Genomic DNA, 461,373 nt, shown 5'->3' on the forward strand with positions numbered 1-461,373 from the left:
TAATAAAAATGTTTGGATTATCCTAAGTGGTGAATTTATTGCTGGCTTAGGTTTATGGCTTGGTATACTAGGTAACCTTGAATTTATGCAGCAGCATATTCCTTCTGACTTTATGAAATCTGTCATTATGTTTATTGGCTTATTGGCTGGAGTTCTTGTTGGTCCAATGGCGGGCCGGGTAATTGATCAATATGAAAAAAAGAAAATACTTCTCTACGCTGGGTTCGGCCGTGTCGTAAGTGTTATTTTTATGTTCCTGGCTATTCAATATGAAAGTATCTCTTTTATGATTGCCTTTATGATCGCCATTCAAATTTCGGCGGCTTTTTATTTTCCAGCATTACAATCTGTCATTCCCCTTATCGTCCGAGAGCATGAACTATTACAAATGAATGGTGTCCATATGAACATCGGAACAATCGCTCGTATTGCTGGTACTTCATTAGGTGGTGTCCTTCTTGTAGTAATGAGTTTACAGTATATGTACGCTTTCTCAATGGCTGCATACGCACTATTATTTTTATCTACTTTTTTACTAAAATTTGAAGACCAAAAACCAAACACATCTAACAAGCAAACATCTAAAGACAACAGTTTTATGGAAGTATTCCGTATTTTAAAAGGGATTCCTATCGCATTTCGTGCACTTATTTTAAGTATCATTCCCCTTTTATTCATTGGCGGTTTTAATCTAATGGTTATTAATATTAGCGAAATGCAGCATGATCCAACGATTAAAGGATTTATTTATACAATTGAAGGTATAGCCTTTATGCTTGGGGCTTTCGTAATTAAACGTTTATCAGATTATGTTTCACCTGAAAAATTGCTGTATATCTTCGCATTCTGTACTGCTTTTGCTCATCTTTCGTTATTTTTCAGTGATGTAAAGTGGATGGCACTCGTATCTTTCGGTATGTTTGGGTTTAGTGTCGGTTGTTTCTTCCCTGTTATGGCGACAATATTCCAAACAAAAATCAAAAAAAGCTATCATGGACGTCTTTTCTCATTCCGCAATATGTTTGAACGAGTGATGTTCCAAATCGTATTACTTGGAACTGGTTTTTTCTTAGATACAATTGGATTACAATATATGGTACTAATTTTCGGTGTCATTTCATTGTTCATTATATTCCTATCCCTAACAGGGCAAAAGCAAGTAGATAAGCAGTCTTCACAATCTGCAAACATGTAACAGCCATCTCTTTAATAGAGATGGCTGTTTTCAAATGATTACTAAGTTCTTTCCTAATAAACAGCCTCACTTTATCTTATTAATTCACCCTTATCACCTGTTTTAACATTTGCAGCATTGGCCTCATCCGTGTCAATATGCATATCTAGTGCGTATGAGTCTCTCACTCTTATTAATACTTGCTGAAAAATAAGTGCTCTTTCTCCTTCAACTTTCACATTTACATATTGACCATCTTGTACGCCAAACTGTTCAGCATCTTTCGTTGTCATATGTATATGCCGTTCCGCAATGATAGCACCTTTTTCAATTTCAATTGCTCCTTTTGGACCGATGACCGTTATCCCAGGAGTCCCATTAATATTGCCAGACGAACGGATTGGAGCATCAATGCCAAGATGACGTGCATCTGTTTTAGAAATCTCAACTTGCGTAAACTTACGTACCGGTCCGAGAATACGCACTTTTTGAATTTCTGATTTTTCGGTCTTGATTGTAACTGTTTCTGATGCTGCAAATTCTCCCGGTTGTGAAAGTTCTTTCGCAACCGTTAGCTCGTATCCATCTCCAAAAAGTGTTTCTAAATCTTCTTTTGTCACATGGATGTGCCGATTCGATACGCCAATCGGAACCTGTTTCATCTTAAGCACTCCTTTACCACTTCATAAAATTCATACTTTTTTAGCATTCCCTCTCTTTAATCATTTACACAATAATGTTTACACTTATATATGACAATTGAAAAAGACAATATACAAAGTAATTGATTGAAAACATAGTTTTATATTCTCGGTAAAAAGTGGTAAGATATAAATATGTGTTTTCAGAATAATAAAAGAATAAAAACACTACAAAAAATGAAAACACAGTTGTTTAGGAGGGGTTTTTTATGAATTACACGTTAGCAGCACGAATGAAAGCATTTCAATCTTCTATATTTAGTGAATTAGCAGCCTATAAAAAAGAAAAAATTGCAGCAGGTCACGAAATGATTGATTTAAGTATCGGTAATCCTGACATGCCTCCTGCTGATTTTGTAAGAGAAGCCTTAGTACATACAGCAAGTGGAAAAGAAAACTATGGATATACGTTAACAGGGATTCAAGATTTTCACGAAGCAGTAACTGAATATTATAACAACAATCACGATGTTATATTAGATGCGAACCGTGAAGTTTTATTATTAATGGGGTCTCAGGATGGACTCGTTCATTTACCAATGGTATTCGCAGATCCAGGAGATCTCATATTAGTCCCTGATCCTGGGTATACAGCGTATGAAACTGGGATTCAAATGGCAGGTGCTGAATCTTATTTCATGCCTTTAAAAAAAGAAAATGACTTTCTACCTGATTTACAGGCGATTCCTCAAGAAATCGCTGATCAAGCAAAAATGATGATATTAAACTTCCCTGGAAATCCAGTTCCAGCGATGGCACATGAAGATTTCTTCAAAGAGGTCATCTCTTTTGCGAAACAACATAACATCATCGTTGTTCACGATTTCGCATATGCAGAATTTTATTATGATGGTAAAAAACCAATTAGCTTCTTGTCTGTTCCAGGCGCAAAAGAAGTTGGTGTTGAGATTAATTCTTTATCCAAAAGCTATAGCTTAGCCGGGAGCCGCATTGGTTATATGATTGGAAATGAAGAAATTGTAGGAGCATTAACACAATTTAAATCAAACACAGATTATGGCGTGTTCTTACCCATTCAAAAAGCAGCAGCCGTTGCCCTACGTCACGGTGCTGAATCTTGCGAGAAAAATCGTACTATCTATCAAGAACGAAGAGACACTTTAGTTGATGGCTTCGCTTCTTTCGGTTGGTATGTTGAAAAGCCAGCTGGTAGTATGTTCATTTGGGCTGAAATTCCAAAGGGATGGACTTCATTAGACTTCGCTTATGCGTTAATGGACCATGCGAATGTTGTTGTGACACCTGGTCATGCCTTTGGACCACATGGTGAAGGATTTGTTCGTATTGCACTTGTCCAAGATAAAAAAGTGCTACAACAAGTTGTTGAAAACATCAAAAATAGCGGTATATTCTCTCAGGAAGAAGCAGTTGCTTCAGTCAGAAATTAATTACACCTCCTCTGCTTATGTTTTAGCAGGGGATTATTTTATATAAATACAAATTAAAAAACCGACATAAGCCCCTTATTTTTAGGTGGGAGAGAGCATCCGGTCATGCATAGAAGCGGTCAGATCCTTTTCCTGCCCAGACATAGTGAAAACAAAGAGAGAAAACGAGTGCAGGTCACCTTTTGTTATCCATAGCCACGGCTATATGTCGAAAAATCAATCCTCTCTATTATATATTGGAGTAGTTTCATAATTGCCGTATTCGTAACTGGTTTGGTTTATTTTTTATCTGATTACACATTATTCAATCGTTTACAATGGTGGCAGCCTTTTCTCATTGGTCTTGCAGTTTTCTCAGCAGGTGCTCTTACTGAAAAAATGAATTCTCCTATGTGGCTAATTATTGTGATCCCTTTTCCAATTGGAATCACTTTGTTGCTTTCTTTTCTTGAGTGGGATGGTATACTTTGGCTATCTACATACGGATTAACACTCATCTATTATATTATTTTTCATATTTTCTTAAGTTACTCGTTCAAATTTGATTCACTTATTCCTGCTTGGAAATTACATGCTTAATTTTAATTAGGAGGTTCACATGAACACAACAAATATTAAAGATACACTTCCCCATCGATATCCTTTTTTAATGATTGATGGAATCACAGATATTGAAGATGGAAAATCAGTAAAAGGTTATAAACACATCACAACTAATGAATGGTTCATCAATGAATTTCAAAAAACAATGCCTCACATATTAATCGTTGAAGCACTTGCACAGCTTGGAGCCTTTGTTGGTAGCAATGAATCAACTAGTTTAGGCTTTCTATCTTCCATAGATGGTGTAGAATTTGTAGGAGATGCTAATCCTGGCGATCGATTAGATTTATATTATGAAATTGTGCGGAACAAACGTGGTTTTATCCTTGGCAAAGGTCATGCTTCTGTGAATGGACAAACAATCGTCAAAATAGAAAAACTTTTAGTTTATATGGCTGAAGGTTCAAGCTAATGTAGGATACTTGTATATGAAAAAACGGTATCTTATTATATTGGCAATCCCTTTATCTATATGGTTATATATGGAGCTACACCGTACACCTGAATTAGCAATTCGTACTTCTATCTTTTTTTCTGGTCATCCTATTGTAGCCTTTCAAGGAAAAGTCGAGAAAATGTATGATGTAAATGGTGAATTGCTTCAATCTCGTACAGGTGATATTTATTATTCTATTCCTATTTTCGAAGCGCACGGTACTGGAATTGTAGTTGCCTCTGCTTCTGTAAAAAAAGATAGAAACCTGTATAAAGTAAAATATGGAAACCCATAATTAGATACACAAAATAAAACCTCCTTCTATATAAAAAGAAGGAGGTTTTTCAATTAAGTAATTGTATTACTTTTCCAGAACATACGTGTCCCCGGAAACATCCATGAGAAATGGACTTACCTCTCCAACAGAGTACATATACAATTCATGCATCGCACGTGTACAAGCTGTATAAAACAGTTTCCGTTCACTTTCTCTACCATATTGTTTCTTTGAAGCATTATAGATGATAACCGCGTCAAACTCTACCCCTTTCGCTAAATAGGAAGGGATAATCAGAATACCTGTATCAAACGAACTAGTTTCTTTTTTTATAAGACGTACCTGTAAAGTTTGTTGTAAAATATGAAAGGCTCTTTCGCTTTCTTCTGCTGTTTTACAAATCACCGCAATTGTTTGATGACCTTCCTCTTTTAATTGTTGAATCTGGTCTACAATCTTGTTATGGAGTTCCACTTCCCCTTGTACTTCCGTTATAGTTGGCTGTTTTCCCTCTCGCTCAAAAGGCTCAATCTCACCACCATCTGTGATTAGTTGCTTCGTAAATTCAATAATTTGTTTTGTAGAACGATAACTCCGTGTAAGAATAATCCTTTCACTTTGTTCTTCTCCGTGTAGCGTACATAATTGTGAAAATTCATTTTCCGCCGCATGCGCATATATCGTTTGGTTAAAATCACCTAGTATCGTCATTTTGCTATGTGGAAATAAGCGCTTAAAAAATGCATATTGAAATGCAGAATAATCCTGTGCTTCGTCAATAAATATATGTTGAACAGATGTATTCCTTTGCAATTCTTCCAATTGATCTTTCATATATAAATAAGGCGTTGCATCTTCATAAGGCATTTGAAAATGTTGAATTTTTTCTACTGTTTCTTTACATACCTCTGACCAGCCCCGTAGTAATTTGCTATTTTCTATAAACCGCTCAGCGAACTGTGGGTCTTTAAATAACTGTAAATAAAGTGCTGGTGTATTCATAAATTGCAGCCTCTTCACATATTTTCGAAGTGGTTTAAAACGTTCTTTTACAACAATCGCTGCTAGCATGTTTTGTTCTTGCTCAAAATCATCAAATGTACCGTCAGAATATCGTCCCTTTTGCTGTAATTTTTGATAAACCTTTGCATATGTTTCTTTATCAAGAAGCTGTATTTCTTCTTCTACCCACAGTTCTTTACGTTCTAATTTCTCTTGTTTTCTTAATTCTTTTAATAGCCATTCAGAAATTAACTTCATTCGATTGGGAATACGTATCGCAGCATCAAAATCATAAAATTGTTCTTTGATTTGCTCCTGGGAAATTACCACTTTCCCCCGAAATTTTATATCTTTAAACAGCATGCCCTCCTGTTTTAAGTAAGCCACATAATGATCTACCACTTGAATAAAAGCCGCACTTGCTTTGTAGCGAATACCTTTTAAACGTGTGTTATATCCTTGTTCTTCCATTCTTGTCAGTATATACTCCATTTGCGTAAACGGATCTTCTAATTCGAATTTCCTATCAATATGACTCTCCAAATATTCTTGGAATGTTGTTTGTTTCATATTATCTTCTCCAAGTTCTGGTAATACAGTGGAAACATAACTATTAAACATGGCGTTAGGTGAAAAAAGAACGATTTGATCGGCATGTAGTGTATCTCGGTAACGATATAACAAATAAGCGACACGCTGCAATGCAGCAGAAGTTTTCCCACTCCCGGCTGCCCCTTGCACAACAAGTAAACGACTCTTTTCGTTACGAATAATTTGATTTTGTTCTTTTTGAATGGTAGAAACAATGCTTTTCATTTGCGTATTCGCATTGTTTCCTAACACCTCTTGTAACAGGGTATCCCCAATTGTAACGCCTGTATCAAACATACTTTTAATCTCACCATTTCGAATAACATACTGTCTTTTTAATGTCATTTCTCCTGAAATCGTCTCATTTGGTGCCTTATAATTCGCTCGCCCTACTGAATAATCATAGTACAAGCTAGATATAGGAGCTCGCCAGTCATAAACAAGAAATTGTTCTGTACTTTCATCATAAAAAGAGTGAATACCAAGATAAATGGAATCCTCACTTTTTTCACCGTCTTCTAAAAAATTAATTCTTCCGAAATATGGTGATTGCTTTAGTCTTTTTAATCTTGTAACTTGATTGTGAGCATGACGATGATTTCGTTCTCGTTCTGATAATAATTCCGCCTGTTGCTTTATGCTTGCTGCAGTTTCAGTAGCCTCTTCAGCATTATCAAAATTTACTGTCACATCATCCCAAAAGTGTTTTCGAATCTGGACAACATCCGCTTTTCCTGCACTTATATTTTGTTCAAGTGTATCAATATGCCGTTCAATTTTCCCGACAACTTCTTCTACTCGGTGTTGTTCCTTTTGCCATTCTTGCCCTGTCTTCTCCATATCGCCACTCCTTATCACCGTAAATTCATCCTGATCCTCAATATTTTGAGGCAATAGCTTAGAAAAACAACTTCACTGAAAGAAGTTTTTCATTATATGACCAAAAGTTTGACAAACATAATAATCATTTGTTATAATAAATATAGGTAATTATTGAATAAAAACCAAAATTTAACTAATGGTCATTTTTTCATTGTATCACATATACATTTTCCAAATCAACAAAAAGGAGATACCATTTGGTATCTCCTTTTATGCTTCCAATTCAACTTCAAATTCTATAATTGATTCACCGTTTTCTCCAATTCGTTCGACACTAATCTTTTCAACTTTATAAGAAAATTTAGTGGTTAAACTAGGAATTTTCACAGTCGCTATTTTATCAGCATTTCTTCCCACTGTGACATGTGGAATATACGGAATATTTTCTCGCAAATAATCAGCTAAAAAACCACGGTATAACCTATCATGAAGTTCTTCAATTTTTTCTTTTCCTTTTTCAACAAGTAAATATAGGCACTCTTCTTCGTTTGTAACATTTTCAGCAATCGTAATTGATATTGGTTTGAGTCCATCTACACTTTCAATTATATGTTGTTTTAGTTCACCATTAGAAAATGTTCCCTCAAAAGGAAATACAAGTGTGATATGCGGAGAAATTAAGCCAAATAATGGATCGTGTCGTTTTCTTATTTCCTCTATTTCATTTACTTGGTCCCCAGCCAAAAAAATCAAAATCGTTCTCAACGCCCTCATTCCTCTCTACCCTACCTATTCACTTATAATAAAAAACACCAAATCCATTTCCTTTAACACCGTAATTCATTTAAACCACTTGAAATACTTTTCTAAATTTCATATAACGAGTAATTATATTCGGCATAAGGATATATGCCGTTAAACAATTTTAAACGTTGATATAACAATAAACATTCACCTTTTTATATTTTGTTGGTACAGATAAAAACTGATATAAAAAGAAATACATGTGGGCAAATTGTGGGGGACACAATGTCGTGTCATAGTCATTCTCCTTTTTTCCTCTTTGATAGCTTGTAAATCCGCTTTCCATTGTTTTAACAAATCCTTCTCATTATGCATTGATTCCCCTTAGATGAAATTAAATACTAAAGAAATAAATTCTATATTTTTATATAATAACCAACTTTTTCTATTCACTCAAATGTCCATTTTGTTCAATAAAAAAAGAACACTGTAAAGTGCCCTAAGTTTCTGAGTATAAAATATGTGACAATGCCTTGCCCATTCGAATGGCGCAACATAGAAGAGCTTTATAGCGGAATATATAGAGCTCTTGGAAAAGGAATAAGTTGGTTGGCATTGACTCGATATTCCAATATTGTATGTTTAGAAATTCCTTATGTGCAATGAGAAAGAGCACCTTATCCAATAGGTACTCTTTCGTGAAGGAGAGTGTGCGAAACAGGCGACTACTGCTTGTCCACTCCAATCCCTCCTTATACCGCTAATTCATCAACATATCGTAAGTAATCAACTGGCGCCCTTTCCGTCTGATCTACCAGGTATCCGTAAATATCAAAGTCTGCTCTTGGTATCGACTTCTTCCCTTTCAGCTGCAGTGACATTCTTATATAAGACTGAATAACCGATAACGGAACTAAGAACACTGTCTGGTCTTTGCTAAACTCAATAAGGAAGAAACACACAGCTCCCATCTTGTCCGCTTTCTCCAGGTAATCCAGTTGATGCTGTGCGATGTTACTTAAATCAAATCGTGTATCACTCTGTGTTGACTTCGCTTCAAACGCTACTGCTTTACCTCTATACACACCATCGTAATCTACTGTGCTTTTAGACTCATAAAAACCATTTAGAACTCTACTGCCCGCGCTCTTTAACACCTTCACAGGAGTCGGATGCTTGTTTATAAGCGCCACTCCCTAACGTTGGTACATTTCATTCGATAGATTGATAAGTCTTTCGAAATGCATTCCTCGATTACCTAAGCCCATTGTTATTCCTCACTCTCTTTTAAAAGGATTATTTTGTTAAGTTTTTTATACTTCAGGATTTTCATAGGTGTTACTTATTACACAAATCTTGTAATAAAAACCATCACGCTTCATCATCAATTTATTGTAAACATATAAGTCTTTCAACTTCATGCCCTCTAAGATTTTCATTACATTAATCAATAAAAACAACTATGATACAAGCACAGTCACACATAGAAGAAGCGAATATAGTAATAACATAACCAAACTGTTCAAATTCTAAATTTATTATAAAAAGGAGAATGTAAAATATGAGCGAACAATGTCCGATTAATGTACCGTGTCAGGTTACTGGACAAACTCAAACGCCATTAGCTGATGTAGCTGCAACACCAATCGTTACACCAGCTGCACTGATTAAAATACCAGTTGTTTTAGCTGAGAGAACGATTCAAATTGTTGTAGAATCGAATATTTCATTGGAGCCTGCAGCAGTTGAGATTAAACGTGTGTTAAAAAATGTATTTTTAACACAATGTAAGTTAGTTCCTGTAGCTTTCACTCCAGTAGCAGGTACGAATTTCCGACGCGTAACAAGAGCGAAGTTATTTGTAGAAGGATTTATTCGTAAAAATATTGAATATGCTGCGGATGAGTGTAATGGAGCATTGCAGGATAGAATTGCTAATGTTCCGTTTAATGGATTTGCAGATTTGACAGCAGGCGATTTTCTAACAGAACCACTATTTGCAGCTTCTTCAGACACTACTTCTCACTTTATTAATCCTAAAAATGGTGACTTACCTCGATTAGATAAGTACTTCTTTGAAAATACGGTATTTTATAATGAACAACCGTATTGTGAACTAATTAGTGCTAATTTCTTTGAACTTGATTTTTCACCATGCCCTACAGCTTTAAATGAGCCGTTCGATACACTTCGTGAAAAAATCGTACTAGACCTTACTTTGAAAGTTTTGCAAATACAACAAGTGGAAGTTGGTTCTGGTACAACCAATAATTGTTAGAAACGTAGATTCTGGCGCAAAAAGAGTCCGAGTCAATTAGAATTCAATTTTTAAATAATCCCTAACTCGGAAAAAGAACCGCACATCCTGCTTGAATTTGTTTTTCTTGATTTTTCATCCGGACACATAACGCTTTGTAGTTTTTCAGCTCTTTCACCACAAGTCTACGCATCTCTTTTTCATCGATGTCTTCAAAGAATGACAATTGGCACATACGATACGATTCCCTCCTGCATAAAATTCCAAATCCTGTCCATACTATAGATAGGCTGTGATAGCTTGAGTTTACGAGTTACCTCCAATTTTCTTTCTCCCTTTCCCTGGGGCCGAGCAGTTAGCTTTTGCTAGCTGCTCTTTTATTTAAAACAAAGTGAAATAGTTATATCATTTACCGCTAGCTGCTTCTTATATCGTTTTGTTAGATTTTCTATTTGAACTGCAATTGTCATTCTTTCCCCTCCTTTGTAATCATTTGAATCATATCCATAAGCTCTTCCTTAGAAATTTCCTCAGAATAGAGAAGCATCAAACCTTTTCTAAAGGCTAGATGCTTCTCTATTAGTAGACTTAATCCCTACCGTTATGAAGAAACTTCAGAAATACACTACATATGTTCGGTGAATCCTTCATCTTTTACCTCCATATAAGAGGTATAGAATTGTAAAAAGGTATTTTAAAATTATACAAAAAAAGAGGATTTAACACTTTGTCAAAATAATGATGTTTGCGTCTCCATCCATTTCTCTAATAATTGCTGCTCTTTATCACTCGCTAAACCCGCTTTTCTCTCTTCTGTTTTACTACGTAACTGTTCCCATTTCCAAATATCCGTAATTGTTTCTTCAATAGATCGAAATGATAGCCCTGTTTGCAATGCTTTGTCAATGCTAATTGCACCACTACCACGCCACGGCTCTTTCTCTCCTTGAAGCGGTATTTCTTCCGGTAACCAAAGTGGCATTTCTGTCCACGGTGCTACATGGTTTTCTAATAAAAATTGCTCGCTCGCCCAAGTAAACTCAGCATCACTATTTGTTACCTGTTTACAACATTGTAATAATTGCTCCATCGTTAAGGGAGCATCGGGTCCTGTTGCATTGTATATGCCAGTCACGTTCCTCTCAATCATATATAAAATCCACATAGCTAAATCTTTAACATCAATTAGCTGGACATGACTCTTTGGATTTCCTGGTGCCAATACAGTTCCGCCCTCCGAGATTCGTTTCACCCAGTAAGGTAGCCGATCTGCATAATCATTTGCTCCTACAATCAAGCCCGCTCTTACTGCAAACACTTGATTCGGCATATTTTTCTCCGCCTCTATTTCACACATTCTCTTTAATGGTCCGTAATATTCATTGTAGATTGGTCCTGCAGTATCCCGAGTAATATCATTAACTTTTTCTTTTGATAAAGTGGGCGTATCGTATTCTTCCGTAATCCCCTTTGGAATCCAATCTCGGTAAACAGAAATACTAGATACATATGTATAATGTGAAATATGATGCGCTAAAACAGATGTTGCTTTTCCAACAGTACGTGGTACAAAACCACATGTATCAATTGCAGCATCCCATTTTCGTCCTTTTAATACTTCTAAATCTCCATCTCTATCGCCAATTAATACTTCTACATTTGTATTTTGAAAAATGTCATTTTGGTTTCCACGATTAAAAACCGTTAGTTCATGCCCACTCTTCAATCCTTCTTCAACAATCGCTCTTCCTAAAAATCTAGATCCACCGAGTATTAAAAGTTTCATCTTCATCCCTCACTCTTTTAATCATACGCTCTAATTTTCAAAACCCCTCTGAAAAAAATGTGCATTTTCATTAAATTTCAAAATTTTCGTTTTTTCTGTTTACAAACATCCAATAATTGTATATACTTACTAACGTAAGAAAAATTTTCTAAAAGGAGGTCGAATAAAATGATGAAATTACATGTTTATACCGCATCTGTTTTACAAACAAATATATATTCGACCACCCTAATGGAGAATTGAAAATCGTTCGTTATTTTCTTTAACTAACAAATTCGCCACAGGAGGTCGTATACTTTCCTGTGGCTTTTTCATGCCTTGCCATAGGAGAGCTTTATCTTCCTGTGGCTTTTTTGTGCGATTTTTTAGCCTTTTACCATATTTTTTTTGGAAAGGAGCAAATACACTATGACATTTCATGTATTCTTTTTAACGATTACCGTTCAGAAAAATCGTCTTTCTGAAGCTGACCTGTTACATGAGCAACAAATCCAGAAAGCTATAGACGAAGTTAAAGATCGTCAAGTTTCTTTCTACAACCATCTATAACAACATCTCTTTATGAAAGGAGTTCCACACTATGACATTTCGTGTATTCTTTTTAACCATCACAGTTCAGAAAAATCGTCTTTCTGAAGCTGACCTGTTACATGAGCAGCAAATTCAGAAAGCTATGAACGAAGTTAAAGATCGTCAAGTTTCTTTCTACAACCATCTATAACAACATCTCTTTACGAAAGGAGTTCCACTCTATGACATTTCGTGTATTCTTTTTAACCATCACAGTTCAGAAAAATCGTCTTTCTGAAGCTGACCTGTTACATGAGCAGCAAATTCAGAAAGCTATGGACGAAGTTAAAGATCGTCAAGTTTCTTTCTACAACCATCTATAACAACATCTCTTTACGAAAGGAGTTCCACTCTATGACATTTCATGTATTCTTTTTAACCATTACCGTTCAGAAAAATCGTCTTTCTGAAGTTGACCTGTTACATGAGCAGCAAATTCAGAAAGCTATGGACGAAGTTAAAGATCGTCAAGTTTCTTTCTACAACCACTTATAAAAATATTCCTTTACGAAAGGAGTAAGTCATTTATGACATTTCATGTATTCTTTTTAACGATTACAATTCAGAAAAAACGTTTATCTGAAGAGGAAATTTTACGTGAGCAGCACTTAAAACAGATTATGGATGAAGTTCAAGATCGTAGAAGTCTTTATTACAATCATCTGTAAAAATGAAATTCAAAAATAATGAGAGGAGATGATGACAATGTTTATGTCGCAATGCAAGAAAATGATTTGGATGATAGAGGTAGATTCCACCTAGCTCGATTGCTACAAATAAATAAGAGGTCCAACAGTAAAAAAGACCAGCTACAATATGTAACTGGTCTTCCCCTATTTTCGGTTACTTCTTTTTGTTTTAAATAGTCTTACTAAGTTTGAAACAACAGTTTTCGTCACAGCGTAGACTGGAACCGCCAAAATCATTCCAATAATTCCAGCAAAATTACCTACACCTAGAATTAATACAATGATTGTTAAAGGATGTATGTTTAGTTTTGAACTCATTATGCGCGGTGAAATGATGTTACTTTCAAACTGCTGTACAATTGTTACAACAATGATTACCGACAATGCTTTCATTGGTGAAACGAATAATCCGACAATTACAGCCGGCGCTGCACCAATGAAAGGACCTAAGTTCGGGATGATATTTGTAAATGCCGCTATAATACCTAAAATAAAGGCATATGGCACACCAATAATTAAATATCCCACGAATGTGAATGCACCTACAAATAAACAAACAAGAGCTTGCCCTTGAATGTAGGCGGACAATGTTTCATTCGTTTCTTTTAGAATATGAAGTCCTTCTTCACGGTATGATTCTGGTAATAAACTAACAGCTCTTCCTGGAAATGCATGTCCATCTTTAAACATATAAAATAAGATAAATGGTACAGTAAATACCACTAATGCAACGTTCGTAATAATACCAAATAAAGCCGTTGCACTCGACGTTATTGTATTAGGTATACCTTTTAAATATTCAATTGCATTCTTTTCAATTGTTTCTAACGATACGTAATTTTGTGTAGCAAGCCATTCAAATAGCCTATGATGGGATAAATCCGTTATGTATACTTTTCCCTCTTGAATATATGTTGGCATGTTTTTCACTAAATCCATTAGTTGCTGAGAAACAGTTGGAACGACAACACCAATCGAGACTGCAGTTAAAGTAATAATAAAAACATATAGCAACAAAATCGCTAAGTTTCTTGGTACTTTTTTCTCCTCTAAAAACACGAGTACAGGATTAAAAATAAAATACAAAAACAAAGCAATTAATATTGGGAAAAATAAGGTGGAAACAAAAATGCCAATTGGTTGGAATAAAAACGATATTTTTGTGCAAATAAAAATAATCGCTACAACCATTAGCACTTCTAATGTCCAAAAGTGAACTTTTGATTTCAAAAAATGGCCTCCTTTAAAATAGCGCTTCACCTTATTGTATCAAAACAATAGTAAAATTTACATGCTATTTTTACCTTCCATGTTCCAAAATAGCAATAAATACACTACAATGAGAGTACATACAAATTTGCAGGTAAAAGGTGATAAATATGACGCAATGCATCATTTGCAGAGAAGAAACGAAAGAACTGAGTGAACAGTACGTCATCCCAGAGATTTTATGTGGATATTATTTCACAAATTCAATATGCGACACTTGCCATGAGCATCTCACAACAAATGTAGATCGTCCATTAATTCGGCATAAACTAATTCAATACAAAATTGAACAAATGAAACACCAAATTGACTCTCCTCTTCTTTCCAACCTATATGGTCAAGAACTAGCAGCAGACACTGAAGAAGTTGAAAGTAACAATGAAATGCATTATTCTAACTCGCTTATTATGAAACTATGTAAAAAACACGACATTTCACTTCATAATGAAATTTGGAAAGAAGAGCGCGTAACAAAAGTGGCAAGCTCTATTCAACGTGAATTACTATTAGATAACCGCAAATATAAAATGAGCATATTAAAGATGGCTTACACATTTGCTGTTCATACAATTGACGGTTATTTCGATGATCCAGATGCAATGAAGATTTCAACGATTATATCCAATGCTGACTTCATTGAATTGAAAGATAGAAGTATTGTTCGTGATTTGAGTAAAAGCTCATTATGGAATACGCTGAATACAAATTGTGATAATCATTATTTTATTTTATTAAGCGATAAAGATGGCTTATTTTGTTTTATTCGTCTTTTTGATATATTCGATATTGTTGTACATCTTTCTAAAAAAACATATCAACTTCCATCTCCGATTGTTGGTGTGAATGATGTAAACAAACAGGAATTTTATATTGAAAATTTAAAACAATATATGGATAATTTATTTAAGCAACCAAGTAAAGACTTACATTTGAATACACTATAAATAAAGGAATAACAATGATAATTTCTATTTTAGATCCATTTGGAAACAAGATTATTTTTTACAAACATATACTAGATTGATTAATAACAAATCAAAACAAGAACGTACGGTCTCCTTTCTTGTCTAAAAGAGACTATGTTATAATGAGTATGAAAAGAGCAATACAATCACATAAAACGATAATAAACTGTATATAAATAAAAAGACCAGTGTGCGGCAACACACTAGTCCATGTAACTTAGCAGATTGGATTGTTCATTATCCTATTTGTTTCTTATGAATGAGACAACCCACATTCTATTGGCGTAGGTGGGTTGTTATTTTTTGAGCTTGTCGATTAGCAATACGACAAACGTTAACAGTGCAACGAGAAATAATCCGCCTTGCAAGAGCAACGTAATTTCACTCATATATTATCACCCCCCTTCTATTTGGAGAAGTGATAATTGAACAACCAACCGTACCATAAGTTACCTCTTAATTTTACCATATTTTTTAATAGTTGACGATGAAAACCGGCAAGCTCTAAGCTTGCCGGTTTGTTGTATGGAACACAATTCCCCTTACTTTTTCAATGCTATTGAGTTGGTCCACTCATACTTTTATCTAATTTCTCGACAATCATTTCATAAAACTTTCTATCCTCATCCACATTCAAATGAATACGATTAACCGTCTTTGAAAAACCATATAATAAGTTTGCTTTCAATGGTTCTTTTAGCTTTATTTCAAATGTCGCTGGTTCTTTTATAAATTCTGTTAGTGTTGCTTCTAGTACTTCTTTCTCTTCTTTTCCCTTTATTACATCACCTTTGTAATACGTTATTTCTTCTATTTGTTCAAATGGAACAGTTACCTTCTTCGCTAACCCAACTTGTATCACTACTTCTTTCTTTGTGATCATATACGGATTTAAACGAATGGCTTGTATTTCAGCTAAAAAGTAAAGGAATCCGTATACATTCAAAACAAGTAACACCCAAGCAAAAACTAGATTCCATTGATGAAGCAAATAATGAAAGCCAATGGTTTCAATGAGCATCCCATGCATAAGCATAATATAGAAAGCAATTGCACCTGTTTTTTTATGATAAGAAAAAACATGATCACTTTCAGATACCTTCGTTCGCCATGAAAATAGAGCGTAATATAGTAATTTACATTCTGATACAATTATATTTACAGCTGTATTCCTTTTTACATTGGCATCAAATGCTTTATCTATCGCATAAGAGAAGGATGGATAGTCTAGTTTATATTGCTTATACATACGAATAATTCCCGGTAATTTTCTAGCAATCTTATACAGAATAAAAATCTCTAAAGCTAAAAATGCAATTTCACCTGCAATTAGTATATAAGAAACAAACGAAAACGACTGCAAATATTCACTTGGAATGACAAACCTTGCCGCAATATATCCTGCTATGACAACCGGAAATATATATGTTAGGGAGTATCGCTTACGTATGATAAAGAAATACGTAATTACCGGAATCACAATAATAAAATCTAACAAAGAACCAAGTGCTACTTCTTTCGGTGCCGAGGGCATAACTGGAAGTGCATAAGCGAGATAATTAGATACCACAATTAAAGCCGTTAACACACTCCACATTGTCCATCTTTTTCTTGAAATTGATTCACTCATATAATCCCCCCTATTTATTTAAATGTTTCATTTAAATGATCTTTATAAAATAAAATAGCTCTCTCGTACTCTTTCGCAGTTTCTAACTTCACAGCAGTATCAATTAATAATTTCATTGATTCTTCATACTTCTTTTCATTTCGAAGATTGATGGCTTGCTGTAGTAGCTGATTCATTTATGCCACCCCTTACTTGTTCCAAAATATTAGCGACACCGTCATCATCCAAATCTAACACAATCACTTTTATATCTTTGAACAACATAAGCCTCTCCTTACAAACTGGTAATACTCCCCTGTTTTATACGGTTACATAAATGTTCCAGTTCACTTACAATTACTTTCGCTGTTTCATCTTTCCCCTCGCATAATTGGACCTCTCCATCACGTCCTATAACATGATGAATCGCAGCGCGGGAATATAAAGAATGCGAAGAATTCGCTATCATGATGTCAGCCTTTGCACTTCCCATTCTCTCTTTTGCTCGATGAATTAACTCTTCTTCACTGACATCACTTTCAAGTTTGAATCCGACTAAAACAATTTCCTGATCCCATTCTTTAATTTGCTTTAACACTTTTGGTGCTTTTTGAAAATGAATAATTGGAGCTATATCACTAGAAATTTTCCCATTCTTATCAAGTGCATTTCCATCTTGATCACTTATTTTATCAACAATCCAATCGGAACCAGCTGCCGCCATAATAACTGCATCGATTTTCTCATGTGTAATGATACTTTTCATTTTATCTTGTAAATCAATGATTCCTTCAAATGGATGTAACTCTAACTGTGTTCCGTAAATACTTGGCTTTTCAGCGAAATAACCGTGCAAATAAATTACATGTGCCCCTTTAGCCATAGCCTCTTCAGCAAGAATTCTTCCAATTGTACCTTTTGCTAAATTTGTATGCCCGCGTACTTGATCCCATTTTTCTAAACAGCCACCACTCGTAATCAAAATCTTTTTCCCCTTCATCATTACCATCCTTTACTTATTTTTCGAATAAAACCATTGCACCCCAAAGTCAACAGCTTCGCGTTGTTTCATTAATCTACATGTTGCCTTTCCAATCTTTCCAAATGTTACTGCTCCAGTTTGATCAAATTCTTTTCCAATCTCTTCAAATTCATCTGAATCATAACCCATTTCGTCGAATTCCTTCCATACCCGAATCCCATTTTCCATAATTGGAGCTCCTACTTTCACAAATTCACGTGCTTGCGTACGCATTTCAGATAAATGCATGGATGTATTCGAATCATGCCCTACACCAATCAATAGGACAAATCCATCCAAATCATATATTTTTTTTAGTGGTGAATTTTCTCCTAAGCTCATCGAAAGCGCATGCTCTTTTGTAATACTTTCAGCATGCTTTCCCCAAGCAGCAAAACTATTTAATGGATGATTGCTTCTCTTTACATTTGGGTATGTACGAAAACACTCGACAATCTGTCCCATGCCACGTGTCGGTGTTACATTCGGATCAAAGGCTGGAACGTGATCTCGAATCATTTGCCACCATTTTTCTGGAACAGCTGGTCTTGACCAATCTTTCGGATCTGATAAATCAGACGTTTGCGTTGGCATAATGATTGTACCTTCTTTGGTAATCACATTCATTAATGCATCTACCACTGCAACAGCACCACCTGATACCCACCCGAGTGAACTAAGAGATGAATGAACAATCACCGTCATATCTTTTTCTATACCTGATGCTTTTAAATCATTTATAATTGTTTCAACTGTATTTGGTAATTGCGTTGCTGCTACTATATCGTTTATTTTCATATTTAATCCTCCGTCAATTCTATCTACACTCTAACATATCGTGAAATCGTTCTTTAAAACTTCACTTACTATATTATCATATTTTTCTTAATTTTTATTATAATGATAACTTTCCAGTAATCATTTCTACAAATCTTGAAAACACCCCAGCTGCCTTGCCATCAATGCAGCGTAATCCAATCAGTAATTTACCAGAATACGGGCCGTCCCATGTAGCACTTTAACGCTCTATCTGAAAGAAGTCTCCTTCCTCAAGCATGTTGATAGGTGCGGCAGCACCAATAGCAGTAGGTGGGCGGAATTCGCTGCACAGAACCTAATAAAAAATAGAGGGTAAACCAAAACAGTGTTAACGTTTCGGATCATCCTCTATTTTTTACCATTCCTTTGGTTCGTAGTTTAAATCTGCGAATAATCGATTTTTCTCTTTCTTTGTTAAGTCTCTCCATTGTCCAACAGGTAGATTGTTCAAATGAATATTCATGATTCGAGTTCGCTTCAGTCTGTAAACTTCGTATCCTAATGCTTCACACATACGGCGAATTTGACGATTTAACCCTTGTGTTAAAATAATTTGGAATTCAAATTTTGATAGCTGCGTTACCTCACAAGGAAGTGTTTTTGTCCCTAAAATTTTAACTCCCTCTGCCATTTGCTTTAAAAATTCAGGAGTAATAGGCTTATCTACTGAGACAATATATTCTTTCTCATGTTTATTTTCAGCTCGCAAAATTTCATTTATAATATCTCCATCATTTGTAAGGAGTATCAAGCCATCTGAATCTTTATCAAGTCGCCCGACATGATGAATGCGTAAAGGATGATTAACTAAATCGATAATGTTACCCTTAACCTTCTTTTCACTTGTACTCGTAATGCCAACTGGTTTGTTTAAAGCAATATAAACGTTGTTTCGAGCAAGCCTAATTTGATCCCCATTTACTCGCACATCGTCTCCCTGTTGAACTTGGCTGCCTATTTTCGCAACAGAACCGTTAATAGTTACTCTACCATCATTAATTAACTTATCTGCTCCACGCCTAGATGCTTTTCCAGATTCACTAATATATTTATTAATTCGCAAATTAACCACATCCCTATCTCTAGAATCTTCAAGATAACGCAACTCCTACCTTATAGTAACGAAAAGGTAGGTTTTATTTTCCTGTATAACGTAAATATATTAACATAACAAAGGGCTGACGTCTTCTTTTAATTTAATACTTCCCTTAAAAATAATCAAAAAAGCATGGTGGTGAATCCGGAATTAAATCTTCAAGGGCTTTAATCATTTCATCATCCCCTTTAATTCTCCCAATCTCTTTCAAAAATGTAGGTCGTTTATAACTTAACAACATTGTGGTTAACGTTTGAATGGTTAAAAATACTCCTTCAGAACGATTTGTTGTTTCCTGATATGTAATACGCAATTGTTTTTCATTATTCCATTCTAAAGTGAAAATGCCTTTATTCCATTCCAGTATTGGATCATCTATATGTAAAATTAGTTTTTCATTCTTCACTCTTTCAAATGGATATTGTTTCAGAAACCCTAAAACATCTACAATTCTTCCCATATAATAAGGCGCAATAGTTTGCTTTATCTCACTATCTTCAAGCAAAAAAGCGACTGGTTCATGAACACATGTCTTCCCTTTCACAAAATACACCATTGAAAAATGAGCGCTAATAAAATTCCATAACCCTCTTCTCGCTTCTTCATTTAAATAAATCATTTCTTCAATATAAAACTTTTCCTCAAGTACACGATAAAACAAATATCCTTCTGGAACATCTTCGTCCGTGTAGTAAACTGCCAATTGTAAGTCGATTGTTTCTTCACGAAAACGTTCTTCCCATGCAAGTGTGTTCCGAATCATTGCACCATTTGTTTTTCTTGCAAAGTCATTATAAATTTTTTCTTTCTCTTTACTTTTTAAATTCACTCTTCTCACACGACCATTAATGTCTCCACGATACCTAGGTAACTGCGTATCTTTAATTTGATACTCAATCATATCCGAAATAATTTCCCAGCCCTTTTTACGATAATAAGGGATTGAATAGGGAAATAAATAAGAAATATATTGTCCACTCTCTCGCATCGTCTTTAAACTTTCTTTCATTAATGAATTCATTAATCCATGCCCCGCATATTCTGGATATGTTCCGACTCCAGTGACTCCTCCCATCTCATAGATCACACCATGAATATTCACTTGAAATGGAAGAACTACAATTTGTGAAATTAATTTATCCTTGTCAAACCACCCTAAAGCAGTTCCTGGTTTTAGTTGATGACTTTTCTTCTGTACCATTTTCCCTTCATCATCAATCATTTTTTTTGAAACTTGAAACACATATTTCATCAAATTTGAAAACTGAGCTACTTCATTTTCCTTAATCGGTCTCATCGTTAACCCTTTATAGTATGTTACTTTCATTTCAATAAACTCCTTCTTCTTTAACACTGACTATTTAAATTCACTGTTTAGTTAGTATATACAAAATCGTTTATTATCAAGCATGGACATACTATTTATAATGGACACTAAAAAGCATGTCTATCATTCTGTTGCTGTTTTAATAAGACAACAATGGAATCTTTCAACGTCAGGATACTTCTCTCCCAAGCTCTTAATTGAAAATCCATACCTTTTATAAAAACCAACTGCATTTTTATTTTCTCTATAGAAATTTACTGCTCTTTGTAAACTTACCTCTTGAGGACCTACTGCATATCGCAATATACTCACAACCGAGTCCTCATCAATATTTTGAACAGTTTTCAACATGAAATATTCCTTCTTTCTTACAATATAAAAAGATGATCAAATCGATCATCTTTTTACGCCGGTATTTTTTCTTCTTTTTTCACGACAACTGCAACATAACTATGTAAGATCATTCCGATGACAACAAGGCTCATTCCAATCCAAGATAAGGAGGACGGCAATGGAGCAGATAATAAAATGAGTTCTCCAAGCAATGCAAATAGTACTTCACCAGACTGTGTTGCTTCAACAGTTGCTAATTTTTGCGGATCATCCTTTACAAGATCAGTCGCAAAGAAAAATAACACTGTAGCAATTAAACCAGAACTAATCGCTACAATAAAACATTGAAAAACTTGATCACTTGATGGTAATCCGGCCGTGACAGCCCCGTACCCAGATAATAGAAACCAAAATGGTAAACTTGCTAAAGTCATACCTAGAACTCGTTGGAAAACATCCAATTCTCCCTTACAAACCTGCATCATTTTTCGATTACCAAGTGGATAAGCAAATGCTGCAACTATAACTGGAAGGACACATAAAACGGTTTCATGAATTCCTAAAGAAGAAGCGTGTTCCACTTGCATGAGAACAACACCCATTAAAATAACACCAGACATCATCAATTCTTTGACTGGGATTTTTTTATGAAGAGAATGATTTACAAATAATGGTGTTAATAGAATACCTGCAATAATTGTAATTTGCCATGTTGAGGCAACGAGCCATCCAGGACCGAATGATCCAGCAAAGCTTAAGGGTGCATAAAAGAGTCCAAACCCAATAATACTCCATAATAACCATTCTTTGGGATTTATTTTCATATATTGAAAGAGTTGTTTTAAATTTCCCCTATACATGACAATGATAAGGAGTAAGGGAACCATAAAAAAGTATCGTAACGAAGCACTCCATATCCAGCTTCCCCCTTGTAAATCCATCGCTCGATTGAAAATAAATGTAAAGGCAAAGAAAAAAGATGCCAATACACCTGCTGCAATTGCTTTCATCCTAAAACCCCTTATTCTATTTTTCTTTTACTATATAACAAAATATGCTTGGGATGAAATTAAATTTGTAAATTTCAAATGATGTATTTTCATTCAATATATAACAAATTACCTTAATTCTTTTTCATATTGATACAATTTTCGCAATCGACTAATATGCGCCTGATGATACCGATTATGATCGGCAATATGCCATATCCCCCATCTAATCGTAGCAGTTTCCCCTTTTTCATAGAACACTTCACGTTGCAAGTCTTCTTCCTTTAATTTCATACATTCCTTGTAAAACATATTTTGGACTTCCTGATAATTTTTCATAAGTTGTTCCAAAGAATAGTTTGCCACTTGAGGTAATTCTCCTTTTTCATCTAGCGTAGGACCAAATATCTCTTGTAATAATGGTGGAACTGGTTCATTTTTCAAACGATACACCCAGTACAAATCAACAATCGCTAAGTGTCGTAAAAGTTGACCAATGCTATTCTCATCTCCGCTTGGACCTTTATACACTAATTCTTCTGATCCTACATCATGAACTAAATCTACTAGTCTATTGAAAGTATCCCTTACAGTAGCGTATAAAATTGCAACTTGAGGATTCATTCCTTTTTCCAAATATAAATCTTTCATTGTAATTCCTCCTTTCAGGTAAAGCCTTTTTGTTTTAAACATTACATGCCCTTTCTTAAATATTCTCTTAAAGAAACAACACCATATGCTGTTCGTCACGATATATGCCGTTTGTTTTTAACGCTCTTTTTTCTATTCCATATGTTGTAAATCCAATAGATTTATAAAGCCCTTTAGCAGATTCATTGTTAGAAACAACACCTAAACAAAGTTGTTCTATATGTAATTCTTTCGCTTTTTCTATTACTGCTTGTAATAAATCTCGTGCATACCCATTCCCTCTACTATGAGCATCGACATACATCGCCACAATATGCCCTTTATGCTTAAAGGCTAACTTTTGTTCGGTTAATAGTGTTACCACGCCAAGTAATGTATCACTTTCATTAAAAACTCCAAATGTATGGCTAGTGTGTGATTGCAAATTTTGAGTTACTTGTTCAATTGGGTTTTCCTTTTTTAGCTCTTCTTCATAAGTTGTAGCGAACGCTTCTGGATTGATTTGTAATGCTTGTAATCGTAAGTCCCAATATTTTGCTGCATCCAATTCAGATAAAATTCGTATCATTTTCATTCACCCCTTCATAATATAAACCTGCCTATAAGCAGATTCGAAAAATAGCACATTTCCCCTTAGTACCCTTCATTTTGTTTACATAATATATTTATAGTTTACAGAAGATGTCCAATTTTTATATAGAGCGACTAGATTAATGTTTGTCTTATGTTCACATACTCTTCTCTCAACATACTATAACGATACCGATCAATAAATATACCGTTTCGCAAACAAACCCTGCCTTTTCATAGCTCTTTATCGCTTTCGTATTATCTGCATCTACTCGCAACCAGATTTTTTCTAAAGAAAAATTCTCAAATCCTACTTGTAACATGCGATATAATGCCGCAAGACCATATCCACGTCCCCAGTATTCTTTATTACCAATCGCAATTCCGAGCTCTGCATTTTTATTTGTTGTATCAAAATTTTTCAAATCAGCCCAGCCTATATGTATGCCTTCTTCGATTACAATTGCCCGTTGTTCATAACCATTTGTTCGATTCATACACATTTCAATCCATTTTTTTGTATCTTCACGTGTAAATGGTGGATATTGATCAGGTACGACTAAGTGTTTTGTGACTTCTCTATCTAATGACCATTGATACCGATCTTCTGTATCATGTAATGACAGTTCTCTTAATTGAATAATAGGTAAATTCATTTTTCTATCCCCCTTTTATTTAACCAAACTTGCACTCTGTTATTTTCCAATAGAAAAACCTTCGAATAATTTCCCCCCATACATCTCTAGCACTCTTTCAACAAACATAATGAGTACTTCTTTCGTACCTGTTTTATAGAAATGATCAAAGGCTCTAACAAAATCCGTCGCAAACTCTTCATCATATTTTTGCAAAGTCTTCAAAAACCACTTGGAATGTCCTACCCATTGACCGTTTACTCGAAGTACAAATTCATGCAGAATATCTGCTAAATGATTCGCAATAAATAGCTCCTCTTCCCTTTTTGTTGCCCCAATAAAGTCATCTAATACATCTGTAATAAAATATCGTTTCTGCTTGATTACTTCTTCAGTCCAACGCTCAGGTCCTTGATCTAATAATTGCTGTGCTTCTTTTTTTAAATCCGTTACAATTTGCTCAGTATCTTTTAATACAATTCCTTCGACAACAAGCTGTGGTAAAGAAGGTCTTCCACGGTCACAGTCACTTTTAAAAAATTCTTTATACGATGTGAAATTATATACAAACACTTCCACTGGCCATCCATAAGCTAAAAAGGATTCGCGATAACAAGAAGTGAGATTGTGACCAAATATAACAATATCAAGATCGGATGTTTTTGTAGCCTCTCCTCTTGCAACACTTCCACCTAAAAGAGCCACATCGCAATTTGAAAATTGTGATGTAACGATTTGTTTTGCTGCTTCCAGTCCATTCATCACTTCTTCTAAATTCATATCCTTGCTCCTTTGTTATTTAGTACAGACTTATCTTCCCTTATTTTAACAAAACTTATCAGCTATACATGACATCTTCTTATTTTTCACGAGTATTTACGATATATTCGACATTATTTCTTGTTTTCCTATTTTTTTGTTTTTTTAATACGGTATGTGAAATTTAGTATAGAATTGAACAAAAACTAACATATCCTTTTTATTATTTTTGCAAAACCTACAACGTATCAGATTTTAAAGCTCAGGGTAATCCTTCTACAATGATTAATTTTGTTTTCATATCAATATTCACTCCTTTTTGAAAATTGATGCCTTACATGGTTTTAATTTGTATCATGAAAAAACAACAAAACCACTTTCATTTCTTACTTAATCATTCAGACATAGCGCCTAAGTTCTTTCCTTAATCAATTCTCTTTGATTCAAGTCGATTCACAATGTAATCAGTTAAAATATCCAATGGATTAATAATTACCTTACCTATTTCACTCTGCACCTTTTGAGCAGCATCCACCATTGATTGTTCTTGTATAAATAAAAAAATCTTGCATAGGTATTTATAATATTTTTTAAATTGTAAAAATCTTTTTTGCAATTAACTACCTAAAATTGCTAAAATAGTAGAGTATAATGATTATAGAGAGAAGGAAAATTATGCACAATGGAATTCGAATGACAACCTTATTAAAAAGGGCAATGTTGATTTGCGTCGGGGTATTATTTTTATACGAAGCAATTTATGGTTCAACTAACATTGTTCGTGCGAGTACAGAAGATGAAACAAAGTCTGTTCAACTTGTAAGTGAAATTCAAACTGCACTTACTCCAAAAGAAGCACCAAAACAATATAACGGGCAAGTTAGAAAAGTTGCCTACCTAACATTTGATGATGGTCCAGGAAAATATACTGCTGAACTTCTTGAAATGTTAAAAAAAGAAGATGCAAAAGCTACATTCTTCCTAGTTGGTGCGAATGTAAAGGCATTTCCAGACCTAGTAAAACGCGAATTAGCTCAGGGTCATTACATTGGAATGCATAGTATGACGCATAATTACAAAAAGCTGTATATACAAAGTGATTATGTAAATGAAATGAAAGAAGATCAAAGCTTAATTTCCGGCGTCATCGGAAAATCACCTATTTTAACACGCCCACCTTATGGCTCGATGCCAGGGCTTAACGAAGCTCTTCGAAACAAAGTTGTCGAAGGTGGTTTGAAAGTATGGGACTGGACAATTGATTCTTTAGACTGGAAATATAACAAAATGCCAGTAGATGATGCATCTGCTAAGATTGTAGCGAATGTTCTTGCGGGTGCAGTGAACCCTACGGAAGTCGTTTTAATGCATGATATTCATCCGCAATCAGTAAAAGCAGTGCCTGGTATTATTAAAGGATTGAAAGAAAAAGGATATGAATTGGAAAGTTATCAGGAAAATGAACATTTCCCATTAAACTTTTGGCACGATAAACGTATGTAATAAAAAACACTTGATTTCCTCTTAAGGGAATCAAGTGTTTTTTATTTTTATATCATTAGAAGATAGAACTTAATAATTTTGCAATTTGACTGATTAATATACCAACTACAGCAAAATCAGAATCTCCAAATGTGGTATTTTCAAATCCTAATCCGCCGAGTACGGGTAATAATAAAGCTGGTAGAAATGAAATTAATAATCCATTCACAAGTGCTCCTAGCACAGCCCCTCTCCTTCCACCTGTTGCATTCCCAAATACACCTGCTGTTGCTCCTGTAAAGAAATGTGGGATTAGACCTGGTACAATCACGCTCAATCCGATAACTGGAAGGAGAAACATCGAAAGTAACCCCGCAATAAAACTGGTTAAAAATCCAATAATTACTGCATTTGGTGCAAACGGAAAGATTGTCGGACAATCAAGTGCTGGTTTTGCATTCGGTACAAGTTTATCTGCAATTCCTTTAAAAGCCGGTACAATTTCAGCAATTAGCATACGCACGCCAGCTAAAATAATATAAACACCTGCTGCAAATGTGATTGCCTGCATAAAGGAATACACAAGATAGTTTTGTCCATTACTTAATTCCGTCTCAATAAATCCTTTACCTGCAAATGGTGCAACGATAAAGAATAAAATAGACATTGTTAAAGACATAGAAACCGATGTATCACGTAAAAAACCTAGGGATTTTGGTACTTGAATTTGTTCTGTTGACTTCTCTTTATTTCCGAACTTACTTCCAACAAAGCCAGCTGCTAAATAACCAACAGATCCGAAATGACCAATTGCAATGTCATCCATTCCTGTGATTTTTCTTACATACGGCTGTAGTAATGCTGGAAAGATCACCATAAGAGACCCTAATACAAGTGAACCGATTAAAACAAGAGAAAATCCTTTCATCCCAGCTGTTGAAAATACTGCTGAAATTAAACATGCCATAAAAAGCGTATGATGCCCCGTTAAAAACACATATTTAAGCTTCGTAAATCGGGCAATGATTAGATTAATAATCATCCCAAATACCATAATAAATGCTGTTTCTTTTCCTAATGTTTGCTGTGCAATGGCAACAACTGCTTCATTATTTGGAATAATCCCTTTAATATGAAACGCTTTGTCAAACATTTTTCCAAAAACATCTAATGCTCCAATTAGGATCGTGGCTCCGCCTCCTAATACGACGAAGCCCATAATTGTCTTTAATGTTCCTGAAACAGTATCAGCAAAACTTTTCTTTTGTAAGAGCAAACCACACATCGCAAATATTCCGACGAGTATTGCTGGTTGCCCTAAAATATCTTTCATGATTACTTCAAACATAGCACTGCTCCCCCTTCAGCTTTTCATCGCTGCTTTGTTCTTACATAAGATGTTTTTGCAATGCTTCTTTAATTTCATTTTGATCTAAAATATTTGTTAAGCCAGCCACCGTGCGAACACCATCTTCAAGGTTACAAATGATGTCCTTTGCGCCTAAATATAAATCTGCCTGTTCTGATTTACTCGAAGCTAAATCCGTATGAGAAACCTCCGCTTCTAAACCTAGCTCACCTAAAATCTTTTTCACATTCATTTCCACAATAAAGCTACTTCCTAAACCATTTCCACAAACAACTAATACTTTTTTCATTTTTATTTCCCCCTTAATTGGAATATTGATTTATCATTTCTAGCATTTTTTCTTTTGAATTTGAATGAATTAGCATTTCTATATTCTCTGTTTGAGATAGCATATCGCTTAATTGTGCTAAAGCCTTTAAATGTGTTTCATTATCAATAGCCGCAAGAACAATAACGAGATTAACCGAGTGTTCTTGTTTCTCTGAAAATAAAACCCCTTCTTTTAATTGCAATAAACTCATGCCAAGTTTTTTCACTCCTGTTTCTGGACGAGCATGTGGGATTGCAATTTTAGGTGCAATAACAATGTAAGGTCCTAACTCTATTACACTTTCGATCATCGCCTGAATATACTTTTCTGAGATACATCCTTTTTTTAATAATGGTTCAGATGCAACAGTAATTGCCTCTTCCCAAGAATCTACTCGATCCTGAAATTGAATATGGTCTTCGACTAGTAGTTCGTTTAACATAGGCTTGTATTTCTCCTCCTTGCTCATGTGTACTGGGCCACTTATATATTCTCTTAACTCTTGTTTTAGAGAATGTTCATCTATAATGTGTGAATGCTTTTTAATGATTTGCATGAGTGTATCAACTGAATCTTTTTGATCCTCACCATATAAAACCGCATTCACCTTGCGAAGTAAAGATGCTTTTTCAGAGTCTGTCAATATGGGATTGACCATAAAAATTGGTTTTGTGCTTTTTTCTAATTCTGTTGTTGTAATAATGCAGTCAACTTCAAAAGAATTCGATTCATACTCCCGCTTTGATACCGCTTTTAAAATATCAATACTTGAAAAGAGTTGTTCTAATTGATATTGAAGCATTCTTGATGTACCAATTCCATTTGGACAAACGAGCAATGCCGTTTTTCTAGGATTGGGAACGATTCCTTCTTTCCTCATCCAAGCACCAAAATGCATCGTAATATAAGCAATTTCATCTTCTGAAATTTGTTTCCCCACATACTCTTCGAAATGACAAACAACTTTCTTTGTTAGTACATACACTTCTTCATATGTTTGCTGAATGATCTGCAATAACGGGTTCTCTATTTCAATACCATATCTCACTCGATAGAACGCTGGTTTCATGTGCAAATATAAATCTGAAGTTAATCCTATTAAATCGGTAAACATCACACAGGCATAATATTGAAAATCCTTTATCATGTAATCTACAATCTTTCGAATACCTGTTGGATCATGTACTTCATAATCGTGCTGCTGAGCATTTAATTTTGCACCTAACAAATGAGTCGTAATATAGTAAATTTCATCCTTGGGAAGCTTTACATTCAATACTGTTTCAAACTGTTTTCCAATGTATTTAGCAGCTTCGAAATGTTTTGTGTTTTGAAGAACATCTTTTTCTACATCATCCATTTCAACACATTGGCCTTTTGCAATTCGATTTCGAAATAAGTACATGTAAACGCTTAAATTTTCAAGTACCTCATCCGTATATTGAACACCAAGAAACACTTCACATTCAGAAAGGATTTTGCTAATAAGCAAAATTTCCTCTTGCTCTTCTCCTTCCTTGTTGATTTCCTCATGATTCACAATTCGTTTTACTTGTGACATTAAATGCTCCCATCCGTGCTTAGCGATAAGCTGTGAAAGATAAAAAGTTAAAAGATTGCGTTTTCCTTGCTCCGTTCCCTCAATGAAATAACCATGTTTACGATCAAATTGTATAGACAGCTCAAATTTCATAAGTTCTTGTTTTAATTTTTTTAAATCAGCCAGTGTTGTATTACGACTTACTTGTACTGCATCCATTAAGTCTTCCAACAAAAGCCGTTTTTCTCTCGTTAATAAATGGAGAGCCAGCCATAATTTTCGTTCATGAGGTGAATATTCATATTGAAAAGCTGTAAAACCATGCCACTTTTCAATAACCTCTTGTTTTGTATCATCATCTAAACAATATCCTAAAGATCGAATATTTTGGATTGGTTGTAATTGTTCTGCAATTAGCCAATCGTCTACTTTTTTGACATCATAATAAATCGTTCGTTTTGACACTCGTAAAACTTCTGTTAACTGTTCTACAGAAATATAAGTATCAGCTTGAATTACTTGCTGTAAAATTGCAGTACTGCGATGATCTAGCATCATATATGACTACACCCTTTCTATACTTGTTTCCTTATTATACTGCAAGTATAGATACTAACTTTGCAAAATTAAATTGTTTGAATCACTTTCTACTTTTATAGTATCTTTTATTTCTCATAAAATTAAGTCCAAATTATCGTTTATACATTGTGCAATGATTGTACTCTTTAAATAATTTTTTTATCTTGTACTAATACAGTATGTGAAATTTTAATATATCCTCATAAAGTTCAACTAATCGGGATATTACTGCCCGCGAATAGCGGGATAAACTTTATCATTAGATTTCTTTAATTCGCCTGCTAATAGTAAGGATGGATACCCTTCATCATTCCACTTTGCGCCAGCTAAGTTACATGCTCCAGTTGCAGCTGCTGCAACTGGATAACTTGATGCATCCACATATTTCCCTTGAACTGCCATTGCTCCCTCAATATCGGCACTCGTAGCGCTGTGATCTCCAAAAATGAATGCATTGTAATGTGAAATATCACCTAAACCTTTAAAATTTACTGTAGCTGCTTCTACTTCCTTTGGTATATGCATTAAAAAATTCATACATACAAGTATTAATACTATAAAATTAATACTTATTTTTTTCATAACATGATGTTTCTTTTTTATCAAAAAAACACCCTCATTAAGGATAATTTACCTCATGAGGGTGTAACATAATATTTATCTTCTTAAAACCTTTAACCTTCTGTTGTGGTTTTCACCTTTGTTTTATTTTTATCACGGTGATTGTAATTATATTTTGAACGATCTACTGGTTTAAATCCTTCTGGTGTGTAGAATCGTAATAGATCTCCGTTTACTACTTGATCAGAAAATTGAAGTTTTTGTTGGACCATTTGTTCATTTTGTTTTATCTCATCTGTTTTTTCAACTGCATTACCTGTGTTTGTATCGTAATATTTCCCGTTAATTGCAGTAACAGTTGGGCTTACATAGTTTCCGTTACGGAATGCAACAACTTGCTTATGCTCTGGTGATAATAGATCTGTACCAAATTGAATATAATTTTTTGTATCCGTACCAAGTAAATGTAACAACGTTGGAAGCACATCAATTTCTCCACCATATTGATGTTGAACGCCTCCTTGTACACCAGGAACACGGACAATTAACGGTACACGTTGTAATTGTGCATTTTCAAATGAGTTGATTTCTTTTCCCATTACTTGTGACATCGCCGCATTATGGTTATCTGAAATGCCGTAATGATCACCATACATAACAATAATTGAGTTGTCGTATAAACCAGATTGCTTTAAGTAATCAATAAAACCTTTAACGGATTCATCTAAATAACGTGCCGTTTGGAAATACGTATCTACAGATGAATCACCTGTTTTAGCTGGTTCAATCGTAGCCTCCTGCTTATCAATCGGATAAGGGAAGTGATTTGACAATGTAATAAATTTCGTATAGAACGGCTGTTTTAACGTTTGTAACAATGGAATCGATTCATTAAAGAATGGTTTATCTTTCAAACCATAATTTAAAACATCATGGTCATTCATATCATAGTACGTTGCATCAAAGAATTTATTAAATCCAAAAGATTTATAAATATCATCACGGTTCCAGAACGTTTTATAGTTACCATGGAATACTGCAGATGTGTATCCTTGTTGACCCAAAATAGCTGGTGCAGCTTGATACGTATTATGAGATTTTGTTGTAAATACAGATCCTTGAGATAATCCAAATATAGAGTTCTCTAACATAAACTCCGCATCAGATGTTTTACCTTGTCCTGTTTGATGAAAGAAATTATCGAAGTACAATGTATTTGCATCTTTCGTAAATGAATTTAAAAATGGCGTTACTTCTTGCCCGTTCAATTTGTAATTAATCAGGAAGTTTTGGAACGATTCTAAGTGAATATAGATAACGTTCATCCCTTTTCCTTTTCCAAAGTAATCTTGGTTAGGACTTGCATAGTTCGATGTAATATAGTTTCGTACACCTGTCATATTATCTCCATCAGCTAATGCTCGTTCCGTAGATGCTTTCATACTTTGGATTCCATCATAGATTGTATAGTTATATGCACCTAAATATTTCACAATATAATTTCGATCAAATGTTCTTGTTAATAATTCAGGACGATCAGATTCTGCTAAACCTAAGTTGACACTGAAAATTAAAATCGCAACTATAAACACAAGAGAAAGTTTATGCTTTGCTACACGAATAGGTGCCGGGTTTGCAATCTTTGTAACAACTAATACAAATAGAATGATTGTATCTAAGAAATACAATGGATCATATACATGTATTAATGCAAGAATACCTCCACCTAAATCCCCAAAGTTACTTGTTTGGGTCAATGTTGGAAACGTAATAAAATCGCTGAAAAAGCGATAATACACAACATTTGCGTATAAAAGACACGTCATCAACAAATTAATAATAATTAACCAAATGTAAGATTTTCTACCTTTCGCAAATAACGCTAATCCTAAGAATAACACTGCAGAACTTAACGGATTTATAAATAATAAGAATTTTTGCATAGTGTTGGTGATACCTAAGTTAAACTCTGTCACATAGGCCACATACGTTTTTAACCAAAATAGAACAACCGCAAAAACGAAGAAACCAAAATGATTGCTTAACATACGCTGGCTCTTCATTAATAAATTTTTCATCTCTCCACCTCTTTTAATCATCCAAAGCTGATTCATTATAAGTCTATCTTTTTTTATTTTTATACAATTCCAACTTTCTCCTTACAAGCCTCTCTCTTTTTATCTCATGAAGAATATTAGTAATTATAAATTCAGATGTTTATTTATTCAACAATTTCTTTCCACACATTTTTACTTACTTATATATATAATCAAACACATTTGTAATATTCTTTCCTGTGCTTATTCTAAATTTGTTTAAAAAATACTGTCCGTGTAGCGGGACAAAACTACTATAAACCTTTGCGCTCTATTCCGCAAACATTCTTATTTCCAAAATTACCAATTTGATTTGATACTGCTAATTTATTCATATTAATAAGTGCCCTTAATTGTTGACTTTTTGTTATTCCCAATATTTCTATACGTTTAGTAATACCTGTATTATTTAATAAAGTGAAACTTTAATCAGTGGGGGGTTTCTTCATCCCCCACTGATTATCAGCCCTCACCAATCGGGTTTTTACGGGCAGTTTATCCCCCACCTAACTTCTTTGCTTCTTGCCGAACTTTGAGGTGGAGGTATTACTGCCCGCAAATAGCGGGATAAATCAAAACCCTCGCTCTTATTATAAGAGCGAGGGTTTCATGTTTACAGATTATTTTCCTGCGTTGTACATTGCTTCTACTTGCTTTTGAAGCTCTTCGTTTTCTAAGAACTCATCATACGTTGCTTCTTTATCAACGATACCATTTGGTGTTACTTCAATGATACGGTTTGCAATTGTTTGTACGAACTGATGGTCATGAGATGTGAATAATAATGTACCTTTAAATGCGATTAAACCGTTGTTTAATGCAGTAATAGACTCAAGGTCTAAATGGTTTGTTGGATCGTCAAGAGTTAATACATTCGCTCCGCTTAACATCATTTTAGAAAGCATACAACGAACTTTTTCTCCTCCAGACAATACAGAAACGTTTTTCTTTACTTCTTCACCAGAGAAGAGCATGCGGCCTAAGAAACCACGTAAGAAACTTTCTGATTCATCTTGTGGAGAGAATTGACGTAACCATTCCACTAAGTTAAAGTCGCTATTCTCAAAGAACTCAGAGTTATCTCTTGGGAAATGCGCTTGAGATGTTGTAACACCCCATTTGAATGAACCGCTATCTGGCTCCATTTCACCCATTAAGATTTTAAATAATGTTGTCATTGCAATATCATTACGTCCGATAAATGCAACTTTATCACCTTTATTTAAAGTGAAGTAAACATTGTCTAATATTTTTTCACCATCAATTGTTTTTGAAAGACCTTCTACTGTTAATAAATCATTACCTACTTCACGCTCTGGTGTAAATCCAACGAATGGATAACGACGAGAAGACGGTCTAATGTCATCTAATGTAATTTTATCTAATAATTTTTTACGAGAAGTTGCTTGCTTCGCTTTCGATGCGTTCGAACTAAAGCGTGCAATAAAGTTTTGCAACTCTTTTACTTTCTCTTCTTTTTTCTTATTTGAATCTTGTGTTAGCTTTAATGCTAATTGGCTAGACTCATACCAGAAATCATAGTTACCAACATAAAGCTGAATTTTACCGAAATCAAGATCCGCCATGTGCGTACACACTTTGTTTAAGAAGTGACGGTCATGGGATACAACGATAACTGTATTTTCAAAGTTCATTAAGAAGTTTTCTAACCATTGGATTGCTTTTAAGTCCAAGTGGTTGGTAGGCTCATCTAATAATAGAATGTCAGGCTGACCAAATAAAGCTTGCGCAAGTAATACTTTTACTTTCTCTGCCCCTGTTAACTCAGACATCTTTTTATCATGAATGTCTTCACCAATACCTAATCCTTTTAAAAGAATTGCAGCTTCAGACTCAGCTTCCCAACCGTTTAGCTCAGCGAACTCACCTTCAAGCTCTGCTGCACGCATACCGTCTTCATCACTGAAATCTTCTTTCATGTAAATTGCGTTCTTCTCTTGCATTACTTCATATAAACGTGTGTGTCCCATCATAACTGTTTCTAACACTGGGAACTCTTCGTATTCGAAGTGATTCTGTTTTAATACTGCTAAACGTTCACCTGGCGTAATGTGTACATCACCTGATGATGCATCAATTTCTCCAGATAAAATCTTTAGAAATGTAGATTTACCCGCACCGTTTGCTCCGATTAAACCGTAGCAGTTACCTGGCGTGAATTTTATGTTAACATCTTCAAATAATTTGCGGTCCGCAAAACGCAAACTAACGTTACTTACTGTAATCATGTGGTTCCTCCAATTTCAATACTTTTATATACATACTTCACTTACTATAACATATTTAGCCAGTTAAAGGTATATCTTATCATCTTTGTATTTCAGCAACAAAATAAAAAGCACTTTTCTAAATCGTGCTTTTTAGCTTTATATTTAAAGTACGTGTTCAAAAAAGGAGGATAAAGAGAGCCGAGTAGTTCGAGGCGCGGAAGCCAGAAGGATACGGAGTGTAGATGGACCTACATGAGTACCGGACTGGCGACGTAGCTAAGAAATAGAGCGGCTATCTTTACCGGACTTTTTGAACATTCTCTTAAAAGAAATCATAAATAAATGGTTGTTGCAATGGAACTAAACTCTCAAACTCTTTTACTTCTTCCTCAGTTCCTGAAAGAAAACCAATTTCATAGAGCTCGGTTGGTCGTTTATAACCAAATAGCGTCGCTGATAAAGCATTAATATTTAACTGAATCCCTTTATTTTGTAGCTTTCCTGCTTCTTCATTACGAACAATATCAACTTTTTTATTTTTTAATACGACCGTCACATTATTCCACCAAGCAAATGAATCTGAAATATGTAACACGACATCATTTTGTTGATTTCCCCAAACAAATGCATACCGTTTGAAAAATTGCTCCACATCCACAATTCGAACCATAAAATACGGTATGACTTCAGCCTTAACTCGCGGCTCCTGCAAAGTATAAAGTAACGGTTCCTTTTCATGTGTAATGAGTTTGATTTCTTTAATCATCGAGTCATGCTGACAAATAAAATTCCATAATCCGTTTCTCGCTTCATTATTTAATGGAATAAATTCTTCTACTTTCATTTTAGAATCTTTTATTTCATATAACATATACCCGGTTGGTTCATTTTCTTCGCTATAATAAACCGCTGCAGTAAGATCGTGATAAATCGACTGAATCCACCAATCTCGGCTCCGGACTAACATGCCTGCAAAACGTTTTGCAAATTGTTCATATAATCCTTCAATTTCTTCTATATGTGAATCTTTATTGTAACGCTTTACTGTTCCTTTAACATGCTTATGCACAACTAAATCTGTTTTTGTCAGCGAACAGATTAGACGATTCGCAAAAAGTTCCCACCCATACTTTCGATAAAACGAAACCGCGAATGGATGCAGCATTGATACACTATATCCATCTTTCTTCATCGTTTCTAACCCATTTTTTAATAGCTCTTTTACATATCCACTTCGTCTATATTCTGGATATGTCGCTACACCGGCAATTCCGCCCATTCTAAATGTTTCATCACCTATATTTATTTCTAGCGGAAGAAGGTGTAATTTTGCTGCAAGTTGCTCCCCTTCCATAATTCCAAATAATTGATGATGTTCTTTCATAAGTGTAAGACGGTTTTCAAGTTGATCTTCTGGAACTTTATATTGAAAGGCATATTCCGATAATGCTATTGCTTCTCGATATTGGTTTTCTGTTAGTTGCATTACTTTCATTTTTTATTCTCTCCCCTTGATGAAATAAACATTGAACTACACAAACCGAGTACCTCTTGTAACTTAATATAAATTCCATCTTTCCCTAGCCTATCCCTTCTTTAAATATACAATTTTTCAATTAATTAAATAATTATAATATATAATCATTAATAACTTACATACATCATACAATTTCAGCTTGTATTTGACACTATATGCATAGCTTTCATTTTTTAAAAGTTCTGAGCCCAACGCAAAAAGGGATTGAATGAATTGTTCCCCAACCCTTAATCCCTTTTACTTTACATTTAGTTCTAGCGTCTCTCATTCATTTATTGCAATTTTTCAAGTTCCTCAAAAAACGTCGGATACGACACCCCAACAGCTCCAGCATCATCAATGACAGTCTCACCGTCAGCTATAGCTCCAGCTATCGCCAGCATCATACCGATTCGGTGATCACCATGACTATTTACACTGTTCCCTTTTAATGAAGACTTCCCATAAATAATCATTCCATCTTCTGTCGCTTCAATACGTGCTCCTAGTTTTGTTAATTCTGCAACGACTGTATCAATTCGGTTTGTTTCTTTCACTTTTAGCTCATGAGCATCTTTTATAACTGTTACTCCTTCTGCTTGCGTTGCTGCAAGAGCGATGATCGGAATTTCATCAATGAGGCGTGGAATTATATCACCACCGATTTCGATGCCTTGTAGTGATGATGTTTCAATCGTAATGTTCGCAGCAGGTTCTGCAGCATCCTGATTAATAGGTGTTATCTCTAGGTTAGCACCCATTTTTGTAAGAACATCAATAATCCCTGTCCGTGTTGGGTTGATTCCAACATTTTGTAATACGAGTTTACTGTTTGGAATAATCGCCCCAGCTACTAGGAAAAATGCCGCTGAAGAAACATCTCCAGGTACTTGTATATGAGTTCCGGTTAGCTTTTGTCCGCCTTCGATTGCAACTGTTGTTTCCTCACGGCTTACTTCCACTCCAAATGCACCAAGCATTCTTTCTGTATGGTCTCTCGAAATATGCGGTTCTGTAACAGTTGTTACACCCTGCGCAGTAAGTCCTGCTAACAATATAGCTGATTTCACCTGTGCACTAGCTACAGGTGAAATATAGTCAATGGCCTGTAAATTTCCACCTCTTATTGTAAGTGGTGGAAACGTTCCATCTTCTCTTCCATCAATCGTTGCTCCCATAAGCTGAAGTGGCTTTGTCACACGTTTCATTGGTCTTTTTCCAATTGAAGAATCTCCTTGTAAGCACGAATGGAAAGATGTATTCGCAAGTATCCCAAGCATTAATCGTATTGTTGTACCTGAATTTCCGACATCTAAAACACGCTTTGGTTCTTGCAGTCCTTCTAATCCCTTTCCAATTACTACTACCTCATCACCACTTTGTGAAATTTCTACTCCCATTTCTTTGAAACAAGCGATTGTACTTAAGCAATCTGCACCAGGTAAAAAACCTTTGATTGTCGTTCTTCCTTGTGCGATTGCCCCAAACATCACTGCCCGGTGTGAAATTGACTTGTCACCTGGAATTGTAATTGTTCCTTGTAATCCATCTTTTACTTTTTGTATCGTTTCTGTATTCACAGTTACACCTTCTCCCTGTTACATTGTTTCATATGTTTGATACTGTGCTTTTTGTAATGATTTCGTTCCCTTCGTACGATCTTCTGCTGTTTGAAAACTAATGCGAAGCACACCAAGTAATCCTTCTCGTGCTTCGATAATTTGTAAGTTTGTAATACTAATTTCTTCTTGTGCTAAGATACTTGTAATATGAGCTAACGCCCCTACTTTATCTAAGACATCGACGTATAGGTCATGATAAGCCGGAATCGCACCACTTTTACGAATGGGTAAAGAATCACGATATTCTTTCGCATTCGCAAAGTAGTCGTGTAATGAGTCAGCATCTCCGTCAGCAACCGTCTGATGCAGTTCTTTCATTTCAACAATCCATTCTTCTAATAGTTCTAACAAATGATTTCGATTTTGTTTTACAATGTCACTCCACATTTTCGGGCTGCTGGATGCAATGCGCGTAATATCTTTAAATCCCCCTGCGGCAAGCATATGAATAAGTGGATTATCACCCGCACATTTTTCAACATGTTTCACTAATCCTGCGGCGATTAAGTGCGGAAAATGACTAACAATACCCGTTACATAATCATGTTCTTCCGTATTTAATACAAGAAAATGCGAACGTGTTCCTTTTAGCCATTCCTTTAGTTCTTCTACTCTTTCAATTGGCACATGGCTCATAGGTGTTAAAATGTAATATGCATTTTCAAATAAATGAGCTTTCGCACTTTCAACCCCTGTTTTATGAGAACCTGCCATCGGGTGCCCACCAATAAACGAAACGCCACTCGGAAACAACAATTCCGCCTCATTCATAATTTTCCCTTTTGTGCTCCCCACATCTGTAACGATGACATCTTCACGTAACTTGTATGAAGCAAGTTTTCGTAATAACTTTGTTGTTTCTTCAACAGGAGATGCAAAAATGATTAGGTGTGCCTCTTCACAAGCTGTCTTTAAGTCCAGCGCAATTTCATCAATTACTTGTAACCGTTTCGCTCGTTCCACTTGTTCTATATGGATATCATAGCCAGTAATGGTAACGTCATGTTCTCGCTTAATAGATAGAGCAAGCGAACCACCAATTAATCCGGTACCAATTAATACAACTTTTTTACACATGAGCCTCATCTCGAGACCTGTTTCTTCTATTAGTAAAGTGTTGTTTTAACACTGAAATCACTCCTTCATTTTGCTCACTCGTACCAATTGTGATGCGAACACCGTTCGGAAATGGACGAATGATATATCCTGCATGTGCACAAGCCTCATAAATTTCTTGTGCATCGTCTACCGGTAAAAAGATAAAGTTCGTTTGAGATGGATAAAAAGGAATCTTATTCTCTTTACAAAAACATTCATACTGTTCTAATCCTTCTCGATTTGCACGAACAATCTTTTGTAAAAATTGGTTATCCCTCCATGCAGTTACTGCTGCTTTTTGTGCAAGTGATGAAACATTAAACGGCAGACGAACGACATTTAATTTCTCGATTATTTCTTCATTTCCAATTGCATAACCAACCCGGAATGACGCTAACCCATAGGCTTTAGAAAACGTTCGTAATATAAGAAGATTTTTATGTTTCTTCAACAGTGGAATCGTATCTGGAAAATCACGCGCTGCGACATATTCATAGTACGCTTCATCGATTACAACGAATGTTCCCTCGTTGATTCCCTTCATGAATTCACTTAATTTTCGCTCATTCACATATGTGCCTGTCGGATTATTCGGGTTACAAATCCAAACGATTTTTGTTTTTTCATCTATAGCTACAGTAATATCATCTAAGTCATATACTCCATTGTGCAGTGCAACTTCCTTCACTTCGCATCCTTCAATAATCGCGTGATGACGATATTGCGGGAATGTTTCCCTAGCCGCAACAATATTATCTCCTTGGCAAAGCATCGTACAGCTAATAGTTTGAATCACTTCATCCAATCCGCTACCACATAAGATCTGCTCTTTCTTAATATGTAGTTTTTCAGCAATGGTTTGGCGCAATTCAACTGCTCCTCCATCTGGATATAAAGAAGGATTATTCCACGCTTCTTGTAAACTTTCCATAACAAGCGGCGAGCAGCCAAATGGATTTTCATTTGATGCTAATTTTACAAATGAATGGGCACCGTATGCTTCTTGCATTTGTTTTGCTGACTTACCTGGTTTATATGGCTGCAGTGTCTTTAATTGGTCCTTTACTTTCATTGGTATCCATCCTTTATTTAAAATTCTTTCGCATACTTGTTATGCTGAGCAATATTTTGTGAGAGCAATTCCATACGATCTTTTCCAAATTGCTCTACTAGTGCATCGGCCAGCTCCCAGGCTACAACTGCTTCAGCAACAACACTTGCTGCTGGTACTGCACAGCTATCGGAGCGTTCAATACTCGCTTGGAAAGCTTCTTTCGTCTCGATATCAACACTTGCAAGCGGTTTATACAATGTAGGAATCGGCTTCATAACCCCCCGTACAACAATTGGCATTCCTGTTGTCATACCACCTTCTAATCCACCTGCATTATTTGTTTTTCTTGTATAACCAGTTTCCTCATCCCACAATATTTCATCATGTACGGTACTTCCAGGTTGTCTCGCCGCCTCAAATCCAATCCCAATTTCAGCACCTTTAAAAGCATTAATACTCATGATAGCTGACACAAGCTTAGCATCTAATTTACGGTCATAATGAACGTAACTTCCAACACCGATTGGCATTCCTTCGGCGATTACTTCCACAATACCGCCAATTGAATCCCCGTTACTTTTTGCAGTATCAATTGCATCCATCATCGCTTGCTCTATCTTTTTATCTAAGCATCTCACTGGTGAATTTTCTGAGATTGTTTGCACTTCTTGTAAAGGTATATTATTTATAATATTTGCCTTTATACCACCAATTTCAAGTACATGACCGGCAATATGAACACCTAATTCTTTTAAAATTTGTTTTGCAACTGCACCTGCTGCTACCCTCACTGTCGTTTCTCTAGCAGAAGAACGCTCTAATACATTGCGTATATCACGATGCCCATATTTAATCGCACCATTTAAATCTGCATGTCCGGGGCGTGGTTTTGTAATTGTTCGTTTCATTTCTTTACTTTCTTGCTCTGAAATGGGTACGGCTCCCATCACTTTTGTCCAATGTTTGAAATCATCATTTTTGACAATTAATGTAATCGGCGAACCAAGTGTAACGCCATGACGTACTCCGCTTACAATTTCCACTGTATCGGTTTCAATTTGCATACGTCTCCCGCGACCGTGCCCTTTTTGTCTTCTTAATAATTCTGTATTGATTTGTTCTGCTTTTAAAGATAAGCCTGCAGGTACACCTTCTAAAATAACTGTTAACTGCGGACCATGTGATTCTCCGGCTGTTATATATCTCATTTTCGTTGCCCCTTTATGATTTTTATATACAAAAAGTCCCTACTGATGCATTCAGTAGGGACGATTGTTATCGCGGTACCACCCTAGTTGTAAACGATTTCCGTCTACCTCTTTTTCTTTTTAACGATCTATTAGACCGTCTTTCCCTTCATAAAGACCATTGCCTTTACTACGAAAAAGATGCTCTAGGGTTGTAATTCATGCTTATCTTTGTACTGATTTACACCATCCATCAGCTCTCTATAACAGGAAGATAAGTACTACTGAATCCCTTTCCGCGCCTATTAAATATTAAATTATGATAATTTATTTTTGAAACCTTTTAGCTCTTCCATGAATCTGTGGAACTCTGGAATATCCATTTGCTGTGCGGAATCAGATAATGCAACCGCTGGATCTGGATGTACTTCTGCCATTACCGCATCTGCTCCGATTGCAAGCGCCGCTTTCGCCGTTGGTAATAATAAATCTCTGCGTCCTGTTGAATGCGTTACATCTACAATAACTGGTAAATGCGTTTCTTTCTTTAAGATTGGTACAGCGGAAATATCTAACGTATTACGTGTTGCTCTCTCGTATGTGCGAATACCACGTTCACATAATATAATTTGATCATTTCCTTGTGCAATAATGTATTCCGCTGCATTGATGAATTCATCAATTGTTGCTGCTAAACCACGTTTTAATAACACAGGTTTATTCACTTTACCAACCGCTCTTAATAAATCGAAATTTTGCATATTACGAGCTCCAACTTGAATCACATCAACGTAATCAAGAGCCATTTCTACATCATTTGGATTTAGAATCTCACTGATAATTGCTAAATCAAATTCATCGGCTACTTGACGTAAAATTTGTAAACCTTCTACACCTAAACCTTGGAAATCGTAAGGTGATGTTCTCGGTTTGAAAGCACCGCCGCGCATTAATTTTAGGCCTTGTTCTTTCATCGCTTGGGCTACTTGGCGAACTTGATCTAAACTTTCAACTGCACAAGGTCCCATGATGAATGTTTGTGTTCCATTTCCTAACAATTCACCTTTCACATCAACAATTGTATTTTCTTGTTTCTTTTTACGAGAAACAAGTAACGCTTTACGGTTATCATCTTCTTGCAGTTCCAAGCTCGCTTGGAAAATTGTTTTGAAAATATGCTGCACAGTTGATGTTTCGAATGGTCCTTCATTATGTTCTGCAATCATATTCAGTACTTCACGCTCACGAACAGGATCAAAACGTTTTGTACCTTGCACTTGCTTCTGTTCCCCAATTTTTTGAACAATTCTGCCTCGTTCGTTCAACAGTTGTAATAACTGTAAATTGATTTCATCCACCTGTTTACGTAATTGTTCTAATTCATGATTTGCCATTTTAAAATCCTCCTTTTAATGTGTAAGAAATATGATAAGAGAATAAAAATTCCCTATTTTCTGAATTGATGTTTTGCAAAATTTCAATATGAGAACGATACCGCTATTAAAGTGTACAAAAAATCCCTACTGATGAACTCAGTAGGGACGATATTTATCGTGGTACCACCCTAATTGTAGACGAACTCATCTACCTCTCTTCACTGTTAACGATCATTCGACCGTCTTTCCCTTCATAAAGACCATAGTCTTTATGAAGGGAAAGATGCTCCAGGACTGTAATTCACATTTGTCTGTGTACTGATTCGCACCAACCACCAGTTCTCTGTTACAGGGAAACAAATACTACTTCTTTTCCTTTCATTGCATACCATATTTAATTTTCGAATTGGACCGCAAATATACAAAAAGTCCCTACTGATTCACTCAGTAGGGACGATATTTATCGCGGTACCACCCTAGTTGTAGACTGATTCGTCTACCTCTCTTCACTGTTAACGATCAATTGACCGTCTTTTCCCTCATAAAGAATTCATCATCTTTAATCCGAAAAAGATGCTCCAGGACTGTAATTCATGTTTATTCCTGTACTGATTCGCACCAACCATCAGCTCTCTGTTACAGTAAAATAAGCACTACTGTGATCCCTTCATCACTTTTAATTTATTCACATGTTTGTGTGATTTAAGTAAGTATGCTTCGTATTATAGAATGCTTCTTTAAAGGCTGTCAACACCTTTTTATTTATTTTTCGATTTTTTCCACTCTTGCCCTGTTTTTTATACATGACAAATTCATTAATCACTCTCATAAATTCGTCATAATAATCCCAATACGAATCATTTCATTTTGAATGGCTACTAACAAGTTTTCATCTGCTTTATTCTCTGTTAACAATTGTTTTATCTCTACAATTTCATTTTCAAAAGAGCTTGCATCTTGAAGGTTTTGTAATACCACAAATAAAACTTCCGCATATGCTTCTACATCATGCTTCATATTCTCTCTCTTTGCAAGAATAGCCGAAAATAATTGTTTTGTTTCTTCATGTTCGTAAAGTTTTGAAGGTTCCGGGAAACAAGTAAGAATCGCTTGCAGTCCTCTTTCTGCAACTTCATCCATACATAATACAAACCGTAAAAACATGACGTACTCTCTACCTGTTATGACGCTCATTTTTGGACGTTCCATTAAAAATCCAGCTAACCAAGTTTCCCAAAATTTTTGCTGTTCTCTCACACTTAATGTGTTCACGTAATAACATAAGTGCTCCATAAATTGGATCTTATCATTTTCTTTTTCCTGAATAAAAAGTGGATATAACCAGTCGGTACGCTGCTCCCAATACAATACACATTTAATAAAAACAAAGCTCAGCCACTTTAAAAACACTTCTTTTGTATGTGGATTTAACAAATACAAATGTTCAACTGCATACTTAATATATCGCTTCATCTCTGTAAATAAAGGTAAATTAATTTGTGTGTACCCAAGCCCTGCCCATGCATACTTCATTTCTTCCACTTGTTGTTTCAAATCCAAGTAAGGAAGAAGGTGCTTACGACACCACTGCTTTTCAATGTGATATAAAAAGGTTACGTCCGCTGTTAACCTAGCAAACATTAAATTTGTACTTTGAGATGATGTTCGCATTTGTTCTTCAAATAAAAATAAATATTCATAAATATTACGATCGTATAAGTGATCATACGCTAATAGTTTTAATAACACCGATGTCATTTTTCCAACTGGGTGCTGGATGGATTCATTATAAAAGTCCTGTTCTGCAATCTTTCTTTTCGCATCACCTTTCATGACATGTGGAAAGAAAGAAAAAGCAAAACGTTTCACAGCGCGAATGCTATCCTCTTGAAACTCTTCTAACCGATTACTAATTTCATATAAAAAACCGCTAATTAACCAATGATACGATGCATTTCGCACAAATTGTTGCAGAATTGGCATAATTTTTTGTAACTGCTCATTCGTAAGCCGCCGATTATTTCGCCACTCTCGTATACATACAAACCATACTTCCTTACTTACATTACTTTCCGCTACAAGCTGATATGCAAGCGAAATACTCCACTCCGTATTCAATTTACAGGCCTTTGATAACATTTCTAAAAAATGACGCTGTTCAAACATACCGTCATGAGAAAAGAGAAGGACTTGTTTCACAATTTCTTTCTCTTTCAATTGCAATAGTCCATCCGCGGTTACATTGCATGTAATACTTTGCACTGCTGTCTCTTCTTGTTGATTGACGTACCGATCAGAAGAATAATGAGGGTGGGTTTGTTTCATAACTTTATATGCTTGTTTTGTACAAACACTGTCTGGATCACAATGATACAGACAATCCATTACATTACACGCATCAACAGCCCTTTTTTGAGTAAGTTGTTCCATAATCACTTTTACAATTTCTTGTTTTGTTATTTCTGAAGCAAGTGCATAATGCATCTTTAAAAACTGGAATACCTCATGCTTATATGAAATATGAAAAAGCAATTTTTGTTGTAGCAACCATTTTATTTTTTCATCTACCGCTATAAAAGAATTTTTACTCATCGCATAAATAGCAATTCGCCTTTGTAATATACTATCCACTTCCAACATTTGAGAGATATAATAACTTGCTTTCTGTTCATTCTGTTCACAAAAATATGTTAGACAATCTTTCACAATTCGAATTAAAAATGTAAAATCCTTCGGCTGTAAATCATGCTCTGAAAATTCTATCGTATTGTACAAAGCACCATCTTTCTTATGTAAAGCTCGCTGTCTTAATGCTAACATTTGTAGCTTTTCTAATCCCATTACCATAATAGGATCGGCAAAATAGGATATGTACGGCTTCATTTTTTCATCCCAAATCCGTTGGATATATGAAAAAACGGGGACAGGTAAACGGCTTGTTTCTTCTAATTCAATTGAATCCTGCATATCATTTTCCCATCTTCTCACCCGTTTCAATTTAATCTTCCCATCTAAAATAAACGTCAGTAATAAGACACTAATTTCTTTATGTTCAGGAAAAGAACATTTCTGTAACAAGTATGAAACCTTTTCAATAGAAATACTATTTTTTTCTGCTGTCTCTAGCAAAAGTAATGTCCATTTTGCGAATAATAAAGGTTCAATCGGTTCTTTCGTTGCGATCAAATATGTACAAATTGTCCTCCATAACAGAGAAGATATTTTCGATTGATTATTATAAATAAGCTGAAATAATTCTTTTTGATGACTAAAAAGAAATTGCCGTACAAGCCATTCTGCAAGTAATTCATCCTCTTCCTGATATGTAGATGAAGCCAAAAATAAATTTTGAAGTTTTCCTTCTTTTTCGAGCCATTCTACCCATTCATAATCTGTAGCAAATTCAATAAAATAGCGCAGTGTTTCAATTTTTTTAACCGATTGTTTAATATATGATAGTTGTTCTTGTTCAATAGAAGGTGGGACTGTTACAATATCACGAATTCGCATTCGTTTTGTAATATAATTATCTCCCATTAGCTCAGCCCACCGTTTCACTGCTTTTACAAGCGATTGATGGTTATTCATTTTGTTCGGATAAACAATAGGCCTTACTCCCAAATGCTCCCAATGATATGTATTTTCCCCTTGTGCAACAAAAGCATAACGCCTCGTGCTTGGCGGTAAACCCGTCGCTAAATATTTCATTACTGGGTCATTATGACTGTATCCGATAAATAAAACGGTATAGTTTGAAAATAAATCAACTAAAAAACGTCTCGCCCAGCCTTCTGTTAAGTAAGCCCTTCCAAAGTCACCATCCGTTAATATTAAGTTCTCCTTTTCTTGCTCTACATTGCCATGTATGTATGCCAAACCTTTAAATGCTCTCCCTGTAGGAAGTGCAGGTGCGTAATATATATTAATATCTCGATGCATTTCCCCAATAACAGTTGTAAAATGCTGATCAAAATTTGTTGTAACGATACGAACATCAATATCGTTTGAAAAAAGTTCAGGAATCGCATAATGTAATGGATTCGGCTTAGAATTTTTCAAATCGACAAGGTCTTGTGCCACTTGGTGTACATCTTTTGTCTTGGCAACTTTTCCAAGATAATAATCATGTGGTTCTGTTATTTCACGTTTTTCCACATATACAGCTTCCGCAATTTCATCAACTAAATCATCAAAATTTGGTAAGTTTGATTTGCCTTTCATAGAAACACCTGCTCCGACAAATAATACAAGCTTCCCTTGCTCAAGATTATCAAATAGTTCATCTGGAATTTCTACTTCTGAAGTAATCCACATCCGTATCCCTCCTTACCTAAAAATGTTAAACACTCTCATTTTACTATAACATTTTTTACTTATTTTTTTAATATTTTGACAAGATATGGAACATGAGAAATTTCATCCCGCTATTGGCGGGCAGTAATACTCCACCTCAAAATTCAGCAAAAAGCAAAAAAGTTAAGTGGGGGATAAACTGCCCGTAAAGCTCGATTGGTGAGGGATAATAATCAATGGGGGATGAAGAACTCCCCCTTTGATTAAAGTTTCATTTTATTTAAGTGACTTCTACAAAACGATTCAAACACATATAACATGTATGAAATTCTCGTTTTATACCAAAACTATGTAGAAAAGGGAGGTGTACACGTTGGGCAATGTTACCGTGTTACTTATTAAATTCATTTCTTGCATTATTGCTTTTGCTATCGGACTTGATTTATTTTTTGATGCGACGATTGTTGATGTTGTTTCCTTCAGTCTTTTCGTGACAATCGTTTCTTACATGTTTGTTGATAAAATCATTTTAGACCGTATTGGAAACAGTGCTGCCATCATGGCCGATTTCTTACTCACGTATTTAAGTGTATGGATTTTCGGAAATATTTTATTAGGAAATCATATGCAAATTGCATGGGGCAGTATCCTTTCCGCTATCATCTTTACACTATCGGAAGTATTTGTTCATCGCTATTCTAGAAGTCACACTTCGACTCATGAACAAAATAGAAATGCAGGAATCAATATGAATCGTCGCTTATCATATGGAACAGAATTTGCTGAAGAGCAAAATATTTTGGATAAAGACAAAAAAAAATAATAAAAGTGGTCTTACCCCTGTCAAGTAGACAGTAAAAGATTAGATGCCTTTTCATTAAGCAGCCTTAGTTCCAAATTCAGCAGGACTAAGGTTGTTTAATTTTTTTTGGAATCGTTTGTTATTGTAATACCTCATATATCTTCTAATGGCTTTGAAAACTTGCTCTTTTTCATGAAACTCATTTCTGTAAAAACATTCTGTCTTAAAATGACTAAAAAAACTCTCTACACATGCATTATCATAACAATTGCCCTTCCTAGACATACTTACATTCATTTTGTATTTTTTAAGTAATAGGTTGTATTTTTTGGACGTGTATTGATACCCTTGATCGCTATGTAATACTGTTCCGTGGACATTTCTTTTTCTTAAGGCCTTATTCACTGTGTCTATAACTAATTTTAAATTGTTGCTTTCGCTTACTTGGTAGGCTACAATTTCGTTATTATAAAGATCCATTATCACTGAAAGATACATACGCTTACCGTTAAAAGTGAGATAGGTTATATCTGTAACCCATTTTTCATTTGGCTTGCTGGCTGAAAATTCCCTGTTTAAACGATTTTTTGATACGACACATTGTTCTTTTAAGCCAAAATGCCTCCACTTTTTCTTTCGAATCTTAGCTTGTATCCCCATTTTCTTCATTAAACGGTACACTCTTTTATGATTTATCTGTAAACCACAATACTTTTTGAGCCATGTACAAACTCTTGGATAACCAAAACTACCATTTATATCTGGATCTAGTTCGCATTCCACTATTTTGGACATAATAAATTGGTCTTCCTTCATCTTTTCAGAGGGATTAGTTCTTCTTTTTTCCCATTTGTAATATCCACTTCTTGAGACCCCCGCAATTTCACAAAGAAACACAATTGGAAAGCTATGCTTTAATGTATGAATGATCTCGTATTCTATTGATTTGTCTCTTTTGACCTCATCTCCTTTTTCGCAGCTAAGAGCTTTTTTAAGTATGCATTTTCTACTTCTAATCGTTCTATTCTATCATCATGACTTGTTTTTATTGAACTTGCATTTGTTTGTCTAGATCTCCCTCGTTTTTCTTGTAGGCCAAGAATACCCTCACTATTGTAGTTTTTAATCCATCTGTCTATAACTGAATATGTAACTCCTAATTCCCTTCCAATTAATTTACTACCCATTCCTCTATGTAAGTACATTTCAATAGCTTTCATTTTAAAATCAATCGAAAAAGTTCTTCTAATTTTCCCCATAAAAAAATCCCCTCCATAATAAACAGTACAGTAACTTTCTTTCAACTGTCTACTATGAGGGGATAATACCAAAGAAGGACGTCATCCTGTTATAAATGACGCCCTTCTTTTATATGTCTTATTTTCTAAATAACTCCATACCTTTTTTATAATATTCCATCATCATTTCTTTGGGAACCATGCTACCACCAGTAGCCCAAATAATATGTGTAGCATTGCTTAATTTTCCCTCTAAATTACAGTTATATAAATAGTTAATTCCTTCTTTATATAATTTAGTTGGACCTATCATACCTGCTAATGCAGAAGGTTCTAAATATATGTCCTCCGTATCAGCTAGTTTCTTTAGTAACTTATACAACTCCTCATCGCTAACCGTATAAGATCCACTTAAGAAAGGTTCCATGATTTTACCAACAAATCCGGAAGGTCTTCCCACGGCAAGGCCATCTGCGTCTGTTACATTATCAATACCGCAATCTTGTACAGAAATTTTATCATGAAGTTCAGTCATTAAACCAAGTAACATACATGGAGAGTGAGTAGGTTCTGCAAAGAAAATGTGGACATGATCTTGATATAATAATTTCAAACCAAATGCTACCCCACCTGGACCACCACCTACTCCACATGGAAGATAAACAAATAAAGGATGGTCTTCATCTATTGTTACTTGTAACTCTTCTAATTGTTTTTTCAATCGTGAAGCTACCACTGCATATCCTAAAAATAGATGGTGCGAATTCTCATCATCAATGAAATAGCACATAGGATCCCCTTCTGCTTGCCTTCTCCCTTCCTCTACTGCCTTACTATAATCCGCTTCATATTCAATAACTGTGACATTTTTACTTCGAAGTAACTCTTTTTTCCACTGTTTTGCGTCAGCGGACATATGAACAGTCACATTAAATCCTAATTTTGCACTCATGATGCCAATACTAAGCCCTAAATTCCCCGTTGAACCTACTGCAATTGAATATTGTGAAAAGAAAGTGCGAAACTCCTCACTATCTAAAATCGAATAATCATCTTGTTCAGTTAATAAGTGCTGTTTAAGAGCTAAATCTTCTGCATGTTTAAGAACTTCATAAACTCCACCTCTTGCTTTAATAGACCCTGAAATCGGAAGGTGACTATCACATTTTAACAATAATTCACCTAATATATGTTGTTCGTACTCTTGTTCTAAATGTTGTTTCATAGAAGGAATTTTTACTAAAGGAGATTCAATGATTCCATTCATGTCTTTTGTTTCAGAGAAAACATTCGCGATATATGGAGCAAAACGTTCTAATCTCTCCTCAGCGTCCTTTACATCCTCTTTAGTAAGCGGAGACTTTTTAATTCCTGTTTCAAACCCTTCTTTATTAGGATTGATCCAAAACACCTCATCCATCACCATGAGTTTATTTAGTAAAGGGTGTTTCTCTTTTAATATTTGTATAGCTTTACTGTCAACCTTATTCATTTATATAGTCCCCCTTCTTTATCCTTACTAATGCATGTTATCATTTTAAAATTTAATTTTATTTATTATAATTAAATTGAGTTTAACACACGAAACACAATTATTAAATATATATTAATTAAATTTAATTTGATTAAATTCTATAATGATTCATTTAAAAGGAGAATAAACATGAACGATATAAATGTCGGCCGAAAAATAGCAGTATATCGAAAAGACCAAGGCTTGAGTAGTCGAGAACTAGCTACATTAGTCAATGTAACCCCTTCAATGTTAAGTCAAATTGAAAAAGGATCAGCAAATCCATCCCTGCAAACTCTTAAATTAATATCTGTAGCGTTAAATATACCTATGTTTAATTTCTTCTTGGAAGATACTAGTGCACAAAGTTTAGTTGTAAAGGCTGATCAACGAAAAAAAATCAGCTTTCCTGAAAGTGAAAATTTATCATACGAATTATTATCTCCCGATTTAACCGGATCTCTTGAACTTGCCCTTATGACTTTATCGCCTCAGTCTTCTTCATCCGAAAAATTAATGGCGCATAAAGGGGAGGAGATATCATTTATTTTAGAGGGAACTATTACTCTATATTTAAACCAAGAGATATTAACTTTAAATAAAGGTGATAGTGTGAAAATCCCTTCTTATATGAAGCATAAATGGGAAAATCCATACAAAGAGAAAGCAGTAGTCATATTTGCAATAACCCCTCCTACTTTTTAACGTACTTCCCGAAAGAAGTCCCCATCTTCAAGCGCGTGACGGGCGATAGCCAAGCGATAAGGTGGGGATGAATTTCGGTTAGGCATCGCCTAACTGACTTGTAAGAATAACCAATTATGATTGTGGTGCATACATTCAATATCCGATATATTCACTTGTTTATAAGATTTAGCAGGATTTTGTATATAATGGCCGTCCAAATCTTGCACATACACCATCTTCCCTGTAAATCCTGTCACGAATCCTATTTGTCCAAACGCTTTCACCTTATCACCTAGATACATTGTGCCTACATACGGTGTATTTTTATTATTTCTTTTCGCTGTTATATTTTTCATTTTTCTTCCTTTTCTTGCAGTTGCTTCATGAAGAGAACGCTTTTTCTTTCTAAATTGTTTGATGCGAAACTCACCACTTTGCTGATATTCTTGTAATTGTTTCGGATTGGTAATCGCAATGGCATCGTTATAGTGTGTTTTTGATAATCTTAATTCTTTTCGCTTCGGTGTTGTGTAACTGCCATACGTGATCTCACAATCTAAACGCTTCATGATTTGAAGTCGTAAAATATTCATAAAGGCGGTCTCTTTATACTGTTTTGGTTTCTTAAAAACGTACTTGATTTTCCCTTGGTGGAATTTTTCATGGCAATCTTCATGTACTGTCATGAGGTTATCTGCCATATCTGAGCCACCCTTATGTCGCTCAATTATATGGTGCGTGTGCAAAATGCCACCTTTTTTCTTACAGATTTGACATGTATAATGGTCTCTTGCAAACACATAGTATCTTGTATTCCAAAAGCCAAATGTGTCTCCTTGTTGATACGCTTTCCCTTGTATAGCAGGGTTCTTTAGTTTCTGTACATCAAACTTGCCAACTTCTACAATGACTTTTGGAGAAGGTAATAGTAATTTGAATGTTTCAATCCAATGAATGATGTTATCGGTTCGACTTTGAATCGATGGGGGAAGCCAGCCATCTTTCTTTTTTCGATTGAGAAAGCGCGCTTTTCGGTAACGGGTTTTACGTTGTCTTCTACCTCTACGTAATGTAGCTCTGAGGGTGAGGTTTTCTTTCACATCCTGTCGTAATTCAATGGTTCCTTTCGCTAGTACTTTTTCTTCTGTTGTAATTGCGATTCCCACATATTTCGCACCGCTATCGACACCAATTGTAACAGGTTGTACTGTTTCACCAGTGGCATATTGCAATTGAATGGTAAACGGTGTGTAACCTATAATTTTTGCTTTCCCTTGTTTGAGAAGAAGCCGTGCCTTACGAGTACTGCAAGGCATAAGCGGTTCTCCTCGTAAATTCTTGACAAATACACGCATGCTTTGTCCCTCCTAAGAGTTTGTTTCCCTTCGCCAATGTTTGCAGGTGTTGGCAACTTCTTATAAAAGAAGGCTTGTGGTTGACCGTTCCTTCCCAATCAGAACTGTTACAGAGCCACCATAGAGCCAAAAACTAGGGAATCATTCTTGGGTATGCAACCTACGAACGTAGCCCACAAAAGACTGAGGCTAGACAACCAAGGCTCTTTACAAGCCCCCACTTCAAAACGCGTTAGCGTTTAAGTGGTGGGTAGTTGACTACTGAACCAATAAAATCCTTTATATCTAGTTCAGAAATATCATATGGTTCTTCATCATTCACCGTTCCAGTTACCTCTTCTATAAGTGTTACTTTATAACCTTTTTCAAAAGCTGTAATGCTTGTAAATAAACAATAGCGCTCTGTGGTAAAATCTTCAATTAGTTGCGGATTGTTTGTTTTCTTTATATTTTCTCTGTTTGTCTAAAAAAGCAGAATTATAGGTTTGACGACAATATTGTAGCCAACGGTCTAACATTTCTTTTTGTTCTTTGGTTGGGAAAATTTCGTATTTTTGACTCAGCAACATTGTCATCACCTTCCTCTTTTTTCGTTGTAGTGTTTCAGATACCTAAACACAAAACAGAATACATGTTCGTATCTATCTCTAGTACTATCATACACGATGTGACTTAAATTTCTAATACCTAGTTATCGAATATACTAAAAAAAGAGAATCAATTTGATCCTCTTTTTTAGCTATGGAGTTACTATTCAGTGATAAAAATAAAGGTGTTATAGCGGGTGTGTGCAATGCATTATATAAATTGTATCAATTTTATTTTTATCACCTTTGTTTTCTTGGGATGATTTTATTGTACGGTCATTATCTGGAGCTACAATGGAGATTATGTAGAGTTTTTGTGGAGATTTTTATAATTATTTTACCATCAACAATTTTGCATCTAATAAAGAAAGAATTATGTTTGTCTCAAGTGACATCTTGGTTACCTCCTTCTTTCTTGTATTGTTATGTTTGTATCATATGACTTGAATCTGGAGCTGGTATGAAATAAATATAGTTTTCCTATGAAGTCTCTTTATGGTTTCTATTGTTTCTATGTATTATATCGAATGCTTCTCCACATAAACTACAGATAACACGGTTATAATGCTACAAGAGGTGATACAATGAGGAACTATCATATTCTTGTAGTAGAAGATGACGAAGAAATTCAAGAATTAATTAAACAGTTTTTAATGACACAAAACTATATTGTTGAAATTGCATCAGATGGATTAGAAGGAATGAAACAATTTAATAAGCAATCCTTTGATTTAATTCTTTTGGATGTGATGATGCCAAACCTTAACGGATTTGAAGTTGCCAAAATGATTCGAAATCAGTCCAATGTACCAATTATTATGCTAACTGCGTTAGAAGAAGAACAAGATCAAATGAAGGGCTTTGATCTTGGAATCGATGATTATATTACGAAACCCTTTTCTTTTCATGTTTTGATTAGAAGAGTCGAAGCAGTACTAAGAAGAAGCTATAATCAAAGTACAGATAATCATTTAGTTTTTAAAGAAATACATGTCGATTGTGATGCATATAAAGTATATGTAAATGAGGTTGAAATACCATTAACGACAAAAGAATTTGAAATTCTGCAATTACTACTTCAAAATGAGAAAAAAGTACTTACACGAGAAAGTATAGTGGAAAAAGCTTGGGGGTACGAATATTGTGGAGAAACACGAATTATAGATACACATATTAAAAATATACGAAAAAAACTGGGTATCCCCTACATTAAAACCATAAAGGGAATTGGGTACAAGCTGGATGAATAAGATATTGGAAATCATGGGTATAAAGCGTATTACTTATAAACTTTTTCTTGTTACATCCGTTATTTTGCTAGCCTTTGCAGTCCTAATTTATTTAACGTTATACTTCTTTCTTCCTACATTTTATGAACAGTATAAAACAGATCAGATTCAAACAGGAATAGAAGAAATAATTGATAAATCTAAGGATCTTACGTTTCAAAATGCAATACCCCTTTTTGATGAATACACACAAAAAAATAACGCAATGATCTATCTTCAAAATAATGAAGGAACAATTATTTATTCTCCTTCTTTCTCTTTTATTCAAGGAAGTACCCAAGCAAAATTATTTGCTAAAACAACACCATTAGGGAATTCAGATAACCTGCGCAAATCATATGATATTCAATTCCAAGATGTTACCCTAACGCTCGTAGTGTCCGCAACATTTCAACCTATTGATGAAGCCACGCAAGTCTTGGTGCGTTTCATTCCCTATATTAGTATCATTGTAGTTGTTATTGGTGTAGGAAGTGCTTATTTATATTCGAGGTTCATTACAAAACCACTCATTTATATTAATGAGGGAGCACAAAAGATGGCAAACTTGGATTTTCCCGAAAAAATTGAGGTTCGTTCTATGGATGAATTAGGAGAACTATCCAATAGCTTGAATGATATGTCAATTAATTTACAACAAACTATGCTTGATTTACAAAAAGCGAATCAGCAATTAAAAAGCGATATTGAAAAAGAAAGAGAATTAGAAACAAAACGCAGGGAATTTTTTGCAATTGTAGCACATGAATTAAAGACTCCTCTCACTGTTATGAAAGGATACTTAGAAGGGATGATATATAATATTGGCCCGTATCAAAATCGCGATCAATACTTAAAGAAAAATCACCAAATTATTGAAAGTATGGAACAACTAGTTCGCGAGATTTTAAGCATGTCAAAATTAGAACAACATACCTTTAAACTGCAATTGGAAGAAGTAAATCTTTCGGAATTAATTAATACAATCACAAAAGATCTCGGATTTTTTGCTTCTCAAAAAGACATTCAAATGATAAAACAAATTGATTCTCACCTCTTTGTTTATACAGATCGTATTCTTTTAGAAAAAGCCTGTAAAAACATTATTCATAATGCGATTATGTATTCACCGCATGGCGAGGAAGTATATATAAAGCTAACTCAGAATTCAAAACAAAACCACATCCAAATGCAAGTCATCAATACAGGTGTAAAAATTAAAAAAGAAGATATACAACATATTTTCAAACCATTTTATCGAATCGAAAAATCACGAAATCGAAATACTGGCGGGAGTGGATTAGGGTTATATATTGTACAGCAAATTTTCGAAGCCCTTTTTATCATGTATTCTATGAAAAATACAGAACAAGGAGTGCAATTTTTAGTTACCATTCCATTATCCATAAAGTAAACAACAAAAGAGTCTCAATCTCATTTCATCCTATAGAAATGAGATTGAGACTTTTATTTGCTTTTCAATAAATTTACATATTCATAACGAACCAATTAAAATACCAATTGTCACTAAGCCAATGGAAGCTGCTATTTTTATCCACATCTCTCTCATTCCTTTTTAATGGATTTGCCCCATTTTATTACTACATTTTCTCTAATTAGGTTTATATTAGTTTGTATAATGCTAGTTCATTTTTTATTTAACAGTGGTACCGAAATAAGTTTTACGTTTTTAGTATTTATTTTCCTTATAACTCTTTGATTACTAAATTCCTTTTTTCGAGGTACACCGCTTTATCTGATTGTTTCGCCACCTCTTGTGAATGAGTGACTACAATGATACATTTATTTTCTGTATGAGCAAGCTCTTTAAATAACTCGATAATTTCCATGGAAGTTTCTTGATCTAGATTCCCAGTTGGTTCATCCGCAATTAATAAATCTACATTACAAGATAATGCACGGGCAATCGCCACACGCTGTTGCTGACCACCACTAAGCTGTAATACCTTTCTTTTTGCTTCTACTTCTGTCAGCCCTACCTTACCTAATAACTCAAGCGCTCTTTCTTTTTTGTTTTTCACATTGACCCCTGTAATCTCCATTGCGGTGACTACATTTTGAAGAGCGGTCATATACGTAATGAGATTATATGATTGAAAGATAATCGAAACATGTTGGTTTCGATAAGTATCCAGGCCTATCTTCCGTATATCTCTTCCTTTATATAATACATACCCACCTCTTGGGATATCTAATCCACTTGCTAAACTAAGTGCAGTTGTTTTTCCTGATCCCGATGGTCCTAAAATGGTATAAAAGTGTCCGTTTTGAAACGAAAAGTTTACATTATCTAATATGGTAATTTTTTTATTATTACTTTGATAATGGTAATTCAGATTTTTGAACTGTAAAATAGTGTCCATATGTATCCCCCTATTCATCTTTTAATAAAATTTCTTTTGGATTCAATCGAAGAATCGATAATGCTGGAAGAATTGTTGATAAGATTGCGATTCCTAAACCTAATCCTCCTAAATGCAGCACATCTTGAGATGTTACACTTACATCAATATTATCAATAGGATCCACATCTTGATCTTGATCATTATTCATCCCAAACATCGCAATTGATCCTCCTCGATTATTTGCTTTCTGCTGTTGTCGCTCTTCAGAAGAAGTAACTTCTTTCTGTAATAAACTGTCTCCCATTTTTTGAGACACTGTTCCACCTGTAAATATAGAAATGCCAAATGCTAAAACAGCTATACATAATACTTCTACTAAGAGTTGTCCTATTAATTTCCCTTTTTTCTCACCAATCGCCAGTAAGATTCCTAATTCCCTCCGTCGTTCTTTTATGGTCAACATAATGATCAGACCTAAGATAATGGATCCTGTAATTGAGACTAGGTATACAATCCATTTCGAAGTGGATGCTATATTCTCAATAGGGCCTACCATTTTTTGATATAATGCATCATGCGCATCTAGTTTAAATAGGTCAAAATCAATGCCTGCTTTCTTTCCCTCTGCTTTAAAATCATCGATATGATCTGGATCCTTTAAGTAGTAAATTGCTTGGTCAATGGGTGTACCCTTCATGTCTTTATTTCCTGAAAATTCTTTCAACGATTCGTACGAAACATATACTTTGTTAGATGGATGCATCATCGGCGGTGCCGTTTCCTCAATGCTATTCACATCGGATCTTTTGTAAATCCCTATGATTTCCAATTCTATTGCCGATATTTCATCTGATGTTTTGATCTTTAACCTATCACCAACTTGTAGATTGTTATGTTCGGCTAACTGTTCTTCAACTAGGGCTACTTTCTTATTTTTATCTTCTGCTGTTATTGGACGTCCCTTAATCATTTTATACGTTCCTTCTTTAAATTCTTTCAATAGATCAGAAGTTCTCACGCCTTCAATGGATGTATTTGGCATTTTCCTTTGACTTCCATCTACGGATCCAATCATCGCGTTTCCCTCTTTATCATTATTAATAGGTGTATAGCCATCTGCTAAACCCATATCACTTTTTATATAGTTGAAATCTTTTACATATGATGATTTAGCTAACTTATCTGCTTCTTCTGTAGAAATCTCTGGTCGTTGTATTCTTTCATTTGGATGTTCTTCTCTCTGTTTTAATGCGTATTGTTGAAATTTATCTCCATCTAATCCTAGGGTCACGTCAACTCCTAATTTTTTTCTAGCGAGATCATTCGCTGTTTTTGATACATTTTGTATTGCGAATCCTGCTAATACTAAATTAGTAACAACTACAAAAACAGCGAATAAGATAAGAGATTTTCCCTTTCTTGCTTGTACACTTAAAAATGCGCGTTTGATAAAATTCATTTTTATAACCTCCTTGATAGCTCTAATTTATAGGACTCATCTGGAGTCTATATGGAGATATCGAGGAGTTCATATGGAGAGGTTTTATGTTGTAGTGTTTATTCTTACTATAGTTATTTAAAGATAATAGCCTAGTTACGAAAAAGAACCGAATATTGTCAGGTTCAATTCAATCATTATTTTATAAAACATATTTTTGTCATTGTGAAACACATCCTTTATTCATGGATATTCTCGGTGTACACAACAACAGTATTCTTTGAACCGGAACCCTTATCCTCTCATAACCCCAGTATTTTGTATCTTTACATCCGTATTAATATGTATATTAGATTTAGATAACACCTTTACCCAATCTTTTTTTGTCATTTCCCACTCTTTATACTGATATGCTCTGGCATACATGCTTAAACCTAACGGATCTAGTTCATTCTTTTGAATTTTATTAATAATGTTCATTAATTGTTTATTCACTTGTTCTTTTATTTGATGCTCTAAGTATATAGTTTCTTTTTGCTGTTTATTAGTAGTCATACTATATTTAGTATTGGTCCTTTCAATAATGGATAAATCCATATCTATATCTATATCAAAGTGAAATTTTCCACCTTTATAAGCAATATTGATTTTTCTTTTTGCATTTTCTACTAATGCGGTAACAATTTGATGTTTATGTTTAGGGTCATTGAGATTTATATGTAGTAACATACGACCTTGATTGTTCTTGTTATTTAAAAGATTATATAAAGGAACATCTTTACCGGCTATATGTGTTACATATTTTCCTTTGTTATTTAAAAATCCAATGCCTTCTACTTGGATTTTATCTTTTTCTCCTTTAATTAAAGGCATAGTTTGGGTCATTCCTTCTTCATTTCGTTGTCTAATTAATTCTCGAATGCTTGTAGAAACAGTTCTGTTATCATGAATAGAGGAGTGTATTAATTTTTTTATATACATAGGAAGAAAATTACTCTCTTTTAATCTTAAGTTGAATATTTCGTTTATTGTCCCATCAACTAATAACACCTTTATATTGGAAGAACTATATGGATCACGGGAAATTGGGTCAAGCTCATCCACCCAGTAGTTTTTTTGTGCTAAATTTTTACCCACTAACAGGATTTCAGCTTTTGCTGAAGTTAACAAACCAGTAGTTTTAGTATCTATTTTTGAAAACCCACTATATATAGAGGGGGCTTCGACTAATTCCTCTGTAGTATTTTTGCCGTTTTTAGTGTTAAAGAGGGCATTACTCGTACCTACAATTAAATTTCCTTCAGGTGCTTTATCAATACCGATTAACAAAATTAAGGAAGCGTTTTCTAATGTCACACGCTCACTACATCCAGAAAGAAATATGCAACATACTGATATGATTATATATACTTGTTTTTTTATCATTGGTGTTTCCTCCTGGTAAAAATGTTGAAGATATGCACATATATATACAACAGTATTGGTATTATTATAAAGAAAATAAGGTTTAATTTATCCGTAAAGTCATATACAGATATAATTTGATTTGTATTTAATCTAAGGAAAAAGACTATAGAAATAATTATCAGAATGAAACTTATTAGCACTTTGTTATAATGAATTTTTTTAGAGATAACTGTAACAGAATACGAAGCAAAATATAAATACGGGATAAATGTAGTAGAAAACACTAATAAATAATAAGAAATGTAAATGATTTCGAACCTTTCTAAAAATGCAAACCGAACTCCTTTTAATAAATAAAATACAGGCCAAGTAAAAGTTCGAATTCCCTGCGGACTGATATGTAAGAAGCAAAGAATGGTTACATATAACATAAGTAGCATTGTTAATGTATTAGCTATAATAATTCCTTTTACTGCTTGCTCCTTTTTCTGTAAAAAAGGGTACAAAAAATACGCTATCTCTAGCCCCGCATAGGGCGTAATCATGTCTTTTAACCCCTGCAAAATAAGAAACCAGCCATGTTTTAAGACTGGCAATAGATGTTCGGGATAATTACTACTTTTTAAAGAAAAAATGAGAAGTGCAGGTAACAATAAGGTAAAGAAAAACACAAGCTCACTATATCTTGCAATTGATTGTATGCTATCTCTGGCTAAAATATAAAAGGGAATGAGTAACAATATAACAATTTGATAAGAGGGTATGGACGGGAAAATCCATACTTTTACCATATCAATTCCTCTAAGTAGAGTATTAAAGCCTGCAAAGGCCAAATAAAAACTATAAAACAGTATCAGCAGCTTCCCCAGCCATTTACCAAAATATTGGATAAGTAAATCAAAAAAATTCATGTTGGGATTTTTATTCATTGTAACAATGATAAGTATTCCAACTATATTCGTAACGCCCCACCCTAAAATAATAGATATCCAGCCATCTGTTCCGGCAGTATTTGCAACAGTGTTGGGTATTACTAATAGACCAGACGCAGTTTGTATTGTGTGAACAAATAAAATATATTGTATAAGTGTTATTTTTTCCATTTTAGGATTGTTCATTAGAATCACCTTTGTTAGATCGTAGGTTTTTCTTTTTCTTTTGTTTTGGATTAGATGTGGATGAACGAGTTGTAAGCAATGGAGTCGGAAGACGAATAAATGTGTCTTTCAAATCCTCTAATCGAAATGGAGACATAGGCACTCCATACGGTGTACCAAACGATTTTATCGTAACAATATGTGCCATCAATATCATAACTCCACTCACAATTCCCACAATGCCATAGAAATAAGCTAAAAGCATCATGGGAAAACGAATTAAACGAATACAACTAGATAAGTCATGGTTTGGAACAACAAAAGAAGCAATGGCAGTAATGGAAACGATAATGACCATAATATTGCTTACAATACCTGCCTGAACAGCTGCTTGACCAATTACAATTCCCCCGACAATGCCAATGGTTTGTCCGATAGGTTGTGGTAAGCGTATTCCAGCTTCTCGTAGCATTTCTAGAGTAAATTCCATAATTAACGCTTCTATCATAGGAGAAAAAGGTACCTTAATTCTCGATTTTGCGATAGATATATATAAATCTAATGGTATAACCTCAAAATGAAAAGAAACGATACTAATGTATACGGCTGGTAAAAAAATTGCAATAAAGAAACCTAAAAATCGCAGTAAACGTATGAAAGAGGCGATACTCCAATTAACATTATAATCATCAGGTGTTTGAAAGAACCCTATTAAATTCACAGGAATAACCATTGCACTTGGAGATCGATCAATTAAGATTGCAGCTTTCCCATCAAGGATATGATTTGCAATTGCATCTGGACGTTCACTTAATAAACTTTGTGGAAATGGTGTAAAAAGACGATCATTAATGTAATGAGAAAGCTCCCCTATACTAAGAACCGTATCTGTTTGAATCTCTTGTATTCTTGTTTCTGCTTCTTGAATAACAGCATCATTGGCTACGTCTCCTAAATAAATTAAATAGACAGAAATAGTTGCACGTTCTCCTACCATTAATTTTTTAATTTTTAATTCTACAGAAGGGATATAGCGGCGAATTAATCCTATATTTTTGGAGGCATTTTCTAGAAAACCATCATGTGATCCTGTAATAGATCCTTCTGAAATAGGTTCTTGCACTGCCCTTTCAGACCACCCTTTTGTATTGATAACAAGTGCACCTAGCTTCCCATCCATAAATAACACGCTTTGTCCCTCTAACAGGCTATCTACGACTTCATTCCATGTAAAAACTTCTATTGTATATGTAGCAATAATATTAGATTGAAATACCTTATTATCCTCATCCAGACTATGTAGTAATGGATAAATAACATTATCTTTTAATGCAATACCGTCTGTCAGTCCTTCGAAATAATATAATGTTATATGTGTTTCAGTTTTTAATTGTAACGGATGTTCAACTAAATCAGCACTTTGGTCAAATATTTGATTTATCATGCGCTTAATATCAGGTAACTGTGTTGTAGAGATAGGACCATATTGTCTTTTTAATTTTTGAGTGTTTTGTTTAGACAATCTCATTACCTTCACCTGATCCTTCATATAATAAATTCCATAAAGTCCTTATAACTATCTGTAGTATTTTAATTTATTATGTATATTATTCTAAAGATGTTTAATAAACATGAATGACCCCTCCTTAATATCATAAAATTCAGTTATATTTCCCGGAATTAAAATGACCTAGGGTTTTTAGAACTTCCCCTGATATATCTACTCTTTCAAAAATAATAAAGAAAAACAGTTTTAGATAAGGTCCAAGAATTATGTGGTACCCCTACAATGAAAAAACAACCAATATCGGCTGTTCTTTCCTTTTATATATATGATTTTACATATGTATCCTAGCATAACGATTTATCTTCTAGCTTCCAGCTAAACCACCGTGCATGTCCATCTGTTTCCCCAACTGTTTCGTTATATTCTTTCCCGTTTATAAAGTAATCAAGATGAAGGTCTCTATCCCACATATTGTTATAGAGATGAAAAACATCCCTTGTAGTCCCAATCTCTTTAATCTGTTCCACCAGTTTATGTTTAACATTCTCTGGTATTTGATTTGCTACATGTGTATGGAATATACAAATTACCGAGTCTTCCGGAATTCGTTCTGCAATTTCTGAAAGAAGAGATACCCCGTCCCCTTCTATTAGTTTTACAGATTGCTCTTTTAAACAAGTAGCAGCATAATCAAACATTTCAAGTCTCTCTTTATGTTCAGGCCAAATGAGCGACCGTAACCATAAGTAGTCTTCCTCATTAGATACATCATTTATATGTAAATCAAGTCCTATTCTTTCTTCTACAGGTGGACTATTTGGTAATAAAAATGGTTGATTCTCACCTTTTATTTCAGATTTCAAGTGAACTTTAGAATTTACATTTCCATACACTTCTTCTGTTCCATATGAATAACAATATTGATCCCAAAATAACTGTAAACCTGCACTTGTCCCAATTTCAATTAACGATACAGGTTTTTTTACTTGATCATAAATATAACAAAAACTTGGGTACAGATAAGTACACCGTCTTACTTCATTCGTTTGTACTAACTTCGTTTTTAAAATTGAAATAATCTCGTCTCTGTACAGTTTGCAAAAATTCTTAAAGTGTTTAAAAGAATGTGTCATATTTTTTTCAGGATTTGAGGCGATACTACCATAGTATTGTTTTAATATATGGTCATTCCCTTTTAGTAACAAATAGTGAACTGCACCAAGTAACAAATTTGGAATGGGTTGTCCTGGCTGAGCATGTGAAGCTAGTGCAAGCAATTCACTGTCCTCAGAAATTTGTAATGATAAGTGCTCATATAAATCACTTGATCCTTTGCATTCTTTCACAGAAAAGTTCCTAAATAAGTTGGAAATTTGTTCTGGGTTAAGCATTCATATTCCCCCTAATCACCGTTCTTTAACTTAATATTCAGAATAATTTTATCATAAAAATAATAATTGGTACATTTTTACACTCTTATTTCAATGTGTCAGTCGGTATTGTAAACCCATCTCATAAAAATATTTCTACCACTAAAACTGCTCTTTAAAAAATGCATAGAGATAAATCAATACTTTAGTTTTTTGAACATATATTTTCATTGTTCCAAACAGTAGTTTCCAAAAAGTCCTCTTTACTATTATCCTTCAAAGAACTTTTCACTTTCTCTCTTCCCATTTTATCAAACCAACTCTGTACACGTTTCACATGCTCTTTATCAGACCTAACTTTCGCTTCAATTTGTTCATAATCCTCATAGCTATCATATTCCCAAATCGCAAAAATCTCGATTCTATCATCATTTCCCTTTGTCATCCATCTCCCTATTAATCTTGCTCCATACTTCATTTGTGTAGGTAATAAAGTCTCATTGAAGTGTCTATTAAACTCATTTACTATACTTGAATGAACTTTGTATGTTTTTCTACGAAAAATCATTTACACGCAACCTGCTTTCTTGAATTAAAATATTTTCCTAAGTGCGTCAAACCTATTTTTTAATAAACCTTCATACAAATTTTGTTGATTAAGAATGTACAATCATTACTTATATACCTTCTACTTCAAGGATCTGTAATATTTTCTCCCTACGTTCTTGAGAAAACATAATATCCACTTCTTCTCTTAACCTTCCATTTCATTCTTTCTTTTTCCTTTATTCCGGTTTCTTTCGTTTTTATTCTTGTATATTATGATGTTAGTTTCTTTTTCGTTTCATTAAGTTCTACTTTAGAAACAAAAAGGCCCATCCTTATACAAAGGTTGGACCTTTCTCTTTACAGAAACACGAAATAGCTATTACATAATAAGTAAAGGTTTCTTAAAAAATAAACTTTCTTCTATTATAGATTACTTTATTTTTTATCACTTTTTTCTTTAACTACATAGCATCACATAATAAAGCAGTGCTGCCGCTTCTTGCCGTTTTATCTGCTGTTTAGATAGGTAATCGGCTGAACCATCTTGATTATACACAACTTCAGGGCCAGTAAAATGATATGCTACAATATTTTTAACAGCCTCAGTTGCCCAATCATTCGTTTCTCCTTTTAAAGTTACTTCTTGTGCCGGAGGTGGCAATTGGACCGTTTTGATATAGCTCCAAGCAAGCCAAGCTGCTTCTTGCCTTGTAATTTCGCGGTCTGGTGAAAAGTTTTCACCCTCTTTTTCTCTTAATACACCTAACTCATATAATTTTTGGATATGCGCTGCATACGGATGTCCTTGCACATCTGGGAAAACAGCAGGATTTTTAGAAGGTGGTGTAAAATATAATGCGTTAGATAACCAAGACGCAAATTCTCCACGTGTCATCGTTGCTTCTGGTACAAACTTATCGTCTTCCTTCGCCTGTAGAATCTGCATGAGTTGCAAGGAATCAATATAAGGTGCATACGTATTGTCAGTACCTACATCTTGGAATCGTTTCGGTTCCGATAGTTTCAATGCTGTACTAGCAGAATTCCAATAAATCATCTCTTTTACGGTTCCATCTTTATTTAATTTAAAAGCCAAATATTGTCCCGTGTCATCTTGAAAAAGTAATGGATCTAATTGTTTGAGTTCCTGCTTACCATTAAACTTATCACTTACTATTAATTTACCTTCACTTGCTTCTACTCTTGTAATAACATTTTTTATTCGCAAGTCACGGTAGTATCCCTCAAACTTTTTCAATTCTTCTTTCGAAGGGTTTAAAACTTCTGGTTTCGGTGACGGGTCCGGAAAATAATGATTCATGAACTTTTTAAATAGTTGATCTCGAAACTGAGAAGAATTTGTATTGTATACAACAAAAACCCCTGTATTTTGTTCAGGTATTAACCACATTAATGAAGAAAAACCTGGTATATCTCCGCCTTTTCCAAACACATATTGCCCATTATGATTTTGAGGAGAGAAAAATTCAAAACCATACGCCATATTGGGATATTTGGGATGTACAGCATACCGAGTCTTATGCATTTCTTGAACAGATTCTTTCTTTAAAAGCTGTTTATCATTTCGTTTTCCATCATTTAATTGTGCAATCATAAAATTTGCAACATCACTTCCAGTAGAAAACATACTACCTTGTGGCATATCTGTTGGTTTAATTTCATAAAAAGGAATAGCTTCTCCATTTTCCTTATAGCCAGTCGCAAGTTTTTTCTCAATAAAAGGAGTCATTACAAAGCTACTGTTTTGCATCTGTAGTGGGTTGAAAATATTTGTAGCCATATATTTATAGAATGGCATACCAGAAGTGTTTTGTACGATATATCCTTGGAGCATGGAAGCGAAGTTGTCATATGTGAAACTATCCCCTGGCTTGCGTACAACCGCGGGCATATTTTTCTCGACATAATCTTGTAGACGAGTATATTGATTAATATTTCCATGTATATCATCCGGTCTTGGATCAACATAATCAAATCCCGTTGTATGAGTTAACAAGTTCTCCATCGTAACTGGTTCACTAAAATTATTTTTATACGTAAGTCCTCCCAAATAATTCGTAATATCTGTGTGAAGATCAATCTTTCCTTGTTCCACCAGTTGCATAACTGCCGTAGCAGTAAATACTTTTGAAACCGAGGCTAGACGAAAAACTGTATTTGTTGCATCAACCTGTGTTTGCTTTTCTTTATCAGCATATCCATATCCTTTTTGCAATACTACCTTTCCATCTTTTACAACGACAAAAACAGCACCTGGAACATGTTGTTGATCCATTCCTTCCGAAACAATTTGATCAATAAATGTTTCAACTTCTTTCGGATTATTAGGTCCCGGTAAATTTTGATGAGCTGCTTCTACTGATGTCACATCCATACTAAAAAATAAAGAAGAGAAACTTATACATAAAATAATTAGAATCCCAAAATACTTTCTTCTACTCTGTAATCTTTTTTTCAATACAATTCCTCCTTTTATTTCTGAATGAATAAATTTCTTACTTCATTGCTCTCCTTTCTTATTCTAATTACACGAAACATCACCCATATATTACCACTAACTACCATCTATTGCAAGGTACCTTTTATTAATTATTCTCAAAATATACAAAAAAACAAGTCTCCCTTCCTATCTACTGTCCATATTAACAGTACATGAAAAGGAAACTCTATTCTTTTTACTAAAAATTATATTTCTCAATATTCTCCTTCGTAAACACAACCCGTTCAGGCAATACAATAATGCCGTTACCTTCCGCTTCATAGTCATAACCTTGAATGGAGTTTGGCTCTACCTTAACTTTTCCAATTCCTGGTACTTCGAAACTATCGCCAACTTTTAATTTTTTTCCTTTCACAACCATTTCATTTGCAACATACGTTGCGAGAGCTCCTTGCTGTTTTACATCCCACAACCCAAATTGCTGCACTGTTCCGCGTTTTACATAATCACGCATAACGTTAGGTGTTGAGAATCCGGTAACAACGACTTTTTTATCCATTTTTAAATTTTCTGCTGCTTGTGCCATAGCTGGAAGTGCCGTTGCATCCGGGCAAATAATAGCATTAATATCTGGGTACGTTTTCAAAATACTTTCTCCTACTGACAATGATTTTTGCGCATTATTTTCTCCATACTGAGTTGTAACAATTTCCCATTTTGGATATTTTTCTTTAATAATCTCTTTTGCTTTTGTTACCCATTGATTTTGATCTGTTACGGTTGGACTAGAATAAAAGAATGCAACCTTTCCTTTATCACCAATTTGTGAGGAAGTCATTTGAATTAACAGATTGGCAAGTTGTTCTGGAGTTCCTTGACTAATATAGAAAGAACGATCTTTTGGATTCACATCGGAATCCCATGTTAATATGGTCATCCCTTTTTTCTTTGCTCGTTGCAATGATTGTGAAAGCCCATCAACAGAAGTTGATGAAACCATGAGTGCATCATAGTTTTGGTTAATAAAGTTGTTAATATATTTGACTTGGCCTGATACACTTGCTTCAGATGGACCATCATACTTCACATTTACACCAAGTTTATCTCCCATTTCTTTTGCCCCTTCACCACCTGATGTAAAGAAGCCAACACCTGTTAATTTAGGAATGAATGCAAACTTTACGTCTTTTGTTTTTTTCTTATCTGATTTTTGACTAGAACATGCAATAAGTCCTATCATGCAGACTATGATCACGATAAAGATACCTAATTTTCTTTTCATGATACTTCCTCCTTATGCAATCTCCATTTTCCTCTTCTGAAAATGCGTTGTAGCTTGGAATGCCTGATTATAACAGAAAGAATTAAAATAATACCGATAACTACATTGGACTGCTCATTTGTTAGTCCCGACATTTGCAAACCATATTGCATGATTCCAATAAAAATACTGGCAAGAACTGTACCAAATATGCTTCCTTTTCCACCAGTAATGAGAGTTCCGCCTAATACTACCGCTGTAATAACTGGTAAAATCGCTTCATTACCTAAATCTGCACGGGCTGAGCCAAAATATGCTGTAAGGAATGTTCCCCCTAATCCACCTCCTAACCCAGAGAGTATGTACGCCAAAATTATAACTTTGTTCGTTTGAATACCTGAGTATTTTGCAGCCTTTTCATTCACACCTGTCAGCACGACATAACGTCCATATTTTGTTCGGTGCAGTAAAATTGAAAACCATACTGTCAAAAGTAAGAGTAACCAGAGTAAATTAGGGATTGTAAGGAAAGTACCGTTTGCAAGCTGTACAAATGAATCTGGTAATCCACTAATTCCCTCATATCCAGTTGCATCAGATCCCCCTGAAATGACAAGAGCAATCCCTGAATATAAAAACATGGTTCCAAGCGTGACAACGAGTGGTTCCACATCCGTCATTTTAATAATGATTCCATTTATTAATCCTGCTAAGGCACTTATAAGAAGAGCGATGATTACTGATAAAATCATCGGTGTTCCATTCATCCAAAGTACGCCAATAACAATAGAGGTAAGCCCCATAACAGCTCCGACTGATACGTCAATTCCACCCGTTACAATTACAAGCGTCATTGGAATTGCTGCAATTGTAATAAAAATAAAATCATTCATGCTAAATAACAGATTTCCTATATGCAAAAAATCAGCATTTACCAAACTAAACAGGGTAAACTCTAATAATAACAAGAGCAGTAGGACACCTTCCCACCTCAAAATTCCACGTGCATATTTCATGGATTCACCCCTCTCTCTTTTAAGTGTTCTTTCAGCTTCCATTTTTGCAAAGTGCTATCTAATATAATAATAAGTAAGAGCAAAAACCCTGAAATTGCACTGTTCCAAAACGCAGGCACTTTCAAAAAGACGAGTGAACTACTAATTACTTCTAAAAACGTTGCACCTAGAGCCGCTCCAAACACAGAACCTGTTCCGCCTTTTAAATGAATTCCACCGAGCACAGCCGCAGCAATTACTTGTAATTCAATCCCCGTTCCCGTTTGATTCGGAACAAATCCAATATTCATCACAAATAGGCATCCGGCAATCGCTGCACTTATCCCTGAAATCATAAACGCACAGATTTTCACGATATCTACCGGAATACCAATAAGACGTGCACCGTCTTCATTATCTCCAACCGCATAGAAATATCTCCCGAATGAAACTCGTGTTAAAAACACATAAGAAATAAATAAGATTCCAAAAACAGTCCAAACAGTGACTGGAATCCCTAACCATGTTAGGGAAGACATTTTTTTATAATAGTTCGGAATATCTTCAATCCATTTCCCGCCTGTGTATATCAACATAAGTCCCCGAATAATTCCTAGCATGCCAAGTGTCATAATAATTGCGGGCACACGACATTTTGTCACTCCAATTCCATTGATGATACCAATGACAGTACCTAGTAATAACGTAACAATCATCCCAGTAGCTGCGTTATTCCCATTTGTTAAAAGCATCCCGCAAACAGCAGCACTTAAGCCCATAATAGATCCAACTGATACATCAATATTTTTGGTGAATAATACAAAAGATTGACCGATTGCCAGAATAACTAAAATAAGGCTAGATTTAATGATAAGGGATAGGGTATCGAATTGAACGAAATCATGATTGATTAAGCCTACGAATACAAAATAAAGTAGTAACAAACAAATAATAGACGTTTCACGCATCCTCATGACATATATAACATGTTTCATTTATCTATACCCTCCCCAGCACCGTAGGCAAGACGGGTAATTTGATCCAATGAAACGGTTTCTCCTTCTAACTGAGACAATAGCTCACCACTTCTCATTACATATACACGGTTCGCTAACTGTATGATTTCTTCTGTATCCGAAGAGATTAAAAGAATTGCAAGACCAGCTCGTTTTAGTTCTTCAATTGCCGCATATACTTCTAATCGTGCCTTTGCATCAATACCACGTGTTGGTTCGTCAAGAATAATCACTCTTGGTTCACACGCCAAATATTTTCCTAACACAACCTTTTGTTGATTTCCTCCCGACAAAGATGCCATTTCTTCATTTGTATCGTTTACTACAATCCGGAATTTTTGTATATACGATTCCGTTAAAGCGCTTTCTTTTTTAAGATTTAAAAAGAAGGAACTTAATCGATATAAACAAACCGATGTTATATTTTGTTGTACAGACGCAATTGAAAAAATTCCGTTTCCTGCTCGATCCTCAGGAACATAGACGATTCCAGCATCTAATCTTCTTTTTGTAGACCAATTTGTAATCGGTCTCCCCTCCAATAAAACACCCCCATTTGTTGCGGGAATCATGCCATACAGAACCTCTGCTAATTCTGTTCTACCTGATCCAACAACACCAGCAATTCCTACAATATCTCCGGCATTTACTTGAAGTGAAACATTGTGAAAAGCATAGCTAGATAAATCTTTCACCTCTAATACTTGTTTGGATGATTTCGTATCCGTGTATGATTTCTCTTGATTTTCTGCTGGTTTATAACCTTTTGGCAATAGTCCGGCTACTAACATATCGTACGTATAACTTGATACATGACCTTGACTAGCAATGATCCCATCACGCAAAATCGCTACTTTGTCAGCAATTGCAAAAATTTCTGGAAACCGATGTGTAATATAAATCATGCCAATGCCTTGTTCCTTTAAGTTTTTCATCACAACAAAGAGACTCTTAATTTCATGGGCTGTTAACGTGGATGTCGGTTCATCTAAAATCAGAATCTCTGCTTCTCTTATAAGTCCTCTCAATATTTCTACTAATTGTTGCTGGGCAATTGATAATGAATATGCACGTGTACGAAGCTTTAAATCCCATCCAAGCTGTTCCATCAAAGCGTGCAGTTTTGCACGAATGTCTTTCTTGTTATACTTCAATCCAATACATATATTTTCTTCAATCGTCATATTTGGGAAGATGAGCGGCTCTTGTGGAATTAAATAGATGCCATTTCGATGTGCTTCAGCAGTGTTTGAAAAGCTTACTGTTTTTCCTTTCACATTGATTTCACCTTCATCACATGAGTATAAGCCTGTTAATATTTTCATTAATGTTGATTTCCCAGCGCCATTTCCACCTACTAAAGCAAATACTTCCCCCTGTCTAAGTTCTAATGTAATTCCTTTTAATACTGGCTGCTGTGAGAAAATCTTTTTTATATTTGTCACTTCTAACAATGGAACTGACTTCATATATGTTCACCTACCTTTTCAGGTAACAATTTTTGAGAAACTGATTTTTTGTTCTACTGGTTTTGTAGCATTGTATATCCCTTTTTTTATATCTAGAACTTATTTTTCTCAAGGATATTTCCTGACTCATACGGTATAAACAAAAAAATAGACACATATGTTTAAGCAACGGTCAATTGTTGAAGGGAATGAAGAGCATGACACAGCTGAACTTTGAAGAAAATTTGTTAACAAAAGTAGCCTGGTATTACTATAAAGATCATTTAACACAACAAGAGATCGCCTCATTACTTCATATTTCAAGAAATAAAGTTGTTCGTTTACTGGATAAAGCACGTACAGAAGGAATTGTAACCTTCCATATAAAAGGGACTGGTTTACATTGTTTAAGTATTGAACGTGAACTTATAAAAACGTTTCATTTAATGGACTCTTTTATTATTCCTACACCAAAAGAAGATTTCCCTCACTCATTAGGAAAAGCAGCTGCACAATATTTAGAAACACATCTACAACAAGGTGATTTACTTGGCATTGGCTGGGGCGAAACAATTTCAAAAATGCTAGAAAGCATGAATTTCGAATCATCTATGCAACTTTCAATCGTTACACTAACGGGTGGTGTAAATCATTATCTCCCTAGAAAACCAAGCTATTTAAATCAAGTACAAGGGCAACTTCATATTATTCCTACACCATTTTTAGCATCTACAGATGACATGGCACACAGTATCCATTCTGAACCATCGGTCAAGGAAATGTTGCACGTTGCTTCCTTGGCAAATACCGCAGTTGTTGGAATTGGAGGCCTGTCCCATGATGCAACTATTTTAAAAGAAGAAAAGATGACGCTTCGTGAAATGACTTATATTCGAAATCAAAATGGCGTTGGTGATATTCTCGGACAGTTTTTCAATGCCTATGGTGATTTGCTTCAACTTCCCCATCATGAACGTCTGATCGGAACCCCTCTTTCTGTTCTTCGAAATATGAAGCATGTAGTTGGAGTTGCTGGAGGGATAGAAAAAATTGATGCAATATATGGAGCGTTAAAAGGCGGATATATCCATACACTTATTACTGATGAGGGAACTGCTCTTTCTTTATTAAAAAAGGAAGGTGAAACATAATGTCTGCTCTATTAGCATACGATGCTGGCACTGGGAGCGTTCGAGCTGTTCTTTTTGATTTACAAGGAAATCAGCTTGCTGTTAGTCAGCGAGAGTGGATTCATACAACTGACTCTCGTTATCCTGGTTCTATGAATTTTGATGTAATGCAGAACTGGGAGCTCATTCAGGAATGTACGAAAGACGTACTGCAAAAAAGCAAGCTTCTCTCTTCATCTATTAAAGGAATTAGTGCAACAAGTATGCGTGAAGGATTTGTTTTATATGATAAAAGCGGTCAGGAAATTTGGGCATGCGCCAACGTTGATGGCCGCGCTTCTGTAGAAGTAAATGAACTTAAAAAAATCCGTTCCCATCTTGAAGAGGATTTGTATAAAAAATCGGGGCAAACCTTCGCTCTAGGCGCTCTCCCTAGATTACTATGGATTGCCAAGCATCAGCCTGATATATACGAAAGAGCTCAATCATTTACGATGTTAAACGACTGGATTCTCTATAAATTATGCGGCGAATTACAAATCGATCCTTCCAATGGATGTACTTCAGGTATTTTCCATTTACAAAATAGAAACTGGGAGAAAGAGCTCGCCGAACAATGTGGTTTATCTTTATCATTTACTCCGAAAGTAAATGAAGCGGGTACTGTCATTGGAGCTGTTACGAAACAAAGTGCTGAGGTAACTGGTTTACATGTAGGAACACCCGTAGTTTCTGGCGGCGGAGATGCACAAATGGCTTCACTTGGTTCCGGAGTCGTAAAGCCAGGACAAACGTTTATTTGCGGCGGCAGCTTTTGGCAACAAGAAATAAACATAACTGCTCCAAAAGTAGATCCAAATGCCCAAATTCGTGTAAACTGCCATGTTGTCCCTACTCTTTGGCAATATGAAACAATCGCCTTTTTTCCAGGTCTCGTTATGAGATGGTTTCGTGATGCGTTTTGCCAAGAGGAAAAACAACTCGCTAGCAACCTAGATATAGATGCTTATGAATTACTAGAAGAACAAGCAAAACATGTACCAGTTGGCTCCCACGGCATTATTCCTATATTTTCAGATGTTATGAATTATATATCTTGGCGTCATGCTGCTCCCTCTTTTATTAACTTAACCTTAGACGCAGAGAAATGCGGGAAGAAAGAGTTGTTCCGCGCAATCGAAGAAAATGCCGCTTTTGTTACGCTAGGAAATTTAAAATTAATAGAAGCATTAACGGGACAGTTTCCTACAGAGGTGGTATTTGCTGGAGGTGCTTCAAAAGGAAAACTTTGGTCACAAATAGTTGCCGATGTACTTGGAGTCCCCGTAAAAGTTCCCGTTGTAAAAGAAGCGGCAGCTTTAGGAACCGCAATAGTTGCGGGTGTTGGTGCTGGTATTTATGATTCGATGGAAACTGTTGCCGAGCAATTTGTACAATGGGAAACGACCTATGAGCCAAATGCTACAAACCATAAGCTGTATCAACAATTTTATGAAAATTGGAAAGCTGTCTATCAGAAACAACTCCCAGTAGCAGACGAAGGATTCACATCACATATGTGGATTGCCCCAGGTGCTTTGTAACTTATTACATAAAGGAGTGGGTAGCATCATGCTTAAAGTAAATGAAAATGATTTTTCATATCGGTTTGGTGACAATGGTCCAAAATATTTAGTCAAGGGGCCAAATATTGACGTTGGTGTCGTTGTCATTCAACCTGGCCAAGAATTCCAAAACCATTATCATACAACATGCGAGGAAATTTTTTATGCGTTAGAAGGAGAAATAGATTTCTATATTGATAATGAAAAAGTACCGATGAAACAAGGCGATGTCTTACAAGTTGGCCCTCATGAATCTCATTATCTCATTAACCGTTCCGATCAACCCTTTAAAGCTGTCTTTATAAAGTCACCACATTTACAAGAAAAAGATACTGTGCAAACAGAAAACCCTAATTTAAATCATAAGGAGTGATTCGTAATGACTTGGGGATTTAAAAATCGATTAAATACCATTTTACCTGATGGTAAGGCTGTTATGTTAGCAATTGATCATGGTTATTTTTTAGGACCTATTCATGGATTAGAGCAACCATTAGAAACAGTGCAACATTTACTTCCCTATACAGATTCTCTCTTTTTAACACGAGGAGTACTGAATTCTTGTATTCCAGAAGATTGTAAAAGGCCAATGGTTTTGCGTGTCTCTGGCGGGGCAACTGTGGTTGGTAAAGACCTTGCCAATGAAACAATTGTTACACCCATTAAAGAGGCAGTAAGGCAAAATGTTGTTGGGGTTGGGGTATCTGTCTTTGTCGGATCTGACTATGAAACACAAACTGTATCAAACCTAGCAAATGTTGTTTCTGAAGCACACGATTATGGCTTGCCTGTGCTCGGTATTACTGCGGTTGCGAAAGAACTACAAAAACGAGAAGCTCGCTTCTTAGCACTAGCATCACGTGTTTGCGCTGAAATGGGTGCTGATATTATTAAAACCTATTACTGTGAAGGCTTTGAAAAAATTACAAGCACATGCCCTGCTCCTGTCGTCATTGCAGGTGGCCCAAAATTAGATTCCATTGAAGCTGCCTTAACCATTACCTATCAAGCACTGCAAGAAGGAGCGATTGGTGTTGATATGGGACGTAACATTTGGCAATCTGAACATCCTGCTGCTATGATTCAAGCCATTCATGGTATTGTGAAAAATGGATTGAACATTAAAGAAGGATTAGAATTATATAACGACGTTAAAAATGAATAGAAAAAGGAGCTATTCATTTTATCAAAACCTAATATTAAAAAAACATAAAATAAGCTGTTTAACATATTAGTCATGTACAATATGTTGAACAGCTTATTTTAAACGAAATTCAACTAAAGCCCCCTGTTGCTTTGAAATAAAATTTGATCATTTCTGTACTCCTTATTGAATTAAAGTCCCCGATCGTTTAAGTGTTTTTCTTCACAAACAATTCCTCACCCTTTATTATTTGATAATAAAAAAGAAACGACTAATTTCAGTTCTGATCCCAAGCTCTTGAGTCGAATATCATTAGATAACATCACAAACGAGATATTTTTCTTTTTCATTTTTAAAATAATAAGAACAAGAGCTACAAAAAGATCAGACAAACCTGTTAAATGAAATGGAGTGACTAGATTCGTTTCCAGCCACTCTTAAAGATATTTACTTCAAATATCAAATTATTTGTCCACTTAATTTTTATTACTATCTAAACTAGGACAATAAATTATCAATAAACCAAGGCTTTATCAATGGTAGAACAGTAATAGGTTGCATTGCTTTTGTATGATCCATATCATTTCCCTTTATAATTTCTACATTCCAACCTAAGTGTTCTAATTCTTTCTTATTTTTTTGTAATAAACCGACTATATCTATAGTCACACTTCCAAAGTTTTCACCATAAACAATAGTATCTTTTTCTCCTGCGAATGCTAGTTTAGGGATATTCAATCTAACTTGAATTTTTTTATCATCAAAGTCCATTAAATTTTTATACAAAGTAACAAATTGTTTCGTTTGATTTGGATCCAATTTTACTTGTATGTTATCCCAATCAAATTTTTCAGGATTAATATTTTCTTCTTGTTGATATTCAGATATGTTTTGATTATTTAATGTTTGCTCGTGTGTCTTTTCGGTTACTACCATCATTTCTTTATAGGGTCCTTCATATGGTGGGTATCCTCCCATAATTAAACTTTCTAGCCTATTCGTTCTGATTGCTAATTGTAATCCAACTAGGGCCAGCCATGAATAACCATAATAACTAAAATTTCCAATTCCCATTTTATCAGCTATCAATAATAAATCTTTTGTAATATTTTCAGGTGTAAGATTATTGGGATTTGGATTATCAAAAAGGTGCCCTTCATAATCAAAGTGCAAAACCTGAAACTTGTCGGAAAGTCCCTCAATAAAATTCATTCCCAATTCAGGATCTACTCCCCACAATTTTAAGTTTTCAGCTTCTTTACCATAAATCGATTTTTTGGCTATTGGCAACATGATCACTTTACCATTTGGATTTCCAATTAAACCAACTTCCAATTCTGAACCATCATTTAATTTTACAATTTTTTTCATTTTAATAACTCCTTATTGTTTATACTATTATCATACAACTTTCATGCAATATTTCGTTTTTTCATTTTTAAATGTTGACATTATGCTGTTTTTATCTTTTTATGTTAATGTAGCACTTGAAGGTTTTACTTTAATAATAAGGATTGATAAAATGCAAAATATTTTTACCCCTAAACAAATAGCTAATAAACTGAAAGTAAGTACGACCACTTTAAGGAGATATGAAGAACTAAACTTAATTCCTGATGTACCAAGAACAACAAGTAACCATAGATACTATAGTCCAATTCATTTTCAAGCTTTTATTACTATTCGATCGTTATTAAACGGATATGATATACCCGTTGTTTATGGTGTAATGAGAAAAATTAAGAATGGAGATATTAATAATGCACTTTGGTTAGTGAATAATCAGCAGTACAACATTCAAGTAGAAAAACATAGAGTTGAAGAAATACTAACCCTGATTAAAAGCGCTGATTTTACTAAATATGGACATGTCAAAATAACTAATTTTATGAGCATTGGAAAAGTAGCCGAAATTGCTGGTGTAAATACTTCTGCAATTCGACATTGGGAAAAAGAAGGGTTAATTCACTCAGAAAGAAATAAAGAAAATGGATATAGAATTTATACTGTATCTGAATTGAGAAAAATATTAGTCATTAGTAGTTTAAGGAAGACAATATATTATATTGAAAATATGAAAGAACTTTCAAATGACTTAGACACACAAAGTTATACAAAAGTAGAGAGATCGTTCCAGCTTGCATTACAAAAATTAAACAATCAACTCACTATGCAATTTAAAGGCATAACTGAACTAATGAAATATATAGATTTCTACTAAGAGGACTTCCAATCACAATATTTGTTATATTGGTTGGCTTAGTACTAAAGGTTATGTAGCCTAGCTAATTTAATTTTATTAATAACATCATATACATAATAGATAACGCTTTAAATATCTGATTATTCATTCTAATACGTATAAAAAAGAGGATATATGCTCTATATTGAGCTTAATACCCTCTTCTAATCATTGTATGTTTAAACTGATTAGCCTCGTTCTTTCCATAATCTATGATTGTCGAACTGCGCCTTTTGATGATTTCACGTAGTATACACTATGTTCTACATTTAGAATATGATCAGGTTTCGGCTTTCCACGGCTTTGTTTATGCCCTTCGATATGTTCTTCACTCGTTTCCCAGTTTTTCCATGCTTCTTCAGATTCCCAGCGAATCATCACGACTACTTCTTCATCGCCTCTTCTCACTTTCTTAACGAGAACGCTTAGATCAATAAACCCTTCAAACTTTTCAATGATACCTTCTCCAGAAAAATGATTTACAACTAAATCTGAAGTACCTTCTTTTACAGTAATTGTTTTTGTTTCGATAAACATATATTCCACTCCCTTTATTTGCAAATAATTCTATTATTCTTCCATTATAATTGGTTATGATAATTATTTTCAATTAAAATACTTATAATTTACTTAAGCCGATTTATCCCGAATTGATATATCAAGAAATTTAAAGTATGGGAATAGTATACCCGCTAAAGAAGCTACACATATGATTGAACCAATCAGTATATATAATGCTCTTACTCCCCATATTTCACTTAATATCCCTCCAACAAGAACACCAAGTGGCATTGCTCCTCTTATAAGAAATAAGCGTACGGAAAATATTTTCCCCATCATATCATTTGGCACTATTTGCTGACATATCGTCGTGTTATGAACATTAAAAAATGCCATACATACGCCAGCTACAACTTCAATCATTATCGCCAGAATGATACTATAATTCAAACCTAGTGAAATATATGTTAGTCCTCCTATTACTAGAGATCCAAGCATGAGAACACGCCGGCTATGATATTGTACTTTTCCTACTAACATAGAACCGATTACATAACCGAGCGGAAAACCAGCCATAAAGTAACCATACTCGGCATAACTCGCTGAAAGCTCGTCTGTTATATACGGAAGGTTCGTAACCATTGTTACACCTACTCCAAATTGAACAAATGCAAGAAAAACACCAAGCCAAACAATAATTGGTTGTTTAAAGAAATAAGCGAATCCTTCAAGAAATTGTTCTAACCAACTCTTACGAACCATTTTTGGTGCTCTTTTTTCTTGTACAAACAACAACAAGCCCCCACTTATAAATAGAAATAAGCAAACTAAAAGTAAAGTTAACTTTACTCCTACAAACTCAATCATGACACCGCCTAATATCGGGGCAAGAAACATCATAAGACGAGCCATACCATCAATATAAGCGTTTGCTGTCTGTAACTGTTCCTTTGAAACAATAGTTGGTGTGATTGCTTGATTCGCTGGTACATAGAACGGAGTAATAAGCCCTACTACAATTTGCACAGCATAAATGTGCCAAGTCTCTACATTTCCGGTTATCATCATTAATAGCGGTAGTAAAAAAGCAATTCCGCGTATCCACTGAGATACGATCATAATCCACTTCCGACTCCACTTATCAATAAAAGGTCCAATGACAAGTTGTAAAATAAGTGATGGGATAAAGTAAAGCAACCACATACTCCCTAGAGCCATTTTTGAACCTGTTAATTGATAAATGATAATTGAATTACAAAAGGTGCCAAATGCCCCGCCTAATTCTGATATTGCACTTCCAATCCACATAAACAAGAACGCTCGATTTTTCAGAATACTTTTTCCCATTGCACACCAACTTTTCTTTTTATTCTTTTCTCCTTTTCTGTTTCGTTCTACAAAGGTAAAAGGGAAAATTCTTCCCCCTACCTTCTGGTGCGCTTTAATCTTTAGGTAATCATCTATTCAAATAAAGTTCTAATTCTTTAGATAACGACTCAACTGCCGGCTTTTTTAAAACATATTTTGAATCTTGAATATCAACTAACTTAGCCGATCTAAGAATTTTCAAATGATGATGGATTGTTGATTTCCCTATATTCAATTGTTCCGTTATCTCTTGTAATGTACGGTCTCTTTCAAATAATAGTTTAATAATTCGTAGCCTCGCTTCATCGCCAAGAGCCTTATGTTTATGAACTAAAAAGTAGCTTGGCTGATATGGATCTTCGGGGTTTATACTTTCATTTGCGATTGGATAGTGAAACACTTTTGTATCCTCAATATCTGCTTCAATATTCCAAGGACGGTACGTGTATTGGGGGATGAGAAGAACATGATGTACGCTCGGTTCTGGAAGATACGTGACTCCTCCAGTCGCCCACTCTACTAATTCTTCAGAAGTCATTTTTTCTCTCATTTTATTTTTGCTTTCATAGTCCTGTTTTAATATGAGCAAAAGTCTGTCTGCTTCCGGCTCAATAACAGCTGCAAACCATCCTGACATAACAGCACTCAAATGATCTTTGAGTAGTTGTACATCTGCTTTACATATAAATTCAATGTAAGTAGGGAAGAATGGATTGTTGCTTGTGATTTCTTTTAATTCCTGTGTCGCCGATTCTTCCCCCTTTGCTGCAGCCTTTCTTTTTTCTTGATACTTTAATCCTACATATGGAATGCACTTATACTTTAACTCATCTGCTGATAATGTTTTTATGTAGTGAAGAAACTGTGGTAAATCAGTAAAATCTTGTTGATAAAGTAGTTGAAGTAACGCTTTCCACGTATTATGTGTCTTTACAAAATCTAAATGTCCCAACATTTCTTTAGATAAAGATTGTTTTATACTCTCCCACTCATCACGAGACTTTTCTAACGTATCAATGAGTCGATTATGTGTAATGGCTGCAATTCCTAACGCACATTCCCATAATAACGAATACTTCACTTGAACTTCATACGTCTCTCTTTTTCTACTCGTCATATTAAAAACTTCCATTTCATCACTTCCTTTCATGTTATTATTTTAAATTCTACATGTATCGAATTTAATTTTCAATACTTATAGAATATTTTATATTTAGGCTATATTAAACAGTAGTGTTGATATCCGCTAAATCCAAACGAACGTTCTGCGATATAAGAAAAGGATGAGAGTGATTGGTGTCGAATGGCATTATTAAAGAACATTATCCAAGAGATAAGAAAGTTAAGCACAGCTGCACAATATCGTTTAAAGGACTACTTCACTGGCTCTATGACGTCCTATACGGCAAGTAAGATGATAGTGGAATAACAGTTATTATAAAAATATAAATTGAGGAGAACGAAAATGAATTATAATATAGAAGTTTCATTGGAGAATAACGATAAATTTTCAACTTTTTTAAATACAATGATAAAAGAGTTCAATAATGAACACTACTTTAAGAATTTCTTATTCATTTATCAACAATAAGCCTTAACATAGCCTATATTTAAGTTCAAAAAAATAAAACCACTCCTGTTTTACAACTCAATACAGGCGTGGTTTTATTTCATTTATGTAATACGGACTTATTCTATAAAGCTGTTTGTTTTACTTGTAACAATGATTTTCTCCAATCTTCCTCCAACAATGAATGTATAACTGTATCATGAGCGACACCATTTTGAACCATATGTTTTCGAAGTAATCCTTCCTCTGTAAACCCAGCTTTTTTCAGTAATTTATGCGAGGCTTCATTTTCTGTATAAACAACTGCTGCGATTCTTATAAACTGAAGTGTTTCAAATCCATACGCAAGTATAGCTTGCAAAGCCTCTGTTGCATATCCTTTTCCCCAATATGTATCATCCAACTCATAACCAATTTCCGCTCGTTTATGATTTTGATTAATCAAGTGAAAACCACATGTTCCAATTAATTGATTTGTCCCTTTCAATTCAATTCCCCAGCGAAAAACACTACCTTCTTCATATCGTTTTCTAAAGTGTTGAATCGTAATTTTGACCTGGTCTACATCTTGAAATGAATCCATTCCAAAATAGCGAATTACGGATTCCTTCGCAAAATAATGAAACATTGTTTCTGCATCTAATAATGTTAATTCTCTTAACTGTAACCGCTCTGTTTCTAAAACAGGAAACTTCCCCATCTTTTTCTCTCCCTCTTATTCTAATGAGCTGCAAATTTCAATATAATTACCATCCGGATCCGAAATGTAAGCAATGGTTTGTCCCCACGGTTTTGTTATCGGTTCTACTAATACCGTAACACCTTGTTCCTTTAATACCGCTATCGTTTCCTCTACATTTTCCACAACAAAACCAATCTCAAATGTAGATGATTCCAGTGCACCTTTTGGAATTGATAATCCTGTTAATTCTTGTACACTTTCTCTACTGTTAATAGCTAAAACGGTAGAACCTGTATCAAACTCAATGTAAGTACCATGTTCCCCCTTAATAGTTAGCTGTAAAATGTCTTTATAAAATTGAAGGCACTCTTCGTACCTTTCTACATATAAAATGATATATTTCATTTTCAAGTCCACGTCCCCCACTCCTTTCATGCATTTCTCTATCTTTCGACAAGTAACACGAAAAACCTGCCTAAATATAGACTTTTAAGACATACAAACAATGTATTTCAATTCTCATTCACCATTATTTTTGTACAAAAAAAAGACCGATTTCTCGATCTTAACCATATTGGCATAAAACAGGAGATTGGTTAGGACATAACCAGTTCATAAATAAATTATAAATTAATTTTTCAGAATTTTAAATACATTCAACGATAATAAATCGGCATTTATATTGAGAAAATTATTAAAACAACAGTATAAAAATAAACGACTTTATATAGAAACCATTCATTTATGAATAAATCCCTCTCTATAAAGAAATGCTACAAATGGAGGTGTGTACATATGGAACCAATGCTTTGCCCAAGTTGTAGAACAAATCGTACCCGGTTTAATATTATTGAGCAACAAGTAAAGCCTGTTAAGTTAAATCCACAAACGGGTCAAATTGAGGAAGAATATACAAACGACAATATGAGTGCATTTCATATGGCGTATCAAGGTCCTACATACCGTGTACAGTGTGCAGCATGTGGGCTCGTTGAAAATCCAGAACAATTTATTAAACCTGCTCAAAATCAATCTTTTTAATTCACAAAAAGTTGCTTGTATCTCAAGCAACTTTTTTACTTTCAACGTCTTTTCACTCTGTAAGCGGTCCTTCTGTATCAATATGTTATAATCCTAATATACAGAAAGGATTGATTCTAATGTCTAGTCGCCTTCACACTATCCAACAATTTCTCCAACAAGATGAAATACTTCTTCTTCAAACACAATGTTCACTACACACATTTCTGCATAGAGGTGCACCAAGACCTGGTACTTTAGCAGTTACTAATCAAAGAATTTTATTCATTTATACCGGCATGAACAATATGATTTCAAAACAATATGAAGAGTTTTTATATGAAAACATTACTGACATAAAAGAAAAAAAGACCCTTTTCGAATCTCACATTGTTTTCTACCATGAACACGATTGGATTCCTCTACAATATATTCATAATAAAGATACGCAAAAGCGTATTTTACAAATGGTTCAAGAAAAGGTAAATAATTAAAAAAATATTATATTTTAATTTATAACAAAAGCATACGAATTTTTTTCACTGTTTCCTAATACGAGATATCCTTTATTTTCTCAAGACAATTGATCATTGATTTATCCCAAAATATTATTATAGTAATTTTCAATATTAATTTTTAGAAAATTTTGTTAAAATATACAAATACACTCTTCTATATAAATCCATTTTGATTTTTCGACATATAGCCGCGGCTATGGATAACAAAAGGTGACCTGCACTCGTTTTCTCTCGTTGTTTTCACTATGTCTGGGCAGGAAAAGGATCTGACCGCTTCTATGCATGGCCGGATGCTCTCTCCCACCTAAAAAGAAGGATTTTATGTCGGTTTTTTAATTTGTATTTATATACTATTGAAAGGATGATACTTATGATAGATAAATTGAAAAATAATATAAGTTCTGTTTTTGTCGGAAAAGAAAATGTCATTGATCTGCTTTTAGTTTCCTTGCTGGCAGATGGACATGTGCTACTTGAGGATGTACCTGGAACGGGGAAAACATTACTTGCTAAAACAATCGCCAAAAGTATTGGTGGCGAATTCTCTCGTGTCCAATTCACACCAGATGTTCTTCCTAGTGATGTGACTGGCATCGAATATTTCAATCCCAAAACAAGTGAATTTGAATTAAGGCTTGGCCCAGTCATGACAAATTTACTACTAGCAGATGAAATAAACCGAGCAATGCCTCGGACACAATCCAGTTTGTTAGAAGCGATGGAAGAACGCCAAGTAACCCTTGAAAAGAAATCTACATTACTACCAAAACCGTTCTTTGTTATTGCGACACAAAACCCAATTGAGTCACAAGGGACTTTCCCACTTCCTGATGCACAGCTGGATCGTTTTTTAATGACAATTTCTATTGGCTATCCTTCTCCAGAAGAGGAACTAAAAATGATGCGACGTTTTCGAAAAAATAAACCTCTAGATGAGCTTGGCCCAGTCATATCTTTAAAGGATATTTTACAAATACAACAAAAGGTAAAAGAAATTTACGTATCAGAGCCGTTAGAGCATTACATCATCCAACTTGCCAATGCAACGCGTAATCATGATTATATTGCGAATGGCATCAGTCCACGTGCAACACTTGTATTAGTACGAGCAATGCAGGCTCTGGCTTTTTTACATAATCGCGATTTTTGTACGCCTGAAGATATACAATTCTTACTCCCTTACGTGTGGAAGCACCGTATTGTTTTGTCGATGGAGGGCGCTTTGCGAACAACAAAACAGGAATTAATTGAAAGTATTCTAGCTGATGTTGACGTTCCCGTGGAGATTGAGCAATCATGAATTATACGCGTATCGTAACCGTTCCATTATTTTTTCAAAATCATATTATTAAATTAACAATCCCAGTAGCCCTATTTCTAGCCTTCTATGTACCTGACTCATTTTTAGTTTTTCCCTTCTTATTTTACTATTTGTTTTCTTATTTTATTTATCGCTATACCTCATACATAGAACACTACTTTCAAATTATAAATAAAAAACAAACAGCACGGTTATTCCCTGAAGAAGACGGGAATTTATCCATTCATTTGCAAAATAAAGCGAAGCTCCCTTTAGTAAATGGCACCTGTTTTTTTCATATTAATCCGGCCTTAGTTCCACATTCGGATACTGGAATTGAACAAATATCAAAAACTTTATTTTCCTTTCGTTTTTCACAACCTGCCAAGTCACAACAAAAATGGGATTTATCATTTACAGCTACAAAACGAGGTGTTTTTCAAATTGAACAGTTTGAATGTATCATAGGAGACCCCTTCCATATCATTCAAGTACATTTACCCGCTATGCATAAATTAAAAACAGAAATTATCGTTTATCCCACTTTAAAACGTGTAGTAGGTTTACAGGAAATACACCAATTGTCAATGGGCACATATAGAACAAACTTTTCCTATTTTCATGATGAGTCCTCCATTGTTGGTGTGAAACAATATGAAAGAGAATCATTTCGCTCCATTCATTGGAAGGCATCCGCTAAAATGCAAAGTCTACAGGCAAAGCAATATGAAGCTATAAAAAATTATAGCTGGACTATTTCCCTTTATCTCGGGTCAGATCGTGGACTTGGTTGGAGAGAAAATATCGAAGATCTCATTTCTTATACAACGTATTTATGCCAATTTGCAACAGAAAAAAAGATACCTTTTGAATTATTTGTTAGTATATTTGCTGAAGAGGGCCCTTTACATCTCGCATTAAATGAAGGACACATGCAGTACGCTAAAGCTTTAGAAGAACTTGCCCGTATTTCAGATGATAGTACGATACTCCCTCGTGAAAGTTTCTTTCACTATTTAAGTAGAAAAAAAGAACGTTCGTCTACAATGTTTTTTGTTGGGATAAAGAAAGCTAATTTGCCAAATATGATGCAGCAAACTTATCTCATCAATGATGAAGGGGTGGTGGAACAACTTGAAAACATGGGTACATTACGTTAATGATTTTATCCTTCTACTCTTACTTTCTATGCTTACTGAAAAAGGAGAAGTTGTTCACATCTTACTTTTTCTTGTCGTCAGTTTCATTTGCACCATACCCATTAATAAAATGAATCTTAACAAAAGAACTGCCTTGATTGCACTATTCATTCTGCAAGTCATACTTTGTTACACATTATCCATTTTTTCTATCATTAGTTCCATATTACTTCCTTTTTTCTTTTTTATTGTGCATGTAAGAGAAGATATTACACCATATCATAAAATGTTAGGTGCTTTTTTATGGTTGATTGTCTCTGTTTTTCTTCATGTAATGCAAATGCCTTCTATATGGGAATTAGGATTATTTACTTTTCATGCTCTGCTATCACTTTGGATCACAAGTTTTAATAAAAACCAGAAAATCGTACGCTTTTTATCAATCGCTGCAGTTGGAACTGCTAGCCTCTTGTTTATACCATTAATACCTTATATACGTCTCATTATCTCATATTCTTTACAGTGGGTCTCTCTTGGCTTCGGCTATTTCATTCAATTTTTATTGTCTGTTACAGATACGAATGGTGGAGAAGAAGTGGTAAGTAAAATAGGAATGCAAAATACAGAACTACCACCACCTGAAAAAGCGTATGACGCTTTTGTTACCCAGGCAATTACCGCTTCCCTAATTGGTATATTTGCTATATTTGTTATTTGGAAACTTTATAAAAAAAGAAAATCACTTCAATTAGGTGGCATTTCCTTCTATAATCCTAGCATGATTATTCCTGAAGAAGGAATGGTGCAAAAACAAAACCAAATCACACGCCCACCTAAAAACGCAATTCGAAAAGAGATTTTTAAACTGGAAAAGAAATTAAAATCACCTTTAAACCGGCAACGTGGAGAAACGGTAGAAGCATGGATGGAACGGATTCATACACAAGAAGAAGTCTCCATTCAATTTGATGTAATTATTGATGCATATAACGCTGCAAGGTATTCAAATCGTGAAGATACTGAACTTCTCCAACAGTTTAAAGAGGAAGTTAGTAAACTATATGCGTATCGAAAAACAATGAAAAAGAAGAAAAAATAACGTTATACAATGTGTATATCAGCAAAAAACCTCGATATCTCCCACTAGGGTCATCGAGGTTTTTTACTTTCTATTAACAAAATACATGTAAAGAAAGCTGTCCTACAACTTCTTATTCCCCTTGCAAGGGTTGCCCATCAAATGCTTTTACATCCAGTGGTGCTGTTAAGAAGTTACTAGCTTTCGCAACGAAGGAAGTAAAGTGCTCACTTGTATTATGACTAGCAACCGCCTCTGCATCTTGCCAAACTTCAACCATAGTAAAGACATTTTCTTTTTCTGTATCCTTATATAAATCGTAAGAGATATTTCCATTTTCTTCTCTCGAAGCAGTAATTAGGGGCTGAATCTCCTCTAAAAACGCTTGTTGTTTTGCTGCATCAACATGAAATACGGCATGAATAATAATCATGAAACATTCACCTCTCTTTTACTTACTTCCACTCTGCAACTTTTTCAACTGGAAGACGAACTGATTTATAACCGCTCTCTGCTGCTTTACCAATTGAAATCAACATAACTGGAACATAGCGATCTTTATCTAATCCAAAAGCTTCTGCAATTTTGTCTTTTTCAAAACCACCGATTGGACATGTATCGTATCCATGAGCACGAGCTGTAAGCATAAGTTGCATTGATACAAGGCCACCATCAATTAATACAGTATCTTTCATAACAGCTGAATCAACCGTTGAGAAGTAAGCAGTTAGTTTTTCCATTTGGCCTTCTTTTACTTCTGCAGGCATATAACCTAGGTCAACTGCTTTGCTGTATATTTCTTCCGCGTTGTCGAAATTATTTAAATCCCCAAATACGGCAATCATCGCTGCAGATGTTTCAACTTGAAGTTGATTGAAGCGAGCAAGTGGCGCAAGTGTTGCCTTTCCTTCAGCACTATCAATCACAAGGAAGCGCCATGGTTGCATGTTTACTGAAGATGGTGCTAATGTTGCTTCTGTAAGTATTTCTGTCATTTCTTCGCGGCTAATTTTCACAGATGGATCGTACTTACGAATAGAATGGCGACCTGTCATAATTTCTGTAAAATCATTTGTTTTTTGTGTGTTAATCATAGATGGATTCTCCCTTTTTATGTCTAATTGTTAAATTAGACTTCGTTTATATTTTTTTGAATGCGGTTCAGCGTATTTAAAAGTTCATCGCGTTCCTCTTCATTAAAGTCCTTCAACGCAGAAGCGGCGAATCGTTCTTTTTCCTCTTGAAAGGAACTAATTTTATTACGTCCATAATCCGTTAGACTCACAAGAGTTACCCGATTATCATTTGGATTTTTACGCCTTGATATCATTTCATTTGCTTCAAGTTGCTTTAAATGCCGGGTAATTGCTGCATTGTCAATATTCACCTCTTTTTGAAGTGCTTTTTGACTTATTTCATCCACTTGATAAAGCTGATGTAAAAGTTCTAGTCGTGACTGACTAATCCCCGTACAACCTTCAAACTTCGAACTGATTTCTTTATTGAGGAAATGTAATTTATATAAAATAATCGCTTCCTTTGAACATGAATTGGTCAAACGATCCCTCCTTTTTAAGGATGCTGGATTAATACTTGATATATCAATGATTGATATATCAAGTAATATAACTGAATTTAATTTAACATGCAATGATTTTGTTTTTGTATATTTTGGATTACGTTTACTATTCCCTTTTTCTCTCCCAAATTATTATTTGACTACATCCTGACTCCTACTACATTTACCGTGAGTTTACTATGGTTAAATGTCTTTTATAATGGAGTTTATGTACGTTGCAAATACATGAAATTACCATATAATAGATGTATTATACATGACTGGAGAGTGATTTTGATGCGGCAATTAAACAAACGAAATGAGGAATTTTATATGAGAAACGAAATGAGGATTGTAATTCATGAAAACAATAAATATAGGGATTGTAGCGCACGTCGACGCTGGAAAGACGAGTTTGACTGAACGTGTACTTTATGAAACAAATGTTATAAATGAAATTGGACAAGTGGATAAAGGAAACACGCAAACAGATTCAATGGATTTAGAGAAAAAACGCGGTATCACAATTAAAGCATCTGTCGTTTCATTTTTCTTAAAAGATTTGAAGGTGAATCTAATTGATACACCAGGTCATGCGGATTTTATTGCAGAAGTAGAGCGTTCTTTTCGAGTTCTTGATGGAGCTGTTCTAGTTATATCTGCTGTCGAGGGAATTCAAGCTCAAACAAAAATTTTAATGACAATATTACAGAATCTTCGTATTCCAACCATACTCTTTGTAAACAAGATTGACCGAAGTGGTGCACAATTAGCTCGAATCATCGAAAGTATAAAAGAAACACTCACTGAAAATGTGATCCCTTTATATAGAGCCGAAAATATTGGAACGAAGCAAGCATATATTGTTAGAAATAGTTTACATCCTGATCAAAATCCGACGTCTTTTGATGAATGTATTGAGCTCATGTCATTACATGATGAACGTTTACTTGAATCCTATATAAATGGCGAAGCATTGACAGAAGAGAAAATCAAAATAGAATTATTAAATCAAATTAAAGATGCAACTATTTATCCTATCTTTTTTGGTTCAGCTATGACTGGGATTGGTATTGCTGAATTGCTTGAAGGTGTGGCAACGATGATTCCGGCAAATACTATTGTAGAAGATGCCCCCTTATCTGGTGTGGTCTTTAAAATCGAAAAAGAATCGTCTAGAGGAAAAATTGCTTATATACGGATATTCTCAGGACATATAAGTGTAAGGGAATATATCAATGTGCATCGAAAAAAGAATGCGCGTGAAATCAAAACACACACAGAAAAAATTAAAAAGCTTCATATATTTAGCGATGGGAAAACTGTACAATCACAAAAAGTAAGCGCAAACGATTTTTGTAAAGTATGGGGATTAAAAGATGTTAAGATTGGTGATGTTGTGGGTGAATGGTCAGACAAAATAAAAGACATTCATTTCGCTTCTCCTCAGATGGAAACACGAATCCAAGCAAAAGAAAAGGAAAACAATCATCAGTTATACCAGGTTCTTATCGAACTATCAGAGGAAGATCCACTTATAAAAGTGCTAAAAGATGATTTTCATAACGATATCTACATTCGGCTTTTTGGCGAGGTACAAAAAGAAGTAATCGAAACAACACTAAAAGAACACTACGATTTGGATGTTTCCTTTTCTGAGACTAGAATTGTCTGTATAGAAAAGCCGACAGGAGTTGGTCAAGCAATAGATATGATGGAATCAGTCGATAATCCATTTTATGCGACAGTAGGGTTTAAAGTTGAACCTGGCCTTTCGGGAAGTGGCGTTTCTTATAAATTAGGTGTTGAACTCGGTTCATTACCTCTAGCTTTTCATAAAGCAATTGAAGATACTGTATTCGATACATTAAAACAAGGCTTATACGGATGGGAAGTCGCTGATATCATCGTTACACTAACACATACTGGCTATGCAAGTCCCGTAACCACAGCAGGTGATTTTAGAAAGCTAGTTCCCCTTGTATTAATGGATGCACTCGTTCGCGCAGGAACTAACGTATATGAACCGATTAACGAATTTGAATTGATTGTTCCTGCAAATACAATTAGCAAAACAATGTACAAATTATCGGCATTACAAGCAGTTTTTACAGAACCCATCCTGCATAAAGACTCATTTCTTTTAACAGGAACATTACCTATGGCTGAGACAGAGAATTTTAAGAAAAGGCTTCATTCTTTTACAGAGGGTGAAGGTCTCTTTATCACTAAGCCATATGGGTTTAATAAAATAGAAACTGATTTTCCTACAAGAAAACGGGCTGATTTTAATCCGTTAAACAGAAAGGACTACTTACTTCATGTCCTCCGTGCTTATTAACAAAAAGCACGGAGGACAATGACATATTGTGAGATATATAATTTTGCAAAACGGCCGAACGAGATGTTCCGCTGTTTTATCTTCTAAAACTTTAATGTACTTCCCGAAAGAAGTCCCCATCTTCAAGCGCGTGACGGGCGATAGCCAAGCGATAAGGTGGGGATGAATTTCGGTTAGACATCGCCTAACTGACTTGTAAGAATATGCTTAGTATGAACTGGTAACTGTTTTACCTTCTCTTTCAGAAAATCTGGTTTTACCTCAAGATCTCCAATGTACTCTAGTGGAATCCATTGAAACAAATATTGCCGGCCATCTTCTTCTAAAATAAAGGATTTGTCTCCTTCTGAAGGCAGTTCATCTAATGCCACCTCATAATAGAAACTAATTTCATGAAAGTCATGTTCATCATATGTAAAGAAATTCTCTACCATCCATAATAGCCTTTTCACTTCTATATTTACCCCTAGTTCTTCTTTCAACTCTCTTTTCACAGCGGATTCACTGTTTTCTAGCATTTTCACTCGCCCACCTGGTACATACCAAAAATCCTCACCTTCATTTTGTAGAAGTAGAATTTTATCTTGCTGTATGCATATAGCCCCCACCCGATAATTAAAACAGGTTTTCTCTGATTTGAACGTAAGATCCATTGTTACGCGCCACCTTTTATGTTTGTAGTTTAACTATTAAAATAACATTTTTACAGATTGACGTTTACACGCAATGATGATAGAAATAACTCCATTTATTGCTAATAATACAAGTACTCCAATCGCTAAAAAGGCTAAATCAGGAGCAAAAACATATAATGAATGCCAAGGAATTGATAAGCTATACAGCAATGCAGGAATGAATAAAAGTGATAGTACTATGAAAGACCCACCTAAAAGAAACCAAAATGATTTTTTAAAGTTGTTTTTGTTGTTTTGAAAAAGTCTCTTTAACAATAACAAAAATATGAAACAAAGAAATACAAACACTCCAATAAAAATCCAACGTTCAATCACTATAGGCTTTACAAGCGTTGGAGGTTCTTTCCCTTGGATGATCTGTAAAATACCATGTTTCACCTGCGTTAGCCGTCCTTCTTCTAAAACATGATTTTTATTCGTTAATATTACTACCCCCCACTTTGTTTCAGGAATTAGAAACACGTCTGAACGATGATCTGGTGTCGAACCAGCATGCCAAATAAGTGTTCGATCATCTTCCATTTTTGATATTCTCCACCCAAATCCATATGAATTCCCTTTATTTACTGGTACGATAGGCTCAAACATTTGCTGCATGAGATCTTGGGGTAACATCTCATTTCCATTTAATAATGCTTTCATATAATGTGCCATATCATTCACACTAGCCGCAATATATCCATATGGGGCACCACCATTATCAAAAGAAATTGTACTTTCTTTTGAAATTCCAAACCAAGATTGATATCCTTGTGTAAGTCCATTTCGCTCAGCACGTTTATAATCCGCTGCCGTATGATTCATTTGTAATGGCCTAAATATATTCTGCTCCATAAAATTAGCAAATGATTGACCAGAAACTTCTTCAATAATTGCTCCTAAAATCATGTAGTTTGCATTACTATAATGATGGGATTGACCTGGAAAACTCACAAGTTCTACATCCGAGAGCTGCATCACATTTTTTTTGATAGCATCTTTTTCTTGTATCCCTTTATCTGAGAGAGACAAGCCTATTTCCGTACTTAAACCACTCGTTTGTGTCAAAAGTTGCTTTATAGTAATTTGCGACGCTAACTTTTTATCTTTTAAAGTAAACCAAGGAAGATAAGTTTGTACAGGTTCATCAAGCTCAAGTTTTTTTTGATCAACTAGCTTCATGATCCCTAGTGCCGTGAAAGCTTTACTGTTTGATCCTATTAAAAATGGCGTATCTTTTGTTACAGGATTATGATTCTTACCTGTAATTCCCCATCCTTTTGAATAAATTATTTCATCATTATGAACCATAGCGATTGCGGCTCCTGGAATATTAAACATTTCCATTGTTTCTTCCATATACTTTTCAATATTTCCTTGCATATTTGACGGAGTTTCTTGTTGTTGTGCGAATACTGGAGAGATAATGAAGATTAAACAGAGAGTGATTATACCGAACTGAAAAGCAGGAATGTTCTGTCTGTTAAATAGTCGTGTATATAATTTTCTCATACTGACCTTAACGTCTCCTTCTTATTATGTTTTCGAAAAATAACATAGACCAAAGAAGTAACTATTATAGAAGTACTGAAACTCATACATAGTAGTAATGAATTCCACCATACATGATCTGAAATATGATAAAGAAGATTAAAATCATTTGAATGTGAAGAGGTTGTTAGAAACATAGAAAATAAAAATTGACACATAACAAAAGTAATTAGAAAAGAAAATATTATACTAATGATGGAAGTGAATGTTTTCTTCCTTTTATCTTTCACTTGAAGAATTGGGTTTATTTCGTTAACTTCTACATAATTTGCAACAAAATCTTTTGGACTCCCTAGTTCTCGCAAACTATCTTCGTTATTTATATGACATTCTTGTATATGTTCTATTATTTGTTGTTTCACTTCATCCACTGCATGTTTATCAATATCAAACCTTCGTAGTTCAGAAACGACTACACGAATATAATTCTTTTCTGCTTTCGTCAATTTATTCTCCATTACAATCCTCCTCATATTGTATATAACTTGAAAGAAGTTCTTGAATATCTCTTTGCAATGTTAGCCATTCCTCAACTTTCTCTCGAAGAACCATTTCCCCTTTTTCATTGATTTCATAATAAACTCTAACCTTACCATTTTCTGTCATTTCACGATAAGTATGAACCCATTCTTGATTTTTGAGCTTAGTTAAAATGGGGTAAATACTTCCTACTCCTTTCAGTTTTAAATTGTGTTCTTCTAGCTCCTTCATAATTTCATACCCATAACTTTTTCCCCTCGACAAAATTGAAAGCACAAACATTTCTAAATGACCTTTAATTAAACTTGTTCTGTCCATAGGATAAATTTAACAAAAATATATATTTCATTCAAGTATATATTTTGAAAATATATACTTTTCTTTCTTTCCCCCTCGCAACATCTAGATACATATAAAAGACATGGCAACCATTTTTACTAATTGCATACAAAATAGAAAAACCATAAATCCTGTAAAACAGAATTTATGGTTAAGTAATTCGTTATTCCGCAAACCGCTTCGCAACTTCTTTTGCTTCAGCAATCGCTTTTTCTTTAATACTTTGGGCCTCATCTGGCATTTGATTCATTCCTTCTACAATGATGGAATGAACATCCGTAATCCCAACGAATCCCATGATTGCGCGAAGATAACGATCACCAAATTCCATTTCTTTTGCTGGTCCATTAGAATATATTCCACCACGTGCTTGTATATGTACTGTCTTTTTACCAGCTAACAAACCGACAGGACCTTCTGCTGTATATTTAAAGGTTTTACCTGCGATACAAATTGTATCAATATATGCTTTCATTAGTGGTGGAAAACTAAAGTTCCACATCGGCGTTACAAACACATATTTATCCGCTTCCACAAACTGATCCGTCAATTTGTTAATGGCAGCAACCTTCTCTTGTTCTTCTGGTGATAAACTTTCAAATGATGTTCCTTGTTGTAGCTTACCCCACCCACTAAATACATCTGCATCAATATATGGGAGATGTGTTTTGTACAAATCTAGTTCAATAATTTCATCATTTGCATTTTCTTGGCGATACGCTTCTAAAAAAGCTTGTCCTACCGCAAGACTATACGATTGCTCAGCTGTTTTTGGATTCGCTGTAATATATAATACTTTTCTCATGATAATCATTCCTTTTCAAATATAAATTTTCTCCCTCCTTATATTGCCTTTATTGTTTTGTTTTATCATGCAATTTTATATATTTTTCATCTTTTTCAGTGATCATTCCTTGTTTCTTCAAATAAGAAGTTTACAAGGAAAGGCTTCAGTGCCGCACTGTAAAAACTTTCCCCATGAAAAAGCACTCATATGAGTGCTTTTTTAGATAAACATATGTGTACAGGTACAATAAAGTCGTTTAGTCTAATTGTACGGTTTCCACCCAGTAACTCCATGCTTTTAAATAATCTCCTAAATCTTCGGGATGATGTCTTATACATGTCTCTATTCTAAGGTATAACAAAATCCAAACCTATGTATATCAATGGTTTGGATTCCGTAATACCTAGCATCAGTTACAGTACTATTGAATATTTTTATGTGTATGTGTCATCTTTTGAAAGAGTACTGTTTGTATAATCTGTTTTACGTTTAAATGTAAGGAAGATATTCTCTTCTTACTGTTTAATGCTCATTTGTTGAATATATGAATAACCTTCCTTTTCAAACTTTGCAAAACTCTTCTCTGCATTCCCAAAAGTAACCCCTCTCCTTCTTTATTTTCTAATAAAATGATAAAAAGGATAGATCAAGTAAAACAAACTTTATATGCTAAGTAAATTTTTTAAAAATCTAATGCATTTGCTTTATTATTTACTGTATTCACTTCCTGGGATTGCTGAGAAAGCCCGGTACATTCACGAAAAGCGAAATGTTTACACCCTATACATTTTTGTGTATTCAAATGTCCTAAAGCGTAGTTAATGGCTTCCCCTGTATGACCAAAAAAGTTTTCTTCCCCAATCTCAGCATACAATCCATTTTTATTTAGAGTTGTTTTTAACTCAGACTGAATTCCTGAAACAAGAAGTACGCCACCTTGTTTTTTAAAATGCTGAACAATATTTCTAAAATAGGATTCTCCTGTTGTATCAATAAAAGGAACTTTTCCCATCCGTAAAATTAAAACTTTAGGTTGATAATGAATGGTTGCTAAAATGTTTTGTTCAAATGTTTGAGCAGCACCAAAAAATAGTGGGCCTTCTATTGTATAAATACTAATTTGTGGACAATCATGAGTTTTATTTACCACATGTGGCAACAATTTTTCATGTTTTCTTGTATGATCAGGAAGCACTTTAGATATGACAAGCATGTTGCTCATACGTTTTGTAAACAAAATAATAGCCAAAATAAGTCCAATTTCCACAGCTGTTGTCAAACTAGTAAATACGGTGAGTAAAAATGTTACAAGTAATACAAGAGAATCCCCCGTTTTCATTTTAAGGATTTGAACAAAATGTTTTTGTTCACTCATATTCCAAGCCACCACCATTAAAATGGGAGCCATGCTAGCAAGCGGAATATGTGAAGCATATGGAGCTAACAGTAGAAGCGTGAATAACACAAATCCCCCATGAATAACACCCGACATCGGAGATACAGCTCCACTCTTAATATTGGTTGCTGTGCGGGCAATTGCTCCAGTTGCCGGAATTCCTCCAAATAACGGTGTAACAATATTGGCAATTCCTTGGCCAATAAGCTCTTTGTTACTGTTGTGTTTACTATTTGTCATACCATCTGCCACGACAGCGGATAAAAGAGATTCAATACCACCCAACATTGCAATAACAAATGCAGGACCAATTAACTGTTTTATACGCTCTACTGTGATTTCTGGTATATCAAACTGAGGAAGTGTGTTTGGAATCGTACCATATGCTGTCCCAATAGTAGGTACATGACCTGAGAAAAATACAGTTGCAATTAAAGTTGAAATAACAACACCTACTAATGAACCTGGTACTTTTGGAAAAATTTTTGGTGTTATGAGTATAACAAAAAAGCAAATCAAAGCAATTATGACACTGTAAGAATTGGTAGTGCCGATATGAGTAAAAATTTCCTTCAGATTCGCTATAAATTCCTCATGCTTTTTTATACCTGTTAAACCTAAAAAACTAGCAATTTGTCCCGTAAAGATACTGACGGCAATACCTGATGTAAAGCCAATTGTTACAGGACGTGGAATAAATTTAATTAAAGATCCTAGTTTAAAAATTCCCATAAGGCATAAGATAATTCCAGCTAATAAACCAGCAAGTAGTAAATTTTCATATCCATAGGTAATTACAATCCCTAAAAGAATCGGAACAAAAGCACCTGTAGGCCCTCCAATTTGGTACTTTGAACCACCAAATAGCGAAATAAGTATCCCGGCAATACATGTTGTATAAATCCCATACTCTGGCTTAACACCAGAGGCTATAGCAAAAGACATAGCAAGCGGAATCGCAACAACTCCAACAATCATTCCTGAAAGAAGATCCTTTTGAAAATGTCCCAATGAATATCCTTCAAATCTTCCCGTAAATAACCCTTTCATTACAAAACCTTCTTTTCTATTTTTAATAAATCTTACTTCTTCTGAAAGAATATTTTCTTTTGATAAATTTGAGTTACAAATGCATTTCTCATACTCTTATACAGACGCTTTTTATCTCTTTACACGAGAGAATTAGCCTAATATTGGTTATACGTTTTGCTTAAATGACGTTCTAATTTACCTATATCTCCTCCTTCTTGTATGTAGGAATTTAACCTTTCTGCTAGAAGTAATCCACCTCGACTATCTAGCTTTTTCATATCTATAAACGATTTAATTCTTACGTTATCTGGGGTACTATCTCTACGAAACATTTGTCCTGGAATTTCACTCCAGAAACTATTCCATTCGTCCAGTAACCCTATTTGATCAAATAAAAAATTTTGAATTCCGCATAACCAAGCTGTACAAGCTGTATTTCTCTTTTGGCATCCAACTCCATCCTGTAAATACTGGCATGAAAAACAACAAGAATTCCCACTTTTAATACAAACATTACAAACGTGATGAGCTCCTATTGAGCGAAATATTTCCATTCCATGTTGAATGATATCTTCTTTCTTAACTTCAATGCTCAACTTAACCCTCCTTAACTATCGTTTCACGTTCTGTTTCATCTAGTTCTTCTAACATTGAAATCGTGTCGATTAAATGGTTGTTAAAAATTTTCCGTGCAACTACCAGTAAATCCACAATCATAGGGTCTCGTAGAGAATATAAAACTCGTTTTCCATCTTTAGTACCAACAACAATGTTTTTTGAACGTAGTACACTTAATTGTTGAGAAACAGCTGAACCTTCCTTATTAAGAATAGTTTGAATTTCATTTACACTTCTTTCACCCTCTGACAATAATTCTAGAATACCTATTCGCAAAGGATGTGATAAGGCTTTAAAAAAATCAGCTTTAAATTGTTGCATTTCGTTTCCCATTAAAACACCTCTAGTACTTATTTTTAATTAAAAACCCAAAAACATCATATACATCTTCAAATGTTTGAATATGTATATGATACTTCTAGAACTTACAATTTTCAATAAAAACTTTCTCAACACACAACCTATAGACTTCGCTTATAACCCTTGTTAACATATAAGTACTCCAGATGGGTTACTGCCCATCAACATTATCTAGTCAAGGGGCCTGTTTCGGACACAGGTCCTTTTGACTTTTCGTTAATTCCACCGTACAATCCCTTCCCTATTACTTGATATTTTCGTTACTTAACGCTTCTTCTTTGTTTCTTTCTGAATCTTGAGGTGGGGGTCTTACTGCCCGTTAATACGGGATAAAATGTTTGACCGCGTGAATTGTGCACCTTGTATTGATTTGAACCATTCACCAAGATTTTTTGTTTGATATCGGATACATCCTTTGACAGTGAACCAAAGGCTTTTGCTTGTTGGTTTTTCTCAATGACTTTTTGATACTGCGCTTCACGCGTTATTCATTCTTTTTTACGTAGTAAAAAAGAATGAATAACGCTGCGAACGCTCCTTGTTGAATCATTGAATTAAAGATTTGTTCCTCCACTGTTCTCATCTCCTCTCAAAATAAAAAGAGAGACAGTTGTCCCTCTTTTTATTTCTTGTTATATCACATCGTTCCTTTTATCACTAAACCTAAGATGCCTGTTACAACTGCACCAATAATAATTCGTAAAATCCAGGTTGTGTTCATACTAATTTTCTCTAATTGCTTATTAATTGTGGTAATATCTTTTTCATTTATAATAGTACGCGTTTCCAAATTTCGTATATCACGTATCACCTCTTTTTGCTCTAATTTTAAGTTATCTATTTTTTGTTTTAATTCTTTCAGCTCCTCCATTCTTTCACTCCCTTATTTTAAATAAAAAACATCTATATATATTATTCTAGGGGTGGACAAAGCGTTCTTCTACATGCATAAAAAGAGCCTGATTAGAAGCTCCTTACTTATAATCTTATCTAAAGATTGTAATACCTTCTCGTGCTAGTATTTGAAGCTTCTTCATCATTCTTTTAACCATCTGCTTGAATGGCTTGTTGTTCTTCCATTACCTTTTTCAAGTTACTCTTACTGTATACCACCCAATATGATGAAATGAGGAAATCCATATGCAAACAAAACCATCTTTCGGCTATAAAAAACAAAATGAGCAATATGTGCTACGTCCTAGCTGTTATGCCGTGATTTTTAACAAAGACACTACGAAAATAGCAATGATCCAAAAGGGAACAAGATATTTCTTACCTGGTGGTGGCATAGAAAACAATGAAACAAAAGAAGCTAGCTTACATCGAGAACTCGCTGAAGAATTAAGTTAGCACATTGAAATTCAGCGCTATATTGGCAATGCTGAGCGTTACTTTTATGCAGAAAAAGAAAGTATATATTATTTGAATGACGGATATTTTTACATATGTAACAAAGTAGCGAAACTGAGTAGTACCTTTGAAGATGGTCATTTTTTACATTGGATGTCTCCTTCTCAAGCGCTGTACTTACTCGTGCACGATCATCAACAATGGGCTGTTGAACAAGCACTCTTACTTCGCAAACAAAAATGACCCCTTTCCTATAGATAGAGGTCATTTTTATGATTAACTCACTTTTTTCAAATTGAAAGCTGGCTTTTTTGCCGCTCCCTTTTTCACAACATATAAACCGATAAATATAACAAGTCCACCAAGTAATTGCATCATATTGATTCTTTCCCCAATCATCACTGCAGCAAAGATCACAGCAAACAATGGCACTAGATACATGTAAACCATCACTTTTGTTGAACCAATTTTACTAATGCCAACGTACCACATTGCCAATCCAAAGATTGTTGCAAATACGACGGAATAACCTAATGACCCCCAGCTTAGTGTATCTGTCGGCCATGTTAATGAGTTCACATTGAATAAACAATATACAACGAGCGGCACGATTCCAATTAATGTAGACCAAGAGGTTACTCGCATCGCCGAATATTTTGTAATAAGTGGTTGTGCCAGAATCGGATACCACCCCCATGCAATTGCGGCAACCAATCCAATTATATTCCCAAGCCATGCATACTCATATGTAGATTGATTCGTATGTCCTGTTAACAATACGAGTGCTGCACCGCCAAAAGAAAGTAACGAGCCAATTTGAATTTTTATCGAAAAACGCTCTTGTTTGTGTAATACTGCTAAAATCCCTGTAAAAATAGGTGACATAGCAATTAATAACGAAGCATTTGTTGCAGAAGTATATTTTACAGAAAGCATAAATAATGTTTGATAGAGTGTCGTTCCAACTATTCCAACGATTAGTAGTCTTAGCCAGTCTTTTCTTTCAATTCGTAATGAACGCTCCATAAAAAAAGTAATAAGTAATAATACCGGAGATGCGATTAAAAAGCGTAAACTATTAAATTGAATGGATGACATATATGCCACTCCATATTTTCCGATCGTATAATTCGCACCCCATACTAAAGCAACTGATACAAGGAGCCACTCCATTTGCCATCGTTTCATCCAAATCTCCCCTTCCACTATTTAGCATAATAAAATTGGCTGGATACAACACCGTCCAATTGGCTGTTTTTTCACCCAGCCAATTTGTTATAATGATGATGATAAAGAAATAAGGAGACGTCAGCGATGGAATGGCAGTTAGATACAGATAGTAAAATTCCGATTTATCAACAAGTGGTCGATTATATCGAAAGACGTATTATGTTTGGGGAGCTTCCGCCGGGCAGTTTTCTCCCATCAGAACGAAAGTTAGCAGTGCAACTGAATGTAAACCGAAGTACCGTTACCACCGCTTATAATGAACTGCGTGCAATGGGCATTGTGGAAAGTACAACAGGAAAAGGTACACGTGTTAGCACACATATGTGGGGGGTATCTCCAACCTTCACACCAAACTGGAGAGGTTTTGTAGAGGGTGGTACTTTTTTACCAAACTTACCACTCCTTCGTCATATTCGTGAACAAGTGCAGCAAAATGAAAATATGATTGACCTTGCTAATGGCGAACTAGGTTGTGATTTATTTCCGCATGAGCAATTACAAAACATTTTACATAAACAATCTTTAACACAATCACTTAGTTACGATCATCCACAAGGCTATCTTCCACTGCGACAAGTTGTAGTAAAGTATATGAAAGAACATTTACAAATTGATGCGACGGAACAATCCATTATGATTACTTCCGGCGCTCAGCAAGCTCTTCATCTCATCGTTCAATGTTTATTAAATCCAGGTGATGCAGTAGCCTTCGAAAGCCCATCACATTGTTATTCGTTACCTCTTTTTCAATCAGCAGGTATTCGTATTTTCCCATTACCGGTTGATGAACATGGCATTCATCCAGATGATGTACATGAGCTATACCGAAAACACCGTATTAAAATGATTTTTTTAAATCCAAATTTCCAAAATCCAACGGGGACGATGCTTCATCCAGATAGAAGAAAAAAACTTTTATCCCTATGTGCGGACTTACGTATTCCAATAGTTGAAGATGACCCGTCCAGTTTATTAACATTAGAAAATAAACAGCCTTGTCCAACTTTAAAATCGATTGATGAAAACGGAACGGTCATTTACGTGCATTCCTTATCAAAAATGATTGCACCAGGATTACGAATTGGTTGGCTTGTCGCCCCGCAATCTGTAGTAGAACGATTATCAGATGCAAGGCACCAAATGGAACTAGGATTAAGTATATTTCCGCAATGGCTCATGCAGAAATTTTTCGAAACCGTTTCATTTGATACACATCTAAGTGAATTACGTCAGCAATTAGCGCAAAAAAGAAATGTACTAGTTGACGCCTTGCACAATATTCTACAGGAAAAGATGTCATTTACCGTGCCAACTGGTGGTATATATGTATGGGGGAAATTAAAGCAACCAATCAATGAAAAACAACTTATTATGCAAGGCCTAAAACAACAAATCGCTTTCATGCCTGGAAGTATTTTCGGCGCAAAAGACGGATATATTCGTTTATCATACGGTAAAGTGGATACAAATCAAATTGAAGAAGGTATCTCTCGTCTTCACGCTGCGATCAAATATTGTCAAACATAAACACAAAAACGCCAATGATTCCCTTCATCGGCGTTTTTAGAATTCTATTAAAGTCCTCGATACTTCGCTGTTGTTAGCTCTTGTATATATGGCTCTATTTCAGGCATTTCTATTTCTCTAGCTAATCGAATCGCTAACTCTATATCATAAGGAACACGAACAAGCTGTATAGAAAAACTAGCTGCTTCTTTTTGATTATATGCTCCTTCAAAAATTAAATACGAAGCTTGTGTAATTTCAAGAGGATTTCCTACACTACCTGCATTGCATAATGTTTTCCCTCTGAAATTTTGAACATAGGCTTGATGTATATCACCATAACAAACAACATCAGGCTGCCTTTCACCTTCAATATTTTCCGTAAGACCACTATTTTCAAATAAACTTTCACGCTGCTCTATTGGAGCACCTGGCTGAACTCTCTCATACAAACTTCGCGGCGAAGCATGAAACATTCTAATTAATTTTCCACTCATAATAAATTCAATAGAGAAAGGTAATTCTTTTAAATAATTTTGTTGCTGGTGCGTTAATTGGTCTTGATGCCATTGTATCGTGAGTGATTCACTAGGCTTCGTAATAAAATCATCCCAGTTTCCCATTACAACATGTTCACATTTTTCACAAATTAGCTCTACCACTTTACTAGAATGCGGCCCTTTTCCAACTAAATCTCCTAAACAAATAATTCGCTCTATCCCTCTTAATTTAATGTCTTCAAAAACTGCTTCCAAAGCTGGAATATTTCCATGAATATCTGAAATAACCGCAATTTTATCCAAATTACTACACCCTCTTTATCTATTTTTCACAATTAAATATGTATACGATATTCATCTATTGATTTATACCAGCCTGGTATGTATGATGTAAATCCATCATGGTCATCAAAAATTCGATTCAATCGCTCTTTCATCCTATCTAATAAATCTGGGGTCACTTTATGTGACCATACGATATCAGATGGAAAAGTCATCGCTGCATACAATGTATATAGTTTCCAAAAATGTAGTGATGGTTCTCCATCAAAGTAACCGTGTACTTGTCCAATCGCAAATGGTTCACTAACTTCCGATGTAAATAAAGCGACCTTATAAAAATCATGAATGGGATCCCCAAATCCAAATCGGTCAAAATCGATTACCGCACGAAATTCTTGATTATGAAACATTGTATTTGCTGGATGAAAATCGTCATGAAGAAATACCATCGGACGGTCTTGTAATAAACATTTATGATCTTCTACAAAAGTGAGAACAGGATCCAAGTCAATATAATCGACTTCGTATTCCATTAATTGAGTTAGATACCTTTCATACTTCGCCCATCGATACGTTTCCCACGATTCTTTCACATCATTTTTTTCTAATGTGTGAATACGTTTTAATACTTCTCCCCCCTTGTTTCCAGCTTTATATTGCTCTTCAATTGTAAGTTTTTCAAGTGTGTCCTCACCGTCTTGTCCATCTATCCACTCGAACACTTGCACACATTTGTGTAATTCAGCTAGCTCTAAAAAATGAAAAGGTTTCGGAACCGGTACACCTATCGCTTCAAAATGGCACATGTACTCAAATTCTTCTCGCTTATGTTCTGCAATAGCTAGATCACATACTTTAATAAAATACACACCACCATTTTCTAATTCAATTTTATATTTTTCATCATAAGAAAAACCTTTTGGAATAAAATTGTATCTTACAATCTTAGGCCAATCCAATTGTTTTTGTAATTGTTCTAAAACCTCTTTCATCAGCACCCCACCTTTAAAAAATGTAGATACCATCAAAAACTTGATAGGTGTTTTTTTGCTCCTGATCTCCTTTAAACTCCACTGCAAATGGAAGTTCACCATATTTCTGTAGGTGTTCTTTTACCAATCCATCTCCAATCGGTTCACAAAACTGCACGTTCACATTTCCGAGCAATATACTTTGATAGCATGCATTCCACTCTTTATGAATTTCAACAGGATTCACTTGCACCTGTAAAATGTCTTTCCACTTCGCAGTTGTTTCACGAACATTGTTCACAGTGTAATATACCGTTTGGATTTCGTTTACTTGATTATGATGCGGAGCAATTACACCCACTTGTTGTAAGTCTACTCTCCTACTTTCATCTGACTCCTCCCATTGTATAAAGAAAGGAAATCTTGGACCGTTTTCTTCCTGATTCACAAACAACATTTTCCACTCTATAAGATGTCCATCTTTTCTTATACGTTTCCCTTCAATTGGACCAGTTATATGTAAACTCTTTTCTACAAATGTGGCCGCAAGTTCTTCAATTCGATCTGTACGAACTGCAATTTGTAACATCCCTTCTCCATCCTTCAATTTATCTATAGTTTGAAGAACAAGTGGATTATCTGCTTGCTTCGCCTTATTTTCATTTTGGACAGCTAAAAACTCAATATAAGCTAAATCAAAATAACTTAAACTATTCCAAGTCCCCCAATTCGTATGCTCTCCACCTTCTAGCACATGAAATCCGAGTGATTTCATTCGTTTTACCGCTTCTATTGGCGTTCCTTGAATCACATGAACAAGATGATCAAATGCTAACATCCTATATTCCCCCTTCTTTACGTCCTTCCATTATATAACTGTTCTATTATTTCAATCAATTCAAAATAATTATAAAACCTAGTTGATTTATGAGATTAATATGCATTATAATGGTAAGAAATTAATGTATAGCTGATTGGAAAAACCAAAGGCTCTTTTCTCACACGAGAAAAGAGCCTTTTCATTTATGATTATAGGGGGATTTTACATGCAAAAATTAATTGTCTTTGCTATTATTGGATTTTTCGCTCAATTAATCGATGGAGCACTTGGAATGGCGTACGGAGTAACGTCTTCCTCTTTATTATTAATGTTTGGAATCGCACCCGCTATCGCTTCAGCATCTGTTCACTTGGCTGAAGTTGTGACAACCGCAGCATCTGGTATATCCCATATTCGCTTTGGAAATGTCGACAAATATACCGTTTCTAGACTTACATTACCAGGGGCAATCGGTGCCTTTATCGGTGCTTGTTTTTTAAGTAACTTGCCTGGAAATTTAATTAAGCCTTATATCTCACTCTTTTTATTTACATTAGGTGTTTATATCTTATTAAGATTTATTATTCAAAAACAAGCACTTCAAACAAATACTAAACGTATACCTGGCAAACAACTGATTCCATTAGGACTATTCGCAGGCTTTGTTGATTCAACAGGTGGTGGTGGCTGGGGACCGATTACGACACCCGTACTTCTTGCACGCGGCAATGAAGCTCGTAAAGTCATCGGTTCCGTTGACACAAGTGAATTCCCTGTATCATTAGCAGCAACCATTGGATTTTTCATTTCACTTGGCTGGGAACAAATCAGCTGGGTTTGGGTATTTTCGCTTATGCTCGGTGGCATTGTTGCAGCTCCAATTGCTGCATGGTTAGTACGAATTGTACCATCTCATTTACTTGGTGTACTTGTTGGTGGACTTATTATTTTCACAAACATTCGTACATTACTCACATCGTTTAAAGTGGATCCAACCATTATTACGCTTTCTTATATTGCGGTAGGTCTCGTCGTTGTGATCGCTCTTATCTTTTCTGTTCGAAGTCATTCTCAACTTACAAAACAAAATGTTGTATATCAGAATCAAAAACAAGTTTCGCCTTAAACTTACAAAACCTATACTTTAGAAACATATAAGAAATTAAGGTAAGCAAATACTCTGTAATATAAAAGACAGATGATTATGCATAAGCTTTTTAAAATCAATATCTTATATATAATGTTGCACACTATATTAAAAAGGTACATCACTCCATATATTTAGTGGTGTACTTTTTTGTTTGATAAGACCTCTACATAACCTCATTTACTACAACAGCAACACAAAGTTTTACAATCAATATGCATTATTGAACACATAACGACCAAGCTCTCCTAGCGCTAGGAGAGCTTGGTTAGGTTTTGTTATTATGATCCAAAGTTATTACTACATTTCCCTTTTTGTGTCCTTTTTCTACATATCTATGAGCCTCGGGAATTTGTTCCAGCGGATAGCGTCTATCTATGACCGATTTTATCTTCTCTGTCTCAATAAGCTCTTTGAGGAAAATGAAATCTTCAGTACGTACCTTTGCCATTCCCCCTTCAACTGACACGTATGTCCCGTTCGAAGTTAGTGCTTTCTTGCAATTAGATTTCGAGTTTTTCCCAACTGCATCAAAGATGATATCATAAAGCTCTCCTCTTTTCGTAAAATCTTCTTTAGTGTAATCAAATACCTTATCAGCTCCCAAAGATTTCACCAATTCTAAATTTGTGGTACCGCATACCCCGGTAACTTCTGCCCCAAAGTATTTGGCAAGCTGTACCGCGGAAGTCCCTACCGCTCCAGAAGCTCCATAGATAAGAACTTTTTGCCCGTTCTGGATATTTCCTTTTCTAAGAAAATGCAATGCTGAAGTTCCCCCAAATGGAACGGCAGCGGCTTCCTCATAAGTCACATTGTCCGGTTTTATTGCCACCAATCCTTCTTCAGGTAGACATGTGTACTCAGCATAAGCACCAACACTCATCCCAGTTAATGCAAAAACTTGCTCACCTTTCTTGAATTGCGTTACATTTTTGCCTATTGCTTCGATTTCTCCGGCTAATTCCACCCCCAATATAGGCTTTCTTGGTTTTCTGAGACCTAAGATTATTCGCATGGGGATCCAGTACAAAATAGGACTATTGAAACTTCGAATTCTACAGTCTCCAGATGTTACTGTTGTCGCATGAATTTTTACCAATACTTCATTGTCCTTGGGAGTAGGTTTTTCTACCTCTTTGAGTTGAAGAACATCGGGTGATCCGTATTTTGTACATACAATTGCTTTCATAACGATTCTCCTTAATTTTTTAAATTTAATCATTTTCATCTCATAATATTTAATCTTTTTTCAAAACATGCTCTTTTCTGCTGTTCTTTTATCAAGGTTATTAAGGTTAATTGGATCAAACTTTATTTCAAAGCTACATTTGAAAAATAATAAAATCGTTTAAAAACAATAAAGTTCTTTAAAAATGAAGTGCCAAAATGAAACAAATGTGGTGTCTGTTCCATTAAAAAATGTATTAGACTGAACTTTATCGATGCAATCATATTCTTCCTTCTATTCTCACCTTATCTCATAAAACAAAGATTTAGATTCACCATTATATGTCATGAATAGATAATGGATTTTATTAAAATAAAGTATTAGACTAAATAGCAGATATGCGATTTTTATATGGGAAATAAGGACAATTCTGAGAAAGCATACTTAATAAAACAAGTATGTATACATTCTTGCATAAAGCTTTCAAAGAGAAAAAGACTTAATCCTTGAAGAATAGGGGATTATCCTCTTTGTTTACTACGTATAATAGTAACTAACTCTACATATGGTATTCATAAAGTAGTATTATATTTTTCCAATTAAAACGAATACTACTATTCAACCATCTATAATTCCCATATAATTGAAATACACTGTGTATAGAGGTGAAATTATGGATTCTTCTTCGTTTTATTCTATTGTGATCATAAGTGCTGCGTTGGTCTTATGGCGTAGAACTAGGGCAATGTATCGTCCTATTAAAGGCAACGGAACTCGTCTTCTCTTACCCATACTATTTTTGTTATTGCCCTGCATTCTCATCATCTTAAATCCAAAAGCACATGCCGCTAGCTGGGAATGGATTTGTGCAGTTATCTTTGGGTTCCTTTTGTCAATTCCACTTATTTGGACCACTAACTATGAACTCCGATCCGATCAGCATATTTATGCTGTAAGAAACAAGAGCTTTATCATTGCCTTCCTCATCGTATTTATTATCCGATTTTTTCTTCGTGATTATTTAAAATGGCTAGGTCCAGAAACAGAAGCAGCACTATTTATGACTGTGGTGCTGGGATATATCTTACCTTGGAGAATTATCTCTTTCATCAAATTTCGTCAACTATACAAAAGTCGAATCCAAACTAACGACAACATTGACTTCCGATAACACTGATTATGTGAATGGAAAGCCCCTTCAGAATTCTGAAGGGGCTTTTAAAGGTTTTGTGATACATTGTTTTTTTCATTTACATATTTTTAATATTTCATAGAAATTATACTTCAAATTCACCAATTTCCTTCCCTATATTGTTAACATATCGTTCCTATGGAAGACATCATGTAAAATAATGTCGAATTTAATTTTCTGAATTTTCTCTTAATTCAGAAGGGTTTTTCATGTTTTTTTGCGAAATATTTGTATAACAGTTTTTTTCTTCGATTCTTTTTTTAAAATTTTTACATAATACTAGGTTCGGGTGGAGTTTTGAAAACGTTTCCTATACAATAACCGATCTTTTTTGATCTTTTCCTACAAAATACCTTGCAATATTTTCAGAAAATCATTACAATTGCCATATATTAAAAATCATAGCAATAAACAAATCCTCATCAATCCGATGAGGTAGAGGTTGCGGCTTTTAATAGTAGAACGGCTGAGACACAGAGAATGTCAATGAACCCGTTTGAAAGGAAAAGTTGCCGAAGTTTGTATTTCTTCTCTGGAAGTATGGGCTGGGGCTGTCTCCAAACAGGAACAGAACTGTCACGTTTACAAATTACCGTGTAAACGTGGGGTGCTATCTTAACGGAAGGGTATGATGGGGTGGTTATTTGTGAAACGTTCCGCCAAAATTCCTTTGGTGGTTTTTTGTATTTATCTCCCCCGCTCCTTCCTATCTTACAAGAAAAGGAGTGTTGAACATGAATAGCGCAACAAATCAAGCTACCTCTACAAATCAATCCGCACAAGGACAAGGTGAACTACGGCGCGGATTGAAATCTCGCCATCTTACAATGATTTCTCTCGGCGGTACAATTGGTACCGGACTATTTCTTGCCAGCGGTGGTGTCATTCACACTGCAGGACCTGGTGGTGCTCTCATAGCATACGCCGCAATTGGAATTATGGTCTACTTTTTAATGACAAGCTTAGCTGAATTAGCTGCTTACATGCCTGTTGCAGGCTCATTTAGCACATATGCAACAAAATTTGTCGATCCATCACTTGGATTTGCACTTGGGTGGAACTATTGGTACAACTGGGCCATTACAATTGCCGCTGAACTTGCAGCTGTAACATTAATTATGAAGTTTTGGTTTCCAAATACTCCTTCTTTACTTTGGAGTGGCATTTGTTTAGTCATTATGTTTCTTTTAAATTATTTATCTGTAAAAGGCTTTGGAGAAGCAGAATACTGGTTTGCACTCGTTAAAGTGGCAACTGTTATTATCTTTTTAATTGTTGGATTTATGATGATCTTTGGCATTATGGGCGGTGAACCTGTCGGTTTTGAAAACTTCACAATTGCTGATGCACCATTTAACGGTGGTTTCATGGCAATCGTAGGTGTATTTATGGCAGCTGGATTTTCATTCCAAGGAACTGAATTATTAGGTGTCGCAGCCGGTGAAACAGAAGATCCAGAACGTAGTATTCCAAAAGCAATTCGCTCGATCTTTTGGCGTATTCTTTTATTCTATATCTTCGCAATTCTTGTAATCGGTCTATTAATTCCATATACAAATGAAAGTCTTGCAGCAAGTGATGTAACGGTAAGTCCATTCACACTTGTATTTGAAAAAGCAGGTATTGCATTTGCCGCATCGGTTATGAACGCTGTTATTTTAACTGCTGTTCTCTCTGCTGGTAACTCTGGCATGTATGCTTCCGCTCGTATGCTTTGGAATTTAGCTCGTGAAGGTAAAGCACCGAAATTCTTAGGAAAATTAAACAGCCGCGGTGTACCTGTTAACGCATTAATTGCGACGGCATTAGTTGGCTGTGTTGCTTTCCTAGCTTCTTTATTCGGTGACGGTGTTGTATATATTTGGCTACTAAATGCTTCTGGAATGTCAGGCTTTATCGCATGGATCGGAATTGCAATCAGTCATTATCGTTTCCGAAAAGCATATATCGCACAAGGAAAAGATTTAAAAGATTTACCTTACAAAGCTAAATGGTTCCCATTTGGCCCTATCTTCGCCTTTGTACTTTGCTCCATTGTTATCCTAGGACAAAACTACGGAGCGTTTATAGGAGAATCCATTGATTGGAACGGTGTACTTGTTTCTTATATTGGTTTACCACTCTTCCTAGTCGTTTGGTTAGGTTACAAATTTAAAAATAAAACAAAAGTGATTCCGCTTGATAAATGTGAACTAAAAGAATAAAATCCTATCAATTTTTCATTATAAACTCATAAAGAATAAAGGTAAGGGACCCTATTAGCTATGTTTAATAGAGTCCCTTACCTTTTTATTTCTTGTATCTATTAGCTAACCATTTTGAGTTATGTATTCCCATTAGCTCGATAATGATGAAGTCTCCTCCATTTAAAGAAAAAGTCCAAAACTTAGACACGGAAGTTCAAGAGTTTGAAGGAATGCATTCTTTCTGCATAACAAAAGATATATTTTTGAATATACAAAAAAGCTAGTATGAAACTAGCTTTTTCTTTTTTACTTCTTGTAAGTAAAATTATGTTAGCAAAAGAAAAATTCTCAACTTAGGTCTTCTTTTGTCATTCACTATTTACCAAGCTAAGTTTTTATGAAGCATTTACATCTAGAATAACTGCCATTTCTTTCCCAAACCGGTCCCCTTTGTCTACAAATCCTAAACTTGCGTACAAAGCCTGTGCTCCCTGATTTTCTGGATGATAGCCCACAACAATTCTCTTGCAATTCGGTAATTTAGACATGTTTTTAATTATCAACTGCGTTGCAATTTTTCCTATTCCTTGCTTTTGGTAATCTTTATCAACCATTATTCTATAAATCCAGTAACCATCTAATTCTTCTTCAAGTGTATTAAACATTAAAAACCCAACTGCCTTGCCCCCCAAATGTATAGCAAAAGGCTTCAATGATGGCTCAAATTTAGACTGTGCAATTGATACTGCATTAGATTCTATGTGCTTGATCTGTTCTTCAGAAACCTGTAAGTTACAACACTCATACCAGTTTTCTGCATTTAGTTCTACAAGTTCAATTTTGATATTAGTCATGGACTTCCCCTTCTCTTCTGCTTTATTGGATATTACGCTCTCCATCTTTTTTTCGTCTTTTTTCTTTCTTTTCCTGCATAGTTTCTCACTTCTAAACAAAAAATAACGTTGGAGGTATACAAAATGCAACAAAAAATTAAACAGGATCGCTCCAAATCAAGTCTTGGTTCTTCACAAGTCGAAAGTCAAGGAATTACTACACAAGAAGCAGGTTCCATTAAAGTACCTTCATCAAATAAGAAACAAAAACGCAGTTAATCATAATTTTTTAACGCAATTTATACAATTGGTCCATGTATTAGAATTATGTTTGATATATGGATTATTTGTATGAGTTTTATTAGAAAAAGAGCTCCTTTTATTTAAAAGAAGCTCTTTTTCTATATTTGTTCAGGGTATAACCAATTTGGTAATAGCACACATGATGAAGCATGTTAGGAACTTCAAGATAAATTATACTAGATTTCCATACATATTTTCATGCAATTTTGCATGAGGACATAAAGAAATATGGTATATACAATGGTTGACTGAGTAGAGATGTATAAAAAGATGTATAGAAGATAGAAAGAGCTCTGGGGATCAGGACTCTTCGTGTATTTTTTGCTGATAGATTAGTATGTTTTAAAAATCTTTTTTCCAGTTAATCTAAAAAGAAGATAGTTCATACTCAAATATGTCATGCCAAACAGTATATTGAACTACCCCCACCTACCTCTACACGAGCTTGAGGTGGGGGATTCTACTGTTTCTGCCCTAACAAAAACACTTCCTCTCGTTCAACAAAGAGGATACAACGATATAGAAATTCGGTAGTGTCCTTATGCAAGACGACCTCTTTCTATCCTCCGAGGAAAATAGAACAGGTACAGCTACTTTCTTCCTATATCGAGGCGAAGAACACCCTGTCATTCATCCAGTTCCTAGACCTGTTATCTGCTCTGGTGACAAGCGTAAGAGACTGGGACAAGGGATTCTTTTTTCATGATGCAAACAGTTTTGCTAGTTTTTTCTTTTCACTTTCAAATAAGTCTAATCGTTCTATTTGTAAGGCTTCTTTCGGCTGATTCACATGGTATAACTGATAGAAATGATGGGTCCGAATATCCAATCGATTGTTTAATTGATGCCAATGGGTCCAGTGGTGTGCTTCTTTCTTTGGAATATAAGGCTGAAGCACCTGAGGTACTTTTTCTTTATACCCTAATCCACGACGCCCAATCGTAAAAGCCGCAGATTGATGAATAGAAATGCCAAGTTTCCGCATATATTTCATCTTCCCTGAAATCGAAGTGTAAGCTGAATTAACTTGAAAGACAGCCACGCCCATTTTATCCGCACAACCCAAAATCGCGCTTGTCATCTTCTTATAAGCGAACATACTCTTCATTCGATTCACTCGCTTATTTCCGTATCGATCACCTGCCCTTGATTGCGTGGTATCTAACTTTTCTATTACAATCGGCTTGTTATACCGATACGCGAGATCAACTAAGCGAATGACTTCCGCTTCGATTATCTTTGTGATTTGTCCAGTTGATTTACCCATAATAGAAAAACGGAGGGAACCACTTCCTTTGTAATTCCCATCCTTTGTTACATTCGCCCAAGCAAAATGATCTAGATTGCAATCCACACCAATTACACCATCCGATTTACTATAATTTGTGTGAGGGTGTTCCGGTACATCGATTAAGCCTTTCACAATATAATACTCCCCATAGTCTTCCACAGACCACGCAATCGGTTTGCCATGTTTTTTCCTATTCTTACAATGTAATTGGTTTTTAATCACTTCCTCAATGATTTCTTGTCCATACGGGAATGTGACAGCTGGAAACATAAGCAGTTTTCCTGTACTTGTCGTCATCCACAATTCCTGCTTCTCAAGCATATACTGAAACACAAAATTTCCGTGTTTGGCATCTTTACGGCCAGATAGAATGAGTTGTTTATTTCGAGCACAGGAAAATAATGTTTTCCATTTGTCATGGTTACGTATAAACTCATCGATTGTAAATTGAGACCGAAATAGTTTTTCACTCCCAAACACCGCGCTCGGAATATGCGTTTGGTACGATTCAAGCTTCTGCTTTAAACGGTATTGCCTGTGAGTCAAACGACCGATTTTTGCTTGAATCCTTTTGATTTGAACATCTAAGTACTGGTGTTCAAACAGATATTCATTCAGCCAAATGAATGTGTCCTCTTTACGAGACAAGGAGATAATATTATTGTTCTTCGAAAAGCGGGAGTTTTTGGGAAACGTAATCTTTCCTCTCACACAACCTTGTTTGATTTTACGAAGCTTTGTCAGTTTTGTACGTTCTTGCTTCAACTTCTTTTTGATTTTCTTGAGCTTCTCTTGTGTTTGTTTCTCATATATCTTCTGCAACTCTATTAAACCTGTAAACAACGCCTTTGCTTCTTGCACCGCACTGTTTGCATAGTAATCATTCAATTGATATTTCCGCTTGAGAACAAGATAAAGACTATCTGTATGCATCTTACGGCTCCAACGTTTTTCCCGAACAATCGTTTGAAATGCAAAGCGTTTCGCCCGATTAAATGTTTTCATTGTCTTTGTCAATGTATCTACCATTTCATACGATACATCCCTTTTATAGATCCGTTTCGAAAAATACGCTTTCTTCACCTGTTCTCACCTCATTTTGTTTGATAAGACAATTATACAACAAAACAGAACGTATGTTCTACAAAAAGATGGTTTTCTTTAAAAAAAGAAAAAACCGATTCATCCCCCACCTTTACTTCGTTTAGAGGAGGGGGTCTTCTCGGTTGAAATGATAAAAAATGCTCCTTACCTTTGGTAAGAAGCATTTAAGAGGCAAACGAATATGTAAGTCGCGACCCTACAGTATATAACTATGTTTTACGATACATACTTATGCTTTGTTTACTTGAGAAACTCACGTGTTTATCACCTTCTAAAATGCCATACTTCTATTTAAATCTAGTAAGAATGTTAATCCATGATGTACTATATAAATACAAATTAAAAAACCGACATAAAACCCTTCTTTTTAAGTGGGAGAGAGCATCCGGCCATGCATAGAAGCGGTCAGATCCTTTTCCTGCCCCATAAGTTTCTCATTATAAGCGTATTCCGAAGTAAACCCGCTGTAAATCTCATCATCCTCCATGAAAACATTTGCCACTGTGTCCACGGTCCTTGTCCTAAAAATATATTAGACACAAGTGCTGCGGTAGCTCCAATGATAAAGCCTGTCTCACTTCCGAAAACAATAGCTGAAACAATAATTACAAACGAAGTTGGTTGTACACTTGGAATAATTGAAAATGGAAAATGGAACACGGCTAACTGCTGCTAAAACAGCAACAATAACGATTTCACGTGAAACAAATACTTTTTTTCAAATCGAATATAGAATGGTAACATAATGACGATTAGCATAAACTACACCAAATATAAAATTTATCCGTTTGACTACATCCAACAAGCAATCCGAATGAAAGGACAAATGAGATCAACCATTTCATCATACTCATATGTTTCTCACCTTTCTTAATAAAATTAGGAGCAAATCATTGCTCCTAATTTTTGTTAAGCTACTTTTCGTCTCCATAAAACATATGCTGAAGCAATGCATAATACACCCATTCCTACTGGCATAGCATCATCCCAACCTGACGCTCCTGTTTTAGGTAATTGACCATTTTCCGCAGTTTTTTCACTATTTACTGTTTTTTCTTTTACTACAACACGAGATGTTTCATCTTTCGATTGCTTTTGCTGCTTTTCTATAACTTTTACGTCATCTACTATTGGCTGCTTCGGTTCTATAACCGGTTTTGTTTCATTTTCAGTTAAAATGTTCGTCCAATCGTAAATGGAACCGTTCCCGTTTACATAGTCTTTATATTGTATAAGAGCTAATAGGGCTTGTTCAGTTGCCATACTATTACCTTCTTTTTCGTTTGACAACCATTTGAATTCACCATTTGCTAATTGATAGGATATTAAATTTTGAACAGCATTATAATTATTTTTAATAAATGCATTGCTCGTTGGATTGATTCCTGCTGCAGCTAGACCAATAATAGCTTGCGAGACACTATTGGAATTTTCTTTACCGTCAGCTAAAAATCCACCTGTTTTCGTTTGTTTTTTTGATAAAAATTGTACTGCTTTTCCAATGGATTTCTTAACTTCTGGTTGCTGTTTATATGGCGCTAATGCCGATAAAACCCTACCTGTTACATCAATACTACTAGCGTCCTTTTTACTGCTCTGAACATCGTAAGTCCAACCACCATCTGTATGTTGAGAAGTTAAAATTGTTTTTACTAATGTATCACGATTCCATTTTGCATCTACTGGTACTTCATATTTTTTTGTATCAAGTGCAATAAGACTAAATGTATAACCTATAATAGAATCTAATTTTTCAGATTGATAAAGTCTTTCAATTAAATTCTCCCCTGCAACATTCTTTGGGTTACCATTAACTGCTGTAACCGCTAAAATTGTTCGTGCTACATCGGTAGAATTGAATCGATTTATACGCTTTTCTACTTTTTGTGTTAAAGACTGTAAATAGCTTATTTTTACCTCTGTTGGTATACTTTGCTCTGAACGTGCAAGTGCAATTGCAACCCCATCACTATCCACTCCGTCTTTCAGCATCTTTTGAGAAGCTTTTTGAATCGCACGATCTACTTGTTTCATTAGTAATTCATTTTTTATTGGTTTTTGTGGTTTTTGCTCATTTGGCTTTTGCCCATCTGGCTTTTGTTCATCTGGCTTTTGTTCATCTGGTTTTTGCTCATCTGGCTTTTGCTCATCTGGCTTTTGCTCATCTGGTTGTTTCTTACAAGTTCCTATCTTATCAAGTACTTGTTGAAGTGTTTCCTGACTCATTTTGCTCCAGTCTACAACAAAACGAAATGCAACAACATCTCCAGCTTCTAATTTATAACTATCTGCTCCAACCATTGCCGCTTTATCATTTACATCATAAGTCCATCCACTTGTTTCACCAGCCATTAAACCAGCAATGCCCTTTATGTACATACCATATTTCGTATTTTCGGCTGTTACTTTGCCACTCATGATTTTTTGCAATAAACTATAGGCTGTTTCCCCATCTTTAATTGACACTTCTTTTGGACATAAAATGATTCCTTTTTGCGACTCCCCAATAATCGCAAGTGTTGCTGTTTTCCCTTCAGCAAACGCAATATGTACAGTATTTGTGAAAGAAACAAATACTAACGTAAACGCCATTAATGACGTAAGCAGGCACTTTTTCATCGTCCCCATCTTCATCCGTTCCTCCCTTTGCAAAAAACTTACATAAAAAAAGCCCTCTAAGGGCGTGCAAAAGTACTCTCCACTTGAAAGTGCAAAACAAAATGCACAACACCTCCTATCCTCGTAGGTGATGGTTGTATTTGCATAGGAAAGGTAACCTGACTTATGAATGATTTATCCCGCATTAACGGACAGTACGACCCCCACCCCAAGATTCTAAAAAATTCAAGGAAGATATGTGGAGGTTAAAGAACCCCCCATTGATAAAAGTCTTACTTTATTGTTACATCATTCACTTACAGTGGCGGGACCGCATTGGATTTTCACCAATTTCCCCTCTTAAGTAATCAATAAATACTATACACCTATACAATTATTAACATTATGAATTTCTGTATTATTTTACTATTGACGTAGCTTTTTGTCTATGTTTTATCTGATTTATTTTCCAAGAATATTATAGAGTAAATGCTATATAAATCCATTTTGATTTTTCGACATATAGCCGCGGCTATGAATAACAAAAGGTGACCTGCACTCGTTTTCTCTCTTTGTTTTCACTATGTCTGGGCAGGAAAAGGATCTGACCGCTTCTATGCATGGCCGGATGCTCTCTCCCACCTAAAAAGAAGGGGGTTATGTCGGTTTTTTAATTTGTATTTATTTATATAGTAATAGACTTTTATTGAATATATTTCACTCTTTCATATGAATTGGCTCATCACATACAATTACCCCGTCTTCATCGGCATACACATAGTGATCTGAAACCCAAGAAATTTCACCAAAGAACAAAGGTATTTTTCTTTCCCCTCTCCCTTCTTTCACACTTCTTTTCGGCATCGTCCCAATCGCTAAAATACCTATATCAATATTACGAAGCTCTGCACTATCACGAACACAACCATACACAATAATTCCCGCTAAATTCCGTTCCTTTGCAATGTTTGCTAAATTATCCCCAAGCAAAGCACAATTCGTAGAACCTTCACCATCCACCACTAGTACTGTTCCCTCCGGTGAAGTTTGTAATGCTTGTTTCACTAGCACGTTATCATCTTTCACTTTAACTGTTGCAATCTTCCCGTGAAACTGATCTTTCTTTCCATAAGACTGAAAGATCGGACGGCATACTTGTACCTTATTTTCAAATGCATCACAAAGATCCGTTGTTCGCCACATCTTCTTTCCTCTTTTCTTTTTTCGATATATGTTACGTATTCTTGTACTTTCGCCATTCCCCTGTCTTATTTTGCAAAATTTTATATACTATAAGAAGAATATATATAAGGAAGTGTAGCTTATGAGCAGTAAAACAAACGTTTATCGCCTATTAAATATAGCATAAAACCCCATATACTGAACAAACGGCTCAATTATATAAATCCATTTTGATTTTTCGACATATAAGCCGCGGCTATGGATAACAAAAGGTGACCTGCACTTGGTTTCTCTCTTTGTTTTCACTTGGCATGGGGCGGGAAAAGGATCTGACCGCTTCTATGCATGACCGGATACTCTCTCCCACCTAAAAAGAAGGGTTTTATCTCGGTTTTTTAATTTGTATTTATCTATTCCATAGACATGTTAGCAAGTTCGTTTGCAAACTTGTTGATTTCCGTACTTCTTCCTATATATAGGAAAAAACTCTTCATACTTTTAAATTTTCTTCATTAAGCTTCCTATTGTATATCTAGAGATACATGAGAGGGTATTTAGATAAAATCCGCCCTGCCGATTAGTCAGCAGGGCGGATTCTGATAAGCTATTTTATTAAATCAGCAAAGTTTGCTTTCGTTGTCTGGATTAAATTTTCAACCTTTAGTTCAATTTGCACACCAATTTTTCCCCCGCTGACTATAATTGTTTCTAATGATCGAGCGTTTGTATCTATAAAAGTTGGAAATAATTTTTTCATCCCAACTGGTGAGCATCCACCACGAACATATCCGGAAACTTTTGTAATATCCTTCACCGGAATCATTTCCACCTTCTTTTCACCAGCAGCCTTAGCAGCTGTCTTCAAATTGAGTTCTGCTTCTACTGGAATAACGAACACATAATATGCCTTGCTAGACCCTTGAGAAATAAGTGTTTTGTACACTTCCCTTGTCTCTCTTCCGATTTTTTGGGCAACAGAAATTCCATCGATTTTTCCATCCTCTGGATTATATGACATCATGGAATATTCTATTTTTTCTTTGTCTAATATCCGCATTGCATTTGTTTTATCCTTTTTCATATTATCCTCCTATTAATGCTTCAACAAAAATCCACAGCATTACACCTGATAAATTTATTTATTTTTATTATACAACTTTGTCATTATATACGAATGAATAACTTTCAATGGATTCTGTATAATTTCTGCTAACCGTGATCCATCGATTAATTGAACATTTAAATGAGACAAGCATATATTATCGTATAGGGTTCCCCACTCATAGAAACCCACCGTACAAGGAGCACTTTTATACAGTGCTCTTTTTCGGCATGTAGAATTTAGATACCAAATAACGTTTTTGTTAACTACCTCTACTTTTACGCATTAAATTCGTTTGTTTTGCAATGGACAATCTAATTTTTGTCCTTATTTAGAATAGGATAATCCGTAATCTTCAATTTTGGAGGGATAAAATTTGAGACCATATTCAGGATATCCCTATAGTACTATCCATTTATGTACTGATATGTGCGGCCATTGCTTTCTTCTCCCACCATCAGCAAAAGACGCTTGTCTTTCAGCTTGTATGAAAAAATGTTTTATGCAGCAATTTTATCATCATCCTCATATCTGGAGATAGTCTTATTAAAAAGTACAGAAACAAATTGTTCCTGTACTTTTATTATTTTTGATCGTCATTTATCCCAATTCATGCTTATAATATGCTTACTTTTTTCATACCGGGTAGACATAACATCACTTATCGGTAGAAATTTTTTTATACAAAAAAAGCTAATCATCTAATTCTATTCCATAAATGATTAGCTTTTTGCTTTTTTAACGATAACATATTTATTCTATTTTTAGTTGTTTCAACAGCTCTTTAATCTCCACTAATTCACTTTCTATATGGTGTAAACGACTTTGCATATTGTCAATCTCTTGCTCTGCTTTATAATTAATCGCAAAATCAATAACTGATTCATGTTTGTCACGTACAGCTTGACGGTTTTGACTCATCATAATAACGGGTGCTTGAAATGCAGCTATAAATGATAAACATAAGTTCAATAAAATAAACGGTGGGCTGTCAAAGTGTGCTCCTTTTGTGATAAGTAGACTATTCCAAATAATCCATCCAACAAGAAAACATGCAAACCAAACAATAAATCGCCAGCTACCTCCAAATTGTGCAATTCTATCAGCTAACCGATCTGCCCACTTTGTTCGTTGTATATATTCACTATCAAGTTGATGAAGAATTTCTGATTCATAGCGATTTACAAGTCGATCAATACGTGTTAAACTTTCTTGATTTAAATCAATGTCAAAACCTTGGATTTTCACATTTTTTTGTTTTTTCTCTTTTAAATTCTTCCAATTTTTTTGTACCATTGTACAAACCTCCTCTCGTATAGAGGAAGTCATTTTCCCAAAGTTATATAAGGCGGCAACTATTTTTACGTAGTAATCCACCGCAAATTTTCAGTTGTATGACTTCCTCTGATGTGGGCGCTATGTCCGACTCTCCTATACTTGGATTACTCATAAAACAGTTCCACCTCTCTTTTTTACTAATCATTGTATGCTAGCTTATCTCTTTTGACTATGCGATTAAGCAGTATTTTATTAAAATCACCCAGACTATCAAAAATTCATATGAAAGTTTATATAATCCATCATTATCAGAAGTGAAAAATTGTAATTTTCATAACAGCAAAATTACAACTAGACTTACACAACATAATTCAGATCATAATGAAGGAGTGATTGAAGTGAAAGGACATAGAAAAAGAGGATTACAAATTTTCATTAATGGCGCAAATTTAATTCAAGTGAGTAATGCCACTCCCCCTTTCCATTACATTATAAAAGCTGATTGTTGTTATAAGAACTTTACAATTATTATGTCACTGACAGTAAAAAGATTGATAATTCAAACTTAATTTAGTATACTTTAAAAAAACCTAAAGGAGAGATCTCTTATGTTCAGACAAAACACTTCTTTCCAACTTCATCATCATACATAAAGCCGTGTATTCCGAAGAATTTTTTCTTCGTGGGTACAGGGCTATTCCTGTTGACCCACGAAGAAATTATAAAGCTATGTGGGTATTTTTATACCTGCATAGCTTTTTTATTTAAAAAAAGGAGTGATTATAATGAATGTACGCAATGTAAAAGGAACAAAAGATTATTTACCTGAAGAACAATTGTTGAGAAACCAAATTAAACGGGCTTGCGAGGAAACATTTGAAGCATATGGCTGTAAACCGCTAGAAACACCTATTTTAAATATGTATGAACTAATGTCTTATAAATATGGTGGTGGCGCTGAAATTTTAAAAGAAATGTATACACTTCGTGATCAAGGAAACCGTGAACTGGCGCTTCGATATGATTTGACAATTCCATTCGCAAAAGTAGTGGCTATGAATCCTGATATTCGCCTCCCATTTAAACGTTATGAAATTGGAAAAGTCTTTCGAGATGGTCCAATTAAACAAGGAAGATTTCGAGAGTTTATACAATGTGATGTCGATATCGTTGGCGTAGAATCCGTTATCGCTGAAGCGGAATTAATGGTGATGGCCTTTGACCTTTTTCAAAAATTAAACTTAGACGTTACGATTCAATATAATAATCGCAAGCTACTAACAGGTATTCTCAAAACCCTCAACATTCCGGACGACCAAACACAAGATGTAATTTTATCATTGGATAAGCTTGAAAAGATTGGTATCGATGGCGTACGAAAAGATTTACAAAATCGTAGTATTTCGGGTAATATCGTGACTACTATTTGTAATACAATTGAATCTTGCATGACGCTAAAACTCAATGAATTTGATCAAACGTTCTCAAATCTACTTGTTACAGAAGGTGTTGCAGAACTACAGCAACTAAAACAATATTTAATGTCCCTTGGTATAGCAGACAAGGCTACTTTTACCCCTTTCCTAGCAAGAGGACTGACAATGTATACAGGCACAATTTATGAAATCTTTTTAGCTGATGGGAGCATTACTTCAAGTATTGGTAGTGGAGGGCGTTATGATAATATAATTGAGGCCTTTCGCAAAGACGAAAAGTCCTATCCAACTGTAGGTATTTCTTTTGGTCTAGACGTTATTTACACCGCTCTTGTACAGAAGGAAGTTGAATCAGCTGCTGTCGATCTTTTTATCATTCCACTAGGTACAGAAGCTGATTGTTTACAAATTGCGCACAGCATACGAGCAAATGAAAATATGAAAGTAGAACTTGAACTTGCTGGACGTAAACTAAAACGCGCTCTTAATTATGCGAACAAAGAAAATATTTCTTATGTCCTTATAATTGGTGAAGAAGAAATAAATAATCAAACATTAGTTTTACGAAATATGAAAGAAGGAACTGAACAAAAAATCCCTCTTGCCTGTATTGAAAAAGGGACCTTAAAAGAATACTTATAGAATAGGCCGTCCTTACTCTGGACGGTTTTCTTTCCTCGATTGGGTATCTATATCTGTAAATTAGTTAACATAATAAAATTATGATATATATCATTGTGTTTTTCATCTAAATATCATTTTGGTTCGTTTCCTGTTAAAAATCGAACCCAACGCTGCCGAGATTTCATGTGTGCTCCGTCTGCGTATACATGCGCTTCCATTTTTAAGGATTATGGAATTCTGACTTTCTGTTACTCCTTGTACTATATAAATCCATTTTGATTTTTCGACATATAGCCGCGGCTATGGATAACAAAGGGTGACCTGCGCTCGTTTTCTCTCTTTGTTTTCACTATGTCTGGGCAGGAAAAGGATCTGACCGCTTCTATGCATGAATGGATGCTCTCTCCCACCTAAAAAGAAGGGGTTTATGTCAGTTTTTTAATTTGTATTTATATAAAATACTCTATTTAAAAATCAATTATTTTATGAAAGCTTATTTATAAGTTGATTTAAATCTTGCTTTGATTTTGTCGTTAACGATTTAATTCGTTTTACATCGATTTTTTGTTTCTCCGTTGCAACGATTAACGGATATATACTTTGCCCGATTGTTTTATAGTCAGTTGGATGTGCCGTTTCTAATTCTTTTTCTACTACATCCCATTTCTCATTAATTTGTTTTCCGAGCTTGTTTACCGTATCCAATTTTGGGTTAGCTGCTAATTGTTTATCTAAGCTTTCAATCAATTGGACAACTTCTTTCACATTTGTTTTCACATTCAACTTCTGTTTTGGAGTTGTTGCTGTTGTATCTTTATTCGATGTTTTCCCATTTGTAGTTTGATCCGTAGTTTTAGCATTTGTCTCTTTACTAGTTGCTTCCTTATCTGTCGTTCCTTTTGAACTCGTTTGGTCATTACCTGATTTTCCAGTAGTAGTTGTGTTTGTTTCTTTCCCCTCGTCTTTCGTCGTGCTCGTTTCGTCTGCACTCGTCGTTTTTGCATCCTCTTTCGCGTTTGTTTGTTCCTTTTTCATTTCTTTCCCCTGATCTGTCGAGGTGCTACAAGCTGTAATGGAGAGCATTGTGCCAATTGCTAATGAAGCAATCGTAATTTTTTTCATTTTCATAAAAAGCCTCCTATACTTACAAATTAAACCTCCCTAATACGATTCTATTTATTATTGAAAATTCCTTTTTACTCTATATAAATCCATTTTGATTTTTCGACATATAAGCCGCGGCTATGGATAACAAAAGGTGACCTGTACTCGTTTTCTCTCTTTGTTTTCACTATGTCTGGGGCAGGAAAAGGATCTGACCGCTTCTATGCATGGCCGAATGCTCTCTCCCACCTAAAAAGAAGGGTTTTATGTCGGTTTTTTAATTTGTATTTATATATATACTTTGTAATAAACTATAATTTTTATCAATAAAATCCACCATTTGAATGAATCACTTGCCCGGTTACCCACGCTGCCTCTTCACTTATTAAAAATGAAATGAGACGTGCTACATCCATTGGTTCTCCAATTCTACCAGCTGGAAACCTTCCAATAAGAGATTCCTGCACTTCTTTATTCATCCACCCTGTTTGTGTCGGTCCTGGATCAACTGCATTTACAGTGATCCTTTTTTTTGCTGCAGCCGGTGCTACTGAATTTGTAAATGCTTCAATTGCTCCTTTTGTTGCTACATATGCAAGTTCATCAGGCATCGGTCCTAACGATTGTCCGGAGGTAAGATTAATAATTCTACCACCCGTTTCCAACGTATGATTTTTGATAAATAATGCACTTAATAGCATTGGCGCACGTACATTGACCGTATAGTGTCGGTCTAGCTCTTCTACATCCAATTCATCATAATTTGTATTTGTCGAATAAGCTGCATTATTGACTAGAATAGATGGTTCACCTAAACGTTCTGAAACCATGTATAACAGACGGTTTGGTGCATATGACTGCGCTAAGTTCACTTCCGCCATTTCACATCGCACACCAAAATTTTCAATTTCTTTTTTTAATAAAAATGGTTCCTGGTCGTTCATCCCCCATGGCATTGCTTTATCATAACGAGGCCAGTATGTAAAAAAGATATCAATTCCTTTTTGAGCAAGTAGCTTGCTAACCGCTGCTCCAATTCCATCTAAACGTGTTGCTCCCGTAACAATTGCTATTCTCGTCACTCGCTTCTCCCCCTACACAATATAGTAAAAATTTCATCAGTGTTTTTCTCCATCCCATTGGTGATTAGTTACATCCATTGGGCTTAAACGGGATAAATCCTCTGCACAAATACAGAGGATTTATCATTTTATTTAATATTTGCTAAAATACGTTCCGCACCTAGTTGTAAACTGCGGGTTACAATTACATTTACTATCGTAAACGCAATTAAAAGAATGAAAAACATTCCCCACATACCAATGCCGAAGAAATAGTATAAAGCGAACACACCACCAACAATAATTAAATCTACTAAAATATTTGCCAGGAAATTCCATAAAGTTGTATAACGGCCTTTAAACAATTTTTGTTCTGTATCCCAATTAATATCAGCAGTTTGTGCATCCCAACGTGCACCAATTAAGTTGTTGAACCATAGGCCATTTGCACAAAGTAAAAACCATAGCAACATAAAGAGCGGAGAAACACCAGCAACAAAAATTAAAACAAGACCAAAAATAGCTAAAATCGTTATATTAATAGACCACGCTGTCAATACTTTTGCAAAAAATAGGTCTGCTGCTTTCACCGGTAAATAACGATTCACAAACCATGTACGTCCATCTCTAGAAAAAGATGTTGTTGCAATTACATTATTCCCCATTAAGAGTAGTCCTGCACAAAAGCCAATTCCAATTGCAAGACCAGTATATTCTGGATTTTCCACATAATTAGTCAGCCATTTTAAGTTGCCATTTTGCACAAAAATAACAAAGAACAACATGATTGGCATAATAAATGTTTGAACGATACAATTTAGAAAAAACTGAGGTGTTCGGAATAAAATACGAAACTCTTTTTTTACATATGCTTTTAAATGTGAACTTTGAATCGTTGCTTTATTAAAGTTCTCTGTTGAAATAACTTCCTTTTTCGCTGTGCTCGTTGAAAGACCAATTACCCCTTTTAAATATGTACGCTGCGAAACATAGAAAAATAATACGAAAAATGCGAAAGAAATCGCTGCAAAAATAAGAACATACAAAATTCCTTTCCACGATGCATGTTCTACTAACCCCATTGCTCCAAAATACGATGATGGAAAGTAATTTGTCATTTGAACCAAAAGTGATGATTGATTGTCTGTAAAATAATTTGCCATCATATCACCAGATGCGACACTTTTGTTTTTCCATTGAATGAATAGATTGATTCCGACGATAAAGAATAGGGAAAGCATCCCAATAAAGATATTGCTGCGATCTTTATTTTTAGCAATATTTGTGTAACGCATAATGACTGTCATTAAAAGTGACGCAAGCACAAGTGGAATGATTGGGAAAAATAAGTAAACAAGTAAGACATATAAATAGTATGTAATAAAGGCACCACTTTGCATGCCGTAAACAATAAAGATTGGAAGAATAACGAAAGACGCCATTACATATTGAGTAATTAATACAGTAATAAATTTTGCCGTAATAATATGTGATGGTTGTAATGGTAACGGTAATAACGTTTCAACATCATCGCTGTAGTAAAAAACGGTTAAAATTGTTGTAATGCTAATAACAAATACCCAAATACTCCCCACCGCTAACCCCATACCAATAATTATGCTTTCTTGGCCAATTGGCTTTAATCCATTGTACATTCCTAACGTAAGTGGACCGATAAACAGAAATCCACAAAATAAAAGTGCCAAAAACGAAAATACATACATCCAGCGTTTCTTTTTATCCGTTATAATGTCCGCATAATTTAATTTCAACAATACTTTTGTTAATATCCAAATTTTATTCATTACCTGTCATCTCCAAGAACATTTTTTCAAGAGATTCGTTTGATTTAAAATGATCTCTCATTTCATTTAAATTTCCTTGGAACTGCAGATTCCCTTTATTAATAATTGCAACGCGGTCACATAATTTTTCAGCCACTTCTAATACATGCGTGGAGAAAAATACAGTTTTTCCTTTATCCGCATGTTCCCGCATCATTTGTTTTAAGATAAATGCCGATTTAGGATCTAGCCCTGTCATTGGTTCATCTAAAATCCACACATCTGGATCATGAAGCAAAACACCAATAATAATAATTTTTTGTCTCATACCATGTGAATAACTTTGAATCTGATCAGACAAGGCATTATACAAATCAAATCGCTCTGCTAGCGTACGAATCTTCTCTTGTCTTACTGCGTTCGGAACTTCATATATATCTGCCATAAAATTCAAATATTCAATTCCTTTTAATCGCAAAAACATATCCGGGCTATCTGGAACATAGCCAAATGTTTTTTTTGCTTCCAACGGCTCTTTCGTAACATCTTTTCCATTGATTAAAATTGTTCCTTTATCGATGGAATGAACACCTGTTACCATTTTAATTGTTGTAGATTTCCCTGCACCATTTGGACCTAAAAAGCCAAAAATCTCTCCACTTGGTATCGTTAAACTCAAATCTTTTACAGCAAATGTAGTGCCATTATAACTTTTTGAAATATTCGAAATCTCGATCATATTATCCAACCTTTCCCTGTTTTACCAATAAACTATATTCCTATTATAACATAATTATATTTTTAGATTTTTAATTTTTTTCTGTTTTTTTTGCATTAGGATACTTTATAGTCAATTGTTAGACAGGGCATGAAATTCTAACACTTTCCAAAAAGATTGGGCGCATTCAGAAGAGAACATTTATAACGCAGCGCTTTTCTTCACTCAAACATATATTTCTTTAACCATTAAAATATATGTACAAACCTACACCGACAAACAAAATGACCGCTAACAGAAGATAAATCATAGTAAGCCTCGTAATATTCCCTTTCGTTGATCCACTATAATTTTCATCCGCACTCTTCCCGATCACAATTGTCCCAACAACTGTAACTGCTACGAGCAATAAAATTATGAATACCCACATTAGCATGATTTTTACTCCCCTCCCTTTTCCATCATTTTACAACATTTTCACTGTTTATAATGTATAAATAGTGTTGTTTTTCTGAATTTTAAGTGAATTAAATTGAAACACCTCTGAAGTAAGGTACTTTAACAAAAAGGATAAAAGACCATTAACCATTTAGAAAAAGGAAAATATAACCCTTCGTTGCAGCTTTCTCATGACATTGCGAAAGCATTGAACGCCTCCATTGAAGAAATATTTATTTTTGACGAAGCATGAATAACGTTCTAGATCACTTGGCTGTTCATTCACCTTCCCCCTTCTGTGCATTGCGCCATCCAGTTCTTTCGTGATATAACCTTTTTCGACCATATAATTTCAAATTATTTATCTTGCATTATGATTATGATACAAATAAAAATGGATATAAAAAAATCTAGATAGAAACAGATATATGACACAAAAAGTCATCTTCTCTTCCACCTAGATTTTTTAAATTGAATCTTATTTTCCTTCTAATAATAGCGTTTTAATAGCTACTAATTGTTCTTTTGTAAAACCGATTCCTTTTTCTGCATATACTTCTACAGAACCGTATGTTCGAGTGATTTCATCTAGTGCAGCTTGTAAATACTCAGCACGTGCTTCAAACATAGCACCTAAAATTGCTCTGCTCTCTTCATCTTTGAGCTTCGCTCCTAAAAAGGCCATCATTTTTTGATTTAACTTTTCACGAAATCCGTTACTTAATAAATAATCTTGCATCACTGTTTCTTCTGGTACACCAAGAACAAGTAACAATAAAGCAGATGCAAAACCTGTTCGGTCTTTCCCAGCTGTACAATGATTAACAAGTGGTAAATTCTCTGGATCTTGCGCAAGTTGTAAAAAGCGTACAAACGCTTCATTATCTGTCACAAAGTCTTTATTCATTTTCACTAAATATTCACCAGGTTTTCCAAGCATCGATACATCACCAATTTGGAAAAACTCATTTATATTTAAGTCTTTTGCTATATCTTGCATCACTGGTAAACAAACTTGGCGAACACCATTCATTTTTGGATTTGGTTTGTGCTTCACTTCAAAATCTGTTCGGTAATCACATACGAGTTTCAACCCTGATTGTTGTAAATAATGAATATCTTGTTCCGTTAATCCCGCTAATTCCTCAGAACGATACAGTTTGCCCCACTTCACTCTGCGGCCATCTGTTGTTTCGTAGCCACCTAAATCGCGGAAGTTAAATGCACCTTGCAAAGGTAATCGGCGCTCAGCTACCGTAATAGCTTGTCCGCTATTTGTTACTAATCGAAAATAAGGTCGCGCTTCACTGCTAGGATCCTCTATCGTACAAGACGATGCACCTGTTACTTTTATTAGAAATTGCCCCTTTTCCACAATATGTTCTGAAGAAGTGCCCCAATAGATATTTACTTCTTCTACTACGTCGTCCCATTGTATATGTAACATATTTTCATGATCCCGTTCTACTCTTGCCTGTAGCCAACCTCTTTGTTGCTCCATGACCTCACCAACACTTCCTCTATATAATCCTTACCAAACTCTATTGTATTATAATGATACCGCTCATGTCGTTACTATATTTATAACATTCCTTAGTCTATTTTCTAAGATTAAGAAAAGATTTCCTTTACTTTCGCAACCGTTGAACAAGGTGTGCCACGAAATATATAAGCGATTTGTTCTTCTCCTAAATCTTGATACACAACTGTTCCCCGCTGAGGATGTGTGTAAAATTCTAATCCATTCATCATTTGTACAGAACCATAATTTCTAACCCACGACGTGGTACGATAATAACTATGCTTAGAATGGCGACATACCCAAAGTGTATATAGCTGTTCTTTCAAATCCCAGTACACATACTGTATTTCATCACGCCCTAAACCGATCGATTCAAGTCGCCAAGACGAAGGAATTGTAATTGGTAAGGAAGAAAACTCTATTTCATTTGGTGAATACCAGTTACTGCACCGGCTTATTTCACCACCAATTGGTACTCTTGCTTGAAAGCTCAATGTGTGAAACGGCTTATTGACTTGTTGCTTTGCTTTCTCTAGTTCTAACGGCTGTAAGCCTTCCAGAAACTGTTCCATTTCTTGTTGTTGCACAAACCCTTCATCAATTGAAACTTCGACTTGCGTTTTCCACTTGGAAATGACATAGCTATCTTTCCCTTTATAATTAATACCTCTCCAATAAAAGAGTCCATTGTACTGAAAACATTCACCTTGTGCTTGATGAATACAGCTATCAGGAAATGTTGGCTCCATAATGTCTAGAAAAAACTCTTTTACCCGAAACGTTCCTGTCGGTGTGATAACTTGAAACCAAAGCGTTTCCCATTTTTCTCCTTCTTGACGATCTGAAATATTTTCAATATGCCACCCATCAAATAAGAAGACTGGATATAGCGAAATCATATGTTCAAACTTTTGTTTTAACATATATAGCCCCCTCCTTCTTGAATACTTCGTGGGTGTGTAGCATTTATCCTTGCACGAGAGGGATTGTCTTCGAATATATAGAATACTAGCAAATAAATTGTTATTAATGTACAGAGGAGGAGCATCTTTGGATATCATTACATTGCAACAACAATTGGAGCTCATTCAGCAAAACGACTATACACAAATGCATAACATTGATCTTAATGAGTTAAGTATACATATGCTTCAACATATCGGTACTACCAATGGTTATGTACGTGAAGAATTAATATATAATTGCTTGTCACATTTTATTCTTAATGAACTCCTTCCACAGGCTCAATTAGAAAAGTTATTAACAACATGCCTCGATGAAAACTATTTATTTTGTGAAATTAGCTCCCCAAATACGGATGGAGTTTTTACTCGTTCTTTTACAACATTATTAATCGCGTTAATTTTACAGTTCGATACCTCTCATTCTTTTTTATCTGTAGAAAAACTCCAAGAAATTAAAGAAAAACTTATTGACTATACAAACCGTGAAAGTGATTACCGAGGCTATGTAAAAGATAAAGGTTGGGCCCATAGTATCGCTCATGTATCCGACGCTTTTAATGAAATGATTCACAATCCAAAAATTCCACTTGAATGGTATGAAGAGATTGTTCATTGTATTTTAAATAAAATATTTATTTATTCGACTGTATATCACACCAATGAAGATGAACGTATTGTAACACCTCTAATTACTATGCTTTGTCGTGGGCTCCCGAAAGGACGGCTTTGTTATATTATTTGTACAAAAATGAAACGATTACCAAACTTTAAAAAGAGACTCGCTCTTTATGAGTATTGTAAACTATGTGCAAATGTCAAAACATTTTTACGAACTCTATTTTTTAGAACCAAAAGTGACCCCACCCTTTCATCTGTAGCAACCCAAACAGCTAAAATGTTGAACGAATTACCAAAATACTACTAATATGAAAGAATTACTTGATAAAAAACCGATTCGTACTCGAAGCGATTGAGGCTCATCGTTAGGATTATCCGATTAAGATGACATTTATCCTGTTATTCACTTATTTTAAAATGCTCTTTAATGATTCAAAATTACAGGTTTCTGCCCTATAATTTAATAAATATAAAGGTTGTTTTTTTAAATATGAAAAATACATTTTTAAGATAAACAGAAACACCTCCATATATTCGCATTTAATTAAATACGAATATATGGAGGTGTTTTTTCTTGTCTTATTCTATTGAGTCACTCTCTATATTTCTCTACTCCACTTAGATTCTTTTCTTGAATTTCTTCAAAAGGTTCTTCAGTTGGATCTGGTTCATCTTCATTCAATTATTAAGGCATTGCCTAGATATCTGTGAGTTTACCGCAAAATGTATTTGGTAAAAGAGTTACTTTAGTAAAAATGTGCAAGATTATGTGCTGTGATTCATCAAAGATATCGTTAGGAATGTTTCAAATCCACAAAAATTAGTTTTCTATATATATTTATAATCCAGGCAACAAAAGAATTAAATAAATATGTAGTATTGTCAATAGCTATACTAGTTAAGATTCCTATGAAGGCACTTCCTATTATATCAAATGGATAATGATGCCCTAGCCAAATACGTGAGAAACCTGTCAAAATTGCAAAAAACCACATAATTGAGCCAAATAAACGTTCGCGAAGTAAGACGGAAGTCGCTAAAGCAAACGCCGCTGTTGTATGTTTACTGGGAAATGAAGAATTATTCTTTGATGGGATAAGTAAACGTACACGATGTATAACAAACGGACGAGGCTTAAAGTAAAAAAGCTGGATAAAACGGTTTATACATAAAGCGAATCCTACTGATACCCCTGCAAATAAAATAATTTTTTTGTAGGAATTGTTTCTAAACCACATTAAGACTAATAAAAAAATGTATAGGAATCGAGTCTTTTGTGAAATACATATCATAAATGTATCCAAGGTTGAATTACGACCAGCTAGACGATTGATAGCCCTAAACATCTTGTAATTCATGCAGATACTCTCCTTTATTTTTGAGATATTATATAGATATCATTCCCTCGCGAAAGAGAAATATGTAATGTGCATGCCCTTTCTTATTATTCTACTGTGTATGAATAGATAAATAATAAGGTTCCCTTTTTTCAAAACGGCGCGACTTTTTTATAAACGGTTCAACTTTGTTTCAAACCAACAGCTATTGCTGCATTATACGAAATCATTGAATGGTTAGCTTTTAAAATAACAAAAGGAGAAACGATAGCTAAAGACTTTTTAAGTACGTAAGACGATATTTTGGATGCACAATGGGATATGTCGCTTGCCCGAGTTGATTCGATTCTTGCGTTACTCACCCTTTCAACACTACATAACCGGCTGATAAATTGTCATGTATTGATGCAAACAGAAATAGGTGGGGCTTCACTGCTCCTATTTAGGCTAAATGTCAACAGGGGCGAATTTCCACTGTTGGCATTTTCAATTTATTATCGAGACATCTACTCTTTTACTAGTAAAGAAGAAGTTTCTTCCCCATTCATTTCGGTATGAGTAAAAGCAAACTGCTTAATCATTTCATTTAAAGCCTTTGCTGCTTTTGTAGGAATTTGATGCTTTTCGTTATCAATGAATTTTAATTCATTACATGGCAATTCTCCATGCAGTAGTTTCGCATGATCATAAAATGATTTATCTTTCTTACCATAAACCAATAAAACCGGAAGCTCAATGTTTCTAAGCTGATTGGTACAATTATAGTGCAAACTATAACGATAATACTGCTCGATATTTTGGGCATTTCCTTTTCTAGCTTCTTTAAACATCTTTCTGAACAATTTATTTGTATTTGAATTGCTCCATGAAATAGACAATGCTAAAAATGAAACTGCCCCTGTTTTCGCAAGTTTCACGCCTAGTGAAATCCTATTCTTTAGATATCCATCCTTCACTTCTGACATTCCTCCGATTAGAATACCCCCTAAGGCACTTTCGGCAAAAGTCAACAAAAATTCTAATGCGACAGAGCTTCCGGTCGAATACCCGCATATGCATGCTTTTTTGACTTCCAAATGATTCAATAAACGTCTAATATCTTCAACAATCAGTGGATAGGTTATCGGTTGTCTTGAATCCTGACTCCTTCCATGTCCTCTAATATCAAAAGCAATGACTTTAAATTCTTTGGATAATTCCTCTATTTGGTACTCAAAATTTACACAAGTGAGTACAGGAGGATGAATAAAAACAATAGGAACTCCTTTTCCCTTAACGGTATAATACAGACTACTACCGTCCACATCCAACATTGACATGTATTTAATCACCTCAATAATCTGAAATCATTTCTAACTCTTCTCTTTTTAGCATGATTGTTAAAGCACTTCATTTAATAACTGAACATTATGTAAATTAATCTTAGCCAAAGTATCATTCTTATTTGTTTAAATTCCATCAGAAAACGTAACAATTTCCCCTTTGTAACGAGTAAGTCTTACACGTAAAATATTGTCCTTGTGCGTTTCATTAATCATATTAGTTAAGCCTATGAATTTGTAATATATTGGGTCAATAAAGTGAAACTTTAATCAGTGGGGGTTTTACGTTGATGCAGGATAAAATTCCAAATCGTTAGTACATAGCTTTCATCTTGCTTTCATTTTCCCTTTTGAGTTTTGATTAATATTATTTTGCATATTTTTAATCAAAAATATTTAGGAAATCTTAGGCTTTTTTCGGAAAGAAAAATGAAGAGGTATTAGCATAAGTTGGCATCATAAATTTCTATAAAATGATGCAATATAAAGCATGTGAAATTGAACTTAGTACTTCTTTTTCCTAATTTTTTTACAGGGGGCAAAAAATGAACACTCTTAACTTCATCATGTCATTATTCAGTTCTGGAAGAAGAACTCAGCAAATGTTTAAACTGTTTAGAAATAGACGAAATAATAATAGAGGATGGATTTGGGTTTCTTTACTAGGATTAGGAACAGTTTTTGGTGTAGTAGCAACGCGTAATTCAAATATGATGAGACCTATCCAACGTTTGTTCCAAGGTGTTCAAAATACGACAAGAACATTTATTCCATCTAAAATAAACCTGGCAAATATGGAATTTTCCAGAGAAATAGCTCCTATTAACCAAAAGAAACAAAGTAATCAAAACCAATAACTGTCACCTATAATAAAAAAGCTCGTCTCCTAGTGACGAGCTTTTTTATTATCCTTGTTACTCTATAGTCGTAGCAAACCATTCACCCCTAAAGTTGGACTGTATACTTTGATACAAAGATAGATATCCTAAATTTTGAAGTTATATTTTTAAGGAGGAAACCATTTATGACAGTAATCACTAAACTCAAACAAACTATTTCTGGTTTGAAAAGTGCGCAAGCATGTTTAGAAGGATTTGTTCTTGATACTGACAATCAGCAAGCAAAGGAACTGTATCAAAATGCAGCTCAGCAAACACAGACAATTATTGACTCTTTAGATCCACGCATTCAGGAAATTCAACAAGATGAACCTCAATATAATCAATAAAATGCGGTGATTGCCAAACCTTTGGCACAAGCAGAATAATAGTTGGACTTATAAATCTGGAAAGTATGTATACTCTTAGGCTAACTGAAAAAGGATGATTCAATGTCATCCTTTTTCTTTAGGTGATTTTACATAATTTAAGAGGAATGGATGATATTATTTCTGATATAATTCATATTCTTTCTTCCTTTCCTTTGAAATTTCTAGTCTTTAAAATAGGAATATCTGTATATACTACCGTTACGCCTTTACTCTAGAATCACTTCCTTAGCCCAGGCTTTCGAGAACCTTCCAACAGGCTCGACAATTAGAGGACAGTTAATTCGTAAAGCTGTTTCCCCGTTTTTTCTTGTTTATAAATCTTTTATACAATTAATTTGCATAATTTTTTTTATATCGCAAACACTACCCATAAGCCGTTCGAACTAGCGGCTTCACTCTTTCAATGGCTAGGAAAACAAATTGCCTTCCTAGTCAAACTCACGAGACCCACAGGCAGACAGCTCATATAGTTGTCTGCCAAATTCTAAGAAATATTTTGTATATTTTGTAAATTTCTATACATACTATCCTTAAGCCGCTTGGGCTGCGGTTGTATTCTATACAAATTGGCAATCTCCGTGCTAAACACTTTACTGGCAGGCAACTTTTTTAAGTTGTCTGTTATTTTTGGTATAATTCTTTTCATTTTATCCATCTATCCACGAACCTTTTTCCAATACAAATCATTTGGGAACTACTTGGCTCCTCCTGAAGTTTTACTTTTGATAGGACAAGCGAAATAAAGTAACGAAACACGTAAATAAACAAAAAAAATAAGGGAACGATTAACGTTCCCTGTCATATCCAATCCGTTTTTTAATTCCGGCTAAATTACGCTTTGCAATTTCTCTAGCATGCTCCGCTCCACTTTCTAACGCTTCATACAATAGATGTGGTTCATTCATATACCTTTCATACTTTTCTCTTGGCTCTTCTAATTCACGGTTTACAACGCGAAACAATTCTTTTTTCACATCTCCCCAGCCAATTCCATTTGTATACTGTTCTCTCATTGTTTGCACTTCTTTTTCCGTAGCAAATTCTTTATATAACATAAATAATGTTTCCGGTTCCTTCGGCTCATTTGGTAATGAAGAATCCGTTTTTATTTTAAGAATCAACTTTTTTAATTTTTCAGGTTGTGCAAAGAGAGGAATCACATTTCCATAGCTCTTGCTCATTTTCCTACCATCAAGACCAGGCAAAATAGCTCCTTCTTCCTGAACAATATACTCTGGAATCCTAAAGGTTTCCCCAAATGTATTATTGAAATACATCGCAATATCTCTTGTAATTTCAATATGCTGGATTTGATCTTTCCCAACAGGTACATGACTAGACTGGAATGATAAAATATCTGCCGCCATTAAAATTGGATACGTGTATAATCCCATATTTACACCTGCATCAATATCAACACCTGCTTCTTTATTGTGCTCTACCTTTGCCTTATATGCATGTGCTCGGTTCATAATCCCTTTCGGAGTTAGACAAGCTAAAATCCACGCCAACTCTAAAATTTCCGGCACTTCGGTTTGCCGATAAAAGATAACATCTTCACCTAACCCTAATGACAACCATGTTGCTGCCACTTCTTTCGTATACTCACGAAACAGCTTTGGATCTTGCACGGCATTTAACGCATGATAATCCGCAATAAAATAAAGCGCCTTTCCCTCCCTATTTTTAGACATTTCCAATGCTGGCCTAATCGCCCCAATGTAATTTCCTAAATGCGGGTAACCAGTCGGCTTAATCCCTGTCAACATTACTTTTTCTCCCATAATAGCTCCTCCTTTACAAAACAAAAGAGCCTCTCATCCTAGAAAAGGACGAGAGACTCCCGCGGTACCAGCTTTATTAGCTAATGTAATAGCTCACTTATAACTTCATTAACGTGAAGTAAACGTCTTAGCCTACTCATTTCAGCTAGAAGCTCCAGAGTCCATTCCATATTCGTCTCTTACTGATTCACACCAACCATCAGCTCTCTATAAAGTTCCAAATATGTACTCTTCTCTATCATCGCTTTTTGTTTATTTTTTACATTGTATCACATTTCCATTTCTGATAAACGTAAATATTCTGTTTTATTTAAAAGGTATTTTACTTTTTTTGTCCAATTATATATAGGCCTGCAGAATAGGATTATACAACTACGGAAGAATTATTATGACACATTTAGTAAGGGAGGGAATCCAATGATTCGTCAGCTGTCACACGCTTCAAGCAAAGAAGCAAAAGCTATTTTAGACATTCAAATTCCTGCTTATCAAGTTGAAGCAAAACAAATTAACAATTCGAGTATTCCCCGGTTATATGACACCGTACAAGATATTCAAAATTGTAATGAGACTTTTTATGGTTATTTTTCCGAAAATGAGCTTACTGGATTTATTTCTTTTATACAGGAAGAATTAATTATCGATATTCACCGTCTTGTTGTATCACCACGTTACTTTCAAAAAGGGATCGCAACAAAATTATTAATTCATTTGTTCCATATTCACCCGCATGTAAAAAAATATATCGTGCAAACGGGTAAAGCGAATACCCCTGCACTTCTTCTATATAAAAAGCATGGATTTACTGAAACACAAGAAATCCCCCTACCTGATGGACTCATTCTCACAAGTTTACAAAAGACAGAAAAGAATAAATAGTTTGATTATAAAGTATACATATGGTATCCTGTATTTTATACAACCTTTTGCTGAATCCAAAATTTGGAACGGGGGAACCATTTCTGTGGCGTATGCTACTTGGGGCGAATCTTTTTGAAGTAGGGATACTCTCACATCCCGAGTCCGACAGCTAACCTCGTAAGCGTATTGGGAGAGGAAGGTGCTTTTTACCTATGATACACTGTATCCCTCCTTAACTATAAAGTATATGGTATCCATTTCATTTTAAAAAACCTATATTTATAGAAAAGGAGACTTGTCCAATGTTACGTTTATCAGATCATGAAATGAAAATGATGGAGCAGCGTGTTAGATTGGAACAACAGCGTACGTATCAAGCGAATAAAATTGTAGACAGTTTACATCACAAATATTTTTTTCAGCATATTTTCCAGCCAAAAAGATAAAGTGAAATTCTTATTTTAGCTGGATAAAAACAAGTGTAGTATGACTGTATATAAAAAAGCACTGCTCTTTTATATACAGTTCTACATTATATGTTTTTATGGTATATCACTATACCTCGTGGTATACTTTTTTATTTTTAAGACCTTTCATGCACCCATATGACACTTATCAGTATGTACTGACAAGTTTAGTATCATTTTAATGCTTCTCTTTCTCTCTTCATCAAATCATGTTTTTACTTGTGTGAGAATTATATAATTATGCCGCAGTTACTGCAGTAGTTTTTCGCTTTCGCTTATTCTTTTTCTTATACCACCACATATACACACCAGTAAACATTAAAATAGATGGGGTAAGTCCACCAATCACATACAAGATTTTTGTAAATACTCCTCCAAATGTTCCTGTATGCAACGGAAGATGCCATATTTGATATGTAAGTCCGCTATCTATCTTTGGATCTAACTTAGCCAATACTTTTCCACTGTACTGGTCCATCCATACCTTTACATTCCCATTCCCCGGATCATAAGAACGGCTCATTCGAATTTCCACAGCACCCTCTGCCTTACCTTTTTTCACTTTCTCTGGCATCCTTACTTGCATAATGGTTCCTTGTGGTACTGCTTTTTCAGCTGCACTTAACAATTGATCAAGGGGAAGCTTCCCTCCTGAAAGTGATTTTGAAATAAGTGTCTCTTTTGATGGTGCCACACTAGCTTTCGCTCCAAACCACCCAAAAATTGTTTTATCATACACGAACAGACCACCTGTTAACGAAACGATTAGCAAAAACGGAACTGAAACCCCTCCAATGACTCTATGTAGATCATATTGTTTTACATACGGATTCTTACTTCGACGTATAACAAAACCGTGCATCCATTTTTTAATCCCAGGCCACCATAAATATAATCCTGATAAAATAATGAAAAAGAAAATAAATCCTATAATACCAACAATCTCTTTCCCTTTAAAATCATTAAGAAGCAAATGATAATGAAGTTCTCCTACCTGGTTAAAAAATGCTTTTTCTCCTAATTCCCCATTAATTTTACCGTTTCCTGGATCGATATAAACTTCTTGTTTCGCCTTTCCTTCTTTCAGACGAAATAGGTAAACACCTTGAGCACTTGGTTCATCCGGCGTATACACACGCTGAACCTCCCCCTTTGGATGTGCTGCCAATACAGTTTGAAGAGCCTTCTGATAAGTAACTTTTTCACCTTCTGTTACTTTGTATAAATTAGGATGTAACACACGATTTAATTCGTGTTCAAAGACAAGCAAACTCCCTGTCAATCCAATTAACACAATAAACATCCCAGCTATCATGCTAAGGTATAAATGAATCTTTCCAATAACCTTACGAACTTTCATACATATCCCCCTCAATTTAATGAAAAATCAAATTAATATTAAAGAGAATAATTATCATTGTCAATAACGAAAAGTTAGTGTCTATTTTCATTTTTTACTTTTTTATTCTGTTAATCAAAACACATACTGCATCCTTTCAGCTAAAATCTAGTAAATACACTACATACCATTTCTACTATATTTTCAAAAAGATGTGCCTCTTATATAGGCACTCCGTTCATAAAGGTCGCGGTGGCGACTGGCACTCGAACATTGTATTTGCTCTGGTATACTACGATGGAGTCTCATTTTATGGGCGTTGAAACTGGAAAGAAGCTCGAAATTTTAACGAGTGGATTTCATCTTCAGAAGCAGTATACGGCCCATATTTGGGCAAAGAATCTACCTAAAAAAATAAGGTGCTACTACATCCCAGCACTTTTTATTTAGCTCTAACATTTTCGTTTGTTCCATTTCACCATACCCCTCTCTGCTCCAATCACCTTATATTCAGTTCGTTTATTTATTTTAAAATTTCAGAATAAACTTTCTTTTATTGTATAAATGTAATAAAATCGAGTTAAATAAATTTAACTGGTTAAAAAAAGGATGGTGCTAAATGAAACAGAAAGCGATTTCCATTATTAAAACATACGAACAATTAAAAGTAATTAGTGATCCATTACGTACAAAGATGCTTATATACCTAGTTGAAAAGCCATATACAGGTCACCAGCTTGCCCAACTTTTAAACCTTTCCCGCGCCAAAATACACTATCATCTCCGTGAGTTAGAAAAAAACAACATCATTCAATTAGTAAAAAAAGAGGAACAAGGCGGCAATATTTTAAAGTACTACCAAGCCGTTTCACGTGGATTTATTCCTGCAGATCATTTACTTCACTACGTTGAATCACAAGAGGCAACAAGACAATCCTACTTAGAAGTGTTACATCGTGCACAAACAAGAGTATTAACTGCTCCAGATTCATCATTCGATTTAACATCTTCCTGTGTTGAGGATTGGCCTAGTATTTCGATGCAAACAGAATTTTCATTAACAGAAGAACAATTTATAAAGTTTTTAAACCAATATAGAAAACTGGTTAAAGAAACTCTTAAAAGCTCCACAGAAACTGATGCAAACAAAAATTTTTATGTTACAATCACAGGCTTTGCAATTGATCAACTACTCTTTAACAAAGATTCATAATTCATTATTTGTAGGGGGATATTCATTGAGTGAACCTTTAATATCACAGCAAGTTCAATCGAAGTATGCGAGCATTTCATTATTAAAAAACCGTGCTTTTCTATTCCTTTGGCTATCAAGTACAACTTCTTTTCTTGCTCTTTCAACCTACCTATTTGCCGAACAATGGTATGTTATTCGTTCTTTAGGTCAAGAATCGGCGCTTGGAATTGTAATGATGGTAACTATGATCCCACGCGTCCTCCTAATGGCTGTTGGAGGTGTGTGGGCAGATCGTTTTAAGCGCTCAAAAATCATGCTAGCTTCCAGCTTCGCACGCTGTTTACTAATTTTTCTTATGATTACTTTATTACATTTACATCTATTACATTTATGGTCATTACTGGGCTTTGCACTACTGTTTGGCATTCTAGATGCTTTTTTCTCGCCAGCGAATCAATCCCTTCTTCCCCTTTTAGTCCCAAAAGAGCTGTTAACTCGCTCTAATTCTTTTATTCAAACTTCCAATCAAATTGCAATGTTTGCTGGACCTATGATAGGTGGCTGGATTATTACCGTTAGCACTTTCTCAGTTTTATTTTTCGCCGTTGCTTTTTTCTTAGTAATTACATGTACTTTCACATTATGTATTAAAGAAAATAATCCATCACCTCATTCTGATCAACCATCTGCCAAACAAGAACTATTAGCAGGTTTTCAATATGTGTGGAATATGCCTTTTTTGAAATCCATACTTTTTATTTTAATGATAATTAACGTCTTTTTCTTCGGTCCTTTACTTATGGGAATTCCATTATTAGCGAATGAATTATTACATGGAAAAGCAGTAGAAGTGAGCTTTATGCAAAGCTCTTATCAAGGAGGAATGTTAGGCGGCGCTTTATTAATTGGATTTTTAAATATTAGAAGAAAAAGAGGACTTTCTATTTTAGTACTTATCTCTGTTCTTGGTATTTTACTTTCTTTACTTGGTCAAATATATGTTTTATGGCAGGGAATCGTTTTACTTGTGATGATGGGTTTTATGTCTTCTATGATTAATGTGCCACTGATTTCTATTATTCAAGAAAACAGTGAAACAGATAAGCTAGGGAGAGTTATGAGTTTCGTAAGTGCCTCTTCTAACGGTTTAGTTCCGTTATCCTATGCCATTGTATCCATCTGCTTAACATTCGGTACATCTATATCTAGCATCATGTTATATTGTGGTGGTTTCATAACTCTCTCTTCTCTCCTTTTTATGATGAAATGTAAAGTTGTACATCAAACCGATTAAATAAAAGGTGCAGTATCTTTAATTAGATAATGCACCTTTTATTTTAAAGCTCACATGATGTAGTTCGAATTTCCTTTTCTCTTCGCACGATAGTTTTTCACTTTTGCAATTGTACCGCACGCTCTTCCTTCTTTTCCCCCAGCATACATGCCGCACCAACGTTTACTTCCATTACGCGAATGATCATAAAAGACCCAGCGACAATCTGGACATGCTTTCAACCTTCCCCAGTTCTTATTGGAGATTGCTGTCATAATTATTTGCAAAATCATCGTATATAAATTGCGTTTCCCAATCGGTTCATATGTAATTGCATCCATACGCTCTGTTACGCCTACTTGTAACGGATACTTTTCAAACCAACCATGTAATGACTTTTGCTGTTCAATTGCGTCACGGATCGCATCTCGAAACTGTTTTACTTCCTCTAATGTCCCAAACAATACCTCTTCGTTCCAATATTTTTTTATAAATAGCTTCACATCTTCCACCGTTTCCAGAGTATCTAATGGATTCCGTGTATCATTCGGAATTCTCCATGTATTTAAAAAGCTTCTTATAACCTCTAATTGATCTGGAGCTGTCTGATTTTGTTCCAAATGAACGCACCAACTTTCCATAATTTACTTTTTTCTTACATTGTGTATAATTATAATATAAAAATGTTAACCAGTAATATTTTTTAGTGGTTACACAAAAGGAGGAGTCAAATGAACACTTTTTCATCGCCCATCCGCTTTATACTTGTTTCTTCATTTTTCATGACATTGGGGCATTTTGCAGTGTATGCCTTTCTAGCAATCCATTTATCTACTTTTTTACACTTTTCTCCTGTACAAGTAGGAACGACTTTAACCATTATGACGATTACATCACGTGTCATTCCTTTATTCTCCGGTATACTAGCTGATCGAATGGGATACATTGTCATGATGACGATCGGTATGATATTACGAGGAATTGGTTTTATTTGTTTAGGTGTATTTTCAGAGTTTCATACGATTTCTATTGCAGCTGCACTTATCGGTTTTGGAACCGCATTTTATGAACCTGCTGCACGTGCTATATTTGGATCACAGCCAGCTCATGCTCGAAAAGATATGTTTACATACCTAAATCTTGCTTTTAACGGCGGAGCTATCATTGGACCAATTGCAGGTGTTTTTTTACTCAAGTGGAATCCATTATATCCGTTCTTGTTAACTGGATTACTGATGTTACTATTTTCATTTCTTATTTTTCTTCTTAGATCTCACTTCCATGTTGCTAAGGCAGAAACGGAGCTCTTATCAGGATTAAAAACCGCAGTGCAAAATAAGCATTTTCTCTCTTTCTCGCTCATTATGATTTTCTTTTATATTATGTTTACACAGCTTACCGTTGCATTACCACTCCATATGAACAACATAAGTCACAACCAGAATTTAAGCGGACTCGTCATTACAGTTAACGCACTCACAGGTTTGATTTTTATGATATCGTTTAAGAAAATCTTTCACAAATACAATACGATTTCCATTGTAAAATGCGGCGTTCTATTAATGGGAATTTCATTTTTATTGATTCCATTCTTTTCTCATCCGTATTGGTTATTCGGTTGTGTTATTTTATTTACGATTGGCGAAACACTTGTATTACCAAATGCCGACATTGCAGTAGCAAACTATAGTAACGGTACATATACTGCAACCTATTTTGGTTTTTATCAATTGTCACTAGCGGCTGGATTTATTATTGGTAACTATACAGGAACATGGTTTACAGCAAAACTTCAAGACATGTATACACCTTGGATCATTTTTGGCGTTATTGGGATCATTGGTTCATCTTTCCTCCACCTTTTAAAGAAATCTACACAAAAATATACAGAGGAATTATGTGTAAAAACAAATTCATAGCATTACAAATCATATAATCTATGATAAAATAAGGAAAATTTTACTAAAGGGGTGGATATATGGATCTTTCAAATCTAATTGCTTTTGTCTTTGCAGCCATGCTATTAACATTAATGCCAGGGCCTGATATTTTATTTGTCCTCGCACAGAGTATGACGCAAGGAAAAAAAGCAGGGATTATGACGGCGCTTGGGCTTTGCACGGGTATTACCGTACATACGTTAGCAGCTGCACTTGGAATTTCCGCTATCTTATATCATTCTACAATCGCTTTCCAAATTTTAAAGTATGCCGGAGCTATTTATTTGTTGTATCTTGCTTGGCAAGCATTCAAAGAACGCAATGAAGGAATTGGAGAACAAGCCGCCATTACATTAAATTACGGTGCATTATACCGTAAAGGGATTTTTATGAACATATTAAATCCAAAGGTATCTCTCTTTTTCTTAGCCTTTTTACCACAATTTGTAACACCAAGTGCCGGTCAAGTACCCATGCAAATGATTATTCTTGGCATTTTATTTATGCTACAAGCCATCGTTGTTTTCTCTATTATCTCCTTCTTATCTGGTATAATCGCAAACAAATTACTAAGAAATCCAAAGGTCGCGAAGGGCGTCAATCTATCTAAAATAGGAATTTTTGCTATTTTAGGAATCCGTTTAGCACTAACAGAAAAATAAAAGGAGAAGCTTCTTCTCAGCTTCTCCTTTTTCTTACCCCACACTAACGGACAGTACGATCCCTATTTCAAAATTATGAGAATTCAACGTAATCAGGCGAGGGATTAACTGCCCATCAGTGGGAATAAGACCCTCCACACTGATGGAAGTTTCACTTTATGATGCATGGTCATTCTTTTTCATTAATGCTCGTTTTTTCATTGCTTTTGTTAAGTAGCCACCTTTAAAGGAACGAATCTCGTACGAAGACATAAATGCTTTCGGTGCAATTCGATTAATAACCTCTAGAAGCTCCTTTTCACGCGAACGCTTCGCAAGAATATCTAAACGGTAACGAATGGAGTTAATCCCTTCACCTTCAAACACAGTTACACCAAATCCTGCATGTCTTAGTTCATCAACAAGTTCATTACAACGATCTAGTAAACTAACTTGATACGTAATATATCCAATTGCCAATTTATTTTCAATATAACCACCTAATAGAAGTCCAGCACTAAAGCCAATAACATAGGCTACAATATTCATCCAATTCGATAAGTCTTGAAATACAATCCCTAAACTAACAATATAGATCGCACCTTCTAACAACCCTACACCGGCAGCGGATCTTGTTTGATTCTTTACAAGCAAAATCGTACGAATCGTTAAGATTGGAACATAAATAATTTGAAGTACAAAAATAAGTAGTGCTTGTAACATTTGCATCCACCTCTTTCAAAAAGTCTTTTGTCATAATAACATATTTACGTATAAGAAAGCGATGGATTTTCTCAAAATTTTTTGAGATTTTTCAGGGAAAATTAGGAAAACGGATGAAACAACGAAAAAAAAGAATTCCTTGCTACAAAGATAAAACTACACAAGAAAAAGGAACCGTTTTCCGGTTCCTTTTGTTATTTTTATAAAAGTATATTTTACTATTTCAATAGAGGTAGATTAGCTCTTCTATATAAATCCATTTTGATTTTTCGACATATAAGACGCGGCTATGGATAACAAAAAGTGACCTGCACTCGTTTTCTCTCTTTGTTTTCACTGGGCATGGGGCAGGAAAAGGATCTGACCGCTTCTATGCATGGCCGGATGCTCTCTTCCACCTAAAAAGAAGGGTTTTATGTCGGTTTTTTAATTTGTATTTATATAATTGTTCTCATCCATACTCTTTTCTTTTCGCTTTTCCTCTTCCTTTATCATCTGTGCATTCGCATACGCTAAATTCGCAATCATTAAAAAATGTCCTCCTAAAATACCTGTACCAAATGCCCACATTTCCATTTCGTGTTCAATTTCATACATAATGATCGCACCTAATATAGCAGCTGCAAAACGATTTAACACACCTAATCCAGGTGCCCGTGTCTTTGACACAATACTTTTCCCAAGTTTTTCAACACGGCGTGCTAATAGCCAAAGACAATATGCACTTACCGCTAATCCGATACCAAAACCGGTAACTTGTTTGGAAAAAGGCGTAACTGCCCACATGAGTAGTAAACCACTAAAGATTGTATATAATTGTAATCGATATACACGTAACGCAACTTGAATCAAAATATCCGCTCCTAATTTCCATTTTTACATTGAGCAAAAAAGAAGCAGCAACTTACACAGTTGCTACTTTCTCTTGTTGATGATCAATTTTTCGAATTTCGACGCGTTTAATTTGATATGCATCTTTTTCAAGAACTTTAAACTCATAATCTTCCGCTTCTACACATTGACCTTCTTCAATTTCATGATTTTGCATCATAATCCATCCACCAATTGTATCTACATCATCTTCTTCGATGTGTAAACCAAATAAATCTTTCACTTCCGTAATCAACACTTTTCCATCTACAATTTTGTGATTGTCATTTATGTGTTGAATTGGTGGACTTTCATCTTCATCATATTCATCACGGATTTCGCCGACGATTTCTTCCAATATATCTTCAAGCGTTACAATTCCGGCTGTACCTCCGTACTCATCATATAAAACAGCCATTGGAATTCGCTTTTTCTGCATTTGCAGAAGTAAATCATGAATTGGAGTAGTTTCCATAACTTCAATAATCGGACGCATATACGTGCGAATAGATGATAAATCTTCTTTATCGTTGTTCATGTATCGAATAAAGAAATCTTTTACGTTGACCATACCGATAATATCATCTTTATCTTCTCCAAAGATTGGATAACGTGTATATCTTTCACCTTGGATAATCTTCATGTGTTCTTCTACTGAATCTTCGAGATAGAAACCAACGATCTCTGTACGCGGTACCATAATTTCTTTCGCAATGCGGTTATCGAATTCAAAGATATTATTTACATACTTATATTCCGCTTGATTAATCTCTCCGTTTTCATAGCTGTCTGAAAGAATCAATCGCAATTCTTCTTCAGTATGAGCTACTTCATGTTCAGAAACTGGCTTCAAGCCGAATAATCCAGTTACAACACGTGCTGAACTGTTTAGTACCCAAATAAATGGATACATAACTTTATAGAACGTCATCAAAGGTCCAGCAAATAGTAAAGTTACTTTTTCAGCCTTTTGAATTGCCATTGTTTTCGGTGCCAATTCACCTACTACAACGTGCAAATAAGTCATTGTCATAAACGCAAGACCGAAAGTCAAAACTTGTGAAATGGAAGGATTTAAATTCCATTTTTCAAATAATGGATGCAATAATTTCTCGATTGTCGGTTCACCTAACCAACCAAGTCCCATTGCTGTAACTGTAATTCCTAACTGACATGCAGATAAATATTCATCTAAATTCGTTGTTACCTTTTTTGCTGCTAACGCACCGCGTTTTCCTTCCGCAACCAGCTGATCAATGCGACTTGTACGTATTTTAACAATCGCAAACTCTGCTGCTACGAAAAATCCAGTAAATGCGATTAAAATCGCAACCATGACTAAATTAAATATTTCCAATGAATCCCCTTAGTTACAAAACTAAGGTGTTCACCTCCTGTATACTATAATGTTTTCTTATTTTTGTTTCATTAGAAAACATAGCGCTATACAGAAATTAAAGGGGCCGGATACAGCTTATATTATAAAAGTAGTATAAGTGTTTGTATTAAAGCTGTCGTTTGACCAGATAAAGACTTCGATATTTTGTCACGTTGTGAATCTGTTAGCCCATCTAACAGAGGTTTCAACTGTGTTAACTCTGTTTCTAATCGATGGATATGGTCTGTCACTTCATTCACTTGTCTCGAAACGTGTTCATTGATACCGAGCAGCTTCTTCTTCTCCTCGATCCTCTCTTTAATCTCACAAAGCGGCATATGCATTTCTTTGCACTTCTCAATAAATTGTAATGTTTCAAATGCTGTTTCATCGTAATAGCGATAATTAGATTGAGATCGCTCCGCTTTTAAGATACCTAGATTCGTATAATAATCAATCGTTCGTTTCGATACATGAGCCAAGTGAGCCAACTGTCCGATTCGATACACCTTCCCAACGATTTTCCCCCCTCATTCATATTAATAACATCATACAGCACATAAACTGTACAGTCAAACGTGACGGTTAATTGAATTGTAAAAAAAGATCCACTTTATGATGCAGATCTCTATTTCGATTGTTGTATATTCCATTATTTTCGACATATCATTTGCAGTACAATGAGTAGTGAGAGTAATTAGAAACAACAAGATATACTACAACATTACAATACTTATTTGATACATATAATGAGTTCATGAACTGTATACTCCAGTAAGCCTTCTACTTCACTAACCTTACGTTTTGGTTTGGAACCCATCCAGCCTGTTTATTTTTTATTTCTTCACACCAAATCCAACCATTTAATTCCTTTAAACCAGTAAGAACATCTCCTATTTCTACGTCTAATTCTTTTGCTGTATATGTTTCTAGCACAATACCGACATCATTTTTATCACGTATTATAATTTGCTCTGGAACCCACCCTTCCCGATCATCATGCTCTGCACGACAATATACCCAATTCTTCCAGTTTTCTGGACCTGAATATGCATTCCCGATTAATACTTGATCTCCTTTTTCTAATCTAATCGGCTCTGGATAATTACTTATATGAGACTGAATCACAACATATTTCATATTAAACCCCCAATAATCTGAAAATTAAGTTATAATTTCATTATAAACTTATTCATGAGAAGGAAATACAAAACATAGAGAGGAGGATATTTATGTACTACAACCATTTATTCGAAAACGACCAACCAGTAGTCCGTCTATAATCTAAGACGGGCATACGTATCCTTTCCGAAATAAACATGCCTCGTCTTAGGATTCCATAATATATAATCCTAAAATAGACGGAGGTTACTTTACTTATGAAGCAAACACTTTTAGGCGCAATCTGTTTATCACTCGCAGCGAGTATTTGGGGCGGTATGTACGTTGTCAGTAAATATGTATTAGACTTTGTTCCCCCACTTACACTCGTTTGGCTTCGTTTCATCATTGCTTTTGTAGTTTTATATGTAATTCTAACAACTACACAACGGAAACAAAAAACTATGCTACAAATTAATAAAAAAGACTGGTTGCTCTTTGCTTGGATTGGTTTCATCGGTTATTTCATCTCTATAACGTTTCAATTTGTTGGGACGAAATTATCAGATGCTCACACGGGCTCTTTAGTTACAGCAGCAACCCCGACATTTATGGTCATATTCGCAGCTGTGATATTAAAAGAAAAGCTAACTGCTCGTAAAATCATTTCTATCGTCCTAGCAACAATAGGTGTCATTATTGTAATTGGATGGGATATAGAAATCGGGACATATTTTGTTGGCACAGTCATTTTAGTTGGTGCTGCAATTACGTGGGCATTACTATCGATTTATGTCAAAATTGCTTCTAGTCGTTTTTCTTCCTTAACCATTACAACGTATGCGATATTCTTTGCGCTCCTTTTCATTACACCTTGTATGATTTGGGAGCTACAATCTAATCCGATTGGAAATATAGACGCCTATATCGTCTTAGGCATTCTATATTTAGGTATTATTTCTACTGCTGGCGCCTTTTTTCTTTGGAATAAAGGTTTGGAGTTAATGGATGCTAGTATTGGTTCACTATTTTTCTTTTTCCAGCCTATTGTTGGATCATTATTAGGGTGGCTACTTTTAAATGAGAGGTTAAATATTAACTTTTTTATTGGCGGTTCTCTAATTATTTTAAGTGTTATTGTGGTTACATTAGAACGAAAAAACGCAGGTTCTCTTTAAGAGCCTGCGTTTTTCTATTCCTAACAAAATAATTTATACAAAGTTTTACCCATTTTATCAGTTCGCGTAATCAAATAAATCGCTCTCTGTTTTTGAAAATCCCGAATAGGGATTGTAGAAAGCGACAAATGTCCCGTTCGTTCTGCAATTGTTCGTGGAACAATCGTAATTCCCGCTCCTGCTGCCACCGTACCAAGAATAAAAACTCGAAACAACGGCAGTTCAAAGCGCTCATTCATTGAGTAATCGTTAAATTTATCAATTTATAAAAAAATAAAGATAATTCATTTCAAGTGCTACATCATTCTACCAATTCCGTTTCACATACAAAGGTAATTCTCATTGTTTTCAATTATGATTGAATTATAAATATACATTCAATTAATAGGGGGAAATAATATGGCCTTAGAAATGAAAACAAACTGTCAAACTTGTAGCACTGCTCTTCAATCGGATTCAGAAGCGTACATATGTGTATATGAATGTACATTTTGTGCACCTTGCACAGAAAAAACGCATCATGTTTGTCCAAATTGCGGCGGTGAATTAGTACGAAGACCGAAAAAGAAATAATAGAAAAAAGAGCAAAACCTTTCGAGGCTTTGCTCTTGTTTTATCACAATGAATCCATTAATAATTCCATCCTGTATATTTCCCTCTCCATATAACACAACTGTTATGTAATGACTACGCTAAAAGCAATGTATTTCCTTCAACTTATCTCCTATTAATCCAGATAAATATTCATAACCAGCTACTCCAAAGTGCAGTCCGTCACTCTCTTCATTCTCTACATATTTCTTATATTCTGGCTCTTGAATCATATGAGAGTATAGATCTAGCAAATGGCTTCCAGTTTGTTCTGCTACTTCTTCCATAACTTTTGCATATTCTTGTAAAACAGCATTTGTTCTTGCGTACTGCCTTGTCTCATCCACTGGTGCAGGACTAATGAGCAATACTTTTTCGGGTGAAATTCTTCTTACAATTTCTTTTACGTTTTTTCTATATTCTTGTAATGATATTACTTTATGAAATGCTGCATCATTCGCACCAAAAAATACAGTTACAAACATAGGTCGATAAGATAATACATCTTCTTCTATTCTTTGCAAAGCATCAAACGTATTGTCACCAGGCACACCGGCATTTACTACCTTCCACTCCGGAAACAAATCTTGTAAACGTGGTGTTAATCTAGGTATTCCATTCCAAAATGTCTCATCGGCTGTAATACTATCTCCAAAACATACTAATGTTTTCATCGTTTTCCTCCGGTAATTTTCTTATGTATGAAACAACTTTCCTTCCAACGCTGCAATATAACGTTCTGCTGACCGTTGAACAGCTTCATTCGCATCATTTTTTACCATTCGATGAAATGCATTATATAAGCGATTGAACGGTAGTGTTTTCACTTTTCCCGCCATCTCTTCTACTTTTCTTGCAGGTAATGGAATGAGATTTGGATAGCTGTACATAAAACTTACCCAGTACTGATCAGCCACAACTTGAATGATATCACCTGTTAATAGAATTCCTTTTCTATCATTTCCTTGTTCCCAATGTAAAACTGAGCCACCTTTAAAATGTCCACCTAAACGATGTACAGTTAACCCCTCAGCTAATTGCAATGACTCACCCGTCCAAAAAACAATACGCTTACTTGGACGCATTACCCATTGTTGGTCATCCTTATGTATATAGATTGGTACATCAAATCTTTCTGCCCATTCTACTTGTGTAGAATAATAGTGCGGATGGGATAATGCAATAGCATGCAGTCCACCTAAAGATTCTACTTCCTGAATTGTTTCTTCGTCTAAGTATGAGATACAATCCCATAACAAATTAAATGATTCCGTTTGTACGAAATATGCTGTTTGGCCAATCGCAAATTCTGGTTTTGTTGTAATGCTATGTAACCCTTTTTCTTCCTCTATCACTGCATTTTCATATGTACTACCTTCTTGCAATTCCTCTAGCGTTGTCCAAGATTGTCCTTTTGGATTAACATATTGCCTTTCCTCATTGCAAATTACACAATTTATTGGTTCTTCTACGCTCGCTGCATATTGTACACCACACGTCACACAAACATAATTTTCCACAAAAATTCCTCCATCCCTATTTACTGTTCAATTTCATTCTGATGTGTTGCTACACTCTTATTTTCCACTGATAAACTCACAAGTGTTACAAGATAGACAATTGTAATCGCAATTGGTATTGCAACATACCCTTTCTCAGCAAAAAAAATTCCGCAGATGGATGCCGCTACAATCGTACCAACTGACAACAAACCATAACTCTTGCTTTCATATATCCAAACATATGGTAAAAAATGAACACCTACTAATACCGCAACTGTAAATGGTAACCACTCTGACATTTGGAAATACATTAACAATACAAGCGGAATATTCAGAATATTAATCGCGCCAATTACACCGCCTAAAGCTCCCATCGGATTCCCTTTCGCAAACATATCAATTTTTAATAACGCTGCTAACATTAAACCAAATGGAAAAACACATCCCATTCCAATGAGATATACCCAAACTGTTTGCTTCTCTTCTAATAAAATCCCTGTCACACTAGCAATAATCCAAAATACAAAACCAGCTAATACGACTGGAATCCCCTTTTTCGTTTTTCGTGCTAAATCTCTTTTTGCGTCGATAACGTTCATCTTTCTCCCCCATAATATTACTATGCTTTGTAGTATATTCATTTCACTTTGTTAACCTTTTAAAATGAAATATTATAAAGTGAAAATTAATGTGTAACAACATTATTATTTGACATACAAATGGAAATCCCTCTAAAAATCTTTATATTAAAAGCATTTAATTATCATTTCACAATTATATTAATCCATTTTGATTTTTCGACATATAGCCGCGGCTATGGATAACAAAAGGTGACCTGCACTCGTTTTCTCTCTCTGTTTTCACTTAGCATGGGGCAGGAAAAGGATCTGACCGCTTCTATGCATGGCCGGATGCTCTCTCCCACCTAAAAAGAAGGGGTTTATGTCGGCTTTTTAATTTGTATTTATATAACTAAGACATATTTACAATTTGAATACGTCTTAGTTAAGAGCCTATTTTTCTTGTAACAATAAAGAATAAGCTCGCATTCATTCCATTAGTTAAATAAGCTCGCAACTATTTTTTAATATTTTTTTGAAATTTACTATGACCGTCCGTTATACCAAAATGTTCAAAACCATTGTTCTTATAGAAGTTGTTTAGTTTGATATTGTTTACGATACAATCTAGCTTTAGGTACTCTTTATCACTTTTAGTATTCTCTTGTATCCAAATCAAAATGTTTTTTCCTATTCCATTTTTCATATATTTAGGGATAACCGCACATGCCCATCAACCTAACAGAACAGGTTGCCCCCAAAACGATAAAAATGATCTTTGTTGCTATAAAAGACAAAAAATTTTCGCTTTGGGGGCATTATATAATTTTAACCTGATGGTGGTGTGGCGGTACCCTACTATGTCATGCAATAAAGAATCTCACTTCTAAGATCCTTCCGTACCATAGTCCTGGATCGTTAACTTTATGCTGTATTTGATTGGAATCTCACTAAATGTTTTATCCCAATCTTTTTCAACCTTTTCCCATACTTTTGGATACTCAATTCTTAATCTGTTACCGAAGCCAGCAACATCGACCTGATATTCCTTTTGAGTCTTTTTTAATGTATGCTTCACCAATCGTTTCACTTCTTGTTTCGCAGCTTTTTCTACACTTTTTAGAAACTTATTTTCAAAAGGTTTTCCCGAAGTGACCCAGTTTTCAGATAGCCGTCCCTCTGATTGGATATCAACATCAAAAGAGATATTATCCCCTTTAACGTGGGGTTGAATTTTACTCTTCATAGATTTCACTTCATACATGATGGGTTTTCCTGTCTTTTCATCAAAACTTTTCACCAAACCGCTTTTCCCTTTCCCAGTTAGCCATGTTAAGCCTTCCAACTCATTTTCATTCAAAAAACCACGCAGCTTTTTTGTCTTCCCTTTGATTACGGCAGCGCCCGCAAATTTCACTTCTCCATTTACCGAAATCACATTTGGCAAAAGAAAACTAGCTCCTGACCGTATCTTTCCTGGTAATTTAGCAAGCGGCATAGGAGGTAAAATCCGCGATGATCTATATTGATTATCCGCAATTCCAAGCAAAAGGAACGCTGGAATTTCTCCTTTTTCCTTCGATTTCAATGTCTCGCTAGCTCGCCCTTTACTAATCAACACGAGACAATTTGGTCTCATCTCATTATCACGGATATAAATATCCAGTAGCTGTTTCAAACTATACATTCGTGCAAGACTTTCACTAACAACAATCACTTTCGTGTGATGAAAAATTATAGGCCGCTGCCTTCTTAATGCAACTTCACGAATCGATTGGTGAAGGGAATCTCCAGTTTCAGAAATATTCGTGTAAGGTTTTTGTTGTGATATTCCACCTTTTCCTCCTCCTGATGATGCTTGTGGTGTAACAAATTGATAGGTTGATGTTACAAGATTTTTTTTCTGATAACCTCCTCCTTGTTCTTCTATATCTCTCTCAACATTCGTCTCCTTCCCTTTATCAAATGCCAAACCTACCGCGAAACCGAGTTCTTCAATTTCATGGCTGCTCCAACATCCTGTAAGAGCCAGAAGCAAAAGAACTGATGATACAACGAAAAGAAATCGTACATTATTCACACTTCGGTTCATTCTTTCTCTTCCTCCATCTCAAAATTACAAGGAGAAGCAGTGGCAGGATACCGAATAATACAATCGCAGCATTACCAATCATATCCCCAAATTTAAATATATCATTAATGTTTTTCGGTATCCCAGCAATGATATAAATAACCGGAAGTAACCCGTACATAAATGAGTGACTATTCTTGTTAAAAAGCTGTGCCAATCCCAAGGCAGCAGCATAGTAGCAGATTGTATAAGTTGCAAATATTTGCATGATCCATATCACAAGTAATAAAGACTCAAACCGTTCAAATATCAAACCGGGGATTTCAAAACTTCGCATAAGATCAATTGTAGGCCAGGTTCTCATTACCACCCCATCAACTGAAAACGCTCCTATCACCATAACAACTGTAATGACATAAAAGATTAAGGGAATAGCAGTTCCGATGAGAACGACTTTTACAGCTTGGAGTGGATGTTTCATAAATGCCAAAAGGAGCAACATGATTTCGGCTCCTGAATATGCGAGAGTTGTTGTTTTTATACCTTTTAATACAGGGAGAACTCCTAAACCTAATACAGGACGGAGATTATCTAACTCAAATATTCCAATACTCATAAAGGAAGTCAGCAAAAAAATGAAGACTGTAATTGGAAATATTATTTCAAACAGACGAGCTATCGAGTTGATACCGCCTAAGTTCAAATAAATACTCACCCACATAAACGGCATGATAATAGCCCACCCAGGGGTGCCTTCCAATAAAAAAAAACTTGTTACTTCTCCTAGCACTCTAACTTCAAATGAGGAAAGCATAACAAAGTAGCCTACAATGAGTAGACTAAGTAACGCCCCCACCCATTTCCCTACAATGTCTTGACTATATTGATAAAAAGTTTTTCCAGGAAACTGTTGACTTAATTTAACGATGATTACCCCTGCAACCATCGCAATTAACCCCCCGACAATAACAGTTATCCAAACATCTGGTGTCTTGACTTTCTCCGCAGCTGTTCTAGGCAGAGTGAGAATTCCTACTGCAAGTACATAATTAATAAGAATGACAACTGCTTGCGAAGTAGGAATTCGATCTTTCGGGCCGGTAATCATCACTCTTCACTTCCTTTTCGTATTGAATCTTTCGGATTCAACATTTTCGGACGACGTTTCATCATCTGAAGTGGCATACGAATCACGAAATCCTTCCAATCATTAAATCGATAAAGAACGGCTGGGCTGGCATAGGGCACACCAAAACTCTTCAATCTCGCTATATGACTGCATAAGAAAAGAAAAAACAAAATGACCCCATATAATCCAAATATGGCAGCACAAAACATAACTACAAAACGAAGGATACGTAATGGAATTGCTGTACTATAGTGTGAGAGAGCGAAGGAAGAAATAGCGGTTACTGCTACTACGATGACCATAACTGGACTGACAATCCCTGCCTGTACTGCAGCCTCTCCAATGATTAATCCACCGACAATCCCCATCGCTGAACCAATCGGTTTAGGCAGACGCAATCCTGCTTCCCGTAAAATTTCGATGGCTATTTCCATAAACAGCCCTTCTATAATTGCAGGAAACGGAACCCCTTCTCGTCCTCCTATGATCGAAATAGCTAACTTAGTTGGAATCAATCCGGGGTGAAATGAGATAAAAGAAATATATAAAGCAGGTACAAAAAGAGAAATTATCGCTGCTCCAAAACGCAATAAACGGATAAATGTGCCTGGAATCCAACGTTCATAATAATCTTCGGGCGACTGCATCAGCATGCTAAATGTAACTGGAACAATCAAGGCAAAAGGCGTTCCATCCAATAAAATCGCAACCCGACCTTCCATTAATGCAGCGATGACCCGATCAGGTCGCTCCGTACTCTGTACTTGCGGAAAAGGACTGAGGTAATTATCTTCGATGAGCTGCTCTACATATCCTGATTCTGGCACATTATCAATATCGATTTTCTGAATTCTTTTCTTAACCTCTTCTACTAATTCCGAATCAGCAATTTCTTTCATATAGGCGATGACTAGTTCTTTTTTTGCCCGCTTTCCTACTTGAAATTTTATTAATGATAAGCCCTCATTTTCACCATGGCGTCGCAAAAGGGCGGTATTATCACTTAAAGTTTCTGTGAAGCCTACCCGTGGACCTCTGACCGATACCTCTGATATGGGTTCTTCAACATTCCGCGTTTTCCCTTTCGTTGTACCCAGAATTAGTACATCTGATAATCCATCAATCAAAAGTGCCGTTGAACCCATTAACACTTTTGACATCAACTCTTTTATAGAATAAACTTCTTCTATGCCACTAACGGAAAGCACCCGATTCTTAATAAACTCTTTTGAAATGGCACCTTCCACATAAAACGGTGCACCCTTATACTCTTCATAAAAATTAAGCATCAATGACTTCATAATATGCATATCGATAAGATCTTTATCCGACAGTCCTTCCACAAAAACAAGCGCTGCTCGAACGTCCGTACATCCAATGTTAAACTCGCGAAAGTGTACGTCCGAATTATAACGAATTTCTTCTTTTACACTCGTTAAATCCATCGTGAAATTGCCTGTAAAATGGCCTGTTGCGCTTTGCTCCTTATATGTATAAGCTTGTTTTTCTATCTGCTTCATCTTTGATTCCTGTTCTTTCATCCTCATCACTCTTTCTCTAATGTACGGATCCAGCTAAAAACTCGTGAGGCCACATAAGGAATGAAAAATACGATAAAAGCTTGCACAAACACTTTCCAATCTGGAAGATAAGAAATAAGCGTTTTCCACATTTTAATCACCTAATATCTGCAGTTGACACTGCGATTTCTCACCCTAATTGGAATTTCTTAAGCATTATTATGCCTTACATGTGGAATTTTAATCCAATCAAAATTTTATAATGACTTTCTGATTGCTGTTAGATATACTTTTTGCGATATATGTCCACTAATCATTTCATCAAATACATTCCGCTTTCAAACTCTTCATTTCCATCAATTCACGAGCTCTCCCTACTTATACAAAAAAATCGTGCAGACCAAAGTATTGGTCTGCACGATTTTTTTGTATATTTTTATAGATTTGTTTTCATATACTACTTAATGTTTCTTCAAATCCCTCATATTAGATATATACAAAGCAATCACTAAAATGAGAATAGCTCCTGCATATAATAATGTTTCAAGCGGCTCTTCATGAGATGGGACCTGCAGTATCTCATGAAAATTTGGTTACTGCATCAGGAATAGCTCCTCTGGGATTTGCGATGGAAGTACTGAAAAAATTAGATGTATTTGCACCAGAACCGTGACATCTATCTTTTGATTATTTTCTGATGTAGCATTCTGCGTGTTCCTATTTTTTTAAAATCTATCAAATAATTTCAACGATGGCCCTTCTTTCAAATATTGTTAGATTTTTAAGAGATTGATGGATACCAAGAAAATTTCGTATCACTATCAAGTGGTTTATTCTGTGTTTCCTTTTTAATTAGGCTGAACCATTCGTTTAACGTACTTCCCGAAAGAAGTCCCCATCTTCAAGCGCGTGACGGGCGATAGCCAAGCGATAAGGTGGGGATGAATTTCGGTTAGGCATCGCCTAACTGACTTGTAAGAATAACCAATTATGATTGTGGTGCATACATTCAATATCCGATATATTCACTTGTTTATAAGATTTAGCAGGATTTTGTATATAATGGCCGTCCAAATCTTGCACATACACCATCTTCCCTGTAAATCCTGTCACGAATCCTATTTGTCCAAACGCTTTCACCTTATCACCTAGATACATTGTGCCTACGTACGGTGTATTTTTATTATTTCTTTTCGCTGTTCTATTTTTCGTTTTTCTTCCTTTTCTTGCAGTTGCTTCATGAAGAGAACGCTTTTTCTTTCTAAATTGCTTGATGCGAAACTCACCAATTTGCTGATATTCTCGTACCTTTTTCGGATTTGTAATTGCAATGGCATCATTATAGTGTGTTTTTGATAGCCCTAATTCTTTTCGCGTCGGTGTTGTGTAACTACCATATGTAATCTCACAATCTAAGCGCCTCATGATTTGAAGCCGCAAAATATTCATAAAGGCGGTCTCTTTATACTGTTTTGGTTCCTTAAAAACGTGCTTAATTTTTCCTTGATGGAATTTTTCATGGCAATCTTCATGTACTGTCACAAGGTTCTCTGCCATATTTGAACCACCCTTATGTCGCTCAATTATATGGTGTGTGTGCAAAATGCCACCTTTTTTCTTACAGATTTGACATGTATAATGGTCTCTCGCAAATACATAGTATCTTGTATTCCAAAAGCCAAATGCGTCTCCTTGTTGATACGCTTTCCCTTGTATATCAGGGTTCTTTAGTTTTTGGGCATCAAACTTGCCGACTTCTACAATGACTTTTGGTGAAGGTGATAGCGATTTGAATGTCTCAATCCAATGAATGATGTTATCGGTTCGGCTTTGAATTGATGGGGGAAGCCAGCCTTCTTTCTTTTTTCGATTGAGAAAGCGCGCTTTTCGGTAACGGGTTTTACGTTGTCTTCTGCTTCTACGTAGTATGGCTCTAAGCGTGAGATTCTCTTTGACATCTTGACGCAATTCAATGGTTCCTTTGATTAGTACTTTTTCCTCTGTTGTAATTGCGATCCCCACATATTTTGCACCGCTATCGACACCGATTGTAACAGGTTGTACTGTTTCACCAGTCGCATATTGCAATTGAATGGTAAACGGTGTGTAACCTATAATTTTTGCTTTCCCTTGTTTGAGAAGAAGCCGTGCCTTACGAGTACTGCAAGGCATGAGCGGTTCTCCTCGTAAATTCTTGACAAATACACGCATGTTTTGTCCCTCCTAAGAGTTTGTTTCCCTTCGCCAATGTTTGTAGGTGTTAGCAACTTCTTATGAAAGAAGGCTTGTGGTTGACCGTTCCTTCCCAATCAGAACTGTTACAGCGCCACCATAGAGCCAAGAACTAGGGAATTATTCTTGGGTATGCAACCTACGAACGTAGTCTACAAAAGGCTGAGGCTAGACAACCAGGGCTTTTTACAAGCCCCCACTTCAAAACGCGTTAGCGTTTAAGTGGTGGGTAGTTGACTTTGAAAATCTTCAAGAGTATTCGAATACAACTTTTCATCTCCTTTTTCATTCTAATAATTGTTTTACAATTCTCTAGACCTATGGTTTTTCCCTTCTAAATATTAATATTACTATCCAATTAACAATTTAACTAACGTCACCTTTCCTCGTCTTCCTCTATTCCAAATGTTCTTCAAATAACTGAACAATTTCTAAAGTTGGATTTTCCCCTTTCAATTTGAAAACAAGGCTTTCCACACCAAATATTTCTGTAAACGTATGACTACCGACAATTAGATTAACTCCTTTAAATTTTGCATACTGAACCGTATATAATGTTTTTTCCCCTGTTATATATGTATCACAACCTCTTTCCAATGCCTTTTGTATGATATTCGTATTATTTCCTGCTCCCGTCAAAATTGCTACTTTTTTCACTTGTTTATCATTATTTTTCCACGATTTCACTTCTTCCTCTAATCTGTCCTCTACTCTTTCTACAAGTTCAGAAAAAGACATCGGTAATTCATATTCTCCAATCCCTGGTAGCTCCTCCTCATCACATGAAGAATACTCTATCATTTTATCAATTTCTATTTCTCGAAATAATGACGTACAAGTTCCAAATTGCACAAAATCTAATGGTGAATGTATCCAAAAATGATTGATTTCATATTCTCTGAGCTTCTCTTTACAAGTCTTTTCCATACCATATAAAAAGCTCCATGGTGTATGATGGGTAATAATCATATCCACTTGATTTGCTTTCGCTTCTTCAATCGTTTCTATTGTTAAGTTCGTTGTATAACCTATTTTATTAAATTTATTTTTACTGATATTCGTGAAACCATATTCATCATCGCCGTATTTGTGAAGATGTTCTCCAAATAGTATTTCGATTGATTGATTAAATTGTTCAATATTCATTTCAATTTCTCCTTATTATCGATTCTTTATTACATTTCTCCCCAAATATATATTGTATTTTCATGTACCAAAAACCTTCAAAAATTTATGGATATTACAAAATATTACTTTTTTATACCTTTAATACAGGTCATCATCTGTTAATTTTTTATGAATAAGGGAATGATACAAACAAATAACCGTTACATAGGAGGACGAATATATGAAATCCGATTTTTTACAGGCAGTAAACGAAGCGATCGGTAATATTGAACATATACATATTGAAGAAAGTGGAGCAGACAGTTTGCTTATTCATCATGATAATGCACAACAACTAGAGAATATTGCTGAGATGTTGGAAAATAAGAAATTCCATTCTGTAATTAGGCAAAATGAAAACACATCCTTTATTGAAGTTATAAACAGATGAAAAAGAGATTCTGCTAAAAAAGTTCGGTAGCGTACCGAACTTTCTTTGGTGTAATAACCTTAAAAAGAAATCTGAAATTCCTCTACATACACTGCATTTCCAGAAACCTCAATTTGTAATGAATCATCTTCCTTATTTTTTGTTACATATACAGCAATTCGGCCATCTTTATCAATTTCTTGTCCTTGTTCAATGATTAATTTCATTTCATGTCCTGGTGTAAAATAACGAATCCTCACATCAGCTACATTTCATCATCTGTTAATCCTTCTGTATCCAATACAACACCAGCTGGATTTCTTGTATTTAGTTTATTACTAAATGCATCATAATGAAAAACTTTCACTGTCTTCACTTGTCCATCCCCTTACTTTTCGCAAAAATTTTGCAATATAATTCCGTTTCTGTCCTTATACAACAGCCGTTTTTCCAAAACACTTTTTGCATCTTTTCATTTGTAATATGTGTACTTCCTACATAATAAGTAGCCCCCATTTGTTTTAAAATGTTTAAAGATTGAAGATGAATATGAGCACTAAGTCCCTTTCCACGCTCCTCTGGCAGCAATCCAAAATAAAATAATCGTCCTTCATTCTTAGTTCCCGGTTCAATATGCGGAATAGATATTCCAATTGGTTGATTGCTTTCATAAAAAGCAATACGTGATTTTTGCCAATCCCCGCCCAATTCAGTTTGTATGGAATGGAAATGTTCATGAATACTGAGGGATGATGGTGCATTATCTGAACCTGACATACACCGCTCCCAAAGAACCTTAAACTCCTCTTCAGACAATAACCTTTCGTCTATAGAGCGTAAACCATACTGTTTTTTTGTATTTCTATATTAGTAATTTCTCGAAACACTTCCATTTTTGCTGCATATAACTGAAAATCAAAGTCACGCAATGTCTTTACACTTGGATTATAACTATCAAACCTTTTATCTAGTAAAATACTGGCTCTTTTTAAATTCCACTTCGAACAAATCTCTATAAATTTTTTTATCTTCTCTTTATAATTCTGAAAATCATATAAAGAATCTTCTTCGACTTCTTCAATCGTTAATGCATTCGGCAAACCATTTAGTACTTTTGTCGAAGGACCAAATATATTTTGCACAATTGTAAGATTATACATTATTATATTCACCTTTCTATGCCAACATTGAAGTAATGTAAAGCTACCACTTTGACTAGCTCGAATCTAAATCCTCGGTTGCCGCCTGTAATAAGTACTTTCATATGTACTTCCTCCCAAAAGGAATTGATTATTAATAAGGTGTATAATCCCTCCCCTTTATATATCAAATCAATTCAGGTCGATTTTTATAATATATTAAAAAGTCAAGCCATTTACCAATTTCAAGAGAACATGCTTTTCTTGTACATTCAAAAAGAAATCCTGCTCTTTCAGCAAGTTTCATAGATGGTTCATTATCAACATTTATATGTAGTTCAATGCGGTGGAAGTTTAGAATATCAAAAAATAAATCTATTGCAGCCCGTACATTTTCTACTCCATCTCTCCTTTTCCAATACTGATTGTGAATCGAATAGCCCATCATCGCCCACTGGTAATCCATTCGTAAAATTTTAATAAGCTCCACCTTTATTATTTGAATATTCTTTATTATTCTACATAAAATACAAAATTTAGTAACTTAATATACTTTATGTTTGTCAAACTAGCCTATAGACAAAAAAGTCCCGCTATGTATAAAAACATAGCAGGACTTTTCAATATTAATTATGGATCAAATGTGCTATTTACTTTTCCTTTTTATTTTATAGCTATGTTAAATGTCTCTGTTGATATTTGAAAACAACGAACCATCGTTCTATAATATGCGAAAAAGTACGAGAGCGAGTTGTTTCGAATGGCATTGAAAGACATCATCCAAGAAATTAGAAAGTTAAGCACAGCAGACCAATACCGTCTGAAAGAGTTCTTTGCTAACTCTTTAGCTTCTTATTCAGCAAATGAACCCGTGTTCAAAGAGGTTTCTGAACGGAAACATAAAGATGGTTACACTTGCACTCACTGCCATTCAAACAACGCTGTTCGTTTCGGAAAGTATAATGTAAAAATGGGAATGTGTAATGATAATAAAGTTGTTTAATTTTATTTATCCTTCTCTAATTTTTTAAAAATCAGCAACAATAAAGTGTTTAATAAGTTAAGTATTCTTCCGAAATAGTGGAACAATTGGATGAAATTTTATTTTTTAAAATTAATTTAAAAAAGTAGTTCTCCATGATAATTCTAAGTATAAATAATATTGTAAGTAGGTTTGATAACTCCATTAGAATACTGTTTCATGTCCACTAACTTTAATTTAAGACGCGGTTTCACGCTACCAAATAGAGAAATACCTTCACCGACTATAATTGGATTAACCTTTAATACTAATTGATCAATAAGTTTATGTTTAAACAACGACCCAGCCAATTCTCCGCCTCCACACAACCAAATTTTACCGTTATATTGTTTTTTGAGGTTCTTAATAAACCCTATAGCATCTCCTTTAATAAGTTCAACTTCCTCGTTTGTCTCAAACTGTATGGATTTTGAAAATATGTAATGTTTTATACCCTTATATCCAGGTTCACCAGGTTTAGCACCGAATTGAAACCCAAACTCATATGTTTTCCCCCCCATCAACACAGCATCATATTCCTGAATATCTGCTAAAAAGTCTGGGACATGATCCCCCTCAAATAAAAAGAGAGAATTATTAATATTTCCTTCTATCATACCTTGATCCGCAATAAAATTGTCCAGTGAAACCGCAACATGATAAATCAATTCAGCCATTCAGTCATTCCTCCAAGATAATGAATTGCCTAATTAATTCTATGAAACCAGCTTAATTTCCTTTATGTATTAATCAAACTGCTCAGTTAACTGAATAAACTTTATTTCGTTAATTGAATACTATCACTGACATTTTTAAATAACTTTATTGTAAATGTAACGACTTCTTTGGAAATTCAACAATTTTATTGTCATTTTACAGGGAAGTCATACGCTAGAACGACAACGCTATCGCTGCAAGGATTGCGGGAAGACGTTTACCAATGTGACCAATACCCCTCTTTACCGTACTCACCTGCCTCACAAATGGCTTGAGTTCGTTCAGTGTATGATTGAGGGCTATTCACTCCGTAAGTCTTCAGAGCTTCTAGGTGTCCACTATGTAACCTTGTTCTACTGGAGACATAAGCTCCTTTCAGCCATTAAAGAGATGGACTTTGAGCAGTTCCAAGGTATCGTGGAAATGGACGAGACCTACTTTTTGTACTCTGAAAAAGGGAAACGCAAGGTGGAAGGTAGAAAAGCCCGAAAACGTGGTGGTTCGTCAAAGCAAAGAGGCATAAGTAAGGAGCAAGTCTGTGTTCTTGTGGCAAGAGACCGTCAAAAAGTCACGTACTCAAAAGTGGTTGGTCAGGGACGGATTGTAAAAACTCGATTGGATGAATCCCTGATTTGTTGGATTTTCCTTCCACAGAAGTTGACGCCCCGTATTTTTTAAAATGAGCCTTGTTCCCTTTATGTAAAACTTCTTGTATTGCTTTCCAAACCGTAGAAGCAATTTTTTGAGAGGTATTACTATCAATATGTTTTTTATAGTTATGTTGATGCTTTTTTATATAAGCATGAAGTTGATATTCACTTAATCTAAAAGATTGGCAAATCACATCCAATTCTTTGGAATACCGTTTTAATTCATTTTTATAGTGGACTATGTTTTCTCTTTTTGTTGTATAGATCAATTGTTTCTTTGCATGTTGATACAAACGTAATTGTTTTCGATATTTTTTAGATTCTTTCATATATTGCATTTGTTTCAATGCATAAGAAAGGGTTATATTGTAGAGTTTACGGGCAATTTCGAATCGCTTTTGTAAAATATGTTTTTGCCAACATTCTGTGATGAGTTTTAGCTCTAAGATGAAACAATCCTTTTTTTGTTTCGTCATTGCCCGTCACTCCTTTCTTTTTTATCTATTACCATCACACACAAGAACAAGCGTTCCACAAACAAAAAACTACTCCATTCCTCCCACATCTAAAGAAATAGGCTTCCTGGAGCTAAATTCTGTGATCTTATCATCCCAAGAAGAATCAATAAGTACCAACCCTTTAGAACTATTTAAAATTAAACCATTTGAATGGACTGCTCCCCCATTAAAGTAGCCCAATTCTGTATGAATCCATACATTTGAATTTAACTGAGAGATTGAAATCGTTCCTTCTTGATTTTTAATGACAATTTGTTCTTCTTTAACTACAGCATACACTGGCTTTACAAAACTAGCCAATTGGCTTCCTCCTAATAAAGCTATGCATACCCCGACTTTTAACACGTGTTATTTCCTCATAAGTATTACTTTCCCTCATTTTTTCTGCACATTCTTATTTACTTAGGAAGCTCTGATAAACGCTCCTGAGCATTTTTTGATAATAAAATATTTAGCACACCTATCATATTATTCGTTTCTTGTCGTGCTTTTTCATATGCTTCTGAAAAAGCTTTCTTATTTTTTTCTGGTTTTTCAATACTAGCCAATTGGTTCCATGTTTTCTTCAACATTTCATTTTTTGGATATAATCCTAAATCTGTTTCAGATTGTGCTACAGGAGCCATATAATCAAATTCTCCCCCTTTTCGAAGATATGTGAGCGCCCCTGTAATCTCTTTATTTGAAAAATCTCCTTTTCTTGCCGGAACTTCCAATACACGAAATGCCTGAACGGACACATATACCGCTTTGACTAGTGCTCTTTCTAAATTTGTTGCTTCATCCCATGATTTATATTGAAAAGAAGAATTTTGCCCTACAGTCATAAATTTAAATCCTTCATTAACTAAATCAGGTGGCGCATCTTCAAGTGGCTCTTCTGTGCGAACATTGAGAATTGAATCGCCATAATTCATAATATTCGTTGTCCGACCTTCTTCACCCGTAATTCGACGAATTGGATGGTCTGTGTAGAATATGTATCCACGTTTATCAGTATGTTGCTTTAATTCTTCTACTGTTGTTGCAATTCCAATTTGTCCATCTTCTTTCTTTTGTACATCTTGTTTTTTCTCTGTAGAATTTTTTCCTTCTTGATTCGATGCCGTATTTTCTTTTTTCTCCTCTGCTGACTTTACTGCTTCTTTTTCAGCACAAGCAGATAATGTTAATAATGCAACAATTGTTAATAGATTTAATAACCGTTTATATTTCATGTCATTTCCCCCTCCATCTTCATTATACATACAAAAATTAACAATAACTAACATAATCTTCTTATCATTCATACTTTCCTAATCGTACAGTTACATAATCTATTCACTCTTGAAATGTGCTATTTGTCCAATAGAACATCTACAATTATTCCAATATCTGCGATGTAGCATAAAAAAAGAACTTGGTGTTTCCCAAGTTCTTTCTCCTCTTTACTCATTAAAGATAAATTCTTTAAACTTCTCTACACTCTCAAAATAATAATCTGATTCCTCTTTCATCTGCTTCTTAATTTTCGGAATATGATGTGACCAACCTGCTGCGGCAAATGTAACGTTACAGCTCTTTGCCATCTCCAGTGCTGGCTTTAAATCATCTAACACAATGACGTCATCCTCATGTAGATTAAACATAGACAGAATTTTTTTCACAGGATATGGATGTGGCTTTCTTTGGTCTTCTTCTAGCTCCCATCCAAATACTGCATCAGGAACGAACCCACAGTGTTTTTCATAATCTCTCTTAATACGACTACTCTCAGAATGGGAAACAACTGTTACAATTCCACCTTGTTCTTTGAACTCCTGTACCATTTCTACAAATCCCTCATAAAAATCAGGAATCGTTGACTCTGTATATTTCTTCCAAACCATTTGTTGATGTTCCTGTTCTTCCGGAGTAAAACCAATTATATCTTTACACAGGCTCATAAAACCTGGATGAAAACAATACGAAACAAATTCTTCTAATGATAAAGGTGTTTCACCTGGTCTTAAGTTTTGCAACGCTTCAACAAAGGATGGGTAATGTATGTCTGGTGTACTTTTCACCGCTGTATCATCGTGATCTAATATTAGACATTTATATTTTAAGTTCATTTTCTTCCTCCACTACTATCATTTATACTAAGTTATTATTTCAATTCTATAATCTCATTTATTATCGCACGCTTTCCCTGTACCATCCACATTCTTTCCAAATACCTTTTAAGAAAAAACACGGATAAATTAATAAATACAAATTAGGAATCCACCATGAAGGATCAAAATCTAATCGGATCATCCAAAACGCAATTGCTTGTAACCCTGAACAAAAAGTTAAGATTAATGATATGAAAGCGAATTGGCTCCATGAATTTTTTTGTTTTACATACAAATATAAACTGATTAATCCTGTCAATGAGATTAACAAATCTAGAGGTAAAAAAGACCAATTCCATGCCACCAAAATAGAATTTTGATAATCTTTAAACAAATACTCTGGAGGAATGATCTGAAGTACTGTTACGAGCCAATATATTATAAACCCAATATCAGTAATTAAGAAAAAATATTTTAATCGTTTCAATTTACATGTTCCTCCGCTGCTTCTTTTTTATTCTCTCCATGTTCAGTACTACTAAAATTCAAAGTAACCACTCCAACTAAAATAAAAAGAATTGCTAACACTTTAATCAGATTTATACTTTCGTTGAAATAGAAGAACCCAATTATCGTGATTGTGACGATTCCCATTCCTGACCAAACTGCGTATGCAACTGAAACTTCCATACATAACGTTACTTATAAGCAGTCCATGTATCTAGAAACCTAGAAAAGTCTCTTCAGATCTCTGAAGAGACTTTTCATTCACATAATCAATGTTATCGGTCGTTATCATGCCAAATTAAAAATTTTCTAAATGTACAAGGAATATGTCAGTTCACCATATGTAAAAGTATTATCATCAGTAAATCCAAGCCCTGTGTAGAATTTTTTACCCGGATCATTTTCAGGATGTACAGTCAAGCGAATGCGATAGCAAGAAGGATGAGTGTTTTTAATATGCTTAATCAACACTTCTATCGCAGCAGACCCTAATCCCCTTCTTTGAAACCTTTTATCGATGAAAAAATGAAAAAGCCAAAAGTCTTCTTTGCTATCAAGTGTATAGTGTAGATTAAAGAAACCTACCATTTTATGCTGATTGTAGACCCCATAAGGTTCAATCATCCTATCGTCTGGTCTGATGTATGCCTTGGCAAGAGCAATAGCAACAGGAGGTGTAACTGCGGAAACAAACTTTTGCTGCTCAGTATTTACGGAAAGCCCCAAAGCCTCTCGCCAGTTTTCAGAAGTTATTTTTTTCAGATTTACTTGAGACATGAGTGGTAGCCTCCAGTTCTTAGATTTGATTTTTGGTGATCCAGTATGAAAATGATGTAGTTTTACATAACGTACGTTAGCGGAAATAATAATCTCATTGATGTAACAACATTATTTATAAAGCTCTTATATGTTTTCTAATATCTGATGCCACACTACTAGGATCATCAGTTTCAAAGATGACATATTTGTATTTTTTATGCTCCTCTAATTCAATTATTACAAGAGGGACTCTTTTTTCATAAGAAAGAAAATACCATTCATCAACGTATTTAAAACTACCCTCAAAAATGTTAAGCGCAGAAATCGATGTTCCAGGCATCCGAAGCATCCATTGGGGAGCGTCAAAATTATCAACATAAACACTCTTAATTGTGTTATAAGGAATATTTAACTTTAATTTTAATGCAAATAATCCTGTTACTCCATTTAGTTTCAGAATTACACCTTCATCATCAAAATGCACTTCTCTCCCCATGATTCTCCTCCCAACATTTATAAACTGTTTTCTATTTTCTGTTTTCCAAATTATACCACGTTCACTTTGGGAAATAACTGAATATTGCAGTTACATGTTGTGTTCATACGAAATTTACATAATCCATCATTATCAGTAGTAACAAAAAGGGACAATCCTTGATAGAGAAAAGGGACTCTTTTTTCTCTTTCTATTTTCTATACATCTTTTTATACATTCCGTCTATACCATATTTCTTTATTTCCTCATGCAATATTGCATGAAAATACGGATGAAAATCTATTATAATTTATCTTGAAGTTCCTAACATGCTTCATCATGTGTGCTAATACCAAATTGTTTATACCCTAACCTTAAACAAACATAGAAAAAGAGATCCGTTTAAAATAAATAGATCTCTTTTTCTATGTTTATTTGTCCAATTCAGGTCCATATTGATATACTTATCTTTTTCTTTTTCCGTATCCCATTCACTCAAATAGGATGCATATTCAAGCTCATCTGGTTCATCATTTAATACAGAAATAAACTCTAGTTTATTTTGATAGAAATCAATCGCCCTTTATATATATATCCATTTTGATTTTTCGACATATAGCCGCGCCTATGGATAACAAAAGGTGATCTGCACTCGTTTTCTCTCTTTGTTTTCACTATGTCTGGGGCAGGGAAAAGGATCTGATCGCTTCTATGCATGGCCGGATGCTCTCTCCCACCTAAAAAGACGGGGGTTATGTCGGTTTTTTGATTTGTATTTGTATAAATCCCTTACATGTAAATGTGTTTCATATATGTTCTATATCATCATTTACACTCCTTCCTTGATAGTAACTTAAAAGGCTTTCATACTAATATCTTTTTATTACTACTAGTATATGAAAAGATATGTCTTTCAACATCCCACTGCTGTAACTGTTTCTCCATTTTCATGACCTTCAATTTCAAAAATAGTTAGACTTTTTAATCAAATTAGTATTAAGTGTTAATAACAAGTGTTAAAATAAAAGAAAATGGAAAGGTGGAATTTAAATGAATTCAAAAGCAAGAATCACAGCGGTCGGTACTTATGTCCCAAATAAAGTGTTATCGAATGAGGATTTATCACACCTTGTGGAAACGACAGATGAATGGATTGTGCAACGAACTGGTATGCACGAACGAAGAATTACTTCCTCAGATGAATTTTCCACAACATTATGTATCCGTGCCGTTCAAAATTTAATTGATCGCTTTCACGTTTCCATTCATGACGTTGACTTAGTTATTGTCGCAACCGCCACTCCTGATTACATGTTTCCAAATACTGCAAGCCAGGTGCAAGCACATTTTGAGATTCCAAATACAGGAGCAATCGACCTTAGTGCAGCTTGCGCAGGTTTTGTGTATGGTTTAATCGTTGCGAATGGTCTCATTACTTCCGGGACAAATAAAAAAATACTTGTCATTGGTGCCGAAACACTTTCAAAGATTACAGATTATAGCGATCGTACCACTTGTATTCTATTTGGAGATGGTGCAGGTGCAGCACTCGTAGAATATGATGAAAAAAATCCAAGTTTCCTAGGTTCCCATATGGGATCCAAAGGTTCTGGTGGTATCAACCTATATCAAACTGCATTATCAAAAACAATGAATGGCACCCCACTACAAGACACACCGTTTCTCATACAAAATGGAAGAGCTGTATATAAATGGGCTGTAAACACTGTTCCTCAAGGAATACAAGAATTACTAGAAAAAAACCATCTAGACATTTCAAATATTGATTGGTTTATTCCTCATAGCGTAAATTTAAGAATGCTTGAATCGATATGTGAACGAACTAACATTTCTATTGATCGTACGTTAATGAGTCTTCAATATTGCGGAAATACCTCTGCTGCTTCCATTCCATTAGCACTTGATATTGGATTACAAGAGGAGAAAATTAAAAACGGAGATACATTACTGCTGTATGGATTTGGTGGTGGGCTTGTACATGCTGGTTTGATTTTGAAGTGGAATTTATAAAGGTTTTTCTTTTCAAATAATAATTAAAAGGCTACATAAAAGCTGAATCCAATATTGCCAAGTCCTAATTACAAACTTCTGTATTTACTGCAGAAAATGAATAAGGACAAGTGATGGATTCTAAAAACTTTGGTATTGGTAGATCTAAGTTACCAGCAGTTGTTGACGGATGGAAAGAGAGGTGAAACTTTGATTAGTGGGAGTTTTCTTCATCCCTCACCTAATCCTGCCGGACGTTGAGGTAGGGGTATTACTGCCCGTGAATAGTGGGATAAATAACAGCTGTATTTCAGCAAACCAAAAAAGCTGGTTCAAATACCAGCTCTTTTGGTTTTATATGATATTTTTAGCTACAATTTTAAGATGTTCAGGTGAAATAATTTCTTTTACACTTTCATGAAAATCTTCCTGAAGCATTTCCTCAATATGCTCTAAAGAAACTTCTAACGCTGTACACTCCAAAGTATCAATATTTAACAAAGAGTAATGGTCCTTTTTCTTAATTACTAAATATCGATGCTCTTCTGTGATCAGTAAAGAACCTAATCGGATTCCAAGAATACGACAATCTTCAAATTTCATATGAGACACTCCCTTTCCCAATTAATTACAACTATCGTTCCCAAACTATCACCTTATCTAAATACTATACCGACTTAACAGTAACGATATTTTTACAAAATAGAATAAATATGTATATATTATAAATTTACCATAATCTATATCTAGTAAATATATAAAAAACCAAAAATATTCAATTTTTATATACTTATATAAAGATGCAATCACTTTTATTCGTATTGAATTTCCATTGAATAGAATTTTTCTTTTCTACAAATCTTCATTTTGTATGGATGAGTATAAAACTCCGCATCTCGTCCAACGCCACAAATAAGTGCTAATCCTCTATGATTTTGCCAGGGTAGTCCAATATAATATACCCCTTGAATTGGGCTTACTCCTCTGTTCTGAATCGGAACACCATCGCCATCTATTGCCCCTTCTATCTCAATCCATTTATAATAATGAGAAAAAGGATTCCCTATATTTTAGGAATCCTTTTCTTTCTATTTTAGATGGGTGCGTTGCAAATGTTTATAGCTTCAGCTATCATTTCATCTATTGCTTTAGTATTCAGTGTTACGATTAGTTCTGTAAATTAAAAATCATAGAACGGAGTAAGTAAGAAAGAGGGTTCCACATTGTAGGAATCCTCTTTTTTATTTCGAGCAGAGGTAAGGTAGCAAACTTACTTAGAAACTATTTTTAAATTAACTTATCAGTATTTATAATGAGTTTGTAAAAAAAGACCGTCTCTTTGACGATCCTTTTAAACTAAATCTCCCGTTACTAACATAGAGCGTTTTTGAAGGCTATTGGAACGCAGACTATACGCGACTACTTTCTTCTTGTACTGTTTGACTACATCAACGTGATCGTTGTAACTGTACACAGAAAACCTAACATCGTTTTTGCCCCTCTTAGTATCAATAACCAATGGAGTCCCACTGCTCTTTGGAGGAAAATAATGTCTCTCTAAAAATATCGCTTGGTTAAAATGATTAATAACTTGAATTTTATCTTCACCTTCCAAGCGTTTTCCGTCGATAGTTACGGTGACAGTCGCGTCATTAAGTTTTGGATGCAATTCAAATTTGCTGACAAACGAGTTCACAACAGAGGTTGGAAGACACGTCACTATTATTTTAATACAACCCATAAGAATCAACGAAAGTATTAACCAGGTCGTCATATTTTATCATCTCCATTCCGTTCTAAAATAATATTATTACATAACTCATATTATCATAGTGCAATTAGTTAATTTTTGAACATTATGTGAAATTTGGTAAAGTTATAAGGAAGTGTCAACGGTAAATCGGGGTCCCGCCACACATCCATCAACTTAAAAATATTTTTATACAAAATCCGGTCTTTCCATATAGTTTTTTATTATTTTTTATAGATATTATAAAGGTAGGTATATCAAATAAACCCTGACAGGTTTCAATTTTTTTACTATGCTACCTAATGAATAGAGGTGGTATACTCATAAACAACACCCAAAATATCAAAGACTGTCTTTTTCTCATATCGATGAGATTTTCGTCCGTTTTGCTGTAGAAGGTTGAACAGACGAGGGAGAACCTTTGATAATTCTTGGGTGTTTTTGTGTAATGCTTGATGAAAAAGCAAGAAATAATCTTTAATTATGTACATTGCTTTATATTCGCTTAGTTCTTTCTGTTTCTTACGTAATAGGAACTCTCTCATTTTAAACATAGTAGAAGAACATAATAAGATGCTAATGAGTTGTCCGTAAAGGTCACATTCTAATCCTTCCTGTTTAATAGATTCACAACGATGAATTCGAAACCAGGATTTCCATATTTTAAACAAAAATTCAATTTCTATTGTTTCAATTATCTATATAAATCCATTTTGATTTTTCGACATATAAGCCGCAGCTATGGATAACAAAAGGTGACCCGCACTCGTTTTCTCTCTTTGTTTTCACTTGGCATGGGGCAGGAAAAGGATCTGACCGCTTCTATGCATGGCCGGATGCTCCCTTCCACCTAAAAAGAAGGGTTTTATGTCGGTTTTTTAATTTGTATTTATATAACATATGTTATTCAAAAATATTTTAATAAATTAGAAATTTATAGGCTTCTGTACTTAAGAAATCTTCGACTTCAGTCAAAAGTGATTCAACTTATATCCATACTAGATCTTTTGGGGAAAGCTTTTTAACAATTAAGCCTCTTCTTCCCTTATTTATAATTTTTAAATTAAACCGTCCTCTATAGTATACTGAAGGTGCGGTGTTTTCTGATGGGGTATGCCGTAAAATCAAAAGGGATTTAACCTCTTCTACCTTCTTTTCAGAATAACTTTCACCATTAGGGAATTCTATTATTCCTAATCTAATCTTTATTTCGCTTGTATCAAACAGCCACTCCTTATTAAGTTCCCTTATCTTTTGTATAAAGTGTCCTTGGGTTTTTCCTATATAGAGAAATGTTTCTTTTCCAGCGCATACTCTAAAGATTGCAAATATTCCTTTCTTAAAAGCTTCTTCTCTATTATAAAAATCATTAAAACTATACGATCCATACCATTTAATATGTACTGTTTCGATTAATTCCACCTCATTTTTCGACAAAAATATTATTTCAAAATATTTTATTTATTCAAAATCCATAGCCCTGTTTACTTGCATTAGAAGTTGCACTTTTCTATAATACATTTTAATATTAAGAAATTCAATAATGAATATGTACATATCTTTAAGCATGTAAATATTTATAGCCTGCTGTTACTTTAGAAAAATGTTTAATCAAATTAATACTAATAACCTTGATAAATGAACAAAAAGAAAGAGCTTGTTTTAAAAAATAGATTGATTAAAACAAGCTCTTAATATATTCAATTGAATCATTCTTTTATAAAAAAGTTTGATCATTTCTGTGATCCTTCTTCAATTAAAGCGCCCTTAATTGATATTAGTCAACTACCCTCCCCGTTAACTTAAGTACAATTCTTCACAATCTTGTACATAACATTTACCTAATATCTGATTTCCTTATAAAGTTTTATTCCATAAAATAGACCGACAGCTATAAAATGCCCCTCCGTTTGAAAGAGGGGCATTTATCTATACTTTTCATTCTGTAACAGTTACTTCAATCGGCTCAGCTACAATATGCCATTCCTTCCCGAGCATTTGGAAAGTATGCATCGCAAATACATTCACTGTTCCGGGCTTCAATGCTTGAATGGTACTGCCTTCAATTTTCATCTTGTCTTCTCCGTTGTTTAAAAAGATAGTAGTCGGAATCTTCTCTCTTATGTCCCCACGATAGTTCACTTTGGATTTTATGTGTATAGTCGCTGTTTTTCCGACTTTCAGGTTCACTTTTTTGTTCGGGATTTCCAAACGAATCGGCGCATCCGTCAGCCACTGCATGTAGTCCGTGATCGGTCCGACAACGCCGTCCTGCAAGGCTTGTCCAAACGGATCCTCGTCCCTGAACGTCCAATGCATATTCAGAAATCCGCGCTGACGCATATATTGGATCAATTCCGGATACAGGCTACCGTAGTTTGCATTCAATGTCGCGTTCATGCTGGCGCCGTACTGCATCATCTGCTGGGCCTTCTTTAGCTTGCCGTCTAGTGTGGAAGGAGGGCCAGCGGAGTAAAGATAGCCGGTTCCGACTTCACGGTTGAGACTGCGAACGTTTCTGATATGGTTGGCATCAAAGCTTTGAATCACTACGTTATCAATCATTCCAGCCTTCTCAATTTCCTGCATCACTTGCTTCTCGATACCGCTCGCCTTAAGCTCGACAAGTAGGACCACATCTTTCCCCTTAAAATCATTCAAAAACTCTTCAAAGGTAGGCACCTTTTCACCTTGGAATTCGGGACTGAACTTGATACCGGCATCCAATGCACGAATCTGTTCAAGCGTTAAATCCTTTACATAGCCCGTGCCGTTCGTTGTCCGATCCACATTATAGTCATGCATAATGACCAGCTTGCCGTCCTTCGTCATCTGCACGTCCGTCTCAATCATATCCGCACCTAATTCATAAGCCTTTCGATAGGAAACCATCGTATTTTCAGGCGCAAGGGAAGGTACACCACGATGTGCCGCAACGACCGGGCGCTGCACAAGTGTATTCTCTGGATATTGTCCCAACGCCTCAATGGAGGCTTCAGGTTTCCCTGTCACAATGCCGTCCACTCCAAGATGAATGAGCGTATGAGCGGCTTGCACATCCTCTGCGCCGCTTCCCCAAACGGAAATTGCGCGGCTATGTAAATAATGAACCGCATCAGGGCTTAGATTTTTTTGCGGCATTACCGCAACCATCGCATCGCTTTCATGAATGTCACGCACGAAAGCGGCCATATCATTCTTATTGAAGGATGACTTGGTGTAACGAAGGGCGCCGCGAGCCGTTTTAATGAAGCCGCGCATTTCTTTCACGATGGCGGGATTGCTAGATAAAATCTGAAAATCCTGCGTCTGTGTTTCTTTCATGATATTCGCGAGACCTTCAATATCCGTATGTTCTTCCACCTGAACAACCGGAATGAATTTGCCTTTTATGTTTTCTAGAGCTTTTTCAATAGGAACTCCGTCAACAGCCCATTGCCCCTGCACGTTCCGCTTTGCCTGCAGGAGAACCGAAGATGCTCCTTCTTGTGCAACAGATTGTGAAATAATCGTAGGTGGGTTCACGATATTCGTTTTCGCTTCTTTCGGAAGAAAAGCGTTCGTTTTCGCTAAAGGAGGAAGTGCATTCGGATATTCATTCACCTTTACATTATCGAATTGAACTGTCGTACCATTCGCTTGAAAGCCAACATTCCCGTTTGCCCATTTCCCTGCTTGATCCGTATCAATCACAAGCTGCCCATCGATGAACTGCTGAACACGATTGCCGCTTGCGATCACTTTGATATGATATGTCTTATTGAAAGCCATATTTTCCGGATAAAAATTCGTTTCCGGCACGACCCACTGATTGCTTTCATTCCGAATGGCGAACTCCAGCCCGTTCATCGCCGTAGTGCCTCTACGCATAGCAGATTGATAATACGGATAAGAATTGGGCTGTACACGATACATCAACGAAGCCCATCGGCTGTCTTCCACCACGCTTTGAAACGTCATATCCGCTTCAAAAACGTAATTCCCTGATTGATTTTCTAAAGGAATCACTACTCTGGCAGGGGCGGTAGAAGAAGGAGAAGATAATACTAGCTTGCCGTCTACGACCTTGGCATCTCCCTGTACAAGCTTCCAGCCAGCAGGCAGTAACCCGTTGGCGATTTGGTCGAAATTCTCCTGTGTGAGAGTTTGCTCCGCGGCGTGAACCTTGGTTGAACCGTCAACCGGAGCCATCGATATACTTCCGAAAATACTTGCCGATACTAGAACAGCTGCAATTTTTTTTGACTTTCCTCTGAATTTCGATATCATTGCTAGTCTCCTTTTTATTTAGTAAAAACATGGTGACTGATTTGCGAGTGTTCTTCTTTATCTTTAATAGATATATAAATACAAATTAAAAAACCGGCATAAAACCCTTCTTTTCAGGTGGAAGAGAGCATCCGGCCATGCATAGAAGCGGTCAGATCCTTTTCCTGCCCCAGACACAGTGAAAACAAAGAGAGAAAACGAGTGCAGGTCACCTTTTGTTACCCATAGCCGCGGCTTATATATCGAAAAATCAAAACGGATTTATATAGAGTCAGAAGAAATACATACGTTTCCTATGAAAATATTACTAGATGAAGTTAAATGTGGGATTAATGTTTTGCAAAGATATTGTAAAGATATGACAGGGGGCTGAGAAGTGAAAGAAGCGGGCATGGCTGTGTAGCTGCATTCCTGAATGAAAAAACTGTTTTTTTGGTTCTGGTGCAAAAACTTCAAGACAATTGCAACTAATTTCTAAATCTTGTACATACTGATACTATCATTCTGAAACAGTTGGAACGGAATTAGTGAGTTTTTGTTCCAACTTGAACGAGTCAACCGGTGTTTCCTTATCTTCTGAAGGTCTGAATCAACGCTTCACCTCTCATACTGTTTAGTTTTTTCAACATTTATTTTCACGACTATTTCATCAAAATATTTGTCCATCACCATTTATAGGAGGGGATTTCAAACGAATTCGAATCTTAGATTCTACCATGTTTCAACTTCCAGATCACTATGCATATGCCTATAAAGGATTTGGAGGTGGCGGCTCAGAAGCTGCTATGAAAATTCAACATCACACACATTTATTTTTCAAGTATACGCGATGTACTTCTCAAGCCCCACCGAGACATGGTTCCCATTCTTCTCAGATTGTTCGAGGACCTTTTAAAAAATGGTAGGAAAGCACATCGCTATACTAACTTCTCACCCTTTGATATTCTCGGAATCACTCAAGAATATACAAATACCCAAAATTTCATTCCTTTTTTAACACAAACAAACCAGGTGCTTTTAGCACCTGGTTTGTTTGTGTTAAGTTGATGGCTATGCGGGTCACCCCCATTGTCATCAAGCTAAGATAAGTTTGTATCCATATAACGAAAAAGCGCTATTCTGCTAGATTATTACCGTGAATATGCGAAATGATATCTATCTTCTGTTTCATTACATCCCCACTATTCTCAAAGACTTGAAATAAACCTGTGTTTTTCAAAACAAATCCTAGTCAACAAAAAAAAGCATCCATATAACTTATCAAATTAGAGTTATACATCTAGCTTTATTTGTAGACATCCGCCGCAAGCTCCTTTAAAAACCGTATGTCCATTACTTCAAAGCACCCGTTGTTCTTTTTTATCACACCTTTATCACAAAGAATATTTAATGTTCGTAGTAAATGTCTGTAACTTGTCCCTAGCAGTTCCGATGTTTCAGTTAAATTCCCATTAAATATAATCTTTTTTTCTTTATAAATAACACTTTCTCCTGTCGCTAGAATATAGCTCGCTAATCTGTTTTCAAGAGGATAAAGTAAGTTAATTGAACTATTTTTTGAAAGTCTGTTTAATTTTCCAGCTAAAGAATCACAAATACACCTTAAAAATATCGCATCATGAAGCAATTGAACTCTAACCTTTTCTAAAGGTATACCAATACAATATGAATCTTCCATTACCTGAACATTTGAAGATGTTTTTTGAGAATGAATCAATTCTACATCTCCTAACACTTGCAATCCGTCATAGAAACATAATAATAAGGATTTTCCGTTACTTAATGTGTTATATGCCTTTGCTTTTCCCTCTACAAAGAAATAAAGATAATGAATTTCTTCATTCTCCTTACAAATATACTCATTCTTTTTAAAGAGTAATAGTTCCATACATGATTTCATGTCGTTACTAAAAAATGCCTCGATATTATTCTGTCTAACATACTCATCTAACTTTTTAGAATCATACAGCTTTTTCATATATCTCCCTACCTCGCCTTTGTATCCCTTTACAATTATAAATAAGATTTCTTTCTCTCACTATGACATATGTCATAGTGATTCACAATTCAATCATGATACATTACATGTAAAAATGTAAGGGGAAAATGCTATGTACAACTTACTGTCTGTCCTTATAGGGGCTTTTATCGCCATTATGATTCCATTGAATGGCATCTTGTCTGAAATTACGGGGAACTATACATCTAGCGTTATGATTCATATTGTTGGGTTAATTGCCATTATCATTGTTTTACTTATAAGTAAATCTAAACTTCGTATCCAACAAGGAATTCCTCTCTATCTTTATAGTGCAGGAGCTATTGGAGTTTTTACTGTACTGTTTAGTAATATAAGCTTCACTGCCCTTGGTGTCTCTATTACGATCGCTTTAGGTTTACTTGGGCAATCTGTTTCATCAATTATCATTGATCATTTCGGCTTATTAGGCATGAAGGTTGTGAAATTTGAAAAGAAAAAAATCATTGGATTACTACTGATTTCTTCAGGAATCGGTGTAATGACTATTTTTTAACGGAGGACGAAATGATGCTATATATTTGTATTGCCATTTTAGTTGGGGTTTCCATTGTAGTCGCAAGAATTATTAACGCTAACTTAGCAGCTAAGATTGGTATTTTTCAAGGTACGCTTTTTAACTATATTACTGGACTATTTTTTTCTTTATTGTTTTTAATCTTTAGTAATGAATCTCTTCATGTATCAACTTCAACATTGCAATCTATATCATTTGTAGTTTACTTAGGAGGTTTAGTAGGTGTAATTGTAATTGTATTATCAAACTATATCACCCCTAGAATCTCATCGTTCTATTTAACATTATTGATTTTCGTAGGGCAATTATTTATGGGAGTCGCCATTGATTTTTTTACATCAAACGATGTATCTATCGGTAAAATAATCGGTGGATTTCTAGTACTACTTGGTCTCACTTACAATTTAATGATAGATAAAACATACGAACCTATAAAAAACGGTGACGTACAATTATAAAGAATAGGCTTGTTCCGTTTTTATATAAAAAATAATACGTGTTAATGCATGTTCATTGGCACATGCATTAACACCTTCAAATTCAACACATGAACGTTGGATCTCCCTTAATAGAACGATTTCTAAAGAAAAATAACCGCAGCATAACGGATATAGCAATCATACCTACTCCGCAAACGATAAAAATAACATTTGTAGATACAAACACAGACAAAATTCCAAATATGAAAAGTGATAATGTATCAGCTAAATAAAGCAGCACTGCATTAAAGCTAAATCCCCTTCCTAACATATCTTTTGGGACGAGTTTTTGTAATATGTATACTCTTGTTAGTCCTGCTAGCGGGAGACCAATTCCGACTATGAATACACCAACGAAATAAAACGGAATATGAAACGTGAATCCAAGTGCCAAAATTCCAATTCCCCAAATAATTGAAGCAATCGTATAAATAGTTAGGTTCAAGTTTTTCCATACGAGAGGAATGATGATATTGGTAATGATTACTACACATCCAAAGAAACCTTGAATCATACTATAAACCTCTTTACTCTCTTTCGTAAATTCTCCTAAAGATACTAGTAAGCCTACCTTCCAAACCCAGGTGTTCATGAAAACTATTGTAAATGTAAGAAGAAATAAGAACGTAATTTGTTTATTATGTTTCATCCAAAGCCAAAATTCACGTAATGAGAAGAAGACTTCTTTTATATTTTTTTTTGTATCCAATACGTCTTCTTTTACATTCATTTTGATAAGAAAAAGAACGCTTACTACATATGTAATCGCATCAAGAGTGAAAAAGTGAATGACACCAACTGTTTTAATTAACATAATTGAAAGGAACGGACTAAATACAGTAATTCCTCTCGTTACAGAATCATATAAACTATTTGTTACATTTCGTTCTTCTAATGGAGTAATGAGTGGTAATAAGGCGCGATGTGCGGGGTTAAAAAAACAACCACAACATTGAAGTAAAAAACTAATGATGATCATATACGTGTAGGTTAAAACATCGAAGTAATAAAAGAAGACAAGAGAAAGCATGAGTGGAATACGAATAATATCAATGATGATTAGCAATTTCTTTTTCTGTACCCAATCAGCTATAACGCCACCAATTAGTCCAAACAAAAGATAAGGAATCGTTGTGGCAATTACCATTCCAGTTGTATGTAGTTCTGAGCCAGTCAAATCATAAGCAAGAAAAATAAATGCGAATCCAGTTAATATATCTCCTAAGCTAGAAACTCCTCCCCCCAATAAATAGTACATCACATTTTTATTTTTTAAGATGGCTTTATACAAGAAACTCCCCTCTTTCACATTTAATGTACTTCCCGAAAGAAGTCCCCATCTTCAAGCGCGTGATGGGTGATAGCCAAGCGATAAGGTGGGGATGAATTTCGGTTAGGCATCGCCTAACTGACTTGTAAGAATAACCAATTATGATTGTGGTGCATACATTCAATATCCGATATATTCACTTGTTTATAAGATTTAGCAGGATTTTGTATATAATGGCCGTCCAAATCTTGCACATACACCATCTTCCCTGTAAATCCTGTCACGAATCCTATTTGTCCAAACGCTTTCACCTTATCACCTAGATACATTGTGCCTACATACGGTGTATTTTTATTATTTCTTTTCGCTGTTCTATTTTTCGTTTTTCTTCCTTTTCTTGCCGTTGCTTCATGAAGAGAACGCTTTTTCTTTCTAAATTAATACACGCATGTTTTGTCCCTCCTAAGAGTTTGTTTCCCTTCGCCAATGTTTGTAGGTGTTAGCAACTTCTTATGAAAGAAGGCTTGTGGTTGACCGTTCCTTCCCAATCAGAACTGTTACAGCGCCACCATAGAGCCAAGAACTAGGGAATTATTCTTGGGTATGCAACCTACGAACGTAGTCTACAAAAGGCTGAGGCTAGACAACCAGGGCTTTTTACAAGCCCCCACTTCAAAAGGCGTTAGCGTTTAAGTGGTGGGTAGTTGACTATAGACATGATAGAAACCTCCTACTTTTTATAATTAGATTATTCTGACTTTTAAAGGTATTGTATCATCTCTTCTATATTTTCGTAACCATAAACTACCAGCTGTTATTTATAAGTTACAGGTTCTTTCTTGTAAGCTCGGCTTTTTTAATTTGCCGAGCTTACAAGAAAGGAACAATCGGCTTCTCTTACATCAAATTGTTTTATTCACCTGTTTCCGCAAATTTCGTAATACGGTTCCCAATCTCGTCACGAACACATTGGAAAACAGCCCACCTCTCCTCTTCTGTTCCTTCAGCCTTGGCCGGATCATCAAATCCCCAGTGAACTCGCTCTTTGTTTGGGGGCGTTGCTGGGCATACATCATTTGCATGACCACACAGCGTAACAACTAAGTCTGCACGCTTAAGAATATCTTGATTAATGATATCAGATGTTTGATTGGTAATATCAATATTTACTTCTCTCATTGCCTTTACAGCTTTTGGGTTTACACCATGTGCTTCAATACCAGCTGAGTATACATCCCAGTTCTCACCTAAAATCTTTTTTCCCCACCCTTCAGCCATTTGGCTACGACAAGAGTTTCCTGTACATAAGAAGTAAATCATTTTGTTGTTTGTCATGTGATCGAACCACCTTTATGCTTTAATTTAACGTTTTTGACTTTGAAAATATTTTTGCTGAAACCATAATGCTACTTTTACTAACGCAATCATAATTGGCACTTCTACAAGTGGACCGATAACAGCTGCAAATGCGATGCCAGAATGAATGCCAAATACGCCGACAGCTACTGCAATCGCTAACTCAAAATTATTACTACCAGCTGTAAAAGCGAGTGTTGTTGTAACTGGATAACCAGCACCTAATTTCTTTCCTAAGAAGAAAGAAACAAAGAACATGACAATAAAGTAAATGAGCAATGGAATCGCAATTCGAACAACATCTAGTGGTAAGTTAACTACCATTTCCCCTTTTAAAGAGAACATAACAACAATCGTAAATAGTAGCGCAATTAATGTGATCGGACTAATTTTTGGAATGAATACTTTTTCATACCATTCCCTACCTTTTGTTTTTACAAATATATATCGCGTTATCATTCCAGCAATAAACGGAATCCCCAAATAAATGAATACGGATTTTGCGACTTCCAGCATTGTAATACTTACAACAGCACCTTCGATTCCTAACCAATCCGGAATCACTGTAACAAACACATACGCATACACAGAGAAAAATAATACTTGGAAAACCGAATTAAAAGCAACCAGCCCAGCAGCGTATTCTGTATCTCCTTTTGCAAGATCGTTCCATACAATGACCATCGCAATGCAGCGAGCTAATCCAATAATAATAAGACCAACCATATATTCTGGTTTATCTCCTAAAAAAATAATGGCAAGAAGAAACATTAGTATGGGACCAATAATCCAATTTTGAATAAGAGATAATAGTAGTATTTTTGTATCCTTAAAAACACGCCCCATTTCCTCATAACGGACTTTCGCTAGTGGAGGATACATCATGAGAATCAAACCAATAGCAAGCGGAACAGAAGTTGTTCCGACTTGGAGACTATTTATGCCATCTATAAAACTTGGAAAGATGAAACTTAATGTAATCCCCACTATCATCGCTAAAAAGATCCAGAGTGTTAAATATCTATCAAGAAAAGATAACCGTTTCATTTTGTCCTCCTTTTTGTTTTAACAACATGAAGTTGGTTTTACAATCTTTTCACTATGATCTATACAACAACTAGAAGATTCTACTTTATGAACCTCACTGTTAGCCTTCGTGTAGAAAAACTCCCATTCATTACCATCAGGATCTGTCACCCAAAACTTATCTTGCACAGCATAGCAACAAGTCGTATCCATTTCTTCACGAGCAAAGAACCCTTCTTTTTCTAAACGTTCTTTATGTAACAATATTTCTTCTTGAGTCTCTACCTGAAAGCCAAAATGATTTACTTGATTTCCTTTCACTTCATCTCTTACGTTTAACGTAAAATTCAAGCCTGGTTTTTCTAGTGAAAATTTTGCATAATCCTCTTTTACTTTGACAGGCGTTACTCCAAATACTTTTGTGTAAAACTCAATTGATTTTTCAAGATGAGTTACATTAATGCCTACATGTACATATTTCATAATTCATTTCTCCCTTTCTCCATTTTTATTAATCAAAAAAAATTGATTTAAAAGGTAAAAAAACTAGCAGCAACTGCCTTTGCCAGTTTTTCTAAACACACAACAAAGTTCTTCTGACAATAACTTATTTACTTCATCATCATTTAAATCATAATAGCTCCACGTTCCCTTTGTTTCTTTTTCAATGAGATTCGCATCAAGCAATATTTTTAAATGATAAGACAATTTAGACTGTGTCATTCCAAACACTTCTGTTAAATCACACACACATGTCTGTCCTCGTTGACATAATTCATACATAATTTCTAATCTCTTTTGATCTGCAAGGGCTTTAAATTTTTTTTCATATTGTTCAAAATTTGGTTTCATTATGCCGAATCCTTTCATCAACTTTTTTTGATATTTCTATTATATGTACAGCTACCTAATAAATGCAACCAATAAATCAATTTTTTTTGATTTAAAAAAGTCATTAGCGTATTTTTATCTCACTATTCGCGGGCAGTAAAAGTCCGATTAGTTCAACTTGCTGCTTTGAAATAAAGTTTGATCAAATTTAACGCTAATAAACCTTGATATAATCCTAAATAGAAAAAGCATGTTTTGAAAAAAGATTAATCAAAATATACTCTTATTTAATATGATAAAGGAACTTTTTTATAAAAAAGATTGATCATGTTTGTAAGCCTTCTTAAAGTAAAGTACCCGTTAACTTAATAAGTTTATATCTTTCATTACAGGTGAATATAAGAACTATGCATATTCCCTAATGAGAGGAACGTCAGCGATATTCGTGTTTTGATAAAAAAATCCAATCTCTCATTTATAACACAGAGAAATTGGGATTCTTTTAATTTATTTTATTTGTTTGTTTCTCAAAGCAGACCAGTGTGTTGGACGAGAAAGCAAGTGAGGTAATTTTGTGTGTGCATCGCCCTTCGCCGAGTTAATCTGAACTTGGGTGAGAAAGATACTCTCTGTGAAATCTGCTCCTCTAAGGTCGGCGTCTCGTAAATCAGCACCGATAAGGTCAGCCGCTCTCAAATCGGCACCTCGGAGGTCAGCAGCAATAAGGTATGCTCCTCTTAAATTGGCTCCTCTGAGATCTGCTCCTCTAAGATTTGCACCCATAAGATCTGCTCCTCGATGATCGATCCTCTTACTTTTTTGGGAATTCCTATGCTGGTGACGTGCCTCCGTCCACACTAGCTCGCTTGTCCTTAAAAGTAAAGCGTTTACATCTGTCCGGTGTGATGGAACGTCTAGCTCCATGAGTGCATCGGGACTAAGTTGAGAAAGTCGTTCCGTCTCGTCAAGAACGAAACTAAGCTCTCTGTGAATCGGACGAGACGCTTTCAATGTTAGAGCTTCGGTCAGATACCAGAGCATCTCATGGAGTTGTTGCATAATTGGGAACACGTTGTACATTTTCCTCGCCTTTTCCGGACCTTCACGCCAGTCGACTCCTCCGAAAGTGACTTGGGAAACCTTTTGCCCCGCGCCGAAGCATTCAAAAACAGTACATCCTTTAAACCCCTGTTGTCTGAGGCTTTTATGAATACTGCAACGAAAGTCCGATTGCAGATTGGGGCAGGGCTTGCCAGCATCTTTATCGATTGCAAAATCTACTGAAGCTGCGAAGGGTAGTGCAACACAACACAAGCCGAAACAGTTCTCGCAGTCAGCATGCAGACTGTTACGACTAATGTCGCGTTTTGGATTTGGATAATCACGGTCCTCAAACAATATGTGCACATCCTTTGTTTTTGTATTACTTACTTAATTCACTATATAGGTAATTATACAGGATTAATAGTTTGTTTGTTGCTTCACTTGTATTAAAAAGCGTCTTTCAGTTCACTAATACTATCACTGAATAATTTCACAGTAAACTTCAGGTTATATTTAGGAAATAGTTTTAGAAAAGATGCCTTTTAGATAAGTATTTATTTCAACTAACCTGCAACGTTAGTACAATATGAAAAATCAAAATCTCTTTTTCAGATGACGGATATATATCTGGAACTTTTGAATATATAGTCCATTTTGATTCAAAATGTAACCATAGATAATCGACATCATTTCTATCATAGTACATGAAATATAAAAGGGGACTATTAAGGCTAAATCTTATACCGTCTATTTGACTTCCTATACATAAATGCTTTAATACTTTCTCTGCAAATTTGTTTTCACGTTTTCACCATCCCTTATGCTATTCTATTTCGCCATACACTTATCGAGAGCCTATGTAGGAAATGATGAATATTCTATACATGTTCAGTTAACATAACCCCACTTATCAGTAGTAAAAATAAAAAGAAAGACTAGAAATATATATACTAATCTCTCTTTTTATTTTTCTATACTATCCATTAACAAAGAACTCTTCGAATACTAATAACATCTAGACTTGTTACATTAATATTTGCATTATTATCAACCCAAACAAGAAATCCATCCTCGATATTAACAAATACTCCTATCTTCTAAATCTATTATTTCTTCGACACTCGTCACACTCACATCTTCTAAATCTATCACACTCGTCACGCTCACGTCTTCTAAATCTATCACACTCATCAAACTCACGTCTTCTAAATCTATCACACTCGTCAAACTCACGTCTTCTAAATCTATCACACTCGTCAAACTCACGTCTTCGTTCAAAAAACATTTTAACAACTCCTTTTATTTTTTTAATTACTTTATATTCTATGAAAATAATTAAATAATTGATTAGACTTATATCATCTATAAAAAAATAGATAGATTTCTTACTACCAAAACACTAAATAGACAAAAGCAAGCATACTTTGTACAAGCCTTTTTTCATCTTATACATATGCCAGTAATAGGATGAAATTCAGCACAAACCATAACCTCCATGTCTCATAGATTACCCGTTCGTAAGCACGGCCATCTAAATAGATAGCAAACAAAAAAGGACAGTTTTTTAACTGTCCTTTTTTATTGTACTTAAAAATATATGTTTCAAAATTAAGCATGTCTTAACAATAAATACATATAATGTATCCAACTCCAATTCAAATTGCTTTTCTTTTTATAAATCCCCTAAATAACATGCTAAACAGAACATTCTCCTTCTTCATGGCATCTTATTTCGCCATACATTTAGCAAGACCTTATCCAAGAAATCATAAATACCATATCCCCTCTTCTTCCTTACTTTCACCATTACTGGTGGTATGTAAGATAAGGTGTACTATCATTCCGGCATGACCCACACAATTTGTTGGGTTCGAACAAAAAATGGTGTATTCCTCTCTTCTAGCTCAATATGATCTGGTCTTACACTTCTTAAAATGCCACGAATACTACCACGAATTGTTTCAACAACAATATTCTTTCCAATAATAGACTGTAGTATTTGTACGAGATATGGATCAACGAGTGCAACCACTTCACCGCTTATTTCATAACCATCTCGAAAATAACCGTACACATCTTCATATGAATAATCCATAAAAATTGCCCCCTCTTTTCAAGATTCGCTGTAGTGTATGTGGCATATTATTAAGAAGTGCCTATTTATAAGAAAAAGAGATGCCCACACGTTGGCATCTCTTTTTTATGTATAACATGCTAGAAAGTGAATGACCCCTCCTTAACACTTTTACGAGTTGTTTGAAGAAGGGGATTTCTGTTGGAGTACTGTTAAAACTTCTAACTATTAAAATTTATATGTCCAAAACTGTTCAATTTGCAGCCATTTTAATGCTGCTGCGTCTTTGTTTTGCAGTTTTACTTGTGTTTCTTCAAGCATTGCTTCTGTTTGTGAACGGTGTGCACGCAGTGCATCTAGCTTTTGTTCGAACACTTCACTTACATTATTCACTACATCCGGTTCACCTAATACTTCTTCACGATTTTTCGTAATTGCAACCGCATGAATAACAGGGCGTGATTCTTTTGGCATACGTGAAACCGCACGAACTGTTGCACGACCAAATGCATCATGATCTGGATGAACGCCATGTTCTGGATAGAATGTAATAATTAGTGACGGATTCACATCACGAATAATCGCTTCAATTTTGTCTGCGACAAAATCTACATCTTCAAATTCTAACGTTTTATCATGGAAGCCAAGCATACGTAAATCTTCAATATCCATCGCTTTACAAGCATCTATTAATTCTTTCTTACGGATATCTGGAATCGTTTCGCGATTAGCGAAAACATTTTTCCCCATATTACGTCCCATTTGGCCAAGTGTTCCGCACGCGTACGTAACAGGTACTCCTTGTTTTCTCAATAAACTAATTGTTCCTCCCGCCGCAAATGATTCGTCATCTGGATGCGGAAATACAACAAGTACATGTCTTTCCATACTGTCCCCTCCTTCTTACGCAAATGGCGTTAAGCTTAATTCAAGTGCTACTGCTAGACGCCCTTTGTCATCATGTCCTGCTAGTAATAGACGATCTTTCTCGTCTCTTTCCCAGTGCGTAACGCCTTCAGCATATACCCAGCCATGATCCATTTTCAAACCAATTCGGTATGGGTTCGTTCCTGTAATTTTCCCGCGTTCAAAACGAATGATTGCATTTCGAATAAATGCTCCTACCGTCATCATTTTTTCATTAAAGTGTGAAGCATATGCTCCGTTTGTTGTTTCTAAATGAATATATACATCTTTATTTACAAAACGTTCAATTTCATTTTGGATAACAGAAGTATCTTTGATTATTTCCATAGGATTTCACCTCTTTAAACCAGTTTACGCAAAAATAATGAAAATTGCTATCTCTATAATAGAGGACAATGCTTACTTTGCATAATTATTTGCACTTTATTTTTTTATTTTCGATTTGGTATGTGAAATTTATACCTTCTCCTCACTTTTTCAAATCATTTTCTTTCTCTTTTTGAATTTGCTACAATAGAGCTGATGCGGAGGGATATTTTTCGACAATTTAATACATTTCTTAAAGAAGGTGACATGTTGGAACATTCAGCACATGAAGTAGCAAATTGGCATTATTATTTTGCAATCGCCGTATTTTTAATCACATACGGATTTATTATTTCTGAGAAATTGAACCGTGCTGTTATTGCACTGTTCGGTGCTGCCATTATGATTATTTTTGGAATCGTAGACTTACATACTGCCTTTACATCACATATCCAATGGGAAACCATTACCCTGCTAATTGGAATGATGATTCTCGTACATATTACGAGTCAATCCGGTGTATTCGAATATGTAGCCATTAAAGCAGCAAAAGCAGCAGGTGGAAAACCAATTCGCATTTTATTATTTTTATCCCTTTTAACCGCCGTCGGTTCCGCATTTTTAGATAACGTAACAACCGTTTTATTAATCGTTCCTGTTACATTATCAATTACTCGTATTTTAAAAGTACAACCGGTTCCATATTTGATTTCCGAAGTACTTTTTTCAAACATCGGTGGTACCGCAACGTTGATTGGTGATCCTCCAAATATTATGATTGGATCAGCAAATAAACATCTTGATTTCAATGCATTTTTACTGAATTTAACACCAATTGTAGTCATTATTTCAGCTGTTACATTAGGCATTATTTATTTCATGTATCGAAAAAAATTAAAAACAACATCTGAGCAGATTGCTACACTTATGGCACTAAATGAAAAAGATTACATTTGCGATCGTAGCTTACTGGTGAAATCCCTGTCGATTTTAGGATTAACGATTGTCGGTTTTGTTCTTCATTCCGTCATCCATGTTGATGCGGCAGTTATTGCGATGACCGGTGCTACAATACTTATGTTAATTGGTGTGAAACAACACGAATTAGAAGATGTTTTTGCTCACGTAGAATGGGTAACTATTTTCTTCTTTGCTGGACTATTCATTCTTGTTGGTGGGCTAATTGACATCGGTCTTATTTCATCAATGGCAAAAGAAGTGATTGATGTTACAAATGGAGATATTGGCTATGCGGCTATTTTAATCTTATGGGTATCAGGTGCAGCATCAGCCACCATTGATAACATTCCATTTGTCGCAACGATGATTCCACTTATTCAGGATTTAGCATCTGGGCTCGGTCTCTCTGTCGATTCCCCGCAAATAGAAGTACTTTGGTGGGCATTATCGCTTGGTGCTTGCTTAGGCGGAAACGGCACGCTAATTGGCGCATCAGCTAACGTTGTTGTCGCTGGAATTGCAAACCGTGAAGGTCATGGGTTTTCTTACTTAGATTTCTTAAAAATTGGATTACCTTTAACGATTATCGCATTATTACTATCACATGCGTATATATATTTACGTTACTTAATGTAAAAAAGGTTTGCAGCAAGATGCTGCAAACCTTTTTTACAACCAAAATATCCCTATAATTGCCAAAGCCCCTAAAATAATACCACCGATTTCACCGATAATTTTGGGTGTCAATTCAAATCCTTTCCTCACTTCGACAACTTGCTTTTCATGGCGAAGTTGCTGTACTTCTGCCTGCAATTGATGCATGCTGCCATGTAACTCTTTCACAAGTTCCTTTAACTCTACCAGTTCCTCCGCTGCAGGCTTTGATTTTTCTAAATTCATTTGAAACGACTCCTTTTACATAACGAGATTATTATTGATTTTCAGATAGAATGCCCTTTCATTTATACGTACTCATTTTAGAAACTACACTATATCACCAAGCTCACACTCTATATGCTGTAAAAATTCGACAACAATTGCTCCTTGTCCTGCAATTATATGTAGATTAGTGAATGTATTTAATTTTGGTCTTATAAACACAAATACCACCATTCAAGTTTTTAGAACGGTGGTATTTGTGTTTAATTCTAAATATTCTATACTAATTTACTCAAAATCTACAACGATACAGTTGTTTGAAATTTGGCCGAGTTAGCTTTTTGCAAGACTCAATTGCCATGAAACACCAAATTTATCTCCAACCCAACAAAATTTTTCACTAAATGGATAAGCTGCTAATGGCATGAGAACTGTCCCATCTTGTGATAGCTTCTCAAAAACTCGCTCTATTTCTTCTTCTGTATCACATGTTACATACAATGATATTGCAGGAGTAAATGTAAATTCATGCTTAACGCTACTATCTATACACATAAATTCTTGCCCATTAAGTGAAAATGTAGCGTGTAACACAGTCCCTTCCACACCTTCTTCGTTCGCTCCATAACGAGTTATACTAATTATTTCTGATTTGTCAAATATAGAAATGTAATAATTCATTGCCTCCTCAGCCTGGCCAGAGAACATTAAAAATGTAGTAATTTTTTGATTTGAATTTCCCAATTAAAACCACTCCTTTTATCAACTGTATGTACAACGTAAAATTACCATACCGGCAAAAAACAAACACATGTTCCCGTTGATTATCTCCAAAGATATTCACATTGTCAACTCATTTAATTTTATCGTATTATTAGTAGCAAAAAAAACAATGTTCATTCCACTCCTTATATACTATTATTATCCTTTTTATCAAGTGTTATATCTTCATTTTTTTGAAAGACAATCTATTTCTTTATACTTTTTTGAATTATAAAAAATATTTCAAGAAAAACCTTCCTCCCCTTACAAATACAGCAAAAATATAGTGATTTTTAGTTTTAAAAAGTTTATATTATAGTAAGCTTCCGTCATACTTTTCGAAAAAATGAACTTTATCATTTGAAAGGAGAAACAATGAAATATGTACGACAATTACTTTACTTTGGCTATCAACAAGCCTTATCTTGTATTTTCCCTGTAGCTATTTTTATAACGCTCGCCCTTTCAAAAATCATTCATATTCCCGGATTATATCGCTATGATTTCATTTTACTTGTCTGTCTTCTCATACAGTATGCAATGTATAAAACAGGCATGGAAACAAAAGATGAACTCAAGGTGATTGCAATTTTTCATCTCATTGGACTACTACTAGAAATATATAAAGTACACTTCGGTTCTTGGGCCTATCCAGAACAAGCATGGACAAAAATTTTCGGCGTTCCGCTTTATAGCGGTTTTATGTACGCGAGTGTTGCGAGTTACATATGTCAAGCTTGGCGAAGACTGCATTTACAAATGCATAGTTGGCCGAATGCAATGTGGACAATACCACTAGGAACAATGATTTATCTTAACTTTTTTACACATCATTTTATGTATGACTTTCGCTGGGGTTTAACCATACTTTTATTCGTTGTCTTTTTTCGCAGTTTTGTACAATTCTCCGTGCGAGAAGCTACATTCAAGATGCCACTTGCTCTCTCGTTTTTCCTCATTGGCTTCTTCATCTGGATAGCCGAAAATATCGCCACTTTCTTCGGAGCTTGGCAGTATCCAAATCAGCGAGAAACTTGGAGTCTTGTTCACATTGGAAAAATCAGTTCTTGGTTTTTGCTTGTTGTTATTAGTATTATGATTGTGGCGCAACTCAAACATTTAAAAGAAAGTAAGAATTCTTTAAATCATTATAAAGGTGAATTCTAACAAATATACTAGAGGACAATACAAAAAGCCAACTTTCATAGCAAAAAGTTGGCTTTAGCATAGAAATCCTATTCTATTTTATAGATTCTTTATTGCCTGCTATTTTTATATCCATTACGAGATCGATATTGCTGGGGTGCTCGTGCCGGATAGCGTCCGGGAAAACTGAACATATGTATCAGTTGTGTAAAAGGAATGGACGCAAACAAGAGAAAAGAAAGAATAACATGGACTTTAAAAAGTAATGGTACCGTTAACATTAAATCGTACCGAGGGTGAAGTGTAAATAAACTTCTGAACCATGGACCGATTGATGCACGATATTCATAAGCCACAACAGTTGTGTTATAAATTAGTGTCATATATGTTCCTAATCCAGCAATAATTATTAACATCACAATCACAAAATAGTCTCCGAATGTTGTATGTACACGGACTTTTGGAAATGATATTTTACGAATTATCATAACAATCAATCCAAATAAAACCATAAGTCCAGCAAATCCACCACCTACAATGGCCAAAAAATGATACGTATGATCTGCAACGCCTAATGCATCATATACACCTTTCGGAATTAAGACTCCCATTACATGTCCAACAAAAGCAAAAAGAATTCCAAAGTGGAAACTTACTGAACCTAACCTTAACCACTTTTTCTCAAAAATTTCTGTTGATGGTGCATACCAGGTCATCCTTCGAAATACAAACCGGTAAATAGAACCTAATACGAGAATTGTGCCTGAAATATAAGGAAAAATAACCCACCAAAAATTCTCTTCCATGTCTGACCTCCTTAGTAAATCATAAGCGTACTTTCGTTCATTTTATCCCGCTATTTGCGGGCAGCGAGACTCCCTCCCACCTCAAGATTCAGAGAGAAACGGAGAAGATAAACTGCCCGTAAAAGCTCGATTAGTGAAGGCTGATTATCAACGGGGATGAAGAACTCCCCACTGATAAAAGTTTCACCTTATTGATATATCATAGGATACGGTAATGGATCCAAATCAGCTTCCTCGCGCTGATTTTCTAACAAAGTAATCTCCTCTAATTTTGGTACTTCGAAGACAAACATCATCAAAATCTCCATCACTTTATGATATGGATTGCTACTAGGAAGATTGTTTATGATTCGATATATTGCGTAAGATAATCGGCTCTTAAGCCGAATAATGTTTTCACCCTCTGGTGCCACCGCCAAAAGTTCTAATAGCATCGGAATATAGTCAGCCAATTCCTTACCAACATTTTCGTATCCAGCTTCACAGATCATCTTCTGTAATTTAATTAGTGCAGCACCACGCTTACGGCTGTCTCCTAATTCGTGGGCCGTTAAATAAAGACTCGTTTTTTCTTGATAATCAAACGTTTCAACGTAAAGTTCTTGAAGGTCTTTAAACGGCATTGTAAAAAGAGGTTTTAGTCTCTTGAGAATTTCCTTTCGTACTTTCAGCGTCAGAATCTGATTTTTCAGATATTCTTCGGTAGTTGAATATTTATCATAAAAGGTCTTATCTGGATAGTCAAAAACCCTAGACATTATAACTAGAATGGTTGATGCTTCATTCGTCATTGATTTTCACTTCTTTCAAATGGATAAGTTGTCATTCCTTCTGATGGTGCTAAACTTTCGATACTACATGCCCCTTGCTTATAATGTAAATCCTCATCCATTTCGCGCCTTGCTGTTGGAATGACAAAACGTTCATTATATTTTGAAACCGCAAGTAATCTAGCCATATCTTCTAGTTCCTCTACTGTAGTACCAGCTTCTTCTAACAACTTACTTTTTTTCATCGCATCAATACCACCTACTGTTTGTGAACGCATATGAACACGCATAGCTGACATTTTTAATAATACTCTGCGAATTACATCGGTATCATCTGCCGTCAACAACGAAGCTAAATACTCCATTGGAATTCTCATTTGATCAACTGCTGGAATATATCCATCTGCACTGAGCTCACTCTCATTTGTGATATGATTCATAATCGGGCTAAGAGGCGGCACATACCATACCATCGGTAAAGTCCGATATTCTGGATGAAGTGGCAAAGCAATTTTCCACTTCATCGCCATTTTATATACTGGAGACTGCTGTGCACTTTCAATCCAGCTTTGATTGATACCTGCTTCTTTTGCTTTTTCAATAACTTCAGGATCAAATGGGTCTAAAAATACTGAGAGTTGTGATTCATATAGGTCTTTTGGATTTTCAACAGACGCAGCTTCCTTCACCCTGTCTGCATCATATAAAACAACGCCGATATAACGAATACGGCCGACGCATGTTTCAGAACAAACTGTGGGTAACCCTGCTTCAGTTCTTGGATAACAAAAATTACATTTTTCTGCTTTATGTGTATTCCAATTATAATATACCTTATGGTAAGGACATCCATTCATACAAAAACGCCAGCCACGACATGAATCTTGGTCGACGAGAACAATGCCGTCTTCCTCTCTTTTATACAAAGCTCCTGTGGGACAGGATGCCACACAAGATGGATTGAGACAATGTTCACAAATTCTTGGCAAATACATCATAAATGTTTTCTCATATTCCATCGAAATATGTTCCTGAAGCTTTTGGACATTTGGATCCATCGGGACAACTTCGCTACCACCTGCAAGATCATCATCCCAATTTGGCCCCCATTCTGGTTTATCAATATACTTACCAGTGATCATTGATTTGGGACGTGCAACAGGCAAATTCTCTTTCTTTGGACTTTGATGGAGATGCTCAAAATCGTATGTCCATGGTTCATAAAAATCAGTAATTTCGGCCATATTTGGATTGTAAAAAATGTTAGCCAATTTTGAAATAGGTCCCCCTGCTTTTAAATGCAGCTTTCCATTTTTTAATATCCAACCACCTTTGTAACGATTCGTATTTTCCCACTCTTTTGGGTAACCAGGTCCTGGACGTGTTTCGACATTGTTATACCATACGTATTCCATACCTGGGCGATTTGTCCAGGTATTTTTACACGTTACAGAACAAGTATGACAGCCAATACATTTATCAAGGTGCATAACCATCGCAACTTGTGCTTTAATTTTCAAGCCAATCGACCTCCTTTAATGGTCGGATAATCGTCATCGTGTCCCTCTGACTTCCAGTTGGTCCGTAGTAATTAAATCCATAACTTAGTTGTGAATACCCTCCAATCATGTGTGTCGCTTTTGGATAAATTCTCGTGACACTGTTATGTGTTCCCCCACGTTTTTTATTAATCGTACTTCCTGGTACTCCCATCGTTCGGTCCTGTGCATGATACATATAAGCTGCACCTTGAGGCATACGGTATGTTAGAACAGCTCTAGCAACAACAACGCCATTACGGTTGTACACTTCAATCCAATCATTATCCTTAATACCAACTGATGCTGCATCCTTTTCGTTAAGCCATACAGTCTGCCAGCCTCGGAATAATTGTGCCATGTTAGTCGTATCCGTAAACATCGTATGAATTCCCCACTTTTGATGAGGTGTCAAATAGCGAAGGACTAGTGATTTCTCGGTATTTTCTACTTCTTTTTCACCTTTAATAAAAGGGCCCTTTGTAATCGGTGGTAGATATAAAGGAAGTCCTTCGCCGAAATCTAACATTACTTCATGATCAAGATAAAAGCTTTGTCTACCTGTTAGTGTATGCCATGGTATATGAAACTCCTTATTTACCGTAAACGGAGAGTAACGGCGGTTATCATTCTCCAAACCACTCCAAACTGGTGTAGATATTGCCTGACGTGGTTGAACCGTTAAAGCATCCAACGTATAATCCTCTTCTTCACGTCCTGCGGAAATATGTTCTAATGACTTTCCTGTCTTTTCCTCCATTGATTTCCATCCCTCAACAGCGCGTTTACCATTTGTTGCGCCGGACATAAGAAGAATCGCATTAATTGCTTGTTTATCTGAATGTAAATCTGGCTTACCTTTTCCAATTCCCTCACGCTTCGATATTCCCAGACGGTCAAGTAATTCTTTGTAGACTTTTTCTCCTGGTATTCGAACACCCTTCGTTCCATAGCCGCTTTTGATATTCGGTCCAACAGTTGTCCACATATCAAATACATTCGGATAATCTCGTTTTATGACATTGAAGTTTGGCATCGTTTTACCCGGAATTCCATCCACTTCACCTTTTCGCCAATCTTTGACTTTTCCAAAGGGCTGTGCAATTTCATTAATCGTATCGTGTGCGAGAGGTGACATAACTAGGTCTTCCTGTGCAGGAAGATGCTCTTTCGCAAGTTCAGAAAAGTATTTGGCAATTTCTCGGAAGCAGTCCCAATCACTTTTTGTATCCCACGGCGGTGAAATAGCCGCATTGAATGGGTGAACAAATGGATGTAAATCAGTACTACTAATATCATATTTTTCATACCAGGTCGCTGCGGGTAGGATAATATCTGAGAAAAGGCCGGAACTAGTCATACGAAAATCCATACTAACAAATAAGTCTGTCTTGCCTTCAGGTGGTTTTTCAGTAATATTGACATCCTCAGGTTGCCATGACTGTTCCACATCTGAAAGCACCGAGTCATCTGAACCGATTAAGTGCTTCACAAAGTACTCATGACCTTTTCCACTGTCGCCTAAAAGGTTCGAACGCCAGTTAAAAAAGATGCGTGGAAAATTTCGTGGATCATTTGGATTTTCAATAGCCCAATCTAAGGTTCCATCTGTAAGCTGTTTGGCTACATCTTTTATAAGTTCGTTGTCATCACTATTACGTGCACGAGCGTCTTTCATAACGTCTAATGAGTTTTGTGAAAACTGTGGAAAGCTTGGTAACCAACCTAAACGTGCAGATAGTACATTAAAGTCAGCTGGGTGTTTATTCGTGTATTTACTTCCCCACTCTGTTTCTTCCTCGTTTTTCTCATATTCATAGCGGAATTGCTCCGTAACAAAATAAAAAAACGACGTACCATTCATGAAGCGTGGAGATTTTACCCAATCATTCGCAAATGCAATTTGAGAGAAGCCTTCCAAAGGGCGTACCTTTTCTTGTCCAACATAATGAGCCCAACCGCCACCATTTACACCCTGAGAACCGGTTAATAAAACGAGATTTAGAATTGCGCGATAAATTTGATCACTATGAAACCAATGGTTCGTGCCACCACCCATAGCAATCATTGATTTCCCTTTCGTACGGGCAGCATTATCAGCGAATTCTCTGGCAACTTGGATAACATGAGATTTATTCACACCAGTTATGCTTTCCTGCCAAGCCGGTGTGTAAGGTTTATTTGAATCATTATAATCTGAAGGATAATCTCCCTTTAGTCCTCTACTGATACCAGTATGAGCTAGCATCAAATCATAAACAGTCGTAATTGTTAATTCGTTACCATATTGATCCTTAATATGTTTAGCTGGAACACCACGTTCAACAGTTCCACCCTCTTTTTCTGCAAAATGAGGGAATTCTACCATAGCAATTTCATCAGCCTCGTTAAGAAAACTTAGTTTCGGATTAATTTCAATTCCATCTTCATTCTTTAAATCAAGATTCCATTTGTTACCTTTATCCCAACGTGAGCCTTGGCTCCCATTCGGAACAGAAAAACTATTCGTATTATCATCCCACACAACTGTTTTCCACTCACCCAATTCATATTGATCAGAAAAATCAGATGCTCTCAAGAAACGATCTGAACGATAACTATCATTCTTTTTATTCAATATGACTAGATAAGGTAAATCAGTATATTGCTTTGCATAATCTATAAAATAAGGTGTTTCTTTATCAACATAAAATTCTTTTAAAATGACATGTGTCATGGCCATTGCAAGTGCACCATCAGTTCCGGCCTTTGCTGGTAGCCATATATCAGCAAACTTTTCATATTCTGCGTAGTCAGGACTAACCCCCACTACTTTCGTTCCGTTGTATCTTGATTCAACCATAAAGTGTGCATCTGGTGTTCTAGTTTGTGGAATATTCGTTCCCCATATAATGAAATACTTGGAGTTATACCAATCACCGCTTTCAGGGACATCAGTTTGATCTCCCCATACTTGCGGGGAAGCGGGAGGTAAATCAGCATACCAATCATAGAAACTGAGGATTGTACCTCCGATTAATGAAAGAAATCTTGTACCACCAGCATAGCTAACCATTGACATAGCTGGTATTGGACTAAAACCAACAATTCGATCTGGACCATATTTTTTGATCGTATAAATAGTAGAAGCGGCGATCATTTCACAAAGATCTTTCCAAGTTCCACGGACAAATCCACCTTTGCCTCGTGCTTTAACATATTGTTCACGCTTTTTAGGATTGGAGACAATATTTTCCCAAGCTTGAACTGGATTACCCGTCTGCTCTAATTCATTTTTCCATAATGTATAAAGATCTCCACGTACATAAGGATATTTCACACGAGTTGGGCTATATGTATACCATGAAAAACTCGCACCGCGAGGACACCCTCTCGGTTCATAATCAGGAAAATCATCACCCGTTGACGGATAATCAGTTTGCTGAGTTTCCCATGCGATAATCCCGTCTTTCACATGAATTTTCCAGCTACAAGATCCCGTACAGTTTACACCATGTGTTGAACGCACTACTTTATCATGCTGCCATCGTCTACGGTATACGTCTTCCCACTCACGTGGACGAGGACTTTCTTCTGTCCAACCGTCATTAATACGCTCACCACGCTTTAAATGTTTAAGTGATTGTAGAAAGTTATTTTTCTTCTTTTCCATCTATGCTTCCCTTTCCTTTCAGGTTATCACCTATTGGATTAAAATCTTCTCCCAAAAGTCGAAACGAGTCTTTACCAGCTTGCAATTCCTCTAGAAACACATTCCAATTCATAGCATTTGCAGCAGCTAAAATAAGACGTTGTAAGGAATTCATATCATTAATATCATAGATTTTTTCTATAATTTCTCCGGATACCTCTCCAAATCTCATACGTAACACAGCAATTAAATCCTCACGGTCATCAATCAACATCGCATCCGTTTCAAATGAAAACAATGATCTTTTCAGCTCCTTCTACAGTTTGATCATTTTATAATAATCTTGCATTAACTGAGTCTTGCATTGCTTTGCTGTTTCCTCAAAAAAACGAATGACTTCTTCACCTGGGTGCATCGCTTGCTCAAAGCCTACAAATGTTGTTGCTGCATGTGAAAAAGATTGAGAAAATTTTAATATGATATCATAGCCATTTTCTTTTTTCAATATGGTTCCTTGAATATCGAAAGGATGGATATGATACTTTTCAAATACTCCAAGCATCTGTTTATATAATGTTGGGAGCTCAAAACGTAATAATCTTTCTTCTACTATGTTATTTTCATTCATAATTATCCCCATCTCATATTCCCTTATTTTTCCTCATCTATCATTCGCTATTTGATAGAAGATTATTCATTTCATCTTCATTATGTATTTCATCAATAACAATAAGACTATCTATTAACATAATCATCCGGTCATCAAGTTCTTTTGTTTGCAATCTTTCTTTCATTTCTTCCACAATACGACGCATAAGATCATGATCACGAGTAAGTTGAATAACGGTTTTCTCCATTTCTTGGTTTTCCTTGACGATATCCTTATATAATCCTTCTTCCTCAGACTCCGCATGTTTTAATGTCCGTGATTCCCAATGTTCAATTATTATTTCAGCAATCTGAACTGCCTTTTCCTTTTGATCTTTATGTAAACATTTGCAAAACAACTCTCTTAACTCCCTTGCTTCATTAAGGGCTGCTTCATGGATGGAAGAATGTGCATCTCGCTTTTTTAAACTAGGTCCTGACAATTACTTCACTTCCCTTCTGGTAATTAAAATAGATAATCAGATATACCTTAAATATTAAAGTTTGAAACTATTTCTATAAGCTTATCCATATACATTTTTTTTAAACTTCTTCGTCATGTTCTCGTTGGAGTCCATACATAAAAATGAATACATAAAGAACTCAAAAAAAGCCTAAGTTCTCTATGCATTCAAGTTACTTCCTCTCTTCTGTCAAATCGCTAAACAATCCGACATAGTATTTTACTTCTTCAGCTTCATTTTTCACTGCACTAATGGTGAGCCACTCTAAATAGATCTCATTATTCTTTCTTTTATTCATAATTTCACCCTGCCAATATCCATTAGCACGAATATTTTCCCACATTCTACGATAAAAGCTCGCATCGTGTAGTCCTGACCTTAAAATACTTGGGGTTTTTCCAATCACTTCTTTAGGTTGATAGCCTGTCACCCTCGTAAAAGCAGGATTCACCTTTTTAATAATTCCTTTTGTATTAGTAACCATCATTCCTTGTGCGACGCTTTCGATAATTTTTGTTTCTAAGTTCAATTTTTCAAGATAATACATCCAGACAATAATAACAAAACTTACAAGTGAAAATTGTGCTAATGCCATGAAACCTATCGCATAATGTCCTGTTAAATTAAATACTAATGATAGTACCAACGGTGGGAAAAAACCTCCCATTCCTCCCATAGCTGATACAATTCCGTTAACAATTCCTGCTTGCTTAGAAAAATAATAAGGAACAAGTTTAAAGATTGTTCCATTTCCAATCCCAGCACAGAAAGCAACAGTCAAGCACCCTATCGTATACAATGTAATCGTTGGTGAAAAGGATAAGAGTACACCAGAAAATGTTAATCCACCAAAAACAAATAATAAAATGAAAAATGGATTAAACTTATCACCTAACCAACCACCTACTGGTCGTAAAAAGGTTGCGATTGTAATAAAACCGGCTGTACGCATTCCAGCATCTACTGGAGTCAATTGAAAGTTTGAAACTAAAAAATTTGGAAGATAGACTGTAAAGGCAACAAATGAGCCAAATGTAATAAAGTAAAAGAAACTTAAAAACCAAAGTTTTTCGTTTCGATAAACAGCCTTAATTTGCTTTCCTAAAGGAGTGTTTTCTCTAGGTTCTTTTGAATCACCAAGAAAAAAATTTAAAATAGCAAAAATAAGAAGAGGTATTAGAAAAAGTCTTACAGTTGTAACCCAACCAATTGAATTTGCTAATATCGGAGCTGCAAATGAAGTAATTGCTGTACCAATATTTCCAGCACCATAAATTCCATTAATAAACCCATGTCTTTCTTTTGGATAATATTTTGGAAGTGAAGTTACACCTATCGAGAAGGTTGCACCACCAATTCCAAGTACCAAACCGCCAATAACTAGATCAGCAAGTGAATCAGAAATACTAATATAGAAAACAGGGAAGAGTAATAGTAAAAAACTAATGACAAAATTGATCCTTGCTCCAAAACGGTTTGTCCAATATCCCAATAGAATCCTCATTAAAGATCCTAATATCACAGGGACTGCCGTAACCAATGCAACTTCATTATCAGATAATGTAATATCCCTTTTTATATTTGGCATTAAGGAAGAGATTAATACCCAAACCATAAATCCAACAATGAGACTAGAGGTTTGAAGAGGCAATTGCCATTTTCTCTTATTCATCTTATAAATTTTCTCCTTTCAAAGAGGTCTTTTACTGTGGATTGTATTTAGTTTTTGGCAACATCGAAGATTTATTCCTTAATTAATTCAATCTCTGTATTCTTTAAGAAGATATAAATTCTTGATAAAGAGGCGAATATCCTATACTCCATCACGATACATATAGAATATGAAAGTTGATGAATTGTAATTTTTTTATAAATCAACAGAACATTGCTACCATGGTCTGTATACCTATCCACTTTAAAGAAATAGTGGGAGATGAAGAAAACCCCCACTGATTAAAGTTTCACTTTATAAGAGTATCTTTCATCATTTAAACATTAATGAAATATCTAATTATACGAATTTTAAGTTATACGCCAATATTACAACGATTCAACATTCTTATTTTATTTAAACCCTTTATTGATTCATAATTTGGTACAAGTAGGCAGTTTTATTCTCATAATGATGTACACGCAACTAAAACATTGACTACCAAGCTAGCAATCCCCCTTTCCACTGCACTTATCTAATAAAAGAAGTAGCGTGCGTAATATTGCCCTATGTACATCAGATAAAAGTATCGTTAATCAAACAAAATTCTAATTCGTGAAAAATCATTGTTTTTAGTGGATTAGTCTCACCAAAGGTATTAGTAAGACAGTTAAAATTGAAATAAACATTGTACTTTCTAAATCTATACCAATTAACCTTTCAAGTAGACTTTCGATGATTTAATTACAATAGTAGGATTTATACAGAGAATTTCATCTAATGTTTATCCCGCATTAACGGGCAGTAAGACCCCCACTTCAAGATTCAGAGAGAAGCAAGGAAGATAGGTGGGGGATAACTGCCCGTAAAAGCCCGATTGGTTCAACTAACCATCAGTGGGGGATGAAGAAAACCCCCACTGATGGAAGTTTCACTTTATTCGCGCCCTGAAAGGGTTATAAATAATAAGCTTTAAAGGGAGAGATTTTTATTGAAATTAAATAAGACGGTATATGATCACTTTAACCGTCCCCTTCGTGATTTACGAATTTCTGTTACAGACAAATGTAACTTTCGCTGTACGTATTGTATGCCAGCAGAGATATTTGGACCAGACTACCCTTTTTTAAATAAAGACGAACTTCTATCATATGAGGAAATAGAGCGCCTCACAAAAATTTCCGTTCATTCTCTAGGCGTACAAAAAATTAGAATTACAGGTGGCGAACCACTAATGAGAAAGGATTTACCTGAACTTATAAAAAATAAATCAAATTAACGGCGTGAAAGATATTAGTATGACAACAAATGGTTACTTTCTGTCTAAACATGCATATGCATTAAAAGAGTCCGGATTAAAACGTGTATCCACTAGTCTAGATTCGTTAAACGACGAAGTATTTGGAAGTATAAATGGTCGAGGAGTTACTGTAAAAACTGTACTGGATGGAATTGATGTAGCAGCTGCAGCTGGTTTAAAAGTGAAAATTAATATGGTTGTAAAGCGTGGTATGAATGATCAAGAAATTATTCCAATGGCTAAATATTTTCTTGAAAAAGGCCATATTTTAAGATTTATTGAATATATGGATGTTAGGTATACCAATAAATGGAATCTTAAAGATATTTATCCCTAAGAACAAATAATTAAAGACATCCATCAAGTAATACCCGTTGAGGCAATTGATCCGAACTACACAGGTGAAGTAGCTACTCGTTATCGGTATGTAGGAACAGAAGCTGAAATTGGTATCATATCATCCGTTTCAAATGCATTCTGTTCAACATGTACTCGTGCCCGCCTTTCTGCAAATGGGACATTGTATACGTGCTTATTTGCAGAAAAAGATTATGAATTACGGGATTTTATAAGATCCAACCAATCAAACGAAGAACTAACAGAGCTTCTTCAAAACATATGGTTTAGAAGAAAAGATCGTTATTCTGTTGAACGAAGCGAATCTTCTACTAAACGTAAAAAAATTGAAATGTCCCATATTGGAGGCTAATGGGGGAAATAGATTCAGGTAACTGAAATCAATCTCTAAAGGATGTTGGCGGTACTCCATTCACATCAGTTTTTTTGTTTACATATATGGCGATTCATTCTTCAACCGTTCGCATATCAACTTTTACTTTGGTATTCGTCTCATCCACTCGCCTGGCGGGTGGATGACAACGCATCCTTGTATCTAATTCCGGACCGTATTGCATAATTGTTGTATGAGCAACTAGTAAACTGCGTTCTTCCATCACTTCTACAAGGATTCGATAACTTAAACTATATCGCAAATACCGTACCCTCTTACTATAGATAAAATGATTTCTGGCTAATAATGCTTCTACCTAAAACCTGTTGGTCTTTTTCATATTGACTCCTACTTTGTTAGATTGATAGTATTAATATGTCCAAGATTTAGAGATTACTTGAAATTTCCGCTCCAGAATCGCATTTATGTATAGTAGTACCATCTGTTGTTTAAATTCGGCTATAAATGTTCTTCTTTTTCTATTAATCATTGTAGTTTCTTCTGAAGTATATTATGTATATATAAATCCATTTTGATTTTTCGACATATAAGCCGCGGCTATGGATAACAAAAGGTGACCTGCACTCTTTGTTTTCACTTGGCATGGGGCAGGAAAAGGATCTGACCGCTTCTATGCATGGCCGGATGCTCTCTCCCACCTAAAAAGAAGGGTTTTATGTCGTTTTTTTAATTTGTATTTATATAGTTCAGTATAACCTATTCATCTACCCTATATATTCTCTAAAGGCTAACTTATTTTTAACTATTAGTCGCTTATTTCCAATTAATGTTATAAGCCCTAAGTCTTCAAATTTACTAAATTTACGACTGATTGTTTCCCTTGTCACCCCTATATAGTTTGCAATTTCTTCTCGTGTCAACGGTAAATTTATAAGTATTCCTTTATCAGTATCCTCCCCATACTTTTCGCAAAATTCTAGAATTATATAGGCAATTCTAACTTCTGGATTATTTGTTGCAAGATTTTGAGCTAAATTTTCTGTATGTGCTAACCGTTTTGTAACGGTTTTTAACAGTTTTAATGCAATACCTGGATTCCGCTCCATTATATGATCCATATTATCTTTTGTTAACATACAAATTTTTGTATCTTCCATAGCATACGCACTAAAATTACTCTTCTCATCGCAATTAAATATGTTTAATTCACAAAAGCACTCACCACTCGTTAAAATATGTAAAATTTGCTCTTTCCCTTGAATGGTTAATTTAGATAACTTTACTTGCCCTTTATTAATAATAAATAATGTGTCTAATTTCTCTCCTTCATGAATTAATGGTTGTCCCTTTTTAAATTGCTTATGTTTTGTCATCGAAGCTATTTTTAAAACTTCTTCATCAGATAGGGATTTAAAAATGAGAACTTTTCTTGGACAAGGCTTCACTAGATTTTTATGATAACAACGCTCTTTCATATTACTTTACCTCACCTAACTTTAAATATATTACATAAAGTGAAACTTTAATCAGCCCTCACCAATCGAGCTTTTACGGGTAATTTATCCCCCACCTATCTTCTTTGCTTTCGCCGAAGTTTGAGGTGGGGGCTTACTGCCCGCGCATAGCCGGATAAAGTATCTTCGTACCTAATTCATTATATCTTTTCCTAAAGACCACACCAGTGACCCAAGTCACATAAGAAAACGTTTTCTATATAAATTCATTTTTATTTTTTGACATATAAGCCGCAGCTATGGATAACAAAAGGTGATCTGCACTCGTTTTCTCTCTTTGTTTTCACTATGTCTGGACAGGAAAAGGTTCTGACCGCTTCTATGCATGGCCGGATGCTCTCTCCCACCTAAAAAGAGGGGTTTTATCTCGGTTTTTTAATTTGTATTTATATATACAAAAAAGTAACGAGAAATTATTTAATATTCTCGTTACCTTTTTCCTTTTTATTCTTCTACTGGTGCAAAGTGTTCAGTATCTTCTCCACATACTGGACACACCCAATCTTCCGGTAAATCTTCAAAACTTGTTCCTGGTTCTATATCTTCATCTGGATCTCCAATTGCTGGATCATAAATATAACCACATGGTAAACAAATATATTTTTTCACTATCATGTCCTCTTTCTATTATTATATTAAGATTTTAGTTTCTCTATAAATCCATTTTGACTTTTCGAGATATAAGCCGCGGCCATGGATAACAAAAGGTGACCTGCACTCTTTGTTTTCGCTTGGCATAGGGCAGGAAAAAGATCTGACCGCTTCTATGCATGACCGGATGCTCTCTCCCACCTAAATTTATCTCGGTTTTTTAATTTGTATTTATATTTTTTACTTTGCTCATTATTTCACTTATATTCGTATTTTTCATATCAATCTCTTCTAATGATACTTGTTTTTCAATAGCTGACTTGTAAGGGATGGATGCAGCAACTCCTTCTAATGAGATGACACCTACTATTTTATTATCCTTGATAAATAACCTTGTATACTTCTCTTTCCCATCTTCTTCAACGATAGTTGTATCACATTGTTTTTCATCAACGAATCCAATTGAGAATAAAGATACATCGAATGCATTAAAGATAGTAGTTGGAATTGCTTTCTTGTAAATTGCAGGATTAGAAACCATATTACTTCCTGCAATTTTCCCTTGATCCATTGCGCGTCCCCATAGTCCGCCAATTTCACCATTTACTTCTGCTACATCCCCAGCAGCATATACAGATTCCACATTCGTTTCCATCTTCTCATTGACAACAATACCTCTATTTACATGAATAGGCGTATTATTTACTAAAGAAATGTTAGGATTGACTCCAATTGAATAAAGAACACTATCACAATCTATTAATTGTTCACCGTTCACTTTAATTCCAGTTACTTCCTCTTCTCCAAGAATAGAATCAATAGTCGTATTTACATATACCTTTACTCCGGCACTTTCAATTTTTTGTTTTAATAGAAGAGACATTTTTTCATCTAATTGTCTTCCCATTAGTGTAGCGGCAACTTCTACAATAGATACTTTTTTACCAGCTTTCATGATAGACCAAGCCGTTTCTAATCCTTGCACGCCCCCACCAATGTTTACAACATGCTTTTTATCTTCTAAACATACTTTAAAGTTATCTGCTTCATGCATGTCTCTAATAGTAAAGACATTTTTTTTATTTATTCCATCTACTGGTAGCCTTCTATTATTTGCACCTGTACAAATTAATAATTTGTAATAAGAAATTTTTTCATTATTTGATGTAACAATATGTTGCTGCTCTGTATCAATTTTTACTACCTTTGTATTTGTGAAAACTGATATATTATTATTTTGGTACCATTTTTCTTTTTTGATTAAAACTTTTTCACTATGTAAATCTGAATATAGCTCTTTTGATAGTTTAATTCTGTTATAGGGTAAAGATGATTCTTCACCAAAAATGAATATATTTGAATCCTTGTCATGGTCTCTAACTGCTTTTGCAGCATTTACAGCAGCTACTCCGCTTCCGATAATAACAAAATTCTTTTCCATGTTTTCACCTACGTTTTTCTATTAAATATATAAATCCATTTTGATTTTTCGACATATAAGCCCCGGCTATGGATAACAAAAGGTGACCTGCACTCGTTTTCTCTCTTTGTTTTCACTATGTCTGGGTAGGAAAAAGATCTAACCGCTTCTATGCATGGCCGGATGCTCTCTCCTGCCTAAAAAGAAGGGCTTTATGTCGGTTTTTTAATTTGTATTTATATAGAACTTAATAATAGATCTGTGACAAATGTTGTTGCATGTTTGATTCGTTTTGTTTTCTCTTCATCCTTTGGAGAGAATCTTACACGAATAGGGAATTCAACGTGAGTCATACCTGTAGATTTAATAACGTTTGATGTACTTTGTACATTCATGTTTGTTTTATTGAGGTAATCTTGTACTACCTCAATTGCTTCACCACTCCAACCATATGATCCGAATGCAGCTGCAACTTTCCCTTCTAAGTTCATTTCTGTCATTTCTTTTAAAATTTCTTCTAAGTTTCCAATCATATCTCCATATTTAGTTGAAGATCCAATGAAGACTGCATCTGCTTCTTGAATACTCTTCATAATCTCTGATTTATCCGACTTTTCAGTATTAAATACTGTTACTTCAATGCTATCTGCTTCGAATATTTCTTTGATGATATTTGCTATTTTTTTCGTATTATTTTTGATTGTTGTATATACGATTGTTACTTTTTTACCTTGGGTTGTATCCTTGCTCATTTCTTCATATAAATCAATATATTTTTGTACATCTTGACGTAAAATGTATCCATGAGATGGAGCGATCATTTGTACATCTAAATCTTTTAATGCTTCTATTAACGTTCTAACGTATCTTCTATGTGGATGCATAATTGCATTATAGTAGCCAATAAAATCTTCTGTAATATCTACATTCGCTTCATCGCTAAAAATTTCATTATTCGCTACGTGCGTACTAAAGATATCACATGGGAATAAAATTTTATCTTCTATGCAATATGTAATCATCGTTTCTTCTGTATGGAGATATGGGGTTTCTTTAAATTTCAATGTTTTTCCGCCGATATCTAATGTGTCACCATCTTTTACAACTAAGAAATTTCTATTATGCAGCTTATACATTTCTTGTAACTCAGGTACTGCAATTTCTGTGCATACGATTGTAGCATTGGTAGCTCTTGATGCTAATGCTGCTAAACCACCTGAATGATCGGGTTCTGAATGATTCACTACGATATATTGAATTTCTTGTGGATCAATTAATTCGCTTAAATATTCTACAAATTCTCTTCCAAACTCTATATCAACTGTATCAATCACTGTTGGTTTTTCAGTTTTTAGAAGATACGCATTATAAGTTGTTCCTTTTGCTAAGATTAAACGATGAAACGGAACTTCCCTATTATCGATTTTCCCTACCCAATATATATCTTCTGTTAGCTTAATTTCTCTATTCATATTTTTTAATTCCTCCTGATTGTTATCTCTTAACAACACATTTATTATAAAAATTTTCCTAAGATAAAAAGAGGACTTGAATCACATTTTGCAAAAACAAATAAAAAAAATACCTTAGTAAATGAAAATCTTTTTCTTTACTAAAGTATTTTTTATTACATATTTATTTTGTAGCTACAATAACTAAAGCTGGTCCATTCGGTGAATAAGCTACTTTCTCAAAACTGGCATAAGCTTCTACGGACTGAAAACTACACTCTTTTAATATAGGCAGTAATTGTTTTTTTGTAATAGGATATAACGGAATACTATTTGATAATGCTTTATCATCTATATAAATCCATTTTGATTTTTCGACATATAGCCGCGGCTATGGATAACAAAAGGTGACCGGCACTCGTTTTCTCTCTTTGTTTTCACTATGTCTGGGCAGGAAAAGGATCTGACCGCTTCTATGCATGAACGGATGCTCTCTCCCACCTAAAAAGAAGGGGTTTATCTCGGTTTTTTAATTTGTATTTATATACATTCAATGTTGCAGTAAATAATACTTTTTCTCCCTCTAACGTATAATCTCGCTTAAATGAGAAATGTTCCTTCTTTAGCACTGGAAATATGAAGTTTTTTTATCTAATACTTTTTCAAAATTTACAATTTGATGGTTGAAAAGTTAATGGACAATAAAGAGCTTGCTTTAATAATTGTAAGTTACATAAAGGCTTTGACTAATAATATTGTTGAAATAAAAAAGTAAATGGAATTTAAGGTTTCCAAAACGCCCACTTTTAAAATCGAAATATTTCTACCATAAAGAATTATGGATCGTACCAAACTTGGTATAAAGGCAATGGTAAACCAAGGTGATACAATTAAAGTAGCAATCACAAGTAAAGAATGGTACCCCCATGAAACAAAGCGATACGTTGGATTCTTTTTTTCACGAATCATCGTTTTTACATAAAACGTACTTCCCATAAAATATAAAAATGATATAGTCGCAATCACCCATATCTTCTCATCAACTGTTTTCATTGTGAAATAATAACTAATTATTCCCCCTATACAAAACAAAATAATAGCACATATATCATTTAGTAAAGCTCGTTCGTTTTTTTGACGAGAATAATAAATATTTATGAAAAAACATGGAATCATGATAATAGAAAAGAACACAATACGCCATTCATACATAAGAGCAATGATCGCACATACAAAGGCCACACTAAAATAAAGAAAGAAACAATGTAAGTAATACTTCTTTCGTGGTTGTTTTACGTACATTAATAAAGGATACGTGGCTAAATATACAAACAGCCATGCTAAAAAGAGTGGTATGTGATACCACGTCCCTTTACCAATTAAAATACCCAAAACAAATGGAATAAGCAACATTCCCCATGCTCCATGCTGCTTTGGAATAATTAACTTCATTCTTTCAACACCTCACACTCAAAATTTTTTATCAACAATGTCATATACTGATACTTACAAAAAAATTCATATCATGAACTCTATAAAGTGAAACTTTTATCAGTGGGGGTTTTCTTCATCCCCCACCTATCTTCTTTGCTTTCGCTGAATTTTGAAGCGAGGGTATTACGGTCTGCGCATAGTCGGGTGAATTCCTCATACTCTCTTCTGCATTAAAGATAAACTATGCTGAAAAAGGATACTGTGAATAAAATCACTGCATTATGTTTTTATACCTTTTATTTTATGAATTTAAATTTAGCATCAAATGATTATGTATTTTTTAAAATAATATAACTTACTAAAACCTAGATAGCATATATTTTTGTTCATTTTCCTAATGGCCAATAAATCTATTAAACTCTAAAGCAATATACTCAAAAACAATTTAATAGGCAATAATCGTTTATTACATAATAATTCATTCCCCCATTATACTAATTCTTAATCTTATATTACTTTATACGTATTATGCTTTTTTGCTATTCTTGCAAAACCATTCTATATGTAGTATCATTTCATCGTCACAGCACAACATATTGATAAGGAGTGATTCGAATGAATCCATCAAGTAGAATAAAAAAACAACCGTGGGATAATTTATGGACAACATTTAACACGATTGTACAGGATAACGATCAAGATTTAATGCAAGAAAATGCAAATGTCGATGGTCGGTCTCCAATGGGAATGATGGGAACATTTGCATCTGAGAGTGCAAAATATTATGCGATGGAACAATTACTTTCTGAACAGGTAAAAAAAGCAATTGATCAAAATATTTTATATCCACATGATTTAGATTTTTATGCAACGGGTACGACAACGTGCTCACAAATTCCATTAGCACAAATACTAGAAAAAGGGTTTCATACAGGTCATGGACATATGCGACAACCACAAGATATTAAAAGTGCGTTGGCGCTCTCTTCTATTATTTTTCAGGCAAATCAAAATATGCAGCACGGTGGACAATCCTTTGCACTGTTTGATATGGATTTAGCACCCTATGTGAGAAAAACGTTTGAAAGAAATAAAAAACGTTTAGAGACGTACCCATTAACAGCCGAGCAAGTAGAAGAGTTTGCGTGGAGAGAAACAGAAAACGATACGTATCAAGCTTGCGAAGCGTTTATTCATAATTCTAACAGCATGCATAGCCGCGGTGGTGGACAAGTACCGTTTGTTTCTATTAACTACGGAACGGATACATCAAAAGAAGGAAAATTGCTAATTAGACAGTTATTACGAGCAACTCAAGCTGGGTTAGGAAAAGGAGAAACACCAATTTTCCCGATTCAAATCTTTAAATTAAAAAAAGGTGTCAATTTTGAAGAAAGAGATCCGAATTATGATTTGTTTGAACTAGCATTAGAAACGACAGCAAAACGATTGTTCCCTAATTTTTCGTTTTTAGATGCACCATTCAATGCGGTGCATTATGATGGTCGTCCTGAAAGCGAAGTGTGCTATATGGGCTGTCGTACCCGTGTTATGTCTAATATTCATGGAGAAGAAACAGCCATTGGAAGAGGAAATTTATCGTTTACGTCTATTAACTTAGTAAAATTGGCATTAATAAGTGACTCAAAAGAAACATTTTTTGAAACATTGAATTATTATGTTGATCTCGGCATTCGCCAGCTACTAGAAAGATTTGCTTACCAATCTACAAAAAAAGCAAGGGATTTTCAGTTTTTATATTCACAAGGAGTATGGCGCGGTGGTGAAAAACTTCAACCAGAAGATTCTGTTGCTGAAATTTTGAAACAAGGTACGTTAAGTATCGGCTTTATTGGACTTGCTGAATGCTTAGTTGCTTTAACAGGAAAACATCATGGGGAAGATGAAAATTCGTGGAATCTTGGGAATGAAATCGTTACCTTTATGAGAAGCAAGATGGATCAAGCAACGGAAGAGTATCAGTTGAATTTTTCATTAGTCGCAACCCCTGCAGAAGGATTATCAGGAAAGTTTATAAAAAAAGATCGAGATGAATTTGGAATCATTAGCGGTGTAACAAATCATAACTATTATACAAATTCATTTCATATCCCGGTTTATTACTCCATTCAAGCGCTTGATAAAGTTCGTTTAGAAGGACCGTTTCATGCGCTGTGTAACGGCGGTCATATTACATATATCGAATTGGACGGATCAGCAATCCATAATCAAAAAGCATTAAAGCAAATTGTACAGGCAATGGCGCAACATGGGGTTGGATACGGCTCTATTAATCACCCGGTGGATCGCTGTAAATGCTGTGGCTATAATGGAGTGATTGAAAATGAATGCCCAAGCTGCGGGAATGAAGATGAACATCATATTGAAAGAATCCGCCGCATTACTGGATACCTTGTCGGGGACATGTCGAAATGGAACAGTGCGAAGCGTAGTGAAGAAGCAGATCGGGTGAAACATAAATGAGAGTAATGAATATTATTCATGATAGTGTTGTAGATGGAGAAGGGCTTCGGACAGTCGTGTTTTTTGCGGGCTGTCCGCATCATTGTTTTGGCTGTCATAATCCAAAGTCGTGGAATCTTTGTAACGGTACTGAGATGAGTGCAGAAGAAATTATAAAAGAGATCGCAACAAATTCGCTGACTGATGTAACATTTTCAGGTGGAGATCCATTTTTTCAAGCTGCCGAAGTGAAAGAGGTGGCAAAGGCTGTGAAAGGTTTGAAAAAGAATCTATGGATTTACACTGGTTATACGCTAGAAGAGATACAGAATTCGCAAAACAACGATATGACAGAGTTGTTACATTATGGAGATGTTTTAGTTGATGGAAAGTTTGAACTCGAAAAAAGAGATTTGACACTTCCATTTCGCGGAAGTTCCAATCAACGTATTATACTAATAAAATAAAATTTATCTATTTTAATATAAAACATATTAAATGCACAAAGGAAAGACATGGATTGTATTTATAAAGCGAAACTTTTATCAGTGGGGGGTTTCTTCATCCCCCACTGATTATTAGTTGAACCAATCGGGCTTTTACGGGCTGTTTATCTCCCACCTAAACTTCTTTGTAATCCTCAAGTTTTGAGGTGAGAGTTTTACAGCCCGTTAATGCGGGATAAAATTACTGATGATGAAATTAACACATTACAAGTGATATATATCACCACGTAGATTCAAAATTATTGATATTCTTAATCCAGATACTAAATTTAGAATTTATGGAGGCATTCATATGAAACATACATTTACCGAGACTTCTGTTATTGGTGATATTGTTACAAAATTCCCAAAGGCTAGCGATCTTTTTAAATCATATAGAATAGATTTTTGTTGCGGTGGTAATAGACCACTTATCGACGCTATTAATGAAAAAAATTTATCAGCAGAAGAGGTTTTAACAAAGTTAAATACTCTTTATCATGAAACAAAACTATTAAACGAATCTGAAATTGATTGGAAAACTGCTTCTTATAGCGAATTGATTGACTATGTTGTGAATAAGCATCATCGCTATTTAAATGAAGAGTTACCACTGTTAAGTCCATACGTGACAAAAGTGTTACGCGTTCATGGAGCAGGACAACCTCATTTAGCTCAAATTCACAAGTTGTTTCATGAATTAAAAACTGAATTAGAGCAACATTTAATTAAAGAAGAAACAGAAGATTTCCCATTAATTTTAGCATTTGAGCAAAATCCAAGCGATGAAAATTATGTAAAATTACGCAAAGTAGTGGATGAATTGGAAAATGAACATAACCATGCTGGCGATATTATTAAAGAACTTCGTAAAATTACGAATGACTTTACTCCTCCAGTAGGTGCTTGTGGTACTTATCGTCTTGTCTATCAACGACTTGAAGCTCTTGAATCCGATTTGTTCCAACATATTCATTTAGAAAATAATATTTTGTTTCCACGTGCAATTGCAAAAGCTTAAATAAGAAAAAAGGTGAACCCTTAACTTGAGAGTTGTGGGAACTAAAAAAGGGGGCTATCCCCCTTTTTTAGTTCCCTTCGTATGAAAAAATGGGACATGAGTAAAAAGTACTCATGTCCCATTTTTTCATACATTTTTTTTCTGTTTTCGTAATGCTTTTGGAATGTATACACAGAAAGGTTCACTTTCCATGTAATCTCCAGTCATGGCAAAAGCTCTGGAACGAGATCCTCCGCAAACATATCGAAACTCACAAACCCCACACTTCCCTTTATACTTGTCCGGATTACGCAAGTCTTGGAAGATAGGGGAGTTTCGATAAATATCAGCTAGTGGTGTTGTTCGAACATTCCCGGCTTTGATAGGTAATAACCCACTTGGATACACATCTCCAATATGAGAAATAAATACAAAACCGTTTCCATCATTCACCCCTTTTGGAGCACGTCCAAGCCCATTAATCTGCCCCGTCATTCCAGTCATCAATACATCCTGATATTGAATAGCCTGATCTATTTTTTTATTTTCTCTCATTTTTTGTTGAATCACAACACGTCTGTAGTGCTGAGCAGCTGTTGTTTTAATATCAAAAGAAACCTTTTTACTTAATTGATATAGCCATTGGAATACCCTTTCATGCTGAGCTGGTGAAATCATATCTGTTTCCTTGCCGCGCCCCGTTGGAACTAAGAAAAATACGCTCCAAAGTACACAATCTAATTCCTCTACTAACTTTGCCATATCTTCAAGTACATTCACATTATAATTAGAAACAACAGTATTAATTTGAATAGGAATTTTCAATTCATGCAAATAACGAATCGCATTCATTGTTAATTCAAATGATCCCTCTGTCCCCCTAAAATGATCATGTATTTCAGCTGTTGGCCCATCTAAACTAAATGCCCATCTAGCAAGCCCTACTTCTTTTGCTTTTTGAATCGTTTCTTTCGTAACGTTTGGAGTAGCACTTGGTGTCATGGATACCCGAACACCTTTTTTTATCGCATAATCCGCAATTTCATATACATCCGGACGCATTAACGGATCACCGCCGGTAAAAACAAGCATCGGATTATTCATTTCATATATATCATCAATTAGGTTTTTACCTTCTTCAAATGTTAGCTCAAGAGGATGACGATGATACTGAGCTTCCGCACGACAATGAAGACATTTTAATTGGCATGCCCTTGTTAACTCCCATATCACAATAAATGGATTTTTGTTAAAATCACGATTAATCAAGATTAAACCCTCCTATCAATTTATATTCTAATTGTAAAGTTATATAGGCATTAATGTTGTGAGATACATCACGAATGAAATTCTCATTATAAAGTGAAACTTTTATCAGTGAGGTTTTTTTCATCCCCCACTGATCATTAGCTCTCACCAATCGAGCTTTTACGAGCAGTTATCCCCCACCTATCTTCTTTATTTCTATCTGAATCTTGAGGCGGGGGCCTTACTGCCCGCGAATAGCGGGATGAATTTGTAAAAAAATGTTCACACTTTCTATCACAAATGTGATTTTTATTACTGTTTCATTTAACGGCTTGATATAATTTTATTATAGAAGGAATACGCCTGAAAATATTAAGGAGTTGTATATATGAAAGAGGAAATGATCAAAAAACATTTACGGGGAGTCTCCCTCTTTAAAGAACTTTCAGAAGAAGAACTTCAGCCCTTTGTGGATATTTCACAAATGCGAATTTATAAAGCAAAGTCATTTGTATTTATGCAGGGTGACATACTTGACCGTGTGTTTTTTATCCACTCAGGTAAGGTGAAAATTCAAAAAACGGATGTAACTGGAAAAGAACAAATTGTTTCTGTGCTTCAAGCTGGAGAAATGTTTCCCCACGCTGGTTTCTTCCGAGAAGGTACCTTCCCCGCACATGCTGAAATACTTGAGTCCGCACAATTAATTGTTACTCCAATCGCTGATTTTGAGAAAATTTTGATTCAGTACCCTGAACTATGTATTAAATTGTTTAAGGTTCTTGGAGAAAAAATTGTGGATCTTCAGAACAGATTAGAAGAACAAATTCTTCATGATACGTACGAACAAATTATTATGTTATTACTTCGCTTATGTAAATCAAATGGTATACAGATAAATGATACATATCAATTAACGACCTATTTTACAAATCGAGAACTCGCCAATATGATTGGAACATCAAGGGAAACGGTTAGTCGCACAATTAATCAGTTAAAAAGAAAGAAACTAATTCATATTGATGAAAACGGCTGTTTTATTATTATTCCAGAGAAATTAGAAGAAGAAATCATCTGATTGAATACTAATAAAGTGAAAATTTAATCAGTGAGGATTTTCTTCATCCCCACTGATTATTAGTTGAACCAATCGGGCTTTTACGGGCTGTTTATCTCCACCTAAACTTCTTTGTAATCCTCAAGTTTTGAGGTGGGAGTTTTACAGCCCGTTAATGCGGGATAAATAAAATCACCTTAATAGTTCAATATTAGATAGATAAAGAATAATACGTTCAATAACTAAAAAGAAAAACAAAAAACAGGCTGTCGATAATTTTTTCGTAAGCCTGTTAATCGCTAATTATGATTATCTCTACTGTAAATCAGTATCCCCATAATAAATAGATTGGGGGTTCTTTTTGTTGAATAAAATTTTCTCTTTATTACAAATAGTGTCATTCAATTTCTTCTTTTGAGTTCTATATAAATCCATTTTGATTTTTCGACATATAAGCCGCGGCTATGGATAACAAAAAGTGACCTGCACTCGTTTTCTCTCTTTGTTTTCACTATGTCTGGGGCAGGAAAAGGATCTGACCGCTTCTATGCATGGCCGGATGCTCTCTCCCACCTAAAAAGAGGGGTTTTATGTTGTTTTTTTAATTTATATATATATCGACACTCCTTTTATGCAACGTACTTTCCTAACGCGACCTAGTTTTCTCTTCAAATTTTCCGCTTGGTTATTTTTATGAGCCTCATTCATTTTAACGCCAATTTTCGATTTTTTAGCAATTCTTTATTTGATTCCCTTATCAAAGTAAGTAAAAAAATTGATTGGATTATTAAGAAATCACACATGTACTTTTTTAAAAAGTCTTTTAAAAAGTACATGTGTGATTTACCTCACAACCTATTCATTATCTCTATGTTACATTATTACTGAGAATTAATATCACTTGTTTCCGAGGTGAGAATGATGACAAAGATGATTGATTTTAGTCAAACAGTTTGCGATTTGGCTATCGAATACCCTGAAATCATCCCTATCTTAAAAGAGCTAGGCTTTGAACATATAACGAAACCCGGCATGCTGCAAACGGCCGGCCGTGTGATGACTATTCCAAATGGATGCCGAATGAAGGGAATTTCGTTCGATATAGTAAAAAAAACTTTTAAAAATAATGGATTTAACATTAAAGAATAGAGGAGAGTCCTTATGAGCGAGATAATTAACAATCGTGAACAAGAAAGTATGAATAAATTTGAACGCCAGGCAATCTTAAAGGAGATTATTAAAAATCTTCATAATGGAAAAAGTGTGGAAGAAGTAAAAGCACAATTTGAAGAAGCAGTCGGAAATATTACCGTTGCGGAAATTTCAAAGCTTGAACAGGCACTCATGGAAGAAGAAGGAATTCCAGTGGAAGAAGTACAACGTTTATGCTCAGTGCATACAGCTATTTTTAAAGGTTCTATTGAAGAAATCCATAGATCTGATAAATCCGAAGACCAACCTGGACATCCAATTCATACATTTAAGCTTGAAAACAAAAAAATCGATAAGCTTGTTAACTTCAAGCTTCAACTTCACTATGAACGGTTCGAAAAAGAAGATAGTGAAGAAAACGTCTATAAATTAATCGAAGATTTAAATCTGTTGCTGGATGTGGATAAACACTACAGCCGCAAAGAAAATTTGCTTTTCCCTTATTTAGAAAAATACGGAATTTACGGACCGACACAAGTAATGTGGGGGATCGATGACGTCATTCGTAACGCCATTAAAGATGTTAAACAAAAATTAACAAACTATAACGGAGATAAAAAGACAGTCTTAGACGGCGTTTACTTTGTCATCCGTGAGGCAAGTGAAATGATTTTTAAAGAGGAAAATATTTTGTTTCCGATGGCACTTCAAACTCTTACGGAAGACGAATGGATTAAAATCGCTCATGAAAGTGAGGAAATCGGCTATTGCTTAACAGGTCCTGCAGGCGTATGGAAACCTGAGAGAAAAGCGATACAAGAGCAGGCTATGTCTGAAGGATTCATTCGTTTAGAAACAGGTATACTATCTTTAAAACAATTAGAGCTAATGTTGAACCACTTGCCTGTGGATATTACGTACATTGATCAGGATGATGTTGTACGCTACTTCTCTCATGGAAAAGAGCGGATCTTTGCTCGCACAAAAGCGATAATCGGCAGAACAGTTCAAAACTGCCATCCTCCAAAAAGCGTTCATGTCGTTGAAAAGCTCTTAGAAGACTTCAAATCTGGAAACAAAGATTGTGAAGATTTCTGGATTAAGTTCAAAGATAAATATGTATACATTCGTTATTCCGCTATACGGAGTGAAGATGGAGAATACATGGGCGCCCTTGAATTCACACAAAATATTAATCCAATTCAAGAAATCCAAGGTGAAAAACGCATTCTCTCATAAGTTGGGATTGTCACAAGTCCCTTGACCTTTCCTTAAAGAGGATGAATCCATAGCTAAATATCCGATTCATCCTCTTTAAAAATAAAAACCTGCCATTCAAGAGTTTATGCCTGCTTCTATAACTAATTCATTTCATGCAGCGGAATACATATATCGATAACTCTTTGGTAAATATAGAAGAAAGTAAAAATGGATTTTTATTGACCTAACAGCTGTGTTAGTGGAATAACAAAGCCGGAAATGATCCAATTTTTTTATGAAAAGTAATCTTATAGAATATGTTGAGAGCCTGTTTTGATTAATCTTTTTTCAAAATATTTTTTATTAGCAATTCACCAACAATTTTTAGCGCAAATTTGTTCAAACTTTATTCTAAATCAACATTAGGCTATTGCATACGCATGTAACATGTGGTAATATCACCAAAAACATTTGTTCTATGCAGTAGTTAAATATGATTCTTTAACTACTACTCAAAATCTTTTAAAAAAGAGGTGCTTTTTATGATTTTAGGTATTAACCCTTATTTAGTTTTGAATGGTAATGGACAAGAAGCAGTTAAATTTTATGAAAATGCATTGGATGCAAAAGTTGAAAGCATTCAAACTTTTGGAGAAATGCCTGAAAATCCAGAATACCCTATTCCAGTTGATGCGAAAGACCGTGTTTTACATGCACAGTTAAAAATCGGTAATACTAATCTTATGATTTCTGACACATTTCCAGGTCAACCACACCAACTTGGATCACAAGTGACTATAGCCATCATGATAAACGATGTAGAAAAATCAAAAGAAGTATTCGAAAAATTACAAGAAGGTGGTCAAGTAGTAATGCCACTTCAAGAAACGTTCTGGAGCCCATCATATGGACAAGTAACAGACAAATTCGGCATATTTTGGCAAATTTCAACAATCGTTGATAATTGTTGCTAATAATTACTGATTTTCTTTTTACAAACACCATATTACTCTGAACTGTCCCCCATGAAATGGATAGTTTAATAACTTAAGCACTTAAGAGATGGTTTCGGTATTGTACTGGAACTATCTTTTTTAGTGTCCATTGATAGCACAATTTCTGTTAATCGAGTAGGAACCCCTAACCTCTCCCACCACCGTACGGTTCTGTATACGGCAGTTCAATTAAGTCTGACGAATTAATGAATATCTATTACTCAAGCTTTTAAGCCCTAGACAGTTCAGATTCCGCGTTGCCACAGACACCCTTGTCTTAAGCTAATTGCTACTACTACCTTCACAATTCGGGACTTGAACCCTAAAGAATATGCACATGCTGGGCGCACACGAAAAAAAGACTCTCTATTAGAGCATGCCCATCAACTTAAGAAATTCATTGTTACCCAAAACTAAAAAAATGAGCTGAATTGTTATAAATAATTGTAGATAGATAAAAATTTTCGTTTAGGGGGTACTTCATAACCTTAGCTTGATAGTGATGGGTCTGTATCCCTAATTAAAGAATTTTATGGTAACTCAACAATATCAAATTATATTATTGGTTAACATAACCCATCATTCTCGGTATTCAATGTATCTAAGAATCTAAAAGAATCCCTTCAGAAAATCCAAAAGGAATTAACTGTTCCAAAACATCAAAAATACATTTTAGGAACGTTCTTAAAAAATAAATACCTTTAGGTATATGTTTGCTTTTTCTTCAAAAATAGCAACCTTTTATAAAGGTATACCTTTTGAATCATATTTGTTAAGTGACAATAAAGTCGTTTAAAACATAATAAAGTTGTTTAAAAATGAAAGCCGATACTAAAAAACAGTGTCGGTTTTTTCTGTTTAAGGTGCAAGAATTGTAAGAATTATTCTTCAAGTAAAGGGCGGTATTCATAAAAAAGTTAATTCAGAGTAACTACTTTGTATTAACCTTTTTTATTACTATTTATATGTAAAGTTTACTTTACATATCGAGAGGAAGTTAATATGAAAAATCGAATTTCAGAATTACGAAAAAAGTTTGGTTATACTCAGCAAGCAATGGCTGAGCAGTTAAATGTTTCACGTCAGACAATTATTTCACTTGAAAACGGAAGATATAATCCATCCATCATGCTGGCGTATCAAATAGCAAAGTTATTTGGAAAAACAATCGAAGAAGTATTTATTTTTGAAGAAGAATAAAGGAGAGATAAAAATGCAAAATGTGAAAAGTAGAATGATATGGTATGTGGCACTCTTATTTATAGGAATCACTTTGTATATATCAGCTGAGTTTTTTGAAGTGATAGATAGCTTTTGGAGTGGGATGGGGATTGGGTTTGTCATTGTTTCGGCTATACGTTTAGTTCAGATTGGACGTTTTAAGAACGATGCTGAATATGCAAAAAAATTAACGGAAATATAGTGATGAGCGTAATCACTATATTGCGAATAAAGCTCGCTCTCATACTTTTTATTATTCTATTCTTGTGGAAGCAGTCGCAATTATTCTATTCAATATTATGGATATGTCTGAGATTGCACAAGTAATAGGAATGGTTTTATGTGGTCAAATAATTATTTACTGGATCACATACTTCCTCCTTAAATCTAAATATTGATTAGAAGAAATATTTAGATTAATTAGAATGAACTTAATAAAATTTGGGAGCTTTCTTTGAAAATTCGACAACCGAATTAAACAACTTTATTATTCTGTAACTTTAGGAGATAATTTGCGTATTTTTTAAACGATGAATTGCATATAAAAAAGAGAAGTCTATAAAATTACAGTAAGTAGTTCAGTTATTGTGGAGAAAACCTAAAATAACAAGCTAAATAACATTTGAATTCACAAGTTAAATCACACAGTAAATAGCACGCAAACAAGCTCAGAGCAATAAACTCTGAGCTTGTTTTTTAGGGGACTTCTTAATTACAGCACGCCGTTAGCACAATAAAATTAGTAAGAATTTTAGTCATTATATATCATACTTTTTAAGAAATCTATTTTTCTAATATCTTTATTATTATTTTTATCTGCTCGATAACTATCCTTAGATGAAGACTCGTAAACACATAAATATTGCTTAGGATTTAGTAAATAATACTTTACGTCTCCATTTTGATGTATCTCTAAATCCTCTAATTGTACTCCTGCGAAATTTGGTAAAGTGTCAATAATACCAAACTCAACTGATAAACCCTCTTTAGAGAACTCATGTTCATGCAAATCAATTAGGCTATATTCCATTGAATTCATGATTTTCATAATATCATTCCAGTTATGTATAGATAATTCAGGCGGTACTTCCCATCCTCTTTTATCACCAGGTACATGAACATCTAAGTCTTGGGCATCCCAACTCTTTCCTGTAATGACTTCTAAACCAACTGAACCCATTAACAATGGAATAATTTCAATATCATTTAGTTTTTTTGCAATTTTAATAAACTCATCAAACTTGCGATTATCCATTTGCCCCTCCACTTTTTCTCAATTTTACCAAATTATGTTCAACAAACCTGCCCGTTAATTGAACAATAACAATTTTGCTTCTCTTTAATTTTAACATAAATTACCTATCCCTTTTGTTTATTTTTTAACACCTCAAATGACAACCTCAATTGTACTGTGATAATAAAGCTGTTTAATTTACAATAAAGTCGTTTGGTTCTGGTGCAAAAACTTCAAGATAATTGCAATTAATCTCTAAATCTTGGACATACTGATACTATTACTCTAAAAAAGGGTGTGATCGGTATGGAAAACCAAAATTTGTTCAAATGGAAACATTATCAGCCTGACATTATTTTATTAACGGTGAGATGGTATCTACGTTACAACTTGAGCTTTCGTGATTTGGTGGAAATGATGGAGGAACGAGGTTTGTCCATTGCCCACACAACCATTATGCGTTGGGTTCATCAATATGGACCTGAATTAGATGCAAGAGTACGACGTCACCTTAAGCTAACTAATGACTCTTGGAGAGCCGATGAAACCTATATTAAAGTAAAAGGACAATAGATGTACTTATATCGTGCAGTCGATTCAGAAGGGAATACGATTGATTTTTATCTATGTGAATCAAGAAATAAACAAGCAGCCAAGCGCTTTTTCAAGAAAGCCTTGGCTTTTTCGTACGTTTCTAAACCTCGCGTGATAACAGTGGATAAGAACCCTGCCTACCCTGTAGCGATTCAAGAGTTAAAAGAAGAGAAACATATGCCTGAAGGTATACAACTAAGGCAAGTTAGATATCTCAATAATATAGTAGAACAAGACCACCGTTTTATTAAGAAACGTGTGCGTTCTATGTTGGGATTCAAGTCTTTTGACACAGCTACATTCATTCTTCCGGGAGTAGAAGCCATGCATATGATCAAAAAAGAACAGAATGATTTACGGGATCAGTCTGTCCAAAATCAGAAAGAATTCATCCATCAATTGTTTGGGCATGCAGCATAAGATACGTTTCCGCTAGGAATATATACGCTTTATTCTCTTTTATTTTATCTTTGCACCAGAACCAAAAGAATAGCATTGATTGTTCTTCTTACTTTTATAAGTATAGTTTACGTAGTAATTTTAACTAGAAATATTACTTAAATGCTTTCTTTTATTAAGCAGAAATATTTTGAACAGATGTTGTCTTTTTCGTTAAGAAGGCGTTGATCATCAGTGCCATAAAAATTGTACTCGTTGTAGCAAACACAACCCCATCCCATGCGAATTTATCCCATATAATACCTGGAATCCAAGAGCCAAGACTCCCACCTAGATAGAAAAAGAATAAATAGAGGGATGTAGCTGCCCCACGAGATGTTGTCGCAACGTCAGTAATGAAAGCTGTAGTTGCTGATTGTGATGCGAAATTTCCAAAAGCCAACAGAGAAGCACCAATAATAATTGCAGGCAATGTTCCAACAAGTGTCAGTAGTATCCCTATTACTCCAATTATATGACCGTTAGCCATTGTCCATCGTCTACCAATTTTATCTGATACATACCCTGATATTGGAGCCGATAATAATCCAAATGCATAAGTGAGATATAATAACGAAATTTCTGTAATAGTAAAATGAAAAAGTGCCCCACTTACATAAAATGGAATATAAGTGAAGAAGCTAATAAATGCAAAAAATTGGGCGAAACCAATTGCAGATGTTCCGACTAAGGCAGGATTCTTAAAATGAACAAGAAAACTTTTTTCGCTCTTTTTTGTTTGGTTTTTAGGTTTTGGTAAGTATATCCATATAAGGAAAACGACAGCCGTAGAGAATATGGACATGAATCCAAAAACTGCTTTCCAAGAAAATAGGTCGGCTATTGGACCAGAAACAACTCGACCTAACAACCCTCCCCCAACATTCGCACTTACATAAATGCCCATAATTTTACCGCGATGTTTTGTTGGAAACTCTTCAGAGGCATAAGCCATAATAACAGCAGTTACGCCAGGTATGAATAAACCATACACAAATCTCCAAAATAAAATCCCATTAAACGAATCCGTTATGGCAATCATGGCACTTGGAATAATTAAAGCTATACTTGCTGCTAAGATGATTTTTTTTCGATCGTATAAATCAAATAATGGTGCCAGAATAAAAGAAGTGATTGCTAAAGTGATAATTGTAATAGAAATTGTATGACTGACAGCAGAGATGGATAACTGAAATTCTTCTTCCCAAATAGGTAGCAAAGGCTGAGGTGCATAGAGAAGAATGAACGCATTTGCTGTAGCCAGAAATAATACTAGAAATCTCATGATTGATTACCACCCCTTATAGACGATTTAATCTTCCTTTATATACTGATCTTGGGTAAATTAACCTTTCTTCAGCTGCCTCTGTAATATGCGCACACCAACCGATTACTCGACTAATTGCAAAAGTTGGAGTATATAAATCTGTACTGAAGCCAATCGCTTTCATTACAGCTGCTGTATAAAATTCAACATTTGTATATAGTTTACGATTCGGTTTATATTCTTTTAATAAATCTATAACTAATTTTTCTACATAAACAGCCAAGTCCATCCACTTGGAATCCTTTGATAATTCAATTGCAATAGAGCGAAGAGCAATTGAACGTGGATCTGTAGTTTTATAACTACGATGTCCAAATCCCATTAATCTTTCACCATTTTCCATTGCTTTCCTTACCCAAGCTTCTACATTTTGTTTATCTCCAATTGACTCTAACATCTCTGTAATTTTAGAAGATGCTCCTCCATGTAAAGGGCCTTTTAATGCTCCAATCGCGGCTGTTATGGAAGATATTAAATCCGAACGAGTTGATGAGACAATCCTGCCTGTGAATGTTGAAGGGTTTATACCATGGTCTTGAGTTAAAATAAAGTAAGCTTCTAAAGCTCTTATTTCTATTTTGGACGGGATATGTCCTTTTAACATATAGAGATAATTGGCGGTATGACTTAATATTGGATCTGGCTCAATAGGAGCTTCCTCGTTTAACTTTCTATAACGATATGAAATAATGGTCGGTAACTTTGCTATGATAGATATCACTTGATTCATATGAAGTGATTCATTGAAATTAGACTGTCCAATGGATGAAACAGCAGTTCTAAGAACACTCATCATATCCATATCAGCGGGTAACTTATCAATAATGTACTTAAAACATCAGACTCTTCAACCCTACTAACCCACTCTTTCTCCCCGTTTAGAATATAATAATCACCATTTCTCACTGCTGTCGTTTGAGTTTTAGCGAGGTCTGAACCACAATTTGGTTCTGTCAATCCAACGCCGACTAGCAATTCACCACTTATTAAACGAGGTAAATACCTCTTTTTTTGTTCAGGCGTACCAAATTTGGCGATGAGTCTACCGTGGCCAGCTCCAAAAAGTTCCCGTGTATTCACACTTGTTCGACCGCACTCATGATAAATGTGACCCATTGTTACAGCAGATAAACCGCTTCCACCATCTGCGACATCAATGTCAAGACCAATTAAATCTTTTTTTCCCGCTTCTTGCCTAACATACCAAGGAAACTGTTCAGAATCGCTATCCGCTAAAATACTTTCTAGTTTTGAATTACCCAAAAATTCTTTAATTATTTGTACCCAATGTTTAGTTTTGTGACTACTAGTAAAATTCATGGTAGGCCTCTCTTGTTATTTTATTGAAAATTCAGAATAAAACTAACATAATTAATTTTAACAAACAAGAATATTTTTACAATTTACCGTCAATCCGTGTAAGTCTACCTGTTCCATTACCTCGTCCCCTTTTTACGTTATTCAATATTCAATGCATTACATAAGGAGATGGAGATATTGAATCTATACGAATTATCGATGTCTAGCGGGCAGCAACTAACTTTTTATCATGCGGCAGTAAAACGTGGCCACAAAGAATATCGTTTTGAAATTTACAAAGCAATTGATACCATAGGGGTTTATTTTGTTGATGAAAGTGGGAGAACACTATCAATCGCTAGCACTGAAGAAATGTTAGCGATGTTGTTACGTGATGAGGATAAGGTGAAATACAGAAACATCGTTGGTGATGCAGAATGGTTATTATTAGATGGAATGTCTTCTCAAAGAGGGATGACAAAGGATGAGGAAGCGGCGTTTCTATATATGAAAGAAAACGTTTTGGAAGAAATGGCAGCTAGTTTAGATGCATAATAAAAAGCCCGCTCATGTGAGAAGGGCTTTTGTGTTATTTATTCATTTTACTTAACGCTTTTTCCATTTGTCGCTCATTTGCTAATGTTACCTCGCTTGTTGCAGTGTCTACACCACGATAGTTATATTTTGAGTTTTGCCAGAAATCGAAAGCAAAATCCTTCATTGCTTTTTCAGATGCGTTTTTCTCAACTACTTGTGATTTAAAAATATTTGTAAGCATGTATTCATGGTTGGATAAGTCTTTAATGGGATAGCACGCACATTTTAACGTTTTTATACGCTAAGAGATTCTCAAAACCTAATAGCACAATTTCAATTGAGATTTTGATTAAACATAAGTTTTGAGACACTATTTAAGCTATTTTTAAATCATTTTACATTGAAATGAATTACCCATTTTAGAGATTAGATAATTTGCTTAGAGTAGTAAAATCAACGTTTTCTCATGTCGAGTTTTGCTTAGCGTATATATTAGTTAAAATATGGGCGGTACGCCTATATGAAAAGTACATCCCTTCTTTTCATTCCATTATTTCTTTTTACCTATCGACTTAAAAGCTCGTTTAATAACATCAAAGAAACTTAGAGACTGTACCATATGATCTGGATCTACATATTCTCGTATAGCCCGAAGAACTTTCTTAGGTTCCTTAGAAGAAAAGGTGAAGGTCCCATTTCTCTTCGTTTCAATCGCATAACGCGGAATCCATTTCCCCTTAAACATCACAGAGGCTATAACGTAATCTACTTCCTTCCACGGAATTTGAATAAATTTACGCGCATCACGAGAATTATAAAATTCAAACCCTTTATCACCAATCATAATTTTCCCATAGTCCGTAAGTCCCGTAAAAGCGGTGGCATCTATTACTAAATCTACCTTTTTATTAATTGATTGAACCATCATATCCGCTCCATTTCATTTATCTTATTTATTATTCGTTTCTTCAAACAATTAAGTCAATACAAAAAGTGGCTGAAACAATAATCTCCAGCCACTTTTTGTATGCGAACTATTATCGATTCACAGGCTACAAAAGTCTGCTACTAAACTACACTTCAATCTCAACAATTCCTAAATAATAAACCTTAAGAATTGAAAGCATCAGCAACTTTAATTATAAAAGTCCGATTACGTGACCAACTACCCCAACTACGAATAGGGAAAGAATAATAACAATTGGGCTGACTTTTTTCTTAAGCAACCACATACATAAGAATGTCAGAAGCAATGCAGCCAAACCAGGAATTAATTGATCCAAGTTATCTTGTAAGGTCGTTACTTTCGTAGGTGAAAGTGCCATTCCTGAGTTTACTTGTTCAAAAGCTTGACGAATCCCTTCGCCATTTCCAGGAAGTTTGTCCCATTCAATATACGCACCTTTATCTAACTGAACTTCAGATACGACTGGCTGGAATTTAATTGATACCCACCGTTGCACTAAGGCAGCAAGTACGAACATACCAAGGATTGATGCACCTTTTGTAATATCTTGTAATAATCCACCTGAAAGATCATCAGTGATTTTAGAACCGGCTTTATAACCAAATTCTTGTGTATACCACATAAATCCCCAACGAATCAGATTCCAAGCTAAGAAGAAAAGGATTGGCCCAAGGATATTTCCACCCATTGCTAATGATGCCCCTAAAGCACCTAACATCGGACGTAAAGTAAACCAGAATACTGGATCACCAACACCGGCTAAAGGACCCATCATCCCAACTTTGACCCCTTGAATTGCCACATCATCAACTTCTGCACCATTAGCACGTTCTTCTTCAAGTGCTAATGTAACTCCTAGAATTGGTGAAGCAATATAAGGATGCGTATTGAAGAATTCCAAGTGACGTTTTAACGCTGCTTTTCGATCTTCTTTTGATTTATATAATTTTTTGATTGCTGGAATCATCGAGAAGGCCCAACCACCATTCTGCATACGTTCATAGTTCCAAGAACCCTGAATAAACGTAGAACGCCATGCAACGGCTAAGCGATCTCTTTTTGTTAATTGAATTTTTTCTGCCATTTCTCTTCTCCTCCTTCTGAATTAATAATCGTTTAAGATATCGCCAAGTGGGTCGCCAGAGTTGCCTCCACCGCCATTTGAAGAACCACCCATTTTAGAAAGTCTCAAGTAAATAAGAGCTAAAGCCACACCCAATGCACCAAGTGCAATAAGTGTTAATTGAGAAATTGCGGCTATTACGAAACCAATAATGAAGAATGGCCATACCTCTTTTGTTGCCATCATATTAATAACTAATGCATAACCAACAGCAACAACCATTCCACCACCAATAGCCATTCCGTCAGTTAACCATGCAGGCATTGATTCCAAGAATCCTTGAACGCTTTGTGCAGGGATAAATAAAAGTGCTCCTGCAGGAATCGCAATTCGGATCCCTTGTAAACACACCGCAGCGATGTGTAACACTTCGATTTTTTTAATATTTCCTTCTTCAGCTGCCGTATCCATCATGTGTACGATAGGGACAGCAAGTGTACGAACGATCATTGTTAAGAAAAGGCCTGCTACTGCAAGTGGAACCGCTACTGCGATTGCTGATGCAACACCGCTAACACCTTGTCCGCCTAATACTAAAATAATTGCTGATGCAACTGATGCCAATGCAGCATCTGGCGCTACGGCTGCCCCGATATTTGCCCATCCAAGTGCAATCATTTGAAGTGTACCGCCAAGAACAATACCAGCCTCCAAGTTACCTGTTACTAAACCGATTAATGTACATGCCACTAGTGGTTGATGGAATTGAAATTCATCTAATATTCCTTCCATACCAGCTAGAAAAGCAATTAGTATTACTAAAACTATTTCTATAGTAGACATTATGGGCCCCCATTTCATTTAAATTTGCTATGTCACTATGCTAATTCAACCTTCGCTTTTTTTAGAATGTCATCCATGTTTGCACGAGAATCATTAGGTACTTTACGTACATCAAACTGAATGCCTTTTTCTTTCATTTTCTCGAAAGCCTCAACATCTTCTCGTCCCATAGAAAGTACCTTACTAACGACAACTTTACCGGTTGAATGAGCCATAGAACCAACGTTAACTTCTTTAATATCCACACCACCCTCAATAACTCTTAGGACATCTAGTGGGTTTTCAAATAATACTAGTGCATTAGTGTTACCAAAACGGGGATCTTTTGCAACTTCAATCATTTTGCTGATTGGAATAACATTTGCCTTAACCCCCGGTGGTGCCGCCTGTTCGATCAATTTCTTACGAAGGTCGTCTCTAGACACTGCATCTGAAACTATGATAATACGATCTGGTTGTGTAGACTTTGTCCATGCAGTCGCTACCTGACCATGCAATAAACGAGAATCCACACGGACTAAAACGAACTTGATTTTCCCGTCACCAACTACTGTACCTGGAGCAAGTGTACCTTTTGCTTGTCCATCTTCAGCAACTGCGGTATCAGTATTTTCTTTGGGTTCTAGCTCTTCAGGTTTAATTCTAACCCCTTCTTTTGCCGTTTTAACGATATGTGCTGCGATTTCTTGAGCAGACATCATTGATAAACGGGATGCATAAGCTTCAATCACCATTGGTAAATTCATACCAGCAACGATTGCCCAATTGTCTTTGTGTTCTTCATACAAGCCGTTAGCTTGATTGAATGGAGTACCGCCCCATAGATCGACTAAGAATAATACTTCATCTTGATTATCAAAAGATGCAACTGCTGCTTCCATTTTTGCTCTCAAATCGTCTGGACCTTCGCTTGGCATTAAGGTAACAGCCTTAACGTTTTCTTGTTCTCCAAAAATCATTGCGCCAGATTGTAAGATGCCTTCAGCAAATTCGCCATGGCTTGCTAGGATAATCCCTACCATCTCTCTACCTCCTAAATATTTCATCCTAATTTTTTCTGAATAGACGCAACCAACACAACTATTTCTTCTTCGTTTCGTCAATCTTTGTCTATTAAAAAATAACTTTTTCCATCCCTAAGAAAACCACCTCCTACACTCCTAGGCTATTGAAGTTTAGCTTTTTTCATCAAATTTTGTTTACTATCGATAATGAGTTTGCGAATCTCCAATTCACCAGCAACTGTAATAGTTAAATTTTCTAATTATTTATTGTTAGATAAATCAACATCTTTTAGTAGAGTATATCCTGCAAATACTATTTCTTTAGTTTAGTGTTTTTTACTTGTATCTATAGACTTACTTCACCACAATTGTTAAGAACTAGTAGTTATGATTCTGCATTATTACTTGCATCAATCGTTTTAATTTTCCTATATTTACTAAATTTAACCTTGATAGCATGGCATTTTTCAAGATTAATTGATTCTAAATTGTTACTTATAACACATAATTTCTTGCGTCAAAGGTTCGTTATTTTCTAAAATAATCCTTCGCAAGAAAACGCTTTCATCAAGATGGAAAGAACATGCCGTTGAAAGTCATTGATTCAAGTACGCTTCCTTTGAACTTAACCAACTATAAATGGGTTGAGTTCCGTCAAACGAAGGCAGGAGTAAAACTTCACTTGCGACTTGTCTTCATGGATAAGGAAACCGTTTATCCTGAAAAAGCAGTGATTACCAATGCAATCAAACATAACAGAAATCAACTTGAAGTTCTTGTGGATGAGAAAGATGCCATGTATGTGTTTGATCACGCATATGTGGATTACGAAAGATTCGATCGAATGACAGACGATGCATATTTTTTCGTTTCCCGACTGAAGAAAAACGCTGTTATTCGTGAAATAGAATCCTTTTCACTTCCTAAAGATAGTGCCGTTCTATCTGATAAAATGGTTTATATCGGCTGCACACAAAATCGCACAGAGAATATCTTTCGCCTTCTTGAAGTCGTTGATACAAAGGGAAATATACTTCTCCTCATCACCTTTTTCTTACATGTTTTGGTTCAATTGGAATGAAAAGTAATAAACCTCTCTTACGAATCACACGTTGGCTAAAGGCGGCTATCTGGAAACCATCTTATGTTTGGATACGGAAGTTTGATGTAAGAGCTGGTCCGTCGTAAAGGAACATTTGTCGTTAGCATTTTTGATTTTGGTTAAACTGGATATTTTTTCAAATGAACAAAGTCACCTTTCTTTTGAGTTTGACTTTTTTTCTCAAATTCAGAGAGAATATTTTTCTGAAAATTGCGATTATATTTACGCAATGCTAGTGCGTAAATATAATAATATAAAAGTAGCTCGTTTATCAGTTCTTAAAAAATTAATAAACACTATAATTCCTCAAAACAGGTATGTTTATATATACATATATATATATTCATTATATCTATTGTGAGCATTTTCACAATGGATATAAATTGAACATTTTATGAATAAAATGTTCAATTTGGGGTAGCTTCAGGATTTTGCGCTTTTACAACGTTAAGGATAAGAAGTCTTGTGTAGCAATGTTTCATAGTTCGTCCCAGTAGAGTAAACCCTATTGGGGTTCAACCGAGATACATGTAATTTCGGGTCATAGTCTGTATTTTATTTCCATTATCAGATTTCTGTGTAACAAAAAGGCATTTTATTAATAATGTTACGGATTATTTTTGATACAGTATTTTGTTACAACTAATTCAACGGTTAGGATATTTCATATGTTCAAATACAAAACGTAACAAAAACGAACGTTTATGTTACAAATATCAACGAAAAACAACATTTGGTAAAAAATGTATCGCCATGATCTAGTTTTACACATATCTCGGCTGAACCCCTTAAATTGATGAGCATGTGTTGTGCCAGAACCAACTGGAAATGGAAACGGCAAGCGGGTACACTCCGCTTGCCGTTTTTTCATAGCTTCGTATGTATTTGAATTCCTTTCGCTTTCTCTTCTTCACCCTTCACGCGTACAATTAAATCATATGATCCGGATTTTGGCGCTTCAAAAAAAAGCAAACCTTCTTTCTGAGAAGTGACTTCTTCTTCACAAATGACCTTATCGTCTTTTGTGACTTGCAATAAAATCGTACCTTCTTCAACGGCTGCCTCATAAGGAATTTCCACATTTCCTTTTTCAGTTTTAATCGTTTGCACATCGTGATACCCTTGCAGGGAGCCAATTTTTAAAGTCGTTTCGCCATTTTCTTGAACCTTTGTGACTTTTGTTGCTGTATTGCATGCGCTTAACAATACAACAAGAGTGAGAATGAGAAATGAACGTAGCAATTTCATAGAGATTCCCCTTTCTTTTTTATCATTATAAAATTTTACCATTGCGGTAACTATTTTATAATTTTTTGATAAGCCAACATACTCATCAAGCTAATATTTTGAGATACCCCCATAACGAAAATTTTGTTTCCATTTGGATAGAAAAATGCTTACTTTTATCGTTTGGGGGATTATCTGTTTCTTAAGTCAATTGGCATGGGGTCCCGCCAACAAAAAGCGAATCTGTATGTTATTAAGATTTAGAAGTTAAACATCCTTAAAAAATAAAGGTAAGTACATATTAGTCATGTTTAAAATATACTTACCTCTTATTTTTTGTTTAGCTATGTTTGTTTCATCCAGACGAAAGCACATAAATTCTTATTGTATAAACAAGCGTTCAATTTATATGGGTTCATATATTAATATTTGCTTAATTTTCCCTATAAAAGATTACAATTACAAGTATTTTCGATTAAAGCTCCTTTATTTGCTTTGTAAGTTCTTTGAATCTTTTATCAAGTTCCATGTATGATTCATCTTTAAGGGTTAAAAAGCTGAGTTTTCCTAAAACTTCTTGTCTTTCTGTTTCAAGCTTTAAACGTAATTCAGCGAGATTATCTTTTTTTTGAGATGTTTCTTTCAATTGCTTTTGTATGCTATTGTTTGAAAACACCAGTCTACTGTTAGTTGTTTTTTCAAGGAAGTACCGATCATGTGAAACAACAAGCAGTGTACCATTATATTGTGCTAATGTATTTTCAAGCTGTTCACGTGAAGGTAAGTCAAGATGATTTGTCGGCTCATCTAAAATAAGCACATCTTTTTCATCTAATATATACGCCATCAGCTTACACTTTACACGTTCACCCATACTCATGTGTTTGATTGGCTCTGTCCATTGAGAAGATTTAAATCCTAAATGATTCATTAAACTTTGTACTTTTCCTCTTTCTTCAAAAGTCTCTTTATAGAATAACTGTTCCGGTGCTTTTTCAAGTGGTAAATCAAATACTTCTTGTGTTAAATAACCAATGTTTGCAGATGGTGAAATCCATACTTCACCTTCAACCGTTTCATGTCCCATAATCATTTTCAATAATGTTGTTTTCCCGCAGCCATTAGGACCTATTATTGAAATCTTCTCACCATGTTGAATTGTAAAATTAACTTTCTCAAATAATGTTCGTTTCTCAAAACATTTTTTTAATTGTTTCACTTCCAAAAAACGTTTTCCTACCTTTTTATTTGCTTGGATTGAAAACTCTACAATAGGGTCTGGCTTAACGCATTCTATTTTCGTTTTTTCAAGCTCTTTTTCAAGACGCTTTTGTTTCGACTTTACTTGTGCATCCGTTCGTTTCGCTTTTACACGATAATATTCTTTAACTCCCTCTTTTTTAGTCGACTGTGCATGTGCTTTTTGCGACCATGATGTTAATTCTTTCATTTGTGATTCGATACGTTCAATATTTTTTTGTTGCTTTTCATATTCGCGATGCTGAGTGAGTCTTTTTTGCTCTCGAGTTTTCATATAACTTGTGTAATTCCCTTTATGCTCAATTAGTTTTTTATCTTCTATCGACCAAATTTTCGTTGCAACAGCATCTAAGAAATATCGATCATGTGATACAAAGATGATTGTTCCACTATTGTTTTTTATCTGTTCAATGAGCAATGCTGTACTCTGTTCATCTAAATGATTCGTCGGTTCATCTAACATTAGAAGGTTTGTACCTTTCGCAAATCCTTTTGCAAGTCGGATTTTAAGTTTTTCTCCGCCACTTAACTTATGAAAATCGTTTGTTGGTACGCCCCATTTTGAAAGAAGTTCAGCTTCTACCGTTGTTACTTCGTTAGGTGTATATGTCTCTTTTTCTTGTTCAACATATGACATTGTTACGTTCATCTGTTGCCACTCTAGTTGCCCTTTTACTGGTTCTATTTTTCCATTTATCAATTGTAGCAAAGTGGATTTTCCCGTACCATTTTTTCCTATAACTCCGATAATATCTCCTTGTTTCACTGTAATGTTTATTTGTTCTAACAGAGTATTTTCCATTATTTCCACACAAACATCTTTTATTTTTAATAATTCCCTCATACTATCCATTCCTTTCTTTAAAAGGGGAACAAAAAAACCCTCCCAATTAAATTTGGCAGGACTAGTCGTTATATTATTTATACCCAAATAAGCTATTGTATGAAATAGCTTTACTTTCTTATGGAAAATGGGCAGACTAATCCTACTTTTTATAAATTGAAATATCAAATTTCAACATTTAAAAATAAGATTAGTTAATCATCGTCCACCCATCATCCTTTCCGTCGTTAGTAATAATATTGTAGCATGGTGATGTTGTATTAGTAAATGAGATTATTTGTAGGGGTACCGCCACATGCCCATCAAGCTAAGCTTATATAAGTTTAATTTCACGTGAGATTTTTTCTTTTTCCTAAAGATCCGGTGTAAGTTCTTTAAAGGTTTGCATACCAAATAAACCCTATCGGGTTTCAATTTTTTGGATTACGCTACATGATTTTGAAACATAGAAAAGTTGTATACGATACCTAAGATGTCAAAGACTGTTTTCTTTTCATACCTATGGGATTTCCGCCCGTTTTTCTGTAAAAAATTGAACAGACGAAGTAATATCTTTGATAGCTCTCGAGTGCCTTTTTGTAGAGCTTGATAAATAAGTGGAATATAATCTTTGATGATATAAACAGCTTTATATTCACTCAGCTCTCGTTTCTTCTTGGTGAGGAGTAATTGGCGCATTTGAAACATGGTGGAGGAACAAAGAAGGATACTTATTAGTTGTCCGTATAAGTGACACTCTAGTCGTTCTAATTTTACAGAATTACAGTTATGAATAAGAAAAAATGATTTCCATGTTTTAAAGACAAGTTCAATTTGCCATCGTAAGGAGTAAAAATCGTATACTTGTTCCTTTGGAAGGTACTCCAAAGGAATATTTGTAATGTAAAAGTTAATTGCACTAAGCCGTTTACTGCGTTCTTTATAGGTAATTTGCTTTTTGTGTTCTTTAGATGCTAAATCCTTTTGTCTACGTTCCATTTGCGTTTCAGTTAATTTATACAGAATTAGTCTTGCAGGAAATTTTTGATACATTCCAATATAAATTTCAGGAATTTCATATGTTTCACCTGATTGTAATTGGTCAATGAATTGTTCCATATCTAATTGGATGTACTCAGAGTTCTTTTTTAATGTTCCATTTTGAAAGTATTCAGGCTCTTTATTCTTCTGATATATACGTGTATTGAGCTTTAACCTTGAAATAAAATAAGCATTACACTCTTCTATAATATGTAAGTCTTTTAAGTCGAAATATCCTAAATCACGTATACATACATCGTTCGGCTGAAGCGATGTTAAACAAGTAGAACCATACGTTTTATCATTGTGCTTTCCTGATCCTACATGAACATGTAGAAACTGACCACTTAGTAAATTTGTGTCAATGAAGTGTTTGCTATGTTTTCGCTTAACCAAATACAAAGAGCTACTAAATCTTGTGCACGATATTTACTTTTTCGTTTCACAAATCCTATTTCTCTAGCTAATTGCTCCAAAGCATGTGGTGACATATATCGTTGCAACTCTTTAGAAAACAATTCTAGTTTATCAAAAGTCGATAAGTCCATGCCAAAAACGCCATCCTTTCCTATGATTCTACAGAAAGAATAGCGTATTTTTTCATTTTAAGGAACTTTAGTTTTGTTAGCTTGATAGCGATGTATTGTGACTCCTAAATAAGCTATTAGAATCTTGACACTTTAAATAAAAATTTATATAAAATGTAGAAAAAGAGAGCTATCAAGGCGCCTTGCCATAAACTTAAGTTATAGGAAAGATAAGGGTATTTTTTAAAATATATATGCAATAATACTGATATTCCAAATGGAATAGAAATTGATAATACGAATATAATTCGGCTCTTCCAATTCATTATGAATTTAAACGAAAATCCTTTCATTACATATAAAATAATATAAAGCCCTCCAATAAGAATTGTGACAGATAGTGTGGTTTCCAGGATATCAAATGACACACCTTCAGTTGGATATTTTTTTTGAAAAATCGAAGTTATTATGGCAGATATCGTATCCATTCCAAATTGAATAGCGAGTAGTAAACTAATAATAAAACCAATTGTTGAAAATTTTTCAAACCTTGTTTGTTGAGGTAAGGCGGCAATTAATTCGTCACAATACGCTTGGAGATCATCTCCAAATATATCATAAGCATTTTTCCCTTCTTTTTGAGATTCAAGGAGATGGTCTAAAATCTCCAATAATAGTTCTTCTGATTGCCGTTCAGGAACATTTGAACAGCGAATATATACTAAAATATTTTCATAAGCCAGTTCATTTACTTCTGTTAGAAGCTTTCTTTTTTCATTATTCATTTTAGCCATTTCATCTGGTTTCATTTTTTTCCTTCCCTCCTAGTAACCGATTTACAGTTGTTGATACCATATCCCAACTTCCCTTAAATACCTCTAATTGTTCTAATCCCTTCTCTGTTAAATGATAATACTTACGTTTAGGTCCTAGATTAGAGGTTTTCAAAGTTCCTTCGATTAATTTTTCTTTTTGCATACGTAATAAAAGTGGGTAAATACTTCCCTCGCTTACAAACGTAAAGTCATATTGATTCAATTTGGTACTTAGTTCATAACCGTATACTTCTTCCTGTGAGATGATATATAAAATACAGCCTTCTAATACACCTTTTAGCATTTGGCTATGCATCAATTCATCTCCTTTCAGTAGATTGCTATGCAAGTTAGTCTATGTTTAAAGTGTAACATCAGGTAACTTGTTTTGCAAGTTACTTAATAGCCCTTCAATAAAGAATAAAAATATTGAGATATTTTGTTGTACGATGAAAGGTATTTTTGTAAAAGTCTATCCTCTGTAATTTTTTAAATGCGCAAATTAAAGAAGGAGCCTTATCTGTAGTCAAAACCGTTGGTTCTCCATAAGTTCGAACCAGTCTTTTCATAAAAGCATATGCAGCTTGTGTATCTCTCTTTTTACGCAGTTGAATATCAAGCGTTTGCCCCTCTTTGTCAAGGGCACGATATAAATAACACCATTTTCCTTTGACTTTAATATAGGCTTCATCCAAACGCCAAGATAACTGTACCGTTTTGTTTTTCTTTTTCCAAATCTGATACATCAGATTGCCATATTCATGTACCCAGCGCATAATCGTTGTGGGATGAACTGAAATACCACGTTCCTTCAGAATTTCAGACACATCACGATAGCTTAGAGAAAAACGACAATAGTAGCCAACGGCTACTAAAATGATATCTTTCTTAAACTGTTTTCCTTTAAAATATCTCATCTTGTCGTGCTCCTACTCATTTTTCTAAAATGTAACGTGGTTTAGAGAACTTTGCAACAGAACCAACGAAACCAACTTCTTTAGCTATTTGTTGAAGAGAAAGTGGAGATAAGTAATTTTGAAGTTCTTGAGAGAATAGATTCATTTCATCTGAAATAGAAAAATTCATAGAAAACGCCATCCTTCCTATTCTCTTTTTTTACCCTCTTATTATCTAAATTGCACCAAAAAAGTATTGTTCTAGGATACAATAGAGTCAAAAGATGTAATATTAGAATAGCTCGAACCATTGATATATTAATGGTAATAGAGGGAGGTAATTATATGATTCGTGAAGCTGAACCAAAAGACAGCATTGTAATTGAAAATCTATATAAAAAATTAGCACCTCATAGTAAAAACATTAAGGTCTTACCAGAAAGAATTGAGCAGATAAGGAATGATTCTAATAATTTCTTATTTGTTTATGAGGAAGATTGTAAAGTTAAAGGAAGTATATTTATGACTTTTTGTCTTGATCCTGGATATCAATTTAGACCATATACCGTTCTAGAGTATGTGATTGTAAATGAAGATTTTCGAGGTAATGGGATAGGTGAAAAGTTACTAAAACATGTAGAACAAATATCAATTGCAAGGGGATCCACAAGAATTATCTTATTAAGTAGTGCAACTAGAATAGAAGCACATAAATTCTTTGCTAAAAATGGTTATAATGGAACTATAAGTAAGGGTTTCAAGAAGTATATACCAATTAATTAAGTTTTATATATAAGAATCATTCTTAGCTATAGGAGTGGTTGTCTTAATTATCTTTAAATTAACTAACACAGTTTAAAAGAAGTCATCGTGAAGAAATTAAAATAAGTATGTTGTGTCAACGATGCATAAAATTTTCGTTATGGAGATAATTCAAAACCTTAGGTTGATGGCAATGAGGTATTTGCATTTCTTAGCTTGATGGCGATGTATGGTGACCCCTATATATGTATTATTAATAAAGAGGTGAAAAAATGAAAAAAAAGAGAATAGTATTTTTATTTTTAGGTTTTTTGATTCTTTTTGTTGTATTTTGGTATTCAAAAGGATACAGCGGCAAATACATACAATGGGGTGATACAGTAAATTCTGTTGATACAAATATACTTGAAAAAAATAATATTCCATATAAAGTTAAAAACAACAAAGTATATATCCCTGAAGATGCCTTTAACAAGGCGATAATGTGTTGTTCTTAGTCCCTTTGCACATTGTTTGGGGATTCTGCTTAATTAAAAATGAAATAGAATTGTATATTAGAGGTAGCACCACATCCACATCAACTTAAAAGTTCAAAATCACCCTAAAACAAAAAAGAGTCCTAAATTAATAGGACTCTTTTTTTACTTTTCTCGAATGTAAACTTTTTATTATTAGTTTACATTCATTTCCTTAATTTTATTGGTTTTATCGCACTTTACCCATTTCCCTCAAAAAAGACTAGAAAAGTATACATTCAAAACGCTATAAATAAAGAGGTCAAGAAACACATTTGAAGTAAAGAACAACTTAATTACGATAATCTAATTAATCAAAGATCACATGACTATGGTAATATATTGTTTAACAGATATAAAAAAGGAGGACTTAACAATATGACTGATTCCAAACAAAAAACACCCCTTTGGGAATGGTTTGCTTATCTTGGAGCAACCGTAACAATTATAAAACTTGTATATACATATTTATTTTAAAATTAAACATATACGTTCTACACAACCGTAGTTACCATAACACCACTTATCAGTATTCAATGTATCTAGAAACCTATAAAAGTCCCTTCAGAAGAAGATCTGAAGAGACTTTTCATTCACTTAATCAAGATTATCGGAAATATATTTCGCATTTTTGAGAAGCTACTTCTTTGTTATATTCATCAAGAATTTCTTTTAACATTGCTGCATCCGAAGGTAAGTTTTTGTTGAAGTTAGACCACCCTTGAAACACCAATTCACTTGGCATTTCAATTAGACCAGTAATAGCATCCCAAAAGGCATCCCAGTTTTCCCCGTAAAAATCAGGAAACACTAGTTTTTCTTTAAATAGCAAGTGTAAATCTCTATTGTTTGTTACTCCGGTTAAATCAATGATCGTTGTTACTTTGTAGTCATTTTTCATTAATTAAAATACACCTCTATTGAATTTTAGATTTATATCGTATCATTCTTAACCTCAATTCAATAGTAGTTCACATAATTTTCGTTAGCGGAAGTTGATATATGTAATTTACCTACAAAAAATCATCACTGTCAGACTGGAATTATGCCTTCCAACTCAGTAATTTCCTCACTAATTAACTGCTCTATTTTTTTTATAAAATCATCAATTTGATTAAGTTCCGTAAGAATAAACAGATTTGAACGCATCCAATAAGGTTTTGATTGCTTATTATCAGTTACTACCTCAATACCTACAATTCCTCTTTTGTCATGTAAGAAGAATCTCATAGATAAGAAATGAGTTACATTGTCTATATCCTCACCTGAAACCCATTGAAACTCATGTAGTTTAAAAGTGGAAAACTTGATTATTCCCTCTTTTAAATCTTCGAGTTCTTCATTGGTGGTATATATGTTAATGTTCGCAGTGCCATAAAATCCAGTAAAGTCAAAATTCAATTCAAAAAAATCGGTATCTTCCCATATCCTTTTTATTTTTATATTCGGTTCAGGCATTGTGGTCTATCCTCCCATAAATTGCACTTTCCACTTGAGAATATTATAACAAGTTTTCCTTAACAAAACGGCTCCGTTAGATAAGTAAAAAACAATGTATATTCTATACATGTGAGGTTTACATAACTCATCATTATCAGTAGTCAATAATGAATAGAATTTTCGTTATGGGGTAATTCTGAATTCTTAAGTTGACGGCAATGGGGTAGCACGCACATTTTAACGTTTTTATACGCTAAGGGATTCTCAAAACTCAATAACATGATTTGAATTGAGATTTTGATTTAAAGACGGGTTTTGAGACATTATTTAAGCTGTTTTTGGCATCTTTTATATTGAAGTTTATTTATCTCAAATACCTACGTTTTTGAGATTAGTGATATCGCTTAGAGTAGTAAATTCAACGTTTTTTTATGTCGAATTTTGCTTAGCGTATATTTCCGTTAAAATGTTGGCGGTACCCCATCGCTATCAAGCTAAGATTTTAAAGTACCCCCTAAACGAAAATTTTATGTTTTTTATAGCACCGAAGTTCATTTTTATGGTTTTGGGGGCAATCTGTTCTGTTAGGTTGATAGGCGCGAGACGATTTGGGTTCTGATAAAAGAAGAAGATAGAAAGGTAGCAGTGGATGCACTATGGGAAGCTTTCAACGAATTGAACAGATTTTGTAGCTACGGGAAAATAAATAAAGATAAACTAAGTGCTGTGCCGTGTTAAAGATATTACTGTGGATTTGGAATAAAGTCACTATGTTCATAAAAAGTTACGATACTTTACCTCTCATGCCCATCAACTTAAGGGTGCTAAGAGGATATATGTGGAGGGTTTTTTTATGGGAAAACACCTATTAAAGAAAGAATGATAACCACTATACTTGTATGGGAAATTACTAACAGGTTCGGATTTGGAGTACAAAATTAAAAATAACCATTTAAAAAGAGGTGCAATTAGCACCTCTTTTATATTTATTTTAGCAATGAAATTAGCACCCTGATTGGTGAACTATTGATAACATCAGTTTATGGTTAATTTGAACTAATGGTTTCTTGGAGTCTTTCCATTATTTTGGATAAAATAAAAATTGAATTTGTTACTTCAAATTCTCCAATATCTAAGGAATGGTTTGCATTTTGGACAACATCAATCTTTAAATTCGAATTACTTAATCGATCAATTTGATTTGAATTGTAGTGATGGTCTTTATCTCCGATAACTAACAGCCCTTGATGTTGACTATTAAAAATAGAGTCAAATATCGAATCAGACCTCAACAGCGGGGTAAGTAAAATCATTTTTGAATTTAAAAATTCCTCTCTCTTCATAAGTTCATTTGCAATTGGAATTGTTCCGAGTGATTTGCCTAAAAAAATCGTATCGTTGTATTGACCATTTTTTAAAACATCTAAAATCACAGGATTAATATCATCCATCATTATTTTTGTTATCTTTTCAATATTGTTTTTCGTTGGTTGCTCATTATAGGAGTAATGGATATGGACAATATCAATTTTATTTTGGAGCATTGCCATCGTCGCATAATAAAACAATGGTTTATCGTAATTGTAACCTGAACCTGAAAACATAAAGCAGATTGTTTTGGAACCCATTTCTATATGTGTATAACTAATCGCTTTTTCGTTTGTTTGTATCTCCTTTTTATTTCCTTTCATCATTTTCCCCTCCGAAACTTTTATAATACCATAACATAAATCACCAATTTTTTATAAAAAAATCATCCTCTTTATAGCAGGATGATTTATCGGAAATAAATTATATCCTTTATGTCAATTAGTTAATGGAGTAACTAAATTTCTTGAATCATTTCCACTCTGTTTCCGAATGGATCTCTAAACTCAAAACGTTCAAAACCAGGTATAGGTACTCCTTCAATTATCTGAATGTCATTTTGTTCTAACACATTTCTCCAGTACGATATATCCTCTACTTGATAAGCTATATGGGCTTTTGTTTTTAATCGGTCAAAACCATCTTCTGTACCTATATGTACTTCTCTATCTCCGACTTTTAACCAAAATCCTCCACGCCCCTTTAGTGATTCGGGATTTTCCTTCTCAGGTAGACCGAGGATTTCGCAATAAAAATTTTTTCCCTCTAGTTCAGCACCTTTTGGAATAGTTATCTGAGCGTGATGTAAACCAAGAATCATAAAATCCTCTCCCATTATCAATTGAATTTGTATTGTTTTTCTCCTATAACCAAATAATTTTTGAAACTTCTAAATCCTCTTTCATTTTATAACACCAAATACAATAAACGAAATATTTATTAATTATAATAATTGATAAGTATTACTTATAGAGGGAGCACCACATCGCCATCAAGCTAAAAAATTGTATCCATAAAACGAAAAAAGCGCTATTCTTTTTGTAGAAATATACAGAAAGGGTGGCGTTTTTGGTATGAATCTATCGATTTCTGATGAATTACAATTGTTTTCTAAAGAATTACAGCAACATATGTCACCACATGCTCTGGATCAGTTAGCTAGAAAAGTAGGATTTGTTCAACGAAAAAGTAAATATCGTGCACAAGATTTAGTAGCTCTGTGTGTTTGGTTAAGCCAAAATATAGCTCATACCTCATTGGCACAATTATGTAGTCGATTAGAAGCTAACACAGGTATTTCTATGGGTCCAGAAGGACTCAATCAACGCTTTAATTCTCAGGCTGCACAGTTTTCACAACAAATACTAGCGTATTTACTTCATCACCAATTTTGTTCCACTAACAAAATTACAACTCTGTATACAAACTATTTTCGTCGTATTCGTGTATTGGATTCTACACATTTTCAGGTTCCGGATAAATTCGCTTCTACATATCAAGGCTCAGGTGGTAGTGGTCAAAATGCTGGTGTGAAAATTCAACTAGAGTATGATTTACTAAGTGGTCAGTTTCTACATGTTCATGTAGGATCAGGAGAGCACAATGATAAAACTTATGGATCTACTTGTTTAACGTCTCTTCAATCGAACGATGTATGTATACGGGATTTAGGATACTTCGACTTAAAAGACCTATATACTATAGACAAGTGTAATACTTATTTTATTTCAAGATTAAAGCTCAATACACGGATATATCAGAAGAATAAAGAGCCCGAATACTTTCAAAATGGAACAATAAAAAAGCAATCTGAGTATATCCAATTAGATATGGAACAATTTATTGATCAATTACAATCCGGTGAACCATATGAAATTCCTGAGATTTATATTGGAATGTATCAAAAGCTCCCTGCAAGACTAATTATGTATAAATTAACTGATACGCAAATGAAACGTAGACAAAAGGATTTGGCAGCTAAAGAGCACAAGAAGCAAATCATCTATAAAGAACGTAGCAAGCGGCTTAGTGCGATTAACTTTTACATTACGAATATTCCTTCGGAATATCTACCAAAGGAACAGGTATACGATTTTTACTCCTTACGATGGCAAATTGAACTTATCTTTAAAACATGGAAATCATTTTTTCGTATTCATCATTGTAATTCTGTAAAATTAGAAAGACTAGAATGTCACTTATACGGGCAATTAATTAGCATCCTTCTTTGTTCCTCCACCATGTTTCAAATGCGTCAATTACTCCTCATCAAAAAGAAACGAGAATTAAGCGAATATAAAGCCATTTATATGATAAAAGATTATTTTCCACTTATTTATCAATCTCTACAAAAAGACACCCCATAATTAACAAAGATATTGTCACGGCTGTTTAATCTCTTACAGAAAAACGGACGAAAATTCCATAGGTATGAGAAGAAAACAGTCTTTGATATCTTAGGCGTCGTGTACAACTTTTCTATGTCTCACGATCATGTAGCGTAATCCAAAAAATTGAAACCCGATAGGGTTTATTTGGTATGCAAATCTTTAAAAAACTTACACTGGATCTTTAGAAAAAAGAAAAAATTCCACGTGAGTTGAAACTTATATAACCTTAGGTTGATGGGCATAGGGTACCGCCAACATTTCGGAAATTTTGTACACTAAGACATTTTTTGGAATTAAAACCTCTGATTTTTCTACGCTAAGCAGAAGAATCAGGGGTTTTATTAAGATCTATTGTTTTCGGATTTTAATTTCTAAATAATGTAATCTTAAACTGAAGCTCTCGTTAGTCCAATTAGTCATTAAACATCTTTTCAATATTATTAAGTTCTATCTTTTCTTCTTCTTTTCGATAATCATTATTATTGTTTTTACTCATTATAAAAATATTGTGAAGTAAAACAACTTCTGATTATGTTTATTATGTAAAATAACTTAATAATCTATCAAAAGAATTGATCTCGGCATATGGTTTTATTTCGGTATCATTCTTGATCATATGAGGATTGAACCATATGCCCTTTATATTTGCATTTTGACAACCACTAATATCCTTTTCTATGTCATCTCCAACGAATAATGCGGCTTCCGGTTGCACATTAAGCTTATTTAATGCTAATTCAAATATGCGTTTGTCAGGTTTACTAAATCCCACTTCTTCAGAAATAATTATTATATCAAAACAACTATTTAAATTAGTGTTAATTATTTTAGCTTTTTGTCTCTGAGTTGAGCCGTTTGTTATAATTGCAACTTTAACATGCATCTTTATAGTATTTACGATATTTATAGTATTTTGGTTTATAGAAAAACAATGAGGAAAATTATTATTCCAAAAATCTTGAATGTAATTGCGTGGCAATCTATATTTTGGTGGAAATTCATCAAAAAATGATTCCAAAACTTTTATTTTATCACTATAGCCATAGCTTCTATTGTCATATTCTTTGAATTTTTGCAACATTTCGTTTTTTACTGAATGTTTAACATCCTCATAACACTTTTCTAAAATAATTAAAAACATTTTATCTACTGCCTTATCCCTATTAAGTAAGGTATCATCTAAATCAAATAGCATTGCTTTATAACCTTTCAAATAACTTCACAGCCTTTCTCACATTATATAAATAATCCCTAGTTCGCACCTTCAAATTTTTGGTTTACCAAAAAATTTCATCTTCAACTATCGCACCCTATAGTTTAAGTACAGCATTTCAAAAACTTACATAATCAATTATCACTATCTTCTAATCTATTCAAAAGTTTGTCCGATTTTTTTGAAATTCTTATAAGAAAAACGATAATATGAAGAAAAAAACCAACAACAATTCCTACTAATGGTGCGTAAAATCCAACGAAAAAAATTGCTATTATAGTTGGTACTATGTATCCAAGTGCTACCATAAAATTTCACAACTCCCCCTGCTCCACAATAAGTATAGGGACTATCAAAGCAATCTCCATTATGAACTCCTATCCTTTATTACACCTATTTATGGTCTATATTCTTCATCCCAACCACATATTCTTTCTTAGACTAAACTGACCTTTAGTTTAAGTGTAAATCTTCACAATCTTACTTCTATATTAACATAAATCTCCAATTTCCCCCTATTAAGAAAGAACCGAAAACGTCCGTTTATGGGGCTTTATTTACTTCTATCCAAATAGAGAAAAATACAATGCAAATTCAGTTTCAAAAATCAGTACCAAAATAAAATGTCCCAACATATTAGTCATATATAATATGTTGGGATCCTTATATTTTAAGTTTTTTTGAATTTAGGTCTTGATAATGTACGATTTTCTTTTTTTGATATGGTGACCCCTAATAGAAAAGCAATAACAGAAAAATGAAAGGAGCATATTGCAATGCATAAAGGAGATGCCATTCTACGGTTACTAATGGAAATGAAACTGGAACTGGAACTAAAAGAAGTAAAAGAACAAGTGGAACAAATGCACCAATCACTGAAAAGCATAGAAAAACAAAATCAAAAAAAAGAAACTTCTTCGACTACTTCTAAGAGAAGTCGTGATTGGAAATATCCTTCCAAAATTAAATAAGAAAAAGACCACCGATTTCCGTAAGTGGTCTTTTTTTCGTAAGAGATCCAAACTAAATGGAACAAAAAAAGAACCCTTATCATAAGGATTCTGTAACAGGAAACAACAAATATATAGAAGTAAAATAAAGAGAATTACTTATTATTATATCGTATATATGTATAATATAATGTTGAGAAAACGTTAAGAAACTGTTAAATCATTCTCATATGCATTATGTAGTAATTGTGGAAATGGCTTGTTTGTAAACGAGTTGTTGTTTACCATGAACCATCATAAGAATTGTAAATTTGTCCATTGCGAGAATCTGCCCAGGTATCCGAACGCCACTCTTTAGAAATACAGTGATTTCCTCTTTTTTCTCTTTTAATAATTCATATGTTTCTTCTTGTAGACTCTTCATATATCTCCCTCCCTTTCTATAATCGTATCATATTAAAATTGAAATGCTGTTTCACAGGTGTATTTCTCAATATATTTATCCAAGGGTACATTTCAGATGATCTAAAAAGAATCCCCTAATGGTATGTATTAATTTTTTTTAATAATTATGGTACGTGAAATTATTGGCATACAACTTAAAAAAGCTCCTCTGATAGGAGCCAATTATTTTACAAGATTCTTCTGTAATTCTTCTATTATAAGCTCTGCACCTGCTGGGCTTAGCGTAACCTTTCCATCTGCTAAAGAAATATTTTTATCAGATACTTCTCCTGTTATTGCACAAGCACCATTCGCTTCATATTTTTTCAAGATAATCTTTTCACCTTCTACATAAATCTCTAATGGTGTCTTTTCTTCAATTGCCAGCGTGCGTCTTAATTCCATTGGTATAACTATACGTCCTAATTGATCTAACTTTCGCATTACTCCTGTTGATTTCATGAAACCTCTCCCTTATATATTCTATAGCTCTATATTTCATACCCTATGTCATTTTCTCATTGTAACAGGCTTTCTCCATACATGAAAAACATAATGTTCCAAAAACTCACAAGACCCACTATAGTTACGTGATTTCTCAATATATCTCTTGTATATAAATTGATCTGAAGATGTAAAATATCCAAGTAATTACTTAATAATTACATTACATCTAAATTTAAATTAAAGGAGGAGCTATATACCATGGATAAAAAAGATTTAGTAAGTCTTCAAGTCAACAACATGCCGTCAGATGCTCTGAATACCCCTAGTAAGTCCCAAGAGCAAATGCAAGATTCAGCTCAAAAGCTAACTAACGGAATAAAAATAGATTCATCAGAAAACGAAACTGCAACTCTAAATAAAGACGAATAGAGAGTTTTTGGCGTGAAAATAAGCTAAAAAATCGAAATGAAGCAATTCGACAGATCGTAGAGAAAGGGCTAGGTCGCAAGTAGCGACTTCCCTTTTTTATTTCACTTAAAAATCTGCATATCAAATTTAAACCTATTATTCCCCTCCAAATCCAATCATCCATTATTTAAGACCTATTGCATTACCAATCCGTCAAAAACGTAGTACAAGCAAATCTGAGGAGTCATTTTTAAATAAGAATAGGGTTTTTAAAAATATATTCATGAAAATAACAAAAGAGCTGGATTTTCATCACAGCTCAATTATTTATTGGCTCTGTATGCGTACATGTAGGATATTGAGAGCATCCAAAGAACTTGTTTCCAGTTTTATTTGAATTTCGTACAACTAAATGATTTTTACATGCCGGGCATTTCCTTTCTGCAGGATCTACACCATGATACACATCTTCAGCCGAATACTCTGGATTTACTTTGTTAATCAATTTTTGAAGTTCTACACGATCTATTAGCTTTACATGACACGCTTCGGCTAACTCTTTTACTTGTTTTGTATACATGCACCCAAGCCTCATGTGCTGATTCTGGTGCAAAGATAAAATATAAGAGAATATAGCGCATATATTTTTAGCGGAATTGTATTTTATGCTATAAGTCCAAACACTTGGTGGATGAACTCCTTTTGATTTTGGACAGACTGATTCCGTAAATCAATCTGTCCCTTTTTTATCATATGCATGGCTTCAACACCACTCAATATAGAAGTTGCAGTTTTAAATGACTTAACCCCCAACATAGAACGCACACGTTTCTTAATAAAACGATGATCTTGTTCCACTATATTATTGAGATATCTAACTTGCCTTATCTTTATGTCTTCGGGCATATGTTTCTCTTCTTTCAACGCTTGAATCGCTACAGGATAGGCAGGGTTTTTATCTACTGTTATCACACGAGGTTTAGAAATGTACGAAAAAGCCAAGGCTTTCTTGAAAAAGCGCTTGGCTGCTTGTTTATCTTTTGATTTACTTAGATAAAAATCAATGGTATTCCCTTCTGAATCAACGGCACGATATAAATACATCCATTGCCCTTTCACTTTAATATAAGCTTCATCGACTCTCCATGAATCATTTGTTGATTTAAGATGATGTCGTACTTTCTCTTCTAATTGAGGTCCATATTGATGAACCCATCGCATAATCGTTGTGTGAGCTATGAGTCAAAAACTCTATTCACCGGTATAAACATAAAGAGGGAACAATAATATATAACATTGTTAGCAGAAAATAAAAGTATTAAAAAGTAATGCTTTTCTCCTTTCATTCATCTTTTGATAATTGAGTTTATCTCTTTATGAGTTATTAGACACAGCTTTAATTTAGACAGCAAAACATGGAACTATTCTAATCTATACTACAAAGTACTAAGCCATTCTTCCGATAACTTGATCTTTTGCATTAAATTCTCATCATACTATTCCCCTCTATACAGGCGAAAAATATATTCTAAGATAGCTTAACAATACACACAAAAGTATATGATGCAGAGAATACAAACCTTAAAAACTTCAGCAAAAAGTAACGGGTAGGTAACAACCTATCAAAGGAGGAGAAACACATGCCATTTACGTTTGAAACGGTTGATGGTCAAGGGGGGCAAGCTTGTCTAGCACTCGATAAAAATAATAACCCCCACGTAGCTTATGCAGGCGGCGATGGCAAACTAATGCTGGCTAGTAGGACCGCTGAAACTGGTGCATGGACTCATGAAGAATTATCCGGTGGAGGTCTCATTGGTGCCTCTGACAGTGACCGAGTCTGCCTGGAAATCGACTCTGAGGGTAATCCGCACGTTACATACAGAGATTTAAACACTGGTAATCTCTTCTACGGTGTAAAACAAAACAATAGTTGGTCATTTACCCCTGTCCCGACAAGCCGTTTTAACGATCCACGCGGCGTCTCAGGTTATTCTTTTAAGCTTCATTCAGGGCGAATGAGGCCTGAGCTTCGTGATACACCACATTTTGCTTATAATGATTTAACCTCGAATGCACTAGGATACACAAGAAAAGTACAAGGACAATTTAAACGTATTAAAGTAGCGGAACAAAGCATGTTTAATGTTGGTCTATATACTTCAATGGCGTTCGATGAATTATCTGGAACGTTCCTAATTGCATATATCGAGGAACTTGAGCAGGGTGAGCCTGATCCTGCAGTACCACCTCAAACAAGGGTTCGCATGACAAGAATCATCGATCCTTTTGAAGGCACTGTTGGTCATACATCTCTCATTGATAACGGACAATTTCAAGTGGCAAGACCTACTTCCATAGCATCAGATGGCGGATGGTGTGTAACCTACGCCGACTTAACCACCAATACACTGAAAGCATCTTTTTTTGATTTTAGTTTACCTGAACCACACAAGGAGACTGTAGCAACCACTGTTTTTCCAGTTGTCCCCTCTTTGGCGAAGACGCCTGGGGGTGATTATCGTATTGCCTATGGTGATGAAAATAAACTCAAATTAGCTTCACGCAACCAATTCGGAATGTGGATCGTTGAGGTCGTCGACCCTGAGGGCGGCGGTATGCCCTCCTTAGCTTATGACACGCTTGGCAATGCTCATATTGTATATACAGTGGGGAATGCGTTGAAATACGCCAAAGGGACGTCACGTTGGAGATTTAAATAACAATTCATAACATAGCAATTTGATAAAAAAAGAAAACCTTACTAGCCACAGCCTAAATATTTCTCCTCATCTATCAACCTGTTACTATCTATGCAAACTTTACAACAGACCCCCATCTTTCTATCTAACCATAGTTAGGAAAAAAGGAATTGGATTTTTATCCAATTCCTCTGAACTTTGTCTTAATTGAAGCTATTTTAACTTCAAAAGCTTTTGAACCAAAAAACTAAATTTTATTCTTCGATTTTCCAGGCTCGAATCACTTTTTCATTCCCTGTTACATACATCATGTTTCGATTGAAACATATATGATGTATGCTGCCTTTAAGCGCCTTGAAGTATCGGGCTTCACCATCAAGGCTAAGTTCTATAAGAGTCCCGTTTGCTAATCCTAATACTAGCCATTGACTGTCTGGATGCCATGTAATCGAATAAATCGCACTATTGAATGTTCTAAAAACTGGGAGCCTGAAAATGAACTTTCCAGTATGGGCATCTATTAATGAAAATGAACTTGGCGAATACTGATCATCAGCCATACCGCCAATCGCAATATAGTTTCCACAAGGACTCATACTGAAACAATAAACATTTAAATCCTCACCAAGCTCTGTAATCCATTGGAAATTTTGGTTAGTTAATTCAAAGCATCCAACTCTCCATTCATCCGTGATGTAAATGCAATTTTCTTTTTGAGAATATGCCATAAATTTGATATAACCACTTTCGTAAGGATATATATTTTTTAAAAAGTCCTTTTGGGCTAATACAGGTTTCCACTTACGTAAATCTATATCAACCTCTATAAGATGATACTCTTCGGGATTCAGAGCATCATTTAACCACGGATGTGATTGTACGGCTTCTGCTGAGATTCTTAATTTCGTTCCTTTTACAGTTGCTGGTTTGATGTCAAAGTAATTTTTCTCATGTGAATCCTTCCGAGGAACTAACGCAATAAATTTATTTTCATTTTCCGATATCCATGTAAATGGTGGGGAAAGCGGCAGAATATCAATCAAATTTAATGGATATAGATTACAAATAGCTACATGTGCCCTATATCCTTCTACTAAAGGTCCATCAGCTAAAAGTACAGAGTTATCATCTCTCTTAATAATTTCACGTCCAACATCAGTAATTTCATCAATACAATGAAGAGAAATTCCCTCGCGGATTTGTATTCCGGGTATATCCGAAACATAACTTCCACCTTTATATGTATGGATAAATTTGTCTTCGAAAAGGTGAACTAACATGGAGTACCTTTTTCTCGCATTATCTTTAGCACAAAGAACACCTTTCTGACGGTACAATACAGTTTGTTCAGTTATTTTATATGATAATAAAGAAACAGGTACGGATTGTTTATTTTCCTCTGACGATAATTTATATAGTGGTTTAAGATCATGTGTATGGATTGGTGTATAAATATTCTCACTTTGCATATCAAGCATATCCCAGTTAAAAGCTCTTGCAATATCAAGACGAAGCTGTGTATAAATCCACAATAATTCGTCGTTGTTCAAATATTCCCAAGATATACGTGTTTCTATACAGTTACATAAATCTGAATCGATGCTATCTCCATCTTCATCAACAAAGGATAAATAAATTTCCATATAATAGATCCCTTTTTCAAATAACCATTGAAAAGCAGATATTTGTTTGATTTCTAAAATGGAACTGAGGAGCTCGTTGCACTCCTTTAAAGTTTTCGTTTGCTTATAACTTGGGAGGTTCGCAATTCTAACATCTTGACCCACGTATATTTCCTCCTTCCACCAGTTGATGTATTTCGCAAGTTAAAAAAGAGCCTGTTAGTCTGAACTGTTCTCAATCGATTCTTTTGTTTCTAGCATTCTATAAGAACTAAAGAACATATTAATTACTATCAGAAGCAGCTCCTCTTTCTATGTGTAAAAAAATGTTTAGACTCTAATTAAGTAAAACTCTCCTATTATCTCCATAATTAATAAGGAATCACTTTGTTTTACAAAATTTCTCCTGTGTTATATAGATGTAATTAACCTAATCATTCAGCTGAAAATATCTCTTTAATAGGCACAATTTATTTTTATACTCAATTGAACATCTACCAATTAGATGAGGTTAAATGTTCTAACGGTTTCGTATAATCAATTGCATTAGGACCATTCAATATATATTCACCTAACAGGCCTGAAGGTGTTTTTTTAGAACTACTTTTATGTTCCGTTTGACTAAAAATACGGGTATCCCCAAAGACTAAAAAACTATGTTTTGCTCTTGATACAGCAACATTCAGCATATTAACTCCATTGTCAAAAAAGTAACTTCCTTCATGATTCACATCATACACAGGTGAAAAAATACAAATATTTCTTTCACCGCCTTGTAACGCATGAACCGTACCTACCGTAATCTTACCTAATTCTTGTTTACTTAATATCTTTTTAAATACACTTGTTTGCTTAGTAAACGGTGTTATAATCCCTATAATTTCATCAATAGATACATCCCTTTTATGATGATTTGAGTAGTATTCTTCTAAAAATTTTCTATTTTTATTAATCCAAGTAATAATTGCCTCAGCCTCAATAATATTTGAGTTCCCATTTGTATTATCATGACTTCCCTCAATATGCGCGTATCCCATGTGCGGAAGAATGAAAGTATTTGGTTCAAACGCTTTCGTAAATGGCTCTAAGAATCCGTTGTATGCAAGTCTATTACAATAACTTATAATATCTTTTACACAACGTCTATGCTCTTTTAAGAACATGCCTCGTGCTAATGATTTCTCAACTCTATACTTTGATGCTCTTTGAGCAATTTTCATTACTGATCCACTTGAAGCACCTAAATATGTATCTTGAATAAGATTCAGAGCTTCCTTTTCATTGCATACAATTCCCGACTTCATTAAATTTTGAAAATCAATCGTTAATGGTATATTCCAGATAGGCGGAATCTGAACAGTGTCCCCTACTACGAGTGCTTTTTTTGCGAGCGCAAATGTCGCTCCAGCTACTTCTGGATTTACCTGACCAGCCTCATCTACTATCAACAAGTCAATGAAATCATATAGATATTCAATAGATGTCAAGCCATACCTAAAAAAGGAAGGTGTCATATGCATCGTTGAAACAAAACAAGGCGTTACCTTAGCAAAGCGACGCCATTTATTTTGTTGACTGTCCAACGTAAGCGCTAAATGGGCATCGTTCCTATTTAATTCTTGCTTCATCTCAAGAATCCATTGTCCCTCAAAATAATGCGTGGCTAATTTAAATGCCTGATAACGCTCATTCGTATCCATCTTCTCCATAAATTCACTATTATCAGTAGTAAACAGGCACTCCTTTGTTTTTCTTCCAATACACTTTACCGTTTGAATGAGCTTATCATGTAAATCAATTACTGCAGTATTTACATCCGTAATCTCAGCACCCGTATATTGATTATATTTCTCTAAAAAATACTTTTCAGCCTCCAATACATACGTGCTATCTTCCATCAGATGAGGTAGTCCATTTGATGGATTCATCTTATTTATTGGATGATAACATTGAAAAGCTTCTGCTCCTTCTTTTTTTTCTCTCACCAAATATAAGCCATAGCTATTAATTTGAGGAAGCCATCTACCAGCTAATTTAGGAGTACCTATCTCTTCTACTTTACCAAAACTTTCTATAACATTTGTAACAGCGTTGTTATTCGTTGATGCTACCAAAATGACTGGTGGCTGCTTTTTCTCAACTGCAGCTTTTGTCCACATAGTGGCTACAATACTTTGAAGCATAGTTGTTTTTCCTGTACCTGGAGGGCCATTGACAGCCAATATCTCACCGTCTTGCATAGTTAGAAAATGGTGTATCGCCTGTCTTTGAGATCCTGAAACTGGAAATACATCACTCATCTGCCCTACATGCTGCTCAGTCTTATTTACATATTCCTGACCACTTAATATATCCACTTCTATTTCATCTTCCACAGAGACATAACGTTCTAGCAAAGGAGGAACATCTTTGTTATGTCCAATCAAGTCATTGTAAACCCCCATAATATTACGCGTCATACCTTGACCAATTTCAACGTACCGAACATAACAATTCTGTCCAGCTCCACCTCTTACATATGTTGGATGTTTTAGATGGGCCATCTTCTCTCCTGTTACCGCAACAGATAGTTTATCTACATAGTCCCATACTTCGCTCCATGTTTTGAAATCCGCTTTATGAGAGGAAAGAAATACATCAACGCTATCGATTTCTCCAATTGTTTGATAATCTAGTTTGACAGTATCTGTTGAAGATGCTCTAAGCCACTCTCTTGCTATCCACGGCCTATTCATTGGATGAGGGGAAAGCTTTCCACTCTTATATAAGAGTGCAGGTATCCAAAAAGGTACTAGCTCTTCTGGGGCCCCCTCACTATTAATATCCTGTCCATAAAAGGATTTTCTGTAGCCTACAAAAGGATTCACTACGACCTCAATAGGATCCATGATTTTCTTTCCTTTAGATGCCACTTGTTGTGCTTTTTTGAAAATCTCTTTGGATTTTTCTTCCGCTAAATAGCCTTTTTTTATATTTTCATATTCATCAAGAATCGATATATGAATTCTACTTGCATCCGGACTAATTCGTTCCGCATCTGCAAGAGAATTCCTAAAATACGTTACCATTTCGTGTGCCTTATTTTGACCAGTCACTGGCTCGGCACATTTCTTAGAAACAGAAGGCATGGATTCTTCAGCTTCCCGTTTGGTATCTTTTGATTGCAATGGATGTAATGTTATTTCCTTAATATCAACTTGAGGATTCCCATTATAATCCTTAACAATTCCCTTTACCCAGATAGCGGCCCCATTGACAAAAATCTTTTTATCCTCTTCCGTACAGTCCCAGCGTATTGCTGTAACTGTAAAATTTCTATATTTAAGAGTACCAAAAAGATAATCTCCCGTCTTTGCTCGACTCACTCCTGATTTCAATATTTCAAAAGGGTGGTTAACCGAATCCCCTATAACTAACTCTTTGTCTAATTCCTTAGTATCCACCATTTTATTCGAACGAACCTCCTTACAAATCAACTCATGTATAAAACGCTTTACTTTACTTGATTCTTATTCGAACTCATAATCAATCCTCATAAAAAATATCCAAAACTCAATTTACCATCTCTTGTAACAAAAAACTGCTATATACCAAATAATATGGATAATTCATCCATATTATAGTACTACATTACAATATGAATATTCTATATTTGAACTAATAATATATATAATATTTTAAACTTTTTGGTTATTTTACCTATTATTAGTGCAAGTCTTACCACTTATCCCAGATTTTTCACACTCCTACCGTGAGAATTTTTTCCCTATTCGCGAATGAAAAAAGCAGTTTCTTTCAGAGAAAAATAAGATCATCTTTCATTTATTTCTATAACACTTATAAATCTGCTATTCTTTTAATTATAAGCTGTTCACTTACCAATTTGATGCATGATGGTCTCTATGTATCGAGTATGTTCCCAGTATTTTTTAATCGAGACTATAGACTCGTACATAATGATGGTAATCCATCACATACTGATATTGTAAATTACCTGTATCAATTATCAAAACAAAACTCTCAGCGAACGATTCTAACGTTCTTATTCAAAATCTATCATTATGGCCTGCGCACAAACCATAATGTATCGCTGAACCTTAGTAACTTTACTCTCAATGACACTACAGTTACACTTGAACAATTAAAACATATTATATTTTGGGTGACATTACATGTATCTCGGTCGACCCCCTTCTCTTTCCTTAACAACAAATAAGACGCCATACCGATCACGGAAGCGCCTACGATAATTGCTATTATTTTTATAAACAATCCATCCTCTTTCAAAATAAAAAGCACCCAAACGGATCATAGCCATCAAGTTAAGGTTATGTATAATTTCAGACAAAAACAAGCCAACTTCTATATAAAAAGTTGACTTGTTACATTTTGCTTTTCTATAGAAAAATGCTACTTCTTAATACCAAAATTTCTTCACTCAATAAGCTTTACCCGTCAACTTCAGCAAACGATGCTCTTGTTGCATCTATAAATTGCTGTAACGGTGAGGTTATCCACTTGTCCTTATGCCAAGCAATTTGCGTAAAAACAGGAGATATTGTGCTTTTCAAAACTAACTCCTTCATTGTACCTTCTTGTATATCTTTTTCTACTACCATTGCTGGTAAAATCGCTATGCCTAGCCCTGCAATTACACATTGCTTAATTGCTTCCACACTAACAAACTCAATTTTATTTATAGGATATACGCCTTCTGCACGGAATAATTCTTCAAATATAGTACGATACGAACAGCCAAGTTCTGTTAATAAAAGCGTTTCGTTTTCAAAATCTTTTGTGGAAATTGTAGATTTCTCAAGTAAAGGATGATTAGGAAAAACTACTATTTTTAATTCCTCTTGAATCAAAGACTCTACATGTAAAGCATCTTCTGTTTTACATTCATCTAAAATAAACGCAAGGTCTAGTTTCCCTTCCATCAGTTGCTCTTTCGCATCCTCATTTGAATGTGCAGGCTTAAATATAAGCTTTATTTGAGGGAACTTTACCTTAAACTCCTTTAAAATTGAAGGAAGTCGGTATGTACATTGACTTTCTTGCGCACCAATAACTAGCGTACCTGATATTTCTTCATCTTCTTTTACAGCCATTTTTGCTTCATAACTTAACGCAATCATTTTATCCGCATATAATTGGAACTTTCTTCCCGATTCAGTCAAAAAGAGACGCTTACCTAGTCGTTCGAATAATGGCGTACCAAGTTCAGCCTCCAATGCTTTTATTTGAGCAGTCACACTCGATTGAGCAAAGTTTAATTTCTTCGCAGTCTGCGTAAAGTTTAAATTTTCTGCAGCAGTTTTAAATGTAATTAATTGTTTTATCTCCAATATCATTCCCTCTTTTCAATCGATATTTCCGATTGATTTCATCGAAATAATCCTCTTTGTTGATTGATATATGTATTATAAGATAAGAATCATTAACAAACAATATTGACACACGTTACAAATTGGAGGTATTTCATATGAAAGCACTTTGTTTCAAGGAATTCGGAAATGCTGATGTATTAAAATATAAAGAAGTGTCAGACCCAATTATAAATCCGAATGAAATTCTTATTCGTACAAAAGCAATTGGCTTGAATTTTGCTGATATATATCGGCGCCGAGGGGCCTATCATCTTGCTGGAAAACCACCATATATATTAGGATATGAAGGATCTGGAGTTGTAGAGAGCATTAGTAATGAGGTTACTAACATCAATGTTGGAGATCGTGTTGCATTTGCTGATGTCTCGTTCGCAAATGCAGAGTTAGTAGCTGTTCCAAAAGAAAAAGCGATTCCGCTGCCAGATTCTATTTCCTTCGAGACAGCCTCTTCTGTTTTATTACAAGGCTTAACGGCTCATTATTTAACAAAAGATAGCTATGCAATAAAAGCTGGTGATTTTGTTTTAGTCCATGCGGCCGCTGGAGGAGTTGGCCAACTTCTCATTCAAATTATAAAAATGTATGGTGGAAAAGTGATTGGCCTTACTTCTTCTACGGACAAAGCAGAGGCAGCTTATTCAGCTGGAGCAGACCATGTATTTTTATATGAAGAACCATGGCCTGAAAAAGTGATGGAAGTAACAAGCAGCCGAGGTGTAGATGTTGTGTATGAGTCAGTAGGTTCTACATTATCAGATAGTTTTCAAGCTACAAGAATCGGTGGCACGGTCGTATTTTACGGGATGGCCGGTGGAGACCCAGCTCCTGTTGATCCGCGAATGCTAATGGATAGTTCGAAAACCTTGACTGGCGGAGATTTATGGAACGTTCTAACTACCTATGAAGAACGAGAAAACCGTTCAAACGAACTATTTGACTGGATTACTTCTGGAAAATTAAATATCTCAAATCCAACTACTTTTTCTTTACAAGATGGCGCAAAAGCACATCGGTTATTGGAAAGCCGAAAAAGTACTGGGAAAATTTTATTGATACCATAAAGTGAAACTTTGATCAGTGGGGTTTTCTTCATCCCCCACTGATTGTAAAAGCCCCCACCTAACTTCTTGACTTCCTGCCCAATTTTGAGGTGGGATATTACTGCCCGCGAATAGCGGGGTAAACCATATGTAATTAGTGATTCCTCAAAGTGCCGTTTCGTGTATTCGCTTAAAGAAAAGTAAGTGAAAGACTCAAACTGGTAAAGATTTCTTCAAAAAGAAGAATAGGTAAAGTACTTGAGGGGATTCTGATGAAATATACTATGATCTTGAAAATTTTTGCACCAGAACCATTTTAACTCACTATCTAATACATGATAAAAAAAGAATCCAATGGGAGTGCTTCTTTTTTCACATCAGTAAGACTTTCTAGATAATCCAAACTATAGTTTTTAAAACATTTGTTTATAAATTTTCTCAATGTAAAGAGTACGTATATTTCTAGTTTATTTATTCAAAATTATAAACTATTAATTTACAATAATTTAAGAACCATATAACAAGAGAAAATGTATGAACAATATTCTATAGTAAAGGAGTCTATAAATGAAAAAAGCATCTTCCCTCTTAATGACTGTATCGTTATGTATATTTATATCTGCTTGTTCCAATCAAACGAAATCTGAAACAGAAGTAGAATCTGAATCTAATAAGGTTCCCGTGACGTCTCAACCCAATGTAGGGGTCAAGCCTTATACAGAACCGTTATCTCAAGTGGGTCAAGAAGCAAAACATCCGCTCGGAACATTTATTTTAAAGCAATTAAGTGAACCAAATACAATGATAGAAGCGGGACCACTTCATATTCAAGTGGAAAGAATTAAAGTTACTCAGAGTACAGAAGTAAGCGAAATTGGAAAATACAACCTAACAGAGCGAGGATTAAGTACTGAGCAAATGAATGCAATACAATTAACAACTACTTTAGAAAACACCTCAGATCAAGCGCTTGATTTGGAAAAAGGACCCTTTAAAACACTTATTTTAAGTAATGGAGAACAAGTAGATGTGTATAAAATGAGCGCAGATCCAAAAAATCGGGCCTTAAAAGCAAAGGAGAAAATGAAGCTTACACTCATCTGCTTCTTATCTCAAGTTCCAAACGATTTAAAATACATAAAAGTGATTACAGACGTGGTACGAGATCAACAAACCAAAAGTGAAGTGAGCCCTTTAACAAATACGGATATTACTATGTAAACAAGAAAACAGCCTTATCAGGCTGTTTTCTTTTATTTTTCAATTAAAAATTGCAGTATCCAACGACTGGGCTAGATGAACCTGTTTTAATGAAGTAGTCAGGAGCATAGCCATAGTTAAAACTACCACCGTAACCATTATCATCTACATAATCCCAAACTTTACTTCCCATATAGGATTCGCCATTCACATAGCAATATAACCAAAGGTTAGTCCCATCTGGAATATTACTTTGAGTCCGTGTACCATTTATTGTTGGCGTCGTACGAATATCCAAACCAGAACCAGTTTTTTGTACCGGATAATAAGCAGCCTCCGTTACCGTTTGACTTGCAAATAAAACTGAACCTGCTACTGCTACTGAAGCAATCGATAATGCAACTTTTTTAAACATGTGTTACCTCCTAGTAAATTATATTTTATTGCAGATGGGGAATCCCCCTCATACCTATCAAATAAAAATTAGTCTTTACTCAACCTTGGTAAGCATGAGGGGGAAACCTCTAAAATAAATAGCTCTCCTATAAATTAAAAGAGTTTATTGTTAAAAACAAGAAAAAAAGTTAATATTTTCATATTTATCAACTTTTTCATATTAACCAGAAAATCATATATATTCGCTCCATATCCTATCTGCATATAAAAAAGAGTTTAATAGAGTTTTTCTGAAATCGATAAATCAACAAACTGATTTACATTCTTGACATGCAAAACATCCAAACTTTTATTTGTTGTTTTCAAACCATGCTTGAAACGTTTCTCGAGACTGTTCTCCTAAAATTCGATTCATTTCTTTCCCGTCTTTATAAGAAATAATTGTAGGTGTCCCTTTTATTTGAAACATATCCCACCCCTGTTGATATTCCCCTAAATTCATAACTTGCAAATCAATATTCATATTTTTTGCCAAAGGAACTACAATTGGAGAAACCTTCAAACAATGAGGACAGGTTGTTTTATAAAAATAGACTACTTTTTCTTTGTGATTTGAAAGATCTTGTTGCAATTGTTCTGGTGTAATTTGATTCTGATAATAATTTATCGTTTCTGTACTTGTCTTTTCTGTACTTGTTGTTTTTTCACTTTTTGTTTCCTTATTTGTGATAAAAGTAATAACTGCAAATACCAATATAATAGCGGTACTAAAAATAAGCATTTTTTTCATATACTTCTTCTCTCCTTGCTTATTTTAATAAGAATAAAACTGCAAATAATAATGATAAGAAAGGCTATTAGAGCGAGAAGTGGAATCGTAACAAATCCAAACCAGTCTAAATAGTCTCCTGTACAAGGTGTTCTTCCACATGTTGCTCCATTTGTAGAAAAAAAGGATACTTTTTGAAGCAAATAATGATAGATAGATATACATGCTCCTACAATGGCAATGATTAAACTGTAAATTCCAATTTTATAATCCTTTCGTATAATAGCTGCTCCTAATAAGACCACTAGTGGATACATGAGAATACGTTGATACCAACATAATGTACATGGTTCATATTTCATTACTTCAGAAAGATACAAACTGCCAAGGGTCGCGATAAAAGCAACAGCCCATGCGTTGAACAATATGTATTCCAGTTTTTTTTCTTTATTATCCATGATTTCACCCTCCCTATTTGAGACATATAAATGCTCATATATAGAGCATTTACAATGACAATAACCGGTTCAAAAGTTATTATAAATTAGTGATTCATTATTTCGAATACTTCCATCGTGTTTCTCAACAACCTGCATATTGAGAAACTTTTTCATATAAATTGATGAATAATAAAAAACGTATTTGTTTCATTAAGTTTCATTACATGCAAACTTGAACAAAATAAAAGAGTGAAACAGCTACACTGTTCACTCTTTAGGACAATTCGTTTACTATTTTCAGTCTTGGTTAACTACCATACATCATTATTTCCTGTTTCTAATTTCCTTTTGTATTTTTCTTAGTGCTTTTTTCGATCCTCGTTCGATATCATGCTGTAGTTTTCGATCTTTATAAGTAATGAATAATGTATCTAAGTCGTACCCTTCTGGATATAGTTCAGTTGCTTTCAATTCCAGAACGACTCGCTTACAATTCACTTCAATAAATTCTTCATTATATAGCACCACAATGTTATAAAAATTGTCTTTTTCCCTATATACAATACCGTAATCATCGTAGTCTAATAATTTTACTTTGTCCCCTTTCCCGTACTCATACTCTTCTTCTTTTTTCACTATGGCGATTTTTGGTTTCTTTATTTTGTTTTCTTGCACTCTCTCTAAGCTATAATCTTTATTTTCCATATAATTCTTTGCTCGATCTAAAACATTTTCTCGTACATTCATTTTTCTAGAAATCCAAAGCGCGTTACTTTCTCCAGATTTTCCGATGATAAGCTTATACATCGGCTCTATTGTTTCATTATTAAATTGCATCGCCGCATTCATAAAATCACTATGAATTTCTGAGAAACGTTTAATTTCACCATAATGAGTCGTAGCAACTGTCATACATCCCATATGATAAAATTCTTCTAAAATGGAAATTGCCAGTGCAGCACCCTCATTTGGCTCTGTACCGCTACCAATTTCATCAAATAATAGCAGCGTGCTATTATTGGCTTCTCTCATAATTTCTGAAATATTTTTCATATGAGATGAAAAGGTACTTAATGCATTTTCAATACTTTGGTTATCACCAATATCAACAAAGATGTTCTCAAAAAGCGAAATCTCCGTAGCCTTATCTGCAACAATATGAAAACCTGACATCGTCGCCAAAGTTAGTAATCCAATTGTTTTCAGCACAATTGTTTTTCCACCCGCATTTGGCCCTGTTATAACCAAACTGCGATAATCTTTCCCGATTTCAAAATTTAATGGTACAACCTTTCCTTGTAATAGCGGATGTTTACATTCAACCAACTTTATATATCCGTGATTATTTAGCTTAGGTTCTATCCCACCAATCTGTTTGCTAAATTTAGCTTTCGCAAACACCATATCATATTGACTGATGAGTTCAATATTAATCTTGATATCACTCATTTCTTCAAATACCATTCCTGATAAGGTTGCTAATATTTGATACTCTTCCATTGCCTCTTCCGCTTTTAAACTTGCTAACTCCACGTTTAATTTCGTAATTATATTCGGTTCCATAAAAACAGTTGAACCTTTAGAAGAAACTTCAACAATCGTTCCTGCAACTTGATTTTTGTAAGAGGCCTTAATCGGAATTGTATATCTGTCGTCTTTCTTACTTATAAAGAATTCTTGAATATATTTCTTATTTGCACTACTATTTAAAAACTTATTTAATCGCTCTTTAATCTTTTCTTCCGTTGTTTCAATTTGGTTTCTAATTCGTTTCAATTCTTTACTTGCCGCAGAATCCACACTGTTCCCTTTAATGGAAACGTTTATCTCTTCTTCAATACTTATAAACTCCGACATCGAATACGCATATGAGCTTAATACTGGTGCAAAGAATTCTTTATCCAGCATGAATTTCTTAATTTTTCTACATCCTCTTAAAAAGTCCGATATACTAACTAACTCTGTTGGATCTATAATCATGCCCTTTTCAAGTTTTTGAATGATGCTTTCAATATTAGAGATGCCCCAAAATGGCACATGACTTTCCGCATCTAATATAGCTCTTGCTTCCGTCGTTTCATTTAATCTATTTTTCACTACCTTAGCATTAGAACTCGGTTGTAACTTATCAAGCAATTGTTTGCCAAGTCCACTTACACAATAAGACTTCACAATTTCCTTTAACTCGTTATACTGCAACTTTTCAAATGTGATTGTATTCATTTTCATTCTCCTCACTATGATTTCATCATATATGAAGATACCTAATCATTAGATTTCAACGAGTTTTTTAAATGAACATAAAAAAGCTGTGGGGATACCACAGCTTTACTTACATTACAAGGCAAGTGTAAAATAACGCATTATTAAATAAACCAACATTTTAAAAATGTATCGTTACTCCATAACACATACGATTACACGCTTTATAAAGTATTGTAGGTATCTTCATAGGTCTTGAAATAAATCCATGACAAAATTAAGGGTATCTACGTATAGAAAAATCCCCTGTTAGCATAAGATTTATTTCATTCAATTTTTCCTATTTAGAACCTACCGCACTCACAAAAAGCACCCCTCATATTTATAATTATTTTCATTGAAATCTAATTTATTGAAATTATCATACTATATACTTTGAAATAAGTAAAGGTACTTCTGTACACTCATTTCGTTCGTTACCATTGTTTACATTTCTATACTACTTTAGTCGTAAATATATTTACTTATGTATTACAGATGCTTTCTTATACATATTTATATACAATATATATGTACAAATTTTCTTTTTACACAGTAAAACGTATGAGGAGAGATCCCAATGACAGAATTACAAAAGTACTTCTTTGCGAGATTGAATCTAAAAGAAAAAGAATCCATTGCATTTGCAGATTTAAATGAACTCCTTTTTTCAATGGCGCAAGCAGTTCCATTTGAGAATTTAGATATTGTTAAAGGAAACGTAAAAACAATTTCTAAAGAGAATCTTCAAGAAAAAATTTTAATCAACCAGCGTGGCGGCCTTTGTTATGAACTAAATCCGATTATGTATTATTTCCTGAAAGATTGTGGCTTCAATGTTCATTTAGTATCAGGGACTGTTTATGACTCAGCATCAGAAACTTGGGCTGTTGATGAAGGGCATGTAGCAACTGTTTTAACACATAATAACGAACTATATTTGATTGAAGTTGGATTCGGTTCATTCCTTCCCCTTACCCCGGTTCCATTCACTGGCGAAGTTGTTCATTCTGTTACAGGAGACTATCGTATACGAAAAGAAACGACTGAGAAAGGTGCCTACATGTTAGAAATGAGCAAGAACAATGATTTTTTAGGTTTAGCATCATCTAAAGAGTGGAAATTAGGTTATGCATTTAACATGGAAGAAATCGATGAGCAAAAATTAAATCAAGCTCAAAAAATAATTGTAGAACACGAAAGATCCCCCTTCAACAAAGTTCCTATCGTTGTAAAGCTCACTGACGATGGGCATGTTTCTTTAACAAAAGACAGCTTTACAAGAACTAAAAATGGTGAAAAAAGTAAGGAATTGATCACGGAACAGCAATACACAGAATTACTACATACAGTGTTCGGCATTAAGCTTTAAAATGAATCTATATAAATACAAATTAAAAAATCGACATAAAACCCTTCTTTTTAGATGGGAGAGAGCATCCGACCATGCATAGAATATCATTATTTGACAGATTATTGACCGAATCGTAGCCTATATCAAATGAAGACAGGTTACACTCATACAATATGAAATCCATATTAGAGGATGTTCAAAAAGTCCGGTAAAGATAGCTGCCCTATTTCTTCGTTACGTCGCCAGTCCGGTACTCATGTAGTTCACTCTACATTCCGTGTCCTCCTGGCTTCCACGCCTCGAACTACTCGGCTCTCTGTATCCTCCTTTTTGAACACGTACTATTAGGAAGGAACTGATTATGACAACTTATAAAGATAGATTAGATATTAAAGAAGAAGAAAAATGGGATTTAACAGATATTTATGAAACGATTGAACACTGGGAACAAGACTATCAAAAAATCGAATCCTTAACGAAGGATTTAGTAAAATATGATAGTAATATTACTGACGGCGCTAGCCTACTTGCATATCTTACTGTCAGCGAAGAGATATCTAGTTTGTTCAATTTGGTGTATGCGTATGCTAGACTTCAATTAGATCTAGATACACGTGGAACTGAAGCACAATCTCTTGTGGACAGAGCATCGCAACTACACGTGAAAATAAGTGCTGCACGTTCTTTCTTCTCACCATTTTTACTAAGCATAAAAGAAGAAGTATTACGTTCCTATATTGAAGAAAGCGAAGGATTAAAGTACTTTGAAAAAGATTTATTTGAATTCTATCGATTTAAGAAACATGTTCTAAATAAGGATAAAGAAGAAATCCTATCGCAAATGGGGGAAGCTTTGTCCGCTCCTCAAAATACTTACGGAATGTTAAATAACGCAGATATTGAATTTGGAGAAGTCACAGCCGATACTGGAGAGAAAGTGGAACTAACTCGAGGCATGTTCTCAAAATTAATAAAACATGAGAATAGAGAAAAGAGAAAAGAAGCATATAAAGCCTACTATCAGCCCTATCTTCAATTGAAAAATTCTATTGCTTCTACTTTATCAGCAGCTATTAAAAACAATGTAACAATTTCAAAATTAAGAAATTACCCATCCGCTTTAGAAAAATCTCTATTTGGAGATATGGTACCTAAAGAAGTGTACGAAAATCTTATTGATACAACTAAGAAAAATATTCATACACTCCATACATATAATGATATTCGAAAAGACAAACTGGATTTAGACGAATTAAGACAGTATGACTTGAATGTTGATTTAGTAAAAGGTGTAAAACAGGATATTTCGTATGATCAAGCATTTGACATGATGTTACAGGCTTTATCTCCATTGGGAGAAGATTACATTCATACGCTCCAATCGTTCAAAGGAAAACGATATATAGATGTACGAGAAGTACCGGGTAAACGCTCAGGTGCCTATAATTTTGGTGTATATGGAATTCATCCCTTCATCCTTTTAAATCATAATGATGATTTGAATAGTCTGTTTACACTTACACACGAATGTGGGCATGGCATGCACACTTATTATTCACATAAGTGCCAACCTAGAATTTCTGCTCATTATTCCATTTTTGTAGCCGAGGTAGCTTCAACGGTTAATGAAGTATTATTAATTCATCACTTATTAAAAGAAGCAAAAGACAAGGAAGTTCGTAACCATTTAATCAATCACTTTATTGAAAAATTCAAAGGTACCTTTTTTACGCAAGTCATGTTTGCAGAGTTTGAAAAGATTACACATGAAATGGCAGAACAAGGTAAACCATTAACTGTTCAAGCATTCAATGATGTCTATGAAAAGCTGTTTAGAGAATACAATGGGGATACATTATTATTTGATGAAGAAGTGAAATATGGATGGTCGAGAATCCCTCACTTTTATCGACCATTTTATGTCTATAAATACGCTACTGGTTTTGCTTCTGCGATTCAAATTGCAGATAAGCTTTTGAGCGGAGATCGTATCTGTCAAAAAAATTATATAGAATTCTTGAAGGGCGGAAGTTCTGATTATCCGCTAAATCTTTTACAAAAAGCAGGTGTAGATTTAACTACCCCTGAACCGATTGAAAACGCAATAGCCAGTTTCCGAAAACTAGTCGACGAATTCACTTCTTTTGAATAAGGTTTACAGATAGCAAAAGCCTCTAGATTCTAGAGGCTTTTGCGTATATAAAAACACTATTTTCCACTCTAGCTTTGGAGATTTCCGATTTTCAGATTGTTGTTCATATGCATATCCGATTTGAAATAATTCTCTTTCTCCAAAAAACTTTTCAATCATTCTTTATTTTAACAAACCCACAAGTTCTAAGCCGTATGCAATCCCATCTTCACCTACATCTTTTGTTACATGTTTTGCAATTTTCTTTACTTCATCGTGTGCATTTCCCATCGCTACCCCATATCCTACGTATTGAAGCATTTCTAGGTCATTTAGCCCGTCACCAAATGCGTACACGTTCTCTTTCGTCAAACCAAGCTTTTCAATTACTTTTTCAATACCGATAGCTTTTGAACCACCTTTTGGCATGACATCCATTGAAAATTCATGCCAGCGAACAAAGTTAAGATTCTGAAACTGATTTATATAAGTGGACTCTTCTTCACTCTTGCAGAACAACAATGACTGATAAATCTCACTGTTCTTAAAGTAATCTGGATCATAGCTAGGATGCGAGAAACCTAACTTCAGTGGAGCGATGCTCTGTTCAATATGAACGTGATACGCAACACTGGATTTTATATCTTTATGGCCCATATATACAATCGGATGATGATTGGAAGCTGAAAAATCTGTCAGTGTCTGAAGTTCCTCGATAGAAAGTGGATTCTTATAAATGACTTCACCGTCTAACACAACATATTGCCCATTTAAACTTATATAGGAGTTAATATCTAACTCTTCACATATCTCTTTGAATGCAAAAGGAGCCCGTCCAGTGGCAATCACAACCTTATGCCCGTCTTGCTTTAATAAGCGAATCGCTTCTTTAGTAGAAGCAGGAATCTTTTTATCATGATCTAACAATGTTCCATCAATGTCAAAAAATATAATACTTTTCCCCATATTTATCCCCTTATTTCTAGCCAATTTTCAATTAGAACGATAATTGAATCATTATTAGTATATAAAGTTTTCTTTCACCTGTCATGCATAATCTCTAGTAGGAAGAGCGCCCGCTTAGTAAGCGATTTGGTGATTTTTTAATCCGATTTTTCTGATAATTAACTTGATTTTTGTAGTAAAATTATCGTTACTTATTATAAAGGATTCTTACAAGAGGAGTTGAACCAATTGAGAAACATCGATAAACGCAATCGATTAGATGAAGAGATTTTCAGCTACCGCGTAACGAAAAACAATACCGTTTTTATTGATCATTGCGGGAAACAAGTAACCACTTTAAAAGGAAAAGAAGCTGAGAAATTTTTAGTGAAAATCAATCAAGCTAACAGTGAGAAAGAGAGACAGCTTATAATGGCAAAAGTGACAGGGAACTTCAAAAGAGGCAATGAACGAAGTACGGGTCCTAAGAAAATGTAATTTTTAATTTTCTTTGATTGAATGACAATAGCAATGATTTGTATTTCCATTAAAAAGGTATACCCTTTATTTCAGGTATACCTTAAACCTTTATAGATTTCATGATATTTACCTTTTGTCTATCCGTAGGAATTCACACACTTAGTTTAGACAAAAATAAGCTTTAAAATGAGAAGTACAAAGTATATTACATCTTTTTACATAATGTATATCCATTTAACCTCTTAACCTTCAGTTCAAAGTTATTTTTACATTACAAGTAAAATATCATTTGCGAAACATTGTTTTCATACTTTTTTGGATAGACTTATCCCTGAGAAACAGAGCAAAAATGCTATGCTTAACCATGCCCACATATACCCTTTTACATCAACGATTAGCCCAAAAATAGGTGGCGCTGAAATGATAGCTATTTGATTTAAAGTAAGGGCAAAACTGACTGTTATTCCTATAGCATCCTCCGATGTTTTTTCAGCAACTTCAATGATAAAAAGACTAAACCACCCAATACCAAAAAAACCGATCCAACCGCTAAGTAAAAACAAACCCCAAGTAGGGAAATTCTGTAAATCTATCGCAAAAAAGAATATAGAGGCAAAAGCGGCTAGTACAGAAAATAAAAGTGGTTTGCGGCGATTACCTTTATAAACACGATCACTAATTAATGCTAAGACAATTCGTCCTAACATCCCTAAAAACAATGTAACCGAAAATATTTGGCCTGCAAGTATCGGAGATAACAATTTAGCGGTAGTAAGAAAAATTGTAAAATGCCCAATCAGCACCATTTGCAATGAAATCATACAGATTCCCGTAAAGAAAACTGGATATGATGCCTTGTTCCTCATAATTTCTTTTAGCTGCTGATAAAAAGGGGGTACTTTCTTGCCTAAAGAAGGTTCTTTATGTGCAAAAGGCTCCTTGTAAAAGATTAAAAACAATACTCCTCCAATGATACATATACTTGAGAGAGCATATACAGCAGATGGACATCCATACTCTATAGAGATAATGGGAATGATAGCCCCCGCTACCGCACCACCTATAGGAATACCTGCCTGTCTAATCCCCATAGCTAATCCCCGATGTTTTTTCGGAAACCATTTCAAAATCACTTTACTCCCTCCAGGCTGCGCGGTACTGTAAAAAATACCAACCACCGAAAGAACAATTAATAATCCGATAAATCCCCCTACTGTATTGACAAACAAAATAGCAATCCCCAATAAAATAGAACCAAATCCAATCAGCAGCCGTTCATTGTATTGATCCAGAAATCTTCCTACAAAAAGCATAAAAAAAAGCGGACCTATATTTACAGCGGTTAACAAAATTCCTGTTTGCATTCCAGTGAGATGATACATCTCCTTCCAAAAAAATGCTAAAGGACCTACTCCATATGTTACAAGTGTTGCGCTTGCCTGTGTTACTGTTGCCAGCAACAACACAATCCATTTATAAGAACTGCTATATTGAATCACTTCTTCTTGTTTTAACACTTCCTCACCCCTCCATCTATATTTAATTTTATGAAAGTAGAGATATCATGTAAAATGAGCATTAATGATAAAAGATATCAAAATAGTTGATATCTCAAGGAGGAGATCGGATGGATATAAAAGATCTAATTATTTTCAAAAAAGTAGCTCAAGAAGGAAGTATCTCGCGTGCGGCCAAAAACTTAAATTATGTGCAATCCAATGTGACAATGCGAATTAAACAATTAGAAGATGAACTAGGCGCACCTTTGTTTTATCGTAATGGAAAAGGTGTTGCTCTGACTGCAAATGGGGAAATTTTATTAACCTATGCCAAACAAATTATATATTTAGTGGAGCAATCTATAAAAGCTGTTCAAAATAATGGCACAAATCCAATGGGAACTTTAAAAATTGGATCTACGGAATCAACAGCTGCTGTTCGTCTCCCCTCTATACTGACAACGTATTATGCAACTTATCCTGAAGTTGAATTAATTTTAGAAACTCATACAACGGAAGAATTAATACAACTTGTTTTAGACCGAAAACTTGAAGGAGCATTTATTGCTGGTAATGTTCATCATCCCGATTTACATTCTATCCTGTTTCAGGAAGAAGAATTAATTCTCATTAGTAAGTATCCTTTATCATCCTTCAAAGATTTAAATGAAGTGAATGTATTAGCTTTTAGCCATGGTTGTTACTATCGCAATATGTTAGAAAAATGGCTCCATAATGAAGGGATTTATCCTAAGCGGGTATTAGAATTTGGGACAATCGAAGCAATTATCGGCTGTGTAAAAGCGGGTATGGGAACCGCTATAATGATGAAATCTATTATAAATGAACGTGAGCAGTCCTTAACTTTAACCTCTCTTCCCAACCCATTTTCGAGGGTACCAACTACTTTTATTATGAGGAAAGATGTTATTTATTCAGCTGCTTTACGTAAATTTCTCGACATGATAGAACATATACATACCCAATAAAGTGAAGCTTTAATCAGTGGGGGTTTCTTCCTCCCCCACTGATTATTAGCCCTCACCAATCGGGCTTTTACGGGCAGTTTATCCTCCCACCTAACTTCTTTACTTTTGGCTACACTTTGAGGTGGGGGTATTACTGCCCGCAAATAGCGGGATAAAACGCTGAACTAAAAGTAAAACAAAAAGGTATACCCTACATTTCAGGTATACCTTAAAGCTTATATTTTCTTTAGTATTTCTTTCATGTCTGTCAGCGGCTGCTCACATGCATAGTTTTGACAAATATAAACGGTTAGTTCGTTTCCAATTTTCTTATGATTTACTGCAAAATCTGCGATTCCTGCAAATTCATTTGGTGATGCAGCGATTAATACCGAGTAATTCGGTGCAAATTTTCCCTGCAGTTTCTTTACAAGTCTTTGTCTCTCATCACTATCTTCTCCAACAATGACGATTTCTTTTCTAGGAGATTCCATAAACAATAAGCTTTGTAAAAACTGGGCATGTCCACTACCATATGAAGATATTGATTGCGAGAAGGTTGTATACATCTCTTCGACTTGCTGACGAAACGTTTCATCCCCGATTAATGATGATAAACGAAGGAGCTGCACTGCTGCCACACTATTTCCAGATGGCATCGCCCCGTCATACACTTCTTTATCACGGATAAGTAACTCTTCCCCATCGTTTCCTGTGAAGAAAAATCCACCGTTGTCTTGATCCCAAAATAGTGTATTCATTCTCGTCACAATCTCTTTTGCTTTCTTCACATACGAAATATCAAATGTTGTTTCATACATCTCCATATATGCCCAGAGTAAATACGCATAATCATCAATGTAGCCTTTATATTTCACTTCTCCGTCACGATAGCGAGCCATAACACGCTCTTCGACTATTAACTGTTCTTCAATAAATGCGAGAGCACCTTTCGCAAGCTGTACATATTCTTCATTCCCAAACACACGACTCGCTTTTGCCAGTGCACTAATCATTAATGCATTCCATGAAGTTAATACTTTATCGTCTAAATGCGGATAAATACGAAGCGAACGCTTAGCTAACAATACCTCACGAGCTATCTCAAGTTTTTCTTTGATCTCCGCAATAGACAGCTCGAACTGCTCGGCAATTTTCTGCCAATCTGTATGAATTAAGTTTGGAATATTGGCACCTTCAAAATTGCCTTCTTCTGTTACATCATATACCTTACAATAAAGTGCTCCAAGCTCATCGCCAAGCACTTCTATAATCTCTGCTTTTGACCAAACGTAGTACTTTCCTTCTACCCCTTCACTATCTGCATCAAGCGCAGAATAGAAACTACCATTTTTATCAGTCATTTCACGTTTAATAAACGTTACGATCTCCTCAGCAACCTGTTTATACCGATCATCATGAAAAACTTGATACCCTTCTGTATAAGCATGAAGAAGCAATGCGTTATCATAAAGCATCTTTTCAAAATGCGGTACAAGCCATGTTTCATCTGTGGCATAACGTGCAAACCCAAACCCAACATGATCATAAATCCCGCCGTTTGCCATGCCATCGAGCGTTTTCTTCACAAAATATAGCGCCTGTTCATTTTCCGTTAACAACTGATAGCGAAGTAAATACATTAACATATGGGGTGATGGAAACTTAGGCGCCCCGCCAAACCCACCGTAAATCGTATCAAAATTACTTGCGAGTTGCTGGAACGTGCTATGTATTATTTTATTATGTAATGCTGTTTCCTTACTTGCTTTTACTTTATTCTGTAACCCTTCCATAAGCTGCTTCGTTACAGCAGTGATACGTTCTTGATCACTTTCATAAATATGAGCTAGCTGCGGCAATATATCCATCATACCAGGACGATTATAATGGCTATGCTTCGGAAAATACGTCCCCGCATAAAATGGCTTTTGATCTGGTGTTAAAAACACATTCAGCGGCCAACCGCCCTGTCCTGTCATCATTTGGCACACACTCATATAAATGGAATCTATATCTGGACGTTCTTCGCGGTCCACTTTAATTGGGATAAAATATAGGTTTAAGAGTGATGCAACTTCTTCGTCTTCGAAGGATTCTCCTTCCATGACGTGACACCAATGGCAAGTACTCAAAAGAACGGAAGTTAACTATACCCAATAGATAAGAAAATAGGTTTATTCTCTCGTTTCGCCGCCTCAAATGCTTCTTCTCCCCAAGCGTACCATTTAACAGGATTGTAAGCATGTTGAAGTAAATACGGAGATTTCTCAGCGATTAATCTATTAGGTATTTGTTTACTTTTGTTCATGAGCACCACCTCCTTTTCTAATATGATGATTTTAGTATACGCTATATTTATTCTTTGAGACAAAAAATAGGGGGTGCTTAAACTATCCGTAGCAAAACCTTTTATGTATCGTATCGGAAACTCATATAGCAATAGCATCCGACAGGAACCCCAGTAGATAATATTAAAAAAGTCAAAATCCCGTATAAAAAATAGCAAAAAGCCAAATTCCCTACGATTAGGAATTTGGCTTCTTCGTTTATTTCTTAAAAACAGTCGAATAAATCATTAACAGACGAAGGTCGATCCTCTCTTTTTGCAATTTCAAATAAGTTTGCTCCTGCATTCCGTATCACTTCACTACAAAAATGAAGATCCATCGCAGTCATTATATATGCCAACCCTTCTCTTTGAAATAGCTTAACATTTTACGATAATTTTCTCCGTACTTTTCTTGGAATTCTTTTCCAAAATCCTCTTCAATATGTTGCATCATCATATCATGGTAAAAAGCATTTTTAATTACTTCAATTACCGCTGGATGATCTGTCTCTAATGCAGATGGCTTAACCTCGCCTCCGAAACTACCAATTAAGGCTGAACTAGAATCACAGAGAATTGAAAATTTCCTTTCATCAGTAGGCCAATCTTCATCTCTATAATGTTGAAATACATGTTTAAGAGGCGTTTTACATGTTCCAATTGTAATTAGGATGACACTAATCCCCTTGCATTCTGCTACAAGTAGTGCTTCCTCCACATAATGCAAGTCTTCTGACCATATATCAACAACGATCGATGTTTCAGCATTTGCAATGACCCGGCGCACAGCTATATCTAACGTATTGCTCCCTTGCCAGTTGTAAAAAGCCGGTGCAGGTTTAGGTGGTGACTTTAATTGATTAATAAGAGCTTTTGAAGTTTGTTCAAATTCAGTTTGAAACAGACGTATTAATTGTTCAATCGGAACAGCATTATAGAGAACTGTTTCTCCTTCAATACTACGACAAGCTCCTTTTTCTGTGAGTGATCGCAGAGCAGAGTACACATTCGTTCGAGAGACAGATACTCGTTTCGCAACCTCATAACCCGATAAATCAGACTCTTCATGCAGCGTAATATAGCACCTCGCTTCAAGATCAGACAACCCTATCTTTTTAAGTAAATCAATCATTGGAAACCTCCTTATATGATACATATATTTAAAAGATACATTTTGAGTAGTATTTAACCACACTCCTAATTAGAAGTATGATTAAATACTACTTATGTCTGCAAGTAAAGTCAATAAGCATCTGCTCCGCCTAGCCTCTTTGTATTCACATTCTAAATCGCCATCAACATTTTTATCATTACATAGATTCAGCAATTCTCATTACATCCTCCTCTGTGCTCTTGTTTCTTCTCCAACGTGGTTCAAATTTAAATTCAAATTATATAATTGCAGAAATCCCTTTTATCCTCTCTTAATTATGCTAAAATTATAAATATTCCATCTCAAAGGAGCCTATTAATATGAATGTCTATTTGGCAAAGCCTACAATTGACTTAAAAGATGAATACTTAGAATTCTATCAAGAATGGAAGGATAGCGGTGAAACGATGATCCCTTGGGTTATCGAAAAAGACCCTTCCTATTTTACAGCAATGGTTCAAGCATTACTTGATGCAGCAGAAGGTAAAAATCTTCCTGAAGGTTGGGTTCCGGATTCTACCTATTGGCTTGTTACAGGCGATAACATAATCGTTGGGGCTGTGAATATTCGCCATAGTTTGACAGAGCACTTATTCAACGCTGGTGGCCATATCGGTTATGGTATTCGCCCTTCCGCGAGACGAAAAGGATATGCTACAAAACTATTAGCGTTATCATTGAAAAAAACGAAAGAACTGGGCGTAACAAAAGCGCTTGTTATTTGTGATGAAAGTAATATCGGTTCTGAGAAAACAATTTTACATAATGGTGGTCTTCGAGACAACGATTTTATTGAAGAAGATGGTAATGTAGTAAGAAGATATTGGATTGAACTCTAACATATAAAAAAACATACAATTAAAAGAGAAAGACATATTAGCTATGCTAAAATATGTCTTTCTCTTTATTGTATTAAGGCCATGGTACATATAAGAATAATCTATTTATGATTACATTCATATACACTATAATCTTCCCAGGATAAGAATTTCACCTTTTCTTTCTCTATTACTTCTCCACTTCAAACTGTACTGTAATTCCACTCGGATCAATAACAGTAAATCCATTCGCTACTTCTGTTACTTCATGATTTTTTGCTGCGAGTCTCTCTTGCAACTCATGCAGTGCCTCTTCATGTGGCAATACAATTGTATATACTTTCAAACCTGTTGCATGCGCTGGTGGATGAGGGTTATTTATACCATTCCACGTGTTTGCACCAATATGGTGATGATACCCTCCTGCTGAGATAAACAGGCAATCTTCTTCACGTTGTTGCTGCTCAAATCCTACTGTTTCCACATAAAACTCATGTGATTTTTCCACATCTGCGATACGTAAATGCACATGCCCAACTACTGTTTCTGCTGGTAACCCCTCAAAATCATAGTCAACGAGCGTTGCTAATTCTTTTAAATCTAACGGCGTACTTCCCCCTGGTCCATCACTCCATTGGTCACGCGGGCGATCTGCATAAATTTCAATACCGTTCCCCTCTAAATCTTGTAAATAGAACGCTTCACTATATGTGTGATCACTCGCACTATTGAAACGTGAAATTGGTAAAATTTCATTTGAATATGTATAACGTCCTTCCTGCTCTTCTGGACTATTAATTACTTTTTTATTGCGAATGACGCCAAATAATGCTGACGCAAAAGCTTCACGGGTAGGTACTAAAAATGCGATATGATAAATCCCTGTTGTGCGTGGTTCTTGTAAAATAGCATCTTCTAGTTGCTCCAGCACTAATAACGCTTTTCCCCCACCCTTTCCAGCTAAATATGCTTTCTTTCCTTCTTTTTTAATAACCTCTAACCCTACTACACTTTCATAAAATGTAATTTGACGTTCTAAATCTTTCACTTTAAATTCAACATGCCCAATACGTGTTTCCGGATGAATTTGTACCATAAATAGTTTCCTCCCCAAAATCCCTTAATTTTTTATATAAGCTGACAGAGCAGTTACTCTGTTCAACGAATATGTGTTAATTTTGTTTTTTCGTTGCATCAATCTTCAACCATTTTTTCGAGATTTCGCTTAATGTACCATCCTGATCTAATTCTTTTAGCGCCTTGTTAATATCATCCAATTTTTTATTGTTTTTTGCAAATGGAAAGGCAATTTCACCCCATTCAAGCGGACCGAAACCAACTTTAACATTGTCTAGCTTTGCTTTTGTAATTGTTGTTTCCACTTGTACTTTATCATTGTAATAAGCATCCACACGCCCAAGTCCCACTTCATTTAATTCAGCAGTTGGATCTTCAGAGAACGTTTTGATTGTAAAAGCATTATCTTTATTTAACGCTTTTAATTCTTGTTCTCCCGCTGTTCCAAGCCCAAATCCTACCGTTTTCCCTTTCAAATCTTCTAACGATTTAATCGTTTTGTTATCTTTTTTCACTGCGAAAACTGAGCCCGAATACACATAAGGAATCGAGAAATTATATTTCTTTCTACGTTCTGATGAAACCGATAATTCATTCGCAATTGTATCTATACGTCCTGAATCTAGCAAATCAAACAATCCTTCAAAATCAGATACATTCCATTCCACTTTATAACTATATATATCCATTTTGATTTTTCGACATATAGCCGCGGCTATGGATAACAAAAGGTGACCGGCACTCGTTTTCTCTCTTTGTTTTCACTATGTCTGGGCAGGAAAAGGATCTGACCGCTTCTATGCACGGCCGGATGCTCTCCCCCATCTAAAAAGAAGGGGTATTTGTAAAAACCACTAGAATCGTTATTACAGACTCTCCCCTTTCATACATCAAAAACAATTCGGATAATTCACCCCATAAAGTGAAACTTTAATCAGTGGGGGTATTACTGCACGTTAATGCGGGATAAATTTCGATCTCCATAAATCAAGAAATGAAACATCTTAAAAATGAGTTAGAAAAAGTAATAGCGAATCATGATCCAGTTATACAGCCATAAATCACTGAGTGAGTAGTCTATAAAACGTACTCCCTATTTTAAGAAAACTTTCAAACTAGAGTTGGCAAGTTTGATGTACAAAAACTAAAGAACCCTGACATACAAGGGAAAGCGTATCAACAAGGAGACGCATTTGGCTTTTGGAACACAAGATACTATGTGTTTGCGAGAGACCATTATACATGTCAAATCTGTAAGAAAAAAGGTGGCATTTTGCACACGCACCATATAATTGAGCGACATAAGGGTGGTTCAGATATGGCAGAGAACCTCGTGACAGGATTTACAGGGAAGATGGTGTATGTGCAAGATTTGGACGGCCATTATATACAAAATCCTGCTAAATCTTATAAACAAGTGAATATATCGGATATTGAATGTATGCACCACAATCATAATTGGTTATTCCTACAAGTCAGTTAGGCGATGCCTAACCGAAATTCATCCCCACCTTATCGCTTGGCTATCGCCCGTCACGCGCTTGAAGATGGGGACTTCTTTCGGGAAGTACATTAAAACAAACAAATGAAAATCAAACATTATTTAAATATACAGCTACAAATAAAGCGTTAACTGAGCAAGCTGAGTTCTTTATGAAATCAGCAACAAATCAAATTGCTGTAGACTTTGTTAATCGTTTTAAAAAAATTGCTGAGTCTGAATACAACAAGTAAACCCAAATTTGGGTAAAATAATAAATAAAACATTAAAGGAGCGTTACAAATGAAACAGCAAGCAACTCCATACCTTACATTCAACGGCAATGCTAAGGAAGCATTGGAATACTATAAAGAAGTTTTTGAAGGCGAAATTGAAGGAATCCAAACTTTTGGTGAGGCTGATTATCCGACACCACCAGAAATTGACGATAGAATCATGCACGCACGTTTCAAAAAAGATGGTTTATTCTTTATGGTATCAGATGCATTTTTAGGTCAATCTATTGAAGTTGGAAATCACATTTCTTTAGCTCTTGAGTTAGACAGCGAAGAAGAAATCCAAAAAATTTATGATGTACTAAGCGAAAAAGGAACTGTATTTATGGAATTACAAGATACGTTCTGGGGAGCAAAATTCGCGAAAGTGCAAGATAGCTTCGGAGTAATTTGGGATCTAAACTATACGAAAGCTTAATCCATGCTTCATACAAAAAGGTGCTTCCTATTTGAAAGCACCTTTTTGTATATATAATTTTTTATGACTATACATTCCTAGTCACTCATCTTTTTTATCCCTCTTTCTTCGATTCACATCTTTTAGCGTTTGACTATACGCCAAGAGTAAGATAATAAATAATATCCCCGCAATCGCAACCATTTCAAGAAAATATTCCATATTTGTCCCCCCTCTCTCAAAATGTTTCAACGGTTATTATTTTAGCTATCGTTATTCCTTTTTCTCTTTTTTTATAGTATATATGAGTTCTCTTAAAAGCTCATTTTGTTCTTGTTGAAGTTTTTCAATATTCCGCAGTGCAGACGTTTTATAAGAGTTATTTTTGAGGAGTGTTCGCAGGAACGAAACAAAAGAAACAAAAAACACTACAATAAGCCCTGCGAAAAGCAATGACGAAATGATCCCAAATATGTTAAACTCTCAAACAACCAATCATTTCCTTTTACTTCCATTGTAACAAAAGTATTCTGTCATAACAGTAATAATTGTTTTTATATACAAAAAGCCAACTTTTCTAGAAGTTTCCTAGAAAGATTGGCTAATAAATATATAAATCCATTTTGATTTTTCGACATATAAGCCGCAGCTATGGATAACAAAAGGTGACCTGCACTCGTTTTCTCTCTTTGTTTTCACTATGTCTGGGCAGGAAAAGGATCTAACCGCCTCTATGCATGGCCGGATGCTCTCTCCCACCTAAAAAGAAGGGTTTTATGTCGGTTTTTTAATTTGTATTTATATAGCTAAAACAACACTTATCTTGCAGCACGTACCTCAGCAACTAATTTGCCGCCATCTACATACATAATAAGCTTAACAGGCATGTCGTTTATATTTTCAAACACTAAATCTAAATATGGATATGCAATTGTAGCATCTCTTCCTTTCGGTACATAGCCTACTACTTTTGAGTGAGTTGTTCTCTCTACCATTTTTAATCCAGCTTGATCTGCTGCATTAAATAGAGTAGAAGATGTTTGACATACGCCACCGCCATATCCATCTACTAACTTACCATCTACAATTTCTTTTCCTAATTGGTAGCCTTTATCTGGTGTTGTATCCCCTATTAATGCGTTAAAAGAGAATTTGTCTCCTTTACCTAACACAACTCCACTGACACTATTTGCAGATAAACGAATATTTTCTATTCTACCACCAGTAGAACCGCCTAAATTTGTTTCATATCTACCTAGCACCGCTCCGTTTGCACTAGCATCTTCCGGCTTCGCTACAGGCTTTTTCTCAACAATTGGTAATTGGTAAGAAGAATCCCACATTCCTACGTTCATCAATTTATCTACTAGTTCTTTCTCCATTAACTCATACGAAGGCTTTCCTTCCTGCCAAGTTCCATCACTTGCCATTCGAGAAGGAACCATCTTCTGATCTACGCTCTTTCCAACCTCACTAGCAACCTTCGTTACTTCTTTTTTAAACTTATTTTCATCTTCAAAATAACCTAAGTTTGATAAATTTACATTTTTCACTTCTTTACCACTTCTTGCATCAACTAAACTTACACTTTCATTTACACCCGTCTTTGCTTCTACAACATGCTCACCCATACCACTCACTAATGCAATCTCGCTAGCTTTTGCACCACAACCACTTACTACACCTACACATAACGCCCCTATTACTAAACCTTGTACCTTACGTGACAATATACTCTCTCCTTTTCCCCGTAATCTTTCTCTTATGTTTATCCATTTCATGTATGTATTATTACATTACTTTACAATACCACTCATATGTATTACAAATATATTTCCTTTATATTAAAATTACTCTTTTCTTTCTTAAATGTCTACACATATTCCATTAAAAAATTTTAACCTTGTTAAGAATTTAAGTAGCTCTTACATATCCAGTATATACCAAGAAATAATTTGAAGACAATTTTTATGTTTAAACATTTCACTACAGTGGCAATACTTTTATTTGTAATTGTTAATGATACATTATGGAAATAACTTCTTATTATATCTCCTTCTATTCTTATATACAAGACTTTATTGTATAGCATATAGGTGTTCGCCGTGTCCCCCATCCGCTCCTGCACATACATTATGATGAATTCAACCAATCTTTAGAACGGAGGATGTTTATGTATCCCTACAATTCATATGACCCTTATAATCCTTATATATACCAACAACAATACGACGCACAGCCTCAATACCAACAATATGTAGAGCAGGCAGGTCAAATTGATCCATACGATCCAAATCGTCAATTTCAAATGCCAATTTCCTTTCCAGGCGGAGGCGGTCGTCAGCTAGAAAGACGCGTAAATGAACTAGAGCAACGAGTAAACCAATTAAATCGTCAAGTAAATCAGCTTCAACAACTCACAGAACGTCATACGCGTAGATTGAATCGCTTAAATCAACGCTTACGTACTGTAGAAAATAGACTAAACATTTCATTTACACCGATTGAAGATGGGTTTTAATTAGTAAAATGAAAAATCATATAAGGAAGGGACTCCCCCCTTCCTTTATTAAATTGACGAAAGTTTTCTCCATCACTATACTGATAAGAGTCAATGAAATGAAACAAGGTGATAAATATGGATTTTGAAATAAATTTTCTCTCCTTCTATGTTGTACAAGTAGAAGGAAAAGGAGAACAAGCAGATAAGCGCTACAAACATTTCCAAACGTTAGATGCTGAAGAATATGAGGACAGTCCTTTAAAAGACTTCCTAGATGGTGAATTATTAAAGATCTCAAAACGAAAAGTAGAACGCCATGCAAAAACAGAACAAGCCCCAACAAAGATTGGACGTTTCATCGTAGAAACTGGACATGAATTAGATTCAAACCCACACTATAATTTATTTAATCGGATCCGTTTTGCGGAAACTAAAGAAAACTTTAAAGATACAAGCGAACCGCTCGTTTATACATATATCGATACGAGTGCAGTACGTGGCGGCGTATTTTTAGTGGCTCAAGCAAAACTTCGTAAATACTTTGACGATCCATTTGTATTCGTTATGAAGTGTGACTTTGAACCGAAAGTTGCTTCCATCTCTGACGAAACAACACTCATTCGTAACGTCGAAATGGCCATTACAACAAAAAATATGAAATCTATCCAATATCCATACATGCCAGAAGAAGGCATCATCGAAGCTGGTGAATTAAAAATTCACCAAGCATCACACGCTCGCTACTTCGAAGACTTCTTAAAATTCGTAGAATACGAGCGTTCCATGCCTGAAATTATGAAAACGCAGGTTATGGATATGGTATATGACCAAATTGAAGATGTCTTTGAAGAAGGTACAGAAGAACGGGAACAATTTGACCAAGCAATGGAAGTATGGGCTGCGAGTCCGAAACGTGAAATTATGGAACAGTTTACAACGGAAGAAGTAATGGAAGCAACTGCACAAATTGTAGAGCATGCACCTGAGGTTGAGCTGAAGGTAAAAGCAGACCATATTTCTGTGAAGGCGTTGCTTGCTGATTTTGGCGACCAAATTCATATTGCGAAGGTAAATGATAGATATGTGCTGATGATTGAGGCGGATACACTTACGTTTGAGAAGGGATTCTCTCCGATTGAGTTTTTGAAGCCGGATGAGTTAGAGAAAGTAATGGAGCGGATTGCGAGTAAGATGTGAAATAAAAGACATTTTAGTGTCACTAAAGCGATTTTTGTATTTGGTAATCTAAAAGTAAGCCAGTATAATCGTTAAAAACCCAGCCGTTCTTCTTCGATTACTTCGAAGAAGTGGCTGGGTTTTCACTGACAAAATGACTGAATTTTCAATTGGCAAATACACTAACTCCTCACATATGAGTTATCTATTCATTCTTCATACATACAAATTTCTTTAAGTCAGCTTTTACTTGAATTTACTGTCTTCAAGTAAGAAATCGTTTGGTCTAAACCAAATGAGACGTCTGAAGTAGGCTTCCATTTTAATATTTTAATCGCTTTACTATTATCTAACCGGCTATGAAGAATTTCTCCTTTTAATGAGGGTTTGTATATAGGAGAGACAGATGAACACAGTTTTTCTGATATCATTTTGTAAAGTTCATTAATACTTGTTCGTTTATTATATCCTATATTAAATATTTCGTTTGCACCATTGGTAATGGCTAGTACGTTTGCATGAGCCACATCTTCTACATAAACAAAATCGCGTGTCTGCCGCCCGTCTCCATTGATAAATGGGACTTGTGCATTCATTAATTGATTTATAAAAATACTAATTACTCCCCCTTCTCCATTTGCCTTTTGTCTTGGGCCAAATACATTCGCATAACGAAAAATTGTAAAAGGAATCCCATATATCTGGTTGAAGAGCTTAATATAGCTTTCTGCACTTAACTTTGAGTTGCCGTAGAAAGAAAGTGGGGCAGTTGGAGTCTCTTCATCGATAGAACGATTCGATTCACCATAAACGGCACTAGTGGATGAAAATATGAATTTTTTCACTTTAAATACTTCACAGCATTTCAATAATTGAATGGTTCCTAGAATATTAGTTGCTGCATCTACCAGCGGTTTTTCAATTGATTTCCCCACGTTGGCTTGCGCTGCCAGATGTATAACCATGTCTGGTTTTTCTTTTGCAAACATGATTTCTACATCCTTTGAAAGTAAATCCAACTCATAAAACTGCACTCCGTATGGAATATTACTGATGTCACCATTGGATAAATCGTCAAGTACAATTGGAGTATAGCCTTCGTTTAGTAATAACTCTACAATATGTGATCCGATAAACCCCGCTCCACCGGTAACTAGTATTTTCATTTTCTTTCACATTTCTTATTCATAGTAATTCTCCTTCACAGATTGAGTCATCATTCCTTTTATTACGGCATTCAATACATGTTCTACATATCGTTTATAAAAGAGTGATAGATTCTTTCTATCTTTGAAATCATTACATCTTGAGTCAGATATTGTCGTGAATATTCCTGAGCATTTCTTCCTAAACTTTCACGAAGACTCTTATTTGTTAAAAGCAATTTAAGAGCATCGGAAAGTTGTTGTACATTTCCCGGTTCACAAATGATCCCTGTTTTTCCGTTTTGAATCATTTCTGGTATACCACCGCAATTTGTTGTAACAATAGCTTGACGAGAAAACATAGCTTCAATAATTGAAATCGGAAAATTATCGTTAATGGTAGGTAAGACATAGATAGCAGAAGAGGACAGGATTTCTGGTATATCTGTTCTTCTGCCAAAGAACCTAATATTGTCGAGACCAAGTTGTAGTACTTGGTTTTCTAGCCTTTCTCTCGTGACACCATCACCAACAATCCATATTTCTACATTAGATAAATCTTGTTGAATTTGTGAGAGCGCTTTTAGAAAAATGTCATGACCCTTTCTGGGAGAAAGGCGGGAAACACAGGAAATTACAAGATTATCATTACACTCTTGTTTAGGTATAGAAGCTTGATGAAAATGTATGCCTGTATGAACAGTAACCAGTTGTTCTATCTTTGCCCCATACTCTTTTAAAGGGGAATGAAAGGAGTTACTAATCGTTATGATTTGATCGGATGCTCTTATTCCCTGTTTTTCAATTTCACTAAAATAAGCTTCTTCAATTGATCCTTTTTTTATTTTATCGAACTTTAACCGACTTTTTGTAAAATGCCCATGCGGTGTAAAAAAAAGAGGTTTCTTATATTCTAGATTTAGTTGTCCTAATAAAAAGATAGAAAATAAATCTTGTGCATGAAACACATCATATTGTTCTAAGTTTTTTCCCCTTAAGAAAGACTTAAACACGTTCATGAAACTGGTGTTTTTTATAATTTTTTCATTGACTATACCATATCGTTGCAGCAGAAAGTCCCTTGCATGTTCGGCAGCCTGCGGGATATCTTGCTCTAGATGAACTGCTGTCATTTGAGTAGGTGAGATGACCTCTACGTCATGACCATACTTTTCAAAACCTGTTTTTAAGGACGTAATATAGTTTGATAGCCCTCCAGTATTTGGGTATCGAAAAAATGTTACATATAGAATTTTTAGTTTGTTTGTTTTACTTGGTCTGCTATCTTTTTTGATTCCAAACGTCTGAAATGGTTCAATTAAGTGATTCGTTTTACTATCGATTTTATAGTATTCATCCATGACTTTTAGCAGGCTCGCATGGAAAGGACAGATGTATTCATTTCGCTCTGCCTTTGTTGTATTCAGATATATCTCCTCCTAACTCTGCTAATGATGAAAATTTTATTTATCTTATAAACCTAATTCTCTTCCCCAAGTTGAAACTTTTTCAAGATGATACGTTAATAACTCACCACCACGGTTATCGAATATTCTTCGTAGCTGGGTATGAAGCCCCTTTTCTAATGTTCTCTGCAAATACGCCATTTTATAAAGGTCAATTGGAGCTGTTTTAAATTGAATGCCATTCTTCTGCATTTGTTTTGTATATGATTTCACACAATGAGTGCGAATTTCTTCTGCATGGCTCTGCCAATCTTTTCTGAAACCTAATAATATTTCGACTAAAACAACCATATCAAACCAGACGGGTCCATATTTAATGGACTCCCAATCGATAAACTGGATGTTCCATGGTGCACCCGGTGTCACATTGTTACTGCATATGTTTTGCATATGAAGATCACCATGCGTTATAGATGAACCATTTTCAAATAGTTCTGGAAAAAAATCCGGTCCCTTATGACATAGTTTTACTAGCGGTTTATGATAGGGTTTAATGACCTCCCTTAACCGGTCGTCTTTCGCTGCGTCATCGAGAAAAGCAATCGTCTTTCCAATGTATTTTGCTCGATCACTTCTCATGTGGCTTGATTCATAAATAGGAAGCCAAGATTTCCAAACACCTTTATGCTTTTTAAAATTGTCTTCAAATGTGTGTGCGTGAAGTTTGGCAACGGTGGGGATAATGTAGTCAAAATGTTTCGGTGAGAAGGTGATCTGGCCGCGTACTTGCTGAACAAATTCCATGAATATCCAGGTGTCATTTCCGTTTTTTTCAACATGGTATATTTGAGGAAGAAACTCTTTCAATATAGGATAAGCTCTCTGATATACATTAATCTCTACTTCATTTTTGTAGTTTGTTGAATGATATATTTTTAAAATAATGGGATAGTGATTCGTTTTTTTTCGAAGAGATAATTTGTAGATACTGGTTCTTGTTGTTGATTTTAGACACTCGATTTTAGCAGGGTCTATTACAACCCTCTCAGCCATTGAATAAGAAAGTTTTTCTGAAATCTTTAACTTTTCAAAATAATGGGATAGTATTTTCGCCTCGTACAACATTTTCATTCCTTTCCTTTTCGTTTCCAGGCGTTCTTCAAATGAGACCATGTGCTTCTAATGAATGGCATTGGATCATCCCATGCAAACAAAGCAAACTCTTTTTTGCCTCTCAAGCCTTCATAAAAATCTTTCCACGTCATTTCGGCTCTTTTTTTCTTGTGGCGGAACGTTAAATAATACCGCACAAGATAAATCCATTTGATACCGTCTATTTGTTTGAGTCTCGGCACGGGGTTTTGCTTCGTTAAATATAAATAATACATGTAAACAAAATCGAGGCCTGCAGGTTCTGTCAGGCTATGCGTTAACCAAAAACGAGGGTTTATTTCAATAAACTTATAAACCCCATCTCGGGGGTCCTTTTTAAACTCCGCCATGCCAATACCTTTAAGGTTCATTTTTTTAAAAAAGGGTAAACATATATCCACCAATTCTGGAACTTGTTTACTAACAATATGAGCTCCCGTTCCAAATTCAGCTGGGAATTGATGATTCTTTTGCAAAGAAAATAACGCTAGTAGCTCCATATTGTCGTCATAAAAAGTGGCCACTTTATAAAAATGCTGATTATCGCCAGGAATGATTTCCTGAATGATGAGCTTTCCATGCTGTCGGTACGATTCATACTCATTTCTTAGTTGATCTGGATCTTTTATGAATATGGCCTTTTTATTTATTTTTTTTCGAAACTCATGACCCAAAGTTGGCTTTAATATACATGGGAAATCGAGGGCCAATATCGCTTCTTCCAGTTGTTCTTTATGTTCGATCACATACGTTTTAGGACATGGAATATTATGCTTCACTGCTAATTCATACATTTTATGTTTATCCAGTATTTCTTCAATTAGCGAATGTTCAGGAAACAAAAATAAATAGTAGTTAGACAGTTCCATTCGATATTTTGAAATGAACACCACATAATCATCCGCACCTGTATACAAAACCGGTTTCAGTTTAAATTCTTTAGCCAAATTGATTAAAAAAGTTAGTAATTCCTTTTCTTCTGATAAAGGACTTGGGCATACTCCGCATGAAGCAAGGCGTGATTTTCCTATCTTATAAGGTTTCTCTATATCAAACGCATAAACGTTGATCCCTTTTCTCGCTAAGCTTCTGATGATGCCGATTCCATTGGCACTTAAGTCCAGTACAACTGCTGCGTGTTCATGATTCATAGAATTCTTCCTCACTCAAATGCTTTTTGTATATTTTTTCGATATGAGCTGTCATTGTCTCTCTAGTTAAATGCTTTTTAGCGAAGTTTCTTGCATTTTCACCCAATTGCTCCCGATCTTGCTGATTTGCAATGACAAACTTTAATGCACGTGCCAGTTTAGCTGTATCTCCTGGAGCGACTAGAATGCCTGTCTTGGAGTGATTCACCAGTTCAGGTATGCCTCCCGATGTTGTCGAAATGACACAAGCTCCACTATGCATGGCCTCAATGATAGAAATAGGCAGGCTGTCGTTTAGGGTTGGAAGTACAAAAACATCGGTTTTGCTTAAAATGTTTGGTACATCATCTCTTTCCCCTAAAAACTCCACCATGGAAAGACTTAAAGAATCGACTTGCTTTTCTAAAGTGTCTCTCATCTCACCATCTCCGACAATGAGCACTTTAATGTTGTCAGTATATTTTCTTTCCATCTTTGAAAGTGCGTCAAATAATACATTATGGCCTTTTCTTGGACCTAATCTCGCCACACATGTAATAACGACCTTCTTATGTGCTGATGTATTTTTTGTGCGATACTTCTCAGGGTAATCAATGCCCGTAAACACAGTTGTCATGCTCTCTCGTTTGGTCCCTAGCTGCATTAACGGGAGACGAAACGAATCACTGAGAATGATAAGGTGATTGGCAAATTCAATGGCTTTTCTTTCTAATGTTTTATAATAGACTTCTTCCAGCGAACCTTTTTTAAATATACCAAATCTCAGCCGGTTAAAGGTAAACATCCCATGGGGTGTAAACAGCAAAGGTTTTCCGTAATATACATTGATTCTTCCTAATATATTCGCTGTAAACAAATCTTGCGCATGGAAGATATCATATTTTTTTAAGTTGATATTGTTAAGCAGCATATTTTCATAGATATACATATGTCTGTGGTTTTTCACAATCATGCTGTTATAACTTCCATAACGTGTATTAAAGAAATCTTTTAATTTGGGAACAACTGCTTCACGCATGGTCTCTACTTTACTCTGAGGAAATTGATTAGGGGAGATAATGTCGACTTGATGTCCTTGTTGTCTTAACCCTTCACTAAGTGCCGTAATATAATTAGATAAACCTCCAGTATGAGGATAGTCCCAAAACGTAGCAATTAATATAGAAAGACTTTTCTTTCGGGCCGTCTTTGGCCCTGTATTTGTATAACGTTCGTACATTTCATTCTTCTTTTTTTGAAATGAGAACGAATGAATTCTAAAATATTTATCCATTTCTTTAATTACATAGGGATATGGAAACATAAGTTTCTTTTTCATCGCCAGATCCTCCTTACCACTTCGAACGCTTCAGCGTATTGCACGCCAATCGTCATTCCCCTAACTCTTCCTAAATACTGAACTCCTTCATATGAACGAGGATGAGGAAAATCTCTCATTTCTACATCGTAATGCTTGAGCGCCGCAATCTTTGAATCCATTTGATCTGTAATGTCGACAAAATAATTAGGTTTGAAAGCTTTATCATTCGTGTGGATATTCCACTCACTAGAGGAAACCGTTTCAAATGTAATTAATTCTATCGGTTTTTGGTTCGGCAGAGGTCGAGTCGCGGTCAAAACCGCTTGAAAAGTAATTAAATGATCAATATTGACATCTCCATAATGGTGGGTGAAGATTTTACTCGGTTTATAGGTCTGTATTAATTGTTCTATTTCTTTCGTTAACTGATGCAGCGGAATTAATTCCAACTCTAAATTAGCATGCTTGAGGAATATCACTTCTTCAATACCAAGTACTTTATTTGCGCGCTGACTTAGCTGCTGCATGTGATGAGCTTCCTCTTTTCTTCCTAAAGCAGTAATGATTGAAATTACCTGATAGCCATCTTCTACTAGTCTTTTTAAAGTCCCGCCGGATCCTAATAACTCATCGTCAGGGTGAGCACCAATGACTAAAACACACTCTCTCATTATTATTATCACTCCTTGTACTACTTAATTTATGATTTATGCTGTAAAAAGAAACTGTCATTAGCGGAGAGCCTGCTTGATTGTTTGTCATCTTTTAATGATCCTGCCAGTTTATCCCCCCTAACTTCTTTGCTCCCTGCCCAACTTTAATGTAGGGAGATTACTGCCCGCAAATAGCGGGATAAAATAAGCCTGTATTAAAGGTTGATCATTACTACTAATCAATCTTTAATACAGGCTTATAGTCTATTGAGATTTGCATTTGTATTTCTGCCTTTATGCGATGAATTCTAGAAGGGAGTGATCAAAAAGCAAAGTGATGGTTTCAATATAAAAAAACGTTATACGTCAGACACTTCAGTTTTTTTATCGATGTTCCACCCATGTCTTGTAAACAGAAGAACGTATATTCTTCACATAGTTCAAAAAATCCTGTGACAGTCCAAATTTTTTAAACCCCTTTAATAACTTAATAGGAGCCTTGCTATTTGAGGTAAAAGCTCTTTTATGGTCAATAACTTTTAACTGACCTTCTTCATTTATTAAAACGTGTCTTACTTCCGTATCCCATCTGGTAAATCCGATCTTTTTTAATTCATCCAACACTATTAATATTTTTTCAGTTAATTCTTCAGTGATCTGTTTTTCTTTTTTCAAGTAACGTGCAAGTGAAATTCCATGTATATACTCCATGACAATATAATTTTCTCCATATTCATAAAGTCGTGGAATAATAGGTGATGATTGTCCAATTAACAGAGCTTTCAACTCTTTTTTTTGAGTTTCCTCCAGGAAAAACATTTTCACACATGTATCATGGGTTAATTGATATACTTCTCCATCCTTCCCATCCCCAATGAGCTTATATTCCTTCAAGTCTCTTCTGCTTATTCTTCTTTTATTAAAGTATGTCTTCATTTTATCGCTCCTTAATAAGTGTTTCGTGATTTTGCAATAGTATCACCTCATATTCTATGATTCATCACTTACATATGTAACCTAGACTAATATATATTTTTATAACTTGATTCAATTCATATAGTTTTTTAGTAGATATTATTTTAAAACCTTAAAATGCAATAAAGTGAAAAATTGATGAGTGGGGGTTTACTTCATCCACCGCTTAGAACCATAAAAAAACGCCCATTGTTCAAACTTTTTCGGGGCCAAGTCATTTCTCAACATTTCAATTGAGTTCCTGAAGCCTAATGAATTGCAGGGTATGAATACTTACTGTAATATTCCATAGAAATTCTTAATCCCAACAATTTATAAAAAAGAGAAGAGCAAGCCCTTCTCTTCTCGTTCTATTATTTCTTAACTGCGTTAGCTGCCCTTGTTGGTTATCTCGCTCTACTTCAAGTAACTTCCTGATTTAACCCCTCTAAAACATAGAAGTGGCATGGATATAGAGGGGGATAAGAATAAAGTGAAACTTTAATCAGTGGGGGTTTTCTTCATCCCCCACTGATTATTAGTTGAACCAATCGGGCTTTTACGGGCTGTTTATCTCCCACCTAAAAAGAATGGGTTTATGTCGGTTTTTTAATTTGTATTTATATATAAAAAACACCTGTATCTTCCTAAGGAGTTTCTCTCAATTTGTAGTTTTCTATTCTAAAAGAGACTATGTTAACTTCATAATGCCTTCATTTTTATTTTCTATCATTGATTATTCATTGCAGCTAATACCTGCAGTTGCTGCTTAGCTTTCTTCAAAGCAGTTTTGAAATAACCTTGTAATAACTGCATAGTCGTATTATCGAAATCGTATTGATCTGAGACATTCTCCCATGTCCCACTTTTTATAAACATATCCCAAGTCAATTGCATATCTTCGTTTTTCTTTAGCTCCTTAAATACCCATCTCTTCATTTTCTTTTTTCCCTTATCAGTTAAAGAACCATTGTTTACAAGTACGAGTTCTATATTTCGCTTATATCGCTTGCGGATATCCTTTTGCTTCGCGACTGTAAGAAAGAGATTTGCAGTGTTCTTTGCATCTGCAAAGGCACGATGCTGTGTCCCTTCCCATTCTAAATCAAACTGTGTTACTGCAGACATCAAGCTCGGATGACTTTGAAAAACCTCTGTATACGCCTGAAGTACAAATCTTTGTAAATCAAACCTTCTTTCTTTCTCAAGACAAGGACATTCCACATTATGGAATTCACAATCTTGTGTTAAAAATCCATAATCCTCTCTCCCCCATGTTACAAGCATATAATCTTCTCCCACAAACTCACGGAATCGCTCCATTACATAAGGGAATTTTTCTACACCTTTTAAATCTTGCTTTGTAATTCCCGTTAATTTTGTTGTATGACGAGATAGAGATGCAGTTGGTTTAACAAGTGAAGAGAAAACTTCGATGATACTCATTGTGCCTGCTTCAATCTTAATAGCTCCAATATCAACAATTTCCGTTGGAGCATGCGATTGGTAAGGTCTAAAATTCCGTTCAATATCAAATACAATATAATACTTTGGTTCATACATATTACTTACCTCTTCCTTATCTCTTCTTACTATTATATCCCTAATCTCTACTAGGTAATAAAAAATGATTTTGTTTGCAATTCAGCTATTATAAGCTTCAAAAATCACATACATTGTTACACTTCGCATAAAGTGAAATCCCCATAGATTGTATACACTAATATCGAAATTAAGCGAATACAGGTATATACATTATACATGTAAACTTATTGTTCTTCCTCAGCTATTCTTCCAATAAGTTTATCAATTAACATGTTTACCCCAATAAATACACCACACATAACAATTCGTATGTATTTATGTGATTACGATTTATTACTATTATGGTCAAATGATTTTTTCAACACGCAAATACAAAGGATACATGTGCAGATAAAGTGAAATTTTGATCAGTAGGGGTTTTCTTCATCCCCCACCTAACTTCTTTGCTTCTTGCAGAACTTTGAGATAGGGGTATTATTGCCCGCCAATAGCAGGATAAAAGAAGTTGTAGTATGGAGAAGCAGTAAAATGAGGATTCGAAACAAAAAGAACGCAAAAAAAAGAGAAGGGTAAGCCCTTCTCTTTTTGTTTAATTACTTCTTAACTACGTTAGTAGCTTGTGGTCCACGGTTACCTTGTTCTACTTCGAAAGTAACTTCTTGACCTTCTTCTAAAGATTTGAATCCGTCGCCTTGGATAGCTGAGAAATGAACGAATACGTCTTCTCCGCCTTCAACTTCGATGAAACCGAAACCTTTTTCTGAGTTAAACCATTTTACTTTACCGTTTTGCATGAAAAAATCCTCCTACAATGTACCTATATGTACATATTCATTTTCAACCACTTTACAAGAATAACAAAAACATTAAAAAACTGCAACCGCAGAGGAGATTTAACATTGCTATCCTCTTCTGAAGTTACAGCTCATTTAAATCTCTATATTATTAAAAGTAAAATGGTTTATAATCACTATAGCATATCAATATAATAAAAGTAAAGCGGAAGTTGTTATTTTTTTGCAAGGCTTAAACAACATTCTTCCACTAAATCACTTTTGATTCTCCTGATCCAGCAACAACATAGCCTTCATTTCGATTCACAATGCGCCAACCATGCCCTTTTATGGATCCACACGCTGTCATGGTTCCCTCTTCTAAACACACGCGGCAAATTGTGCTGATTCCAGCTTTATTCTGTGTTGAAGTTGTATATAGCACTTGTTGGTCGACACTTAAGTCTAAATAGCTACTTTCGTTCTGTTCACTTTGACACATGTGCCAGTTCAGCTTTTTATGTTTAATAATTTCATCTATGACGCAAAATGAAATACTACCGCTCTTTCCTCGGCATGAGCCACTCGCAGCTACGAGATAGGAGTTGTGCAGTGTCAAAGCAGAAATCATTTGGTTGCTTGCTGCCTTAATTCTTTTTAGTTTACGACTTTGAAGATCAAAAAGCCAAATGCCACCATATTTAGCATGTATCTTTGTACCAATAAACAAAAGATGTTTGTATAAAAATAACGAGCGAATAGACGGTGCACCGGAGCCATAACACTGGAATGGAAGAATTGTTTCCCATGTAGAACCAAAGTTATTAGAAAGATATAACGCTTTATCACCGTGAGCGATAACCGTACCTTTCGTATCACTGCACACGCTCCAGCTAGTTGCTTTTGTTGGAAAGCGCTGAATGGTCCAGTTTTTACCACCATTCATACTGCGAATAAAAATCCCTTCGTCTCCTACTCCGTAAATCATATCTCCATCACTATGTAAATCTCGGATTCGTTTTTGAAATCCATTTAAAATTTGTTTCCATTCTCCGTTCTCTTGGACAAAGAGACCGTCATATGTAGTAGCTAAAATTAACTTTCCATCTTCTAATGTCGTTACAGCAGTTGCACTTAACAATGTCTCCACGATGACACTCCCATTCCTAGAACTTTTCAGCAAATGCGATTGCGAAGTTACTACACTTTTCGATATCTTCTTCCTCTTCTGGAGATAACTCGATTTTCAATCCTTCTTGTACAAGCTCTGCCCCACATTCCACAAGGCGTTCTTCAAAAATTGTTACGGCTTCACAAAATTGTTCATAAGCTGTATCACCAGAACCGAAAACAGCCACTTTTTTTCCTGCCAAATCTACGCTTTCTAAATCATCATGGAAATCTTCCGCTTCAAAAGGTAATTCACCATCTCCCCACGTATAAGATCCAAGAATGATGCCATCATATGCTAATAATTCTTCAGCATCCATGCCTTCCATTTCTTTCAATTCCACTTCGTGATCAAATGCATCCAAACTCACTTTAATTAAATCAGCAATACTTTCTGTATTTCCTGACATACTCGCAAACGCAATTAAAATTTTGGCCATATTGACATTCCCCTTTGTTATTGATTATGATTCTCATTATAATAATAATGAGAATCAATTTCAATTATTATTTTGAATTTATTTTCTACCAAATTATAAAAAAAGCACGAATTGACGTTATTGTCATTCGTGCTTTTCTGTCTTATTTTTTAAAAATACCAAACGGCTTTCCTACTGGTAATACAACTTTTCCAAAGTGTGTATTTAACACAGCTGCTCCTGAACCATAAAAAGATAATAGTGAGATACATAATTCAGAATACGCCGCTAAATTGTGCATGGCATGGGGCATAACACCTAAAGTACTGAATGAAAGACCGATAAATAAGAAATCAATAAGTACAAAAATCATAAATAATACTTTATGTGTTTCCATTGCTCCAATTGTCATGAAAAGTGTAAAGATAAGATATCCGATAAAGGCTACACCAAGTTGTTTCGGATCTACTGTTGCTGCTAGTTTTTCTCCGAATACGCCAAGCTGAATTAACCATGATGTACCAACGCCTAGCCAAAATAGACCATACGCACCGAATGCAGTTGTACCAAATGTATTGTTATGCTTTGCATCATGAATACATGCAAAGAGTTGTGCAAATCCTCCTAAAAAGATTGCCCATGGTAGTACAAATGAAACACCGTCTGTTAAACCTAACTTTTGTGATGATGCTACAAGTGTTACCATTGCTAATCCAAATAGACCAATTCCAGATGGATCTGCTGTTGTCATTTTCACATGATGTGTAGTTTGATTACTCATAAAAACCTCCTGATTTTGAACACATACTTGAATACAATACTGAAATCAGAAGGCTGTGTCAATGGTTTTTATTGTATGTTGTCGGACTTCACATTTTTGTAATATTGAAATATAATTCCGCTTACTTCATCTGGCTTTATATCTATGTTTAACATGTCTTTTATAGGGACCCAAACCGGAATATATTGTCCACTTTCAACCTTTTTAAATTCTTCGCCTTTTCCTGTACCAAATATACCACTCGTTATATGCACTTTATAAAAGTACTGTGTACCTTCGTATTCATACTTGGCCAAAAGCTTTTCAGCTTCTACATGAATCCCCAATTCTTCATACACTTCTCGAATCGTTGCTTCTTCCGGCGTTTCATGTTCTTCTATTCCTCCACCAGGAAAAACAAAATATACTTCATTGTTTCGAACACGTTTTATAAGAGCGATTTTATTCCCTCGCACAATAATAGCTGAGCCACGATCTCGTATCATGATATGACTTCAATTCCAATCGCAATCGTTCCCCACTGCTGTTCTTGTTCTTTCGTATATATTTCATATGTACTTTCGAGCATTTCTTCCATTTCCGAGTTTGTACAGTCTAACAACTCTTTATCAATGTCCTCATACATCTTTTGAAAGGTTGGATAACATTTTAACTCAGTTACTTTCACACAGAGCGTTTCTTTCGTTACTAAATTTGTAAATTCAATCTCATCGTCACTTTGTATTTTCCGACGTTTTTCATCATATAAACGTACTTCAAATATCTTTTTACCAGATTGAATGGATTGAAAAGGCTCATTATATAATCCCATTGTATGTATCATTTCTTCATCACCTCGACTTATTATATCACGAAAAAAACTAGACAATCTTGCCTAGTTTTTCACTTTATGATAATGAAGATTGTAAAAATCCAAACCGCATGGCATGCTCGATTTCATCTGTAAAAGCTCTCAAGAATACATCTCGAATCGTTTGATTTTGTGTTAATAAAAAAGCATTTCGGTATTCTTCATAGGCTTCTAATTCATCCTCATACGCACGCTCTAACCCTTCTTTATAAGAAGCATACTGCACCGGAACTATTTGATACGTCGGTTGTTGTCCTGTTAATGTGTTATATAATTGTGTAAAGAGCTGTAAATGTATCTTCTCATCTTCTAGTGCGTGTAAAACTGCTTTCTTATGTTTTGCGTTCGGTGCTTCATTAGCTAAACGCGTATAAAATTCTATTGCAATAGCTTCTCCTTGGACCGCTTTTAAAATTGCTTGTAACACTTCTTGATACGTTCCTTCCTGCCCCCTCGTTAAGTAATTATAGTAATATGGGTGTACATTGTACAAAAGGATCCCCCTCCACTAAATAAACTTCCCTTTGCATTCTATGTGCAATGAGAATTTTTGTGCCCATATAGTGAAACTTTGATCAGTAGGGATTTTCTTCCTCAGGAAGCACTATGAATAACAATGCAGAACACCCCCTAATACATTTGTACTATTTTTATTCCATTTCTATAAAACAATGCCCTATACTATAACATGTAGACAACAAAGACAAGATACATTGTCCACACAATTTGTTTCATTCAATATGAGAGGAGTTAAATAGAAATGCGCTATGTCATTTTAACAGGTGCTTCACAAGGATTAGGAGAAGCAATCGCTATAGGTTTATTAGAGGAACATACACGATTGATTTGTATTTCTAGAAAACAAAATGAACAACTCATTGAGAAGGCAAAGCAGCTAGACATTCCTTTAGATTTTCACTCATTTGACCTCCAGGACGTACATAACCTTGAAAATTACATGGAAACCGTCTTCTCGTCGATAGCAAAAGAAGTGGTCTCCTCTATCCATTTAATTAATAATGCTGGCATGCTGGCACCAATGAAACCGATTGAAAAATCAGAGAGTGATCTTTTGATTGCAAACGTAAATGTCAATTTAATCGCACCGATGCTTCTCACATCTTCGTTTATGAAACATACGAAAGATTGGCAAGTAGAAAAACGTGTCATTAACATTTCGTCAGGAGCTGGCCAAAAACCTTACTTTGGTTGGGGGGCTTATTGCACAACCAAAGCTGGCGTGAACATGTTTACACAATGTGTAGCGACCGAAGAAGCTGGAAAAGAATATCCTGTCAAAACGATTGCATTCGCACCAGGCGTAGTGGACACAGGCATGCAGCAACAAATTCGTCAAACAGAAAAAGAAGATTTCATTAATTTAGATCGCTTTATTACTCTAAAAGAAGAAGGAAAACTACTCTCTCCTGAGTATGTCGCAAAAGCAGTAATCCATTTATTAGAAACAGAGGATTTCGAACAAGGCGGCGTCATTCGAATTGATGAAAAATAGTTTTATATGCATATACAAAAAGGCTCGCATACACGCGAGCCTTTTATTTCGTCGGTTCTAATAATAGCAACACTGATTCTATTAAATGAAGTATTAGTGATTACTCCCTAAAACCCTTCCTTTACGATTTCATAATATTCATAACTGTATCCATTACCTCTTTTTCAGCTTCTGCAACTTGCCTTTTTTCCCTTTCAAATTCAGCTTCCGATTTTACAAACTGCTCTTTCCTCTTTTGAATCATACGCTTCATTTCTTTCTTACTCGGCCCTCCATATACAGTTCGTTTTTCAACAAAGGCTTCTGGTGAAATAATGTTACTCCATTCTTTTTCAGTGAGTACCACATGAAATTTTGCTTGCAGATACATATTTACATCTTTTAAATCCAGTTCATGTAACTCTTTTTCCTGCTGTGCAGACATTTTTGCTATATCACCTGCAGCATGATGAGCAAGACGAAATGGAATATCGTACTGCTTTGTTAATGTATCAGCAAAATCCGTAATCGTAATCGCATGTTTGGAAGAACGACTTCTTAGTGTTTCTGCTTCAACTTTCATCGTCCGGACAACTGCATTCATGATACAAAAAACACGAATTGCTTTTTCAAAACCTTCATATAAAAGTGGTTGCAAATCATCTTCGGTATCAACTATATCCCCAAACGGTGTATTATGAATCATTTGAAATACAGCAAAAGCTTCTCCAAACGAGCTGCTGGTGAGAGCACGGGCATGTTCAATAGAAACTGGATTTCTCTTTTGCGGCATAATACTACTGATTTGTACGTAAGGATTTGCAACGGTAATACCGCTATATTCTTTTGTTGCTAATAATAAGAAATCATGAAGCCACCTACTACTATTCGTCATCGTAATCATGAGTGCCGCACTCGTCTCAAGTAAATAATCCGCACTGGCAATCGCGTCATATGAATTTTCAATAACATTTGAAAAACCAAGCAAATTCGCAACACGCTGTCTATTAATAGGAAAGCTTGTCGTAGAAAGTGCCGCCGCCCCTAGCGGAGAACGGTTAACAATATGATAGGCCTTCCATACTCTCTCTAAATCACGCTGCATCATATCGTAAACAGCCAAAATATAATGACCAAATGTTGTTGGCTGTGCAGGCTGCGTGTGTGTGTAGGCAGGCATGATTGTTTCCATATGTTCCGCTGCAGTGTCCAACATACTTTCTTGCAATAACATAAAATGCTCCATAAAGCGTAATAAAAAACGTCGTAAACTCATGCGATACATGGCTACTCCCATGTCATTTCGGCTCCTACCAATATGCATATTGCTTACAAAATCTTCATTAGCTTCTTTTTGCATCAAATGTTCAATTAAGAAAAAAAGATCTTCATGCTCAGGCTCATACAGTAATTGATTTTCTGGAATTTGTGCAACCTTCTCTAATGCTGTTAAAATAACTTTCGCATCCTGTTGCTTCATTAATTTTTCTTCAACAAGCATAATGATATGAGTCCGATGTACCATAAACATATCCTGTAATAAATAGTCTCGTTGAAATTGAAAGACATGCTGCAAAATACAATTTGCGTATGTCTTTCCCGGAAATTCCACACCTTCACTCTGCAAAAATTTTTCCTTTCCTCTTTGCATTCCCTTGTCCCCTTTCGCCCACATATTATTAATCATCATATCCAACGATTACGAAAAGGTGCTTATACAAAAATAAAACCGATGCTGGACGCATCGGTTTTATTTAATAACAGTTGCTTTATATTTTTCACTCTGCAACACTTGAAAATGCAAATTAAGCAAGTGCTTGCGTAACTCTGCACTGTCATCTTCTGCTAAGTTATTTGCTAAGAATACAATTTCTGTACAATTTCCAAGTTTATCTGTTGCATACACTGCTTTTGCTAGTGTCCACGGTGTATAGCCATTTTTTTGCCCTGCATGACGGAACGATTTGCGATACTTTTTTGCCTTCATGTCTGTTTCAACAAGACTTGCCCACTCTTGTTCTTCCTCTTTTGTAAGACCTTTTTTATGATTTGCTTTTTCAAGTAGTACCATATAATCATTGGCTGAAGCAGCTGGCAATTTATCCGACCAGATTTTTTCATATTTTTCTTCTAAAAACAAAGGAATTTCTTTTTGTAATAAGGGTCCTGTTTTCTTCAAACGCTCATGTATCAGTACTGCATAGCCACGATATTCTTCTGGAGACATTTCTTTTAACTTTTTCTCTAGTTTATATTTCGGAACATGTAATTCTTTATGCAAATATCCTGGAATGTATAAAGAAGAAACGATAGGAAATAAAGGTTGATGTGAAGGCAATGATAGATTTTGTAAATTTTGATTAATATGATCTACCCCAAGTAGATCCATTAAATATTCAGTATTCGCATTTGAACTAAATTTCACCATGCCTTTAGCAACTTCTTCTAAAGAAACTGTATTTTCATCCATTTTCTCTGTTCTTATTAAATATCTTTGCCAACGATCCTGTGCACCACCATCTGTATTCGGAATATAATAGCGATTCACATCATCAATAGATACAATGGTATTCGAATCGATTCTCCCATCTACAACCTGTTTCGTAAATTCTAATGCGACAATTAACTTCATCGTACTTGCAACAGGTAACACAACTTCCGGATTCACAGAATAAACAACTTTATCATTTCGTTTTATAAGCAGGGCACTGTTTTTTTCATCTTTATGTTCTTCAACAAATGAAGCAATATATTGAGCATCATCGTTATTTGAACTCCAAACTTTTTTCACTAAAAAGTTACCCGATATAAGCAATATGAATACACCAATGATTCCAGCACATACTATAACTTTCTTCAAGTGAATTTTCTCTCCCAATATTTATCTTTTTATCTATTATATATAAAATTACAGGCAAAACAATAGAGACGATTACCTAAAAAATCGTCTCCACCATTGTAACTTGTAATCTCCTATTATGTCTATGTCATAATTCGAACGAAATTTTCAAGAAATTTTTTATAATTTAAACTCCAACCAATTCTCACCCAATTCTGCAACGCTTTTGCATCAGGTTGGGGACGAAAATCAGCAATACTTTCCCCTTCGGCACTTCCTTCCAAATCTATATCAACCCTACGATATACATACTCAATAAAAGAAGGATTTACAATAGCCATCATCGTTACAACATCATGAATTGGACTGCCTGATATTCTCGGGTGCATTTTCTGATATGCTTTATAATAATATTTAAAAATGGGTTCAATTAGCTTATTAAATTGTGTTTTCGAATGTTTTGCAATATATTTTACAGTTTCCGGGGTAATAATCGCCTCATTTGTTACATTAAGTGGAATCAGCGTCAAATTCTTTGCATGTTGCATCACTAAATTCGCAGCAATTGCATCACCATGAAAATTTGCCTCTGCTACAGGAGTAACATTTCCTGGAACAAGAAAGGCCCCGCCCATACTATAATATTCTTTTACATTTTTCATTACATCTCTCTCCAAAATAAACGCTGTTGCTAAACTCGTCGATCTCCCTGCATCAACAAAAATAATTTCATTTTTATAACGATTAATAATATCAAAGATTTCACAAAATGGTTTAATATTTGGTCGAATTGTTTTTGGCGGGCGAATCGGTCCCAATCCTTCTGGTCCATGAATTTCAGGATAGTACGTTATAAATTCACCAGATAACGGCATTTTAGCTCCTTTAATAATCGGAATGTCTTCTCTACCAGCGAGTTGCAGCAAATAAGCGGCGTTACTCGTTGCTTTCTCTTGCTTCACATTTCCGTATCCAGTGACAATACCAACAATTTCAATTTCAGGATGCAACAAGCCATACATAATTGCTAAAGAATCATCAATACCGGGATCCCCTAAAAAAAGAATTTTTTTCATGGCCTTCAACTCCATCCCCTCAATTGTTATTACTATATGAAGGAACAAAAGTATGCAGAATAAAAAGGTACATATTCCCCCCCCGTGCTACCGTAACAATAATACCTCCTCCGATAAGCGTTTCACTTCATCACACCACCACTTTTTGAACAAACGATGAATCCTTTATATAAATCGTATCTTTACATCATTTGTTCAAATTTTGTTCATTGTGATTCACTTCACAAAAATACATAATAAACTTGTACATACATATCGCGCTAGGAGGGATTTATTATGTTTATCAATTTTTTACGCAATGATAAAAGAGCACTATTTATCCTGTTACCGCTTCGTTTATATTTAGGATATACATGGTTATCTGCCGGTATAGGTAAGCTTTTTGGTCAATCATTTGATGCAAGCGGATTTTTAAAAGGTGCAATTGCAAAAGCTGGCGGAGATCATCCAGCTGTACAAGGCTGGTGGGCTGATTTCCTACAAAATTTCGCGCTTCCAAATGCCGATTTATTTAGTTTCCTTGTACAATGGGGAGAAATTTTAGTTGGACTTGGACTTCTTTTAGGCGGGTTAACAAAAACAGCTGCATTTTTCGGGATTGCCATGAACGCCGCTTTCTTATTAAGTGGAACTGTCAGCACAAACCCAAATATGATATTGTTATCCATGCTCATTTTAGTAGCCGGATATAATTCCGGACGTATCGGTTTAGATGGGTATGTTTTTCAAAAGCTTTTCCATAAAAACAATAGTAATCTAAACCCTTCAGCACGGAAATTCGCATCATAAATCAACGACATACTCATTACAACTTCCGATAACACTGATTATGTGAATGAAAAGTCCCTTCAGATCCCTGAAGGGACTTTTATAGGTTTTTAGATACATTGAATACTGATAAGTGGGGTTATGTAAACTTCATATGTATGGAATATACATTGTTTTTTATTCAACTAACAGAACAATTATTTTCAAAAAGAAAGTCATAATAATTTGGTGAATTTTTTAATAACCGCAACTTATTTTTAGGATAGAAGGTGATTTTGTTGTGAAGTACTCACATAAGGAATTTCCACCATAAAAAAAGCCGATTTTCCCACGTTAAGGAATTTTGACTTTTCTGTTTTACAGCATATTTACATATCGTTTATCAAATAGTATACGGGTACGTTGGAGATAAATTCAAAAAAAATAGAAAGACCTCATTTATTCATAGCGTTCGTAATAAAATGATGATAACTGTTCTATTAAACTACTTTTAAAAATTCTTGCTATATAAATCCTTTTTGATTTTTCGACATATAGCCGCGGCTATGGATAACAACAGGTGACCTGCACTCGTTTTCTCTCTTTGTTTTCACTATGTCTGGGCAGGAAAAGGATCTGACCGTTTCTATGCATAGCCGGATGCTCTCTCCCACCTAAAAAGAAGGGTTTTATGTCGGTTTTTTAATTTGTATTTATATAATAGTTAAGAGATTAATTTCTACTAAATAGATCGAAAAAACCGATTATCTGCTGCTTACTGCCATAACCTACTCATCTTTTTTTCAAATTCATGTTAACGGGAGGAAAAGGGATGCACCACAACGATCAGAAAAGAAAATGGAATGGGGGTTCCAAAGTGAGCCCGTATTTTCTTTTAGATGTAAAAGATGAATTAAAGAAAAAAAGTAAAAACAAACAAACTTCTATTAAAACATATAAATTAACGAAAGAAGAGACAATGCTAATCCATGAAATTAAAGAACGAACAAGACAACTCAACAAAAATAATGTGACGAGAACACGTGCTTATTATCAGTTTTACCTCCGATACCCAGAAATACACTGGGCACTACTTGGACACATGGTATCTCGTAACGGTGGTTGGAATATGACGGATTTAAAAGGCGAGTTATATACAAGATTATTGTCAGAAAAAGATCAACTCACCTTCTTTTCTTTTCTAGAACGAGGAAACTGGTTAATCTTCCAGGATGTGTATCCACAATTTTTAGTGTATGAACAAAGTATTAAAAAATCCAAAGGACTGTTTCATCTTCTACCACTTTTCAATGTATCAACGTTTATGGAAACGATGTGGAACCATTTTTGGAGAACAAGCAATCACTATACATTAGCCATTGCGACTATTATTAATGAACAAAGCTATTTAGAAAAAAGGGTTATTCAAAATGCACATTTTAAAAAGACCGTACTAAATAGTGTTGGATTCAAATTTTTTGACTTTTTTCGTTTTAATCATATCCTTTTTCCATTCTATGAAGATAAGACTAAACAAAAAATATTATTATTTGGCGATACAATGACACATTTCACCTCCCTGCATGAGCGGATTTTACTAGGTAAGCGATTATACTCACTGTTGTTTCACAATGAAAATATCTTATCAAAAGTAGTAAATTGGGCTCATGATCATCCACATACTGGTTCGCGAAAAGACTACTGGCCCCATTTGTTTTCTGATGTAAATGAATCATTCTCTCGTGAATTTTATAAACGTCGGACAAAAAAATGTCAATTAAGAAAAGGTACGAATCGTTTATACAGTCCGCGATTAATATACGCATGGAAAGATCTTAATCATGAAGAGGCGGAAAGCGGGGACTGGTTTGAAGACTGGCATATCGTGGACTATTTAATCGATAAGGGAGAAAATACAAATGGAAAGATTAATGATGAATATTGCAAAACACTTGAAAAAATTGAACTTGCAATTCTGGCAAAAAAAAATGTCCTTCTCAGAGAAGAAGAAACAGAAGAGTAACCATCTGGCGTTTGTAGTCACCATCATTTTCTCTTGTTTCATTGGAACGTATTTAGACTTACTATTTGTCAGTAAACAAATGTATACCTTCCCAGTAAGACCATTCCCAGATATATTTACAATCAATGTCGCTTTTACATTATTGATATTGCCAATCTTTACTGCGCTCTTTTTACGAATCGCAAAAACGTTGTCTACATTTTCAAGAATCCTGTTTATCGTTTTGATTGGACTTTGTGCAAGTGTATCCGAACAATTTGCTGAAAACTTAGGATGGTTCACTCATAGCGAAGCATGGCATCATTCTTATTCTTTTTTCGGATACATGATTTTCATGCTCCTTATATGGAAGATTTATCAATGGTTTCAATAACCAGCGACGGCGTTAGGCGAACCTACAATAAACTTACTAAGATTTTTGCATCAGAACCAATAACCTTATAATAAAAAAAGCTGTAACTAGTCTCAAAAACGAAATTAGTTGCAGCCTTTTTAAGTTTATTATTTATTTTCAACCACTATTCTGAATGAGCCAAATGCTTGCTGGCTCACATAGTTATCTTTGCTAACTTCATTTGGGATTGGTAAAGCAATTAATTAAAAATTACTTTCCTGTTCAACTTTAGGTAAAGTAAAATTAAAAAGGTCTTGAGTTAATTAAAGAACCATCTCCATTATATGTGCTTACCTGTTTATTTATAAAAATTTCTCTTTATGCTACTACTTTTTCGCCGTCAACACACTACCAATTACATAGGCAATGAAAGCAAAACAGATTGGAAAAACAACCGTATGGATTCCAAATGGATTTGGAAGAAAGAGATGAATAATTATATAAGAACCTACTCCAACAATTATGGAGGCAATCGCACCAACTGCATTTCCCCTCTTCCAGTATAACCCTAAAACAATCGGCCAGATAAAGGCCGCTTCTAAACCACCAAAGGAAAATAAGTTTAACCAGATTAAGAAATCTGGTGGTTTAATCGCAGCTGCATAGACAAGTAAACCAACGATGGCAGTAATCCATAAACTCCCTTTTTTCACCGTCGTAGCCGCCGCATTTTCATTGACATAGTTCACATATATGTCCTTTATAATTGAAGAACTCACAAGTAACAAGAGTGAGTTTACCGTTGACATAATTGCTGCCATAGGAGCAGCTAAAAAGATCCCTGCAAGCCAAGGCGGTAATACTTTCATTGCTAAGAGCGGCATCACTTTGTCTGGAACAGTTATACCAGGAAGTACAACGCGAGCAAATACACCTGTTAAATGCATTCCAATCATAATTGTACCAACAACAACCGTCCCTATAATTAATGCTTGATGCATTGCTTTTGAGTTTTTATATGACATCGCCCGGACACTAATTTGTGGTAAACCGACAACACCTACACCAATTAAAATCCAAAACGATGTGACATACGTTTTCGTTAAGCTACCATCGGCTCCAAACGGTGTAATTAAATTAGGATTTATTTGAACAAGTTCTTGCATAATCTTTTCAATACCGCCACCAGCAATGATCGTAGCAAGTAAAATAATTGTTGTACCAACTAACATAATAATACCAAGTAAGGTATCAGATAAGGCAACCGCACGAAAACCACCAATTAACACGTAAACAAGTACAGAAAATGTAAAAAGAAATAAAGACGTTGTATACGAAAGACCTGTTAACGATTCGATCAACCTTCCACCGCCAACCCACTGAGCAACTGTTGCTGAAAATAAAAAGATAATAATACATAATGCCGAAAGAATCACAACACCCTTATGATTATATCGTCCTTTCAGGTAATCAATTAATGTGATAGCTTCCATCTTTCTTGCGATAATGGCAAACTTTTTACCAATCACTGTTAATACAATGTAACCTGTTACAACTTGGATTGCCGATAATAGTACCCAGCCAAGTCCCATATTATAGGCAATACCCGGGCCCCCAATAAAGCTACTTGCACTACCATACGTCGCAATCATTGTCATCGCTAATAATAAACCGCCAAGTTCACGTCCACCAAGAAAGTATTCTTGTAAAAATTTATTATGAGCGGTTGCTTGCACGCGTTTTGATGCATATACACCTATTAAAAATACAATGATAAAAGAAATTATCATTGGGATTATTACATACCAGTTCATCTATCATTCCTCACTTTTTTCTTCCTCATCGAGCGAAATATCTTGAAATACAAAACGTACAACAATAACAAGAAGTATAACCATTACAACAAAACCGACTATACAACTATAAAAAAACCATGCTGGGAAGCCTAATACATATGTATATTCCTTTGGATCTTTACTTCCAAGCCCATAAGCAAAGCCATACCATATCATAAAATTAATAACAGCAAGTCCAAGACCAATCCAAGCTTCTCTATGGGCAATTCTAAAGCGCGGATCATCATGATAATCCTTCATTTTCTCCCTCCTCTCACGATGTATAATTGTACCATTGTTTTTCTAGTTTTTCCTACTTGAAAAGAAAAACGTGCAGGAATTTTTACTAGGATGAAGAAGCTACATGTATATTACATAATTTTAACAATTGTAACGCAAATGAAATTTGAATTTTCAGTCTTTATTGATTATGATTCAAATTAGAGGTCTTTCACCTAGTAGTTTCTTTGCAGCTCCTATTTCAGGAATAAACGCTGTTATATACTGCGTTTACAATATATTTTCAAGGGGGTTATACAATGAGTCAACTAGCTGTGAATCTTCATGAAAAAGTAGAGAAATTCTTACAAGGAACGAAGAAATTATATATAAACGGAGCGTTCATTGAAAGCGCTTCTGGTAAAACGTTTAAAACTCCTAACCCAGCAACTGGTGAAACATTAGCTATCGTTTCAGAAGCCGGTCGCGAAGATATTCATAAAGCAGTCGTAGCTGCAAGACACGCATTCGATGAAGGTCCATGGTCACGGATGAGCACTGCAGAGCGCAGCCGTCTGATGTACAAGCTCGCAGACTTAATGGAAGAACATAAAGAAGAATTGGCACAACTTGAAACATTGGATAACGGTAAACCAATCCGCGAAACGCTAGCAGCAGATGTTCCTCTTGCAATTGAGCATATGCGTTATTACGCTGGATGGGCAACAAAAATCGTTGGTCAAACAATCCCAGTCTCCGGAGAATACTTTAACTACACACGCCATGAAGCAGTTGGTGTTGTCGGTCAAATTATTCCATGGAACTTCCCACTATTAATGGCAATGTGGAAAATGGGAGCTGCTCTTGCAACTGGATGTACAATTGTCTTAAAACCAGCAGAGCAAACGCCGCTTTCTGCTCTATACTTAGCTGAATTATTTGAAGAAGCTGGCTTCCCGAAAGGCGTTGTCAATATCGTGCCTGGATATGGTGAATCAGCTGGACAAGCTCTTGTGAATCATCCTCTCGTCGATAAAATTGCGTTTACAGGTTCCACTCCAGTCGGAAAACAAATTATGAAACAAGCTTCTGAATCATTAAAACGCGTTACGTTAGAGCTCGGTGGTAAATCACCAAACATCATCTTACCAGATGCTGATCTATCACGTGCTATTCCAGCAGCACTTTCTGGTGTTATGTTTAACCAAGGACAAGTATGCTGCGCGGGCTCCCGCTTATTTATTCCAAAGAAAATGTATGATAATGTCATGGCTGACCTTGTTCTTTATTCAAAGAAATTAACACAAGGCGCGGGCTTAGATCCAGAAACAACGATTGGACCACTTGTATCACAAGAGCAACAAAACCGTGTCATGGGATATATTGAAAAAGGCATTGAAGAAGGTGCAGAAGTACTTGTTGGTGGAAACAAGCCTTATGAGCAAGGGTACTTTGTTTCACCAACGATATTTGCAGATGTAAATGACGAAATGACAATTGCGAAAGAAGAAATTTTCGGCCCAGTCATTTCTGCATTACCGTTTAATGATATTGATGAAGTCATTGAGCGTGCAAATAAATCTTCATTTGGCTTAGCTGCTGGTGTATGGACAGAAAATGTAAAAAATGCACACTACGTTGCAAGTAAAGTTCGTGCTGGCACAGTGTGGGTTAACTGTTATAACGTCTTTGATGCAGCATCTCCGTTTGGAGGCTTTAAGCAATCTGGTCTCGGCCGTGAAATGGGTTCCTATGCATTAAATAACTATACAGAAGTAAAAAGTGTTTGGGTTAACCTAAACTAAATGAGAGAGCCTGACCAAAATTGGTCAGGCTTTCTTTATTATGTATTGAAAGTGTTTTTGTAATAGGTAGTTGACTAAATGTGGAACTATCTCTTTCTTTTTAATACGAGCGCCACTTTATGATTGTTTACTCCTCTTACACTTGTAATCCTCCGCTAACATTCAGAACCTCTCCTGTAATGTAAGAAGCATACTCTGATGCAAAGAAGGCTGCAGCGTTCGCAATATCTTGTGGCGTTCCAATTCTACCTACTGGAATTGCCCCGATCATCTTTTCCTTCACTTTATCTGGTATCGTCTTTGTCATATTTGTATCCATAAAGCCTGGACAAATCGCATTACACGTTATACCAAATGTACCTACTTCTTTTGCCGCTGTTTTTGTTAAACCAATGACCCCTGCTTTCGTTGCCGCATAATTCGCTTGTCCAATATTTCCTTGCCAGCTAATCGAAGAAATATTAATAATGCGGCCGTATTGTTGTTGTCTCATATAAAGAAGTGCTGGTTGCATGCAATAAAACACGCCTGTCAAATTCACTTGTAACACTTGCTCCCATGCCGATTTCTCCATCTTATGTAACATCGCATCTTTTGTAATTCCAGCGTTATTAACTAAAATATGTAATTCACCAAACATTTGCACAGCATATTCAATTAGCGACTTTGCTTCATTTTGATTACTCACATCACAAGCATATAAGCTAACTTCATATCCTTGTTTTAAAAATTCATTTGTCGTTTCCCTTAATTTCTCCTCGTTCACATCACTAATTAGAACCTTCGCTCCTAATTTTGCAAATGTACAAGCAATTTCTTTTCCTATACCTTGTGCAGCTCCTGTTACGACAGCTGTTTTCCCTTGTAAAAACTTCATCATTCTCCCCCCATTTTTCTAACTTACTATGTATATTTCGTCTTCTCCCCTTTTAACTCCTTTTTTGTATAAAATGGTCTATTTGTGTAAAACTAAAGTTGCAACGCAACATAACACAAGGAGATTGTGTCGAATGAACAAAAAAAGTATACAACAAAACAAAACTTCTGATGGCATTGATGTTGAGTTTTCTCGTGAACTCGCTGATCAAAATGATTTAGAAGCAAATGCACGTGCAGATGCCGCCGATGCACGTCAAAAACGCCAAGCAAAACAAAAATAAGGTGCTTTTTTGTCCCTTATCATTTCACAATTGGGTCCTACTACCCATGAACATGAAATAAACCGAGAGGATCTCTCGGTTTATTTCATGTTATATTTTTTCATGTAATGTGCAAATGTAAGCAATGGGAATAAACGATGGTAGCTATGATAACGAATATAAAACCCACCCGGCAAGCCCGTACCAGTTGGATAATTTTGATTCTGAGAAGAGTGCGCCAACAAATACGAGATACCTTTTCGAATGGCTGGTGTTTCTGTATCATGAAAAGAAATAAGTGCATCAAGAGCCCATGCCGTTTGTGCCGGCGTACTAAAAGGTAACGAAATAAATCGCTTCTCCTCACTACTTCTGCATGATTCACCCCACCCACCATCACGATGTTGAATCGCTTCTAACCATGTAACAGCTCTTTTTAAGGCTGAATGATTAGATGGTACATGAGCAGCACGTAAACCCGTTACCGCCGCCCAAGTTCCGTATATGTAGCACACTCCCCATTTTCCATACCATGATCCCTCCTTCTCTTGCTTCTGCAACAGCCATTTAACAGCTCGATCTTTTTGCTCCTTTTTAAGCGCATGCGGTGCATATGTCCCAAAAAACTCCAACACCCTACCGGTTATATCTGATGTGGATGGATCAGTACTCATGTCCCCGACATTATCAAGAGGCAAATGGGTAAGAATTCGACTCGTTACCCCTTTTTCAAATGCTCCCCAGCCACCATCACTATTTTGTAAACCGCTCACCCATTGTATCCCTTTCTTCCATGCTTGTTCCGCCTTATGATTTTCTTTCGCACTCTGTGCCAACGCTCTAAGTGCCGCTGTTGTATCATCAATATCTGGTATCGTCGTATTCGTATCTGAAAACCCCCAACCACCCGCCGCAAGGGATGGGGCATGCACGCTCCAATCTTTCTGCTCTGTATGTTGCTTTTGCAGCAAATAATCTGTTGCCTTTTGAATTATCCGATCATTACGTGGTACATTAGCTTCTTGCAATGCATAGCTCAGTAGCGCTGTATCCCATACGGTGGATGGAGAATTTTGCAGATGCGCTCCTGCCTCCATGTTCCATACATAAGACTTCAGCCCTAATACTGCATTTGAAATAATAGGTGACGTAGCGGAATGTCCAAGTGCAAGCAGTGCATAAATCATATAGAACGTCGCACTTGCATAACTGTAAAGCGTTCCATTTTTCTCGATTCGTTCTATCATAAAACGCTCCGCCTCGTTATACCCTTTATGATGTAACGAAAGCGGATAAAATAGAATTTTTTTCACATCACCCAGTAGTGTTTGCAACTGGGGAGATCGTTCTTCCCGAAACCACTGCATTGTACTTTCTCCTACTATATTGTCCAGATTTGGAAGCACGCTTTTTGAAACAGAAAAACGTTTGTTCATACACATCATCATGGGAACAAGGTGAATACGTGCTGAACTACTTAACTCATAGATGCTCAACTGCGAATCATCTGGTAAAAAGAAGATTGGTGTGGGAAAATGGAACAACGGCGGATACTCGTATTTTCCGTGGACAGCTAACATAAACTTTGTCATAAAATGCGCACGAGTCACTCCGCCCTGATGACGAATAAATGCTTCGGCTCGTTTCATATTTGCATCCTCTTTTGTATACTTTTTTGAGGCAAGTAACGCTGCATAAGCCTGAATCGACGTTGACAAATTCCCGGCTGTTTCATCTTCATATAACTTCCATGTTCCTTCATTTGTTTGGAGGGATGCAATTCGAGCAACAAATGGCTCTATTTCTTCATCTTGCCCTAGCATTCGCAGTAATAAAATCATATGACAATCCGTTAAAGGTGAACCTTCAAAACAAAACCGCCAAGTCCCATCTTCATGTTGCATCGTGCGAAGTGCAGTAGTTTGCCGTTCGATTTCTCCCTGTACTTTGTCATATAGTAACATCCTCTTCACCTACCTTTTACAATCCGTATACGATATTCGTATCGGATCACAAATATGTATGAAACAAAAAAGCAAAGCGTATAAAAGTACACGCTTTGCTTATGAACAATACCAAATCGCCACAACAATTCCTAAAATTGCTCCGACAACAACCTGATACGGTGTATGTCCTACAAGTTCATTTAATTTCTTATAATCTGTTTGTCTACCATGAAAAAACTCGTTTAAAATTTTTGCCTGTTTACTTACCGCAAGTCTTACTCCTGAAGCATCATACATAACAATAATCGCAAAAATAGCTGCAACTGCAAAAATTGAGCTCGTTATCCCTTCTACCATACCAACTCCTGTTGCCAGTGCAGTAACAGTTGAAGAATGCGAACTTGGCATTCCTCCAGAAGCAAAAAACTGTGCAAAATCAAATTCTTTCATTTTTACTAATTTAAAGATGACTTTCGCAAGCTGTGCTATAAACCATGCAAGCACAGCCGACATAAGTGGATCATTATGTAAAATTGTTTCCATGTTTCAGCACCTCACTGATTGTAATGGAAATTCCATACTTACAGTATAAAGAAAAAAACGTAGAAAATACTACGCTTTACGATACTTTTGCTGATTTATTTTTTAGAAACTTCGGTTGTTTGTTCAACATAAACTTTGTTTTTGCCATTGAAAATGCCAATAGGGCAATCCAAATTGAGAAGAAAGCTGTCATATGAGCTGATGTGAAATGTTCTTTAAAAACAAAAACACCTAAAATAAGATTGATTGTCGGCGCAATATATTGTAAGAAACCAATCATATATAGTGGAATGAGTCTTGCCCCTTTTGCAAAATAAAAAAGCGGTAAAGCCGTAATAATACCTGCTCCCATCAAAAGAAATGTTGAAGTAAGTGAAACTGAACCAAATGAGCCAAATCCATACTCACCAATCATAAATAGATAAATGAAAGCGATTGGTGTAACGATCATTGTTTCCATTGTTAGCCCAATCATAGCATCATAATCTAACAATTTTTTTGTTAAACCATATAATCCGAATGAAAATGCTAGTGAAAGGGCAATCCATGGAATTGATCCAAAGCGAAAGGTCAAAATAATAACTCCTACTGCCGCTAAACCAACTGCAACATATTGCCAAAAGTTGAGTTTTTCTTTCAGAACGACTGTGCCAAGTAAAATACTAACAAGAGGATTAATATAATAGCCTAAACTTGCTTCAATTATATGGTTATGATTCACAGCCCATATGTACACAAACCAGTTTCCACTAATTAAAATGGAAGAAATCGTTAATGAGATGAATAATTTAGTTCGTTTAAAAAGACTCACAAGTTCATCAAGAAATTGCCCAAATCGTTTCGATACACCTAAAATAAGTAACATAAAAACAAAAGCCCAAACGATGCGATGTGCTAATATTTCTTCTGCAGGGACTGCCTCTATCCATTTCCAATAAACAGGAAGAATTCCCCACATCATATACGCACCAGCCGCATAGATAATCCCTTGCTTTTGCACTGTCTTTTGACTCTCCATTTGCTCTTTTCCCCTCTTCTCTTTTTCTCTCCATTATAAGGTGTCTTTCTAGACCTTTACAAATATCCCCTTTGTAACTTTTTCGACAAAAATACTCATATTATTATTTCAAGCCAGCTTTCACATTTCATGAATCTTAGTTTTTTCTAAGTATCTTTCATAATATGTAATCTTACTTCACCTTAAAGTATCCAAAATAGATACGCTGTTACAACTACAAGAATTGGGATACCAATTTTAAACTTATTTTTATGTGTTTTATGATGAAAAACATACATTCCAATCCATGCTCCTAATGCTCCCCCTGCTGCAGAAACTAAAAACAATGTATTCTCTGGGGTACGCCATTGCTTTTTCTTTGCTTTTCGTTTATCTAATCCCATCATACGAAACGCAATAAGATTGATACATAATACATACAGCCATTTTACCATCATTCTTTACTTCCACATCGCTTTCTGTTTTAATCATGAATCCTTCTACAATAGTAATGTATTTTCTCCTATTACAAAACAGAAATTATAATTACACATCAAGTGAAACTTTAATCAGTAGGGGATTCACTGCCCGTTAATACGAGATAAAAAATAGTTGTAAACAAAAGAAGTCTACTTTTGTCTACAACTATTTTTTCACGCTATTTGTTCAAGATTCCTTTTCTTGCATTGCTGTGTTTTTTAGAATACATAAAATAAACCAAAACACCTATTACGATCCAAACGCTAAAACTAATTAAAGTCACGGAAGAAAGATTGAGCGCTAAATATATACAACATAAAATAGAAAATATCGGTAAAACAGGAACCAATGGTGCTCGAAATGGTCTCGGTAATTTTGGATTTGTTTTTCGTAAAACAATAACCGCAATGGATACAAATATAAAAGCTGTTATCGTTCCCATATTTACTAAATTCGCTAATAAGTTTAAATCTACAAATCCAGCTAGTAAAGCGGCAATAATGCCTGTAATCCACGTATTTAGAAATGGAGTTTGAAATCTTTTATTTACACTAGAAAGTTTTTTGGGAAGTAAACCATCACGGCTCATCGAATACGAAACACGCACAAAAGCAAACATTGCTACTAAAAGAACGGTAGTTAGGCCGGCTATAGCCCCTACAGATAAGAAGCCAGCAACTTTATCTTCCCCTACAACACGAAGAGCATATGCAACTGGATCTGCTACGTTCAATTCAGTAAAAGGTACAATTCCGGTCAGTATAAACGAAACGCCAATATAAAGGACTGTACAAATACATAACGATACAATAAGACCGATTGGAACATTACGTTGTGGGCGCTTAACTTCTTCTGCTGCAGTAGCAACTGCGTCAAACCCTAAAAAAGCAAAAAATACAGTGGCTGCCCCTCCGACAACTCCATGATATCCGTATGGAAGAAATGGTTGCCAATTTTCCGGTTTTACATACTGTGCCCCAACTACAATAAACGCAATGATAACGATAAGTTTAACAAGAACCATGATGTTATTAATTCGTGCACTTTCTTTTACTCCACGGCTTAACAAAAATGTAACGACTAAAATAACAAGAACGGCAGGCAAATCAATCATTCCACCTTTCCCCATACCAGGGGCTGAGGCCAAAATGGTTGGAATTTTAATATGAAATCCTAACAGTAATGATTGAAAATAAGCAGACCAGCCTGCGGCAACAGCCGAAGTTGCTAATAAATATTCTAACATTACACACCAACCGACTATAAAAGCAAAAATTTCTCCTAGTGTAATATATGTATACGAGTATACACTACCAGCAACTGGAACAGTAGAAGCGAATTCAGCATAACAAAATGCTACGCATGCACAGACAATAGCTGCCAGTATAAAGGACAAAATAATAGCAGGGCCGGCATGTTTTGCTGCAACAATTCCTGTTAATACAAAAATTCCTGTTCCAATGATTGCTCCAATTCCTAAAAGAGTTAAGTCAAATGCTCCTAGCGTTGGATTTAATACTTGCTTCTTTTCTTGGTCAATTTCTTTTTTCACTAGTAAACTCATTAGCAGAAACCTCTTTTCAACATAATCCCATACAACGCGAAACCCCCATCACCATTTGATCTCTTATAGGTAATTTATCTCTCGTCTAACGTCTTTGATTTCTCATCACTTTGAGGCGAGGGTGTTACTGCTCTTTAGTGTGAGATACACAGCATAGGTATAATTATTTTAATCCAATAATTAAATATTTTATCTTTTCCTTTTATAATATAAAAAGAAAAGATACTGAAAAATCTAAACAAAAAATATACACTTACTAATTAGAAAACTTTACATAAAGAAACACTTTTTCCAATGGTGCATCATTGAAAACATGATTGAATTTATCATATTCTTAATTGTATTGTCAATAATAAGATTTTTCACTCCCGTTTGGATAATTATGTGATATGAAGTATTATTTTACAAACACAAAATCATCAAATCCCTATTACTTCAAATAAAATGTTTGATTTTATTTTTTGATATTAATAATATATACATTCGATTCCCAACAAAACGTGATATATTCAGTGAATGAACACCTTTCATTGTTATCGTAAAATAAATACAACAATAGTTTGTTTTTTCTCATAGCATAGTATTCGCTATATATTATTTATCCAATCAAAAATCACATTTATTATTTATTTAAAAAAATTTCAAATAAAAATATTTTTTGTTGCTATATAAATTTCATATCAGTATAATAAAAAACGTTGTGGTTATTCTCGTTTTAATATTCAGAATTTTCTTTGTAATATTATGGTATTTCTAATTAATATTTTACTGGAGGGTTTAGCTTGACCAATAAAGTACCATTTTCTCGCGTTCTTGTAATCGGACTTATGTTGTTTGCTCTTTTCTTTGGAGCTGGAAACTTAATTTTTCCAGCTATGTTAGGTCAAACAGCTGGACATAACGTTTGGATTGCTACGGCTGGATTTTTAATTACAGGAGTGGGTCTTCCGTTGCTAGGGGTACTAGCATTTGGCATTTCGGGTAGCGATGATTTGCAAACACTTGCAAATCGGGTTCATCCTTGGTTCAGTGCTGTATACACTTTTGTTCTTTACCTAGCAATCGGTCCCCTGTTTGCATTACCTAGAGCAGGAAGCGTTTCTTTTGAAATAGGAGTGAAGCCATTTTTACCTGAAAACACCGGAAGTATTCCATTACTTGTTTTCACAATTATTTTCTTTGGTATTACTTGTTGGTTCTCATTCAATCCAACAAAAATTGTTGATGTTGTCGGTAAGCTTTTAACACCAATCAAACTTACATTCATCGGTATTTTAGTGGTTGCTGCTTTTGTACAACCTATCGGCCCTATTCAAGCCCCTACACAAGAATATGTCAGCAATTCTTTTTTTAAGGGATTTCAACAAGGCTATTTAACAATGGATACACTCGCATCCTTCGTGTTTGGTATTATCATTATTAACGCCATTAAAGAAAAAGGAAACTATGCTAAAAAAGAAATTGTTAGCGTTTGTGCAAAAGCAGCTGCTATTGCCGCAATCGTATTAACTATTGTTTATACTTCGCTTTCCTATATGGGTGCTGCTAGTGTATCTAAATTAGGTCATTTAACAAATGGTGGCGAAGTGTTAGCGAAAGTAGCTAATTTTTATTTCAGTTCTTTAGGAAATTTATTGTTGGGCTTGATGATTACTGTAGCCTGTTTAACAACTAGCGTTGGGCTTGTGACATCTTGTTCTTCATACTTCCATAAAGTATTTCCGAAGATTTCATATAAAACATTTGCGGCAGTTCTATCTATTTTTAGTGCGGTTATTGCAAATATGGGCTTAACAGAGTTAATTTCCATTTCTGTACCGGTACTTACTGCAATATATCCGCTGGCAATTATGTTAATTGTCTTAACATTTTTACATCCACTATTTAAAGGAAGAACGGAAGTATATCAATGGAGTTTATCTCTCACTTTTGTCGTTAGTATATTCGATGGATTGAATGCAGCAAATTTACCAATTCAATCTATCAATACTTTATTTTCGAAAATTCTCCCTTTATACGATGCCGGCTTAGGTTGGATCTGTCCAGCGATTATTGGAGGGTTTATCGGATATTTAATTTATGTATTCCGAATAAAATACATTGCTAGTACACCGAAAACAAATCATTGAAAAACCATGCAGGTAATCCCTGCATGGTTTTTATTCTTCATTTTCTTTTTCTATTTCCTCTTTACAATCTTCAAAAACTAACTCATCTTTCATTTCCATGCAAATCATCGCATGATAAATTTCTGGATATAACCCGAACACTTGATATACACTTCCTAGAAACGGCATGAGAATCCCCCTTTTTAAAGCAATCATTCCATACTTAAGGATTCCCTATCTTCACGCTACACATTCGTTTTTGACTCTTGTTCCTCTTCTTGAATGTTTAGAAGATGCAGCCATTTTTTATACGGTGCACTATTCGGATCGACATAGCCTTTTGCATAGGAGCGATCCCATAGTTGCCGTACAAACATCGCCGCTTCTTTTTTTGCAACCATTTCAGATCCCGTTCCATAGTAAGCTTGAAAATATGTTTTGATTTCATCAAGAAGCAATCGTAATAATTCATCAGATGTTTCTTCTAACGTAGGATCATATTTCGCCTCACGATCGTACATTAAAATCATGTCTAAAATATTATGAACGTGTTCCTTTCTTAACCACCGTACATCTTGAGCACCTAACACAAACGACTGCGTATACAAATGTCCACCTTGCTGCATTGCTTTTTCCTGTTCTTCTTCAAAACGTGAAAGAATATTTTCGTAAATAAACGGATTATGGAGCAATGCACGGTGTAATTTATAACTTTCACTCGAAATATTTTTCCCCATCGATTGAATCAAAAAGCTGCGGCCCACTCCGTTATATTGATAAACAAACTGACCATCCACTGCTACAAGACTAATCCAGCGGTACATATATGCATACAGAAGGGCACGGTTACATTTATCATAATCTAGCTTCGTTTGCGTTACATTTAAGTCAGGCATAAAGGCCGGCAAGTGCCAATATTTATCTAAATGCGGTGTTAAATTGGATTTCTTTATATTTAATTTGTTAACGCGGCGATAATAGGACTGAAAATAGTCACCTTTATCATTCATAAACCCGTTCGCAATATGACCAGATGAAAGTTTTGGAAAGTCTTGCAGTGATAAACCGTAATGAGCCCGGTAACAAATGACTTCGAACGGTGAAAATGCTGTATTCACTGTATCTCTTTCTTGAAACATTTCCTGAAGAAGCTCTTCCTGTAATTCTTGTTTAAGAGAAGGATGTACTCCCCAATACTGTAATTCGCGATGATGAGCTACTTTCGGAATAAATGGACTTGCTAGGTGAAAGAGATCTTCAATTTTTTCTCTTACATATTCATTGCGATCACGCTTCTCGAAGTCAGCTTCTTTTCGCAACGCTTCAATAATATTAAGCTCAAGTTTATCGCGATAACGTACTTGTAGTTCATCATAGCAATACGTTAAAATATGTTCTCTATAAAAATCTTCTACTTTTTGCGATTGACTTTCTTCCGCTTGGGCATCTCGGCAATACTCTCCATACAGGCTCATATAAATCTCAGCTGATATTTCTTTCGGCAGTACACCTAGATTTAAATGATGTTGAATGTCATGCCATATTTTCTCTTGTAATTGTTCGTTCGCTAGCACATATACATTTGTCGGATTTGTTTTTCCTTCAAACTCTTTGCTCCGTTTTTGAATTTCGAGAAGTAAATTTTCACGTGTTTCCTGCAAGTTATCAAAGAATCGCTCCCAATGTTGAATCATTTTACTAATCGTCTGGTAAAGCGATTGATAAACGAGTTCAAGTAACATTTCCTTTCGATATTCATTTAATTTGTGCACATATTGCGTAACAATATCTTCAAATTCTTTACGGAACATACGCTGCTGATTATAAAACATTTTTCCAAACCAGTTTTGTTGCTGTGCAAACTCTACACGCCGCACTGCCGTTACTGTACCATCTATATTGCTTACATTAAATTTTTTATCATAGTTTTGAATTAAATTCCGCTTCTGCTCATTGCTTTCATGTAACCGGTTCATCCGCTCTACTAACTGCTTCCGAATTTCATACAACATAAAACGTGCAGCAACTGGATGAACAGGATCCGTTTTCTTTAAAAACCATGTATTCAGTTGATACGACTGTCCTTCTGAACCGCTCGGCGTAAAACGATCCGCTTCTATCATGTCATACATAAGTGTTGTGACATGTTCATGCACACGGCTCGGTATCGCGTATGCATATAAGCGGACAGCATGATCCACTCTTGCCACTTCGCCCTTCATTTGTTCAGTAATTTTGAGCTTTGCGGCAGAAATTTTACACTCATGCTGCAATCGATTTAATTCTTCATCTTTTTGCACCGTACGCTGTACATAGCTTTCCACTGCCTCTAAAAACATTTTCGATTTTGCAACACCGATTTTCCCGCCCTCAGCACCTTCACGCGTTTCATAATACATTTGCTTATAAAAGATGTGCGCCTGCTCTGGGCGGGTTGCGAGATGCTCTAAATCTTCTAAATAACTTTTCCCACGCTCTGGTTTTTCACGCTGCATACCGCGGCGAACATCTTGTTCATAGCGCTGTTTTTTATCTTGAAACAGTTGATCTAAATGAAGCCAAGATTCATCTAATCCTTGTACCGCCCATTTTAATGCACAGTATTTCAAGACATGTTCATATGGATAAATTAACTTTGCAGTCCCGGCCCCGCAGTATCGTGCTTTCCCATTTGATTCAGCCAATTGCTGAATTTGATTATCCTCTTGTGCAAAATGACTTGTAGACATTGGACTAAATAATTGCAAATAGATGGTGTTCGCCATCTGCTCCATATAATCCGATAAATTATGCAAGTGATGACCATGTAAATTTTCATAATCGTATAAGAAACAATAGTTATACGGTAAATGATGCTGTTTAATGGTGTGATTCGTTCGTCCATCTTCATCCACCTGATCTGGACGATACTCTAGTTCAATAGTCACACCGCCTCGCTTTGATAATTCACCGGTGGAACCGAGCGTAATCGCATGAAGTTCTTTTAAAGAAGCATAACCATTCGCCTGCACGGTTTCAAACTCTTTTCCGCTAACCGTACGCGTCTTTACGAGTACATCTGGCATTAAAAATGCACCGCGTATTAAAATATTATGATGCTGCAGCTTTTTCCGAAGCATTTCGCGTAAATACAATGCAATTTGTAGAAACATACCTGATCCTGTACCACCAGCTAACGATGTAATAATAATAACCCGAACACCATATTCTGTTTTATCGCTCGTTACAGGAAATATTTTTTCAATTTCCTGCCAAAAGGTAGTTAACTTATCATCCTTCATTGCTGCTCGTAATGCTAGACGCGAAATAACACGAAGTTGCCCTGCGCCCTCTGTTAATGGCTTATCAAGAACGGTATGGTCCATCGGAAACCATTCTGGGATCGTTGGGTCTTCTGCAATATATTCTCTCGGAGTTTTGCTTGAACTTGTTTGCGTCATAAATTTGCGAATATGCTGGAACTTACTTAACGTGTTCACATCTGTATCAAATACATGCATCGCTACTTTTTTACGACGTTCTGGCGGCAACTTTTCATATATTTGATGCGTAATTGTACTCCCGATTCCACCTAAACCAATTAAAATCGTTGGAACTTGTAATGTCATGTGAACCACCTTCCTATTATTGCGTGTTCCAAAAAGAGGATAAAGAGAGCCGAGCAGTTCGAGGCGCGGAAGCCAGGAGGATACAGAGTCTAGCTGGAACTACATAAGTACCGGACTGGCGACGTAACAAAGAAACAGGGCGGCTATCTTTACCGGACTTTTTGAACTTCCTCTAGTTCGTGTTCAAAAAGGAGGATACAGAGTCTAGCTGGAACTACATGAGTACCGGACTGGCGACGTAACGAAGAAATAGGGCGGCTATCTTTACCGGACTTTTTGAACTTCCTCTATTATTCACATTCATATCGATATATTTCTTTTCCATAACCACGATCTATCAGTAACATTTCGTTCGGATATAATGTTTTATGCTCATTTCCTACCTCTTCTTCTGTAACAAACATGCCATCGATTATCATCCCAAGCACTTGCGACTCCTTCGCTACAAAAACCGATTTTGAACCTTTTTTCGCTATAAATGTCACGGATTGTATCGTCTTACGTTCCGCTCGAAACGGAATACCAAAATAATGTTTCCACCATCTATTTCTAAGTAATTCTGGCTCAGATTGATAGAGCCAATCTTTCGCAACTTCCTGATCCCATTCGTAATACAGCAGCGCTTTCCGGTGAAAACGAGGCCGTACAATCCATCCTAAAATAAGAATGGCAAGTATGAGTAGTAATATTGTAAATGGAATTACGAATTGAAAAATTGTCGCATATCGCTCCCAAAATGGCACATTACGAATATGAAACGAAATAGTTTTCTTCACTTCTTGTAACTTAGAATCTCGTACAGTGATGGTAGCTTCTACGGTGCCAGTATCTGTAAAATTGAATATGTCGGAGTAATAAGGACGAGGATATACATAGATTTGATTGCCATGTTGCTGTAATTCATAGTTGATTGATTGATGAGATGCGACACTAGTAGATTGTAATAATGCCTTTACTGCTGCTTCTGTCATCGGCTCATCGTCCAATAATGGCTGTACGACAAACGGTTTGCTCACTTCTAAATTTGTCACCTTTTCTTCATAGTCTTTTGTAATAACCTGTAAAGATAGTTTTGGTTTTGGCATAGAATCAATCCGAAATTCTTTCGTTTGCTTATAAAATCCTTTTATATTCATATGAACTTTTCCGCGGACTGCCTGTTTTTTTATTTGCATTTCGTAGTAAAACACATGTCGTTTTTCATCCCATTTCATCGGGTACAATTGGCCATCTAACTCTACTTGTGCTTCAAAGTAAGAAGCCTGAATCGGTAAATCTGTCGGCTTTGTTTCAATAACAGCCTTCGTTCCTTCATACATTTTCTCTACATTCGTCCTTTTTTTATCTTCTTTATCATAAGTAGAAACGGTATAGTCTAACGCTGGTTCAACAAGTACTTTCAATCCATCTTTTCCGATATCTTTATCAATTTCTAATGTGTATGAGCCCGGTTTTATAACTGTATGATTTGTGGAACCGATATGAGCAATAGCACCATACAATTTCGATTCAGCTGGAGCTTGAATCAAAAAATCTGATTGTAATGCTAATGGTTTTGATAGTTGCTCTATGTGGTATTGTGATGCGTCAACAGATTGTTGCACAAGCGTAATTCTCTTTAATGGAAAAGGTGTCGTAATTTCTAATTTTCTCCCTGCTATGTTCGTTTTCACTGCAGATTCGGCAGAAGAAAATGGATCTCGATTCGCTACTAAAGCAGCAGCTTGATTGACACTTTGAATGACACCATCTTCCCCGCTAGTCGGCATGACAATACCATTCGTTTCTTGCTTCCAAATCTCTTTAAATGTGTTCATTTGCAGTTGTTCTTGCCGTCCTAAATTTTCTTCCATTGTAATTAATACTGGATGTAATGAAATTTTTTTCGCTTCCATTTCTTTTTTAAATTGCCGTAATTTTTGAGTAATCTGTTCTTTACCACCATTTTTGTCTTTTTCTAATTCATTAAATGCCCCGTCAGTTAATACAATAAGCCAAAATTCACGCTTTCCATTTATACTCGCTTCCTTTTTTATAGATTGCATCGCCGTTTCTACTGCTCCAAATGGAGTATTTAAATAGTTTTTCCACGCTCCAATTTGATCGATTTCTGTTTGCCGCTTTTCATTTGTAAGGGAAACATTTACTTCTTGAGATGGACGACTCATTGGAACATATGAAAAAGTATCTTTTTCATCTAATAATGCAACTAAACTTTGCAAGGCATAATTGGCATATTTCCAGCGATCGTTATTCCTCATACTTCCAGAATCATCATATACGAGTGAAACGACCCGTTCTTTTGCCTCCTCCCCTTTTGCAAAAGTTGAAAAAGGATTAAAACATACTAGTAGAAGAAAGATGAATGCGGCAACGATTCGATTCTTCATGATGAGGCTTCGCCACCTTTGTAGACAAATTCCTATGTTTAAACTTATGAAAAGAAACAAGATATATGACTTGTATTTTCGGACAATAATCTAACCATAATTTTATTATGTAAACTAAATAGAAGAAAATAAAGCTGCTCATTGCAGCCTTATTTTCTTCTATTTCCCATCGTTACCTGTTCATTTATTTCTGTACGCTACTTTAATAATTCATTACCCTCTACTGAATATTCTATGCAAAATGTATTTCAACTTTCGACGCCGGACAATATACTCCTTCACCTTTACATGCTTTCTCTTTTCCAGTAATAAAAATTTGCACATCGATTTCTTTTCCACTGTGCGGGTGAAAAGCTGACATTTTTACTTTATAATCTAAACCTAAAGGTAAGAGACGTATAACCATTTCTACCGAAAGTGTTTCAAACGTTTGATTTTGAAAATGATATATTTTATGGTCCTTTCCATTCATAAGCGGCGCCGTTTGCTCACCGTAATTTCCCCCGCAATAACAGGCAGTAAAAAACGTGCTTAAAACAGCGTGCTCTCATTGTTTCACATATACTTGTACGATCGGATTTTCCTTATCATCTGCATGTAAACGAATATTCCCTTCACTTGTATGATAAATTCCTGACAATAACATGATCGTTAGCACATTGGGCACTTTCCCATCCGTCCCATACTTTCGTTCAAGAACTTCTTTATATTCAAAATCAAGGTCTCCTTGTATATATGTATACACTTCAAATCCATCCTCTAAATCACAAACAATCCTGTCAATAATATCTGCACCCACTTGCCGCTCCATTTCGTTGCGAAGCGCATCTGTAAATTCATTCCAAGGAACTTCATATGTTTGAAATTGATCTGTAGACTTCATATTTCTCACTCCTTTTTTCATACGCATTAACCATATAATTCCCCTTTCTCGTAACAATTATGAAACTTAGGTCAATCGTACAAGCCGCTCTTGTCCCGATAACATATCGTATTATTGTAGATACAGAAGGAGGCAAAAAATATGCATCGTCGACGATGTTACAACGCATGTCAACGTTATTTTGGAAGAGTTGTACGAATTGAAGATCGTGATGGTTATATTCATCTTGGAAGAATTGTTGATATAACCGATGATTCCGTTTGGATTGAACCAGTTCATCGTTCATCTTTTGATACAGGTTTTGGTTACTATGATGCAAGTGATCGTGCATATGAACGTGACGGCTGTGATTTTTGCGGTGGGCGACGTAAATGTGACCGTTGCGGATTTGGTTTTGGTGACGGTTTTGATGGAGGCTTTTTCAGAGGGGGCGCCTTTGAATTAGCTTTCGGATTTATTTTTGGAATTGCTTTAGCTGCATTATTTTTCATTTAATAGAAAAACGAGCTGACTGCAAAGACCGCTTCTTGCGGAATTCACGTCAGCTTTTTTTATTTTTCACAAATAAATACGCGATGCCCTAATACATGCTGATACATTTGCAATACTTTTTCATGCTGAACCCAAGCATCATACAATTCTTTTGGAATATAGTGGGACACATTCCACTCTGGCTGTTCGGTTTGTGCTGCTACCGTCTCAGCAATGGTACCTCCACCAACTATTGATATATGCTTGAAGTTTTCTTTCTGGAATAAATGTAGCCACTCTTTTTCTGTTAACAATTGCTGCATTCCATATATTTGTAATAGCTTCTTTTCTTCTTCTTGTGCTAAATGATTCTCAATCACCATCTCAATCACAACTAGTTTCCCAGCATCTTGTAGCACACGGTAACATTCCGATATCACTTGTTCCTTATTTGTAAAGGCAAGTACAGACTCCCCTAAAACAAGATGAAACTGCCGATCATGAAACCGTAATTGCTCCGCATTGCCTTCTACCAGCTCAATCTGCACGTTTTCTTGCACCCATCTATTTTTTGCTTTTTGAATCATGATTTCATTATTTTCAATTGCCGTAACGTTATAACCAAATTGTTTTTTCATATATGCTGCCGTCCGTCCTGTTCCGCAGCCGATCTCAAGTACACTCGCTTCACGTTGCAATTGAATCGCTGCTAATAGTTGCTTCGTTAACGTAAAACCACCAGGATGCGCACTTCCAATTCCGAAATAAGCTAAAAAATCAATGTATGTGTTCGGTTTCATCGGATTCTCCTTATACTTTTCTATTGTATGTATATTCAAAGGAGAAAAAGCAGTGCATAAAAAAGAGGGCGCACCATCGCGTCCCCTTTTTTCACCTTACTTATCTTCAGAAATATAAGCCCATTTATAACTATAATCTCCACCAACTGGGTGAAGAACGATGCCTTTCACTTTTGGTTTTTGGATAATTGCATTACCACGTTGGAATACTGGTGCAATCGCTGCATCATCAAGCAACATTTTTTCAGCTTTTAGTAAGCCTTCCCAACGATCTTTTGTTTTCGTTAATAGTTCGCCTTTTCCTTTTTCGACAATCTCATCATATTTCGGATTAGAATATTCCATTTGGTTATGAGAACCTTTCGTTACAAACATATCGATAAATGTCATTGGATCTAAGTAATCTGGTCCCCAGCCTGCATAAGATAATTCATAATCTTGATCTGTTTCTAATTTTAATTTTTGCTTAAATGGCTGGTTTTTCAGATTGATTTTTAATCCTGGTAAGTTTTTCTCTAAATCACCTTTTAAGAACTCACCTAATTTTTTCGCATTGTCAGTGTCGTAATTTAGTAATTCAACCGTTACTTCTTCTTTACCAAGTTCTTTTTTCGCTTTTTCCCAATGTTCTTTTGCTTTCTTCACATCTGTTTTTAAGATATCACCGTTTTCTTTACGGAAGTCTTTTCCATCTGGACTCTTCGCAAAATCTTTCGGAACTAAGTAGTCAGCTGGTGTAGAACCATCATTTAAAATTACATTCGTTAAGCCTTTTTTATCGAATCCCATAGCAATTGCTTTACGTAAGTTTTCATTTTTCAATACTGTATCTTGTCCACCACGTTTTTGGTTTAAACGTAAGAAGAATACAGATGGTGTTTTTTCTGTAAAGAAGTCTGGGCTAGATTTGAATTTATCAACATATTCAGATGCGAGTACAGCTCGATCGATTTGTCCGCTTTCATATAAGTTCACACGAGTACTAACCTCTTTTACAACGTTAAAGTTGATTTCTTCCAGTTTCACTGATTTTTTATCCCAGTATTGTTCATTTTTCTTCATCTTCCAGCCTTCTTCATGCTTCCAATCATTTAATGTAAATGGACCATTATATAATGTTGTATCTGATTCTAAGCCAAATTTACCTCCTTTTTCTGTCACGAATTTCTCATTTAACGGATAGAATGTGCCAAATGATGTTAATTCAATAAAATAAGGTACTGGATTTTCTAACTCTACTTCTAATGTATAATCATCAACAGCTTTTACACCTAATGTGTCCATAGCCGCTTTTCCTTCATTAATTGCTTTTGCATTTTTTAAATCATACATGATATACGCATACTCTGCTGCTGTATTTGGATCTAGCGCACGCTTCCAAGCATAGACGAAATCTTTCGCTGTTACCGAATCGCCATTTGACCATTTCGCATCTTTATTTAATTTAAATGTATATTTTTTTCCATCATTACTCTTCGTATGAGATTCAGCGACACCAGGCGTGGCTTTATTTTCTTTATCAAGGCGGTATAATCCTTCCATTACGTTGTTCATTACTAGAAACGATACTTGGTCTGTTGCTTTAGCAGAATCCATGGAAGGAATCTCTTGTGCCTCTGTTAAGTTTAATACTTGTTTCGCTGCTAATTTTCCACCTGACTTTTTATCATCTTTTGGAGACGTATTAGCTTTCTCTTTGTCTCCTGATCCTGAGCACGCTGTTAATGCCATGCTTACTGCTAACACTGGTGCTACGACTGCTGTTAGTTTCTTCATCTTTTTCTTTTTCATTTTTGTACCCTCCCTAATTTATATGTACGATGCTAATTTTGAGAGACTTTCAGGTAACTCCCCATGTAGTTATCTGAAAATTCTTATTAGTTAATATTCTACTGTTTTTTTCTAATTTGTAAAGTATTATTTAAAAATTCCGAAAAATATTTTTCATTACAATAACTTTTATAAACCATTCTGTTACATTTTTATATTCATTCTTCTCTCTACTATATGAATACCTCATTCTTCCTATTCTTCTCTAGTTTTTTGAAGTTCTATTCTCTTTTCACATATATTAGCAATGCAAGTGAAGGAAAAGCTCCATCATTTTGAGGTTTGGATATCACTACACCCATGAAGTGAAACTTTAATCAGTGGGGGTTTTCTTCATCTCCCACTGATTATTAGTTGAACCACTCGGGCTTTTACGGGCAGTTTATCCCCACCTAACTTCTTTGCTTCCTGTCGAACTTTGAGGTGGGGGTATTACTGCCCGTTAATGCGAGATGAAATATTTCACACATATTGTACAATCTTGCAAATAGAATTCATTCTTATGATAAAATACTTTTCGAAAAAAATTTTTATCATAGAAAAAAGCATTTCCAAAAGTAGATTTTCTACTTTGGAAATGCTTTTAGCTAAACATTATTTTCCGTCTTTTTCAGTTACATAAGCCCACTTGTAGCTATATTCTGGACTAATATTGTGATGAACAACTCCCTTTACATTTGGTTTCATTACATAAGAATCTCCTCGTTGGTATAACGGTACAATTGCTGTATCTTCTACAAGTAACATTTTTTCAGCTTTCCCTAATTCTGCCCAACGTTTTTTCGCATCCGCCATCCACTCAGTTGATCCTTTTGTGATAATTTCATCAAATTTAGGATTCGAGTAGCTCATTTGGTTGTGAGAATGTTTAGATTCAAACATCTCTAAGAATGTCATTGGATCCGCGTAATCCGGATTCCAACCACCGTAAGAGATATCATAGTCTTGTTCTTGTTCCACTTTTAACTTTTGTTTAAACGGTTGCAGTTTAATATTAACTGTTACACCTTTTAAGTTTCTCTCAATTTGGTCTTTTACATATTCTCCAACTTTTTTCGCATTACCAGTATCATAGTTTAACAACTCAATTGTAACTTGATCCTTACCAAGTTCTTTCTTCGCTGCTTCCCATGCTGCTGCTGCTTTTTTCGCATCTGGTTTTAATCCATTTTTAAATGTTTCTTGGAAATCCTTACCGTCTGGACCAGTTGCTAATCCTTTTGGTACTAAGAAATCTGCTGGTTTTGAACCGTCATTTAAAATAACATTTGCTAAAGCCTTTTTGTCGATTGACAATGCAATTGCTTCACGCAACTTTTTGCTCTTTAGTGGCGTATCTTGTCCACCACGTTTTTGGTTCAAGCGTAAGAAGTACGTACTTGATTGATCATATGTTCCAAATTCTTCTGTTTTCGATTTATATTTATCAACAAATTCTCCTGTTAATAGCGCAAAATCGATTTGACCGCTATCATATAAGTTCACACGTGTTGCTGGCTCTTTTACAACACTAAAGTTGATTTCTTCAAGTTTTACATTCTTCTTATCCCAATACGTATCGTTTTTCTTTAGCTGCCAGCCCTGTTCATGCTTCCACTCAGACATGACAAACGGTCCATTGTAAACTACTGTATCAGCTTCTAAACCGTATTTCTCTCCTTTTTCTTTTACCGCCTTCTCATTTAATGGATAGTACGATGGGAATGTCATTAAATTTAAGAAGTAAGGAACAGGCGTTTCTAACTCAACCTCTAATGTATAATCATCTACCGCTTTTGCACCTAACGTCGATACTTCCGCTTTTCCTGTATTAATCTGCTGTGCATTTTTAATAGGATATGCAATAAATGCGTACTCAGCAGCAGTTTTCGGATCTAACAGACGTTGCCATGCAAAAACGAAGTCTTTTGCTGTTACTGGATCACCATTTGACCATTTTGCATCTTTACGAAGTTTAAATGTATATTTTTTGCCATCCTCACTTTTCGTGCTTGATTCTGCTGCAGCTGGGATTGGCTTATTATCTTTGTCAAGACGATATAACCCTTCCATTGTGTTCCCTAAGATTTGTGATGATAGCGTATCTGTTGATTTTGAAGAGTCCATTGTCGGAATCTCATTTGTTTCTGTACGATTCAGTACTTGTTTCGCTGCTAATTTTCCACCTGACGCTTTATCATCTTTTGGTGATGTATTAGCTTTCTCTTTGTCTCCTGATCCCGAACATGCTGTTAATGCCATACTCATTGCTAATACTGGTGCTACGACTGCTGTTAGTTTTTTTATTTTTTTCTTTTTCACTTCTGTACCCTCCCTATTTATCTGCGCAATACTAATGTTGAAACACTTTCCGATAACTTTGTTTTTCTATATAGTTATCAGAAAATTCCTATTACCTAATATTCTACTAACTTTTTAGGTTTTGTAAAGTGTTATTATTAAAAATTTTTTAAAAATTATTTTATTACAGTAATATTTATAAAAATTCTACCCATTTTTATAATCTTTCCCTTCGCCTCCTATCAATGTCTATTTCGTTTATTAATTCTCATTTCCCCAAAATAAAATGACAAATTATGTTACATAAATAATGTATAAATCTATCAATTTCTGTTTAACAAAAATAAAAACAGCCAGCAATGCTGACTGTTTTCTCTACACGAACGAACTATAATCTTCTATTTTCCAACTCTTATCCAGCCATTTTCTCTTTCTGCATATTCACTAATAGCTTCTCATGTTTCGCTTCATCAAATTCATTTTCACTTTTAGCAACAACAACAGTTGCGATACCATTCCCAATTAAATTAACAATGGCACGCGCTTCTGACATAAATCTGTCTACCCCTAGAAGTAGTGCTAACCCTTCTAACGGAATAACTTGCATTGCTGATAACGTAGATGCAAGTACGATAAAGCCTCCCCCAGTTACAGCTGCTGCACCTTTTGATGTAACCAACAAGATTGCTATTATAGTTAATTGTTGACCAAGTGAAAGATCGACGTGAAAGACTTGTGCTAAAAAAATAGTAGCCATTGATAAATAGATTGTAGTTCCATCTAAGTTAAAAGAATACCCTGTTGGAATAACTAATCCTACTACTGGTTTTGAACATCCGAATTGTTCCATCTTCGTCATCATACGTGGTAATACAGATTCAGACGATGACGTACCAAGTACGATAAGCAGTTCTTCTTTTATATGGGATAAATATTTCCACAAACTAAATTTATACAATTTACAAATCATATTTAAAACAATAAACACAAACAGCGCCATTGTTGCATACACACAAATCATTAATTTCCCAAGTGGAATTAGCGTGCTTAAACCATATTTTCCAATTGTAAATGCCATTCCTCCAAACGCCCCAAGAGGTGCTAGCTTCATGACAATTGATAAAATATTAAAGAAGACTTTGGATAATCGCTCAAAAAAGTCGATAACAGGCTGTCCATTTTTCCCAAGCATTGTCAAACCTGCTCCAAATAAAATAGAAAAGAATAATACTTGTAAAATGTCACCTTTAGCAAACGCCTCAAACATATTAGACGGTACGATATGTAAAAAGAAATCGAGCCACTTCATCTCCTGACCACTTTGTACATACTGCGAAATATCTCCGCCTTTTAATTTAGATGGATCTAAACCATCCCCAGGCCGTACAACGTTTGCAATAATAATCCCTATAATAAGAGCAAATGTAGTTACAATCTCAAAATATAATAGTGCCTTACCACCAACACGTCCTACTTTTTTCATACTTCCCATGCTAGCGATTCCGAGTACAATCGTTAAGAAAATTATCGGTGCGATAACCATTTTAATCATATTAATAAACGTTTCACCAATCGGTTTCATTTGTTGTCCGACACTAGGCCAAATTGCTCCGACTAAAATACCACAAATAATTGCGACAATGACTTGGAACGTTAAATTTTTTACAATTTTCATCTGTCAATTCTCCCCTGTTTTCTTCGTCTCTCCCCTATGTATATAAAGCCATTATGAAATATATCTTTTTTGAAACCCCCTTGTTACTGAACTAGAACTATAATATTATGTTACACTATTAGAAGTTAAATTTAAATAGTATATCTTATTTATTTAAAAATAACATACTAATAGACAAAAAATCGATTATAAAAAGCAGACGCTCCACAAGCCGTCTGCCTTACTTACCAAATATAAATCTTTCCTATACAGCAAATAAAAAATTAGACAATTGAGAACGTTACATACATACCAATTACAAAAAAGACAGCCATTGTTTTGATTATTGTAATTGCAAATATGTCTTTATAAGCTTGACGATGTGTTAATCCCGTAACTGCAAGTAACGTAATAACCGCTCCATTATGCGGTAAAGTATCCAATCCACCTGCCGACATTGCAATAACGCGATGCAATACTTCTAATGGAATCTGGAATGTACTAGCCGCTTCAATATATTTGTCTGCCATTAAGCTTAATGTGATACTCATACCTCCTGAACCCGAACCTGTAATTCCGCATAAAATATTCGTCATGACAGCTCCACTTACTAACGGGTTTGTAAACATCCCTGTAAGAGAATGCTGCACTGCTGCAAATCCTGGTAAAGCAGCAATTACTCCTCCAAATCCATATTCAGCTGCTGTATTCATTGTCGCAAGTAAAGAACCACTAATACCGACATTCATACTCGTATTAAAATTTAGTCTAACCTTCTTTATATTTAATAGAATCGTTGTTATGATTCCCATTATAAGAGCTAATTCTACAGACCAAATACCGATAACCTGAGCCATATCTATTTTTCCGTACGCTTTTAAACCAATCACAGCAAAATCAAATCCACTCGCATACCATGTTGGTATTGCTTCCGTAAAAAACTTATTCATTATACCTACAATTAGCAATGGTAGAAAAGCAAACCAATCCTTTCCTACTATCCTCTCTTCTATAATACCCGGTGTTGGCACAGACATAGCAGCTTCACTATTCGCTGCCATTTCCGACTCTGCCTTAATTGCTTTGTCTCCCATTCCGTAATATCCCTCACCATTTGCAAGAGCTTTCCGTCGGCAGCGTTCCAAATACAGCATACCTAGTATAAAAATAAACAATGCCCCAATAATCCCTAGTGTTGGTGCGGCGTATATGTTTGTCTTAAAAAAAGTAGTTGGAATTACATTTTGAATTTGCGGAGAGCCTGGTAGTGAATCCATTGAAAAAGTAAAAGCACTGAATGCAATTGTAGCTGGAATTAGGCGCTTTGGAATATTAGCTTCACGAAATAATTGCGCTGCAAATGGATAAATGGCAAATACTGCAACAAACAAACTTACACCACTATACGTTAAAATCGCTCCCATTAATACGATTGCTAAAATGGCTTGTTTCGCTCCAATAAAACGAACAATGATTTTTGCGATTTTTTCTGCAACCCCAGTTACTTCAACTAACTTTCCAAAAATAGCACCCAGTAAAAATACAGGAAAGTATAATTTTACGAAACCTACTAGTTTCTCCATAAAAATATTCGAGAAAAATGGTAGTACGTGAGAAGGTTCTGTCAAAAATACTGCCAACAATGCACACAAAGGAGCAAATAAAATGACAGAAAAACCTCGATACGCAAAAAACATCAATAAGCTCAGAGCAATTAAAATAACGACAATGTCCATATACTTTCCCCCTTTTCACTCACATATAAAGTACGCTAAAAATGAAGTTACTAACCTACAAAGAATTCATTATTTATTGCTGAAATGCGGCTCTCTTTTCTCAATAAATGCCGTAACACCTTCTTTTACATCTTCTGTTTGAAACACCTTTCCAAAATATTTCGCTTCAATATGAAGCCCTTCTTCCAAAGATACTGCTGTTCCTTCATAGATTGCTTGCTTCATATAAGAAAGAGCTGGAAGAGAAAATCGACTTATTTCATTCGCGGTCTCTTTTGCTTTTTCAAGTGCTTGTCCTTTCGCAACAACAAAGTTAGCCAATCCAATTTCTTTTGCTTCTTTCGCAGAAATAGGTTTTCCGATAAACATCATTTCTTTTGCTTTTCCTTCTCCAATTAATCTAGGTAAACGTTGTGTCCCTCCTGCACCTGGAAACAATCCTAACGTAATTTCTGGAAGTCCTATTAAAGCATGATCTTCTATCACTCTTAAATCACAAGCAATTGCCAATTCACAACCTCCCCCTAAAGCCAAACCATTTATAGCAGCAATAATTGGCTTAGAAAGACGTTCCACCTTATTAAGAGGATGTTGAAGCCCCAATGATTTCATTTCTGCATACCTTTCTCCTTTGCTGATCCAGTCAGGAAATTCTTTAATATCCCCTCCCGCTACAAAGGCTTTCTCTCCTGCCCCTGTAATGATTACAGCAACTACATCCACGTCATTTTCAATTTCTTTTAATACGTCTGCTAGTTGTTGAATCACATACATATTCAGCGTATTTACCGGTGGATTATTGATTGTAATAATGGCTATTTTCTCTTCTTTTATCCAGCTCACAACACGACCATCCTTCATGAAACATCCCCCTTTTTCTTCAATTTATTTTTTTAGAATATAATCTACTTCTTCACGATCCCATGCTTGTCCAATTCCTTCTTCTTTTAACTTAAACTTTTGAATACGTTCTGTTGCGGTCTTCGGAAAACACTCCATATATTGGATGTAACGTGGTATCATAAAATATGCCATTCGTTCTTCACACCACTTTATAATTTCTTCATAAGGTATTGACTCTCCATCCTTACAGACAATATATACTTTTACATCTTCTTCTCCTACTTCTGAAGGTACACCTACTGCCGCTGATTCTAACACTTTTGGATGAGCATCTATAATCGTTTCAATTTCCCATGAAGAAATATTTTCTCCTCTTCGTCTAATGCATTGTTTTAAACGATCGCAAAAATAAAAATAACCGGCTTCATCTTCATAGCCACGATCACCTGTATGGAACCATCCATCTTTCATCGCCTCTGCCGTCTTTTCTGGCATTTTATAATAGCCTTCCATTAAAACATTTTTCCTTAATGGGTGAATCATTAATTCACCAATCTCCCCTTTTGGTAAACTCTCTCCTTTTTCATTAACAACTTTTATATCTACATAGGGAAAAGGCTTTCCGATTGAGGAAATACGATTTGCAGCTAATGGGTTCGATACACAAAAACCTGTCGTTTCTGTTAATCCGTATCCTTCAATAATTTGAACACCAAAACGCTCTTCAAACTCTCTCCAAAATTCCTTCGGTGTCGCAGCACACGCTGTTACTCTTGCTGGGTTATTACGATCACTTTCCTTCTCTGGATGTTTACAAAGTATAGGAATCATTGAACCTAATGAATTAAAAATAGTCGCTCCATGAAAGCGAATTTCATCCCAAAATCGCGAAGCACTAAAACGGTTACTCATTGCTGCTGTAGCATTCACATGAAGAGCACCTAATACGGTATGAGCTTGTGCGTTAATATGAAATAACGGTAATGTTGTAAATAATATATCTTCTGATTTGGCATGCACCATCTTTTCAGCAAACGCTTGAGCAGCATTGATATATGCAGCATGACTTAACATAACGCCTTTTGGTAAACCCGTTGTTCCAGATGTATAGAGAATACTATTAATGGTTTTAGAAGAAAAAGAAGAATTTGGTACGTACTGATGATTATGTAGTAGCAATTGCTCTAAACGTATAGTTGAAATTTCTATTCCCTTTTCTTGGTGGATGTCATTCTTTTTTTGTCCTTTTACAATCATTTGAATCGTTTTCGATACAGAAGGAAGACATTCCAATATTTGTTTCATATACTGTTCCTCTAACACGATTGCCTTACAATCTGAATGAGATAATATGTATCGTAATCCTTCCCCTTTTATATGTACATTTAACGGAACAATTGTCGCTTCTAAAGTTGATAATGCAAACCAAATGTCCAAGTATTCAGGAGAATTATTAAGCATGACGCAAACTTTATCTTCTTTCCGAATACCTAATTCATAAAACCCTGCTGCTGTTTTCATAACCCGATTATAAAGTCCTTCGTACGTGATTTTTTCTTGCTCAAATTGTAAATACACTTTGTTGGGTGTTCCTTCAATGCAATTCATTAAAAATTGTGCTAAGTTTTCATTGTTCAATAGAATAGCCCCCTTTATCTAAAAACGTGTACTTTATTTAAAAATTTTGAATAATCAGTATTTATTGTAAGCAAAAAATGTGCCAACCCTTATTTATCAATCTAAACCCTTACATAACAAGATTTTCTATAAAGAAATCCCTATTTATTTTTCGCAAAAATGAGACATAAAGTTGCATAACCTTTCTTATTCATAGATTCGCAAGTTTGCTACACATGTCTCATATTTGCAACAAACAGGGAAACTCGTTCTCTACATTCAGTAAAAAATAAAAAAGCTACTGGATTCAGTAGCTTTTTATAATCTAGCGTAATTAGATGTTCGAGTTCATTTTCACATTTTTTTCATATTTCTCTATCCAAACGAGTTTCTTCATTATCTCAATTTTCCTTTTGTTCTGCTTTTGATTCTACTTCCATACTTAATCCGGGATGTGTCCGAAGCTTACTACTAATATCTCTTAAGTTCTTAGTTTGTCCTCCTGTTTTATATCCCTTAATAAAACTTTACACTTATTAGACGATTAAAAGGAGGATAAGGTTCATTTTTTTTCTAATTTTTTGGAAAATCACTCATATTTACATTCACATTTTTTATCAAAAATCAGTTGTATATTTCTAAAAAAACAAATGAACCATCTTACATATTTCTTCTATCAAATCTCTTATATTCAATTGTTTAATTGAATATCTAATAAAAAAACAGCCTTTCTTTTCCAGAGAAAGACTGTTTTTTTGATCAAAATTTACGTATTTGCTAAATACGAATTACTCAATAAGTTGTACTTTTCTAGCTTTCTATATAAACTAGCTCGGTGTATTCCTAACATTTTAGCTGCTTCTTGTTTATTCCCTAATACTTTTTGTAACGCTTTAATAATCGCTCGCTTTTCCGCTGCTTCTACTTCTTCCTGCAGTGAGAGAACCACAGGGTCTTTTTTTTCTTCTTCCCTTTCCACTCTTACATAAACAGGTAAATGCTGCGTTTGTATCGTGTTTTCTTCCAAAACATTGATAGACCGCTCCAATATATTTTCTAATTCTCTAATATTCCCTGGCCAATTATATTCCATAAATATAGACATCACCTTTTCATCAACTGAAGGTATGCCACCTCCAAATTCCAGATTGAGTTTTTGAATTAAAAAATTTTTAAGCGGCATGATATCTTCTTTTCTTTCTCTCAATGGTGGAATCTCTAACATAAACACATTTAGTCTATAATATAAATCTTCTCGAAACTTCCCTTGCCGTACCATTTCTCTTAAGTCTTGATTCGTTGCTGCAATAAATCGAACGTCAAGCTTCGTTACTTTTGCTCCACCAACTCTTTCAAATTCTTTCTCCTGTAAAACACGTAGTAATTTTGCTTGCATATCAAATGGCATTTCTCCAATTTCATCTAAAAACAATGTTCCATGTTGCGCTAACTCAAACTTCCCTTGTCTTCCTCCTTTTTTCGCTCCAGTAAATGATCCTTCTTCATATCCAAATAGTTCTGCTTCAAATAGCTCTCTAGGGATTGCAGCACAATTTAATCGAATCAGTGGTCCTTCAGCACGAGGACTAGCAAGATGGATTGCATGTGCAAATAATTCTTTCCCTGTTCCCGTTTCTCCTTTTATTAAAATCGTTGAATTACTTTGCGCTGCTTTCTTAGCATTCTTCTTCACTTCTTGTATTTTCTTACTATTTCCTATAATGCTTTGAAAAGAATATTTGGCACCTTGAATACGTTTTAGTTCTTTTTGATAATAGGCAAGCTTTGACTCAATCGCCTGAATTTGCGTCACCAACACTTTTAACTCCCGAACATCACGAAACATAATTTTCCCAACTGCCCCTATCGTCCTTCCTTCTTTCATAATTGGAATTCGCGTTGCGATCACATTTCTATCTCCTACTCGTTGTATATGTCCAACTTCCGCTTCACCAGTCTGCGTTACAATATGCATTCGTGTATTCTCAACCACCTCAGTACAATGCTTTCCAATTGCGGAATCAAGATTATCGATTCCTAATAAATTTGCGTAAGAACGACTCAAGAAATTGATGTTTCCTTTTTCATCAACACCTAAAATACATTCTGATAATAAATTTAATGCATCCTCATACTTTTCAAGCGTTTCTTTTAAATGTTCTATCGAGTTCTCTTCATTTGTTACATTTTGAAACATTAGTAACAATCCGATTATTTCTTTGTTCTCATATATTGGTGTTTTCATTATCGCAAACTTTTTCTCTTGTACATTGCACTCGAAACTTTCTTGAGATTTCTCCTGCCAAAACACTTGTAAAGTCGGCATTATTGTTAAAATTGAACACCCCGTGATAGTAGCTCGTTGCATATTCAATAACTTACATGCAGCCTCATTACAGTAAAGAACGATTCCTGCTTTATTCATAATCAATATTTCATTATGAATAGCTTCAAGAACCGCATGACTAAACTGTATTTCTCCTTTTTGATTCCTCTTCATTTCTAGATAGCCCCTCTCCAACGTGACGAATCTTTATATATTCTTTAACTACTTTTATACGATTCTATTTTGAAATCCCCTCTATTTTTCAGACACACCAAAAGAAGTCCACTTTACTAGCAGACTTCTTTTGGTGTGTTATTACTATTCTTTTATAGAAGATGTTCAAAAAGTCCGGTAAAGATAGCTGCCCTATTTCTTCGTTACGTCGCCAGTCCGGTACTCATGTGGTTCCATACACTCCGTATCCTCCTGGCTTCCGCGCCTCGAACTGCTCGGCTCTCTTTATCCTCCTTTTTGAACACGTACTTATAATGGTAAATCTCTCTTTTTAAACAACACAATCGCTGTAGTGAAGATGCAAAGTGCCCCGCATACTAATCCGATGCTTACTGGCCATATATTATATGTTCCTGCGACAATTTCTTCTGGACGAAACAATGTAAATAATGATATATTTCTCATCCATTCTAGCTTATCACTTAATTTCCCCACCATATCTAATAAATAAAATAGAATCGTAACACTAGCAGAAATGCTGAGTGCTTTTCTTTCATCATTACATACACACGAAAACAAGAAAGAATAGGCACTAACAACAAGGAACACGAGACCACCGACTAGATTCATTTTGAAAAATAATTCTTGGTTTAAATTGTTGTCTTTCAAAAACCAATCTGCTCCCAGTACGCCCGCCCCATACGTAGCAAGAACAATAATTACTAAACCAATAACGAGAACACTCCCTTGTGTAATCGCAATTCTTACTCTCGATACAGGTGTTGCTAATAAGTAAGCCATAGCACCTTTATCAACATGACGAGCTATTAAGCGCGTCGCAACTGTCACACTAAAAATTGTCAATATGATAATAAATAACATTCCGTAATATTTACCGGCTAAAAAATCATTTACATTTTGAATTGGATTTTCCATACCCGCAATCTTTTTTAAGCTGTCTGGCATAGCAGCCATCATTTCATTTAATCCTTTTGCGGATACGAGTGATGGAAATACCCATATTAATAGCCATAAATAAAGAGCTGAGCCAATTGAATAACTCCATATATTTTTTTGATTTTCTTTGAAGCTAGCGAAAAACAGCTGTTTATTCATGCTTAGCACCTTCTTTCGCGTCATAATAATGCATAAATAAATGTTCTAAATCCATCGCTCTCGTTTGCAGAGCCGTAACATGGTATTGTGCGAGTGTTTGTAATACGGTTTGATAATTACCTTGGACAATAATCGAAGCTGTATTTCCTTTCACATTTTCAAATTGTAGATTTGTCTTTTGTAAAGCGATGATTTCCTCTTGTGAGGATAATGTTACATCCATGACTTGTCTTCTCATCCCTTGTAAATCATGAACATTTTCAACTGTTACGAGACGTCCATCTTTAATGATGGCTACGCGATCACACGTCCGCTCAATTTCTGTAAAAATATGAGATGACATGAAAATCGTTTTTCCTTTTTGTTTTTCTTCGAGTATTAGATCTATGAAAAGCTGCTGCATAAGTGGATCTAAGCCAGATGTTGGTTCATCTAAAATCAACACTTCGGGATCATGCATAAATGCGGCAACAATTCCTACCTTCTGTTTCATCCCTTTCGACATTTTCCGAATTGGTGTTTTCACATCAAATTGGAGTCGTTCAATCAGCTCATCTCGGCGACTCGTCTGCTTCAATCCACGCATTCCTTGCATAAGTTTTAACAATTCTAATCCGTTCATTCCGTCTATAAAAGAAATTTCACCTGGTAAATAACCGACTTCTCTTTGAATTTTCGCTGCTTCATTCCAGCAATCCAATCCAAAGATTGTCGCATGACCAGCAGTAGGTTGTATAAATCCCATTAAGTTACGAATCGTTGTTGATTTCCCAGCCCCGTTCGGTCCTAAGTAACCGAATACTTCCCCTTCTTTCACTTGAAATGAAATATCAAATAAACCTTTCCCATTTGAAAATTGTTTCGTTACATTTTGAACTAAAATCATTATCCCACCTCATTTTTTGAAATATTATATGTTCTATATTTCAAAAATATTGTACTCCTCTTTTTTAACAGAAGCAATACTTTTTGAAATATATATACGCCTAAATTTCAAATTTATTGTCTTCATTCTTTTTTTCTTGTATATTTTAAGTGAGGTGATCGAAGTGAACGGTTTTGAAAAAGTAAAAGAAAAGAAAAAGCGTGCCATTAAAGATGCTGCATTATTATTATTTTCGGAACGTGGATTTAATGAAGTAAAAATAGAGGATATTGCCAAGGAAGCAAAAGTATCGCAAGTTACCATTTATAATCATTTCGGTAGTAAAGATGCTCTTTTTAGGGAGCTTATTCAAGAATTTACGAAAACTGAATTTCAATTTTACCAAGAGATAGCAGCTGAAAACATGCCATTCCAAGACATGATGAATAAAATGATACTACGAAAGATGGAAAGTGGGAGTTTATTTCATCCTGAAATGCTATTACAAGCAACTCAAAAAGATTCCGAGCTTCGTGAATTTCTATATCGTTATCAAAGCGAAATAGTCATCCCTTGGTTTTTTGGAATATTAGAAAATGCACAGCGTAAAAATGAAATTAACCCAAACCTTTCAAAGGAAATGATGCTATTATACATTCAAATGTTTAGTAAGTTAGGTGAAGAACACGGTGTCCAGCTCTTAGAAGGGAATCGAGAAGAACATATAAAAGATATTGTCACGATGTTTTTTTATGGGCTTTCTAATCCAGAACATATAAATCACAAAAATAAATAAAAAGACACGAAATCGTGTCTTTTTTATAATGAAATTACTTTACCTTTTTCACTACTTTCAATAGCAGCTTGAATAATACGGATAACTTGTAAGCCTTCTTCAGCTGTTACTGGAGGTTGTACTCCATTTAATATACTATCTTTCATTTCTTTGTAATACATTTCATAGCATCCCACTTCTGTAGGAATATGTATTACTTCTTCTTCAGTCTCTAACATAGCATAATTGTTCTCACTATCTTCTCCGTAGCCTGTATCACCGGGTTTTTTACCAGCTTTTAATTGCTCTTCCTGTGAATCCATACCGTATTTTACAATCGAACCTTTATCCCCATGAACATTGAAATGAGGACCTGCATGTTTTACATAACTACTACTATGCAAAATGACACGTTTCACATCATAATGAAGTACAACGTGGAAATAATCATCCGTTTCTGCTCCAGGCCGTTGTTTCACTACATCCGCACTGACAGCATCTGGCTTGCCGAATAAATGAAGTGCTTGGTCAATTAAGTGTGATCCTAAATCATATAAAATACCAGACCCCGGTAAGTTCTTTTCTCGCCAACGATCACGGACATGAGGACGAAAGCGATCAAAATGTGCTTCATATGTATACACATTTCCAATTTGTTTTTCTCCAATTAATTTCTTTATTGTTAAGAAATCATTATCAAAACGGCGATTATGATACACACTAACAATTACATCATGTTCTTTTGCCAGTGTAATGAGTTCTTCTCCTTCTCTAGTTGAAACAACAAATGGTTTTTCCACAACAACATGTTTGCCATGTAAGATAGCCTCTTTTACATACGAAAAATGCGTTGTATTTGGTGAAGTAATCACAACAAGATCAATATCATCTCGTTTTACTAATTCTTCAATCGTGCCAACAACTTGCACAGTTGGTAATGCCTGTTTCACTATTTCTTCTTTCGAAGATACGATTGCACGAATATCATAGTCACCTATCGTTTGTAATAATGGGATGTGAAATGTTGTACTAGAAAATCCATATCCAACAATCCCTACGCCTATTTTTTTCATATATTCCTCCATCTTTGAGAACGATTTCATAATTATTATAGCAAGTTTTATTTCATTGGTATAACTTTTTGCCCATAAAGTGAAACTTTAATCAGTGGGGTTTTCTTCATCCCCCACTGATTATTAGTCCTCACCAATCGGGCCTTTATGGGCAGTTTATCCCCCGCCTATCTTCTTTGGTTTCCTTAGAATCTTGAGGTGGGGGTATTACTGCCCATTAATACGGGATAAACGAATTTAGAAAGCAAAGGACGTAATTGTATGAATCACATATTCATTTCATTTTTTATAACGCTGGGAGCATTGTTAATCCATCCGCCCTCTTGTGTCGCGGCAGAACAGAAAACATTAGAAGTAGATTCTAGAGAACTTCAACTGCAAGATTTATTAATGGTCTATTTAAATCAAACAATTAATCACGATATACAACATTACTACTCTAAATACATGGTTAAAAACGTATCCGTATATCCATATCAAGTTCATTTCGTAAAAATCGAGCGATTAAACGGATTTAGAGGGTTTGACTTCAAAGTTGTAATGGATGTATCACCTGTTGTTGGTCCACATATATCAGTTGGTGAGGATAGATTGACATATGAAATATCCTTTTTAACTCCTGAAAAAGCAAAACTATTAAAATTCGAGCATTTAAAAACGTATCCACTTCCAAATCAGTGGAGAAAAGCTATTAAAAATCCGCTTTAAATATTTCACTCCTTCTATGTTAATTGGATTACATTTTCGAAATCACACTCTATTTCATTTTCATCTATAAAAAAGAGAAAAGCATGCCCCTATGGATCATGCCTTTCTCTAATAAGACGGAATATATTTAATATGAATTAACGATTCATTCTATTCGTTTCTTCGTCCACGACTCAACCACTTCACCAGCATCGCTTACATCTAACACTAAACTACCGTTACTGTAGCGATCTTTATTACGAAACGCCTTCGGATCGATTTCTTCAACAACGTGTTTCTCTGTTCGCATATAAACAAGTTCATCATCGCGAACAATTTCAACACCGACAATGCGGTATGGATTACGTTTTAACTCTTTAAAGATAACAAGACCGCGTTTGGCCCTCGTTGATTTTTCGACTTCCGAAGCTTTAATTCGTTTCACAGCACCTCGCTGCGTCACAAGAAGAAGCTGATCTTTTTCACCGTTTAGTGGGCGACCACTGGCAACATAGTCATCCTCTTTTAAGTTAATTCCTTTTACTCCAGCAGCCCTAACACCAACTGGACTCACTTCTTCTTCATTGAAAATAAGAGCATATGCTCCGTGCGTTGCAAGCAGAATATCTTGCGTTCCATCCGTTACAAATATATCAACAACTTCATCATCTTTTTTCAGGTTCACAGCAACAAATGCCCTTGAATAACGCTGTACTTTATATTGATTTAATTCAGTTTTCTTAATCATACCATTGCGCGTTACAAACACAATAAATCGATTTTCTTCTTCAAAATTTGGAACAACCGTTGCCCAAATTAGCGTTTCATCTCGGTCAAGTGAGACAATATTGGCAACATGCTGACCTAAATCTTTCCAACGAATATCTGGCATTTCGTATACCGGGAGATAAATATAGTTTCCTTTACTCGTAAATAAAAGAATTGTCGCTGTTGTATTTGTATCGAAGCGTTCGAGTAAGATGTCGCCCTCTTTCATACCGAAGTCTTTTCCGTTCGATGCATTATGCGAGCGCCACCCTGTTCGCTTTACATATCCCTCTTTCGTTACAGTAACAATGACATCTTCATGTGGAATCATCACTTCCACATCGATTTTAATTTCTTCAATTTCTTCTTCAATTACAGCACGACGATTATCACTATACGTTTTCTTTACTCTCTTTAAGTCCGATTTAATAACTTGAAGAAGTCTTTTCTCACTTTGTAAAATCGCTTGTAATTCTGTAATTTTCGTTTGTAGCTCTTCAGCCTCTTTTTCTAACGCTGTAATATCTGTATTTGTTAAACGGTACAATTGCAGTGATACAATTGCTTCCGATTGTGCTTCTGTAAAGGAGAATCTTGCACTTAAATTATTTTTCGCATCACGTTTATCTTTAGAAGCACGAATTGTTTCAATGACTTTATCTAAGATTGATAAAGCTTTCATCAAACCTTCCACAATATGCTGACGATTTTCCGCTTTTCGCAATTCATATTGCGAACGACGTGTTACAACTTCTTTTTGATGCCCAATATAAGCATCTAAAATCTTTGGTAACGTCATTAATACAGGACGGCGATTATGAATTGCTACCATATTGAAGTTATATGGTATTTGTAAATCTGTGTTTTTATATAAGTAATTTAAAATACCTTCTGCATTTGCATCTTTTTTCAATTCGACAACAATACGGAGACCTGTACGATCCGTTTCATCACGAACTTCAGCAATTCCATCTAGCTTTTTATCTAAACGTAGCTCATCCATTTTCTTTACAAGGTTTGCTTTGTTTACTTCGTAAGGAATTTCTGTAATTACGATTTGCTGCTTCCCACCACGAATCGTCTCAACTTCCGCTTTTCCGCGGATGATGATTTTTCCTTTTCCTGTTTCATACGCCTTTTTAATCCCATCAAGACCTTGGATAATCCCCCCTGTCGGGAAATCTGGTCCTTTAATAAGGGTTAACAAATCGTCTACAGTACTGTTTGGTTTATCAATTCGCAGTATTGTTGCATCGATAACTTCTCCAAGGTGATGTGGTGGAATTTCAGTTGCATAACCAGCTGAAATTCCCGTAGATCCGTTCACTAACAAGTTAGGGAACATCGCTGGTAATACGACTGGCTCTTCACTTGTATCATCAAAGTTTGAAACAAATTCTACTGTTTCTTTATCAAGATCACGCAACAATTCAGAAGCAATAGGAGATAAACGCGCTTCCGTATAACGCATTGCCGCTGCTGGATCGCCATCGACACTACCATTATTCCCGTGCATTTCAACTAATACGTTACGTACTTTCCAATCTTGACTTAAACGTACCATCGCTTCATATACAGAAGAATCACCGTGCGGATGATAGTTACCAATTACGTTACCAACTGTTTTGGCTGATTTACGAAACGGTTTATCATTTATGTTTCCTTCTACATACATAGAATATAAAATACGACGTTGTACCGGTTTTAAACCATCGCGTGCATCTGGAAGCGCACGGTCTTGAATAATATATTTACTGTAACGTGCAAAGCGGTCACCAAGCACGTCTTCAAGTGGGAGGTCATGAAACTTCTCTGCTTGCATGTTATTCCACCTCCGTTGTTGAAATCATTTCATTTTCTAAAATATTACCTTCTTCTTGCATACCAAACTGAACATTACGCTCAATCCATTTACGACGAGGCTCTACTTTATCCCCCATCAATGTAGCAACCCGGCGATCTGCTCGTGAAGCATCATCAATTTTAACGCGAATTAACGTGCGCGTCTCTGGGTTCATCGTTGTTTCCCATAATTGGTCCGCATTCATTTCACCAAGACCTTTATAACGCTGCAGTATATAACCTTTTCCGACCTTTTTCGTGACACCATCTAGCTCTTCATCAGACCAAGCGTATTCAATGACTTCGCTTTTTCCCTTTCCTTTACTTACTTTATATAAAGGAGGAAGTGCAATAAATACTTTACCTGCCTCAATTAGCGGCTTCATATAACGATAGAAGAACGTTAGCAACAGTACTTGAATATGCGCACCATCTGTATCAGCATCGGTCATAATCACGACTTTATCATAGTTAATATCCTCTACAGAAAAGTCCGTTCCAACACCGCCACCAATTGCATAAATAATCGTATTGATTTCTTCGTTTTTAAAGATATCCGCCAGCTTTGCCTTTTCCGTGTTAATTACTTTACCACGCAGAGGCAATACTGCTTGAAAACGACGATCTCGTCCTTGTTTTGCAGAACCACCAGCAGAGTCACCTTCGACTAAATACAATTCGTTCTTTTGTGGATTACGAGATTGTGCAGGAGTTAACTTCCCGCTCAATGTTCCTTCCGAACGTTTTTTCTTTTTACCAGTTCGTGCTTCTTCTCTTGCTTTACGTGCCGCCTCTCGTGCTTGTGCAGCTTTTATTGCCTTTTTCACAAGAAGTGTTGCTACATCAGGATTCTCTTCTAAAAAGTAAGCTAAGTGCTCCGAAACAACAGCATCGACAGCTGAACGACCTTCACTTGTACCGAGTTTCCCCTTTGTTTGCCCTTCGAATTGTAGTACATCCTCTGGAACACGAACAGAAACAATTGCAGCTAACCCTTCACGGATGTCTGTACCTTCTAAATTTTTATCTTTTTCTTTTAGCATGGAAACTTTACGAGCATATTCATTAAAAACACGCGTCATAGCTGTTTTGAATCCAGCTTCATGTGTCCCACCATCTTTCGTACGTACATTGTTAACGAATGAAAGAATATTTTCTGAATACGCATCGTTAAATTGAAATGCAAGCTCTGCTTCAATTCCATTTTGTTCACCAGCAAAGTACACGACTGGATGAATAGAGTCTTTTTCTTCATTTAAGTAAGAAACAAACGCTTCAATTCCTGTTTCATAATGAAAAACATCTTCTAAATCATTACGTTCATCTGTTAAAACAATTTTCATCCCTTTTAACAGAAATGCCGATTCACGCAATCTCTCACATAGCGTTTCATAATTGTAATTTATTGTACTGAAAATAGATGGATCTGGTTTAAAATGAATTGTTGTTCCGACTTGTTTCGTTTTCCCAATTTTCTCTAATGTTGTTACAGGAATACCACCATTTTCAAAACGTTGTTCATATATATTTCCATCACGTTTGATAGTTACAATTAGCCATTCTGATAAAGCATTTACAACAGAGGCACCAACACCATGCAAGCCACCACTTGTTTTATAACCGCCTTGTCCAAACTTACCACCTGCATGGAGTATTGTTAAGATTACTTCAGGAGTTGGTTTCCCAAGCTTATGCATTCCCGTAGGCATCCCACGCCCTTTATCAATGACACTAATACTATTATCTTTATGTATTACGACAGAAATTTCGTCGCCAAATCCCGCTAATGCTTCATCAACGGAGTTATCTACTATTTCGTATACTAAATGATGCAATCCACGGCTGTCCGTGCTCCCGATATACATACCCGGGCGTTTCCGAACGGCTTCAAGACCTTCAAGCACTTGAATTGCATCTTCATTATATTGAAACTGATGCTTCGCCAAACTCCTTGCCCCTTTCAAAATCAAAATAAGAACATATGTTTCTATTATAGAATAACGCCTTACCCTTACTTTTGGCAAGTCGTGTTATGTCTTTTATATACCATTTTCATAAGAAAAATCCTTGTTTTTTCACAAGGATTCCTTTAGGCTACTATTTCAGAAAAATAATCGTTTGTCAACGAAAAATGGATATGTATTCCAAAACTACATATACCACCCTTTTATAATTATCCAAATGACAATCACCCAAAATGGAATGACGAGTAGTAATCCCAAAAAACAACCTTTAAAAAACTTCATGATGAACACCTCGTTCATCTGCCCATGTACCATGTAACCTAGGGATGAATCGACCTTTCATTTACAAAATCTATTTGCCTTATTTCGTCATCACATGTTCAACTTTAATACAACGATCCATAATAATAGTATAGCCCTTTTCCTTTAAAAAGCGATATGTTTCTTCATCCTGTACTCCTAATTGTGCCCAAAAAACATCCGCATCAATCTCTACAAATTCTTTTGCAACATCCATTAAAAATTCAGAACGACGGAACACATTTACGATGTCCACATGTTCCCCAATGCCTGTTAATGACGGGACTGCTTTTTCACCCAGTACTTCATCTATTGTTGGGTTAACTGGAATAATGCGATATCCTGCATCTTGCATGGCCTTTGAAACCATATATGAGGTACGTTCTGGATTGTTAGATAATCCAACAACCGCAATTGTTTTGCTATTTTTCAATACATCTCCAATTTCCGTACGAGTTGGGTTTTCAATTGTCATATAAAATCCCTCCTATCCTTTTAGTATAGCCGATAAAGAAAGTCTCTTTCAATACGAAAGAGACTTTCTTTATTAATTCGTAGCAGCCGAGTTATCTGCTAGTGTAGCTGTTTTCGTCATTTTTTCACCATTACGATAGAATGTAACTTCAATTTTGTCTCCTACTTTTTTCTTCTCATACAAGTATTTACGGAATTGAAGTGCATTATCAGTTTTCTGACCATCTAATGCTATAACAATATCATATTGCGCTAATCCTGCTTTTTCAGCAGGTGAAGCTGTAAAAATCTTACTTAATATAACACCATTTGTTACATCTTTTGGTAACTTTAATTGATCTAATGCATATGGTTGTACCTCTTCAAGAGATGCTACTGCTACACCCATTGCTGGACGTTTTACTGTTCCATCCTTTTCAAGAGATTCAATGACTGGTTTTGCTACATTAATTGGGATAGCAAATCCAATCCCTTCTACTTCCTGCTGTGCGATCTTGCTAGAGTTGATTCCGATAACTTCACCATTTTGATTGAATAATGCTCCCCCACTATTACCAGGGTTGATTGCTGCATCTGTTTGAATAACTTGTGCTTGCCAATCTGCACGTTTGTCACCATTGATGTCAACTGGAATTTCACGTTCTTTACTACTAATAATCCCTTCGGTTACACTGCCATCGAAGCCTAGCGGATTACCAATCGCAATTGCTGATTCACCAGCGCGAATTTTACTTGAATCACCAAGAGTTGCCACTTTTGTTATATTTGAACCATCAATCTCTACAACAGCTAAATCTAACCAAGGGTCTTTTCCAACTAATTTTGCGTCGACCGTTTTTCCATTACTTAGTTTTACCGCTAGTTTATTCGCACCGTCCACAACATGATTATTTGTTACAATCAGAGCTTTATTCCCAACTTTTTTATAAATTACACCAGATCCTGATCCAGCCTCTGCTTCTTGCCCCGCTGGCTGCATGGCAAATGGATCAATATTTTGTTGCATATTGATTACACCAACAACAACATCTTTCGCTCCTTCAATCATACCAGGTAGATCTGTTTCATTTTTTGCTTTATTCACAACAGGAACCGCCGTTCCCTCTACTTTTGAATTAGAAGATAATGGCGATGAAACAGCTGTTCCATTTCCATTTGTCCATGGCATATATGGTGCTGCGAAACTAATTGTAACAGCCCCGATCACAGCTCCAACTAAACCAGTGAAAAAATAACCTTTTTTATTGCCTGATTTTCTTACTTCTCTCATTTCTCTATGCTCTTCATTCATATTTGGTCCATCATAATAGCCCATCATTTATTTCCCCTCTCTGCTAAATTCGTATTTTCAGTATAGTCACTGTTTGTGTCCTTCTTGTGAACTCATCGTGAAATCCGATTAAAAAAATACTTCTATACGTATTGTAGACAAAAAATAAGTAAATTGTACATATTTGCGCATACAAAAGAGAGCGTCATATACTATGATTTTTATCCCGTATTAACGGACAGTAAGACCCCCACCTCAAAATTCAAAGAGAAACAAAAGAAGATAGGTGGGAGATAACTGCCCGTAAAAGCCCGATTGGTGAGGGCTAATGATCAATGGGAGATGAAGAAAAACCCCACTGATAAAAGTTTCACTTTATTTGACTCATGTTAAATACAAGTACTACTCCTCAAACTTATACCCAACACGAATGACAGTTCCAATATGTTTTGCTTTGTCACCTAGTTTATTTCGCAATTTTTTTATATGTGTATCTACCGTACGATCATCACCATAATAATCATATCCCCACAATTGGTCTAATAAATGTTGACGAGACAACACAATTCCTTTATTCTCCATTAAATAAACAAGAAGTTCGAATTCTTTATGTGTTAATATGATTTCTTCTTCATTAACAGTTACTGTACGTGAAAGACGATTCACATCAATTCCAGCCATAGAGAGTACATGTTCTTCCGCCACGCCAACTGCTCCATCTGCACGCTTCAATAAAGTTTTCGCACGAGCTACCAACACTTTTGGACTAAATGGTTTTGTTACATATTCATCGGCCCCGAGTTCAAATCCTAACAATGTATCATCTTCATCGGAACGTGCTGTAAGCATAATGATGGGTACCGCAGATTCTTTCCGAATACGACGGCAAACAGACCAACCATCGATTTCCGGTAACATTATATCTAGCATAATTAAATCAATCGTATGTTCAGCAAATAGTTCTAGCGCTTGTTTTCCATCTTCCGCCTCGATAACTTCAAAGCCTTCATTGCGAAAATAATCGCTAACAATTTCTCGCAACCTTCTTTCATCTTCAACAAGTAATACCGTTTTATTCATCTGACCTATCCCGCCTTTTTACTCTTTCAATCGAATAATACGTTGATTGGAGCTTCCGCGAAATGGAAGTGTTAAATCTCTTTTTTCGAGTTCAAATCTTCCATCGACCAAAATATCCCCATAGTGTAACAACTCTATCATATCATTATTTCGCGAATTCTGTATCTCTTCTAACGTATAACCTGTGTAAATCCATAAATTTTTTTTCAAATCTTTTACAGCTTTTGCTACCTCTTTCACTTCGGCAGCTTGAAAAAACGGATCTCCACCTGAAAATGTTACATCAGTAAGCGGATTTTTTGCAATTTCTTTTATAATTTCTTCTGCGGTCATTTCGGTACCGTTACAAAGATTCCACGACTTTGGATTATGACAGCCAAAACAATGATGCGGACAGCCCGCAAAAAACACGACTGTCCGCAACCCTTCCCCATCTACAACACTATCATGAATAATATTCATTACTCTCATTTATGTTTCACCCGATCTGCTTCTTCACTACGCTTCGCACTGTTCCATTTCGACATGTCCCCGACAAGGTATCCAGTAATGCGGCGGATTCTTTCAATATGATGTTCATCCTCATTCCCGCAGCTTGGGCATCCATTCTCAATCACTCCATTATAGCCACAGCATTTACAGCGATCCACCGGGTGATTGATGGAACCATATCCAACCCCAAATTGTGCCATTGCCTGCACAATTTGCTTTAATGCTTTTTGATTATGAACGGCCGCTCCGTCCAATTCAATATACGTGATATGCCCGCCGTTACATAGCGCATGAAACGGTCCTTCTAAACGAATTTTATCAATCGCTTGAATCGAATAATACACCGGAATATGAAATGAGTTTGTATAATAATTATGATTCGTTACACCTGTAATCGTTCCAAACTCAGTGCGATCTTGTTTAATAAACTTCCCTGATAACCCTTCTGCAGGAGTTGCGATTAACGAGAAATTCAGCTGATGATATTCCGTTGCCTGATCCATTTTCTTTCTCATACATGTAACGATTTCATACCCAAGTTTCCATGACTCTTCATCTTCCCCATGATGTTTTCCTGTTAGCGCAACTAAACATTCCGCCAGGCCAATAAAGCCGATACTTAACGTACCTTGTTTTAAAATTTCAGCAACAGAATCTTCTGGTTCAAGCTTTTCACCACCGCGCCATACTCCTTGTGAATATAAAAACTGAAAATCTCTTGCTCTTTTTGTGGACTGATAAGCAAATCTTTCTAATAGTTGACGAATGCCAAGGTCCATATAATAATTCAGCGCTTCAAAAAAGGCTTCTTTTGATCCACTTATTAATGCCAATTTTACTAGGTTAATGGATGTAAACGATAAATTCCCTCTTCCAATTGCTGTCTCTTCCCCATGAATATTAGACATAACACGAGTACGACAGCCCATATAACACACTTCAGTTTCAGGACGACCATCGTAATGCACCGCATTAAATGGTGCATCTAAGAATGAGAAATTCGGGAACAATCGTTTCGCTGTCGTTTCTAATGCCAGTTCAAACAAATCATAATTCGGATCACTTTCTGCAAAGTTTACACCTTTTTTCAATTTAAAGATTTGAATCGGAAAGATTGGTGTTTCTCCTTTTCCTAATCCAGCTTGGGTTGCTCTTAACAATTGTTTGATTAATAATCTTCCTTCTTTTGATGTATCCGTTCCGTAGTTAATGGAAATAAACGGTACTTGTCCACCACCACGGCTATGCATACTATTTGAGTTATGAATAAATGCTTCGCAAGCTTGATACGTATCGTTTTCCGTCTCTCTCCACGCAAACTCTTCTACTTGCTCGGCTGTTAATGGGTACGTCGCTAAACGTTTTTTATTTCTTTCAAACGTTTTTCTCACATAAGGTGCTAACTCCATATCAAACAGTGCAAAGGATTGGCCGCCGTGCTGCATATTTTGGTTTGCTTGAAAAATAATAGAAGAAAGCGCTAGTGCACTTTTGATATCTTGTGGCTGTCGCATATGTCCATGACCAGTATGAAACCCTTTTTCTAACATTTGTGCTAACGGGATTTGCGAACACGTTGTCGTACCCGTTGCATAAAAATCTAAATCGTGCGGATATAAAATATTTTGATCTATCGCTTTTTTCACTTGTTCAGAAAGTAAATGTTCTATCGCATAATATTTTGCACTCTCAGATGCAAATGTCCCCATCATTCCCATTGGAGACCGACCGTCAACGTTTGCATTTTCTTGCATTAAATCTTGTTCATTCGCATGAACGATTTTTTCAAAAATCTCCATTAGATTCTCTTCACGGTCACTATTTTCTGTCATTACTTGATTCATTTCCTAACCTCCAACAACATCTTGTTAATCCAATAACGAAATGATACAACATATAGTTTGAATGAATCTGTGAAAAATGTAACATTCTTGTGAAATTTTTTTTAAGAAACTTTGAACATTTCATTTTTAAAAAAGAAATGTTCTCTTTATAAATGTGTGGTACAATATGTAGGAAAAACTCTTTTTACCCTTTATCAACACATTTGAATAAAGGAGACTGAACTTATGCTTATTACATATCTTTTATTTATCGTTGCTTATTTGCTCGGCTCGATTCCATTTGCACTTGTTGTTGGGAAAATTGGTTACGGAATCGATATTCGCGAGCACGGTAGCGGAAATTTAGGAGGAACGAATACATTTCGGACGTTAGGAAAAAAAGCGGGCTTCATCGTTACAATTGCTGATATTTTAAAAGGAACGCTAGCAACGGCTTTGCCGTTAATTTTCGTTTTAGATATCCATCCTCTTTGGTTCGGATTAGCAGCAGTACTTGGACATGTGTATCCAATTTTCGCAAAGTTCCGCGGCGGAAAAGCAGTTGCTACGTCTGCTGGTGTACTATTGTGCTATGCTCCAATTCTCTTTGTGATATTAGCCATTGTCTTTTTCACCCTGCTATTTACGACGAGATACGTTTCACTTTCTTCTATGGTAACAGCTGTCATTGCTGTTATTGCAGCAATTATTACCGGGGATAAAATCTTCATTGTTGCGATGTGTTTATTAGCTGGTATGGTTATTTATAGACATCGTGCCAATATCGGACGAATTATAAATAAAACTGAACCAAAAGCAAATTTAACAAAGAAACAAAAGTAAGGTTATGACCCACATAACGCAAAAAGAAAACGCAAAGCATATAAATGGCGTCTTTTTGCGTTATTTTTTATACTAAAGAAAAAGCGATATAGCTTGGAGGAACCTTACATGAATATTTCCATATCAAAAGAAGCAGTAAACTGGTATAAAGATGAACTAAAATTACAATCCGGCGACGCGCTTCGCTTTTTCGTACAATATGGCGGCTGTAGTACCGTACAAAAAGGACTTTCCCTAGGAATTCGCAAAGATGATCCAGCTCATCCAGCTGCCCAAATCCAAGAAGAAGGTATTTCATTTTTTGTTGAAGGCGATGATGAGTGGTTCTTCGATGGTCACAACTTATCAGTTATATTTAACGATGGTGATGACTTCCCTCAATTCCATTATGAAAAATAAAAAACGTGGCTTATGCCACGCTTTTTTTATTGCTTCTTAATTTTTTCATATGTCGCATACCACTCTGGATATAATTTTTTTAGTGATACTGGACGAAGCCCTTCTCTTTTTGCACAAATATTTGTTGTAGATGCTGTAATGCAAAGATCTCCATCTCCGTTATAAATCTCATATCCATATACAACACGCAGTGGGCTAACAGAATCTACCCATGTTTTCACAATTGCTTTCTCTCCATAACGCATTGCTTTACGATATGTAATTTGTAAATCTAGAACCGGTGAAACAATTCCGTCTTTCTCCATTTCAATATAAGAAAATCCTAATTCTCGAATAAATTTTGTACGCCCTAATTCAAGCCATACTAAATAATTCGCATGATAAACGACACCCATCTGGTCTGTTTCCGCATAGCGGATATCAATTTCGTGTTCTGCTACAAACATATTACTATCTCCTTCTCGTTCATGTTTCCTCGCATATATTTAATCATAATACAGAGAAATCAAAAATAAAATAGAAACGATGGATCTTTTTACTGAAAGGAGCGAGTATATGCTTCAAATCATAACTGTTCGCAGCGGAGATAGCGTCTACAGCTTAGCCTCTAAGTATGGTACAACACCTGAAATAATTGTAAAGGATAATGGATTAAATCCAGCGGAAACACTCGTTGTCGGTCAGGCGTTAATCGTGAATACGAAAGGAAACAATTACTACGTTCAACCGGGTGATAGTCTGTATCGAATTTCTCAAACATATAACGTTCCTTTTGCTAGCTTGGCAAAAGTAAACAACTTATCATTAAAATCACTCCTTCATGTCGGTCAACAACTATATGTACCAAAAGGAACAAAACAAACGATAGAATCCATTGCCTATTTACAACCTTCTACTATTCCAATTAAAGAAAGCTTAGTCAACTCTACAAAGGCAATTAATCCTTTTTTAACATATTTAGCCTACTTTAGCTTTGAACCACAGCGAGATGGAACATTGAAAGAACCGACAGACACTGCAAAAATCGCTGGAATCGCCGCTCAAGATCAAACTATTCCAATGCTCGTCATTACAAACATTGAAAATGGAAATTTCAGCACAGAGTTAGCCTCTATTTTTTTACGAAGTCCTACCATTCAACATAAATTTATTACCAACATTCTGCAGACCGCGGAAAAATATGGTATGCATGATATTCATTTCGACTTTGAAAACGTCGCACCAGAAGATCGTGAAGCATACAATCGCTTTTTACGAACTGTAAAAACACGATTACCTGAAGGTTATACACTAAGTACAACACTCGTTCCAAAAATAAGTTCGACACAAAAAGGAAAATTTTTTGAAGCACATGATTACAGAGCACAAGGAGAAATCGTTGACTTTGTTGTCATTATGACCTATGACTGGGGCTGGCAAGGTGGACCGCCGATGGCGATTTCCCCAATTGGTCCTGTCAAACAAGTACTACAATATGCAAAGTCACAAATGTCGCCGCAAAAAATTATGATGGGCCAAAATTTATACGGTTTCGACTGGAAACTCCCATATAAAGAAGGAAATCCCCCAGCAAAAGCAATTAGCTCTGTCGCAGCCGTTGCCCTTGCCCGAAAATACAATGTTCCCATTCGTTATGATTTCACTGCACAAGCACCTCATTTTAATTATTATGATGAAAATGGTGTGCAACACGAAGTATGGTTTGAAGATGCCCGCTCCATTCAAAGTAAATTTAATTTAATAAAAGAGCAAGGTGTCCGTGGTATTAGCTATTGGAAAATTGGTCTTCCATTCCCGCAAAATTGGCGTTTGCTTGTAGAAAACTTCTCCATTACAAAAAAAGGCTGACAACTGTCAGCCTTTTTTACGCATCATATCCAGATTCGTCTTTTATTTCACTTTTCAACGATTCAATACTTTCTAAACGACGCTCATTTTTCGCTTCAATCGCCGCGCGATCTTTTTCATTAGAAAGCTCCGCTGTTTCCTTTGCCTCATTAAAATTGTCAATTGTGTTTTGCACCATTTCTTGTAACTTTTCTTTATTATCACTACGGTCATCTGGATTTGCTTTGTATTGTTCTGACATGCTGTTCCCTCCTATATGAAATATACATACTACATTAGTTTGTATAAAATGAACTAAATTATGTACGTAAAAAAGAAGGAGAATGAAATCATTCTCCTTCTTTTTAGCCATTATCTACAATTGGTTGTTTACCCGTTTGGTCTTGCATTTGCTTCCCTTTATTTCCACCGGCTTTTTTTGACTGTGTGCCAATCTGGTTTGGTGCAAAATCTTTTGAATTCTTTTTCGGATTTCCCATAACTCTCGCCTCCTTACAACTAGTATCATACTAGTTGTAAGAATTATTCAGCCTGTTTAAAAAGACGCATTTCATAACGCTTTTCAATCCGTTCTTCAATCCGTTCAATTGCATCACGATCGCTTAATAATTGCTGCTTATTTTCCTTCACAAGCTCTTCAAACGATTTCCGACGATTTCTTCTCATGCTGCTCATCCTTTCTCCTTCTCTTTCTTACCAGTTAGTATGAGCAAACGAAAAACTTTTTAATCAGATTTGTGAGAAAATTTTATGTTTTGTTAAAGCAACCTTTATTAATAATAAACAATTCCATCAGTAAGTCTTCAGCTACTGATGGAATTTAAAAGCAATCAACTGATATAGATTCATTACTATCCATCGGTGCGGGATAAAGTGAAACTTTAACCAGTGGGAGTTTTCTTCATCTCCCACTGATTATTAGCCCTCACCAATCGGGCATTTACAGGCAGTTATCCCCCACCTATCTTCTTTGTTTCTCTCTGAATCTTGAGGTGGAGGTCTTACTACCCGTTAATGCGGGATAAATTTAAATACTCTTCAATTTCTTCTTCTGCATTCGCTTCATTTTGTTTATAATTATTCAACGCCTGCATAACCGCATCATAGGACTCCAGAATATAAGCCTCTAACCGAGCGATATCGTCTAAACATTTAATCATAATTCGCGTTACACCTATTTCACTTTTCAAAGCTGTTTCACACATTACGGCCGGGTATGCCGCTAATACTTCCTGTTCTGTCTTTGCTGTTAACACATATTTCTTTCTTCCTTTTACTTTCAACCTTATAATCGGATAAAAAGCTTTTATATCCATATAACTCCCAACATTTGTATAACGAATCCACTCTACGTCTTTATTATGTTTCGCTAGCATTTCCTTTATCATTTCATACACTGCTTCTTCTTCAATCGTTTCCTTTGCTACTCTCTTTTGCCCCTCTTCTTGTATTGCTGCACATTTTTGATACACCGCTGCACATGTAAAACAATCATCAAGTGCATTATGTGAACTTAAATGAATACCCAGCATTCGTTTAAGTGTTTCTAGCTTATGATTCGGTGCGTGCTTCATATATTTCTTTGCTAAAAACACTGTATCAATTACGTGATTATCAGGTTCTGGTAATCTCAGCTGCTTCGCATTATTCTTTAAAAAACGTATATCGAACGATGCATTATGAGCAACAATTGTATCTTCTCCTAAAAAAGCTAAAAATGCCGGCAATACATCCTGAATTGTTGGTGCATCCGAAACACGGTAGTTTGTAATTCCCGTTAAACTTGTAATTCGGTTAGGAATAAACCGTTCTGGATTCACAAAAGAAACAAATTGCTCAGCAAGCTCATGATTCCGATATCGAACCGCTGCCACTTGAATGATTCGATCGTTATACGGGTTAAATCCTGTCGTTTCAAAATCAATAACAACATAATCTCCTATCATTGGTAAATGTCCCACATCATTCGCTCCTCTTACTATCGTATAAATTTCTTTCATCATATCACGAACAAGCTATTTGATAAAAAAGAAAAGACAGAACTGGCATCTTGCCAGCCCTGTCTTTTCTACATCTATTCACGTGTGAAAAACTACGCTACTTTACTCTCGCAATCCGCTTTTCCATCTCTTTTAATGTCATCGGTCCAATAAATTTATCTTGAATCACGCCTTTTGTATCCAGAAAATATGAAGTTGGGATTGTAATTACTTTATACGTCGTCGTAACCGTTATATCTTTATCGAGTAAAACAGGAAATGTAATTCCCTTTTCTTCGGTGAATTTTTTCACCTTCTCCTCTCCACTAGCACCTTCAGAAACGGTATAATTCACAGCTAATATTTCCACATCTTCCTTATGCTTCTTATAAAAAGCTTCCATGTCTGGCATCTCTTTCTGACACGGACCGCACCATGTTGCCCAGAAATTCAAAATAACTTTCTTCCCTTTTAAATCAGAAAGCTTTACCTTTGTACCATCTAATTTTGATAACTCAAAATCTGGCGCGCTCTTCCCTACTTCTATTCCATTCTTTGCAATAACTTCTTTCATTGCTTCTTCACTTTGCACAGGCTTGTCTATCACCTGTTGCTCTTCTTTTCCGAACTTTTCATATACTGCGTAACCAGCTAAACAAAGTAACACAACAACAATCGTAAGTTTTCGCCACATGTACATCATTCCTTATATTTTGTGTCGTTTTATATGTCATTCCTAAAAAATCTATACTGTATACTTTATTTTAGCTTATACGGACAGCCTTGGAAATATTCCCCTTCAAAATAGAAAGAATATTTCTTACATTCATGAAAATATTTCCTTTTTATCATATAATAGGAATAATCACAATTTGGAAGGAGGATTCATTCCTTTGAGTAAAACCGTTATACACTGGCTGCAATATATCATCATTCTTCCCATTTTATTTTTCTCATTGTTTATTACAAGTTGGACTGCCAGCTATTTAAGCATTTCAGAGGACTGGAAAAATCATCTCGTCTTCACTCCTAAAACAGCCGACAACGCTAATCAAATTTATGAAATTGATAAATTGCTGTATGCCTTTAAGTACAATCCGCCTTTTACTACAATTTTTGTATTGTCAATTGTCTATCTGATTGGAATTATTATTGTTCGCACCTTATATTGGCGAAAAAATAAAACCGGGCTATTCAGTTTACAGCTCATGATACTTCTTCCCATTTTTCTATACACTTTGCTTGTCACAAATTCTATGGGAGCGATGATCTATGGAGAAGAAGATTGGAAAAACTCTCTCGTCTTTTCACCAAAAACAATTACAGATACAAATCAAATTTATTATATTGATAGATTGATATATGTTTTTCAACATCACCCTATTTTTAGCACAATTTTTGTTCTTACTTTTCTGTATATCATCGTACTCTTTGTAATCAAAATTTCTTGCCAAATTCGTTTAAACAAAATAAATAGATAAGGTGTTACTACGGGATAAATATGTGATGAAAGGTTGTGATTGCTATTGGAGAACATCCAATCGCTAAAGAACTACGCTATATGCGTATATGCTTGGTTATCTTTATTATCATTACATTATTTTCTGGTGGAGGAAAGGTTGTTGAAATTTCTTCAAATCATGATTCTTCTCCGGTTAATTTACAAACCAACAATATGACACAAATTGGTGAAAATATATTTGCGGTACGAGTAGAAAATGAGAATGTTATCAAAATTTTTAAATATGACCCAAATACAAATAAAATTACGCAGGTGAAAGAATTTAATCCTGAAGATGGTTCCACTTATGAATATCAACTAAATAAAGCTGAATGATAAAGTGAAACTTTATATAAGAAAAGGAAAGGGATGAAACCATGTGGTTTCATCCCTTTCCTTTTCGGTAACTAGTTCGCAAAATAAAAGAGCACCCTGTGCGAGCACTCTTTTATTTATATTTAATTAGTTAGACACCTTAGACTCTTCAATTTTCTCACGAAGAACCATTTGTAAAATACCACCGTGACGATAGTAGTCAATTTCAACTTCACTATCGAAGCGTGCTACTACTTCGAATTGTTTCGCGTTTCCTTCTGGATCAACTGCAACTACTTTTACAAGATCACGTGGTTTTACTGTTTTATCAACTTGAATTTCAAATGATTCGTTACCAACAAGACCTAATGTTTCTGCACTTTCGCCATCTTTAAATTGCAATGGTAGTACACCCATTAATACAAGGTTACTACGGTGAATACGCTCGAAGCTTTCTGCGATAACTGCTTTAATACCTAATAAGTTTGTACCTTTCGCAGCCCAGTCACGAGAGCTTCCCATACCGTAGTCTTTACCAGCTACAACAAGAAGACCTGTATTATCTTGTTTATATTTCATCGCTGCATCATAGATTGACATCACGTCGCCTGTTGGCCAGTATGTTGTGAATCCACCTTCTGTGCCAGGTGCGATTTGGTTTTTGATACGAATGTTTGCAAATGTACCACGCATCATCACTTCATGGTTACCACGGCGAGAACCGTAAGAGTTGAAGTCAACCGGCTGTACGCCATTTTCTAATAAATAACGGCCTGCTGGTGTATGTTTACCAATTGAACCTGCTGGTGAAATATGGTCTGTTGTTACAGAGTCGCCAAATTTACCAACGATACGTAAGCCTGATAATGTTTCCACTTCACCTGGTTCTTTTGATAAGCCTTCAAAGAACGGTGGGTTTTGAATATAAGTTGAATCGTTATCCCAAGTATATAAAGCTTCATTTGAAGTTTGGATCTCATTCCAACGTTCATTACTGTTAAATACTTGTGCATATTCTTTCTTGAATAACTCAGACGTTACAACACTTTGCACCACGTCTTCGATTTCTTTCGCTGTTGGCCAAATATCGTTAAAGTAAATTGGGTTACCATTTGTATCTTTACCAATTGCATCATTTTTCAGGTCGATATCAACTGTACCAGCAAGTGCATACGCCACAACAAGTGGTGGTGATGCTAAATAGTTTGCTTTTACAAGTGGGTGAATACGTCCTTCAAAGTTACGGTTACCAGAAAGAACAGATGTTACTAATAAATCATTTGCTGCAATTGCTTCTTCTAATTCTGGTGCTAATGGACCAGAGTTACCGATACAAGTTGTACAGCCGTAACCAACTGTTTGGAAACCTAATTGATCTAAGTAAGTTGTTAATCCAGATTTATCTAGATATTCTGTAACAACTTTAGATCCCGGTGCTAATGATGTTTTTACATAATCAGGTACTTTAAGTCCTTTTTCAATTGCTTTTTTCGCAACTAAGCCTGCACCAATTAACACGTATGGGTTAGATGTGTTTGTACAGCTTGTAATTGCTGCGATTGCAATTGCACCTGTTTTCATCGTTACTTCCTGATCTTTTAATGCAACTTTCACTTCTTTATCGAATTCTTGTTCATTGAACCCAAGTCCTTGCGTTCCAACTGGTGCCACAACTGCTTTATGGAACTCATCTTTCATGTTAGAAAGAGGAATTAAGTCTTGTGGACGCTTTGGTCCTGAAAGGTTAGATTCAATTGTATTTAAGTCGATTTCAACAAGATCTGTATAAATTGGATCTTTGCTGTCAACTGTATAGAATAAGCCGTTTGCTTTACAATATTCTTCAACGATGCGAATTTGTTCTTCGCTTCTTCCTGTTAAACGTAAGTACTCTAATGAAATATCATCGATTGGGAAAAATCCACAAGTTGCACCGTACTCTGGTGCCATGTTTGAAATTGTTGCCCGGTCAGCTAATGGCATGCTTTGTAAGCCGTCACCGAAGAATTCAACAAATTTTCCAACTACGCCTTTTTGACGTAATACTTGTGTAACTTTTAATGCAACGTCTGTTGCTGTTGTACCACTTGGAAGTGTGCCCGTTAATTTAACACCGATTACTTCTGGAACTGGGAAGTATGATGGCTGTCCAAGCATACCTGCTTCCGCCTCAATACCGCCAACGCCCCATCCAAGAACGCCGATTCCGTTAATCATTGTTGTATGAGAATCAGTTCCGACTAATGAATCTGGATATGCAACAAGTTCACCTTCAGCATTTTTCACTGCATGAACAACAGGTGCTAAATACTCAAGGTTTACTTGGTGAACGATACCTGTTGCTGGTGGCACTGCACGGTAGTTATCAAATGATTTTTGTGCCCAGCTTAAAAATTTATAACGTTCTTCATTACGCTTAAACTCTAAGTCCATGTTGAATTGAAGCGCGTCTGGTGTACCCGCTCTATCAACCTGTACAGAGTGGTCAATAACAAGGTCTACTGTAATTTCAGGATTAATTTTATCTGGATCCCCACCCATGTCTGCCATTGCTTTTCGAAGCGAAGCCAAATCAACGACAGCTGGAACGCCCGTGAAATCTTGTAAAATTACGCGAGATGGTTTGAATGGAACATCGATGTCTTGAACACTTTTTGTTCCCCATTTCGCTAAATTTTCAACATGCTCTTCTGTGATCACACGTCCGTCAACTTGACGAAGTACAGACTCAAGCAATACTTTAATTGAATAAGGCAATTTTGATACGTTGCCAACCCCTGCATTTTCAAGCGCTTTCAATTGATAATAATGATACGTCTTTCCATCTAGTTCGAATGTTGCACGAGATTGAAATGGATTATGTTTTACCATTATGGTTCCCCCCTGTTAAACGTGACTGAAGTTGTCTGAATATAAAATGTAGACAAATTTTTCAATACCTTACGATAATATCTTATTACAACTTTTTAAATAAGTAAATAATAAGAAACTTATAGTTATTCATAAGTTTTCTTTATCTTAATAAATTTGAATAGTCTTGGTTCCTCTTATGAATACTATTATCATAAAGCAAAGCTTTCTTTTCAGGAGCTTTGCTTCCCTGTTCATGAAACCGTGGACAGCTTACCATCCATTTAATATTTAATTGTAGAGGTGAAAACATATGGGTAAACGGAAAGCCAATCACGTTATTCCAGGAATGAATGCAGCATCAGCGCAAGGGCAAGGAACTGGTTATAATGAGGAATTTTCAAACGAGCCACTTACACCAGCACAGCGCCAAAATAATAAAAAACGAAAAAAGAATCAGTAACAAAAAGAAGCTGTCCTAAAAGACCATTGAACAACAACCTTTTGGGGACAGCTTCTTTATTTACATTTGTTTAATGGTATTGAGCGCTTCCTTCACGAAGTACCTGACTAAAAGAAGGATTACTGTAATTATGCGCATGAATATATAAACGTTCTGATGCACATTTCATGCCGACATATAATAATTTTCGTAACCGTATATCATTCTGAGATAAAGGAAGATATTATTATTAGCTAATTTTTTTGATTCATCACCACTTTGTGTGAAAAGTAGTGATGAATCAACTTTTTTAATACATAAGATGTTCTTTGCCTTGGTACTTCATCAACGAACTCAATTAAATCCAGTTTCTCTTAAACTTATAGTTTATAATAGGCTCCAAATTGAATAAATAAACGCCTTAGAAATTTTTTATTTAATAATTATGATAACATATCACTTACTCTTACAAGAGAGTATCCCTGATTTTTTAATTTTGAAATAATAATATCAGATGCTTCTTCTGTCGGAATTCCATTAAGATGAAATAACACAATATCCTGTTCTTTAATCTTTTCCATAATTCGGCTGACAATCATCTCAACCGGCGGCTCTTTCCAGTCTATTGTGTCTAAACTCCAATAAACTGTGTAAGGATATTCCGCTTTACTGGCAGCTTCTAAAACGTCTTTATTCCAATATCCGTAAGGAGGTCGAAATAGGGAGGCCCCTTGTTGCCCAAGTATAGTTTCGAAACATTTTTTTGTTTTTTCTAACTCACTAATAATCATAGGAATGGGTAGTTTGGTTAGATCTGGATGACTATAAGAATGATTACCTATTTCATGTCCATCTGCAAGGATCCGTTTAGCCAATTCAGGAAATTTTTCAACCCAGGTGCCTGTTAAAAACATGGTTGTTTGGATACCATGTTTTTTTAAAACATCTAAAATTTTTTCTGTTTCCTCAGCACTGTCACCTGCATCATATGTGAGTGAGACCATTTTTTCATCACCGAGACCTTTCGAAATAAGTACCGAAGAAGCCGGTTTTGCTATTGCTGTTTGACTGTCTATCTTCAACAATTGCCCTGCATAAATCAAGTCTGAGTTCAAGTTATTATCCTCTTTTAATTTTCGAACCGGAATCTCAAACTTTTGGGAGATACTTCCTAGTGTTTCTCCATGACAGATCGTATACAAGTTAAACTGATTTGAGGAAATAGAGGAATCCTCGCTCTTCTGGGATAGCAGTTTTTTTACTTTCAATGAAAATCCTGCATCAATAGCATCAGAAGTCAGTCCATTGACTAATTTGAGACTTTCTATTCCGATACCGAATTCCTTGGATATACTAAACAACGTATCACCATTACGTACGGTATAAACTTCAAATCCATCCTTCTGAAAGGTTTCCCTTTTTTCCTTTACTAAATGATAGGATCTCTTTTCTCCTTTGAACAAGCCCTGTCGAGTTAAGATGTCAATCATATACTCGGCTCGCTTTTGATAGGAGTGATTTTTAACTGCATCGATTCCGTTTTTCTTTATTTGTCTACCTTTTTCAGGGTTTGCTAAATATTGCTTGACAATGTTGATAGTTTCTTCAGGGGAACTCGATGTAAGCAAATCTTTTCCGGGGATAAATAGACGTTTTATTTCTGGGGTGTCATTTGTTAATAGAAGACTACCTGATGCGAGAATTTCATAGGTACGCTGAGTAAGTTGTGTTGGAAGATTTTGCAGGCCTAAAACTATTTCTGCTGAACTATACACTTTGTTAGCATTTGAATAATGAATGTATCCTCGAATCCAATCCTTTGGAATATCCACACCTAGAATCGGCCCCATTTGATCCCAATAGTTTCCATAAAAATCAATTCTAATGTTTTCTTTCAGTAATGGTGTGATTAAATTTTTCATGGATTCATGGCGATAGTGATCGGGGAAATAGCTAAGCTTTTTGGGATAAGCATTTGCAACAATTGCTAAAGATGCATGGAAATTCTCATCTGCTTCCACAGGAAAATGAACACTCTCATGATATGCAAAATCTAAATGTGCGGCAGGAATTCCCCGTTTTTCGTAATACTCTATCCTGTCTTTGCAAATGGTGAAAACAAAATCTGGTCTAGCTCTTTCGATATACGGCATCGAAAAAATTTCTGTGGACGTAGGATCCTCGGTCGCCCAGTAAATATGAGGAACATTAGCTTTTTCCACACTAGCACGAATTTTTTTTTGTTTTTTTACGGATGAGTTTTCTGGTCCCCAGCCCATCGTAATAATTAAATCGGGATGAAAGTCAGAAATCAATTTATCTAAATTTTGGTCATCAAGGGAGCCCGAAACTTCCACTACATGGCCTGCATCACGGAACCCATTTGGTAATCCGTAAACCCACATTGGATGACTTTCTAAAAATAAAATACGCATTTATGTCTCACCTCAAGAAGTAATTAGTTCGTTAGGAGTAAGATGTAGCATCCTCCAACATCTCTGGAATGGTCACAAACTTATAGCCTTGACTAGCCAGCTTATCGATAAGCACTGGAAGGGCTTCTAACGTTCCATCCAGCGGTAGTATATTAAGCGAATGTTGTAATACAATTGAACCTGATGATACCTCTCTCATGACGGTCGAAATAATGTGCTCCATTGGTAACCCCATCCAATCGAGTGTATCTACCGACCACATGACTAACTTTAAACCTAGATCGTCAATGATGTGCAAATCACTATTTGTAAAGAGCCCAAATGGAGGTCGTACTATTTCAGCCTTATACCCTGTAACTGAAGTGATTTCTTCATCTGTCCATTGTATTTCATTTTTCAATTCAGATGTGGTAAGTTCTGGAAACTTCGGATGACTCCAACTATGATTTCCAAGTGCATGCCCCTCCACAACAATACGTTTTAACATTTCCGGAAACAATTTTATTTGCTCTCCTACAACAAAGAAAGTAGCTCGTATGTTCTTTCTAGAAAGAACATCTAAAATCTTTGGTGTATATACATCATCAGGACCATCATCAAACGATAGAGCTACTTGTTTCTCATCTCCTACTCCCTTATGATAGATTATAGGTTTCAACGTCGGAGAGGTATTGGTTATTACGTAAACTCTTGAAATCTTCTGATTTTCCCAAACTATCATTCCTAACTTTTGAACCACTTCATATAAGGGAACACACACTTGTTCCTCTATCACCATTAAAGGAGTACAAAGGAGTCCTTGCTGAAAACTGTTTGTTCCTTTCATAACAAAGTAACCGTCTGATTGAAGGTTAAATAAGCCCAGAAATAACGTTTTTGTGTAAAAAAACGAGGCATATTTTTTATTATCAAAATCTACAGCTACACCTGTGTGTTTAAAAAATAGTGCAGGAACGAGGGTACTACCATTTATGATCCAATAATCTGTTTCCACTGGTTGGCCGTCAACGAAAATTGTCCCCTTCTCTACTTTCATACCATCTCTCCCTTCTGAGGTATGAATTTAAATTTTTTCTGTTCAAATGACAATATATCTTTGATTTCTCCACGTTAAGAAGGCAAAGTATTAAACTTCCGAATAACGGTCAATTACCTCTCTTTGTGGTGAAAGGAGATCACTTACTGTCACAATTTTTAATCCTTTATTCTTTATCGTCTTTAGCATTTCAGACAATGCCTTTACAGAAGATTCCGTAGGATGAATAAGAATGAGGAAACCCTTTTTTATGTTGGTTTTAACTTGATGAACCATTTCTTCCGGGGGCGGCATTTTCCAGTCCTGTGTATCAATTGAACTCAAAACAGTATACATTCCTTCCTTGACAGCCGTTCTAACTACTCTCTCATCAAACTCACCGGATGGAGGAGTGAAAAGCTTAGGTCTTACCCCAAGTTCCTTATAGATTACTTGATTGGTCTTCTTCAATTCCCATTCAATATATTCTAGTGTCTGGCCTCTCATATCCGGATGTGAATAGGCATGACTTCCAATTTCATGTCCAGCATTCTTAATCTTTCTTGCTAGCTCAGAAAATTTATGAGTCCATTCACCTTGTAGAAAAAAGGTAGATTTACATTGAGCTTCCTCCATAATATCTAACAAGATGGGGATATTCTCATTCCCCCATGCTACATTCACCATGATAGAAGCCATTGATTTGTTAGGATTCCCGAAAAAAATAGGTGCTGGTGGTAAACTTGAAATGAGAACCTTTGGTGTGATTTCCTCATAAACAAGCAATGTTTCATCCCATTTCCGATCTTTTATCAGGTTATTTAGCGATCCTTCCAAATTTATTTTAAGTCCATTATAAGCGGGGATTATCATCTCGCCTGAAACGAAGTTGGCATCCATAGGCTCGCTATCAAACTTTTTCTTCATCTCTATAATCCTATTACAAAAACCAGCATATTGGCTTTCTAAATTCATGTACATTTCCTATTCTCCTATTCAATAGATCTTCCTATTATCATATGATTAGTTTTGGTTCACGTTCCAGATTTCCCCACGGATGAACACATTTTAAATTATTTTGTGTACCTATCATGTACTATATTTTTCCAAAAGCATAATATATATATGGAAAACTTTTAAAGGAGAATAAGAATGCGCATTTTATTTTTGGAAAGCAGTCAAATTTGGACAGTTGGTCTTCCAAAAGGCTTTGTTGATGCAGGACATAAAGTCATGATATCAGGTCCATTAACTCAAAAAAACATTCCTCATATGATAGAAAGCTTTCAGCCTGATTTTGTCATTACAATAGGCTGGGGCGTTGAGCATACAGAAGAAAAGCTGAAATGGATAAGAAAATATTTACATGAAGCTAGAGTTCCTCTTGTTTATTGGGCTGTAGAAGACCCTCAATTTACTACTACCTGGTCCCTTCCTCTTATTAATAAAATACAACCTAGCTTTGTATTTACTATATCTTCTACAACAGTTGACTATTACAAACAACAAGGGATTAAAGCAGCATATATGGATTTTGGTCACCACTCCAGCGTCCACTTCCCGGTAGATGCCATCCCTCAATATCGAGCTTCAATTGCAGTGGTAGCTAATGCTTACCCTGATGTATTAGAAAAATATCCTCAGCATTTTCGTCATCATGCGATAAACACTTTAATACGTCCCCTCCTTGCTGAAAATATACGTATTGACTTTTGGGGTAGACATTGGGATAAAATGAATCCATTCCTTGGTATGGACATACCAAAAGATTGGATTCATGGATATGTACCATACAATGAAGCGAATTATGTATATAGTTCAGCTAATATCGTTCTAGGTTTACAAAATTATCCCTCACAAGTTACCCAAAGAACTTATGAGATACTTGCATCTGGAGGTTTCCTCTTAACGATGAATACACCGGGAGTAAGACACCTATTCCAGCCGGGGCATGACCTTGTTGTTTCTTCATCTCCAGAGGAAACTGTAAAGTTAGTAAAATATTTTTTAGAGCATCCTGCAAGTTGTAAGGACATTGGGGAGCAAGGTAAGTTGACTGTCAAAATTCATAGCTATCGACACCGGGCTGAATTCATGATTAACGTATTGAGCAAAGAAGGAATAGTAAAACCGGATATTGGTGCTTCGGGGGAACAAGGTGAAATCTATTATTATGAAAACTTCACTGAAGAAAGATACCAATTGTATATTGTTAGCCCATCTGACTCCCTATGGAGCATTTCACAAAAATTCGGAGTCACAATTAGCGACTTAAAAAATTTAAACAGTTTAGCAAATGATGAGATCTTTGTTGAGCAAGTGTTAAAGATCAGGGAAATTATAGATACAACACAGTTTTTGGTTCAATCAGAGAATAAAAGCACTCTTGGGAATCCCCAAGCAACACAGTGGATTAAGCCTATTTTCCAGGCTGCTAAAGAACATAACCTTCCTAACAATATCCTCTATAGCATCATGGTAGCCGAGAGTAACGGAAATCCAAATCTAGTTTCCAAAACCGGAGGCATAGGATTGATGCAGTTTCAAATTGAAACAGCCAATTTATTAGGAATTAACCCTTGTAATGCAATCGAAGCGATCTACGGAGCAGCCCGCTATTTGCAAGAATTATATACTGAATTTGAAGACTGGAAACTAGCCATTGCCGCCTATAATGCCGGACCGGATATAGTAAAAAAATACGGGGAGGTTCCACCGCTTGAAGAACCCCAAAATTATGTTAAAAAGGTACTTTCATATTCTAAAGCCGTCAACTTCGACAATCTGTAAAACGGTAACGTTATCCTAAGCATGCGTTTATACAAATAAAACAGATAAGAAACCACATTTTGCTGACAATTTCATTTTCTAAAAAAGGTTTATGACAGTCAATTTAATAGTAACGAATCAGAAGAGGGGAGTCTCTTTTTCGGGTTGCTTCGCCTTACCATTTTGTATGCATTGTATTTTTGAAATTTCGCTGAGCACTTTTTTGGGCATACCCCTTTTTATCGCCATATTTAGGATACGTTAACAATAAAGAAGCTGTCCCCATAGCCAAATAGAATTGAAAATTGTTTTCAAAAATCCACTGCTCGTTGATTAACATGTTGATTCAATGCTTTTTCTGTAACATTCACATTTTTGAAATCATATAAATTCGCACATAGTTGACTTAATGATTTCACTCCTGTCTCCTCATTGTAAAGGGCATGCAGAGCAACAAAATCTTCCAGATTAATTTTTCTATTTTTTGTTTTAAAACCATGTTGTACAGCATTTTCATTTAAGTGCTCAGGAGAAAAAATTTGTTTAAATGTATCTAAAAAGTGTATCCAATCTATTTTTCTCGGAGATAATTTAGTTAAAGTCAAATCAAAGACCACCCTTTCATTTTCGGATGCACATTGAATAAGGATGGTCATTTTTTTGTCTTTTTATATCATTTTCTTAACTTGATGGCTATAGGGACAGCCTCTTTTAATGCTTATAACGTAACAGTTCAGAAACCTTCACAAATCTGTAACCTTTCTTTTGAAGAGCAGGTAAAATTTTTTCTAGCGCCGCTACAGTTTGGCTCCGATCACTCCCGCCATCATGAAGCAAAACAATATCGCCGCTCTTCGCGTTTGTTACAACATGCTTCACAATAGATTCTGTGCCTGGATTCGCCCAGTCTCTCGGATCTTGATGCCATGACCATAATACAATTTGATAGCCTGCTTCTTTTGCTGTTGTAAATACAACATCATTAATATATCCACCAGGAGGACGGAAAAGTAATGGCTTCTCTACCCATTGTTGCAAATACTTTTTCCCCTCTAGAATATCATTTTTTAATTTCTCACCTGATGCATCCCGAGCATACAAATGGTTCATCGTATGATTCCCAATCTCATGCCCTTCCTTTAGCGCCTGTTTTATTAAATACGGATTACGCTCAATGCGAAAGCCAATCATAAAAAATGTTGCCTCTGCTTTGTATTGACGCAATATTTTCAGCACCTGCGGAGTATATTTCGGATCAGGTCCATCATCAAAAGTAATCGCAATGACTTTTTCGGTGGTAGGTACGTCCCACGTTACATTACCTGTAGGCTCTAATTCTTTTCTCTCTAGCATTTTTGCTTCCACTTTATCCACTTGAACTATATGTATAACACAAATCATACAAATAATTAGTACAGCAATTTTGTTTTTCATCATATTTACTCCAAAGTTGAACAGGTTGTTGAAATAAAATAACAACCTGTTCAATCAGTTAGTTGATCTACATCTTGCATAATAGTTTGTAAATTACTTTCATATTGCTCTAATTGTGGACGCTGTGTTTCAGATGCAACTTCAAGTGCATTTTGAATTTGTTCATATGCTTCTTGTACTTCTTGTCGTAAATGCTTTAAGTCTTGACTGTAATTCGGATCATTTCTCACGATATTGTTGTATAAATCCTCTGCTTGTACGACTCCTTGTTGCGCTGCTTGAAAAGCTTGTTGTTTATCTTTATGATACGGCATATGCTTTCCCCTTTCTGTGTAGTTAGTCCTACTTATCTTTACCCTTTTTCATAAAAACATTCTCGTATAAATTTGCGAAGTTCTCTCATTCTAAATACAAGAAGGGAGGTGTACAACAATATGGAAAAGAACAACAGTAAATCCATTCGTCAAAATACGAAAAAAGGGCAGCCTTCTGGACAACCCGAACCATTAAGCGGCTCACATAAAGTAAAAAACCGAAACCATTCCAGACAAAAAAATCACGCTCACCACGATATGTAAGAAAAGGACAATGCACGTGCATTGTCCTCTTCACATAACATATTTAGAACAAATTTAATTTCCTCAGCATATTTTTCAGTTTCCTCTTCACCTCTAATCTCTATATGCATATCATAGTATGAATTGAGATTTTACGGAGGGTGTCTTACATGGACAAGAAAAAGAAAAGTTGTCTTTTTCATGTGGATGGTTTTGAAGAATGGATGGATCAATTTTGCTCCGATTCATATGCAAGCTTCAGTTTTCCTAGTCATATCCACATCGACCTTTTCGAAACCGAACAAGAATACATTTTAGAAACGGATGTCCCTAACGTTTTAGAACAAAACGTGCTTATAAAAAAGATGGAGACAGGCCTACAAATCCACATATTTCATAAAAATTCATCCCTGCAGCGAACCATTACTTTACCTACCAGCATCATCTATAAAAAAATGCTTGCCTGCCTGGAAAATGGTTTTCTCGCCATACACATTTCAAAAACAGAAGTAGCAAGAGCAAATGAGCGAAAAGTTCTCTTTTCTAATTAAAGCATCGTACAAACAAAACGAAAAAACTGTTTTTCATAAAAACAGGATAGAAGAAAGCAGATTCGTCCACCTGCTTTTTCTATCCTGTTTATTTTGTCCCTATCTATTATGTAGGAAACTCTGAACATAAAGTGAAACTTTAATCAGTGGTGTTTTCTTCATCCCCACTGATTATTAGCCCTCACCAATCGGACTTTTACGGGCAGTTTATCCCCACCTAGCTTCTTTGCTTTTTGCTAAATTTTGAGGTGGGGGTATTACTGCCCGTTAATGTGGGATAAACACCTATTATTTCACTTCAACCTCTATCTTACAGTTTTCATGAAGATTTCTTTTGTACAATAAGTTTTTTGTCAATAAAAGGACCGGGAATGCACAAACAGAAAAAATGGCTAATATCGAAAAAACAGCAAAGCCATTTTGATAGCCGTAATAATCTAACAAAATCCCGCCAAACCAAGGGCCTATTACACCACCAATTCCGGAAAATCCCATAGCTCCAAAATAGGTTCCTTTTAAATGCGGGACTGCGATATCATCAATAAACACATCTGTCATCGAAAACATCAATACCTCTCCCATTGTAAAAAGAATTGTACAAGCAAAGATACCCCACAACGACTGTGTCATACCAAATCCCAATAACCCTCCGCTAACAAGCAATGTTCCCATCATAATAGATACGAGCGGTGTATACTTCTTGCAAAATCGAATCAGTGGATATTGTACAATCACTACCGTAATCGCATTTAACGTTAACACATATGAAAATAATGTAACGCCATCTTGAAATACGTGCGAGTTCGCGAAATATTGAGATAATGTCGTTGAAAAGTGTGCATACCCAGTATTACTTAAAATAATTCCAACTAAGGCGATTAAAAAAACAACATCTTTTCGTAAAACACGAACCGCATTCATCATCGTAACTGGTTCGTTTGTATCTAGTTCCTGTTCACCAATCCGATATTTTTTAAATTGTAGCGCTAATACAATTGTATACAGGATATACACCACAGCCGCTACTAAAAATGGTGTTGTTGATTTCGCACTACCAAGCTGTAGTCCAACAAGCGGGCCAATTGCAACACCAACATTAATAGCTCCATAGCGTAAATTATAAACAAGTAAACGATGCTCCGGCTTTGTTAAATCGGATAGCAGCGCCCTCGATGTCGGTTCAAAGAACGAACGACACATCCCATTTAAGGCATTTAATAAAAAGAATGATAGAACATGATCTGCAAATGAAAAACCAATAAATACAAAGATCCAAATGATGATGGACCATAACATAATTTTTTTACGGCCAAAACGATCAGATAAATTCCCGCCAATAAAACTAGCAAATACACCAACCAATGCACTCGTTCCAATAATTGCTCCTGTCATTCCGGCTGATATTTCTTTCACCGTTGTTAAATAGATTGCTAAAAACGGAATGCTCATTGAAGTTGCAAAACGTGCAAATAATGTCCCTAGAATAATGCTCATCCCAACCGGATGAATTTGTTGTAACTTGCCTCTCATCCTCTAAACCTACTCTCCTGATATCATACATATATAAATCCATTTTGATTTTTCGACATATAAGCCGCGGCTATGGATAACAAAAGGTGACCTGCACTCGTTTTCTCTCTTTGTTTTCACTATGTCTGGGCAGGAAAAGGATCTGACCGCTTCTATGCATGGCTAGATGCTCTCTTCCACCTAAAAAGAAGGGTTTTATGTCGGTTTTTAATTTGTATTTATATAGAAAAAGAAAGCTAAAAAGCGGCTTCCTCCTCCATTTTTCTATTATTAAGTAATTATACACGAGCTGTTCTAGATAGCTCCATATCAATCCCATATGTAAATTGTAATTCTTTAAAAACACTCTCGATTGAGATATTCATCTTATATTTTTCATTAAATTCAGTAACCGATCCTTCCACTTCTTCATGTGTATACTTATATTCTCCTGTTATCAAACTTTTCAAATCAAAACAGTCATTGATACAAATCTGTACCAACAGCTGATCGTACATAGACAATAAGTCTTCTTTCTTCCACAGTAATTCTTTCACGTATAATCGATCAAATGTTACACTTCCACGATTACATTCCGTTAAAAGACGGGTCATTTCATGCAATTCTCGATATAGTTCAGAAATATTTGTATTAAGACGAATCAATTTGTCTACACCATTTTCATACAACATATCATCAACCCCCGCGTATTTCCTTTTTCTTATTATAGCAAGAAAATTCTAAAAAAGAGATTTTTTCTTCTGAAATGTTAGGAAACTTATTCAGATTGCTTTACAATGAAAACAGTTAATTTGAAAGGAGTACGAAAGTGAACCAAAAATTATATTACAACGATGCCTATCAACAATCATTCACAGCACACATTACAAAACAAGAACGAGATAACGAAGGAAACTTATATGTCATTTTAACAGAAACGGCATTTTATCCAACCGGTGGTGGCCAACCACATGATATAGGGACGTTAAATGAAACTCCTGTCTTCCGTGTAGAAGAAGTCGACGGCGAAATTCGTCATTTCATAACAGAAGAATTACATACAAAAGAAGTAACCGGTCAAATTGATTGGCAACGTCGTTTTGATCATATGCAGCAACATGCTAGCCAGCATATTTTATCGGCTGCTTTTTGGGATTATTTCAACATTCCAACAATCGGTTTTCATCTTGGGAGAGAAACTGTAACAATTGATTTAGACACGCCTGAACTCTCTAGCAAAATAGCTGCACAAGCACTGCAAATCGCAAACCAAATTGTCTTTGAAAATCATCCAATTCACATTCAATGGATGAATCTAGAAGAAGCAAAACAGCTACCTCTTCGAAAAGAACCAACTATTACAGAAAATATTCGCGTCGTAACCATTGAAAACTATGATTACAACGGCTGTGGTGGCACACATCCGAAATATACGAGTGAAGTAGGAACCATTCATATTATCGGATGGGAACGTAATAAAGGTAGCATTCGATTAACCTTTGTTGCTGGTTGGCGTGCCATTCAGTTATTAGGGCATCATCAACAAATTATTAAAGACGTTTCACAGCAACTAAATAGTAGTGAAGAAGATATTGCAAACAAAGTTAAACAGCTTCTTACATCGCAAAAAGACAATGAAAAAGCCTTGCAAGCTGCGAATGAAAAACTACTATCGGTAGAAGCAAATGAATTACTACAACAATCCGAAGAAACATCTGCTGGAAAACTGATTTCCGCAGTCTTTACAGATCGTACAATGCAGGAAATGGCGAAATTATCAGCAGTCATTACCGAACAAAATGAAAATGCGATTACATACTTCGTTACCCAGAACGAGGATAAGTTGCAATGCGTTTGTGCATGTGGTAAAAACGTGACAGCAAACATGAATACGATTTTAAAGAGTGCCCTTCCCTTCATTGAAGGAAAAGGCGGCGGCAACCCGAAAAATGCTCGCGGTGGGGGAAAAGCGCTTATAAAGAGCGAAGAATTTTTAGCTCACTTGGTTCATTTATTAAAAGAAACTGTTTAACCGCCAAAAAGGATAGCAATATGCTATCCTTTTTTATTATCTCTCCTTATTTCACATAAGGGTTGATGTCACTACTTATAAAGTGAAACTTTAATCAGAGGGGGGTCTCCATCCCCCTCTGATTATTAGTCCTCACCAATCGGACTTTTACGGACAGTTTATACCCCACACCTAACTTCTTTGCTTCTGCTGAATTTTGAGGTGGGGGTATTACTGTCCGTTAATGCGGGATAAACCAATATTTTGTTTTAATCCTTTATAAATAAAACACTTTAATTAACAGAACGTGTGTTTTATAATTAAAAGTGTAAATTTTGGAAGAAAGAAGGAATTACTATGCGCCCTCCCTTAACACGAGATATACGTCTTGAAGACTTTTCAAATTACTATTGGCTCAAAAAAGAATTGCAAGAATTTTGTCGTGAACACGGTTTACCAGCAAGTGGCTCTAAAATAGAAATTACTGAACGAATTACAACTTTTTTGAAAACAGGTGAAATACAGAAAAGTCAACTTGTACAAAAAAAGAAAATCTTCTCTCCTTCTCATAAACCACTTAGTTTACAAACAATCATTACTGAAAACCAGCGTTGCAGTGAAGATATTCGTGCTTTTTTCCAGGAAATCATTGGATTAAAATTCCGATTTACAGTGGCACTGCAAACCTTTTTCAAAGAAAACGTTGGAAAAACATACGAAGATGCTGTGCAGTTTTGGTATGAAGAGCAAGAACGAAAAAAGCATCCTTCTTATAAAACAGAAATTGGTGCTCAATTTGAGTACAACCGCTTCACACGTGCCTTCTTCCAAGATCCAAATAATAAAGGAAAATCAAGAACGGACGCTATCGCCGCCTGGAAAGAAGTAAAAGCAAAACCTGGCAGTAATGCATATGAGCCACAAAAATAAAAGCTAGGAATATCTTTTTGATTTACCCTAGCTTTCTACTTTTTCGAATAAGAGAGCAAGTCCAATTCCACCACCAATACCTAATGTAGCAATGACATACTTCGCCTGTTCTCTTTGTGCTTGATAAAACAACTTAGTTACAAGCATCGCACCCGATGCACCATATGGATGTCCAAGTGCAATCGCGCCACCGTTTACATTTAACTTTTCATATGAAATTTGTAGCTCTTGTGCACATGCAACTACCTTGGCCGCAAAAGCTTCATTCATTTCGATATAATCAATATCTTCTATTGTAAGGTTCAATTGCTGCAATAATTTTTGCACAGCAAATATGGGTCCACTTCCTGGAAAAAGTGGATTTACACCAACTACTGCACTATGAACAAATCGAAGAACTGGCTTGTACCCAAGTTCACGTGCCCGATTTTCTTCCATAATAAGTACCGCACATGCTCCGTCATTCACACCACATGAATTGCCTGCTGTAACCGTTCCAGCTTGTAAAAAAGCAGGCCTTGTTCGCTTTATGATTCTTTCGTAATTTATCCCACGCTTTATCGTTTCATCTTCTTTTATTTGAGAAGAAAGAGGTATGATTTCTTCTTGTAAGTATCCTTTTTCCAGTGCTTCTAACGTTCGTTTATAACTTAAACAGGCATACACATCTTGCATATCTCTAGTAATGCCATAGCGTTTCGCTACATGTTCTGCTGCGATTCCCATATCAGGATCCCCGATATGATGGGGTGAAAAACGCGCTCGTTGTTGGAACGATGACGTACTTGTACTTTCAACACCACCGGCAATATAACAACTTCCCGCTCCCCCTTGAATGAAATGACAAGCCATTCGAATCGCCTCCAATCCAGCACCACACTGGCGATCAACTGTCACACCTGGAACTGTGTATGGAAAACCAGCCTCCAGTGCTGATAAACGAGCAACATTTCCCCCTGGCCCAACAACATTCCCTAATATCACATCATCTATTTCCTGCTGAATCCCTTTACTCATATGCAAAAGTAAGGGTGCCGCTAATTTCTCAACCTGGTATTCTTTAAACACTCCATTTCGCTTACCGATCGGTGTTCGTTTTGCTTGTACAATAACCGCTCTATTCATATACTTTCTCCTGTTTCCCAATCCTATCTCTCGCTACTTCACGGGCGATTTTCCCGCTGCTTGTATAAGGAATTTCATCTACGAAATACCACTCTTTTGGAATTTTATAAGAAGATAATTGTTGTAAACAAAAACGTTTTAATTCCTGTTTTGTTGCCCTTCCCTTTACCATCGCAACAGGTCTTTCACCCCAATAAACATCTTGCACGCCAACAATCACTACTTCTTCAATATTTGGGTGTGTTAACAATACACTCTCTACCTCTTCAGGAAAAATGTTAATGCCACCATACAAAATCATATTTTTTTCTCGCCCTACTATATATAAAAAGCCTTCATCATCCCTATATCCGATATCCTGAACTGTCATCCATCCATCTTCTGTCTCTTGATAAGATAATTCACCGTCTTGTAAATATCCCATAAAAAATTGTTTGCTTTTCACATAAACAGTACCAACTTCTCCTGGCTGTAATTCTTGCCCGCTTCCGTTACATATTCGAACCTGCACATTATGGCATGGTTTTCCCACTGAAGAAGCTTTTCTTTCATTTTCTTCATCTGTTAATGCAGTTACAAAACTTAATTCAGAGGCACCATAAAATTCATACCTTTTGGCATATGGAAACATTCTCTGTACGTTCCTTTTTGCTTCCGCTTCCCATTTCGCACCTGAAGAAATGATTTTTACTTCTTGTTCTATAATTCTCTCTTCTTTATATAAAGCTTCTAGCATCGTTGGGACCGTATACATTACTGAAATTTGTTCCTGTTCCAGTATAGAAAGGACACGATTCGGAATAAACTTTTCTACGATATGTACCGTCTGTCCTAAATACAACGCGCTCATTGCACCATATAAAAAAAGTGAATGAACAAAAGTACCTGCGAGCAAGACAGAATCCTCATTCTTCATATGAAAATCATACACGTTACACTCAAAACTTTTTACCCATGATTGCTGTGCTCGAAGAAATGCCTTTGCTTTCCCGGTAGATCCTGATGTAAATCCCATATAAAAAGGTAAGTCCTCCACGCTTAATGAAGAATCATATACATTCGATCTTTCGCATAATACTTGAACCCATTCATTTAAAGTGAATACTTTCCCATTTATTTTTGGTAGCTCACTCATCTTATATTGTTCAGCAATCACAATAGATGGATTTGCAACCTTTAACCTTTCATCCAGTTCATCATGTTTCCATTTCAAATCCAGCGGAACACAAACCCACCCTGCCATCGCTGCCCCAGCAAAAAGCTGTAAAAACTCAATCTGATTCTCTAGTAAAATCGCAATCGTTTTATTCATTGATTTCTCTTCCGTAAGCCAATTCGCAACTTGGCACACGGCACTATACCATTCTTTATAAGTTACTACTCTATCATTTTCCTTTATTGCCACTTTATTTGGATGCACACAAGCATGTTTCTCATACAAAGTTGTAATTCCCACTGTTCTCTTCCTTTCTTGTAAAGTGAAACTTCTATCAAAGCTATCAACATATATTAAAACGAGATAAGAAAAAGAAACACGTAAATACGTGTTTCTTACATTCTTTTATACAACGAAATTTTTATCTATAGAAGAGTTTTCCTTCCCATAGATTTTTTAGCCAGCCTTTGAAATTTTATTATTCTTTAAAGCAGGAGTAATGATATGTTTCAATGAACGGTGCAGCCTTGCTACAAGAATTGCCGCAAACACAGCTTTTATTACATCTCCTGGTAAAAACACAACGCTTAATTTAGCAGCTTGCCATACCGCGATATCCATTACAAATGCCTGTACAGTAACACCAAACACATAGACAACAAAAATGCCACCAACCATGTTAATGAAGAATACTTTGATAACAGATACATGCCGTAAACGTTCTACGAGGTAACCGATAACAAATGCTCCCACAATGTATCCCATTAAATAGCCAGCACTCGGTCCGACAAAAACCGATGGGCCACCACGTCCACCTGCTAATAACGGTGCTCCAGCTGCTACAATGAACAAGAAAATCATTTGGCTTAATGCACCAAGACGTGATCCTAACAACCCACCTGCCATCATGACCCCAAGAGACTGCAATGTAATTGGAACAGGTGTAAAGGAAAGTGCAATCGGTGGTATTAAACCTAACACACCCATAATCGCACTAAATAATGCAACAAAAACTAAATTTTTTGTATTCATCTTTCCATTTCTCCTATTTGTAAACTATAAATAATTTCTAGATAACATATTATATGTGATATATTACCTTCGCTTTTTTATATTGTCAACAATATTTTATTTACAGTTAACAAATGGAGTTATTCCGATTATAGTCATCAAAAGATACCGAAATAGAAATTCGACTTATTCTTTTATATGGCTTGCTAACTCTTTTCTCAAAGCTTGTTTCAAAAATTTCCCGACTGATGTTTTTGGAATCTCATCCATAAACACGATATCATCTGGCAACCACCACTTCGCAAATTGCGGTTGTAAAAACGTATATAACTCTTCTTTTGTTACAGAACTATTTTGCTTAATTACCACGCATGCAACTGGCCGCTCTTGCCATTGCTTATGAGGAATCGCTACAACAGCTGCCTCAAATACCGCTTCGTGTGCCATCAGAGCGTTTTCTAAATCAACGGACGAAATCCATTCACCACCACTTTTAATCACATCTTTCGTCCGGTCTACAATTTTTATACAGCCTTCCTCATCAACAGTAACAACATCGCCTGTATATAACCAACCATCTCGGAATCCTTCAACCGTACGTTCATCGTTATAATAGCTTGCTGCAATCCACGGTGCACGCAAACATAATTCTCCCATCTCGTTTCCATCCCATTTTACTTCTCCATCAGCTCCAACAACTTTCATTTCAACACCAGGCACTACGTAACCTTGCTTTGCACGAATCGTAAGTTGCTCCTCGTATGGTAAATCACACTCATAACTTTTCAAACGAGCAAGTGAAACAAGTGGACTTGTTTCAGTCATTCCGTATGCATGCACAAAAGGCACGTTAAATTTTTGTTCAAATGCAGTTATGACACTTTTAGGTGCTGCTGCACCGCCGCATAAAATCCGTTTCATACTTGATAAATCATAACTGTTGTTTTCTAATTCCTGCAGTACACCGAGCCAAATCGTTGGGACACCAGCAGCTAATGTTACTTTTTCTTCTTGCATCATTTCAAGCAAAATTTTCGGTGTAAACATCGGACCTGGCAAAACTAATTTTGATCCAAACCATGTCGCTGCAAAAGGTAAACCCCAAGCGTTCACATGAAACATTGGAACAACTGGCATCGCAGCATCACTTTCGGAAAGTGCAGCAGTATCGGCTAATCCGAGTGCCATACAATGAAGAACTGTACTGCGATGCGTATACACAACACCTTTCGGATTACCAGTTGTTGCGGACGTATAACACATGCCAGCTGGCATATTTTCATCTATATCCTTTATAAACGGGAAGTGAGGATCTCCCTCTTCAAGAAGTTGTTCATAGTGATAGACAGGATGAAGTGAAGTTGCTGGAAGCTCTTTTTTGTCAGTCATAATGATATATGCCTGTACAGTCGATAGTTCATCTTGAATTTTTTCTACAAGTGGTACGATATCCTCATCGACAAGTAAAATACGGTCTTCAGCATGCCTAATAATATAGGAAATGTGCTGAGTAGATAACCGAATATTAATCGTATGCAATACGGACCCAATACTCGGAATCGCAAAATACGCTTCCACGTGACGATGATGATTCCACGCTAAAGTTCCAACACGCTCTCCTTCTTTTATACCCAACTTCTTTAATGCACTAGAAAACCTTCTCGTTCGCTCTCCCAATTGCTTATACGTTAGCGTTGTGATTGTATCATGCGTGCGTGAAACAATTTCTTTCTTTGGAAACAATTTTTCTGCCCTTTCAATCATTGAACTAATTGTTAATGGTACATTCATCATCATATTCGTTCCGCCTCCCATTAAAGCGTTTTCATTTTTGAATATTATATCAGACTTCTCTGATGAATAATGTAATTTTTCAGTATTTTCCGAATTATTTCCGCAGAAATAATTACTAGATGTATATAACGTTCTTTATCTCTATTCTTCATAGTATCTCCCTACTATAATAAGTGCTTATTTCATATCACTAGGTGTAGTATTATAAGACGGTTTGTATACAGGATTGGATATCCTTTATATGTAGGAATGTCTTTCATCATAGTGGCTTCTTCTTAAACTTTTGATGATTTCGCACTTTTAAGAGAAGTACACTTCCGCAATCTGTACAAACATATGCATCGACTGGAGAAGACGTAAACATCGTCTCTTTCTTTCTTATTTGTGCATATCCAATAAACTCTCCTTCTCCAATATGATTAGACCCACAATAAGAGCATATATGTACTTCTACCTTTTGCATGAGAGCACTGCCTTTGTTCTTTTTCTACTCCTTTCGACAACAACCCATTATTTTCCTTCTATTAAAATTGATCCTTTTCCCTCCACAAGTTAGAAGGAAACAACCATAAAGAACATAAAGTGAAACTTTGATCAGTATGGGTTTTCTTCATCCTCCACTGATCATCAGCCCTCACCAATCGAGCTTTTACGGTCAGTTTATCCACCACCTAACTTCTTTGCCTCTTGCAGAACTTTGAGGTGAGGGTATTACTGCCTGTTAATACGGAATAAATAGAAAAAGAGCCTACGAAAGGCCCTTTTTCATTATTCTTTAATTGTCTTTTCTAATACATATAAATCTTCTTCTAAATTCGCTAGTTTATCTGTAACAAGCTTTCTCGCATCTCCAATTGCTTGATTATATGCATATGGTCCAAGTAATTTTATCATCTCTTCTATTAAATGCTCCGCTTGGAAACGACCAATCGCTGCTAACTCTTCTTCTTCAAAAAATTGCTGAATCTGTTCTACAAGCTGTTCTTTTTTCTCATTTGGTATTTTCACAATCATCATTTGAAATCTTCTCCTCTATATTTTGGATAGTACTCTACGTAAATGTTGCATAGAAAAGCGTGTTCCCGGGCATGTTTTCGTTACACCTTCTAGTTCTCGGTGACCGAGAATATCCTCTACACATAAAGAAAACTGTTGCATAAAAGTATAACATAAACGATGTAAGGAATTCACTTGTTCCGAAGTCGGATCATACTTATCAAAGTTACCTGTCATACAAATACCTACTGTTTCGCTGTTATATCCCTTCGCATGTGCACCGATGAACAAACCTCTTCCTTCATATACCATCCCATCTTCTTCGATAAAATAATTATAGCCGATTCCGCTCCATCCTCTCACTTTTTGATGAAATGCATGGGTTTTATATACGTCCCATCCTTCTTCAGCAGTATGATGAATAATAATCTTCGTTATATTTTGCAACGGTTGAAGTTCATCTTGAAAAGATAGCTGCGCTTTTTGAATATCCATCTATGATTCCTCCTTTACATATGAATCATAATTACTGTTTTATCATCTGGACGAATCCGTTTTTTCTGTTCTAGTTCTTCTATTATAGTAACGTAAGCTGCCGCGCCCTTTTCCCTCATATATTGCGCTGTTTGTACAAGTGACCAATCTGGATGAAATAGTCCATCAGAACAAATAAATATATCAGTAACTTCTGCACGAGGCAATGTTCCTTGTTGAATAAGTGCAATCGCTTCTGGCATCCCGTTTGCAATCGAATAGCCATTTGGCATATTTGCTAAATACCGATTGTACATGAGCTGTTCACGTATATCGTTAAATACATGTTCACCCGGTACAGACAGGCTGTTTTTCCGATCTTCTTCACGTTTTTTCTTTGCCCGCCTACTAATTCCTTTCACTGTGTCTTTCGTCAATACCTGCACTGTTCCATCACGAAATGTAGCAACAATCATACAATCTCCGAGCTGTGCGTATTGAATTGTTTCATCTGTTATATGAACCACTGCGATACACGTACACCAAAGCTGTTCTTTTTTTGTTATATCAACATCGTAAGCTTTCATTTTTTCTTGCAATATTCGATTCACAATTGCAATTTCCTTTTGTAACCCTTCTATTCCTTCAAGTGATTCAAAATGCTGTTCAAACAAATGAGAGGCAAGGTAAGCTCCATTATGACCATTCTCATCTTGAAATGGTACAAGTGGTGTTGCTCCATCACATACACCGTATACTTTTAATTCTTCATTGCGAATGAGTGCATCTTCACATTCTTTTTTTGTGGGACTTTTTTGTTGAAACGTTACAATTTGCATGATTTCACTCCTTTTTCACAAGTTCAGAAATCGATTGCATTTTTTGGATTAATCTAATTTTCCAAAATAAACTGTTTTCCCGCAAATCTCACAATTTCATATATAATCTTGAAATAATATGATTTTTTAGTGAAGGACGGGAAAAAGATGGTCAGATTTTTCGGCATTATCATTGGTTCTATCATTATAGCAATTTCCTTTAATCTTTTCCTTATTCCCCACAAGATTTTAAGCAGTGGAATAGGCGGAATTGCTATCATCTTGGGCATTGCAACTCCTATAAACACAGGTATTATTAACTTTGCCTTAAACTTACCTATTCTTATTTTAGGGTACATAGGACTTGGAAAAAAAGTAATTTTTAATACGATTGTTTCTGTTATTGTACTATCTGTTGCACTGTACTGGATTCCTGTAAAAGTAGTCGCAACTGATCCGCTTCTTTCTTCATTATTTGGAGGCGTAATTGCTGGTGCTGGAATCGGCCTTGTATTTAACTGTGGCGGGTCAACAGGTGGCTTTGATATCATTGGTATGTTATTATCTCGCAAAAAAGATATTAAACTTGGTGGATTTCTTATTATTTTAAATACAGTGGTTGTTGTTATTGCTGGATTTTTCTTTAACTGGGATGTAGCATTAACAAGTTTACTATCCATCTATGTAACAGGAAAAGTAATTGATGCCATTCATACAAAACATCGTAAAGTAACACTTATGATTGTAACAAACCATGCTGAAGAAATGAAAAAGCAACTTCTATCAACCGTTGTACGTGGGATTACACTCCTTGATGGTGAAGGTGCCTATTCAAGTGAGAAAAAACGTGTACTTATGACCGTTGTTTCACGCGAAGAGCTTGCTGGCATGAAATTAACAATTTCTGAAATTGACCCGCAGGCATTTGTCAATATTACAGAAACCGTTGAAGTACTGGGATTATTTAGAAAAATTTAAAACACTAGGTGTAATCCACCTAGTGTTTTTATTTACTAGAAGCCAACTCAAGATCCTTCTTATCGCTCCATCAATTTTTTGATTCGATACCAATAGATCACAAAACCCGATTGGTCAGGGCTAATAATCAGTGGGGATGAAGAAACCCCCACTGATTAAAGTTTCACTTTATTTATACTCCATAAATTCAATTCTGTTTCCAAATGGATCAAATACGTAAAACCGTAATACATCTGGACGAGCTTTATCATCTATAACTTGAACTTCCTTTTGAATTAAAACGGCTTTAAATTCTTCAATCTGTTGAACGTAAAAGGCTGGGTGTGCTTTTTTAGCTGGAGAAAAATTCCGCTCCACTCCTATGTGGATTTCTTGATTTCCACAGCGAAACCAGCATCCCCCGCGCTTTCGTAACTCTTCTGGTTTTGGAATTTCTTCTAGACCAATCTTATTCCCATAAAATTCCCTTGCCTTTTCTTCACAGCCTGCTGGTGCTGCAACTTGTACGTGATCAATTCCTTTAATATGAAATGACATAATCATTTCCCCCTTTATATCTTTATTGTATATAAGGTTGCTTCATAAGTAACTTATGTAATTCTTATAGAAGTTTATAAGAAAAATGAAAGTTTAAGATACATATAATTAATACATCCCAACGACCACGTCAATTCTATTTAAAACAACCCTTACATCTAATTATCTATCCTTTAAGCTATTAAGATTGAAAAAACAAAATAAAACGAAAATATATTCTATTCTACAACAGTAGCTTTTTAAAAAAATGTATAACGCATTCCATATAATATGTCTATAATAGATTACAGTGAATCTTTTTTAGATGTTAGTTGTACGGAGGAAAAGTTATGAGTAGGAAAAAGTTATCATCCATAAAAAAAAGTGGTCGTTCAGTTATACACCGTCGTTCCCGAAATCATGTACAAAAAAATATTATGGAACAAAACAAATCTTTAAAAGAAATGTATGCCTCTCTTTTTGAGCATAATCCTGATAGTATTATTTCATTTGACTTACAAGGGAACATATTACATGTAAATCCTTCTGCTGAAAAAATATTAGGATATTCTGCGAAAGCACTAGAAGGCAAAACAATAAAATCTTATGTGTTAACACACAGTTCCGACCAAGTATTACAATATATTAAAAGTGCAGTAATTGATAACCAACAAGAATACATACTCTCTATCAATCATAAGGATGGCTATCAAATTGACGTAGTCACAAAATTTATTCCTATTTATGTAAATAATCAAATTATAGGTGTTTATGCGATTATGAAACATCTGGAAAAATCAAAACAAATCGAAAAAATGTTACAAGAAAGTGAAAAACGTTTACGTACTTTACTAAACTCCATGCCAGCTTTTGTGTTATTTAAAGATCACGAAGGTCGATGGTTAGAAGCAAATGATTACGCAGTTTCCAGTTTAGACTTTGAAAATGTGCCCTATCGTGGAAAAAAAGATAGTGAATTAATCCAATACAATGAGTCCTATCGGAATTCTTTCTTATACTGTGAAAAATCTGATGAATTCGCATGGGAGAACAAAGAGAGTATACGTGGTGAAGAGATTATTATGCATGCTAGTTCTACGCCTCTCATTCTTGATATAATAAAAGTCCCTCTTTTTCATCCTGATGGATCACGGAAAGGGATCGTCATTATGGGGCGCGATGTTACAGATTTAAAGAAGACCGAGGAACTATTACGGAAATCTGAAAAACTAGCAGTTGTTGGACAGCTAACAGCGGGAATTGCTCATGAAATACGAAATCCATTAACTTCTTTAAAAGGATTTCTAACATTATTAGAACCTGATATTAGCGAAAATAACAAATGGTATGTCGATGTCATGTTAAGTGAAATCTCCCAAATGGAATCTATTACGAATCAATTTATGGCAATGTCTAAACCACAGGCTTTATCTATACAATCCTGTCAAATTCAGTCATTAATTGAAGAAGTGGTCACATTTATTTTACCAACAGCGATTATGCATAGCGCACACATTATTATGGACCATGCGCCAACACTACCGACAATTCAATGTGATGGAAGTCAATTAAAACAAGTATTTATAAACATATTAAAAAACGCAATAGAAGCAATGCCTCGTGGGGGAAATATTTTCATTCAAACAATGCACGTAGAAGAAAATTTTGTTTTAGTGCGTATTTCAGATGAAGGCTGTGGGATACCACAAGATCGAATCTCCCGTTTAGGCGAACCTTTTTATAGTTTAAAGGAAAAAGGAACAGGACTCGGTTTAATGATGTGCTATAAAATTATTGAAGAACATAGTGGCAAATTACAAATCGCAAGTGAATTAAATAAAGGAACCACTGTAGACATTCGGTTACCTATTCTTTCGGAAAAAACGGATGATTAAAATCAACCGTTTTTTCCGTTAATCCCTTGCAATACTTCAGCCAATATTGCAAGGGGCTTTTCGCGCCATTAATTACTCATTTTTTCTTCCCCAGAAGGTACAACAGGGAATAACTTCGATAATGGAATAATATTCCCTACTTCATCTTTAAATACAATATGATCTCTTGTTAAATGACGTGGGCTTTTCGCACCTGCAGCTGCCGATAAAGCAAACAAACTATATCGCATGCTAATAATATAGTTCATCACGCGCCATTGTTTTTCATTGGGATCCAATGCTTTTTGGAAGCGTGGATTTGTTGTCGCAACTCCAGAAGGACACTGCCCGGTATGACACTGAAGTGCCATAATACAACCATTTGCCATCATAAAACCACGTGCAGAATTTATCGCATCGGCACCAATCGCTAAAGCAATCGCTACTTTATCAGGGGTTACAAGCTTTCCAGACGCAAAAATCTTAAACTTGTCACGAACCCCAAAACGACAGGCTGTATCAATAAACGTAATTAAAGCAGGCATGAGTGGAATTCCCATACTATCTGCCATTGATTTATACGTTGCACCTGAACCACCTTCTGAGCCATCAATTGTGATAAAATCTGGATAAATACCTAATTCTTTCATCATTTGAAGTAACTCTTCCAATGGCTTTTGTTGTCCAATTACTAATTTCATTCCTATTGGCTTACTGCCACTTTCCTGTAATTCTTGAATAAAGAGTAACGCTTCTGTTGTATTATGCAAAAAGGCAAAACGGTTTGGTGAATTTATCGTCTCCCCTTCCTTCACCTTTCTGACAGCAGCTATTTTCTGATTCACTTTTTTCCCTTCCAAATGACCTCCACGTATTTTCGCACCTTGCCCAAATTTCAATTCAAATGCTTTAATATTGGGCTCTTTTGCTTTTTCGATAAATTCTTCCATAGAAAAATTACCGTTTTCATCACGATAACCAAACAAACCTGGACCTATTTGTGCAATAATATCAGCTCCAGTTTGTAAATGCTCTGGAATCACGCCACCTTCCCCCGTATTCACCCATGAACCACCAGCCATTTTTGCTCCATTTCCAGTTGAAAGAATATAATTTTCTCCAATTGCGCCGTAAGAAGTTGCTGACGCTCCAAACATCCCATTTATTTTCCAGGGATATTTGCGACTCGGACCTACTACAATCGCATCATCTTCTTCGTATAACCAAAGATTTGTTTGATCTGCTGTGAGTTTTTCTCTTCTAGAGAACACTCCTTCTTTATGAATAATATATTTCTTCGCAGGATGCTCTATAGAAAGATTCACATTCAATTCCTCAGTAAGAACGGGAAAAAGAGTATTAGAAATATAGTACCCTGCTTCAGCAAAATTACGTTTTGAACCAAATCCAAGAACTTCAGATCGATATTTTGCTAGAAACATAATACTTTGAAAATCATAACGAGAAAATGGCTTTCCATCTGTATCATGATCAAACCAGTATTGCCGAAATTCTGGACCTATTTTTTCAAGTAAAAAACGCATTCTTCCCAAATACGGATGAAGTTTCAAAATCGAATGATGTGTCCTTTTCTTAATAAAGAAAGTAATTACGAAAAAAGCAATGAATAGTACCATTAACAACAATAATACACTTATGATTACGAGCAGTGTTTGGCTCATCATCTCGCTTCCCCCTAGCGGTTCTTTCCTTTTATTCATGTATATCCCCTATCCCGTCACTACAGTACATAACAAAAAATTCAACTTAAAACAGAGCCACCATATTTTCTGAAAACAAAAAAAAGAAAGCTTCACGCTCTCCTTTTCTGTCAACGATTATATCAGCTCAGCAAGATGTTGTTTCGCATCATACTCGACTAAACGCTCCCCATTCTTTACACGATGGACAAAGTTTGGATTTGCAATTAGCGGCCGGCCGAATGCAGCTACATCAATGGTTCCTTCCTGCAATGCATCCTCTGCTTCTTGCGGATTTAAATTACCCACTCCAACAATTACACCGTTCCAATGTTTACGAACCAATTGGTGCAAGTTTTTCCCGTCAGCGATTATTTGTGTATAATTCATTGTTGAAGGATGAATCATGGTTACACCAGATTCACGGAATACTTCTATAAAAGTTTGAATTGCCTCTTCTGGATTTTCCCACATGTAAGTTGGATTATCACCCTTAAATGCTGAAAAACGAATTAACGTTTTATCTGCACCAATTTCAATGATAACGGCTTGTAGGACCTCTTTCATAAAAGTTAATCTTTGTTTAAGGTCTCCGCCGTATTGATCTGTACGAACATTTGCAAATTCATAGGCAAATTGATCAATTAAATAGCCGTGAGCACCGTGAATTTCAACGCCATCAAAGCCTGCTTTTATGGCATTTTGAGCAGCCTGTGCAAATTGTTTTACAACCTCTTGAATCTCTTCCACCGTCATTGCTTCTGGTGTATCAAACGGCTTACGAAAACGAGGTACATTTCCTTGTGCTGCAATCGCTGAAGGTGCTTGTGGCGAATATCCGCCTGTCAATTTATGATGGCTCATACGCCCTACATGCCATATTTGTGCAATAATCGTTCCACCTTCTGCATGTACTGCATCTGTCACCGCTCTCCAAGACTCAATTTGTTCTTGCGTATAAAGGCCAGGAACCCCCTGATTGCCCTTTGCTCTTGGACTAATTACAATTCCTTCTGTAATAATAAGACCAACGCCGTCAGCTGCACGTTTCCGATAGTACTCAACTACATCTGGCCCAACTACTCCTGTTTCATAATCAGCAAAGCAACGCGTCATAGGTGCCATTGCAACGCGATCACGAAGAGACCAAGCTCCTATTTGTATTGGTCCAAATAATTTCGTTTCTTCAGGACTTTGAAACTTTCCCCAATCTTTTATATTTGTCCCTGCAAAAATACTTGCTGCCGCTTTATTGTTTGAACTTGTCATCCCTTTTCCCCCTATTTGCTTTTCAATTGAATTACACTTTCATCTCATACAAACTATAAAAATCATCTATAAACGCATCATAATTTCTGATAAACTAGTAAGTCAATTTATACGCTTCCATCTTATAATATTAATATATTGAACAATTTAATGAGATAAGTAATATCCGTTACCCATTTTTCATTGGGCTGTAAAGCTTTAAAATCTCGATTTAAGCAATTTTTCAAAACTACATATGCTTCTTTTGATACAAAGTAAAGTCGGTTTTTTCTTGAATGATCCGTCATATGTTCTTCTAATTTTCCCCATAAAAAAATCCACCTTATAATAGACAGAATATAAGGGGATCATAGCATTGTGGAGTCAGCTTTTTTAGTTTGCACTAACAATTTCATTAAAAGTGAAATGAAAAAGAAGCTAGGAAATTACTTTTCTAACTTCTTTTAACTATCCCAAATTTGTGCTTTCACTATATGATTGAAATGTTTATAAAAAGGACTTCCATATACATTATTACCAGGCAGCGAATTGTGTACAGGATTACTTGGTACAGAATGCATTGAGTAGGATGAAGCAGAAGTTGTTGGTACATATTGATAATAAATCGGTTTTATATAAGTGTGCACAATTGGGTAACTGCCGTATAAAGGATGAAATATAAGGTGAGGGACATGCATCCTATTCAAAAAAATATTCATTTTCTATTCTCCTCATTATAAAATACAGTATATGTGATTTCAGCTTTGTAGTTGAAATGTTTTCTTGATTCAGGAAAAACACCCCTTCCTTTTATCTTATATAGTCTAAATTATATGAATTCCATATCACCTTGTGCATATCATGAATTACATAATAATTTATCGATTATTTTTTTGAAACATCCGATATTACCACTTTTCTTTCCTCTAGCACCTTAAGGTTAATATGGTAAGCTACAATTTCATTATTATAAAGATCTTCAATGGCAAACAAACATAGTTTTTTTCCAGTGAATGCCTCCTCCTTAACACTCTTACAAGTTGTTTGAGGAAGAGGACTTCTGTTGGAGTACTGTTAAAAATGAGATAAGTAATATCCGTTACCTATTTTCCGTTGGGCTGTAAAGCTTTAAAATCTCGATTTAAGTAATCTTTTGAAACCACATATGCTTCTTTTGATACAAAGTAAGGCCTTTTTTTCTTGAATGATACGTCATATGTTCTTTTAATTTTTTCCATAAAAAAACCCCTCTTATAGTAGACAGATATAAGGCTTTCTTTTCTCTGTCTACTATAAGGGGATTATATCAATATGAAGAGGCTTCTTTATATTAAATGCTAACTTGCTTACTAGTCGTTTCTCTTGCTAACAGAAAACTCATAATAACCTGTGCAGCGACCCGGCTTGTCATATCACGAAAATCAAGTGTTGGATCAATCTCCACAATATCCATACCCGTAACGAGAGATTCTTGCCCAAGCGCTGTCATTGCATCAAGTAATGTCGTACTATCCATTCCCCCCGGACCAATTGCCGGGCAACCTGGTGCAAACGCTTGGTCTAATACATCCATATCAACAGAAACATAGATAGCAGTAACCCCTTGCCTACGCAGATTTTCAATACTCTCTGTAATGATATCTTTTATAAGACGTTCCCGAACATGTTGCATCGTATATACCGTTACACCATGTTCTTTCGCATATTCATGATACGTACGAGCATTCGAGAAGTTGCGAATGCCAATTTGGACAAGTTGCTTTCCGGTAATAACATCATTCTCTAGCAAACTACGAAATGGTGTTCCGTTCGATGGTCCGCCATCATCTAAGTTACGTAAATCATGATGGGCATCAAATTGGATAATCCCAATCTTTCCTTTACTACTCGCAAAACCACTTATACTTGGAAAGCTAATTGAATGGTCACCGCCAAGTACAATGGGTACCATTTGTGGATTCAACTTTGTCAGATTTCCTAGCGTCTTTGCAATGCGAGCATGACTTTCTTTTGTATCTGTGACATGCATCGTAATATCACCACAATCATACAAGACACTCTCTTTCATATCATGCTCTTCTGTAATAGCATACGTACTATATGCATCTAACATTGTCCGGATCGTTTTCGGTGCAAAACAGGCACCTGAATGACTAATGGATGGTTTCGAAAGCGGTGCACCAATTAATGCTGCTCCGAAAATTTCTTCACCCTCATCCCAAATCTTAATCATGTCGCTCCATTTCGTTACTTCACGGTCGATAAACTTTGCATTTTTCTTTAAATAGTGGTCACGCTCCACGCTTTGTCACCTCTTGTATATGCAATATTGCCTTGCTTCCATACTGTATTCACATGGCTTACACCGTAATGGTACGGTACATAGGCATAATTATATGCATCCCATAATACGATGTCTGCCTTACGTCCAACACGAATTTTCCCAGCCACATCACCGCGATTAATTGCATACGCTGAGTTTACTGTTACTGCGTTCCATACTTCTTCAGGCGTCATTTTTAGCTTCAGCATCGCAATGCTCATTATTAGCTGAATATTTTCAGTTGGACAACTACCAGGGTTAAAATCTGTCGCTAATGCAACCGCTACACCTTCATCAATCATTTTACGACCTCGTGCAAAGCTTTCTTTATTTAAGTAGAAAGTTGTTCCTGGTAATAACGTTGCTACTGTATTTGAATTTGCGAGCATATCAATTCCTTTATCCGATGCGCCAACTAAATGATCAGCAGATGCTGCTCCAATTTCTGCTGCTGCTTCCGCACCGCCAAGTGGGTCGATTTCATCGGCGTGAATTTTCACATCAAAGCCAAGTTCTTTCGCTTTTAATAAAAACTCTTTTGATTCTGCAACAGAGAATACGCCTGTTTCACAGAAAATATCAACGAACTCTGCTAATTGTTTTTCTTTCATTTCGGGCAATAAATCTAACATCCATTGTAAAAACTCTTTTGACTTGCCTTTATACTCTTTTGGAACAGCATGCGCTCCTAAAAATGTTGAAACAACGTCAATTGGATGCTCTTTTTGCAGCTGTGCTGCTGCCTCTAATTGTTTCCACTCTGTTTCATCGTCTAATCCGTATCCGCTTTTCGCTTCCACTGTCGTAACGCCAAATGATAACATGCGGTCTAAATGGAACTTCGCCTTTTGCACAAGCTCTTCTTTTGACGCTTGTTTCGTTGCATTCACAGTCGATAAAATCCCGCCGCCTTGCTCTAAAATTTCTAAGTACGGCACCCCTTGTAACTTAAGGGCAATTTCGTTTTCACGAGACCCACCAAATACAAGGTGCGTATGCGGATCAACAAGTCCTGGTGAAACCATTTTCCCTTGGCAATCAATGATTTCCTTCGCTTGTAATTCTTTCGCTTCTTCCGCCGTACCAACGAAAGTAATCACACCATTTTCAATTCCGACCGCACCATTTCCAATGAAAGGAAGCGTATTCATCGCTTCCTTTCTTAACAAGCCATCTTCTTGATCCATTGTCAGTAATTGACCAATATTCGTTAGTAAAATGTCTAGCATGTTTTCTCCCCCTTATTTCATCATCGGAATGTTAACGCCTTTTTCTTTCGCTGTCTCTACCGCTAAGTCATAGCCTGCATCAACGTGACGAACAACACCCATTCCAGGGTCAGAAGTTAATACGCGTTCAATACGCTTTGCTGCTGCTTCTGTTCCGTCAGCAACAATCACCATTCCAGCATGAAGCGAATAGCCCATACCAACTCCGCCTCCGTGGTGAACAGATACCCAGCTTGCACCGTTTACACTATTGATTAATGCGTTTAAAATTGGCCAATCCGCTACTGCGTCACTGCCATCTTTCATCGCTTCCGTTTCGCGGTTTGGTGATGCCACTGATCCACAATCTAAATGATCACGACCGATAACGATTGGTGCTGACAATTCACCACTAGCAACCATTTCATTAATAATACGTCCAAATTTCGCACGTTCTCCGTATCCTAGCCAACAGATGCGAGATGGAAGGCCTTGGAATTCAACTTGCTGACGCGCCATACGGATCCAGTTACATAAATGCTCATTATCCGCAAATTCGCGTAAGATGACTTCGTCAGTTTTATAAATGTCTTCTGGATCACCAGAAAGTGCTACCCAGCGGAATGGGCCTTTTCCTTCACAGAATAATGGGCGAATAAATGCTGGAACGAATCCTGGGAAATCAAAAGCATTTTTTAACCCTTCATCAAAAGCAACTTGGCGAATGTTATTACCGTAATCAAACGTAATTGCGCCTTTCTTTTGCATCTCAAGCATTGCTTCTACATGTTTTGTCATACTTTCTTTTGCTAATTGTACGTAGCGCTCTGGATCTTCTTCACGAAGCTTTGCCGCTTCTTCTAATAAATAACCCACTGGAATATAACCGTTTAATGGATCATGTGCAGACGTTTGATCTGTTACTAGGTCTGGTGTAAAGTCGCGCTTAACTAACTCTGGTAAAATTTCTGCCGCATTTCCTAATAACCCAATTGAAATTGGCTCTTTCTTTTCTTTGTATTCTTTCGCAACAGCCAATGCCTCCTCTAAAGATTCTGTGTACATATCACAATATCTTTTTTCAATACGGCGATCGATGCTGCGCTTATCGACGTCAATTGCAATGACAACACCACCATTCATCGTTACAGCAAGTGGTTGTGCACCACCCATACCGCCTAAACCAGCAGTTAGTGTTAATGTACCTTTTAATGAACCATCAAAGTGCTGACGAGCTGCTTCACCAAACGTTTCATAAGTTCCTTGTAAAATCCCTTGTGTTCCAATATAAATCCAGCTACCCGCTGTCATTTGGCCATACATCATTAAACCTTTTTTCTCAAGCTCACGGAAGTGCTCCCAGTTTGCCCATTTCGGTACTAAGTTTGAGTTTGCTAAAAGAACACGCGGTGCATCTTCATGCGATTTAAAAATAGCAACTGGTTTCCCAGATTGAACCAATAATGTCTCATCGCTCTCTAATGTTTTCAAAGACTCAACAATTGCATGGTAGCTATCCCAGTTACGAGCTGCACGACCAATGCCACCATATACAACTAGCTCCTCTGGTTTTTCAGCTACTTCTGGATCTAAGTTATTCATTAACATACGAAGTGCTGCTTCTTGTACCCAGCCCTTTGTTTGTAGTTCTGTTCCTCTTGGCGCGCGAATTGTTTGTTTTACGTTTTCCATTCTAATCTCTCCCTTTTCCCTTTATAGTGCTGCATTTACATCAATGCGTTCCATTGTCCAATGACTTGTTTTTAACCAGTGCGCAAGATTTTCAATATCAGTTGAGAAAATGCGGTCGTTTGTAATAGAAGGTACTTGCTGGCGACCTTGGTGATAAAAGACTTTTGTTACTGTACTCATTTCTTCAATACCACGGTATTCAGCCGCTTGCATCGCACAAATCATTTCAATCGCAATAACGCGTCTTACGTTTTGAATAATTTGATACGCATGACGTGATGCAATTGTCCCCATACTTACGTGATCTTCTTGGTTTGCTGATGATGGAATAGAGTCAACGCTTGCTGGGTGTGCTAATGTCTTATTTTCTGAAACAAGTGAAGCTGCTGCATATTGCATAATCATCGCACCAGACTGAAGCCCTGGCTCTGGGCTTAAAAATGGTGGTAAATCATTTAACTGCGGATTTACAAGACGCTCAATACGGCGCTCAGAAATATTTGCAAGCTCAGCCATTCCAACCTTTAAAAAGTCCATTGCAAACGCAATTGGCTGGCCATGGAAATTACCACCGGAAATTACCTTTTCTCCACCATCAAAAATAAGTGGATTATCTGTTGCTGCATTCATTTCAATCTCTAGTTTTTCTTTTACATAATTTAAAACTTGCCAAGATGCACCATGTACTTGCGGAATACAGCGAAGCGAATAAGCATCTTGTACACGTAGTTCTCCTTGTTTTGTAACAAGTTTGCTATCCTGAAGGACATTACGAATGCGACTTGCAACTTCTACTTGCTCTTTATAACCACGAGCTCTATGAACATTTTCATCAAACGCATCAATGATGCCACGTAATCCTTCAATTGTCATCGAAGCAATTAATTCTGATTGATTTGCAATCTCTTCAGCCTCTAGGTATGCAAGAATCCCTTGTGCCGTCATTGCTTGCGTGCCATTGATAAGCGCAAGACCTTCTTTTGCTTCTAATGTAATTGGTTCTAAGCCTTCTTTCGTAAGGGCTACCATTGAATGAACACGTTCCCCTTTATAGAACACTTCTCCTTCTCCTAATAGAACAAGAGCAAGATGAGATAACGGAGCCAAGTCGCCGCTTGCACCAAGTGAACCTTGTTGTGGAATCACTGGATGAATTTGGCGATTCACAAATTCTAGTAACATATTTACAACAAGCGGACGAACACCCGATACACCTTTTAGCATTGTATTTGCACGTAAAATCAGCATTCCTCGCGATACTTCTTCCGGGAAAGGATCACCAATGCCACATGCATGCGATTGAATTAAATTGTGTTGCAGAGCTTTTACATCATCCTTTTGAATGAGTACATCACTAAATTTCCCAAACCCTGTTGTAATGCCGTAGACAACTCTTCCCTCTTCTACGATTTTTTCAACAACTTCACGGCATTCCGCAACTTTTTGCATGCTAGTTGGGCAAGCCGTTACCCCTTCTCCTTCAAATAACAACCGTTTCATTTCTTGTACTGTTAATGAATGTCCTGTTAACGTAATCATTATTTTTCCTCCTTATAAAGACAAAAGGAGGCCTTACCTTTTTAAGACAGACTTCTGTCCTAAAAAGCAAGGCCCCCTTCTAACTAATAGACTATGGGCAAATCATATGTGATTAATTCCTAAACCAATCGCCTCATGCTCAGATCCTTTTACAGGTGCACCTATCGTTCCATAAAGTGCAACAGCAATCCATTCGCCTTCTTTTTTACCGTCGTATGGTGTGCCGCGCACAATTGCAAACCGAAGACCTACTGTACGAAGAACGTCTGCTAACTGAATTTGACCTCTCGTTACCCCGTACAACGCTTCCATGATTGCATGATAAAGTGCATGCGTTTCTCTGTAAACGTCTGTTTCAATTACATTGTTGCTTCGAGCCGCTGTTTCTATTGCTGCGACAACTTTTTGCGAATTCATAGAACCGACTTTCCCTGTACAATACTTCCAACCTTTTGGAAGTGATAATACCGGGGTTTCGTGTTCCTCCGCAAGTACCAGCAACATCGCCATGCGACCAATTCGATGTGTTCCTTGAAGAAGCATGTGACTCTCTCTTTTCTTTTGAATTATTTGAATATTACTTAATTTAAGAATATATGAAAACGGTTAAATCGTCAATGGTTTACTATGATAATTTGAATAAAAAAATTATTTATCTTTTTTAGTTAATTTTTCATTCCATAATTGGACTGGACTTATTAATTCCTCAAATCCAAAATTCTTTATTTTTAATTCAGACATCCGCCTTTTTTGCATATCTAAATTGTATATATAAAATCTAGGCACTATATTTTTAGTTTTATAAAAACGGATCACTTCGTCTACTATTATTTGTGGATTTAAACTTACTACACTTACATGTGCATGATTTGCATCATAATAACCTGGATAGTTTTCATTACAAAACATAGAACCCCATGATTTCTCTATTCGTTTAGTAAAAGTTTCAAGATATGCAAAATCAAGCTCAAGAACGTTTTGCAAACTAGTCATAAAATATTCCCTCTCCCTTTTTTTAATCTTCTGTATATACAAATATTGTGATTTTATTTTTAAAAATATATCCCATGTCATTCAAAGAACAAGATTTTTAGCATCAAACTAAATGTAAACTTTAGTATATTAGTTTACATTCAAATCGTTTATTTTATTAACTTTATCGCACTTTACTCATTTCCTCCAAAAACGCTAACAAAAGTATCCATTCAACCATCGATAATAAAGAAGCTAGAATCACACATGAATTTATGACCCCCAGCCTTTTTACAGTTATAATTATTTCTCCTGACAATCTATTGCATTTTTCAACTCTTTAAGATGTTCTAGAAGTTGTTTCTCATAACTAGTTCTATCTTTTAAGTACCGCAGAAAACGGATCATTACTAATATCCCCAGAAAATATAAAAAGAAATTAGTTATGATTCCAATAATCTTTAAGAATAATGAAGTATTAGGGAAAAACCAATTCAGCGGCGCTGCTAATAGTATACTTAAAATTAGAGCCAACCATATATGAGTTTTGTTCATATCTCCCCACCTTCCTCTTAATTCCATTTTATCAGAAGAGGTTTTATATATCATTATGTATATCCTATTCATATAAGGTTTACATAATACCACAAAGCCGAAGTACATACATATAGTTTATTTAATTATTAGCACTCGTTATCCATCCATGCAGCACAAGCGCTGCACCACAGATTATGTAAGAAAATCAGTTCTTACATGAGAGTTAAACAAGACTATTTATTTTTGTTGCAAATTACATTCCTACGGTACAGATAAAATAGTTGTAATTATAATTATTCCCCAGCACACAACAATAGCTAAAAAAAGAGAAGCAAGATTAACCCACCATTTGTTTTTAGATACAACAAATAATATACCTGTTATTATAACAAACAACCACTTTAAAATATTCTCATTTATGTTCATAGATTCAGGTAAGAAAACAGCTGATAAATAAAGCAATACTGCTATTACCAAAGAAGTAATAATGATTCGTAAAGTCATTAAATAAATCACCTACCTATCCTTTTCAATAATCTTATTAGAGTAGTACACCTTAATAATTTTAAATTTACCTATCAATTCGAACAATTTTACTTCTTTCACTAACCTATCCCTTTAGTTCAAAATGAGGACAGGGTGTAAGAACTCCCCCTGCTTAGAGGGGAGCAAGAGTTTTTTCACATATGATTCTCTTCCATCCACTTCATAAAATACATTTCTACTTCTTCTATCTTCTTTTTATCCACATCTACATATGTAACTGGAAATTGCTTATACCACCGCTGCTCTGCTTCCACTAATTCCAATTGTTCCTCAAATGTACTACGTCTTCTAGTTATATCTTTTTCTTTTCTTTGCTGCAACACTTCTTTAGAAACCGTTAAATAAAAAATAGCATTCGAACGACATTCTCTTAATTGTTGCAATTCCTCTCTTAATTCTTTCTCAATCTCCCAATCCACCCCGATTATTTTTGGATAATGTATTGTATAAAACTCAATGTCTTCCGGTCCACGATCAAATATTATAATATCCCCCTGTACACTCTGATACTCTTTTATTTTTGCTTCAATGAAAAAATTTTGATTTGTAATAAATCCCTCTTTTGTACAAATATCCAATTTCAAACTTCTACTTTTTTCTACAATCGGGTACGGATTTTCATATATAATTTTCATACCTTGCTGCTCTAATCTTTTCGCTAAAGTAGTTTTTCCGCTTGCCATTGGCCCTTGCAGTGAAATCACATACTTCATTTCCATCATTCCTTTATCGTTAAAATAAAACTCTCATTTACAATAAATCAAACATTCAGAACTATAAACAAAATACTTCCCACCTTGTTTCCTATTTCTATCTGTCTTATAATAAAAAACAGAGACTATCATGAACGTATTGTATGTAAGCTTGGAGTTCCGAGCTTACATTATTTTTTGCTTTCCCTTTTCTATATAAATCCATTTTGATTTTTCGACATATAAGCCGCGGCTATGGATAACAAAAGGTGACCTGCACTCGCTTTCTCTCTTTGTTTTCACTATGTCTGGGCAGGAAAAGGATCTGACTGGCCGGATGCTCTCTCTCACCTAAAAAGAAGGGTTTTATGTCGGTTTTTTAATTTGTATTTATACAGTAAAAGAGGTATACTAGAATAGAACATATGTTCTTAACGATTACATACAGTAAGGAGATAGAACAAATGGTATACGACACAAAAGTAATTTCTTGGAACGCATCGTTAAAACAACTACAACGTCGCTACACTAAAAAACAAGTGGATCGAAAACATTTTGAAGGTGTTGAACTTATGGATTTCTTCCGCGACAATGACTACATCGCCCTCCCTACACATATTAGCGGCTTATCAACAAAACGTTTTACTTCTTACTCTGTTTTCACAACTGAAGATAAAGATCGTAAAGTTGGTACACTAATCATTGAATATCTACAAGATGAAGATAACATATTACGTGTAGAGCAACTATACTTCGTTTAATTCACAACGCTTGGTCAAAATGACCAAGCGTTCTTGCTTTCTATCAATCTCACTGCTTATAATACAAGTAAAGGGAAAATTGCTATCGTAAAGGGGGTATACGATTGCTTGAAGGATGGTTTAGTTGGTTTATTGTCATTTGGACTGTTATATTATTAGGTCTTATGTCGATTGGTGGATACTTTATGTTCCGAAAATTCTTAAAACGATTACCAAAAGAAGATGGAATGTCTATTTTAGATTGGGAACAGCGCTATATTGATGAAACACGTCACTTATGGGATGACAAACAGAAGCAATTATTAGAAGAACTGGTCAGTCCTGTTCCTGAATTATTTCGCGATGTCGCACGTTCTAAAATTGCCGGTAAAATTGGAGAGCTTGCCTTAAAAGAAAGAGCTACAAAAATAACAGAAGATTTAATTATTAAAGGATATATTGTTGCAACACCAAAGCGAGATCATAAGTTTCTCGTTAAAAAGCTACAGGAAAAGAAAATTGATTATTCTCGTTACCAATCATTGTTGGCTAAGTAAAAAACCTCAAGGGCTCTTGAGGTTTTTTACGTTAACTTTATATCTTTTTCATTATAAAATCCGTCTTCTTTTTCCATTTCCTTTTGCAATTTCGTAAACGAACGATACATTGCAATTCTCCATGAGACAATCATCGCAAAGGCAAGTAAGAAGAACATGCCGCTTAATTGTCCTAAGTCCAGAGATTGGCTTAAATATGTTTTAAACACAATACGTACAACGAGTAAACCAATTAAAATAAATACAAAAGCCTTTGAGCGCTTTAAATAAATTTCTTGTCCACGTATTTCAAATTTGGATGTTTTAATAAGAAAAATGGAGAAAAACAATCCGACACCAATTGCTTCTAACATTTCTGCTGGAGTTAGGCGAAATTCCGGGAAGATGTACATCAATGCCCCCGTGCTCATAAAAAACGGTGGGAGCATAATTTTTTTCAATGTCGCTGGTTTCTTTGCTGCTTTTAAACGAATAAACATCGCGCCAACAGCCATACAAACGGCAATAATACTTGATAAAAGAACTAAGTTCATACTTTCTCATCCTTTTTTGTGGCAATATAAAAAATATAGTTTCATTATATGCTTTTCTGTTAGTATTTCCAACATTTTCACAGGATAATACTAAAAACCGGTGAAACCACCAAATAAACTTGAGAAATATGCAATAATTTTTGTCATCCAGTTAAAGTATAGGAATATCCCCATAATGATCATGATATATCCGCCGATTTTCACAAATGCCCCGCTATGTTTTTTAATCCAAGACATTTTCGTAATAAAAAATGACAGAATAAAAAATGGAATGGCAAATCCCAGTATGTAAGCAATCATATATAGCATTGCTGATTCTGGATTCGTTGCAGCAAGAGCAATTACAGAAACTAAAATCGGTCCTGTACAAGGTGTCCAACCAGCCGCAAATGCCAAACCTATTAAAACAGATCCGATATAACCACTTGGACGGCTTTTAAACGTGAATTTACGATCTTGCATTAAAAAGGTAGGTTTAAAAAGACCAATCAAGACAAGTCCAAAAGCAATAATAAAGATGGCACCTAACTGCCTTATTAAATCTTTATAATCTTGGAAGAACGATCCGAGAAAACTTGTACTAAATCCAATTGCGATAAACACAATTGAAAATCCAAGTAAGAAAAACGCTGTATGTGTCATACTTCTTCTACGAAGCATTGCATTTTCTTCTTTCAATTCTGAAACTGACATTCCTGTTATGTACGATAAAAACGCCGGGTAAAGTGGTAAACAACACGGTGAAATAAATGATAAAAAACCAGCCCCGAACGCTAAAAAGATATTAATATCTTGCATCGTTTCACTCCTCTCCTCTACAATATTGTAGCAAAAACAAAAGAAAATAGTATGAACAATTCATGAATTTCCTATTTACAACATTTTAATAAGAGAAATTCTACTATAGCTGCACACAATCGCTTTCTGTAGAACGGTTTCATTTTCCTTCTATTATAAATATATTCAACCTTTCATTAACATAACAAAGCTCCCTTCATTCAACAAATCATTTGTCTATCTTCCGCCTTTTTCTATACATTCCTTGTAAAAAAATATTTTTACAAGGAAAACTTTATACACACTTTTCCTTATTTTACGATACTTCTATACGTATAAATTTCAAGATTATGCATAAATAGCATACTTTTATTATTATTCTATAAAATGTCACACTTTTCTTTCAGTTGACCCTTCATTTTTAATTTTGTATACTTCCATCTAGTTATACATGTCCGTTTTTGAAAAGACACATATATAGATGGGAGGAGTTTTCATGCTTCGTTATTCTCTTTTAGTTTTATTAGGAGCATGTAGTTACGGGATTTTAGCTATCTTCGTTAAACTTGCATATGCAGAAGGCTTTTCACTTGGAGAAGTTATTGGTAGTCAATATTTGTTCGGTTGGTTTATTTTACTTGGCATTACACTACTGGTTTCTAGACATCGAGTGCCACTAAAACAAATGCTTATTTTATTTATTGCCGGAACTTCTGCTAGCTTTACTGGTATTTTTTATTATGGTTCTTTGCAAACTGTTCCTGCATCTATTGCCATTGTTCTCTTATTCCAATTCGTTTGGGTTGGCATTATCATTGAAGCTGTCGTAACAAAAACGTTACCTTCAAGAGAAAAAGTAATTTCTGTTATCTTTTTACTTGCTGGTACATTCTTATCGAGCGGATTGTTGGAAACATCAGCCGGCAGCTTTGATATGAAAGGGATTCTATTAGGCTTATTATCAGCGGTTACCTTTGCAACTTATATTTTTGTAAGTGGTAAAGTTGCTATCGAAGTACCATCATTACCTCGCGGCGTATTATTAATGGCTGGGGCCTTAACGTTAGTGATGATCGTGTTCCCACCAACATTTATTTTTAATGGTGCCATTACACAAGGACTTTGGAAATACGGATTAGCATTAGGAACGTTTAGTATTGTTATTCCATCCATCGCCTTTACAATTGGTATTCCAAAAATCGGTTCTGGTCTAGCAACCATTCTTGGCGCAGCAGAACTTCCTGTTACAACAATTATGTCTGTATTCGTATTAAAAGAAGCAGTACTGTCTTCTCAGTGGTCTGGTGTAGGTCTTATTCTGGTCGGAATCGCCATTCCACAAATCGCGTATACAATGCGCGGCAGATACCGAAAACATCATACTCATAAAAAAGTTGCTGCATAATGAAAAGAGGCTTCTCAGTTGAGAAACCTCTTTTTTATTACTTTTTAGCACGATTTGCAGTCTCTAAAGCACGGTCTGTTTCCTTAGCCGCTTGATCTAACGCTTGTTTCACATCTGTACCTTGGAACACACTTTCCATCGCCTTTTGTACTTTTTGACGCGATTCTGGGAACACTGTAATTAATGCTCCTTGTGTTGCTGGTGATACTTTTGAATCATGAAGCTGATTCACCGTTACTTGCAGTTGTGGATATTTCTCATATTCTTTTTTAACGAGTTCTTCCTCATATGCTTTTGGATTCACCGCAAAATATCCTGTATTCACATGCCACTCTGCTTGTACAGATGGAGTCGTCATATATTTCATAAACTCCCAAACGGCTTGCTGTTTTTCTTTCCCGATATCTTTTGCCATCCACAATGATGCCCCACCAATAATAACACCCTCTCTTTGAACATCTTCAGGATACGGAAGGTATGCAGCACCAACTTGAAACGGTGCACTGTTAATCATATCTTTCACACCCGCTGAAGAATCTAAATACATCCCTGTTTTACCCGCTAAAAAGGCAGCACGAGTATTATCCCAATCAGATCCGTAATTTCCATTGATTCCTTCTTTGTTTAGTTTATTGACAAACTCTAGAATTCTTTGTCCTTCTTTCCCATTAAAAGTTGCTTTTGTTGCTGCCTTTGCACGACCATTATCGTTATTTACATACGTTCCACCTTGCACTGCTAACATTTCTTCAAAAAACCATGTGTCTACTAAATAAGAAAATCCATAACGATCCACTTGATTTCCTTCTTTTTTTGTTAATTTCTTCGCTGCTTCTTCCACTTCTTTAAACGTTTTAGGAGGATTTTCAGGGTCTAATCCAACCTCTTTGAAAGCATCTTTGTTATACACCATTACAGGTGTGGAAGAGTTAAAGGGCATCGAATACTGTTTTTTATCAACTGTATAATAACTACGAATATTCGGCTCCCATTGAGAAACATCGTACTTATCTTGATCAATAAATTTTTGAACTGGTTCAATTTTCCCGCTATCAATCATATATTTTGTTCCGCCATCAAACACTTGAATGACATCCGGTGCATCCTTTGTTCCCGCAATATTTTTATACTTAATAAAAGATTCATCATATGTACCTTGGAATAATGCTTTTACTTCTACTTTATCTTGTGACCCATTATACTTTTGAACAATTTGTTCCAAAACTTCTTTCGTTTTCCCACCCATCGCATGCCAAAAAACGACTTCTGTTTTTCTATTTTCTGTCTTTTTGTTTTTCTCCTTCGCTTCTGGCTGCTCTTTCCCAGCAACGTTTGAATTGGAACATGCAGTCATAATGAATAAGATGCATAGTAATAGAATAGCGATGAAACTTTTCCATGTTCTTTTCATTCAGACGAACCCCTTTGTTAATATATTTTTATTCATAATGCTTCCTTGCATTGTTTCTAACTAGCAGCTTGTTTTGAGATTTCCAAAATGAATCATCTCCAGTCGATACTGCTTGCGCACCGCTATGTAATGCTGCAACTAAATGTTTCTCTTCATACACCAATCCTCCTGTGATAATAGGAACATTCGTTTTATGTACAACTTTTTGAATCATGTCCGGCATAAGTGCCGGCATAATTTCAACCACATCTGGTTGACACACATCTACTAAATTTATACCGTGATTCATCGCTTCCGTGTCCACAAGAAAAAGACGTTGAATTGTTAAAAGCCCCTCTTTTTTCGCAAGCTGAATTAAACTTCCTTTCGTACTAATAATGCCTGTCGGTTGTACAAGCTTTGCAATAAATTTGATCCCCTCCTTGTCATAACTAATACCGGCAATCTTCTCTAGATGAAGAAACACTAAACGGTTATGCTTCTTTAACACATCAACATATCGTTTGATGACACTTATATTTCCAGTCATCAGAAATGCAATGCGAAGATTCGTTCGTAAAAACTGATCTAGTTTTTTAGGTGAATGAATTGCCGCAATTCGTTGATCTTCCGCTAAACAATTGAAAAATTCCTCTCTCATATTCACTTGTCTCCTTTACATACAAAAAAGACCATAGATAACGATAACTATTGGAAATTTCCCAGTTGCGTTATAATATGGTCTCTCGTATTTACACCAATGTTATATTCACTTATCATTTACATGATTTAGCATACCGTATTTTTATGAATTTTCCGTTAATAAAACCAGCGAATTGTAAAGGTTTTTATATTTATATGTAAAAGATTGTAAATCATATATTTTAACGTTCTGATAAAAGATTTCTCTAAAGAGATTTATTAAACACCCTATTTTCCTATATAATTACTTACGAAATCATTTTTTCTAATTCCCTTACTTCTTGAAATGAATGATACCATCAACCAACCGAAGCTTATCGTTCGTTCATAAGAGATAAAATGCGTCTTTAGAAAGAAGGAAACGACCATGAAAGCAATTCATTTACAAAATGCAACGATTGATTTAACCGAAAAACTAATCTCCATTCGTCGTCATTTACACCAATTTCCGGAATTATCATATGAAGAAATTGAAACGACGAAATCCATCAAAAACTGGTTAGAAAAAGCTGATATCACCATTATCGATTCCAATTTAAAAACAGGAGTCATTGCGGAGATTTCTGGTAATAAAAACGGCCCAGTTGTCGCTCTTCGTGCTGATATCGATGCCCTTCCGATTCACGAAGAAACAGGGCTTCCATATGCTTCACAAATTCCTGGTAAAATGCATGCATGTGGTCACGATTTTCACACATCGTCTATTATCGGAGCTGCTTATTTATTAAAAGAAAAAGAAGCTTCACTTAACGGAACGATTCGATTGATTTTTCAGCCTGCTGAAGAAAATGGTAGCGGTGCCTCAAAAGTAATAAAAGCTGGACATTTACAAAATGTAAAAGCTATCTTTGGAATGCATAATAAACCAGATTTACCAGTCGGCACAATTGGTATTAAGGATGGCCCACTCATGGCGGGAGTAGATCGTTTTGAAATTGAAATTAAAGGTGTTGGAACGCATGCAGCTGTACCTGATGCTGGTGTTGATCCAATAGTTGCCTCTTCACAAATTGTCCTGGCACTGCAAACCATTGTGAGCCGAAATGTAAGTTCTTTTCATAACGCTGTCGTAAGTGTAACAAACATTCATTCAGGAAATACATGGAACGTTATTCCTGAGAAAGCAACGCTAGAAGGAACCGTCCGTACATTCCAAGCTGAAACGCGCCAAAGAATCCCTGAACTGATGGACCGTATTATTAAAGGTGTTGCAGCTGCGCTTGGTGTTGAAACAAAACTGCATTGGTATCCGGGCCCCCCTTCCGTTCATAATAATACAGAGCTTACCGAGTTATCAATTGGCATTGCACAACAAATGGGGCTTCAAGTTGTTTCACCAAAGCCCTCTATGGCGGGAGAAGATTTTTCATTTTATCAACAAGAAATTCCTGGTTCATTCGTCTTTATGGGAACTGCAGGGACACAAGAATGGCATCATCCTGCATTTACATTAGATGAAAAAGCTCTTCCTATTAGTGCACAATATTTTGCCTTGTTAGCTGAGGAAGCTATTAACAAATTACCATAAAGAAAAGCCGTTAAGCGTATCCTTAACGGCTTTTTCATATGTCATTATCTCGCTATTCGCAAGCAGTAATCCCCCCACTGATGGAAGTTTCACTTTATGTTAAATCGCGCTTTAAAAATACAGTATAGGAAATCCCTAGGAATACGAATAAATAAATTATCAGAATACAAGACGCAAACGGAAATGATACACCTTGAACTAAATTTCCACTTTTTAATATTCCATATAAATCTGTGTTTGCCGGTAATAAAAATTTCATCCATTCATATTTAGATGCTGGTATTAAAATGATTCCACCAGATAACGCCACAAATAAAGAGATACCTATTGCTCCCCCACTCGCTCTCGTTAAAACAGATATCATAAAAGCAAGTGCTGCATACACAAGAGTTGGCACCCATTCTAATATATAATACTGACTCACATCACCAAATATATTTCGCTCGACAATGTTACCATTTTGTACAATAAATTCCGTCCATGCTGGTTGTTGAAATTTATAAATAATAAACCCATATAACAGTGAGAAAAGCATATTAAATATAAACAATAATGCAGAGAAAATAACAATTGCTACATATTTCGCTGTTAAAATTTTAAATCGATTTGCCGGGCGAATCATTAAAAATTTATAAGTACCCCAGTTGTACTCATTTGCGAAAATTGTACTGGCATATACGAGAATAAATGGTAATAAAATAGGAAAAACAATTAATCCGGTGTCTCTCATAAAGGCTAGAGGTGATTCACCCACAGGTGGCGTATTCGTATCTAAGTGCTTCATTTTCAGTTGATACTCTTTAACGAGCTCATCCCCTGACCTTTGACTAATAATATCCTGTTTTGTACTTCCGAGTTTCTTTTCAATTTCTGTCGTTCTTTCTGTATACTCTGCTTTCCAATCTCCTGATGAAGACGGAAAATATTTAACAGACACCCAACCTAGGCCAATAACTAAAACTACAATAACGACAAACGGTATAATCGTCCGCTTCAGCTTAAAAATTTTATATATCTCATTATAAACTAAATTAAACAATATCCTTGCCCCCTGTTAATTCTAAAAACTTCTCTTCTAACGTTTTTCGTTCTTCATATACCCGGTAAATACGAATGTTGTGTTCTGTTAATATTTGAATAATCTTTGGAATTTCTTCATTATTCACTGTGAGAATCAATTCGTTTTCTTTCATTGTAATATCACATGTTAAGAACTCTGCCGCCTTCTTCGCATCGTTGACACGTATATGGATTGTCTCCATCTCTACCTGTCCGTCGTTTTGTACATTTTGTGTTGCTACGTATTGTCCGTGCTGAATAATGATAACTCGATCACACATTAATTCAACTTCAGATAATAAATGACTCGATACAAGTACAGCCTTTCCTTGCTCATGGGCAATTTTCTTTATGTACATACGCATTTCATGAATTCCATTTGGATCTAGTCCATTTGTTGGTTCGTCTAAAATAAGTATATCTGGATTATGTATAAGTGCTTGCGCAATTCCTAAACGCTGTCTCATCCCAAGAGAATATGCTTTTACTTTTCGATTGATAACCTGCTGCATTCCTAATAAATGAACAACTTCTTCAATGCGTTCTTCTGTCACATTTCCATTCATTCGTCCAAAGTATGTTAAATTCTCATAGCCACTTAAAAATGGATAAAACTCTGGGTTTTCAATAACAGCACCAATTTTTGCAACTGTACTTTCAAATTGTTGTCGTACCGATTGACCATCAACCCATACTTCTCCTTCGGTCATACTAATCATACCGACCATCATTCGCATTAATGTCGTTTTCCCAGCACCATTTGGCCCTAACAAACCAACGACTTCACCTTTTTTAACTTCGAAACTTATATTCTCTACTAACGTCTTTGAACCAATTCGCTTCGTTAGTCGGTCTACTTTCACAATGGATTTTTCATTTGTCATTCTATACAACCTTTCTTTTTAGCGCTTTTCTTCATACTCTAAATTTCTTTCACTGTATCATGATTATTTTCCCCTGTAAAACGCAGAAAAAAGACATGATGTTTCACGCCTTTTCCTCTACTTTATATGATTGTCCATATTGGGAGTTCTGTACAAACCGATAACATTGCCACATTGATAATACAATCAACACGCTAACGAATAGTGTTGTCACTGATAGTGCATATATTGTAATCGGTGCACTACTTATCCCATGATAGCCTGTTAACTTTATAAAAATAACAGTGAATAATTTCAAAAACAACATGCCATGAATTAATCCAAAAAGAAGGGCTCCTCCCCAAAGTAACAGCTGCTCCTGACATAATAAGCAAATAATTTTTCTTTTTTTCATACCAACAGTTTCGTACGAGTGGCACTCCTGTCGTCTTTGTTTCAAGAATCCTTTTGTCATCTGGTATGTAACGAAACAGCACACAAAAAATAACAGGATAGACCCATAATATAAAGGTACAATTAAGAGTGGTATATGTTTTATTTTCTCTATTACCGCTTCATTAGATTGAACCGATATGATAAAAAAATATAACATCGTACTCGTCGCAATACATATAAATTGCTTTAGTCTTTGGGCAGCATAGTTTTGTATGTTTTTTTGTGCTAACCGAGATAAAGACATAATGATTCCCCCATCTTACTTCCTAACATCAAACATTCTATACTATCAGTGTATACAAATATCATTTCATTCACATCGAACTACAATCGGAATCTCCTCTAGGACTTAAGTCTTAGAGAAACAAAACAGATACATTTCTAAAGCCGTGCGAATGCAGGAAACTTCACTATCGAATTAAAAAACGGAAATGTTTCACAATAACATTTCCGCTTTTCATCACATGATTTGTTTTTTGAGTCTTTTAAAATAACGATTTCTAAGCAGTAAAAAATAACATGTATGAATGAGTAAAAAAGCACCGATGACGATAACTGAAGAGATAAGAATCGGCGTTGTAAATACTTTCTGCAACGCTATGTAAGCTACACTTGTATGCAAAGCTGCCAATACAAATGGAATAAAAAACAAAGTTCCCATTTGCACCGTCATAATCCGCTTCATTTCCCCTTCATTCATACCTAATTTCATAAGAGATTGATAGTATTGTTGATCCTGTTCCATATCTGTGAAAAAGCGGAAATATAAGAAACTTACTGCAGATAAATAGAAAATGACTCCTATAAATAAACCGATAAATAAAATCACACTTGCCACTTGCTTAGCCAGATTATGAATCGTCACACGAGAAGTAAATTCATATTGCCCCTCTTGCGTCATTTTCTTTTCCAATTGTTCTGCGAGCTTTGTTGTCTCTTCCCAATTCTGAATGGTATATGCTGTATAACTTGCTGTTTTACCGCTTCCTATAAGCAGCTCATCTACTTCATCTGATACCACATAGATTTTCCCTGAGAATATACCACCTGAAAAAATATTCTGCTCTAATGCACGTGTCACATGTACAGTTTGTTGACTTTCTTGTAAACTCATATCAAAATCTGTAAAGTTACCACCCATCTTACCTTCCAATCCAAATGATGGAACTCGAACAGCTTCCTTTTCTTTTAATGATACTGTTTCAAAACCAAGCTTCCTTGCAATTGTATTATAGTTCAATTGGGATAAAATAATAGCTGGTTCTTTTTTATTTTCAACAGATTGAAACTTTACTGGTGTCACTACTTTTTCATATACGATATGTTCCTTTTGAAAAGCCTTTTCGATTTCTGTTTCATATTGTTCCCGCTGCTGTTGATGCTCGTTATATGTAATGAAATTAAACGCAAATGGAATGTTTCGTACCATTTCTGATTTTTGTGTTCCAAGAAAGGCAGCAAATGTACCAATCGCACAAAATGCAACAGTTGAGACAATTGTCACCATAAAAAACATACGCGCGTTATCTTTCATTCGATAGGACAACATAGAAAACGATACTAAATTCGTTTTTTTCCAATATATATGTTTAAATCGTTTTAAAAATCGTATGATAAACACACTAAGCTGTGAGTATAAAAAATATGTACCAATTATTACGATTACAGAAACAGGTAATAATAAAAATGCAACAGTCCCAGGATTAGCTGTAACGGATAACCCATATCCAAGCAAAATAAAACTTCCTGCCAATACAGATAATAGTATAGAAGCTTTCGGTTCTGGTTTTGGTTTTTTATTCCCTTTTAATAGCGCAATGACTTTATTACTTTTCACGAAAAAGCTCGCTATGAAAGATACGAGAAAAAATAAAATGAAAAAGGAAATAACCGTGATTTTAACTGGCTGCATTGGCAAATATAACGGTAAATCTTTCACATGCATCACTGTGCTTGCCAACATAAAAAACAGTTTACCAAGCAAGATGCCCGCTCCTATCCCACTAATGAGAGCGCTAACACCAATTAACATATTTTCTACAAAAATCATCCAAATCATTTGTATATTTGTCATTCCATGAATCACAAATATACCAAACTCTTTATTCCGCATTTTTAAAAAGGTACTAACAGAATAAAAAACAAAGAAAAATGAAAAGAAATAAATAATGTACTCCGCAACAAACATTCCTTGCCGAATCGCTCCAGGAATTTTCTTTCCATTTATTACATCTGGATGATAAATAAAATATGCATATAGAAAAAAGATCATCACTGAAAAGGTACTACTTAGAAGATACGCTGCATACGTTCGGATATTTTGACTTACATTTTTACATGCGAGCTGAGAAAATGTCATGTTTCTCCCCTCCCACATCTATTCTTATATTCATCATCATATTAAGTGCGACATCTCCTTCCTCATTCTTCCCTTTTACTATAGTAAAAAACGACGGAAGAAAACATCGAACTTTCTTACATACCGCGCCATAGTCTTACAGTTTTGTCATTTTACTTGTCATTTTCAACTTCTATTCGCTTATTCTCTCTTGCGATTTTTAAAAACTCCAATAGTTCAGGATTACTATTCGTTTTTCGATATGCAACTGCCATTTCAGCTACAAAATTCGTATCATATATTTCCTTATATACAACTTCCGTTTGATATAATTTATTCGCTGATACTGGAATGACTGTTATCCCGATGCCTGCTGCTACAAACCCCATAACTGTTTGATATTCCGTTGCCTCTTGTACAATACGCGGACTGAATCCAACCTCTCGACATAGTGATAAAATCGTATCATATAGTGCAGGCCAGACGTTCCTTGTTATAGAAACAAATGGTTCGTCCTGCAAATCTTCAATATGAATCTCTTGTTTTTCCGCAAGCGGATGCGCTTTAGGCAAACATAGTGTGCATGAAAGTTTTTGAATTGGCTCTAATTCTATTAATTGGCTCATGATCGGCGGACGCAAAAATCCAACATCAATACGGTTATCATGCAGTGCATCGACTTGTTCTGGTGTCGATAATTCATGCAATACAACTGATACCCTCGGAAATTTTTTTCGATATTCTCGAACAATAGATGGCAAAATATCATATATTGCCGCTCCTACAAATCCAATCGAAAGTGAACCAACTTCCCCCCTTTGTGCGCTCTGCGCAACTTCAACAGCTTTTTCAATTTGCTCAAATGCTATTTTCACTTCTTTTAAAAACATTCCACCTGCTTCTGTCAGCTCAACTCTTCGCTTCGTTCTTGAAAATAACGTAACGCCCATCTCTTTCTCTAACTGCTGAATTTGTTGACTAAGCGGCGGCTGTGTCATTTGCAGGCGAGCAGCTGCTCGCCCAAAATGTAACTCCTCTGCCACAACAACAAAATATTGCAAATGCCGTAATTCCATTTTGGACACCCTTTTCCATTAATATGTATAATAAATTAATAACATACAATTTATATATTAGACAAATGTTTTTAAAAAACGTATAGTAGAAATTGTTAATTTTTTTTACATTTTTTATGTAAAAAATGAAAAGGGGTGTTACTGTATGAAGTTTTTTAAATTAAGCGGACAAATTTTCCTATTATTTTGTTTCGCATGGACAGGTGAATGGATTGCTAAACAGGCACATCTTCCAATTCCAGGAAGTATTATCGGTATTTTTTTATTATTAATTTCATTAAAATTTAACCTAGTGAAAAAAGAATGGATTCAAGACGGAGCAGATTTTTTACTAAAAGAACTTATTTTATTTTTTATTCCTTCTGCCGTCGCTGTAATCCGTTACAAAGACACATTAACACAATATGGTATCGATATCATAATAATTATCATGATTAGTACACTTTGTGTAACACTTGTAACTGGACTCTTAACTGAACTGCTTTTAAAGCGGAAAGGATCAACACAATGATCGGGCTTTTATGTTTACTATTAACACTATTCACATACTGGATTTCAAAAAAACTATATCAAAGTTGGAATTGGAGTATTCTTTCGCCTCTTCTCGTCTGCCCGATTATTTTAATCGCACTTTTACTTGGATTAGATACATCATATGAAACATATGAATCTGGTGGCCAATGGTTAACTGAACTATTAAAACCAGCAACAGTAGCCTTTGCTTGGCCAATATATAAATATTTTAATCTATTAAAAAAACACGCAAGTGCCATTTTAATTAACGTCATTGTTGGTTCTTTTTTATCCGTTATCACTTCGGCTCTTCTAGCAGATGCCTTTCAAATTGATTCGTCACTAGAACATAGCCTAGCACCACACATCGTTACAACACCAATTGCAATGGCAATCTCAGAAATGATTGGTGGTATGTCACAATTAACAGCTGTCTTTGTCGTATTAACCGCATTAACAGGCGCACTCCTAGGCCCTTCTCTTATTCGCCTATGCCGCATTAAAACATCCATTGCGAAAGGAATTATGCTCGGCACAAGTGCAAATGGTACCGGTACATCAAAAGCATTTGAAATCGGTCCAGTTGAAGGTACTATTGCAAGTTTATCTATGCTATTAACTGCCGGAGCAAGCTTAGTCATTGTACCACTTATTTTATCTTGGTTACATTAATAAAAGGCAAGTATTCTTTCCTTTTATTAAAAGGGCGGATAAAGTAATTATATAAATACAAATTAAAAAACCGACATAAAACCCTTCTTTTTAGGTGGGAGAGAGCATCCGGCTATGCATAGAAGCGGTCAGATCCTTTTCCTGCCCCATGCCCAGTGAAAACAAAGAGAGAAAACAAGTGCAGGTCACCTTTTGTTAGCCATAGCCGCGGCTATATGTCGAAGAATCAAAATGGATTTATATACAATCTTATGAGAGCAAAAGAGCAGGATAGATTTAAGCAGAAAAAGACGCATCCTTTATGCTACAAGGAATGCGTCTTTTTGTTTGCTACTGCTAATGACATGTTATGTAAACCCCATGTGTATATGATATACAAAGATTTTTCGTGATTTAATGTTTTAATTTGATGACCGTAGATATTAATTAGGTTCGTTTATGGTGAAGAGGTTGTTCCCCATACTAAGAAGATATGACTTTATTAGGAATATCAGTATGAACAAACAGAAGAATTCAAGTAAAAGCATTATGAACCAGAAATAATGAACGTTGCTGTACGAAAGAATGTCATTCTTTTCATTTGTACATATCTCAGCGGTATCAATCCATTTTCCCATCTTTTTCTCCTCATCCATGCATAGCATTCTTTTTTTCTTATTCTTCTCCTCAAAAAAAGAGGTGAAAACTTGAAATATATCGAATCATTATATCAACTTCAAAGACGGCTTATTCATGGAAACTCGGACGGAAGGATGAGAAGATGATTTCTAAATATGTCGTGGAGTGTGTCTTTTGTGAGGAAAATCGAAAATCCCGACAAGCAACTGTTATTGTTTCTGCTAGCTCCCATGCATTCGCAATTCAAAAAGTAACAGAAGAGTGTCAACGTCGCTTTGGGAAAGCTTTACTATTACAAACAGAAATTACCGAGGAACTACTTTTACACCAAAAAGAAAGCTGACCAATGATTGGTCAGCTTTCTTTATCCGATCATATTTTCACATGAAGATTAGGGGCATCCTCTTAGAGATCGGGATTTTCCCATTATGTACGTACCATAATGGGTATCGAACAATATTTCTATACAATTATATATTGAATAGAATAGGGCAAGACTTGTTCGCATTTTTAGAAAAGGGATAGGGATATATTACTAGTAGTACGTCGAACATTCGAACGTTACACTCATTATATTATAGCAACTCCTTTTATATGAGAAATATGAATTACTTACATAATCCATACGCAAAATATATTACTCTATTAATAGCATACATCCTGCTAAAAGCGGAGTCATGATCATCGCAAATTTCAAAATGATTTGTGGTGCAAAATTCGTAAACTTCGCACCTACATATGCTCCAAACATTGTTCCGATTAAGACCTGTGCCAATAACATATAATCTAAATATCCTTCTGAGCTATATCCAACCCCTCCACCAATTGCAATTGGCAGAATGACGAGCATCGTTGTCCCTACCGACTGACGAATCGATAACCCTAGCAACACCATCAACCCGAGTTGAATGAACGGAGCAGATCCAATTCCAAATGCCCCTGCTAATAAACCAGTCACAACTCCTAATAGCATTCCTTTCCCTAGTACATGAGATGATAACTGATCTGTTAAGCCTGCAGGTAACTTATTTTGCTTTTTAAGTAAAAACAATCGGATCAACATAAATATTGCTGATAAAAATAACATACCAGCTGTAAACCAATGAAGAAGATGCGCAGGAATAACCGCTCCAATTTTCGATCCAACATATGATCCAATTGCCCCAAATCCACCAACAACATAACCAACCTTTACAGCAACATTTCCTTCCCTATAATGGCTAATTACCCCCGATAGCGTCGTAAATGCCATTGCTGCCAATGATGTTGCAAGTGCGGTGTGAATAGGTACATGAAAGACTAAAGTAAGTACAGCAATAATAAACCCTGCTCCTCCAGCTCCGACAAACCCTAATAAAACTCCCATCATAAACATTGTTACAATAATTGCCACTATACTTCCCTCCATTAGGTCTATTATCTAATACCTATCGGTTGGTAAGCAAATAAAAAAGCATCCTGTGTGGATGCTTTCTCACTTAATTTCTTTACATCTATAAAAAACGAAAGTATTTTTCAACAAAATCTATCTATTCATTTAATCTTGATTAATTAAGATAATCGCCGGACCAGACACAACCACTCCGGCAACTTCAATTTTTTCGAATTCTTTCACCGTAATCGATATAACACCTTCTCGTTCCATTAGCTCCTTACTCAGGGTTTCAGTCGGTATTTGTTTCACCGTCTTACCTCCTTTTCATTCTTGTTTCTTAACACCTTTACACGCTCGTCGTTAAGGAAAATAATACCAAGACAAGATAAAGTGAAACTTTGATTAGTAGAGGCTTTCTTCATCCCACACTGATCATTAACCTTCACCAATCGGGTTTTTACAGGCAATTTATCCCCTACCTAGCTTCTTTGCTTTTTGCTGAACTTTGAGGTTGGGGTATTACTACCCGCGAATAACGGGATAACACCAATTAGGTTGAAGTATGTATTACACAATATTTCTCCCATCAACAACACCTCCATTTACATTCCCACACCACACTCCTTATTCCATACAGAATATGCGATTCCTTTCTGTAATATATTGAAAAATAAAAAAAGCATCCTCTCCGGATGCTTTAATCATTTCGATTCACGTGAAAATTTCGTATACACGCCAATTCCCGCAAGCAGAACACCAAATCCTGCAAATACGGTACCTAATCCTAAAAAGAATGAACCTAATGTTTGTAAATCTTCCATATGTATATTCTCCCTTTTGTCGCATTATATATTTCATCTATATATAATGCGACAAAATGATTATATCCTCCTTCTTATTTTTTATTTTCTATTGTTGAATTTCGGTCTTCGTCTCATCCCTTTTAAGCATTCACATAATTCATCCGTTCAATGACTTCTTTTATCTCTTGTAATTCTGCAGCTGTGTATAACGCCGTCCCCTTCAAACGTTCATTTCTAAAATATGAAACAAGTTGTTCTCTCTTACTAAACCTAGGTAACGATTCATTTGAAAGATCGATTACTTCATTCGTATTTTCCTCAGCCTCATTTGCAAAATATACAATTGGCTTAACTACATCCTTTAACTCTTTTTTTGAACCCTCTTTGAAATAATTATATAAAGCAATTGCTATATTTTTCACTTTATATGCAGGATTCCCTTTGTTTTCTACTCTCATAATTGTTGTTCCATCATTTGAAGACGATTCTTTTACAAAAACAAATGTTTCTTCTTTTACCTGCTCGTGTTGGTACTTACCAATTTCATCAATCATAAATGTATACAGCCCTGCATTTTCTTTCGTCAACCCGTGAATCATTCGCCCATTCCAATCCTTCGTCTCAATCACGTAGATTCCTGTAGTAAATAGTACCACATGGTCAATTTGACTATTTCCGCTCTGAGCACCATTTCGATTATCTGCATTTGGTACAAAGACATTTGGTAAAATATGAAATTCATTTTCAGATATGATGCCTTGCTGAACAAACCCTCTTTTCATATAATGCAACATTTCATGCGTGTTCAATTCTTCACTATTTATAGAGTATGATCTTAGCTCCGTAATCAAACTTTGTAACATATGTATATCGTTGTTATGTTTTTTTTGAATTTCATTTTTTTCTTTATTGTGCTGCACTACGAGCTGATTCTTCAGTTCTTTTATCTGTTCAACCTCTCGCTTCGTACTGATCTTAAGTTCGTGATATTTTTTTCTCTCTATGGTTTTTAAGGTTTCTTGTTGTTGTTCATAATTCGATACAGTTGCGGCAATTTCACCTTGATAACTTTCTATCGATTGCTTCTTTTCAAATTCTACTTGTTGATTATCTGACTCTAACTGCTTATTTTTGTAAAATAGCACAAAAACTACCGCTAATAAAGCTAGACTCACACATATTAGTACATATTCCATCTTCTCTTCTCCTTTATTGCAACGTAAGTTCTTTCAGCGCCTTAAGGTTTTTCAAAGCCCAAATGACTTTCTCTCTAAATAGCAGAACTCATTCAAAAATCCTATTTTTATGTTTTATAAAAATACACTTACTCTATTATACTATGCAACAAGAAAACTCTCTTCAAAATTTATACATATTTTCATTTCATATGATATTGAAACCTTTCTTCACAAAAAAGCCTTCAAAGACCTTGTTTTCGCAAGGCCTTTTTAAGATTTTTTGTGAAGCAATTATATATTTTAATATGGTATATTTTTCACAAACCTTTATCCCGCATTAACAGCAGTAAGACCCCCACTGATCAAAGTTTCACTGCATTTGTAACTGTTTGTTAAACATCTTTTAATCGTTATTTTTACGTATCTCCAGATCTTTTGAAAAGAATACGTTCAAAAATATGATCAACAATCCAATTATGGAATAAGCTCTACATCAACATACTCATGTAGATACTTTTTATTTTTCAATATAGACAGAACGTACAATTGTACGAGTATAGGCTTTACCTTCTGTATTAGACCCTTTTATATCAATAGTCACATTATACACACCTGATTGTGTGATGTTATTCAAAAAGCCCGTGAATGTAATTGCATCTAACTTTCGTAATTGACTCGATTGTGATACTAATTTCCCTTCCCGATCAACAACTCGTACAGTGACAGACAGGTTATCTTGATTTATTGACGGTTTAGTAGATTGTTTCAATTGAAACTCTGCCTTTTCCGCCTTGATTTTCCCTGGCATTTTCAAAGTAAAAGGAGCATCTTGTTTATAATCGGTAATAATCATATACGCATCTTTTTGACCAGTCGTCAGTATTTTAACATGCCATTGTCCTATTTCCATTTGATCTATTTTGAATATCCGAATCGAAGCTCCCTTAAAATAAGAATCCTCGTTTCCTACAGTTTCTTTACTATCTTTATTCGTATATACTTTTCCAGATGGGGATATAAGTTGTATTTGTACTTCTGAAGATGCGGTTAAGACTGATATAACTCCTTCTGTTTTTGTATCTACCGCAAAAGTTTGATCAACCCAGTTATTTTGTATTAGTTCTCCACCCAACACGGTTTGATTAGAAGTTATATTTTTACCATCAGTTGTTTCTTGAGAACTATTGTTTGAAGTAAATGGAACTGATGTAACAACAGAAGTACGCAAATAAGGTTCAATTCGAGAAAACACGGCTGATCCTTTCCGGATATTATCATGATCAAACCTAGAATCAGTAAATAAATGTGTTCCATATGGTAATTTTGCACTCCACTCATTAACCAATCCATCATTGGAACCATATGCAGAAAGATATAACCCTCCCAACGATAAGGCAGAGAAAGCTGGTCCCCAACTTGTACCTGCTACCGTATAATAGCGATTCAATTTAGCATTCGGGTTGTTATCTATTATGGAACGAAATTGTGCCATTTCTCCTGTTTGTAGAGAGTATGTTCCATTATCCCTTTGTCCTAACAATGAAGCGAGCCATCCAGCCCACCAGCTGTATGATAAATCTGCCAGATTTGATCCATAATGCGGGGAAGCAAGTGTAATGGCTTTTCCTACAAAACGATTCGCACCATATTGAATAAGTGCCGCTTGAGTGTCAATCCCCCCTTTACTGTGTGCCACAATATTAACTTTCTTGCCAAAGTGGTTATAAATTTCCTCTAGCTTAGCAGCCAATAATTTACCGTTATCCCACTGACTAGCAGATCCCTTCCCTGCTGCATCGTATAGTTGAACAAAAACAGCTTGATATCCCGCACGATAAGCATAATCATACATATCATTCATACTGTGATAGACTGTTTCTCCATACCAACTATCCGCACTTCCATTTCTCCCTTGAACAAAAACAATAGGAGGCCTATTTTCATCATAATTTAAAGGTGTTTCTCCTAAAAACCAATCTCCTGGAGTGAAAGTTTCTGCTGGTGGAAACATTTTCCCATACGCAGGTGCAGTATTCGCCTCAACGTTTGAAATACCAAAAGTAGTAAAAAGTAAAATGGATGCAGCAATCAACATCACACATCTTTTAAACGTATACACAATAAACCCTCCCTTTCCTGAAAGGTGATGCAGAGTTTAGACGTATCTCGTTATTTCATCTGAATATAATAGCAATTATCCTCTTAAAATTGCTAAATTAGATATTCAGCTGCATTATGAATAGTAGATTTTTGCAGCACCTTTTTATTCTTAATAGACGATATTCTCCCTATAGATCTCAATTCCTTTCATCAATAAAAATTAAGGATGTTTCTCAATACACCTTAGTTTTCCTAGATTTCTCACAAGATCATTTCATCATAATATTAAATTTCACTTTACAAGGAAATGTACTTACTATGAAAAATATTTAGCCATCCGAAGTACTAGGACACCATACATAGAAACATGGTTAAACTTTTTCTATAAGACATAAAATATTACAAATTAGATGGATTAAACCTAATTGAAAAAGAGTTAAACCTTTGTAATAAATTCGAAAACAAAGAGTTTGTACACTGTTGCATAATCTGAAAAAAGACCTTCAAATGAATGTGATCATTTTCAAAAGAATAAAAAAAGGCCTTCAAAACCTTAATATTACAAGGCTTTTTGAAGGCTTCCTTTATTTTGTAGTAAATACATATTGTAATACAATCCTTGCTGTCCCAACAATTCTTGATGCGTACCTCTCTCCACAATTTCCCCATCATGCATGACAAAGATTTGATCAGAATCTTGAATCGTAGATAAACGGTGTGCGATAGCAATTGTTGTTCTTCCTTTTCGCATACGCTGCAACGCTGTTTGAATTGCTTCTTCCGTTTCTGTGTCAATATTTGCTGTTGCTTCGTCTAATACGAGTACTTTCGGATTTGTTGCAATCGTTCTAGCAAAAGCGATCAGCTGACGTTGTCCACTTGAGAACGCTGCTCCTCTTTCTACCACTTCTGTATCATACTGCTCTGGTAACCTTTCAATAAACGCATTTGCTTGCACAAATTTTGCAGCTTCTTTTATTTCTTCATTTGTAATACTTTCATCATACATACGAATGTTTTGATTGACATTCCCTGCAAATAAGAAAGCATCTTGCAAAACGAGTCCAATTCGCTTTCGAATTTCCTTCTCTTCGAATTTTTCTAAGTTTACACCGTCTATGAGAATACTTCCTGATTTAATATCATAAAAACGCATCAGTAAGTTCATAATGGTACTTTTTCCACTTCCAGTATGACCAACAAAAGCAACCGTTTGCCCTGGTTTTACATGGAAAGATACATTTTTCAAAATATCACGTTTTCCATCGTATGAAAATGTAACATCTTTAAATTGAATTTCTCCGTCAAGCACTTCCGGTTTTGCATTTCCTTTTTGAGCAGGTGCTAAATCTTTTTCATCCATTAAATGAAAGACACGTGATGAAGAAACAAGTGCTTGTTGGAAGAAAGATAGTTTCATCATCATCTCATTGACAGGTTGAAAAAAACGATGGATATAGTTAACAAAGGCATATAATACCCCGACTTCAACTGGGCTATTTAATGCATCAACTCCAAATAATGTGAGCACTAATACGATAGCCATAATATGAACAAGATCTGTTGCTGGGCGTAAAAATAATGCATCTAGTTTTAATGTCCGTCGCCCTGCACCGTAATGTTTATTATTCACTTCTTCAAATTCTTTCCGCATCCGTTTTTCTTGGCGGAACACTTGCACAATGTTCATTCCTTGAATGGATTCATTAAGTTTTGCATTTAAAACACTTAATTGATTACGGAGTTCTAAATAAAAAACCGAACTTTTCCGGCGATACACTGTCATAATTGTAAGCATAATTGGAATTAATACGAGAGAATATAATGTAAGTTTGACATCGAGTAAGAACATTGCCACTAAAATCCCGATTAAAAAAACGACATTTTTAACAAATGTTGATAAAACACTGACATAGAAATCTTTAATTGCTTCTGTATCGTTTGTCACACGAGATACAAGGGTACCAATTGGCGTACGATCAAAGAAGCTGAGCGATAATCGTTGTACATGCTCATACACTTCGACCCGCATATCTTGCACAATTTTAAATGCAATGTTTTGGAAATATAATAAATTCAAATACGTAAACAATACTTTTAACAAATGAGCAACCATATATACCACAAAGAGCGTTATGAGTGCAGATTGCTCAAAGCTGCGTGGCACTAAATGTTCGTCAAGAAACTGCTTAATTAAAAACGGTCCCATCATTTCTGTAACAGTTGCACCAACTAGGAATAAAAACGCCAGTGACAACAACCCTTTATATGGTTTCATATAAGAGAGCAATCGCCATAAGTCGCTTCGTTTTTTCTCAGCCATTATATGCCTCCTTGCTCAACTAACGCTTCTAACTGTTGGCTTTCATACATGTCTTTATACCAACCTTCTTGCTCCATTAGTTGTTCATGTGTACCACGCTGCACGATTTTCCCTTCATCAATAACAAGGATGAGGTTTGCATGTTGAATTGCACTTAATCGATGTGCTGTAATAATCGTCGTTTTCTGTTCACGTTCACGTTTGAGCGCTGTTAAAATTGTTTCTTCCGTCTTTGCATCAACTGCGGATAAGCAATCATCTAATATTAAAATTTCGGCATTCGTTAATAAAGCACGAGCAATTGAAATACGTTGCTTTTGTCCGCCTGATAAAGAAACGCCTCGCTCCCCTACTACCGTATCATATCCTTCTGGGAACTGAACGATATCGTCGTGAATACAAGCAATATCAGCCGCATGTGCAATTTCTTTATATACGGCATCCGCTTTTCCAAATGCAATATTTTCACCAATACTTGCGGAAAATAAAAAATGATCTTGCGGAACGTATGAAATAGCAGATCGAACGCCGTGAAGCGTCATATCACGAATATCCTTATCTCCAATTTGCAGAGTTCCATTGAAATGATCATATTCCCGAATTAAACATTTCAATAACGTTGTCTTTCCTGCACCAGTACGCCCAACAACGCCTAACGTCTCACCTTTTTTCAAAGAAAAATGAATATCTTCTAAATTCAAGACGTCATTTTTCTTATAAGAAAACGAATGAATCGCAAACGTAATATTACCGCTTGCCGCCGTTTGTACCGCTTCCTCTTTATTCTGGACATCTGAAGTTTGTGATAGTATCTTCTGAACGCGATCATAAGAGGCACGCCCACGCTCCATAATATTAAAGAGCCAACCGAATGCAAGCATCGGCCAAACAAGCGTCCCTAAATAGGTTGTAAATGTAATAAGTTCACCGATTGTCAGTTCACTGCGAACAACTAATAATGAGCCATAACAAACAGCTATTAAAAATGAAAAACCTACAATAAGAGCAATTGTTGGATCAAATAATGAATCAATGCGAGCCACTAGCATATTTTTATGTACAACATCTTCTGACTTCCTACGAAACGCCTGTAAATCTTCTTTTTCTTGACCAAGTGAACGAATGACTTTCATTCCACTCATACTTTCTTGCACTTTATCATTAATTTCGGAAAATGCTTGCTGTGCTTTATGAAAACGTCTGTGTAATAAAGTACCATAATAGTTCGTTGAAATGGCTACAATCGGCATTGGGATTAGACTTAGTAATGTTAACTTCCAACTAATTGTAAAGCCCATCGCAACTAACACACATCCACCTACTGCTAATGAATCGACAAGCGTCAATACACCCGCACCGGCTGTTTGTTGAATCGCCTGAATATCATTCGTTGCATGTGCCATTAAATCCCCTGTACGATGTGATTGATAAAAAGACGGGCTCATGTTTGTAAAATGTTCATATAACTTTTTTCGTAATTGTCTTGCTAACTTTAAGGAAGATCCAAAAATCATAATGCGCCATATGTAGCGTAATATATACATCGTAACCCCGGCAACAACTAAAATAACAACCCACTGTAACAACTTTTCAGATGTTAACGTTTGATTGCTAATTTCATCTACGACAATCCCAATTACTTTTGGTGCAACAAGCTCAAGCAACGCCACGCCAAACAACAAAATAATCCCCATTATGTACGCTCGTTTTTCTTGTTTAAAAAACCACGCTAGGTCTAAAAAGACTTTCATGATATCCCCCCTATCTCAAAATGAGCGATGTTTTCAGTTTACCAAAAATACAGAATTTTTAAAAGTTTTAAACACTTATTTTTAACAAAACGAAAGGGCACTCGGTGAGAGTGCCCTACAGCGCTTATTTTGTTTGTTGTTTGTTCATTGCGCTCATCATTTGATTGATTTTCTTTTGGGATGGTTTTTGCCCCATCTGCATCATCATCATTTTTAACATTTGTTCATTAATAGGTGGATTTTTTTGTAAATAATTCATCATATATTTACGGGCGATGAAAAATCCTAACGCCACGCCTGCTACTAGTGCTAATACGCCCACTAGCACAACTACCCAAATCGACATATATTTTCCTCCTTCATGTTGTCTACCTTACAGTGTACTAAAACCTTTTAAATAAGACAAGATTGTATTCGACATTTTTTACACATATGTTCGTGCTTGTTTCAGAGGATTTAACCAACCATACTGTTTACTATCATAATCCATTGCTAAAAATGTCAATTCGCATTTCCTTAACACCTCAAAGAAAGTCGTTTCCATTGCTACATTTCCTGACGTATTCATACGAATATATTGTGATTTTACCGTTACTTCTCCATATTCATCGCCATTATGAAACATGTGCGTATGATGTGTTCTTTCATATTTCCCACAACCATGCAAAGTTTGTTCTAATTTATGATGAATTTTCATCACCTGCAGTGGTATGGTAATATACTTCATCTGCTTGTATAATACTTTCTTTTCCGAAAGGGATCGAGATGCCGAAAAGCGAGCAAACAGATCAAACAATAAAAATTCACGACCAAAATACTTCTTCGCAATATCTTCCTGAATTAAATACAGTTCATACGTTTTCATTCTTTCCCTCCCGATCTGGACAACCTTTTTCTCTTCATTATATAGAAGGAATTATGCAATGATTGTCTGACTGTGGAGAGAGAAAAAACTTTTTCTGTCGAATAGACTTATTTACATAGAAAAATCCCTCCATGCCGGAGAGATTTTTCAAAAATCATTAAAGCATTTCTTTTACTTTGCGAACAACGTTTTCTACAGTGAATCCGTATTCTTCAATAATCTTTTCACCAGGAGCAGAAGCACCGAATGTATCGATAGCTAATACGTCTCCATCTAAGCCAACATAACGATGCCAGCCGAAAGAAGCTCCCATTTCAATCGCAAAACGTTTTGTTACTGTTTTTGGTAATACAGATTCTTTATACTCAGCAGATTGTGCTTCAAAGCGATCCATAGATGGCATGCTGACAACAGCTGCGTCAACGCCCTCTTGTGCTAATGCTTTTTGTGCTTCAATTGCTAAGCTTACTTCAGAACCAGTTGCAAGTAAGATTGCATCAGCAGTTTCTTTCTTGCTTGCAGAAATTACATATGCACCTTTTGCTACTTTTTCATACGTATCGTCTTTTGCACCTTCTAATGTTGGAAGATCTTGACGAGTTAAGATTAATGCAGTTGGTGTATTTGTAGATTCTAATGCTAACTTCCAAGCTGCAACAGATTCGTTACCGTCAGCAGGACGAATAACAGATACGTTTGGCATTGCGCGAAGAGCTGCTAGTTGCTCAACCGGTTCATGCGTTGGTCCATCTTCTCCAACTGCAATACTGTCATGTGTGAACACATATGTTACTGGTAATTGCATTAACGCCGCAAGACGAATTGCTGGACGTAAGTAATCAGAGAATACGAAGAACGTACCACCATAAGTTTTTAATCCGCCATGAAGTGCGATACCGTTCATTGCTGCACCCATTGCGAACTCACGTACACCGTACCAAATGTTTTTACCGCTGTAGTCTGCTCTTGTGAAGTCTTTTTCATTATTCATGTATGTTTTGTTAGAACCAGCAAGGTCTGCAGATCCACCAAAGAATGATGGTACAGCTTCTGCAATTGCATTGATTACAGCACCTGAAGAAGAACGAGTTGCTGTTTTTGATCCTAATTCATAAGTTGGTAAGTTTTGATCCCAACCTTCTGGAAGATGACCTTTCATTGCTGTTTGCAGTTCGTTTGCTAATTCTGGATGTGCTTGTGCATATTCACCGAACATTGTGTTCCACTCAGCTTGTGCTGTTTCACCAGCATCTTGTACCGATTTGCGGAAATCCTCGTACACTTCTTCTGGTACATGGAAGTCTTGTTCAAATGTCCAAGTATATGATTCTTTTGTTAATTTTGTTTCGTCTACACCAAGTGGAGAACCATGTGAAGCAGATTTTCCTGATTTGTTTGGAGAACCGAAACCAATTGTTGTTCTTACTTCAATTAGCGTTGGACGTGTTTCGTCAGCTTTTGCTTCTTCAATTGCTTTTGCAACTGCTTCTACATCATTTCCATCCTCAACACGGATTACTTGCCAGCCGTATGCTTTATAACGATCTTCTACACTTTCAGAGAATGAACGATTTAAATCGCCATCTAATGAAATGTCGTTAGAATCATATAACACAACAAGTCGGCCTAAACCTAAGTGTGCAGCTAATGAAGAAGCTTCAGAAGAAACACCTTCCATTAAGTCGCCATCACCGCAAATTGCGTATGTATAATGATCGACAACGTTGTATGCATCACGGTTGTATTTCGCTGCTAAATGTCTTTCAGCCATCGCCATACCAACAGCAGTTGAAATACCTTGTCCAAGTGGACCAGTTGTTGCGTCTATGCCTGCAGTATGACCATACTCAGGGTGACCTGGTGTTTTACTTCCCCATTGGCGGAAACTCTTTAAATCATCCATTGTTACGTCGTAACCAGACAGATGAAGAAGGCTGTATAATAACATTGAACCATGACCTGCAGATAATACGAAACGATCACGGTTAAACCACGTTGGGTTATTTGGGTTATGTTTCATAAATTGCGTCCATAGTGTATACGCCATTGGTGCTGCACCCATTGGCATTCCTGGGTGACCAGAGTTTGCTTTTTCAATCGCATCAATGGATAATGTGCGAATCGTGTTGATAGAAAGTTGTTCGATTGAATGTGACATGCTATTCTTCCCTTCACTTATAATAGTAAACGTTTTACACATCTATATGATATCTTTCCTTGCAAGATTATACAACATGTATCGACAAATATGTTGATGTTTTTTCAATTTTTTATAAAAAACTTAGTGAATTCCGTAATGTATGGGCATTCAATATGTTATACTTTTTCAATATCTATATTTTTCAAACAAAAGGAATTATCTGTTCATTTTGTTTTGATCATTAAACTCCGAAATGCAAAAGATATCCTTCCCCCTCTTTCACTTTATAGCATAGTTTAACTAAAGACTCTAATTCCGCACAAAGAATATCCCGTTTTAAAAAAATCTTTTCATACTCTCCATCCGTATTACAATCACTGGTCCATTGAAATGATCCCGTGAGTTCTATTTTTTCAGGTGCTAATGAAAACAGACTAATTAACGAACGAAATAGATCCACCGCTATTTTTGCTCCTTCTTTCTCAATTTTTGTAATGCCATAATAATGAATTCCAAATCCCTTTTCTCTTCTAGAAGGATTATAAGTTGGGATCCAATGCAAAAAATCTGATACATACAGAACAATTTCATCGTTTAATATGACGCATTCTTCAACAGCCGTACCATCTTTATAACAAAACTCCCTGTTATTCCAAGAAAAATCTTCAGAACTTAACTCTCCTTTTTCATTTGAAACAAATACAAATTCATGTTGCAAAGCCATAGTATAGTATCCTCCCCTCTCTCTTGCCATCATATAATAGACTGAAAATATTTTCATTTCTTTGTTTATGATTTAGAACACGACCTTTTGACTAGCGATTATAACCACGAATATATAAATGAAAAGAATACTTTTCTAGGGCGCTCTTCATTTAAATTGCGAATGGACATTAATTGAATCATTACTTATTGATGTAGAACCAAGTGCTTGTACATGGATATGATCATGTAGTATCCTCCCGCTCACATGCCACTTCAGAGACCATCCATCTGTTCCATCAGTATCGTATCCGAGTAATTTCCTTTCTTTCCACGTAGCTGTACCTGTTGGAATAAGCCAGAACAACATAGTTTCTGTATGTTTTGCTTTCACATATATAATAATTTCTTTGGTGTCTTTTGGAACAGTAACCCAATTATCTATTTCAGGTATGTTTGTATATGTCTTTATAATCTCTGGAGCTTGTTCTTGTATCTGTGGTACATTCGCTAGATGCCAAGTGCTTATAGCGCCAAATAAGAACAAACTTTTACAAAAATGAAACATCCTATCACCTCATCGTCCATTAGCATTTCCTGAAACCTTCGTTATATAAATAACACTACAATTCCTTCTAATGGAACGAAAAAAGACGAACTTCTATATAGATAGAGAAGCTCGTCTTTTCAGTTATAAACAATCCTACTTTTTATTACGATCCGCATAAATCGCCATCGCATCACACATAAATTTTGCTAACCCTTCACCAAATCGATCGATATTTTTCGTAAAACGTTCATCATCGACATACATTTGACCTAATCCTTTGAATGCATCCAGTGAATACTCCCCAAAGTTTTGTAAATAGTCATACCATTCTTGAATTGCTTCTTGAGATTCTTCTGATTCAGGTGAACCATTACGAAGAGTTGCAAGCTTCCTATAAATTGCATTAAATTCTTCTTGTGCCTCTTTCGGCATATTCGCTGCTTTTTTATTCGCCTTGTCGACTGCTTTATTCCCCCAACGCTCACGTGCTTCTTGTTCATATGGGTTATGGCTAAAGTCAAAGCCTTCAAATTTTTCTTTGTTCGTCATTTGAATTTCTCCTTTTGTATGTTGAATTGTCTTATCAATCGTCGCAATCACTTTATCCAGTCTAGAACGCTTCTCCATCAACATTTTACGGTGTAACATGAGCGCTTCCTCACGATTAAATGAAGGGTTATTGATAATTTCTTTAATTTTCTTTAAAGGGAAGCCAAGTTCTTTAAAAAACAAGATTTGTTGCAACATCTCAAGATTCTCATTGGAATAAAGACGATAACCAGATTCGGTCGTCTCCCCTGGGACTAATAACCCGATTTCATCATAATGATGCAGTGTGCGCACACTAATACCAACTAAATCTGCTACTTCTTTCACTCTCATTTTCATCGTCTTTTCCTCCCTCAGTACATACAATAAAGTATAACGTAACGTTAGAGTCAATAAGAAAAGATAAAAATAATAAGTGAAACTTTAATCAGTGGGGTTTTCTTCATTACCTACGGATTATTAACCCTGACCAATTGAGCCTTTACGGACAGTTTATCCCCCTCCTAGCTTCTTTACGTTTAGCATAACTTTGAGATGAGGGTATTGCTGCTCACGAATAGCGGGATAAAGATTTATGAAAGAAAAACCTTCCTCCTTTTTAGGCAATGTATATACCTAAAATAGAGGAAGGTCTCCCAAATGAACAAGATGAACTATACAATCCGTTTTCGAATAGAACTAGAGATAAAGTCAATGATGATAACCATTATTATTATCCCAAGCAAAATAATTCCTACACGTGACCAGTTACGAGAACTTAAGGCAAAAATTAACGGTGTTCCAATTCCACCCGCTCCGATCACACCTAAAATAGCCGCTGAACGAACGTTAATTTCAAAGCGATAGAGCGTGTAAGATAAGAAATCCGGTAATACTTGCGGCAATACCGCATACCAAAGCACTTGAAAGCGATTTGCTCCAGTAGCAACTAGCGCCTCGGTAGGTCCCTTATCTATATTCTCAATCCCTTCAGAATATAATTTCCCAAGCATACCAATTGAGTGTAGCCCTAAAGCTAAAACCCCGGCAAAAGAGCCAGGGCCCACTGCTTTTATAAATAGAAGTGCCATGACTAATTCAGGGAACGTGCGGATAAAGCTTAATACAAATTTCCCTGTGCCAGAAGTCACTTTTCCTGTACTCATATTTGTTGCAGCCCAAAACGCAAACGGCACACACAGAAAAGCAGATATAAATGTTCCTAAAACAGCAATCGCTAATGTATCAACAAGTCCGTGCAGTAAGTCCTCACCATCTGGTAAAGATACATAGCTCCAATCCGGATTAAATATTCCTGTTATAATGGCCTTTGTAATTTGACTAGCCGTTTCCTTAATACCATCAATTGGAACACCTGAAAACGCCCATATATATATTACCGCTAGTGCACCAATGATAATCCAGCGATATAAACTTGGTTTCTTTGGCTTTGGAATTGGTTTTGTCGCCCCATTCATAATAATTTCTCCCGTAGTACCGTACTCATATAGTCAATCATTAATACCACAATAAGTGTATAAATAATAATGGAAGCAGTTTGCTGATATTGTAAAAACCCAAGTGTTCGATCGTAATATAAACCGATTCCTCCAGCTCCGACTAAACCCAAAACAGCTGCGGCACGCACATTTACTTCAAATGTATACAATACGTAAGAAACAAAATGTGCTGTTACTTGCGGAATAACTGCATAAGTAATCCACTGCACTTTATTTGCCCCCACTGCTGTCATCGCTTCTAGCGGACCTTGATCGACAGCTTCAATCGATTCGTAAAGTAATTTTGCGACAATTCCAACTGAGAAAAAAGTAAGAGCCAAAATGCCAGGAAGCGGCCCAATCCCAAAGATTGCAACAAAAATTGCTGCCAATAATAAATCCGGTATCGTACGAATTAAATTTAATATAAACCGGGTTGGTCCATATAAAAAAGTAGAGGGAAACACGTTACTTGCTGATAGTAAGGCGAGTGGAATAGCGAGAATCGATCCTAAAGTCGTTCCGATAATCGCCATTCGAATGGTATCCAAAATTGCATTCGTAATTGCCCCAAAATAACTCCAGTCTGGTGGTACCATTTCTTTCAGCAAGTCCAGTATATTCGGAAGACCTGTTAACAACTTTGAAAAAGACGCATCTACTTGTACACTACTCCCCCAAAACAACAAAATCATAAGGATGATTGTTAACATATGTTTCAATTTCTTTGGAGGCGGTGGCATTGTTTTTTTGTTCAGAGTTACTTCGCTCATTTTGCCGCCCCCCCTAAAAATTCGTCCTTGTGAACAGGGCGGCCATAAATCTCAGCGAACTTTTCATCTGTCGCTTCTTCTACTGGCCCATCAAAGACAATTTCTCCTGCATGTAGCCCAATGATACGGGTTGCATATTCTCTTGCTAAATCGATAGAATGTAAGTTTACAATTGTTGTAATCCCGAATTCTTGATTGATTTGCTTTAAGTCATCCATAACCTGTTTCGTAGTGAGCGGGTCTAAAGAAGCAACTGGTTCGTCAGCTAAAATAATTTTTGCCTCTTGCGCTAGCGCTCTAGCAATGGAAACACGCTGCTGTTGTCCACCCGACAATTCATCAGCGCGTGAATATGCTTTTTCTAAAATGTTTACACGATCTAATGCGCGAAATGCTAACTCCACATCTTCTTTTGGAAAGAGTCCAAGTGTTGTGCGCAATGTAGAATGGTATCCAACACGCCCGGCTAGCACATTTTTCAACACAGTAGAGCGCTTCACAAGATTAAAACTTTGAAAAATCATACCAATATCCCGGCGCATACGACGTAATTCTTTTCCTTTTGCCGCTGTAATGGACTGACTATCAATGATAATTTCCCCATCTGTAATTTCATGAAGACGATTAATAGACCGGAGTAACGTTGATTTCCCCGCTCCTGATAATCCTACCGTAACAACAAATTCCCCTTTATGTATCGTTACATTAATACCATTTAACCCTTTTGTACCATTGGAATATACTTTAGAAACATTACGAAACTCTATCACAAATCTTACCTACTTTCCTAAAGTTGTATAAGCATAAAGTGAAAAAAAAGGCTAACTAGCGGAAACCGAAAATCGTTTCAGCTAGTTGGCCATCTTCAGTTATAATTTCAAAACATCATATATATTACTGCGTTTTTACTTTCTTTCCGTACTCGCGAACAATATCAAATTTGCTATCATCAGATTTGATATATCCTTCATGTGAATACACTTCTTTAATAATTTTATGCCCTTCTTCGTTCTTTCCAATTTCAATAAATGCATCTTGTAGTTTTTTCACCCAATCAGCATCCATATCAGAACGTACAGTAATCGTATCGTTTGGAATTTTCTCTGTAAATTTCACAATTTTTGTTTGATCAAATACGTTTGGATAGTCTTTTTTTACAATGTTACGAGCATCCTGGAATACAACTGCCGCATCCACATCACCATTGAGAAGAGCAATAATAGATTGGTCATGCCCTTTTAATGTAACAGGTTTCACATCTTTTAATGGATCAATACCCTCTTTCATCAGAACAGCTGCAGGCCATACATATCCAGCAGAAGATGTCACATCTTGATAACCAATTTTTTTACCTTTTAAATCCTTAATACTATTAATGTTAGAATCTTTCTTTACGACGAACTCAGATTTATAAAAATCTACTAGATCCTTTGTCGGTTGTCCTGTTGCATCATCTACTCCAAAACGCTGTGCTTGAAGTATCACATTTGCTGCTTTTTTTTCATGTGCTAACACATATGCAGTTGGAGGTAAAAAGCCCACATCTACTTGCTTAGATGCCATTGCTTCTACAATTGTGTTGTAATTTGTTGAAACACTTACTTTGACAGGGATATCAAGCTTATCGCTTAATAATTTTTCTAACGGTTTTGCTTTTGCTTCAAGCGTATCTGCATTTTGCGAAGGGACAAATTGAACATTTAATGTTTTGGGAACATACCCTTTTTTCGTATCTTCACTTCCACTTGTTTCCTTTGTTCCACACCCGCTTAATAGACCTACCGCTAATGCTACTGACGTACCCATTGCTAAAACTTTCTTAAACATGTCAAAGCCTCCAATTTTTGAATTATAAAATGACAAGCTGTAAACATGTAGAAATATATCATATATTTTTCCAGTTCCGCTTTAATTTACAGAAATTTTACACTTTTTAAACATTCTATATATTCTTCAGGCGTAATTATCTGTTATGCTGTATGAATAAGATGACAGTAAAAGAAGGCTGATAACATTGACTCTCGAAAACATTGTAAATATAGACATTTTGCTAACAAGTGATGTACACGGCACTATTTTTCCTATTCAATATCGGAATAACGAGAAAACAGAACGAGGAATCGCAAAAATTTCTACACGCATCACACAGGAACGTGCCCAAAATGAACATGTACTCGTAATTGATAATGGTGATTTCATACAAGGAACTCCACTCACCTATTACTACGCCAAATATATGCAGGAAGAAAAAAATCCAATGTCCATCATAGCCAATCATATTGGTTATGATGGAGCGATTATTGGAAATCATGAATTTAACTATGGAATGGACATATTAAACAAAGCTGTTATGAACGCAAATATGCCTTACCTAGCCGCTAATATTTTAGATAACCAAACAATGGAGCCTTACTTTGGAAAGCCCTATCTCATCAAACACATACATCCTGATATAAAGGTTGCAATATTGGGCGTAACAACTCATTACATCCCCAACTGGGAACAGCCACATCATATTGAAAACTTAACATTTGAAGACGCTCTAGAATCAACAAAAAAATGGGTAGCTTACATTCGTAAAAAGGAACAACCACATTTACTGATTGTGGCATACCATGGTGGATTTGAACGTGATTTACAAACAGGAGAGCCGACGGAAGTTTTAACTGGAGAAAATCAAGGATACGTAATGTGCCAAGAAATAGAAGGAATCAATATATTGTTAACAGGACATCAACATCGTTATGTCGCTCATACAAAAGTAAACGGTGTGACAGTCTTACAGGCAGGCTGCAATGGGCAAGTTTTAGGAAAAGTACATGTCTCCTTTACAAAACACAATAATAAGTGGATTGTTGAAGATTGTCATTCTGACTTGTTATCTGTAGAAGATGTTCCAGCAGATGAAACGGTACTTTCACTCGCATCTACATATGAGAAAAAAACGCAAGAATGGTTAGATCAGCCAATTGGTACGATTGTTGGTGATATGCTGATCCAAGATGCGATGCAAACGCGTTTACAAGATCATGCCTTTATTGAATTCATAAATAATGTGCAGATGCACGCGGCTGGTGTAAAGATTTCTTGTACGAGTCTGTTTCATAATGAAGCACCTGGCTTTCCGAATCGCATTACAATGAGAAATATTGTTTCGAATTATATTTATCCAAATACATTACAAGTGATTCGTGTTACAGGAAAAGATATAAAAGAGGCTCTTGAGCTATCTGCTACATATTTCACGCTAGATATGGACGGAAATATCATTGTAAATCCTTCTTTCATTGAACCAAAACCACAGCATTATAACTACGATATGTGGGAAGGAATTTCATATGTATTAAACATTTCAAAGCCAGTTGGACAAAGAGTCATTTCTTTACAACATCAAGGGTCTCCTATTCGATTTGATCAAGAGTATGATGTGGTCATGAACAATTATCGTGCAAGTGGTGGTGGAAATTATTCTATGTATCAAAATAAGCCCATTATAAAAGATATACCAATTGATATGTCTGAGCTTATTGCGAATTATATATTAGACCGAGGTACAATTGAAGCAACAACCAACCAAAATTGGCATGTTATCAAATAAGAAGTGATGAGTATATAAATACAAATTAAAAAACCGACATAAAACCCTTCTTTTTAGGTGGGAGAGAGCATCCGGCCATGCAAAGAAGCGGTCAGATCCTTTTCCTGCCCAGACACAGTGAAAACAAAGAGAGAAAACGAGTGCAGGTCACTTTTTGTTATCCATAGCCGCGGCTATATGTCGAAAAATCAAAATAGATTTATATAGTACTAACATCCTTATCTATTTCTACTAAAATCAAAAAAAAGATGGGCTATGCCCATCTTTTAATTTAGCTTTTCATTACCTTGCTTTTTTAACGCTTTTAATTTCGCCGGTGTAATGTCTTTACCTTCTTCGTTAACGACTTTGATCCCTTTTAATTCGTTTAACATATTTTGACGAAATCCTTTTAAATATTGTTCACGGAGCGATTGACGCTCACGTTGTTCTTCTTCAGTTAAACCTTCTGCTTTTGCTTTTTTCGCTAAGAAGTTAATGCGTTCAATGAGTTCGTGACTTAGCATCTCGAATCCCCTTTCTACTTAAAACTGTTTATTATCATACAATAGTTACTCTTGTTTATCAAGCATTTGCTTCGTATACTCCACATAACGACGATGTACCGTCGCTTTTGATACATCATGTCCAAAACCACGGAGCGTTGCTGCAATTTCCTCAAATGTTAATTCATTACGACGCAGACGAACAATCTCTTCAATTGGTACTTCTTTTTTTTCACGCCCTGTACTTAAATGACGGTTTTTTAAATTTTTCTCTGGACGAAATCCTTTTTCTACAGCTCGTTTCATCCCGCGTTTTATCTTCAAGTTATGAATTTTCCTCTGATATTCTTCTACTATACCAATAATATTTAGAACCATAGAATCAGAATCAGACAGCTGTAATTCACCATTATGTGTATGTGTATACACTTTTACCTCTTCTTTGTGTAAACAGTGCATTAAAGCAATTTTTGCATTTCCTCTTCCGAGACGTGTTTCATCTTGAATCAAAAGCACATCGACCTGTTCATCACGAATCATATCCAACACTTCTAATATCCCATCACGTTCAATGCTATAGCCACTCGCTTTTTCTTCTACAACTTTTATAACATTCATTTGATACAGCTTAGCTAAATGCAACAATTCATCTTTTTGGCGTGCTAATGATGTTTCCTGCGCTTCCTTCGTTGTGCTTACACGGGCATAAATGATTGCATTCATTTCGAAACCCTCTTCCTTACTTCGATTTTTCTATTAGTGTATCATGAATTGTCGCTTTGTTCGAACTTATGTTTGTAGAATGTTTTTTTGCATGTTATACTTATAAGTAAGAAAATTGAAAGAAAACGAGGTGTTAAAATCATGGAAAAGTTAACAAAACGACAGCAAGACATTCTCGACTTCATTAAGCTAAAAGTACAAGAAAAAGGCTATCCACCTTCCGTACGTGAAATCGGTCAAGCGGTTGGCCTTGCTTCTAGTTCTACTGTGCACGGACATTTATCTCGTCTAGAGGAAAAAGGTTATATTCGCCGCGACCCAACAAAGCCAAGGGCAATTGAAATTTTAGGATTCGACCGACTCGAAACGGATACGCAATCGGTCGTTCACGTACCGATTGTCGGAAAAGTTACAGCTGGTTCACCAATTACAGCAGTTGAAAGCGTAGAAGAACACTTCCCGCTTCCTGCAAACCTCGTTTCTGGATCTGATCAAGTATTTATGTTACGTATTTCGGGAAATAGTATGATTGAAGCGGGTATTTTTGATGAAGACTTAGTTGTTGTTCGCCAACAGCAATCTGCTTACAACGGTGAAATCGTTGTTGCTTTAACAGAAGAAAACGAAGCAACTGTAAAGCGTTTTTATAAAGAAAAAGATCATTTCCGTCTGCAACCAGAAAACTCTTCTTTAGAACCTATCCTCTTGGATAAAGTTTCTATTATCGGAAAAGTAATTGGTGTATATCGTCATTTACACTAAAAAATAGACCAGCCAGACTGGTCTATTTTTAGTTCGCTTCAATTGTTACATCTCCACCGGAAGTTTGCCCACTAATCTCCACTTGACCACTTCCAATTGTTACACTCTTCGTTTCTTCCTTAAAAATCTCCACTTCTCCAGCGAATGTTTTCCCACTTACTGTCGCATCTTTTGGTTTTTCTAGCAAACGAATATCGACATCTCCTGCCGTTGTGCTTGCTTTCACATCATATTTCGGGTCATGATCGATAACATCCACATCTCCACCAGTTGTTTTCGCCACAACTTTACCACTTACTTTTTTCATATTCACTTCTCCAGCTTTTGAAGATCCTTCCACTTCACTTGCCGTTACTTGCTCTACTTCTACATCTCCACCAAGCGTTGACGCATTCACACGATCACTTTTCACATCACTTACTCTTATATCACCTGCAGACGAACTCGCTTTTATTTCCTGGTATGAACGTTCTGGAACAATAACCGTTACTTTTGGTGTTTTAAACCCAAAAGATAAGAATGAAAAATCAAATGAAACTCCTTTTTTAATTTTCCCCTGAACTTTTAATGTATCTCCTTCTTCATCAATACTTACTTTTTGTTTCGCAACCCGTCCTGATCGCTTTACGTAAAAGGAAGAATCATTCCCTTTTTGAATCGTAACATCTCCGGCATCTACATCAATTTCTAACTTTTTAATTGCTTCATTTTTGATAACCTTTTCTGTATCCCCTTTTTCCGCTTCTTCTACTGTCTTGGCATATGTTTGCGATATACCAATAACACCAATAATGATACAAGCAGCAGCACCTAACAATATCTTTTTCATCTCATCTACTCTCCTTTAATCATTTTGAGGTTCCAATTGACATAGCGCATACAAAAATTCTTAAACCATTTTGTACAGTAGTAAGCACCTATACATAACAACAAACCAACTCCGACAAACGTAATAGAAACAAATACATCAAGCCATAAGAAAGTCCCAGTTAGTATCTTAATTACTACAAATAGTGGTGCCACAACGCTAGCAACCCCACCAACCCAAAGTGCAAATATAAAACTTACTATTACAATTAAAGGTCCTAATACAATAATCATATTTAATAAGCTAAGCCCAATCGCTGCCATCACAGCTCTTGTTATATTCGAAGCAGATGGATCTTTTTTCATCTCGTCAAAACGGTATAATGCCAGCATTTCTTTCGCAATTACTTTTGGTGAACCGAGTCCTTTTACAATTTCCCCTTCTGTTTTTCCTTCTTCTAGCCCAAACTGAAAATGTTCCTCATAATCGTATAAAATATCTTTTCTCTCTTCTTCTGGTAGCTTTTTAAGATGTCCCGATAATTCTCGAAGAAATTGTTCTTTATTCATTGATTACACCTCTTCAATAATTTCTTGTACCCCTTTTGCAAAATCACGCCATTCCGCTACAAGTAAATGGAGCTGCTCTTCCCCTTGCTCTGTTAATTGATAATATTTACGCGGTGGTCCTTCTGTTGATTCTTTTAAATACGTTTGAAAATACCCCTCTTTTGTTAAACGACGCAATAACGGGTATACCGATCCTTCCGATATTAAAAATTTATTGGAGATTTGCTGCACGAGTTCATAACCATAGCAATCTTTCTTTTTGACAAGTGCCAGTACACAAAGTTCTAGCACACCTTTTTTAAACTGAACGTTCAAAGACAATCCTCCTTTCAATCAGTACTACTCAATACAAGATACTTCCGTTACCAATAATATACCATTTACTATTGTTCAATGCAAGGTACTGACGAATATTTAAAGGTGATTATTTCCATTTATAGTCTTCATCTAGATTAACCTCATAAAGTGAAACTTTATGAGGTGGGGGGTTCTTCATCCCCCTACTTATTATTAGCCCTCACCAATCGGGCTTTTCTGGGCATTTTATCTCTCACCCAACTTCTTTTGCTTTTAGCAGAACTTTGAGGTAGAGTTTTACTGCCCGCAAATAGCCAGATTAAAAAAACTGACTTTTCCCTATTCAAACATAGAGTAAAGTCAGGATTTAGTTGTACTGCTTACGGATTATTATGACCTAACGTAACAACGGCAGAAACATAATCACAATCCATTTTATTTCGAACAGATCATATATTTGTTTGAAAGGTATAATGAAAAATTCCAGATTTAGCAGTATTAAAAAAACACAAGGAAAAAGCTCACGTCATATTGAGACGTATGCTTTCCTTGAAGAATGATCTTCTTATTTATTACCTGGGGCAGGCTGATCTACTCCCTTAATACGATGCCTATGACCATTATCTTCGGTGGTATAAAAATCGTAATAATGAACATGCATCCCATTTCCAACTGGAATGGCTGGTCCCGATTGTGCCTTATAATAATGGTTATGTCCATCTTCGAATACCACATATCCTTCTGTATAGTGTATATGTCCCCCATCCTGTACTGGAATTGGCGGAGATGTTACATCTAAGCATTGATGCACATGGCCTGCCTCAACAGATGTATAATCTACAGACCCATGGTTATGATTTGGTACAAACCCAGAAACAAAATCATTTCTCCCTACTCTATTCACTCTACTCACTCCTTGTCCATAAATATAAACTTTATAAACTTATATGCTTAGAACAAGAAATAATTCCTAACACCAAGGCCACATCAAGCTTTACTTTTCTAATTTATTCCATACCGCTTTAACATACCTCTTCCAAAACGTTTTCTTTCATAAAGTGAAACTTTGATCAGTAGGGTTTTTCTTCATCCCCCACTGATCATCAGCCCTCACCAATCGGGCTTTTACGGACAGTTTATTCCCCACCCAATTTCTTGACTTCCTGCCGAATTTTGAGGTAGGGATATTATTGCCCTTTAATACGAGATAAATATATACTCGTCTCATCCAAGCGTGCACGATGCTTCCACAACAGTATTTCTACTTATGTGCTCAATACTTACACACGTTTGTGAAGGATTTACTCATGCAATAAAAAAAGCACCCATAGGATGCTTACACTGTTTCAACAATATAAACTAGTGATTTTTGTGAAGGAATTACGTATGAATTCCTTTCATGCCTATGAAGATAAGCAGTGTACTTCTGAATGACTTTAAATTCTTTTGAACTTTTACTGTCGAAGTGAGACACTCCATCACATAATACAAATATTCTATCGTTACCAAAATACAGTAAAGTAGAAATTTCTCTTTCGGTGTACGTGTCTCCTATTTCTAATTCTTTTTGGATTCTATCTTGATAAAATGACATTTGCTCACCTCCTTCTATCTTATAGATAAGATAAGGAGGATATGCCTACAATAAAAAAGTAACCGTAATGGATGCATCATAAGATTAGGAATCCTATTTTCTGTTCCTTAATTATTACGTTTACCCAAATTAGAAATCCATTCACTTCGACATACTCATGCAGTTCTATTGTTAGAATCAGGTACAAGTATGAAATACATTCAAGATCGTTTAGGTCATAAGAATATTGAAATCACATCCAATGTTTATTCACATATCAGCGAGAAAATCAATAAAGATTCTATCGCTGAATTTGAAACATATATGAATGACGTTTTAGGGTGATGCTAATTTTTGTTTTTTCGTGGATGAATTGTAGGTAAATAGATTCTGTTGTATTAAAAAGTGTTTCACCCACAAAAGAAAAAAAGCCCCGATACCGTAGTATCAAGGCTTCTAACTCTTAGTAAAGAGTCATATATTGATCGCGTTCCCATTGGTGAACTTGTGTTCTAAACAAAAATCAATAAAGATTTGTATCTATTAAGCTATGCATAAATGTTGTAGCACCAATGTTTAACGACAATTGTTTGTATATTGACTTTCGATAATATTCGTTTGTTTTTGAAATAAATATGGTCAAAATATGGTCATTAAACGGTCGACAAAACATAGCCTGCTTTTGCGGGCTTTTCTTTATTCACAATTCTCCCTTAAAACATATCAATTTAAATGTTATTTTTTAAACAAAAAAGAGCCGGCTTTGTTCATTTAGTTAAATACTCCATTATTTGCACATCGTTGTAACATGTGTACAAGAATTTCCTCTGTCACTTCTCCATGTGGATGAGAATTACCATCAATAAATCCTTTTTCTACTCCCCATTTCCATGCATCTCGTGCCCAATCTGATGGTTCTCCATTTCGGTAACTTGTATCAGCAGCAACTGATACTGTGCTTCCATTACCTGAGAATACTTTGTTGTTGTATACACGTTGTAACATGTGTACAAGAATTTCCTCTGTCACTTCTCCATGCGGATGAGAATTACCATCGATAATTCCTTTTTCTACTCCCCATTTCCATGCATCTCGCGCCCAATCTGATGGTTCTCCATTTCGATAACTAGTATCAGCAGCAACTGATACTGCGCTTCCACTACCTGAGAATACTTTGTTGTTGTATACACGTTGTAACATGTGTACAAGAATTTCTTCTGACACTGTTCCATGTGGGTGAGAGTTACCATCAATAATTCCTTTTTCTACTCCCCATTTCCATGCATCTCGCGCCCAATCTGATGGTTCTCTATTTTCTTGAGAGCCTCCATTATCAACAGCACCGGCTACTCGACCATAACCTAAGAAATGACTTTGGTTATAAGAACTATTTTTATTAGAAATAGTTACTCCTGTACTTTCATCTCCAGCATGGACAAACTGTGTATCATTTATCATAATCCCAACGTATGATGGACCTGGTTTATATGTATTTTGAAGAAAAATTAAATCCCCCGGTCTTGGGTCGGAAACTTTTTGAATTAAGCTTGAATTCCAATAACCAGCTACACTTGTACGAGAAATATTAACTCCATTATTTTTTAAAACATAGTAAATAAAGCCACTGGAATCAAATGCATTAGGACCAGATGCACCAAACACATAAGGTTTACCTATCTGTTTCTTTGCAAAATCTACTATTTGATTTGTACTAATTGTAGCTCTAGCTGTAATAGACTGTGAATATTGCTGGTTCGAAACATTATTTTGTTCTGCAAATGCACTTTCTACAAAAACTGTAGTACCCATCAATGCTGTGCAAATTCCTGAGACAACTAATTTTTTCATATTCCCCACTTCACTTCCTAAAATATTGATTTTTTTCTATATACTGTTTCTTATATGAGATTACATTATTTTTAATTATTTTTCTAGATTAATATTAATATATATGAAATTAATTATTCAATAGATTTTTCATAGTATTATTCAAAAATAAAAAAGCAGGCTCCCAATAATAGGAGCCTGCTTTTAGCTTACTCTTACATATGTCGGACTTGCTGTAATATAGAATGTTTCTCCACGCGAATTATGAACTTTGTACTGAAAGTATCCATCCACTTTTACTTTTTCATCGATGGTAAATCCTAACCCAGCATCTACAGAACCAGCAACATCTTTATCCTGCCAAGAAGGAGAATCATAGAAACGCAGGTTGTCCACTTTAGAAACAACACGTTTGCCTACAATAGATGAATCTACAGTGCTTTTCTTCTCGAATTTAATGTAAGATGGATCATATTTAGCCCATTGCTCTCCACCAAGATTTAGCCAGCCGTCTTTTTCACTCCATACAACATATGTTTCTGGTTTGTTTAGTTGGCGAATTACAGAATAGCTTGCGCCTGGGCCTTTTCGTAAATTAATGTTATATCCTTCGATGTACGCAATGCCATCATTAACAGCACTTGGTACTTCTGCTGGTTTAGAAGGTTTATCAGGAACAGAAATATCAACATTAGAATCATTGTAAGCACGCTTTACATCTGCACGGAATTGCGCCTCTGATACCCCATGACTTTTTAGATAATCAAGTGGGTCTTCATGATCAGTGCCACCAAGGTATTTTGTCACATCGTAATGTGTCCATAACCCTTTTTCTACAGATAACCCACGATCACGCAAAATCTTAGCAAGTAACTTCACGTATTTATCATATGAACGTTTGAATTTATCATAGTCTGCTGTTTCGCAAAGCTCTACATGTACAAATCGTTTATTTGCACCAGAACCAGCGCCATAAGCGATATACTTTGTATCGGCGATTTGAATTGTTTCATTCCAATCGACTGCATAATGTACAAAAGCCGAACGCCAAGTGCGAGTTTCATACTTTTGAATATTGATAGCCGGAGCTTCCGGTGTTGCTGTAGAATGCGCAACTACTCCTTCATAAGCCCCCACACCGCCCCTGTATGGCGTTTTAGATAAATCAGGTATAATAAGTTGTCTATCCGCAAAAGCTCCTGTTACAAACGAAAACAAGAGTAATAGTGTCATACATAGTGAGGATGCTAGTTTCATTGATTTTTTCATTGGATATCTTCTCCTTTTTCTTCATGATCTGTCCAAATACCAAGTGATACACCTACTGCAAAAACATACGGTAATAATTCATCTAGTAAGCTCTTCGTTTCTGGCATACCAAACTTCGTAAATAAAAATCCAAGCAATGAAAAAACCGCAACCCATGTTTTCCAGTTGCGGAATCGTTTTTTCATATTTTCTTTGTTCATCTTACACTCCACCTTTCAATAACAAACTAAGTAGTGCAGCTATAATCGCTCCGATGATGATTCGAAGAATCCATGTTGTATTGGCACTGATTTTATCTAATTGTTTATTGATGTTAACAATGTCTTTTTCGTTTCCTGTTGTACGTGTTTCAAGGTTTCTAATATCACGTTGCATATCTTTTTGATCGGATTCGATTTGTTGGATCTTTTGCTTTAAATCGAGAATTTCTTGCATCTTTTCACCCCTTACAAAATAAAAAAAGACCACTTTATGTGCCCTTGTGCCTATCTGTTATTTAGTTATGATTGTTTTGGTTTCAACTTCTCATTTTCTGCTCTCAACTCTTGATTTTCTGCCTCTAACTCGATGATGCGCGCAAGATAGATATTTTTCTCGTGTGTAGCAACGTGTAGTTGTTCTTCCATGACTTTTGCGTAAACTTCTGCGTTTGCTGTTATTTTCATCAATAATCACCTTTTCTATTTGATTTAATCTACCATCTGTTTTTTGTACATACTGCTGAAAACCTTTTATCGTAACGGATAAAGAAGCATACAAATTGACTCCTTTTCGTTCTGTATCTGTGAATACAATTGGACAATCATCTACCATGAATCCGTAGTATTTTGGAATATCATTTAATGTATACGGTGGTTGACCTTCTTCTTTTTGCTCACGCATGTCATACAAGTTAGCTATATCACTTTTAAAGTAGTATTCTTTTATTTTTAATGATAAGACATCTTGTAGCGCATCAAACTGTAAGTCCTTTACATACGTTTTCAGTTTTCGTTGAGATGTAGTTTTATATTCTGTCGCTACAACACCGTTATGACTTGAACCACTACCAGATTTGATTTGTAAATAACCATTCCAACCTTCGTCACAATAAAGCATTGCTTTATATAGTGATAACCTTGATACTTTATCCCCTGTGAACCACTCGTTTTCGTATTGACCGAAACGTGTTAACTTCAATCCAAATGGAGAAAGAACAGCTCTTTCGTTATTCTCTGGATCTAATAACGTTATTGCAGGACGCCACCAAGCATTATCACCGTCATAAGCTCGTGCTGTAACGGTTTTTCCTTTGCCCTGGTCTAATAAAGTGAATGACTGTGCTCCATATGTTGCACTATCATTTCCTGTACTAAAAGAAGCGCCTGATGCTGTCATTTCTACATAATTCGCTTCTTTTCCATCTGGTTTATAACCTCTACTATAGAATTTACCGCCTTCTAACCCTGTTATAAATTTCGCAGCCCCCTGATTCCACTGGTTAGGGGTTACGTTACCTTGCGTGAAAATTCGACCGTTAGACATCTCTGTAAACTTCGAACTATCTGCTGGATCTTTTGCTCGAATGGTAATACCTTCAAGTAATTTACCAGCAATAGATTCAGCTGTAACAGCACCAACCAAATTAATACGCTTCGCTGCAATCTTTACTTCTTCAGCTGTTTGATTAATCGTTGAGATAACGTTACCTTTGCGGACTGTATTAATAATCTCTTTTTCAGTAACCTCAATACGTCCTTCCATTGTTTTCACATAAGAATCTGTAGCATATTTACCGTCTGATTGTTGTCTTGTGTATACTTCTGTTGTTTTAGCTGAAAGTTTGATTCCTTCTTCATTAACTGTGAATCTGTTATCTATCTCGTTGACTTTCTTGTTGTAATCAGCTGTCGCTACTTTTTCAGCCAAATCATCCAAGATCTTATCTTTATCTACCATATCGTTTGGATTTTCCATAAATGTACTAGCAACAGTCCCTTTTTGTAGCATAGGTTGCGCTAACCAAAACGTCCCATTCTGCAAGACATATGCTCTTAAACCAACAGTAACTGCATCAGTTGGCGCTTTTAGTGTGTGTGATTGTCTAACCCATGTATCGTTAGGAATAGCGAAGTCATTAGTAGCAGCTTTTAATTGAGTACCATCCGATTTCCAAAAAATCGGTACCATTCTAATTTTACCGCGGTCATGTTCTTCTATATTTTTAGTATAAAAATACGCAGAAACAACAACATCTTCACCTGGCGTTACTGAAACCCTATTGGATGTAAAGCTATTATAAGCAGGCGCAGTCTCTCCAGTAACAGCTAATTTCAGACTAAAATCACCTAAGTGTATTGTGTTTTTATCGACAATCGCAGGGAACTTAGAGCCAATTCCCCAATATTTCGTACCATTAGTGAATGTAGAGTTACGAATAAGGTTAATACTGCTAATCCCACCAACATAATCTTCTACTTGCTTAATTCCAACTTTACCCTCAATAGATTTAGCTTGTGTTTCGAGAGTAGATTTCGCTTGTTCTAACTGCTCCCCTTGCGTCGTTTGTGTTTTAGAAATGCTTTCTACACTTTGTTTAATAGAATCAGTTGTACGAGTCAATTCCGCTGTTTTTTGTTCGAATTGAATTTGTTTCTGTTCGACACTCGTTAACTTCTCTGTAATCTGCCCTGCTTTTTCTTCAATTTCAGTTGTTTTCTTAGAAAGATTGCCAACAGTTGTTTTTTGTTCGTCCACAGTTGTTTTTATATCTGAAATAGTACGAGTATTACCTTCAGCTGTTTGCTTCGCTTCATTTGCGGCTTCTGATACTGAAGTTAGATTGTTTCCTAAGTCAGTGACGCTTTGCTTTGTAGCCATTTGTTTGATAGCTTCATCAGTTTGTGTGAACTTAGTTCCAATATCCTCAAACTTCTCAATGTTACCATTCTGATTTGTTTCGTATATTTGTTTACTTACGAAACCTTCAAGTTTCTTGTCACTCTCTTCTCTTGTGTAAACTCCACTTTTGTCAGCTTTGTCTTTTAGTTGCTCATTTAACCAATCTCCTTCAACCTTACTTTCCATATCAGATATAATCTGTTGTATTTCCTTGTTTGTTTTTCCCTCGGAAGCTTTAATTGCACCGTCAACATCTGGAACGATTATATCCCATGTTTTACCGTTCCACTTTTTCAATATACCAGGCTTACCTTTCGAGGTATCCAGCCACAATGATTTGTCAGCTTCTAAGTTATCTGTTGGGGCTGTATTACTCTCGATGATTCTCGTTTGAAAGTTCTTTTGATTCTCTTTAACCAATTCAGCAAGTTTTTTTGCCGCTTCGCTTTCTTGCTTGGCTTCTTCTACTTTTTCATCTGTTATAGCGTTGATTCGATCAGTATAGTTACTCGATTCCTCTAAGAGCTTTTTATCAAGTTCTTTTACAATAGAAAGAATGTCAGAAGTCCATTTCTTTTGTTCTTCCGTACGGTCAACCAATTCGTCACGCTTATTACTGAACTCGTAGACGTTCGGTGTCTGTTCAAATGGATAACGAGTACGCTTTACTACTCGCACATCAAAGTCCATGTTGTATTTATGGTGCTGTAGAATTGCCCTATCTCCAACTTTCGGTTCGTTAGAATCATCAAAACTTGCTTCTTTATGATCCACAGTGATAGAAACCACGGGGATATCATTCACCTCTGCCATACAACGTTCTTCTGCTGTTGCATTATCTTTCACACGATCATCATCAATATTTTCTGCTTGTCGGTAACGTATAAGCTCAGGCATCTTGTATTTCAGAGGTGATTCATAATAGTACGTAAATTGTGGACCTCCACCTTCTTCTTCAGAAGGCTTATGTCCTAACAACAGAACAGAAAATGAACAATTACTATCATCAGTTGTTTTCTTAATAGCATTTACGTTATAGCCGAATTTATATAATTTATCTGTCTTTTTACCGATTCTATCAGCGAAAATAACTGTCATATTATCAAAAATACATTCGATATCGAAGCGATCTAACACTTTACGAATCATTTTCATTCGACCTTCGCCGCCAAAATTATCAAATTGTACTTGATTATGTTTTGAACAACGATTGATGAACTTAAAATTACTTCCGGCAAATGCATGAGAGAGTGCTTCGTCAATAGAGAAATAGCCAGTTATCTTCCTCTCTTGCGTTTGCAAAGATAGTTCTGCACCGATCTGTATCGCATCACAATCCTTGAATCCTAATTCGTCTTGATGATTGACTAAAATGATATAGTATTGTCCTTCAAAGATAAGTAGATTTCTATCTTCCACATACTCGTATACTCTTTTATTCATCTCTGTATCAGTAGCAACAAACCGAATAGAAGACGGCTCATTCTTGCCCTCTATTACTTCGAATTGCTGCATATCGATAAGATGAAATTGGTCACCTGTTCCTAGCTGTTCAATTTTAGGTCTTTCAACTCGTTTCATACATTACCAACCCACTTCTAACACATCGAATTTATTATTATAATCAGAACCATCTTTAACAAAGGAGCCGCCTTTACAAATTGCTGAAATGCGACTGTCTTGTAAATTTTCTGCACGAATCGTCCGTGCTTGTACATCTGAAACGATAGATCGGAAAGTCTTCTTATTTCCACCTGCTATAGAAATTTCTCCTATGTGCAAGTCTGCTCGTGATGGCCATCCTACTTTGTTGTTATACTTTAACATGCCACCATGAATTGCCCAGTCGAGGGTAAAGTAATTCCAAATACCGTCTTCCCAGCACTCTTGCACATCTGGATTAATGATTTTCGCTCCTACTCCGTAATCAGTTGTGATTCCTTTATTAAATCCTTTTACAACAGGGTTGATGACACGAATATTTTTATATTGTGGTGCTGTGTCACCTTCTTTTGATTTAAACCACACACCTCTTGAAGTTTCTTTATTTTTGCCATTTCGAATATTTACACCTTCAATTGTGAAATCCTCACAGGAGTCATTTTGAATTTGAAATACTAAGCCATGACCTATATCATTACCAATACATTTTTCTGTTTTGAAGTAAGAGACATTGTTAAATAATCCAAGCTCTTCTAATACGTTTTCTGCTTGGACGTTATAATTAATACTTTTGTGAATTACTTTATCAATAGGTGTAATCTCCGTTAACCCTTTTTTCACATTTTTTAATTTAAGATTCACAGTCACATTGTCACAAGCTGTAAGATCGTAAGGCTTCGCATTTTGGCTTGTGAGCGTATTTTTGTCATTAAATACATAAATACCTACCACTGCACCAACTGCCGTTGTAGCGTTACAATCAATAGCTTCTATATCTATTTCTGAATCTTTTACGGCATTAAGAGCAACGTACGCTTGAGACTCGCCACCATTACAGACTTTTGTATCGACTTTTACATCTTGGCAATGCGATAGCACAAATACTTTTGCATCTTTCAGCTTTTTTAAATCAAATACTCCACCTTTGAAAATAATGTCTCTTGTCTTATCGTACCCGCCAATGTTAACTGTATCTTTATTAGTAAAAAATGTTGTACTTCCTGCCTTTAATGTAAATACAGCATTCGGATCAGAACGGACATTAATGTTACTCGGGATTTCTAAATCCCCAATTGTATACGTCCCTGCTGGTATATCTAATGTTTTCCCTGCCGATTCATTTAACGCTTTTTGAAATGCTGCATTATCATTCCCGTAATACTTCACGCTGTTATATGGAATCATAGCGCGAATTGCAACATCTAATGAAGGATGGTCACCTTTTATGTTTAACACTTCTTGTTTTATGTCATCATATGCACCTTCCCATGCTAAAGCCTTCCACCCATCTATAACACTGTCGTTTTTGTGATTAAGCCATACTTTTCTATTTGTCCAATCAAAGCAAACCAGTGTAGATGTTCCAGATGCGTTATACAGAGAGAAGTTCATAACAAATCCTGTATTTGTTGATGTTGGAGCATTTATAACCCCTTTATAAAATCGTCTAATTGCAAATGGCTCATCAAAAAGCTTGTATAAATCGAATGGGTTAGTTGCGTTTGCAATATCAAAACCCCTACCTGTATCATCGGTAATTTTTGACTTTTGAAATACCTCTGTACCATCTAATCTATTTTTAAACTCCAGGGTTAAATCTCGTAAAGTTGTCTTTCCTAATCTTGCTGCAACTACTTCATCAAAATCTGAAGGATTGGCTGTTAGGAAATCTAAAATCATTCTTTCGACTATATTCAAAACGTTCGTATCGCCATCTCGAATCATTTTTTCTAAATTCGTTTTATCAATACCATATCGACCTAAAAAACTATTAAAATCATTAACTAAATTACTATGATTGATTGCGTTTTTAGTTATTCCACCATAAATTAAGTCTACTTCTTCATTCAGTTGCATTCGTTCATCAGCACTTATAGGACTATTAATGTAATGTTTTCTTTGCATTTTCTCACCCCTTACAAGTAGTAGAATTTCGTATCAATCTCACACCAATGGAATGAAGATGATTCGATTTTGATTTGATTTATGCCTGGAACAAGATGTATTTCACCTGCATCAGCATGACGTACAAGGTTGCGGCCGTATTCATCTTCTATATGAAGGCCTTTTATAACAACAATTCCTTGCGAAACTGCACCAGGATTGTAAATAGTCAATGAATCATTTGTAGTAAAGTTAGTAATCTTTAAATAGCGTGGATCGCATTTAATTCGCCATTTTATATCATGTTGGGCCGGATTGATTTCCATAGTTCCGATGTTTTTAAAATCAAAACGTTTCTCTTTGAAGGTATAGTTGTAATCATCATCCCATTCCAAACCCATTCCCCATGCAAATTTATTAGAATCCCATGCTTTTACGTCTAAAGATGTGAATGTACTTTCACCAAAACCGTCAGGTATTGAAAACTCGATGATAATTTCGAACATCAAAAAACCAGGTTGACGGTTAATCTTCATGTCTTGATACTCAACACGTCTCCGTATACCTGATTCTCTAGAATAAATAATATAGAAATCTTCTAACCTTCCAAATAAGGCATATAGTTCATTCCTTTTTTCATATACACCTTCGATATCTATCGTATTAACAAGGACTCTAAGCTGACATCCTCGTTCTGTATAACTCTTGTTATAATAATGAACTCCATATCGTCCATTTATTTTTGTTTTCTGTGATTCTTTCTGCGGCGCATCGACTGTTAATTCTAACGTTTCGACATTGTAGTCTTTTTTTAGGGAGCAAGTTTGTCCATTTTTAAATAAAAGCATTGTATCTGGCATATACTATTACCCCCTTTTTAGAAAGTTTATATTATCCTCACGAAAATTTTCTTTTCGTACAACTCTTTGGACTGTGCGACCATCCACAACGACTGGCTGATCTACTACAACTTGTACAACTACATCTTGTGGAGAAGTGGACATTGCATATCCTCCTACATTCATACCAGGACTACTCATTGCCCCTATTGTATTTCCACTCATAGACTGTCTACTATTTGCCATGCTGCCATAAACCCCACTCATTACACTCTTTAAGCCTGATAATTGACTCATGGAACTAGCCATCATACGACTCATATCACTCATCATCTGATTCATAGTACCTGTAATCCCAAGCGACTTCTCTTTTGATGATAATGGTGTAACTGTGATTGAATTTCCTTTTTTCGTAAACAATTCAGGCCCAGCTTCCCCTGTGATAAACGATCCATCGCCTACAGGCTTGCCACCTTTTGCAAGCATTGGCACATGTGGAATTGTAGGAGCATCAACACCTGGTACTTTATTTAATAAATTAGCTGGTGTATTGAATCCATCGATAAATTTGTTAATCATACTAATAATTCCATTAATCACAGTTCTGATACCACTTTTGATACCATCCCATACACCTAATACTGCAGATTTCATCCCTTCGAAAGCACCGCTTACTGCATCAGTTACCCAACTTACAGGAGTCATAATTGCTTCTTTTAGTCCATTCCAAACTGATGAAGCTGTGGACTTGATTCCTTCCCAAATACTTGAAAGAGTGGATTTAATTCCGTTCCAAATGCTACTGCTTGTACTACTAATCATATTCCATACTGAAGAAATAGCTTCTTTAATACTATTAAAAATAGAGGTTGCTGTTGAAACCATAGAGTTCCATAAACTTGATAAGAAATTCTTTATGGTATCCCAAACAGCACTTGTAGTAGAACTAATAGTATTCCACGTATTAACAATCCAATTTTTAATCGATTCAAAAATCGGTGTAACAATAGAAACTAATGCATTCCAACAAGTTTGTAAAAAAGTGCTGACTGTATTCCAAACGGTCATTGTGACCGAACTAATCGTGTCCCACACACTTAAGATCCACAATTTGAGTGTTTCGAATATAGTTGTCGCGATTGAAACTATTCCATTCCAACAGATCTGAAGAAAAGAAACCACTGCATTCCAAATTGTAGTTATGGATAAACTAATTGCATCCCAGATGGATATTAAAAAGTTCTTTAAACCTTCAAAGATTGGTGTTGCAAAGTATAAAATAGCTGTCCAAATCGCCTGTAAGTATTGCGTAATGAAATTCCATACTGTTTGAATGACTGTAGAAATCCCGTTCCAAATCATTGAAAAGAAATCTGCAATCCCTTGGAGTATTGGAGTAAGGAATACGACTATTCCATTCCATACACCTATAAAGAATTCACTGATTGCCGTCCACACTGCGAAAGTGGTTTCGCTAATACTATTCCACGTTTCTGATAAGGTTTGGACTACACCGTCCCAGACACCTATTAAAAATTCAATAATAGAGCTCCATACTTCTGTAGTGGTCTGGACAATACTGTTCCATATTTCTGATAAGGATTGAACCAAACTGTTCCAAATACCAGTTAGAAATTCAACTATAGAATTCCAAGCGGATGCAGTTCCTTCACTCATGCTATTCCATGTATCTGATAGCCATTGAACTAGACCGTCCCACAAACCAATTAAATAATCTTTAATTGCATTCCAAGTATCGATAGTCCATGCTTTAATGGAATCCCAATTCTTAACGATTGCAATAACCAAACCCACGACAGCCGCAATAATGATTGCAAAAAGCGCTATCCATCCCGACAGGGCTAGTCCTATACTGGATATGGTGACGACTATAGGAGCTAGAGCCATAAATGCTCCAACAATTATACCGATTGCTGTTGCCACTGCTGCTAATGTAGCTGCCAATGTTGGATTGTTAGAAATCCATTCAGCAAACTTTGCTACAAGATCAGCTACAACCGATAGCACAGGTTCAAGAGCCATTTTTAAATCACCTAAAGCCTTTTGCATTTTAACCGCTGGATTTGCATCCATTTTTTTTATTGATTCATTCAATTGATCTTGATTCTTCTTAAAGTCGATGGTTTTTTCTTGTGCACCTAACAATGTGTTAGTAATATTTTGTCCTTGGTCTTCGTAAATTGTGCCAAAGAGCTTTACCCCTATCTCGTTTCGCTTCGTTTCATCTTCGATGCTATCTAATGCTTTGGCGATCTCTGTCATAGCAGCAGAGCCTTCTTTACCACCTTTAGCAACAGATTGCCCCCATTTTTGCAACTGTTCGGCAGAAATGTTAGTACCTTCAAGCGCTTCCGTCATAGCCTTGTCGACACCTTGAGCAAACTCAGCAGCTTTAATTCGACCTTCTTTCAAGCCGTCTAAGAGGTTGTCGATATTCCAAGTTCCTGTTTCTACCCCTGCTTCCATAATAGCTTGTACTTCTTCAGCGTTGTATCCTGCACGTGTTAGCTGCCCTCCGTATTCTGCGATAATATCCAATTGCTCAGAAGGGAAGCCAACTTTTAAAAGTGCATCTGTTAACCCCATCGCACCTTCTTGTGAAATACCTAATTCACTTGCTACTTCATTCGTTTCCTGTATTAATTCAGTAAAGTCAATACCTTCATAAGAAGAAGCAATAGATGCAGCACTTTTCACTATCGCGGCATTCGCTTCATCGGAAACATTTTTATTTAATGCCCATTGTCGCCTTACACCTTCCAAAGCCGCTTCTCCATCAACGCCGTAAGCTTCGATACCTCTAACTGCTTCTTCGACTGACTTTTTAGATGATTCAGGGACCTCAAAAGTTATATCAATTTTTGTTTTTAATTTAGACATATCAAGTGCTTGTTCAATCGTTCCGGCAATACCACCACCAGCAATCATAGCACCTAACATATTTTCTAAATCGATATCTAATTCTTTGAAATTATCCCCAGCCCTTTCAGCTTCTCTAGACAGTTCTCTTAATTCATTTCGTACATTTTCTATCGAGTTTCCATCATCAATAGAAGATAACGAACGTCTTAATCTATCTAAATCAGCTTCAGTTCCTAAAGATGCGCGTCCAATCCGTTCAATTGCTTCATCCAATTGTGCTGATGTGGCGGTACCCTGTCGGATTGCTGCAGTTAAACGACCACCTAAAATATTGGCAAACTGTTCTACACTTGTACCCGTAGCATCAAAAAGAGTATCTAATTCACGCGTGGTGCGTGCAGCTCTTTCTTGCTCATCTCTCATGTTTTTTAGTTGATTTTGTAATCCTCCTAAAGAACCTTCTGTATACTCAATTTCACGCCTAAATGCCCGATATTGTTCAGCAGAAATATCACCACGTTCAAATTGCGCCTGTACCTGTTGTTCAGCCGCTTTTAATTGGTTCAGTTTTTCCGTTGTTGCTTCAATACGCTGAGTTAACAGTTGTTGTTTTTGCGCCAATGCTTCGACATTACCAGGATTAAATTTTAACAATCGCTCAACATCTTTTAACTCTTTTGCCAAGTCATTACTACGTTGATTGACATCTTTCAAAGCATTCTGTAAACCTACGGTATCGCCACCAATTTCAACAGTAATACCTTTAATTCTACTTCCTGCCATAGTCTCACCTCTCTTCTTTAGAAAGAATCGTAGTCTTTTTGAGTCGCTTTTCTCACTTTGTCTTTCTTCGGATTTTCCATTTCAGCAAATTCAGCAATATAATCAACACAATCGCCAACAGTCATGATTTCTAAATCTGCATGTGTTAAGTTCGCTTTATAGCAAAGAGCAAGGAACGTATCGGTTGTTAATTCTTCATCACCGAAAGCTCCTTGCTCTTCGTCATTGCCTGTTATTTTTTTTTTGCTCCCATTGTACTTTGAATCATGTCGTTAATTTCTGGTATGATCTCGTAAATAGGGAATTCATCAAAGCCATCTAACCATGTAATCGGATCAGGAATTCCCGGATTCGCTGTTTTAGCGTATAGCCAAACTAAATCATAAATAACTTCAAAATCTAGTTTTTTAAAATCCATATTTGATAGATCAATAGTAGGCTGTGAACCGTCTTGAGGAGTAAGTGTGCCAATCGCTCCTAAACCCATCATATCTGCAAATAAATCACGTCGAAATTGTGCCTTGTAACGCTTAACAGTTGCAGCATTGCTTTTTAAACGAACCTGTTTACCATCTATTACAATTGTTTTTTCCATCTAATTACGCCCCCTGTGGTGTAGTTGTTTTTACATACACTTTTTTGTACCAGTTATCATAAATTGCTGGTGTTGTTTTAGAAGTTGTTTTGGTTTTAACCATACGTTTTCCGTTGATATCGATAGGGCTAGAAACAAACTTCAATTCATTTGCATTAGGTTCAGCAGAACTTGTTTTTGTTTTTGATGCGATAGTTGGACGGCTTGCTGTACAACTAAACATAACGTGTCGAATCGCTTTCACATCGCCATCAAATTCAAACAATAAGGCGAACGGTTTTCCTTTCGCATCTGCTAATTCGTTTAATACGCCATCTGTTTCATCTAATGTTTCACCCAATGCATCGATGGCGAATTGCTCTGGAATATTTGCTATTGATAACGTTCCGTCATATCCTTGGTTATTGCTTGCAGAATAAAACAGCATGTCATCAGCATAAAATTCAATTAAATCCCCACGTGGCTCGAATGTTAATTCAACTCCACCCCGCATTGGAATTGGAGTTCCAAAAGTAACTGCATTATCTTTCACTTCATACGTTGCATAATGAACGTTCTTTAAACCAAAAGACACTTTATTTTCAGACATTTACATCAACCTCGCTTCATAAAATTTTTGAAATAATTTTTCGGATTCAATAAAAGCCTCAGATGATTCATAAGGTATCTCATGATCATCTAAGACTTTTTCTAAAATGGCCTCTACAGCCATATCTTTTTTAGTTGTATAAAGCTCTATATTTACATCATTTATTTTTTGATAGACTTTGTTATCAGCCATCATGTTTGGTGAGCCATCCACAAGGAAACAAATATAAGGCGGCTTAGGTACTGGATTCCCTGGTGTTGCTGTGAAATGCGAATAAGCCACAGAATAACCTGTAGCATCAAGTATCTTTTTAAATTCAGTTAAGGTCATCGCTGTATCACCCTTTCCACACGCTCTAAATAATCATCTATTGCGTGTTCTTCAGCTGGAGCGATATGAACTTTAGCTGGTACACGTCCGCCATTCACTTTTGCGTGTCCTTTTTCTAGCAAGTGTGTTAACTGCGGTTTCAATGCATTATGAACAACAATCGCATTACCAACTTTCTTCTTACGCCATCCTTTCGCATATTTACGTGCGTTTTTACGTTTACCTTTAGGGCTGTTCTGTTTTAATTCATTCACTAGATCATTTGAAACTTCCTCTTTAGCAACCTCCAGGTCCTCTTCTACTAGATGAGTGTATCTTTGTAATTCTCTAGTAATTTCACTAGCAAAATCGTTAATATTAGCCACCAGCTTTCACCTCACAATACAATTCAATCTTTTCATCATCTCTTTCATATGTGCGGTAAATACTATAAACTTTTTCGTTGTACTTCACTTTTGTTTCATCTTGATAGTCCAATACGTGAACAATTAACACACGACTGGCCTTAATACCACTTTGTCCTGCTTGAAAAAATTCCGATTGTGGAATAGACTTTTTACCACAGAAAACTTGCCTACTAAATGTTTCAACTTCCTCAATCTGCCCTAAATCATCCTCAACAGTTGTAATAACCGGGAACAATAAAATATCGTTCATTGGTAATCACCTGCTAATGTTAAATGATTTTTAAGCATGCTATAAGACGACTGGAAGCGTTCTGCTTCTTTTGCATCTGGAATGAAATTAGCTTTAACATAAGTTATAATTGCCCGCTTAATAAGCGGATCCACATCGTCATTTGCTTTAGAATCAGAAACGCCAGAGAGCATAAGGTCATGCCTTCCCGCTTCAATTAAATCTGTAATCTCATCATCGAGAGCACCGTGAGAAATGCGTAATGCTTTTTTTACATCAGCAAGCATTATTCCTCACCAGATTTCTTACGAGTACGCTTTGGTTTTTCGCTGATTTTTATATATCCTTCTTCACCTAAAAAGGCGATACGCTTCGAATCATTTGACTCGTACATATCACCTTGTGAATATCCAACTTTAGTTTCTTTATCAATGAAAGCATTCAAAACTAAATGTTCCATCGGCTCACTCCTTCATTAAGCTGCTGGAGCTTTTTTTAGAACTACCAATGAGTTATTATCAACAACCTTACCGTCCACAATCATAATTGCTTTTGTTACAAGATCGTCAGTCTCATTGTCTTCATATTTCTTAACTCCCATTTGATAATTAGTGTTAAGGATATAATCTTTATAGTTAAACAAGAAAGCAAATGGAATGCCATCAGTAGCAGTTGAAAAACTATCAATATAATTACATAACACAACTGGACGACCTAATAAAATACGTTCTGGTTTACCAGTGATACCATAGTTTACTCGTGCAATTGGTTGTCCTGAAGCATCTACCATAGATGCAAATTCCATAAATGTTTTTTTAGTCATTGTCCAAACAGCGCTTGCTTCGTATTCGAGTGGTAAAGCGGACTCTGCATCCGTTAAAGTTTTATAATTAATTTTCGATACAGCTAAAGCTTGTCCAGTATTAGGAGTTTCTGCTAAAATCCCTTTTGGTTTTCCAGATCCATCACCATTAATAATTGATTGTTCAATTGCCTTCGTCATAGCTTCCACAACATTGTTGATTAATGTTGCTTCAAAAACTGCTAGAGACATAGTTTCTACTTCTAACGACACCGCTACAGCGCAACGTAATTTATGATAGTTAAAAGTAATGCTACCAGTAGGTTTCTTCTGTTTATCACTTCCAGCACTTTCAGCTACCCATGTAGCAACTGGCTTAACAGCTGAAGTCGGAACAGTTACTCCGCCTTTAATAGCTGTACGTGTAACTAATGGAAGAATCATTCCTACAGCTTCAATTTTCTCAACAATCTTATCTAACACAGTTTGTGGAATAACAGATCCAACATCGCCAGTTTTTGTAACTGCATTTGCACGAAGTTCAGCAGATATTGTTTCGCCACGTAACACATAATTCATGAAAGCATTACGATATTCAAGAGAATCAGTACCAATTTCTCGTTGTTCATTTCCTGGATTAGCATTAAATGTTTCAACAGTACGAGTTTCTGTTGCTGTACCATTATTGATACCACGAGCTTCATCTAATAATCGTTGTCGAGTTTCGAATTGACTTTTCTTATCATTCAATTCACGAAGTTCTGTATCTAATGCTGCAAGATCAACCTCTTGATCACTTTCTAATAAACTACGAATCTCTGTCATACGTGCTAAAATTTGTTCTAATGTCATTTAAATCTCTCCTCTATAGATATGTTTTTAAAATTAACTTTTTACGTAATGTAACTTGTTCGCGTTCTTCCACATAGTCCTTGTATGGATCGTTCGAACGTGCTGAAACTTGCGAATCAGGATAAGCAGGGAACGGCGTAGGACTAATTTCAATCAACTTAGCCTTCGTCACAGTTCTAACGATATTATCCCTATCTGACTCGTCCCATTCTTCTTTCTGCATTTGGAATCCAAATGAAACGCCTTTAACAATACCGCGTTTTATCGTTTCGTGAGCTTGTTGATCCCAAGGACCTTCACCTACATCGAATTCAAAACGTAAACCGATATTATCTTCAAATAATCTAAGCGTGTTACTTTCCGTGCTTCCTAATGGAGTATTTACATCATGATTCCACAAAGCAAATTGATTATCATTAGTTAACGATTCAGTGAAAGCACCGTTTTTAAATTGCTCTTTGAATCTTCTCCAATATCCTAATGTGTGGGATTTCATTTCCCATTTAATAGCATATCCCGATATGACTTTATTTCCATTTTCCGATTCCCTGATTTCAATGGTGCTACTTTGAAGCTCCCTCTTTTCCATCTTGTTCATTATTATCACCTCCTTCTTCACTAGTAACGTTTCCGTCTTTAACTAGGGCCGTATCTAATCTGCGGATTGGTTTATCCCCACCTTCTATAGGGCCTAATGACAAGATTGAACGCCACTCATTTGGTGTCATTGCTCCTCTATCAACCATCTGAACTAAATTCATCTTAGTAGACATAGAAGCATACTGAAGACTCGCCGCTTCATAAATGATTTTGTTTCCGAATCCTCTTTCTCCACGAGAAAAAAGCTTGCGAGTCATTTCACCTGCAAACTGCATTGCTAATGGTTCTATTTCAGATTCGTAATATGCTGTCCATTCGTTTTCATCGTATTTACTTTGAATTATTTTTTCGTTTGTATTAAAAAAGTTATATAGCCTTTGAGTAGTTTCTTGCATTTGTTTGGAATCCGGAACGAATGCCTCAGGTTTGACTTGCTCTAAATCATAACGTGGATCAGAAGAAGCAGCTCCACCATTCACATTGTCGATACTTAAATAATTGGTAACGAAATTTTTTACCTGCGTATCAATATCTTCTTGTTTTAATACAGATTTGAATTTTAAAATCCATTTTACTACTGCACTATTTTTAATTGCTTTTACAATCCCTTGATCCGTAGTTGTCACAATTTCCATCAAGGATGCTAATGCTTTCCCTGGATGCTCTCCAAAAAAATCATCTTCATTGAAATCTTTTCTAAGATGAATAACATCTGTATAAGGGACTGTCATATGTTTCCCATTTTTAAAATAAAACTTTAAGAAGATATCCCCTAAAGTTCCTTCCACAACCTCAACAGTCATACAAGGTACAGGATAAATCTCGGTAGCATATCCTAAATCATCGCGCTTAATATAAGCAAACGCGTTATGATTTAACTCTAATTGCACTGTCATTTTTTCCTGAAAAACCTGTCCTGTCATCAACGGGTTTGGTTCTTCCAAAATGAATCGAATATACGGCTCTGGATTAACCTTAAACCCTGTTGAGTTATCTCTAATATGTTTAGCGATTAACTTACCTACAGCTTTTGCTTTAGGTCGTATACAGGCTCTGATAATATCACTCTGATAAATATCTCCATTCCATGCAAAAAAGCCTCCCCCATTATCGTTTATCATTTCAAAACGAGTTGTGGTAGCGGCTTGTTTCTTGCCAAATATCTTTTCAAATAGTCCCAATTTCTCACCTCCCTCTTAAATCATATTGAGGTAATCATTCCGTTTTTCTTGAAGAACTACATATGCATTTAAAAGTGCTGCTGTGCCATCGATACGACGACGCTGATTTTTAGTTTTATTTGGCTGTATGTTCAAATTCTTGTCAATGTCAACTGCCGTGTTGGACAAACACCATTTATCGATAGGGTTATTGTTATAGTTAATTAATTTAGACTCTAAATCAGCACCTAAAAGCTTCATCGGACTTGATAAAGTCTGCTTACCTTGTGCAACAGGAATCATAGCTTCTTTACCAAAATATCCTTCCATTTCCTCAACCCAATAATTTGCACTCCATCGGTCATAACCAATCCACGGAAGATAGATACCGTATTCATCACGTATTTCTAAGAACCATTCAGTTACATATTTATAATGAACCGAATTGCCGGGAGTAGTTCTTAGTAAATCTAAATCATGCCAACGATTATACGGAATTTTATCTTCTGTACTTCGTTTTTCTAACAAGTCCTCTGGAAGCCAGTACATTTGTTTAACATAGATATGTGGATCATTTGGAACCTTAAAAATAACCTTCGCTGCGGTTAAATCGGTTGTTGAAGATAAGTCACAACCACCAATTCCGTATGAAGGTTTTAGTTCACTTATATCATAAGAAGATAAGTTGTTTAATTGTTCAAATGTTAACCATGCTTCTGATGATGTTTCGCGAACATTAAAATCTTTAGTTAATAGGTTACTTACTAAAAGCGAATTAGCTTTAGCTTTATTTACTTTCGTTTCTAAGTTGTCTATTTTCTTTATTGTGCCTAAACCAGGATTGGCTTTAGCCCATTTAGTTTTATCAGTCCATTCTTCTCTTTTATCAAGTTCATAGATGATAGGTAAAAATCGGTCGTCTTTGTAACCATCTTTATCATCTAATCCATTCAATAACATTTCCGCTTCATCATACTTCATATCATAAACGGACTCTCTTACTGTTCCTGCTGTGGTAATCATAAGGATTAATGGCTGTTCCCTGGCTGATGTACCATCGACAATTACATCGTATAAGTTCTTATCTTTCCAAGCATGGATTTCATCGAGTGAAGCACCATGAACATTAAGACCATCTAATGTATCACTGTCACTACCAACTGGTTTAAACAAACTATCATTAAAATCAGCCGTTAATTCTTTGACTAGAGTTTTAATTCTCTTAGATAGTGCTGGTGACTTTTTGACCATTCTTTTTGATTCTGACCAAACAATTTTAGCTTGTTGCTCTTTGGTCGCTACCGCATATACTTCCGAACCGCCTTCACCATCTGCTACTTGTAGATACAAACATATGCCAGATGAAAGAGTAGACTTACCATTCTTACGTGCTACAACGAGAAACGCTTCACGATATTTTCTAGTACCATCAATTTTATGGATAAACCCAAAGGTAGCAGCCAAAAATGCCTGTTGCCAAAGTTCTAAATCAATTGGTTTACCTGCCCACTTGGCTTTACTATGTTTACAATAGTTTTCGATAAATTCAATAACATGATTAGCTCGCTTAGGATCATACTCGTACACTGAGTCTGTATTAAAAATATCATCAACAAGTTTCTTATAAATTCGTCTAACCTTATTGCCAACAATGATTTCACTAGACTCAATTTTATTGTAATAGTCAATTATTGGATTATATGATAATGGATATTGTTTCCTCATCGATTCTGCACAAACGATTCAAAACCATCGCCATTTCCTTCAGGTTTTTTAGGTTCTGGTTTAGGAATATAATCACCTAACTGTTTCATGATGCTTTGATAGCTTTTGTTCATCGAGATATACCTACGAGCTTGTGGGCGTTCCCGTTCATATGGCTCTTGATTTTCTGATTGCGAAAACATTTCATCATATCCATTTTCATCCAAGTCTTTCCTGATGTCTTCGAGCCGAACTCGCAAGTCTGCCGCTTCAACAATTAACCCCTCTACTACCAAGAGGGTATCTTTTGGCATCTCTTTGTATATCCGTTTAAGTCTGTTTATTTCTTTTTTAACACGTTCTTCTTTTGTTAATTCTTTCTTTATCGCCATAAATAGCACCTCGTTTCTTTCGTTTTGGGGTAGGGGGGTCACGCGAAATGACCTGTGTGTTACACGAAGCTCCCCCCTCGGTCCCTATCAGATTGAAAAAAATATTTTTTTAAGGGGGGGATATTTTATTTTTAATTTTTTTCTAATAAATCTTTAATGAATTTATTTATTACATTTAATGTAGTTTCTCTTTCTGCTTTTGGCGCTGTATTGTCTATCATTTCTTCAAATACTTTTTCTAATTGATTAATTGTTTGTAAGTTTATTTACTTTGCAAGTTCTTTCTCATCTAATGATGTAAGCATTGCACTAATAACAATTGCCTTCTCAAGCTTAGTTAGTTCAATCTCTTTTCTCTTTAGCAATCGTTCCACATCACAAGAACATATATCCATACTCTTCTTGTAATAGTTATTAATCATGAACTGTAACATGTTCACTTGTTCTTCTGTTGACACCTTACTGTTACATTCCACCTCTATCCCTCCTAATCAACTCTCCATTAGCATCAAACATTACATCTTCTCTAATCAACGCAGACTTACCAAACGTCTTTGTATTATGACAAGGTAAGCATAAGTATTGTAGGTTCTCATGATTCAATGTTATATCTGGATTGTTTATATTCTCTGGTTTTATCTCAACGATATGGTCCACAATATAACCAGGTTCTTCCTTGCAGTGCTCACACATACTATCTAATGTTGTAGCTATATATGATGTTCTACATTTCTCCCAGGCTTTGGACTTATAAAACTTCTTTGCATATTTCTTTGCCATTCACCTCTACACCACCTATGTAATTTTTACACAATAAAAAGAAGAGCACCTGTTTCCGCAAGCGCTCCTCTTTGGGATTACGATATTCCTTTTAACAAAAGTTAAACGATGTACAAGCAGTATATGCTCGCTCTTCTCAAAATGTGAAAAAGAAAAAGACACCTTATTTAGAT

General features: G+C 35.5%; 423 protein-coding genes, 44 pseudogenes, 3 riboswitches and 4 other annotated features (1 of these 474 cut by a window edge). Of the genes and pseudogenes, 123 read left to right on the top strand and 344 right to left on the bottom strand.

All coding sequences use genetic code 11. The features are described 5' to 3' along the window. Positions 1–1,195: the 3' portion of an MFS transporter gene (locus QUF99_RS16950; protein WP_289371467.1), read on the top strand. It extends 8 nt beyond the left edge of the window; 1,195 of the gene's 1,203 nt are visible here — the last part of the coding sequence; its start codon lies beyond the left edge, outside the window; its stop codon occupies positions 1,193–1,195. A 71-nt stretch (positions 1,196–1,266) separates the two neighbouring features. Here the strand turns inward: QUF99_RS16950 and pduL are convergent, their stop codons facing one another. Continuing rightward, positions 1,267–1,836, bottom strand: a complete 570-nt coding sequence (gene pduL, locus QUF99_RS16955; protein WP_289371468.1) for a phosphate propanoyltransferase — start codon at positions 1,834–1,836, stop codon at positions 1,267–1,269. A gap of 248 nt (positions 1,837–2,084) precedes the next feature. Here pduL and QUF99_RS16960 point away from each other — a divergent pair, with 248 nt between their 5' ends. The 3 genes from QUF99_RS16960 (at position 2,085) to QUF99_RS16970 (ending at position 4,618) form a co-directional block, all read left to right on the top strand. After that, a complete protein-coding gene (locus QUF99_RS16960; protein WP_289371469.1) occupies positions 2,085–3,284 on the top strand; it encodes an LL-diaminopimelate aminotransferase in 1,200 nt (399 codons plus the stop codon). A gap of 598 nt (positions 3,285–3,882) precedes the next feature. Then, complete coding sequence (locus QUF99_RS16965) at positions 3,883–4,299, top strand: 3-hydroxyacyl-ACP dehydratase FabZ family protein (RefSeq protein WP_289371470.1); 417 nt, start codon at positions 3,883–3,885, stop codon at positions 4,297–4,299. A gap of 16 nt (positions 4,300–4,315) precedes the next feature. Next, positions 4,316–4,618 carry a hypothetical protein gene (locus QUF99_RS16970; protein WP_289371471.1) on the top strand — a complete coding sequence of 101 codons (303 nt, stop codon included), beginning with the start codon at positions 4,316–4,318 and terminating at the stop codon, positions 4,616–4,618. A gap of 66 nt (positions 4,619–4,684) precedes the next feature. Here the strand turns inward: QUF99_RS16970 and helD are convergent, their stop codons facing one another. The 3 genes and pseudogenes from helD to QUF99_RS16985 all read right to left on the bottom strand — a co-directional run. Then, entirely contained in the window at positions 4,685–7,033 is a 2,349-nt protein-coding gene (gene helD, locus QUF99_RS16975; protein WP_289371472.1) for an RNA polymerase recycling motor HelD, read from the bottom strand. A gap of 252 nt (positions 7,034–7,285) precedes the next feature. After that, entirely contained in the window at positions 7,286–7,780 is a 495-nt protein-coding gene (locus QUF99_RS16980) for a 2'-5' RNA ligase family protein (protein WP_289374686.1), read from the bottom strand. Positions 7,781–8,523: 743 nt separating this feature from the next. Next, positions 8,524–9,027 (bottom strand): annotated as a pseudogene (locus QUF99_RS16985) (Holliday junction resolvase RecU); the annotation flags it as partial. A 293-nt stretch (positions 9,028–9,320) separates the two neighbouring features. On the opposite strand from QUF99_RS16985, the gene QUF99_RS16990 reads away from it, so the two are divergent. Beyond that, positions 9,321–10,037, top strand: coding sequence for a CsxC family protein (locus QUF99_RS16990; RefSeq protein WP_289371473.1), 717 nt, complete (start codon positions 9,321–9,323; stop codon positions 10,035–10,037). A gap of 61 nt (positions 10,038–10,098) precedes the next feature. Here QUF99_RS16990 and QUF99_RS16995 read toward each other — a convergent pair whose 3' ends face one another. Beyond that, positions 10,099–10,251, bottom strand: coding sequence for a hypothetical protein (locus tag QUF99_RS16995; RefSeq protein WP_289371474.1), 153 nt, complete (start codon positions 10,249–10,251; stop codon positions 10,099–10,101). Between the two features lie 495 nt (positions 10,252–10,746). Beyond that, positions 10,747–11,802 (bottom strand): NAD-dependent epimerase/dehydratase family protein, encoded by a 1,056-nt coding sequence (locus QUF99_RS17000; protein WP_289371475.1) that lies wholly within the window; start codon positions 11,800–11,802, stop codon positions 10,747–10,749. Positions 11,803–12,210: 408 nt separating this feature from the next. Here QUF99_RS17000 and QUF99_RS17005 point away from each other — a divergent pair, with 408 nt between their 5' ends. From QUF99_RS17005 to QUF99_RS17025, 5 genes are read left to right on the top strand one after another with little or no spacing between them, the layout of a single operon-like run. Then, a complete protein-coding gene (locus QUF99_RS17005; protein WP_289371476.1) occupies positions 12,211–12,351 on the top strand; it encodes a YrzI family small protein in 141 nt (46 codons plus the stop codon). Positions 12,352–12,382: 31 nt separating this feature from the next. Next, a complete protein-coding gene (locus tag QUF99_RS17010) occupies positions 12,383–12,523 on the top strand; it encodes a YrzI family small protein (protein WP_289371477.1) in 141 nt (46 codons plus the stop codon). 31 nt (positions 12,524–12,554) lie between these two features. After that, the gene (locus tag QUF99_RS17015) at positions 12,555–12,695 is read left to right on the top strand and encodes a YrzI family small protein (RefSeq protein ID WP_289371479.1); all 141 of its coding nucleotides are present in this window, start codon (positions 12,555–12,557) and stop codon (positions 12,693–12,695) included. Between the two features lie 31 nt (positions 12,696–12,726). Beyond that, positions 12,727–12,867: a YrzI family small protein gene (locus tag QUF99_RS17020; RefSeq protein WP_289371480.1), complete on the top strand. Its 141-nt coding sequence runs from the start codon at positions 12,727–12,729 to the stop codon at positions 12,865–12,867. Positions 12,868–12,899: 32 nt separating this feature from the next. Beyond that, complete coding sequence (locus tag QUF99_RS17025) at positions 12,900–13,040, top strand: YrzI family small protein (RefSeq protein ID WP_289371481.1); 141 nt, start codon at positions 12,900–12,902, stop codon at positions 13,038–13,040. 165 nt (positions 13,041–13,205) lie between these two features. Here QUF99_RS17025 and QUF99_RS17030 read toward each other — a convergent pair whose 3' ends face one another. Further along, entirely contained in the window at positions 13,206–14,291 is a 1,086-nt protein-coding gene (locus tag QUF99_RS17030; protein WP_289371482.1) for an AI-2E family transporter, read from the bottom strand. A 149-nt stretch (positions 14,292–14,440) separates the two neighbouring features. Between QUF99_RS17030 and QUF99_RS17035 the strand changes: the two genes are divergently transcribed. Next, positions 14,441–15,274: an HNH endonuclease gene (locus QUF99_RS17035; RefSeq protein ID WP_289371483.1), complete on the top strand. Its 834-nt coding sequence runs from the start codon at positions 14,441–14,443 to the stop codon at positions 15,272–15,274. A gap of 317 nt (positions 15,275–15,591) precedes the next feature. On the opposite strand, the gene QUF99_RS17040 is transcribed toward QUF99_RS17035, so the two are convergent. From QUF99_RS17040 to QUF99_RS17105, 14 genes and pseudogenes are all read right to left on the bottom strand, one after another. Next, complete coding sequence (locus QUF99_RS17040) at positions 15,592–15,684, bottom strand: putative holin-like toxin (protein WP_286120681.1); 93 nt, start codon at positions 15,682–15,684, stop codon at positions 15,592–15,594. Between the two features lie 167 nt (positions 15,685–15,851). Then, positions 15,852–16,925 carry a hypothetical protein gene (locus QUF99_RS17045; RefSeq protein ID WP_289371485.1) on the bottom strand — a complete coding sequence of 358 codons (1,074 nt, stop codon included), beginning with the start codon at positions 16,923–16,925 and terminating at the stop codon, positions 15,852–15,854. 14 nt (positions 16,926–16,939) lie between these two features. Next, a pseudogene (locus QUF99_RS17050) lies at positions 16,940–17,050 on the bottom strand (tetratricopeptide repeat protein); the annotation flags it as partial. Between the two features lie 149 nt (positions 17,051–17,199). Next, positions 17,200–17,913, bottom strand: a complete 714-nt coding sequence (locus QUF99_RS17055) for a phosphopantothenoylcysteine decarboxylase domain-containing protein (RefSeq protein ID WP_289371486.1) — start codon at positions 17,911–17,913, stop codon at positions 17,200–17,202. Between the two features lie 3 nt (positions 17,914–17,916). Beyond that, positions 17,917–18,723 carry an AAC(3) family N-acetyltransferase gene (locus QUF99_RS17060; RefSeq protein WP_289371487.1) on the bottom strand — a complete coding sequence of 269 codons (807 nt, stop codon included), beginning with the start codon at positions 18,721–18,723 and terminating at the stop codon, positions 17,917–17,919. 97 nt (positions 18,724–18,820) lie between these two features. Next, positions 18,821–18,937 (bottom strand): annotated as a pseudogene (locus tag QUF99_RS17065) (glutathionylspermidine synthase family protein); the annotation flags it as partial. 162 nt (positions 18,938–19,099) lie between these two features. Next, positions 19,100–19,807: a 23S rRNA pseudouridine(2604) synthase RluF gene (rluF, locus tag QUF99_RS17070; protein WP_289371488.1), complete on the bottom strand. Its 708-nt coding sequence runs from the start codon at positions 19,805–19,807 to the stop codon at positions 19,100–19,102. Between the two features lie 145 nt (positions 19,808–19,952). Beyond that, complete coding sequence (locus QUF99_RS17075; RefSeq protein ID WP_289371490.1) at positions 19,953–21,167, bottom strand: GNAT family N-acetyltransferase; 1,215 nt, start codon at positions 21,165–21,167, stop codon at positions 19,953–19,955. A 123-nt stretch (positions 21,168–21,290) separates the two neighbouring features. Then, positions 21,291–21,518: a hypothetical protein gene (locus QUF99_RS17080; RefSeq protein WP_289371492.1), complete on the bottom strand. Its 228-nt coding sequence runs from the start codon at positions 21,516–21,518 to the stop codon at positions 21,291–21,293. 53 nt (positions 21,519–21,571) lie between these two features. Next, entirely contained in the window at positions 21,572–22,510 is a 939-nt protein-coding gene (locus tag QUF99_RS17085) for a DMT family transporter (RefSeq protein ID WP_289371493.1), read from the bottom strand. A 108-nt stretch (positions 22,511–22,618) separates the two neighbouring features. Further along, on the bottom strand, positions 22,619–23,140 hold the full coding sequence (locus tag QUF99_RS17090; protein ID WP_289371495.1) for a DinB family protein: 522 nt from the start codon (positions 23,138–23,140) through the stop codon (positions 22,619–22,621). A gap of 67 nt (positions 23,141–23,207) precedes the next feature. Beyond that, a complete protein-coding gene (locus QUF99_RS17095; protein ID WP_289371497.1) occupies positions 23,208–23,708 on the bottom strand; it encodes a GNAT family N-acetyltransferase in 501 nt (166 codons plus the stop codon). A gap of 137 nt (positions 23,709–23,845) precedes the next feature. After that, positions 23,846–24,366, bottom strand: a pseudogene (locus QUF99_RS17100) (GNAT family N-acetyltransferase). A gap of 39 nt (positions 24,367–24,405) precedes the next feature. After that, positions 24,406–25,107 carry a nucleotidyltransferase domain-containing protein gene (locus QUF99_RS17105; protein WP_289374688.1) on the bottom strand — a complete coding sequence of 234 codons (702 nt, stop codon included), beginning with the start codon at positions 25,105–25,107 and terminating at the stop codon, positions 24,406–24,408. A 672-nt stretch (positions 25,108–25,779) separates the two neighbouring features. Between QUF99_RS17105 and QUF99_RS17110 the strand changes: the two genes are divergently transcribed. Beyond that, positions 25,780–26,607, top strand: a complete 828-nt coding sequence (locus QUF99_RS17110) for a peptidoglycan-N-acetylglucosamine deacetylase (RefSeq protein ID WP_289371498.1) — start codon at positions 25,780–25,782, stop codon at positions 26,605–26,607. Positions 26,608–26,662: 55 nt separating this feature from the next. Here the strand turns inward: QUF99_RS17110 and QUF99_RS17115 are convergent, their stop codons facing one another. From QUF99_RS17115 to QUF99_RS17175, 13 genes and pseudogenes are all read right to left on the bottom strand, one after another. Then, the gene (locus tag QUF99_RS17115) at positions 26,663–27,934 is read right to left on the bottom strand and encodes a PTS ascorbate transporter subunit IIC (RefSeq protein WP_289371500.1); all 1,272 of its coding nucleotides are present in this window, start codon (positions 27,932–27,934) and stop codon (positions 26,663–26,665) included. Positions 27,935–27,974: 40 nt separating this feature from the next. Further along, on the bottom strand, positions 27,975–28,244 hold the full coding sequence (locus QUF99_RS17120) for a PTS sugar transporter subunit IIB (RefSeq protein WP_286120706.1): 270 nt from the start codon (positions 28,242–28,244) through the stop codon (positions 27,975–27,977). A gap of 13 nt (positions 28,245–28,257) precedes the next feature. Beyond that, a complete protein-coding gene (locus QUF99_RS17125) occupies positions 28,258–30,363 on the bottom strand; it encodes a BglG family transcription antiterminator (RefSeq protein ID WP_289371501.1) in 2,106 nt (701 codons plus the stop codon). A 282-nt stretch (positions 30,364–30,645) separates the two neighbouring features. Continuing rightward, a pseudogene (locus QUF99_RS17130) lies at positions 30,646–30,966 on the bottom strand (collagen-binding domain-containing protein); the annotation flags it as partial. A gap of 92 nt (positions 30,967–31,058) precedes the next feature. Further along, positions 31,059–33,023, bottom strand: coding sequence for a lipoteichoic acid synthase (ltaS, locus tag QUF99_RS17135; RefSeq protein ID WP_289371503.1), 1,965 nt, complete (start codon positions 33,021–33,023; stop codon positions 31,059–31,061). Positions 33,024–33,661: 638 nt separating this feature from the next. Then, entirely contained in the window at positions 33,662–35,290 is a 1,629-nt protein-coding gene (locus QUF99_RS17140) for an ABC-F family ATP-binding cassette domain-containing protein (protein ID WP_289371504.1), read from the bottom strand. Positions 35,291–35,594: 304 nt separating this feature from the next. Continuing rightward, the gene (locus QUF99_RS17145) at positions 35,595–36,767 is read right to left on the bottom strand and encodes a GNAT family N-acetyltransferase (protein ID WP_289371506.1); all 1,173 of its coding nucleotides are present in this window, start codon (positions 36,765–36,767) and stop codon (positions 35,595–35,597) included. 314 nt (positions 36,768–37,081) lie between these two features. Continuing rightward, positions 37,082–38,368, bottom strand: coding sequence for a 3-phosphoshikimate 1-carboxyvinyltransferase (gene aroA / locus QUF99_RS17150; protein WP_289371507.1), 1,287 nt, complete (start codon positions 38,366–38,368; stop codon positions 37,082–37,084). Between the two features lie 18 nt (positions 38,369–38,386). Continuing rightward, positions 38,387–39,487 (bottom strand): prephenate dehydrogenase, encoded by a 1,101-nt coding sequence (tyrA, locus tag QUF99_RS17155; RefSeq protein WP_289371508.1) that lies wholly within the window; start codon positions 39,485–39,487, stop codon positions 38,387–38,389. After that, a complete protein-coding gene (gene hisC, locus QUF99_RS17160) occupies positions 39,480–40,580 on the bottom strand; it encodes a histidinol-phosphate transaminase (RefSeq protein ID WP_289371509.1) in 1,101 nt (366 codons plus the stop codon). The genes tyrA and hisC overlap by 8 nt, the downstream gene beginning before the upstream one ends. A 17-nt stretch (positions 40,581–40,597) precedes the next feature. After that, the gene (aroC, locus tag QUF99_RS17165; protein WP_289371511.1) at positions 40,598–41,770 is read right to left on the bottom strand and encodes a chorismate synthase; all 1,173 of its coding nucleotides are present in this window, start codon (positions 41,768–41,770) and stop codon (positions 40,598–40,600) included. Between the two features lie 53 nt (positions 41,771–41,823). Further along, positions 41,824–42,057, bottom strand: a binding site (T-box leader). A gap of 9 nt (positions 42,058–42,066) precedes the next feature. After that, complete coding sequence (locus tag QUF99_RS17170; RefSeq protein ID WP_289371512.1) at positions 42,067–43,143, bottom strand: bifunctional 3-deoxy-7-phosphoheptulonate synthase/chorismate mutase; 1,077 nt, start codon at positions 43,141–43,143, stop codon at positions 42,067–42,069. Between the two features lie 140 nt (positions 43,144–43,283). Beyond that, positions 43,284–43,516 (bottom strand) — a binding site (T-box leader). A 55-nt stretch (positions 43,517–43,571) separates the two neighbouring features. Further along, positions 43,572–43,805, bottom strand: a binding site (T-box leader). 145 nt (positions 43,806–43,950) lie between these two features. Further along, a complete protein-coding gene (locus QUF99_RS17175; protein WP_289371513.1) occupies positions 43,951–47,439 on the bottom strand; it encodes a DUF4020 domain-containing protein in 3,489 nt (1,162 codons plus the stop codon). A gap of 352 nt (positions 47,440–47,791) precedes the next feature. Here QUF99_RS17175 and QUF99_RS17180 point away from each other — a divergent pair, with 352 nt between their 5' ends. Beyond that, entirely contained in the window at positions 47,792–48,241 is a 450-nt protein-coding gene (locus tag QUF99_RS17180; protein WP_289371515.1) for a YndM family protein, read from the top strand. A 54-nt stretch (positions 48,242–48,295) separates the two neighbouring features. On the opposite strand, the gene QUF99_RS17185 is transcribed toward QUF99_RS17180, so the two are convergent. The 3 genes from QUF99_RS17185 to QUF99_RS17195 form a co-directional block, all read right to left on the bottom strand. After that, entirely contained in the window at positions 48,296–49,237 is a 942-nt protein-coding gene (locus tag QUF99_RS17185) for an IS3 family transposase (RefSeq protein WP_353958373.1), read from the bottom strand. Then, positions 49,159–49,479: a helix-turn-helix domain-containing protein gene (locus QUF99_RS17190; protein WP_289368028.1), complete on the bottom strand. Its 321-nt coding sequence runs from the start codon at positions 49,477–49,479 to the stop codon at positions 49,159–49,161. The genes QUF99_RS17185 and QUF99_RS17190 overlap by 79 nt, the downstream gene beginning before the upstream one ends. A 118-nt stretch (positions 49,480–49,597) precedes the next feature. Beyond that, on the bottom strand, positions 49,598–50,950 hold the full coding sequence (locus QUF99_RS17195; protein WP_289371516.1) for a D-serine ammonia-lyase: 1,353 nt from the start codon (positions 50,948–50,950) through the stop codon (positions 49,598–49,600). A 171-nt stretch (positions 50,951–51,121) separates the two neighbouring features. On the opposite strand from QUF99_RS17195, the gene QUF99_RS17200 reads away from it, so the two are divergent. Continuing rightward, a complete protein-coding gene (locus QUF99_RS17200) occupies positions 51,122–51,676 on the top strand; it encodes a helix-turn-helix domain-containing protein (protein WP_289371517.1) in 555 nt (184 codons plus the stop codon). Between the two features lie 89 nt (positions 51,677–51,765). Here QUF99_RS17200 and iscB (QUF99_RS17205) read toward each other — a convergent pair whose 3' ends face one another. After that, positions 51,766–53,013 (bottom strand): RNA-guided endonuclease IscB, encoded by a 1,248-nt coding sequence (gene iscB, locus QUF99_RS17205; RefSeq protein ID WP_289371518.1) that lies wholly within the window; start codon positions 53,011–53,013, stop codon positions 51,766–51,768. A 422-nt stretch (positions 53,014–53,435) separates the two neighbouring features. Beyond that, a pseudogene (locus tag QUF99_RS17210) lies at positions 53,436–53,588 on the bottom strand (helix-turn-helix domain-containing protein); the annotation flags it as partial. Positions 53,589–54,184: 596 nt separating this feature from the next. On the opposite strand from QUF99_RS17210, the gene QUF99_RS17215 reads away from it, so the two are divergent. Beyond that, the gene (locus tag QUF99_RS17215; protein WP_289371522.1) at positions 54,185–54,850 is read left to right on the top strand and encodes a response regulator transcription factor; all 666 of its coding nucleotides are present in this window, start codon (positions 54,185–54,187) and stop codon (positions 54,848–54,850) included. A 13-nt stretch (positions 54,851–54,863) separates the two neighbouring features. Next, on the top strand, positions 54,864–56,282 hold the full coding sequence (locus tag QUF99_RS17220) for a sensor histidine kinase (RefSeq protein ID WP_289374689.1): 1,419 nt from the start codon (positions 54,864–54,866) through the stop codon (positions 56,280–56,282). A 292-nt stretch (positions 56,283–56,574) separates the two neighbouring features. Here QUF99_RS17220 and QUF99_RS17225 read toward each other — a convergent pair whose 3' ends face one another. From QUF99_RS17225 to QUF99_RS17280, 12 genes are all read right to left on the bottom strand, one after another. Then, entirely contained in the window at positions 56,575–57,252 is a 678-nt protein-coding gene (locus QUF99_RS17225; RefSeq protein ID WP_289371524.1) for an ABC transporter ATP-binding protein, read from the bottom strand. A gap of 10 nt (positions 57,253–57,262) precedes the next feature. Beyond that, the gene (locus QUF99_RS17230; RefSeq protein ID WP_289371525.1) at positions 57,263–58,693 is read right to left on the bottom strand and encodes an ABC transporter permease; all 1,431 of its coding nucleotides are present in this window, start codon (positions 58,691–58,693) and stop codon (positions 57,263–57,265) included. Between the two features lie 273 nt (positions 58,694–58,966). After that, complete coding sequence (locus QUF99_RS17235; RefSeq protein ID WP_289371527.1) at positions 58,967–60,097, bottom strand: Ger(x)C family spore germination protein; 1,131 nt, start codon at positions 60,095–60,097, stop codon at positions 58,967–58,969. Continuing rightward, on the bottom strand, positions 60,094–61,197 hold the full coding sequence (locus QUF99_RS17240; RefSeq protein WP_289371528.1) for a GerAB/ArcD/ProY family transporter: 1,104 nt from the start codon (positions 61,195–61,197) through the stop codon (positions 60,094–60,096). Before QUF99_RS17240 ends, QUF99_RS17235 begins: the two co-directional genes overlap by 4 nt. Continuing rightward, entirely contained in the window at positions 61,184–62,620 is a 1,437-nt protein-coding gene (locus QUF99_RS17245; RefSeq protein WP_483298635.1) for a spore germination protein, read from the bottom strand. Before QUF99_RS17245 ends, QUF99_RS17240 begins: the two co-directional genes overlap by 14 nt. A gap of 407 nt (positions 62,621–63,027) precedes the next feature. Further along, positions 63,028–64,074 carry a DUF2332 domain-containing protein gene (locus QUF99_RS17250; protein WP_289371530.1) on the bottom strand — a complete coding sequence of 349 codons (1,047 nt, stop codon included), beginning with the start codon at positions 64,072–64,074 and terminating at the stop codon, positions 63,028–63,030. A gap of 184 nt (positions 64,075–64,258) precedes the next feature. Further along, positions 64,259–64,621, bottom strand: a complete 363-nt coding sequence (locus QUF99_RS17255; RefSeq protein WP_289371531.1) for an NIPSNAP family protein — start codon at positions 64,619–64,621, stop codon at positions 64,259–64,261. 438 nt (positions 64,622–65,059) lie between these two features. Next, complete coding sequence (locus QUF99_RS17260) at positions 65,060–67,081, bottom strand: serine hydrolase domain-containing protein (protein ID WP_483298606.1); 2,022 nt, start codon at positions 67,079–67,081, stop codon at positions 65,060–65,062. A 220-nt stretch (positions 67,082–67,301) separates the two neighbouring features. Further along, the gene (lsrB, locus tag QUF99_RS17265) at positions 67,302–68,345 is read right to left on the bottom strand and encodes an autoinducer 2 ABC transporter substrate-binding protein LsrB (RefSeq protein WP_289371532.1); all 1,044 of its coding nucleotides are present in this window, start codon (positions 68,343–68,345) and stop codon (positions 67,302–67,304) included. Then, positions 68,342–69,340, bottom strand: a complete 999-nt coding sequence (locus QUF99_RS17270; RefSeq protein WP_289371533.1) for an ABC transporter permease — start codon at positions 69,338–69,340, stop codon at positions 68,342–68,344. Before QUF99_RS17270 ends, lsrB begins: the two co-directional genes overlap by 4 nt. After that, entirely contained in the window at positions 69,337–70,314 is a 978-nt protein-coding gene (locus tag QUF99_RS17275) for an ABC transporter permease subunit (protein ID WP_289371534.1), read from the bottom strand. Before QUF99_RS17275 ends, QUF99_RS17270 begins: the two co-directional genes overlap by 4 nt. Beyond that, a complete protein-coding gene (locus QUF99_RS17280) occupies positions 70,311–71,804 on the bottom strand; it encodes a sugar ABC transporter ATP-binding protein (protein ID WP_289371535.1) in 1,494 nt (497 codons plus the stop codon). Before QUF99_RS17280 ends, QUF99_RS17275 begins: the two co-directional genes overlap by 4 nt. A gap of 179 nt (positions 71,805–71,983) precedes the next feature. On the opposite strand from QUF99_RS17280, the gene QUF99_RS17285 reads away from it, so the two are divergent. Genes QUF99_RS17285 through lsrF form a run of 4 tightly spaced genes read left to right on the top strand, consistent with a single transcriptional unit; the run spans position 71,984 to position 75,682 of the window. Further along, the gene (locus tag QUF99_RS17285) at positions 71,984–72,934 is read left to right on the top strand and encodes a sugar-binding transcriptional regulator (RefSeq protein ID WP_289371536.1); all 951 of its coding nucleotides are present in this window, start codon (positions 71,984–71,986) and stop codon (positions 72,932–72,934) included. After that, a complete protein-coding gene (lsrK, locus tag QUF99_RS17290) occupies positions 72,934–74,496 on the top strand; it encodes an autoinducer-2 kinase (protein WP_289371537.1) in 1,563 nt (520 codons plus the stop codon). Before QUF99_RS17285 ends, lsrK begins: the two co-directional genes overlap by 1 nt. Before the next feature lie 28 nt (positions 74,497–74,524). Next, positions 74,525–74,890: a cupin domain-containing protein gene (locus tag QUF99_RS17295; protein WP_289371538.1), complete on the top strand. Its 366-nt coding sequence runs from the start codon at positions 74,525–74,527 to the stop codon at positions 74,888–74,890. A 6-nt stretch (positions 74,891–74,896) separates the two neighbouring features. Continuing rightward, positions 74,897–75,682 (top strand): 3-hydroxy-5-phosphonooxypentane-2,4-dione thiolase, encoded by a 786-nt coding sequence (gene lsrF, locus QUF99_RS17300; protein ID WP_289371539.1) that lies wholly within the window; start codon positions 74,897–74,899, stop codon positions 75,680–75,682. A 477-nt stretch (positions 75,683–76,159) separates the two neighbouring features. Here lsrF and QUF99_RS17305 read toward each other — a convergent pair whose 3' ends face one another. Further along, a complete protein-coding gene (locus QUF99_RS17305; protein WP_289371540.1) occupies positions 76,160–77,032 on the bottom strand; it encodes an alpha/beta hydrolase in 873 nt (290 codons plus the stop codon). 151 nt (positions 77,033–77,183) lie between these two features. Here QUF99_RS17305 and QUF99_RS17310 point away from each other — a divergent pair, with 151 nt between their 5' ends. Further along, positions 77,184–77,882: a MerR family DNA-binding transcriptional regulator gene (locus QUF99_RS17310; RefSeq protein ID WP_289371541.1), complete on the top strand. Its 699-nt coding sequence runs from the start codon at positions 77,184–77,186 to the stop codon at positions 77,880–77,882. A gap of 231 nt (positions 77,883–78,113) precedes the next feature. Here QUF99_RS17310 and QUF99_RS17315 read toward each other — a convergent pair whose 3' ends face one another. The 3 genes from QUF99_RS17315 to QUF99_RS17325 all read right to left on the bottom strand — a co-directional run bounded on the left by QUF99_RS17315 (position 78,114) and on the right by QUF99_RS17325 (position 80,904). Further along, positions 78,114–78,440, bottom strand: a complete 327-nt coding sequence (locus tag QUF99_RS17315) for an antibiotic biosynthesis monooxygenase family protein (RefSeq protein WP_289371542.1) — start codon at positions 78,438–78,440, stop codon at positions 78,114–78,116. 93 nt (positions 78,441–78,533) lie between these two features. Then, entirely contained in the window at positions 78,534–79,751 is a 1,218-nt protein-coding gene (locus QUF99_RS17320; protein WP_289371543.1) for an MFS transporter, read from the bottom strand. A 109-nt stretch (positions 79,752–79,860) separates the two neighbouring features. Next, complete coding sequence (locus QUF99_RS17325; protein ID WP_289371544.1) at positions 79,861–80,904, bottom strand: ArsR/SmtB family transcription factor; 1,044 nt, start codon at positions 80,902–80,904, stop codon at positions 79,861–79,863. A gap of 171 nt (positions 80,905–81,075) precedes the next feature. On the opposite strand from QUF99_RS17325, the gene QUF99_RS17330 reads away from it, so the two are divergent. Beyond that, positions 81,076–81,201: a hypothetical protein gene (locus QUF99_RS17330; RefSeq protein WP_289371545.1), complete on the top strand. Its 126-nt coding sequence runs from the start codon at positions 81,076–81,078 to the stop codon at positions 81,199–81,201. Between the two features lie 265 nt (positions 81,202–81,466). Here QUF99_RS17330 and QUF99_RS17335 read toward each other — a convergent pair whose 3' ends face one another. Then, positions 81,467–82,042 carry a GNAT family N-acetyltransferase gene (locus tag QUF99_RS17335; protein ID WP_289371546.1) on the bottom strand — a complete coding sequence of 192 codons (576 nt, stop codon included), beginning with the start codon at positions 82,040–82,042 and terminating at the stop codon, positions 81,467–81,469. A gap of 15 nt (positions 82,043–82,057) precedes the next feature. Continuing rightward, positions 82,058–82,441: a VOC family protein gene (locus QUF99_RS17340; RefSeq protein ID WP_289371547.1), complete on the bottom strand. Its 384-nt coding sequence runs from the start codon at positions 82,439–82,441 to the stop codon at positions 82,058–82,060. Positions 82,442–82,819: 378 nt separating this feature from the next. Between QUF99_RS17340 and QUF99_RS17345 the strand changes: the two genes are divergently transcribed. From QUF99_RS17345 to QUF99_RS17365, 5 genes are all read left to right on the top strand, one after another. After that, complete coding sequence (locus QUF99_RS17345) at positions 82,820–83,065, top strand: DNA alkylation repair protein (RefSeq protein ID WP_286120745.1); 246 nt, start codon at positions 82,820–82,822, stop codon at positions 83,063–83,065. 119 nt (positions 83,066–83,184) lie between these two features. Continuing rightward, complete coding sequence (locus QUF99_RS17350) at positions 83,185–83,538, top strand: PH domain-containing protein (RefSeq protein WP_289371548.1); 354 nt, start codon at positions 83,185–83,187, stop codon at positions 83,536–83,538. A gap of 385 nt (positions 83,539–83,923) precedes the next feature. Continuing rightward, positions 83,924–84,862, top strand: coding sequence for an AAA family ATPase (locus tag QUF99_RS17355; RefSeq protein ID WP_289374692.1), 939 nt, complete (start codon positions 83,924–83,926; stop codon positions 84,860–84,862). Then, positions 84,859–86,022 (top strand): DUF58 domain-containing protein, encoded by a 1,164-nt coding sequence (locus QUF99_RS17360; RefSeq protein ID WP_289371549.1) that lies wholly within the window; start codon positions 84,859–84,861, stop codon positions 86,020–86,022. Before QUF99_RS17355 ends, QUF99_RS17360 begins: the two co-directional genes overlap by 4 nt. After that, complete coding sequence (locus tag QUF99_RS17365) at positions 85,997–87,100, top strand: DUF4018 domain-containing protein (RefSeq protein WP_289371550.1); 1,104 nt, start codon at positions 85,997–85,999, stop codon at positions 87,098–87,100. Before QUF99_RS17360 ends, QUF99_RS17365 begins: the two co-directional genes overlap by 26 nt. 112 nt (positions 87,101–87,212) lie before the next feature. Here QUF99_RS17365 and QUF99_RS17370 read toward each other — a convergent pair whose 3' ends face one another. The 3 genes from QUF99_RS17370 to QUF99_RS17380 are packed head-to-tail and all read right to left on the bottom strand — an operon-like array spanning position 87,213 to position 88,637. Further along, positions 87,213–87,512, bottom strand: coding sequence for a putative quinol monooxygenase (locus QUF99_RS17370; protein ID WP_289371551.1), 300 nt, complete (start codon positions 87,510–87,512; stop codon positions 87,213–87,215). 22 nt (positions 87,513–87,534) lie between these two features. Next, positions 87,535–88,173 carry a nitroreductase family protein gene (locus QUF99_RS17375; protein WP_289371552.1) on the bottom strand — a complete coding sequence of 213 codons (639 nt, stop codon included), beginning with the start codon at positions 88,171–88,173 and terminating at the stop codon, positions 87,535–87,537. A gap of 35 nt (positions 88,174–88,208) precedes the next feature. Beyond that, the gene (locus QUF99_RS17380) at positions 88,209–88,637 is read right to left on the bottom strand and encodes a MarR family winged helix-turn-helix transcriptional regulator (protein ID WP_289371553.1); all 429 of its coding nucleotides are present in this window, start codon (positions 88,635–88,637) and stop codon (positions 88,209–88,211) included. A 361-nt stretch (positions 88,638–88,998) separates the two neighbouring features. Here QUF99_RS17380 and QUF99_RS17385 point away from each other — a divergent pair, with 361 nt between their 5' ends. Continuing rightward, the gene (locus QUF99_RS17385) at positions 88,999–90,978 is read left to right on the top strand and encodes an elongation factor G (protein ID WP_289371554.1); all 1,980 of its coding nucleotides are present in this window, start codon (positions 88,999–89,001) and stop codon (positions 90,976–90,978) included. A gap of 173 nt (positions 90,979–91,151) precedes the next feature. Here the strand turns inward: QUF99_RS17385 and QUF99_RS17390 are convergent, their stop codons facing one another. From QUF99_RS17390 to QUF99_RS17440, 10 genes and pseudogenes are all read right to left on the bottom strand, one after another. After that, positions 91,152–91,631: an NUDIX hydrolase gene (locus tag QUF99_RS17390; protein WP_289371555.1), complete on the bottom strand. Its 480-nt coding sequence runs from the start codon at positions 91,629–91,631 to the stop codon at positions 91,152–91,154. A 36-nt stretch (positions 91,632–91,667) separates the two neighbouring features. Continuing rightward, positions 91,668–93,164, bottom strand: coding sequence for a serine hydrolase domain-containing protein (locus QUF99_RS17395; RefSeq protein WP_289371556.1), 1,497 nt, complete (start codon positions 93,162–93,164; stop codon positions 91,668–91,670). Then, on the bottom strand, positions 93,161–93,661 hold the full coding sequence (locus tag QUF99_RS17400; RefSeq protein WP_289371557.1) for a hypothetical protein: 501 nt from the start codon (positions 93,659–93,661) through the stop codon (positions 93,161–93,163). The genes QUF99_RS17395 and QUF99_RS17400 overlap by 4 nt, the downstream gene beginning before the upstream one ends. Next, positions 93,651–94,001 carry a PadR family transcriptional regulator gene (locus tag QUF99_RS17405; RefSeq protein WP_289371558.1) on the bottom strand — a complete coding sequence of 117 codons (351 nt, stop codon included), beginning with the start codon at positions 93,999–94,001 and terminating at the stop codon, positions 93,651–93,653. Before QUF99_RS17405 ends, QUF99_RS17400 begins: the two co-directional genes overlap by 11 nt. A gap of 184 nt (positions 94,002–94,185) precedes the next feature. Continuing rightward, the gene (locus QUF99_RS17410) at positions 94,186–94,827 is read right to left on the bottom strand and encodes an FMN-dependent NADH-azoreductase (RefSeq protein ID WP_289371559.1); all 642 of its coding nucleotides are present in this window, start codon (positions 94,825–94,827) and stop codon (positions 94,186–94,188) included. A gap of 664 nt (positions 94,828–95,491) precedes the next feature. Continuing rightward, positions 95,492–97,255: a SulP family inorganic anion transporter gene (locus QUF99_RS17420; protein WP_289371560.1), complete on the bottom strand. Its 1,764-nt coding sequence runs from the start codon at positions 97,253–97,255 to the stop codon at positions 95,492–95,494. Positions 97,256–97,392: 137 nt separating this feature from the next. After that, positions 97,393–97,833, bottom strand: a complete 441-nt coding sequence (locus QUF99_RS17425) for a DNA mismatch repair protein (protein ID WP_289371561.1) — start codon at positions 97,831–97,833, stop codon at positions 97,393–97,395. A gap of 1 nt (position 97,834) precedes the next feature. Then, positions 97,835–98,188 (bottom strand): ArsR/SmtB family transcription factor, encoded by a 354-nt coding sequence (locus QUF99_RS17430; RefSeq protein ID WP_002035151.1) that lies wholly within the window; start codon positions 98,186–98,188, stop codon positions 97,835–97,837. 392 nt (positions 98,189–98,580) lie between these two features. Next, positions 98,581–98,789, bottom strand: a pseudogene (locus QUF99_RS17435) (BhlA/UviB family holin-like peptide); the annotation flags it as partial. A 63-nt stretch (positions 98,790–98,852) separates the two neighbouring features. Next, a complete protein-coding gene (locus QUF99_RS17440) occupies positions 98,853–99,086 on the bottom strand; it encodes a hemolysin XhlA family protein (protein WP_289371562.1) in 234 nt (77 codons plus the stop codon). 269 nt (positions 99,087–99,355) lie between these two features. Here QUF99_RS17440 and QUF99_RS17445 point away from each other — a divergent pair. After that, positions 99,356–99,808 (top strand): annotated as a pseudogene (locus QUF99_RS17445) (NUDIX hydrolase). Positions 99,809–99,841: 33 nt separating this feature from the next. Here the strand turns inward: QUF99_RS17445 and QUF99_RS17450 are convergent. Beyond that, positions 99,842–100,753, bottom strand: a complete 912-nt coding sequence (locus tag QUF99_RS17450; protein WP_289371563.1) for a DMT family transporter — start codon at positions 100,751–100,753, stop codon at positions 99,842–99,844. A 126-nt stretch (positions 100,754–100,879) separates the two neighbouring features. Between QUF99_RS17450 and pdxR the strand changes: the two genes are divergently transcribed. Further along, complete coding sequence (gene pdxR / locus QUF99_RS17455) at positions 100,880–102,322, top strand: MocR-like pyridoxine biosynthesis transcription factor PdxR (RefSeq protein WP_289371564.1); 1,443 nt, start codon at positions 100,880–100,882, stop codon at positions 102,320–102,322. A gap of 47 nt (positions 102,323–102,369) precedes the next feature. Here pdxR and QUF99_RS17460 read toward each other — a convergent pair whose 3' ends face one another. The 3 genes from QUF99_RS17460 to QUF99_RS17470 are packed head-to-tail and all read right to left on the bottom strand — an operon-like array spanning position 102,370 to position 104,892. After that, the gene (locus tag QUF99_RS17460; RefSeq protein WP_289371565.1) at positions 102,370–103,104 is read right to left on the bottom strand and encodes a metallophosphoesterase family protein; all 735 of its coding nucleotides are present in this window, start codon (positions 103,102–103,104) and stop codon (positions 102,370–102,372) included. Positions 103,105–103,136: 32 nt separating this feature from the next. Further along, a complete protein-coding gene (locus tag QUF99_RS17465) occupies positions 103,137–104,075 on the bottom strand; it encodes an aminoglycoside phosphotransferase family protein (protein WP_289371566.1) in 939 nt (312 codons plus the stop codon). A 13-nt stretch (positions 104,076–104,088) separates the two neighbouring features. Next, a complete protein-coding gene (locus QUF99_RS17470) occupies positions 104,089–104,892 on the bottom strand; it encodes a VOC family protein (protein ID WP_289371567.1) in 804 nt (267 codons plus the stop codon). A gap of 208 nt (positions 104,893–105,100) precedes the next feature. On the opposite strand from QUF99_RS17470, the gene QUF99_RS17475 reads away from it, so the two are divergent. Continuing rightward, positions 105,101–106,000 (top strand): sulfite exporter TauE/SafE family protein, encoded by a 900-nt coding sequence (locus QUF99_RS17475; protein WP_353958404.1) that lies wholly within the window; start codon positions 105,101–105,103, stop codon positions 105,998–106,000. A gap of 289 nt (positions 106,001–106,289) precedes the next feature. On the opposite strand, the gene QUF99_RS17480 is transcribed toward QUF99_RS17475, so the two are convergent. Beyond that, positions 106,290–107,213 carry an NAD(P)-dependent alcohol dehydrogenase gene (locus QUF99_RS17480; protein WP_289371569.1) on the bottom strand — a complete coding sequence of 308 codons (924 nt, stop codon included), beginning with the start codon at positions 107,211–107,213 and terminating at the stop codon, positions 106,290–106,292. 652 nt (positions 107,214–107,865) lie between these two features. Here QUF99_RS17480 and QUF99_RS17485 point away from each other — a divergent pair. Both QUF99_RS17485 and QUF99_RS17490 read left to right on the top strand, forming a co-directional pair. Continuing rightward, positions 107,866–108,363 (top strand): CcdC protein domain-containing protein, encoded by a 498-nt coding sequence (locus QUF99_RS17485; protein ID WP_289371570.1) that lies wholly within the window; start codon positions 107,866–107,868, stop codon positions 108,361–108,363. 449 nt (positions 108,364–108,812) lie between these two features. Then, a riboswitch (Lysine riboswitch) is annotated at positions 108,813–109,005 on the top strand. Between the two features lie 113 nt (positions 109,006–109,118). Then, positions 109,119–110,588: an amino acid permease gene (locus tag QUF99_RS17490; protein ID WP_289371572.1), complete on the top strand. Its 1,470-nt coding sequence runs from the start codon at positions 109,119–109,121 to the stop codon at positions 110,586–110,588. A 377-nt stretch (positions 110,589–110,965) separates the two neighbouring features. On the opposite strand, the gene QUF99_RS17495 is transcribed toward QUF99_RS17490, so the two are convergent. Then, complete coding sequence (locus QUF99_RS17495) at positions 110,966–111,424, bottom strand: GNAT family N-acetyltransferase (RefSeq protein WP_289371573.1); 459 nt, start codon at positions 111,422–111,424, stop codon at positions 110,966–110,968. 123 nt (positions 111,425–111,547) lie between these two features. Between QUF99_RS17495 and QUF99_RS17500 the strand changes: the two genes are divergently transcribed. Beyond that, entirely contained in the window at positions 111,548–111,682 is a 135-nt protein-coding gene (locus QUF99_RS17500; RefSeq protein WP_289371574.1) for a YuzL family protein, read from the top strand. Positions 111,683–112,406: 724 nt separating this feature from the next. Here the strand turns inward: QUF99_RS17500 and QUF99_RS17505 are convergent. The 7 genes and pseudogenes from QUF99_RS17505 to QUF99_RS17530 form a co-directional block, all read right to left on the bottom strand. Continuing rightward, positions 112,407–114,080, bottom strand: coding sequence for an IS200/IS605 family accessory protein TnpB-related protein (locus QUF99_RS17505; RefSeq protein ID WP_289371576.1), 1,674 nt, complete (start codon positions 114,078–114,080; stop codon positions 112,407–112,409). Positions 114,081–114,330: 250 nt separating this feature from the next. After that, positions 114,331–114,439, bottom strand: a pseudogene (locus QUF99_RS28755) (ECF transporter S component); the annotation flags it as partial. A gap of 79 nt (positions 114,440–114,518) precedes the next feature. Continuing rightward, positions 114,519–114,845 (bottom strand): annotated as a pseudogene (locus tag QUF99_RS17510) (ECF transporter S component); the annotation flags it as partial. Between the two features lie 165 nt (positions 114,846–115,010). Beyond that, positions 115,011–116,729: a DUF4430 domain-containing protein gene (locus QUF99_RS17515; RefSeq protein ID WP_289371577.1), complete on the bottom strand. Its 1,719-nt coding sequence runs from the start codon at positions 116,727–116,729 to the stop codon at positions 115,011–115,013. A 121-nt stretch (positions 116,730–116,850) separates the two neighbouring features. Next, a riboswitch (cobalamin riboswitch) is annotated at positions 116,851–117,104 on the bottom strand. Positions 117,105–117,416: 312 nt separating this feature from the next. Further along, the gene (rraA, locus tag QUF99_RS17520; protein ID WP_289371578.1) at positions 117,417–117,902 is read right to left on the bottom strand and encodes a ribonuclease E activity regulator RraA; all 486 of its coding nucleotides are present in this window, start codon (positions 117,900–117,902) and stop codon (positions 117,417–117,419) included. A gap of 583 nt (positions 117,903–118,485) precedes the next feature. After that, positions 118,486–118,962 carry a Cys-tRNA(Pro) deacylase gene (gene ybaK, locus QUF99_RS17525; RefSeq protein ID WP_289371579.1) on the bottom strand — a complete coding sequence of 159 codons (477 nt, stop codon included), beginning with the start codon at positions 118,960–118,962 and terminating at the stop codon, positions 118,486–118,488. Between the two features lie 774 nt (positions 118,963–119,736). Next, the gene (locus tag QUF99_RS17530; protein WP_289371580.1) at positions 119,737–120,279 is read right to left on the bottom strand and encodes a DUF1003 domain-containing protein; all 543 of its coding nucleotides are present in this window, start codon (positions 120,277–120,279) and stop codon (positions 119,737–119,739) included. A 767-nt stretch (positions 120,280–121,046) separates the two neighbouring features. On the opposite strand from QUF99_RS17530, the gene QUF99_RS17535 reads away from it, so the two are divergent. Further along, positions 121,047–122,339 (top strand): histidine--tRNA ligase, encoded by a 1,293-nt coding sequence (locus tag QUF99_RS17535; RefSeq protein ID WP_289371581.1) that lies wholly within the window; start codon positions 121,047–121,049, stop codon positions 122,337–122,339. Between the two features lie 465 nt (positions 122,340–122,804). On the opposite strand, the gene QUF99_RS17540 is transcribed toward QUF99_RS17535, so the two are convergent. The 5 genes from QUF99_RS17540 to QUF99_RS17560 form a co-directional block, all read right to left on the bottom strand. Next, complete coding sequence (locus tag QUF99_RS17540; RefSeq protein WP_289371583.1) at positions 122,805–123,449, bottom strand: hypothetical protein; 645 nt, start codon at positions 123,447–123,449, stop codon at positions 122,805–122,807. 299 nt (positions 123,450–123,748) lie between these two features. Next, positions 123,749–124,507 (bottom strand): SDR family oxidoreductase, encoded by a 759-nt coding sequence (locus QUF99_RS17545; RefSeq protein WP_289371585.1) that lies wholly within the window; start codon positions 124,505–124,507, stop codon positions 123,749–123,751. A 128-nt stretch (positions 124,508–124,635) separates the two neighbouring features. Further along, positions 124,636–126,291: a putative ABC transporter permease subunit gene (locus QUF99_RS17550; protein WP_289371586.1), complete on the bottom strand. Its 1,656-nt coding sequence runs from the start codon at positions 126,289–126,291 to the stop codon at positions 124,636–124,638. Further along, positions 126,284–127,009: an ABC transporter ATP-binding protein gene (locus QUF99_RS17555; protein ID WP_289371588.1), complete on the bottom strand. Its 726-nt coding sequence runs from the start codon at positions 127,007–127,009 to the stop codon at positions 126,284–126,286. Before QUF99_RS17555 ends, QUF99_RS17550 begins: the two co-directional genes overlap by 8 nt. 220 nt (positions 127,010–127,229) lie before the next feature. Next, positions 127,230–127,424: a hypothetical protein gene (locus tag QUF99_RS17560; protein ID WP_289371589.1), complete on the bottom strand. Its 195-nt coding sequence runs from the start codon at positions 127,422–127,424 to the stop codon at positions 127,230–127,232. A 138-nt stretch (positions 127,425–127,562) separates the two neighbouring features. On the opposite strand from QUF99_RS17560, the pseudogene QUF99_RS17565 reads away from it, so the two are divergent. After that, positions 127,563–127,679: pseudogene (locus QUF99_RS17565) on the top strand (helix-turn-helix transcriptional regulator); the annotation flags it as partial. 225 nt (positions 127,680–127,904) lie between these two features. Here QUF99_RS17565 and QUF99_RS17570 read toward each other — a convergent pair. Then, entirely contained in the window at positions 127,905–128,927 is a 1,023-nt protein-coding gene (locus QUF99_RS17570; protein WP_289371590.1) for a tyrosine-protein phosphatase, read from the bottom strand. A gap of 110 nt (positions 128,928–129,037) precedes the next feature. Next, a complete protein-coding gene (locus QUF99_RS17575; protein ID WP_289371591.1) occupies positions 129,038–129,871 on the bottom strand; it encodes a hypothetical protein in 834 nt (277 codons plus the stop codon). A gap of 127 nt (positions 129,872–129,998) precedes the next feature. On the opposite strand from QUF99_RS17575, the gene QUF99_RS17580 reads away from it, so the two are divergent. Then, on the top strand, positions 129,999–130,838 hold the full coding sequence (locus QUF99_RS17580) for a DUF2785 domain-containing protein (RefSeq protein WP_289371592.1): 840 nt from the start codon (positions 129,999–130,001) through the stop codon (positions 130,836–130,838). A gap of 487 nt (positions 130,839–131,325) precedes the next feature. Here QUF99_RS17580 and QUF99_RS17585 read toward each other — a convergent pair whose 3' ends face one another. Further along, positions 131,326–131,889, bottom strand: coding sequence for an undecaprenyl-diphosphatase (locus tag QUF99_RS17585; RefSeq protein WP_289371594.1), 564 nt, complete (start codon positions 131,887–131,889; stop codon positions 131,326–131,328). A 183-nt stretch (positions 131,890–132,072) separates the two neighbouring features. Here QUF99_RS17585 and QUF99_RS17590 point away from each other — a divergent pair. Then, positions 132,073–132,258, top strand: a pseudogene (locus tag QUF99_RS17590) (DUF2238 domain-containing protein); the annotation flags it as partial. A gap of 116 nt (positions 132,259–132,374) precedes the next feature. On the opposite strand, the gene QUF99_RS17595 reads toward QUF99_RS17590, so the two are convergent. Next, a complete protein-coding gene (locus QUF99_RS17595) occupies positions 132,375–133,187 on the bottom strand; it encodes an alpha/beta fold hydrolase (protein WP_289371596.1) in 813 nt (270 codons plus the stop codon). Between the two features lie 129 nt (positions 133,188–133,316). Then, positions 133,317–133,445, bottom strand: a complete 129-nt coding sequence (locus tag QUF99_RS28760) for a YkoP family protein (protein ID WP_483298636.1) — start codon at positions 133,443–133,445, stop codon at positions 133,317–133,319. A gap of 290 nt (positions 133,446–133,735) precedes the next feature. Here QUF99_RS28760 and QUF99_RS17600 point away from each other — a divergent pair, with 290 nt between their 5' ends. Further along, positions 133,736–134,047 carry a hypothetical protein gene (locus QUF99_RS17600; protein WP_289371598.1) on the top strand — a complete coding sequence of 104 codons (312 nt, stop codon included), beginning with the start codon at positions 133,736–133,738 and terminating at the stop codon, positions 134,045–134,047. A gap of 167 nt (positions 134,048–134,214) precedes the next feature. Beyond that, positions 134,215–134,418 (top strand): DUF1657 domain-containing protein, encoded by a 204-nt coding sequence (locus QUF99_RS17605; RefSeq protein ID WP_289371599.1) that lies wholly within the window; start codon positions 134,215–134,217, stop codon positions 134,416–134,418. A gap of 827 nt (positions 134,419–135,245) precedes the next feature. Here the strand turns inward: QUF99_RS17605 and QUF99_RS17610 are convergent. Next, positions 135,246–136,244 (bottom strand): tryptophan--tRNA ligase, encoded by a 999-nt coding sequence (locus QUF99_RS17610; RefSeq protein ID WP_289371601.1) that lies wholly within the window; start codon positions 136,242–136,244, stop codon positions 135,246–135,248. Positions 136,245–136,285: 41 nt separating this feature from the next. Next, positions 136,286–136,495: a binding site (T-box leader), on the bottom strand. Positions 136,496–136,661: 166 nt separating this feature from the next. Between QUF99_RS17610 and QUF99_RS17615 the strand changes: the two genes are divergently transcribed. Together QUF99_RS17615 and QUF99_RS17620 are read left to right on the top strand one after the other, a co-directional pair. Beyond that, the gene (locus QUF99_RS17615; RefSeq protein WP_289371603.1) at positions 136,662–137,123 is read left to right on the top strand and encodes a GNAT family N-acetyltransferase; all 462 of its coding nucleotides are present in this window, start codon (positions 136,662–136,664) and stop codon (positions 137,121–137,123) included. A gap of 38 nt (positions 137,124–137,161) precedes the next feature. Next, positions 137,162–137,305: riboswitch (cyclic di-AMP (ydaO/yuaA leader) on the top strand. Positions 137,306–137,407: 102 nt separating this feature from the next. Continuing rightward, positions 137,408–137,551: a hypothetical protein gene (locus tag QUF99_RS17620; RefSeq protein WP_286120964.1), complete on the top strand. Its 144-nt coding sequence runs from the start codon at positions 137,408–137,410 to the stop codon at positions 137,549–137,551. A 259-nt stretch (positions 137,552–137,810) separates the two neighbouring features. Here QUF99_RS17620 and QUF99_RS17625 read toward each other — a convergent pair whose 3' ends face one another. Next, on the bottom strand, positions 137,811–138,932 hold the full coding sequence (locus tag QUF99_RS17625; RefSeq protein ID WP_289371606.1) for a PepSY-associated TM helix domain-containing protein: 1,122 nt from the start codon (positions 138,930–138,932) through the stop codon (positions 137,811–137,813). Between the two features lie 331 nt (positions 138,933–139,263). Next, positions 139,264–139,385: pseudogene (locus tag QUF99_RS17630) on the bottom strand (class I SAM-dependent methyltransferase); the annotation flags it as partial. Positions 139,386–139,530: 145 nt separating this feature from the next. Here QUF99_RS17630 and QUF99_RS17635 point away from each other — a divergent pair. Together QUF99_RS17635 and QUF99_RS17640 are read left to right on the top strand one after the other, a co-directional pair. Beyond that, the gene (locus QUF99_RS17635; protein ID WP_289371607.1) at positions 139,531–140,124 is read left to right on the top strand and encodes an ArsR/SmtB family transcription factor; all 594 of its coding nucleotides are present in this window, start codon (positions 139,531–139,533) and stop codon (positions 140,122–140,124) included. 25 nt (positions 140,125–140,149) lie between these two features. Further along, positions 140,150–141,400, top strand: a complete 1,251-nt coding sequence (locus QUF99_RS17640) for an MFS transporter (protein ID WP_289371609.1) — start codon at positions 140,150–140,152, stop codon at positions 141,398–141,400. A 50-nt stretch (positions 141,401–141,450) separates the two neighbouring features. Here the strand turns inward: QUF99_RS17640 and QUF99_RS17645 are convergent, their stop codons facing one another. Beyond that, positions 141,451–142,020 carry a CGNR zinc finger domain-containing protein gene (locus tag QUF99_RS17645; RefSeq protein WP_289371611.1) on the bottom strand — a complete coding sequence of 190 codons (570 nt, stop codon included), beginning with the start codon at positions 142,018–142,020 and terminating at the stop codon, positions 141,451–141,453. Between the two features lie 90 nt (positions 142,021–142,110). Between QUF99_RS17645 and QUF99_RS17650 the strand changes: the two genes are divergently transcribed. Continuing rightward, the gene (locus tag QUF99_RS17650) at positions 142,111–143,298 is read left to right on the top strand and encodes an MDR family MFS transporter (protein WP_289371613.1); all 1,188 of its coding nucleotides are present in this window, start codon (positions 142,111–142,113) and stop codon (positions 143,296–143,298) included. A gap of 59 nt (positions 143,299–143,357) precedes the next feature. Then, positions 143,358–143,981: a LysE family translocator gene (locus QUF99_RS17655; protein WP_289371615.1), complete on the top strand. Its 624-nt coding sequence runs from the start codon at positions 143,358–143,360 to the stop codon at positions 143,979–143,981. Between the two features lie 156 nt (positions 143,982–144,137). Here QUF99_RS17655 and QUF99_RS17660 read toward each other — a convergent pair whose 3' ends face one another. The 5 genes from QUF99_RS17660 to QUF99_RS17680 form a co-directional block, all read right to left on the bottom strand. Then, positions 144,138–144,683: a DUF2179 domain-containing protein gene (locus QUF99_RS17660; RefSeq protein WP_289371616.1), complete on the bottom strand. Its 546-nt coding sequence runs from the start codon at positions 144,681–144,683 to the stop codon at positions 144,138–144,140. A gap of 426 nt (positions 144,684–145,109) precedes the next feature. Further along, a complete protein-coding gene (locus QUF99_RS17665) occupies positions 145,110–145,535 on the bottom strand; it encodes an ATP synthase subunit I (protein ID WP_289371617.1) in 426 nt (141 codons plus the stop codon). A 52-nt stretch (positions 145,536–145,587) separates the two neighbouring features. Next, positions 145,588–146,910 carry a hemolysin family protein gene (locus QUF99_RS17670; RefSeq protein WP_289371618.1) on the bottom strand — a complete coding sequence of 441 codons (1,323 nt, stop codon included), beginning with the start codon at positions 146,908–146,910 and terminating at the stop codon, positions 145,588–145,590. Positions 146,911–147,032: 122 nt separating this feature from the next. Beyond that, a complete protein-coding gene (locus QUF99_RS17675; RefSeq protein WP_286120972.1) occupies positions 147,033–147,440 on the bottom strand; it encodes a MerR family transcriptional regulator in 408 nt (135 codons plus the stop codon). A 274-nt stretch (positions 147,441–147,714) separates the two neighbouring features. Then, a complete protein-coding gene (locus QUF99_RS17680; protein ID WP_289371619.1) occupies positions 147,715–148,071 on the bottom strand; it encodes an SH3 domain-containing protein in 357 nt (118 codons plus the stop codon). 239 nt (positions 148,072–148,310) lie between these two features. Between QUF99_RS17680 and QUF99_RS17685 the strand changes: the two genes are divergently transcribed. Beyond that, positions 148,311–149,210 carry a DMT family transporter gene (locus QUF99_RS17685; RefSeq protein WP_289371620.1) on the top strand — a complete coding sequence of 300 codons (900 nt, stop codon included), beginning with the start codon at positions 148,311–148,313 and terminating at the stop codon, positions 149,208–149,210. A 20-nt stretch (positions 149,211–149,230) separates the two neighbouring features. Here QUF99_RS17685 and QUF99_RS17690 read toward each other — a convergent pair whose 3' ends face one another. Further along, positions 149,231–149,449, bottom strand: coding sequence for a LysR substrate-binding domain-containing protein (locus QUF99_RS17690; protein WP_289371621.1), 219 nt, complete (start codon positions 149,447–149,449; stop codon positions 149,231–149,233). 160 nt (positions 149,450–149,609) lie between these two features. On the opposite strand from QUF99_RS17690, the gene QUF99_RS17695 reads away from it, so the two are divergent. Next, positions 149,610–149,783 carry a DUF1272 domain-containing protein gene (locus tag QUF99_RS17695; protein ID WP_289371623.1) on the top strand — a complete coding sequence of 58 codons (174 nt, stop codon included), beginning with the start codon at positions 149,610–149,612 and terminating at the stop codon, positions 149,781–149,783. A gap of 119 nt (positions 149,784–149,902) precedes the next feature. Here the strand turns inward: QUF99_RS17695 and QUF99_RS17700 are convergent, their stop codons facing one another. The 9 genes and pseudogenes from QUF99_RS17700 to QUF99_RS17740 all read right to left on the bottom strand — a co-directional run. Next, entirely contained in the window at positions 149,903–150,475 is a 573-nt protein-coding gene (locus tag QUF99_RS17700; protein ID WP_289371625.1) for an SGNH/GDSL hydrolase family protein, read from the bottom strand. Positions 150,476–150,496: 21 nt separating this feature from the next. After that, positions 150,497–151,321, bottom strand: coding sequence for an MBL fold metallo-hydrolase (locus QUF99_RS17705; protein ID WP_289371627.1), 825 nt, complete (start codon positions 151,319–151,321; stop codon positions 150,497–150,499). A gap of 20 nt (positions 151,322–151,341) precedes the next feature. Continuing rightward, positions 151,342–151,902, bottom strand: a complete 561-nt coding sequence (locus QUF99_RS17710) for a DUF7010 family protein (protein WP_289371628.1) — start codon at positions 151,900–151,902, stop codon at positions 151,342–151,344. A gap of 478 nt (positions 151,903–152,380) precedes the next feature. Then, a pseudogene (locus tag QUF99_RS17715) lies at positions 152,381–152,587 on the bottom strand (GNAT family N-acetyltransferase); the annotation flags it as partial. Between the two features lie 162 nt (positions 152,588–152,749). Continuing rightward, a complete protein-coding gene (locus tag QUF99_RS17720; RefSeq protein ID WP_289371630.1) occupies positions 152,750–153,955 on the bottom strand; it encodes a Ger(x)C family spore germination protein in 1,206 nt (401 codons plus the stop codon). After that, a complete protein-coding gene (locus QUF99_RS17725) occupies positions 153,936–155,042 on the bottom strand; it encodes a spore germination protein (protein WP_289371632.1) in 1,107 nt (368 codons plus the stop codon). Before QUF99_RS17725 ends, QUF99_RS17720 begins: the two co-directional genes overlap by 20 nt. Continuing rightward, positions 155,042–156,583, bottom strand: coding sequence for a spore germination protein (locus QUF99_RS17730; protein ID WP_483298637.1), 1,542 nt, complete (start codon positions 156,581–156,583; stop codon positions 155,042–155,044). The genes QUF99_RS17725 and QUF99_RS17730 overlap by 1 nt, the downstream gene beginning before the upstream one ends. A 26-nt stretch (positions 156,584–156,609) precedes the next feature. Then, positions 156,610–156,735, bottom strand: a complete 126-nt coding sequence (locus QUF99_RS17735) for a hypothetical protein (protein WP_289371635.1) — start codon at positions 156,733–156,735, stop codon at positions 156,610–156,612. Positions 156,736–157,044: 309 nt separating this feature from the next. Then, positions 157,045–157,158, bottom strand: a pseudogene (locus QUF99_RS17740) (phosphate-starvation-inducible protein PsiE); the annotation flags it as partial. On the opposite strand from QUF99_RS17740, the pseudogene QUF99_RS17745 reads away from it, so the two are divergent. Then, positions 157,140–157,250: pseudogene (locus QUF99_RS17745) on the top strand (glutamine amidotransferase); the annotation flags it as partial. The pseudogenes QUF99_RS17740 and QUF99_RS17745 overlap by 19 nt on opposite strands. Positions 157,251–157,546: 296 nt before the next feature. Here the strand turns inward: QUF99_RS17745 and iscB (QUF99_RS17750) are convergent. Further along, positions 157,547–158,794, bottom strand: a complete 1,248-nt coding sequence (gene iscB, locus QUF99_RS17750; protein ID WP_289371636.1) for an RNA-guided endonuclease IscB — start codon at positions 158,792–158,794, stop codon at positions 157,547–157,549. Positions 158,795–159,211: 417 nt separating this feature from the next. Further along, a complete protein-coding gene (locus QUF99_RS17755) occupies positions 159,212–159,961 on the bottom strand; it encodes a Nif3-like dinuclear metal center hexameric protein (protein WP_289371637.1) in 750 nt (249 codons plus the stop codon). A 202-nt stretch (positions 159,962–160,163) separates the two neighbouring features. Here QUF99_RS17755 and QUF99_RS17760 point away from each other — a divergent pair, with 202 nt between their 5' ends. After that, positions 160,164–160,373 (top strand): hypothetical protein, encoded by a 210-nt coding sequence (locus tag QUF99_RS17760; RefSeq protein WP_289371638.1) that lies wholly within the window; start codon positions 160,164–160,166, stop codon positions 160,371–160,373. Positions 160,374–160,432: 59 nt separating this feature from the next. Here the strand turns inward: QUF99_RS17760 and QUF99_RS17765 are convergent. The 3 pseudogenes from QUF99_RS17765 to QUF99_RS17780 all read right to left on the bottom strand — a co-directional run. Next, a pseudogene (locus tag QUF99_RS17765) lies at positions 160,433–160,585 on the bottom strand (isomerase); the annotation flags it as partial. 139 nt (positions 160,586–160,724) lie between these two features. After that, a pseudogene (locus tag QUF99_RS17775) lies at positions 160,725–161,512 on the bottom strand (GNAT family protein). Positions 161,513–161,678: 166 nt separating this feature from the next. Further along, positions 161,679–161,984 (bottom strand): annotated as a pseudogene (locus tag QUF99_RS17780) (GNAT family N-acetyltransferase); the annotation flags it as partial. 267 nt (positions 161,985–162,251) lie between these two features. On the opposite strand from QUF99_RS17780, the pseudogene QUF99_RS17785 reads away from it, so the two are divergent. Then, positions 162,252–162,470 (top strand): annotated as a pseudogene (locus QUF99_RS17785) (IS1595 family transposase); the annotation flags it as partial. Between the two features lie 167 nt (positions 162,471–162,637). Here the strand turns inward: QUF99_RS17785 and QUF99_RS17790 are convergent. Beyond that, positions 162,638–163,189: a dihydrofolate reductase family protein gene (locus tag QUF99_RS17790; RefSeq protein WP_289371639.1), complete on the bottom strand. Its 552-nt coding sequence runs from the start codon at positions 163,187–163,189 to the stop codon at positions 162,638–162,640. Between the two features lie 202 nt (positions 163,190–163,391). Here QUF99_RS17790 and QUF99_RS17795 point away from each other — a divergent pair. Next, positions 163,392–163,859, top strand: a pseudogene (locus QUF99_RS17795) (IS1595 family transposase); the annotation flags it as partial. Here QUF99_RS17795 and QUF99_RS17800 read toward each other — a convergent pair. The 9 genes and pseudogenes from QUF99_RS17800 to QUF99_RS17840 all read right to left on the bottom strand — a co-directional run. Then, positions 163,798–164,355, bottom strand: coding sequence for a hypothetical protein (locus tag QUF99_RS17800; protein ID WP_289371640.1), 558 nt, complete (start codon positions 164,353–164,355; stop codon positions 163,798–163,800). The pseudogene QUF99_RS17795 and the gene QUF99_RS17800 overlap by 62 nt on opposite strands. Before the next feature lie 117 nt (positions 164,356–164,472). Then, positions 164,473–164,742 (bottom strand): annotated as a pseudogene (locus QUF99_RS17805) (subclass B1 metallo-beta-lactamase); the annotation flags it as partial. Positions 164,743–164,795: 53 nt separating this feature from the next. Beyond that, positions 164,796–165,614: a hypothetical protein gene (locus tag QUF99_RS17810; protein ID WP_289371642.1), complete on the bottom strand. Its 819-nt coding sequence runs from the start codon at positions 165,612–165,614 to the stop codon at positions 164,796–164,798. 210 nt (positions 165,615–165,824) lie between these two features. Continuing rightward, complete coding sequence (locus tag QUF99_RS17815) at positions 165,825–166,490, bottom strand: HAD family hydrolase (protein ID WP_289371643.1); 666 nt, start codon at positions 166,488–166,490, stop codon at positions 165,825–165,827. Between the two features lie 61 nt (positions 166,491–166,551). Continuing rightward, positions 166,552–166,959: a YvaD family protein gene (locus tag QUF99_RS17820; RefSeq protein WP_289371644.1), complete on the bottom strand. Its 408-nt coding sequence runs from the start codon at positions 166,957–166,959 to the stop codon at positions 166,552–166,554. Continuing rightward, positions 166,956–167,162: pseudogene (locus tag QUF99_RS17825) on the bottom strand (DMT family transporter); the annotation flags it as partial. The pseudogene QUF99_RS17825 and the gene QUF99_RS17820, both read right to left, overlap by 4 nt. A gap of 126 nt (positions 167,163–167,288) precedes the next feature. After that, a complete protein-coding gene (locus QUF99_RS17830) occupies positions 167,289–167,756 on the bottom strand; it encodes a GNAT family N-acetyltransferase (protein ID WP_289371645.1) in 468 nt (155 codons plus the stop codon). A 115-nt stretch (positions 167,757–167,871) separates the two neighbouring features. Next, positions 167,872–168,234, bottom strand: coding sequence for a hypothetical protein (locus QUF99_RS17835; RefSeq protein ID WP_289371647.1), 363 nt, complete (start codon positions 168,232–168,234; stop codon positions 167,872–167,874). 448 nt (positions 168,235–168,682) lie between these two features. After that, positions 168,683–168,790: pseudogene (locus tag QUF99_RS17840) on the bottom strand (VOC family protein); the annotation flags it as partial. A gap of 473 nt (positions 168,791–169,263) precedes the next feature. Between QUF99_RS17840 and QUF99_RS17845 the strand changes: the two are divergent. Continuing rightward, positions 169,264–170,244: a ketoacyl-ACP synthase III gene (locus QUF99_RS17845; protein ID WP_289371648.1), complete on the top strand. Its 981-nt coding sequence runs from the start codon at positions 169,264–169,266 to the stop codon at positions 170,242–170,244. Between the two features lie 333 nt (positions 170,245–170,577). Here QUF99_RS17845 and QUF99_RS17850 read toward each other — a convergent pair whose 3' ends face one another. The 6 genes and pseudogenes from QUF99_RS17850 to QUF99_RS17875 form a co-directional block, all read right to left on the bottom strand. After that, a complete protein-coding gene (locus tag QUF99_RS17850; RefSeq protein WP_289371649.1) occupies positions 170,578–170,826 on the bottom strand; it encodes a hypothetical protein in 249 nt (82 codons plus the stop codon). 209 nt (positions 170,827–171,035) lie between these two features. Beyond that, a pseudogene (locus QUF99_RS17855) lies at positions 171,036–171,278 on the bottom strand (hypothetical protein); the annotation flags it as partial. 296 nt (positions 171,279–171,574) lie between these two features. After that, a complete protein-coding gene (locus QUF99_RS17860; protein WP_289370956.1) occupies positions 171,575–171,997 on the bottom strand; it encodes a YfmQ family protein in 423 nt (140 codons plus the stop codon). Positions 171,998–172,272: 275 nt separating this feature from the next. Further along, positions 172,273–172,656, bottom strand: a pseudogene (locus QUF99_RS17865) (IS4 family transposase); the annotation flags it as partial. Positions 172,657–172,960: 304 nt separating this feature from the next. Continuing rightward, positions 172,961–173,395, bottom strand: coding sequence for a sodium:proton symporter (locus QUF99_RS17870; RefSeq protein WP_289371650.1), 435 nt, complete (start codon positions 173,393–173,395; stop codon positions 172,961–172,963). A 516-nt stretch (positions 173,396–173,911) separates the two neighbouring features. Beyond that, a complete protein-coding gene (locus QUF99_RS17875; protein ID WP_289371652.1) occupies positions 173,912–176,242 on the bottom strand; it encodes a glycerophosphodiester phosphodiesterase family protein in 2,331 nt (776 codons plus the stop codon). Between the two features lie 503 nt (positions 176,243–176,745). Between QUF99_RS17875 and QUF99_RS17880 the strand changes: the two are divergent. Continuing rightward, positions 176,746–177,039 (top strand): annotated as a pseudogene (locus tag QUF99_RS17880) (IS4 family transposase); the annotation flags it as partial. 488 nt (positions 177,040–177,527) lie between these two features. Here the strand turns inward: QUF99_RS17880 and yeiL are convergent. Next, positions 177,528–178,220, bottom strand: coding sequence for a transcriptional regulator YeiL (yeiL, locus tag QUF99_RS17885; protein ID WP_289371653.1), 693 nt, complete (start codon positions 178,218–178,220; stop codon positions 177,528–177,530). Between the two features lie 133 nt (positions 178,221–178,353). Between yeiL and QUF99_RS17890 the strand changes: the two genes are divergently transcribed. Both QUF99_RS17890 and QUF99_RS17895 read left to right on the top strand, forming a co-directional pair. Further along, positions 178,354–178,776, top strand: coding sequence for a DMT family transporter (locus QUF99_RS17890; RefSeq protein WP_289371654.1), 423 nt, complete (start codon positions 178,354–178,356; stop codon positions 178,774–178,776). A 14-nt stretch (positions 178,777–178,790) separates the two neighbouring features. Continuing rightward, a complete protein-coding gene (locus QUF99_RS17895) occupies positions 178,791–179,255 on the top strand; it encodes a DMT family transporter (RefSeq protein WP_289371656.1) in 465 nt (154 codons plus the stop codon). 82 nt (positions 179,256–179,337) lie between these two features. On the opposite strand, the gene QUF99_RS17900 is transcribed toward QUF99_RS17895, so the two are convergent. The 11 genes from QUF99_RS17900 to QUF99_RS17950 all read right to left on the bottom strand — a co-directional run bounded on the left by QUF99_RS17900 (position 179,338) and on the right by QUF99_RS17950 (position 188,131). Continuing rightward, on the bottom strand, positions 179,338–180,567 hold the full coding sequence (locus QUF99_RS17900) for an MFS transporter (protein WP_289371657.1): 1,230 nt from the start codon (positions 180,565–180,567) through the stop codon (positions 179,338–179,340). A 113-nt stretch (positions 180,568–180,680) separates the two neighbouring features. Next, positions 180,681–180,857, bottom strand: coding sequence for a hypothetical protein (locus QUF99_RS17905; protein WP_289371659.1), 177 nt, complete (start codon positions 180,855–180,857; stop codon positions 180,681–180,683). 601 nt (positions 180,858–181,458) lie between these two features. After that, positions 181,459–181,881 carry an arsenate reductase (thioredoxin) gene (gene arsC, locus QUF99_RS17910; protein ID WP_289371660.1) on the bottom strand — a complete coding sequence of 141 codons (423 nt, stop codon included), beginning with the start codon at positions 181,879–181,881 and terminating at the stop codon, positions 181,459–181,461. Between the two features lie 27 nt (positions 181,882–181,908). Next, the gene (gene arsB, locus QUF99_RS17915; protein ID WP_289371662.1) at positions 181,909–182,949 is read right to left on the bottom strand and encodes an ACR3 family arsenite efflux transporter; all 1,041 of its coding nucleotides are present in this window, start codon (positions 182,947–182,949) and stop codon (positions 181,909–181,911) included. Positions 182,950–182,967: 18 nt separating this feature from the next. Next, positions 182,968–183,411, bottom strand: a complete 444-nt coding sequence (locus QUF99_RS17920; protein WP_289371663.1) for an ArsI/CadI family heavy metal resistance metalloenzyme — start codon at positions 183,409–183,411, stop codon at positions 182,968–182,970. Between the two features lie 63 nt (positions 183,412–183,474). After that, positions 183,475–183,780, bottom strand: coding sequence for an arsenical resistance operon transcriptional regulator ArsR (gene arsR, locus QUF99_RS17925; RefSeq protein WP_289371664.1), 306 nt, complete (start codon positions 183,778–183,780; stop codon positions 183,475–183,477). A 486-nt stretch (positions 183,781–184,266) separates the two neighbouring features. Beyond that, positions 184,267–185,157 (bottom strand): pentapeptide repeat-containing protein, encoded by an 891-nt coding sequence (locus QUF99_RS17930; protein ID WP_289371666.1) that lies wholly within the window; start codon positions 185,155–185,157, stop codon positions 184,267–184,269. Positions 185,158–185,880: 723 nt separating this feature from the next. Then, complete coding sequence (locus QUF99_RS17935) at positions 185,881–186,081, bottom strand: hypothetical protein (RefSeq protein ID WP_289371668.1); 201 nt, start codon at positions 186,079–186,081, stop codon at positions 185,881–185,883. 559 nt (positions 186,082–186,640) lie between these two features. Then, positions 186,641–186,898 carry a YuzF family protein gene (locus tag QUF99_RS17940; protein ID WP_289371669.1) on the bottom strand — a complete coding sequence of 86 codons (258 nt, stop codon included), beginning with the start codon at positions 186,896–186,898 and terminating at the stop codon, positions 186,641–186,643. 207 nt (positions 186,899–187,105) lie between these two features. Then, positions 187,106–187,765: a bacillithiol biosynthesis deacetylase BshB2 gene (bshB2, locus tag QUF99_RS17945; RefSeq protein ID WP_289371671.1), complete on the bottom strand. Its 660-nt coding sequence runs from the start codon at positions 187,763–187,765 to the stop codon at positions 187,106–187,108. A gap of 15 nt (positions 187,766–187,780) precedes the next feature. Then, positions 187,781–188,131: a YojF family protein gene (locus QUF99_RS17950; RefSeq protein WP_286121088.1), complete on the bottom strand. Its 351-nt coding sequence runs from the start codon at positions 188,129–188,131 to the stop codon at positions 187,781–187,783. A gap of 249 nt (positions 188,132–188,380) precedes the next feature. On the opposite strand from QUF99_RS17950, the gene QUF99_RS17955 reads away from it, so the two are divergent. Next, the gene (locus QUF99_RS17955) at positions 188,381–189,706 is read left to right on the top strand and encodes an ArsB/NhaD family transporter (protein WP_289371672.1); all 1,326 of its coding nucleotides are present in this window, start codon (positions 188,381–188,383) and stop codon (positions 189,704–189,706) included. 33 nt (positions 189,707–189,739) lie between these two features. Here QUF99_RS17955 and QUF99_RS17960 read toward each other — a convergent pair whose 3' ends face one another. Next, complete coding sequence (locus tag QUF99_RS17960) at positions 189,740–189,970, bottom strand: hypothetical protein (RefSeq protein WP_289371673.1); 231 nt, start codon at positions 189,968–189,970, stop codon at positions 189,740–189,742. A 312-nt stretch (positions 189,971–190,282) separates the two neighbouring features. Next, positions 190,283–190,693 (bottom strand): VOC family protein, encoded by a 411-nt coding sequence (locus QUF99_RS17965; protein WP_289371674.1) that lies wholly within the window; start codon positions 190,691–190,693, stop codon positions 190,283–190,285. A 393-nt stretch (positions 190,694–191,086) separates the two neighbouring features. Here QUF99_RS17965 and QUF99_RS17970 point away from each other — a divergent pair, with 393 nt between their 5' ends. Then, a complete protein-coding gene (locus tag QUF99_RS17970; RefSeq protein WP_289371675.1) occupies positions 191,087–191,878 on the top strand; it encodes a DUF817 domain-containing protein in 792 nt (263 codons plus the stop codon). An 89-nt stretch (positions 191,879–191,967) separates the two neighbouring features. Here QUF99_RS17970 and narI read toward each other — a convergent pair whose 3' ends face one another. The 8 genes from narI to QUF99_RS18010 all read right to left on the bottom strand — a co-directional run bounded on the left by narI (position 191,968) and on the right by QUF99_RS18010 (position 201,386). Continuing rightward, on the bottom strand, positions 191,968–192,663 hold the full coding sequence (narI, locus tag QUF99_RS17975) for a respiratory nitrate reductase subunit gamma (protein ID WP_289371676.1): 696 nt from the start codon (positions 192,661–192,663) through the stop codon (positions 191,968–191,970). A 188-nt stretch (positions 192,664–192,851) separates the two neighbouring features. After that, positions 192,852–193,454, bottom strand: coding sequence for a nitrate reductase molybdenum cofactor assembly chaperone (gene narJ / locus QUF99_RS17980; RefSeq protein ID WP_289371678.1), 603 nt, complete (start codon positions 193,452–193,454; stop codon positions 192,852–192,854). Next, a complete protein-coding gene (gene narH / locus QUF99_RS17985) occupies positions 193,451–194,953 on the bottom strand; it encodes a nitrate reductase subunit beta (RefSeq protein WP_289371679.1) in 1,503 nt (500 codons plus the stop codon). The genes narJ and narH overlap by 4 nt, the downstream gene beginning before the upstream one ends. After that, on the bottom strand, positions 194,943–198,623 hold the full coding sequence (locus QUF99_RS17990) for a nitrate reductase subunit alpha (RefSeq protein WP_289371680.1): 3,681 nt from the start codon (positions 198,621–198,623) through the stop codon (positions 194,943–194,945). Before QUF99_RS17990 ends, narH begins: the two co-directional genes overlap by 11 nt. Further along, on the bottom strand, positions 198,604–198,900 hold the full coding sequence (locus tag QUF99_RS17995; RefSeq protein ID WP_289371682.1) for a hypothetical protein: 297 nt from the start codon (positions 198,898–198,900) through the stop codon (positions 198,604–198,606). The genes QUF99_RS17990 and QUF99_RS17995 overlap by 20 nt, the downstream gene beginning before the upstream one ends. 18 nt (positions 198,901–198,918) lie before the next feature. Further along, on the bottom strand, positions 198,919–199,242 hold the full coding sequence (locus tag QUF99_RS18000; protein WP_289371684.1) for a hypothetical protein: 324 nt from the start codon (positions 199,240–199,242) through the stop codon (positions 198,919–198,921). A gap of 28 nt (positions 199,243–199,270) precedes the next feature. After that, positions 199,271–199,693 carry a hypothetical protein gene (locus QUF99_RS18005; RefSeq protein WP_289371685.1) on the bottom strand — a complete coding sequence of 141 codons (423 nt, stop codon included), beginning with the start codon at positions 199,691–199,693 and terminating at the stop codon, positions 199,271–199,273. A gap of 193 nt (positions 199,694–199,886) precedes the next feature. Next, on the bottom strand, positions 199,887–201,386 hold the full coding sequence (locus tag QUF99_RS18010; RefSeq protein WP_289371687.1) for a nitrate/nitrite transporter: 1,500 nt from the start codon (positions 201,384–201,386) through the stop codon (positions 199,887–199,889). Between the two features lie 1,069 nt (positions 201,387–202,455). Between QUF99_RS18010 and moaA the strand changes: the two are divergent. Continuing rightward, positions 202,456–203,374, top strand: a pseudogene (gene moaA, locus QUF99_RS18015) (GTP 3',8-cyclase MoaA). Positions 203,375–203,495: 121 nt separating this feature from the next. Here the strand turns inward: moaA and QUF99_RS18020 are convergent. The 8 genes and pseudogenes from QUF99_RS18020 to QUF99_RS18045 form a co-directional block, all read right to left on the bottom strand. Then, a pseudogene (locus tag QUF99_RS18020) lies at positions 203,496–203,660 on the bottom strand (IS6 family transposase); the annotation flags it as partial. Positions 203,661–204,120: 460 nt separating this feature from the next. Then, on the bottom strand, positions 204,121–204,831 hold the full coding sequence (locus tag QUF99_RS18025) for a Crp/Fnr family transcriptional regulator (RefSeq protein WP_289371689.1): 711 nt from the start codon (positions 204,829–204,831) through the stop codon (positions 204,121–204,123). Between the two features lie 483 nt (positions 204,832–205,314). Then, entirely contained in the window at positions 205,315–205,479 is a 165-nt protein-coding gene (rd, locus tag QUF99_RS18030; RefSeq protein ID WP_286121104.1) for a rubredoxin, read from the bottom strand. A gap of 202 nt (positions 205,480–205,681) precedes the next feature. Beyond that, on the bottom strand, positions 205,682–206,902 hold the full coding sequence (locus QUF99_RS18035) for an NAD(P)/FAD-dependent oxidoreductase (RefSeq protein ID WP_289371691.1): 1,221 nt from the start codon (positions 206,900–206,902) through the stop codon (positions 205,682–205,684). Positions 206,903–207,117: 215 nt separating this feature from the next. Beyond that, positions 207,118–208,353: an FprA family A-type flavoprotein gene (locus QUF99_RS18040; RefSeq protein ID WP_289371692.1), complete on the bottom strand. Its 1,236-nt coding sequence runs from the start codon at positions 208,351–208,353 to the stop codon at positions 207,118–207,120. Between the two features lie 163 nt (positions 208,354–208,516). Next, positions 208,517–208,669, bottom strand: a pseudogene (locus QUF99_RS28580) (SAM-dependent methyltransferase); the annotation flags it as partial. Between the two features lie 153 nt (positions 208,670–208,822). Continuing rightward, a pseudogene (locus QUF99_RS28585) lies at positions 208,823–209,011 on the bottom strand (hypothetical protein); the annotation flags it as partial. A 50-nt stretch (positions 209,012–209,061) separates the two neighbouring features. Further along, positions 209,062–209,784, bottom strand: coding sequence for a YwiC-like family protein (locus tag QUF99_RS18045; RefSeq protein ID WP_289371694.1), 723 nt, complete (start codon positions 209,782–209,784; stop codon positions 209,062–209,064). A 597-nt stretch (positions 209,785–210,381) separates the two neighbouring features. On the opposite strand from QUF99_RS18045, the gene QUF99_RS18050 reads away from it, so the two are divergent. From QUF99_RS18050 to ric, 3 genes are all read left to right on the top strand, one after another. Further along, positions 210,382–212,250, top strand: coding sequence for an anaerobic ribonucleoside triphosphate reductase (locus QUF99_RS18050; protein WP_289371696.1), 1,869 nt, complete (start codon positions 210,382–210,384; stop codon positions 212,248–212,250). Further along, positions 212,247–212,696, top strand: a complete 450-nt coding sequence (gene nrdG, locus QUF99_RS18055; protein WP_289371699.1) for an anaerobic ribonucleoside-triphosphate reductase activating protein — start codon at positions 212,247–212,249, stop codon at positions 212,694–212,696. The genes QUF99_RS18050 and nrdG (QUF99_RS18055) overlap by 4 nt, the downstream gene beginning before the upstream one ends. A gap of 331 nt (positions 212,697–213,027) precedes the next feature. Further along, positions 213,028–213,735 (top strand): iron-sulfur cluster repair di-iron protein, encoded by a 708-nt coding sequence (ric, locus tag QUF99_RS18060; RefSeq protein WP_289371700.1) that lies wholly within the window; start codon positions 213,028–213,030, stop codon positions 213,733–213,735. A 126-nt stretch (positions 213,736–213,861) separates the two neighbouring features. Here the strand turns inward: ric and QUF99_RS18065 are convergent, their stop codons facing one another. Next, positions 213,862–214,983 (bottom strand): TIGR04053 family radical SAM/SPASM domain-containing protein, encoded by a 1,122-nt coding sequence (locus QUF99_RS18065; RefSeq protein ID WP_289371701.1) that lies wholly within the window; start codon positions 214,981–214,983, stop codon positions 213,862–213,864. Positions 214,984–215,350: 367 nt separating this feature from the next. On the opposite strand from QUF99_RS18065, the gene QUF99_RS18070 reads away from it, so the two are divergent. The 6 genes from QUF99_RS18070 to QUF99_RS18095 all read left to right on the top strand — a co-directional run bounded on the left by QUF99_RS18070 (position 215,351) and on the right by QUF99_RS18095 (position 220,789). Beyond that, positions 215,351–216,040: a Crp/Fnr family transcriptional regulator gene (locus tag QUF99_RS18070; protein ID WP_289371703.1), complete on the top strand. Its 690-nt coding sequence runs from the start codon at positions 215,351–215,353 to the stop codon at positions 216,038–216,040. A 900-nt stretch (positions 216,041–216,940) separates the two neighbouring features. Further along, positions 216,941–217,168, top strand: coding sequence for a DUF1858 domain-containing protein (locus QUF99_RS18075; protein ID WP_286121113.1), 228 nt, complete (start codon positions 216,941–216,943; stop codon positions 217,166–217,168). Positions 217,169–217,180: 12 nt separating this feature from the next. Next, positions 217,181–218,410 (top strand): DUF438 domain-containing protein, encoded by a 1,230-nt coding sequence (locus tag QUF99_RS18080; RefSeq protein ID WP_289371704.1) that lies wholly within the window; start codon positions 217,181–217,183, stop codon positions 218,408–218,410. Between the two features lie 503 nt (positions 218,411–218,913). Continuing rightward, entirely contained in the window at positions 218,914–219,345 is a 432-nt protein-coding gene (locus QUF99_RS18085; protein WP_289371706.1) for a VOC family protein, read from the top strand. Between the two features lie 1,023 nt (positions 219,346–220,368). Continuing rightward, positions 220,369–220,566, top strand: a complete 198-nt coding sequence (locus QUF99_RS18090; RefSeq protein WP_289371707.1) for a helix-turn-helix transcriptional regulator — start codon at positions 220,369–220,371, stop codon at positions 220,564–220,566. Between the two features lie 13 nt (positions 220,567–220,579). Continuing rightward, a complete protein-coding gene (locus QUF99_RS18095; RefSeq protein ID WP_289371710.1) occupies positions 220,580–220,789 on the top strand; it encodes a hypothetical protein in 210 nt (69 codons plus the stop codon). Between the two features lie 549 nt (positions 220,790–221,338). Here QUF99_RS18095 and QUF99_RS18100 read toward each other — a convergent pair. Then, the gene (locus tag QUF99_RS18100; protein ID WP_289371711.1) at positions 221,339–221,842 is read right to left on the bottom strand and encodes a phosphoribosylanthranilate isomerase; all 504 of its coding nucleotides are present in this window, start codon (positions 221,840–221,842) and stop codon (positions 221,339–221,341) included. A 285-nt stretch (positions 221,843–222,127) separates the two neighbouring features. Between QUF99_RS18100 and QUF99_RS18105 the strand changes: the two are divergent. After that, positions 222,128–222,835, top strand: a pseudogene (locus tag QUF99_RS18105) (IS6 family transposase). Positions 222,836–222,989: 154 nt separating this feature from the next. On the opposite strand, the gene QUF99_RS18110 reads toward QUF99_RS18105, so the two are convergent. From QUF99_RS18110 to QUF99_RS18120, 3 genes are read right to left on the bottom strand one after another with little or no spacing between them, the layout of a single operon-like run. Then, entirely contained in the window at positions 222,990–224,138 is a 1,149-nt protein-coding gene (locus QUF99_RS18110) for an MFS transporter (protein ID WP_289371713.1), read from the bottom strand. A 16-nt stretch (positions 224,139–224,154) separates the two neighbouring features. After that, complete coding sequence (locus QUF99_RS18115; protein WP_289371715.1) at positions 224,155–224,973, bottom strand: citrate/2-methylcitrate synthase; 819 nt, start codon at positions 224,971–224,973, stop codon at positions 224,155–224,157. After that, positions 224,973–225,500, bottom strand: a complete 528-nt coding sequence (locus QUF99_RS18120; protein WP_289371716.1) for an acyl-CoA dehydrogenase family protein — start codon at positions 225,498–225,500, stop codon at positions 224,973–224,975. Before QUF99_RS18120 ends, QUF99_RS18115 begins: the two co-directional genes overlap by 1 nt. Positions 225,501–225,677: 177 nt before the next feature. Between QUF99_RS18120 and QUF99_RS18125 the strand changes: the two genes are divergently transcribed. After that, positions 225,678–226,034 carry a hypothetical protein gene (locus QUF99_RS18125; protein WP_289371718.1) on the top strand — a complete coding sequence of 119 codons (357 nt, stop codon included), beginning with the start codon at positions 225,678–225,680 and terminating at the stop codon, positions 226,032–226,034. 34 nt (positions 226,035–226,068) lie between these two features. Here the strand turns inward: QUF99_RS18125 and QUF99_RS18130 are convergent. The 5 genes and pseudogenes from QUF99_RS18130 to QUF99_RS18150 form a co-directional block, all read right to left on the bottom strand. Continuing rightward, positions 226,069–226,284 (bottom strand): annotated as a pseudogene (locus QUF99_RS18130) (hypothetical protein); the annotation flags it as partial. A gap of 282 nt (positions 226,285–226,566) precedes the next feature. Next, positions 226,567–226,941, bottom strand: coding sequence for a DUF956 family protein (locus QUF99_RS18135; protein ID WP_289371721.1), 375 nt, complete (start codon positions 226,939–226,941; stop codon positions 226,567–226,569). A 214-nt stretch (positions 226,942–227,155) separates the two neighbouring features. Then, positions 227,156–228,067 (bottom strand): PTS system mannose/fructose/sorbose family transporter subunit IID, encoded by a 912-nt coding sequence (locus QUF99_RS18140; RefSeq protein WP_289371724.1) that lies wholly within the window; start codon positions 228,065–228,067, stop codon positions 227,156–227,158. A gap of 21 nt (positions 228,068–228,088) precedes the next feature. After that, positions 228,089–228,889, bottom strand: coding sequence for a PTS mannose/fructose/sorbose transporter subunit IIC (locus QUF99_RS18145; protein ID WP_289371725.1), 801 nt, complete (start codon positions 228,887–228,889; stop codon positions 228,089–228,091). Positions 228,890–228,924: 35 nt separating this feature from the next. Continuing rightward, positions 228,925–229,911 (bottom strand): mannose/fructose/sorbose PTS transporter subunit IIA, encoded by a 987-nt coding sequence (locus QUF99_RS18150; RefSeq protein WP_289371727.1) that lies wholly within the window; start codon positions 229,909–229,911, stop codon positions 228,925–228,927. A 568-nt stretch (positions 229,912–230,479) separates the two neighbouring features. Between QUF99_RS18150 and QUF99_RS18155 the strand changes: the two are divergent. Next, a pseudogene (locus QUF99_RS18155) lies at positions 230,480–231,081 on the top strand (transposase); the annotation flags it as partial. 781 nt (positions 231,082–231,862) lie between these two features. Here QUF99_RS18155 and QUF99_RS18160 read toward each other — a convergent pair. The 7 genes and pseudogenes from QUF99_RS18160 to QUF99_RS18190 all read right to left on the bottom strand — a co-directional run bounded on the left by QUF99_RS18160 (position 231,863) and on the right by QUF99_RS18190 (position 237,786). Further along, the gene (locus QUF99_RS18160) at positions 231,863–232,243 is read right to left on the bottom strand and encodes a BA_1872 family lipoprotein (RefSeq protein ID WP_289371729.1); all 381 of its coding nucleotides are present in this window, start codon (positions 232,241–232,243) and stop codon (positions 231,863–231,865) included. Between the two features lie 454 nt (positions 232,244–232,697). Beyond that, positions 232,698–234,326, bottom strand: coding sequence for a ribosomal protection-like ABC-F family protein (gene abc-f / locus QUF99_RS18165; protein WP_289371732.1), 1,629 nt, complete (start codon positions 234,324–234,326; stop codon positions 232,698–232,700). Positions 234,327–234,749: 423 nt separating this feature from the next. Next, positions 234,750–235,894: pseudogene (locus QUF99_RS18170) on the bottom strand (IS4 family transposase). Positions 235,895–236,010: 116 nt separating this feature from the next. Beyond that, complete coding sequence (locus QUF99_RS18175; protein ID WP_289371733.1) at positions 236,011–236,682, bottom strand: hypothetical protein; 672 nt, start codon at positions 236,680–236,682, stop codon at positions 236,011–236,013. Then, positions 236,669–237,004, bottom strand: coding sequence for a PadR family transcriptional regulator (locus QUF99_RS18180; protein ID WP_289371735.1), 336 nt, complete (start codon positions 237,002–237,004; stop codon positions 236,669–236,671). Before QUF99_RS18180 ends, QUF99_RS18175 begins: the two co-directional genes overlap by 14 nt. A 103-nt stretch (positions 237,005–237,107) precedes the next feature. Next, a pseudogene (locus QUF99_RS18185) lies at positions 237,108–237,605 on the bottom strand (IS6 family transposase); the annotation flags it as partial. 16 nt (positions 237,606–237,621) lie between these two features. After that, positions 237,622–237,786, bottom strand: coding sequence for a hypothetical protein (locus QUF99_RS18190; protein WP_289371736.1), 165 nt, complete (start codon positions 237,784–237,786; stop codon positions 237,622–237,624). A gap of 143 nt (positions 237,787–237,929) precedes the next feature. Between QUF99_RS18190 and QUF99_RS18195 the strand changes: the two genes are divergently transcribed. Both QUF99_RS18195 and QUF99_RS18200 read left to right on the top strand, forming a co-directional pair. Then, on the top strand, positions 237,930–238,367 hold the full coding sequence (locus tag QUF99_RS18195) for a GNAT family N-acetyltransferase (protein ID WP_289371737.1): 438 nt from the start codon (positions 237,930–237,932) through the stop codon (positions 238,365–238,367). A gap of 251 nt (positions 238,368–238,618) precedes the next feature. Further along, positions 238,619–238,843: a hypothetical protein gene (locus tag QUF99_RS18200; protein ID WP_289371738.1), complete on the top strand. Its 225-nt coding sequence runs from the start codon at positions 238,619–238,621 to the stop codon at positions 238,841–238,843. Between the two features lie 625 nt (positions 238,844–239,468). On the opposite strand, the gene QUF99_RS18205 is transcribed toward QUF99_RS18200, so the two are convergent. From QUF99_RS18205 to QUF99_RS18220, 4 genes are all read right to left on the bottom strand, one after another. Further along, on the bottom strand, positions 239,469–239,762 hold the full coding sequence (locus tag QUF99_RS18205; protein ID WP_033798483.1) for a barstar family protein: 294 nt from the start codon (positions 239,760–239,762) through the stop codon (positions 239,469–239,471). A gap of 131 nt (positions 239,763–239,893) precedes the next feature. Next, positions 239,894–240,319, bottom strand: coding sequence for a hypothetical protein (locus QUF99_RS18210; protein WP_289371740.1), 426 nt, complete (start codon positions 240,317–240,319; stop codon positions 239,894–239,896). 1,028 nt (positions 240,320–241,347) lie between these two features. Next, positions 241,348–241,992 (bottom strand): alpha/beta hydrolase, encoded by a 645-nt coding sequence (locus QUF99_RS18215; RefSeq protein ID WP_289371741.1) that lies wholly within the window; start codon positions 241,990–241,992, stop codon positions 241,348–241,350. A gap of 134 nt (positions 241,993–242,126) precedes the next feature. Then, entirely contained in the window at positions 242,127–242,489 is a 363-nt protein-coding gene (locus QUF99_RS18220; protein WP_289371743.1) for a VOC family protein, read from the bottom strand. Between the two features lie 253 nt (positions 242,490–242,742). Here QUF99_RS18220 and QUF99_RS18225 point away from each other — a divergent pair. Further along, positions 242,743–244,173: pseudogene (locus tag QUF99_RS18225) on the top strand (IS4 family transposase). 424 nt (positions 244,174–244,597) lie between these two features. Here QUF99_RS18225 and QUF99_RS18230 read toward each other — a convergent pair. Together QUF99_RS18230 and QUF99_RS18235 are read right to left on the bottom strand one after the other, a co-directional pair. Then, complete coding sequence (locus QUF99_RS18230; RefSeq protein WP_289374694.1) at positions 244,598–245,254, bottom strand: HAD family hydrolase; 657 nt, start codon at positions 245,252–245,254, stop codon at positions 244,598–244,600. A gap of 152 nt (positions 245,255–245,406) precedes the next feature. Continuing rightward, positions 245,407–245,580 (bottom strand): hypothetical protein, encoded by a 174-nt coding sequence (locus QUF99_RS18235; RefSeq protein ID WP_289371745.1) that lies wholly within the window; start codon positions 245,578–245,580, stop codon positions 245,407–245,409. Between the two features lie 468 nt (positions 245,581–246,048). Between QUF99_RS18235 and QUF99_RS18240 the strand changes: the two genes are divergently transcribed. Then, positions 246,049–246,243, top strand: a complete 195-nt coding sequence (locus QUF99_RS18240) for a hypothetical protein (protein WP_289371747.1) — start codon at positions 246,049–246,051, stop codon at positions 246,241–246,243. 214 nt (positions 246,244–246,457) lie between these two features. Here the strand turns inward: QUF99_RS18240 and hfq are convergent, their stop codons facing one another. Further along, the gene (gene hfq / locus QUF99_RS18245) at positions 246,458–246,646 is read right to left on the bottom strand and encodes an RNA chaperone Hfq (RefSeq protein ID WP_289371748.1); all 189 of its coding nucleotides are present in this window, start codon (positions 246,644–246,646) and stop codon (positions 246,458–246,460) included. A 203-nt stretch (positions 246,647–246,849) separates the two neighbouring features. Beyond that, positions 246,850–247,128 (bottom strand): AbrB/MazE/SpoVT family DNA-binding domain-containing protein, encoded by a 279-nt coding sequence (locus tag QUF99_RS18250; RefSeq protein WP_289371750.1) that lies wholly within the window; start codon positions 247,126–247,128, stop codon positions 246,850–246,852. Positions 247,129–247,371: 243 nt separating this feature from the next. Here QUF99_RS18250 and QUF99_RS18255 point away from each other — a divergent pair, with 243 nt between their 5' ends. Both QUF99_RS18255 and QUF99_RS28765 read left to right on the top strand, forming a co-directional pair. After that, positions 247,372–247,542 carry a hypothetical protein gene (locus QUF99_RS18255; protein WP_289371752.1) on the top strand — a complete coding sequence of 57 codons (171 nt, stop codon included), beginning with the start codon at positions 247,372–247,374 and terminating at the stop codon, positions 247,540–247,542. Next, positions 247,536–247,625 (top strand): annotated as a pseudogene (locus tag QUF99_RS28765) (ribbon-helix-helix domain-containing protein); the annotation flags it as partial. The gene QUF99_RS18255 and the pseudogene QUF99_RS28765, both read left to right, overlap by 7 nt. A 215-nt stretch (positions 247,626–247,840) precedes the next feature. Here QUF99_RS28765 and QUF99_RS18260 read toward each other — a convergent pair. Further along, positions 247,841–248,101: pseudogene (locus QUF99_RS18260) on the bottom strand (topoisomerase DNA-binding C4 zinc finger domain-containing protein); the annotation flags it as partial. A gap of 83 nt (positions 248,102–248,184) precedes the next feature. After that, a pseudogene (locus QUF99_RS18265) lies at positions 248,185–248,760 on the bottom strand (IS6 family transposase); the annotation flags it as partial. A gap of 401 nt (positions 248,761–249,161) precedes the next feature. On the opposite strand from QUF99_RS18265, the gene QUF99_RS18270 reads away from it, so the two are divergent. Then, positions 249,162–250,244 carry a hypothetical protein gene (locus tag QUF99_RS18270; protein ID WP_289371754.1) on the top strand — a complete coding sequence of 361 codons (1,083 nt, stop codon included), beginning with the start codon at positions 249,162–249,164 and terminating at the stop codon, positions 250,242–250,244. A 233-nt stretch (positions 250,245–250,477) separates the two neighbouring features. Here QUF99_RS18270 and QUF99_RS18275 read toward each other — a convergent pair whose 3' ends face one another. From QUF99_RS18275 to QUF99_RS18285, 3 genes are all read right to left on the bottom strand, one after another. Beyond that, positions 250,478–252,010 (bottom strand): WD40 repeat domain-containing protein, encoded by a 1,533-nt coding sequence (locus QUF99_RS18275; protein WP_289371755.1) that lies wholly within the window; start codon positions 252,008–252,010, stop codon positions 250,478–250,480. A 329-nt stretch (positions 252,011–252,339) separates the two neighbouring features. After that, the gene (locus tag QUF99_RS18280; protein ID WP_289371756.1) at positions 252,340–255,291 is read right to left on the bottom strand and encodes an AAA domain-containing protein; all 2,952 of its coding nucleotides are present in this window, start codon (positions 255,289–255,291) and stop codon (positions 252,340–252,342) included. Positions 255,292–256,293: 1,002 nt separating this feature from the next. Next, a complete protein-coding gene (locus QUF99_RS18285) occupies positions 256,294–257,193 on the bottom strand; it encodes a LysR family transcriptional regulator (RefSeq protein ID WP_289371758.1) in 900 nt (299 codons plus the stop codon). 137 nt (positions 257,194–257,330) lie between these two features. Between QUF99_RS18285 and QUF99_RS18290 the strand changes: the two genes are divergently transcribed. Together QUF99_RS18290 and QUF99_RS18295 are read left to right on the top strand one after the other, a co-directional pair. Further along, positions 257,331–258,296 (top strand): quinone oxidoreductase family protein, encoded by a 966-nt coding sequence (locus tag QUF99_RS18290; RefSeq protein ID WP_289371760.1) that lies wholly within the window; start codon positions 257,331–257,333, stop codon positions 258,294–258,296. A 546-nt stretch (positions 258,297–258,842) separates the two neighbouring features. Beyond that, positions 258,843–259,496 (top strand): hypothetical protein, encoded by a 654-nt coding sequence (locus QUF99_RS18295; RefSeq protein ID WP_289371761.1) that lies wholly within the window; start codon positions 258,843–258,845, stop codon positions 259,494–259,496. Positions 259,497–259,539: 43 nt separating this feature from the next. Here QUF99_RS18295 and QUF99_RS18300 read toward each other — a convergent pair whose 3' ends face one another. From QUF99_RS18300 to QUF99_RS18315, 4 genes are all read right to left on the bottom strand, one after another. Continuing rightward, a complete protein-coding gene (locus tag QUF99_RS18300) occupies positions 259,540–259,890 on the bottom strand; it encodes a hypothetical protein (protein WP_289371762.1) in 351 nt (116 codons plus the stop codon). Positions 259,891–260,220: 330 nt separating this feature from the next. Then, complete coding sequence (locus QUF99_RS18305; protein WP_289371765.1) at positions 260,221–260,661, bottom strand: thioredoxin family protein; 441 nt, start codon at positions 260,659–260,661, stop codon at positions 260,221–260,223. Continuing rightward, positions 260,658–261,098: a disulfide oxidoreductase gene (locus QUF99_RS18310; protein ID WP_289371767.1), complete on the bottom strand. Its 441-nt coding sequence runs from the start codon at positions 261,096–261,098 to the stop codon at positions 260,658–260,660. Before QUF99_RS18310 ends, QUF99_RS18305 begins: the two co-directional genes overlap by 4 nt. Positions 261,099–261,404: 306 nt before the next feature. Next, positions 261,405–263,303: an endonuclease MutS2 gene (locus tag QUF99_RS18315; protein ID WP_289371768.1), complete on the bottom strand. Its 1,899-nt coding sequence runs from the start codon at positions 263,301–263,303 to the stop codon at positions 261,405–261,407. A gap of 598 nt (positions 263,304–263,901) precedes the next feature. Between QUF99_RS18315 and QUF99_RS18320 the strand changes: the two genes are divergently transcribed. Further along, on the top strand, positions 263,902–264,693 hold the full coding sequence (locus tag QUF99_RS18320; RefSeq protein WP_289371770.1) for an arylamine N-acetyltransferase family protein: 792 nt from the start codon (positions 263,902–263,904) through the stop codon (positions 264,691–264,693). A gap of 343 nt (positions 264,694–265,036) precedes the next feature. Next, a complete protein-coding gene (pepF, locus tag QUF99_RS18325) occupies positions 265,037–266,827 on the top strand; it encodes an oligoendopeptidase F (protein ID WP_289371773.1) in 1,791 nt (596 codons plus the stop codon). A 162-nt stretch (positions 266,828–266,989) separates the two neighbouring features. Here the strand turns inward: pepF and QUF99_RS18330 are convergent, their stop codons facing one another. Then, positions 266,990–267,772: a Cof-type HAD-IIB family hydrolase gene (locus tag QUF99_RS18330; protein WP_289371774.1), complete on the bottom strand. Its 783-nt coding sequence runs from the start codon at positions 267,770–267,772 to the stop codon at positions 266,990–266,992. Positions 267,773–268,000: 228 nt separating this feature from the next. Here QUF99_RS18330 and QUF99_RS18335 point away from each other — a divergent pair, with 228 nt between their 5' ends. Beyond that, a complete protein-coding gene (locus QUF99_RS18335) occupies positions 268,001–268,249 on the top strand; it encodes a hypothetical protein (protein WP_289371775.1) in 249 nt (82 codons plus the stop codon). A gap of 287 nt (positions 268,250–268,536) precedes the next feature. Here QUF99_RS18335 and QUF99_RS18340 read toward each other — a convergent pair whose 3' ends face one another. After that, positions 268,537–269,748, bottom strand: a complete 1,212-nt coding sequence (locus QUF99_RS18340; RefSeq protein ID WP_289371776.1) for an MFS transporter — start codon at positions 269,746–269,748, stop codon at positions 268,537–268,539. 110 nt (positions 269,749–269,858) lie between these two features. Here QUF99_RS18340 and QUF99_RS18345 point away from each other — a divergent pair, with 110 nt between their 5' ends. Next, positions 269,859–270,719, top strand: coding sequence for a LysR family transcriptional regulator (locus QUF99_RS18345; RefSeq protein WP_289371778.1), 861 nt, complete (start codon positions 269,859–269,861; stop codon positions 270,717–270,719). 215 nt (positions 270,720–270,934) lie between these two features. Here the strand turns inward: QUF99_RS18345 and QUF99_RS18350 are convergent, their stop codons facing one another. The 3 genes and pseudogenes from QUF99_RS18350 to QUF99_RS18360 all read right to left on the bottom strand — a co-directional run bounded on the left by QUF99_RS18350 (position 270,935) and on the right by QUF99_RS18360 (position 274,162). Continuing rightward, on the bottom strand, positions 270,935–272,806 hold the full coding sequence (locus QUF99_RS18350) for a thioredoxin domain-containing protein (RefSeq protein ID WP_289371779.1): 1,872 nt from the start codon (positions 272,804–272,806) through the stop codon (positions 270,935–270,937). Between the two features lie 41 nt (positions 272,807–272,847). Continuing rightward, positions 272,848–273,009: pseudogene (locus QUF99_RS18355) on the bottom strand (DUF255 domain-containing protein); the annotation flags it as partial. A 367-nt stretch (positions 273,010–273,376) separates the two neighbouring features. Beyond that, the gene (locus QUF99_RS18360) at positions 273,377–274,162 is read right to left on the bottom strand and encodes a TrmB family transcriptional regulator (RefSeq protein WP_289371781.1); all 786 of its coding nucleotides are present in this window, start codon (positions 274,160–274,162) and stop codon (positions 273,377–273,379) included. A 341-nt stretch (positions 274,163–274,503) separates the two neighbouring features. On the opposite strand from QUF99_RS18360, the gene QUF99_RS18365 reads away from it, so the two are divergent. Next, positions 274,504–275,022 carry a GNAT family N-acetyltransferase gene (locus QUF99_RS18365; RefSeq protein ID WP_289371783.1) on the top strand — a complete coding sequence of 173 codons (519 nt, stop codon included), beginning with the start codon at positions 274,504–274,506 and terminating at the stop codon, positions 275,020–275,022. Between the two features lie 169 nt (positions 275,023–275,191). On the opposite strand, the gene QUF99_RS18370 is transcribed toward QUF99_RS18365, so the two are convergent. Then, positions 275,192–276,097 (bottom strand): VOC family protein, encoded by a 906-nt coding sequence (locus QUF99_RS18370; RefSeq protein WP_289371785.1) that lies wholly within the window; start codon positions 276,095–276,097, stop codon positions 275,192–275,194. Between the two features lie 76 nt (positions 276,098–276,173). Continuing rightward, positions 276,174–276,806 carry a transporter substrate-binding domain-containing protein gene (locus QUF99_RS18375; protein ID WP_483298607.1) on the bottom strand — a complete coding sequence of 211 codons (633 nt, stop codon included), beginning with the start codon at positions 276,804–276,806 and terminating at the stop codon, positions 276,174–276,176. Positions 276,807–277,297: 491 nt separating this feature from the next. Between QUF99_RS18375 and QUF99_RS18380 the strand changes: the two genes are divergently transcribed. Further along, positions 277,298–277,561: an HNH endonuclease gene (locus QUF99_RS18380; RefSeq protein ID WP_289371786.1), complete on the top strand. Its 264-nt coding sequence runs from the start codon at positions 277,298–277,300 to the stop codon at positions 277,559–277,561. Between the two features lie 300 nt (positions 277,562–277,861). Next, positions 277,862–278,272: a VOC family protein gene (locus tag QUF99_RS18385; RefSeq protein ID WP_286121139.1), complete on the top strand. Its 411-nt coding sequence runs from the start codon at positions 277,862–277,864 to the stop codon at positions 278,270–278,272. A 797-nt stretch (positions 278,273–279,069) separates the two neighbouring features. Here the strand turns inward: QUF99_RS18385 and QUF99_RS18390 are convergent. Beyond that, positions 279,070–279,981: a VanW family protein gene (locus QUF99_RS18390; RefSeq protein ID WP_289371788.1), complete on the bottom strand. Its 912-nt coding sequence runs from the start codon at positions 279,979–279,981 to the stop codon at positions 279,070–279,072. A gap of 443 nt (positions 279,982–280,424) precedes the next feature. On the opposite strand from QUF99_RS18390, the gene QUF99_RS18395 reads away from it, so the two are divergent. Continuing rightward, on the top strand, positions 280,425–280,772 hold the full coding sequence (locus tag QUF99_RS18395) for a hypothetical protein (protein ID WP_289371790.1): 348 nt from the start codon (positions 280,425–280,427) through the stop codon (positions 280,770–280,772). Positions 280,773–280,889: 117 nt separating this feature from the next. After that, entirely contained in the window at positions 280,890–281,951 is a 1,062-nt protein-coding gene (locus tag QUF99_RS18400; protein WP_289371791.1) for a DUF3900 domain-containing protein, read from the top strand. A gap of 218 nt (positions 281,952–282,169) precedes the next feature. On the opposite strand, the gene QUF99_RS18405 is transcribed toward QUF99_RS18400, so the two are convergent. The 15 genes from QUF99_RS18405 to QUF99_RS18475 form a co-directional block, all read right to left on the bottom strand. Then, on the bottom strand, positions 282,170–283,096 hold the full coding sequence (locus QUF99_RS18405; protein ID WP_289371792.1) for an NAD-dependent epimerase/dehydratase family protein: 927 nt from the start codon (positions 283,094–283,096) through the stop codon (positions 282,170–282,172). An 83-nt stretch (positions 283,097–283,179) separates the two neighbouring features. Further along, positions 283,180–284,508: a glycosyltransferase family 4 protein gene (locus tag QUF99_RS18410; protein WP_289374696.1), complete on the bottom strand. Its 1,329-nt coding sequence runs from the start codon at positions 284,506–284,508 to the stop codon at positions 283,180–283,182. Between the two features lie 39 nt (positions 284,509–284,547). Continuing rightward, on the bottom strand, positions 284,548–285,603 hold the full coding sequence (locus QUF99_RS18415; protein ID WP_483298638.1) for a phosphotransferase: 1,056 nt from the start codon (positions 285,601–285,603) through the stop codon (positions 284,548–284,550). 5 nt (positions 285,604–285,608) lie between these two features. Next, positions 285,609–286,784 carry a carboxylate--amine ligase gene (locus QUF99_RS18420; RefSeq protein WP_289371795.1) on the bottom strand — a complete coding sequence of 392 codons (1,176 nt, stop codon included), beginning with the start codon at positions 286,782–286,784 and terminating at the stop codon, positions 285,609–285,611. Beyond that, positions 286,774–288,102, bottom strand: a complete 1,329-nt coding sequence (locus tag QUF99_RS18425; protein WP_289371797.1) for a glycosyltransferase family 4 protein — start codon at positions 288,100–288,102, stop codon at positions 286,774–286,776. The genes QUF99_RS18420 and QUF99_RS18425 overlap by 11 nt, the downstream gene beginning before the upstream one ends. Further along, a complete protein-coding gene (locus QUF99_RS18430) occupies positions 288,099–288,755 on the bottom strand; it encodes a PIG-L deacetylase family protein (protein WP_289371798.1) in 657 nt (218 codons plus the stop codon). The genes QUF99_RS18425 and QUF99_RS18430 overlap by 4 nt, the downstream gene beginning before the upstream one ends. Positions 288,756–289,121: 366 nt before the next feature. Next, positions 289,122–289,673: an AarF/UbiB family protein gene (locus QUF99_RS18435; protein WP_289371799.1), complete on the bottom strand. Its 552-nt coding sequence runs from the start codon at positions 289,671–289,673 to the stop codon at positions 289,122–289,124. Positions 289,674–290,420: 747 nt separating this feature from the next. Further along, positions 290,421–291,254 (bottom strand): exonuclease, encoded by an 834-nt coding sequence (locus tag QUF99_RS18440; RefSeq protein WP_289371801.1) that lies wholly within the window; start codon positions 291,252–291,254, stop codon positions 290,421–290,423. Between the two features lie 575 nt (positions 291,255–291,829). Next, a complete protein-coding gene (gene cspB, locus QUF99_RS18445; RefSeq protein ID WP_286121153.1) occupies positions 291,830–292,030 on the bottom strand; it encodes a cold shock-like protein CspB in 201 nt (66 codons plus the stop codon). Between the two features lie 250 nt (positions 292,031–292,280). Next, the gene (locus QUF99_RS18450) at positions 292,281–293,159 is read right to left on the bottom strand and encodes a WD40/YVTN/BNR-like repeat-containing protein (protein ID WP_289371805.1); all 879 of its coding nucleotides are present in this window, start codon (positions 293,157–293,159) and stop codon (positions 292,281–292,283) included. A gap of 16 nt (positions 293,160–293,175) precedes the next feature. Continuing rightward, positions 293,176–293,619: a flavodoxin gene (locus QUF99_RS18455; protein WP_286121156.1), complete on the bottom strand. Its 444-nt coding sequence runs from the start codon at positions 293,617–293,619 to the stop codon at positions 293,176–293,178. 142 nt (positions 293,620–293,761) lie between these two features. Then, the gene (locus QUF99_RS18460) at positions 293,762–294,379 is read right to left on the bottom strand and encodes an acetate uptake transporter (protein ID WP_289371806.1); all 618 of its coding nucleotides are present in this window, start codon (positions 294,377–294,379) and stop codon (positions 293,762–293,764) included. Positions 294,380–294,447: 68 nt separating this feature from the next. Continuing rightward, positions 294,448–294,864, bottom strand: coding sequence for an NUDIX hydrolase (locus QUF99_RS18465; protein ID WP_289371808.1), 417 nt, complete (start codon positions 294,862–294,864; stop codon positions 294,448–294,450). After that, on the bottom strand, positions 294,861–295,202 hold the full coding sequence (locus tag QUF99_RS18470) for an ASCH domain-containing protein (RefSeq protein ID WP_289371810.1): 342 nt from the start codon (positions 295,200–295,202) through the stop codon (positions 294,861–294,863). The genes QUF99_RS18465 and QUF99_RS18470 overlap by 4 nt, the downstream gene beginning before the upstream one ends. 64 nt (positions 295,203–295,266) lie before the next feature. Continuing rightward, the gene (locus tag QUF99_RS18475) at positions 295,267–295,722 is read right to left on the bottom strand and encodes a ferritin family protein (protein ID WP_289371811.1); all 456 of its coding nucleotides are present in this window, start codon (positions 295,720–295,722) and stop codon (positions 295,267–295,269) included. A gap of 267 nt (positions 295,723–295,989) precedes the next feature. Between QUF99_RS18475 and QUF99_RS18480 the strand changes: the two genes are divergently transcribed. Further along, positions 295,990–296,742, top strand: a complete 753-nt coding sequence (locus QUF99_RS18480; protein ID WP_289371813.1) for a (S)-benzoin forming benzil reductase — start codon at positions 295,990–295,992, stop codon at positions 296,740–296,742. Between the two features lie 121 nt (positions 296,743–296,863). Here QUF99_RS18480 and argH read toward each other — a convergent pair whose 3' ends face one another. From argH to QUF99_RS18495, 3 genes are all read right to left on the bottom strand, one after another. After that, a complete protein-coding gene (gene argH, locus QUF99_RS18485) occupies positions 296,864–298,372 on the bottom strand; it encodes an argininosuccinate lyase (protein ID WP_289371815.1) in 1,509 nt (502 codons plus the stop codon). Positions 298,373–298,471: 99 nt separating this feature from the next. Then, entirely contained in the window at positions 298,472–299,581 is a 1,110-nt protein-coding gene (locus QUF99_RS18490; RefSeq protein WP_289371817.1) for a serine hydrolase, read from the bottom strand. A 122-nt stretch (positions 299,582–299,703) separates the two neighbouring features. Further along, complete coding sequence (locus QUF99_RS18495; protein ID WP_353958405.1) at positions 299,704–300,651, bottom strand: nucleoside hydrolase; 948 nt, start codon at positions 300,649–300,651, stop codon at positions 299,704–299,706. Positions 300,652–300,912: 261 nt separating this feature from the next. Between QUF99_RS18495 and QUF99_RS18500 the strand changes: the two genes are divergently transcribed. From QUF99_RS18500 to QUF99_RS18510, 3 genes are all read left to right on the top strand, one after another. Beyond that, the gene (locus tag QUF99_RS18500) at positions 300,913–301,425 is read left to right on the top strand and encodes a DoxX family membrane protein (protein ID WP_289371819.1); all 513 of its coding nucleotides are present in this window, start codon (positions 300,913–300,915) and stop codon (positions 301,423–301,425) included. Positions 301,426–302,215: 790 nt separating this feature from the next. Further along, positions 302,216–303,406, top strand: coding sequence for a DUF2515 family protein (locus QUF99_RS18505; protein WP_289371820.1), 1,191 nt, complete (start codon positions 302,216–302,218; stop codon positions 303,404–303,406). Further along, positions 303,372–303,779 carry a CBO0543 family protein gene (locus tag QUF99_RS18510; protein ID WP_289371821.1) on the top strand — a complete coding sequence of 136 codons (408 nt, stop codon included), beginning with the start codon at positions 303,372–303,374 and terminating at the stop codon, positions 303,777–303,779. The genes QUF99_RS18505 and QUF99_RS18510 overlap by 35 nt, the downstream gene beginning before the upstream one ends. A 347-nt stretch (positions 303,780–304,126) precedes the next feature. Here the strand turns inward: QUF99_RS18510 and panF are convergent, their stop codons facing one another. Both panF and QUF99_RS18520 read right to left on the bottom strand, forming a co-directional pair. After that, complete coding sequence (gene panF, locus QUF99_RS18515) at positions 304,127–305,554, bottom strand: sodium/pantothenate symporter (RefSeq protein WP_289371822.1); 1,428 nt, start codon at positions 305,552–305,554, stop codon at positions 304,127–304,129. Between the two features lie 3 nt (positions 305,555–305,557). Continuing rightward, entirely contained in the window at positions 305,558–305,836 is a 279-nt protein-coding gene (locus QUF99_RS18520) for a YhdT family protein (RefSeq protein ID WP_289371823.1), read from the bottom strand. 278 nt (positions 305,837–306,114) lie between these two features. Between QUF99_RS18520 and QUF99_RS18525 the strand changes: the two genes are divergently transcribed. Beyond that, positions 306,115–307,599 carry an aldehyde dehydrogenase family protein gene (locus tag QUF99_RS18525; protein ID WP_289371825.1) on the top strand — a complete coding sequence of 495 codons (1,485 nt, stop codon included), beginning with the start codon at positions 306,115–306,117 and terminating at the stop codon, positions 307,597–307,599. Positions 307,600–307,735: 136 nt separating this feature from the next. On the opposite strand, the gene fabG is transcribed toward QUF99_RS18525, so the two are convergent. Then, positions 307,736–308,476 (bottom strand): 3-oxoacyl-ACP reductase FabG, encoded by a 741-nt coding sequence (gene fabG, locus QUF99_RS18530; protein WP_289371826.1) that lies wholly within the window; start codon positions 308,474–308,476, stop codon positions 307,736–307,738. 133 nt (positions 308,477–308,609) lie between these two features. On the opposite strand from fabG, the gene QUF99_RS18535 reads away from it, so the two are divergent. Next, the gene (locus QUF99_RS18535) at positions 308,610–308,759 is read left to right on the top strand and encodes a YfhD family protein (RefSeq protein ID WP_289371827.1); all 150 of its coding nucleotides are present in this window, start codon (positions 308,610–308,612) and stop codon (positions 308,757–308,759) included. Positions 308,760–308,839: 80 nt separating this feature from the next. On the opposite strand, the gene shc is transcribed toward QUF99_RS18535, so the two are convergent. The 5 genes from shc to QUF99_RS18560 form a co-directional block, all read right to left on the bottom strand. Further along, positions 308,840–310,702, bottom strand: coding sequence for a squalene--hopene cyclase (gene shc, locus QUF99_RS18540; protein WP_289371829.1), 1,863 nt, complete (start codon positions 310,700–310,702; stop codon positions 308,840–308,842). Positions 310,703–310,801: 99 nt separating this feature from the next. Then, complete coding sequence (locus QUF99_RS18545; RefSeq protein ID WP_289371830.1) at positions 310,802–311,227, bottom strand: divergent PAP2 family protein; 426 nt, start codon at positions 311,225–311,227, stop codon at positions 310,802–310,804. Between the two features lie 76 nt (positions 311,228–311,303). Beyond that, positions 311,304–312,245: an EamA family transporter RarD gene (gene rarD, locus QUF99_RS18550; RefSeq protein ID WP_289371832.1), complete on the bottom strand. Its 942-nt coding sequence runs from the start codon at positions 312,243–312,245 to the stop codon at positions 311,304–311,306. A 182-nt stretch (positions 312,246–312,427) separates the two neighbouring features. After that, the gene (locus tag QUF99_RS18555) at positions 312,428–312,682 is read right to left on the bottom strand and encodes a DUF1294 domain-containing protein (RefSeq protein WP_289371833.1); all 255 of its coding nucleotides are present in this window, start codon (positions 312,680–312,682) and stop codon (positions 312,428–312,430) included. A 200-nt stretch (positions 312,683–312,882) separates the two neighbouring features. Beyond that, positions 312,883–314,268, bottom strand: a complete 1,386-nt coding sequence (locus QUF99_RS18560) for an APC family permease (RefSeq protein WP_289371834.1) — start codon at positions 314,266–314,268, stop codon at positions 312,883–312,885. A gap of 782 nt (positions 314,269–315,050) precedes the next feature. On the opposite strand from QUF99_RS18560, the gene brnQ reads away from it, so the two are divergent. Next, positions 315,051–316,397, top strand: a complete 1,347-nt coding sequence (gene brnQ / locus QUF99_RS18565; RefSeq protein WP_289371836.1) for a branched-chain amino acid transport system II carrier protein — start codon at positions 315,051–315,053, stop codon at positions 316,395–316,397. 30 nt (positions 316,398–316,427) lie between these two features. Here the strand turns inward: brnQ and QUF99_RS18570 are convergent, their stop codons facing one another. The 5 genes from QUF99_RS18570 to QUF99_RS18590 form a co-directional block, all read right to left on the bottom strand. Continuing rightward, complete coding sequence (locus QUF99_RS18570) at positions 316,428–316,565, bottom strand: phosphonate ABC transporter permease (RefSeq protein WP_286121179.1); 138 nt, start codon at positions 316,563–316,565, stop codon at positions 316,428–316,430. 56 nt (positions 316,566–316,621) lie between these two features. After that, positions 316,622–319,984, bottom strand: a complete 3,363-nt coding sequence (locus QUF99_RS18575) for a tubulin-like doman-containing protein (protein WP_289371838.1) — start codon at positions 319,982–319,984, stop codon at positions 316,622–316,624. 290 nt (positions 319,985–320,274) lie between these two features. Continuing rightward, positions 320,275–322,374: a vWA domain-containing protein gene (locus QUF99_RS18580; RefSeq protein WP_289371840.1), complete on the bottom strand. Its 2,100-nt coding sequence runs from the start codon at positions 322,372–322,374 to the stop codon at positions 320,275–320,277. Between the two features lie 232 nt (positions 322,375–322,606). After that, the gene (locus tag QUF99_RS18585; protein WP_289371842.1) at positions 322,607–322,846 is read right to left on the bottom strand and encodes a hypothetical protein; all 240 of its coding nucleotides are present in this window, start codon (positions 322,844–322,846) and stop codon (positions 322,607–322,609) included. 75 nt (positions 322,847–322,921) lie between these two features. Further along, positions 322,922–323,257 (bottom strand): hypothetical protein, encoded by a 336-nt coding sequence (locus QUF99_RS18590; RefSeq protein WP_289371844.1) that lies wholly within the window; start codon positions 323,255–323,257, stop codon positions 322,922–322,924. A 141-nt stretch (positions 323,258–323,398) separates the two neighbouring features. Here QUF99_RS18590 and QUF99_RS18595 point away from each other — a divergent pair, with 141 nt between their 5' ends. Further along, on the top strand, positions 323,399–323,752 hold the full coding sequence (locus tag QUF99_RS18595) for a hypothetical protein (RefSeq protein ID WP_289371846.1): 354 nt from the start codon (positions 323,399–323,401) through the stop codon (positions 323,750–323,752). 56 nt (positions 323,753–323,808) lie between these two features. Here QUF99_RS18595 and QUF99_RS18600 read toward each other — a convergent pair whose 3' ends face one another. The 10 genes from QUF99_RS18600 to QUF99_RS18645 all read right to left on the bottom strand — a co-directional run bounded on the left by QUF99_RS18600 (position 323,809) and on the right by QUF99_RS18645 (position 338,990). Beyond that, positions 323,809–324,567, bottom strand: a complete 759-nt coding sequence (locus QUF99_RS18600; RefSeq protein WP_289371848.1) for a class I SAM-dependent methyltransferase — start codon at positions 324,565–324,567, stop codon at positions 323,809–323,811. Between the two features lie 57 nt (positions 324,568–324,624). Next, on the bottom strand, positions 324,625–326,319 hold the full coding sequence (locus QUF99_RS18605; protein WP_289371850.1) for a peptide ABC transporter substrate-binding protein: 1,695 nt from the start codon (positions 326,317–326,319) through the stop codon (positions 324,625–324,627). A 633-nt stretch (positions 326,320–326,952) separates the two neighbouring features. After that, positions 326,953–328,659, bottom strand: coding sequence for a peptide ABC transporter substrate-binding protein (locus QUF99_RS18610; protein WP_289371852.1), 1,707 nt, complete (start codon positions 328,657–328,659; stop codon positions 326,953–326,955). Between the two features lie 391 nt (positions 328,660–329,050). After that, complete coding sequence (locus tag QUF99_RS18615; RefSeq protein ID WP_289371854.1) at positions 329,051–330,313, bottom strand: dicarboxylate/amino acid:cation symporter; 1,263 nt, start codon at positions 330,311–330,313, stop codon at positions 329,051–329,053. Positions 330,314–330,576: 263 nt separating this feature from the next. Further along, entirely contained in the window at positions 330,577–332,028 is a 1,452-nt protein-coding gene (locus QUF99_RS18620) for a GntP family permease (protein ID WP_289371856.1), read from the bottom strand. 69 nt (positions 332,029–332,097) lie between these two features. Beyond that, complete coding sequence (locus tag QUF99_RS18625) at positions 332,098–332,889, bottom strand: enoyl-CoA hydratase (protein WP_289371858.1); 792 nt, start codon at positions 332,887–332,889, stop codon at positions 332,098–332,100. Between the two features lie 24 nt (positions 332,890–332,913). Further along, a complete protein-coding gene (locus QUF99_RS18630; protein WP_289374698.1) occupies positions 332,914–334,479 on the bottom strand; it encodes an ATP-dependent acyl-CoA ligase in 1,566 nt (521 codons plus the stop codon). A gap of 775 nt (positions 334,480–335,254) precedes the next feature. Continuing rightward, entirely contained in the window at positions 335,255–336,988 is a 1,734-nt protein-coding gene (locus QUF99_RS18635) for a sigma 54-interacting transcriptional regulator (RefSeq protein ID WP_289371861.1), read from the bottom strand. Between the two features lie 309 nt (positions 336,989–337,297). Then, the gene (locus QUF99_RS18640; RefSeq protein ID WP_289371862.1) at positions 337,298–338,104 is read right to left on the bottom strand and encodes an ABC transporter permease subunit; all 807 of its coding nucleotides are present in this window, start codon (positions 338,102–338,104) and stop codon (positions 337,298–337,300) included. Next, on the bottom strand, positions 338,097–338,990 hold the full coding sequence (locus QUF99_RS18645) for an ABC transporter ATP-binding protein (protein WP_289371864.1): 894 nt from the start codon (positions 338,988–338,990) through the stop codon (positions 338,097–338,099). Before QUF99_RS18645 ends, QUF99_RS18640 begins: the two co-directional genes overlap by 8 nt. Before the next feature lie 136 nt (positions 338,991–339,126). Between QUF99_RS18645 and QUF99_RS18650 the strand changes: the two genes are divergently transcribed. Next, positions 339,127–339,765, top strand: coding sequence for a TetR/AcrR family transcriptional regulator (locus QUF99_RS18650; protein ID WP_289371866.1), 639 nt, complete (start codon positions 339,127–339,129; stop codon positions 339,763–339,765). A 23-nt stretch (positions 339,766–339,788) separates the two neighbouring features. Here the strand turns inward: QUF99_RS18650 and QUF99_RS18655 are convergent, their stop codons facing one another. Further along, positions 339,789–340,817: an oxidoreductase gene (locus QUF99_RS18655; RefSeq protein WP_289371868.1), complete on the bottom strand. Its 1,029-nt coding sequence runs from the start codon at positions 340,815–340,817 to the stop codon at positions 339,789–339,791. A gap of 261 nt (positions 340,818–341,078) precedes the next feature. On the opposite strand from QUF99_RS18655, the gene QUF99_RS18660 reads away from it, so the two are divergent. Beyond that, positions 341,079–341,525, top strand: coding sequence for a DUF3888 domain-containing protein (locus QUF99_RS18660; RefSeq protein ID WP_289371869.1), 447 nt, complete (start codon positions 341,079–341,081; stop codon positions 341,523–341,525). A 145-nt stretch (positions 341,526–341,670) separates the two neighbouring features. Here QUF99_RS18660 and parC read toward each other — a convergent pair whose 3' ends face one another. The 7 genes from parC to QUF99_RS18695 form a co-directional block, all read right to left on the bottom strand. Continuing rightward, positions 341,671–344,094, bottom strand: a complete 2,424-nt coding sequence (gene parC / locus QUF99_RS18665; RefSeq protein ID WP_289371870.1) for a DNA topoisomerase IV subunit A — start codon at positions 344,092–344,094, stop codon at positions 341,671–341,673. Between the two features lies 1 nt (position 344,095). Continuing rightward, complete coding sequence (gene parE, locus QUF99_RS18670; RefSeq protein ID WP_289371871.1) at positions 344,096–346,060, bottom strand: DNA topoisomerase IV subunit B; 1,965 nt, start codon at positions 346,058–346,060, stop codon at positions 344,096–344,098. A gap of 379 nt (positions 346,061–346,439) precedes the next feature. Continuing rightward, a complete protein-coding gene (locus QUF99_RS18675; RefSeq protein ID WP_289371872.1) occupies positions 346,440–346,853 on the bottom strand; it encodes a CoA-binding protein in 414 nt (137 codons plus the stop codon). 72 nt (positions 346,854–346,925) lie between these two features. After that, the gene (locus tag QUF99_RS18680) at positions 346,926–348,167 is read right to left on the bottom strand and encodes a S1C family serine protease (protein WP_289371874.1); all 1,242 of its coding nucleotides are present in this window, start codon (positions 348,165–348,167) and stop codon (positions 346,926–346,928) included. Positions 348,168–348,524: 357 nt separating this feature from the next. Continuing rightward, the gene (locus QUF99_RS18685; RefSeq protein WP_289371876.1) at positions 348,525–349,202 is read right to left on the bottom strand and encodes a response regulator transcription factor; all 678 of its coding nucleotides are present in this window, start codon (positions 349,200–349,202) and stop codon (positions 348,525–348,527) included. A gap of 18 nt (positions 349,203–349,220) precedes the next feature. Beyond that, positions 349,221–349,673 (bottom strand): anaerobic ribonucleoside-triphosphate reductase activating protein, encoded by a 453-nt coding sequence (nrdG, locus tag QUF99_RS18690; RefSeq protein ID WP_289371878.1) that lies wholly within the window; start codon positions 349,671–349,673, stop codon positions 349,221–349,223. Further along, positions 349,670–351,526, bottom strand: coding sequence for an anaerobic ribonucleoside triphosphate reductase (locus QUF99_RS18695; RefSeq protein ID WP_289374700.1), 1,857 nt, complete (start codon positions 351,524–351,526; stop codon positions 349,670–349,672). Before QUF99_RS18695 ends, nrdG (QUF99_RS18690) begins: the two co-directional genes overlap by 4 nt. Positions 351,527–351,763: 237 nt before the next feature. On the opposite strand from QUF99_RS18695, the gene plsY reads away from it, so the two are divergent. Then, the gene (gene plsY, locus QUF99_RS18700; protein WP_289371880.1) at positions 351,764–352,360 is read left to right on the top strand and encodes a glycerol-3-phosphate 1-O-acyltransferase PlsY; all 597 of its coding nucleotides are present in this window, start codon (positions 351,764–351,766) and stop codon (positions 352,358–352,360) included. A gap of 108 nt (positions 352,361–352,468) precedes the next feature. Further along, the gene (locus tag QUF99_RS18705; protein ID WP_289371882.1) at positions 352,469–352,759 is read left to right on the top strand and encodes a HesB/YadR/YfhF family protein; all 291 of its coding nucleotides are present in this window, start codon (positions 352,469–352,471) and stop codon (positions 352,757–352,759) included. A gap of 26 nt (positions 352,760–352,785) precedes the next feature. Here the strand turns inward: QUF99_RS18705 and QUF99_RS18710 are convergent, their stop codons facing one another. Next, positions 352,786–353,205, bottom strand: coding sequence for an acyl-CoA thioesterase (locus QUF99_RS18710; protein ID WP_289371884.1), 420 nt, complete (start codon positions 353,203–353,205; stop codon positions 352,786–352,788). A gap of 109 nt (positions 353,206–353,314) precedes the next feature. On the opposite strand from QUF99_RS18710, the gene QUF99_RS18715 reads away from it, so the two are divergent. After that, positions 353,315–354,607, top strand: a complete 1,293-nt coding sequence (locus QUF99_RS18715; RefSeq protein WP_289371885.1) for a glycoside hydrolase family 18 protein — start codon at positions 353,315–353,317, stop codon at positions 354,605–354,607. A gap of 16 nt (positions 354,608–354,623) precedes the next feature. On the opposite strand, the gene tlp is transcribed toward QUF99_RS18715, so the two are convergent. From tlp to QUF99_RS18740, 5 genes are all read right to left on the bottom strand, one after another. Next, complete coding sequence (tlp, locus tag QUF99_RS18720) at positions 354,624–354,848, bottom strand: small acid-soluble spore protein Tlp (RefSeq protein ID WP_289371887.1); 225 nt, start codon at positions 354,846–354,848, stop codon at positions 354,624–354,626. A 103-nt stretch (positions 354,849–354,951) separates the two neighbouring features. Beyond that, positions 354,952–355,086 carry an acid-soluble spore protein SspN gene (sspN, locus tag QUF99_RS18725; protein WP_000527988.1) on the bottom strand — a complete coding sequence of 45 codons (135 nt, stop codon included), beginning with the start codon at positions 355,084–355,086 and terminating at the stop codon, positions 354,952–354,954. A 43-nt stretch (positions 355,087–355,129) separates the two neighbouring features. Next, positions 355,130–355,273, bottom strand: coding sequence for an FbpB family small basic protein (locus tag QUF99_RS18730; protein WP_289371889.1), 144 nt, complete (start codon positions 355,271–355,273; stop codon positions 355,130–355,132). Positions 355,274–355,611: 338 nt separating this feature from the next. Further along, complete coding sequence (locus QUF99_RS18735) at positions 355,612–356,553, bottom strand: 3'-5' exonuclease (RefSeq protein ID WP_483298639.1); 942 nt, start codon at positions 356,551–356,553, stop codon at positions 355,612–355,614. Between the two features lie 151 nt (positions 356,554–356,704). Next, positions 356,705–357,280, bottom strand: a complete 576-nt coding sequence (locus QUF99_RS18740; RefSeq protein WP_289371893.1) for a TlpA family protein disulfide reductase — start codon at positions 357,278–357,280, stop codon at positions 356,705–356,707. A gap of 199 nt (positions 357,281–357,479) precedes the next feature. Here QUF99_RS18740 and QUF99_RS18745 point away from each other — a divergent pair, with 199 nt between their 5' ends. Together QUF99_RS18745 and QUF99_RS18750 are read left to right on the top strand one after the other, a co-directional pair. Beyond that, on the top strand, positions 357,480–358,067 hold the full coding sequence (locus QUF99_RS18745; RefSeq protein WP_289371895.1) for a DUF4306 domain-containing protein: 588 nt from the start codon (positions 357,480–357,482) through the stop codon (positions 358,065–358,067). A 44-nt stretch (positions 358,068–358,111) separates the two neighbouring features. Continuing rightward, positions 358,112–358,423: a YmzC family protein gene (locus tag QUF99_RS18750; RefSeq protein ID WP_289374703.1), complete on the top strand. Its 312-nt coding sequence runs from the start codon at positions 358,112–358,114 to the stop codon at positions 358,421–358,423. A 126-nt stretch (positions 358,424–358,549) separates the two neighbouring features. On the opposite strand, the gene acnA is transcribed toward QUF99_RS18750, so the two are convergent. Continuing rightward, positions 358,550–361,273, bottom strand: coding sequence for an aconitate hydratase AcnA (gene acnA / locus QUF99_RS18755; protein WP_289371897.1), 2,724 nt, complete (start codon positions 361,271–361,273; stop codon positions 358,550–358,552). Positions 361,274–361,565: 292 nt separating this feature from the next. Here acnA and sspO point away from each other — a divergent pair, with 292 nt between their 5' ends. Further along, a complete protein-coding gene (gene sspO / locus QUF99_RS18760; protein ID WP_020063103.1) occupies positions 361,566–361,715 on the top strand; it encodes a small acid-soluble spore protein O in 150 nt (49 codons plus the stop codon). A 422-nt stretch (positions 361,716–362,137) separates the two neighbouring features. On the opposite strand, the gene QUF99_RS18765 is transcribed toward sspO, so the two are convergent. The 3 genes from QUF99_RS18765 to QUF99_RS18775 all read right to left on the bottom strand — a co-directional run bounded on the left by QUF99_RS18765 (position 362,138) and on the right by QUF99_RS18775 (position 366,125). Then, the gene (locus QUF99_RS18765) at positions 362,138–364,129 is read right to left on the bottom strand and encodes a DUF3880 domain-containing protein (RefSeq protein WP_289371902.1); all 1,992 of its coding nucleotides are present in this window, start codon (positions 364,127–364,129) and stop codon (positions 362,138–362,140) included. Between the two features lie 31 nt (positions 364,130–364,160). Then, a complete protein-coding gene (locus QUF99_RS18770) occupies positions 364,161–365,165 on the bottom strand; it encodes a polysaccharide deacetylase family protein (RefSeq protein ID WP_289371904.1) in 1,005 nt (334 codons plus the stop codon). A gap of 90 nt (positions 365,166–365,255) precedes the next feature. After that, a complete protein-coding gene (locus QUF99_RS18775) occupies positions 365,256–366,125 on the bottom strand; it encodes a polysaccharide deacetylase family protein (protein WP_289371906.1) in 870 nt (289 codons plus the stop codon). 171 nt (positions 366,126–366,296) lie between these two features. Between QUF99_RS18775 and QUF99_RS18780 the strand changes: the two are divergent. After that, a pseudogene (locus QUF99_RS18780) lies at positions 366,297–367,481 on the top strand (DUF3880 domain-containing protein); the annotation flags it as partial. Then, complete coding sequence (locus QUF99_RS18785) at positions 367,464–367,934, top strand: lytic transglycosylase domain-containing protein (RefSeq protein WP_289374705.1); 471 nt, start codon at positions 367,464–367,466, stop codon at positions 367,932–367,934. The pseudogene QUF99_RS18780 and the gene QUF99_RS18785, both read left to right, overlap by 18 nt. A gap of 290 nt (positions 367,935–368,224) precedes the next feature. Here the strand turns inward: QUF99_RS18785 and QUF99_RS18790 are convergent, their stop codons facing one another. From QUF99_RS18790 to QUF99_RS18800, 3 genes are all read right to left on the bottom strand, one after another. Further along, positions 368,225–368,518, bottom strand: coding sequence for a hypothetical protein (locus QUF99_RS18790; RefSeq protein ID WP_289371908.1), 294 nt, complete (start codon positions 368,516–368,518; stop codon positions 368,225–368,227). 106 nt (positions 368,519–368,624) lie between these two features. Further along, a complete protein-coding gene (locus QUF99_RS18795) occupies positions 368,625–369,350 on the bottom strand; it encodes a polysaccharide deacetylase family protein (RefSeq protein ID WP_289371910.1) in 726 nt (241 codons plus the stop codon). Between the two features lie 47 nt (positions 369,351–369,397). After that, complete coding sequence (locus QUF99_RS18800; RefSeq protein ID WP_289371912.1) at positions 369,398–369,661, bottom strand: hypothetical protein; 264 nt, start codon at positions 369,659–369,661, stop codon at positions 369,398–369,400. Between the two features lie 120 nt (positions 369,662–369,781). On the opposite strand from QUF99_RS18800, the gene QUF99_RS18805 reads away from it, so the two are divergent. Next, on the top strand, positions 369,782–369,925 hold the full coding sequence (locus QUF99_RS18805) for a small acid-soluble spore protein P (protein ID WP_000414451.1): 144 nt from the start codon (positions 369,782–369,784) through the stop codon (positions 369,923–369,925). A gap of 149 nt (positions 369,926–370,074) precedes the next feature. After that, positions 370,075–370,455, top strand: coding sequence for an Hsp20/alpha crystallin family protein (locus tag QUF99_RS18810; protein ID WP_289371917.1), 381 nt, complete (start codon positions 370,075–370,077; stop codon positions 370,453–370,455). 288 nt (positions 370,456–370,743) lie between these two features. On the opposite strand, the gene QUF99_RS18815 is transcribed toward QUF99_RS18810, so the two are convergent. Continuing rightward, positions 370,744–371,985 (bottom strand): MDR family MFS transporter, encoded by a 1,242-nt coding sequence (locus tag QUF99_RS18815; protein ID WP_289371919.1) that lies wholly within the window; start codon positions 371,983–371,985, stop codon positions 370,744–370,746. 278 nt (positions 371,986–372,263) lie between these two features. Further along, positions 372,264–372,656 carry a hypothetical protein gene (locus tag QUF99_RS18820; RefSeq protein ID WP_289371922.1) on the bottom strand — a complete coding sequence of 131 codons (393 nt, stop codon included), beginning with the start codon at positions 372,654–372,656 and terminating at the stop codon, positions 372,264–372,266. Positions 372,657–372,793: 137 nt separating this feature from the next. Here QUF99_RS18820 and QUF99_RS18825 point away from each other — a divergent pair, with 137 nt between their 5' ends. Together QUF99_RS18825 and QUF99_RS18830 are read left to right on the top strand one after the other, a co-directional pair. Beyond that, positions 372,794–373,996, top strand: coding sequence for an alanyl-tRNA editing protein (locus QUF99_RS18825; RefSeq protein WP_289371925.1), 1,203 nt, complete (start codon positions 372,794–372,796; stop codon positions 373,994–373,996). Positions 373,997–374,332: 336 nt separating this feature from the next. Continuing rightward, positions 374,333–374,905 (top strand): DUF6434 domain-containing protein, encoded by a 573-nt coding sequence (locus QUF99_RS18830; protein ID WP_289371927.1) that lies wholly within the window; start codon positions 374,333–374,335, stop codon positions 374,903–374,905. 27 nt (positions 374,906–374,932) lie between these two features. Here the strand turns inward: QUF99_RS18830 and QUF99_RS18835 are convergent, their stop codons facing one another. The 8 genes from QUF99_RS18835 to QUF99_RS18870 form a co-directional block, all read right to left on the bottom strand. Beyond that, entirely contained in the window at positions 374,933–376,030 is a 1,098-nt protein-coding gene (locus tag QUF99_RS18835) for an acetyl-CoA C-acyltransferase (RefSeq protein WP_289371929.1), read from the bottom strand. After that, positions 376,023–377,486: an acyl-CoA synthetase gene (locus tag QUF99_RS18840; RefSeq protein WP_289371931.1), complete on the bottom strand. Its 1,464-nt coding sequence runs from the start codon at positions 377,484–377,486 to the stop codon at positions 376,023–376,025. Before QUF99_RS18840 ends, QUF99_RS18835 begins: the two co-directional genes overlap by 8 nt. Positions 377,487–377,642: 156 nt before the next feature. After that, a complete protein-coding gene (locus QUF99_RS18845) occupies positions 377,643–378,218 on the bottom strand; it encodes a biotin transporter BioY (RefSeq protein ID WP_289371933.1) in 576 nt (191 codons plus the stop codon). Positions 378,219–378,383: 165 nt separating this feature from the next. Continuing rightward, the gene (locus QUF99_RS18850) at positions 378,384–379,994 is read right to left on the bottom strand and encodes a long-chain fatty acid--CoA ligase (RefSeq protein ID WP_289371935.1); all 1,611 of its coding nucleotides are present in this window, start codon (positions 379,992–379,994) and stop codon (positions 378,384–378,386) included. A 256-nt stretch (positions 379,995–380,250) separates the two neighbouring features. Next, complete coding sequence (locus tag QUF99_RS18855) at positions 380,251–380,454, bottom strand: hypothetical protein (RefSeq protein ID WP_289371937.1); 204 nt, start codon at positions 380,452–380,454, stop codon at positions 380,251–380,253. 305 nt (positions 380,455–380,759) lie between these two features. Then, positions 380,760–381,008 carry a DUF2164 domain-containing protein gene (locus QUF99_RS18860; RefSeq protein ID WP_289371939.1) on the bottom strand — a complete coding sequence of 83 codons (249 nt, stop codon included), beginning with the start codon at positions 381,006–381,008 and terminating at the stop codon, positions 380,760–380,762. A 15-nt stretch (positions 381,009–381,023) separates the two neighbouring features. Next, entirely contained in the window at positions 381,024–381,482 is a 459-nt protein-coding gene (locus tag QUF99_RS18865) for a peptidoglycan recognition protein family protein (RefSeq protein WP_289371941.1), read from the bottom strand. Between the two features lie 14 nt (positions 381,483–381,496). Then, positions 381,497–382,300 carry a protein phosphatase 2C domain-containing protein gene (locus QUF99_RS18870; RefSeq protein ID WP_289371943.1) on the bottom strand — a complete coding sequence of 268 codons (804 nt, stop codon included), beginning with the start codon at positions 382,298–382,300 and terminating at the stop codon, positions 381,497–381,499. A gap of 147 nt (positions 382,301–382,447) precedes the next feature. Between QUF99_RS18870 and QUF99_RS18875 the strand changes: the two genes are divergently transcribed. Further along, positions 382,448–383,257 (top strand): YitT family protein, encoded by an 810-nt coding sequence (locus QUF99_RS18875; protein ID WP_289371945.1) that lies wholly within the window; start codon positions 382,448–382,450, stop codon positions 383,255–383,257. A 168-nt stretch (positions 383,258–383,425) separates the two neighbouring features. On the opposite strand, the gene QUF99_RS18880 is transcribed toward QUF99_RS18875, so the two are convergent. Continuing rightward, on the bottom strand, positions 383,426–383,794 hold the full coding sequence (locus QUF99_RS18880; RefSeq protein ID WP_289371947.1) for a VOC family protein: 369 nt from the start codon (positions 383,792–383,794) through the stop codon (positions 383,426–383,428). A gap of 329 nt (positions 383,795–384,123) precedes the next feature. Here QUF99_RS18880 and QUF99_RS18885 point away from each other — a divergent pair, with 329 nt between their 5' ends. Beyond that, the gene (locus QUF99_RS18885) at positions 384,124–385,668 is read left to right on the top strand and encodes a PAS domain S-box protein (protein WP_289371949.1); all 1,545 of its coding nucleotides are present in this window, start codon (positions 384,124–384,126) and stop codon (positions 385,666–385,668) included. 68 nt (positions 385,669–385,736) lie between these two features. On the opposite strand, the gene QUF99_RS18890 is transcribed toward QUF99_RS18885, so the two are convergent. From QUF99_RS18890 to QUF99_RS18945, 12 genes and pseudogenes are all read right to left on the bottom strand, one after another. Further along, positions 385,737–387,329, bottom strand: coding sequence for an FMN-binding glutamate synthase family protein (locus QUF99_RS18890; RefSeq protein WP_289374707.1), 1,593 nt, complete (start codon positions 387,327–387,329; stop codon positions 385,737–385,739). A 156-nt stretch (positions 387,330–387,485) separates the two neighbouring features. Next, positions 387,486–388,616, bottom strand: coding sequence for an alkene reductase (locus QUF99_RS18895; RefSeq protein ID WP_289371951.1), 1,131 nt, complete (start codon positions 388,614–388,616; stop codon positions 387,486–387,488). Positions 388,617–389,059: 443 nt separating this feature from the next. Beyond that, positions 389,060–389,314: a hypothetical protein gene (locus tag QUF99_RS18900; protein ID WP_289371952.1), complete on the bottom strand. Its 255-nt coding sequence runs from the start codon at positions 389,312–389,314 to the stop codon at positions 389,060–389,062. 384 nt (positions 389,315–389,698) lie between these two features. Further along, positions 389,699–389,833: a hypothetical protein gene (locus tag QUF99_RS18905; protein ID WP_289371955.1), complete on the bottom strand. Its 135-nt coding sequence runs from the start codon at positions 389,831–389,833 to the stop codon at positions 389,699–389,701. Positions 389,834–389,925: 92 nt separating this feature from the next. Then, complete coding sequence (gene hutG / locus QUF99_RS18910) at positions 389,926–390,897, bottom strand: formimidoylglutamase (RefSeq protein ID WP_289371957.1); 972 nt, start codon at positions 390,895–390,897, stop codon at positions 389,926–389,928. Beyond that, a complete protein-coding gene (gene hutI / locus QUF99_RS18915; protein ID WP_289371960.1) occupies positions 390,876–392,147 on the bottom strand; it encodes an imidazolonepropionase in 1,272 nt (423 codons plus the stop codon). The genes hutG and hutI overlap by 22 nt, the downstream gene beginning before the upstream one ends. Positions 392,148–392,159: 12 nt before the next feature. Continuing rightward, a complete protein-coding gene (gene hutU / locus QUF99_RS18920) occupies positions 392,160–393,818 on the bottom strand; it encodes a urocanate hydratase (RefSeq protein ID WP_289371962.1) in 1,659 nt (552 codons plus the stop codon). A 21-nt stretch (positions 393,819–393,839) separates the two neighbouring features. Continuing rightward, positions 393,840–395,357, bottom strand: coding sequence for a histidine ammonia-lyase (gene hutH, locus QUF99_RS18925; RefSeq protein WP_289371964.1), 1,518 nt, complete (start codon positions 395,355–395,357; stop codon positions 393,840–393,842). 102 nt (positions 395,358–395,459) lie between these two features. Then, positions 395,460–395,900: a histidine utilization transcription antiterminator HutP gene (hutP, locus tag QUF99_RS18930; protein WP_289371966.1), complete on the bottom strand. Its 441-nt coding sequence runs from the start codon at positions 395,898–395,900 to the stop codon at positions 395,460–395,462. A gap of 108 nt (positions 395,901–396,008) precedes the next feature. Next, positions 396,009–396,350 (bottom strand): annotated as a pseudogene (locus QUF99_RS18935) (GNAT family N-acetyltransferase); the annotation flags it as partial. A 777-nt stretch (positions 396,351–397,127) separates the two neighbouring features. Next, positions 397,128–397,370: a hypothetical protein gene (locus QUF99_RS18940; RefSeq protein WP_289371970.1), complete on the bottom strand. Its 243-nt coding sequence runs from the start codon at positions 397,368–397,370 to the stop codon at positions 397,128–397,130. A gap of 176 nt (positions 397,371–397,546) precedes the next feature. Then, on the bottom strand, positions 397,547–398,125 hold the full coding sequence (locus QUF99_RS18945) for an AAA family ATPase (RefSeq protein ID WP_289371972.1): 579 nt from the start codon (positions 398,123–398,125) through the stop codon (positions 397,547–397,549). A 443-nt stretch (positions 398,126–398,568) separates the two neighbouring features. Between QUF99_RS18945 and QUF99_RS18950 the strand changes: the two genes are divergently transcribed. Next, positions 398,569–398,865, top strand: coding sequence for a hypothetical protein (locus tag QUF99_RS18950; protein WP_289371973.1), 297 nt, complete (start codon positions 398,569–398,571; stop codon positions 398,863–398,865). 104 nt (positions 398,866–398,969) lie between these two features. Continuing rightward, positions 398,970–399,401, top strand: coding sequence for a DUF2621 domain-containing protein (locus QUF99_RS18955; RefSeq protein WP_289371975.1), 432 nt, complete (start codon positions 398,970–398,972; stop codon positions 399,399–399,401). Between the two features lie 26 nt (positions 399,402–399,427). Here QUF99_RS18955 and QUF99_RS18960 read toward each other — a convergent pair whose 3' ends face one another. Continuing rightward, positions 399,428–399,934 carry a CcdC family protein gene (locus QUF99_RS18960; RefSeq protein ID WP_289371977.1) on the bottom strand — a complete coding sequence of 169 codons (507 nt, stop codon included), beginning with the start codon at positions 399,932–399,934 and terminating at the stop codon, positions 399,428–399,430. Positions 399,935–400,024: 90 nt separating this feature from the next. Next, complete coding sequence (locus tag QUF99_RS18965) at positions 400,025–400,732, bottom strand: cytochrome c biogenesis CcdA family protein (RefSeq protein ID WP_289371979.1); 708 nt, start codon at positions 400,730–400,732, stop codon at positions 400,025–400,027. Between the two features lie 475 nt (positions 400,733–401,207). Between QUF99_RS18965 and QUF99_RS18970 the strand changes: the two genes are divergently transcribed. Further along, on the top strand, positions 401,208–402,116 hold the full coding sequence (locus QUF99_RS18970) for an EamA family transporter (protein ID WP_289371981.1): 909 nt from the start codon (positions 401,208–401,210) through the stop codon (positions 402,114–402,116). A 37-nt stretch (positions 402,117–402,153) separates the two neighbouring features. On the opposite strand, the gene QUF99_RS18975 is transcribed toward QUF99_RS18970, so the two are convergent. Further along, positions 402,154–403,527 (bottom strand): ABC transporter substrate-binding protein, encoded by a 1,374-nt coding sequence (locus tag QUF99_RS18975; RefSeq protein ID WP_289371982.1) that lies wholly within the window; start codon positions 403,525–403,527, stop codon positions 402,154–402,156. Between the two features lie 28 nt (positions 403,528–403,555). Continuing rightward, positions 403,556–404,167 carry a glycerol-3-phosphate responsive antiterminator gene (locus tag QUF99_RS18980; RefSeq protein ID WP_289371983.1) on the bottom strand — a complete coding sequence of 204 codons (612 nt, stop codon included), beginning with the start codon at positions 404,165–404,167 and terminating at the stop codon, positions 403,556–403,558. A gap of 408 nt (positions 404,168–404,575) precedes the next feature. Here QUF99_RS18980 and QUF99_RS18985 point away from each other — a divergent pair, with 408 nt between their 5' ends. Then, positions 404,576–405,736: a M20 peptidase aminoacylase family protein gene (locus QUF99_RS18985; RefSeq protein WP_289371985.1), complete on the top strand. Its 1,161-nt coding sequence runs from the start codon at positions 404,576–404,578 to the stop codon at positions 405,734–405,736. A gap of 94 nt (positions 405,737–405,830) precedes the next feature. Here QUF99_RS18985 and QUF99_RS18990 read toward each other — a convergent pair whose 3' ends face one another. The 5 genes from QUF99_RS18990 to alsR all read right to left on the bottom strand — a co-directional run bounded on the left by QUF99_RS18990 (position 405,831) and on the right by alsR (position 411,528). Further along, positions 405,831–406,775, bottom strand: coding sequence for an ABC transporter permease (locus QUF99_RS18990; RefSeq protein ID WP_289371986.1), 945 nt, complete (start codon positions 406,773–406,775; stop codon positions 405,831–405,833). After that, positions 406,768–407,679: an ABC transporter ATP-binding protein gene (locus QUF99_RS18995; protein WP_289371988.1), complete on the bottom strand. Its 912-nt coding sequence runs from the start codon at positions 407,677–407,679 to the stop codon at positions 406,768–406,770. The genes QUF99_RS18990 and QUF99_RS18995 overlap by 8 nt, the downstream gene beginning before the upstream one ends. Before the next feature lie 103 nt (positions 407,680–407,782). Next, positions 407,783–408,358, bottom strand: a complete 576-nt coding sequence (locus tag QUF99_RS19000; protein ID WP_289371990.1) for an FtsX-like permease family protein — start codon at positions 408,356–408,358, stop codon at positions 407,783–407,785. Positions 408,359–408,574: 216 nt separating this feature from the next. Continuing rightward, complete coding sequence (locus QUF99_RS19005; RefSeq protein WP_289371992.1) at positions 408,575–410,473, bottom strand: FtsX-like permease family protein; 1,899 nt, start codon at positions 410,471–410,473, stop codon at positions 408,575–408,577. 152 nt (positions 410,474–410,625) lie between these two features. Beyond that, the gene (gene alsR, locus QUF99_RS19010; protein ID WP_289371993.1) at positions 410,626–411,528 is read right to left on the bottom strand and encodes an acetoin biosynthesis transcriptional regulator AlsR; all 903 of its coding nucleotides are present in this window, start codon (positions 411,526–411,528) and stop codon (positions 410,626–410,628) included. A 145-nt stretch (positions 411,529–411,673) separates the two neighbouring features. Here alsR and QUF99_RS19015 point away from each other — a divergent pair, with 145 nt between their 5' ends. The 3 genes from QUF99_RS19015 (at position 411,674) to QUF99_RS19025 (ending at position 413,674) form a co-directional block, all read left to right on the top strand. Beyond that, complete coding sequence (locus tag QUF99_RS19015; RefSeq protein WP_289371995.1) at positions 411,674–412,039, top strand: CidA/LrgA family holin-like protein; 366 nt, start codon at positions 411,674–411,676, stop codon at positions 412,037–412,039. After that, entirely contained in the window at positions 412,036–412,713 is a 678-nt protein-coding gene (locus QUF99_RS19020; protein ID WP_289371997.1) for an LrgB family protein, read from the top strand. The genes QUF99_RS19015 and QUF99_RS19020 overlap by 4 nt, the downstream gene beginning before the upstream one ends. 760 nt (positions 412,714–413,473) lie before the next feature. Beyond that, positions 413,474–413,674 (top strand): DUF3903 domain-containing protein, encoded by a 201-nt coding sequence (locus QUF99_RS19025; protein WP_289371999.1) that lies wholly within the window; start codon positions 413,474–413,476, stop codon positions 413,672–413,674. A 294-nt stretch (positions 413,675–413,968) separates the two neighbouring features. On the opposite strand, the gene QUF99_RS19030 is transcribed toward QUF99_RS19025, so the two are convergent. From QUF99_RS19030 to QUF99_RS19105, 16 genes are all read right to left on the bottom strand, one after another. Beyond that, the gene (locus QUF99_RS19030; protein ID WP_483298608.1) at positions 413,969–414,739 is read right to left on the bottom strand and encodes a sulfite exporter TauE/SafE family protein; all 771 of its coding nucleotides are present in this window, start codon (positions 414,737–414,739) and stop codon (positions 413,969–413,971) included. 129 nt (positions 414,740–414,868) lie between these two features. Next, on the bottom strand, positions 414,869–415,015 hold the full coding sequence (locus tag QUF99_RS19035; RefSeq protein ID WP_286121273.1) for a BC1881 family protein: 147 nt from the start codon (positions 415,013–415,015) through the stop codon (positions 414,869–414,871). Positions 415,016–415,649: 634 nt separating this feature from the next. After that, on the bottom strand, positions 415,650–416,705 hold the full coding sequence (locus QUF99_RS19040) for a nuclease-related domain-containing protein (RefSeq protein WP_289372004.1): 1,056 nt from the start codon (positions 416,703–416,705) through the stop codon (positions 415,650–415,652). A 499-nt stretch (positions 416,706–417,204) separates the two neighbouring features. Continuing rightward, entirely contained in the window at positions 417,205–418,782 is a 1,578-nt protein-coding gene (locus tag QUF99_RS19045) for a lipase family alpha/beta hydrolase (protein WP_289374708.1), read from the bottom strand. 564 nt (positions 418,783–419,346) lie between these two features. Further along, complete coding sequence (locus QUF99_RS19050; protein ID WP_289372005.1) at positions 419,347–421,110, bottom strand: ABC transporter ATP-binding protein; 1,764 nt, start codon at positions 421,108–421,110, stop codon at positions 419,347–419,349. Beyond that, the gene (locus QUF99_RS19055) at positions 421,110–422,861 is read right to left on the bottom strand and encodes an ABC transporter transmembrane domain-containing protein (RefSeq protein WP_289372007.1); all 1,752 of its coding nucleotides are present in this window, start codon (positions 422,859–422,861) and stop codon (positions 421,110–421,112) included. Before QUF99_RS19055 ends, QUF99_RS19050 begins: the two co-directional genes overlap by 1 nt. A 124-nt stretch (positions 422,862–422,985) precedes the next feature. Next, positions 422,986–423,207: a YneF family protein gene (locus tag QUF99_RS19060; RefSeq protein WP_098217765.1), complete on the bottom strand. Its 222-nt coding sequence runs from the start codon at positions 423,205–423,207 to the stop codon at positions 422,986–422,988. 78 nt (positions 423,208–423,285) lie between these two features. Continuing rightward, on the bottom strand, positions 423,286–423,726 hold the full coding sequence (gene sirA, locus QUF99_RS19065; protein WP_289372011.1) for a sporulation inhibitor of replication protein SirA: 441 nt from the start codon (positions 423,724–423,726) through the stop codon (positions 423,286–423,288). A 157-nt stretch (positions 423,727–423,883) separates the two neighbouring features. Next, positions 423,884–425,884, bottom strand: coding sequence for a transketolase (tkt, locus tag QUF99_RS19070; RefSeq protein WP_289372013.1), 2,001 nt, complete (start codon positions 425,882–425,884; stop codon positions 423,884–423,886). Positions 425,885–426,107: 223 nt separating this feature from the next. Then, positions 426,108–426,590 carry a coproporphyrinogen III oxidase gene (locus QUF99_RS19075; protein ID WP_289372015.1) on the bottom strand — a complete coding sequence of 161 codons (483 nt, stop codon included), beginning with the start codon at positions 426,588–426,590 and terminating at the stop codon, positions 426,108–426,110. A 147-nt stretch (positions 426,591–426,737) separates the two neighbouring features. Further along, a complete protein-coding gene (locus tag QUF99_RS19080; RefSeq protein ID WP_286121282.1) occupies positions 426,738–427,136 on the bottom strand; it encodes a hypothetical protein in 399 nt (132 codons plus the stop codon). A 135-nt stretch (positions 427,137–427,271) separates the two neighbouring features. Next, positions 427,272–428,006, bottom strand: coding sequence for a MerR family transcriptional regulator (locus tag QUF99_RS19085; protein ID WP_289372017.1), 735 nt, complete (start codon positions 428,004–428,006; stop codon positions 427,272–427,274). 314 nt (positions 428,007–428,320) lie between these two features. Beyond that, entirely contained in the window at positions 428,321–429,124 is an 804-nt protein-coding gene (phnE, locus tag QUF99_RS19090; RefSeq protein ID WP_289372019.1) for a phosphonate ABC transporter, permease protein PhnE, read from the bottom strand. Next, entirely contained in the window at positions 429,121–429,918 is a 798-nt protein-coding gene (gene phnE, locus QUF99_RS19095) for a phosphonate ABC transporter, permease protein PhnE (RefSeq protein ID WP_289372021.1), read from the bottom strand. The genes phnE (QUF99_RS19090) and phnE (QUF99_RS19095) overlap by 4 nt, the downstream gene beginning before the upstream one ends. Next, positions 429,915–430,688 (bottom strand): phosphonate ABC transporter ATP-binding protein, encoded by a 774-nt coding sequence (phnC, locus tag QUF99_RS19100; protein WP_289372023.1) that lies wholly within the window; start codon positions 430,686–430,688, stop codon positions 429,915–429,917. The genes phnE (QUF99_RS19095) and phnC overlap by 4 nt, the downstream gene beginning before the upstream one ends. Before the next feature lie 124 nt (positions 430,689–430,812). After that, a complete protein-coding gene (locus QUF99_RS19105; protein WP_289372025.1) occupies positions 430,813–431,745 on the bottom strand; it encodes a phosphate/phosphite/phosphonate ABC transporter substrate-binding protein in 933 nt (310 codons plus the stop codon). 187 nt (positions 431,746–431,932) lie between these two features. On the opposite strand from QUF99_RS19105, the gene QUF99_RS19110 reads away from it, so the two are divergent. Next, positions 431,933–433,516 carry a bifunctional metallophosphatase/5'-nucleotidase gene (locus QUF99_RS19110; protein ID WP_289372027.1) on the top strand — a complete coding sequence of 528 codons (1,584 nt, stop codon included), beginning with the start codon at positions 431,933–431,935 and terminating at the stop codon, positions 433,514–433,516. Between the two features lie 266 nt (positions 433,517–433,782). On the opposite strand, the gene QUF99_RS19115 is transcribed toward QUF99_RS19110, so the two are convergent. After that, positions 433,783–434,022 (bottom strand): DUF896 domain-containing protein, encoded by a 240-nt coding sequence (locus QUF99_RS19115; protein ID WP_286121291.1) that lies wholly within the window; start codon positions 434,020–434,022, stop codon positions 433,783–433,785. Positions 434,023–434,067: 45 nt separating this feature from the next. Then, the gene (locus QUF99_RS19120; RefSeq protein ID WP_289372029.1) at positions 434,068–434,724 is read right to left on the bottom strand and encodes a YneB family resolvase-like protein; all 657 of its coding nucleotides are present in this window, start codon (positions 434,722–434,724) and stop codon (positions 434,068–434,070) included. Between the two features lie 141 nt (positions 434,725–434,865). Here QUF99_RS19120 and lexA point away from each other — a divergent pair, with 141 nt between their 5' ends. After that, positions 434,866–435,486: a transcriptional repressor LexA gene (gene lexA, locus QUF99_RS19125; RefSeq protein ID WP_289372031.1), complete on the top strand. Its 621-nt coding sequence runs from the start codon at positions 434,866–434,868 to the stop codon at positions 435,484–435,486. A 28-nt stretch (positions 435,487–435,514) separates the two neighbouring features. On the opposite strand, the gene QUF99_RS19130 is transcribed toward lexA, so the two are convergent. From QUF99_RS19130 to QUF99_RS19150, 5 genes are all read right to left on the bottom strand, one after another. Beyond that, positions 435,515–436,315 (bottom strand): DUF4097 family beta strand repeat-containing protein, encoded by an 801-nt coding sequence (locus QUF99_RS19130; protein ID WP_289372033.1) that lies wholly within the window; start codon positions 436,313–436,315, stop codon positions 435,515–435,517. A 5-nt stretch (positions 436,316–436,320) separates the two neighbouring features. Then, complete coding sequence (locus tag QUF99_RS19135) at positions 436,321–436,863, bottom strand: DUF1700 domain-containing protein (protein WP_289372035.1); 543 nt, start codon at positions 436,861–436,863, stop codon at positions 436,321–436,323. A 3-nt stretch (positions 436,864–436,866) separates the two neighbouring features. Continuing rightward, positions 436,867–437,178: a PadR family transcriptional regulator gene (locus QUF99_RS19140; protein WP_289372037.1), complete on the bottom strand. Its 312-nt coding sequence runs from the start codon at positions 437,176–437,178 to the stop codon at positions 436,867–436,869. A gap of 547 nt (positions 437,179–437,725) precedes the next feature. Further along, a complete protein-coding gene (locus QUF99_RS19145; RefSeq protein WP_289372038.1) occupies positions 437,726–438,064 on the bottom strand; it encodes a YmaF family protein in 339 nt (112 codons plus the stop codon). Between the two features lie 432 nt (positions 438,065–438,496). Beyond that, complete coding sequence (locus QUF99_RS19150; RefSeq protein WP_289372039.1) at positions 438,497–438,754, bottom strand: hypothetical protein; 258 nt, start codon at positions 438,752–438,754, stop codon at positions 438,497–438,499. A gap of 120 nt (positions 438,755–438,874) precedes the next feature. On the opposite strand from QUF99_RS19150, the pseudogene QUF99_RS19155 reads away from it, so the two are divergent. After that, a pseudogene (locus QUF99_RS19155) lies at positions 438,875–439,078 on the top strand (tyrosine-type recombinase/integrase); the annotation flags it as partial. A gap of 426 nt (positions 439,079–439,504) precedes the next feature. On the opposite strand, the gene QUF99_RS19160 reads toward QUF99_RS19155, so the two are convergent. The 22 genes from QUF99_RS19160 to QUF99_RS19265 form a co-directional block, all read right to left on the bottom strand. Next, on the bottom strand, positions 439,505–440,581 hold the full coding sequence (locus QUF99_RS19160; RefSeq protein WP_289372041.1) for a C40 family peptidase: 1,077 nt from the start codon (positions 440,579–440,581) through the stop codon (positions 439,505–439,507). Between the two features lie 183 nt (positions 440,582–440,764). Next, the gene (locus tag QUF99_RS19165; protein ID WP_289372042.1) at positions 440,765–441,829 is read right to left on the bottom strand and encodes an N-acetylmuramoyl-L-alanine amidase; all 1,065 of its coding nucleotides are present in this window, start codon (positions 441,827–441,829) and stop codon (positions 440,765–440,767) included. Continuing rightward, positions 441,826–442,029 carry a hypothetical protein gene (locus QUF99_RS19170; protein ID WP_289372044.1) on the bottom strand — a complete coding sequence of 68 codons (204 nt, stop codon included), beginning with the start codon at positions 442,027–442,029 and terminating at the stop codon, positions 441,826–441,828. Before QUF99_RS19170 ends, QUF99_RS19165 begins: the two co-directional genes overlap by 4 nt. A 1-nt stretch (position 442,030) precedes the next feature. Continuing rightward, on the bottom strand, positions 442,031–442,264 hold the full coding sequence (locus QUF99_RS19175) for a hemolysin XhlA family protein (protein ID WP_289372045.1): 234 nt from the start codon (positions 442,262–442,264) through the stop codon (positions 442,031–442,033). A gap of 90 nt (positions 442,265–442,354) precedes the next feature. Continuing rightward, the gene (locus tag QUF99_RS19180; RefSeq protein ID WP_289372046.1) at positions 442,355–446,290 is read right to left on the bottom strand and encodes a phage tail protein; all 3,936 of its coding nucleotides are present in this window, start codon (positions 446,288–446,290) and stop codon (positions 442,355–442,357) included. Between the two features lie 3 nt (positions 446,291–446,293). Next, complete coding sequence (locus QUF99_RS19185; protein WP_289372047.1) at positions 446,294–448,276, bottom strand: pectate lyase family protein; 1,983 nt, start codon at positions 448,274–448,276, stop codon at positions 446,294–446,296. Positions 448,277–448,287: 11 nt separating this feature from the next. Further along, positions 448,288–449,115: a phage tail domain-containing protein gene (locus tag QUF99_RS19190; RefSeq protein ID WP_289372048.1), complete on the bottom strand. Its 828-nt coding sequence runs from the start codon at positions 449,113–449,115 to the stop codon at positions 448,288–448,290. A gap of 6 nt (positions 449,116–449,121) precedes the next feature. Beyond that, a complete protein-coding gene (locus QUF99_RS19195; protein WP_289372049.1) occupies positions 449,122–452,760 on the bottom strand; it encodes a phage tail protein in 3,639 nt (1,212 codons plus the stop codon). Positions 452,761–452,992: 232 nt separating this feature from the next. Continuing rightward, positions 452,993–453,355, bottom strand: coding sequence for a hypothetical protein (locus tag QUF99_RS19200; RefSeq protein WP_289372050.1), 363 nt, complete (start codon positions 453,353–453,355; stop codon positions 452,993–452,995). Positions 453,356–453,359: 4 nt separating this feature from the next. Beyond that, complete coding sequence (locus tag QUF99_RS19205) at positions 453,360–453,944, bottom strand: major tail protein (protein WP_289372051.1); 585 nt, start codon at positions 453,942–453,944, stop codon at positions 453,360–453,362. Then, positions 453,945–454,274, bottom strand: a complete 330-nt coding sequence (locus QUF99_RS19210; RefSeq protein WP_289372052.1) for a hypothetical protein — start codon at positions 454,272–454,274, stop codon at positions 453,945–453,947. Next, the gene (locus QUF99_RS19215) at positions 454,271–454,639 is read right to left on the bottom strand and encodes an HK97 gp10 family phage protein (RefSeq protein WP_289372054.1); all 369 of its coding nucleotides are present in this window, start codon (positions 454,637–454,639) and stop codon (positions 454,271–454,273) included. The genes QUF99_RS19210 and QUF99_RS19215 overlap by 4 nt, the downstream gene beginning before the upstream one ends. After that, the gene (locus QUF99_RS19220; RefSeq protein WP_289372056.1) at positions 454,632–454,931 is read right to left on the bottom strand and encodes a phage head closure protein; all 300 of its coding nucleotides are present in this window, start codon (positions 454,929–454,931) and stop codon (positions 454,632–454,634) included. Before QUF99_RS19220 ends, QUF99_RS19215 begins: the two co-directional genes overlap by 8 nt. Further along, positions 454,928–455,200: a head-tail connector protein gene (locus QUF99_RS19225; protein WP_289374710.1), complete on the bottom strand. Its 273-nt coding sequence runs from the start codon at positions 455,198–455,200 to the stop codon at positions 454,928–454,930. Before QUF99_RS19225 ends, QUF99_RS19220 begins: the two co-directional genes overlap by 4 nt. Then, a complete protein-coding gene (locus tag QUF99_RS19230; protein WP_289372057.1) occupies positions 455,197–455,370 on the bottom strand; it encodes a hypothetical protein in 174 nt (57 codons plus the stop codon). The genes QUF99_RS19225 and QUF99_RS19230 overlap by 4 nt, the downstream gene beginning before the upstream one ends. Before the next feature lie 15 nt (positions 455,371–455,385). Continuing rightward, positions 455,386–456,564 carry a phage major capsid protein gene (locus QUF99_RS19235; RefSeq protein ID WP_289372059.1) on the bottom strand — a complete coding sequence of 393 codons (1,179 nt, stop codon included), beginning with the start codon at positions 456,562–456,564 and terminating at the stop codon, positions 455,386–455,388. Positions 456,565–456,577: 13 nt separating this feature from the next. Beyond that, positions 456,578–457,162 (bottom strand): HK97 family phage prohead protease, encoded by a 585-nt coding sequence (locus tag QUF99_RS19240; protein WP_289372062.1) that lies wholly within the window; start codon positions 457,160–457,162, stop codon positions 456,578–456,580. Continuing rightward, positions 457,128–458,345: a phage portal protein gene (locus QUF99_RS19245; RefSeq protein ID WP_289372063.1), complete on the bottom strand. Its 1,218-nt coding sequence runs from the start codon at positions 458,343–458,345 to the stop codon at positions 457,128–457,130. Before QUF99_RS19245 ends, QUF99_RS19240 begins: the two co-directional genes overlap by 35 nt. Positions 458,346–458,360: 15 nt before the next feature. Next, the gene (locus QUF99_RS19250; RefSeq protein ID WP_289372065.1) at positions 458,361–460,049 is read right to left on the bottom strand and encodes a terminase large subunit; all 1,689 of its coding nucleotides are present in this window, start codon (positions 460,047–460,049) and stop codon (positions 458,361–458,363) included. Next, entirely contained in the window at positions 460,046–460,420 is a 375-nt protein-coding gene (locus QUF99_RS19255) for a hypothetical protein (protein WP_289372066.1), read from the bottom strand. Before QUF99_RS19255 ends, QUF99_RS19250 begins: the two co-directional genes overlap by 4 nt. 266 nt (positions 460,421–460,686) lie before the next feature. After that, a complete protein-coding gene (locus QUF99_RS19260) occupies positions 460,687–460,896 on the bottom strand; it encodes a hypothetical protein (protein ID WP_289372068.1) in 210 nt (69 codons plus the stop codon). Further along, the gene (locus QUF99_RS19265; RefSeq protein WP_289372070.1) at positions 460,886–461,200 is read right to left on the bottom strand and encodes an HNH endonuclease signature motif containing protein; all 315 of its coding nucleotides are present in this window, start codon (positions 461,198–461,200) and stop codon (positions 460,886–460,888) included. Before QUF99_RS19265 ends, QUF99_RS19260 begins: the two co-directional genes overlap by 11 nt. Between the last annotated feature and the right edge of the window lie 173 nt (positions 461,201–461,373).

This window comes from Bacillus sp. DX4.1 (assembly GCF_030348195.1).
Lineage (GTDB): Bacteria > Bacillota > Bacilli > Bacillales > Bacillaceae_G > Bacillus_A.

What these genes read in the sequence shown, in the direction of transcription:
- pduL (WP_289371468.1), bottom strand. Translation starts at nt 1,836, where the DNA reads ATGAAACAGGTTCCGATTGGCGTATCGAATCGGCACATCCATGTGACA.
- QUF99_RS16960 (WP_289371469.1), top strand. Translation starts at nt 2,085, where the DNA reads ATGAATTACACGTTAGCAGCACGAATGAAAGCATTTCAATCTTCTATA.
- QUF99_RS16965 (WP_289371470.1), top strand. Translation starts at nt 3,883, where the DNA reads ATGAACACAACAAATATTAAAGATACACTTCCCCATCGATATCCTTTT.
- QUF99_RS16970 (WP_289371471.1), top strand. Translation starts at nt 4,316, where the DNA reads ATGAAAAAACGGTATCTTATTATATTGGCAATCCCTTTATCTATATGG.
- helD (WP_289371472.1), bottom strand. Translation starts at nt 7,033, where the DNA reads ATGGAGAAGACAGGGCAAGAATGGCAAAAGGAACAACACCGAGTAGAA.
- QUF99_RS16990 (WP_289371473.1), top strand. Translation starts at nt 9,321, where the DNA reads ATGAGCGAACAATGTCCGATTAATGTACCGTGTCAGGTTACTGGACAA.
- QUF99_RS16995 (WP_289371474.1), bottom strand. Translation starts at nt 10,251, where the DNA reads ATGTGCCAATTGTCATTCTTTGAAGACATCGATGAAAAAGAGATGCGT.
- QUF99_RS17000 (WP_289371475.1), bottom strand. Translation starts at nt 11,802, where the DNA reads ATGAAACTTTTAATACTCGGTGGATCTAGATTTTTAGGAAGAGCGATT.
- QUF99_RS17005 (WP_289371476.1), top strand. Translation starts at nt 12,211, where the DNA reads ATGACATTTCATGTATTCTTTTTAACGATTACCGTTCAGAAAAATCGT.
- QUF99_RS17010 (WP_289371477.1), top strand. Translation starts at nt 12,383, where the DNA reads ATGACATTTCGTGTATTCTTTTTAACCATCACAGTTCAGAAAAATCGT.
- QUF99_RS17015 (WP_289371479.1), top strand. Translation starts at nt 12,555, where the DNA reads ATGACATTTCGTGTATTCTTTTTAACCATCACAGTTCAGAAAAATCGT.
- QUF99_RS17020 (WP_289371480.1), top strand. Translation starts at nt 12,727, where the DNA reads ATGACATTTCATGTATTCTTTTTAACCATTACCGTTCAGAAAAATCGT.
- QUF99_RS17025 (WP_289371481.1), top strand. Translation starts at nt 12,900, where the DNA reads ATGACATTTCATGTATTCTTTTTAACGATTACAATTCAGAAAAAACGT.
- QUF99_RS17035 (WP_289371483.1), top strand. Translation starts at nt 14,441, where the DNA reads ATGACGCAATGCATCATTTGCAGAGAAGAAACGAAAGAACTGAGTGAA.
- QUF99_RS17040 (WP_286120681.1), bottom strand. Translation starts at nt 15,684, where the DNA reads ATGAGTGAAATTACGTTGCTCTTGCAAGGCGGATTATTTCTCGTTGCA.
- QUF99_RS17045 (WP_289371485.1), bottom strand. Translation starts at nt 16,925, where the DNA reads ATGAGTGAATCAATTTCAAGAAAAAGATGGACAATGTGGAGTGTGTTA.
- QUF99_RS17055 (WP_289371486.1), bottom strand. Translation starts at nt 17,913, where the DNA reads ATGGTAATGATGAAGGGGAAAAAGATTTTGATTACGAGTGGTGGCTGT.
- QUF99_RS17060 (WP_289371487.1), bottom strand. Translation starts at nt 18,723, where the DNA reads ATGAAAATAAACGATATAGTAGCAGCAACGCAATTACCAAATACAGTT.
- QUF99_RS17075 (WP_289371490.1), bottom strand. Translation starts at nt 21,167, where the DNA reads ATGAAAGTAACATACTATAAAGGGTTAACGATGAGACCGATTAAGGAA.
- QUF99_RS17080 (WP_289371492.1), bottom strand. Translation starts at nt 21,518, where the DNA reads ATGTTGAAAACTGTTCAAAATATTGATGAGGACTCGGTTGTGAGTATA.
- QUF99_RS17085 (WP_289371493.1), bottom strand. Translation starts at nt 22,510, where the DNA reads ATGAAAGCAATTGCAGCAGGTGTATTGGCATCTTTTTTCTTTGCCTTT.
- QUF99_RS17090 (WP_289371495.1), bottom strand. Translation starts at nt 23,140, where the DNA reads ATGAAAGATTTATATTTGGAAAAAGGAATGAATCCTCAAGTTGCAATT.
- QUF99_RS17095 (WP_289371497.1), bottom strand. Translation starts at nt 23,708, where the DNA reads ATGATACGAATTTTATCTGAATTGGATGCAGCAAAATATTGGGACTTA.
- QUF99_RS17105 (WP_289374688.1), bottom strand. Translation starts at nt 25,107, where the DNA reads ATGAATGGACTGGAAGCAGCAAAACAAATCGTTACATCACAATTTTCA.
- QUF99_RS17110 (WP_289371498.1), top strand. Translation starts at nt 25,780, where the DNA reads ATGCACAATGGAATTCGAATGACAACCTTATTAAAAAGGGCAATGTTG.
- QUF99_RS17115 (WP_289371500.1), bottom strand. Translation starts at nt 27,934, where the DNA reads ATGTTTGAAGTAATCATGAAAGATATTTTAGGGCAACCAGCAATACTC.
- QUF99_RS17120 (WP_286120706.1), bottom strand. Translation starts at nt 28,244, where the DNA reads ATGAAAAAAGTATTAGTTGTTTGTGGAAATGGTTTAGGAAGTAGCTTT.
- QUF99_RS17125 (WP_289371501.1), bottom strand. Translation starts at nt 30,363, where the DNA reads ATGATGCTAGATCATCGCAGTACTGCAATTTTACAGCAAGTAATTCAA.
- ltaS (WP_289371503.1), bottom strand. Translation starts at nt 33,023, where the DNA reads ATGAAAAATTTATTAATGAAGAGCCAGCGTATGTTAAGCAATCATTTT.
- QUF99_RS17140 (WP_289371504.1), bottom strand. Translation starts at nt 35,290, where the DNA reads ATGATTACAGTAAGTAACGTTAGTTTGCGTTTTGCGGACCGCAAATTA.
- QUF99_RS17145 (WP_289371506.1), bottom strand. Translation starts at nt 36,767, where the DNA reads ATGAAAGTAATGCAACTAACAGAAAACCAATATCGAGAAGCAATAGCA.
- tyrA (WP_289371508.1), bottom strand. Translation starts at nt 39,487, where the DNA reads ATGTGTAAAAAAGTTGTATTAATTGGTACCGGATTAATTGGTGGTTCG.
- hisC (WP_289371509.1), bottom strand. Translation starts at nt 40,580, where the DNA reads ATGAAAGTAAAGGACCAATTAAAGACACTGCAGCCATATAAACCAGGT.
- aroC (WP_289371511.1), bottom strand. Translation starts at nt 41,770, where the DNA reads ATGAGATATATAACAGCCGGAGAATCACATGGTCCGCAGTTAACAGTT.
- QUF99_RS17170 (WP_289371512.1), bottom strand. Translation starts at nt 43,143, where the DNA reads ATGGCAAATCATGAATTAGAACAATTACGTAAACAGGTGGATGAAATC.
- QUF99_RS17175 (WP_289371513.1), bottom strand. Translation starts at nt 47,439, where the DNA reads ATGTGGATTACTTCAGAAGTAGAAATTCCAGATGAACTATTTGATAAT.
- QUF99_RS17190 (WP_289368028.1), bottom strand. Translation starts at nt 49,479, where the DNA reads ATGGGGAAAATTAGAAGAACTTTTTCGATTGATTTTAAAATGAAAGCT.
- QUF99_RS17195 (WP_289371516.1), bottom strand. Translation starts at nt 50,950, where the DNA reads ATGAATAAGGTTGACAGTAAAGCTATACAAATATTAAAAGAGAAACAC.
- QUF99_RS17200 (WP_289371517.1), top strand. Translation starts at nt 51,122, where the DNA reads ATGAACGATATAAATGTCGGCCGAAAAATAGCAGTATATCGAAAAGAC.
- iscB (WP_289371518.1), bottom strand. Translation starts at nt 53,013, where the DNA reads ATGCGTGTATTTGTCAAGAATTTACGAGGAGAACCGCTTATGCCTTGC.
- QUF99_RS17215 (WP_289371522.1), top strand. Translation starts at nt 54,185, where the DNA reads ATGAGGAACTATCATATTCTTGTAGTAGAAGATGACGAAGAAATTCAA.
- QUF99_RS17220 (WP_289374689.1), top strand. Translation starts at nt 54,864, where the DNA reads ATGGGTATAAAGCGTATTACTTATAAACTTTTTCTTGTTACATCCGTT.
- QUF99_RS17225 (WP_289371524.1), bottom strand. Translation starts at nt 57,252, where the DNA reads ATGGACACTATTTTACAGTTCAAAAATCTGAATTACCATTATCAAAGT.
- QUF99_RS17230 (WP_289371525.1), bottom strand. Translation starts at nt 58,693, where the DNA reads ATGAATTTTATCAAACGCGCATTTTTAAGTGTACAAGCAAGAAAGGGA.
- QUF99_RS17235 (WP_289371527.1), bottom strand. Translation starts at nt 60,097, where the DNA reads ATGATAAAAAAACAAGTATATATAATCATATCAGTATGTTGCATATTT.
- QUF99_RS17240 (WP_289371528.1), bottom strand. Translation starts at nt 61,197, where the DNA reads ATGAACAATCCTAAAATGGAAAAAATAACACTTATACAATATATTTTA.
- QUF99_RS17245 (WP_483298635.1), bottom strand. Translation starts at nt 62,620, where the DNA reads ATGATAAATCAAATATTTGACCAAAGTGCTGATTTAGTTGAACATCCG.
- QUF99_RS17250 (WP_289371530.1), bottom strand. Translation starts at nt 64,074, where the DNA reads ATGCTTAACCCAGAACAAATTTCCAACTTATTTAGGAACTTTTCTGTG.
- QUF99_RS17255 (WP_289371531.1), bottom strand. Translation starts at nt 64,621, where the DNA reads ATGATTTTTCGTAGAAAAACATACAAAGTTCATTCAAGTATAGTAAAT.
- lsrB (WP_289371532.1), bottom strand. Translation starts at nt 68,345, where the DNA reads ATGAAAAGAAAATTAGGTATCTTTATCGTGATCATAGTCTGCATGATA.
- QUF99_RS17270 (WP_289371533.1), bottom strand. Translation starts at nt 69,340, where the DNA reads ATGAAATATGCACGTGGAATTTTGAGGTGGGAAGGTGTCCTACTGCTC.
- QUF99_RS17275 (WP_289371534.1), bottom strand. Translation starts at nt 70,314, where the DNA reads ATGAAACATGTTATATATGTCATGAGGATGCGTGAAACGTCTATTATT.
- QUF99_RS17280 (WP_289371535.1), bottom strand. Translation starts at nt 71,804, where the DNA reads ATGAAGTCAGTTCCATTGTTAGAAGTGACAAATATAAAAAAGATTTTC.
- lsrK (WP_289371537.1), top strand. Translation starts at nt 72,934, where the DNA reads ATGTCTGCTCTATTAGCATACGATGCTGGCACTGGGAGCGTTCGAGCT.
- QUF99_RS17295 (WP_289371538.1), top strand. Translation starts at nt 74,525, where the DNA reads ATGCTTAAAGTAAATGAAAATGATTTTTCATATCGGTTTGGTGACAAT.
- lsrF (WP_289371539.1), top strand. Translation starts at nt 74,897, where the DNA reads ATGACTTGGGGATTTAAAAATCGATTAAATACCATTTTACCTGATGGT.
- QUF99_RS17305 (WP_289371540.1), bottom strand. Translation starts at nt 77,032, where the DNA reads ATGAAAAAAATTGTAAAATTAAATGATGGTTCAGAATTGGAAGTTGGT.
- QUF99_RS17310 (WP_289371541.1), top strand. Translation starts at nt 77,184, where the DNA reads ATGCAAAATATTTTTACCCCTAAACAAATAGCTAATAAACTGAAAGTA.
- QUF99_RS17315 (WP_289371542.1), bottom strand. Translation starts at nt 78,440, where the DNA reads ATGTTTATCGAAACAAAAACAATTACTGTAAAAGAAGGTACTTCAGAT.
- QUF99_RS17320 (WP_289371543.1), bottom strand. Translation starts at nt 79,751, where the DNA reads ATGGGAAAAAGTATTCTGAAAAATCGAGCGTTCTTGTTTATGTGGATT.
- QUF99_RS17325 (WP_289371544.1), bottom strand. Translation starts at nt 80,904, where the DNA reads ATGGAAGTTTTTAATATGACGAGTAGAAAAAGAGAGACGTATGAAGTT.
- QUF99_RS17330 (WP_289371545.1), top strand. Translation starts at nt 81,076, where the DNA reads ATGGCATTATTAAAGAACATTATCCAAGAGATAAGAAAGTTAAGCACA.
- QUF99_RS17335 (WP_289371546.1), bottom strand. Translation starts at nt 82,042, where the DNA reads ATGGGGAAGTTTCCTGTTTTAGAAACAGAGCGGTTACAGTTAAGAGAA.
- QUF99_RS17345 (WP_286120745.1), top strand. Translation starts at nt 82,820, where the DNA reads ATGGAACCAATGCTTTGCCCAAGTTGTAGAACAAATCGTACCCGGTTT.
- QUF99_RS17350 (WP_289371548.1), top strand. Translation starts at nt 83,185, where the DNA reads ATGTCTAGTCGCCTTCACACTATCCAACAATTTCTCCAACAAGATGAA.
- QUF99_RS17355 (WP_289374692.1), top strand. Translation starts at nt 83,924, where the DNA reads ATGATACTTATGATAGATAAATTGAAAAATAATATAAGTTCTGTTTTT.
- QUF99_RS17360 (WP_289371549.1), top strand. Translation starts at nt 84,859, where the DNA reads ATGAATTATACGCGTATCGTAACCGTTCCATTATTTTTTCAAAATCAT.
- QUF99_RS17370 (WP_289371551.1), bottom strand. Translation starts at nt 87,512, where the DNA reads ATGATTATTATTCATGCCGTATTTCATGTTGATGCAGCAAAACAACAA.
- QUF99_RS17375 (WP_289371552.1), bottom strand. Translation starts at nt 88,173, where the DNA reads ATGATTAACACACAAAAAACAAATGATTTTACAGAAATTATGACAGGT.
- QUF99_RS17385 (WP_289371554.1), top strand. Translation starts at nt 88,999, where the DNA reads ATGAAAACAATAAATATAGGGATTGTAGCGCACGTCGACGCTGGAAAG.
- QUF99_RS17390 (WP_289371555.1), bottom strand. Translation starts at nt 91,631, where the DNA reads ATGGATCTTACGTTCAAATCAGAGAAAACCTGTTTTAATTATCGGGTG.
- QUF99_RS17395 (WP_289371556.1), bottom strand. Translation starts at nt 93,164, where the DNA reads ATGAGAAAATTATATACACGACTATTTAACAGACAGAACATTCCTGCT.
- QUF99_RS17400 (WP_289371557.1), bottom strand. Translation starts at nt 93,661, where the DNA reads ATGGAGAATAAATTGACGAAAGCAGAAAAGAATTATATTCGTGTAGTC.
- QUF99_RS17405 (WP_289371558.1), bottom strand. Translation starts at nt 94,001, where the DNA reads ATGGACAGAACAAGTTTAATTAAAGGTCATTTAGAAATGTTTGTGCTT.
- QUF99_RS17410 (WP_289371559.1), bottom strand. Translation starts at nt 94,827, where the DNA reads ATGAGAAAAGTATTATATATTACAGCGAATCCAAAAACAGCTGAGCAA.
- QUF99_RS17420 (WP_289371560.1), bottom strand. Translation starts at nt 97,255, where the DNA reads ATGAAAGGGTTATTTACGGGAAGATTTGAAGGATATTCATTGGGACAT.
- QUF99_RS17430 (WP_002035151.1), bottom strand. Translation starts at nt 98,188, where the DNA reads ATGGGAAACGAAATGCAACAATTTAAAGCTGATTTTTTTAAAGCCTTA.
- QUF99_RS17440 (WP_289371562.1), bottom strand. Translation starts at nt 99,086, where the DNA reads ATGGAGGAGCTGAAAGAATTAAAACAAAAAATAGATAACTTAAAATTA.
- QUF99_RS17450 (WP_289371563.1), bottom strand. Translation starts at nt 100,753, where the DNA reads ATGAAACGATGGCAAATGGAGTGGCTCCTTGTATCAGTTGCTTTAGTA.
- pdxR (WP_289371564.1), top strand. Translation starts at nt 100,880, where the DNA reads ATGGAATGGCAGTTAGATACAGATAGTAAAATTCCGATTTATCAACAA.
- QUF99_RS17465 (WP_289371566.1), bottom strand. Translation starts at nt 104,075, where the DNA reads ATGAAAGAGGTTTTAGAACAATTACAAAAACAATTGGATTGGCCTAAG.
- QUF99_RS17470 (WP_289371567.1), bottom strand. Translation starts at nt 104,892, where the DNA reads ATGTTAGCATTTGATCATCTTGTTCATGTGATTCAAGGAACGCCAATA.
- QUF99_RS17475 (WP_353958404.1), top strand. Translation starts at nt 105,101, where the DNA reads ATGCAAAAATTAATTGTCTTTGCTATTATTGGATTTTTCGCTCAATTA.
- QUF99_RS17480 (WP_289371569.1), bottom strand. Translation starts at nt 107,213, where the DNA reads ATGAAAGCAATTGTATGTACAAAATACGGATCACCCGATGTTCTTCAA.
- QUF99_RS17485 (WP_289371570.1), top strand. Translation starts at nt 107,866, where the DNA reads ATGGATTCTTCTTCGTTTTATTCTATTGTGATCATAAGTGCTGCGTTG.
- QUF99_RS17490 (WP_289371572.1), top strand. Translation starts at nt 109,119, where the DNA reads ATGAATAGCGCAACAAATCAAGCTACCTCTACAAATCAATCCGCACAA.
- QUF99_RS17495 (WP_289371573.1), bottom strand. Translation starts at nt 111,424, where the DNA reads ATGACTAATATCAAAATTGAACTTGTAGAACTAAATGCAGAAAACTGG.
- QUF99_RS17500 (WP_289371574.1), top strand. Translation starts at nt 111,548, where the DNA reads ATGCAACAAAAAATTAAACAGGATCGCTCCAAATCAAGTCTTGGTTCT.
- QUF99_RS17515 (WP_289371577.1), bottom strand. Translation starts at nt 116,729, where the DNA reads ATGGGGACGATGAAAAAGTGCCTGCTTACGTCATTAATGGCGTTTACG.
- rraA (WP_289371578.1), bottom strand. Translation starts at nt 117,902, where the DNA reads ATGTGGCGAACAACGGATCTTTGTGATGCATTTGAAAATAAGGTACAA.
- ybaK (WP_289371579.1), bottom strand. Translation starts at nt 118,962, where the DNA reads ATGAAAAAGGATAAAACAAATGCAATGCGGATATTAGACAAAGAAAAA.
- QUF99_RS17530 (WP_289371580.1), bottom strand. Translation starts at nt 120,279, where the DNA reads ATGGTACAAAAAAATTGGAAGAATTTAAAAGAGAAAAAACAAAAAAAT.
- QUF99_RS17535 (WP_289371581.1), top strand. Translation starts at nt 121,047, where the DNA reads ATGAATGTACGCAATGTAAAAGGAACAAAAGATTATTTACCTGAAGAA.
- QUF99_RS17540 (WP_289371583.1), bottom strand. Translation starts at nt 123,449, where the DNA reads ATGAAAATGAAAAAAATTACGATTGCTTCATTAGCAATTGGCACAATG.
- QUF99_RS17550 (WP_289371586.1), bottom strand. Translation starts at nt 126,291, where the DNA reads ATGAATAAAATTTGGATATTAACAAAAGTATTGTTGAAATTAAATTAT.
- QUF99_RS17555 (WP_289371588.1), bottom strand. Translation starts at nt 127,009, where the DNA reads ATGATCGAGATTTCGAATATTTCAAAAAGTTATAATGGCACTACATTT.
- QUF99_RS17560 (WP_289371589.1), bottom strand. Translation starts at nt 127,424, where the DNA reads ATGCTAATGTGGGTATTCATAATTTTATTGCTCGTAGCAGTTACAGTT.
- QUF99_RS17570 (WP_289371590.1), bottom strand. Translation starts at nt 128,927, where the DNA reads ATGGAGCAACAAAGAGGTTGGCTACAGGCAAGAGTAGAACGGGATCAT.
- QUF99_RS17575 (WP_289371591.1), bottom strand. Translation starts at nt 129,871, where the DNA reads ATGTTAAAACAAAAGTTTGAACATATGATTTCGCTATATCCAGTCTTC.
- QUF99_RS17585 (WP_289371594.1), bottom strand. Translation starts at nt 131,889, where the DNA reads ATGAATTACAAGATGTTTAGGGCTATCAATCGTCTAGCTGGTCGTAAT.
- QUF99_RS17595 (WP_289371596.1), bottom strand. Translation starts at nt 133,187, where the DNA reads ATGTCAATGTTGGATGTGGACGGTAGTAGTCTGTATTATACCGTTAAG.
- QUF99_RS17600 (WP_289371598.1), top strand. Translation starts at nt 133,736, where the DNA reads ATGAACACTCTTAACTTCATCATGTCATTATTCAGTTCTGGAAGAAGA.
- QUF99_RS17605 (WP_289371599.1), top strand. Translation starts at nt 134,215, where the DNA reads ATGACAGTAATCACTAAACTCAAACAAACTATTTCTGGTTTGAAAAGT.
- QUF99_RS17610 (WP_289371601.1), bottom strand. Translation starts at nt 136,244, where the DNA reads ATGGGAGAAAAAGTAATGTTGACAGGGATTAAGCCGACTGGTTACCCG.
- QUF99_RS17615 (WP_289371603.1), top strand. Translation starts at nt 136,662, where the DNA reads ATGATTCGTCAGCTGTCACACGCTTCAAGCAAAGAAGCAAAAGCTATT.
- QUF99_RS17620 (WP_286120964.1), top strand. Translation starts at nt 137,408, where the DNA reads ATGTTACGTTTATCAGATCATGAAATGAAAATGATGGAGCAGCGTGTT.
- QUF99_RS17625 (WP_289371606.1), bottom strand. Translation starts at nt 138,932, where the DNA reads ATGAAAGTTCGTAAGGTTATTGGAAAGATTCATTTATACCTTAGCATG.
- QUF99_RS17635 (WP_289371607.1), top strand. Translation starts at nt 139,531, where the DNA reads ATGAAACAGAAAGCGATTTCCATTATTAAAACATACGAACAATTAAAA.
- QUF99_RS17645 (WP_289371611.1), bottom strand. Translation starts at nt 142,020, where the DNA reads ATGGAAAGTTGGTGCGTTCATTTGGAACAAAATCAGACAGCTCCAGAT.
- QUF99_RS17650 (WP_289371613.1), top strand. Translation starts at nt 142,111, where the DNA reads ATGAACACTTTTTCATCGCCCATCCGCTTTATACTTGTTTCTTCATTT.
- QUF99_RS17655 (WP_289371615.1), top strand. Translation starts at nt 143,358, where the DNA reads ATGGATCTTTCAAATCTAATTGCTTTTGTCTTTGCAGCCATGCTATTA.
- QUF99_RS17660 (WP_289371616.1), bottom strand. Translation starts at nt 144,683, where the DNA reads ATGTTACAAGCACTACTTATTTTTGTACTTCAAATTATTTATGTTCCA.
- QUF99_RS17680 (WP_289371619.1), bottom strand. Translation starts at nt 148,071, where the DNA reads ATGAAATATGTTGTGATTCAGTCTCATATAAGTAATTATCCAGAGCCG.
- QUF99_RS17685 (WP_289371620.1), top strand. Translation starts at nt 148,311, where the DNA reads ATGAAGCAAACACTTTTAGGCGCAATCTGTTTATCACTCGCAGCGAGT.
- QUF99_RS17690 (WP_289371621.1), bottom strand. Translation starts at nt 149,449, where the DNA reads ATGAATGAGCGCTTTGAACTGCCGTTGTTTCGAGTTTTTATTCTTGGT.
- QUF99_RS17695 (WP_289371623.1), top strand. Translation starts at nt 149,610, where the DNA reads ATGGCCTTAGAAATGAAAACAAACTGTCAAACTTGTAGCACTGCTCTT.
- QUF99_RS17700 (WP_289371625.1), bottom strand. Translation starts at nt 150,475, where the DNA reads ATGAAAACATTAGTATGTTTTGGAGATAGTATTACAGCCGATGAGACA.
- QUF99_RS17710 (WP_289371628.1), bottom strand. Translation starts at nt 151,902, where the DNA reads ATGAACGTTATCGACGCAAAAAGAGATTTAGCACGAAAAACGAAAAAG.
- QUF99_RS17720 (WP_289371630.1), bottom strand. Translation starts at nt 153,955, where the DNA reads ATGAACCGAAGTGTGAATAATGTACGATTTCTTTTCGTTGTATCATCA.
- QUF99_RS17725 (WP_289371632.1), bottom strand. Translation starts at nt 155,042, where the DNA reads ATGATTACCGGCCCGAAAGATCGAATTCCTACTTCGCAAGCAGTTGTC.
- QUF99_RS17730 (WP_483298637.1), bottom strand. Translation starts at nt 156,583, where the DNA reads ATGAAGCAGATAGAAAAACAAGCTTATACATATAAGGAGCAAAGCGCA.
- QUF99_RS17735 (WP_289371635.1), bottom strand. Translation starts at nt 156,735, where the DNA reads ATGTGGAAAACGCTTATTTCTTATCTTCCAGATTGGAAAGTGTTTGTG.
- iscB (WP_289371636.1), bottom strand. Translation starts at nt 158,794, where the DNA reads ATGCGTGTATTTGTCAAGAATTTACGAGGAGAACCGCTCATGCCTTGC.
- QUF99_RS17755 (WP_289371637.1), bottom strand. Translation starts at nt 159,961, where the DNA reads ATGAATATTGAACAATTTAATCAATCAATCGAAATACTATTTGGAGAA.
- QUF99_RS17760 (WP_289371638.1), top strand. Translation starts at nt 160,164, where the DNA reads ATGAAATCCGATTTTTTACAGGCAGTAAACGAAGCGATCGGTAATATT.
- QUF99_RS17790 (WP_289371639.1), bottom strand. Translation starts at nt 163,189, where the DNA reads ATGGCTGAATTGATTTATCATGTTGCGGTTTCACTGGACAATTTTATT.
- QUF99_RS17800 (WP_289371640.1), bottom strand. Translation starts at nt 164,355, where the DNA reads ATGACGAAACAAAAAAAGGATTGTTTCATCTTAGAGCTAAAACTCATC.
- QUF99_RS17810 (WP_289371642.1), bottom strand. Translation starts at nt 165,614, where the DNA reads ATGAAATATAAACGGTTATTAAATCTATTAACAATTGTTGCATTATTA.
- QUF99_RS17815 (WP_289371643.1), bottom strand. Translation starts at nt 166,490, where the DNA reads ATGAACTTAAAATATAAATGTCTAATATTAGATCACGATGATACAGCG.
- QUF99_RS17830 (WP_289371645.1), bottom strand. Translation starts at nt 167,756, where the DNA reads ATGTCTCAAGTAAATCTGAAAAAAATAACTTCTGAAAACTGGCGAGAG.
- QUF99_RS17835 (WP_289371647.1), bottom strand. Translation starts at nt 168,234, where the DNA reads ATGGGGAGAGAAGTGCATTTTGATGATGAAGGTGTAATTCTGAAACTA.
- QUF99_RS17845 (WP_289371648.1), top strand. Translation starts at nt 169,264, where the DNA reads ATGAATTCAAAAGCAAGAATCACAGCGGTCGGTACTTATGTCCCAAAT.
- QUF99_RS17850 (WP_289371649.1), bottom strand. Translation starts at nt 170,826, where the DNA reads ATGAAATTTGAAGATTGTCGTATTCTTGGAATCCGATTAGGTTCTTTA.
- QUF99_RS17860 (WP_289370956.1), bottom strand. Translation starts at nt 171,997, where the DNA reads ATGACGACCTGGTTAATACTTTCGTTGATTCTTATGGGTTGTATTAAA.
- QUF99_RS17875 (WP_289371652.1), bottom strand. Translation starts at nt 176,242, where the DNA reads ATGATATCGAAATTCAGAGGAAAGTCAAAAAAAATTGCAGCTGTTCTA.
- yeiL (WP_289371653.1), bottom strand. Translation starts at nt 178,220, where the DNA reads ATGAAAAAGCTGTATGATTCTAAAAAGTTAGATGAGTATGTTAGACAG.
- QUF99_RS17890 (WP_289371654.1), top strand. Translation starts at nt 178,354, where the DNA reads ATGTACAACTTACTGTCTGTCCTTATAGGGGCTTTTATCGCCATTATG.
- QUF99_RS17895 (WP_289371656.1), top strand. Translation starts at nt 178,791, where the DNA reads ATGCTATATATTTGTATTGCCATTTTAGTTGGGGTTTCCATTGTAGTC.
- arsC (WP_289371660.1), bottom strand. Translation starts at nt 181,881, where the DNA reads ATGACAAACAACAAAATGATTTACTTCTTATGTACAGGAAACTCTTGT.
- arsB (WP_289371662.1), bottom strand. Translation starts at nt 182,949, where the DNA reads ATGAAACGGTTATCTTTTCTTGATAGATATTTAACACTCTGGATCTTT.
- QUF99_RS17920 (WP_289371663.1), bottom strand. Translation starts at nt 183,411, where the DNA reads ATGAAATATGTACATGTAGGCATTAATGTAACTCATCTTGAAAAATCA.
- arsR (WP_289371664.1), bottom strand. Translation starts at nt 183,780, where the DNA reads ATGAAACCAAATTTTGAACAATATGAAAAAAAATTTAAAGCCCTTGCA.
- QUF99_RS17940 (WP_289371669.1), bottom strand. Translation starts at nt 186,898, where the DNA reads ATGGATTATTCATATGAAGATGTGTACGGTTATTTTCGAGATGGTTAT.
- bshB2 (WP_289371671.1), bottom strand. Translation starts at nt 187,765, where the DNA reads ATGGAAAGACATGTACTTGTTGTATTTCCGCATCCAGATGACGAATCA.
- QUF99_RS17950 (WP_286121088.1), bottom strand. Translation starts at nt 188,131, where the DNA reads ATGGAAATAATCAAAGATACTTCTGTTATCCAAAATGAAATTGAACGT.
- QUF99_RS17960 (WP_289371673.1), bottom strand. Translation starts at nt 189,970, where the DNA reads ATGAATTTAGAAAAATCAAAGCCTGCAGCGGAGGAACTGGTAGAGTTA.
- QUF99_RS17970 (WP_289371675.1), top strand. Translation starts at nt 191,087, where the DNA reads ATGAAATATGTACGACAATTACTTTACTTTGGCTATCAACAAGCCTTA.
- narI (WP_289371676.1), bottom strand. Translation starts at nt 192,663, where the DNA reads ATGGAAGAGAATTTTTGGTGGGTTATTTTTCCTTATATTTCAGGCACA.
- narJ (WP_289371678.1), bottom strand. Translation starts at nt 193,454, where the DNA reads ATGACGAATGAAGCATCAACCATTCTAGTTATAATGTCTAGGGTTTTT.
- QUF99_RS17990 (WP_289371680.1), bottom strand. Translation starts at nt 198,623, where the DNA reads ATGGAAAAGAAGAAAAATAACTTTCTACAATCACTTAAACATTTAAAG.
- QUF99_RS18000 (WP_289371684.1), bottom strand. Translation starts at nt 199,242, where the DNA reads ATGGGGATAATTATGAATGAAAATAACATAGTAGAAGAAAGATTATTA.
- QUF99_RS18010 (WP_289371687.1), bottom strand. Translation starts at nt 201,386, where the DNA reads ATGAATAAGAGAAAATGGCAATTGCCTCTTCAAACCTCTAGTCTCATT.
- QUF99_RS18025 (WP_289371689.1), bottom strand. Translation starts at nt 204,831, where the DNA reads ATGAAAGAGCGTTGTTATCATAAAAATCTAGTGAAGCCTTGTCCAAGA.
- QUF99_RS18035 (WP_289371691.1), bottom strand. Translation starts at nt 206,902, where the DNA reads ATGGAAAAGAATTTTGTTATTATCGGAAGCGGAGTAGCTGCTGTAAAT.
- QUF99_RS18040 (WP_289371692.1), bottom strand. Translation starts at nt 208,353, where the DNA reads ATGAATAGAGAAATTAAGCTAACAGAAGATATATATTGGGTAGGGAAA.
- QUF99_RS18045 (WP_289371694.1), bottom strand. Translation starts at nt 209,784, where the DNA reads ATGAAGTTAATTATTCCAAAGCAGCATGGAGCATGGGGAATGTTGCTT.
- QUF99_RS18050 (WP_289371696.1), top strand. Translation starts at nt 210,382, where the DNA reads ATGAATCCATCAAGTAGAATAAAAAAACAACCGTGGGATAATTTATGG.
- nrdG (WP_289371699.1), top strand. Translation starts at nt 212,247, where the DNA reads ATGAGAGTAATGAATATTATTCATGATAGTGTTGTAGATGGAGAAGGG.
- ric (WP_289371700.1), top strand. Translation starts at nt 213,028, where the DNA reads ATGAAACATACATTTACCGAGACTTCTGTTATTGGTGATATTGTTACA.
- QUF99_RS18070 (WP_289371703.1), top strand. Translation starts at nt 215,351, where the DNA reads ATGAAAGAGGAAATGATCAAAAAACATTTACGGGGAGTCTCCCTCTTT.
- QUF99_RS18075 (WP_286121113.1), top strand. Translation starts at nt 216,941, where the DNA reads ATGACAAAGATGATTGATTTTAGTCAAACAGTTTGCGATTTGGCTATC.
- QUF99_RS18080 (WP_289371704.1), top strand. Translation starts at nt 217,181, where the DNA reads ATGAGCGAGATAATTAACAATCGTGAACAAGAAAGTATGAATAAATTT.
- QUF99_RS18085 (WP_289371706.1), top strand. Translation starts at nt 218,914, where the DNA reads ATGATTTTAGGTATTAACCCTTATTTAGTTTTGAATGGTAATGGACAA.
- QUF99_RS18090 (WP_289371707.1), top strand. Translation starts at nt 220,369, where the DNA reads ATGAAAAATCGAATTTCAGAATTACGAAAAAAGTTTGGTTATACTCAG.
- QUF99_RS18095 (WP_289371710.1), top strand. Translation starts at nt 220,580, where the DNA reads ATGCAAAATGTGAAAAGTAGAATGATATGGTATGTGGCACTCTTATTT.
- QUF99_RS18100 (WP_289371711.1), bottom strand. Translation starts at nt 221,842, where the DNA reads ATGGATAATCGCAAGTTTGATGAGTTTATTAAAATTGCAAAAAAACTA.
- QUF99_RS18110 (WP_289371713.1), bottom strand. Translation starts at nt 224,138, where the DNA reads ATGAGATTTCTAGTATTATTTCTGGCTACAGCAAATGCGTTCATTCTT.
- QUF99_RS18115 (WP_289371715.1), bottom strand. Translation starts at nt 224,973, where the DNA reads ATGAGTGTTCTTAGAACTGCTGTTTCATCCATTGGACAGTCTAATTTC.
- QUF99_RS18120 (WP_289371716.1), bottom strand. Translation starts at nt 225,500, where the DNA reads ATGAATTTTACTAGTAGTCACAAAACTAAACATTGGGTACAAATAATT.
- QUF99_RS18135 (WP_289371721.1), bottom strand. Translation starts at nt 226,941, where the DNA reads ATGGTTCAATCAATTAATAAAAAGGTAGATTTAGTAATAGATGCCACC.
- QUF99_RS18140 (WP_289371724.1), bottom strand. Translation starts at nt 228,067, where the DNA reads ATGGCAGAAAAAATTCAATTAACAAAAAGAGATCGCTTAGCCGTTGCA.
- QUF99_RS18145 (WP_289371725.1), bottom strand. Translation starts at nt 228,889, where the DNA reads ATGTCTACTATAGAAATAGTTTTAGTAATACTAATTGCTTTTCTAGCT.
- QUF99_RS18150 (WP_289371727.1), bottom strand. Translation starts at nt 229,911, where the DNA reads ATGGTAGGGATTATCCTAGCAAGCCATGGCGAATTTGCTGAAGGCATC.
- QUF99_RS18160 (WP_289371729.1), bottom strand. Translation starts at nt 232,243, where the DNA reads ATGAAATTGCTACGTTCATTTCTCATTCTCACTCTTGTTGTATTGTTA.
- abc-f (WP_289371732.1), bottom strand. Translation starts at nt 234,326, where the DNA reads ATGAGGGAATTATTAAAAATAAAAGATGTTTGTGTGGAAATAATGGAA.
- QUF99_RS18175 (WP_289371733.1), bottom strand. Translation starts at nt 236,682, where the DNA reads ATGAAACCAGATGAAATGGCTAAAATGAATAATGAAAAAAGAAAGCTT.
- QUF99_RS18180 (WP_289371735.1), bottom strand. Translation starts at nt 237,004, where the DNA reads ATGCATAGCCAAATGCTAAAAGGTGTATTAGAAGGCTGTATTTTATAT.
- QUF99_RS18190 (WP_289371736.1), bottom strand. Translation starts at nt 237,786, where the DNA reads ATGGCGTTTTCTATGAATTTTTCTATTTCAGATGAAATGAATCTATTC.
- QUF99_RS18195 (WP_289371737.1), top strand. Translation starts at nt 237,930, where the DNA reads ATGATTCGTGAAGCTGAACCAAAAGACAGCATTGTAATTGAAAATCTA.
- QUF99_RS18200 (WP_289371738.1), top strand. Translation starts at nt 238,619, where the DNA reads ATGAAAAAAAAGAGAATAGTATTTTTATTTTTAGGTTTTTTGATTCTT.
- QUF99_RS18205 (WP_033798483.1), bottom strand. Translation starts at nt 239,762, where the DNA reads ATGAAAAATGACTACAAAGTAACAACGATCATTGATTTAACCGGAGTA.
- QUF99_RS18210 (WP_289371740.1), bottom strand. Translation starts at nt 240,319, where the DNA reads ATGCCTGAACCGAATATAAAAATAAAAAGGATATGGGAAGATACCGAT.
- QUF99_RS18215 (WP_289371741.1), bottom strand. Translation starts at nt 241,992, where the DNA reads ATGAAAGGAAATAAAAAGGAGATACAAACAAACGAAAAAGCGATTAGT.
- QUF99_RS18220 (WP_289371743.1), bottom strand. Translation starts at nt 242,489, where the DNA reads ATGATTCTTGGTTTACATCACGCTCAGATAACTATTCCAAAAGGTGCT.
- QUF99_RS18230 (WP_289374694.1), bottom strand. Translation starts at nt 245,254, where the DNA reads ATGCTATTTGATTTAGATGATACCTTACTTAATAGGGATAAGGCAGTA.
- QUF99_RS18235 (WP_289371745.1), bottom strand. Translation starts at nt 245,580, where the DNA reads ATGGTAGCACTTGGATACATAGTACCAACTATAATAGCAATTTTTTTC.
- QUF99_RS18240 (WP_289371747.1), top strand. Translation starts at nt 246,049, where the DNA reads ATGCATAAAGGAGATGCCATTCTACGGTTACTAATGGAAATGAAACTG.
- hfq (WP_289371748.1), bottom strand. Translation starts at nt 246,646, where the DNA reads ATGAAGAGTCTACAAGAAGAAACATATGAATTATTAAAAGAGAAAAAA.
- QUF99_RS18250 (WP_289371750.1), bottom strand. Translation starts at nt 247,128, where the DNA reads ATGAAATCAACAGGAGTAATGCGAAAGTTAGATCAATTAGGACGTATA.
- QUF99_RS18255 (WP_289371752.1), top strand. Translation starts at nt 247,372, where the DNA reads ATGGATAAAAAAGATTTAGTAAGTCTTCAAGTCAACAACATGCCGTCA.
- QUF99_RS18270 (WP_289371754.1), top strand. Translation starts at nt 249,162, where the DNA reads ATGCCATTTACGTTTGAAACGGTTGATGGTCAAGGGGGGCAAGCTTGT.
- QUF99_RS18280 (WP_289371756.1), bottom strand. Translation starts at nt 255,291, where the DNA reads ATGGTGGATACTAAGGAATTAGACAAAGAGTTAGTTATAGGGGATTCG.
- QUF99_RS18290 (WP_289371760.1), top strand. Translation starts at nt 257,331, where the DNA reads ATGAAAGCACTTTGTTTCAAGGAATTCGGAAATGCTGATGTATTAAAA.
- QUF99_RS18295 (WP_289371761.1), top strand. Translation starts at nt 258,843, where the DNA reads ATGAAAAAAGCATCTTCCCTCTTAATGACTGTATCGTTATGTATATTT.
- QUF99_RS18300 (WP_289371762.1), bottom strand. Translation starts at nt 259,890, where the DNA reads ATGTTTAAAAAAGTTGCATTATCGATTGCTTCAGTAGCAGTAGCAGGT.
- QUF99_RS18305 (WP_289371765.1), bottom strand. Translation starts at nt 260,661, where the DNA reads ATGAAAAAAATGCTTATTTTTAGTACCGCTATTATATTGGTATTTGCA.
- QUF99_RS18310 (WP_289371767.1), bottom strand. Translation starts at nt 261,098, where the DNA reads ATGGATAATAAAGAAAAAAAACTGGAATACATATTGTTCAACGCATGG.
- QUF99_RS18315 (WP_289371768.1), bottom strand. Translation starts at nt 263,303, where the DNA reads ATGAATACAATCACATTTGAAAAGTTGCAGTATAACGAGTTAAAGGAA.
- QUF99_RS18320 (WP_289371770.1), top strand. Translation starts at nt 263,902, where the DNA reads ATGACAGAATTACAAAAGTACTTCTTTGCGAGATTGAATCTAAAAGAA.
- pepF (WP_289371773.1), top strand. Translation starts at nt 265,037, where the DNA reads ATGACAACTTATAAAGATAGATTAGATATTAAAGAAGAAGAAAAATGG.
- QUF99_RS18330 (WP_289371774.1), bottom strand. Translation starts at nt 267,772, where the DNA reads ATGGGGAAAAGTATTATATTTTTTGACATTGATGGAACATTGTTAGAT.
- QUF99_RS18345 (WP_289371778.1), top strand. Translation starts at nt 269,859, where the DNA reads ATGGATATAAAAGATCTAATTATTTTCAAAAAAGTAGCTCAAGAAGGA.
- QUF99_RS18350 (WP_289371779.1), bottom strand. Translation starts at nt 272,806, where the DNA reads ATGGAAGGAGAATCCTTCGAAGACGAAGAAGTTGCATCACTCTTAAAC.
- QUF99_RS18360 (WP_289371781.1), bottom strand. Translation starts at nt 274,162, where the DNA reads ATGATTGATTTACTTAAAAAGATAGGGTTGTCTGATCTTGAAGCGAGG.
- QUF99_RS18365 (WP_289371783.1), top strand. Translation starts at nt 274,504, where the DNA reads ATGAATGTCTATTTGGCAAAGCCTACAATTGACTTAAAAGATGAATAC.
- QUF99_RS18370 (WP_289371785.1), bottom strand. Translation starts at nt 276,097, where the DNA reads ATGGTACAAATTCATCCGGAAACACGTATTGGGCATGTTGAATTTAAA.
- QUF99_RS18385 (WP_286121139.1), top strand. Translation starts at nt 277,862, where the DNA reads ATGAAACAGCAAGCAACTCCATACCTTACATTCAACGGCAATGCTAAG.
- QUF99_RS18395 (WP_289371790.1), top strand. Translation starts at nt 280,425, where the DNA reads ATGTATCCCTACAATTCATATGACCCTTATAATCCTTATATATACCAA.
- QUF99_RS18400 (WP_289371791.1), top strand. Translation starts at nt 280,890, where the DNA reads ATGGATTTTGAAATAAATTTTCTCTCCTTCTATGTTGTACAAGTAGAA.
- QUF99_RS18405 (WP_289371792.1), bottom strand. Translation starts at nt 283,096, where the DNA reads ATGAAAATACTAGTTACCGGTGGAGCGGGGTTTATCGGATCACATATT.
- QUF99_RS18420 (WP_289371795.1), bottom strand. Translation starts at nt 286,784, where the DNA reads ATGAATCATGAACACGCAGCAGTTGTACTGGACTTAAGTGCCAATGGA.
- QUF99_RS18425 (WP_289371797.1), bottom strand. Translation starts at nt 288,102, where the DNA reads ATGAAAAAGAAACTTATGTTTCCATATCCCTATGTAATTAAAGAAATG.
- QUF99_RS18430 (WP_289371798.1), bottom strand. Translation starts at nt 288,755, where the DNA reads ATGAGAGAGTGTGTTTTAGTCATTGGTGCTCACCCTGACGATGAGTTA.
- QUF99_RS18435 (WP_289371799.1), bottom strand. Translation starts at nt 289,673, where the DNA reads ATGAAGACATACTTTAATAAAAGAAGAATAAGCAGAAGAGACTTGAAG.
- QUF99_RS18440 (WP_289371801.1), bottom strand. Translation starts at nt 291,254, where the DNA reads ATGTATGAACCAAAGTATTATATTGTATTTGATATTGAACGGAATTTT.
- cspB (WP_286121153.1), bottom strand. Translation starts at nt 292,030, where the DNA reads ATGCAAAACGGTAAAGTAAAATGGTTTAACTCAGAAAAAGGTTTCGGT.
- QUF99_RS18455 (WP_286121156.1), bottom strand. Translation starts at nt 293,619, where the DNA reads ATGGCCAAAATTTTAATTGCGTTTGCGAGTATGTCAGGAAATACAGAA.
- QUF99_RS18460 (WP_289371806.1), bottom strand. Translation starts at nt 294,379, where the DNA reads ATGAGTAATCAAACTACACATCATGTGAAAATGACAACAGCAGATCCA.
- QUF99_RS18465 (WP_289371808.1), bottom strand. Translation starts at nt 294,864, where the DNA reads ATGATACGAGATCGTGGCTCAGCTATTATTGTGCGAGGGAATAAAATC.
- QUF99_RS18470 (WP_289371810.1), bottom strand. Translation starts at nt 295,202, where the DNA reads ATGATACATACAATGGGATTATATAATGAGCCTTTTCAATCCATTCAA.
- QUF99_RS18480 (WP_289371813.1), top strand. Translation starts at nt 295,990, where the DNA reads ATGCGCTATGTCATTTTAACAGGTGCTTCACAAGGATTAGGAGAAGCA.
- argH (WP_289371815.1), bottom strand. Translation starts at nt 298,372, where the DNA reads ATGCAAAGAGGAAAGGAAAAATTTTTGCAGAGTGAAGGTGTGGAATTT.
- QUF99_RS18495 (WP_353958405.1), bottom strand. Translation starts at nt 300,651, where the DNA reads ATGGAGTTGAAGGCCATGAAAAAAATTCTTTTTTTAGGGGATCCCGGT.
- QUF99_RS18500 (WP_289371819.1), top strand. Translation starts at nt 300,913, where the DNA reads ATGTTTATCAATTTTTTACGCAATGATAAAAGAGCACTATTTATCCTG.
- QUF99_RS18505 (WP_289371820.1), top strand. Translation starts at nt 302,216, where the DNA reads ATGCACCACAACGATCAGAAAAGAAAATGGAATGGGGGTTCCAAAGTG.
- QUF99_RS18510 (WP_289371821.1), top strand. Translation starts at nt 303,372, where the DNA reads ATGTCCTTCTCAGAGAAGAAGAAACAGAAGAGTAACCATCTGGCGTTT.
- panF (WP_289371822.1), bottom strand. Translation starts at nt 305,554, where the DNA reads ATGAACTGGTATGTAATAATCCCAATGATAATTTCTTTTATCATTGTA.
- QUF99_RS18520 (WP_289371823.1), bottom strand. Translation starts at nt 305,836, where the DNA reads ATGAAGGATTATCATGATGATCCGCGCTTTAGAATTGCCCATAGAGAA.
- QUF99_RS18525 (WP_289371825.1), top strand. Translation starts at nt 306,115, where the DNA reads ATGAGTCAACTAGCTGTGAATCTTCATGAAAAAGTAGAGAAATTCTTA.
- fabG (WP_289371826.1), bottom strand. Translation starts at nt 308,476, where the DNA reads ATGAAGTTTTTACAAGGGAAAACAGCTGTCGTAACAGGAGCTGCACAA.
- QUF99_RS18535 (WP_289371827.1), top strand. Translation starts at nt 308,610, where the DNA reads ATGAACAAAAAAAGTATACAACAAAACAAAACTTCTGATGGCATTGAT.
- shc (WP_289371829.1), bottom strand. Translation starts at nt 310,702, where the DNA reads ATGTTACTATATGACAAAGTACAGGGAGAAATCGAACGGCAAACTACT.
- QUF99_RS18545 (WP_289371830.1), bottom strand. Translation starts at nt 311,227, where the DNA reads ATGGAAACAATTTTACATAATGATCCACTTATGTCGGCTGTGCTTGCA.
- rarD (WP_289371832.1), bottom strand. Translation starts at nt 312,245, where the DNA reads ATGGAGAGTCAAAAGACAGTGCAAAAGCAAGGGATTATCTATGCGGCT.
- QUF99_RS18555 (WP_289371833.1), bottom strand. Translation starts at nt 312,682, where the DNA reads ATGATGGTAAAATGGCTGTATGTATTATGTATCAATCTTATTGCGTTT.
- QUF99_RS18560 (WP_289371834.1), bottom strand. Translation starts at nt 314,268, where the DNA reads ATGAGTTTACTAGTGAAAAAAGAAATTGACCAAGAAAAGAAGCAAGTA.
- QUF99_RS18570 (WP_286121179.1), bottom strand. Translation starts at nt 316,565, where the DNA reads ATGCCGTTTCTAGGAAGTGTATATCAAGTGTTCGGGTTATATCCAGAA.
- QUF99_RS18575 (WP_289371838.1), bottom strand. Translation starts at nt 319,984, where the DNA reads ATGACATTACAAGTTCCAACGATTTTAATTGGTTTAGGTGGAATCGGG.
- QUF99_RS18580 (WP_289371840.1), bottom strand. Translation starts at nt 322,374, where the DNA reads ATGAAGAATCGAATCGTTGCCGCATTCATCTTTCTTCTACTAGTATGT.
- QUF99_RS18585 (WP_289371842.1), bottom strand. Translation starts at nt 322,846, where the DNA reads ATGAATGGAAAGGACCATAAAATATATCATTTTCAAAATCAAACGTTT.
- QUF99_RS18590 (WP_289371844.1), bottom strand. Translation starts at nt 323,257, where the DNA reads ATGAAGTCTACAGATCAATTTCAAACATATGAAGTTCCTTGGAATGAA.
- QUF99_RS18595 (WP_289371846.1), top strand. Translation starts at nt 323,399, where the DNA reads ATGCATCGTCGACGATGTTACAACGCATGTCAACGTTATTTTGGAAGA.
- QUF99_RS18605 (WP_289371850.1), bottom strand. Translation starts at nt 326,319, where the DNA reads ATGAAAAAGAAAAAGATGAAGAAACTAACAGCAGTCGTAGCACCAGTG.
- QUF99_RS18615 (WP_289371854.1), bottom strand. Translation starts at nt 330,313, where the DNA reads ATGAAAATTGTAAAAAATTTAACGTTCCAAGTCATTGTCGCAATTATT.
- QUF99_RS18620 (WP_289371856.1), bottom strand. Translation starts at nt 332,028, where the DNA reads ATGGACATTGTCGTTATTTTAATTGCTCTGAGCTTATTGATGTTTTTT.
- QUF99_RS18625 (WP_289371858.1), bottom strand. Translation starts at nt 332,889, where the DNA reads ATGAAGGATGGTCGTGTTGTGAGCTGGATAAAAGAAGAGAAAATAGCC.
- QUF99_RS18630 (WP_289374698.1), bottom strand. Translation starts at nt 334,479, where the DNA reads ATGAATTGCATTGAAGGAACACCCAACAAAGTGTATTTACAATTTGAG.
- QUF99_RS18635 (WP_289371861.1), bottom strand. Translation starts at nt 336,988, where the DNA reads ATGAAGAGGAATCAAAAAGGAGAAATACAGTTTAGTCATGCGGTTCTT.
- QUF99_RS18640 (WP_289371862.1), bottom strand. Translation starts at nt 338,104, where the DNA reads ATGAATAAACAGCTGTTTTTCGCTAGCTTCAAAGAAAATCAAAAAAAT.
- QUF99_RS18645 (WP_289371864.1), bottom strand. Translation starts at nt 338,990, where the DNA reads ATGATTTTAGTTCAAAATGTAACGAAACAATTTTCAAATGGGAAAGGT.
- QUF99_RS18655 (WP_289371868.1), bottom strand. Translation starts at nt 340,817, where the DNA reads ATGAAAAAAATAGGCGTAGGGATTGTTGGATATGGATTTTCTAGTACA.
- QUF99_RS18660 (WP_289371869.1), top strand. Translation starts at nt 341,079, where the DNA reads ATGAATCACATATTCATTTCATTTTTTATAACGCTGGGAGCATTGTTA.
- parC (WP_289371870.1), bottom strand. Translation starts at nt 344,094, where the DNA reads ATGCAAGCAGAGAAGTTTCATGACCTCCCACTTGAAGACGTGCTTGGT.
- QUF99_RS18675 (WP_289371872.1), bottom strand. Translation starts at nt 346,853, where the DNA reads ATGACAATTGAAAACCCAACTCGTACGGAAATTGGAGATGTATTGAAA.
- QUF99_RS18680 (WP_289371874.1), bottom strand. Translation starts at nt 348,167, where the DNA reads ATGGGCTATTATGATGGACCAAATATGAATGAAGAGCATAGAGAAATG.
- QUF99_RS18685 (WP_289371876.1), bottom strand. Translation starts at nt 349,202, where the DNA reads ATGAATAAAACGGTATTACTTGTTGAAGATGAAAGAAGGTTGCGAGAA.
- nrdG (WP_289371878.1), bottom strand. Translation starts at nt 349,673, where the DNA reads ATGAGAGTAATGAATATTATTCATGATAGTGTTGTAGATGGGGAAGGG.
- QUF99_RS18695 (WP_289374700.1), bottom strand. Translation starts at nt 351,526, where the DNA reads ATGACAGAAAATAGTGACCGTGAAGAGAATCTAATGGAGATTTTTGAA.
- plsY (WP_289371880.1), top strand. Translation starts at nt 351,764, where the DNA reads ATGCTTATTACATATCTTTTATTTATCGTTGCTTATTTGCTCGGCTCG.
- QUF99_RS18705 (WP_289371882.1), top strand. Translation starts at nt 352,469, where the DNA reads ATGAATATTTCCATATCAAAAGAAGCAGTAAACTGGTATAAAGATGAA.
- QUF99_RS18710 (WP_289371884.1), bottom strand. Translation starts at nt 353,205, where the DNA reads ATGTTTGTAGCAGAACACGAAATTGATATCCGCTATGCGGAAACAGAC.
- QUF99_RS18715 (WP_289371885.1), top strand. Translation starts at nt 353,315, where the DNA reads ATGCTTCAAATCATAACTGTTCGCAGCGGAGATAGCGTCTACAGCTTA.
- tlp (WP_289371887.1), bottom strand. Translation starts at nt 354,848, where the DNA reads ATGTCAGAACAATACAAAGCAAATCCAGATGACCGTAGTGATAATAAA.
- sspN (WP_000527988.1), bottom strand. Translation starts at nt 355,086, where the DNA reads ATGGGAAATCCGAAAAAGAATTCAAAAGATTTTGCACCAAACCAGATT.
- QUF99_RS18730 (WP_289371889.1), bottom strand. Translation starts at nt 355,273, where the DNA reads ATGAGAAGAAATCGTCGGAAATCGTTTGAAGAGCTTGTGAAGGAAAAT.
- QUF99_RS18735 (WP_483298639.1), bottom strand. Translation starts at nt 356,553, where the DNA reads ATGATAGGAGATTATGTTGTTATTGATTTTGAAACGACAGGATTTAAC.
- QUF99_RS18740 (WP_289371893.1), bottom strand. Translation starts at nt 357,280, where the DNA reads ATGTGGCGAAAACTTACGATTGTTGTTGTGTTACTTTGTTTAGCTGGT.
- acnA (WP_289371897.1), bottom strand. Translation starts at nt 361,273, where the DNA reads ATGGTAAAACATAATCCATTTCAATCTCGTGCAACATTCGAACTAGAT.
- sspO (WP_020063103.1), top strand. Translation starts at nt 361,566, where the DNA reads ATGGGTAAACGGAAAGCCAATCACGTTATTCCAGGAATGAATGCAGCA.
- QUF99_RS18765 (WP_289371902.1), bottom strand. Translation starts at nt 364,129, where the DNA reads ATGCGTATTTTATTTTTAGAAAGTCATCCAATGTGGGTTTACGGATTA.
- QUF99_RS18770 (WP_289371904.1), bottom strand. Translation starts at nt 365,165, where the DNA reads ATGAAAGTAGAGAAGGGGACAATTTTCGTTGACGGCCAACCAGTGGAA.
- QUF99_RS18775 (WP_289371906.1), bottom strand. Translation starts at nt 366,125, where the DNA reads ATGTACATGAATTTAGAAAGCCAATATGCTGGTTTTTGTAATAGGATT.
- QUF99_RS18795 (WP_289371910.1), bottom strand. Translation starts at nt 369,350, where the DNA reads ATGATGAAAAACAAAATTGCTGTACTAATTATTTGTATGATTTGTGTT.
- QUF99_RS18800 (WP_289371912.1), bottom strand. Translation starts at nt 369,661, where the DNA reads ATGCCGTATCATAAAGATAAACAACAAGCTTTTCAAGCAGCGCAACAA.
- QUF99_RS18805 (WP_000414451.1), top strand. Translation starts at nt 369,782, where the DNA reads ATGGAAAAGAACAACAGTAAATCCATTCGTCAAAATACGAAAAAAGGG.
- QUF99_RS18810 (WP_289371917.1), top strand. Translation starts at nt 370,075, where the DNA reads ATGGACAAGAAAAAGAAAAGTTGTCTTTTTCATGTGGATGGTTTTGAA.
- QUF99_RS18815 (WP_289371919.1), bottom strand. Translation starts at nt 371,985, where the DNA reads ATGAGAGGCAAGTTACAACAAATTCATCCGGTTGGGATGAGCATTATT.
- QUF99_RS18820 (WP_289371922.1), bottom strand. Translation starts at nt 372,656, where the DNA reads ATGTTGTATGAAAATGGTGTAGACAAATTGATTCGTCTTAATACAAAT.
- QUF99_RS18830 (WP_289371927.1), top strand. Translation starts at nt 374,333, where the DNA reads ATGCGCCCTCCCTTAACACGAGATATACGTCTTGAAGACTTTTCAAAT.
- QUF99_RS18835 (WP_289371929.1), bottom strand. Translation starts at nt 376,030, where the DNA reads ATGAATAGAGCGGTTATTGTACAAGCAAAACGAACACCGATCGGTAAG.
- QUF99_RS18845 (WP_289371933.1), bottom strand. Translation starts at nt 378,218, where the DNA reads ATGAATACAAAAAATTTAGTTTTTGTTGCATTATTTAGTGCGATTATG.
- QUF99_RS18850 (WP_289371935.1), bottom strand. Translation starts at nt 379,994, where the DNA reads ATGATGATGAATGTACCATTAACAATTAGTTCAATGATTGAAAGGGCA.
- QUF99_RS18855 (WP_289371937.1), bottom strand. Translation starts at nt 380,454, where the DNA reads ATGCAAAAGGTAGAAGTACATATATGCTCTTATTGTGGGTCTAATCAT.
- QUF99_RS18860 (WP_289371939.1), bottom strand. Translation starts at nt 381,008, where the DNA reads ATGATGATTGTGAAAATACCAAATGAGAAAAAAGAACAGCTTGTAGAA.
- QUF99_RS18865 (WP_289371941.1), bottom strand. Translation starts at nt 381,482, where the DNA reads ATGGATATTCAAAAAGCGCAGCTATCTTTTCAAGATGAACTTCAACCG.
- QUF99_RS18870 (WP_289371943.1), bottom strand. Translation starts at nt 382,300, where the DNA reads ATGCAAATTGTAACGTTTCAACAAAAAAGTCCCACAAAAAAAGAATGT.
- QUF99_RS18875 (WP_289371945.1), top strand. Translation starts at nt 382,448, where the DNA reads ATGGTCAGATTTTTCGGCATTATCATTGGTTCTATCATTATAGCAATT.
- QUF99_RS18880 (WP_289371947.1), bottom strand. Translation starts at nt 383,794, where the DNA reads ATGTCATTTCATATTAAAGGAATTGATCACGTACAAGTTGCAGCACCA.
- QUF99_RS18885 (WP_289371949.1), top strand. Translation starts at nt 384,124, where the DNA reads ATGAGTAGGAAAAAGTTATCATCCATAAAAAAAAGTGGTCGTTCAGTT.
- QUF99_RS18890 (WP_289374707.1), bottom strand. Translation starts at nt 387,329, where the DNA reads ATGAGCCAAACACTGCTCGTAATCATAAGTGTATTATTGTTGTTAATG.
- QUF99_RS18895 (WP_289371951.1), bottom strand. Translation starts at nt 388,616, where the DNA reads ATGACAAGTTCAAACAATAAAGCGGCAGCAAGTATTTTTGCAGGGACA.
- QUF99_RS18900 (WP_289371952.1), bottom strand. Translation starts at nt 389,314, where the DNA reads ATGAATATTTTTTTGAATAGGATGCATGTCCCTCACCTTATATTTCAT.
- QUF99_RS18905 (WP_289371955.1), bottom strand. Translation starts at nt 389,833, where the DNA reads ATGGAAAAAATTAAAAGAACATATGACGTATCATTCAAGAAAAAAAGG.
- hutI (WP_289371960.1), bottom strand. Translation starts at nt 392,147, where the DNA reads ATGCTAGACATTTTACTAACGAATATTGGTCAATTACTGACAATGGAT.
- hutU (WP_289371962.1), bottom strand. Translation starts at nt 393,818, where the DNA reads ATGGAAAACGTAAAACAAACAATTCGCGCGCCAAGAGGAACAGAACTA.
- hutH (WP_289371964.1), bottom strand. Translation starts at nt 395,357, where the DNA reads ATGATTACGTTAACAGGACATTCATTAACAGTACAAGAAATGAAACGG.
- hutP (WP_289371966.1), bottom strand. Translation starts at nt 395,900, where the DNA reads ATGCTTCTTCAAGGAACACATCGAATTGGTCGCATGGCGATGTTGCTG.
- QUF99_RS18940 (WP_289371970.1), bottom strand. Translation starts at nt 397,370, where the DNA reads ATGACTTTACGAATCATTATTACTTCTTTGGTAATAGCAGTATTGCTT.
- QUF99_RS18945 (WP_289371972.1), bottom strand. Translation starts at nt 398,125, where the DNA reads ATGAAGTATGTGATTTCACTGCAAGGGCCAATGGCAAGCGGAAAAACT.
- QUF99_RS18950 (WP_289371973.1), top strand. Translation starts at nt 398,569, where the DNA reads ATGGTATACGACACAAAAGTAATTTCTTGGAACGCATCGTTAAAACAA.
- QUF99_RS18960 (WP_289371977.1), bottom strand. Translation starts at nt 399,934, where the DNA reads ATGAACTTAGTTCTTTTATCAAGTATTATTGCCGTTTGTATGGCTGTT.
- QUF99_RS18965 (WP_289371979.1), bottom strand. Translation starts at nt 400,732, where the DNA reads ATGCAAGATATTAATATCTTTTTAGCGTTCGGGGCTGGTTTTTTATCA.
- QUF99_RS18970 (WP_289371981.1), top strand. Translation starts at nt 401,208, where the DNA reads ATGCTTCGTTATTCTCTTTTAGTTTTATTAGGAGCATGTAGTTACGGG.
- QUF99_RS18975 (WP_289371982.1), bottom strand. Translation starts at nt 403,527, where the DNA reads ATGAAAAGAACATGGAAAAGTTTCATCGCTATTCTATTACTATGCATC.
- QUF99_RS18980 (WP_289371983.1), bottom strand. Translation starts at nt 404,167, where the DNA reads ATGAGAGAGGAATTTTTCAATTGTTTAGCGGAAGATCAACGAATTGCG.
- QUF99_RS18985 (WP_289371985.1), top strand. Translation starts at nt 404,576, where the DNA reads ATGAAAGCAATTCATTTACAAAATGCAACGATTGATTTAACCGAAAAA.
- QUF99_RS18995 (WP_289371988.1), bottom strand. Translation starts at nt 407,679, where the DNA reads ATGACAAATGAAAAATCCATTGTGAAAGTAGACCGACTAACGAAGCGA.
- QUF99_RS19000 (WP_289371990.1), bottom strand. Translation starts at nt 408,358, where the DNA reads ATGTCTTTATCTCGGTTAGCACAAAAAAACATACAAAACTATGCTGCC.
- QUF99_RS19005 (WP_289371992.1), bottom strand. Translation starts at nt 410,473, where the DNA reads ATGACATTTTCTCAGCTCGCATGTAAAAATGTAAGTCAAAATATCCGA.
- alsR (WP_289371993.1), bottom strand. Translation starts at nt 411,528, where the DNA reads ATGGAATTACGGCATTTGCAATATTTTGTTGTTGTGGCAGAGGAGTTA.
- QUF99_RS19015 (WP_289371995.1), top strand. Translation starts at nt 411,674, where the DNA reads ATGAAGTTTTTTAAATTAAGCGGACAAATTTTCCTATTATTTTGTTTC.
- QUF99_RS19020 (WP_289371997.1), top strand. Translation starts at nt 412,036, where the DNA reads ATGATCGGGCTTTTATGTTTACTATTAACACTATTCACATACTGGATT.
- QUF99_RS19025 (WP_289371999.1), top strand. Translation starts at nt 413,474, where the DNA reads ATGATTTCTAAATATGTCGTGGAGTGTGTCTTTTGTGAGGAAAATCGA.
- QUF99_RS19030 (WP_483298608.1), bottom strand. Translation starts at nt 414,739, where the DNA reads ATGGAGGGAAGTATAGTGGCAATTATTGTAACAATGTTTATGATGGGA.
- QUF99_RS19040 (WP_289372004.1), bottom strand. Translation starts at nt 416,705, where the DNA reads ATGGAATATGTACTAATATGTGTGAGTCTAGCTTTATTAGCGGTAGTT.
- QUF99_RS19045 (WP_289374708.1), bottom strand. Translation starts at nt 418,782, where the DNA reads ATGTTGATTGCTGCATCCATTTTACTTTTTACTACTTTTGGTATTTCA.
- QUF99_RS19050 (WP_289372005.1), bottom strand. Translation starts at nt 421,110, where the DNA reads ATGGCTGAGAAAAAACGAAGCGACTTATGGCGATTGCTCTCTTATATG.
- QUF99_RS19055 (WP_289372007.1), bottom strand. Translation starts at nt 422,861, where the DNA reads ATGAAAGTCTTTTTAGACCTAGCGTGGTTTTTTAAACAAGAAAAACGA.
- QUF99_RS19060 (WP_098217765.1), bottom strand. Translation starts at nt 423,207, where the DNA reads ATGTCGATTTGGGTAGTTGTGCTAGTGGGCGTATTAGCACTAGTAGCA.
- sirA (WP_289372011.1), bottom strand. Translation starts at nt 423,726, where the DNA reads ATGAAAACGTATGAACTGTATTTAATTCAGGAAGATATTGCGAAGAAG.
- tkt (WP_289372013.1), bottom strand. Translation starts at nt 425,884, where the DNA reads ATGTCACATTCAATCGAACAACTTTCTATCAACACGATTCGCACATTA.
- QUF99_RS19075 (WP_289372015.1), bottom strand. Translation starts at nt 426,590, where the DNA reads ATGGCTTTGCAACATGAATTTGTATTTGTTTCAAATGAAAAAGGAGAG.
- QUF99_RS19080 (WP_286121282.1), bottom strand. Translation starts at nt 427,136, where the DNA reads ATGTTTCATTTTTGTAAAAGTTTGTTCTTATTTGGCGCTATAAGCACT.
- QUF99_RS19085 (WP_289372017.1), bottom strand. Translation starts at nt 428,006, where the DNA reads ATGAAAATGAGAGTGAAAGAAGTAGCAGATTTAGTTGGTATTAGTGTG.
- phnE (WP_289372019.1), bottom strand. Translation starts at nt 429,124, where the DNA reads ATGAATGGGGCGACAAAACCAATTCCAAAGCCAAAGAAACCAAGTTTA.
- phnE (WP_289372021.1), bottom strand. Translation starts at nt 429,918, where the DNA reads ATGAGCGAAGTAACTCTGAACAAAAAAACAATGCCACCGCCTCCAAAG.
- QUF99_RS19105 (WP_289372025.1), bottom strand. Translation starts at nt 431,745, where the DNA reads ATGTTTAAGAAAGTTTTAGCAATGGGTACGTCAGTAGCATTAGCGGTA.
- QUF99_RS19115 (WP_286121291.1), bottom strand. Translation starts at nt 434,022, where the DNA reads ATGCTAAGTCACGAACTCATTGAACGCATTAACTTCTTAGCGAAAAAA.
- QUF99_RS19120 (WP_289372029.1), bottom strand. Translation starts at nt 434,724, where the DNA reads ATGAATGCAATCATTTATGCCCGTGTAAGCACAACGAAGGAAGCGCAG.
- lexA (WP_289372031.1), top strand. Translation starts at nt 434,866, where the DNA reads ATGGAAAAGTTAACAAAACGACAGCAAGACATTCTCGACTTCATTAAG.
- QUF99_RS19130 (WP_289372033.1), bottom strand. Translation starts at nt 436,315, where the DNA reads ATGAAAAAGATATTGTTAGGTGCTGCTGCTTGTATCATTATTGGTGTT.
- QUF99_RS19135 (WP_289372035.1), bottom strand. Translation starts at nt 436,863, where the DNA reads ATGAATAAAGAACAATTTCTTCGAGAATTATCGGGACATCTTAAAAAG.
- QUF99_RS19150 (WP_289372039.1), bottom strand. Translation starts at nt 438,754, where the DNA reads ATGTCATTTTATCAAGATAGAATCCAAAAAGAATTAGAAATAGGAGAC.
- QUF99_RS19160 (WP_289372041.1), bottom strand. Translation starts at nt 440,581, where the DNA reads ATGAAAAAATTAGTTGTCTCAGGAATTTGCACAGCATTGATGGGTACT.
- QUF99_RS19165 (WP_289372042.1), bottom strand. Translation starts at nt 441,829, where the DNA reads ATGAAAAAATCAATGAAACTAGCATCCTCACTATGTATGACACTATTA.
- QUF99_RS19170 (WP_289372044.1), bottom strand. Translation starts at nt 442,029, where the DNA reads ATGAACAAAGAAAATATGAAAAAACGATTCCGCAACTGGAAAACATGG.
- QUF99_RS19175 (WP_289372045.1), bottom strand. Translation starts at nt 442,264, where the DNA reads ATGCAAGAAATTCTCGATTTAAAGCAAAAGATCCAACAAATCGAATCC.
- QUF99_RS19180 (WP_289372046.1), bottom strand. Translation starts at nt 446,290, where the DNA reads ATGAAACGAGTTGAAAGACCTAAAATTGAACAGCTAGGAACAGGTGAC.
- QUF99_RS19185 (WP_289372047.1), bottom strand. Translation starts at nt 448,276, where the DNA reads ATGCAAAGAAAACATTACATTAATAGTCCTATAAGTGCTGATGAACGA.
- QUF99_RS19190 (WP_289372048.1), bottom strand. Translation starts at nt 449,115, where the DNA reads ATGCCAGATACAATGCTTTTATTTAAAAATGGACAAACTTGCTCCCTA.
- QUF99_RS19195 (WP_289372049.1), bottom strand. Translation starts at nt 452,760, where the DNA reads ATGGCAGGAAGTAGAATTAAAGGTATTACTGTTGAAATTGGTGGCGAT.
- QUF99_RS19200 (WP_289372050.1), bottom strand. Translation starts at nt 453,355, where the DNA reads ATGGAAAAAACAATTGTAATAGATGGTAAACAGGTTCGTTTAAAAAGC.
- QUF99_RS19205 (WP_289372051.1), bottom strand. Translation starts at nt 453,944, where the DNA reads ATGTCTGAAAATAAAGTGTCTTTTGGTTTAAAGAACGTTCATTATGCA.
- QUF99_RS19210 (WP_289372052.1), bottom strand. Translation starts at nt 454,274, where the DNA reads ATGACCTTAACTGAATTTAAAAAGATACTTGATGCTACAGGTTATTCT.
- QUF99_RS19220 (WP_289372056.1), bottom strand. Translation starts at nt 454,931, where the DNA reads ATGAACGATATTTTATTGTTCCCGGTTATTACAACTGTTGAGGATGAT.
- QUF99_RS19230 (WP_289372057.1), bottom strand. Translation starts at nt 455,370, where the DNA reads ATGGAACATTTAGTTTTGAATGCTTTCATTGATAAAGAAACTAAAGTT.
- QUF99_RS19235 (WP_289372059.1), bottom strand. Translation starts at nt 456,564, where the DNA reads ATGACATTAGAACAAATTTTAGCACGTATGACAGAGATTCGTAGTTTA.
- QUF99_RS19240 (WP_289372062.1), bottom strand. Translation starts at nt 457,162, where the DNA reads ATGAACAAGATGGAAAAGAGGGAGCTTCAAAGTAGCACCATTGAAATC.
- QUF99_RS19250 (WP_289372065.1), bottom strand. Translation starts at nt 460,049, where the DNA reads ATGAGGAAACAATATCCATTATCATATAATCCAATAATTGACTATTAC.
- QUF99_RS19255 (WP_289372066.1), bottom strand. Translation starts at nt 460,420, where the DNA reads ATGGCGATAAAGAAAGAATTAACAAAAGAAGAACGTGTTAAAAAAGAA.
- QUF99_RS19265 (WP_289372070.1), bottom strand. Translation starts at nt 461,200, where the DNA reads ATGGCAAAGAAATATGCAAAGAAGTTTTATAAGTCCAAAGCCTGGGAG.